This is a genomic window from Ottowia sp. SB7-C50, assembly GCF_033110285.1.
GTDB lineage: Bacteria > Pseudomonadota > Gammaproteobacteria > Burkholderiales > Burkholderiaceae_C > Ottowia.
In genome coordinates, this window is sequence record NZ_CP136995.1 from 2,769,295 (window position 1) to 3,222,019 (window position 452,725).

Genomic DNA, 452,725 nt, shown 5'->3' on the forward strand with positions numbered 1-452,725 from the left:
TAGGTCTTGGCGTCGTCGAGCGGAATGTTCTCGAAGGCAAAGTCCGCCTGCCCCGGGTGGCGGCGCACGATCAGCTCCTTGGCGATTTCCAGGATGGTCAGCGTGGCCAGGCCCAGAAAGTCGAACTTGACCAGGCCCACCGCCTCGACGTCGTCCTTGTCGTACTGGCTGACGGCAGAGTCGCTGCCGGGCTGCTGGTACAGCGGGCAGAAGTCGGTCAGCTTGCCGGGCGCGATCAGCACGCCGCCGGCGTGCATGCCCACGTTGCGCGTCATGCCTTCGAGCTTCTTGGCCAGCTCGATCAGCGTCTTGACCTCGTCTTCCTTGGCGTAGCGCTCGGCCAGTTGCGGCTCGACCTTCATCGCGCCGTCGATGGTGATGTGCTGGCCCGGCTTGTTGGGGATGAGCTTGCTGATGCCGTCGCAGAACATGTAGCTCATGTCCAGCACGCGCCCCACATCGCGGATGGCGGCGCGCGCGGCCATGGTGCCGAAGGTGGCGATCTGGCTGACGGCGTTCTTGCCGTACTTGTCCTTCACGTAGTCGATGACGCGGTCGCGGTTGGCCTGGCAGAAGTCGATGTCGAAGTCGGGCATCGACACGCGCTCGGGGTTCAGGAAGCGCTCGAACAGCAGCTTGTATTCCAGCGGATCGAGATCGGTGATCTTCAGCGCATATGCCACCAGCGAGCCGGCGCCCGAGCCGCGCCCCGGCCCGACCGGGCAGCCGTTGTTCTTGGCCCAGTTGATGAAGTCGCCCACGATCAGGAAGTAGCCGGGAAAGCCCATCTTCAGGATGGTGGCGATCTCGAACTCCAGCCGCTCCACGTATTCCGGGCGGCGTGCATCGCGCACCGCCGCGTCAGGAAACAGGTGCGCCAGGCGCTCTTCCAGCCCGTCCAGCGACGCCTGGCGGAAATACGTGTCGATGGTGTGCCCCGCGGGCACCGGAAAGTCGGGCAGCTGCGGCTTGCCCAACACCAGCGTCAGGTTGCAGCGCCGCGCGATCTCCACCGCGTTGGCCAGCGCCGAGGGCACGTCGGCAAACAGCGCCTGCATCTCGGCGCTGGACTTGAAATACTGCTCGGGCGTGAAGCGACGCACGCGCCGTGGGTTGCCCAGAATCTCGCCTTCGGCGATGCAGACGCGCGCCTCGTGCGCCTCATAGTCGTCGCGTGTGGCGAACTGCACCGGGTGCGTGGCGACGACGGGCAGCTTCAGGCGCGCGGCCAGTTGCACGGCGGCGGCCACGTGCGCCTCGTCGTCGGGGCGGCCGGCGCGTTGCAGTTCCAGATAGAAGCGGTGCGGAAACAGCTCGGCCAGCCGCAGCGCCATGTCGCTGGCCTGCTGCAGATTGCCCTGCAGCAGCGCCGGCCCCAGCGGGCCCGCCTGCGCGCCCGACAGCAGAATCAGCCCTTCGGACAGCTCGGCCAGCCAGTCCCACCGCACCACGGCCTGCGCCTTGACCACCCCGCGCGTCCAGGCGCGCGCCAGCAATTCAGACAGGTTCAGGTAGCCCGGCGTGCCGGTGGCCAGCAGCAGCACGCGCGAGGGCGCCTCGGCGTCGCCGTCGCGCCCCTCCAGCAGCACTTCGGCGCCGAGGATGGGCTTAACGCCAGCGCCGCGCGCGGCCTTGTAGAACTTGATCGCCCCGAACAGGTTGTTCAGGTCGGTGATGGCCAGCGCCGGCTGCTGGCCCCGCGCCGCCGCGGCCACCATGTCGTCCACACGCGTGGCGCCATCGACGACGGAGAACTCGGTATGCAGGCGGAGATGGACGAACATGGGGACAACAGAGATCAGGGCTTCGCCATCGGGCGATTCAAGAGAACCGTCATTCCCGCGAAGGCGGGAATCCAGGTCAACCTCATGTGGGCGTGCATGGATTCCCGCCTTCGCGGGAATGACGATGGACTTGCACGAAAGGGATGAAACCGCCCCGCCAGGACGGCGCTACGGCAGTACAGCCAAAGCAAAATATACCGCCTTTCACCCGCTGGACGAGCCGCTTGCACCACGCCGCGCGCTCAGCGATTGACGCATGGCTTGCGTGGTGCTGCGGCTGCGCCCTCAAAGACAAATCCCCGGTCAAGCCGGGGATCTGTCAGGCGCATCACCATGCGCCATGGACTACAAAAACGATAGCTAACTGCGCTGATCAGGCAAGCGCTGACGCTGAAAATCGACTACCGATGCGTCACCGATTGGCGCCGCGCCTCAGCCGCGCCGGCGCCCGTCCAGGCCCAACGCGCCGCCGCCCAGCGCGGCGATGGCGAGCAGGCCGCCGGCGATGCCCAGGTTCTTGTTGAACATCAGCTTCTGCATCATGACCTGATCGGCCGGCACGCCCCAGTAGTTGTGGAAGAACACCGCCGCCATCAGCGTGAACAGGGCCAGCAGCAGCGCGGCCCAGCGGGTCTGGAAGCCCACTAGCAGCGCAATGCCCGCGCCGATTTCAACCAGGATCGCGGCCACCGCCATCACTTCGGGCATGGGCAGCCCCTTGGACGCGATGTAGCCGACGGTGCCGGCAAAACCGGCGCCCAGCTTGCCGATGCCGGCGGGAATGAAAAGCCAGGCCAGCAGGATGCGGCCGATCAGGGCGAGGGGATTGGAAATGGCGTTCATGGTGAATAAGTCCTTGCGTGGGAGTGAATGAAACGGGGATGGCGCCGCCCCGGCAGAACCGGCGGCGGCGCGGCTTGAAAGGGGTTACGGCGCCAGATCGAACACCAGCACTTCGGCGTCCTGGCCCTGGCTGAGGCGGATGGCGCTTTCGTGCTCGATCAGCGCCGCATCGCCGCCGGCCAGGCGCAGTCCGTTGACGTCGAGCGAGCCGCGCACCAGATGCACGTAGGCCTTGCGCGCCGGGTCGATGGCCAGCGTGGCCGACTCGTCGCCGTCGAACAGGCCCGCATACAGGGCCGCATCGGCGTGGATGCGCACGGCACCGGCGTCGGGCGAGCGAGCGGCCAGCAAGCGCAGGCGGCCCCGCTTGTCGGCGGTGGGGATGGTCTTCTGCTCGTAGCCGGGGGCCACGCCCTGCTGGTCGGGCAGGATCCAGATCTGCAAAAAGTGCGTGGTCTGCCCCACGGCGTGGTTGAACTCGCTGTGCGTGACGCCGGTGCCTGCGCTCATGCGCTGCACGTCGCCCGGCGGAATGCCCGTGACGTTGCCCATGCTGTCGCGGTGGGCCAGGTTGCCGCTCAGCACGTAGCTGATGATTTCCATGTCGCGGTGGCTGTGCGCGCCAAAGCCGGTGCCGGGCGCGATGCGGTCTTCGTTGATGACGCGCAGGTTGCCCCAGCCCATGTGCGCGGGGTCGTGGTAGTCGGCAAACGAAAAGCTGTGATGCGACTGCAGCCAGCCGTGGTCGGCAAAGCCGCGTTCGCCGGAAGGGCGCAAAGTGATCATGCGTGAACTCCTGTGATGACCCCGACTGTAGGCGCGGCTGGCGCTTCTGTGGGTGAATCGGGTTGATGGCATCATTCAAAAACATTGAACTAAAACCACCCCCCCTGCCATGGCCGAACCGACCGACGTGCTGACCCCGGACGCCTTTCGCATCCTCAACGCCATCGCGCAGGCGGGCAGCTTTGCCGGCGCCGCGCGGGCGCTGGGCCTGGTGCCCAGTGCGCTGACCTACCGCGTGCGGCAGATCGAGGAAGCGCTGGACGTGCTGCTGTTCGACCGCCGTTCGCGCCAGGCGCGCCCGACCGCCGCCGGCGCCGAGCTGCTGGCGCAGGCCGAACGCCTGCAGCAGGAAATGGACGCCGTGGTGCAGCGCGTCAAGCGCGTCGCCACCGGATGGGAGCCCGAATTGACCGTCGCCGCCGACGGGCTGATTTCGCATTCGGCGCTGATGGACCTGTGCAGCGAATTCTTCGCGCAGGACCCGCCCACCCGCCTGCGGCTGCGCGAGGAAATTTTGAGCGGTACCGTGGGCGCGCTCACGTCGGGCAAGGCCGACCTGGCGCTGGGCGCGATCCTGGAGCCGTCGAGCGCCGCCAACCTGCGCGCCGCGCCGCTGGGCCAGGTGCGCTTCGTCTACGCCGTGGCGCCCACCCACCCGCTGGCGCGCGCACCCGAGCCGCTGCGCGATGCCGAACTGCTGCGCCACCGCGGCATCGTGGTGGCGGATTCGGTGCAGACCGGCGCCACGCAATCGTTCGGCCTACTGGAAGGGCAGCAGACGCTCACGGTGTCCAGCCTGCGGGCCAAGCTGGACGCGCACCTGCGCGGCCTGGGCGCCGGCTTTCTGCCCGAGCCGATGGCGCGCCCGTGGCTCGCGTCCGGCCAACTGGTGGCGCGCCGGGTTGAGCGCAGCACCCGCATCGCGACGCTGAGCTATGCCTGGCGCGCCGACAGCGCACCCGGCAAGGCGCTGGCGTGGTGGCTGGACCGCCTGGCGCGCCCCATCACGCGGCGCGCGCTGCTGGAGGAGCACCCGAGCGTGTAGAGTTGCCGCATGAAACGCACCCAGCGCCCGCCCAGAACGCCCTCGTCCCGCCGCATCGCCGTCATCGGCGCAGGCATCGCCGGCCTGGCCTGCGCGCGCACGCTGCAGCGCGCCGGCTGCGACGTGCAGGTGTTCGAAGCCGCCGACGAACCCGGCGGCCGGCTGGCGTCGCAGGACTCGCCCTTTGGCACCTTCGACACCGGCGCACAGTACTTCACGGTGCGCGACGCCCGCTTCACCCAGGCGCTGCAGGCCACCGCCGCCGACGTGGTGCGCCCATGGAGCGCCAATGCCGTGCGCGTGCTGGACGAGCATGGCCGCGTCGTCGAAGCCGCACTGCCCGCGCGCGAAGCGCACTGGGTCGCGGTGCCGTCGATGAACGGGCTGCCCCAGCGCTGGGCCGCGCCTTTGCAGGCCGCCAGAGCCTTGCACCTGGGCACACAAGTCGAACGCATCGCGGTGCACCCGGCCGGCTGGCAGGTGCAGGCGCGTGACGCGTCCGACCCGCACCGCCCCCCCGGATGGCTTTGATGCCGTCTTGCTGGCCGTGCCCGCGTCTGGAGCGCGAGAGCTGCTATCGAAGGTGGAGCACCTGGCCCCGCTGGCGCAACGCGTGGAAGGCGTGGATGTGGCGCCCTGCTGGACGCTGATCACGGCCTTTCCGCACGCTGCGCAGCCCACGCTGAACACGCTGGGGCCGCAATGGAATGCGGCGCGCAGCACGCACCACCGCGTCGCCTGGCTGGCGCGCGAATCGTCCAAGCCCGGCCGCACGCTGATCGAGCGCTGGACCGTTCAGGCCAGCCCCGGCTGGTCGCGCGAGCACGAAGGCGACGACCCGGCGCGCGTCAGCGCCAAGCTGCTGAAGGCCTTCGGCGAAATCACCGGCATCCGTGCCACGCCCACCTTCGCCGAAGCCCGCCTGTGGCGGCAGGCACAGACGCTGGTGCCGCTGGGCGAGTCTTTCGTGTGGGACGCCGCGCTGGGCGTCGGCGTGTGTGGCGACTGGTGCATCGGCCACCGCGTGGAAGACGCCTTCGTCTCGGGGCTGGAGCTGGCGCTGCGCGTCATCGGCGATTGACCGCGCTGGCGGCGCCGCGTTGGCGCCGTTGACCGCTTTGCCATGTACATCGGCAGATTCGCGCCCTCGCCCACCGGGCCCTTGCACGCCGGCTCGCTGGTCGCCGCGCTGGCCAGCTGGCTCGACGCCCGCGCGCACGGCGGCCGCTGGCTGGTGCGCATCGAAGACGTGGACACGCCGCGTTGCGTGCCGGGGGCGGACCAGTTCATCCTCAGCCAACTGGCCGCCTGTGGCCTGATGCCGGACGAAGCGCCGGTGTGGCAGTCACAGCGCACCACCCACTACCGCGCCGCGCTCGACCGACTCGTCGCCAGCGGCCATGCCTACCCCTGCGCCTGCTCGCGCAAGGACATCGAAGCCGCGCAGGCCGCGCGCGGCACCCTGCGCCAGCGCGGGGCCGAGCTGCCCTATCCCGGCACCTGCCGACCCGAGCACGGCGGGCTGAATGGCCGCGCCCCGCGCGCCTGGCGCCTGCATACCGGAAATTTTTCATTCAATGACGCGCCAGCGCATAGCCTGTCAGCGGAGTCAGCTACCAACTCAATAGCAAACGTCACTCCATTGCGCTGGCATGACCGCCGTCTGGGCACCCAGCACCAGCACGTGGAGCAAGCGGTCGGCGACTTCGTCCTGCTGCGCGCCGACGGCCTGTGGGCCTACCAGCTCGCCGTGGTCGTGGACGACGCCTTGCAGGGCATCACGCACGTCGTGCGCGGCGAAGACCTGGCCGACAACACGCCGCGCCAGATTTTGCTGCAGCGCGCGTTGGCTGTGCCTACGCCGCGCTACCTGCACACCCCGCTGGTGCTGGCGAAAGACGGACAGAAGCTGAGCAAACAGAATGGAGCCCAGGCGCTGGATGTGAGCCAGCCGCTCGTCGCCCTCACCCACGCGGCGCAAACGCTCGGCCTGTCTGCGCCACCGGCAGGCACCGTCGGCCTGGCGTTGGCTGCTTGGCGTGACGAATGGGCGCGCCGGTGGGCGGCCGGGTCCGGCTGAGCGTGGCAGCCGGTGCCAGCATGGCCCGGGGGCCGATCACACGCGTTGCTTGAACGAACAGCCAACAAAAAACCCGACACGAAATCACTCGTGTCGGGCTTGATGATTGGTAGGCGCGATTGGACTCGAACCAACGACCCCCACCATGTCAAGGTGGTGCTCTAACCAGCTGAGCTACGCGCCTGAAATCGATTCGAACTTCGAATTATAGCACCGCGCCAAGCGTTTAGCGTCGCCGGGCTGCGCGGACGCCTGTCACGTCCTGGACTTGGCTCAGCACATGGGCAAGGCGCTGCGTGTCGCTGACTTCGACGGTGAAGGTCATCCACGCCCATCCCTTGACGGACTGGGTCTGCACGCCGATGACGTTCATCTTCTCGCGCGCGAATACGTCCGAGATATCGCGCAGCAGGCCCTGGCGGTCAAGCGCCTCCACAGCCACATCGACGGGGTAGGCCGGCGCCTTGCCGGTCGCCGGCGTGCCCCAGCCGACCTCGATCACCCGTTCGGGCTCGCGTGCCTGCAGGTCGCGAAAGCTCGCGCAGTCGCGCCGGTGCACGCTGACGCCGCGTCCGCGCGTGACGTAGCCGGCGATGTCGTCGGGCGGCGCGGGCTTGCAGCAGCGCGCGGGTTGGGTCAACAGCGAATCGAGCCCCACCACCAGCACGCCGCCGCGACCGCCGTGGTTCGGCGTGGGCTTGCGCAGAAACGCCTGTTCGTCGGCGGCGGGCGTGGGCGCCGGGGGGGCGCAGCACGACTTCGATGGCGTGCATCGACAGTTCGTCCTTACCCACCGTTTCGAACAGCGCATCGGGTGTCTTGAAGCCCAGCTCTGCCGCCAGGTGTTCCAGCGACAGCGCGGTACGGCCCTCGCGCTGCAGCAGCTTTTCCACCATTTCACGGCCGCGCGCAATCGTCTCGCGGGTGTGCTGCGCGTTGAACCACGCGCGCACCTTGCTCTTGGCGCGATTCGACGCCAGGAAGTGCAGGTCCGGATTCAGCCAGTCGCGCGACGGCCCGCCTTCCTTGGCCGTGATGACCTCCACCGTCTGGCCGTTTTTCAGCGGCGTGTGCAGCGGCACCATGGCGCCATCGACGCGCGCGCCACGGCAGCGGTGACCCAGTTCGGTGTGCAAGGTGTAGGCAAAGTCGACCGCCGTCGCGCCGGCCGGCAACTCCACGATGGCAGCGTCCGGCGTCAGCACGTAGATGCGGTCGTCAAACAGCCCGTACTGCGGCGCAGCGCCCGACAGGTCGCGTTCCCACGCCAGCAACTGGCGCAGCACCGCAATCTTGGCGTCGTAGTCGCTCGCGGCGCTGACGCCGGCGTATCCCTGCGTGCCCGCCTCCTTGTACGCCCAGTGCGCCGCGACGCCGTGCTCGGCATGTTCGTGCATCTGCGTGGTGCGGATCTGGATTTCCCACGGCCGGCCTTCGGCGTCGCGCACCACGGTGTGCAGCGACTGGTAGCCGTTGGGCTTGGGCCGCGCGATGTAGTCGTCGAATTCTTCCGGCACCGGCGTGAAATGCTGGTGCACCCAGGCCAATGCGGTGTAGCACTCCACCACCGACGAGACCAGGATGCGCAGGGCCCGCACATCGAACACGCGATCAAAATCCAGCCCCTTGCCGCGCATCTTGCGCACGATGCTGCTGATGTGCTTGGGCCGGCCCGTCACACTGGCCTGGATGCCTTGCGCCCGCAGGTCGCGTTCGATCTGCGAGCGCCGCGCCTCCAGCGTCTGTTCACGCTCGACGCGTTTTTCATCGAGCAGTGACGCCACCAGCCGGTAGGTGTCGGGCTCCTGGAAGCGGAACACCAGGTCTTCCATCTCCCACTTGATCTGCCAGATGCCCAGACGGTTGGCCAGCGGGGCAAAGACCTCATGCGACTCGCGCAGCAGCGTGGGCGACGGCGGTTTGCGCGCCGCGGCGCACCAGCGCAGCGTCTGCAGGCGCGACGCCAGGCGCAGCAGCACCACGCGCAGGTCGCGGCTGAAAGCCAGCAGCATCTTGCGCACGAATTCGGTCTGCTGGCTGGCCTGGTCGGAATCGCCCGACAGGTCCTGCCGGCTGGCGCGCGAGCGCTGCTGCACGCGCTCCAGCTTGGACGTCTCGATGGCGAGCCGCGCAAAGCCTTCGCCGAAGGCCTTGCCGATCACCTCGTCCGGCCGGTTGAGCTGCGCGCTGGCGTAGCTGAGGTACACCGCCGCCTGGATTTCGTCGGAGCCGCCGATGCCCGCCAGAATGTCGGCGGTGTGGTCCGCATGGGCCAGCACATTCTCGCCGGACGACGTGACTTCGCCCGCCAGCAAGGGCTCGGCAAAGGCCCGCGCGCGGGCGCGCATTTCAGCAGTGCCGGCCACACCGCCCCCGGTGGCGATCACCACGTCGGCGACCCCCGCACGGGTCGGTTGGGGCGGCAGCGCCAATGTCTTCATCGCGCCTCGCCGGGTCGCGCACCGGGGTCGGCCGGCAGCAGAAAGTCGACGACCGCATCGCGCTGATCGGGTGCGACCAGCGTGGGCGCGTGGCCGACCCCTGCAAAGTCGATGCGGCGCGGCTGGGGGCCGCGCTGCTGCATGGCCTGCGCGGTGGCGGCGGACAGCAGGTCGGAATCCGCCCCGCGCAGCAGCAGGGTGTCCGCGGTCACCTGGTCGTACAGCTGCCACAGCGCCGCCTCGCCCTGCGCTGCGGCGGCCTCGGTGACCTGTGCATAGGGTACGGCAATGGCCGGGTCATAGTGCATGCGCCAGCCGCCTTCAGACGCTGGCCGCAGCATGGGGCGCGACAGCGCCAGCCATTCTTCGTCGCTGTGCGGGCCGAAGCCAGCCGAAATATCGCGCATGCGCGCCGCCGCCGCTTCGACAGACGGCGCGGTGCCGAAGCGCCCAAGGTACTGGCCGATGCGCGCCAGCGCCTGCCATTCGATCACCGGACCGACATCGTTAAGCACCAGGCGGCGCACGGGCGCGGGCAGCGGCAAGTCGGGCATGCCGGCCAGCGTCAGGCCAATCAAGCCGCCCATGCTGGTGCCGACCCAGTCCAGCGTGGTGATGCGCGCCTGCTGGTGCAGAACGCCCAGCAGCGCCAGCATGTCGGCCACATAGGTCGGAAACTGATAACCCATCGGGTCGGCCAGCCAGTCGCTTTCGCCTCGGCCCACGACGTCGGGGCACACCACGCGCAATGCCCTGCCCTGCGCGGCGGCACGTGCCAACAGCGCGCGCGCCAGCACGTCAAAGTCGCGCCCCTGGCGCGACAGCCCGTGTACGCAGACCACGCTATGCGGCGCGCCGGCGTCGCCCCATTGCCAGTACGCCATCCGATGTCCGGGGCCCGCGTCGGGGCAACTGACGTGGTGCAGAACAGGCTCGGACATGAAAGGCTTTCCGTGGTGGACGGCCGGCGGGCACCCGCGCCCACCGCCTGACGGTCATGGTAATTGAAACGTGTGGCGCGCGCTGTCGCGGCGCGCCAGGCGGCCGGCGGTCAGCGTGCCTGCACCGTCCCCGACACGATGACCTGCACGGTGCTCTTGCCCGGTTCGACCGGCACCGGCGCGTCGGCCACCATGGCTTGCGCCTTGGCCATGCCATAGGCACGCGGCATGGGCACTTCGGCATCGCCGCTGATGGCCACTTCGCGCAGGCTGTAGCCGGCAAACCCGAAGGCGCGGGCGATCTCGGCCGCGCGGGCCTTGAAGCGCTCGATGGCGATGGCCTGCGCCTCGCTCTCCACCCTGGTGCGCTGCTCGCGGCTCAGGCCGAACGACACATTGCCGATGGTCATGGGGGTGGCGCGCGCGGCCGCCTGGGTGATGCGGGGAAAGTCCCTGCCTTCCAGGATCAGTTCGGCCCTGCCCTGCCAACCGTTGATCTTGCCGTCGCGGTTGTAGCGCGGGTGAATGCTGAAGTCGCCGGTGCGCACGTCCATCTGGCCGGGTTGGGCGGTGGACTTGACCTGGTTCAACGCGGCGTCCAGCGCCTTGCGCAACTCGGCCTGCACGCTGGCGGCATCGGCGCCCTCGCGCGTGGTGGTCAGCGACAGCGTCAGCAAATCCTGCATCGCCTCGACCTGCCCGGTGGCAGACAGTTGCAGCACATTCTGGGGCGCGGTGAGGGTCATGGTGGCGGGTGAATTGGGCACCTGGGCGTGGGCCGGCGCGGCGACACACGCCGCCGCCAGCAGGGCCAGCGTGCCCCAACGGGAGATAGGATGTTTCATGGCAAATAGCGATGCGTTCAAGATGAAACGCTGCCGCGCATTATGGGCAGCGCCGCGCGCCGCCCTTGTGGGACAAGCGCGCAATCGGCACGCCGGTCAGCGCCCGCCGGGCGGCGTGGCGAGCCTTGGCGGCGCCATCTCCGTCCGCACCGATGCGCGCCGCACCTGGTCGCGCAACTGCTCCCGCTGCTCGGCGGTGAGCCGGTGGTCAGGCCCCGCGAACCCTTCGCGCCGGTGATGGACGGCATTGACCGCTTGCCAGACACCGCTTCGGCGCAGCACGTCCGCTGCAGCCGCCGCCGCCACAGCCGCGCCCGGCCCCATGTCGGGCGCTTCGCCACTGGGCTGCGCGCGGGCCACGCCCGGCCCCAGCGCCAAGGCCAGCCCTAGCCAGCCCGGCGCGCTGAAAAGTCGTTGCTTCATGGGAACCGGACGATGCCTCATCCCACCGTGTGCGTCCTTCACATTGCCCAAGGACGGGGCAACACTTGTAACACTGTGAAAGTCGGCTGGGGTTAACCCGGTATTCCCGGCCGATCAGGGCCACAATGGCTCTGTTACAAATACGTCAGAAAGGTTTTGATGAACCAGGCAAGCCACCGCACCGACAAGATCGTCGTCGTTGACGACGATGCGCGCATCCGCGACCTGCTGCGCCGCTATCTGGCGCAGGAAGGGTTCGAGGTCATCCTGGCCGAGGATGCCAAGGCCCTCTCGCGCATCATGCTGCGCGACACCATCGACCTGATCGTGCTCGATCTGATGATGCCCGGCGAGGACGGCCTGTCCGTGTGCCGCCGCCTGCGGGCCGCCGGTGACCGCACACCCATCATCATGTTGACGGCCAAGGGCGAGGACGTGGACCGCATCGTCGGCCTGGAAGTCGGTGCCGACGATTACCTGGGCAAGCCGTTCAACCCGCGCGAATTGCTGGCGCGCATCCACGCCGTGCTGCGCCGCCGCCCGCCGCAGGAAGCGCCCGGCGCACCCTCGGCCGAAAACGAATCGGTCAGCTTCGGGCCCTTCCACTTCGACCTGGGCGCCCGCACGCTGCGCAAGAACGGCGAGGAAATCAACCTGACCACGGGCGAATTCGCCATGCTCAAGGCGCTGGTGCGCCACCCGCGTCAGCCGCTGTCGCGCGAAAAGCTGGCGCAGCTGGCGCGCGGGCGCGAATTCGAGCCCTTCGACCGCAGCCTGGACGTGCAGGTGTCGCGCCTGCGCAAGCTGATCGAGCAGGACGCCGCCAGCCCGCGCTACATCCAGACCGTGTGGGGCGTGGGCTACGTGTTCGTGCCGGACGGCACCGGCTGATGCGTCCTGCGCCGCCTGCCGTGCCCGCCCCTGAAGGCGCGGCCCCCCCTTCGATGAGCGCGGCGGCCCCCGTGCCGGACAGCCGGCGCAGCAGTGCGGCCGCGCGCGCCGGCCAGGGAGGGGATTCGTCCGCCGACGCCGCGCGCTCGGCGCGCCGCCCGCTCGGGTTCAGCCTGTTCTGGCGCACCTTCATCCTGCTGGCGCTGCTGCTGCTGGGCAGCTCCATCGGCTGGTACCAGATGTTCCGCACGCTCGAATACGAGCCGCGCGTCCTGGGCAACGCGCGCCAGGTGGCGTCGCTGGTCAACCTGTCGCGCGCGGCGCTGGTGCACTCGGACGCCATTGCGCGCGTCTCGCTCATCAAGACGCTGGCCGACCAGGAAAAGGTGCGCATCGCCACGCACGAGCCGGGCGACAAGTTCGACCTGTTCAACCAGACCGAACTGGAGCGCCGCATGAGCGCCGAAATCGTCGCCCGCCTCGGCCCCGGCACCGTGGTGGCCAGCCGGGTCAACGACGAACCCGGCCTGTGGGTGGGCTTTGCGATCGAAGGCGATTCGTACTGGCTGCTGACCGACCGCTCGCGCATCGGCGCACTGCTGGGCGGCAGCGCCTGGCTGGTGTGGCTGGCCATGCTGGGCGCGCTGTCGCTGGTGGGCGCGGCCTTGCTGGCCGGCTTCATCAACCGGCCCTTGCGCCAGCTGTCGATTGCCGCCGCCCACGTGCGCGAAGGCGACTTCGAGCGCTGGCGGCTGGACGAGTCGGCCCGCTCCAGTGAAATCCGCGCGGTCAATGTCGGCTTCAACCGCATGGCGGAGCAGCTGTCGAAAATCGAGCAGGACCGCGCCGAGATGCTGGCCGGCATCTCGCACGACCTGCGCACGCCACTGGCGCGGCTGCGGCTGGAAACCGAGATGAGCGTGCCCGACACCGAGGCGCGCGACCACATGGTGGCCGACATCGGACAGGTCGACACCATCATCGACAAGTTTCTCGACTACGCCCGGCCCGGCCACCTGGAGCTTCACGCGCTGCCGCTGGCCGACATCGCCGCAGCGGCGGCCCAGCCGTTCACGCTGGGCGACGACCTGCAGGTGCAGATCGACATCGCGCCCGAGCTGCGCGTCATGGGCGACGACGTCGAGCTGTCGCGCGTGCTGGCCAACCTGCTGGAGAACGCGCGCCGCTACGGCAAGACCGAGGGCAGCGCCGTGGCGCACGTGCACATGACGGCCGCCGCGCGCGACGCCTGGGTGACGCTGCGCGTGCGCGACCACGGCCCGGGCGTGGCGCCGCAGTTGCTGCCCAGCCTGACGCGCCCGTTCTTTCGCGGCGACCGCGCGCGCACCGCGGCCACCGGCGCCGGCCTGGGCCTGGCCATCGTCGCCAAGATGGTGCAGAACATGGGCGGCTTTCTGGAGCTGGAAAACAGCCCCGACGGCGGCCTGATGGCCATCGTGCGGCTGCGCCAGGCCGACGAACCCAAGGCCGGGGTGTCGCTGCTCAAGAAGCGGCGCTGACGCAAAAAACGCTAATCAGGCCACCAGCGCTTGCTGCAACGGCGCAGTTCGCTACTGAACCAATAGCACCACCGCGCGCGCCTCGATCGACGCGCCCTGCCCCACCGCGCCCAGCCGTTCGGCCGTCTTGGCCTTGACGTTGACCTGGGCCTGGGTGATGTCCAGCGCTTCGGCGATGCGCGCACGCATGGCGCCAATGTGCGGCGCCAGGCGCGGCCGCTGCGCCACCACGGTGCTGTCCAGGTTGCCGACGCGCCAGCCCGCGGCCTTTACGCGCCGCGCCGCCTCGACCAGCAGCGCGTGCGAATCGGCCCCGGCAAAGCGGTCGTCGCTGTCCGGGAAGTGCGTGCCGATGTCGCCCAGCCCCGCCGCGCCCAGCAGCGCATCGGTGATGGCGTGCAGCAGCGCGTCGGCATCCGAATGGCCCAGCAGCCCCTGGGTGTGCGGAATGTGCACGCCGCCCAGCACCAGCGGCCGGCCCGGCACCAGCGCGTGCACGTCCCACCCTTCGCCGATGCGGAAGGCGGGCATGCCGGTGTGCTTTTCTGTCATGCGTCTCGGCTCCTCAAAACGGCCTCGGCCAGCGCGAAGTCTTCGGGATACGTCACCTTGATGTTCTGCGCACTGCCCATCACCAGCAAGGGGGCGTGGCCGGCGGCCTCCATGGCGCTGGCCTCGTCGGTGATGCCGGCAAAGCCGCCGGCCGCATGGGCCGCGTAGGCGTCGCGCAACGCGCCAACGCGGAACATCTGCGGCGTCTGCGCCAGCCATTTGCCGGCGCGCTCGATGGTCGCCGCCACGCGACCGGCGCGCTCGCTTTTCAGCGTGTCTGGCAGGGGCAGTGCCAGCAGGCCGCCGACGGCGTCGGGCAGGCAGGCGTCGATCAGCCCGTCGATCAGCGCGGGCGTCACCAGGCAGCGCGCGGCGTCGTGCACCAGCACCCAGTCATCGGGACGGGCGCCGTCGGCCAGCATGCGTGTCAGGCCATTGAAGACGCTTTCAGCGCGCGTGGCGCCTCCGCAGTTTGCTATCGAATATATAGCCTCTTCGCGCTTCAGCCCATCGTCGCCAGGCGCGACGACCACGTGGATCTGGTCGATGCGCGGCACGCGCGCCAGGGCGGCCAGCGTGTGGTGCACCATCGGCTGGCCGGCCACCGGCTGGTATTGCTTGGGCACCACCGTGCCGGCACGAGAGCCGGTGCCGGCGCAGGGCAGCAAGGCGTGGCAACGGGCGGGGGGCATCACATCAGGCATGGGCTGGCCCGCATTGTAGTGAGCCGCAAGGGGCCATTTGCTCCTTTTATGCTAGCTACCAGCGCTTTACAGACAAGCGCCAACGGCCGAAAGCACGCAAAACGCAGGCGGCGTAAAATTCAGCCCTCACCCCCCGCCCCTGCCGGCCGGGGGTTTTTGTCGTTTCCAGCGCCCCGCTTTCATGGACCTGCCCAAGCTCATCCCCGGCAAACGCCACGCCCTGCCCGCCCCGCCCGCCTCCAGCGACGCGCTGCTGCTTGCCCAGCTGGCACAGCGCGAAGCGGGCCAGGGCCGGCTCACGGCCATCGTCACCGCCGATGCGGGCGACGCGCGGCGGCTGATGGACGAAATCGCCTTCTTCGGCCCCGGCCTGCGCAGCGTGATGTTCCCCGACTGGGAAACGCTGCCCTACGACACCTTCAGCCCGCACCAGGACCTGATCAGCGAGCGGCTGGCCACGCTGTGGGCCATTCGCCAGCGGCAGGCCGACGTGGTGCTGATTCCCGCCACCACGGCCTTGTACCGCCTGGCGCCGCCCGGCTTCATGGCGGGCTACACCTTCCACTTCAAGCAGGGCCAGTCGCTGGACGAGGCCGCGCTGAAATCTCAGCTGACGCTGGCCGGCTACACGCACGTGACGCAGGTGGCGAGCCCCGGCGAATACGCGGTGCGCGGCGGGCTGATCGACCTGTTTCCCATGGGCAGCGCGATGCCGTTCCGCGTCGACCTGTTCGACGACGAGATCGACTCGATCCGCGCCTTCGACCCCGACACGCAGCGCAGCCTGTACCCCGTGCCCGAAGTCCGTCTGCTGCCGGGCCGCGAATTCCCCATGGACGACGCGGCACGCGCCAAATTCCGCAGCCGCTGGCGCGAGCTGCTGGAAGGCGACCCGACCAAGAGCCGCATCTACAAGGACATGGGCAACGGCGTCGCCACCGCGGGCATCGAGTACTACCTGCCGCTGTTCTTCGACGACACGGCCACCGTGTTCGACTACCTGGGTGACAGCGCCACGCTGGTGCTGCACGGCGACCTGGAAGCCGCATTCCAGCAGTTCGCGCAGGACACGCGCGAGCGCTACCGCCTGGCGCAGGGCGATCCCGAGCGGCCCGTGCTGCCGCCCGAGGCGCTGTTTCTGGACGCCGAGCAGTTTTATGTGCGTGCCAAGCCGCATGCGCAACTGGCGGTGCGCGGTGTTGTTCCTCCCCCCGCTGGGGGCGGCGCGCAAGACACCAACCCCTTCGCCGAATTCGACCACCTGCCCGACCTCACGGTCGTGCGCGGCGCCGACGATCCACTGGCGCGCCTGCAGGCGCATCTGCGTGCCAGCCCGCACCGCGCGCTGGTGCTGGCCGAAAGCGCGGGCCGGCGCGAGAGCCTGCTGGACTTCCTACGCGCGTCCGGGCTCCATCCGCCCGCCTTCGATTCGCTGGCCGAATTCCAGGCCAGCGACGAGCCGACGGGCATCGCCACGGCTGCGCTGGCGCGCGGGTTTGCCTGGGTCGAGGGCGGCATCGACTTCGTGACCGAGACCGAGCTGTTCGCGCAAGGCAGCACCACGCGCCGGCGCCGCAAGCAGGAACAGGTCAGCGACGTCGAAGCGCTGATCAAGGACCTGAGCGAGCTGAACCTGGGCGACCCGGTGGTGCACGCGCAGCACGGCATCGGGCGCTATCGCGGGCTGGTGAACATGGACATGGGTGCGAAGAACGCCGACGGATCGCCTGCGCTGCAGGAATTCCTGCATCTCGAATACGCCGCCGACGCCGTGCTGTACGTGCCGGTGTCGCAGCTGCACCTGATCGGCCGCTACACCGGCGTCAGCGCCGACGAAGCGCCGCTGCACAAGCTGGGCAGCGGCCAGTGGGACAAGGCCAAGCGCAAGGCGGCCGAACAGGTGCGCGACGCGGCGGCCGAGCTGCTCAACATCTACGCCCGCCGCGCCGCGCGCGAGGGCCATGCGTTCCGCTACAGCCCACACGATTACGAAACCTTTGCGGCCGACTTCGGCTTTGAAGAAACCGCCGACCAGAAAGCCGCCATCCACGCCGTGGTGCAGGACATGATCAGCCCGCAGCCGATGGACCGGCTGGTGTGCGGCGACGTGGGCTTTGGCAAGACGGAAGTCGCCCTGCGCGCCGCCTTTGTCGCGGTGACAGGCGGCAAGCAGGTGGCCTTTCTCGCGCCCACCACGCTGCTGGCCGAGCAGCACTATCAGTTGATGGCCGACCGCTTTGCCAAGTGGCCCATCAAGGTGGCGGGCATGAGCCGCTTCAACTCAACCAAGGAAGTGAACGCCACGCTCAAGGGCATTGCCGACGGCAGCGTCGACATCGTGGTGGGCACGCACAAGCTGCTCAGCGACAAGACGCAGTTCAAGAACCTGGGCCTGCTCATCATCGACGAGGAGCACCGCTTTGGCGTTCGCCACAAGGAGGCGATGAAGCAGTTCCGCGCCGAGGTGGATGTGCTCACGCTCACCGCCACGCCGATCCCGCGCACCATGGGCATGGCGCTGGAAGGCCTGCGCGATTTGAGCGTGATCGCCACCGCCCCGCAGCGCCGCCTGGCCATCAAGACCTTTGTGCGCAACGAGGGCACGGGCGTGATCCGCGAAGCCGTGCTGCGCGAATTGAAGCGCGGCGGGCAGGTCTACTTCCTGCACAACGAGGTGGAAACCATCGAGAACCGCCGCCAGGCGCTGGAAAAGATCCTGCCCGAGGCGCGCATCGCCATCGCCCACGGCCAGATGCCCGAGCGCGAGCTGGAGCGCGTGATGCGCGACTTCGTGGCCCAGCGCTACAACCTGCTGCTGTGCTCCACCATCATCGAGACGGGCATCGACGTGCCCACCGCCAACACCATCGTCATGAGCCGCGCCGACAAATTCGGCCTGGCGCAGTTGCACCAGCTCCGCGGCCGTGTGGGCCGCAGCCACCACCAAGCCTACGCCTACCTGATGGTGCCCGAGATCGAGGGGTTAACGAAGCAGGCGGCGCAGCGGCTCGACGCTATTCAGCAGATGGAGGAGCTGGGCAGCGGCTTCTACCTGGCCATGCACGACCTGGAGATTCGCGGCGCCGGCGAGGTGCTGGGCGAGAACCAGAGCGGCAACATGATGGAGATCGGCTTTCAGCTCTACAACGAGATGCTGGCCGAGGCGGTGAAAGCCTTGAAGGCCGGCAAGGAGCCCGACCTGCTGAGCCCCATGCAGGCCGTCACCGAAATCAACCTGCACGCGCCCGCCCTGCTGCCGGGCGACTACTGCGGCGACGTGCACCTGCGCCTGTCGTTCTACAAGAAGCTGGCCACCGCCAAAACCAGCGAGCAGATCGACACGCTGCTGGAAGAAATCGTCGACCGATTCGGCAAGCTGCCGCCGCAGGCGCAGACGCTGGTCGATGTGCACCGGCTGCGCGTGCTGTCGCAGCCCTACGGCGTGCAGAAGGTGGACGCGGCGCCGGGCGTCATCCACATCGCCTTCAAGCCCAATGCGCCGGTGGAGCCCATGGCCATCATCCAGATGATCCAGAAGAACAAGCACATCAAATTGGCCGGCAACGACAAGCTGCGCATCGAAAAAGCGCTGCCCGAGCCGAAGGACCGCGCGCAGATGGTGCGCGACGTGCTGCGCGGCCTTGGCCAGCCGGTGCCCGCGCGGAAGGAGGCCGCGCTGACCTGACAAGCCCCGCCGCGCGCGTCCTACACGCAGCGTCGCCGCACCACTACCCCGTCGGCACGGGCTGATGCGTACATTCGTTTGCAAGCCTCCACGCCCACGTAACTCCGGTTATCGAACGTGCATGGTGTCTTACCCAAACCACTGTCCATCAACCCTCTGAAAGGGAGCACGTAACATGAAAAAGCTCACCACAGCCGCGATGCTTGCCAGTCTGGTGTTGTCCGGCGCCGCCTTCGCGCAGAATGACCCGCGCCAGAGCGCGCAGAACAGCGACGCCTCCAAGCCCAATTCGCCGCTGAAGGAAAAAGGTCAGCCTGACGCCGGCCAATTCAACCCCACCGGTCGTGCCGCTGTGCCAGTGGCCCCCGCTCCGGTTGTCGTCCCGGCACCGGCGCCCGCGCCTGCGGTCGTGGTGCCGCCTGCCCGTCCGGCTCCGGCGCCTGTCGTAACGCCGCCCCCGCCGCCGCCCCCTGCGCCGGCCCCCGCACCGCTGCCTCCGCGCCGCGACCGCGGCTGACGGTAGCCAGCCACGCACTCCGGTTTGCGGAGAAACGAAAAAGCCTCGTTCATCGAGGCTTTTTCGTGTCAACGACGAGCGCGGCGCCGTCTGCGTTCACAATGTCTGTCGATGTCTTTTTGCCCTGCCATGCCGCACAAGCTTCAAATCGTGCCCCCTTCCTTCCGTGCGTTGACGGCGGCGTTGCTGCTGTCGTGGTCGTCGTGGGCCGCACAGGCCGCCACGCTCGACGCGGCGGCCACCGCGGTCGATTCACCGGCGCCGCTGGCGGGCTTCGCCGGTGCGACGGAGGACGCGGCCGAGCGCATCCGCCGCCTGGCGGCCGATGTGCGGCGTTCGGGCGATGCCGGGGGGCGGGCCTTCGCCATCATCGACAAGCCGGGCGCCACACTGTGGGTGTTCGACGCCCAGGGTCGTGCCGTGGCACAAAGCCCGGTGCTGGTCGGTCAGGCGCAGGGCGACGTGGCGCCACCCGACATCGGCAATCGCCCGCTGTCCAAGGTGCGCCTGCACGAAAAAGTCACCATGGCCGGCCGCTACCTGACCGAGCCGGGCCGCAACCACCAGGGCGAAGACATTGTCTGGCTCGACTACGACTCGGCCCTGTCGATGCACCGCGTGCGCAACGTGCCGGGCGAAGGCCGCCCGCGCCGCCTGCAGACGCCCGGCGTGCAGGACAACCGCATCTCGTTCGGCTGCGTCAACATTCCGCCCAGTTTTTACGACCGCGTGATCGACCCGATGTTCTCGCGCTCGCAGGGCGTGGTCTATGTGCTGCCCGAAACGCGCTCGGTCGCCAGCGTGTTCCCGTTTGCCACCGACGCCGACACGCCGGCGCTGGCCCGCGCGCCGTCGACGCCTGCGCGCTGAGCTGCCGTCACCGCTACCGCTGACCACGTGGCGCCCCGCGACCGGCGGCTGCGTGGATAATTGCAGTTTTCGAGCCTTTTTGACCGCTGGCGCTTGCCCAAACTGCGCAGGCAGCTATCGAAAACGAAGCAAATGGACACCTCATCCTCTTCCCCGCACGTGCGGGAAATCAGCCCCGGCCTGAGCGTGCGCGGCCTCGCGCTGCCGCTGTCCCTGCGTGACTACAAGCTGATCGCGTTCGACATGGATTCGACGCTGATCAACATCGAATGCGTGGACGAAATCGCCGACGCCGCCGGGCGCAAGGCCGAGGTCGCCGCCATCACCGAAGCCGCCATGCGCGGCGAAATCACCGATTACAAGGAAAGCCTGCGCCGCCGCGTGGCCATGCTGGAAGGGGTGCGCGAAGAACAGCTGGCGCAGGTCTACCGCGCGCGGCTGCGCCTGAACCCTGGCGCGGCCGAACTGGTGCTGGCCTGCAAGGCCGCGGGGCTGAAGGTCCTGCTGATCTCGGGCGGCTTCACCTACTTCGCCGACCGCCTGCGCGACCGCCTGGCACTGGACTTCGCCCGCAGCAACAAGCTGGACATCGTCGATGGGCAACTCACCGGCCGCATCCTGCCGCAAAGCTGGGGCGACATCTGCGACGGCGACATGAAGCGCCAGACCGTGCTTCGCGTGTGCAGCCTGCTCGGCTGCGACCCGGCCCAGGCCATTGCCATGGGAGACGGCGCCAACGACCTGGAAATGATGGGCGCCGTCGGCCTGTCTGTCGCCTACCGCGCCAAGCCCCGCGTGCGCGAGCAGGCCAAAGTGGCGATCGACATGGGCGGGCTGGATCGGCTGCTGGAAGTGTTCAGCGAAGCCGATCGCTGACCCGCGCCTTCAGGCCGGTACCGCCGGCAAGCCCGACAGCGCCTGGGCCAGTTCCTTCTCGTCGTAGCTCTGGTCGGTCAGTTCGCCGGCAAAGTACTTCTGGTAGCTGCCCATGTCGAAGTGGCCGTGGCCGCTCAGGTTGAACAGGATGGTCTCGGCCTTGCCTTCGCGCTTGCAGCGCAGGGCTTCCTCGATGGCGCCGCGCACGGCGTGGTTGGCTTCAGGCGCGGGCACGATGCCTTCGGCGCGGGCAAAGGTGACGCCGGCTTCAAAGCATTGGTTCTGCGTGTAGGCGGTGGCTTCGAGCAGGCCCAGTTCCTTGCAGTGGCTGACCAAGGGCGCCATGCCGTGGTAGCGAAGGCCACCGGCGTGAAAGCCCGGCGGGGTGAACGTGCTGCCCAGCGTGTGCATCTTGGTCAGCGGGGTCATGTGGCCGGTGTCGCCGAAGTCGTAGGCGTATTTGCCGCGCGTGAGGCTTGGGCACGCCGCCGGCTCGACGGCCACGATGCGCGGCTTGGCGCCGCCGCGCAGGCCATAGCCGATGAACGGGAACGCGATGCCCGCGAAGTTGCTGCCGCCGCCGGTGCAGCCTACGATGACGTCGGGCCAGGCGTCGGCCATGTGCATCTGCTCCATCGCTTCCAGTCCGATGATGGTCTGATGCAGCAGCACGTGGTTGAGCACGCTGCCCAGCGCGTACTTGGTGTCGTCGCGCTGCGCCGCGATCTCCACCGCTTCGCTGATGGCGATGCCCAGGCTGCCCGGGTGGTCGGGGTTCTCGGCCAGCACGCGGCGGCCGTATTCGGTCTCGTTGCTGGGCGATGCCACGCAGCGCGCGCCGTACGTTTCCATCAGCGCGCGACGGTAGGGCTTCTGGTCATAGCTGACGCGCACCTGGTAGATCGTCACGTCCAGGCCGAACAGTTGCCCGGCCATGGCGAGCGAGCTGCCCCACTGGCCGGCGCCGGTCTCGGTGGTCAGCCGCTTGATGCCGGCCTGCGCGTTGTAGAAGGCCTGCGGAATGGCCGAGTTGGGCTTGTGGCTGCCGGCGGGGCTGACGCCTTCGTATTTGTAGAAGATGCGCGCCGGCGTGCCCAGGGCTTTTTCAAGACGGTGCGCGCGAAACAGCGGCGCCGGGCGCCACAGGCGGAACACTTCGCGCACGGGTTCGGGGATTTCGACCTCGCGCTCGGTCGTCACCTCTTGCTGAATCAGCGACATCGGAAACAGCGGCGCCAGGTCGTCCGGGCCGATGGGCTGCAGGGTGCCCGGGTGCAGCACCGGCGGCATCGGCTTGGGCAAGTCGGCCTGGATGTTGTACCAGAACTTGGGCATCTGGCTTTCTTGCAGCAGGTACTTGGTTTGGGTGCTCATGGCTGTTTCCTCCAGCGTTGGTCTAAAGTGCCAGTATGCCAGCGGCGCGGACACCCCCTTCATGAATCGAGCGCAAGCGCCCGCGTGGGGCCGATGGCGCTCGCACCTCGTCACGCTGGCGATGGTGCTGGCGGTGCTGGCCGGCGCGCACCTGTGGCAGACGCGCCATGTGCCCAGTGGGCCGGCGCCCGACTTCGAGGCACTGGCCGTGAGCGCACAGGACGGCGCCGTGCTGAGCCTGGCGCAGTGGCGCGCCGCGCACCCCGGCCGGCCCGTGGCGCTGCATTTCTGGGCCGACTGGTGCACGATCTGCCGACTGGAGCAATCCAGCATCACGGCCGTCGCCGCCGACTGGCCGGTGCTGACCGTGGCCATGCAATCGGGCGACGTGGCCGCCGTGCGCCGCGTGCTGGCGCAGCGCGGCCTGGCCTGGCCCACCGTGATCGACCCCGACGGCGCGCTGGCCGCGCGCTACGGCCTGGGTGCCGTGCCGGCGTTGGTCGTCATCGACGCTGGAGGCCGCATTCGTGCCAGTAGCGTCGGTTACACCAGCGAAACGGGCATGCGGCTGAGGTTGTGGTGGGCTGGGCTTTAGGGCACGAGTTGCAATTTCAATTCACCGACAGCGCTTGCCCATCAAACAAAAGAGCTATTAAAACAGGAGCAAAACCGTCTCCGACACTCATGTGTTCGCCCCACTCATACACGGCATAGCGCACTTTCTAATTGACGGCGACGACAACTGTATTGTGATGCGCTCCACAACACCGAAAGACTTTTGCCTCTCCCCAAGGCGACGGACAGGGGCGGCAAGAGCCCGACGCACCACCGCCCTTATCGACGTTGGCGACGCCAACCGGTAACGCCGGCCGTCAGTGCCAACAGCAACAAGCTCCAACCTGACAACGTCGGTACCGCAACTGGCGCCTGAGGTTCCTGGGCACGCGGCTGCGTCCACTTCACCTCCAGCGTGTTGGAAGGAAGCGACCCATTGCCGGAATCCACGGTAGCCTGCAGCACGTCCATCCCCAACCCACCGACACCCGGGTAGCTGAACACGGCCACGCCGTTCGAATCGGTCTTGACCACCAGATACACGTTGTCAACGTTCGGGCCGCTGGCGAGGGTGAGCGTTACATCAACGTTGGGCACAGGCTTGCCATTGGCATCGGTCACGGTGGCCTGTGCCTGGTGGGTTGCGCCCACCGGGTGAGAATTGACCGCCTGTGTCAAGCTGATCGCCGCTGGCGGGGGGCCCTTCACTGTCACCGTGGCCTTGGCCGTAGCGCAGTTGGTCGGATGCGAAATCTGGCAGATCTTGTAATCCAGTGAATAGGTCCCGGGCGGCGTGTTGGCTGGGACATTGACTGCTCCCGTAGCGGTATCCAGGGTGATAACGAAGCCAGCTGGGGAGGTGTTGGATCCCGGTACCTCGCTTACCGTGACAAAGGTGCCCAGCTGCGGCACCACCTGACCGTGCAGCCCTCCCGGATTCATGTCGTCGTTGCTCAATACGTTGGCAATCGCTTGGCCGCCAGTCGCAAACACCGATCCTGAATCGTCCACGGCCAGCAGGTTGGCCGGACAACTGGACGGTCCCGACGCTGAAAGGAAGTTTTGCAGATTCTTGATGAGCTGAATGTTTTGTGAGGTCTGCGTCGAGGGTCCGAGATTGCCCACGTCGCCAAAGAAGGAGATCCGGCCCTTGCCACCGACCATGTCAGCTTCGTCGAACGCAGCGGTATTGGTCACGCCGGACATACTGGCGAGATCGCCCTGATAGGCGACGCGGTTGCGCGCAGGAATGTTGCCCAACAAACCGCCGCCATTGTCAAAACCGATTTGACTGGGCTGTGGGCTGCCAAGCGGAAAAGGCACCGCATGAACGCTCGCGATGGAAGCCGGATTCAACTCCCAAGTTCCCCCTTGCATCGAGGTCGAATACGTGACCGAACCTCCGCCAGAGGCCGGGAGCAAGCGGGTGTTCATGATGTCCAGCATCCACGCTGTGTACGCTGCAGACATGGACATCTGTCCCTCGGGGTATTCGCCGCTGAAATGGACGCTGCCGCCACCCGCCAGGTAGGTCTTGATCGCGTCACCATCCGCAGCCGTCGGCGTGTAGTGGTTCACCCAGTGCAACCAGATCAGGCAGTACTGGCCCAGATTGGCATTCGGCCCTGACAGATAACCCGACAGCCCAGTCAGGGTCTCCGTGGCAACCACATCGTAACCATCCAGAACCAAAGCCTGAGCGGATACGTAACCAACAGAGCCGTGAAAAAGCACCTTGCAATTGGCCGCGTGTGCGTGCTGAACCGCGGAAAGGCTCAGGAGCATCGCCACAGCAACCGCCAGCTTTGCCCAAGCGCGCAGCAGCGCAGTAACCACATTTCCAGCCATTTTTCCCCCTATTCCTGAGTTTTGCACTGCGCCAGCATGACCACCGGTTCAGTCATACCCCATTGGTAATCAAAAATGATTATATGGACGCGCGCACGCCAGTTCAGGCAGTGGCCCCATGCCAATGAGACCATCTGTTCATGCAGCGCCCTCAAGCCTCCGGCGCCATGTGCTCGCCCCACTCGTACAGCGCCTCCAGCACGCCCTGGGCACGCTCGTCGTCGGCGCTTTCGGCCAGTTGGTCGACGCGGTCGAACAGCCCTTGCACCGTCAGCGCGCCGCCTTCGCCATGCAGCAGGCGCGCGGCGCGGTGCTGCAGCCAGCGCGCCTGCTCGGGGGCGCTCAGCGTGTCGGGGAAGTTGCGCGCCCGGTAGCGGAACAGCAACTCGCCCAGGCGCTCGTCGTCGAAGCCGGTGCGTGACGTGGCCAGCTCCTGCGGAGAGAGCTTCAACAACCCGTCCAGCCGGCGGCGGTCGGCGTTGCCGACGAAGGCGCCGTACAAATCCTCGTCCACGTCAACCGGCGTGGTCGCGGCCGGGCGCGCATAGACCTGCGGCCACAGCGCGCTGAGGTCGGGCAAGGCGCGCAGGCGGTCGAAGTGGCGCTCGGCCAGCCCCAGGTCGATGCCCCAGCGCTTCATCAAGTCGGGCTGCTTCTGCAGCATGGCCACGCCGCCGATGACGATGGGCGACTTGTTCAGGTGCACGCCCTTGATGGCCAGCCGCGTGACGCCTTCGGGCAAGTCGGCGGTGGGCGTGAACAGGCGCTCGCGCACGGCGTCGGGCTTCAGATCGGCCAGCTCGGCCGGGTCGGCCGACAGGTCCCACGCCAGCAGCTCGTTCTTGTTGGTCGGGTGCATGGCCAGCGGCGCCATCAGTGCCAGGCAGCCGCGCGCGGCGCCGAACATGCCGCTGATGTGCACAAACGGCCGCGCCTCGCGCAACGTGGTCGGCAGGCCCAGTTCCTGCGCGACGCGCTCTTTTTTTCGTAGCGACAGGCAGAAGTCGAACAAGCGCGGCTGGCGCGCTCGCAGCAACCGCGCCAGCGCGATGGTGGCGCGCACGTCGGACAGCGCGTCGTGCGCTGCGTCGTGCGCCAGGCCGTTGGCGGCGCTCAGCTTTTCAAGCCGGAAGGTGGTGTGCCCGTCGTCACCGCGTGGCCATTCGATGCCATCGGGCCGCAGCGCGTGCGCGGCGCGCACCACGTCCAGCAAGTCCCAGCGGCCGCAGTCGTTCTGCCACTCGCGCCCATAGGGTTCACGCAGGTTGCGCCACAGCAGGTGGCGCGTCACCTCGTCGTCGAAGCGGATCGAGTTGTAGCCCACGCCGATGGTGCCCGGCTCGGCCAGCAGCGCGTGGATACGGGCGGCAAACTCATGCTCCGGCACGCCCTTGGCCGCGCATTCCTGCGGCGTGATGCCGGTAATGAGGCAACTCACCGGGTCGGGCAGCACGTCGGGCGCCGGTTGGCAGTACAGCATCACCGGCGCGCCGATTTCGTTCAGGTCGGCATCGGTGCGGATGGCGGCGAACTGCGCCGGGCGGTCGCGGCGGGGGTTGGCACCGAAGGTTTCGTAGTCGTGCCAGAGGAAGGTGGGCGTGCTCATCGTGGCGCCAGCATAACGGGCGCCACGGCGGCGCGACGGTCGCAGCCGCTTACTGCGGCTTGGCCGGGCGGTGCAGGCCGCAGATCTTGTGGCCGTCCGGGTCGCGGAAGTAGCACAGGTACAGCCCCGCCGGGCCGCCGCGCCAGCCGGGCGGGTCTTCGATGGCCACGCCGCCGTGGGCCAGGGCGGTGGCGTGAAACTGGTCGACCTGCTCGGGGCTGGCCAGCGCGAAACCGACGGTCGTGCCGTTGCCGCCGGTCGCGGCCTGGCCGTCGATGGGCTGGGTGACGCTGAAGGTGCCGCCGTTGGCGCGCCAGAACACACGATGGCGGTCCAGCACGCCGGGCTTGGCGCCCAGGACGGCCAGGACGGCGTCGTAGAAGCTGCGGGACTTTTCGAGATCGTTGGTGCCGATCATGATGTGGCTGAACATGGGTCTCCTCGTGAGTGGGCTGGAAATTTGCCGCCACATGATAGTGCGCGCGCCCACAAAAAAAGGCCGGCTGCGCAGGCAGCCGGCCCCTGTGGACGACGCGAAGCCGTCAGTCCGCGGCGACTTCCTCTTCCGGCTCGGCCGGTTCGGCGCCGCGGCTGCGCTCGCGCTTGGGCAGCGGGGTGATGTCGAGCGTCACCTCGTCCTTGTCGTCCAGGTCCACCGTCAGGCGACCGCCTTCGGTCAGGCGGCCAAACAGCAGCTCGTCGGCCAGCGCCTTGCGGATGGTCTCCTGGATCAGGCGCTGCATCGGGCGCGCGCCCATCAGCGGATCGAAGCCCTTCTTGGCCAGGAACTTGCGCAGCTGGTCGGTGAAGGTGACCTCAACCTTCTTCTCGGCCAGTTGCTGCTCCAGTTGCAGCAGGAACTTGTCGACCACGCGCAGGATGACCTGCTCGTCGAGCGGCTTGAAGCTGACGATGGCGTCCAGCCGGTTGCGGAACTCGGGCGTGAACAGGCGCTTGATGTCGGCCATCTCGTCGCCCGCCTGACGCTGCGTAGTGAAGCCGATGGTGCTCTTGTTCAGCGTCTCGGCGCCCGCGTTGGTCGTCATGATGATGATGACGTTGCGGAAGTCGGCCTTGCGCCCGTTGTTGTCCGTCAGCGTGCCGTGGTCCATCACCTGCAGCAGCACGTTGAAGATGTCGGGGTGCGCCTTCTCGATTTCGTCGAGCAGCAGCACGCAGTGCGGCTTCTTGCTGATGGCCTCGGTCAGCAGGCCGCCCTGGTCGAAGCCGACATAGCCGGGAGGCGCGCCGATCAGGCGGCTGACGGCGTGGCGCTCCATGTATTCCGACATGTCGAAGCGGATCAGCTCGACGCCCATGATGTAGGCGAGCTGCTTGGCCGCTTCGGTCTTGCCGACGCCGGTGGGTCCGCTGAACAGGAAGCTGCCAATCGGCTTGTCGCCCTTGCCCAGACCCGAGCGCGCCATCTTCACGCTGGCGGCCAGCACTTCGAGCGCCTTGTCCTGCCCGAACACGACCGACTTGAGGTCGCGCTCCAGCGTCTGCAGCTTGCTGCGGTCGTCGTTGCTGACGCTGGCCGGCGGGATGCGGGCGATCTTGGCGACGATCTCCTCGATCTCGTGTTTGCCGATGGTCTTCTTGCGCTTGCTGGCCAAGGCGATGCGCTGCGCCGCGCCGGCCTCGTCGATCACGTCGATGGCCTTGTCGGGCAGATGCCGGTCGGTGATGTACTTGGCCGACAGCTCGGCCGCGGCCTGCAGCGCAGCCGTGGCGTACCTCACACTGTGGTGCTCCTCGAAGCGGCTCTTGAGCCCCTTGAGGATCTCGATCGTCTCGGGCACCGTAGGTTCGACCACGTCGACCTTCTGGAAGCGCCGCGACAGCGCCGCGTCCTTCTCGAAGATGCCGCGGTATTCGGTGAACGTGGTCGCGCCGATGCACTTGAGCTGGCCGCTCGACAGCGCGGGCTTGAGCAGGTTGGACGCGTCCAGCGTGCCGCCCGACGCCGCGCCGGCGCCGATCAGGGTGTGGATCTCGTCGATGAACAGGATGGCGTTGGGCTTGTCCTTGAGGCTTTTCAGCACGCCCTTCAGGCGCTGCTCAAAGTCGCCGCGGTACTTGGTGCCCGCCAGCAGCGCGCCCATGTCGAGCGAATACACCGTGGCCTCGGCCAGAATCTCGGGCACCGAGCCTTCGGTGATGCGCCAGGCCAGGCCTTCGGCAATGGCCGTCTTGCCCACGCCGGCCTCACCCACCAGCAGCGGGTTGTTCTTGCGGCGGCGGCACAGGATCTGGATGGTGCGCTCGACCTCGTATTCGCGGCCGATCAGCGGGTCGATCTTGCCGTCCTTGGCGTTCTGGTTCAGGTTGACGGTGAACTGCTCCAGCGGCGACTGCTTCTCGTTCTTTTCGGTGGCCTCCTCGGCCTCACCGCTGGCGCCGGGCTGGCCTTCGGCCGGCTTAGGCTGGTCGGGCGGGTCGCTCTTGCGGATGCCGTGCGCGATGAAGTTGACGACGTCCAGGCGCGTCACGCCCTGCTGGTGCAGGTAGTACACGGCGTGCGAGTCCTTCTCGCCAAAGATGGCGACCAGCACGTTGGCGCCAGTGACTTCCTTCTTGCCGTTGCCGGTGGACTGCACGTGCATGATGGCACGCTGGATGACGCGCTGGAAACCCAGCGTGGGCTGGGTGTCCACGTCGTCGGTGCCGGCGACCTGGGGCGTGTTGTCCTTGATGAAATTGGTGAGCGACGAGCGCAGGTCGTCGATGTTGGCCGAGCAGGCACGCAAGACCTCTGCCGCGCTGGGGTTGTCCAGCAGGGCCAGCAGCAGGTGCTCGACCGTGATGAATTCGTGGCGCTGCTGACGGGCCTCGACAAATGCCATGTGGAGGCTGACTTCCAGTTCCTGGGCAATCATGGTGTGTTTCCTTTAGCGCCTCAAGCTTACGAATTTCCAGAGGCTTCGACTGTGACAGTTGGGGGAGGTTCAGTGATATTCAACGCCATGTCGCCTGCTGTGGCTCGCCGGGAAAGCCCTAGTCGACAGGCTCGCTGACGCACTGGAGCGGGTGCCCCGCCTGGCGCGCCGCGTCCAGCACCTGCTCAACCTTGGTATGCGCCACGTCGCGCGTGTACACGCCGCATACGCCCTTGCCGTCCAGGTGGATCTTCAGCATGATCTGGGTGGCGCTTTCGCGGTCCTTGCCGAAGAACTCCTGGATCACGACCACCACGAACTCCATGGGCGTGTAGTCGTCGTTCAGCATCACCACCTGGTGCATCTGGGGCGGCTTGACTTTCTGCGGCACGCGCTCAAGCAGCACTTCGCCGCCACCACCACCGCCGGGCTGCTTCACGGGTGCGATCGGGCCCGGCGGGGCGGGCACTTTCGGTTGGGATGTCGCCATGAAAATCATTCTATAAGGCCGCCGCGCACGGGTATCGAGGCTGGCCGCCGGTTAAGCAGATGGGGCCGAGTCAGCCGGCTGCAAGCTGGATCGGCGAGCGTGGAGTCCGCGCGTCTACAACAATGCAGCCCGGTTGACAAGGGCAAAGTGGTTCCGCGACACTCCCAGCCGGGTGGATGGATGTAACAAAAAAGGAGAGACCCGCATGCCCAACGGTAAAGTCAAGTGGTTCAACGACCTCAAGGGGTTCGGCTTCATCGAGCCGGACGAAGGCGGGCCCGATGTGTTCGCGCATTTTTCGGCCATCGACATGGACGGCTTCAAGACGCTCAAGGAAGGCGCCCGGGTGAGCTACGAGGTCGATCAGGGCCCCAAGGGCCTGCTGGCGCTGAAGATCCGCACCGTGGAATCGGACGGCGCCCTGGCCGGCAACCCGATGCCGGCCCCGGTGACGACCGAGTCGTCAGCGCTGCCGAACTGAAAGTTCGCACGAAACCAAAAGCCCGGGTCGCCCCGGGCTTTTTTTGTGGGCGCGGCGGCCGCGTCACATGCGGTCGATCATCGCCTGGCCAAACCCCGAGCAGCTGACCTGCGTGGCGCCCTCCATCAGGCGCGCGAAATCGTAGGTCACCCGCTTGCTGAGGATCGCCTTTTCCATGCTGTCGATGATCTTGTCGGCCGCCTCGGTCCAGCCCATGTGGCGCAGCATCATCTCGGCGCTGAGGATTTCGGAGCCCGGGTTGACGTAGTCCTTGCCGGCGTACTTGGGCGCGGTGCCGTGGGTGGCCTCGAAGCAGGCCACGCTGTCGCTCATGTTGGCGCCGGGCGCGATGCCGATGCCGCCCACCTGCGCCGCCAGCGCGTCGCTGATGTAGTCGCCGTTCAGGTTGAGCGTGGCAATCACGCTGTATTCGGCCGGCCGCAGCAGGATTTGTTGCAAAAACGCGTCGGCAATCGAGTCCTTGACGATGATGTCACGACCCGTCTTGGGGTTCTTGAACTTGCACCACGGCCCGCCGTCCATCAGCTCGGCGCCGAATTCGCGCTGCGCCAGCGCGTAGCCCCAGTCGCGAAAGCCGCCTTCGGTGTACTTCATGATGTTGCCCTTGTGCACCAGGGTGACGTTGGGCTTGTCGTTATCGATGGCGTACTGGATGGCCTTGCGCACCAGGCGCTCGGTGCCCTCGATGGAGACGGGCTTGACGCCGATGCCCGACGTCTCGGGAAAGCGGATCTTGCGCACGCCCATCTCGTCGGTCAGGAAGCGGATCAGCTTCAGCGCCTGCGGGCTGCGCGCTTCCCATTCAATCCCGGCGTAGATGTCTTCCGAGTTCTCGCGGAAGATGACCATGTTGACCTTTTCGGGCTCTTTCAGCGGCGACGGCACACCGCGGAAGTACTGCACCGGCCGCAGGCAGACGTACAGGTCCAGCTCCTGCCGCAGCGCCACGTTGAGCGAGCGGATGCCGCCGCCCACCGGCGTGGTCAGCGGCCCCTTGATCGACACCACGTAGTCGCGCACTGCGTCCAGCGTCTCCTGGGGCAGCCACTCGTCGGGGCCGTACAGGCGCGTGGATTTTTCGCCCGCGTACACCTCCATCCAGTGGATGCGGCGCTTGCCGCCGTAGCACTTCTCGACCGCCGCGTCGACCACCTTGATCATCACCGGGGTGATGTCGACGCCGGTGCCGTCGCCCTCGATAAAAGGGATGATCGGGTTGTCGGGCACGTTCAGCGTGAAATCGGGGTTGACGGTGATTTTCTGGCCGTCGGCGGGCACCTGGATGTGCGACGTCATGGGGCGGAGTCTCCGGAAAAAAGCTGAGGGGCCGGCAAAGCGGCGAGATCGTTTTTCATTCTAGGGCCTGTTCTGGGGCCTCCCGCGCCAATGCGCCGCTGCGACAATGCGAGCCGCACGACCGCCGCGGGCAGAACCTTTTTCAGGCCGCGCGGGTCATAGCCTGTTCCTGATCCGGTCTTTCGCCATGCACCAGAAACTTCGTCGTCCCTTGCTGATAGCCTTTGTTACGCTGGCCTGCACGCCTGCGTTCGCGCAGCGCGCGGCCGACGGGCAGCCCCAGCTTGACCTGCCCCGCACCACGCTGACCGCGGGCATGCACCGCATCGAGGTGCAGCTGGCCACCACGCCGGTCCAGCGCCAGATCGGGCTGATGCATCGGCGGGACATGCCGGTGCATGAAGGCATGCTGTTCGCTTTCGAGCAGCCCGGCGTCCAATGCTTCTGGATGAAGAACACACTGATCCCGCTGACGGCGGCCTTCGTGGCCGACGACGGCAGCATCGTCAACCTGGCCGACATGAAGCCGCTGGACGAGGCCAGCCACTGTTCCACCAAACCGGTGCGCTACGTGCTGGAGATGAACCAGGGCTGGTTCGAGCAGCGCCACATCAAGGCAGGCGCCAAGCTGCGCGGCAAGCCGTTCGACGGCGCGCGCTAGGGAAGCTCTGCGCAATGCACATTGAGATGTGCTGATGGCGTCCAATCGATCTGAGATGCTGCTTCGAGCCGCTGCGTAGTGACATCGCGGCCGTCGAGGGCCGGTTTTGAGGCCTTTCGGCCACCTGCAGGCGGACTCATGCCTGCAGGCCCATCAAGGCTTTGCGCGCCATCCACAGATTGGACAGCGCAAACAGCGTGTGCAGTTGCGCCGTGTTCTTGGCCAGGCCCCGATAGCGCACCTTCACATAGCCGAACTGGCGTTTGATCACCCGAAACGGGTGTTCGACCTTGGCCCGGATGCTGGCCTTGATGCGTTCGAGTTGCTCGGTCAACTCGTCTTTCAGGCGGCCGTGATCCAGCAATTTGCGCTTGCCCGGGCGCATGGCGATGTTCCAGCGCACGCCGGCCTTGGCATCGGGCCGTTTGTCGGCGCCCAGGTAGCCGGCATCACCCCAGGCTTGCACTTCCTCGCCGTGCAGCAAGGTGTTGGCCTCAACCACATCATTGACGCTGCCCGCCGTGCCGCGCACGGTGTGCACAAGGCCTGAGTCGGCGTCCACACCGATGTGGGCCTTCATGCCGAAATACCACTGGTTGCCCTTCTTGCTTTGCTTCATCTGCGGGTCGCGCTGGCCCGAGGCGTTCTTGGTCGAACTCGGGGCGGCGATCAGCGTGGCGTCCACCACGGTGCCGGCGCGCAGCAGCAGGCCCTTGGCGCCCAGCAGTTCATTGACCAGCGCCAGGATCTGGGCGCTGAGCTTGTGGTCTTCGAGCAGGCGGCGGAATCGAAGGATCGTGGTTTCGTCGGGTACGGCCGTATCCCAGTTCAGGCCCGCGAACTCGCGAAACAGCGGCACGTCGTGCAGCGCTTCTTCCATGGCTGGATCACTCAAGCCGAACCATTGCTGCATGAAGTGAATGCGCAGCATCGTCTGCACGGCAAAGGGCGGGCGACCCCGTCTGCCTTCAGGTGCGTAGGGCGCGATCAGTTCCACCAACGCCGCCCACGGCACCACGCGTTCCATCTGCGCCAGGAACTCGCGCTTGCGCGTGCGCTTGGTGGTCAGGTTCAGACCCAGCTCGGCTTGCTTCATGGCGGCGATTGTGGCTCGAAATCGCAACGCTCAGCACATCGCAGGACGAATTACGCAGACCTTCCCTAGCTTTCCAAATAAAAATAGCCGCTTGCGCTTGTCAGACAAGCGCGAGCAGCTATCATTTTTGAATTATCGCTGGGCGCAGCGATCTTCGTGCGAAAGCCGCAAAAGACGCGAAAGAAGTCATTCAAAAAAACTTCCGCGCCTTTTGCGCCACCTCTGCGCCCTTTGCGTTCAAAGGCCTTCAAGGGCTTTCAAGGGCGCTCCAACCCTCAGGCCGCCACCTTCGTCAAGGCATCGTTGAAGGTCTTGCTCGGGCGCATGACCTGCGCCAGTTTGGCCGGGTCGGGCTGGTAGTAGCCGCCGATGTCGACCGGCTTGCCCTGGATGTCGGTCAGCTCCTTGACGATGGCCTGTTCGTTGTCGGCCAGGGCCTTGGCCAGCGGCTTGAAGCGCGCGGCCAGGTCGGCGTCGTCGGTCTGGGTGGCCAGTTCCTGCGCCCAGTACAGCGCCAGGTAGAACTGGCTGCCGCGGTTGTCGAGCTGGCCGGTCTTGGGCGACGGGTTCTTGTTGTTGTCCAGCAGCTTGCCGGTGGCGGCGTCCAGCGTCCTGGCCAGCAGCTTGGCCTTGGCGTTACCGGTCTTCAGGCCCAGGTCCTCCAGCGACACGGCCAGCGCCAGGAACTCGCCCAGCGAATCCCAGCGCAGGTGGTTTTCCTCGACCAGCTGCTGCACGTGCTTGGGTGCCGAGCCGCCCGCGCCGGTTTCGTACATGCCGCCGCCCGCCATCAGCGGCACGATGGACAGCATCTTGGCGCTGGTGCCCAGTTCCATGATGGGGAACAGGTCGGTCAGGTAGTCGCGCAGGATGTTGCCGGTGGCGCTGATGGTGTCCTGGCCGCGCACCACGCGCTCCAGCGTGTAGCGCATGGCGCGCACCTGGCTCATGATCTGGATGTCCAGGCCCGTGGTGTCGTGCTCGTGCAGGTACATCTTGACCTTGGTGATGAGCTGGTTCTCGTGCGGGCGGTACGGGTCGAGCCAGAACACCACCGGCATGCCCGAGTTGCGCGCGCGCGTGACGGCGAGCTTCACCCAGTCGCGGATAGCGGCGTCCTTCACCTGGCACATGCGCCAGATGTCGCCGGCTTCGACGTTCTGGCTCATCAGCACCTCGCCCGTGGCCAGGTCGGTGATGTTGGCCACGCCGTCCTCAGGGATCTCGAAGGTCTTGTCGTGGCTGCCGTATTCCTCGGCCTGCTGCGCCATCAGGCCGACGTTGGGCACGGTGCCCATGGTCTTGGGGTCGAAGTTGCCGTGCCACTTGCAGAAGTTGATCATCTCCTGGTAGATGCGGGCGAAGGTCGACTCCGGCATCACCGCCTTGACGTCCTTCAGGCGGCCGTCGGCGCCCCACATCTTGCCGCCGTTGCGGATCATGGCGGGCATCGACGCGTCGACGATCACGTCGTTGGGCGAATGGAAGTTGGTGATGCCCTTGGCCGAGTCGACCATGGCCAGCTCAGGCCGGCCCTCGTGGCAGGCGTGCAGGTCGCGCTTGATCTCGTCCTGCTGGCTTTGCGGCAGCGTGGCGATCTTGTTGTACAGGTCGACCATGCCGTTGTTGACGTTGACGCCCAGTTCGTCGAACACCTTCTGGTGCTTGGCGAACGCGTCCTTGTAGAAAATGCGCACGCAGTGGCCGAACACGATGGGGTGCGACACCTTCATCATGGTCGCCTTGACGTGCAGCGAGAACATCACGCCGGTCTTGTAGGCGTCCTCGATCTCCTTCTCGTAGAAGGCCATCAGCGCCTTCTTGCTCATGAACATCGAGTCGATCACCTCGCGGTCCTGCAGGCTGACCTTGGGCTTGAGCACGATGGTCTTGCCCGACTTGGTGATGAGTTCCATCTTCACGTCGCGCGCGCGGTCCAGCGTCATGGACTTTTCGCCGTGGTAGAAGTCGCCCGAATGCATGTGCGAGACGTGGCTGCGCGAGGCCTGGCTCCATTCGGCCATGCTGTGCGGGTTCTTGCGGGCGTATTCCTTGACGGCGCGCGGGGCGCGGCGGTCGGAGTTGCCTTCGCGCAGCACCGGGTTGACGGCCGAGCCGATGCACTTGTTGTAGCGCGCGCGGATGTCCTTTTCCTTGTCGTCCTTGGGATTTTCAGGAAAGTCGGGCACCTTGTAGCCCTTGTCCTGCAGCTCCTTGATGGCGGCCTTCAGCTGCGCCACCGACGCGCTGATGTTGGGCAGCTTGATGATGTTGGCTTCGGGCTTGAGCGTCAGCTTGCCCAGCTCGGTCAGGTTGTCGGGCACGCGCTGCGCTTCGGTCAGCACTTCCGGAAACTGGCCCAGGATGCGGCCCGCCACCGAAATGTCGCTGGTGGTGACGTCGATGCCAGCCGGCGCCGTGAAGGCCTGGATGATGGGCAGGAACGACGCGGTGGCCAGCAGGGGCGCTTCGTCGGTCAGCGTGTAGACGATGGTGGATGGCTTGTCGCTCATGGTGGTCTCTCCAGTGGTCTTCTTTATGGGCATGCCGCAGCACAGCGCGCCGCGCCAGCTTGGCATGGTGGCATGTCTTCCTGACACCGCGCTCACGGCAGCAAGCGCAGGGGCAAGGCGTATTCTGACAAATCGCGGCGGCCGCGCCCGGACGGCCGCCGCGGGCTGCCCGCTGGGTTTTCAAGCCTTTTCGGCCACTTGCCCATGCCAGACAATCGTCTGCAGCTATCAAATCTGAAGCGTTTGCAAGCGCTTCACCAGTAGCCCAGCACCTTCCACCACGCGCCGCCCACCACCAGCCAGATCAGGATCAGCACCACGCTCATCACGAAGCCCGTCTTCCACCATTCGCCCAGCGTGGCGTAGCCCGAGCCAAAGATGACCGGCGAGGTGCCGGTGGCGTAGTGCGTCAGCGTCATCATGATGTTGGAGGCGGCGGCCATCATCAGCGCGAACGGCAGCGCCGGTGCGCCCAGCGCCAGGCCGGCGCCGTAGAAGGCGGCGAACATGGCCGTGATGTGCGCCGTGGTGCTGGCAAAGGCGTAGTGCGCGTACAGGTAGGCCAGCATCAGCAGCGCGCTGGCGCCCATCCAGCCCAGGCCCAGCTGGCCGATGCCGCCTTCGATGCTCTTGGCAAACCAGGCGATCAGGCCCAGCTTGTTCAAAAAGGTGGCCATCATCACCAGCGCGCCAAACCAGACGATGGTGTCCCAGGCGCTTTTTTCCTTGATCACGTCGTCCCAGTTCAGCACACCGGTGATCAGGCACAGCGACAGGCCGATGAAGGCGGTGGTGGTCGGGTCAATCGCCGCGCCGGGGCCGAACACGAAGGCCGGAATACCCGCCCACAGCCCCAGCAGCACGCCAAACACGCCCAGCATGATGAGCTCGCCGCGCGTCACCGGCCCCATCTCGCGCAGCCGATCGCGCGCGAACTGCGCGGCGTTGGGCGTGCTCTTGATCTCGGGCGGGTTCAGCCAGTAGACGATCAGCGGCATCAGCGCCAGCGCCACCAGGCCCGGCAGCAGCATGGCCAGCGCCCAGGTGCCCCAGGTCAGGCTGATCTTGGCGCCCGTCACGTCAGCAATGAGCTTCACAACCAGCGGGTTCGGCGCCGTGGCGGTGATGAACATGGCCGAAGTGATGGGGTTGGCGTGGTAGTTGGACAGCGCCAGAAAGCGGCCGATGCGCCCTTGCGTGCCATGTTCCGGGTCAGAGTCGTAGCTGCCCGCAATCGCCCGCATGATGGGGTGGATGATGCCGCCGCCGCGCGCCGTGTTGCTGGGCGTGACGGGCGCCAGAATCAGCTCCGACAGCGCCAGCGAATAGGCGATGCCGATCGTCTTCTTGCCCCACACGGCAATGAACAGGTAGCCGATGCGCGCGCCCAGCCCGGTCTTGATGATGCCGCGCGAGATCATGATCGACACGCCAATCAGCCAGATCAGCGGGTTGGCGAAGCTGGACAGCGCATCGGCGATGGCGTTGGCCGGCTTGTCGCTGGTCACGCCCGTCAACGCCACCAGCGCGATGGCCACCATCGACAGCGCGCCAATCGGCATGGCCTTGCCGATGATGGCGGCGATCGTCGCCACGAACAGCGCCAGCAGGTGCCAGGCGTTGGCGGTGACGCCCGCAGGCACCGGGATGGCGAACCAGATGAGCAGCCCGATCGCGATGGCGATGGCGGCGGGAAGCGGCTTGAAGCCCATGTGGTGTTCCTTTACTTGTCGTGGGTGCGACGCGCATCGGGCACGTGCCGCGTGACGGCGGCATGACAGCATCGCCTTTGGAAATCGTCCCACCCTGGCGGCGGGCGTTTCTTGATCGGCGTCAAGCTGTCGTCGGCCATTGACGACGCCCGCCTACATCGCACTGCCCGGGCGCGCGCCAGAATCGCCCGATGGACGCGCTGCTGCTCTCCCGCATCCAGTTCGGGTTCGTCATCTCCTTCCACATCCTGTTTCCGGCCTTCACCATCGGGCTGGCCAGCTGGCTGATGTTTCTGGAATGGCGCTGGCTGCGCACGCGCGAGGGCGTGTGGTGGGACCTCTACAAGTTCTGGAGCAAGGTGTTCGCCATCTCCTTCGGCATGGGCGTGGTGTCGGGCATCGTGATGAGCTTTCAGTTCGGCACCAACTGGGCGGTGTTATCTGAGCGCGCCGGCAACGTGCTGGGGCCGCTGCTCAGCTACGAAGTGCTGACGGCCTTCTTCCTCGAAGCAGGCTTTCTGGGCGTGATGCTGTTTGGCGCGCAGAAGGTGCGGCCGGCGGTGCATTTCTTCTGCACCTGCATGGTGGCCATCGGCACGCTGATTTCCACCTTCTGGATCATTGCCGCCATCAGCTGGATGCACACGCCACAGGGCCATGTGCTGAACAACGGCGTCTTCGCGCCCGGCGACTGGTGGCAGATCATCTTCAACCCGTCCTTCCCCTACCGTCTGGCGCACATGGTGCTGGCGGCCTTCATCACCACCTGCTTCGTCATCGGCGGCACGGCGGCCTGGCATTTGCGGCGCGGCGTGCAACCCGAGATGGCACTGAAGATGCTGAAACTCTCGGTCGCCTTCGGCGCCATCGCCGTGCCCGCGCAGGTGCTGGTGGGCGACCAGCACGGGCTAAACACGCTGCAGCACCAGCCGATCAAGGTGGCGGCGATGGAGGGCCACTGGCACGCCGGCGAGCCCGGCGCCGGCGTGCCCTTGCTGCTGTTCGGCGTGCCGCGCCAGGCGCAGGAGCGCAACGACTACCAGATGGCCATCCCGCGCCTGGGCAGCCTGATCCTGACGCACAGCCTGGACGGCGAGATTCCGGCACTGACCAGCGTCCGACCCGAAGACCGGCCGCCCGTGCTGCCGGTGTTCTTCGCCTTTCGCGTCATGGTGGGCATCGGGCTGCTGATGCTGGCGGTGGTGCTGGCCTCGGTGTGGGCCTGGTGGCGCGGCCGGCTGGCCGAATCGGTGTGGACGCTGCGGGGCTGGCAGCTGCTGTCGGGATCGGGCTTCGTCGCCCTGCTGGCCGGCTGGTATGTGACCGAAATCGGCCGCCAGCCGTGGGTGATCTACGGGCTGCTGCGCACCGCAGACGCGGTCAGCCCCCACCTGCAGCCCGGCATGGTGATGGCGTCGCTGGCGGGCTACGCGTCGGTGTATTCGGTCATCTTCGGCGCCGGCATCTGGTACCTGTGGCGCCTGCTGAAGAAGGGGGCGCAAGTGGGCGAAACCCCGCCTGAATTGGGCACGCCGGGCGCCGGCGCCAAGACGCCCGCGCGCCCGCTGTCCGCGGCCGACGAGGCCGATATCGCCCAAGGAGCCCGGCCATGAACCCCGCCGACCTGGTGCTGACCGCCGCCGACGGCACCGCCTTCTGGCTGCCCGTGGCCTGGCTGGGCGTGATCGGCTTTGGCGTGCTGATGTACGTGCTGCTCGACGGCTTTGTGCTGGGCCTGGGCATCCTGGCGCCCTTGTCGAAGGACAGCGACCAGCTCGACCACATGATGAACACCGCCGCACCCATCTGGGACGGCAACGAGACCTGGCTGGTGCTGGGCGGCGCGGGGCTGATGGCGGCCTTTCCCAAGGCGTATGCGCTGGTGCTGTCGTCGCTGTATCTGCCGGTGCTGGCCATGCTGCTGGGGCTGATCTTTCGCGGCGTGGCGTTTGAATTCCGCTTCAAGGGGCGCGGCATCGCGCGGCGCGCCTGGGGCGCGGCGTTCAGCCTCGGCTCCCTCGTGGCGGCGTTCAGCCAAGGGGTGATCCTGGCGGCGCTGGTGCAGGGCCTGCCGATGGAGGGCGGGCACTACAGCGGCGGCGTCTGGGGATGGTTCAGCCCCTTCTCCGTGATGACCGGCCTGGCGCTGGTCTGCGGCTACGCGCTGCTGGGCGCGGGCTGGCTGATCCTGAAGACGGACGGTGCGCTGCACCAGCAGGCGCGCGGCTGGGCGCGGCCGCTGGTGGTGGCGGTGCTGGGCTTCATGGGGCTGGTGAGCGGGGCGCTGCCGTATCTGGATTCGCGCGTGATGGGGCGCTGGTTCGAGGGCGGCAACTTCTGGTGGCTGGCGCCGGTGCCCGTGATGACGCTGGCCGTCGCCTGGCTGCTGTGGCGCGACGCCGCGCTGGGCCCGCGCCACGCGCGCCCGCACGATGCGCGGCCGTTCTTGTGGACGCTGGCGCTGTTCGCGCTCGGTTTTGCCGGCCTGCTGCTGGGCATCTGGCCCTATCTGGTGCCGCCGCACCTGACGATCTGGGGCGCCGCGTCGCCGCCCGAATCGCAGGGTTTCGTGATGTGGGGGCTGGTGTTTCTGCTGCCGCTGATTCTGGGCTACACCGGCTGGTCGTACAGCGTGTTCCGGGGCAAGGTGGCGGCGGACGCGGGGTATCACTGACCCCCCCCTCTGGCGCTGACGCGCCTTCCCCCCGAGGGGGACAACGCTGGCGCGCGGGGGGAGCCCGCACGCGGCGTTCTCGAATGGCCTGCCCTGCGGCCTTTGGGGGTGGCTTGCGGCGCAGACACTCTTATTTCGATAGCTGCTTGCGCTTGACAGGCAAGCGCTGGCGGCTGATTTGACACATGAAAAAAGCCACCTCGCGGTGGCTTTTTCATTGAAGCGCTGAACGACTGGATCAGCCGAAGTTCTTCGCCGCGAAATCCCAGTTGGCCAGTTTGTCGAAGAAGGTTTCGACGAACTTCTGGCGCAGGTTGCGGTAGTCGATGTAATAGGCGTGCTCCCACACGTCCACGGTCAGCACGGCGGTGTCGCCGGTGGTCAGCGGGGTGCCGGCGGCGCCCATGTTAACGATGTCGACGCTGCCGTCGGCCTTCTTGACCAGCCACGTCCAGCCGCTGCCGAAGTTGCCCACGGCGCTGGTGACGAAGGCTTTCTTGAAGTCGGCGAACGAGCCCCACTTCTTGTTGATCGCGTCGGCCAGCGCGCCGGTCGGCTCGCCGCCGCCGTTGGGCTTCATGCAGTTCCAGAAGAAGGTGTGGTTCCAGATCTGCGCGGCCTGGTTGTAGATGCCGCCGCTGGACTTCTTGATGACGTCTTCGAGCTCCATGTTCTCGAACTCGGTGCCCTTCTGCAGCTCGTTCAGCTTGTCGACATAGGCCTTGTGGTGCTTGTCGTGGTGGTATTCCAGCGTTTCCTTGCTGTAGGCGGGGGCCAGCGAGTCGTAAGGGTACGGCAGCGGGGGCAGGATGCGTTCCATGATGTTGTCCTCGTTATGGTGGAGTGGTGAATAGTCGGAACGACCATGATAGGCCGTCCGGCGCCGGAGCATTGTAGGAAGTCAGGCCGAACGGCGCGCGGCCACGGTCAAATCCACCTGGCCGTCGGCCAGCGTGGCGGTCAGCGCGTCGCCGGGCGACGCCTGGGCGGCACGCGTGACGGGGCAGCCAGCCTCGTCCTGCAGCCAGGCGTAGCCGCGCTCCAGCACGCGTTGCGGGTCGAGCGCCCCCAGCCGCCAGGCGGCGCGGTCGAGCTGCCCGGTGGCGCCGGCCAGCCGGTCTTCGACGGCAGCGGTCAGCCGCTGGGCCAGCTGGTCCAGGCGGGTGCGGCGCGCGGCCAGCGGCGCGGGCAGGCAGCGAGGCAGGCGTTCGGCCAGCCGCGCCAGACGGGCGCGTTCGCGTTCCCACCGCAACGCCTGGGCGTGGTCCAGCCGCGCCTGCAGGCGATCAAGCCGCCGCTGCTGCCCCGCCACGGCCTGCGACGGGCGGCCCAGCCGCGCCGCCACCCAGTCGAGCCGCTGCGCTTCGGCGTCCAGCCGGCGCCGCAAGGCGGTGGCCAGCCGCGCGTGCTGGGCGTCCACCCCTGCCAGCCACTGGTCGCGCGGCGCACTGACCAGTTCGGCGGCGGCCGTGGGCGTGGGCGCGCGCAGGTCGGCGGCGAAATCGGCGATGGTGAAATCCGTCTCGTGCCCCACGCCGCTGACCACGGGCACCGGGCTGGCGACGATGGTGCGGGCCAGCTGCTCGTCGTTGAAGGCCCACAGATCCTCGATGGAGCCGCCACCGCGCACCAGCAGGATCAGGTCGATGGGCGGGGCTGCGGCGTGGAGTGTCTTTTCGGCCCCTGGCGCGCTCTGGACCTGCGCCAGCCGATACAGTTTTTGTAGCGCTGCGCACAATTCGACGGGCGCGTCGGCGCCCTGCACCGCCGCCGGCGCCAGCACCACCGGTATGTGCGGCACGCGCCGCGCCAGCGCGCTCAGCACGTCGTGCAGCGCGGCCGCGCCCAGCGACGTGACCAGCCCGATGCCGCGCGGCATGGCTGGCAAGGGGCGGCGGCGCTCGGGGTCGAACAGCCCTTCGGCCTCCAGCCGGGCCTTCAGCCGCAGAAACTGCTCGAACAGCGCGCCCTGGCCGGCCCGCTGCATCGACTCGACCACCAGTTGCAGGTCGCCGCGCGGCTCGTACACCGTCAGGCGGCCGCGCACTTCGACCTGGTCGCCGTCGCGCGGGGCAAAGCCCAGCAGGCCGGCGGCACGGCGGAACATCGCGCTGCGCAACTGGCCGCGGTCGTCCTTCAGCGTGAAATAGCAATGCCCGCTGGCCGCGCGCGTAAAGCCCGACACTTCGCCGCGCACGGCGACAGGGTTGAAGCGCGCGTCCAGACTGTCCGCCACGGCGCGGGTCAGCGCCCCGACTGCCCAGATGCGCGGCGCCAATGCTGGGCTCGTGACGCCAAAGCCAGTGTTCATGCGGCTTCGCGGCCGGTTTCGGGCTGGCGAGCGGCGCCGCTGCGAGTACTCCACAGCGGGGCGCCAGCGACAGCGGCGGGCACCCGACCATGCGCGAGACCGCAAGAGTAGGTGCAAGTGACTGTCATCAAAGGATTTTTTGCTGCCTGCGCATTCATCAAACTGTCAAGAACCCTGATCTGGCGGGGCGTGCAGCCCGGGCGGCGCGGAATTTCCACAAAGTTATCCACAGAATCTGTGCATCGCCGGTGGCGGTTTGAAAACCGCCCATCCGGGCGGTCCGACCGGCCGCCGCGGACGTTGCCTGGACAGTGCCGCGGCTGCACCATAATCGCGCCCATCGGCGTTGAAACCGATGGTTACCAGGTGCGACGCCCCAGACAGAGAGAAGACCTTGCTTTCGATCATACAAGCCGCTGGCTGGCCGATATGGCCGCTCATCCTGTGTTCCGTGCTGGCCCTGGCCTTTGTCATCGAGCGCTTCATCCAGCTCAAGCCCGGCCGCGTGCTGGGCCGCAACCTGGTGGACGAAGCCATCGGCGTGTCGCGCCAGTCGGTGCCCGCACCCGAGACGGTGAACCAGCTGGCAGAGCATTCGGCGCTGGGCAGCGTGCTGGCCGCCGGCTGGCGCGCCATCAACCTGAACCCGCGCTGCAGCCCCGGCGAAATGCGCGCCGCCATGGAAGCGGCCGGCCGCGAAGCCGCCCACCGGCTGGAGCGCTACCTGCCCGCGCTGGCCACCATCGCCAGCGCGGCGCCGCTGCTGGGGCTGCTGGGCACGGTGATCGGCATGATCGAGATCTTCGGCTCGCAGGCGCCGGCCGGCTCGCTGTCGGGTGGCAACCCGGCGCAGCTGGCGCACGGCATTTCGGTGGCGCTGTACAACACCGCGTTCGGGCTGATGATCGCCATCCCGACACTGATCTTCTGGCGCTACTTTCGCGCGCGGGTGGACGGCTACGTGATGACGCTGGAGCTGGCCGCCGAGCGCTTTGCGCGCCACCTGGAGCCGCTGTGCCCCGGCGCGGCCGACGCGGCAGGAGCGGCGCGGTGAAGTTCCGCCCCCGTCCGCCCGATGAGCCCGAGATCAACCTGATCCCGTTCATCGACGTGCTGCTGGTGATCCTGATCTTCCTGATGCTCACCACCACCTACAGCAAGTTCACCGAACTGCAGGTGACGCTGCCGACGGCCAACGCCGACGCCTCGCGCGACCGGCCGAAGGAGATCGTGGTGGCCGTCGCCGCCGACGGGCGCTACGCCGTCAACAAGCAGCCGCTGGACGCGCGCAGCGTCGAAGCCGTGGCCAGCGCCCTGCGCGCCGTGGCCGCCCAGGACAGCGTACTGATCATCAGCGCCGACGCCAGCGCGCCGGTGCAGGCCGTGGTGACGGTGATGGATGCGGCGCGGCGTGAGGGGCTGACGCAGATCACCTTCGCGGCGAAAACAGGCGCATCCCCCTGAGCGCCTGACGGCGCTTCCCCCTTCTTTGCCGCGCTGCGCGCGGGAAGGGGGACAACGCCAGCGGGCGGGCCAAGCCCTTCCGCGGGTGCCTGCGCTTGGCCTGCTCCGCGGCCGTTTGATCGTGAATCAAGTGTTGCGGTAGAACGGGCTATGCTTGGCCCGCACGCCGCAACGCGCCACTCGCATCCATCTCAATGCAGGGCTATGTCGACGCCACCGAAATTCCGTCATTCCCGACTGCGCGGGAATGACGGAGATGGACGCTTAATTCTGAAATCGGAACAGATGCCCCGCGCCTTCCTCGAACACCGTCTGCGCGCCGCCTGGCAGCGGCGCGGGCCGGTGGCTGTGCTGCTGTGGCCGTTGTCGCGGCTGTACGGGGCGCTGGCGGCGCGGCAGCGGGGTCGCGACGATACCGTGGCGGTGCGCCTGCCGGTGCCGGTGGTGGTGGTGGGCAACGTGGTGGCGGGCGGGGCCGGCAAGACGCCGACGACGCTGGCGATGGCGCAGCACCTGCGGTCGCGCGGCTGGCGGCCGGGCATCGTTTCGCGCGGACACGGGCGGGTGGGCGACGACTGCCGTGAGGTGCTGCCGGACAGCGACCCGCGCGAGGTGGGCGATGAGCCGCTGCTGCTGCGCCAGCGCGCCGACGTGCCGGTGTTCGTGGCGCCGCGCCGCGCCGACGCCGGGCGTGCGTTGCTGGCGGCGCACCCGGACACCGACATCCTGCTGTGCGACGACGGGCTGCAGCACCGCGCGCTGGCGCGCGACGTGGAAGTGTGCGTGTTCGACGCGCGCGGCGTGGGCAACGGCTGGCTGCTGCCGGCGGGGCCGCTGCGCGAGCCGTGGCCGCGCCCCGTCGACCTGGTGCTGTGGACCGAAGCGGACGCCGCGGCGACACCCCTGCCGCCGGGCCAGGCCACGTTCACCGCCCACCGACGGCTGGCCGACCACGCGCTGCGCGCCGACGGCACGCACGTGCCGCTGGCCGATCTGCGCGGCCAGCCGCTGGCGGCGCTGGCCGGCATCGCCCGGCCCGAAGCCTTTTTTGCCATGCTGCGCGCCGCCGGGCTGACGTTGGCCGACACGCTGGCGCTGCCCGACCACTACAATTTTGATAGCTTCAACCACTTATCTGGCCAGCGCAACGGGCTGATTTGCACCGAAAAAGACGCCCTGAAGCTGTGGCGCCATGCGCCCGACGCGCTGGCCGTGCCGCTGCAGCTGGACGTGCCGGCCGCGTTCTTCGACGCGCTCGACCAGCGGCTGGCGGCGCGGGGCTATCATCCGCGCCAACCATGATCTCGCACATCGACCACATCGTTCTCACCGTCGCCGACATCGAGCGCTCGGTGGACTTTTACGTCCGCGTGCTGCGCATGGAGCCGGTGACCTTCGCCGGTGGCCGGCGTGCGCTGAAGTTCGGCAACCAGAAGCTCAACCTGCAGACCCTGGGCCAGGAGCCGCGCAACCACGCGGCCGTCGGCTCGGGCGACCTGTGCCTCATCACGCGCTGGCCGCTGGCCGATGTGATGGCGCACCTGGCGGCGCAGGGCGTGCCGCTGCTGGAAGGGCCGGTCGCCAAGTCGGGCGCGTGCGGGCCGATCGAATCGGTCTACTTCAACGACCCGGACGGCAACCTGGTCGAGGTCAGCGTCTACCCCGGCGCCGCCGCGGCATGACGCATGCCTGGCTGCTGCTGGCCGGCGCCATCGTGGCCGAAGTCGTCGGCACCAGCGCGCTCAAGGCCAGCGACGGCTTCACGCGGCTGGCGCCTTCGCTGCTGGTGGCGGGGGGCTACGGCATCGCCTTCTACCTGCTGGCGCTGACGTTGCGCCACATGCCGGTCGGCGTGGCCTACGCCGTGTGGTCGGGCGCGGGCACGGCGCTGATCGCGCTGGTCGGCTGGGCGGTGTTCGGCCAGCGCCTGGGCCCCACCGCGCTGGCGGGCATGGCGCTCATCATCGCCGGCGTGGTGCTGATGAACCTTTCTTCGACATCGTCAGGACATTGACATGGACCCCAAACTGCTGGAACTGCTGGTCTGCCCCGTCACCAAGGGCCCGCTCGACTTCGACCGCGACAAGGGCGAACTGATCTCGCGCTCGGCCCGCCTGGCCTACCCGGTGCGCGACGGCATTCCGATCATGCTGGAAGGCGAGGCGCGCCCGCTGTCGGCCGAAGAAGTCGAACAGATGCCGCCCCGCACGCCGCTGGCGGGCTGAGCGCACGCTCACCACTTGAGACTTGTGGGCGACGCGGCTACGATGGCCCTCGGAGACCCCCCCAACACCACCGAGGAGCACGCACGCATGCGACCCATCACCCGATTCGCCTGGCTGGGCGCCGCCGCCATGGCCACCACGCTGATCCTCAGCGGCTGCGGCAGCAGCGGCTCTGACCCACAGAGCCGGACCACGCAATACGGCGACGTCGAGGGCGTCAACGACAGCGCCGCCTCGGGCACGTACTTCTGGAAGGGCCTGCCCTACGCCAAGCCGCCGGTCGGCGCGCTGCGCTGGAAGGCGCCGGTCGCCCCGGCGTCGTGGACCCACACGCTGCAGGCCAAGACCTTCGGCGCCTCGTGCATCCAGAACCCGCGGCTGTACAGCCCCGGCAACAACAACACCTTCGACGCCACCGTCGGCGACAACCTGGTGTCGGGCAATACGCCGGGCAGCGAGGACTGCCTGTCACTCAACATCTGGCGCCCGGCCACGGCCGACAAGAACCTGCCGGTCATCGTGTTCATCCACGGCGGCAGCAACATCACCGGCTATACCGCCGACCCGATGTACGACGGCGCCGCGCTGGCCCGGAAGGCCAACGCGGTGGTGGTGTCGGCCAACTACCGGCTCGGCCAGCTGGGCTTCTTCCGCCACCCGGCGCTGCGCGACAAGACCGTGGACCCGACGCTGACGGCCGAAGACCAGTCGGGCAACTACGCCGTGCTCGACATCATCCAGGCGCTGAAGTTCGTGCAGGGCAACATCGGCGAATTTGGCGGCGACAAGGGCAACGTCACGCTGACCGGCCAGTCGGCAGGCGCCATCAACATCCTGGCTGTGATGACGGCGCCGGCCAACCGCGCCGCCGGGCTGTTCCACAAGATCGCGCCGCTGTCGGGCGGCATCTCGGTGGCCACCAGCCCGGGCTTCCCGCAGCCACCCAACAACCTGGCGGGTAACAACGGCTACATCCCGGCGCTGAACCCGGTGGCCACCTACGAGGCGCTGTCGAACATGCTGCTGATGAAGCTGCTGATCGACGACGGCAGCGCCGCCGACGTCGCCAGCGCCACGGCCTGGGTGCAATCGCATTCCAACGCCGACATCGCCGCCTACCTGCGCGGCAAGCCAGCCAGCAAGATCCTGCAGGTGGGCGTCAAGACCGTCGGCGGCCTGGGCAACACCACCGGCTCGGGGCCCATCCCCGAAGGCACGGTGGTCGCCAGCGACCCGATTGCCGCCATCGTGGCCGGCAACTACGTCAAGGTGCCCGTGCTGTCGGGCCTGACGCACAGCGAATCCAAGCTGCTGTCCAGCTTCCTGCCGCTGGTGGGCCGCCCGGTCGGCATCAAGCTGCCAGATGCGCAGCTGTTCCCGATCCTGTTCGACGCCACCAAGGCGAAGAACGCCACCTTTGGCGACATCATCAACCCCGCGTATGCCAATGGCGCCGCCTACGACGCCGCCATTGCCGAGCTGGACGCCAAGTTCTTCATCGCCCTGCGCGACAACTACATGAACGCGCTGATGGCGCAAACGCCAACACAGATCTGGAGCTACCGCTTCGACTGGAAGCAGGAGGCGGCACCCTGGAACGACGTGTACGGCGCGGCGCACGCATTTGACCTGCCCTTCCTGTTCGGCAACTTCGGCCCGTCGCTGTACGCCAACGTGATCGGCGGCACGGCCAACCAGACGGGCCGGCTGGCGCTGTCGGACGCGATGATGAGCACGCTGGCCGCGTTTGCGCGCGACGGCAACCCCAACAACGCCACGTTGGGCGTGACCTGGCCCAACTGGCCCAAGGTGCTGCTGTTCGACGCCACGCCGACGGCCAAGCAGATCTCGGTGCAGTGACCGGCGCGGCGCCCGTGCGCGCCGCTGGCAGCCCCGGCCGATGGGGCGACCGGGCGGTGGGTTAGGCTTCAACCCTTTCCCCGCCGCCCTGCCCTGTCCATGAGCTTTACCGTCATCATCCCCGCGCGCCTGGCGTCCACCCGGCTGCCCGACAAGCCACTGGCCGACATCGGCGGCAAGCCGATGGTGGTGCGGGTGGCCGAACAGGCCGAGCAATCGGGCGCAGCGCAAGTGGTGGTCGCCGCCGATGCGCCCGCCATCCTCGACGCCTGTGCCGCGCACGGCGTGCGCGCCGTGGCCACGCGCGCCGACCACCCCAGCGGCAGCGACCGGCTGGCCGAAGCCTGCCAGCTGCTGGGGCTGGATGGCGACGACCTCATCGTCAACGTGCAGGGCGACGAGCCGCTGATCGACCCGGCACTTATCGACGCCGTCGCTGATTTGTTGCAAAAACAACCGCTGGCGCAGATGGGAACAGCGGCGCATGCTATCAAAAATATAGAAGACTTCACCAACCCGAACGTCGTCAAGGCGGTGACCGACGCGCGCGGGCTGGCCCTGCTGTTCAGCCGCGCGCCGCTGCCGTGGTGGCGCGACGGCTTTGCGCAGGGCGTCACACAACTGCCCACGTCGCCCGCGCCGCTGCGGCACATCGGCATCTACAGCTATCGCGCGGCGTTTCTGCGCGCGTTTCCGTCGCTGCCGCCGGCGCCGCTGGAGCAGTGCGAGGCGCTGGAGCAGTTGCGCGCGCTGTGGCACGGCCACCGCATCGCCGTGCACGTGACGCCGCACGCGCCCGGCCCGGGCGTCGACACGCCCGAAGACCTGGCGCGCGTGCGCGCGCTGTTCGACTGACGGGCGCGCCGGGCGTCTGCGCGGCAGAAGCCACGCTGTCAGCCTGACGCAGGCCGCTGCGTGCTATTCTTGATTCGACATCCACCACGCCCGCGCCACGCATCGGCGCCTAGACAGGCACCGCCATTCCAACCGAGGAGCACACTTGAAACTCATTCTTCTGGGCGCCCCCGGCGCCGGCAAGGGCACGCAGGCGGCCTTCATCTGCCAGAAATACGGCATCCCGCAAATCTCCACCGGCGACATGCTGCGCGCCGCCGTCAAGGCCGGCACGCCGCTGGGCCTGCAGGCCAAGAGCGTGATGGAGTCAGGCGGCCTGGTCAGCGACGACCTGATCATCAACCTGGTGAAGGAGCGCATCGCCCAGCCCGATTGCGCCAACGGCTTCCTGTTTGACGGCTTTCCGCGCACCATTCCGCAGGCCGAGGCCATGCGGGCAGCCGGCGTCAAGCTGGACTACGTGCTCGAGATCGACGTGCCCTTCGACGCCATCATCGACCGCATGAGCGGCCGCCGCAGCCACCCGGCCAGCGGCCGCACCTACCACGTCAAGTTCAACCCGCCCAAGGTGGAAGGCAAGGACGACGTCACCGGCGAGCCGCTGGTGCAGCGCGACGACGACAAGGAAGACACCGTGCGCAAGCGCCTGGAGGTGTACGACCAGCAGACGCGCCCGCTGGTGAGCTACTACAGCAACTGGGCCGCCCAGGAGCCCGCCGCCGCGCCCAAGTACCGCAAGATCAGCGGCACCGGCACGGTCGACGAAATCACGGCGCGCGCGCTGCAGGCGCTGGCCAGCTGACGCGCCGCGGCGTCACGCCGCGCTGCGCACCTCAACGCCCCGCTGGCCGGGGCGTTGTGCTTTCCGGGTGCCGGGTGCTGCTGGGAATGTGGGCGGCAGAAGGCGTCGAAGCGAAACGTGCGAAAAACGAGGATAGCTTCGGTGTACCGACGAACCCATAGCCGGGCTATGGGCGCAGGCGGTAACACCGCGATAGACCGTTTTCTCGCGCGTTGCAGCCGACGCACCTCTGCCGGCCACACTCCTAGGGCGTGCCGGCGGCGCGCCCCAGCACCATCACCCAATGCTCGCCCCAGGGCGAGCGTGCATCGGACGCACAGGCCACGCCCACGTCGGTGTATTCCGGCGCCGCCATGTTGACGCAATGCGGCGGGCTGTCCTGCCACAGCGCCAGCACCGCGCCCGCCGACGACACGCCGGCCGCGGCGTTTTCGCCCACGCCCCAGGCAGAAAAGCCGGCCTCGGCCACGCGTTGCGCCACGCTGCTGCCGTCGCTGCCCACGTGCGTCACCGCACCCATGGCGGCCGAATCGGCCGCGTGGCGCGCCGCCGCCGCGGCCAGCCGGTCGTCCCAGCGCAACGCCGCCACCGGCGCCTGCGCCACCCCGGCGCACGACGCGCCCTGCGCGCGCCATGAGTTGAGCAGCGCCGCCACGGCACGGCCTGCCTGCGCATCGCCGCAGGCGGTCTTTCCCGTCGAAACCAGGGGCGGTTGCACGACCCCCGTGGTGGGGGTCGCCGCCGCCGACGTGCTGGTCGAGGTTGCATCGGATGCCGCTGCCGGCGCGCTGGTCGCCTGGTCGCTGGCCGATACCGCGGTCGGTGCCGCGGGGCTGGCCGTACTGGAGGTGACGTCGCCGCCGCCCCCGCAGGCGGCCAAAAACCCCACCAGGCACAGGCCTGCGCCTGCCCAACCCCTCCGTCGTACGCCGGATCGCTTCATCTCGTTCGTCACTCGCACCCCAGTCCCAAAAACCGAAAGCCGCGACCATAGCGCCCGCCGGCGCCTTGGCCCGCGCCCATCGGGCTTTGGCGTGGCAAGAAGCTGTAAATGTCGTGACCGCCGCAGCGCCCCACCCGCAGTGACCTGACGCCCATTGCTTTCAATTTCATAGCAACAGAGTCTTCGTGCAAAAGGGCCGGCGCCCCGTTCACAAGACACTTGCGCATTGCGTTAAACTGGTTAAAAATACAGTTACTGGATATCAACACAGGCCTGCCCTGCACCGCCATGACCGATACGCCCAAACTCACCGCCCGCCAGCAGGAAATCCTGCAGCTGGTGCAGCACGCCATTGCCCGCACCGGCGCACCGCCCACGCGTGCCGAAATCGCGGCCGAGCTGGGCTTCAAGTCCGCCAACGCCGCCGAAGAGCACCTGCAGGCCCTGGCCCGCAAAGGCGTGATCGAGCTGGTCAGCGGCACCTCGCGCGGCATCCGCCTCAAGGGCGCGGGCCGCACCGGCGTGCGCACCGACGCCTTCAGCCTGCCGCTGCCCGGCATGGCGCAACTGGCGCTGCCCCTCATCGGCCGCGTGGCGGCCGGCTCGCCCATCCTGGCGCAAGAACACGTCGACCAGACCTATCACATCGAGCCCGGCCTGTTCCCGCAGCGGCCCGACTACCTGCTGCGCGTGCGCGGCATGTCCATGCGCGACGCCGGCATCATCGACGGCGACCTGCTGGCCGTGCAGTCCACGCGCGACGCGCGCAACGGCCAGATCGTCGTGGCGCGCCTGGGCGACGATGTCACCGTCAAGCGCTTTCACCGCCACAAGGACCAGATCGAACTGCACGCCGAAAACCCCGACTACCCCACCATCGTCGTGCGCCCGGGCGAACCGTTCGAGATCGAAGGGCTGGCGGTCGGCCTGATCCGCAACAGCATGCTGATGTAGCCCTGCTTTCCCGCGCCGCCGCAGGTGGCGGGCGTGCAGACGATGGGCCGCCCCGGCGCCGTCGTCCACACCCTGCGGCAGCGCCCCGCCTGGCTCGGTCGAGCCGGGCCGCATCAATCTCGCCTGTGTCCAACCTGTTTCTGTCCTGAAAGGTTTTACATGGGAAACAAAGTCATTCACCTGGCCGACTGGGCCGTGCCCAGCTATCGCCGGCAGCGCAGCGCCGCACCGCGCACCGTCACCTCGCCAGCGGGCGGCTGGAGCGACATGGCCCGCCAGCGGGTGGCGCAGCGCCACGCGGGCGCGCAGGGCGGCCCCACCAGCCTGTCGCTGGTGCCCAGCGCCGAAGCGCCCGGTGCCGCCCCCATCGTCACCGGCGCGCCCGCCGTGCGGGTGACCCGCCCGTTGGACGCGCGCCATGCGGCAGACGCCAGCGGGCGGCTGCGCATTTCGGGGCGGCTCATCGACGTGTGCGCCGAACTGGAACGGCTGGCCGCCGCCGAGGCGCAGGCCGCGTTGCCGCGCCGGGCTTGAGCGTGGCCGCGCCGCGCGGGGGCGCCGCGCCCATCCCGGTAGATGGGCGGCGTTGACGGGGCGCACCGCCCTGGGTGCGAAGCCGCCCGCGCCAGCCATCTGCGGTGGCGTGCCCGGGCGTGATGGCTGGCAGCACACGGCACTTTTCGCCCGCTGGCGCTGGCCCATCAACGGCGAATTGCTCCTGAATTCGAAGCAAAATGTCGGGCGCCAGCGCGCGTGCCCGGCGCGGCGCAAGCCCATCGACGCGGCGTTCCACGCCTTGCTTTCGCATCGCGGCGCATGCCGCCTGGCCGCGGCGCTGCGGTACGACCATGCCCAAAGGCACAATGCGGGTCATGAATATCGTGATCCTCGACGACTATCAGGACGCCGTTCGCAAGCTGCCCTGCGCGTCCAAGCTCGAGCCGTATCCCGCCAAGGTCTACACCAACACCGTCAAGGGGCTGGGCCAGTTGTCGGTGCGCCTGCGCGATGCCGAAGTGATCGTGCTGATCCGCGAGCGCACGCACATCACGCGCCAGCTGGTCGAAAAGCTGCCCAGACTGAAAATGATCTCGCAGACGGGGCGCATCGGCAGCCATGTCGACGTGGTGGCCTGCACCGAGCGCGGCATCGCCGTCGCCGAAGGCGTGGGTTCGCCGGTGGCACCGGCCGAGCTGACCTGGGCGCTGATCATGGCGGCCGCACGCCGGCTGCCGCAGTACGTGGGCAACCTCAAGCACGGCGCGTGGCAGCAGTCGGGTCTGAAGTCGGCGTCGATGCCGCCCAACTTCGGCCTGGGCACGGTGCTGCGCGGGCGCACGCTGGGCATCTGGGGCTACGGCAAGATCGGCCAGCTGGTGGCCGGCTACGGCCGCGCCTTCGGCATGCGCGTGATGGTGTGGGGTTCGCCGGAATCGCTGGCCCGCGCGCGCGCCGACGGGCACGCCGCGGCACACGACAAGGCCGACTTCTTCGCCAACGCCGATGTGCTGTCGCTGCATCTGCGGCTGTCCGACAGCACCCGCGGCATCGTGCGCCTGGACGACCTGAGCCGCATGAAGCCGACCGCGCTGCTGGTCAACACCTCGCGCGCCGAACTGATCGAGCCCGACGCGCTGGTCAGCGCGCTCAACCGCGGCCGGCCCGGCATGGGCGCCGTGGACGTGTTCGAGACCGAGCCGATCCTGCAGGGTCACGCGCTGCTGCGGCTGGAGAACTGCATCTGCACGCCGCACATCGGCTACGTGGAACAGGACAGCTACGAGCTGTACTTTGGCGCCGCGTTCGACAACGTCGTCAACTACCTGCGCGGCACGCCGACCAACATCGTCAATCCGGGCGCGCTGCAGGTGCGTCGCTGACAGGCATGCCGGCCGTCGCCGGTTCATGACCTGACAGGCCCTCAGCGCTGAATGGACAATCGTCTATAGCTATTAAAATCATAGCTATTCGGTGCCAGACGCTTCGCCGTCGCCCCCGCCCGGGGCTTTCAGCAGCCAGTCGATGACCCCTGGCAATACTTCCCGCGCGGCCTGCGGCGAATGCAAGATGCTGGCGTGGCCATACGCATGGCCGTAGCCGGTGGCTGGCCCGCACACCGCAAATTCGCCCTCGACGTGGCCGCCGAACCGGCGCCAGAAGCGGCGGCACGCCTCTGCCGGCGCGATGAAGTGGTCTGCCTGCCCCGCCACCGCCATGACGGGTATCGCGATGCGCTGTTGGTGCAAGCCGTAGTCAAACCCATCGTCACCCAGAAACGCCTGCGAGAGGTTCCAGCGGAACCACGGCGCCATCATGGCGTGCGATTCATCCTGTACCCCCAGGCGCAAGGGGCGGGCCGGGATGCGCCCCGCCAGGCGCGTCAACGCGGCCGCCCCCGCCAGCCGGGCGCGCCGCCAGGGCGTGTGGCCCGCGTCGCAGGCCTGGCAGGCGAACAAGGCCATGCGCTGCAGGTGTGCGGACCACGCGGGCTGGCGCAGCAGCGCCATCGTCAGCGCCAGGCCCCCGCCGCTGTGCGTGGCCGCGCACAGCGGGGCGCCGGGGTGGCGGGCCTGCAGGTCCTGCAAGGCCGCGGGGATGTCGCGCAGGGCCACGGTCTCCATGTCGTACGGCCCGGTGACGCGGTCGCTGCTGCCGTGTCCGCGCCATTCCAGGATCCACGCCACATGCCCCTGCCGGGCCCAGGCGCGGGCCAGGGTCATGCAGACGCGCCGGTCAGAAAACGTGCCGTGCGTCAGCAGCAGGTGCCGCGGCTCGGCTGCGCGCTGTTCGGCGTCCATCAAACGCCACCAGCCCAGCCCCACGCCGTCTGACGCGCGCAGGGGCAAGGGGTCGCAGACGATCACAGCGCTGGCTCACCGTCAGGGCGTCGGGCTGCAGGCGCCGGCTTCAGTGACCGGCCGGATCGGAATGCGGACCGGGCGGGCCGCCTGCTGCGCCGATGCCGCCTGCAACGCCAGCACGCGCGGCTGGGCCATCAGGCTCTGGATCAGCGGCACGTAAAAACTGCCTTCGGCGCTGAGTTGCCATGTGCGGTGGCGCACGCTGGCCCAGCCGCGCTGTTCCAGCACCTCGGCCACGCCCGCAAAATCATCCACAAACTCGGTGCCGAAATGGGCGTGGTATTTGTCCAGCCCCACCGCCATCTCCTGCAGCGACTGAAACAGCCACAGCAGACGCACGTCCTCGTCGGTGTGCACATGAAAGCGCTCGACCGGCATGCGACCGGCCTGAACCGATTCGGCATAGCGTGTGAGCGAGCGCCAGTTCATGCTGGACACCGACGGATCGCCGACCGACGAATGGTGCACCCGCACATTGACCGCGGCGTGGCCAAACCCGCACATGTAGCGCCGCGCCTCGGGGTCGGTGGCATCCAGTCCATCGCGCAGATTCTGCTCGTAACGGTATTCCGCCGCCTTCAGCCCGCTGGGCAATGCGACGGCCTCGGGGCGCTCCCAGTCGTACACGGTGCGCTGCACAAAGCCTTCCGACTCCAGGTACGCCTTGGCCTGCAAGTACATCTCCAGCTTCTGCGCCACGCTCGGCACATGCTGCTTCTGGCGCTGTGCGAAGTCGGAACGCCCGGCGATATTCAGCTCGTAATGCGTGATGTGGCGAATGCCCGAGGCCACGACGGCGCGCAGGCCTTCCAGCATGTCCTGCACCGTCTGCTCGGGCCACGCGTAGATCAGGTCCACGTTGCAGGCCAGGTCGTGCCGAGCGAAGGAAGCAATGGCGTCGAACACCTGCCGGTTGGTCTGCCGGCGGCCGCTGTAGCGAATCAGGCGCTCGTTCAACTGCTGTACGCCCATGCTGACGCGGTTGAACCCCGCCGCCTGGATGGCGCGGATCTTGTCTTCGGAAAACAGTTGCGGAATGCCTTCCAGCGTTTTTTCGATGCCCTGCGTCTGCCCCGGAAATAGCCCCTCGGCCAGTTCCATCAGGCGGCCGTAGTCGCCCGGGTGCAGCAGGTTGGGCGTGCCGCCGCCGACGTAGAACGATTCGAGCTGGCTGCCCCGATGGACGTCGCGCTGCAGTTCGATCTCGCGCGCCATCAGCTCCAGGTAGTGGCTCGCCGCCGTCTTGCCGCGATAGTCTTCGGTGGGAAACAGGCAGAAGCCGCAGTGCGGGGGATCGGTGGGCAGGCAAAACGGAATGCTGAAGTACAGGTTGACCCGGGCAGGATGCCGGGGCTGCGCCGCCCACGAACTGCGCAGGGCTGTTGCATCGGCGGCATCGCGCCAGAACGCCGGCGACGGGTGGCCGTGCAGCACCTTGTTGGACGTGTGCCGGTCCTGATGGCGCGACAGGAACGACAGCACCTCGGCGGGGCTCATGATGGTGCGGGAGGGTGTCATGCGGTGTCAGTGGGTAGGCAACGGTGGCGGCGCCACGACCAGGCTGGCGTTGATGCCGCCAAAGGCAAACGAGTTGGACAGCACAGCACCCCGGCGCGCCAAGGGCCGCGGCCCATCGCGCACAAAGTCCAGCGCGGCGGGGGCCGGCTCGGGCGTCTGCAGGTGGCGGGTATGCGGCACCTGGTGGTGCTGCAGCGCGGCCACGCAGGCGGCCAGTTCGATCGCACCCGATGCGCCCAGCAGATGGCCGTGCAGCGATTTGGTGGAACTGATGGGCACCCGATGCCCTTCGAACACGCCGCCCACGGACTTCATCTCCACCGCGTCGCCCACAGGCGTGCCGGTGCCGTGGGCGTTGATGGCCACGATGTCCTGTGGCCGGCAGCCCGCATCGGCCAGGGCGGCGCGCATGGCGCGCTCCTGGCCGTCCGCGCTGGGTTCGGTCCAGTGATGCGCGTCGTTGCTGCAGCCGTAGCCTTGCAGGACCGCCAGCGGCGCGGCGCCGCGCGCTCGCGCGGCCTCGGCCTGCTCCAGCACGAAGAACACGGCGCCCTCGCCCAGCACCATGCCCTGCCGCGACGTGTCGAACGGCCGGCAGGCGTGGCCGAGGTCATCGTTGGTGGCCATCACGCGCATGACCTCCCACGCCTTGAGCGTGCCGCCGCCAAAGGGCGCCTCGCTGCCGCCGGCCAGCATGCATGTCGCGTAGCCGTGGCGGATGGCGCGCATGGCCTCGCCCAGCGCCATGGCGGACGAGGCGCAGGCCGTGGTCACCGTCTGCACCGGCCCTTGCAGTCCCAACTCCATCGCCACCGCGCTGGCCGCCGCCGACGGCAGGCAGCGCAGCAAGGTCAGGCCGGGGACGCGCTGCGTGGCAAACAGGCGCTCATACGCGCTGTGGCTGGATTCGGTCGGGCCGCACCCATTGCCCACGTAGACGCCACAGCCGTCCAGGATGTCGCGCCGTCCGGGCAACCCCGCATCGTCGATGGCCCGTTGCGCCGCCAGGATCGCCAGCTGACCCGTGCGATCCAGGTGCGACGGCCACGCGCGCGACAGCAGCTCGGGGTCGTCCACCAGCGCCGCGGGCACCGGCCGGACCATCGGCTTTTCCAGGCGCACAAACACGCTCTGTGCGGTGAACAGCTGCTCGGCGAAGGCTGCCGGCGTGCAGCCGAGCGGGGTTGAAAATCCCCAACCCGTGATCCACACGGCATGCCCCGCTCGGGGTGCAGGCGCCGGGGCGGCAGAGACCGTCAAGAAGCCACCTTGGCGCCGGCCTTGGCCTGCTTTTCGGCGCAGAGGCGCTCCACCACCGTGGCCAGATCGCCCACGCTGCGCGCGTCCGCCAGATCGGCGTCGCTGATGGCGATGCCGAACTCGGCCTCGACGTCAGCCAGGAAGTCCACCATGTCCAGCGAATCACCGACGGCATTCAGCGGCGTATCAGGCTGAATCGCGGCCTGGTCGATCTTGAAGAAGCGTTGCGCGAGTCTGAGCAGTTCGTGCGCCACAGGGGAGGTCATGGTCTGTCCTGAATCGTGGTGGAGGGGACGCGGCGGCAGGGCTGCAAGGGGTGCGCCATGACACGTCAGCGCGTTCATTGTGAATTCCGCATTCACATTGGACCTAACCATTATGGGGTATGGATATTTAAAGGATTCGACTTGTCGCCGAATTTTTTTTGGGACGCCGCTGCCACCCCCAGTGCGATCCAGAACCGGCCTGCCCGGTCGAGACGCATAATCTCCGTCCATGGAGACACCTGAATTCAAGACCGTCGGCATCGTCGGCACCGGCGCCATGGGCCGGGGCATTGCCCAGATCGCCGCGCAAGCCGGCAGCACCGTGCTGCTGTTCGACACCCAGGCCCAGGCCATCGCCAAGGCCAGCGAATCCATTGCGGCGCAATGGGACAAGCTGGTCGAAAAAGGCCGCCTGTCGCGCGAGGCGGCCGACGCGCAGAAGGCCCGCCTGCGGCCTGCGGCAGCGCTGGCCGACCTGTCGGCGTGCGATCTGGTCGTCGAGGCCATCGTCGAGCGGCTCGACGTCAAGCAAAAGCTGTTCGGCGAACTGGAAGGCATCGTGCAGCCGTCCGCCGTGCTGGCCACCAACACCTCGTCGCTGTCGGTGACGGCGATTGCCGCGGCGCTGCAGCGCCCGGCGCAGTTCGCGGGCTACCACTTCTTCAACCCGGTGCCGCTGATGAAGGTGGTCGAGGTCATTGCCGGCCTCAAGACCGACGCCGCCGTGTGCCAGCGCCTGGCTGTGTACGCGCGCCAGATGGGCCACACGCCGGTGCAGGCCGAAGACACGCCGGGCTTCATCGTCAACCACGCCGGGCGGGGCTATGGCACCGAAGCGCTGCGCATCGTGAGCGAAGGCGTGGCCGACTTCGCCACCATCGACCGCATCCTCAAGGACCAGGTGGGCTTCAAGCTGGGGCCGTTCGAGCTGATGGACCTGACCGCGCTCGACGTCTCTCACCCGGTGATGGAATCCATCTACCGCCAGTATTACGACGAGCCGCGCTACCGCCCGAGCGTCATCACCGCGCAGCGTCTGGCCGGCGGCGTGGTGGGGCGCAAGGTGGGCGAAGGCTTCTACCAGTACGCCGATGGCGCCGCCCAGATCGCCGCCGAGCCGCCCGTGCCGCAGGTGGCTGAAATGCCGCCGGTGTGGGTGTCGACCCGCGCCGCGCGCCGCGCCGAGCTGTACCAATTGCTGAAGGACCTGGGCGCCAAGATCGAGACCGGCCAGTCGCCGTCGATGAATGCCCTGACCCTGGTGGCGCCGCTGGGCTTTGACGTGACCACGGTCGCCGTCGTCGAGCGGCTCGACCCGGCGCGCACGGTGGGCATCGACATGCTGGTGGACGATGCGGCCACCAAGCGCCGCGTGCTGGCCACCAACCCCGCCACGCGGCGCGACATGGCCGACGCCGCGCACGCGCTGTTCGCGCGCGACGGCAAGGCCGTCAGCGTGATCCGCGACTCGGGCGGCTTCGTCACGCAGCGCGTGGTGGCCACCATCGTCAACATCGCGGCCGACATGTGCCAGCAGCGCGTGTGCAGCCCCAAGGACCTGGAAACGGCGGTCACCCTGGGCCTGGGCTACCCGCTGGGCCCGCTGGCCATGGGCGACCGCTTCGGTCCCGCCAATGTGCTGGAAGTGCTGTTCAACATGCAGACCGTGTACGGCGACCCGCGCTATCGCCCCAGCCCGTGGCTGCGCCGGCGCGGCGCCATCGGGCTGAGCCTGATGCATGAAGAGGAGTGACGCCCTGAGTCGCTGGGCGCCTCCCCAAGCGGGAAAGACGCCAGCGCCCGGGCCAGGCCTGCTCCGTCGCCCCTGACTGGCGCATCAGCCAGAAAATGGCGTTTTGCGCATAATGGATAAGCGCAGTGCGCTATTCAAACAGTAGCAATCAGGAGTCCGCATGACCACACCCCAAGACGGCGACTTCAAGGCCCCCGCAGGCTCCGGCCAGCCGCCCGCCGCGGCGCCCCAGGGCATCATCGCCGACCCCAACGCCCTGCTGCAGGCCGAGATCGACCGCGTCGTGCTCGAACAGACCGGGCGCAGCGCCGAAGAATTGCGCGAGCTGGAAGCCATGGAGCAATTGCCGCCGCTCAGCGACGAGGAGCTCGCCCGCCAGGCCGAGGCCGACCCCGGCGCCGACGGCGATCCGTCCACCCCCGAATAAGCCCCGACCCGCCATGGCCGCCGAACTGCGCAGCACCTTTGAAGGCAGCACCATGGTGCTGACCATCAGCAACCCCGAGCATCGCAACGCGCTCAGCCCCGAGATGTACGCCGCGGGCGTCGAGGCGCTGAACGTTGCCGAGACCAACCCCGACGTGCGCTGCGTGGTGCTGACGGGCGAAGGCGAAGTCTTCTGCGCCGGCGGCAATCTGCAGCGCCTGCTGGGCAACCGCCAGAAACCGCCGCAGGTGCAGGCGCAGAGCATCGAGCAGCTGCACAGCTGGGTCGAGGCGATCCGCGCCTTTCCCAAGCCCATCATCGCGGCCGTGGAAGGGCCGGCGGCCGGGGCGGGCTTTTCGCTGGCGCTGGCGTGCGACCTGATCGTGGCGGCGCGCAATGCGGTGTTCGTCATGGCCTACAGCTCGGTGGCCCTGTCGCCCGACGGCGGCGGCAGCTGGAGCCTGTCGCACCTGCTGCCGCGCCAGCTGGTGAACGAGCTGCTGATGGGCGGCGAGCGCATCGGCGCCCAGCGGCTGCATGAACTGGGCGTGGTCAACCGCCTGTGCGACGCCGGCCAGGCGCTGGGCACGGCGTTTGAATGGTCGGGCAAGCTGGCCGCGCGCGCGCCCAACGTGATGGCCAGCATCAAGGAGCTGGTGGGCGACGCCGCCAGCCGCACGCTGCCCGAACAGCTGGCCGCCGAGCGCGACCATTTCGTGAAAAACCTGCACCATCCGAACGGCGGCATCGGCATCTCCGCTTTTCTAAACAAGCAGACCCCGCGCTACGAGTGACAGCGCGCTGCGCCGCGCCCTGGCCCCAGGGCGTGTGCGCCCATGCGGCACGCGCACGCGCGCACGGCCGTCCCCCGAGCGACAATCCCCACTGCGCAAGTCACTCACACGACAGAACATGGACGACCCCATCCTTACGATGGAAGAACGCACGGCGATCAACAGTGGTCGCTGGTTTTCTTCTCTTTCACCTTCGCTGCGACACGACATCCTCCGATGCGCCCACGTCAAACGCTATCAGGACGGCGATCTCATCAGCAGCCGGGGCGATCCGGCCGAGCAATGGATCGCCTGTGCGCGCGGCTCGGTGCGGGTGTGCTCGACCACGCTGACGGGCAAGCAGATCACGCTGACCTATGTCGAGCCGGGCATCTGGTTCGGCGATGTGGCGCTGTTCGACGGCGACCGGCGCACGCACGACGCTTATGCGCACGGCCCGACCACCATCGTGGTCATCTCGCGCACGGACTTCCAGAAAATCCTGACCCATCACCCCGAGTTGTACGAGGCGCTGCTGAAGCTGCACGCGCGGCGCATCCGTCTGCTGTTCGGCCAGGTGGAAGACCTGAATACGCTGCCGCTGCGCGCGCGGCTGGCCAAGCAGCTGGGGCACCTGCTGCGCAGCTATGGCACGCCGACGGGCACGGGCGACGACGAGGTGCGCATCACCCTGCAACTGGCGCAGGAAGAGCTGGCGCAACTGCTGGGGGCCTCGCGCCAGCGCGTCAACCAGGAACTCAAGACCATGGAACGCGAGGGCGTGCTGCGCATCGAGCCCAGCGGGCTGGTGGTGCGCGATCGTTCGGCGCTGCAGCGCATCGCCGTCGCGGAGGAATGACATGACCCAGACCGAACAATTCGTCGGCACGCGGCCGGTGTCCGAGGCACATGCCTTCGACGTGCAGGCGCTTTCCCAATGGCTTGCCGACCACCTGGACGGGTTCGAGGGTCCGCTGTCGGTCGAGATGTTCAAGGGCGGCCAGTCCAACCCCACCTACAAGCTGATCACGCCGCGCCAGAGCTACGTGATGCGCGCCAAGCCCGGCCCGGTGGCCAAGCTGCTGCCGTCGGCACACGCCATCGAGCGCGAGTTTGCCGTGATGAGCGGCCTGGCCGGCACCGACGTGCCCGTGGCGCGCATGCATGCGCTGTGCGAGGACGAATCCGTCATCGGCCGCGCGTTCTACGTGATGGAGTTCGTGCAGGGCCGCGTGCTGTGGGACCAGACCCTGCCCGGCATGACGCACGAGCAGCGCGGCGCCATCTACGACGAGATGAACCGCGTCATCGCCGCGCTGCACAAGGTCGACTACCAGGCGCGCGGCCTCGCGAGCTACGGCAAGCCGGGCAACTACTTCGAGCGCCAGATTGGCCGCTGGAGCAAGCAGTACCTGGCCAGCGTCACGCAGCCCATTCCCGAGATGGATCGCCTGATCGAATGGCTGCCCACGCACATTCCCGCCGCCGCCCGGGACGAAAGCCTGACGTCGATCGTCCACGGCGACTACCGGCTGGACAACATGATCTTCCACCCCACCGAGCCGCGCGTGCTGGCCGTGCTGGACTGGGAACTGTCCACGCTGGGCCATCCGCTGGCCGACTTCAGCTACCACTGCATGGCCTGGCACATCCCGCCGGGCGCGTTTCGCGGCATCGGCGGCGTGGACGTGCAAAGCCTGGGCATCCCGACCGAGGGCGAGTACATCCGCCGCTATTGCGAGCGCACCGGCTTTGCCACGCCCGAAGCGCTGGCACCGGACTGGAACTTCTATCTGGCCTACAACATGTTCCGCATCGCCGCCATTCTGCAAGGCATTGCCAAGCGGGTGGAAGCCGGCACCGCCAGCAGCGCGCAGGCCCGGGCCAGCGGCGCGGGCGCGCGCCCCATGGCCGAACTGGCCTGGGGATTTGCGCAAAAAGCATAGCAAGCTAGCCAGGCGCAGCAAGCGCCGGGCACCGTTTTATTCTGATTCGTAACGCCAAGGAGACACGATGGAATTCGACTACAGCCCCAAGGTCAAGGACATGCAGGCCCGGCTGCTGGCCTTCATGGACGAGCACGTGTACCCGAACGAGCGCGTGTTCTTCGAGGAAATCGCTGCCAACCGCGCCAAGGGCAACGCATGGGTGCCCACCAAGATCGTGGAAGAGATCAAGCCCAAGGCGCGCGCCGCCGGCCTGTGGAACCTGTTTCTGCCCAAGTCGCCGCGCGCGCCCGAGGGCCTCTCCAACCTGGAATACGCGCCGCTGTGCGAAATCATGGGCCGCGTGCCCTGGGCGCCCGAGGTGTTCAACTGCTCGGCGCCCGACACGGGCAACATGGAAACCATCGAGCGCTACGGCTCCGAGGCCAACAAGGACGAATGGCTGGAGCCGCTGCTCAAGGGCGAAATCCGCTCGGCCTTTTTGATGACCGAGCCGGCCGTGGCCTCGTCCGACGCCACCAACATTGAATGCAGCATGCGCCGTGAAGGCGATGAATACGTCATCAACGGCCGCAAGTGGTGGTCGTCGGGCGCGGGCGACCCGCGCTGCAAGGTCTACATCGTGATGGGCAAGACCGACCCCGAGGCGCCGCGCCATTCGCAGCAGTCCATGATCCTGGTGCCGGCCGATGCCAAGGGCGTCACCGTGGTGCGCCCCTTGAGCGTGTTCGGCTACGACGACGCACCGCACGGCCACATGGAAGTGGTGCTGAAAGACGTGCGCGTGCCGGTGGGCAACCTGCTGATGGGCGAAGGCCAGGGCTTTGCCATCGCGCAGGGCCGCCTCGGCCCAGGCCGCATCCACCACTGCATGCGCAGCATCGGCGCCGCCGAGCGCGCGCTGGAGCTGATGTGCAAGCGCCTGAACCAGCGCGTGGCCTTTGGCAAGCCCATCAGCACGCAAGGCGTGTGGCGCGAGCGCATTGCCGAGGCGCGCTGCATGATTGAACAGGCGCGCCTGCTCACGCTGAAGGCCGCCTACATGATGGACACCGTGGGCAACAAGGTGGCGCAGGCCGAGATCGCCATGATCAAGATCGTGGCGCCCAACATGGCCTGCCAGATCGTCGACTGGGCCATTCAGGCGCACGGCGGCGGCGGCGTGAGCGACGACTTCCCGCTGGCCTACGCCTACGCCCACCAGCGCACGCTGCGCCTGGCCGACGGGCCGGACGAAGTGCACCGCAACGCGCTGGCCAAGCTGGAACTGGCCAAGCACATGCTGAACCCGAAGGAAGTGGAAATGCCCATCACGCGCGGCAGTTGATGGCGCTGCGCTGTGGGCCCAATCGACCTGTGGCACTCGTCTTATCTGCGTAGCTTGCTATTTTTTTAGCAGCAAACACGACCCGCCACCCGGCGGGTTATTCTTTGGTGACGCCCAGACTGGGTTGCAGCGTGAACTGTGCAACCTCCCCCTCAAGGAGCCCGACATGATCGACGTCTATTCCTGGCCCACGCCCAACGGCCACAAGGTACACATCATGCTGGAGGAATGCGGCCTGCCCTGGCGCGTGCACGCGGTCGACATCGGCCAGGGCGATCAGTTCACACCCGACTTCCTGGCCATCAGCCCCAACAACAAGATCCCCGCCATCGTCGACCACGATGGGCCGGATGGCGCGCCGATCTCCCTCTTCGAATCCGGCGCCATCCTGCTTTACCTGGCGGGCAAGACCGGCCGCTTTCTGCCGGCCGACGTGCGCGGCAAGTACGACGCGCTGCAGTGGCTCATGTTCCAGATGGGCGGCGTCGGCCCCATGCTGGGCCAGGCGCACCACTTCCGTATCTACGCGCCTGAGCGCATCGACTACGCCGTCAACCGCTACACCAACGAAGCCAGGCGCCTGTACGGCGTGATGGACCGCCAGATAGCCCACACCGGCGCCTACATCGCCGGCGCTGAATACAGCGTGGCCGACATCGCCATCTACCCCTGGCTGCGCAGTTGGCAGAACCAGGGCATCGACTGGGCCGACCACCCGCACCTGAAAAGCTGGTTCGACCGCGTCGGCGACCGGCCCGCAGTGCAGAAAGGCGTGCAGGTTCTGGCGGATCGCCGCAAACCCACTCGCACCGACGCCGAAAAGGAAGTGCTGTTCGGCCAAACCCAGTACCAACGCCGCTGACGCCGCCACAGGTTAGAATTCGCCTTTCGTCGGAGCGTAGCGCAGCCTGGTAGCGCATCTGCTTTGGGAGCAGAGGGTCGCGAGTTCGAATCCCGCCGCTCCGACCATTTCATACACAATGAAGGCCCGCATCGTCGGGCCTTCATTCTTTCTGCCCGTAGCTCAACTGGATAGAGCAGCTGCCTTCTAAGCAGCAGGTCGGGGGTTCGAGTCCCTCCGGGCAGGCCATCCACACCCCGGTAGTGCACTGATCCCACATCAGTCACCACACGTTCATGCGTGGTCGCTGACGGCGTTACGCGCACACTGTATTTCAGTTTGATGACAGTCACATGTCCACGGTAGCAGCGAAAGCGCCGTTGCGCTAGGATGCCGCGCGTTTAGACGAGCCATTCAGCCTGTGCCGCGCGGTCCACGAATTGATCGCGCAGGCGCGGCCCGATGCGTGGGCCAACCCTGCGGCTCGCAACTGTCGCCGTATTCACACCATAGGACCTGCCGCCATGCGCGCCATCAAAGAAGCCCGTAAATACATCGAGCGCAAGCCCGACGACGCCCGCGCCAAGACACTCTCGCGTCTGGTGCTGGCGCTCGAATCCGAGGCCGATTTCCCCATCGCCGATCTCTACAAGCTGGACCTTGCCCGCTTCAAGCTGGCGCTTGAAATCCTGGACGAATGGCGCCTGGATCGTCACTACGCCAGCAAGGCGAAGTTGTTCGATGTCTCGCTGCAACTGGCGGTGCTGGGCCCTGTCGAGTCGACTGCGACGGACGATGCTGCCTCCAAAGGGGCAGGCGAAAGTGCCGACAAACCGGGCAAGCCGCCCAAGGACAAATAAGAAGGCGCGGTTAACCGATCACGGGCGTGCGTTGCCACGCGCGCATGGCGCATGCCGGTGTCGCCATCAAAACCGGTCGTGACCGGCCACCACGGCGCGCAGACACAGGTCATCGCCGACGGGCCGAACCTCGCGCCACTCCAGCGTCACCGCTTCGCTTAGCTGCGTGAACGGGCCCATCGCCGCGATGCCGGCCCCCTCACCCAACAGTTTCGGCGCTTGGTAGAGCAGCAACTCGTCGACCAGGCCCTCGCGCAGCAGCGACCCATTCAGTTTATGCCCCGCCTCGACATGCACTTCGTTGACTTCACGGCGGGCCAGATCCTTCAACATGGCCGCCAGGTCCACCTTGCCCTGCGGATTGGCCAGGGTGACGACTTCGGCGCCCAGCCCTTGCAGTGCCTGCCGGCGCGTTTCATCGTCCACCGCTGCATACACGTGGATGGGCCGCTGCACCGCCGACCACAAGCGTGCTGAGGGCGGCAGTTCGAGCCGGCTGTCGACCACCACCAGCGCAGGCTGGCGCGCCACCTGCGGCAAGCGCACGTTCAACAGCGGGTCGTCCTCCAGCACCGTGCCGATGCCGGTCAGCACCGCATCGGCACGCGCGCGCCATCGATGGCCATCCTCGCGCGCAGCTCCAGAGGTGATCCACTGACTCACACCGTTAGGCAGCGCCGTGCGCCCATCCAGCGAACTCGCCGCCTTCATGCGAACCCAGGGCGTGCCGCGCACCATGCGGCTGAAGAACCCCAGATTGAGCGCTCTCGCGGCTTCGGCGCCTGGGCCTACATCGACCACGACGCCGGCAGCACGCAACCTGGCAAATCCCTGCCCGGCGACCCGGGGGTTGGGGTCTTCGAGCGCTGCGACGACCCGCGCCACCCCGGCGGCAATCAAGGCATCGCAGCAGGGCCCGGTGCGTCCGTGGTGGGCGCACGGCTCCAGGGTGACATAAGCGGTCGCGCCATGCGTCGTATGGCCGCGCCGGGCAGCATCGCGCAGCGCCATCACTTCGGCATGCGGCTGGCCCACCGGCTGGGTGTGTCCCTCGCCAATCAAGGACCCATCCGCGCCGACCAGCACGCAGCCCACGGCCGGGTTGGGCGGACAGATCAGCCGCGCCTCTTCAGCCAGCGCCAAGGCGCGGGTCATGAGTTCCGTGTCGGCCAAATGGGGCGTCATGCCATTCAAGTCATCTGAAAGCAAAAAAGCCTGCTACTGTAAACGTAGCAGGCTTCGCTTGTCTGTGGCGGAGAAGGAGGGATTCGAACCCTCGATACGGTAAACCGTATACCGGATTTCGAGTCCGGCGCATTCGACCACTCTGCCACCTCTCCTAGGTTCGTGTGGAACCGCAAATTATATCAGCCGTCAGGCCGTCAGAATTTCCCTGCCGTCCAGGTAGGGCTGAAGTGCCTTGGGGATGGTGATCGAGCCATCGGCGTTCTGGTGGTTTTCCAGCACGGCCACCAGCGCGCGCCCGACCGCCAGTCCGCTGCCGTTGAGCGTGTGCACCAGTTCGTTCTTGCCTGCCGCCGTCTTGAAGCGGGCCTGCATGCGGCGCGACTGGAAGGCCTCGCAATTGCTGACCGACGAAATCTCGCGGTAGGTGTTCTGCGCCGGCACCCACACTTCCAGGTCGTAAGTCTTGGTCGCGCCGAACCCCATGTCGCCAGTGCACAGCAGCACCACGCGATACGGCAACTCAAGCTTCTGCAGCACGGCTTCGGCATGGCCCACCATTTCCTCCAGCGCCTCATAGCTCTTGTCGGGGTGGGTGATCTGCACCATCTCGACCTTGTCGAACTGGTGCTGGCGAATCATGCCGCGCGTGTCGCGGCCCGCGCTGCCGGCCTCTGAGCGAAAGCACGGGGTGTGCGCGGTCAGCTTGACGGGCAATTCGGCCTCGGCCAGTATTTCACCGCGCACCAGGTTGGTCAGCGACACTTCGGACGTGGGGATCAGGTACAGCGGGTCGCCTTCGCCTTCCTGGCCGCCCTTCTTGGCGGCAAACAGGTCGGCTTCGAACTTGGGCAACTGCCCCGTGCCGCGCAGCGTATCGGCGTTGACGATGTAGGGCGTGTAGCACTCGGTATAGCCGTGCTGACGGGTCTGCAGGTCCAGCATGAACTGCGCCAGCGCACGATGCAGCCGCGCCACCGGCCCGCGCATGAAGGAAAAACGCGTGCCGGCCAGCTTGACACCGGCCTCGAAATCCAGGCCCAGCGGCTCGCCCAACTCCACGTGGTCGCGGACAGGAAAGTCGAAGACGCGCGGCGCCAGTCCATGCGGCGCCCAGCGGCGCATCTCCTGGTTGGCGTGCTCGTCAGCGCCGACCGGCACGCTGTCGTGCGGCAGGTTGGGCACCGCCAGCAGCAGCGCCTGCATCTCGGCCTGCAGCGCGTCCAGCCGGGTGGCAGAAGCATCGAGCTCGTCCTTGATGCTGGCGACCTGCGCCATCAGCTCGTCCGCCGACTCGCCCTTGGCCTTGCGCTGGCCGATCTGCTTGCTGGCTGAGTTGCGCTGCGCCTGCAGTTCTTCGGTGCGGGTCTGCAATTGCTTGCGCTCGGATTCAAGCGCCTGGAACGCCGCTACGTCGAGAAATGGCTGCGGATTCTTGCGGGTTTGCAGGCGCGCGACAACGCCATCGAGATCTTTGCGGAGCAGGAGCGGATCAAGCATGTACCGATTGTAGGCGGCGCCAGCCGCACGGCCACCGGCCCGCCAATGATTGAAAATTAGGGCGCCAGCGCTTGTCTCATGAGCGCCCGAAGCTATAAAAACAATAGCTTCGTTGCTTCAACGCAAGTGCGCCAGCCTGTCCTCGGCCGCCCCGTCCAGCTTCAATCCCTTGGGCAGCGGAAATTTCACCGTTTCCTCGATGCCGTCGAGCGTGCGCACCGACATGGCGCCCAGCGCGCGCAGGCGCTCGATCACCTGGCGCACCAGCACGTCGGGCGCCGAAGCGCCCGCCGTCAGGCCGATGCGCGACTTGCCGTGCAGCCATTCGGGCTGGATCTCGTCGGCCCCGTCCACCATGTGGGCGTCCACCCCCAGCTTGCGCGCCACTTCGCGCAGGCGGTTGCTGTTGCTGCTGGTCGGGCTGCCGACGACGATGACCACGTCCACCTCGCGCGACAGCAGCTTGACGGCGTCCTGCCGGTTCTGCGTGGCGTAGCAGATGTCCTGCTGCTTCGGCTCGCGGATGGCCGGAAAGCGCGCCCGCACGGCGGCGGTGATTTCGGCCGCGTCGTCCACGCTCAGCGTGGTCTGCGTCACCACGGCCAGCTTGTCGGTCTGCAGCGGCTGGATGCGGGCCACGTCAGCCACGTCTTCCACCAGGTGAATGCCGCTGTCGAGCTGGCCCATGGTGCCCTCGACCTCGGGGTGGCCCTTGTGGCCGATCATGACGAATTCGTAGCCTTCGCGGTGCAGCTTGGCCACTTCGACGTGCACCTTGCTGACCAGCGGGCAGGTGGCGTCGAACACGCGAAAGCCGCGCCGTTCGGCCTCGCGCTCGACCGACTTGGGCACACCGTGGGCACTGAACACCAGCGTGGCGCCCGGCGGCACGTCGGCCAGGTCTTCGATGAAGATCGCGCCCTTGGCCTTGAGGTCTTTCACCACGTAGGTGTTGTGCACGATTTCGTGCCGCACATAGATCGGCGCGCCAAATTTGGTCAACGCGCGCTCGACGATCTCGATGGCGCGGTCGACACCGGCGCAGAAGCCGCGCGGTTCGGCCAGCAGGATGTCGCTCATCACAGCACTCCGATGATCTCGACCTCGAAGGTCACGGGCTGGCCGGCCAGCGGGTGGTTGAAGTCGAGCTTCAGCGCCCCGTCTTCGCGCAAGGCCTGCACCACGGCGGCAAACTGGCCCTGGCCGTCCGGCGTGGGCAGGTGGATGACTTCACCGACGTCATACCGCTCCTGCGGATCGCCCATGCTGTCCAGCTCCTTGCGTGCCAGCCACTGCACCATGTCGGGGTTGCGCTCGCCAAAGGCGACGCCGGACGGCAGATCGAATGTGGCGTGCGCGCCCTCGGCCAGGCCGAGCAGGCGCTCTTCGACCGCCGGCGACAGCTCGCCCGCGCCCAGCGACAGCGTGGCCGGCTGGCCGCCAAAGGTGTTGACGATGTCGCCCTGCGGTCCGGCCAGGCGGTAGTGCAGGGTCAGAAAAGAATCGGGTTGGACGTGGGCCATGGTGTTCGGTCGAATAGCGGATTCTAGGAAACCCGCTATGGCCCCGCCGACCGGGGGGGCATGGGCGCGCCACGCGGGCGCGGCGCGGCCCCACATGCCCGGCGTTCTAGTTCCGTCGCGGGAACGGCACGTCCCGCCGATCCCGCCATTCACGCGACGTGACGGCGCGGCCGGGATAATCGGCACAACGATTGTAGAAAGCCCGTTGCGTGAACCTGAAAGCCCTGCCGCCCGACGCCCGCCCGCGCGAGAAGCTGCTGGCGCGCGGCGCTGCTGCACTCAGCGATGCCGAGCTGCTGGCGCTGTTGCTGCGCACCGGCACGGCCGGTCGCGGCGTGCTGCAGATGGCGCAGGAAGTGCTGGACGCGTTTGGCGGCCTGGCCGGCCTGCTGCACGCCGGTGCGGACGACCTCAAGCGCATCAAGGGCCTGGGCGGCAGCGCCAAGCGCGCCGAGCTGGTGGCCGTGCTGGAGCTGGCGCGCCGCGCGCTGGCCGAGCAGCTGCGGGAGCGCGCGGTGTTCGATTCGTCCGCCGCGGTGAAGGACTACCTGCAGCTGCAGCTGGCCGCGCGCCCGCATGAAGTGTTCGCCGTGCTGTTTCTGGACGCGCAGCACCGGATGATCGCGCTGGAAGAGCTGTTTCGCGGCACGCTGACGCAGACCAGCGTGTACCCGCGCGAGGTGGCGCTGCGGGCGCTGCACCACCACGCCGCCGCCGTGGTGCTGGCGCACAACCACCCGAGCGGCGGCGTGCAGCCCAGCCGCGCCGACGAAGCGCTGACGCAGAGCCTGAAGTCGGCGCTGGCGCTGATCGACGTGCGGGTGATCGACCACGTGATCGTCGCGCCCGGCCAGGCGCTGTCGATGGCGGAAAAGGGCTTGGTATGACCTGCGACCCTGAGTGGACATGAAGGCCAAGTCTTTCCAGGAGCTGAAGGCCATCCGCGCGCGGTTGGCCGAGGCCGAGGCGCGCGCCGCCCAGCAAGCCGCGGCCCGCGCCGCCGCCGCGAAGAAGGCACAGGCCGACCAGAACCTGTTCGCCCGCGCCATCGGCGCCACGCAACCGCTGCGCGCACATGGCCGCGTGGTGCATGCGCCCTCGCCCACGCCGCCCGAGCCACGCCAGCGCGCGCTGGACGAACGTGCCGTACTGCGCGAAGCCATCTCCGACGAGTTCGACGCCAGCACATTGCTGGAGGTGGACGAACACCTGAGCTTCCGCCGCCCCGGCATCGGCCCCGATGTGGCGGCACGGCTGCGGCGCGGCCACTGGGCGGTGCAGGGCCAGATCGATCTGCACGGCCTGCGCACCGACGAGGCGCGCGAAGCACTCGGCGCCTTTCTGCGCGACGCGCAGCGCGCCGGCCTGCGCTGCGTGCGCGTGGTGCATGGCAAGGGCCTGGGCTCGCCCGGCCGGGCGCCGGTGCTCAAGGCCAAGGTGCATGGCTGGCTGGTGCAAAAGCAGGAAGTGCTGGCCTTCGTGCAGGCCAAGCCGCTGGAAGGCGGCGCGGGCGCCTTGCTGGTGTTGCTGGCAGGCGCGGGCACTCGGTCCTGAGGTCTTCGGCGCCATCGCTTTCAGCCACCTGCGCGGGCAGGCGTGGCACGCCCCATCAGCGCGCCGGCTGGGCCTCGCGCGACGCCTGCACCGCTCGCCAGGCCAGCAGGGCCAGCGCCAGCATCGCCGGCGCGGCCAGCGCCGCAAAGGCCACGCGGTAGCTGCCCGACGCGCTGGCCAGCGCGCCGAACGCGGGCGAGCCGCACACCACGCCCATGAAGGTGAACATCAGCGTGCCGCCCGTCGCCGTGCTGGCCTGCCCCGGCGGCGCCTGGCGCGCCACCGTGGCCAGGTACACGCCGTTCCAGCCGATGGCCGACGCGCCCAGCAGCGCCACCACGGCCCAGATCAGCGCCGTCGGCCACGCCGGCTGCAGGCCCGCGGTGAGCAGGCTGCCGACGATCATCAGCGTCGCCAGCAGCATCAGCGTGTTGCGCGGGCCCAGCCCCCGGTCGGCCACCGCGCCCCGAGGCGATGCGACCCACCACGCCGGCCAGCTGCGACACCGACAGCGCCGCGCCAGCGGCCAGCAGCGTCATGCCCAGCGACTCGTGCAGGTAGGTCACCATGTACGCCGTCACCGACACCTGCACCGCCGAAAACAGGAACGAGCACGCCGCCAGCACCGCCAGCGAGCGGTGCCCCAGCACCATGCCCACCGGCTTGAACAGCGCCGCCAGCGCCAACGGCTGATCGGGCTGGCGGTCGGCATCGAGCGGCGCACGCAGCGGCTGCGACGCCACCGCGCACAGCAGGCAGGCAGCGGCGACCACCGCCAGCGCGCCCTGCCAGCCCACCCACAGCGACAAGCCCGGCACCAGCGCACCGGCCAGCATGCCGCCCGCGGGCACGCCGGTCTGCTTGACGGAAAACACCAGCGCCATGCGATGCGCCGGCGTGGTCAGCACCAGCAGGTGCGAGCTGGCGGGCGTGATCGGCCCGTAGCCGGCGCCAATGAACAGCGCACCCAGGGCCACCGCGGGCCACCACGGCAGCGCGCACAGCAGCAGCCCCACCGTGCAGCACAGCAGGCCGACCTGGCTGACGCGGATCGCGCCCCAGCGCCGGACCAGCGTGCCGCCCACCAGGCTCGACAGCATGGCCGCCAGGTAGCACAGCCCCACGTACACACCGACCAGCGCTGCCGGCACGCCCAGCCCGCGCGCCACCGTGGGCGCCATGGCGGGCAGCGTCAGCAAGGCCATCGACACCATGGCCTGGATCGCCGTGGTGATGCCCAGGCTCCACCAGCCGCTGGGCGCGCCGGGCGCCAGCCCGGGCGGTGACGTCATGAATGGCCCCGACGCGAAGCCAGCAACTCAGCCACCCCGGTTCCTCATCCAGTCGGCGGTCTGGAAGAAGCTGCGGTTCAGCCGCTCGCGCAGCGCCGGGTCCACGCCGGTTTCGTGCATGGCCTGGTCCATGCAGGCCAGCCATTCGTCGCGCTCCTGGATGCCGATGGAAAACGGCAGGTGGCGCATGCGCAGACGCGGGTGGCCGAAGCGCTCGACGTAGTAATCGGGCCCACCCAGCCAGCCGCACAGAAACCAGAACAGCTTCTGCCGCGCGTCGTCCAGCGTGCTGCCGTGCGTGCCGCGCACGGCAGCGTAGCCGGGCTCCAGATCCATCAGGTCGTAAAAGCGCTCGACCAGCGCGCGCACGGCCGGTTCGCCGCCCAGGCGCTCGAACGGAGTGACGGACTCGGTTTCTTGATTCAATTCGGGCTCCTGCCCTTGTTCAAAGCCAGTTTTTAGCTACGCAATTTATAGCATTCGGCATCGCGTGCGCCAGCGCGGATTCTAGGGACAAGCGGGCGATGGCGCTGCGGCGTGCGCAGCACTTAATCCTGCAACGAATGGAGCTCAGCGCCCGGCGCCGCCTGGGCCGCCCGCACCGCTGCGTCGGCCGCGGCATCGGCCTGGGCGGCGGCATGCGCCTGCTCGTCGGCCGACCACAGGGCGTAGGCCGGCGGCGCGTCGGCCGCCGTATCCGCTTCCCCCGCGTCGTCGGACGGCGCGGGCTCGAACTGCAGCTTGAGCGGATCACCGTAGTCGCGCCGCAGATTCACCGAACTGCCTTCGCCGACCGTGGCCCAATGGCGTTTCAGCCAGCGCCGCGCGCTGTCCTGGCCCAGGGTGAACAGCTTTTCCACCGTGGCGGGGCGCGGCGACAGCTTGCTGGCCGCAGGCATGGCGGCCAGTTCCGCCCCGCCGTCGATGCGGTGCATGTGGATCGGCTTCAGGCCCTCGCTGACCAGCCCGCGCGCCAGGCCGTCGTTGATGAGCGCGATGGTGCGCATCTGGGCGATCAGGCTGGCGTTGAAGGTCAGGTCGTTCACGCGGTCGGTGATCTGCGCGTCGCTGGTGGGCGGATCGGACCGCCGCAGCGGGTTGATCTGCACCAGCAGAATGTCGCTGGTTTCGCCCAGTTCGACCAGCGGCCCCAGCGCCGGGTTGGCCGAATAGCCGCCGTCCCAATAGGGCTTGCCGTTGATGACGGGCGCCTGAAACAGCTGCGGCAGGCAGCACGAGGCCATCACCGCCTGCGCGGTCAGGCGCTTGCCCGAGAAGATTTCAGCCCGGCCGGTCGCCACGTCGGTGGCGGCCACGAACACGCGCGGCGCCTTCAGCCGTGCCAGCCGGTCGAAGTCGATCTCGCGCTCCAGCAGCGCGCGCAGCGGGTTGTGGTCGAGCGGGTTGGTCTGGTAGGGCGACAGGCGCGTCAGCGCACCGGGCAGCACACCGGCCATCAGCCGGCTCAGCCGCGCCGCGCCTTCGCCCAGGGCGCCCATGTCCATCACCTTCTTCCACAGGTGCGCCAGGCTGGCGCGGGCGCCTTCCGCCGGGTCCTGCCCCTGGTCCTGTGCCAGCGCCCAGCCGTGAGCCAGCGCCACGGCATTCACGGCGCCGGCGCTGGTGCCGCTGATGCCGGCCAGGCCCACGCGGCCGTCCAGCAGCAGCGCGTCCAGCACGCCCCAGGTGAACGCGCCGTGCGCGCCACCGCCTTGCAGGGCCAGGTGAAGGGTTTTGGGTGTATCCACACGATCTGTCATGCCTTCAGTGAACCATGAACGGACGACAAGTTCGCGGCCGGCACGCGTCAACGGCGTGTTGGCCTACAGAGAGCAAACTCTAATTTCGGCGGCCTGCGGCAGGTTATAGGCGCCGCGTGCGGCAGCTTGCGTGCCCTGCGCGCGATGTTGATAAAAATGCGTGGCAGCGCTGGCTTGGCAACGCTATGAAGCTATCATTTAAATAGCATTTATGCGTGATGGAACACGCGCAACCCGCTATTCCGACGCGCGCCGCAAGGTTTCCACCACCGGGCGGCGCAGCACTTCGCGCAGCCCCCACCAGCCCGCGGCCAGCGCCAGCGTGGCGCCGACGACGCTGCCCATCAACAACACCCAGGGCGAGGCAGTCCAGTTGAAGTCGAACACGTAGCGCGCCATGGCCCAACCGACGCCAATGGCCACCGCGCTGGCCAGAAAGCCGGCCAGCAGCCCGACGCCGGCCAGTTCGGCCCGCTGCACATTGCCCAGCAGGCGTTGGCCCGCGCCCAGCGCCCGCATGATGGCGAATTCGCGCGCGCGTTCTTCGCGCGTGGCGCTGACAGCGGCAAACAGCACGATCAGCCCCGACGCCAGCGTGAAGCCGAACAGGAATTCCACCGCGCGCACCACCTGGTTCAGCACGCGCTGCACCTGCGCGATGGTGCTGCTCATGTCGACGTTGGTGATGTTGGGAAAGCGCCGCACCAGAGCGTTGTCGAAGCCGGCCGCGCCATCGCCGGGCCGGCCCAGGCTGGCGGGCACCGTCTCGGGTGCCCGGTAGGCGGCGATGTAGGTGACGGGCATCTCCGGCATCTCGGCCAGCGGAAACATGACGAAGAAGTTGACGTGCATCGAAGCCCAGTCCACCTTGCGCAGTGACGTGATGCGCGCCTGCGCCTGCATGCCGGCCACGTCGAACGTCATCGTGTCGCCCAGCTTAAGGCCCAGCGTCTTGGCCAGACCTTCCTCGACGCTGACCGCGCCCGCCTCGCCTGCCTGCCAGCGGCCGGCGGCGATGTCGTTGTGCGGCGGCTTGTCGGCGGCGTGCGACAGGTTGAATTCGCGGTCCACCAGGCGCTGCGCGCGTTCGTCGGTGAAGTCGGACGGCTCCACCGCGCGGCCATTGATAGCGATCAGCCGCCCACGGAACATCGGGTACCAGTCAAGCCGGGTGACCCCTGCCTCCTTCAGCGCTGCCCGGAAGGCATCGCCCTGGTCCGGCATCACGTTGATGACGAAGCGGTTCGGCGCGTCGGCCGGCGTGGCCTGGCGCCAGCTGTCGATGAGGTCGGTGCGCAGCAACACCAGCAGGATGAGCGCGAGCAGGCCCACCGCCAGGCTGCTGATCTGCACCACCGCGTAGGCCGGCCGTGCCGATATCTGCCGCGTGGCCAGCACCATCCAGCGCGGCGCCGTCTGCTCGTTGACGGCGCCGCGCAGCAGCCGCACCACCCCCCCACGACAGCAGCGCGAAGACCGCCACCGCGCCCGCAAAGCCGCCGACCGCGATCGCCCCCAGTTTCAGGTCGGAGCTGACGGCCAGCAGCAGCGCCGCAAAGCCCGCCACGCCCAGCGCCAGCACCGCCAGCGATGCCGGCTTGAGCGCACCCACGTCGCGCCGCATCACGCGCAGCGGCGGCACCTGTGCCAGCTGCAGCACCGGCGGCAGCCCGAAGGCGACCAGCAGCGTCAGCCCGATGCCCATGCCGAACACCACCGGCCACGCGCTGGGCGCAGGCAGCGTCGATTCGACCAGCCCCGCCAGCATGACCACAAACACATGGTGCAAGGCGTAGCCGATCAGCACCCCGGCCGCGCTGGCGGCCGCGCCCACCAGCAGGAATTCGACCGTGTAGGCGCCGGCGATGCGGCGCTGCGGCAGGCCCAGCACGCGCAGCATGGCCGATGCGTCCAGGTGGCGCGCCGCAAAGCCGCGCGCCGCCAGCGCCACCGCCACCGCCGACAGCAGCGCCGCCAGCAGCGCCACCAGGTTGAGAAACTTGCCGGCGCGGTCGAGCGTGCGCGTCATCTCGGGCCGGCCGCTGTCCAGCGATTCCAGCCGCACGCCATGCACGCCGGGCTTCTTGAGTTCGGCGTCGGCCCAGGCGACGTACTGCCGCACGGCCGCGTCGTCGCCCGCCACCGCCAGGCGGTAGGTGATGCGGCTGGCCGGCTGCACCAGCCCGGTCTGCGCCAGGTCGGCGGCATGCAGCATCACGCGCGGCGCGAGGGTCATGAAGCCCGAGCCGCGGTCCGGCTCCTGTGCGATCAGCTGGGCGATGCGAAAGGCTGTGTCGCCCAGCAGCAGCGTATCGCCCGGCTTCACGCCCAGCGCCTCCAACAGCGCCGGATCGACCCACACCGTGCCGCGCTGGGGGATGTCGCTGGTTGGCACGCCATCGCGGTCCTGCGCGTCGCGGGCCAGGCGCAACTGGCCGCGCAGGGGGTAGCCCGCGTCCACGGCCTTGAGCGCCACCAGCCGCGTGGCGCCGCCCTGCGCATCGGGCGCGCGGCCCATGGTGGGAAAACTGAGCGTCAAGGCCTGCTGCAGATTCAGCGCGCGGGCCTGTTCGGTCCACGCGGCGGCGGGCGGGTTGTCGCTGACCACCACCACATCGCCACCCAGCAGCTGCCGCGCATCGCGCTGCAGGCCGCCCTGCAGCCGGTCGGAGAAAAAACCCACGCTGGTCAGCGCGGCGACCGCCAGCGTGACGGCCACCATCAGCAGGCGCAACTCGCCCGAGCGCAGGTCGCGCCACAGGCTGCGCCAGCCCAGGGTCCATGAGGTGATGGGGTTCATCGTGATGTCGTGCGCCCCTGCGGGGTGCGGTAAAAAAGAAAGCGCACGCCGGCGCCGGGCCATGCCGGAGCGCGTTCGGTGCGGCGGATGCGCGCGTCCCTCATGGCTGGCCGGATCGACATTCGTAGCTGGCGGCGCGCGCGGCGTCGCCGCCCACGTAATGCGGGTACGCCGGATAGCGGCACATCGGGCGCTCGGCCAGCCGCGCAAAGGCAGGCGCGGGGCCGTGCGCGGTCTGCACCAACGCATCGGCGGGCGCGCGGCCCTGCGTGACCCAGGCATCGAGCGGATCCAGCAAGTCGACCATCGTCGGCACCGGCGCACCGGTGGTGACGGAACGCGCGTTGCCGCTGTGCGTCGAGGCGGGCGACACGTACAGGCGCAGCGAACGCTCGACCGCCGCCGCGCCCAGCCTGTGGGTGACGGCCTGCACGTAGGCTACACCCATCTGCGGGCTTTGCGCGCGGTCGGCGGCGTTCTCGCGCACGATGAGCTTGCCGCCGCGTGCAAAGAAGGCCGAGAGGTCGGGGTTGGTGGAATCCATCAGCGCCGACGTGCGCTGCACGCGGGCGGCAAAGGCTTCGGGGCGGTAGGCGCGCACGTCGTAAGCGGCGTCGCGCGCGATGGCGTAGCGAACCCAGTTGCTGCCATACAGCCACTGCGTGGCGGCGGTGGCCGGCGCCGGCGGCACTGTGGGCGCGGCGGTGCCGGTCACCCAGCGCACCAGATTGAGCGCGCTGGGGCCGTCCAGGCTGTCTTCGTGGCCCCACCACCACGCCGGGTATTGCGTCAGGCCGTTGGCCAGCGGAAAGCTGAAGGTGTAGGGGCCGTGGATGGCGCCCAGCGTGGCCAGCTCGGCATCCGACAGGCATTGCGCGCCGGCGTCGCTGCCGCCCGCGCAGCGCAGCGCAGCCAGGTTCACGCGGCGCTGGCAGGCCAGGTAGTGGTTGACCACGCCGTCGGCCAGGCCGTCGAGCGCGTCGCAGGCCTCGGCCACCGCGCGCGAAATGCGGGGCGCCTTGCCGGCGTCGAGCCAGTCGCCGAGCTGCGGCAGCTGGTTGCGCACGAAGGCGTGGAACAGGCCCGTCCAGTGGATGACGGGCACCACGCTGACGATGCCGTCGTAGTCGCGCGGAAAGCGCTGCGCCATCGTCAGGCCCTCGCGCCCGCCTTCCGATCCGCCGAAGTAGTACACGCGCTGCGGCGCACGGCCATAGTGCGTGCGCGCCAGGTGCACCGCCACGTCGCGCACCTTCTTGTACGACGCGAAGGCAAAGTTTTCGAGCATCTCGTCGTGAAGTGCAAACGCGCCCGGCTCGCTGGGCGGAAAGCTGGCCGCCTGATGCCCCGAATCGGTGCCGAAGGTGAGGTAGCCGCGCGCAATGGGCAGTGCGTCGGTGGGCGCGGCATCGCGCAGCGGCGTCAGCCCCGTGACCAGCACGCCGTTGTAGCCACCACCCCCGTATTGCAGGGCTTTGCCGTTCCAGGCCGTGGGCAGGTTGATCTGGAAGTGGATCGCCTGCGCCGCCGCATCGCGCGGGGCGATGCGGCCCAGCACCTTGCAGAATGCGGGCACAGCCGCCGCGCCTACGCCGGATGGCGCTACGTTTTCTGAAGCATCCACGCGCGCATCGCCGCTGTGCAGGCCCATCTGCGCGGCGGGAATGACCAGGCCGTTCAGGCCGGCGCAATCGGTGCGCGCGGCCTCGGTGCGCGGCGCGGGAACGGTGCCGCAGCCCGCCAGTGCCACGAGGCCAGCGGTCAGTGCAAGGGATCGGATGAGCGTCATGGTTCAGGCCTTGTGCGGTGCGACGTCTACGGCCATTGTGCCCGCGGCCGAATCGCCGTACCGGCCGCACCGGGTCGGCCCGTGCATTAAATTGGCAGCACCACCAGACCCCACCCGCAAGGAAACCCATGCCGACCTACAGCACCCTGCTGATCGAACCCGACGCCGACAACCCACGCGTGGCGCGCCTGCGGCTGAACCGGCCAGAGCGGCTGAACGCCATCAACAACGAGATGCCGCGCGAGATTCGCGCTGCGGTGGAATGGGCCGAGAGCCAGGCCGCCATCCACGTCACCGTGGTGGAAGGCGCGGGCAAGGGCTTCTGCGGCGGCTACGACCTGGCGCAGACGGCCCAGGAGCACATCGAGCACCCCTGCCAGCAGGAAAGCCAGCCCTGGGACCCGATGGTCGACTATGCCTTCATGAAGCGCAACACCGAGGACTTCATGAGCCTGTGGCGCTGCGCCAAACCGACCATCGCCAAGGTGCACGGCGCGGCCGTGGCGGGCGGCAGCGACATTGCGCTGTGTTGCGACCTGCTGGTGATGGCGGACGACGCGCGCATCGGCTACATGCCGACGCGCGTGTGGGGTTGCCCCACCACGGCCATGTGGACGCACCGGCTGGGCCCCACGCGCGCCAAGCAACTCATGTTCACAGGCGACATCATCAACGGCCGCACCGCCGCCGACTGGGGCCTGGCCAACCTGGCCGTGCCTGCGGATGAACTGGACGCCGCCACCCTGCGCCTGGCCACGCGCATTGCCAGCGTGCCCAGCGGCCACCTGCGCATGCACAAGCTGGTGGTGAATCAGATCATGCTGACCATGGGGCTGGAGCAGGCGCAGACGCTGGCCACCGTGTTCGATGGCATCACGCGCCACAACCCGGAAGGCCTGTGGTTCCGCCGCCATGCGCAGGAGCATGGATTCAAGTCGGCCATCGAGTGGCGCGACAGCGGACGGCCGATTCCGGAAGGCGACGAGGCACGGGCGCTGATCCGCGCGATGGAGGGCAAGCCTTAGGCCGCCGGCTCGGCGCGCGCCGCGGCCAGCTCGGGCTGCCACAGCAGCCGCTCGGGTGCGCTATAGCACAAAAAGCGGCGGTTCAGCGCCCGGCCGATGGCGCACAGGCCCAGACGGCGCGCCACGTACAGGCCCATCTGCGTGATGCCGCTGCGCGACACCACGATGGGCACGCCCATCTGGGCCGACTTGATGACCATCTCGCTCGTCAGGCGGCCCGTGGTGTAGAACAGCTTGTCGTCACCGCGCTGCGTGTCGGCGTCCTGCAGTGCCATCCACCCAGCTATGGTATCAATAGCATTGTGGCGGCCTACGTCCTCGACGAAGCGCAGCATGTGCTCGCCACGAAAGAGCGCGCAGCCGTGCACCGAGCCGGCCGACTTGTACGTGCTTTCCTGCAGGCGGATGGCGTTCAGCACGCCGTACAGCTGCGCCTGCGTGAGCGTGGCGTCGCCCAGCTGGATGCGGTCGACGTCGGCCATCAGGTCGCCGAACACGCTGCCCTGCCCGCAGCCAGTGGTGACCACGCGCTGGGCGGTGCGTTCCTCAATGCGCTCGATGCCGCGCCGCGTGCGCACGGCCGCCGCGCCGATGTCCCAGTCGACGGTGATGGAGTCGATCTCGTCGGCCCCGCCGATCAGGCGTTGGTTCAGCAGGTAGCCCAGCACCAGCCATTCGGGGTGCGCGCCCAGCGTCATCAGCGTGACCAGTTCGCGCTTGTCCACGTACAGCGTGAGCGCGCGCTCAGCGGGAATCGACACCTGCTGGCGCCGGCCATGCTCGTCCACCACCTCGACCTCGTCGGTCAGGGGTGCGCTGGCATGGGTCAGGCGCGGCAGGGCTGTCAGGGCGATGGTCCAAATAAAAAGGCGATGCGCGACGCAGCGCTCGCCTGGGAGTGGCGAGCCACAGGGCGAGGGATGGGGGGGCGCGGGCGGCACCAGTCTACTGCGCCGCGATGACGCTGCCGGCGGCAGCGCCTGTCGTGTCAGCGCTTCGGCGTCGCGGCAACCGACGCCGTGGACGCCGCCGGAGCCACGCCGGACGCGGCGGTGGCCACGGGCGGTGCCGAGGCCGCCGTGGCGGGGCCAGCGGAAGTCTTGGCCTCAGCTTGTGTCTGCGGCGTATTCACGGGCGGCGCGGCCGCCGTGGCCGCTGGCGAATGCGCACCAGCCTGCTCCAGCGGCTTGGTCTCAGCCGGCGTGTAGACGAACGGGCCGGGATCGGTACACGCCGCCGTGTTCACGGCCGGGCCGGGCGCGGGCCGATTGGCCGGAACGTGGGCGCGGTAGTAGGCAGCCACCCGGTCCTGCGCCTGGCACAGCTTGTAGCCATCGACCTTGCCCTGCCAGGCCGTCTTGGCGGCGGCTTCGTCGGCCTTGGCCTTGGCCTCGGGACTGAGCGGGGGCAGCTTGGCCAACGCCGAGCCGCACAGCGCGGAGGTCGCAAGAAGAAGGAGAACGCGTTTCATGGATTCAAGACCTCGCTTCAGGCAGATGCGGCGGGCACGGCCGGGGACCTCGGCTCGGGCGGCGGGTTCGACCGCTGGGCTGGAATCTTGCCAGCCACGATGTCGTCGTACCACAGCGCGTGGTGCTCCTTGGCCCACTGCTCATCCACCCAGCCGGTGCGCATGGCCTTGTAGGCCCCACGCACACCCAGCGTGCCCATGTAGATGTGGCCCAGCAGCATGGCCATCATGATGACGGTGGCCGTCAGGTGGATCATGTGCGCCACCTGCATCTGGCCGCGCGTTTCGCCCCAGCCGGGAATGAGCTTGTCGAGAATGAGGCCCGAGCCCACGGCGATAAGCCCGGGGAAGAACATGCCCCACCAGTACATGCCTTTCTCGGCCGGGTTGAAGCGGTGCGAGGGGACCTGCTCGTTACCCAGCATGCCTCCGCCGCTCATGAGCCACTTGAAATCCCAGATGCTGGCGATGTTGTCCTTCATGAAGGTGATCAGCACGATCACCAGCGACACGGCGAACAGCGGCCCGGCAAAGTTGTGAATGTTCTTGAGCAGATACGTCAGCCAGCCGAACAGATGCAGGCCGAGTACCGGCTTCAGGAAAAACTGGCCGAACGCGATGACGATGCCCGACACGGCCAGGGCCACAAAGGCGATGGCGTTGGTCCAGTGCGCCGCGCGCTCGAACGGCGTGAAGCGCTCGATGACCGGCGTGCCGTCGTTGTTGGCGTGACCCAGCTTGCCCTTGGCAAAGAAGAACAGCACCAGCGCCAGCAGCGCAATCACGATCAACGAGCCACCGTACGGAATCAGCCAGTGGTTGCGCACCTGCCGCCAGGCTTCGCCCGCCGTGGTGAAGCGCGAGCCGGGGTACTGCACCATCGGCTGGATCAGGTTGCCGGCTTCGGGCGCTTCGGACTTGGGCAGGCTGCTGTAGCCCGTCACGCCGCTGCCGACCGCACGCCACATGGGCGCGTTGTTGCCGGGCTGCACGCGGGCGCGCTCGCCGTTGGTCTGGTTGGCGTAGTTGGGGTCGGACGCGGCGTCGGGCGCCAGTTCGAACACGTTGGCACTTTTGATGCCGGGCATGGCGGCAGCGGGCGCGGCCGCAGCGCTGGCCGCCACCGCAGGCGCCGGAGCAGATTGCGCCCAGCCCGTGCCGGACGCGGCAAGCGCCAGCAAGGCGGCGCCGAAGAGGGTCATGCAACGCATGGCAAGTGCCCTCACTTGTGGATGATCCGGGTGTATTCGTTCTGGCCGTACTGACCGCGCGCGCGCAATTCCTGCGACCAGCTCTGCGCATCGCCCGCCTTCCAGCCCGGCGACGTGAACGATGCCACGCCCGTGCCGTTGTACGCCGGCGCGGCGACACCCGATGCGCCGCGCAGGTCCTGCGACTTCTCGCCACAGGCAGCCAGCAGCAAGGCCGCCGCCGCGGCAGACAGCACCATCATTCGCGTCTTCATGACTTCGCTCCGTTCTTGGCGTTGCCATAGGCCGTGCCCCAGCCCCACACCTCGGCGCCCTTGCCGCGCTGGATCACGCGGGTGCGCAGGATGTCGGCCACCATGTCGCCGTCGCCGGCCAGCAGCGCCTTGGTCGAACACATTTCGGCGCAGGCGGGCAGCTTGCCTTCGGCCAGACGGTTGCGGCCGTACTTTTCGAATTCGGCCTGGCTGCCATGCTTTTCAGGGCCGCCAGCGCAGAACGTGCACTTGTCCATCTTGCCGCGCAGGCCAAAGGTGCCATTGCTGGGGAACTGCGGCGCGCCGAACGGGCAGGCGTAGCTGCAGTAGCCGCAGCCGATACACACGTCCTTGTCGTGCAGCACCACGCCTTCTTCGGTGCGATAAAAGCAGTTGACCGGGCACACCGCCATGCAGGGCGCGTCGGAGCAGTGCATGCACGCAACCGAGATCGACTTCTCGCCCGGCACGCCGTCGTTGAGCGTGACCACGCGGCGGCGGTTGACGCCCCATGGCACCTCGTTCTCGTTCTTGCAGGCGGTGACGCAGCCGTTGCATTCGATGCAGCGCTCGGCGTCACAGATAAATTTCATGCGGGCCATCTTTGGAGTCCCTTACTTCAATACGTGATCGGGAAGGCGCGGCGCATAGAGCGTGCGCGACCTGTCGGGAACACCGCAGAACCGGCTTTGCCGAGCCGCTGGTGTTGTCCCTTGAGGGAAGGACGGCTGCGCAGCAAGCCGGCCACAGGGTGGACGTGACTCATGCGCGCTCGACGTTGCAGATCGTGGTCTTGGTCTCTTGCATCATGGTCACGCTGTCGTAGCCATACGTGGTGCCGGTGTTGACCGCCTCGCCGCGCACCACGGGGTGCGCGCCCTCAGGGTAATAGGCCAGCATGTCGGCGCCTTGCCAGCGGCCCGAGAAGTGGAACGGCATCCATGTCGTGTCGGGGCCCACGCGTTCGGTCACCAGGGCCTGCACGTTCATGCGGGCGCCGGTGGGCGTGACGACCCAGCAGCGGTCGCCGTTGCGGATGCCACGCTCAGCCGCCGCCTTGGGGTTGATCTCGATGAAGCACTCCTGCTGCAATTCGGCCAGCCAGGGGTTCGAGCGCGTCTCTTCGCCGCCGCCTTCGTATTCGACCAGGCGACCGGACGTGAGGATGAGCGGGAATTTCTCGTACAGCTTGTCGGCGACGTTTTTCTCCTGCACCGTCTTGAACAGCGTGGGCAGGCGCCAGAAGGCCTTTTTGTCGTCGTGCGTGGGGTACTTGGCGACCATGTCAGGGCGCGTGCCGTACAGCGGCTCGCGGTGCTGCGGAATACCGTCGGGGAAGTTCCACACGATGGCGCGCGCCTTGGCGTTGCCGAACGGGTGGCAGCCATGGTTCTTCATCACCACGCGGATGATGGCGCCGGTCGGGTCGGTCTTCCAGTTCTTGCCTTCGGCCTTGGCCTGCTCTTCGGGCGTCAGTTCGCCCCACCAGCCCAGCTTCTTCATCAGCACGTGGTCAAACTCGGGATAGCCGGTGGTGATGTCGGCGCCCAGCGAGTGCGAGCCGTCTTCAGCCAGCAGGTTGACGCCGTCCTTCTCGACCCCGAAGTTGGCGCGGAAGTTGCCGCCGCCATCCATCACGTGCTTGGACGTGTCGTACAGGTTGGGCGAGCCCGGGTGCTTCAGCCCCGGCGTGCCCCAGCAGGGCCACGGCAGGCCGAAGTAGTCGCCGGTCAGGTCGTAGCCGGTGTCCTTGTCCTTGACGTTGCCCTTGGCCTTGAGCGTCTTGATGTCGAACGCGCCCATGTTCTTCATGTGCGCCTTCAGGCGCTCGGGGCTCTGGCCGGTGTAGCCGATGGTCCAGACGCACTTGTTGATTTCGCGCAGGATGTCCTCGGGCACGGGCTCGTCCATGCCCTTGACCTTCTGCATCTGGTAGTTCTTGACCAGCTCCTTGTCAAAGCCCAGCTTCTGCGCCAGCTGGTACATGATCATGTGGTCGCTGCGGCTTTCCCACAGCGGCTCGATGCATTTTTCGCGCCACTGGAGCGAACGGTTGGACGCCGTGGCCGAGCCGCTGGTCTCGAACTGCGTGCAGGCCGGCAACAGGTACACGGCGCGGTTGGGGTTGAGGTCGCCCGCCTGTCCCGGCATGGCGGCCATGGCCGCCGTGGCCGACGGGTACGGATCGACCACCACCAGCAGGTCCAGCTTGTCCATGGCCCGCTTCATCTCCAGCCCGCGCGTCTGCGAGTTGGGCGCATGGCCCCAGTAGAAGACGGCGCGCAGGTTGTTTTCCTGGTCGATCAGGTCGTTCTTTTCGAGCACGCCGTCGATCCAGCGGCTGACGGTGATGCCGCTCTTGGTCATCATCGCCGGGCTGGCGTACCGCTTCTTGATCCACTCGAAGTCAACGCCCCAGGTGTTGGCGAAGTGCTTCCACGAACCTTCAGCCAGACCGTAGTAGCCGGGCAGCGAATCGGGATTGGGGCCGACGTCGGTGGCGCCCTGCACGTTGTCGTGACCGCGGAAGATGTTGGCGCCGCCGCCCGACACACCGATGTTGCCCAGCGCCAGCTGCAGGATGCACGAGGCACGCACCATGGCGTTGCCGATGGTGTGCTGCGTCTGGCCCATGCACCACACGATGGTGCTGGGGCGGTTCTTGGCCATCGTCTCGGCCGCCTTGTACAGGTCGGCCTCTTTGGCGCCGCTGGCTTCCTCGACCTTGTCGGGCGTCCACTTGGCCAGCACTTCCTCGCGCACTTTTTCCATGCCGAAGACGCGGTCGTTGATGTACTTCTTGTCTTCCCAGCCGTTCTTGAAGATGTGGTACAGGATGCCGAACAGTACCGGGATGTCGGTGCCCGAGCGGAAGCGGATGTACTGGTCTGCCTTGGCCGCCGTGCGCGTGAAGCGCGGGTCGGCCACGATCATCTTGGTGCCGGTTTCCTTGGCGTGCAGCATGTGCAGCATGCTGACCGGGTGCGCCTCGGCGGCGTTGGAGCCGATGTACAACGCGCACTTTGCGTTCTGCATGTCGTTGTACGAGTTGGTCATGGCGCCATAGCCCCATGTGTTGGCCACACCCGCCACGGTGGTGGAGTGGCAGATGCGCGCCTGGTGGTCGCAGTTGTTGCTGCCCCAGAAGCTCATCCACTTGCGCAGCAGGTAAGCCTGTTCGTTGCTGTGCTTGGAGGAGCCGATGACGTACAGGCTGTCCGGGCCGCTTTGCTTGCGCAGCTCCAGCATCTTGGCGCTGATCTCGTTCAGCGCCTCGTCCCAGCTGATGCGCTGGTATTTGCCGTTGACCAGCTTCATCGGGTAGCGCAGGCGGTATTCGCCGTGGCCGTGTTCGCGCAGCGAAGCGCCCTTGGCACAGTGCGCGCCCAGGTTGATGGGCGAATCGAACACGGGCTCCTGGCGCACCCAGACGCCGTTCTCGACCACGGCGTCCGACGCGCAACCGACCGAGCAGTGCGTGCACACGGTGCGCCGCACCACCACGGTGCCGCTGCCGTCCAGCGTCTTGGCGCCGTCGGCTGCCTTGACCTTCTTGACCAGCATGAGCTGCGAAGCCGCCAGGCCCGCGCCCACCCCCAGGCCCGAGCGGCGCAGGAAGGCGCGGCGGTCCATGGTCGGCACGGCCTGCGACAGGCCATGGCGCAGCCGGTGCACAAACGACGACGACACGGGAGCACCGGCCCCGACACCCGATTTCTTGGTCAGCAACATGGCGACTCTCTTCTGGGAAATACGAAAGACGACGCGATCAGACGCGCGCGGAACGGTAGTAGTGCTTGACGTGCTCGCTCAGCACGTAGCCACCGCCCCGCTCGGGCGGCTGGCGCGGCGCCTCGGCCACCGGCGCGGCGGGCTGCACCGCCGGCAACGCGGCAGCCACGGCGGCAACCGCCCCTGCCGTTCCCGCACCGGCGAACAGCACGCGGCGCGAAAGCTTGTGATCATTTTTGGGCGTGTTCATGGGGGCACTCCAAGGCCGACAACCTAAGTAAGCGACTGCATAAGTCGACACCTTGATCATATGTCAGCGTTCGGCGTACAGCCAAAGGGATAACCCCTGCGCACCGGCGGAATTAGCCAATGGCACGATCCATTATTGATAGCAAAACCCATCGGTCGAGCACGCGCCCGGCGCGCCGGCCGCGGCGGCTTACTCCAGCAGGTCGAACCCCTGTGCCTCGACGCCCATGAACGCGTGGGTGAACTGCGCCACCGCGCGGTAGAACCGGGCCGCCGGATGGGCGCCGATGTCGTCGCACAGGCGCTGCACCCAGGGCTGCAGGTGCACCGCAAAGAAGCGCTGCTGCTGCGTCAGGTTGGCCACGGCCACGTCGTCGCCGGCGATCAGGTAGCGCATGACCTCGCACAGGTACGCGATGTGGTCCTCGGTTTCGGCGCTGGCCTCGTCGCGGCCCAGCCCCAGCGCGGCCAGGTCGCCGCGCAACTGGGCCAGCGGCTTGTCGTGCAGAAAGCCGCTCAGGTAATGCGAGCCGTAGGGCAGCACGTCCGGCTTGCCCACGCCGCCAAACAAGGCGTCCCATTCGGCGGCGATGTCGGCGTCGCTGCATTCGCGCGCCTGGCCCACCACCTGCCGCCATGGCTCCTCGAGGAATCCGCCCGGCACGGGCGCCTCGGTCACGGCCAGGCGCAGGTCGGCCAGCAGTTCGGGCGACGGCGGCGCATGAAACAGCTGCGCCAGCACGCCGTAAACCTCGGCACGGGCGGTTTCCTCGTCCAGTCCGCTGTCGGTCAGGCTCAGTTCGCTCATCGGTGTTCGCTCCCCGGCAGGCGGCTTACGGCCGCCAACCCTTCATGTGGCGCCCGTCGGCCACCTGGTCGATGGTGACCTCGTCGGTCGCCGTGTAGATGTCGATCACGCGGCAGTCGCCGCACATCTTCAGACGCTCCAGCGCCGCACCCTGGAACATGGCGTGCCCCGCCAGCCGGCCAAGCATGGCCTCGATGGCCTGCACCGTGCCAAACGGCTTGCCGCAGCGGATGCAGCCATAGGGCTGCGCCGCGTTCAGCACGCGCGGCTGCGCGCGCTGCGGGGTCAGCAGCAGGCGCGCCTGCAGCGTGATGGCGTCCTCAGGGCAGGTGGTGGCGCACAGGCCGCACTGCACGCAGTTCTTCTCGATGAAGCGCAGCTCGGGGCGCTCGGCGTTGTCCAGCAAGGCGCCGGCCGGGCACGCGCCGACGCAGGACAGGCACAGCGTGCAGCGGTCCGCATTGACGTTGACCTGCCCCAGCGGCGCGGCGGCCGGCAAACCGATGGCCTCGGGCCGCTCGCTGTCCTTCAGCGGCGACTGGGCGATCAGGTGATCGAGCGCCAGCCCCAGCGTGGCGCGCTTGTCGTTCAGCGCGGCAAAGCGGGCCGCCGGGCTGACGCCCCGCTGTCGCGTCTGCTTCAGAAGTTGCAGCTCCGCGTCCAGGTCCAGCGCCGACGCGGCGCGGATCAGCTTGAGGTGCGTGCCGCTGTAGCCCAGGCCGTTGAGCAGCGTCTGCGCCACGTCCATCTGCGCCTGCAGGCCGTCCAGGTATTGCGGCGCTTCTTCGTCGGTGGTCAGCACCACCACCTGCTGCGCGCCCCAGGCGATGGCGCCAAGCCACAGCTCGATGCCGACGCTGGCCGTGTGCCACAGCGGCACCGGCAGCACGGCGTGCGGCACGCCGTGCGCCAGCTTCAGCTGCGCGGCGCGGCCCAGTTCGTCGACCAGCGCCTGCCCGCGCCCCTGGCTGTGCAGCAGCAGCGTGGCGCCCTGCCCGCCCGCGCTGGCGTAGGCGCCCAGCAGCGTGCGCAGGCGCGCACCCAGGTCGGCCGGGCGCGGCGCGGCGTAGCCGATGGCACCGGTCGGGCACACCGTGGTGCAGGCGCCGCAGCCCACGCACAGGTGCGGCTCGACGTGGATGCGCTGCTCGTCCTTGCGGCTGGTGATGGCCTCGGCCGAGCAGATGTCGATGCAGGCGCGGCAGCCCACCTGCTCGTTGCGGGCGTGGGCGCAGATGCTTTGCTTGTAGTCGAAGAACTTGGGCTTTTCGAATTCGCCCACCAGATCGCGCAGCCTGAGCAACGCCGCGGCGTCGCTGCCGTCCCAGCGCACATAGCCCTGCGGCAGCGCATGCTGCAGGAAGGTGGGCGTCGCGTCGGGCGCGCGCAGGTCCAGCACCAGGTCGAAACGCTCGTCCTGCACGCTGGCGGCGCGGTCAAAGTCGATGGCGCCGGCCGACGCGCAGGCCGCCACGCAGGCGCGGTGCGAGCGGCAGGCGGCCAGGTCAATCTGGTAGTCCAGCCCGATGGCGCCTTCGGGGCATACCGCCACGCAGGCATTGCAGCGCGTGCACAGGTCCAGGTCGATCGGGTTGGCGGCCGACCATTCGACGTCGAACGCGCCCAGCCAGCCCTTGATCGATGTCAGCCGCCCGCCCAGCACCGGCCAGCGCCGCGCCTGCGCGCCGCCCGCCTCGCCTGGGCCGGTGGTGAAAATCGTCACGTCCAGCACGTCCTGCAGCAGCGCCGCGGCGCGCTCGGCGGCGTCCAGCGCGCCAACGATCAGCACGCGGCCGCCGCTGCGGTAGCTCACCGCCGCCACCGGCTCGGGGTCGGGCAGCCGCGCGGCGGACAGCAGCGCCGCCATCTTGGGCGTGGCCTGTGCGGCGTCGCGGCTCCAGCCGCCGGTTTCGCGGATGTTGACGAAGCGGATGACCGAGGTGCGCGCGCCTTCGGTCTGCTCGGCCAACTCGGTGAACAGGCGCTGCTCCTGCGTGCAGGCCACCACCACCGGCTCGCCGCCCTGCAGCGCGCGCTGAAACGCCGGCGCCTCGCGGCGGCACAGCGTGGAGTGCAGCGTCAGCGATTCATCCAGCGCCTGGCCGATCCGCTGCGCGTCCAGCGGCATCGTGCGATTGCAGTCGCAGATCAGCGTCGTCATGGCGTGGTGCCGCGCCGGCGTCGGCCGCCTGCGGAAGGGGTAATTCGTTGCATGGCGCCGATGGTGCCACATCGGCAGAGTCCGGGCCCGGTTCAGGGGCGGCCGCCATGGCCGCCGAATCGGCTGTCGGCGCCGCATCCGCGCCCGCCGCTTGCTCACATTCCTGTAGCGCCGGCGCGCCGGCCGCGCATGCGACCGCTTCTTCCTGCGGCTCGTCGACCAGCTTCAGAAAGCGTGCGCTGGCCATCTGCGCCAGCATGCTGGCGGGCAGCGGGTCGGGCCGGGTGTAGTCGTCGATGTAGATGTCCAGCCCGTCCATCACGTTGAAATGCGGGTCGGTGAACAGCTTCCTGAAAGCGGCATTGCGCACCTCGGGCGCCACGCTGCGCGCCACGAAAGGCTGAAAGTCCGATTCGAGCGTGAGCGACTTGACGTCGTCAAGCGTCAGTGTGGCCGCTTCGTTTTCAGTAGCTGCCTGCGCTGTATCCGCGGGCGCCGGGGCGGTATCTGGCACCCACTGCACGGCGTCGGGCACGCCCGCGCCCACCCCAGCGGGCACCGCCGGCGCGGGCGGCTCGGCCAGCGGTTGCCCGGCGCGCGCATGGGCCTTGCGGCGCGACCAGCGCCCCAGAAATCCGTCGTTCGACTCGTCGCTCATGGCATCAATGTCCTCCACCGCCGCGCCGCTTTTCCTCGGTCGACACGCGTGCCGGGTTGCCGAAGCGGTCGGTCAGCGGTTCGAAGCTTTGAGGCCGCTGGCGGCGCTTGGGTTCCGGCGTGTAGTGCGCCTGGGCGAAGGCGCTGATCCACGCCACCACCTCAGCGGTGGCCGGCACCTGCTCGACTTTTTCCTGCGCATCCAGCCAGCGGCCGGCGTCGTGGTAGCTGAGCGACACCGCCTCGGGCTGCGGCGGCGTGTCGTCGTCCGCGCCCTCGGGCATGCGCCACAGCACGAACCAGCCGGGCGAGGTCGTCGTCGCGTTCAGGTAATAGCCTTCCGCGTCGTCGCGAAACAGCTCGACGGTGAAGCCGGGAAAGATCCAGCAGGGGCCGCTGTCGTTGTCGTACAGCCGTGAAGGCGCGTCGCCGTGGTGCGGCTGCTGCGGCACCACGTCTTCCAGCGCCCAGCGCCACGGCTGCCAGCGCGCGGCCACGCCGTGGTTGGGCACGCGCCGCATCAGCACCGACACGCGCATGGCGGGGCGCGCCGATGGCCCGGCGCTGGCGGGGGGCGAAAGGTCTGGCGTGGTCACCCGGGCATTATCCGGCGCGCTGCCATCACCTGCGCCGCGCCAGGGCAAAGCCGCCCGTTGGCGACCATCGCCCCGCGCGTGCGCTGCCGGTTGACGGGCATCAACCCCCCTGTCGCCGCCATGCCGCTACCCTGCCCCGCCATGACATTCGACCTTCTCATCAGCGGCGCAGGCCCGGCCGGGCTGTGCCTGGCGCAGGCGCTTTCGGGGCAGGGGCTGTCCATCGGCCTCGTGGAGCAGCAACCCGCGTCCGCCCTGGCCGCCCCGGCCTTCGACGGACGCGAGATCGCGCTGACGCAGCCATCGGCCGAGCGCCTGCAGCGCCTGGGCCTGTGGCACCGCATCCAGGCGTACGACCCGGCCGCGCTGTCGCCGCTGCGCGATGCGCGCGTGATGAACGGCCCGTCGCCGTTTGCGCTGGTGATCGGCCACGGCCTGACGTCGCGCAGCGAACTGGGCTGGCTGGTGTCCAACCACCTGATCCGCCGCGCGGCCTGGGACGCCGTGCAGGACAGCATGGCCCGGCATGGCGACATCACGCTGCTGGCGGGCGACGCGGTATCGCAGGTCGATGTGGCTGCCGACGCCGCGCACGTCACGCTGGCGAGCGGCGCCCGCCACACCGCGCGCCTGCTGGTGGCGGCCGACAGCCGCTTTTCGCCCACGCGGCGCGCGGTGGGCATCGGCGCCGCCATGCACGACTTCGGCCGCAGCATGCTGGTGTGCCAGATGACGCACCCGCAGCCGCACGACCACGCGGCGTGGGAATGGTTCGGCCACGGCCAGACGCTGGCGCTGCTGCCGATGAACGACGACCCCGCCACCGGCGCGCACCGCGCATCCGCCGTGCTGACGCTGCCGCACCAGCAGATCGAGCCGCTGCTGACGCTGGACGAAAACGCCTTCAACGACGACATGACGCGCCGCTTCGAGCAGCGCCTGGGCGCCATGCGCCTGGCCAGCACGCGCCACGCGTACCCGCTGGTCGGCGTGTACCCGCACCACATGGTGGCGCAGCGCTTTGCCTGCGTGGGCGACGCCGCCGTGGGCATGCACCCCGTGACGGCGCACGGCTTCAACTTCGGGCTGCTGGGCGTCGACACGCTGGCGCGCGAGCTGCAGGCCGCCCACGCGGCGGGGCGCGACGTCGGCCTGCCCGAACCGCTGGCGCGCTACCAGCGCACGCACCGGCTGGCCACGCGGCCGCTGTACGAGGCCACGCGCCTGGTGACCACGCTGTACACCGCCGAAGCGCCGCCCGCGCGCCTGCTGCGCGACGCCGCGCTGCGCGTGGCCGAGCGGGTGACGCCCTTCAAGCGCGCCATCGCATCGCAACTGGCGGGCGGGCATTGACGCTATCTATTCGATAGCGACATGCGCTTGCCTGACCAGCGCGTGCAGCATAAAACGCTCTGATTTCTGCCGCCGGATCAGTCCGCGCCCACCAGCGCGCCCTGCGCATCGTCGGGCGGCAGCAGCGGCGTGGCGCGCGCCAGCGCCATCCAGACATGGAAGGGCAGGCGCTCCACCGGCCGGCGCGGTGCCGGGCGCAGCACGGCCAAGCGGTCGCCTTCGCCGCACTGCATCACGCCGCATTCGGGCGGCACTTCGTCGGGCTGCGCAATGGGGCGGCCGCGCGCGTCACGCCCCAGCACATACCAGCACGCGCCGCCCATCTGCAGGTAGGCGGCGCGCTTGTCGGGGCGCTTCAGGTCGCCCAGCAGGTCGGCGCGGCTGACCTTGACCTCGTGCACCACCGGTTCCAGATAGGCCTCGACGCTGGTGTGGCGCAGCGAGAACACGTCGGGGCAGGCCACGAGCCAACGCGCGCGCGGCGCCGCGCTCGGGCAGCCCGGCTCGTCTGCTACGCATTCAATAGCTGCCTGCGCCGGTTGCGCATGCGCTGGCGCGGCATTTTGATCCGCCACCGGCGGCAGCGGCACGCGCAGACCGAGCCCGCGCCACACGATGCGCCCGGCGCGCGACAGCTCGGCCGCCACGCGCTGCACCAGCGCCTCGTGCGCCGACAGCGCGGCGCGGTGGCCGTTCGCCGACGCGCTGATCGCGGCGACGCCCGCGTCGGTCACGCGCAGCCGCTCGCAGCCCACGTCGGCGCGCTCGCGCTCCAGCAGGCCGGCGGCCAGCAGCTCGGCCTCCAGCACGTCCTGAAACGGCCAGCCGGCCGACCGGAACATCTGGCGCAGGCGCTGGGTGTGGCGGCGGGTGATCTGCATGAGGGCGGAATTCTCGCGCAGCGCCGCGTGCGCCAGCCACCCGCTGCGATATCGCACGGGGTAAACCAAGGCGTTGGCTGACAGCGCGGCGAGGCGGGCATGGCCAAGATAGCCGCATCGTTTTCAGAGCCCAGGACTGACCCATGAAACACGCACGCTCGCCGATGCCGCTGGTCGCGGCCTTCGCCCTGGCGGCCATGACCGCGCCCGCGTGGGCCGCCTCGCCCGGCGCCTGGAAGCAGCACGACAAGGCCGTGCTGAAGGCCTGCACCGAGGCCAGCCAGTTGAAGGGGACGAAGGTGGTCGGCAGGCCAGCGCTGTTCAGCGGCGACGTCGGCCACACCGCGCTGCTGCTGCAGGGCCGCTACCCGCAAAAGCACATGAAAAACCGGCTGGGCCGCGAGCTGTGCCTGTTCGAGCGCCGAAGCGGCACCGCGCACGTCACCGAGGCCGACGCGTTCGGGCGCTGAGGCCCGTGCGCCCTCAAGCCGGCGCCACGCGCACCGCGCAGTACTTGAACTCCGGAATCTTGCCAAACGGGTCGAGCGCGGCGTTGGTCAGCAGGTTGGCGGCGGCCTCGCGGTAGGCGAACGGAATGAACACGCTGCCGGGCGGCGTGCCGTCGTCGCGGCGCACCGCCAGCGTCACTGCTCCGCGGCGCGATTGCACGCGCGCGTGCCCGCCCGGCGCCAGGCCCAGCCGCGCCAGATCGTCACCGTGCATCGACACCGTCGGCGCCGGCTCAAGGGCGTGCAGCACCGCGGTGCGGCGCGTCATGGAGCCGGTGTGCCAGTGCTCCAGCTGGCGACCGGTGATCAGCACCATGGGGTAGTCGGCATCGGGCCGTTCGTCGGGCGGGATGATGTCGGCCGGCACCAGTTGCACGCGGCCGCTGGGCGTCGGCACGTCGTCGATGAAGACGATGGGCTGGCCGGGGTCGTCTTCGCTCAGGCACGGGTAGGTGACGCTGCTTTCGCGCTGCAGGCGATCCCACGTGATGCCGGCGATGGCACCGTGCATGGCGCGGCGCATTTCGTCGTAGACCTGGTCGACGCCGTGGTAGCTTTCCGATGGAACCGGGCTCTGGCGCTGGTCTGACATGCGCGAGTAGCTATCGTTTTCATAGCTCCAGTTCAAACCCATGCGCTCGGCCATCTGCTGGATGATCCACAGGTCGGCCCTTGCCTCGCCCGGCGGCTGCAGCGCCTGCTGGCCCAACTGCACCATGCGGTCGGTGTTGCTGACGGTGCCGGTCTTTTCAGGCCAGGCGCTGGCGGGCAGGATCACGTCGGCCAGCCACGCGGTCTCGGTGAGGAAGATGTCCTGCACCACCAGGTGCTCCAAGCTTGCCAGCGCGTGCCGCGCGTGGTTCAGGTCGGGGTCGCTCATGGCCGGGTTCTCGCCCATGATGTACATGCCGCGCACCTTGTGCGGGTCGCTGTCGGGTGCGAGCGCCTTGTGCATGATTTCCACCACGGTGTAGCCGGGCTGGTCGTCGAGTGTCGTGTCCCAGAAGTCCTCGAACCACGCGTGCGCCGATGCATCGGCCACCCGCTGGTAGTTGGGGAACATCATGGGGATCAGGCCGGCATCGCTGGCGCCTTGCACGTTGTTCTGGCCGCGCAGCGGGTGCAGGCCGGTGCCAGGGCGGCCGATCTGGCCGGTGCAGGTGGCCAGCGCAATCAGGCAACGCACGTTGTCGGTGCCGTGCACGTGCTGGCTCACGCCCATGCCCCACAAAATGATCGACGACTTGGCGGTGGCGTAGGCACGCGCCACCTCGCGCAAGGTCTCGGCGGGAATGCCGCAGATCGGCGCCATCGCTTCGGGCGAGTAGCCCTGCACGTTTTCGACCAGCGCGGCGTAGTTGTCGGCGCGGTCGCGGATGAATGCCTGGTCGACCAGCCCTTCCGTGACGATCACGTGCAGCAGCGCGTTCAGCATCGCCACGTCGGCACCCGGCTTGAATTGCATCACGCGCCAGGCGTGGCGCGCGATGTCTGTGATGCGCGGGTCGGCCAGCACGATGCGCGCGCCGCGCTGGGCAGCGTTCTTCATCCACGTGGCCGCCACCGGGTGGTTGGCCGTGGGGTTGGAGCCGATGATGAGGATCAGCTCGGCAAATTCGACGTCCTTCACCGGGTTGCTGACCGCGCCCGAACCCACGCCCTCCAGCAGCGCCGCCACGCTGGACGCATGGCACAGGCGCGTGCAATGGTCCACGTTGTTGCTGCCAAAGCCGGTGCGCACCAGCTTCTGGAACAAATACGCCTCTTCGTTGCTGCCCTTGGCGCTGCCAAAGCCAGCGAGCGACTTGGGCCCGTGCTGCGTTTTCAGATCGACCAGCTTGCCGGCGGCCAGTTGCAGCGCTTCTTCCCACGTCGCTTCACGGAACACGTCGCGCCAGTTGCCACGGTCGTCACAATGCTCGGGGTCTTTTGCCACGCCCGCGCGGCGGATCAATGGCACCGTCAGCCGATCCGGGCTGGCGACGTAGTCAAAACCAAAGCGCCCTTTGACGCACAGCCGACCTTCGTTGGCCGGGCCGTGGCGGCCGCTGACGCTCACGATCTGCTCATCGCGCACGTTGTAGGTGATCTGGCAGCCCACGCCGCAGAACGGGCAGACGGAATCGACCTGCCGGTCCACCGCCTGGGCGCCGATGTGCGTCTTGGGCATGAGCGCGCCGGTGGGGCACGCCTGCACGCATTCGCCACACGCCACGCAGGTGCTGGCGCCCATGTCGTCGCCCAGATCGAACACGATGCGCGCGTGGCTGCCGCGGCCGGCGTAGCCAATCACGTCGTTCACCTGCGCCTCGCGGCAGGCGCGCACGCAACGCGTGCATTGGATGCAGGCGGAGAGATTCACCGCCATGGCGGGGTGGCTGAGATCGGCTTCGGGCTGCCGACGCTTCAGGTTTTGCAGCGCGGGCCGCACGTGGATGGCGCGCTGCGCGGCCCATTGGGTGAGTTCGCCGTGTTGGCCGACGCCACCCTCACCCCTGCCCTCTCCCGCCCGGCGGGAGAGGGAGTTTTCCAGGCTGACGGACGGGTACGGCGCAGGGGCGGCTGTTGCTCCCTCTCCCGCACGCGGGAGAGAGCTGGGGTGAGGGTCCTTCCTCCCCCGCTGGGGGAGGGCTGGGGTGGGGGCCAGCCCCGATTCCGGCGTGACCGTGGGTTGCCCCCATCCCTGCCTTCCCCCAGCGGGGGAAGGAGCCAGATCGTCGTTCCACTTGAAGCCCTCTGCCGGCATCTCCGCCATCAGCAGTTCCAGCACCATGTCCTGGCTCTTGCGCGCGCGCTCGCTCGTGGCCCTGACCTTCATGCCCGGCTGCACCGCGCGGCAGCAACTGGGTGCCAGCACGCGCTCGCCTTCGATCTCGACCACGCAGGCGCGGCAGTTGCCGTCGGCACGCAGGCCGTCGGTAAAGCACAGGCGCGGGATTTCAACGCCGTGGCGTTCAGCAGCTTGCAGAATGGTTTCGCCGGCCAGCGCTTCGACAGCGCGGCCATCCAGTTCAAACGCCAGCGTCTGCGGCATCAGCTCGGCGGCTTTGGCGGGTGCGTTCATGGCTGGCCTCCCACTTCGTCGGGAAAGTACTGCTGCACGCAGCGAATGGGGTTGGGCGCGGCCTGGCCCAGGCCGCAGATGCTGGCGTCGACCATCACGGTGTTCAGGTCATTCAGCGTGGCGTGGTCCCACTGCGGCGATTCCATCAGTTGCGCCGCCTTGGCGGTGCCCACGCGGCACGGCGTGCACTGGCCGCAGCTCTCGTCGGCGAAGAAGCGCATCATGTTCAGCGCCGCGTCGCGCGCTTTGTCTTGGTGGCCGAGCACCATGACGGCCGCGCTGCCGATGAAGCCACCGTGCGGCTGCAGCGTGTCGAAGTCCAGCGGCACATCGGCCAGGCGCGCCGGAAAAATGCCACCACTCGCGCCGCCGGGCAGGTAGGCATACAGCTCATGGCCGTCGGCCATGCCGCCGCAATACTCATCCACCAATTCGCGTAGCGTGATGCCGGCCGGCGCCAGCTTGACGCCGGGGTTCTTCACGCGACCGCTGACGCTGAAACTGCGCAGGCCCTTGCGCCCATGCCGCCCGTGCGCGGCAAACCATTCCGGCCCGCGCTCCAGGATCTCGCGCACCCAGTACAGCGTCTCGAAGTTGTGCTCCAGCGTCGGCCGGCCGAACAAGCCCTTCTCGGCAATGTAGGGCGGCCGCAGGCGCGGCTCGCCGCGCTTGCCTTCGATCGACTCGATCATGGCCGACTCTTCGCCGCAGATGTACGCGCCGGCACCGCGTCGCAGCTCTATTTTTGGGAGCTGCTCGCGCAAGTCCGGCGAGGCCTGCAGGTCAGCAATGGCTTGGGTCAGCAGCGCGCGGCATTCGGGGTATTCGTCGCGCAGGTAAATGTAGACCGCCTCGCAACCCACCACGTGCGCGGCAATCAGCACCCCTTCCAGAAAGCGGTGCGGGTCACGCTCCAGGTAGTAGCGGTCCTTGAAGGTGCCCGGCTCGCCCTCGTCGATGTTCACGGCCATCAGTGCGCCCCCACGCTCCACCGCTTCGCGTGTTGCGCTGCCCCCCGAGGGGGGCCGACGCCTCGCTTGGGGCGGCCCTGCGCTCGGCGGCCTCGGCCGCAAACCCGCGCACGATGCGCCACTTGCGCCCGGCCGGAAAGCCCGCGCCGCCCAGGCCGCGCAGGCCGGCGTGTTCCAGCGCTTCGATCACGCTGTCGCCGCTGCGCTCTCCGCGCGCGACCGCCTGCGCCAGCGCGTAGCCGCCGCTGGCACGATAGGCCTTTATCGCTATTACTTCAGGAGCATTGTGCGCAGGCTGACCGTGCGCCAGCACCGCATTGGATGCTGCAACCAGCGCATCCGCCGTGGCGTGGCCCAGCGCGTGCGGGCCAACCAGTGCCGCCGGCGCCTGCTCGCAGCGGCCAATGCAGGGCGCGGCCACCACCTTGACGTCGGCGCCCAGCAGCGCGGGCAGCCGGCTCAGCAGCGCCTCGGCGCCCGCCAGCTGGCAGCTGAGCGACTGGCATACGCGGACCGTGAGAAGCGGCGCGGCCTGGTCGTCGCGCAGCACGTCGAAGTGGTGATAGAAGGTGGCGACCTCGTAGACCTCCGCCATCGACAGGCGCATGTCCGCCGCCAGCGCCACCAGGTGGCGCTCGAACAGTCCGTGGTAATGGTCATTCAGCCGGTGCAGGTGCTCGATCAGCAGGTCACGCCGGTGGCCGTCCGGCGGCGGCTCGCCGATCAGCGCCCGCACTTCGGCGCGGGCGGCATCGGTCGGCTGGCGACCCTTCAACTGGTGGCGCGGACGCCGGGGATGAACTTTGATGCTTGTCTCGCTCTGCATGACCTGCATTATTGTGTACTCGGCGTTACACCCCATACCCGGTGGACCATCCGACTGACATACTGGTTCCCACCATCACCACAGGAGACTCGTCGAATGATCCTCGCTTTCCATCCCCGTCGCGCCCTTCCCGTCGTCTGCGCCGTGCTGGCCCTGGCGGCTACGGCCCTGCCCGCCAGCGCGCAGACCGGCGGCACGCTGGACAAGATCCGCAGCAGCGGCAAGGCCGTCATCGGCGTGCGCGAAGCCTCGCCGCCCATGGCCTATGCGCTGGGCGCCAACAGCAACTACACCGGCTACCACGTCGAGCTGTGCGAGCGCATCATCCGCAAGCTGGCGCCGCAGGCCAAGCTCGAATACTTCGCCATGACGCCGCAGAACACCATGGTGCTGGTGCAGAACGGCACCGTGGACATTGGCTGCGGCCCGGCCACCAACAACCTGACGCGCCAGCAGCAGGTGAGCTTTGGCGTCACGACCTACCTGAGCCAGGTGCGCATGGCCGTGCGGGCCGATTCGGGCATCAGTGACTGGAAGCAGCTGGACGGCAAGAACGTCGCCGTGACCACCGGCACCACCGCCGTGCAGCTGCTGCGCAAGCTGGAACGCGACGCCGACATCAAGCTGAACCTGGTGCAGACGCGCGACAACCTGGAAAGCCTGCTGGCGGTCGAAAACGGCCGCGCCGCCGCCTTCGTGCTGGACGACAACCTGCTGGCTGGCGTGGTGGCCAACTCGCGCGACCCCAAGCTGTACAAGCTGGCCGGCACCTCGCTGCAGTCCGAGCCCATCGCCATCCTGTTCCGCAAGGACGACCCGGCCTTCAAGCAGGCGGTGGACGGCGAACTGAAGGCCATGATGGCCTCGGGCGACATGGCCAAGCACTACGACAAGTGGTTCATGCAGCCCATTCCGCCGCGCAACGTGGCGCTGAACCTGCCGCTGTCCGACGAGCTGAAGGCGCTGTTCGCCAAGCCCAACGACGAGCCGATCGAAAGCTACAACAAGCGCTGACGACCCGCGCGCACGCACGCCCGACCCACGGCGCGTGCGTGCGCGCTTGCCCTGGGGCGCGACGCCCCTGACACATCCATATGAGGACCCCCCCCGCGATGCAAGGTGATAAAAAGGCCATCGAATTCCTGCAGGCGCAGCTCAAGAACGAGCTGACCGCCATCAACCAGTACTACCTGCACTACCGCGTGCTCAAGCACTGGGGCTTCGACAAGCTGGCCAAAAAGGAATACGAGGAATCCATCGGCGAGATGAAGCACGCCGACCAGCTGATGGACCGCATCCTGATGCTGGACGGCCTGCCCAACCTGCAGGACCTGGGCAAGCTGATGGTGGGCGAGGACGTGCCCGAAATCCTGGCCTGCGACCTGAAGCTGGAACGCGCCGCTCAAGCCACCATCAAGGACGGCATCGCCCACTGCGAAAGCGTGCGCGACTATGTCTCACGCGATTTGCTTGAAAGCATCCTCGACGACACCGAGGAGCACATCGACTTTCTGGAAACGCAGATCGAGCTGATCGGCAAGGTGGGGCTGCAGAACTACCTGCAAAGCCAGATGGGGGACGTTGGCAGTTGAGGAGTGCACCGCTGGTGACGTGACGAAGGGGCCAACACAGGCCCCTTTTTTGTGGCGCAGAGCCAACCCAACAGCCGGACGCGAAGGGCGCCAAGGTTTCGCGAAGGACGCGAAAAATACCTTTTTGATTTCTTTCGCGTCCTTCGCGTTTTCTTCGCGCCCTTCGCGTCCGGATGCTGGGTTGCCTGCGTGCGGCCACCTCGATTAATGACAATCATTCTCATTTGCATATAGAATCCGCTCCCATCCCTTGCACGCCAGCGAACGGCGCGCCGCAAGCGTCCACCCCTTGCCCGCGCCCAGGTAGCCAGCCAAAGTGCTTTTCAATGCTTTGCTGGACTTCACCATGTTGGTCGACCGTGTTTTCAAGCCTGATGGGCCCGCTGCCGTTTCTGGACAAGCGCAGGCAGCTCCTGATTTCATAGCTTTCTCCGGGCCGGCGAGTCCACCACTGCTGCCGCTGGGCGCGCTGCTGCTGGCCGGATCGCTCGGCGCGCCGGCGCTGGCGCAGCAACCGCCGGACGAGGTCGCCGGCACGCTGGGCACCGTCACCGTGCGCGATGCGGGCACGGGCGACGGCTCGACGAACAGCAAGACGCAACTGCGCGCCAGCCGCACCGAGATCGGCAAGGGCAAGCAGGCGCTGCGCGACATCCCGCAAAGCGTGACGGTGATGACCGAGAAGCTGATGCAGGACCGCAACCTGGACGACTTCCGCGAAGTGCTGCGCACCACCGCCGGCGTCACCTTCCAGGCCGGCGAAACGGGCGAGGAAGACGTGCGCCTGCGCGGCTTTTCGCTGGGCACGGCGGGCGACATTTACCGCGACGGCCTGCGCGACGCGCCGCTGATCGAGCGCGACACCTTCAACGACGACCGCGTCGAGGTCATCAAGGGCTCGGCGTCGATGCTGTTCGGCAAGGGCTCCACCGGCGGCGTGGTCAATCAGGTCAGCAAGCAGCCCTTTCTGATGACGCAGCATGAAGCCGCCTTGACCCTAGGCAACGGCAACGAAAAACGCGTGCACGGCGACTTCAACTGGCAGACCGGGCAGGACGCCGCATTCCGCCTGAACGTGCTGGCGCACGACGCCGATAACTGGGGCGCGCACCAGCGCAAGCTGGGCATCGCACCCACGTTGCGCTGGGGCACCGGCACGCGCAACGAGTTCTCGGTCGGCCTCTACCACCTTGACGTGGACGGCCGCAGCAACTTCAACCACCCCTGGTTCATCCGCGACGGCCGCATCGTGCCGACGCTGCCGGCGCGCAACTTCTATGGGCTGGACAGCGACAAGCAGAACAGCGCGTCCACCTACCTCACGCTGGGCCACACGCACCGCTTTGACGACGGCGGCCAGCTCAAGACGCAGCTGCGCCACGGCCGCTACGAGCGCGACCTGTGGGCCAGCGCGCTGCGCTTTGGCACCACGCACGGCGCGGCCACCACGCTCGACAACTGGGGACCGGACACGGTCATTGTCCGCACGCCCAAGGGCCGTATCGGCCACAGTGCGCTGACGCAACTGCAGAGCGATTACAGCAACACGTTCCGCTGGGGCGGGCGCGAGCACAAGCTGATCGCTGGCGTCGACTTCTACTACGACGACGCGCGCCGCAACAACAACTTCGCCGGCGCGGCCAGCGGCCTGAACACCAGCGTCGGGACGCCCCACAACGGCGACTGGCGCGCCGACACGCGCGGCGATCCGGTCTACAACACTTTTAACGCACGCAACCTGGGGCTGTACGTGCAGGACGCCATGGCCGTCACCGACACGCTGAAGCTGGTGGCCGGCGTGCGGCTGGACCATTTCAAGGCCCGGTACGACACCGCGGTCAGCACGGCGGCCAACGGCGTGGTGACGCCGGGCTACCGCTTCGACAAGAGCGAATCGCTCTGGAGCCCGCGCCTGGGGCTGCTGTACCAGCCGAGCGCGACGCAGTCGTACTACGTATCCTATGGCACGTCGTACAACACCTCGGGCGATGCCTACCAGTTCACGCCCCCCAGCCCCAATAGCGCCCTGGCCAATACGCCAGCCGAAAAGAGCCGCAACCTGGAAATCGGCGGCAAGTGGGAGCTGTACGAGCAGCGCCTGTCGCTGGGCGCAGCGCTGTTCTATTCAGAAAAGTACAACGAGCGCAACCAGGACCCCGACAGCGCCGCCACGCAATACCTGCTGTCGGGCAAACGCCATGCGGCGGGCATGGAATTCAACGCCGCCGGCCGCATCACGCCGGCGTGGGAAGTGTTCTGGAACCACACCTGGATCCCCAGCGCGCGCATCGACCAGAGCAACCAGGTGCTGGCCGCGGGCGGCGGCGGCGCGCAGGTGCAGGGCGACCGCCCGGGCCTGACGCCGCGCCACAGCGGCAGCCTGTGGACCACGTACCGCGTCAACCCGAAGCTGCGTCTGGGCCTGGGCGCCAACTACCGCGGCAGCCAGAGCCCCGACGGCAACCGCGCCGTGAAGGCGTCCGGCTTCGTCACGGTCGACGTCATGGCCGAGTATGCGTTCACGGAGCTGACCACGCTCAAGTTCAACGTCAGCAACCTGACGGACAAGCTGTACGCCGACACGCTGTACCGCGGCTTCTACGGGCCGGGGCAGCCGCGGCGCGTGCAACTCACGCTGAAGCACATGTTTTGACCGCACCATGCTGCTGCACCTGAAAAACCTGCTCAACAAAAGCGAACTGGCGCAGGCGCGCGGGCTTCTGCTGGCCGCCGACGCGCCGTGGACCGACGGCCGCCGCAGCGCAGGCGCGCAGGCGGTGCAGGTCAAGCACAACCAGCAAATGGCGCAGGACAGCGCCAGCGCCGCCACGCTGCGCGCACTGGTGCTGGGCGCGCTCCAACGCGACGCGCTGCTGTTTTCAGCCGCGCTGCCGCGCAAGATCTTCAACCCGCTGTTCAACCGCTATGGCGGCGACGCCAACCATTACGGCGCGCATGTCGACGGCGCCGTGCTGCATTCGCGCGCCAGCGACGAGTGGGTGCGCACCGACCTGTCGTGCACGGTGTTCCTGAACGCGCCGGACGAATACGAGGGCGGCGAGTTGGTGATCCACGACACCTTCGGTCCGCAGCGCGTCAAGCTGCCGGCGGGCGATGCCGTGCTGTACCCCGGCACCAGCGTGCACGAGGTGCTGCCGGTGACGCGCGGCGTGCGCATCGCCAGCTTCCTGTGGATCGAGAGCATGGTGCGCTCTGAAGAACAGCGCCGCCTGCTGTTCGAGATGGACATGGCACTGCTGGCCTTGCGCCAGCGCGAGGGCGAAAGCGCCGAGGCGACGCGGCTGACGGGCGTCTATCACAACCTGTTGCGGATGTGGGCAAGGACTTGATTCCCCCTGTGGCGCTGCGCGCCTTCCCCCAAAGGGGGACAACGCTGGCGACCGGCGCAGGTCCGGCCGCGGCGTTCCCGCGCGGCCTGCTCCGCGGCGGTTGGTCATGGGTGACAGCGGCGCCCGTCCAGTCTGCTTGATCAGCTATCAAAATAAAAGCAATATGCCTGCATGGCTCACCTTGAACGATCTGGCTTTGACGGCCGAAGGCGCGCTCGACCCGGCCACGTGGGCCTATTTCAGTGGCGGCGCGGCGGACGAGATCACGCTGCGCGACAACGCTGCTGCGTGGCAGGCGCTGCGGCTGTGGCCGCGGGTGTTGCGGCCGCTGGCGGGCGGGCACACGCGCACGCAACTGGGCTGTCACGCGCTGCCGCACCCGATTCTGTTGGCGCCGGTGGCGCACCAGCAGCTGGCGCACCCGGATGGCGAATGGGCCAGCGCGCTGGCCGCTGCCGCCCAAGGCGCGGGCTTTGTGCTGGCCACCCAGTCGAACGTGCCGATGGAGCGCATCGCCGAAAGCGTGCTGGCCGACCCGGGGCGCGGGCCGCTGTGGTTTCAGCTGTACTGGCAGGCGGATCGCGGCTTCAACCGGGCGTTAGTGCAACGCGCCGAAGCAGCGGGCTTCGAGGCCATCGTGCTCACCGTCGACGCGCCGGTGCAAGGGCTGCGCGACCGCGAGCTGCGCGCCGGCTTCGCGCTGCCGCCGGGGGTGCGGGCGGTGCATCTGCCGCACGCGCCGCACGCCCCCACCGCGCCCGACACCTACTGCGCCGGCCTGCCCGCGCACGCGCCCACGTGGAGCGACTTGGCCTGGCTTCAGGCGCAAACGCGGCTGCCGGTGTGGCTGAAAGGCGTCCTGCACCCGCTGGACGCGCGCCAGGCGCAGGCGCTGCAGGTGGCGGGCCTGATCGTCAGCAACCACGGCGGGCGCGCGCTGGACACGGCCCCGCCCACGGCGCAGGCCCTGCCGCTGGTGCGCGACGCCGTGGGCCGCGAGATGCCGCTGATCGTCGACGGTGGCATCCGGCGCGGCACCGATGTGCTGAAGGCCATCGCGCTGGGCGCGCAGGCGGTCATGATCGGCCGGCCGGTCGTGCATGCGCTGGCGGCGGGCGGCCCGTTGGCGGTGGCCCGCACGATCCGCCTGCTGCGCGACGAACTGGAAATGGCCATGGCATTGACCGGCTGCAGAACGCTGGGCGATGCGGGGCCGGCGCTGCTGGACCCCACGCTGTCAGCCGACAACGCAAAGAAGCCCTATCACCATGATTGGGATTGACAATGAGAATCAATCTCATTTAACATTCGCATCCTTCATCCGCTGTGCTGCAAAGGCCCCGCCCCCCATGATCGTCTGCGTCTGCCAACGCGTCTCTGACCGCGACATCGTCCGCCACGCCCGCGCCGGCATGGGCTTTGACGACATCCAGCTCGAACTGGGTGTGGCCACCTGCTGCGGACGCTGCGAAGGCTGCGCGCGCGAACTGGTGGCGCAGTGCGCGTCGAGCCACCCCGTGGCGGCGCTGCACAACGCCACCACCAGCGACGGGCCGCAAGGCGCCCGCGTCTGACCATGGACGCAGTGGCCGCCGCCTGGGCCTCGCTGGGCAGCCTCGCGCTGGTGCTGGGCGGGCTGCTGTGGGTCTTTAGCGGCACCGCCCCGCGCGAACCCGCACGCTGACGCTCACCTGCCTTGCCCCCAGCGCGCCGCGGCGCGCTCGTATCATGTCGGCGACTTCGCTTTTACTCCCCGCACCTGTGTCGAACCTGGGCCGCAACGCCGCCATCGTCGGCAGCGTCGTGCTGCTGCACGGCGTGGCCCTGTGGGCGCTGCAACGGGGGCTGGTGCGCCCGCCGCCTCCGGTGGTGGTGCCGGCGCAGATCATGGCCGAGCTGATCACGCCGCCCCCTGCTCCGGCGCCTGCCCCTGCTGCGCCACCGCCCAGCCCCGCGCCGCGGCCTGCGCCACCAACGCCCGGCGTGCCCGCGCCGCCGCCCAAGCCCCGCCTGGGGCCCCCGCCGCCTGCGCCTCGCGCGGCGGTACAGCCGTCGCCCGCACCCGTCGCGACCCCTCGCGCGACCACGCCGGCACTGGCGCCAGCGCCGGCCGCAGCCGAGCCTGCGGCCGCCCCCGCACCGGCCCCGGTCGCCGCGCCTGCAGCCCCGCCCGCCGCACCGCCCGCCCCCGCTGCACCGCCCGCGCCGCCGGCGCAGCCCGTGGTGGTGCGACCGTCCACGGAGGCGGCCTACCTGAACAACCCGCGCCCCGACTACCCGGCCATCAGCAAGCGCCTGGGCGAGAGCGGCCGCGTCATCGTGCGCGTGCTGATCGGCCCCGACGGCCGCGCGCAAGACGCCCGCGTGCAGCGGTCCAGTGGCTTCGACCGGCTCGACCAGGTGGCGCTGGAAACCGCCCGCGACCGCTGGCGCTACGTGCCCGGCACGCGCGACGGCGTGCCCGAGGCGATGTGGTTCAACGTGCCGATCAACTTCGTGCTGGATTGAGCGATAGCGCCTGAACCGCTGCGCCGCCGCCTGCCGTCCCCTGACAACCCTTTCGAAAGTCCCTCCTCATGAACCCCTCATTCGGCCTTTGGCACGTGTGGTCGCAAGGCGACTGGATCACGCGCGGCGTCTTCACGGCCCTGGTCCTGATGTCGCTGGCCTCGTGGATCGTCATCGCCATCAAGGCGCTGGACGTGGTGCGCGCCAAGCGCCAGGCCGCGCGCGTCGAAGGCTTCTGGCATTCGTCGGACATGGCCGAAGGCTTGGCCAAGCTCGGCGACGACGACGCCAACCCGTTCCGCCAGCTGGCCATCGAAGGCCGCGAGGCCGCCGCGCATCACCGCGCCACCAAGGCGCAACTGCACGACAGCCTGGACGCCAGCGACTGGATCTCGCGCGCGCTCCGCAACAGTATTGATAGCACCACAGGCGAGCTGCAGGCGGGCCTGGCGATTCTGGCCTCGGTCGGCTCCACCGCGCCCTTCGTCGGGCTGTTCGGCACCGTGTGGGGCATTTATCACGCGCTGATGAAGATCGGCGCTGCGGGCCAGGCCAGCATCGACCAGGTGGCGGGGCCGATCGGCGAAGCGCTGATCATGACAGCGCTGGGCCTGGCGGTGGCGATTCCGGCGGTGTTGGGCTACAACGCGCTGGTGCGCGGCAACAAGCACATTCTGGCCATGCTGGGCCGCTTTGCGCACGACCTGCACGCCTACCACGTGACCGGCGCGCGCGTCACCACCGCCAGCGACGGCAACGTGGTGTCACTGAAACGGGGTTGAGCATGGCCGGATTCATCGCCGAAGAGCACGACGAGGTGATGAGCGAGATCAACATGGTCCCGTTCATCGACGTGATGCTGGTGCTGCTGATCATCTTCATCATCACCGTGCCGGTGATGAAGCACGCAGTCAACGTGGAATTGCCGCGCGCAGCCAACGAGAAGGAAGTCGTGCAGCCGCAGACGCTGCGCCTCACAGTGCAGGCCGACGGCAGCTACTGGGTGGGCGAAGAACGGATTGCCGACGCACAGTTGGGCGCGCGCCTGCAGGCCGAAGCCGCCAAGACGCCGCAGCCCGACCTGCATATCCGCGGCGACCGCGACGTGCGCTATGAGCGCGTGGCGCAAGCCATGGCGGCGGCGCAGCAGGCGGGGTTGAAGAAGATTGGCTTCGTCACCGAGCCGCCGCGCGCGAATTGATCAGGCCATGCGCACCGACGTCCGTACGCATCCCATGACGACCGCTTCGCCAGCCGCGGCGAACGGCACCCCGGCTGACGCAGTACCCGCTCCGGTGCCGAGCAACGAGCTGATGCGCGGCCGCCAGTTGCTGGAAATCAGCCATAACGGCGCGGTCTATCGCCTGCAGCAGACGCGGCAGGGCAAGCTGATACTGACCAAGTAGGTTCGCGTGAACCGCGCGACGCTTTGAACGCCAGAACAGCCAACAGCCATACGCAGACGCAGACGCAGACGACGCAAAGGATTCGCAGAGGAAGCAAAAAATCCTCTGCAGATGGCGGCCATCGGGCCTCGCAGCGCCCTGGCAAACAGGCGCTTACGCTCCTGATTCAATAGCTTGTTGCGCAATACCGGCCAGCGCAAGCGGCGTGGTTGACCGGTGAGCACCCCGCCGCAGTCCCGCGCGCCGCCTGGCTCAATAGGTTTCCAGGTGCAGCCGGCCTTCGCGCTTGAGGCGTGCGCCGATCTCGTCCCAGTTCTGGCCTGCGCCCTGCGCCACGTCGCGCAGCGCCAGCAACACGCCCTCTTCCATGCTCTTCAGGCCGCAGACATAGATGAAGGTGTTCGGGTCCTGCAGCAGCGGCGCGACGTCGGCGGCGCGTTCGCGCAGCAGGTCCTGCACGTATTTCTTGGGCTGGTTGGGCGTGCGGCTGAAGCCGAAGTGAATGTCGATGAAGTCCTTGGGCAGGCTTTGCAGCGGGCCGAAGTACGGCAGTTCTTCCTTGGTGCGGGCGCCAAAGAACAGCATCAGCTTGCCGCCCTCGAACTTGCCCGACTTGCGCAGGCGCCGACGCCATTCCGTCATGGCGCGCATGGGTGCCGAGCCGGTGCCGGTGCAGATCATGATGATGTTCGACCTGGGGTGGTTCGGCATCAGGAAGGTGCTGCCGAACGGGCCAATGACCTCTACCCTGTCGCCCACCTTCAGGTCGCACATGTAGTTGCTGGCCACGCCGCGCACCGGGTTGCCCTGGTGGTCTTCCAGCACGCGCTTGATCGTCAGGCTCACATTGTTGTAGCCCGGCCGCTCGCCGTTGCGCGGGCTGGCGATGGAATACTGGCGCGCGTGGTGCGGCTTGCCCTTGGCGTCGACACCGGGCGGAATGATGCCGATGGACTGCCCTTCCAGCACCGGGAAGGGCATGGCGCCAAAGTCCAGGATGATGTGGTGCGTGTCGTATTCGGTGCCCACTTCCGTCACGCGCACGCTGCCGGTCACGGTGGCGGTGATGGATTTTTCCGCCGCCCGCGCGCCGTACAGGTTGGTGTAGGCGTGCGCGGCTGACCACGGGGGCGTGGTGGCGTTCAGGCTCACGGGCGCGGCGCCGGTGCCGGGCTGCGTGGGGTCGAAAGCGGCCGACTGCGCACTGGCCTCGGCCTGCGCCAAGGTTTCATCCGCCCGTGCGCCATCGCCTGCCAGCGCGCTTTCATCGACGCCAGCGTCGGCCAGCTGCGCGGCGGTCAGTTCCTCGGGCAGTTCGTACCAGCTGAACTGCTCTTCCAGCGTGTACGGCTTGGCGCGCGCCACCATGCGCCAGCTGTCGATGGCGCCGGTGGGGCACACCGGCAGGCACGACATCTGCATGTCGCAGATGGCGGCATCGACCACGTAGTTGTTCGAATCGTGCGAAATGGCCTTGACCGGGCAGGCCGCCTCGCACGCGCCGCAGCGAATGCAGATGGCGGCGTCGATCAGGTGCTGCTTGAGGATGGCGGGTTGCTCCAGGACGGTCATGACAAATCCCGTGAAGAGGTTTCAAAGAAGATCGATGCCATAGCGCTTCAACACCCAGGCAAACAGGCCGAACGTCGCCATGGTCATCGCCACGCTGGCGGCCAGCGCGCCGACAAAGCCCCAGCGTGGCAGCACGACGGGGAAGACCAGGAACATTGGCAGCGTGGGGATGACATACCAGAACGTATACCACGCGTGGTTGGCGATCTTCTGCTGCGGCTGGCCTTCGACGTACAGCCAGATCAGCGTCAGCACCGTCACCAGCGGCAGCGCAGCCACCAGGCCGCCCAGCTTGTCGCTGCGCTTGGCCAGCTCGGTCACCAGCACCACCACAAAGGCCGTGATGAGGTATTTGGTGACCAGCCAGGCCATGCGCGGCGGCTATCCGATCAGTTGAAGCGGACGTATTCGAAATCCACCGGCTGACGGTTGATGCCCATCACCGGCGGCGCGATCCAGTTGGCGAACTTGCCGGGCTCGACCACGCGGCCCATCAGGCTGGCGACGTAGGCGCGGTCTTCGGCCGTGGGCAGCCACTCGCCCACCTTGGCCTTCCACTCCTGCTCGTTCACCACCTGGCCCTCGGGGCTGACCTTGACGCCGGCCAGCGCACCGATGTTGCGGTGGAAGGCCTTGTGCGGCACCTTCAGGCGGAACGGGATGCCGGCCTTGTCGATGATGCGGTTCCAGCGCTCAACGCCGCCAATGCTGTCCTTGATGTAGTCGTCGCGCAGCACTTCGTTCAGCGCGTTGAGCATCGGCACTTCCTTTTCGACCAGCTTGCCGTCGACCACGTTCAGCACGTGATAGACCTGCCCCTTCAGCTTGTGGTCGTCCTGGCGCTTGCCTTCTTCAAAGCGGCCCTTCAGGCCCGTGCTGTAGAAGGTGGCGGCGTTGCTCGATTCGTCGGCGCCGAACAGGTCGATGGTGACACTGAAGTGGAAGTTCAGGTAGCGCTGGATGGTCGGCAGATCGATCACGCCGGCCGCGCGCAGCTTGGCGGGGTCGTCGGTCTTGAGTTGGTTCATCATGTCCACGGTGCGCTGGATCACGCGGCCCACGCCCGATTCGCCGACGAACATGTGGTGCGCTTCTTCGGTCAACATGAACTTGGTGGTGCGGGCCAGCGGGTCGAAGCTCGACTCGGCCAGCGCGCACAGCTGGAATTTGCCGTCGCGGTCGGTGAAGTAGGTGAACATGAAGAAGCTCAGCCAATCCGGCGTCTTCTCGTTGAAGGCCTGCAGGATGCGCGGGTTGTCGGCGTTGCCGCTGCGGCGCTCCAGCAGCGCCTCGCCCTCTTCGCGGCCGTCGCGGCCAAAGTACTTGTGCAGCAGGTAGACCATGGCCCACAGGTGGCGGCCTTCTTCCACGTTGACCTGGAACAGGTTGCGCAGGTCGTACTGGCTCGGGCAGGTCAGGCCCAGGTGGCGCTGCTGCTCGACGCTGGCCGGCTCGGTGTCGCCTTGCGTGACGATGATGCGGCGCAGGTTGGCGCGGTGCTCGCCGGGCACGTCCTGCCAGGCGTCTTCGCCCAGGTGGTCGCCAAAGTGGATCTTGCGGTCTTGCTCGGCCGGGTTCAGGAAGATGCCCCAGCGGTAGTCGGGCATCTTGACGTGGCCGAACTGCGCCCAGCCCTGCGGATCGACGCTGATGGCGGTGCGCAGGTAGACGTCGAAGTTGTGGCTGCCGTCCGGGCCCATGTCCTGCCACCACTGCAGGTAGTTGGGCTGCCACTGCTCGAGCGCGCGCTGCAGCGTGCGGTCCTCGGACAGGTTGACGTTGTTGGGGATTTTTTCGCTGTAGTCGATGCTGGACATGGTGGTCTCCTTATTTAAACCGGAAGAAAAACCTTTGAACGCAAAAGGCGCGAAGGTGACGCAAAAGGCGCAGAAAAGTCACTCAAAAAAGCAATGGCTTCTTTGGCGACTTTTGCGAAATCTTTGCGACCCTTGCGTTCAAAAAATGACTGTCAAACGCGATTCATGTCGAACTGCGCCTTGTCGCCCTTGCCGTACACCTTCAGCGCGCCCTTGTCGCCCACGGCGTTGGGGCGCTGGAAGATCCAGTTCTGCCACGCCGTCAGGCGGCCGAAGATGCGGGTGAACATGTTTTCGTTCTGCGCGAAACGCAGGTTGGCTTCCAGGCCTGTCAGCGCATCGGGCGACATGGCGGCGCGCTCTTCCAGGGCCAGGCGCACTTCGTCGGACCAGTCGATATCGTCGGGGGCAGAGGTGATCAGACCCAGCTTTTCGGCTTCCTTGGGGCCCAGTGCCTTGCCGGCGGCGGCGCGCACGGCTTCCATGGGCGCGCTTTCTTCGTAGAAGCGGCGTGCCAGACGCGACTGGCCGTTGACCATGGGCAGCAGGCCAAAGTTGAAGGCGTCGAGCGTGATGCTGGCGGCGTTGTCGTCGTCCAGCATGTAGGCGCGGTCGGCGCAGAACACCAGTTCGGCCAGCGTGCCGGCAAAGCAAGAGCCCGGCTCGACCAGCGCGAACAGGCTGCGCGAGGACACGTCGAGGCGCGCAAAGGTGCGGCGCAGCATGCCGATGGTTTCGTTCACGAACCAATGGTCGCGGTGCGCTTCCATCGTCGAATCGGCGGCCAGCACGGCGGCGGCGTCGCCTTCGGTCTTGAGAATCCAGGTGCCGATGTCCAGTTCGTTGGTGCGCAGGTGCAGGATGGCGTCGTCCAGGTCGCGCGCCATGGCCAGCGGCCACCAGTTGACGCCGGCGGCTTCGATGCCGGCGATGTCTTTCGGCTGATCGCCCTGCGGCGCCTTGACCACGATCGTGGCGTTGCGCTTGCCACGGTTGATCTCGATGCTCACATTTTTATAGTTAATGGTGTCGCCGTCGATCTGGCGCTCGACCGGCGTCAGCGTCACGCCCTTGCCGCTGCCACGGTGGCTGCCGGCTGCCAGTTCGGTGGCGCGCTTGGCCACCGTGTCGTTGAACACCTGCGGCTTGGCAATCGCATCCACCAGCCGCCAATCGACAGCGCGCTGGCCGCGCACGCCTTCCACGCTGGTGCAGAAGATGTCGGCCAGGTCATGCCGCACGTGGCGCTTGTCGGTCACGCGCGTCAGGCCGCCGGTGCCGGGCAGCACGCCCAGCAGCGGCACTTCGGGCAGGCTGACGCTGCTGTTGCGGTCATCGACCAGGATGATCTCGTCGCAGGCCAGGGCCAGCTCGTAGCCGCCGCCGGCGCAGGCGCCGTTGACAGCGGCGATGAATTTCAGGCCGCTGTGCTTGGATGAATCCTCGATGCCGTTGCGCGTTTCGTTGGTGAACTTGCAGAAGTTCACCTTCCAGCCATGGCTGGACACGCCCAGCATGAAGATGTTGGCGCCGGAGCAGAACACCTTGTCCTTGGCGCTGGTGACGACCACCGTCTTGACCTCGGGGTGCTCGAAGCGGATGCGCTGCAGCGCGTCGTGCAGCTCAATGTCCACGCCCAGGTCGTAGCTGTTCAGCTTGAGCTTGTAGCCGGGGCGCAGGCCGGCGTTTTCGTCGATGTCGATGGCCAGTTGCGCGGTGTCGCCGTCAAAGCTGAGCTTGATGTGGCGGTACTGGCTGGGATCGGTGCGGTATTCAACTTGGGGGGGCGGTCATGGCGTCTCCTCGGGGGGTGGGTTGTCTCATCGGGTCGGGATGACATGAATAATAATGCACATCCTCCGAACCTGTCAATGCATTATTTTGCACGTTACGTTTTGACACCAATCACGCTGCGCACGTCCAGGCGCAGCGCCTGAAAGGCTGCGTCCTCGCCGCCGTAATCGCTGGTATTGAAGCGCAGGTCGGCCTTGGCGTAGAAGGCCGAGCGGCCGGCCAGGATGCGCTTGAGATCTTCCATGGCCTCAGGGCTGGCGGCCATGGGCCGCATGTCGCCCTGCGCCGCCACGCGGCCCATGTGGTCGGCCGGGTCGGCCTGCAGCCAGATGGTGTAGCAATGCTGCAGCAGCAGGTTGAAGTTGGCCGCATCGGCCACCAGGCCGCCCGGCGTGGCGATCACCACTTCGGGGTAGATCTGGATGGCTTCTTCCAGCGCGCGACGCTCGTAGCGGCGGTAGGCGTTGGTGCCGTACAGGTTGTGGATTTCGTTGATGCTACAGCCGGCGAACTGCTCGATTTCGCGGCTCAGCTCGATGAAGGCGTAGCCCAGGTCCTGAGCCAGCCGCTGCCCCAGCGACGACTTGCCCGCGCCGCGCAGGCCGATCAGCGCGATGCGCGTGGTGCGGGCGCGGTCGGCCGTGCCGGGGGCGTGGAACAACTCGCTCAGGTGTTGGCGCGCGCGGCGCAGATCGGCCTCGTTGCGATGCTCCAGCAACTCGCGGATCATCAGCCACTCGGGTGACGAGGTCGTCACATCGCCCAGCAGTTCGCTCAATTCGCAATGCAGCGCCTGCGCCACCTGCAACAGCACCAGGATGGAGGCGTTGCCGGTGCCGTATTCGAGGTTGGCCAGGTGCCGCTCCGATACATCCGCCACCTGCGCCACGGCCTTGCGCGTCATGCCGCGGCGCGCGCGCAGGTTGCGCACACGCTCGCCCAGCGCGACAAGGAAAGGGTGGCGCGGCGGCTCCGCCGGTGCGGGGTCTGCCAGCGGTCGTTCTTGAAGTTCAGTGCTCATGGTGAAACTGTCTTGACATGCACTTTAATGCATCTTACGATACACGCACAATAATTCATTTCACCACGCGGCCGGCAAAAGATCAATGCCGTGGACGAACGACTAGCCGTTCAACAGCCGGACGCGAAGGACGCAAAGGATTCGCGAAGGACGCGAAAGAATTCAAAAGATTTTTCTGTTTTTCTTTTGCGTTCTTCGCGTCACTTTCGCGTCCTTCGCGTCCGGTTGTTTTCACCGTCAACAAACCCGGAGACACGCCATGACCCCTGAAGTCGCCCCGCCGCCCGAGCGCTTCAACATCGCCGAACACCTGCTGGCGCAGAACGCCGGCCGCCCCGACAAACCCGCCTTCATCGACGAACAAGGCGCCGTCAGCTACGGCCAGCTGGCCGAGCGCACGCGCCGCCTGGCGTCGGCGCTCAAAAGCCTGTACCTGCGCCGCGAAGAGCGCGTGCTGGTGCTGATGCACGACAGCACCGACTGGCCCGTGGCCTTTCTGGGCAGCCTGTACGCCGGCCTGGTGCCGGTGGCCGTCAACACGCTGCTCACGGCCGACGACTACGCCTACATGCTGGAGCATTCGCGGGCGCAGGCCGTGCTGGTGTCGGGCGCGCTGCTGCCCACGCTGACGGCGGCGATGGTCAAGAGCGATCATGAAGTGCAAAAGGTGATCGTCTCGCGCCCGCTGGCGCCGCTGCATCCGTCCGAGGTGGAATTCGAGGCCTTCCTGGCCGCCCACGCCCCGGCCGACAAGCCCGCGTCCACGGGCGCCGATGACCCGGCCTTCTGGCTGTATTCCAGCGGCTCTACCGGCCGCCCCAAGGGCACGGTGCATTCGCACGCCAACCCCTACTGGACCTGCGAGCTGTACGCCAAGCGCGTGCTGGGCCTGACCGAAAGCGACGTGTGCTTTTCAGCCGCCAAGCTGTTCTTCGCCTATGGCCTGGGCAACGGCTTGACCTTCCCCATGAGCGTGGGTGCCACCACGCTGCTGATGGGCGAGCGGCCCACGCCCGAGGCCACCTTCAAGCGCTGGACCGGCCAGGTCGGCGGCTTGAAGCCCACCGTGTTCTACGGCGCGCCCACCGGCTTTGCCGGCATGCTGGCCCACCCGGCGCTGCCCGCGCGGGGCGACGTGGCCATGCGACTGGTGTCATCGGCGGGCGAGGCGCTTCCGGCCGAGTTGGGCGAGCGCTTCAAGGCGCATTTCGGCACCGACATCGTCGATGGCATCGGCTCCACCGAGATGCTGCACATCTTTCTGTCCAACCTGCCCGGCAAGGTGCGCTACGGCACCACCGGCTGGCCGGTGCCGGGCTACACCATCGAGTTGCGCGGCGACGACGGCGGCCCCGTGCCGGACGGCGAGCCGGGCGACCTTTACATCCAGGGCCCCAGCGCCGCCATGATGTACTGGGGCAACCGCACCAAGACACGCGAAACCTTCCAGGGCGGCTGGACCAAGTCCGGCGACAAGTACGTGCGCAACGAAGACGGCAGCTATACCTACGGCGGCCGCAGCGACGACATGCTGAAGGTCAGCGGCATCTATGTTTCGCCGTTTGAGGTCGAGGCCACGCTGGTGCAGCACCCGGCGGTGCTGGAGGCCGCCGTCATTGGCAAGGAAGACGCCGATGGCCTGACCAAGACCAAGGCGTTCGTGATCCTCAAGCCCGGCGCCGCCACCACCGAGGAAGACCTGAAGGCCTTCGTCAAGGACCGCCTGGCGCCCTACAAGTACCCCCGCTTCATCGAGTTCGTGGACGATCTGCCCAAGACGGCGACCGGCAAGATCCAGCGTTTCAAGCTGCGCGAATTGGGCTAGGAGTCTGCGCGGTAGAAGGCGTCGAAGCGAAACGCGCGAAAAACGAGGACAGCGTAGTGATACCGACAAGCCCATAGCCGGGCTATGGGCGCCGGAGGTAGCGCCGCGATGGATCGTGTTCTCGCGCGTTGCAGCCAACGCATCTTCTGCCGCGCAGACTCCTAAGGCGCGGCCGCGCCAGCCGTGCGCTCAGGCGCGCTTCAGCACATCGGCCCAGGTGTCGCTGCGGGCAGCGGCTGGGCCGCCTGCCCGCCGTCGGGCGTCTTCGGCCGCCACGGCCAGGCGTTGGCGCGACGGCCCGATGTCTGCGCCGGTCAAGTCCTGAAACCGGGTTTTCGCCCACTCGGTGGGCGGCGCAGCGTCGCGCGGGGCTCCGGCCAGCGGCGCCGCGGCCGCAGCCTCCCAGCGCGCCCGCATCTCGGCCGGGGGCTGCGCATAGTGCAGCGAACCCCTGAGCCGGATCAGCCGGATGCCAGCCGACTGCAGCATGGCGCGCTTTTCGTCCGCCAGCCGGTTTGCTTCGGCGATGCCGTCGCGCAGGCGCTGGTCGACGTCAAAGGCGATCCACGGCTGGCCGTCTTCTGCGCACACCAGAAAGTCGACGCGCAGCCGCGCCAGCTTGGCCCCGGCAAGGCGCCGGTCACGGCACCTGCGCACCATCAGGAAGCGCGACAGCGCAGGCTGGTACAGCACCGCCTCATGGGGAAACGCCTGCTGCAGATAGTGCAGCAGCGCGCGGTGCTCGTCAGGGATCGTGGACGTGGGCGCAAAGCGGTCGGCGCTCGCGTCATAGTCGTCGGGCGTGCGCTGCCAGCGGCGCCGCAGCACCAGGCCCAGCAGCAGCGCGACCAGCAAGGGCAACACCAGCGCCCACCACGGTACCGTCGACGCCCAGAGTCGCAGTGGCAGCAGCACGCCGTTCCAGCCATCGTCCATGGTTGTCTCCCCCGCGGCGATCCGAGGGACGGCGGCCTGCCCGACAGGCGCGCGTCCCGCACCGCTGTGGACAACAGCGTAGTGCGGCCGCGCCGTTCAGGCCATAGACGAAAGTATGAAACCTACCTCCATCGGGGTACGAAGCCGCTGCTCGGGCGACTGAGCGCGGCGGCGCGCAGGCAGGCGGCGATCAGGGAGAAAATCCGGCGCGACCGCCCGCCTGATCAGCGCCTTCAGCTATCGTTAATATAGCACTGCCGAGCGGCGGGGCCCCGCTCAGGTGTCCTGCGAAATCTTGATCGACGGGAACTTCGACGAGAAGTCCTTGGCCTTGGCGGCGATGCGGATGGCCACCTGGCGGGCGATGGTCTTGTAGATCGACGCCACCTCGCCGTCCGGGTCGCTCACCACCGTGGGGCGGCCCGAATCGGCCTGCTCGCGGATCGACATCGCAAGGGGCAGCGCGCCCAGGTAGTCGATGCCTTTTTCAGCAGCGTAGCGCTTGCCGCCCTCGGCGCCGAAGATGTGCTCGACGTGGCCGCAGTTCGAGCACACATGCACCGCCATGTTCTCCACCAGGCCGAGGATCGGCACGCCCACCTTCTCGAACATGGCCACGCCCTTGCGCGCGTCGGCCAGGGCGATGTCCTGCGGCGTGGTGACGATGACGGCGCCGGTCAGCGGCACGCGCTGCGACAGCGACAGCTGGATGTCGCCCGTGCCCGGCGGCATGTCGACCACCAGGTAGTCCAGGTCCTTCCAGTTGGTCTGGCGCAGCAGCTGGTCCAGCGCCTGGCTGGCCATGGGGCCGCGCCAGATCATGGCTTCGTCGGCGTCCACCAGAAAGCCGATGGAGCTGACCTGCACGCCGTAGTTTTCCATCGGCTCCATGGTCTGGCCGTCCAGGCTTTCGGGCCGGCCGCTGACGCCCAGCATCATGGGCATGCTGGGGCCGTAGATGTCGGCGTCCAGCAGACCCACGCTGGCGCCTTCGGCGGCCAGCGCCAGCGCCAGGTTGACGGCGGTGGTGCTCTTGCCCACGCCGCCCTTGCCCGAGGCCACGGCAATGATGTTCTTGACCTGCGGCATCAGTTGCACGCCGCGCTGCACTGCGTGAGCGATCACTTTCGTCGTCACGTTGACCGACACGTTGCTCACACCCGGCAGCCCGCGCACCGCGGCGATCAGCGCCTGCCGCAGCGCCGGGATCTGGCTCTTGGCGGGGTAACCCAGTTCGACGTCGAACGCGACATCGCCGCCGCTCACCTGCAGGTTCTTCAACTGGCGGGTGCTGACGAAGTCCTTGCCGGTGTTCGGGTCGATCACGGCCGCGACGGCTTGCAGTACGTCCTGTTCCTGAATGCTCATGTGTTCTCTTCCGGTGAAGACGCTAGTCTAGTCGCGCGGCAGTGCCCCGCCGCCGCGCAGCGGCCAAGACCTCATGCCACGCCGATGAATCGTGCCGTTCGCGCCGCCCGGCGTGGCCGCGGTGTCGGCGCGCTGCCTAAAATGACAGGTTCCTTGCCGAGAGCCGCCCGTATGACCGCCCCCCGCCAGATCTTCGTCACCACCGCCCTGCCCTACGCCAACGGCACCTTCCACATCGGCCACATCATGGAATACATCCAGGCCGACATCTGGGTGCGGTTCCAGCGCATGCAGGGGCACGCGGTCAACTTCGTGGGGGCCGACGACGCGCACGGCGCGCCGATCATGATCGCGGCCGAAAAGGCCGGCAAGACGCCCGAAGCTTTCGTGGCCGACATCGCCGCCGGACGCAAGCCGTACCTGGACGGCTTCCTGATCAGCCACGACAACTGGCACAGCACGCACAGCCCCGAGAACACCGCGCTGGCGCAGGCCATCTACAAGGACTTGAAGGCCAATGGCCTGATCGAGTCGCGCGTCATCGAGCAGTTCTTCGACCCGGCCAAGGGCATGTTCCTGCCCGATCGCTTCATCAAAGGCGAATGCCCCAACTGCCACGCCAAGGACCAGTACGGCGACAACTGCGAGGTGTGCGGTGCCGTGTATGCGCCCACCGAGCTGATCGAGCCGTATTCGGCGCTGTCCGGCGCCAAACCGGAGCTGAAAACCAGCGAGCACTTCTTCTTCAAGCTGTCCGACCCGCGCTGCATCGATTTTCTGAAGCAATGGACGACCAGCGGCGCCGTGCAGCCCGAGGTGCTGAACAAGATCACCGAATGGATCGCCCCCGGCGAAGACGGCCAGCCCAAGATGGGCGACTGGGACATCAGCCGCGACGCGCCCTACTTCGGCATCGAGATTCCCGACGCGCCGGGCAAGTATTTCTATGTGTGGCTCGACGCGCCCATCGGCTACCTGGCCAGCCTGAAGAACCTGCTGGAAAAGCGTGGCGAAAGCTACGACGCCTACATGGCGCGGCCCGATCTGGAGCAGGTTCACTTCATCGGCAAGGACATCATCACCTTCCACACGCTGTTCTGGCCCGCGATGCTGAAATTCAGCGGCCGCAAGGTGCCCGACAAGGTGTTCGTGCACGGCTTCCTCACCGTGAACAACGGCGAGAAGATGAGCAAGAGCCGCGGCACCGGCCTGGACCCGCTGAAATACCTGTCGCTGGCCATGAACCCCGAATGGCTGCGCTACTACATCGCCGCCAAGCTGTCGGGCCGCAACGAAGACATCGACTTCAACGCCGACGACTTCATGGCGCGCGTCAACGCCGACCTGGTGGGCAAGTTCATCAACATCGCCAGCCGCGCTGCAGGCTTCATCAGCAAGCGCTTTGATGGCCGCCTGGGCGTCATCAGCGCCGACGGCGTGGCGCTGCTGGACGCCTTGCGCGCCGCGCTGCCCACCATCACGGAGCTGTACGAACAGCGCGAAACCGGCAAGGTGGTGCGCGAGGTGATGGCGCTGTGCGACAAGGTCAACGCCTATGTGGACGCCAACAAGCCGTGGGAAATCGCCAAGCAGGTCGGCCAGGACGACCGCCTGCAGGACGTGTGCAGCACCTGCATCGAGGCGTTCCGCATTCTCACCATCTACCTCAAGCCCATCCTGCCCAAGCTGGCGGCCGACGTGGCCTTGTTCCTGATGGTGCCGCCCGAAGATTTCGGCGACGTGAAGACGCCCCTGGGTCCCGGCGCGCAGATCGGCGAGTACACGCACCTGATGCAGCGCGTCGACGTCAAGCAACTTGACGCGCTTTTTGAGCCGCCAGCGCCCGCCCCACAAGCGCTGGCAGCTATCGAATCAGAAGCATCGGTGGCCGTCGCCGTGCCCGGCGGCGAAGCGCTGGCGCCGGTCATCACCATCGACGACTTCGTCAAGACCGACCTGCGCATCGCCAGGATCGTCGACTGCCAGCCGGTGGAAGGATCGACCAAGCTGCTGCGCCTGACGCTGGACGTGGGCGAAACCGGCGACGACGGCCAGCCGAAGCTGCGCAACGTGTTTTCCGGCATCGCCAGCGCCTACCGGCCCGAAGACCTGAAGGGCAAGCACACCGTGATGGTGGCCAACCTGGCGCCGCGAAAGATGAAGTTCGGCGTCAGCGAAGGCATGGTGCTGGCCGCCAGCCACGGCGACGAAAAGGCCCACCCCGGCATCTTCGTGCTGGAGCCGTCGCCCGGTGCGCAGCCGGGGATGCGGGTGCGCTGACAGGCCGCGCCATGGCCCTGCTGTCCATGCTCCACTTCCGCCCGCGCCTGCTGGATTCGCTGCAGGGTTACGACCGCGCACGCTTCGCGCGCGACTTCGGCGCCGGCATCACGGTGGCGGTGGTGGCGCTGCCGCTGGCGATGGCGTTTGCCATTGCGTCCGGGCTCAAGCCCGAGGCGGGGCTGTTCACCGCCATCATCGCGGGCTTCATCATCTCGGCGCTGGGTGGCAGCCGGGTGCAGATCGGCGGGCCGGCGGGCGCGTTCATCGTCATCGTCTACGGCATCGTCGAGCGCTACGGCGTCGGCAATCTGATCATCGCCACCGCGCTGTCGGGCGTGCTGCTGTTCTTGATGGGCGTGTTCCGACTGGGCACGCTGGTGCGCTTCATCCCGGTGGCGGTGATCATCGGCTTCACCAACGGCATCGCGGTGCTGGTGGCGCTGTCGCAGATCAAGGACTTTTTGGGACTGCACGTACCCAAGATGCCGGGCGATTTCTTCGGCATCCTGGGCGCGCTGTGGAGCCACCTGCACACCGTCAACCCCTGGGCGGTCGGCGTGGCGCTGGGCTCGCTGGCCATCGTGATCGCCTGGCAGCGCTGGCTGCCGTCGCTGGGGCCCAAGGTGCAGTTCTCGGGCAAGCTCAGCTCGGTGCCCGGCTCCATCGTGGCGCTGGTCCTGGCCACGCTGGTGGTGGGCGTGTTCAAGCTGCCGGTGGAAACCATCGGCAGCAAGTTCGGCGGCATTCCGGCCGCGCTGCCGGCGTTCGAGTTGCCCAGCTTCAGCTGGGAATCGGCGCGCTTCCTGCTGATGCCGACCATCACGCTGGCGCTGCTGGGCGCCATCGAATCGCTGCTGTGCGCCCGCGTGGCCGACGGCATGATCGGCGACCGCCACGACCCCAACCAGGAGCTGATGGCGCAAGGCGTGGCCAATTTCGTCACGCCCTTTTTCGGCGGCATGCCGGCCACCGGCACCATCGCCCGCACCGTGACCAATGTCAAGAGCGGCGCCACCAGCCCCGTGGCGGGCATGGTGCACGCGCTGGCGCTGCTGGCGGTGATCCTGGTGGCGGCGCCGCTGGCCGGCTCGATCCCGCTGGCCACGCTGGCCGCCATCCTGATGTTCGTGGCCTGGAACATGGGCGAATGGCGCGAATTTGCCCGCCTGCCCACCTACCGCATGCCCTACCGCATCACGCTGGTGGCGGTGTTTTTGCTGACGGTGATCTTCGACCTGACCGTGGCGGTTGAGTTCGGCATCTTCGCGGCCTGCGTTACCTTCATCTACCGCATCTCCAGCCTGTCGCGGTCCGAGCGGCTCACGGCCACCGACCACCCCGACCTGGCCGGGCGCGACGACATCCAGGCCTGGCGGCTGTACGGCGCGCTGTTCTTCGGCGCCACCAAGCTGGTCGAGCAGATCGAGGACCACCTGCCGCCGCGCACCCTGGTGCTGGACCTGAAGAACGTGATCTACATCGATTCGACCGGCGGCGAGTCGCTCGAAAACCTGGTGCACACCTGTCGCAAGCAGGGTGTGCGACTGATCGTGTCGGGCCTGATGAACCAGCCCGCGGACATCGCCCGCCGCACGGGCCTCAAGGCCCTGCTGCAGGAACGCTCGGCCGACGACGTGCAGGCCGACGTGGCCGCCGCCATTGCCACCGCCGTGGCCGGCGCGCCCGAAGGCCTGCCCGACGCGGCCCACATGGGCTATTCGGGCGCCTGACGCGGCGCGGCTGGCGGGCCGCGTCTTGCTTCTGTTTTGATAGCTTCAGACGCTGGCCAGGCAAGCGCTGGTTGCGTTTTTATACTTTCGCCGCAAGCAAGCAACTTGATCGAACTCCGTCATTCCCGCGAAGGCGGGAATCCATGCCCCCACCGGCGGCGGCATCGGCAGACGCGCCCTGGATTCCCGCCTTCGCGGGAATGACGGGGTCAGTGGGCGCCGTTCAAGCCATGACTTTCGGATCCCTCATGCAGCCAGTGCGGCATCAACCGCCGCCGCGCATGTCCGGCCCGTCCGGGTCGGGGCCGACTTCGCTGCGGATCACGCGGTAGTCCGGGCTGAAGATGACGTTGAAGGCCTTCTTCTCGCTGGGCGGCTCGAGGAATTTCCACGTCCACACCACCTCGTTCTTGAGCGCGTAAGGCACCTGCCTGGCGGGCTTGCCCAGCATGCGGCGCACGTCTTCCACGCCCATGCCGGGCTGCACGCGGCGGAAGTTGTCGGGTGTCAGCACCTGGCGCAGCGCGCTCATGCGGCCGTCGGGGCCGATGGTGATCATGTAGTTGCGCATGCCCTCGGGCTGGCGGTTGTATTCGTAGGTCTTGGCGCCGCCGGCCTCGGGCCAGACGCGCTCGGGCTGGCCGAAGCGCTGCACCACGTCGGCCTCGGTCGAGACGCCCTCCTCCAGCTCCTTGATGGCCTGCGGATCGCAGGCGGCGATGCCCAATGCCCCCAGCAGGGCGGCCAGCCCCCAGCAGATGCGGCGCGTGATGTTCTTCATGGTGTCGTGCCCCGGTAAAATGGATCGGAACGCCCGTAACGCGGCAGCCCCCAGCGGCGCCGTCGGACGGTTCCCACATAACAAGGCACAGTGTATGTCCCTCGCACGCATCTTCCAGCGCCCGCATTACCGTTCCGACGCCACGCGCTTCATCGACGACCTCAAGCAGGCCAAGCCGCAGCTTGACGTGCAGCAGCGCCAGGGCCGCGCCCTGCTGTGGGACAAGCACATCGACCGCGACCTGCAGGCCGAGTTTCGCGCCGGCGACGTCAGGCAGAACGCCTACGTCTACCAGACCAGCCCCACGCTGTAAGCCGCGCCTTGTGGGCAAAAACCCCTCTGGTCGCTTGACCAGCCTGCGCATCGCGCTATCGTAAACGCAGCAAACATGTCGGCCGTCGATTCCGAGCCGCTGCTGGACGCGCCTGCCCAGGCGCCCCTGCCCGAGGTGGTCGACCACGTGGCCGTGGCGCGCCTGTACGGCGAGCCGCTGTTCCAGCTGCCGACCGACCTGTACATCCCGCCCGACGCGCTGGAGGTCTTTCTGGAGGCCTTCGAAGGCCCGCTGGACCTGCTGCTGTACCTGATCCGCAAGCAGAACTTCAACATCCTCGACATCCCGATGGCGGCGGTGACGCGCCAGTACCTGAGCTATGTCGACGAGATCCGCAGCCGCAACCTGGAGCTGGCGGCCGAATACCTGCTGATGGCGGCGATGCTGATCGAGATCAAGTCGCGCATGCTGCTGCCGCCCCGCAAGACAGCCGAAGGCCAGGAGCCCGAGGACCCGCGCGCCGAGCTGGTGCGCCGCCTGCTCGAATACGAGCAGATGAAGCTGGCCGCCAGCCGCCTGGCCGAAGTGCCGCAGTTCGGCCGCGATTTCTTGAAGGCGCAGGTGTATGTCGAGCAGGCGCTGAAGCCGCGCTTTCCGGACGTGGAGCTGGCCGACCTGCAGTCTGCGTGGGCCGACATCCTCAAACGCGCCAAGCTGGTGCAGCACCACAAGATCAGCCGCGAAGAACTCAGCGTGCGCGAGCACATGTCCATCGTGCTGCGCAAGCTGCAGGGCCGCCGCTTCGCGCCGTTCGAAGACCTGTTCGACCCCGCGCGCGGCGTACCGGTGCTGGTGGTCACGCTGATCGCGCTGCTGGAGCTGGCCAAGGAAAACCTGGTCGAGATCACGCAGGCCGAGGCGTACGCGCCGATCTACGTGCGGCTGGCATTTACACCGTCGGATTGATCGACCGCGTAAACCTCCGAATACCGGACGCGAAGGACGCCAAGGATTCGCAAAGGACGCGAAAAACAGCCTAAAGTTTTTTGCATCTTTTGCATCTTTTGCGTCCTTTGCGAAATCTTCGCGTCCTTCGCGTCCGGCTGTTTTTTGAAGGCTTCTCATGAACACGACGTCAGCGCCCGCCCCCGCCTCACCCTACGGCACCCTGCCGCCCGCCTCCCCGCTGGCGCAGCGCAAGCCGGTCAGCCTGCCGCGTCTGGCGCAGCTGCATGCCGCGGGCGAGAAGATCACCATGCTGACGGCGTACGACGCCACCTTTGCCGCCGTGGCCGACGCGGCGGGCGTCGAATGCCTGCTGGTGGGCGATTCGCTGGGCATGGTGTGCCAGGGGCTGCCGTCCACCGTGGGCGTGTCGCTGGAGGCCATGCGCTATCACACCGAGAGCGTGTCGCGCGGGCTGCACCGCGTGCAGGGCACGGCCTGGCTGATTGCCGACCTGCCCTTCGGCAGCTACCACGAATCGCCCGAGCAGGCGCTGCGCTCGGCCACCGTGCTGATGCAGGCCGGCGCGCACATGGTCAAGCTGGAAGGCGGCGGCTGGACGGCGCCCACGGTGCGCTTCCTGGTCGAGCGCGGCATCCCCGTGTGCGCGCACCTGGGCCTGACGCCGCAGACCGTGCACGCCCTGGGCGGCTACCGCGTGCAGGGGCGCGATGACGCCGCGGCGCAAACCCTGCGCCGCCACGCGCTGGAACTGCAGGACGCCGGCGCCGCCATGCTGGTGCTGGAGATGGTGCCCGCCGCGCTGGCCACCGCCTTGACGGCCGAGCTGCCGCGCTGCGCCACTATTGGCATCGGCGCCGGCAAGGGCACCGCGGGGCAGGTGCTGGTGATGCACGACATGCTGGGCATCAACCTGGGCAAGATGCCCAAATTCGTGCGCAACTTCATGGACGGCCATGGCAGCGTCAAGGCCGCCATCGAGGCCTACGTACGCGCCGTCAAGGAAGGCCGCTTTCCGGACGACGCGGCGCACGCGTGGTAAGCACAGTTTGCTTCTAAATTAATAGCTTATTGCGCTGGCCAGATCAGCGCTGGCACCGCTTTTGATGCGTGTCTGAAGTGGACCGCCGGCCTTTGAACGCAAAGGGCGCGGAGCCTTCGCAAAAGGCGCAAAACGTCCAATTGTTTTGCATGCTATGCGCCATCCCTGCGGCTTTTGCGTTCAAAAGATGAAACCCCGCTGACTCAGAACGACCCGAACATCGTGCCCAGCGTGATCACCACCGACAGCGCGATCAGCGGGATGACGATGGTCATGGCGGCGATGTTCAGGTACGACTGCTTGTGCGTCAGCTTGCAGATCGACAGCAGCGTGATGATGGCGCCGCAGTGCGGCAGCGAGTCGAACACGCCGGCCGACATCACCGCCACGCGGTGCAGCAGGTCGGGGCTGATGCCGGCCTCGTTGGCCATGCGCAGGTAGTCGGCGCCCAGCGTCTGCAGCGCAATCGACAGCCCGCCCGACGACGAGCCGGTGATGCCGGCCAGCACGTTCATGGCCACGGCCTCGCTGATCAGCGGGTTGCTCGACACGTTCAGCACCGCGTCGCGGATGATGGCAAAGCCGGCCAGGCTGGCGATGACGGCGCCGTAACCCACCTCCGACGCGGTGTTGAAAATCGGCAGCATCGAGCCCAGCACGCCCTTGTTGATGGTCTGCTGCAGATTCGCCCAGCGGCCCAGGCTAATAAGAAGCAGCACGGTGCACGACACCACCAGCGCGATGATCAGCGCCCACATGCCCGTCTGGCGCGTGGCGTCCATGGTCGGAAAGCGCTCCTTGATGAAGCCCCAGTCCATGCCGGGGAAGATGCCGTAGGTGAACAGCGCGTTGATGCCGATCACCAGCACCAGCGGCAGCAGCGCCAGCACCAGTGGCATGGTGCGCGTGGCGTCGCCGCTCATGTCGGCCTCGCCCACCATGCCGCGCAGGCCCACGTCGCTGTCGTCGTGCGTGCCATAGCCCTCGCCGGCCGCGCGCGCGGCCTTCTCGCGCGAGCGCAGCCACAGAATGCCCAGCGTGAACATGATGGCCCCGCCGATCAGGCCCAGGCCCGGCGCCGAAAAGGTGTTGGTGCCGAAGAACTTGATCGGGATCGCGTTCTGGATCGACGGCGTGCCCGGCAGCGCCGTCATGGTGAAGGTGAACGAGCCCAGCGCAATCGCCGGCGCCACCAGCCGCTTGGGGATGTCGGCATCGCGGAACAGCGACTTGGCGATGGGGTAGATGGCAAACGCCACCACGAACAGCGACACCCCGCCGTAGGTGAGGATGCCGCAGGCCAGCACCACCGTCAGGATGGCGTGCTTGCTGCCCAGCGTGCGCTCGATCCATTGGGCGATCGCCGTGGCCGCGCCCGAGTCGGCCATCATCTGCCCGAATAGCGCCCCCAGCAGAAAGATGGGGAAAAATGCGAGCATGTAGTTGCCCAATGCGCGCATGAAGGTCTCGGTGTAGATCGGCAGCATCTGGGCGATGTCGCCCGACAGGATGACCGCCAGCGCCGCCATGATGGGCGCCAGCAACAACACCGTGTAGCCGCGGTACGCAAAGTACATCAGCAACAGCAGAGACAACACAATCGCGAACGTGCTCATGGCGCCTTTCTCCGGGCAAAAAAGGCTCGATGGTGGCAAGCCGCGCGTACTCAGAACTTACACAGTCCAAGCGAAATAACGAAAGATCCAGCGCTTTTGCCATGAAAATATGGGCAGATATTCAATTTTGGTGACCACTTGATGCAAATCGTCCATTCCATCCCCGAGTTGCGCCATGCCTTGCGCGCCACCGGTCGCCCCGCCTTCGTGCCGACCATGGGCAACCTGCACGCCGGTCACCTGGCGCTGGTCGAGCAGGCGCGCGCGCTGGGTGACGTCACGGTCGCCAGCATCTTCGTCAACCGCCTGCAGTTTTTGCCGCACGAAGACTTCGACAGCTACCCGCGCACCTTCGAATCCGACCGCGCCAAGCTGCAAGCCGCCGGCTGCGACGTGCTGTTTGCCCCGCGCGAAGCCGACCTGTACCCCGAGCCGCAGACCTTCAAGGTGGTCCCCGACCCGGCGCTGTCCAACCTGCTGGAAGGCGAATTCCGCCCCGGCTTCTTCACCGGCGTCGCCACGGTGGTGATGAAGCTGTTCATGGCCGTGTTCGCCGGCAAGCCACAGGGCGTGGCGGTGTTCGGCAAGAAGGACTACCAGCAGCTGATGGTGATCCGTGGGCTGGTGCGGCAGTTTGCGCTGCCGATCGAGATCGTCGCGCACGACACCGAGCGCGCGGCCGACGGGCTGGCGCTGAGCTCGCGCAACGGCTACCTCAGCGAGGCCGAGCGCGCCGAGGCGCTGCAACTGTCGCTGGCGCTGCGCGCCCTGGCGCGTGACGCAGTGGCCGCCGCGCATGCCCTGCCGGCGCAACTGCCGGCGCTCGAAGCCGCCGCGCGGCAGGCGCTGGCCGCGCGCGGCTGGCAGCCCGATTACCTGACGGTGCGCCGCCGCGCCGACCTGCTGCCGCCGCAGGCGGGCGACGCGGCCGGCAGCCTGGTGGCGCTGGGCGCGGCGCGCCTGGGCAGCACGCGGCTGATCGACAACCTGGAGCTGTAGGCGGGTGCGGTGCGCCCCATGCCAGATAAAAATCCCCTTGTGCGCTGTCACGGCGCCGTTCGCAGCTATTTATTTCATAGCAAGCATGGGCATCTCGCGCGCCCGGTCGTATGGGCGCCCCCCCGTTGTCACCACGCGACGCCTGCGCCAATAATGGCGCGGATGCGGCATTTCGCGCTACTTGAGCGGCGGTGCCGGTCGGCGTGCGGCGCGCCGGGGGGCGTTGCGGGTGGGCGAGAATCACGACCCGCCACGCGCGGCTTGCGTGCAGCGCGGACGGATTTCGTTCACCTTTCACTTTTATAGGAAACCTCATCATGGGTCTGCTCGATTCGGTTCTGGGTTCGGTGCTGGCGGGTCAAAACCAGCAGGGAGGCCTGGGCGGCCTGGGCAATGTGCTGGGCGGCATGCTGGGTGGCCAGCAACAGGCGCCGCAAGGCCAGGCTGGCGGCCTGAACGCGGGCCTGATCGCCGCGCTGGCGCCGGTGCTGATCGGCATGCTGGCCAACAACGGTGGCCAGGGCGGCCTAGGCGGCCTGCTCGACAAGTTCACCCGCGCGGGCGCCGGTGACGCCGCCAATTCGTGGATCGGCACCGGCCAGAACCAGTCGATCAGCCCCGACGTGGTGACGCAGGCGCTGGGCCCCGACGTGGTGGGCGACATCGCCGCCAAGCTGGGCCTGGGCCACGGCGACGCCGCCGGTGGCATCGCGCAGGTGCTGCCCGAGCTGATCGACAAGCTGACGCCGCACGGCCAGGCGCCGCAGGGCGGCCTGGGCAGCGCCGACGACATCGTCGGCATGCTGGGCCGCATGCTGCAGCAGCGCTGATCCGCACCCGCGCCCTGCTACAGGGCTGATAGCGAACCGCGCCTGCCCCTGTGGCGGCCGCGGTTCTTTTTTATGGGAAAACGGAAGACCGAAAACCGGACGCGAAGGACGCCAAGGATTCGCGAAGGGCGCGAAGGAAACAGCCAGGAATTTCCTGGTTTTTTTGCGTCCGCTGCGTCCGGCTACTTCAACGGCGTCGGGCGGGCTGCCGCGGGTCAAGGATTGCGGGAATGACGGGCGTCACAGCGGGAGAGCCGTTCAAGTGAGTGGCTTTCCGCTCCATGGGGCCGTCCGCTCAGAGCAGTTCGCCCTTCGGGTCGCGGCCCATCAGCGCGGCCACGGCTTCGACCGGCTTGAGTTGCCCGTCGAGCAGCGCCACCACGCATTCGGCGATCGGCATCTCCACGCCCAAGTGGTGAGCGCGCTGCCATACGGTGCGGGCGCTGTAGACGCCTTCGGCCACGTGGCCGAGCGACTGCACCGCCTCTTCCAGCGTTTTGCCTTCGGCCAGCAGCAGGCCGACGCGCCGGTTGCGGCTGAGGTCGCCGGTCGCCGTCAGCACCAGGTCGCCCAGGCCCGACAGGCCCATGAAGGATTCCTGCCGGCCGCCCAGCGCCAGCCCCAGCCGCGCCATTTCGGCCAGGCCGCGCGTGATGAGCGCGGCGCGCGCATTCAGCCCCAGGGTCAGGCCATCGGCCAGCCCGGTGGCGATGGCCAGCACGTTCTTGACCGCGCCGCCGACTTCAACCCCTACCAGGTCGTCGTTGCCGTACACGCGCAAGGTGGGGCCGTGGAAGGCTTCGACCAGCGCCTTGCGCACGGCCGGGTGGTGGCTGGCGGCCACCAGCGCGGTGGGCTGTCCACGCGCCACTTCCTGGGCAAAGCTGGGGCCGCTCAGCGCGCCCGCCTTCAGGTGCGGGGCCACCTGGCGCTGGATTTCGTGCGGCATCAGGCCGACGGCGTGCCCCGGGGCAGCGGCCTCGTCGGGCAGCTCGAAGCCCTTGCACAGCCAGGCGACGGGCACGTCGACGTCCTGCAACAGGTGCAGCGTGCCGCGCAGGCCCGACACCGGGGTGGCCACGACCAGCAGGTCGGCCTGCGCCGCGGCGTCCAGCAAGGTGGCGACGTCGCCGCCGCGCACGTGCAGTTCGCGCGGCAGCGGAATGCCGGGCAGATAGCGCGCGTTCTCGCGCGATTCGTGCATGGCCGCGGCTTGGGCGCCGTCGCGCGCCCACAGCACGACCTGGTGGCCGGCCGGGTTGCGGGTGGCACTGACGGCCAGCGCGGTGCCCCAGGCGCCAGCGCCGATGACTATGATTTTCATAGCTTATCGCGCTTTCTGGACAAGGGCCAGCAGCCTGAAAGACCGCTTACTGCGTGATGATGGGCGATTCGCCCTGCTGCGCCGCGGTCTGCTGCTCGTACATCGACTGGAAGTTGATCTCGGCCAGATGCACGGGCGGGAAGCCGGCGCGCTGGATCAGGTCGGCCACGTTGCCGCGCAGGTAGGGGTAGACGATCTGCGGGCAGGCCACGCCGATCACGCCGCCCATCTGGTCGTCCGGCACGTTGCGGATTTCGAAGATGCCGGCCTGCTTGCATTCGACCAGGAACACCGTCTTGTCCTTGATCTTGGTCTGCACGGTGGCGGTGACGGTGATCTCGAACACGCCGTCGGCCACGTTCTCGGCGTTGACGCCCAGGTTGATCTCGACCGAAGGCTGCTCCTGCTCCAGCAGGATGGCAGGCGAATTGGGCTGTTCGAGCGACGCTTCCTTCAGGTAGACGCGCTGGATGTTGAACACGGGATCGGTATCGGCCATGTGAAATCTCGATTCAGGGAAAGGGTAGGAGACAGTCGATCGCACCGCGGCTGCGGTGCGTGCGCGTCGGCGGCAATTATCTCAGGCGGCCTGGCCCGCCAGCAGCGGGTCGAGCCCGCCGCGCTGGTCCAGCGCCACCAGGTCGTCGTGGCCGCCCACGTGCGTGTCGCCAATGAAGATCTGCGGCACGGTGCGGCGGCCGGTGATCTGCATCATGGTCTGGCGCTGCGCGGCGTCCAGGTCGACGCGGATCTCGTCGATCTGCTCGACGCCCTTGGCCTTGAGGATCTGCTTGGCGCGCACGCAGTACGGGCAGACGGCCGTGGAATACATCTTGACGGGTTGCATGGGTGTTCAGGCCTTTTCGATGGGCAGATTGGCTTCACGCCACGACTTCATGCCGCCCGACAGCGACTGGGCGTTTTCATAGCCCAGCTTGCGCGCCACCGCCACCGCGCGCGACGAACGCATGCCCGAGGCGCACACCAGCACCAGCGGCGTGGCCTTGTTCTTGACCGCGCCGGGCAGCTTGGCTTCCAGTTCGCCCAGCGGGATGCTCTTGGCGCCGACCACGTGGCCGGCCGCGTATTCGCCCGCGTCGCAGACGTCGATGACCACCGCCTTTTCGCGGTTGATGAGTTGCACCGCGCCGGCAGGCGTCAGCCCGCCCGTGGCGCCGCCCCGCACCATGGGGGCCAGCAGCATGCCGCCGGACACCAGCGCCACCAGGATCAACATCCAGTTCGCCAACAGAAAATTCACTTCACTCGTCCTTCGTACTTGATCGACAGACACCCACCGCGGGTGGGCGACATTCGCGGCGATTCTAAAATGGCTGGTTACGGCCCGCCCGCGGCCGGTCATTGCGCCCCCCCCCGGCGCGCCCTTGTCTCTGCCCATTTAGCCATGCACAAGCTTGTCCTGATCCGCCACGGTGAATCCACCTGGAACCTCGAAAACCGCTTCACCGGCTGGACCGACGTCGACCTGACCCCCACCGGCGTCGAGCAGGCCCGGCAGGCCGGCCGCCTGCTGAAGGAGGGCGGTTACGACTTCGACGTCGCCTACACCAGCGTGCTGACGCGCGCCATCCGCACCCTGCACCTGGCGCTGGACGAGATGGACCGCCTGTGGCTGCCCACCGTCAAGCACTGGCGCCTGAACGAACGCCACTACGGCGCCCTGCAGGGCCTGAACAAGGCCGACATGGCCAAGCAGTACGGCGACGAGCAGGTGCTGGTGTGGCGCCGCAGCTACGACACCCCGCCGCCCGCGCTGGAGCCGACCGACCCGCGCAGCGAGCGCGGCGACCCGCGCTACGCCAGGCTACAGCCGGGCGAAGTGCCGCTGACGGAGTGCCTGAAGGACACCGTGGCGCGCGTGCTGCCGTTCTGGAACGAATCGATGGCGCCCGCCATTTCGGCCGGCAAGCGGCTGGTGGTGGCCGCGCACGGCAACTCGATCCGCGCGCTGGTCAAGTACCTCGACAACATCTCCGACGCCGACATCGTGGGCCTGAACATCCCCAACGGCATTCCCCTGGTGTACGAACTGGACGGCAACCTCAAACCCATCCGCCACTACTACCTGGGCGACGCCGAAGCCGCCGCCGCGGTGGCCAGCCAGGGCAAGGCCTGAGCCGCACTGTCAACGGGGCGTAAACCCCGCCCCGCACGCGGAACTTCGCCCGTCGATCCGAGCCGAAAGCATTTGCCCCGGTTATATTGAGCGCAAGCTCTCCAGGATGTCCCACACCATGAGTCAGAAAACCAAGATTGCCGGCTGGATTGCCGTGGGCGCGCTCGCTGGCGCGCTGACCACGGTGTCGCTGCAGACCGTGGCGCGCGGCACGCTGGCGCCGCTGCCGCTGGAGGAACTGCAGCAGCTGGCCGCCGTGTTCGGCATGATCAAGTCCGACTACGTGGAGCCGGTGGACGAGAAGAAGCTGATCACCGACGCCATCTCGGGCATGGTGTCCAGCCTCGACCCGCATTCGCAGTACTTCGACAAGAAGAGCTTCAAGGAATTCCGCGAAGGCACCACCGGCCGCTTCGTGGGTGTCGGCATCGAGATCACGCAGGAAGACGGCGTGATCCGCGTGGTTTCGCCCATCGAGGGGTCGCCGGCCGACCGCGCGGGCTTGAAGCCGGGCGACCTGATCACCCGCATCGACGACACCGCCGTGCGCGGCCTGACGCTGAACGAGGCCGTCAAGCGCATGCGCGGCGAACCGGGCACCAAGGTGCTGCTGACCATCCTGCGCAAGGACGAGAACCGCACCTTCCCGGTCACCATCGTGCGCGAGGAAATCCGCACCCAGTCGGTCAAGAGCCGCGTCGTCGAACCTGGCTACGCCTGGCTGCGCCTGTCGCAGTTCCAGGAACGCACGCTGGACGACTTCGTCACCAAGATCGAGGACATCTACAAGCGCGAGCCCAACCTGAAGGGTCTGGTGCTCGACCTGCGCAACGACCCCGGCGGGCTGCTGGACGCGGCGGTGGCCGTGTCGGCCGCCTTCCTGCCCGAGGGCGTGACCGTGGTGTCGACCAACGGCCAGATCGAGGAAAGCAAGTCGGTCTACAAGGCGCGCCCCGAGGACTACATGCGCCGCCGCGGCGCCGACCCGCTCAAGCGCCTGCCCGCCGCCCTGAAGACGGTGCCGATGGTGGTGCTGGTCAACGAAGGCTCGGCCTCGGCCAGCGAAATCGTGGCCGGCGCGCTGCAGGACCACAAGCGCGCCACGGTCATGGGCAGCCAGACCTTCGGCAAGGGCTCGGTGCAGACGGTGCGCCCGCTCGGCCCCGACACGGCGCTGAAGATCACCACCGCGCTCTACTACACGCCCAGCGGCAAGACCATCCAGGCCAAGGGCATCGTGCCCGACATCATGGTCGACGACACCGCCGAGGGCAGCCCGTTCGCCGTGCTGCGCATGCGCGAGGCCGACCTGGAAAAGCACCTGACCGGTGCCCAGGAAGAAAAGAAAGGCCCGGCGTTCGACAAGGAGCGCGAGGCCGCCCTCAAGCGGCTAGAAGAAGAGTCGCGCAAGCCGGCCGCCCAGCGCCGCCCGCCCGAGTACGGCAGCGACAAGGACTTCCCGCTCATGCAGGCGCTGGCCAAGCTCAAGGGCCAGCCGGTCAAGGTCAGCCAGACGCTGGTCGAGCGTAAGGAAGAGCCCAAGACAGAATAAATGGCTCCCCCTGTGCCGCTGAGCGGCTTCCCCCGGAGGGGGACAACACCAGTGGCCGGCGCGGGTCCGGCCACGGTGTTCCCGGATGGCGCTGCGCCAGCAGACCAACAGGGGTGAATGGGTGACGACATGGATGACGGGCAACTGCTGCGCTATTCGCGCCACATCCTGCTGGACGACATCGGCGTCGAGGGGCAGGCCCGGCTGCTGGCGGCGCATGCGCTGATTGTGGGCGCCGGCGGGCTGGGCTCGCCGGTGGCGCTGTACCTGGCCAGCGCGGGCGTCGGCCGCCTGACCATCGTCGACGACGACACGGTCGACCTGACCAACCTGCAGCGCCAGATCATGCACACCGAGGCGCGCGTCGGCCAGGCCAAGACGGCGTCGGCGCAGGCGGCCGTGGCCGCCATCAACCCCGGCGTGGAGGTGCGCACCGTCAACCGGCGCGCCGACGAAGCGCTGCTGACCGAACTGGCCGCCGCCGCCGACCTGGTGCTGGACTGCACCGACAACTTCGCCACGCGCCAGGCGCTCAACCGCGCCTGCGTGGCCACCGGGCGGCCGCTGGTGTCGGGCGCGGCCATCGGCTTCGACGGGCAGGTGTCGGTCTACGACACGGCCCGGCCCGACTCACCCTGCTACGCCTGCGTCTTCCCGCCGTCGCAGACGGTGGAGGAAGTGCGCTGCGCCACCATGGGCGTGTTCGCGCCGCTGGTGGGCGTGATCGGCACGCTGCAGGCGGCCGAGGCGCTGAAGTGGCTGGCCGGCATCGGCCAGAGCCTGGCGGGCCGGCTGCTGATGCTGGATCTGCGCCGCACCGAGTGGACCGAGGTGCGGGTGGGCCGCCAGCCAGACTGCCCGGTGTGCGGGCACCGGCCGCGCGCGTAGGTCTTTTCCTACAAGAGGGCGCTGCGCACACTGGCACGGCACGGCCGGTGGCGCTCCTAGACTCGGTTCCATCGCTCTTGGCTTTACGTGGGGGGGCGATGCGGGGCAGTGAGACGCCCCCTCGTCGTCTATTCTTTCCATGTCCGGTCCTAATGTAGTGCGTGCCTATTTCGTTGAAGACAACCCGACCATCCGCGACAACCTGATTGCCACGCTGGAGGAATTGGGGGGCATCGCGCCCGTCGGGTTTGCCGAAACGGAAAACCAGGGCAGCGAGTGGCTCACCCACCATACCGCGCAATGGGATCTCGCGATCGTCGACCTGTTCCTGAAGCAAGGCAGCGGTCTGGGCGTGCTGCAGGCCTGCCGCGAGCGTAAGCCCGAGCAAAAGGTCGTCGTCCTCACCAACTACGCCACCCCGGACGTGCGGGTGCGCTGCCAGCAGTTGGGCGTGGACGCGGTGTTCGACAAATCCAACGAGATCGAAGCACTGATCGACTTCTGCCTCGACCTCAAGGGTTCGGCCTGACGCCCCTATACCGCCTTCGCCGCCCCGCGCCCATGAAAAAAGCCGCCCAAGGCGGCTTTTTTGTGCGGCGCTGCGCGCCGGGGCCTGACCGATCAATCGATCAGCTTGTTCTTCAGCGCGTAGTAGGTCAGGTCGCTGTTGGAGCTGAGCCCCATCTTTTCCATCAGGCGCGTGCGGTAGGTACTGACGGTCTTGACCGACAGCGACAGCGATTCGGCGATGTCGCCCGCCGTCTGCCCCTTGGCCAGCTTGAGGAACACCTGGAATTCGCGCTCGGACAGCTGCTCGTGCGGCGCCGCGTCGCTCTTGCGGCCCAGCTGCTGCGCCAGCAGCTCGGCCACCGTCGGCGTGATGTAGCGCTTGCCCAGCGCAATGGTGCGGATGGCCTCGACGATCTCCGCCGGGTCGCATTCCTTGTTGAGGTACCCGCTCGCCCCCTGGCGGATGAGGTTCATCGCGTAATGCTCTTCCGGATAGCCGGAGAGAATCAGGATGCCCACGTCCGGCGCCTTGGCGCGGATCATGGCCAGCGCGTCAATGCCGCTCTGGCCGGGCATCGACAGGTCCATCACCAGCACGTCCATCTCGGTGGTGCGCACCAGGTCGATGGCTTCGCGGCCACTGGCCGCTTCGCCCACGACGCGCAGATCCACATGTTCCGAGAAGAACTGCTTGAGTCCCGAACGCACGATGGCGTGGTCGTCCACAATACCGATTCTGATCACGGCGCGCCTTTTCAACTGAGTTGGCCACCACACCGCGTGGCGACACAGGCGTGATTCTAGTTGCCCCAGCCATGCCCGACGCCACGCTTCAACCCACCCCACCTCCGCCCAGCAGCCGCAAGCCCCTGTCGCTGCGCATGACGCTGATCGTTGCCGCGCTGTGCGCCATCGCCATCACGTGGCTGAACGAAGGCACCTACCACCGCACGACGCAGACGCTGGCCGAAATCCAGCAGGCCCACGCCGCGCGCAGCACCGTCAACACGCTGATGCGCCAGCTGGTCGAGGCCGAATCGAACCAGCGCGGCTTCATCCTGACCGGTGACCGCGCCTATCTGGACCCGTACAACGCCGCGCTGCAGGACATCGAGCGCCTGCTGCGCAAGCTGGACGACGACGCCCCCGACGTGCTGGGCGCCAACTCGGACGCCCTGTTCGCCTTCCGCAACCAGCTGTCGCAGAAGATCGGCGAAATGGCGCTGACCGTGCGGCTGCGCGAGGAAGACCGCCCTGAAGTGGTCAACTTCGTCGTCACCTCCAACGTCGGGCTGGAGCAGATGCGCCTGTTGCACCAGCATGGCGCCGCCTTGCTGGCCCTGGCGGACAAGGGTGTGACCAGCCGCCGCGCCGAGCTGTACCGCCTGCTGAACGTGTCGCGCTTTGGCCTGGCGGCGGGCGTGCTGGCCGCGTTCTTCGCCTTCTTCCTGTACGTCAACCAGACGCGCGCATTGCGCCAGTCCGACGTGCGCCGGAAGCAGCAGCTGGAGGCCGAGCGCGACGCGCTCGAATCGCAGGTGCGCGAACGCACGGCGCGGCTGACCGAGCTGGCCACCTACCTGCAGCAGGCCGTCGAGGACGAGCGTGCCCACCTGGCGCGCGAACTGCACGACGAACTGGGCGCGCTGCTGACGGCCGCCAAGCTGAACGTGGCGCGCATCAAGTCCAAGCTGCCGCCCGACGCCAGCGAACTGGCCGACCGCCTGAAGCACCTGACCGAAACGCTCAACCAGGGCATCGCGCTCAAGCGCCGCATCATCGAGGACCTGCGGCCGTCGTCGCTGTCCAACCTGGGGCTGGTGGCGTCGCTCGAAATCCTGACGCGCGAATTCGCCGACAGCTCGGGCGTCGAGGTCGAGATCGCGCTGGAACCGGTCGAGCTGGACCCGACCAGCGAGCTGACCATCTACCGCATGGTGCAGGAAGCGCTCACCAACATCGGCAAATACGCCAAGGCGCAGAAGGTGAGCGTGAGCCTGCGCAACTACGTCTACCACGCCGAGGTGTCGGTGCGCGACGACGGCATCGGGTTCGACCCGTCGAAGCTGCCGCAGGCCTCGCACGGGCTGGTGGGCATGCGGCACCGCATCGAAGCCAGCGGCGGCCGGCTCGACATCAATTCGCGGCCCGGCAGCGGATCGCGCATCACCGGCACCATCCCGCGCCGCGCCGCCAAGCCGCAGAACGAGCTGGCGGTGGCCGTCGGCGCCATGTCGTCCGATTCCTACACCACGCCCGCGCCCCCGCTGACAGCGCCGGACGCGGCGCACTGATGCCGCGGCCGCGCCGCTGGCTTATGCTTGCATCACGCTTTGCGCAGGGGCCATGGCCACCGCACACGAGCGCCCTCCGACCCATCAGCCCAGAGCCCCGAAAGGACCCTTGACCATGAACACCCATCAAACCATCGAGAAGATCGCCGACAGCGCACAGAACGCCACCGACAAGATGGCCGACAAGGCCGAGCGCTCGGTCGAATCCGCCCGCCTGTACGCCAACGAGGCGCTGGACAAGGCCGATTCGAAGGTGCGCAGCCTGCGCGACGACGTGCAGCCCACCATCGACGCCATCTCCTCGCGCGTGCAGGACATCGCTGCCCGCAGCAAGGCCGCCGCCGCCGACACGTCGGCCCAGGCCCGCGAGAAGTTCAGCGAGTACTCTGAAAAGACCAGCGCCTACGTCAGCGAGCAGCCGCTGAAGTCGATGGCCATCGCCGCCGCCGCCGGCGCGGCCCTGGCCATCCTGATGGGCCGCCGCCGCGGCTGATCGGCCACAGGCGCCGGCCCGCGGGTTGGCCGCCTGAATCGCTGAAACAGCCCCCACCCGCCCGCGCAAGCCGGCGGGTTTTTTGCGCCCTGATTGCTATGTTTTATGTAGCTATCAGGCCTTGTCAGTTCAGCGCACCGGGGCTTTTTGACGTGAAATCTGCGCCTCGTCCCGGCTGGCGATGCCTTCCGCCTGCGCGCGCAGGCGCTGCAGCAGCGCGTCCAGCGTCTGCACTTCCGTCTCGCTCAGCACGGCCAGCAGTTCGCGGTTGATGGCCGCCACGCGTGGCAGCAGCGCGTCGTACAGCGCGCGGCCGGCCGGCGTCAGGGTCAGTTGCACTTCGCGCCGGTCGCCGCGCCGCGGCGTGCGGCTCACCAGGCCCTTGCGCACCAGCGCGCCCACGGCCCGCGAGGTCTGCGCGCGGTCCAGCGCCGCGCGCTCGGCCAGCGCCGACGAGGCCAGGCCCTCGCCGCGCCCCAGTTGCGCCAGCATGCGCCATTCGCGCCGGGTGATGCCGAACTCGGCCTCGCACAGGCGCACCACCGGCCGCCGCGCCGCCGCGTGCACCTGCCACAGCTGGTACAGCAACATGTCGTCCAGCGTCCTGGGCTGGCTCAAACGGGATGACGGCATTCGGGTAAGTCCTGAGAATGGTTGATTTTGTCAATCGGGCAGGCCCGGCCTACAGTGCCCTTTTTGCGCCGCCGCGCGGCGAGGAGAGGGATCGATGCATCGTAGACACCTGTTGCTGGCGGCCGGACTGGCCTCGATGGCGGGCGGCGTCCGGGCGCAGGGCGACGCCCCGCTGCGCATTGTGGTGCCGTACGCGGCCGGCGGCTCCAGCGACCGCGCCGCGCGCCTGCTGGCCGAGAAGCTGGGCAGCAAGTTGGGCCACCCGGTGGTGGTCGAAAACCGCACCGGCGCCGGCGGCCGGCTGGCGGCGCAGCAGCTGAAAAACGCGCCGGCCAGCCAGAACGTGCTGCTGCTGGCCAACCCCGCCATCATGGTGGTGGCGCCGCTGGTGTTCAAGGACAACGGCTACGACCCCGACAAGGACTTCCAGCCCGTCTCGCACATTACCGACTACGAATTCGGCCTGGCGGTGGCGTCGGCCGTGCCGGTGAAGCAGCTGACGCACCTGCTGGCCTGGTTGCGCGCCAACCCGGCGCAGGCCAACTTCGGCGTGCCCGCCACGGGCAGCCTGCCGCACTTCTTTGCCCTGATGACCGGCCAGAAGGCCGCTGTGCCCGCGCAAGTGGTGGGTTACCGCGGCTCGGCGCCGCTGATCAGCGACCTGATCGGCGGGCAGATTCCGGTCGCCTTCGACACCTTCGACACGCTGCTGCCGCAGCACGAAGGCGGCAAGCTGCGCATCCTGGCCAGTTCGGGCGCGCGGCGCTCGTCCTTTGCGCCCGACATCCCGACGTACAAGGAATCGGGGCTTGACCTGGTCGCCACCGGCTGGAACGCGCTGTTCGCACCCGCCGCCATGCCGCGCGAGCAGGTGCGCCGCCTGTCCGCGGCCGTCCGCGACGTCATGGCCGACGCCGACACGCAGCGCCAGTTCGTCAGCGCCAAGATGACCCCCATTGCCAGCACGCCCGCGCAGACCGAGGCCATGCTGAAGGGCTACCGCGCGCAGTGGGCGCCGGTGGTGCGCCAGTCGGGGTATCAGCCTTGACCGCCTTGGCTCATCAAAATTCATAGCGTCTTGCGCTTGCTGGACAAGCGCTACAAGCTTTTTTGTAAGTCCACACCCGAACAGCGCACCCCCAGGAATCCACCCATGACCTCGCTCCCCACCTTGGCACGCCGCACGCTGGCTGCCGCCGCGCTCGGACTGCTGAGCACCGCCGCCAATGCGCAAGGCTTTCCCACCAAGCCCATCACCTTCGTCAACAGCTTCCCACCCGGCGGCCCGTCCGACATGATCGCGCGCTCGATTGCCGAGGTGCTGCAGCAACGCTTCAAGCAGCCCGTGGTGGTCGAGAACAAGCCCGGCGCCGCCGGCAACATCGGCACCGCGCAGGTGGCGCGCAGCGCGCCCGACGGGCACACGGTGCTGATCGGCATCGACACCACCTTCACCGTCAACCCGCACATCTACAAGGGCATGCCCTTCAAGCCGGCCGACTTCAAGCCGCTGATGGTGATGGCTTCGTCCGGCCTGCTGGTCGGCGCGCACCCGTCGACCGGCTTCAAGACCCTGGCCGACCTGGTGAACGCCGGCAAGACCAAGGGCGTGACCTTCAGCTCGGCCGGCTCGGGCAGCCCTGGCCACCTGGCGGCCGAGGTGTTTCATGAAGCCACCGGCATGAAGATCACCCACGTGCCGTACAAGGGCAACACGCCCGCCGTCACCGCCATCCTGAGCGGCGAAGTGAACGGCGGCGTGCTGGCCACGCCCGGCCTGCTGCCGCACGTGAAGGCCGGCAAGGTGACCGCGCTGGCCGTCACCAGCCGCCAGCGCAGCACGCTGGCGCCCGATGTGCCCACGGTGGCCGAAGCCGGCCACAAGGGGCTGGAGCAGGAAGTGCTCTACGTCGCCATGCTGCCCGCCGCCACGCCCGACGCCGTGGTGCAGACGCTGCAAAAAGCCTTCGCCGACGCGCTGGCCGAGCCGCAGGTCAAGCAGCGCCTGGCCAACCTGGACTTGTTCTACGAGGGCCTGACCGGCGCCGACGCGGCCAGGCGGCTGGCCGATCTGACCACGCGCTACGGCCGGGTGATCCAGGCCACGGGTATGAAGGTCGAGTGATTCAACTATATTTTTGATAGCTGCTTGCGCTTGCCAGACAAGCGCTGGAGGCCGAAATGACTCAAAAAACCCATCGCCCCAACTTCATCTTCATCGTCGCCGACGACCTGGGCTTTGCCGACCTGGGCTGTTACGGCGGGCGCGACGCCGACTTCGGGCCCGTGTCGCCCGTGCTCGACCGGCTGGCCGCGGCGGGCCTGAAGTTCACGCAGGGCTACAGCAATTCGCCGGTGTGCTCGCCCACCCGCTTCGGCCTGATGACGGCGCGCTACCAGTACCGTCTGCGCGGCGCGGCGGAAGAACCCATCAACAGCAAGAGCAAGGGCAGCAGCACGCTGGGCCTGCCGCCCGAGCACCCGACGCTGCCGTCGCTGCTGCAAGGCGCCGGCTACCGCACCGCGCTGATGGGCAAGTGGCACCTGGGCTATCCGCCCGCCTTCGGGCCGCTCAAATCGGGCTACGAGGAATTCTTTGGCCCCATGTCGGGCGGGGTCGACTACTTCACCCACTGCAGCAACAACGGCACGCACGACCTGTACCTGGGCGACGCCGAGCACCAGGCCGAGGGCTACCTCACCGACCTCATCACCGATCGGTCGGTGGACTACATCCAGCGCATGGCGGACGGTGCGCGGGGCGGCACGCCGTTTTTCCTGAGCGTGCACTACACCGCCCCACACTGGCCGTGGGAAACGCGCGACGACGCCGCGCTGGCGCAGGAGGTGAAGGACAACCTGTTCCACCTGCACGGCGGCAACATCCACACCTACCGCCGCATGATTCACCACATGGACGAGGGCATCGGCAAGCTGGTGGACACGCTGCGCGCCCAGGGCCTGCTGGACAACACGCTGATCGTCTTCACCAGCGACAACGGTGGCGAACGCTTCAGCGACAACTGGCCGCTGGTGGGTGGCAAGATGGACCTGACCGAAGGCGGCATCCGCGTGCCGTGGATTGCGCACTGGCCGGCGCGCATCGCGCCGGGCGGCGTCACCACGCAGGCCTGCATGACGATGGACTGGTCGGCCACCATGCTCGACGCCGCCGGCGTGGCCGCGCACCCCGACTACCCGCTGGACGGCGTGTCGCTGCTGCCGGTGCTGGGCGATGTCGCCAGGCGCTTTGAGCGCCCGCTGTTCTGGCGCATGAACCACCGCGGCCAGCGCGCGCACCGCGACGGCGACTGGAAATACCTGCGCGTGGACGGGCACGACTACCTGTTCAACATCCCGCAGGACGAACGCGAGCGCGCCAACCTGGCGCCGCGCGAGCCCGGCCGCCTGGCCGCCATGCGCCAGGCGTGGGAGCAGTGGAACGACACCATGCCCGCCATACCGGCCGACGCCACCATCAGCCTGGGCTACGGCGCCAAGGACATGCCGCAGCGCTGAGGCGGACGGCGCATTTCCCCGACCCTAGTCTCGGCACCTTGGCCTTTTCCAGGTGGAGAGGGGCTTACCGGTGTGTGGGCGGTTGATGAGATTCCATCAAAAACAATAGCGCTTCGCCCTCATCCACAAAGCGCTGCGACCTTGTTTGACCAGCAACGCCTTGCCCGGCGCCCCGCGTCAGCGCCCCATGAGCCCCTCGCGCGGCGCATCGACGCGCGGGCGCGGCGGCATCGGCGGCGCGGGCATGGCGAAGCCCGTGCCCCCGCCGCGGTGGGCATGAGGCTGCTCGGGCGACCAGGGGCGGCGCACCGGCCACGCCGGGGCCACAGGCTGCACCACCACGATGTCGGACGGCGGCTGCTGGCCGCAGGCCAGGGCCGCGTTGTAGCGGGCGGTGCGAATCTCTTCCGCCGACGCCGAGAAACTGGCGGCTCGAAAGCTGGCTTCGGCGCGCGCCCGGCGACAGGCGTCGGTGTCGGCGGGCGACGCGGGCGGGCGGTCCGCAGCGTCGCGGGCGAGCCGCGCGTCGCGCTGCTGCGCGCGTTCGGCCGCGCGGTCGAGGGCGCGCTCGCGCTCCCTCGCGCGCGCGGCGGCGGCGTTGGCGGCGTCCTGCTGCAATTCGGCCTCGGTGCGGCGGGGCACCACCACTTCGCCTCCCTTGCAGGGCTGGTCGGTGTAGAGGATCTTGCCGCTGGCCGGGTCCTGGCAGCGGATGGCCTGCGCACCCGCGAAGGCAGGCAGCAGCGCCAGGGCAAGCGTGAGGGCAATGCGGGTCATGGGCATCCTGGGGTGCGATGGGCGGGCCGAGGCCGATCCGCCATGGTAATCACCTGCTCAACGCCCCGGCGCGCGCCCGCGCCGACGGCGGTCGGCATGGGCTGGCGCTAACATCCTCTCAACGATGCGTTCTGCCCTCGCCCGCCGCCTGCCCTTCCTGCACTGGCCACGCCCCACGGCGGCGCTGCTGCGGGGCGAAGCGCTGGCCGGCCTCACGGTCGGGCTGATGGTGATTCCGCAGGGCGTGGCCTACGCGCAACTGGCGGGCATGCCGCTGGTCACGGGCATCTACGCGTCGCTGCTGCCGGCGCTGGTGGCGGTGCTGTTTTCGGCCTCGGCGCGGCTGTCGGTGGGGCCGACGGCGCTGACCTGCCTGATGGTGTTCACCTCGCTCATGCCGCTGGCCGAGCCGGGCAGCCCGCAGTGGGTGGAGCTGGCGGTGTGGCTGGCGCTGCTGTCGGGGCTGCTGCAGGTCGCGCTGGGCCTGTTCAGGTTCGGCTGGCTGCTGAACCTGATCAATTCGCCGGTGCTGATGGCGTTCACGCAGGCGGCGGCGGTGCTCATCATCACCTCGCAGCTGCCGGCCCTGCTGGGCTTTCGCGTGGGCTGGACCGAGATGCTGCGCCAGCCCGCCATCGACCCGCTGGCCACGGCCTTCGGCCTGGCCGCGCTGGCCGTGCTGATGATGGCGCGGCGCTGGAAGCCGACCTTCCCCGGCGTGCTGCTCATCGTGGCCGTGGCGGCGGCACTGAGCTACGTCACCGGCTTTGCCACGCGCGGTGGCGCGGTGGTGGGGCCGCTGCCGCGCGGGCTGCCGACGCCGTACCTGCCCGGCTGGCCGGGCTGGCATGTGCTGGGGCAACTGGTGCTGCCGACGCTGGTGGTGACGCTGGTGAGCTTTCTCGAAACCGCGTCCAGCGCCAAGGTGGACAGCCAGCGCAAGGGCGAGCGCTGGGACCAGGACCAGGACCTGATCGGCCAGGGGCTGGCCAAGATCGCGTCGGGCTTTTCGGGTGCGTTTGCCACCAGCTCGTCGTTTTCGCGCTCGGCGCTCAACCTGTACGCGGGGGCGCAGACCGGCTGGGCGACGATCTTCTCGGTGGGCGTGGTGCTGCTGGCGCTGCTGCTGTTCACGCCCGTGCTGCGCTTCGTGCCGCAGGCGGTGCTGGCGGCCATCGTGGTGGCGGCCGTGCTGGGCTTGATCCGGCCACGCGAATTTGCGCGCCTGTGGCGCATCTCGCGCGTCGAAACGGCCATTGCCGCCGCGACCTTCGTCGTCACCCTGGCGGCGGCGCCGGCGCTTTACTGGGGTGTGCTGACGGGGGTGCTGATGTCGCTGTCGCTGTTTCTCTACCAGCGGCTGCACCCGCGCATCATCGAAGTCGGCCTGCACCCCGACGGCAGCCTGCGCGACCGGCACCTGTGGCACCTGTCGCCACTGGCGCCGCACACCTATGCGCTGCGAATGGACGCCGCGCTCGACTTCGCCGCTGCCAGCCGCTTCGAGCGCAACCTGACCGAATACCTGACGGCGCACCCCGATACGCGCCACGTGTGCCTGTTCGCCCAGCCGATCAACCGGGTCGACGCCACGGGTGCCGAGGTGTTTGCCCGCGTGCTGCACCTGCTGCACACCCGAGAGATCACGCTGCACATTGCCGGCATGAAGCTGCCGGCCGAGCGCGTGCTGACCGCCGCCGGCGCCCTGGCGCCCGACCCGCTGCTGCGCCACTACCGCACCGACGCCGAAGCCCTGGCGGCCATGCGCGCCATCGCCGAAGCACTGCGCACGCAACCCGCCGACCTGCCGGCGATGGCCATCTGATTTGCTGCTTTATTCATAGCGCACCGCGCTTTATCCAAGCCGGCTGGAGCCTGACTACCCCAAAATCAGACGGCCGCGGAGCAGGCCACGCGCAGAACGCCGCGGAAGGGCTTGGCCCGCCCGCTGGCGTTGTCCCCCTTCCCGCGCGCAGCGCGGCAAAGAAGGGGGAAGGCGCGTCAGCGCCTCAGGGGGATGTCCCGAATCACGTATGCCCAACGATGCTGGCCGTCGCCATCAGCTCTTCCAGCAAGGCCAGCGACACCTTGCCAGACACCGCGTAGGGGTCCAGCACGGCGCGCTCCGAATACTTCAGCAGCACGCTGGCGTTGACGCGGGTGGTGTCGACCAGGCCCATCGTCCAGCCGCCGAAGCGGCGCTCGACGATTTCCTCGTAGTGCAGCAGCACCACGTCCTTATGGCGCGGATCGCGCTGGATGGTGCCGTACAGGTCGCTGATCGCCCGGCGGCCGCCTTCGATGGCCTGCATGAAGATGCCGCCGCCATACACCAGGATGCCGGTGATGCCGCTGTCCTGGTTGTGCTGGCGCGCGGTGCCAAGGATGCTTTCAATGACCGCCGGCGTGGCGTCGACCGCGCGGCTGGCGTAGAGCAGGCGTACGAGCATGGTTCAGGTCTTCTGGGGAATGAGGGAAAGAAACTCGCGCCGCAGGTTGGCGTCTTTCAGGAACACCCCGCGCATGACGGAGTTGATCATCTTGCTGTCCATGTCCTTGACGCCGCGCCACGCCATGCAATAGTGCGTGGCCTGCATCACGATGGCCAGGCCGTCGGGCTTGGTCTTGTGCTGGATCAGGTCGGCCAGCTGCACCACGGCCTCTTCCTGGATCTGCGGGCGGCCCATCACCCATTCGGCCAGCCGCGCGTACTTGGACAGGCCGATGACGTTGGTGTGCTCGTTGGGCATCACGCCGATCCAGACCTGCCCGATGACGGGGCAGAAATGGTGGCTGCAGGCCGAACGCACGGTGATCGGGCCGACGATCATCAGCTCGTTCAGGCGCTCGGCGTTGGGAAACTCGGTGATGGTTGGCGGCTGCACATAGCGGCCGCGGAACACTTCGTTGACGTACATCTTGGCCACGCGGCGCGCCGTGTCGGCGGTGTTGTGGTCGCGCGAGGTGTCGATCACCAGGCTGTCGAGCACGCCCTCCATCTTGACGGTGACTTCGTCGAGCAGCTTTTCAAGTTCGCCAGGCTCGACGAAATCGGCGATGTTGTCGTTGGCGTTGAATCGGCGCCGCGCGGCCTGCAGGCGCTCGCGGATCTTGACCGAGACGGGCGTGCCTTCGTCTTCGGCTGGCGCCGCCGCTGGAAGATCGGGTTGGGGTTTCATGTGCGCACCGATGGTAGCAGCAAAGAATGATGGACCAGAACGCGGCCCACCGCTTGATGGGACTGCGCTTTAAGCTATTATTTATGTAGCATGCTGGCCAAGCAGGTCGAACTCCGCGATCAGCGGCAGGTGGTCCGACATGCGGCTCCACACGCGCCCGCGCGGCGCGGCCAGGCTCAGGGGCCGCATGCCGCGCGCGTAGATGTGGTCCAGCTGGGCCACCGGAAAGCGCGACGGATAGGTCAGCGTGCGCCGGCCCTCGAAGGCGTGCAGCGAATCGACGTGCAGCAGCCGGCGCACCCGCGTGCCCCAGTCGTTGAAGTCACCCGCCACCACGACCGGCGCGTCGAGCGGAATCTCGCGGGCGATGTAGCGCTTGAGCTGGTCGGTCTGGCGCACGCGGCTGGCCGGGATCAGCCCGAAGTGCACCACGATGGCGTGCACGCTGACGCCGGCCACGTCGATCTCGACGTGCAGCAGGCCGCGCTGCTCAAAGCGGTGGTCGGACATGTCCTCGTGCCGGTGCTGCACGATGGGCCAGCGCGACAGCAGCGCGTTGCCGTGTTCGCCGTCGCGCGTGATGGCATTGGTGCGGTAGACGGCCTGGTAGCCCTCGGGCGCCAGAAACTCGGCCTGCGGCAGCTCGGGCCAGCCGGTGAAGTAGGTGGCTTCGCGCCGGTTCGTGGCGCGCACTTCCTGCAGGCAGACGATGTCCGCGTCCAGCGTTTCGATGGCCAGCGCCAGGTTGTGGATTTCGAGCCGCCGCGCGGGCCCCATGCCCTGCACACCCTTGTGGATGTTGTAGGTGGCCACGCGCAGCACGTCGTGCGGCCCACCCAAGGTCGAGTCCATCGTCATGCGGCCTCCCCGCCCATCAGCCGCGGCAGCAGCAGGCAGGCTTCGGCGTTGGACGGCGAGAAGCAGCGCTCTGCCGCCGCCCGGTGCGGCAGCCAGACGTGGTCGTTGTGCTCGCGCGGGTTGAGGCGCACGACCGTCGCAGCAGGCACCTGCAGGCCAAAAACATGCTCGCGGTTGCTCATCACGCCGGGCGCGTAGCGGTGGCGCCAATGGGGGTAGATCTCGTACACGTTCTCGAGGTGCCAGTCGGTCAGCGCGTGGCCCGGGCGATACACGTCGATGCCGGTTTCTTCCCACACCTCGCGTATGGCGGTCTGTTCGAACGGCTCATCGACGGCGTCCTTGCTGCCGGTGACGGACTGCCAGTGGTCGGTGGCCACGTCGGCGCGGCGGATGAGCAGCACGTGCAGGTCGGCCGTGTGAATCACGACCAGCACGGACTGCGGAATCTTGTACGGACGCTGCTGTTGGACGGGGCGCTGACCCATGGCGTGAGTCTCGCTGAAGGCAAAGCCGGGCTTTAGCCCAGTTGGCGCAGCAGCCCGTTCACCATCGGCCGCAACCGCCTGTACATCTGCCAGCCGGACAGCACCCGCGTGCCCAGGCTCAGCGCCAGGCGCGGGCGGACCAGCATGGCGCCGACGAGCGCCGCACCGCCCAGCAGGAGCAGCGCCTGGTTGTCGCCCACGTGCCGCACGCGCTGCACGCCGCCACGCACGCGATCGGAAGCCTTGAAGGCCGGCTGGAAGATGTGGCTGCGCACGGCGATCTGATCGCGCAGTTGCGCTGAACGCATGCGCAACTGCTCGCGGCGCGTGTCCAGGTCGACGGAAGCTTCGTCCTTCATGACGCACGCAGCCTTTCCTGGTCACGACGCAGTTCTTCGCGCGTGGTGCCGAACAGCCGCAGCCCCTTGCGCGCCTTTTGCCACACCAGCAGGGCGAGCACCGCACCGCCGCCGAGAAACAGCGTGGTGAAGATGCCCAGCGCCAGCAGGCGTTGGCTGTCCCACATCAGCACCGTGAGGAACACGGCGAGAAAGATGAGCCCGAAGCTCACGAACACCACCGCCAGCGCGCCCATCACGGCCATGCTGGCCAGGCCGGACAGCTCCTGCCGCGCCTCCACGGTGAACAGTTCCAGGCGCACTTGCGCCAGTTCGATCACGTCGGCGAACAAGCCGCGCACGCGGGCTGCGGTGCTGGCGTCGGAAGAAGGCAGGCTCATGGGCGAAGGCAGCGGAACGAACAGCGATTAATCAACTAATCAGCGGCGACCCAGCAGCACGCCGATCAGGATGCCCAGCGCAGCGGCCGCGCCGATGGACGACCAGGGGTTGTCGTGCACGTAGTCGTCGGTGGCGGTGGCAGCCTGGCGGGCACGGGCACGCAGCGCGGCATCCGCGTCGGCCAGCTTTTCGCGGGCCACGACCAGGTTTTCGCGCGCGCGGGCGCGCAGTTCGGTCATCTTGGTGTCGGTCTGGCCGGCGGTGGCGGCCAGCAGATCTTCGGCGTCGGAAACCACCCGGCGCAGGTTGCTCACGAGTTGTTCTTTGGTTTCGGTGGCCGATTCGACGAGATCAGACGTGTAGGACATGACATTCTCCAGAAAGAAAATCCATGCTAACAGAGTGGCCGCGCGCGGCGCGTAGGACGCCGCCGCTGACGCATGCCATGAATCTAGAACAGGTGACAGGCAGGGCTGGACCCACCGCCCGGCAACTCGCCTGCGGCCGCGTGCGCATGGCCCCGCCGAGGGCGTGGGCGCTGCGTCGTCAGGCCGCGACGGGGTTGCGCAGGCGGATGTGCAGCTCGCGCAGCTGCTTTTCCTCGACCGCCGACGGCGCCTGCGTCAGCAGGTCCTGCGCACGCTGCGTCTTGGGGAAGGCGATCACGTCGCGGATCGAATCGGCCTTGGTCATGAGCGTGACCAGGCGGTCCAGGCCAAAGGCCAGGCCGCCGTGCGGCGGCGCGCCGTATTGCAGCGCGTCCAGCAGGTAGCCGAACTTGGCCTGCGCGTCCTCGGGGCTGATCTTGAGGGCGGTGAACACCTTGCTCTGCACGTCGGCGCGGTGGATACGCACAGAGCCGCCGCCCAGTTCCCAGCCGTTCAGCACCATGTCGTAGGCCTTGGCCACGCACTTGGCGGGGTCGGAGTCCATGTAGTCCTCGTGGCCGTCCTTGGGCGCGGTGAAGGGGTGGTGCACGGCGTTCCAGCGATGTTCGCCCTCGTCATATTCGAACATCGGGAAGTCGACCACCCACAGCGGCGCCCAGCGGTCCTCGAACAGGCCCGACTTGCGCGCCGCCGCGCCGTGGCCGATCTTCAGGCGCAGCGCGCCGATGGCGTCGTTGACCACCTTGGCCTTGTCGGCGCCGAAGAACAGGATGTCGCCGCTCTGCGCGCCGCTGCGCTTCAGGATCTCGGCAATCGCCGCGTCATGCAGGTTCTTGACGATGGCCGACTGCAGGCCATCACGGCCCTGTCCCGCGTCGTTGACCTTGATCCACGCCAGGCCCTTGGCGCCGTAGATCTTGACGAATTCGGTGTAGCCGTCGATTTCGCCACGGCTCATCTCGGCGCCGCCGGGCACGCGCAGGGCGACCACGCGCCCGCCGGGCGTGGTGGCCGGGCCGCTGAACACCTTGAAATCCACATCGGCCATGACGTCGGTCAGCTCGGTGAATTCGAGCTTGACGCGCAGATCGGGCTTGTCGGAGCCGAAACGGTGCATGGCCTCGGCATACGGCATGACCGGAAATTCGCCCAGGTCCACGTCCATCGTCTTCTTGAAGACGTGGGTGATCATGCGCTGGAACAGGTCGCGGATCTCCTGCTCGTTGAGGAACGAAGTCTCGCAGTCGATCTGGGTAAATTCGGGCTGGCGGTCGGCGCGCAGGTCTTCGTCGCGGAAGCACTTGGTGATCTGGTAGTAGCGGTCGTAGCCGGCCACCATCAGCATCTGCTTGTACAGCTGGGGCGACTGCGGCAGCGCGAAGAACATGCCGTCGTGCACGCGGCTGGGCACCAGATAGTCGCGCGCGCCTTCGGGCGTGCTCTTGCCCAGCATGGGCGTCTCGATGTCGATGAAGCCGTGCTCGTCGAGAAACTTGCGCACCTCGATCGCCACGCGGTAGCGCAGCATCAGGTTGTGCTGCATGTACGGCCGGCGCAGGTCCAGCACGCGGTGCGTCAGGCGCGTGGTTTCCGACAGGTTCTCGTCGTCCAGCTGGAACGGCGGGGTGACCGACGGGTTAAGCACCGTCAGCTCCTGGCACAGCACCTCGATCTTGCCGCTCTTCATGTTGTCGTTGGTGGTGCCTTCGGGGCGCGCGCGCACCAGGCCCTTGACCTGCACGCAGAACTCGTTGCGCAGGTCTTCGGCGATCTTGAACATCTCCGGGCGGTCGGGGTCGCACACCACCTGCACGTAGCCTTCGCGGTCGCGCAGGTCGACGAAGATCACGCCGCCATGGTCGCGCCGGCGGTTGACCCAGCCGCACAGGCTGACCGTCTGGCCGATCAGCGCCTCGGTCACGAGGCCGCAGTAGTGGGAACGCATCGACATGGGTTGGCTTTCTACAGTTCTGGTCGGGCGCCGGCCGGATCGGCCAGCGCAGGGGACACGGGGATTTCGGGTTGCGCGGACGGCGCAGACGGGGCGGGGCCGGTCACGCCCGGCACCTGGGGCAGGGGTTGCGGCTCACCGGCGCGAGGTTCGCGCATCGGCGGCGCCACCACGCCCATGGAAATGACATATTTGAGCGCTTCGTCCACGCTCATCTTGAGTTCGACCACGTCGGCACGCGGCACCATCAGGAAGAAGCCCGACGTGGGGTTGGGTGTGGTGGGCACGTAGACGCTGATGAAATCGCGGTCCAGGTAGGTCGCCACCTCGCCGCCGGGGCGGCCGGTGAGAAAGCCGATCGTCCACGCACCCTGACGCGGATACTGGATCAGCAGCGCCTTGGAAAAGGCCTGCCCCGAGCCAGAAAACAGCGTGTCCGACACCTGCTTGACGCTGGAATAGATGCTGCGCACCACGGGGATGCGGTTCATCAGCTTTTCCCACTGGCGCAGCCACCACTGCCCGAACATGTTGGCCACGAACAGGCCGGTGCCCAGCACCACCACCGTCACCAGAATCACGCCCAGGCCAGGGATGCGCCGCAGCTGGTCGCCCAGCGGCACCAGCGGGGGGAATCACCGCCTCGATGGCGGCCAGCACGCCCAGAAAGATGCTGTCGAGAATGCCCACCAGCCACAGCAGCACCCACACGGTGACGCCCATCGGCAGCCACACCAGCAGGCCGGTGATGAAGTATTGGCGCAGGCGGGACATCATGGTGGGATGCGGGGCCGTGGGCCGTCAGTCCTTGGACGAGCCCGTGCCGCCGCCCGACGCCGCAGGGCTGCTGGCCGGGGCCGGCGCAGGCGATGCGGCCGGCGCTGCGCTGTCAGAAGCGGGTGCGGCGGCGCCGTCCGCCGGCTTGGCGCTGCTCTTGTCCTTGCTGCCGCTGCTGCTACCGCCTTCGCGGAAGTCGGTGACATACCAGCCCGACCCCTTCAGCTGGAAACCCGCCGCCGTCACCTGCTTGGCAAACTGCGGCGCGCCGCACGACGGGCAGACCGTGAGCGGCGGGTCGGACATTTTCTGCAGCACATCCTTGGCGAACCCGCAGGAGGCGCATTTGTAAGCGTAGATGGGCATGGAAGGAGCGGCAGCGGCGCAGCGCGCGCAAAACCGCTCATTATAAAAGCCGGGGCCGCCGGCGCGCCTGGCCTGACGGGGTGCCCCACCGGCCTGGTCAGGCCTGGTCGTACCGCGGCGCCAGGCGGCGCGTGTGCGCGTGGTGGTCAGGAATCCACTGCGGCGCCAGCGAACCGACCAGCATGCCCACAAAGGCCATCAGCAAACCGGCCAGCTGACCGGGGAAGGCGTCGCCCAGGCGCGTCACGCCCGGGAAGAACAGCACCCACGTGCCCACGCCCAGCAGAATGGCCAGCACGGCGCCCTGCGTGGTGGCGCGACTCCAGTACAGCCCCATCAGCAGCGGCACGAAGGCCGCCACCAGCGTGACCTGGTAGGCCGACGACACCAGCTCGTAGATGGAGGTACCGCGCATCGCAATCGCATAGGCCAGCACGCTGAGCGAGAACACCAGGATGCTGACGCGCATGGCCACCAGGCGCTGGCGGTCGCTCATCGAGGGGTAGAGGTTGCCCAGGATGTTCTCAACGAAGCTGGTCGAGGGCGCCAGCAGCGTGGCCGACGACGTGCTCTTGATCGCCGACAGCAGCGCGCCGAAGAACAGGATCTGCATCACCAGCGGCATGTGGCCCATGATGAAGGCCGGCAGCAGCTTCTGGTAGTCGTTGTGCACCAGCTGCACCGCACGGTCGCCCATCACCACCACGGCCGCAGTGACGATGAACATGGGCACAAAGGCAAACAGGATGTAGGCCGCGCCGCCAATGATGGCGCCGCTCTGCGCGGTGCGCGCATCCTTGGCCGACATCACGCGCTGGAACACGTCCTGTTGCGGAATGCTGCCCAGCATCATGGTGATGCCGGCGGCGATGAAGAAGGCAATGTCCTTGAAGGTCGGCTCGGGGAAGAAGCGCAGCATGTCCTGCTGCGTGACGAGGTTCATCACCTGCCCCGCGCCCCCGGCCAGATCGGCCGAAAAAATCGCGATCACGGACAGGCCGACCACCAGCACGATCATCTGGATGAAGTCCGTCCACGCCACGGCCAGGAAACCGCCAACCATCACGTACACCAGCACCGCCAGGGTGCCGATGACCATGCCCGTGCTTTCGGACATCGCGCCGCCCGTGAGCACGTTGAACACCAGGCCCAGGGCCGTGATCTGCGCCGCCACCCAGCCCAGGTAGCTCAGGATGATGGCCACCGAGCAGAACACCTCGACCCCCTTGCCATAGCGCTGGCGGTAGAAGTCGCCGATGGTCAGCAGGTTCATGCGGTACAGCTTGGCCGCAAAGAAGGCACCCACCAGGATCAGGCAGGTGCCGGCGCCAAACGGGTCTTCGACGATGGCGCCCAGGCCGCCCTGAACGAACTTGGCCGGCACGCCCATCACGGTCTCGGCGCCGAACCACGTCGCGAAGGTCGTCGTCACGATCATGATGAACGGCAGGTTGCGGCCCGCCAGCGCGAAGTCGGTGGTGGTCTTGATCCGCGTGCCCGCCCAGACGCCAATGGCCAGGGTGCCCAGCAGATAGGCGATGACGAAAACCATCAGGGTGATGTTCATGTTCTCCTCGTTCAGAAAAGGCGCACGCGCACGACGATCTGCATCACGATCAGGCCCAGCAGGAAGCCGATGCCGCCGTAGACGATCTTCTGCAACAGCCGGTTGGTATGGCGCTGCTGGCGCACCAGTTCGGCCAGGTCGGCGCGCAGGTCGTCCAGCGGGCGCTGCTGCAGGTAGCCGTGCAACAGGCGCGGCAGATCGGGCAGCATTTTGGCGTAATAGGGCGACTGCTCCTTCAGTTCGCGCCACAGCCGCCGCGGCCCGATCTGTTCATGCATCCACGTCTCGAGGAAGGGCTTGGCGGTGGCCCACAAGTCCAGTTCCGGGTCCAGCTGGCGCCCCAGGCCTTCCACGTTCAGCAGGGTCTTCTGCAGCAGCACCAGTTGCGGCTGGATGACGACGTTGAAGCGGCGCGAGATCTGGAACAGCCGCAGCAGCACCATGCCGAGCGAGATGTCCTTCAGCGGCCGGTCGAAGTACGGCTCGCACACGCTGCGGATGCCGGCTTCCAGCTCGTCGACGCGCGTGTCGGGCGGCACCCAGCCGCTTTCGACGTGCAATTCGGCCACGCGCTTGTAGTCGCGCCGGAAGAAAGCGGCAAAGTTCTGCGCCAGGTATTCCTTGTCGACCTGCGTCAGCGTGCCGACGATGCCAAAGTCCAGCGATACGTAGCGCCCGAACGTCGCCGGATCGACGCTGACCATGATGTTGCCCGGGTGCATGTCGGCGTGGAAGAAGCCGTCGCGGAACACCTGAGTGAAGAAGATGGTGACGCCGTCGCGCGCCAGCTTGGGAATGTCCACGCCGGCTTCGCGCAGGCGCTCGATCTGGCCGACGGGAATGCCCTTCATGCGCTCCATCACCAGCACTTCGGGGCGGATCATGTCCCAGAACATTTCCGGGATCATCACCAGGTCCAGCCCGGCCATGTTGCGGCGCAGTTGCGCGGCACTGGCGGCCTCGCGCACCAGGTCCAGCTCGTCGTGCAGGTACTTGTCGAACTCGGCCGCCACCTCCCGCGGCTTCAGGCGCTTGCCGTCGGGCGCCAGGCGCTCCACCCAGGCCGCCATCATGCGGATCAGGGCCAGGTCCTGCCCGATCACCTTGAGCATGCCCGGCCGCAGCACCTTGACCGCGACCTCGCGTTCGCGCCCGTTGCGGTCGAGCATGGTGGCGAAATGCACCTGGGCAATGGACGCACTGGCGACCGGCGTGCGGTCGAAGCTGGTGAACAGGGTGTCGACCGGCTGGCCGAACGCGCGCTCGATGGTGGCCACGGCCTGCTCGCCGGGAAAAGGCGGCACGCGGTCCTGCAGCAAGGCCAGCTCGTCCGCCACGTCGGCCGGCAGCAGGTCGCGCCGGGTCGACAGCACCTGGCCGAACTTGACGAAGATCGGGCCCAGCTTCTGCAGCGCCTCGCGCAGCCGCTGCCCGCGCGGCGCCGACAGGTCGCGCCCGACCGACGCCACGCGCGCCGCCAGGCTCAGCGCCGGGTGCCGGAAGCTGGTCAGGATCAGTTCATCGAGGCCATAGCGCAGCGAGATCCAGACGATGTAGGCGGCACGCAGGACACGCCTCACTGCCCGCCCTCCCGCGCGCGGCATGGCACAAAGGAGGGTTTCATTCGCCGCGCGCCCCGCGCTGGGCCGGAAGGCTGGCAACGAACTTGCGCAGGCCATCGGCCACGGCGCGGCCAGCCTTGGCCACGGCATGCGCCGGGGCGTCGCCGATGAGGCGCGACAGGTCTTCCTCGGTATCCCAGCGCACGTGGTCCACCAGCCAGTTCATTTCGGCAGCAAACTGCACATCGCCTTCGATGCGCACGCCGGGCCGCTCGCCCTGCAAGGCGTTCTTGGCCAGATCCAGCGGCGAAGTGTCGGTGACCGTGAGCAGCAGATCGGGCGTGGCCGCCGGCGCCAGTTCGCACAGACCGGCGGGCGTGGCCGCCAGTTGCATCGCGAAGTCGCGCCACTGCAGGCGCACCACGCGGCCCTTCTGCCGCGCCAGCCGCGCCTGCGCCTCGGGCTCCTGCATCAGCACGTGGTTGATGAACAGCACCATGCGGTGCTGTGCCTCGTCCACCAGCCAGGCAGGCGGCCGGAGGTTGCGGGTGAACTCGCCGACCGCGTCAGCAAGTCGCGAAAAGGGTGAGGATGCGACCATAACCCGCGATTATTCATGACAAAGGCATGCGCCGGCGCGCGGAGGGTGCGGGGCGATGCGGCAGCACCCCCGCCCCATGAAAAAGGCGCCCCTCAAGGGCGCCTTGGGCTGACCGCTGAAAGCCCCGAAGGCGAATCGGGCTGCGCGGCCATGCGGCACCGGGCGCCGTGGCGCCCGGCCATTCATCACTGCAGGGCCTGCACCCCTGCCACCAGCCAGCCGCCGCGACCGTTCTTGGGCTTGGTCATGTTCCAGACCTCGCGGAACGGGTTGGGGCCGGCCGAGGCGTCTTCGCGGATCATGCCGCTGAATTCGACGCTGGCCATGTACATGTCGTCCAGTTCCTCGATGCCCAGCAGCTGCGCTTCGAGCATGACCACGTCCGTCTTGCTGGGCTGGCCCGGCGCGTTGCGCTCGCGCTCGGCCAGCTGCGACTGGATTTCGGCCAGCATGTCGTTGGTCATCATGGCGCGCAGGGTCGGGATGTCCGAACGGTCCCAGGCGTCCTGCAGGGCAATGAAGTTGCGCTTGGCCGCGTCGGTGAAGCCGGTGACGTCGAAGTCCGCCGGCACACCCCAGTTCTGCGAGCCCTGCAGCGCCGACCCGATCATCGAGCCGCCGGCCGCCGCCGCGCCGGTGTCGAAATGCGCGGCCTGGCTTTCCCACGGACGGGCCGAGGCGTCGTTGCCGACCTTGGTGGGGCTGTACTGGCGCGGCGTGACCGGATTGGCCGCAGCGCCAGCGCCCTGATAGGCCAGGTTGCCGCTGGCCTGCCCACCGCTGCGCGAGCGGCGCACCATGCCGATGACGGCCATGATCACCACGCCCAGCAGCAGGAAGAGCAGGATGTTGCCAAACGCCGCGCCCAGACCCAGCGAATGCGCCAGCCAGGCCAAGCCCAGGCCGGCCGCCAGGCCGCCGATCATGGCGCCCCAGGGCTTGCGCGCAGCCGCGCCCGCGGCGGCGGTGCCAGCGGCCCCGGCTGCGGCAGGCGCCGCTTGCGTGGCCGGGTTGGCTTGGGTGGCCGGCGTGGCGGGCGGCGTGCGCACCGCCTCGCGCTGGGTCACGTTGCTGGACTGGCGGCCCATCGACTTGCCGCCGCCCAGGCGCCGGGCCTCGGCGTCGAAGGTGAAGGCGCCGACCAGCACGACTGCCAGCAGCAGCGTGAAGAGACGCGAAACGATGTGCTTGATGGTCATCCTGGTCTGTCCTCTGAAAGTGTTGAGTTAACTGGGGGCGCGAACCTGAAGCTCAAGGCTAGCCGCATTTGATGCCCACGTGAAGAGCAACAACCCCACCTGTCAGGTTGTGATAGTCCACATGGCCGAACCCGTTGGACTGCATCAGCGCTTTTAGTTCCACCTGATTGGGGTGCATGCGGATGGATTCGGCCAGGTAGCGGTAGCTGTCGGCGTCGCCGGCCACCAGCCGGCCAAGGCGCGGCAGCACGCTGAACGAATACACGTCGTAGGCCTTGCGCAGCGGCCGGGCGACCTGCGAAAACTCCAGCACCAGCAGCTTGCCGCCGTCCTTCAGCACGCGGGCCATCTCGCGCAGGGCAGCGTCCTTGTGCGTCATGTTGCGCAGGCCGAAGGCGACGGTGACCAGGTCGAAATGGCCCGACGGGAACGGCAGCTTCTCGGCGTCGCACACGGTGGTGGGCAGCACCACGCCGGCGTCCAGCAGCCGGTCGCGCCCGGTGCGCAGCATGGCTTCGTTGATGTCGGTGTGCACCACCTCGCCGCTGTCGCCCACTTTCTTGCTGAAGGCCAGGGCCAGATCGCCCGTGCCGCCCGCGATGTCCAGCACGCGCTGGCCCGGCTGGGCGTTGGCGACCATGACGGTGTAGGCCTTCCACACCCGGTGCAGGCCGCCCGACATCAGGTCGTTCATCAGGTCGTACTTGCCGGCGACCGAATCGAACACGCCGCGCACGCGGCGCGCCTTGTCCTGCTCGTCGACCGACTGGTATCCGAAATGCGTGGTGGCCATGGGTGCTTCGATCCTGGACTCAAGCGCAGCGGCCGGTGGTGGCGGGCCCGCTGCACCCTGAAAATTTTGATTCAAATCCGCCTTCAGCGCTTGTGCAGACAGCGCATTCAGCTATCACATTTGTAGCGACACCGCCATCCGGTCAATGGTGGTGCCCGCAGCCGCCGCCCGCTTTCTGCGCCATCGGCGCGTCGCGGTCGACGCCGGCGTCGGCCAGGCGCTGTTCGTAGTCGGCCCAGCGCCGATCCTGCTCGGCGCCCAACTGGTACAGATATTCCCAGGTGAAGATGCCGCTGTCGTGGCCGTCCGAAAACGTGGGCTGCACGGCGTAGTTGCCCACCGGCGCCAGCGCGGTGATGTCGATGTGCCGTTTGCCGGTCTGCAGCACTTCCTGCCCCGGGCCGTGGCCCTGCACCTCGGCCGAAGGCGAAAACACGCGCATCAGCTCGAACGGCAGGCGAAAGCTGGCCCCGTCGGGAAAGCTCAGCTCCAGCACGCGCGACTTGCCGTGCACCGTGAGTGACGTGGGAGGATCGTTGGGATAGGCGCCGTGCGCACGAGCCATGATGTGATTTCCGTGGCCGCAGGGGCCGATGAGCCTGGATGCACCGATTGTGCCCGCATCGCCGCCGGCGCGCCGAAACGCTCCGGTATAGTGCCCAGCCCATGAACACCCCCGCCATTCAGCGCGCCTTCTTCCTGGTGCTGCTGGCCGCCGTCACGCTGGCGTTTTTCGGCGTGCTGGCCCCTTTCTTCGGCGCGGTGTTCTGGGCCATCGTGTTCGCGCTGCTGTTTCACGGCATGTTCCGTCGCCTGCGCGTGGCGCTGCGCGGACGCGACACGCTGGCCGCCCTGCTGACGCTGGCCTTCATCCTGCTGCTGGTGGTGGTGCCCATGGTGCTGGTGGGCGGCGCCATGGTGAACGAGATCGCCACCTTCAGCCAGCGCGTGCGCGCGGGCGACATCGACTTCCGCGGCTACTACCAGCAGATCCTGAACGCCCTGCCGGTCTGGCTGACCGATCTGGCGGGCCGCTTTGGCGTGCTGAACGTGCGCGACGTGCTCGACAAGCTGTCGGGCGCGCTGACCCAGGGCGGGCAGGAAGTGGCGACGCGCGCGCTGCAGATCGGCCAGAACACCCTGATGCTGGTGGTCAACCTGGCCATCATGCTGTACCTGCTGTTCTTTCTGCTGCGCGACGGCCAGACGCTGGCGCGGCTGCTGCGCGACCACGTGCCGCTGGCGCCGGACATGACGGAAGACCTGTCGCGCAAGTTCGCCACCGTGGTGCGCGCCACCGTCAAGGGCAGCATCGTGGTGGCCATGGTGCAGGGCTTCCTGGGCGGGTTGGCGCTGTGGGTGCTGGGCATTCACGGCGCGGTGCTGTGGGGCGCGCTGATGGCCCTGCTGTCGCTGGTGCCCGCCGTGGGCGCCGCCCTCATCTGGGCGCCCGTCGCCATTTACCTGATCGCCACCGGCGCCACCTGGCAGGGCGTGGGCCTGATCGCCTGGGGCACGTTGGTCATCGGCATGGTCGACAACCTGCTGCGCCCCATCCTGGTCGGCAAGGACACCAAGCTGCCGGACTACGTGGTGCTTTTGTCCACCATCGGCGGCATTTCGGCCTTCGGCGTCAACGGCTTCGTCATCGGGCCGGTGATCGCGGCGCTGTTCGTGGCCACCTGGACGCTATTCAATCGGGAGCAGGACGCGCAGGCAGGGCCAGCGCAGGCGGGCGAAATCGTCCAGCATCCGGACGATCTGTAAGGTCGGCGCGCTCTACGCGGGCGCCCTGCCGAACCGCGGGCACAGGTGCCCGCCCTACACCAGCACCCGCTCGATGCCGCCCGCGTTGGCCCGGTCCACGTACTCGCGCATCCAGTTCTCGCCCAGGATGTGGCGCGCCATCTCGACCACGATGTAGTCGGCTTCGAGCAGGCCGTTCTTCAGGTCGTCCTCGTAGCGTTTCAGGCCCTGCAGGCAGCTGGGGCAGCTGGTGAGGATCTTCACGTTGGCCTTTTCGCCCACCACGCCGTCGGCACGCAATTGCGCCGCGCCCTTGCGGATTTCCTCTTCCTTGCGGAAGCGCACCTGCGTGGCGATGTCCGGGCGCGTCACGCCCAGCGTGCCGCTTTCGCCGCAGCAGCGGTTGTTCTTGAGCACGTTGTCGCCCACCAGCGCCTTCACGGTGGTGGTCGAGTCCTGCAGCTTCATGGGGTTATGGCAGGGTTCGTGGTAGAGGTACGCGCCCTGGTCGGCCGCCGGCAAGGTGATGCCTTTTTCGAGCAGGAATTCGTGGATGTCGATGATCCGGCAGCCGGGGAAGATGCTCTCGAATTCATAGCCCGAAATCTGGTCGTAGCAGGTGCCGCAGCTCACCACCACCGTCTTGATGTCGAGGTAGTTGAGCGTGGTCGAGACCCGGTGGAACAGCACGCGGTTGTCGGTGATCATCTTTTCGGCCACGTCAAACTGGCCGCTGCCGCGCTGCGGGTAGCCGCAGCACACATAGCCCGGCGGCAGCACGGTCTGCACGCCGGCATGCCACAGCATGGCCTGCGTGGCCAGGCCCACCTGGCTGAACAGGCGCTCGGACCCGCAGCCGGGAAAGTAGAACACCGCCTCTGAATCCACCGTGGTGGCCTTCGGGTCGCGGATGACGGGCACGTAGGCGCGGTCCTCGATGTCGAGCAGCGCGCGCGCCGTGCGCGTCGGCAGGCCGCCGGGCAGCTTCTTGTTGACGAAGTGGATGATTTCTTCGCGCAGCGGCGGCTTGCCGACGGTGGCGGGCGGGTGCTTGGTCTGGTGCCGGCCCGCGACCTTGAAGAAATCGACCGCCGCGCGCTGCGCCTTGAAGGCCACGCCGGTCATCGCCGCGCGGGTGACGTTGATGACCGTGGGGTCGGTCGCGTTCAAAAAGAACATCGCCGCCTTGTTGCCCGGCCGCACGCTCTTCTTGTCCATCTTGCGCAGCAGGTTGCGCATGTTCATGGTGACGTCGCCGAAGTCGATCTTCACCGGGCACGGCGCGTAGCACTTGTGGCACACCGTGCAGTGGTCGGCCACGTCCTCGAATTCCTCCCAGTGGCGCAGGCTGACGCCGCGGCGCGTTTGCTCCTCGTACAAAAACGCTTCAACCAGCAGCGAGGTCGCCAAAATCTTGTTGCGCGGGCTGTACAGCAGGTTGGCGCGCGGCACGTGGGTGCTGCAGTCGGGCTTGCACTTGCCGCAGCGCAGGCAGTCCTTGATCGAATCGGCAATGGCGCCAATGTCGCTCTGCTGCAGGATGATGGATTCGTGCCCCATCAAGCCGAAGCTGGGCGTGTAGGCATTGCTCAGATCGGCCCGCAGCCGGCGCCCAGGGTGCGCAGGCAGCTCTTTATTTCGTAGCAGCTTGCCGCGGTTGAAGTGGCCTTGCGGGTCGATGCGGCGCTTGTAGTCGGCAAAGGGCTCGATCTCGGCGTCGGTCAGGTATTCGAGCTTGGTGATGCCGATGCCGTGCTCGCCCGAGATCACGCCGTCCAGGCTGCGCGCCAGCGCCATCACGCGGTCCACCGCCTCGTGCGCGGTCTGCAGCATGGCGTAGTTGTCGCTGTGCACGGGGATGTTGGTGTGCACGTTGCCGTCGCCCGCGTGCATGTGCAGGGCGATCCAGACACGGCCTTTCAGCACACGCTGCTGCACGTCGCCCAGCGCCTTCATCATCGGCTCGAAGTCGCTACCGGTGAAGATGTCCTGCAGCGGCGCGCGGATCTGGGTCTTCCAGCTGGCACGCAGGCTGTGGTCCTGCAGCTGCGGAAACAGCGTGTCGATGCCCTGCAACCAGCCCTGCCACAGCGCGCGCACTTCGCGCACCACTTCCAGCGCCTGCTGCACCTTCTCGCCCAGCAGTTCGGGCGAGCCGAACACCGAGCCGTCCGGCACCTGCTTGAGCGGCAGCGGGCCGCGCGTCAGGAAGGCTTCCAGCTCGTCGGCCAGCTCGATCTTGTTGCGCAGGCTCAGTTCGATGTTGATGCGCTCGATGCCGTCGGTGTATTCGGCCATGCGCGGCAGCGGAATCACCACGTCTTCGTTGATCTTGAAGGCGTTGGTATGGCGGCTGATGGCGGCCGTCTTCTTGCGGTCGGCCCAGAACTTCTTGCGCGCGTCGGCGGCGACGGCAATGAAGCCTTCGCCCGAGCGCGAATTGGCGATGCGCACCACCTCGCTGGTGGCGCGGGCCACCGCGTCGGGGTCGTCGCCGGCGATGTCGCCGATCAGCACCATCTTGGGCAGGCCGCCGCGCTTGGATTTGGTGCTGTAGCCGACGGCGCGCAGGTAGCGGTCGTCCAGGTGCTCCAGCCCGGCCAGCAGCACGCCCGAGCGTTTTTGCTCGGCAAACATGAAGTCCTTGATCTCGACGATGCTGGGCACCGCGTCCTTGGCGTGGCCAAAGAATTCGAGGCACACGGTGCGCGTGTGCTCCGGCATGCGGTGCAGCACCCAGCGCGCGCTGGTGATCAGGCCGTCGCAGCCTTCCTTCTGCACGCCCGGCAGGCCGGCGAGGAACTTGTCGGTGACGTCCTTGCCCAGCCCTTCCTTGCGGAAGGTGGCGCCGGGGATGTCCAGTCGCTCCGTCTTGATCAGCTTCTTGCCGCTGGCGTCGAAATACTTCAGCTCAAAGCTGGCGACCTCGGCATCGTGGATCTTGCCCAGGTTGTGGCCGATGCGGGTGACCTCCAGCCAACCCGCGTCGGGCGTCACCATGCGCCAGCTGGCCAGGTTGTCGAGCGCCGTGCCCCACAGCACGGCCTTCTTGCCGCCCGCGTTCATGGCAATGTTGCCGCCGATGCACGACGCCTCGGCGCTGGTCGGGTCACAGGCAAACACCAGGCCAGCAGCTTCGGCCGCGTCGGCCACGCGCTGCGTGACCACGCCGGCTTCGGTGTGGATGGTGGGCACCTCACCCTCGACGCCCGGCAGCGCGATGCGCTCGACCTTGCCTAGGGTGATCAGCTTTTCGGTATTGATGACGGCCGTCTTCCAGTCCAGCGGAATGGCGCCGCCGGTGTAGCCGGTGCCGCCGCCTCGCGGAATGATGGTCAGGCCCAGCTCGATGCAGGCCTTGACGAGGCCGGCCATTTCTTCCTCGGTGTCGGGCGTCAGCACCACCAGCGGAAACTCGACGCGCCAGTCCGTCGCGTCGGTCACGTGGCTGACGCGCGACAGGCCGTCGAACTTGATGTTGTCCTTGTGCGTGTATTTGCCCAGCGCCTTGGCGGCGCGCCGGCGCAACTCGGTCACCTTGCCGAAAGAGCGGTCAAACGCCTCGACCACCCGCCGCGCCGACACCAGCAGCTCGCCCACCATGGCGTCGCGCGCGGCGTCCTCGCTGGGCGTGCGGCGCTTTTCGACTTCCTGCAGGCGGTGTTGCAGCGCCTCGACCAGCATGCGCTGGCGGCGCGGGTTGTCGAGCAGGTCGTCCTGCAAATAGGGGTTGCGCCGCACGACCCAGATGTCGCCCAGCACCTCGTACAGCATGCGCGACGAGCGGCCGGTGTGGCGTTCGCCGCGCAGCTGTTCCAGGATCTCCCACGCCCGCGCGCCCAGCAGGCGCAGCACGATCTCGCGGTCGGAGAAGCTGGTGTAGTTGTAGGGAATCTCGCGCAGGCGCGGGGCCGCGGGGTGCGCGGCCAGCAGGGTGGAGGTCGGGAGCGGTGCGTTCATGAGCGGCGTGGCCCAGCGCGGCGCTCTGGTGGGACAAGCGGCGGCATGCCGTGAAATGACGTCCGGCTGGCCGGCAATTTTACTGCGGTGCAGCATTCGGCGCGGCCGGGCCGGCAAAGCACGCACCGCGGGCCGGGCCATCGGCCCGCGAGCGGGAAATCCCTGAGCCGCGTGGGCGTGAAAAACCCGTGCCTGCCCCCAAAATGACGTTGGCGTGACACTGCGGTGTCACACAGCGCTGCCATGCTGCCGCTTTCCCCATTGTTCAGGCTTTTCGAAAAGAGGAACCATCGTTATGTCGATTCGTCAATTTGCCGCCGGCGCCGTCACGGCCGCGGCCGCGCTCGTCGCCTTTCCCGCCCACGCGCAGACCGAGATCCAGTGGTGGCATTCGATGGGCGGCGCCCTGGGCGAGTGGGTGAACGACCTGGCCAAGGAATTCAACGCCAGCCAGTCGCAGTACAAGATCGTGCCCACCTTCAAGGGCAGCTACGACGAGTCGATGACCGCCGCCATTGCCGCCTTCCGCGCCGGCAATGCGCCGCACATCCTGCAGGTGTTCGAAGTCGGCACCGCCACCATGATGGCCAGCAAGGGCGCCATCAAGCCGGTGGGCGAGGTGATGAAGGAAGCCGGCGTCAGCTTCGACCAGGGTGCCTACATCCCGGCCGTGGCGGGCTACTACACGGCCCCCAACGGGCAGATGCTGAGCTTCCCCTTCAACAGCTCGACCACCGTGTTCCACTACAACAAGGACGCGTTCAAGGCCGCCGGCCTGAACCCGGAAAAGCCGCCGACGACCTGGCCTGAAGTGGCGTCCGCCGCCGCCAAGCTGAAGGCCGCCGGCCACAAGTGCCCCTTCACCACCAGCTGGGTCAGCTGGACACAGCTGGAAAGCTTCAGCGCCTGGCACAACGTGCTGTTCTCGACGCAAAACAACGGCTTCGGCGGCCTGGGCACGCGCCTGGCGGTCAACACGCCGCTGCACGTGCGCCACATGGAAAACCTGGGCAACATGGCCAAGCAGGGCCTGTTCGTCTACAAGGGCCGCAACAACGCGGCCGACGCCACCTTCGTGTCGGGCGAATGCGCCATGATGACCGGCTCGTCCGGCCTGTACGGCAACGTGGTGCGCAACGCCAAGTTCGGCTACGGGATCGGCACCCTGCCCTACTACCCAGACGTGCCGGGCTCGCCGCAGAACACCGTGATCGGCGGCGCCAGCCTGTGGGCCATGGCGGGCAAGAAGCCCGACGAGTACAAGGGCATCGGCCAGTTCTTCGCCTACCTGAGCAAGCCTGAAGTCGCCGCGGCCAGCCACCAGCGCACGGGTTACCTGCCCGTCACCAAGGCCTCGTTCGACCTGACCGAGAAGTCCGGCTTCTACAAGAAGAACCCCGGCGCCGACGTGGCCGTGACGCAGATGGTGCGCAAGACCACCGACAAGTCGCGCGGCGTGCGCCTGGGCAACTTCGTGCAGATCCGCACCATCGTCGACGAGGAGATGGAAGGCGTGTGGGCCGGCAAGAAGAGCGCCAAGGACGCACTGGACGCCGTGGTCAAGCGCGGCAACGAGCAGCTGGAGCGCTTCCAGAAAGCCAACCGCGGCTGATCGCCCGACCACCGCGCGGCCCGCGCCGCGCGTCACACCTGCCCATGCCCGCCGTGGTCCGCGCCCGGCGGGCATTTTGTTGCGTGCTTGTCTGACAGGCGCAGCGCCTGCGCGCCCGTAGCCTTGGCGACATTGTTTTTCATCGACGCATAGCCATGGCCCGCAAGACCGCCGCCACGCCAAAATCCGTCACGCAGCCCGCCGGCAAGGCCTACACGGCGCCGGGCATCACCGTGTATTTCGACGGCAAGCGCTGCATCCACTTTCGCGCCTGCGTGCACGGCCTGCCCGCCGTGTTCGACCCCGACCGCAAGCCGTGGATCAAGCCGGACGAAGCGACCCTGCGCCAGCTGATCGAAGTGGTGCGCCGCTGCCCGAGCGGCGCGCTGCATTACGTGCTGGACAACGGCCCGGCGGAAAAGCCCGAGCCGACCACCGTCGAGCCGCGCCCCAATGGCCCGCTGTTTCTGCGCGGCGCGCTGCGCATCGCCACCCGCCGCGGCGTGGTGGAAGACACGCGCGCCGCCCTGTGCCGCTGCGGCGCCAGCCAGAACAAGCCGTTCTGCGACGACTCACACGACGATTGCGGCTTTCGCGCCGCCGGAACCACCACCATCAACCCCTGGGGCAAGAAATGATCCAAGTGCAAAAGAATGCCGAGCGCCATCGCTATGAGGCCGTCGAGAACGGCCAGGTCATCGGCACGCTGGAATACCGCGAGCGTGGCGACGCCATGGAGCTGCCGCACACCGTCGTCCAGCCCGGCCACGACGGCAAGGGCGTGGGCAGCACGCTGGCCCGGTTTGCGCTGGACGACATCGGCGGCGCGGGCCGCAAGGTGATTCCCAGCTGCAGCTTTGTGGCCGGCTACATCCAGCGGCACCCGGAAGACGCCACGCTCGTCGCCCATTGAATTTTTCGCGGTAAAACAGCCGCTGACGCTGACTGATAAAAGCGCATCAGCTACGATTTATATAGCGAATGAGGCGACGCGCGCCGCGCCGCCACCACGCGCCGCATCCGGGTAGGCACTGCCCCTGATCGCCACGGCCTGCCGCTATGATGGCCGTCCATGGAAAAGCGCGTTCGCTTCAAATCGGCCTGGCTGCCGTGGCTGCTGGTGGCCCCGCAGATGGCCATCGTGCTGGTGTTCTTCTTCTGGCCGGCGGGGCAGGCGCTTTACCAGAGCGTGTTGCAGGAAGACGCGTTCGGCACGTCCAGTGAATTTGTCGGGCTGGCCAACTTCCAGCGCCTGTTCAGCGACCCGGCCTATCTGGACTCCTTCAAGATCACGGCGCTGTTCTCGGTGCTGGTCGCCGTCATCGGCATCAGCGTGGCGCTGCTGCTGGCGGTGATGGCCAACCGCGTGGTGCGCGGCGCGGGTTTCTACAAGACGCTGCTGATCTGGCCCTACGCCGTGGCGCCGGTGGTGGCGGGCGTGCTGTGGCTGATGATGTTCGCCTCGCCCTGGGGCGTGGTGTCGTACCTGCTGCAGGCCATGGGCTTTCAATGGAACCACCTGCTGAATGGCACGCACGCCATGGCGCTGATCGTGATGGCCGCCGTGTGGAAGCAGATTTCATACAACTTCCTGTTCTTCTTGGCGGGGCTGCAGTCGATTCCCAACGCGGTGATCGAAGCCGCCACCATCGACGGCGCGACGCCCTGGCGGCGCTTCTGGACCATCGTATTCCCGCTGCTGTCGCCCACCACGTTCTTCCTGCTGGTGATGAACGTGATCTACGCCTTCTTCGACACCTTCGCCATCGTCGACGCGGCCACGCACGGCGGCCCGGGCAAGGAAACCTCCATCCTGGTCTACAAGGTGTACTACGACGGCTTCAAGGCCATGGACATGGGCGGCTCGGCCGCACAGTCGGTGGTGCTGATGGTCATCGTCATCGTGCTGACGGTGTTTCAGTTCCGGTTTGTCGAGAAAAAAGTTCAGTATTGACATGAACGAGGTCCATCCATCATGTGGCCGCGGAGCAGGCCATGCCAGCGAACACCGTGCGCGGACCTGCGCCGCGCACCGGTGTTGTCCCCCCTCGCGCAGCAGAGGGGGGAAGGCGCGTCAGCGACTCAGGGGGGGTGTGCCTTGATTGAACGCCGCCCGGTTCTCGACTTTGTATCGCACGCCGTCCTTATTTTGGGCGTGGCGGTCGTCGCCTTTCCGGTGTACCTGGCGCTCATCGCCAGCACGCAGACGGCCACGCAGATTGCCACCGCACACCCCATGTCGCTGCTGCCGGGCGACAACTTCATCAACAGCTACCGGCTGGCGCTGTTTGGCGGCAAGGTGGAAGGCGGCGGCACCATCGCCGCGGGCTGGCCGATGATGTGGACCAGCCTGGTGATGGCGCTGGGCATTGCGCTGGGCAAGATAGCCATTTCGCTGCTGTCGGCGTTTGCGCTGGTGTACTTCCGCTTTCCGTTCCGCGGCCTGGTGTTCTGGATGATCTTCATCACGCTGATGCTGCCGGTGGAAGTGCGCATCGGCCCCACCTACCAGGTCATCTCGGACCTGAAGATGCTCAACAGCTACGCGGGCCTGACGGTGCCGCTGATCGCTTCGGCCACCGCCACCTTCCTGTTCCGCCAGTTCTTTTTGACGGTGCCCGATGAACTGGCCGAGGCCGCGCGCATCGACGGCGCCGGCCCGATGCGCTTTTTCAAGGACATCCTGCTGCCGCTGTCCAAGACCAGCATGGCCGCGCTGTTCGTGATCCAGTTCATCTACGGCTGGAACCAGTACCTGTGGCCGCTGATCGTGACCACCAGCGAAGAGATGTACCCCATCGTCCTCGGCATCAAGCGCGCCATCTTCGGCGAGATCTACGTCGAGTGGAACGTGGTCATGGCCACCGCCATCCTGGCCATGCTGCCGCCGGCGCTGGTGGTGATCCTGATGCAGAAGTGGTTCGTCAAGGGGCTGGTCGACACTGAAAAGTAAACAGCCAACAGCCGGACGCGAAGAACGCAAAGGGTTCGCGAAGGACGCGAAACAAGCCATTTTGAATTTCTTTTTTGCGTCCTTCGCGTGATCTTTGCGTCCTTCGCGTCCTGTATTCGGTTTTGAACATGGCCAATATCCAATTCAACAACGTCATCAAGCGCTACGGCAGCGGCAAGAAGATCAACCAGGTGATCCACGGCGTGACGGCCGAGGTGAAGGATGGCGAGTTTGTCGTCATCGTCGGGCCGTCGGGCTGCGGCAAGTCGACGCTGCTGCGCATGGTGGCGGGACTGGAGGAAATCACCGACGGCACCATCAGCATCGGCGACCGCGTGGTCAACCATCTGGAGCCGGCCGAGCGCGACATCGCCATGGTGTTCCAGAACTACGCGCTCTACCCGCACATGAGCGTGTTCGACAACATGGCCTACGGTCTGAAAATCAAGAAGGTGCCGCTGGAGGAGATCCAGGCGCGCGTCGACAAGGCCGCCAGGATTCTGGAGCTGGGCCAGTATCTGCAGCGCAAGCCGCGCGAACTGTCGGGCGGCCAGCGCCAGCGCGTGGCCATGGGCCGCGCCATCGTGCGCCAGCCGCAGGTGTTTCTGTTCGACGAACCGCTGTCCAACCTGGACGCCAAGCTGCGCGCGCAGACACGGCTGGAAATTGAAAAGCTGCACCGCGAGCTGGGCATCACCAGCCTGTTCGTCACGCACGACCAGGTCGAGGCCATGACGCTGGCCCAGCGCATGATGGTGATGAACGCCGGCCGCATGGAGCAGTTTGGCACGCCCGAAGAGGTGTACCACCGCCCGGCCACCACTTTTGTCGCCAGCTTCATCGGCGCGCCCCCCATGAACCTGCTGAAGGGCATCGAAGGCGTGCGCGACGGCGTGATCCTCGGCATCCGCCCCGAACACCTGCGCCTGGTCGATTCCGGCGGCTGGTCGCTGCAGGTCGAAACCGTCGAGATGCTGGGTGCCGAGCGCCTGGTGTACGGCCACCTGGGCGGCCCGCAGGGCCCGTGGACGATCCTACGCATGCACGAGACCGAGGCCCCGCCCGCGCCGGGCCAGACGCTGCAGGTGGTGCCGCTCGAAGACCGCATTCACGGCTTCGACGAGGCCACAGGCCATCGGCTGGATGCATAGAACGCTATCTTTTAAATAGCTGCACACGCAGACCCATCAAGCGCAGGAGGCCGATGTGAGCATGAAAGCCGCGTACCTGACCGGCCACGGCGGCAACGAGGTCGTGACGGTGGGCGAGCGCCCACTGCCCCCGCGCGCCACGGGCGAAGTGCGCGTGCGCCTGCATGCGGCCACGCTCAACCGCGTCGACCTGTACATGCGCGACAGCGGCGCCGGCATCACGCACCGCCTGCCGCAGATCCTGGGGCTGGACGGCGCGGGCGTGATCGACGAGATCGACGCCGCCGACCCGCTGCTGCGGCCCGGCCAGCGCGTGCTGCTGCACCCCGGCATGGCCTGTGGCCGCTGCGAGTTCTGCCTGCGCGGCGACGACGTGCTGTGCGCGCGCTATCAGTTGATTGGCGAGCACCGCGACGGCACCTTCGCGCAATACGTCACCGTGCCGGCGCGCAACGTGCTGCCGCTGCCCGACGACTGGTCGTTTGCCGAAGGCGCGGCGCTGGGCGTCAACCACCTCACCGCCTGGCGCATGCTGGTGACGCAGGCGCAGCTCAAAAGCTGGGAAACGGTGCTGATCTTCGGCATCGGCGGCGGCGTGTCGCTGGCCGGTCTGCAACTGGCCAAGGCGATGGGCGCGCGCACCCTCGTCACGTCGCGCCACCCGGCCAAGCTGGAACAGGCACGCGCCCTGGGTGCCGACCACGTCATCGACAGCAGCCGCGAAGACGTCGCCAAAGCCGCGCTGGCGGCCACGGGTGGCCGCGGCGTCGACGTGGTGTTTGAGAACGTGGGCGAAGCCGTGTGGCCCGCCGCCATGAAGAGCCTGGTGCGCGGCGGCCGCCTGGTCACCTGCGGCGCCACCAGCGGCGACCAGCCCGGTGCCGACCTGCGCCGCCTGTTCATCCGCCAGCTGCGCGTGCTGGGCTCCACGCTGGGGACGGTGGCCGAGCTGCACGACCTGCTCGCCTTCTGCCAGCGCCACGCGGTGCGGCCGGTGATCGAGCAGACGTTTGCGCTCGATCAGGTACACGCCGCGCTCGACCGGCTCGAATCGGGCGAGCAATTTGGCAAGATCGCGCTGGCGATCGATTGAATTCGCCACGATTTCAGACCCATCAGGCCGCTGGCGCTTGCCCTGACAGGGCGCGCAGCTATCATTTTTGATGGACGATGCGCCGCCTGAAAGCGGCGTACTTCAGGCGCGCTCAGGCATCCGCGCGCGCACGTACCCCGCCACCACGCCCAGCAACTGCTCCAGGTGCTGCTGCAGCGGCGCGAAGCCGGCGTTGGGGGCGCGCGTTTCCTCGTCCATGTAGATCGGCCTTCGAATCTCGATCTGCAGGCTGTGCCGGCCGCGCGCCGGCTCGCCGATCAGGCCGATCAGCTCGACGCCCTTGTACGGCTCGTTGTAGGCCACGCTGTAGCCGAAGCCGCGCAAGGTGTCGCCGATCAGGTGGATGAATTCGGGCGCGCAGGTGGTGCCGTCGCGGTCGCCCAGCACGAAGTCGGCCAGCGGCGGGGCGTCGGTGCGGCCCAGGCGCAGGTAGACGTCGCTGGGCATCGAATGCAGGTTCAGGTGCCAGACGCCGCCAAAGCGCTGCACGCTGGTGTCGATGGCCTTCTGCACCTGCGTGCGGTAGGGGCGCCAGTAATGTTCGATGCGGTGCCGCACTTCGGCCGCGGTGCGCTGGCGCGTGTACAGCGGGTGCGACACGCCGTCCTTGACGATGTGCTGCCAGATCAGGCCCAGGCCCTGTTGCGTCTTGGGGCCGGGCTGCAGCGGCGTGGGCCAGGCGCCGTCGATCTGCGCCGGGTCAAGATCGGCCTCGCTGCGGTTGACGTCGATGTAGGTGCGCGGAAAGGTGGCCGCGATCAGCGTGGCGCCATGCGCCGGCGCGGTGTGGAACAGCGTGTGCACGTGCGTGTCTTCGCCGCGCCGCAGCAGGGGCAGCGGCAGTTCGTGCCCAAAGTCTTGCGGATACGCGGTGCCGCTGTGCGGCGAGTCGCACACCAGCGGCAGCGCCGGCGCGGTGGGCAGCCAGACTTCGACCGGCGTGTCGGGCCGGGGGCGCAGGTCGTCCTGCGAAGCAGCGGGGGCCGGCATCAATTGATCTTGATGTTGGCGCGCTTGGCCACCGCGGTGTAACGCGCGATGGCGGCCTGGATCTGGCGCGTGAATTCGTCCGGCGTGTTGGCCATGGATTCACCCGAGATGTCGCGCTGCTTGTCCAGGTAGTCGGGCATGGCCATGGCCTTGTGCGCGGCGGCGTTGAGCCTGGCGACGATGTCCTTCGGCGTGCCGGCCGGCGCCACCAGGCCGAACCAGCCGCCATCGCCCATGCCGGGGTAGCCCAGTTCGCCATAGGTGGGCACGTCGGGCAGCATGGGGCTGCGCTTGAGCGCCAGCACCGCCAGCGGACGCAGCTTGCCCGACTGGATGTTGGGCAGCATCGAGGGCAGGTTGTCCGTCATCGAGTTGACCTGTCCGGCCAGCGCGTCGGTGATGGCCTGGCCCGAGCCCTTGTACGGGATGTGCAGCAGCTGGATGCCCGCCAGGTTCATGAAGTTTTCCATGTTGGCGTGGCCGAGTGAGCCGGCGCCCGGCGTGGCAAAGCTGTACTTGCCCGGCTCGGCCTTGGCCAGGGCGACGAATTCCTTCATGCTCTTGGCCGGCACGCTGGGGTGCACCACGAACACGCTGGGCACGCTCATCACGTTGGTGATGGGGGCAAAGTCCTTCACTGGGTCGTACGGCAGCCTGGCGTAGATGGCCGGGTTGGCGCCGTGCGTGCTGACGGTGGCCATGCCAATGGTGTAGCCGTCGGGCGCCGACTTGGCGATGGCGTCGGCGCCGATCGAGCCGCCGGCGCCGCCCTTGTTGTCGACCACCACCGCCTTGCCGAGGATCTGCCCATCTTGTCGGCCAGCAGGCGCGCCACGATGTCGGTCGATCCGCCGGGGGCGAAGGGCACGATCAGCTTGATCGGGCGATTGGGGTAGTCGCCCGCCTGGGCGTGGGCCAGCGGCGCCAGCGCAGCGGCAGCGGCGCAGACGGCCAGGGTGCACAGCAGGTTACGGCGCAGGGCCATCGGGCTCTCCTTAGGGTTGTATTGGATGCTGCCGCATTCTTGGCCAAGCCACCGCCAACGAAAAGCGACAATCGGGCGGCGATCCATGACCAACGCTCATCCATCCATGCGCCTGCACTCGCCGTCCCTGTCTGAACTGCACGCTTTTGCGACGGCGGCGCGGCTGGGCAGTTTCACGCGCGCGGCCGAGCAGCTGCACGTGACGCAGGGCGCCATCAGCCGCGCCATCGCCCGGCTGGAAGATCATCTGGGCGTGGCCCTGTTCGTGCGCGAAGGCCGCCACCGGGTGCTGACGCGCGACGGCCGGCAGTACCTGGACGCGGTGGTGGCACCGCTGGCCAGCATCGAATCGGCCTCGCAGGCGCTGCGCCGGCATCATGCGGCGCGGGCGCTGCGGCTGTCGGTGCCGCCCACGTTGTTCAGCCACTGGCTGATCCCGCGCCTGCCGGACTTCAGCGCGCGCCACGCCGAGGTGACGCTCAGCTTTGCACCCTACCAGCGCGACGACCCGATGACCGCGGCCGACATCGACGCCTGGATCCGCGTCGGCGGCACCGGCTGGCCTGCCGGCATTGCCGCCGACTACCTGATCGGCCGCGAGATCGTGCCCATCTGCCGCCCGCAGGACCTGACCGGCGCGGGCGCCATCCGCACGCCCGCCGACCTGCTGACCCGGCCGCTGCTCTTCCACACGCATTACCCGGACACCTGGGCGCACTGGTTCACGCAGGTCGGCTGCCCGCACGGGCCACTGGCGCCAGCGGCGGACTTCGACCAGGTCGGCCTGCTGGCGCAGGCGGTGATGGCCGGCCTGGGCGTCGCGGTGGTGCCGCGCTGCCTGATCGAAGCCGAACTGGCCGCCGGCCGCATCGCCATTGCGCTGCAGCAGGACCCGCCCGTCAGCGTGGCGCGCGGCTACCATCTGTGCCGACCGCTGGACCGCCCCGCGCACCCGGGGCTGAGCAGGCTTCGCGAGTGGCTGCTGGCGCAGGCGGGGCAGCGTGCAGAATATCCATAAAAATCGCCTCCAACGCTGGCCTGATTGGCGTGGACAGCTATCATTTTTGAATGAGACAACCCGTGATGCCCCCATGGCCCTACCCCTTCTGGATCGCCCACCGCGGGGCGGGCAAGCTGGCGCCGGAGAACACGCTGGCGGCCTTTCGCCGGGGTGCGTCGCACGGCTATCGCATGTTTGAATGCGACGTCAAGCTGTCGGCCGACGGCGTGCCCTTTCTGCTGCACGACGCCACGCTGCAGCGCACCACCGACGGCGATGGCACCGCGGGCGATCTGGCCTGGAGCGAACTGGCGCAGCTGGACGCAGGCAGCTGGCATTCGCGGGCCTACGCGGGCGAGCCGCTGCCCACGCTGGCCAACCTGGCGCGCTGGTGCCGGGCCAACGGTCACTTGGTTGACATCGAAATCAAGCCGACGCCCGGCGTGGAAGAGCGCACCGGCCAGGTCGTCGCCGACACCGCGGCGCGGCTGTGGCAAGGCGCGGCGGTGCCGCCGCTGCTGACCTCGTTCCGCCCCGAAGCCCTGCGTGGCGCGGCAACGGCCGCGCCGCAGCTGCCGCGCGGGCTGCTGCTGGATACGCTGTGGAACGGCTGGGCCGACATCGCCCGCCAGCTGGACTGCCGCGCCATCGTCTGCAACCACGCCCTGTGGGACGCCGCGCTGGTCGCCCAGGTGCACGGCATGGGCATGCGCGCGCTCAGCTACACCGTGAACGACGAATGGGCGGCCGAGCGGCTGGTGCAACTGGGCACCGATGGCATCGTGACCGACCGGGTGGACCTGTTCAGCCCTGGTTGAACGGCCGCCGACGCAGCGCCAGCACCGCGGGCGTGGCCGCGCTGGCCAGCACCAAGGCGGCGTAGGTCAACAGCCGCCCGTCGTGCCCCGACGCCGCCAGCCCGGCCACCAGCACCACCAGGCAAACTACAAAATTGATAGCTATCTGCGCAGGCAGGGACAGCGCAGGCGGGTGATTTCGATACACCCAGCGGGCCGCCAGCACCATGCCGGGCGCCATCACCAGCGCGGGCAGCATGAAGTTGGCAAGGTGCCAGAAGGTGTCGGCAATCTGCATGACGCTCTTGATGTCGGTCAAGTCCATGGTCGACAACACAGCGCGACCGGGCACCCAATTTTATAATCGCCCCCATGGCCGTCTGGGCATTGGGACTGAACCACAACACCGCGCCGCTGGATCTGCGTGGCCGTTTCGCGTTCGCGCTCGACCAGATGGCACCTGCGCTGCACGGCTTGCGCACGTCGCACCAGCGCCACCCCGAGGCGGCGATCCTGTCCACCTGCAACCGCACCGAGGTGTATTGCGCGTCCGACAACGTGCAGATCGACCACACCCTGGGCTGGCTGGCGCGCGCCGGCGACGTGCCGGTGGACGCGCTGCACCACCACACCTACGTTTTGCGCGACGACCAGGCCGCGCGCCATGCCTTCCGCGTGGCCAGCGGGCTGGACAGCATGGTGCTGGGCGAAGCGCAGATCCTGGGCCAGATGAAAAGCGCCGTGCGCGCCGCCGAAGACGCGGGCGCGCTGGGCACCACGCTGAACCAGCTGTTCCAGCGCAGCTTTGCCGTGGCCAAGCAGGTGCGCACGTCGACCGACATCGGCGCGCACTCCATCAGCATGGCCGCCGCCGCGGTGCGCCTGGCCGGCAACCTGTTCGAAGACCTGCGCGAGATCCGCGTGCTGTTCGTCGGCGCGGGCGAGATGGTCGAACTGGCCGCCACCCACTTCGCGGCGCGGCAACCCAGGGCCATCGCCATCGCCAACCGCACATTAGAGCGTGGCGAAAAGCTGGCCAGCCGACTGGGCGGCGAAGTGATGCGCCTGGCCGACCTGCCCGAGCGCCTGCACGAATTCGACGCCATCGTCAGCTGCACCGCCAGCACGCTGCCCATCATCGGCCTGGGCGCGGTCGAACGCGCGCTGAAAAAGCGCCGCCACCGTCCCATCTTCGTGGTCGACCTGGCCGTGCCGCGCGACATCGAACCCGAAGTCAAGGCGCTGGACGACGTGTATCTGTACACCGTCGACGACCTGGCCCAGGTGGTGCAGACCGGCCACGCCAACCGCCAGGCCGCCGTCGCCCAGGCCGAGGCCATCATCGACGCCGGCGTGCAAAGCTTCATGCACTGGATCGACCAGCGCAGCCCCGCCAGCGGCGTCGTCCCGCTCATCCAGCAGCTCAATGCCCAGGCCGACGCCTGGCGCGCCGCCGAACTGGTGAAGGCGCGCAAGCGGCTGGCCAAGGGTGAGGATGTGGACGCGGTGCTGGATGGTCTCAGTCGAGGCTTGGCGCAGAAAATGCTGCATGGCGCCTTCGCGGAATTGCGCGCTGCCGACGAGGCCAAGCGAGACGACACCGCTGCACGGGTGGCTCGTTTGTTCCTGCGCTCATAAGTAACCGCGACTGTTCGAACAACCACGCCAGCGGCATTGAAGGCCAGCCGCTGCGGCGGACAACCCTCAGCTGAATCGCCCACACGCCGACGGGCGGTAAGCACCGTCTGACGAAGGGTCGCCGCGCCAATCCACACGTCTCGTAACATCGAACACATGTGGTCTGGTGCTGTAGTTCGCCTCAAGCAAACGTCCGTGATGGTGCCGCCTTCCTGGCGGTCACGCGGCTTCTCGATGGTCGAGGTGCTGGTCGCCATCGTGATTCTGTCGTTCGGGTTGCTGGGCGTGGTCGGCCTGCAAGCGGCCGCCATCAAGAACACGCGCGACGCCAGGCAGCAATCCGTCGCCGTCGTCTTGGCGCGCGAACTGGCCGACATGATGCGTGCCAACCCCCAGGTGGCGGCCAGAGCTACCAACAACCCCTACCACGGCAACTTTTCAGACAATGGCAGCGGCATGCAGCCGGCGACTGTGTCCAATTGCCTGGATGTGGGCTCTCGTTGCGCCTCCGCCAACGATATTGCCAACGCGCAGATGACCGAATGGCTTGCACGCGTCAGCAACCTGTTGCCCGGGGCCCGTGTGTCCATCTGTCGCGACACGGCTCCCTATGATGCCAACGGCCTGCCGCAATGGGCCTGCACCTCGTCGGCCACCGCCAGTCAAAACATCGCGTTCATCAAGATCGGGTGGCTGCGCGAAAACACGAAGGGCCAGATCGTGAACACGAGCGACGCTGGCACTCGGCCTTACATCCTCCTGCCGGTCACCCCCAGCGGCCAGCTATGACCTGCTTCGCGACTCCCCTTCGGTCGGCACGCATTCCTGCATTGGTTCAGCGCCAGCGCGGCATGACCTTGGTCGAGTTGATGGTCGCCATGGCCATTGGGCTGTTGGTCGTGCTGGTCACGGTCGCGGCACTGCTGATGTCGCGCCAAGGTGCGGCCACGGTGGACGCTTCGTCGCAACTGCGCGATGACAGCCGTTTCGCCAGCCAATTGATTCAGCAGCTGGTGGTGCAAGCTGGTTTTGAAGATGTGGACTTCGCCAGCGCCACTTATTCTGCTTCTAGCGCTCTTTACAAACTCAAAAACAACCTCGAAATCGGCGCGCTGCAGCCCAGTGTCTACGGTTTCGACAATGCATTAGTCAGCCCCTCCGATCCGCTCAATGTGTCCTTGACGCGCACCGACAGCTACAACGGCGACATCCTGATCCTGCAATATCAGGCCGTCAAGAGCAAATTTGATAAAAACAGTTCGGAAACGGACGGCAGCATGATCACCTGCGACGGCACCTCACCCCGCATTGCCGCAACCAATCGCGGTGACCGCGCCGTCAGCGTGCTGCATCTGGCCGTCAGCGCCGGTGAGCCGACATTGATGTGTACCACGCGCAACGACACGACCGGGGTGTACTACACGGTACCGCTGGTCAAGGGTGTGGAAAGTTTCCAGGTTCTCTACGGGGTCGACAACGTCACACCCGGCGCGGTGCTGCCGGCCACGCCCCCGGCCACTGGGGTGCCCAACGCCTATCTGCGTGCCGACCAGCTCACGGTGGCTGGCAACACCGTGGCGACCTACGCCAACTGGCGGCGTGTGCGCAGCCTGCGCATCGGCATGGTGCTGCGCGGCCCGCCGGGCTCGGCCTTGCAAGCCACCTCCACGACTTACTACCCGCTGGGCGTCAAGGATCACTACGACAGTACCAACGATCCTGGCAGCAAGCTCACTGCGACCGACAACCGCCTGCGACAGACCGTGACCTTCACCGTTCAGTTGCGCAATTGCCAGAACCAGGGCTACCAACCCGCCACATCCACCCTGCCATGCGACGTGGTCACGCCCTCATAAAAGCCCGCGCCCCATGAAACAGCACGCCTCAGGCGCACCCACCTTGACCGATGGCCGCTCGCGTCGTCGATCCGTCATGCGCCATCGGCCAGCACGCGTCCGCGGCGTTTCGCTGGTCATCGTCATGCTCATTCTGGTCATCGTCTCGATGCTGGGCGTTGCCAGTGTCCAGATCAGCATGATGGGCGAACGCGGCGCTCGCAATGACCGCGACATGCAACTGGCTTGGCAAGGGGCCGAGGCGGCGTTGGTGGATGCTGAAATTGATCTGAGTGGACCGAATAGCGCTGGTGCCAGTCGCACCGGCAAGCAGCCGCGATTCCCCGACTCTGGCTGTTACACCAGTCAGCCGTACCGAGGTTACTGTAGGTCTGTGACCACCGGTTCTACCAAACCAACCTGGCTCACCATCGACTTCGCGGATCAGGGCAGCAGCGCGCCCTCTGTGGCGCTGGGCACATTCACCGACCGCACGTTCAACAGCGCCGGCGCAGTCGACGGCACCGGCATCCAGCCCGCCCTCGCGCCGCGTTACATCATCGAAAAGGTGCCAGACTTCGGCAACCCGGGTGGAAACATGATCACATCGTCCTATGCCTCGGCAGCGCGGGCTGGAGCCGTTTTAAATATGCCATATCGAGTCACCGCCATCGGATTCGGCCCGCGCAGCGACATCCAGGCCGTCGTCCAAACGCTTTACAGAAATTGATCTGTACGAGAAAGCTTTACCATGTTTCGCCGCCCCGTTGATCAAGGCCACGCAAACCGCTGGGTGACGCATCGTCGGTTTCTGGGCAGCCTGCTTCTGGGCATCGCGGGCAGCGCTGCAGTGTCGCTGGTGGTTATTGGCGCTCCGACCGCGCCCAATATTCCGGCCTTGAACATTTCTTCGGTGCCGCTCTACGCCGCCACCCAAGGTGACAAGCCGGCCCTTGCGTTGGCCCTTTCGGTGGAATTTCCCACCGTAGGCGCGCAGTATGTCAATGTTCCGGGCCAGTCGACCGATTCGTCTTATACACCAACCAAAGAATATCTTGGTTATTACAACGCCGAGATGTGCTACACCTACAAGGACAATCCCAGCGAAACCCCGTCGGTGGGCAAAACCAAGGCCGATTACAAGCGTTTCGTCATCTCGGGGCCGGCCTCTGGCCACGCCTGCAGCGACGCCTTTAGCGGCAATTTTCTGAATTGGGCCAGCAACTCTGCCATCGACATGTTGCGGCTGGCCCTGTCTGGCGGCGACCGCTACATCGACGAAACCGGGCTGACGGTCCTGCAACGCGCCGTGTTGCCCAATGGCGATCCCATCTGCATGTGGAACTCCACCAACTTCCCGGCCAAGCAACTGGCCAAGGGAACTGACGGCAGCTACGCGGGGGCAGTGCCCTTGGCCATGGTCAACGCCGCCAATGCCAGCGGTGCAAGCAGTATCTGGGTCGCCAATACCCTTAATAAAATCTACTTCGGCACAAGCCAGACAGGCTCTTGCTCGGACACCAGCGCGTATCGCCTCAATGCGTCGGTCGGGATGGGGCCGATCACCGGCTTCGCGGGCCCATTGCCCGCTGGCGCAAGCCAATGCGCTACTGAAAACGGAAGCTGCACTACATTCGGTGTTCAGGAAGTCTGGTACGGGGCCAGCGGGAAATGGAAAAAAGCACCCGTCGCCGGACCATTCTCATGCAGCAATGCGATTTTCGGCGACCCCATTTCGGGCGTGGGTAAAGCGTGCTACCTGGTAGCTTACACCGGCACTTGGACGCCCGCCGGTGGCGCTGTGGCGCTGAATACGGACGGCTTTTTTTACTCTCGTGTTGAGGTGTGCGAAAAAAATGCTTCTGGAACGTTACAGGACGTCCGAGATTATAATTTCTGCAATCAATATCCGAATGGCAACTACAAGCCGTCGGGCACCATCCAAAAATACAATAACCATTTGCGGCTGGCGGCTTTTGGTTATGCGCTGGAACAAACCCTGAGTTGGGACAACGGCGCCAGTACGGCGGGTCGCTACGGGGGGGGTGCTTCGTGCACCGATGAAATTTGTCGGCCCACGTACTTACGACAGCAGGGGCATCGAAAACACACCCGCATCAGGTAACCCCGCTGCGGAATGGGATCCTGTGACGGGAATTTTCAAGGATAATCCCGACGCTGACACCACCTTTGGTATCAGTGGTGTCATTAATTACCTGAACAAGTTCGGCCGCACGGGTACCACGCCGGGCAAATACAAAAAATACGATCCGTCCGGCGAACTGTATTATGAGTCGCTGCGCTATTTGCAGGGCCTGCCCCCCAGCCCGGCCGCCGTCGCGAACCTGAACATCGGCAACGCTGCGCAGAAACTTTTCTATGATGGTTTCCCCATCTACACCGACTGGACCAACCTGGACCCGTACGGAGGCAATCGCAGCAGCAGCGCCAACTATTCCTGTGTCAAAAGCAATATCGCGCTGATTGGGGACGTCAACACCTGGGATTCAAGATACACCAGTGGAGGCACTAACAACCGGATGGCGGCCACCGATCTGGCGAACAACGTACCCAATATCGAGGCGTGGATTTCCGTGGTACAGGCGTTTGAAAAAGGCACATCCGTGTCCTACCTCGACGGCCAAGGGTCTTCACAGGTTACCAGCAACCCCAATTCAGCGAATGGGGGCCCCAACACCCGGGGCGCACAGGTTTACGGCCTTTCTTACTGGGCACACACCCATGATATCCGAGGTGCTGACTGGACCAATCAACCGACGAAGCAGCGTCCGGGGCTCAGGGTCAAATCCTTCTTCTTCGACGTTAACGAATATGCCGACCAAAACAATGCCAGCACACGTCGTAACAACAACCAGTACTTCACCGGAGCCAAATACGGGGGATTCAATACGCAACCCACGCAAGGCCTGGCGCAGCCTTTTAACACCAAAGGCAAGCCGTTTTACGATCAGAATGGGGTGGCTGACAACAATGTCTGGCAAAACCCCAGCATGCCCGGCGAAGCGCAGACCTATTTTCTTCAGAGCGACGCGCGTGGGGTGTTGGCCGCTTTCGAGAAAATCTTCGGTGACGCTGCCTCGGCGCAGCGCAGTATCGCAGGCGCGGCAGCCTCAAGCTCCAACCTGAACACCACGAGCTCCCACGTGTATCAGGCGTCGTTCGACACCGGTGCCTGGACGGGTGATGTTCAGGCATTTTCGATCGCGGTCGATAGCGCCAACACGTCGCAAATTCAATTGTCCGCCGCACCGTCGTGGTCAGCCGACCAGCAGCTGGTGGGGCGCATTTTTTTGGGTGATACCCGCAACATCGTTGTGGGCAAGGTATCGACCGCGGCGGGGCCCACGCCCCATCCGACCGCCACCGATTTCACGACCAGCGCCATTGAGCAAGACCTGAAGGACGCACTGGATAAATACAACCCGATGGCCGTGGCAGATGGACTTTGGCAGGACCGGCTTAGCTTCCTGCGCGGCGTCAAGAGCAAGGAAGGTAACCCGTTTCGCGTGCGCTCCCATGTCTTGGGCGATATTGTCAATTCCGGCGTGCAATATGTCGGCGCTCCGTCGCCCACGCGCGGGCTGTCCGATGGTTATGCAAGCTTCGTGACTGCCCAATCCGGTCGCGCTGCCGCCGTCTACGTGGGTGCCAACGATGGCATGCTGCATGCATTTGACGCAACCACGGGAAGCGAATTGTTTGCCTATATCCCCAGCTGGTTAGGCACCAAACTGAGCGCCCTGACCGATCCCGCCTACGGCGTCAACCATCAGTCCTACGTGGACGCGACGCCCGTCATCGGTGATGCCAAGACCGGTGCCGGAAGCAGCGCCAGCGATTGGAAGACGGTATTGGTATCCGGTACAGGCGGCGGCGGTCGTGGTGTTTTTGCGCTTGATGTGACGGACCCGACCAGTTTTAACGCGTCCAAAGTCCTGTGGGAGTTCACCCAGGTCCACGACGCGGACATGGGTTTTGTCCTTGGCAAGCCCCGAATCGTCAAGATGCGCACCAGCGCGCCGAACGCCGCCACCGCCACTTATCGCTGGTTTGCCATGGTGCCCAGCGGCGTGAACAACTATGTGGACGATGGCACGGGAGCGTTCAGCACCACTGGGGCACCCACCATATTTCTGCTGGCGCTAGACAAGCCCGCGGGTGTTGCGTGGACATCGAGTGGAGCAAACCCGAACTACTACAAGATCACACTGCCATTTGACAGCACCTTGGCCACCACCACCCCCACGTACGCGGGCCTTGCCACCGGCATCATCAACCTGGAGGCGTTCGTCGACAACGCAGGGGTCGTGAGCTACGTATTCGCTGGCGACCTGCATGGCAAGCTTTGGAACCTGGATTTCACCGGTGTGGGTGCCAGCGGATGGACTGCCGGGCAACTGTCACGGTTCTCAACCGGCAGCGGCAGCAACCTGGTGGCATTTCCGATGTACATCGCCAAGGACGGCAACGGCAATGTGCAGCCGATCACTGCCGCCCCCACCATCCTGCAGGGCTACGGCGGGCCAACGACGCACTTTGTCGGTTTCGGAACGGGTAAATACATCGAAGGCACCGACAGTTCATCGACCGCTCAACAAACCTATTACGTGCTCTATGACAACGGCAGAGGCGGCGGCGCTGGGGGCGCTTCGGGCGTCGCGGGCATTGCCGGTCGCGGCCGGTTGCAGCAGGTCACGTCCGACGCCGCCGGCAACCTGTCGCCTTCTGCTGCTTTCACTTGGGGACGCGCGACCCGCGACGCTGACGTGACCCAGCGCTCAGGATGGTTTTACGACCTGGGCAGTACCGGGGAGCGCGTCGTCTACGATTCGGTTTACGTGCCGTTGACCACCAAAGTGACGTTCAGCAGTCTCATTCCCGATGCCGCCACTTCGCCCGGTGTTTGCAGCGTGTCGGGCGGAAGTGGCAATATCTACTATGTCGACATGGTGGAAGGCAAGGGATTCAAAAAAGCATCCACCGTGGGTGTCCCAGGTGGGCCGATGCCGCTGTTCAACGACGAAACCACGACGACCAGCAAGGCCGATGGGTCCGGCCGGCGCCTGCGCACACGGCCAATCCTGCTCGGCGTGCCTGGCGCAGCCGGCTTTGGTCTAGGGTCGGAAGTCAACGACGTTTTGCCGGTGGGTCGCCTGAGTTGGAGGCAGATCAACAACTACCTGGAGTTGAAGAACCGATGACAACAGCCCGCACGCGCTTGCGGCCTGCGTCACGTCGATTGGCGTCGGGCTTCACACTCATCGAGTTGATGATTGTGGTGGCGATCATTGCCATCCTGGCGGCCATTGCTTACCCCTCCTATGATGAAGCGGTCAAGAAGGGACGGCGCGCCGAGGCGAGAACGGCGCTACTGCAGCTGATGCAGCAGCAGGAGCGCTTCATGACGCAGAACAATACCTATCAGGCGTTCTCCAACGCTGCCGGAACGACCACGCCTGCCACCGTGCCTTTCATCATTCAAGTAGGCAGCAACGCTTCTGCTCCTTCCTACTGGCTGTCCGCCGTGCAGTGTCCTGCCGTGGGTGGCGGCACCCAACCGGCGATCAACGCTTGCATCCAAGGCGTCGCTTCGCCCACCCGTCCGGACGCCGCGGTAGGCAATCTGACCCTGACCAGCACCGGCGTCAAAGGTTGCTCGGGCACCACCACCGATTCTCGCTTGTGCTGGCCATGAATTTCCATACCAGCACTCGACGTGGTTTCACATTGATCGAGTTGATGGTGACCATCGCCATCGCCGCGACACTGATGCTTATCGCGGCACCCAGCTTCACCGAGTTTCAGCGCAATAGTCAGTTGAGCTCGCTCACCAACACCTTGATGGCTGCCGTCAATGCAGCGCGGGGCGAGGCCATGAAGCGGAATATGTATGCCTACGTGATGCCAGTTGATGGAGCGAATTGGTCCAGCGGCTGGCAGGTATTTGTGGATAAGGACTTAAGTCAGAGTTTTACCTCAGACGACGAGGTGGTCTTGGTTGTGCCGCCACCGCCTAGCTACATCACCGTGAGCGGAACGGGTACCTCAGCCGCAGGCACCCCTTTCATCATGTTCAATGGCTCGGGCTATCCCGGGCTGGGCAACACCTTTGGCAACCTGACCTTCACGATTGCTCGCAACGATGTGACCAGCAACCAGCAAGCGACGCAAACCCGCCGGCTCATCATCGCCAATTCGGGGCGCGTACGCACTTGCCGACCGGACAAAGACAGCAGTTGCACGGCATCCGCCAATCAGTAAGCAACCGACGCCGGGCGAACGCCTATAAATGGCTGGACATTGCAGCCTCCCTTTGTCCGGTCACGGTCCGTAGTGCTGGGTTCACCGAACCAAAGCAGCGACAATGGCGCCCCCATGAAACCCTTTCTGCGCCAACAACTGGCACGCTACACTGACCGCCTGGCCGAGCTCGACTTTCTGCTGACGCGCGCCGACATCATGGCCGACATGTCGCAGTTCATGAAGCTGTCGCGCGAGCACACCGAGGTGGCGGCGGTGGCCGGGCGCTGGGCGCGCTATCTGCAGCGCGAAAAGGACCTGGCCGCCGCGCAGGAGATGCTTGACGATGCCGACATGGCCGAGATGGCGCGCGAGGAAATGGGCGCTGCCGAGGCCGAACTGGCCAGCCTGCAGGCCGAATTGCAGCGCATGCTGCTGCCCAAGGACCCGGACGATGCGCGCAACGCCTTCATCGAGATTCGCGCCGGCACGGGGGGGCGACGAATCGGCGCTGTTCGCCGGCGACCTGACGCGCCTGTACACGCGCTACGCGCAGACGCGCGGCTGGCGCGTCGAGGTGATGAGCGAATCGCCCGCCGAACTGGGCGGCTACAAGGAAGTGGTGCTGCGCGTCGAAGGCGACGATGTGTATGGCCGGCTTCGCTTTGAATCGGGCGGCCACCGGGTGCAGCGCGTGCCCGTCACCGAGACGCAGGGCCGCATCCACACCAGCGCCGCCACGGTCGCCGTGATGCCCGAGCCGGACGAAACCGAGGTCATCACGCTGAACCCGGCCGACCTTCGCATAGACACCTTTCGCGCCAGCGGCGCGGGCGGGCAGCACATCAACAAGACCGATTCGGCTGTGCGCGTGGTGCACCTGCCGACCGGCATCGTCGCCGAATGCCAGGACGGGCGCAGCCAGCACGCCAACAAGGCCAAGGCGCTGCAGGTGCTGCAGGCGCGGCTACAAGAAAAAGAGCGCAGCGAACGCGCCGCCAAGGACGCCGCCACGCGCAAGGGCCTGATCGGCAGCGGCGAGCGCAGCGACCGCATCCGCACCTACAACTTTCCGCAGGGGCGCCTGACCGACCACCGCATCAACCTGACGCTGTACAAGCTGGCGCTGGTGATGGAAGGCGACCTGGACGACGTGCTGGACGCGCTGCAGTCCGCGCGCGAAGCCGAACAGATGGCAGAACTCGAAGTCAACGCCTGAGCCGCGTGGCCGTTGAGGGCACGAGGCGCGGCCGAGCCGCCTGCTGACTATCATCGCCCGATGGCGTGCCCGCTCGGCGCCCACCCCAGAAAGGACGAATGCCATGCGTTATCTGACCTTCATTGCCCGCGCAGGCCGCCCCGCGCTGCTGCTGGCGGGCGCCGCCGCCGCATCGCTGCTGGCCGGATGCGGCACCGGCGGCACGCCCTGGGGCGCCACGCCGACGCGCATCGAAATCCCCGTGCCCGACCTGCGCAAGGTGCCCGAGGTGTGGGACGGCGCATCGGGCTCCACCGCCGGCGCCCAGCGCGTGGCTGACCGCGTGCGTTCCGCGCTGTCCGCCCAACCCGCCTTGGCGGGTGCGCGCATCGCGGTCGAAGGCTATGAGGGCGGTCTGATCATTCTGAGCGGCCCACTCGCCAGCCCCGCCGACCGCGCGCTGGCCACACAGACGGCGCGCAGCGTGGCCGGCGTGCGCGACGTGGTCGACCGCATGACGGCGCCTTGACACGCGCGGGCGCGAAGCCACTGGACATTCAATGCGCGTGTCGCCGTCACATTGTGGTGGCAGATGGATGCCTGCCTCCACCGCGCCGAACCACCTTTACGTCAAATCGGCCCGCAGCGCTTGGCCGGCAAGCGCCTAAAGCTATTGATTACATAGCATTTTCATGTCCACCCTGTCCGACGCGCTGATCCACTGGCAAAGCCGTGGCCTGCCTCGGCTGGAAGCGCAGATGCTGTTGCTGCACGCACTGCACCGTGCCACACACGACCGCGCGTGGCTGCTGGCCCACGACACCGACCCGCTGCCCGCCGCCACTGCCGCGCGACTGCAGACGCTGGCCGAGCGCCGGCTGGCGGGCGAGCCGATCGCTTACCTCACCGGCGAGAAAGCCTTCCACGGTCTGAGCCTGCACGTGGACGCCCGCGTACTGGATCCGCGCGACGACACCGAAACGCTGGTCGACTGGGCGCTGGCGCTGTTGCCGGCCGATGCGCCGCGGCGCGTGCTGGACCTGGGCACCGGCAGCGGCGCCATTGCGCTGGCCATCGCACGCCAACGGCCCGCGGCGCGCGTGGTGGCGGTGGACGCCAGCGGCGACGCGCTGGACGTGGCGGCGGCCAACGCAGAGCGCTCAGCGTTGGCCATCGAACTGCGCCACGGCAACTGGTTTGCGCCGCTTGCCGGCGAACGCTTTGACGTGATCGCCAGCAACCCGCCCTACATCGCCGAGCACGACCCGCATCTGCCCGCGCTGGCGCACGAGCCGCGCGCCGCCCTGGTCAGCGGGCCGGACGGGCTGGACGACATCCGTCACCTGGTGGCACACGCCGCCACCCACCTGACACCCGGCGGCTGGCTGCTGCTGGAGCACGGTTGGGAGCAGGCCGAGCGTGTGCGCGATTTGCTGCAGGCTGCAGGTTTTGCGCAGGTGCAGTCACGCCGCGATCTGGCCGGCGTGGAGCGTTGCTCGGGCGGGCAGCGGGCGCCTTGAGACAGGCGGCTGAGCCGGGGAAATTTTTGGCCGAATCACGGGCTGGCGCCTATCGGGTCAGCGCAGCAAGCTATTCTTTCCAATAGCTATCGGCCGTGATGACCGAGGTCTGAGGCGTTTGGGTTCTCGTCATCCCGCGAAGGCGGGAATGGCGAGCGGTTTGTTTGAAGCCGTATCGCCTGGCGACAACACTCATCCCGCCAACGCCGGATAACGCAGCGGCAGCAGTGCCGGCAGCCCGAATTCATCCAGCAAAACACGCAGCCTTTCGCCCGCGCTGCGTTTCTTTTGACCGGTGTAGCGGGCGATGATCAGCTCGTTCTTCAGGCTGTGTTCCCAACCGACCAGCTCGGTCACCGTGACGCTGTAGCCCTGCGATTCGAGGTACAGGCAACGCAGCACGTTGGTCAGCTGACTGCCCATTTCGCGCGTGTGCAGCGGGTGGCGCCACAGCTCGGCCAGCGGCGTGCGCGACAGCTGCAGCGCCTTCGATTGCCGCAGGCCGGCGGCCAGTTCGGCCTGGCAGCACGGCACCAGCACCATGGCCTGCGCTTTTTTGGTCAGGCCAAACGCGATGGCGTCGTCGGTCGCCGTGTCGCAGGCATGCAGCGCGGTGACGATGTCGATGCGATCGGGCAGCGCGGCGTCGTGCGCCGCATCGGCGGCGGCGATGTTGAGAAAGCGCATGCGCTCAAAGCCCAGCCGCTCGGCCAGCGCGCGCGAGCGCTCGACCAGCTCAGGCCGCGTCTCGATGCCGTAGACGGTTCCGCTGCCCTGCCCTTTGAGCAGCAGGTCGTACAGGATGAAGCCCAGGTACGACTTGCCCGCGCCATGATCGGCCAGCGTGAGCGGCCCGCCCTGGGCCGCAAGTTCGGCCACGATCTTCTCGATGAACTGTACCAGGTGCCCGACCTGTTTGAGCTTGCGGCGCGAATCCTGATTCAGCTTGCCCTCGCGCGTGAGGATGTGCAGCTCTTTCAATAACTCCACCGACTGGCCGGGGCGCAACTCGGCCAACACGGCGGATTCAGCCTCTTTGGCGCCGGGGGCGCGCTTGGGGTCAACGCGAGCAGCTATCGAAGTAGTAGCATTTCGGAGCGGATGTGGCTTGCTCATGACGTGGCCCCGCCGTGCTGCGGACCCACGCCCAGCGCCGCCCAACCGTCGTGCCCCAGCTTTTCCAGCGTCGCCATGTTGGCTTCGTAGATGGCCTCGGCCTCGGGGAAGGCGGCGACAGCGCGGTCGATGCTGGCTTCGCGGATCAGGTGCAGCGTGGGGTACGGCGCGCGGTTGGTGGCGTTGGTGATGTCGTCTTCAACGGTGCCGGCAAACTGAAAGCGCGGGTGAAAGGGCGCGATCTGCAGCGTGCCTTCCAGATCCAGGTCGGCCAGCACGGCGTCGGCGTCGTCCAGCAGGTCGTTGAAGTCGAGAAAATCGTCAAAGCCGCGCGGCGCCATCAGCAGCGTGGTTTCGCGCTCGGCCGGGTCGGCGGCGGCCAGGGATTGCAGTTCGGCGCGCAGCGCGTCCAGCAGGTCGGCACGCTCGGCGCCGTTGCACACGGCGTAATGAATCTGCCCCTTGGCGTGCGGCGCCTTGGCGAACGGGCACAGGTTGAGGCCGATCACCGCGCGCTCCAGCCAGCGGCGCGTGTCGGCGATAACGGTGTCGGGCGGCACAGGGCGGGCGTCGGGATCGGTGCGCATGGGTCGATTGTGCCTGCGGATGGTGGGCGGTGATCACTCTTGATTTGATAGCTGGATGCGCTGATGGGACAAGCGCCAGGGCCGATTTTTTATGGAATCAACGGGTGTGGGCGCCGAAGAACCAAAAACCGGACGCGAAGGACGCAAAGGTTTCGCGAAGGACGCGAAAACATCGTCTGGCTGTTCTTTCGCGTCCTTCGCGTATTCTTCGCGTCCTTCGCGTCCGGCTGTTTCACCCCGCACGGTCAAGCCCGGTCGCGCAACGCGTTCTGCTGCCGCCCGATCAGCGTCGCCAGCAGCGCGCCCACCACGCAGCACGCGCCCGTTACCACCCAGGTGAACTGCCACCCGCCCACCTGGCTGGCGACCCAGGCCACCAGCGGCGGGCCGCTGACCTGGCCGACGGCCGACCACTGCTGCATCCAGCCTACGGTGGTGGAGATGCTGCGCTCACCCGGCGCCAGCGTGGGCGCCAACGCAAACAGCGTGCCCGGGATCAGGCCGCCCACGCATGAAAACAGCAGCGCCCCGGCGTAGCGCAGCGGCGCGCTGCCCGCCACTGGGGCGCCAAAGGCCACAAACGCACCCAGCGCCATGGCCGCAAAGCCAGTCCACAACAAGGCCTGCGGCCGCACGCCGCGCGCCAGCAGACGGCCCGCGACGATGTTGCCGACCATGTTGACCGCCGCCACGCCCGCCGTCAGCACCGCCGTCACGGCAACGGCTTGCGCGCCGCCCCAGCCCGCCTGCCGGTACAGCGATGGCAGAAAGCCGATCACCGCCAGCCATTGCGCCGAATACACGCCGAAGGTGAGCGCGCCCAGCCACGGGCCGCGCGCCGTCAGCGTCTGCGCCAGACGTTGCTGCCAGGGCAAGGCATCGGCAGGGCGCGACGCGGCGCGTGGCGGGTCGGCCGGCACGCGTGCGGCGACCCAGACCGCCATCGCCAGCGAGAACGCGGCCGTCAGCCACCACCACACAGGCCAGCCCAGCGCGCCCATCACCAGCGGCCCGGTCAGCAGTGCAGCGGCGGTGCCGAAGGGCATGAAGCTGCCCCACACGCCCAGCATGCGCGTGGGTGCGGCGGGCGCCACGGTGCGGCGCACCAGGCTGGGCGCGGGCACGGTGGTCAGCAAAAAGCCCAGCCCTTCGGCCGCGCGCAAGGCCAGCAGCGCACTGGCGTCGTGCGCAAAGCCGCCCGCCACGCCGGCCGCGGACAGCAGGGCCAGCCCGGCGACCACGCAGCGCTTAAGCCCGATGCCGTCGGCCATCAACCCGGCCACGAGGCCCAGCGCCATCGACGCCAATTGCACCAGCGACAGCAAAAAACCCGCCTGCACCAGCGTGATGCCCAATTCGGCCTGCAGCACCGGCAGCGCCGGCGGCAACTTGCCCACGTGCAGCGCGGCGCTGACGCCGGCGAGGATGACGATCCAGGCAGCGCCGTTGCGCGGCCTTGGGTGAGGCGTCGCGGTCATATCGGCGTGGCCAGGCGCAGGCGGCATGCAGGGCTTGACGCTGGGCCGCTCATGTCAGCAGGCGCTGGCCGGTCAGGCGCTCATGTTCGCGCAGGGCAAATCGGTCGGTCATGCCGGCGATGTAGTCGGCCACGGCGCGTTCGCGGTCGGGCCGCTCGGCAAAGCTGGCGCGCAGCTCGTGCGGGCGCTGGCAATAAACGGCGAACAGCTCGCGCACCACCTGGCGCGCCTGCGACGTGGTGTCCATCACCTGCGGGTGCCGGTACAGGTTGGCAAACAGAAAGCGCTTGAGCTCGGCCGACTCGGCACGCATGCCGGCGCTGAAGGCGACCAGCGGGCCGCTGCGGCGCGCGGCGTCGGCGTCCTGCGGGGCGGCGGCGGCAAGGGCGCTGCCGGTGGTGTCGATCACGTCGTAGACCTGCGCCGACAGCATGCGGCGAATCGATTCGTACAACACGCGCCGGTCGGCCAGGCCGGGGTGGTCGCGCCCGGTCTGGGCGACGAAGCGCGCGAACAAGGGCACTTCGGCCACCTGCTGCAGCGTGAGCAGGCCCGAGCGCACGCCGTCGTCGATGTCGTGCGCGTTGTAGGCAATGGCGTCGGCCAGGTTGGCCAGTTGCGCCTCCAGGCTGGGCTGCGTGCCGTCGATGAAGCGGCGCGCCACGCCGCCGGGCTCGGCCGCGTCCAGCAAACGCGCGTTGGCGGGCGAGCAGTGCTTGAGGATGCCTTCGCGCGTCTCGAAGGTGAGGTTCAGGCCATTGTGGTCGGGATAGCGGTGCTCCAGATGATCGACCACGCGCAGGCTTTGCAGGTTGTGCTCGAAGCCGCCGTGCGCGGCCATGCATTCGTTCAGCGCGTCTTGCCCGGCGTGGCCGAACGGCGTGTGGCCGAGGTCGTGCGCCAGGGCGATGGCTTCGGTCAGGTCTTCATTCAGCCGCAGCGCGCGGGCGATGGAGCGCGCCAGTTGCGCGACCTCGATCGAATGCGTGAGCCGGGTGCGGAACAGGTCGCCCTCGTGGTTCAGGAACACCTGCGTCTTGTAGACCAGGCGCCTGAACGCCGTGGAGTGGACGATGCGGTCGCGGTCGCGCTGGAAGTCGTCGCGCGTGGGCGCGGGCGCGATGGCGTGGCGCCGACCGCGCGAGCGGGCGGGGTCGCAGGCGTAGCGCGCCAAGCTCATGCGTTTTAGGTCAAATCAGCTGTCTGCGCTGGTCCATCAAGCGCAACATGCTATTAATATTGAAGCATTCGTCATGCGCAGCAACGGTCGATGACCTGCCGCACCAGCGCATCGGGCGCGGCGCGCACCACGGCGCGGCCGGGGCCGTCGATGACGACGAAGCGGATTTCGCCGTCTTCGGCTTTCTTGTCCACGCGCATCAGCTGCAGGTAGCGGCCGGCGTTGTCGGCGGCATCGATGACGGCGCCGCGCGTGGGCAGGCCGGCGCGGTGGATGAGTTGCGTCAGGCGGTCGACGAATGCGGCGTCGACCAACCCGAGTTCGCGCGACAGCTCGGCCGCCATCACCATGCCCGCGCCCACCGCCTCGCCATGCAGCCAGGCGCCATAGCCCATGCCGGCCTCGATGGCGTGCCCGAAGGTGTGGCCGAAGTTGAGGATGGCGCGCAGGCCCGACTCGCGCTCGTCCTGGCCCACCACATCGGCCTTGATCTGGCAGCTGCGCTGCACGGCGTGCGCCAGCGCAGCGGGGTCGCAGGCGCGCAAGGCGTCGATGTTGGCCTCGATCCAGTCGAAGAACGCCATGTCGGCGATGGGGCCGTACTTGATGACTTCGGCCAGCCCGGCCGACAGTTCGCGCGCCGGCAGCGTCTTGAGCAGATCCAGATCACATACCACCGCCAGCGGCTGGTAGAAGGCGCCGATCATGTTCTTGCCCAGCGGGTGGTTGATGGCCGTCTTGCCGCCCACCGATGAATCCACCTGCGCCAGCAGCGTGGTCGGCACCTGCACGAAAGGCACGCCGCGCATGTAGCAGGCGGCGGCAAAACCGGTCATGTCGCCCACCACGCCCCCGCCCAGCGCATACAGCGTGGTCTTGCGATCGAAGCCGCCGCCGAGCAGTTCGTCAAAGATAAGGTTGAGGGAGTCCCAGGTCTTGTATTGCTCACCATCGGGCAGCACCAGCCGCGACAGGCGCGGATGTCGGCCCGCCAGCGCGCCCGCGAGCGTGTCGGCGTACAGCGGCGCGACGGTACTGTTGGTAACGATCAGGGCCGGCGTGCCGGCGCGCGCCACGTCGAACGAAGCCTGCTGCGCGATGAGCCCGGTGCCGATGGCAATGTCGTAGCAGCGCTCGTCACCCAGATCGATGCGCACGCGGCTGGCGGAAAGTGATTCGGTCATGCGGGAAGTGTATGGGCAGGCGGCGGCGCGCCATCAGGCCGCACGCCAGAACAGTGCGATGTGACGACGCGCGGCGTCGCTCACCCGGGCCGGGCCGGCGGGGTCAATTCCAGTTGCATCAGGATGCGGCTGACCAGCACGGACAGCGTGGTCCCATGGGCATCGACCACGAAGTGCGCGCATTCACGGTACAGCGGATCACGGTCCGCGTACAGGTCGCGCAAGCGCTTGAGCGGATCGGCCACTTGCAGCAGCGGGCGCTTGGTGTCGTGGCGCAGGCGCTTGGCCAATTGCTCGGGCGATGCACGCAGGTAGATGACCGTGGCTCGCTCTCGAAGACGCTGCCGGTTGATCGGCCGCAGCACCGTGCCACCGCCGGTGGCCAACACGATCTGTGAGCCGCCGGCCGTCAGTTCGTCGACGATGGCCTCCTCCACGTCCCTGAACGCAGATTCGCCGTGCCCATCGAAATAGCTGCGTATGCTGCAGCCCAGGCGCTGCTCAATCGCCTGGTCAGAATCGACCGAAACCAGTTGCAGCCGGCGCGCCAACGAGCGCGCCACCGTCGACTTGCCGCTGCCCGGCATGCCAACCAGAGCGATATTCATGTAATCCCCGAACCAGCACGGGACGTTGGCCCGTTTGCCCGTGGAGGATAAGGGCAAACGGGTTTGACTCCGGATTAAGTAGGGCCTGAGACGGTCACCACGAGGTTTCCGGTCACGCTGTGTCCCACACTGTCCGTCAAACGAATTGGCACCGTGTAGGAGCCCGCTGCAGCATAGGCCCCGGTGAGTACCCCATTGGCGAGAGTAGCCCCGGTATCCAACCTGACCCAGGTGTAGGGCGACACACCACCCACGGCCTGCAATGCATAGCTGAACGGCACCCCTGTCGTCCCAGTAATGCCGATGGTGGTAATAGACAACGGGACGCCGATGTTCATCGTCAGGTTACCTTGCGCGATGGCACCCGCTTGATCGGTCACCGTGACCGCCACCGTATACGTGCCCGCCTGCGTTGGTGTTCCGCTGATCACACCACTCGGGTTCAACGTCAGTCCCGGCGGCATGGCTCCTGCCGATGTCCACGTGTACGGACTCACCCCGCCAGATACGGACAAGAGGTAAGAGTAGGGCACACCTGTCGCCGCGCTGATCGACGTGGTGCCTATCTCGATCGAGGCACCCGACACCGTGATGATGAGAGTTCCTGTCACGCTGGTACCTACGGCATCGGTCAAACGGATAGGTATGGTGTACGTGCCCGCCACCGAATAGGACCCCGTAAATACCCCATTCGTGAGCGTTGCACCGGTATCCAACCTCGTCCACGTATAGGGCGACACCCCACCGACTGCCTGCATCGCATAGTTAAACGGAATGCTGGTCACCGCACTGATGCTCGTGGTGCTGATCGCCAAAGGCGCACCGATGTTGATCGTGAGGTTACGTTGCGCCGTGGCTCCCATCCGATCGACAACGCTCAACGCGACCGTATACGCACCCGCCAGCGTCGGCGTACCACTGATCAGTCCGCTTGAACTCAAGGTCAGGCCTGGCGGCATGGCTCCTGCCGATGTCCACGTGTACGGACTCACCCCGCCAGATACGGACAAGAGGTAAGAGTAGGGCACACCTGTCGCCGCGCTGATCGACGTGGTGCCTATCTCGATCGAGGCACCCGACACCGTGATGATGAGAGTTCCTGTCACGCTGGTACCTACGGCATCGGTCAAACGGATAGGTATGGTGTACGTGCCCGCCACCGAATAGGACCCCGTAAATACCCCATTCGTGAGCGTTGCACCGGTATCCAACCTCGTCCACGTATAGGGCGACACCCCACCGACTGCCTGCATCGCATAGTTAAACGGAATGCTGGTCACCGCACTGATGCTCGTGGTGCTGATCGCCAAAGGCAAATCTATGGTGATCGTAAGGTTACGTTGCGCGGTCGCTCCCGTCTGATCGGTCACACGAACTACAACGGAATACGTGCCTGCCAGTGTCGGCGTACCACTGATCACACCACCCGCACTCAACTTCAGTCCCGGCGGCATAGACCCCACCACCGACCACGTGTAAGGACTCACCCCCCCCGGATGCGGACAAGGCATACGAAAAAACCATGCCTGTCGCGCCGCTTATCGACGTGGTGTCGATCTTGATCGGCGCACCTGAGATCGTGACCGTGACGGCGGCTTCCTGATAGGCGCCGAAGAAATCCGTCACGCGAACCTTCACGACATAGGCTCCAGGAGAGGCAAGGGGCGTACCTCGGATCACTCCATCATTGCTCAACGATAGGCCCGCAGGCAACGTACCTGAACTGATCGTCCACCGATAAGGCGGTGTTCCGTTGCTAGCCTCGAGTGCTTGTGCAAACGGAACGCCATTGTCCGCTTGGAGGGCCATTGGGTTAAGTGCAAGCGGCAGAGACGACAGGCCATCGATAACAGGAACGGTCGTCCACTGCACAATCGGATCCTGAATACCGTTGGCAACGTTGTTGTCATAGCGATCAGCCCGCAATTCCAGCAAGATCACCCCTCGTGCCGCGCCACTGGACAAGGAAAACAGGGCCACGCCACTTCGGGTGGCTACTTGCACTACGGTGCCGCTCTGGGCATCGGACAGAAGCCTAGCGTCCATGGCAGCAGCCGAATTCTGAATGATGCGGACCTGAACGTTGGCTGCCGACGGATCAGGAATCGGCTGCACAAAATCGTCCATGACCACCGCATTGATGCCAATGTTGCTGGGAATGTTGTTGACGTTATACCTGGTCCCAAGATAGCTCGACGTGGCAACCGCGTATACGCTCGCCGCCTTGCCTGTCCCTGCCCCGCCGCCGACGGTGATGTTGACGCTGGCGCTGTACACCTTGCTATCACGCGGGTCGGTCACCGCACAGGTAATGGTCGCGATACCCGTCTGATTTCCCGCGTGAAAATGGAATGAGTTTCCACCTGCGTTGGAGCCCAGCGTGATGGAGCGATAAGCCAACGGGTTTTTCTTGCCGTCCTCGTGGCTGGAATCGCCATCCAGGTAGTAAAGAGAACCCGTATCCAGGCCGCCCGCCACATTGCACGCAAAAATATCCTTGCCGCCTGGAACAGGGGCGCTACCCTTCTTGGCATCCACGTAAAGGGTCGTGGTGTAAGGAGCATTCGCGCCTATGCCAGCCGCCACGTGCCCCACATTGACAGGCAGGTTGGTCTTTTCCGCACGCAACGTAATGCTGTATTGCTCCTGCGTCGCGCCGGCGCTGCCGCCCCCGCCGCCGCATGCTGACAAGAGAGCTGCCACCGTAAGTCCGAGCGCCAAGCCTAGCTTTCGCATATCACCAACCTATGTCTAAATGGAACCAAACAAATGGCGCTTACCGGACCGCGCCGCGATCCGAAATCATCTTCGGTGTGATGAACACCAGCATTTCCTGCTTGTCCGCCTGACGCGTCTTTTGCTTGAACAGGTTGCCCAACACCGGGATGTCGCCCAGCATCGGCACCTTGTTTTCGCTCTCGCGCTCAGTCAATTCGAAGATGCCGCCGATCACCACCGTACCGCCGTTTTCCACCAGCACTTGCGTCTTGACGCGCTTGGTGTTGATGGACATGCCGCCCTCCACCGCGGTGCCAGGACTGTCTTTGTTCACATCCAGGTCGAGGATGATGTTGCCTTCTGGAGTGATCTGCGGTGTCACCTCGAGCTTCAGCACAGCCTTGCGAAAAGCGATCGACGTCGCGCCGCTCGACGTCGCCTGCTGATAGGGAAATTCGGTACCCTGCTCGATCAGCGCCTTGGTCTGATCGGCCGTCACCACGCGAGGGCTCGAGACTACCCTGCCCTTACCGTCTGCTTCGAGCGCAGAAATTTCGAGGTTGAGAAACCGGTTCGCTGCCGAGCTGAACAGCGAAATCGCGAATGTCGAAGGCGACACGCCGCCGAAGCCCGATGCCGGCAAGTTGACCATCTGAGACGCCAGCGACGTTGCGCCGGACGCACCCGTGGTCGCACTGATGGCATCATAGTTGGCGCCCAATGCGAGGCGATTACCACTGCCAATGCTATAGCCGGGGTCGCCACCGCGAATACCGCGAAGGTCAGCCCCGCCCAGCTTCACGCCCAGTGATTTGCCAAAGGTATCGGTGGCCTCCACAATCCGCGCTTCTATCAGCACCTGGCGTACCGGCACGTCCAGTTTGGCAATCATTTCTTGTATCTGGTTCAGCCGAGAGGGAATGTCGGAGACGAAAAGCTGGTTGGTACGAGGCTCGGCAATCACGGTGCCACGCGAACTCAGCAAACCACGGCTACCCACTGTTCCGCTGGCGCCTCCGCCACCGGCACGAGACAGTTGAAGCGCGATGTCGGCAGCCTTGGTGTAATTCAGCTGGAAGGATTGGGTCCGCGCCGGCTCAAGATCACGAATTGCGGCCTGCGATTCAAGCTCTGCCTTCTCCTTGGCCGCGAGTTCCTCCTTGGGAGCAATCTGCAGCACGTTACCGCTGCGCTTCATGCCAAGGCTCTTGGCCTGCAAGATGATGTCCAGCGCCTGGTCCCACGGAACATCCTTCAGGCGCAGCGTCAGACTGCCCTGAACCGTGTCGGAGGTGACGATGTTGAAGTTGGTGAAGTCGGCAATCACCTGCAGCAAGGAGCGGACATCGATGTTTTGAAAGTTCAGTGACAACTTTTCGCCGCGATAGCCGGGACCATCGGTCAACTTGTCGGCACTGGTTTTCTGTTGACGCACTTCGACGACCAGTTGGTTGTCGCTCTGGTAGGCGCTGTGCTCCCAGAGTCCCTTGGGCTCGATCACCATTCGCACTCGATCACCGGTCTGTACAGCCGTGACAGTCTGGACCGGGGTGCCAAAATCGGTCACATCGAGCCTGCGGCGTAGGCCCTCCGGCAAGCTGCTGCGCAGGAACTCGACCACCAAGGTCTGGCCTTGCTGCCGGATATCTACGCCCACCTGATTGTTTACCAGATCGACTATCACGCGACCGCTGTTTTCAACGCCGCGCCGGAAGTCGATGTCACGCAAAGGTAGTGCAAGTTCGTTGCCCCCTTCGGCGAATGCGCGAGAAGGCCCTGGTGCGGATTGGGCTGCGACGGACACCGGGTCCAGCGAAACCAGCAGCGAACGGCCCTGAATCTCGGCGCGATAGTTCGTCGCTTGATTAAGATTGAGGACCACGCGCGCGCGGTCGTCCGCCTGCGCCACCTGAGCGAGACGCAGGTTGCCGTGGTTAAGATCGACAGAGTTGTGCGCAAGATCGCTCTTCACGCCGCGAAAATCCAGGGCAATACGCGGCGGCATCTGCACCACGAACCCGGTTGGCAGCGTGATTAGCGGTTCGCTCAGATCAATACGCACAACCTCTGCGCCACCCTGGATTGAGCTAGAGATGGATTGAATGCGTGGCTGCGCCTGGCAGATGCCCACCAAACCAAACGCCAACACACATCCGATCCACCAAGTGCCGAACACGCACGCAGCCGCTTCCCACCACTTCCTCATTTCGTGTTCTCCTGAAGCTCCAACGTCGTACGGCGTTCGATCCATTCCCCCGCTGCGTCCTGAACGATCTCTCTCAGCGCAATTTCGCTCTCTAAAACCTTCGTCACTCGTCCGTAGTTGAGTCCAAGGTAGTTGCCGACCCGCACCTGATGCAGCAGTGTGTCCACCTTCACCAACGCCACGCGCTGACCTGCACGGTCAAGGCTGCCAACCATTCTCATGGCATCGAGCGGATACGCTTCCAGAGGCTCCCTGCGCCGGTTGAGTTCTGGAGTCAACAAAGCAGTGCTGACACCAAGTGGTCCGCTCTCGCGCCGCAGCACCTGGGTCAGTCGATCCATAGAGAACGCATCGACGGAAGTGTTGCCCGTGTACGCTAGCGGCAAATAACGCGTCGGTTCGGTCAAGGGTGACACCTTAGGCACCATGTTGCGGCGCAAATCCGCCATCCATTGGTTCAGGTCCTCATTGCTTGCAGCGCAACTTGCGACGCCTATCACGGCGACGCCTGCGATCAGGGCGCACGCAACGCGCTTCATTTCTTGGCTTTCGGTTTCGCAGCGGCCTTTTGCGCCGCAATTTCTTCGGAATCGAGATATCGGTAGGTTTTGGCGGTGGCCTCGAGCGACAACACGTTACTGCCGGCGGTGGGTGCGATCGACAGGTTGTTGAGCGTCACAATGCGAGAAAGATTGGCGATATCAGCCGCGAAGGCGCCGATGTCGTGGTAGCGGCCGCTCACCTTCAGTGCGATCGGAAGTTCGGCGTAGTAGTCCTTCACAACAAGTTGTCCGGGGCGAAACAGATCGAACTGCAGACTGCGGCCCAGGCCCGCTTGGTTGATGTCTGAAAGCAGTGCATCCATCTCTGCCTTGCTGGGCAACTGCTTCTCCAGCAGGTTCACGTACTGGATCACCTGCGCGCGCTGCTTCTTCAATTCGTCGAGGCTCACGGCTTTCTGAAGCTTGTCCTTGTACTGAGCGCGTAACGTGAGTTCCTTGGCACGCTCAGTTTCCAGTTCTTCATCGACATTCTTCAACCACAGAAACCACAGCAACACGAGCACGAGGGCCGCCACGAGAACGAACAGCGCATAACGCGGCAAATCGGGCCACGAGGAGGGGTCTCGCGTGTCGAGACCACGGAACTGCGTTCCAAGCTTCTGTAGCGACTCGGAGACGGAGATTTTTTGGGGGACTGCGCGTGCCATGATGACCTAGGGAAGCTCTGCGCAATGCACATTGAGATGTGCTGATGGCGTCCAATCGATCTGAGATGCTGCTTCGAGCCGCTGCGTAGTGACATCGCGGCCGTCGAGGGCCGGTTTTGAGGCCTTTCGGCCACCTGCAGGCGGACTCATGCCTGCAGGCCCATCAAGGCTTTGCGCGCCATCCACAGATTGGACAGCGCAAACAGCGTGTGCAGTTGCGCCGTGTTCTTGGCCAGGCCCCGATAGCGCACCTTCACATAGCCGAACTGGCGTTTGATCACCCGAAACGGGTGTTCGACCTTGGCCCGGATGCTGGCCTTGATGCGTTCGAGTTGCTCGGTCAACTCGTCTTTCAGGCGGCCGTGATCCAGCAATTTGCGCTTGCCCGGGCGCATGGCGATGTTCCAGCGCACGCCGGCCTTGGCATCGGGCCGTTTGTCGGCGCCCAGGTAGCCGGCATCACCCCAGGCTTGCACTTCCTCGCCGTGCAGCAAGGTGTTGGCCTCAACCACATCATTGACGCTGCCCGCCGTGCCGCGCACGGTGTGCACAAGGCCTGAGTCGGCGTCCACACCGATGTGGGCCTTCATGCCGAAATACCACTGGTTGCCCTTCTTGCTTTGCTTCATCTGCGGGTCGCGCTGGCCCGAGGCGTTCTTGGTCGAACTCGGGGCGGCGATCAGCGTGGCGTCCACCACGGTGCCGGCGCGCAGCAGCAGGCCCTTGGCGCCCAGCAGTTCATTGACCAGCGCCAGGATCTGGGCGCTGAGCTTGTGGTCTTCGAGCAGGCGGCGGAATCGAAGGATCGTGGTTTCGTCGGGTACGGCCGTATCCCAGTTCAGGCCCGCGAACTCGCGAAACAGCGGCACGTCGTGCAGCGCTTCTTCCATGGCTGGATCACTCAAGCCGAACCATTGCTGCATGAAGTGAATGCGCAGCATCGTCTGCACGGCAAAGGGCGGGCGACCCCGTCTGCCTTCAGGTGCGTAGGGCGCGATCAGTTCCACCAACGCCGCCCACGGCACCACGCGTTCCATCTGCGCCAGGAACTCGCGCTTGCGCGTGCGCTTGGTGGTCAGGTTCAGACCCAGCTCGGCTTGCTTCATGGCGGCGATTGTGGCTCGAAATCGCAACGCTCAGCACATCGCAGGACGAATTACGCAGACCTTCCCTAGGAAGACGTGGCACGTTCAGCGGCCGACGCTGCCTTGGGCGCGTCGCTGGCGCGCTGCAGTTGCACGCGCACGGTGAAGTTGTAAACGCGGCGCTGTTCACGCGGGCTAAGCGCCAGATTGGTTGCCACGATCTCGATCAACTCAGGCCTGGACACCCAATGGCTGTTGCGCGACAAATTGCGAAGCAACTCGGAAACGCGCTCGTTCGACTGCGCCACCCCGGTCAACAGAACGTTCTGGTTTTCCTGCTTGATGCCTTTCAGATAGATGCCGTCCGGCAGTTGCAGCACCGATTCGTTCAGCAGGTGCACCGGCAGATTACGGTCAGCCTGCAAATCCTCCACAGCCTGCTGACGCGCGCGGAGAGCAGCAATCTCATCTTGAAGCGACGCGATCTCCTTGATCTCGTCGTCCAACTTCTTGATCTCAGTCGTGAGAAACGCGTTGCGATCCTGCTGATTGCCGATCTCGTGCTGATACCAGAGGTAGACGCAGCCAGCGATCAACGCTCCCAGGAGCACAGACGCGCCGAGAGATGCGTTGAACGCTTGACGCGCCCGCTTGCGCGCCAACTCGCGGTGAGGAAGCAGGTTGATCAGGATCACCGCAAAAACCTCCGCATGGCCAGACCGCAGGCAGTCAGGTACGAGGGCACCTCGCGCTGTATCTTTTTCTCGCGCACCGCACGGCCAAACGCCATGCCATAGAACGGATTGACCACGTGACAAGGGAAAGCCGTGTACTTCGTAACCGCTTCGCGCAATCCCTCCAGGCTCGCCGTGCCGCCCGCCAGCAGGATGTGGTCGACCCTGTTGTAGGGCGTACTGGTGAAAAAGAACTTGAGCGCCCGATCAATTTCCTGAGACAAGGATTCGACATACGGTGCCAGCACTACGTTGGAGTAGTCGCGAGGCAACTCGCCAGCACGCTTCTTGTTCTCGGCCTCGTCCTGGGTGAAGCCGTACTGGCGCACCAGCAACTGCGTCAATTGCGCACCACCAAATACCAACTCACGCTCATAGATCAGATCGTCATTGCGCAACACTTGGAGTCCTGACGTGGCCGCACCAATTTCGAACAGCGCGATCACAGCATCAGCCCCGCCCCCCGGCAAGCGCTCCACCACACGGCCGGTCGCCAGGCGCGCAGCGTAATTTTCGACGTCCATCACAACAGGTGAGAGGCCTGCAGCTTCCGCCATTCCCTGGCGATCCTCGACCTTCTCCTTACGTGACGCAGCGATCACCACCTCTACGTCGCCAATCGATGTCGTGCTCGGCCCCGCCACGCAGAAGTCGAGCGTCACTTCGTCCAGCGGGAAGGGAATGTACTGGTTCGCCTCGGATTCGACCTGGACTTCCATCTCCCTCTCACTCAGGCCGGCCGGTAAAATGATCTTCTTGCTGATCACCGCCGACGCCGGTAAAGCCATCGCTACATTCTTTGTCCGCGTGCCCGTCTTGCCCAGCAGCCTACGCGTGGCTCCCACCACTTCATCGAATTTCTCGATATTGCCGTCGGTCACCCAGCCACGCTCGAGCGGCTCTATGCCACAGCGCTCCAGCGTCAGGTTGCCAGAACGATCCCGTCCCAACTCAACCAGCTTCAGGCTGGATGAACTGACGTCGAGCCCGATCAGGGGCGCCGGTTGACGGCTGAACAATGACCCAGTGCTCAAGACGAAGATCCTGTTACTTAATACTACAGGATGGAGTCAGACAACACACCCTCCATCGTGACGGGAATCCTAGCAGGTAGCCATAAGAAGGCGATTTTTCCTGCCTGCAGCTCGTTGCCAAAAACTAACGTAAATGGACAATTCCTTACGCATTGCAGCATACACGAACGAAGGTTCGTTGGGGGCGTCTGGCGGTGACTTTGAACTGCACGGACAATCACGTTTTTTTGGCGCCGAGCGACGTGTGCCTGATCTGTCACCCAAAGGTGCTCATTAATTTACCGGTGCCCTATGTCCAGTGAAACTTCGCCCGATAACGTGCAACCGCGTTCGGGCTCCTCTTCCCGTTGGCTGGTCTGGCTGGCCAAGGGCATGGCGTGGCTGGGCGGCTCGCTGCTGGCCGTGGCGATCTGCGCCGTGATGGCCGGGCTGATGGCGCTGGCGATCGCCTACCCCAACCTGCCTGACGTGTCGGCGCTGTCCAACTACCGGCCGAAGCTGCCGTTGCGCATCTACACCGCCGAGGGCGCGCTGATCAGCGAATTCGGGGAAGAGCGCCGCAACCTCACGCCCATTGCCGAAATTCCGGCCGTCATGAAGAACGCCGTGCTCGCCATCGAGGACGCGCGCTTCTACGAACACAGTGGTGTCGACTATGTTGGCGTGGCCCGCGCCGCGCTGGCCAACCTGGGCCGCGACAAGGCGCAGGGCGCCTCGACCATCACCATGCAGGTGGCGCGCAACGTCTACCTGTCGACCGAGAAGACCTACACCCGTAAGATCTACGAAGTCCTGCTGACCTTCAAGCTCGAGCACACGCTGACCAAGGACCAGATCCTCGAGATCTACATGAACCAGATCTTCCTGGGCAACCGGGCCTACGGCTTTGCCGCGGCGGCCGAAACCTATTTCGGCAAGCCCTTGAAGGACATCACGACGGCCGAAGCCGCCATGCTGGCGGGCATCCCCAAGTTCCCGTCCAGCGCCAACCCGATCGCCAACTTCACGCGCGCACGCGAGCGTCAGCTCTACATCCTGGACCGCATGCAGGAACACGGTTTCATCACCGCCGCCGAAGCCGCCGCCGCCAAGCAGCAGGAGCTTCGCATCCGCCCGGCCAACGAAGCCACGCGCGTGCACGCCGAATACGTGGCCGAAATGGTGCGCCAGATGGTGTTCGCGCAGTACGGCGATGAGACGTACAGCCGCGGCCTGAACGTCTACACGTCGATCAACACCGCCGACCAGAACGCCGCCTACGCCGCCCTGCGCCGTGGCATTCTTGAATACGATCGCCGCCAGGCCTATCGCGGGCCCGAAAAATTCATCGACCTGCCCAAGGCCAAGGCCGACGTCGAAGAGGCCGTTGACGACGCGCTGACCAGCCACCCCGATGCGGGCGAACTGCTGGCGGCCGTCGTGACCAAGATGAGCGCCCGCAGCGTGACGGTGATGCGTCGCGGCGGCGAGGTCATCGAAGTCAGCGGCGACGGCCTGCGCCCCGTATCGTCCGGGCTGTCGCCCAAGGCCGGGCCCAACATCCGCATTCGCCCCGGCGCCGTCGTCCGCGTCGACAAGAACAGCCGCGGCGCGTGGGAGCTGACCCAGTTGCCCGAAGTCGAGGGCGCCCTGGTGGCGCTGGACCCGCGCAACGGCGCCGTGAAGGCGCTGATCGGCGGCTTTGACTACGACAAGAACAAGTTCAACCACGTCACGCAGGCGTGGCGGCAGCCGGGCTCCAGCTTCAAGCCGTTCGTCTATTCGGCGTCGCTCGAAAAGGGCTTTTCGCCCACCACCATGATCAACGACACGCCGCTGTTCTTCGACGCGAGCGTCACGGGCGGCCAACCCTGGGAACCCAAGAACTACGAAGGCGGCTTCGAAGGCCCGATGACCATGAAGCGGGGCCTGGCCCGCTCGCGCAACATGATCTCCATCCGCATCCTGCAGACGATCACGCCGCAGTACGCGCAGGAATGGGTCACCCGCTTCGGCTTCGACGCCGACAAGCATCCGCCCTACCTGACGATGGCGCTCGGCGCGGGCTCGGTCACGCCGATGCAACTGGCCACGGGCTTTGCGGTGTTTGCCAACGGCGGCTACCGCGTCAACCCGTTCCTCATCACGCGCATCACCGACCACACCGGCAAGGTGCTGGTCGAAAGCCAGCCCGCTGGCCCCACCGAAGCCAACCGCGCCATCGACGCGCGCAACGCCTTCATCATGACGACCATGCTGGAAGACGTGGCGCGCACCGGCACCGCCGCCAAGGCGCAGGCCCTGCTCAAGCGCTCCGACGTGGGCGGCAAGACCGGCACCACCAACGATTCAATGGACGCCTGGTTCGCCGGCTACCAGCCCACGCTGGTGGCCACGGTGTGGATGGGCTACGACACGCCGCGCAACCTGGGCAGCAAGGAAACCGGCGGCGGCCTCAGCCTGCCGATCTGGATCAACTTCATGCAGACCGCGCTCAAGGGCGTGCCGGTGGCCGAGCCGAAGCCGCCCGAAGGCGTCGTCAAGATCGGCAGCGACTGGTACTACGAGGAATACGCACGCGGCGGCGGCATCAGCAACCTGGGTGGCGCGGGACTGGCGCCACGCAGGTCCACCGAGCCCAGCGAACCCACGAACACCGACCCGTCGCCCGCCGCGCCGTCCGAGGAGCGCAACCGCATCCTCGACATGTTCAAGAACTGAGCGTTTTCAGCGTTGGCGGCCTGGCGCCGCCAGCGCGCGCCTCAGGCCGGGCGAAATACCAGCGGCATGCCCGCGTGTTCGCTCGCGCTCTGCGACAGGCGCGCAAAAAATTCTTCGCTGGACTTGGTGTCGCGCCAGGCACCCTCGCTGAAGCGGAAGTGATAGCCGCCCGAGCGTGCCGCCAGCCACACTTCCTGCAGCGGCTTCTGCAGGTTGACGACGATCTGGCTTGCATCCGGAAACACCAGCGTGATCATGCCGCCCACGCGCTGGTTGTCGATGTCGGCGTCGGTGGAGTCATTGAGGTGGTCACACTGCGCTTCCACCACACGCAGCAGCGCCTCGGCGCGATCCAGATACTCCAGGTCGGTCATTACAATTCATCCCCATGTCGTTCGCGCTGTCGCATCGATCCATTCTAGTCACCGGTGCCGCGCTCATGCTGTGCGCGGGGCTCTCGGCCTGCGGTCAGAAAGGGCCGCTGTACCTGCCGCAGACGCCCGCGGCCGCCGGGCGCGCCACGCTGCCGCAAACCGTCTTCGGCGGCGGCGCCAAGGCCAGTGCGCCAGCGGCCGTTGCATCGGCCCCTCTGCCTGCCGCGCCGCCTTCGGTGCTGCCCAACGTTCCGGACATCCAATGAGTTCTTCTGCTTCCAGCGCAGCGTCGGCCCTGCCCGGCGCGCCGTTTGTCGCCTATGGCGCGGGTCAACTGCAGGTGGAACAGGTCACGCTCTCCGAGCTGGCCCAGCAGCACGGCACGCCGCTGTTCGTGTATTCGCAGGCCTCGATCCTGGCGGCGCTGGCGGCCTACCAGCGCGGGCTGGCCGGGCGCAACGCGCTCATCTGCTACGCCATGAAGGCCAATTCGTCACTCGCCATCCTGCGCCTGCTGGCCGACGCGGGCTGCGGGTTCGACATCGTGTCGGTGGGCGAACTGGAGCGCGCGCTGGCGGCGGGCGCCACGCCCTCGAAGATCATCTTCTCGGGCATCGGCAAGACGCGCGCCGAAATGCGCCGCGCGCTCGAAGTGGGCATCGGCTGCTTCAATGTCGAGAGCATGGCCGAGCTTGACGTGCTGAACGAAGTCGCCCAGGCCAGCGGCCGCGTGGCGCCCATCAGCATCCGCGTCAACCCCAACGTCGACGCCAAGACGCACCCCTACATCTCCACCGGGCTGCGCGGCAACAAGTTCGGCATCGGGCACGAACAGGCGCTGCAGGCCTACCGCCACGCCGCCAGCCTGCCCGGGCTGCGCGTGCAGGGCATCGACTGCCACATCGGTTCGCAGATCACCGACAGCGCGCCCTACCTGGAGGCCATGGACCGCATCCTGGACCTGGTGACGCAGATCGAGGCGGCCGGCATTCGCATCCACCACATCGACTTCGGCGGCGGTCTGGGCATCGACTACAACGGCGATACGCCGCCCCGTGCCGATGACCTGTGGCACGAACTGCTGGCCCGCGTGGACGCGCGCGGCTTTGCCGACCGCCAGATCGTGATCGAGCCGGGCCGTTCGCTGGTCGGCAACGCCGGCGTGTGCGTGACCGAAGTGCTCTACCTCAAGCCCGGCGAGCAGAAGAACTTCTGCATCGTCGACGCCGCCATGAACGACCTGCCCCGCCCCGCGCTGTACGAGGCCTTTCACCGCATCGTGCCGCTGGTTGAAGCCACCGGCGCCGCCACCGTCTACGACGTCGTCGGCCCGGTGTGCGAAAGCGGCGACTGGCTGGGCCGCGACCGCGCGCTGAACGTGCAGGCCGGCGACCGGCTGGCGGTGCTGTCGGCGGGTGCGTACTGCATGAGCATGGCCAGCAACTACAACACCCGCCCGCGCGCTGCCGAGGTGCTGGTCGACGGCGCCCAGTCGCGTGTCATACGCCAGCGCGAGACGGTGCAGGATCTGTGGCGGACGGAAACGCCGTAGGCGGCGCGCTGAACGCGTGCATTCGATTCGTTATTGATAGCACTCACCGCTTTCCCATCAAGCGCTGGCGCGTGATTTGGCCTGAAAGTGTCGCTGCAGGCGCTCGAGCAGCAGCGCCCCGATGACGATGCCATACACCGCCACCTCGGCAAAGTCGTTCTTGCCGGCCCGCATCCAGAAGAAGTGCAGCAGCGCCAGCGGGGCGATCGCGTAGACCAGCCGGTGCAGCGCCAGCCACTGGCGGGCACCCAACGCCCGCACCGCGCGGTTGAACGACGTCGCCGCCAGCGGCACCAGCAGCAGCCAGCCCACAAAGCCGACCAGGATGAACGGTCGCTTGAGGATGTCGTGCCCGATGTCGGCGACCTGGAGCCCCATGTCGAGCCAGCCATACGACAGCAGGTGCAGACAGGCGTAGAAGAACGTGAACAGCCCCAGCATGCGCCGGTAGCGCGCCAGCGCCGGCAGGCGGGCGCGCACGCGCAGCGGCGTCACCGCCAGCGTCAGGCACAGCAGGCGCAAGGTCCAGTCGCCCAGGCCGCGAATCAGCGCCTCGGCCGGATTGGCACCCAACCCACCCGCCGCCGCGCCCCAAGCCAGCCAGGCCACAGGCAGCAGGCACAGCGCGAAGACCAGCGGCTTGGCCGCCGGATGCAGCAGGATCGACGACGCGCTCATGAAGTTGGATCAAGCACATTTGTGGCGCCAGCGCTTGATACGCCAGCGCAGACAGCTATTTTATTCATAGCATTCTGCGCAGCCCGGCTGCGCGTCAGAAATGCTTTCGCAAGTCCATGCCGGCATACAACTGCCCCACCTGCGCCTCGTAACCGTTGAACATCAGCGTCTTGCGCTTGCGGCTGAACAGCCCGTCTTCGCCGATGCGGCGCTCGGTGGCCTGGCTCCAGCGCGGGTGGTCGACGTCCGGGTTGACGTTGGAATAAAAGCCGTACTCGTCGGCGCCGATCTTCTGCCACAGCGTGCGCGGCTGCTGCTCCACGAAGCGCAGCTTCACGACGCTCTTGATGCTCTTGAAACCGTACTTCCACGGCACCACCAGCCGCAGCGGCGCGCCGTTCTGGTGGGGCAGCACCTCGCCGTACATGCCAAAGGCCAGCAGCGTGAGCGGGTGCATGGCCTCGTCCAGCCGCAGCGCTTCGGTGTACGGCCAGTCGAAGCCGGGCGTGCGCAGGCCCGGCATGGCCTGCTCGTCCATGCGGGTGACGAATTCGACATAGCGGGCGTTGCCCTGCGGCTGCACGCGCTGGATCAGCGCCGACAGCGAATAGCCGATCCACGGAATCACCATCGACCAGCCCTCGACGCAGCGCAGGCGGTAAATCCGCTCTTCCATCGCGCCGAGCTTGAGCAGGTCGTCCAGCCCGATGCGGCCCGGCTTGTGCACCAGCCCTTCGACGTCGACGCTCCACGGCTGGGTCTTCATGGCGTGCGCACGCCGCGCCGGATCGCCCTTGCCGGTGCCGAATTCGTAGAAGTTGTTGTAGCTGGTCACGTCGGCGTAGTCGGTGGTCTTTTCCATCGTCATCGCGCCGGCGACGGTGGACTTGCCCGCGGCCAGCGGCGCCAGCTTGCCGGGCCGCGACTGCGCCAGTGCGTCGCGAGCCGCCCAGCCGGCCAGCGCGGTGCCCGCTGCGCCGCCCGCCAGCGCCTTCAGCCACGCGCGGCGCTGCAGATAGGCGGCGCGCGGGGTGATGTCGCTGCCCGAAGGCTCGTCGAAACCGTCGCGTCGAATGCGGATCAGCATGGATGCGCTCCTGAAAAATGGGCCGTGCGCGGTGTCGGCTGCGTCGGCCGGGCATTCATGCCCGCGCAAAGGAACGTGCGCGCAATGGGCCGTGTGTCGATGGCGGGCATGAATGCCCGCCCTACCCGCGGCGGATCACAGGCTGCCGTAGCTGTGCAGGCCCGACAGGAACATGTTGACGCCGATGAAGGCGAAGGTGGTGACCGCCAGGCCGGCCATCGCCCACCACGACGCCACGGTGCCGCGCAGCCCTTTCATCAGCCGCATGTGCAGCCAGGCGGCGTAGTTCAGCCACACGATCAGGGCCCAGGTTTCCTTCGGGTCCCAGCTCCAGTAACCGCCCCATGCCTCGGCAGCCCAAAGCGCGCCCAGCACCGTTGCTATGGTAAAGAAAGCAAACCCGACGGCGATGGACTTGTACATGACGTCGTCCAGCACCTCGAAGCTGGGCAGCCGCTCGGCGATGCGCTTGCGGCCCAGCAGGATGCCGCCGATGATCAGCGCCGCGATGAGCGCGTAGCCCAGCCAGTAGCTGCCGCCCGCCTCAGCCGGGCTGCGCTGACGAAAGGCCAGCGGCACGAAGCACAGCGCGATGCCAAAGAGCCAGATCGGCGTCAGCTTGTACCAGCGCGTTTCGGTGGCCTGCTGCTTGACGAGGTAGGCAAAGCCCAGCATGGCCGCCAGCGCAAAGGTGCCATACCCAATGAAGTTGGCCGGCACGTGCAGCTTCATCCACCAGCTTTTCAGCGCCGGCACCAGCGGCTGGATCTCGTGCGCCTCGCGCACCAGCGTGTACCACAGCAGAAAGCCCACCGCGGCGCTCACCACCAGCATCACGAAGGCGCCCATGGCGCGCGTCTTGTACTGCGCCTCGTAGTACAGGTAGAACAGCGCCGTCATCCAGCAGAACAGCACGAACACCTCGTACAGGTTGCTGACCGGGATGTGGCCGATGTCGGGCCCGATCTGGTGGCCTTCGTACCAGCGCACCATGGTGCCGACCAGCGCCAGCGTCACGGCCACCCAGGCGATGCGGCTGCCCAGGCCTTCCAGCGTGTCCTGCTGGCCGCGGATGAACATGCCGCCCCAGTAGAACACGGTGCTCATGAAGAACAGCATGCTCATCCACAGGATGGCGGACTGGCTGGACAGGAAGTACTTGAGCAGAAACACCGAGTCGGCGCGCCGCAGGTTGCCGCCGTCGTACAGCCAGATCGCCAGCAGCGACAGGCCCGCCACCACCAGCATCAGGTCGCGCAGCGGCCGCCAGAACCAGCCCAGCCAGATGACCACCGGCACGGTGCCGGCCAGGATGGCCTTTTCGTACACGTCCATCGCACCGTGGTAGCGCTGGAAGGCGACCACCGCGCCCACCACCGCCAGCAGCGCAAACAGCCAGTCGGCCCAGGTGCGGCGGGAGAAATAGCCTTCGTTCAGCGTCAGGGTGGCGTTGGACGCCGTGGCAACGTTGGTGTTCATGGCCGGAGGCTCCTTCAGGAGGAGTTGAGCAGCTTGCGCTGCAGTTGCTCGAATTCGCGGTCGGCGTCCAGCGTCTTGCGGTTGCTGGACAGCGCCATCGTGGCGTGCGCGCCGTCGCCCTGCGGCGCCAGCCACACCCACAGGCGTCGCTCGCGGATGTACAGCATGGCAAAGACGCCCAGAATCAGCAACAGGCAGCCCAGATAGACCACATTCTTGCCCGGGGCTCGCGCCACCTGGAACACGCTGGCCTGCACCTGCTTGAAGTCCTGCAGCTCGAACGCCACCGGCGCCGGGTACAGCGGCGCGTCCGACAGCGCCAGCACCGCCTGCGTCATGAAGCGCTGGGTGGATTCGTTCTCGGGCAACGGCTTTCTGCCCTGCCCTTCGCGCGCCAGCGCGTTCAGCTCCAGCAGGCTGCCGTTGAGGATGCGCAGCAGCACGTCGGCGGCGCGCTCGCGCTCGGCTTCGGGCACCGCCGACTCCATGAAGTCGGAGATGGCCTGCAGGCCACCCACGGCCTTCTTGTCCGCCACCGGCTCGGCGCCGGCAAACAGGGCCAGCGCACGCGCGGCCGATGCGGCCAGCGAATCGGCCAGTTCCGGGCGGTTGGCATCGACGGCCTTCGCCACATAGCGCCGCACGGCGCGCTCGCGCTGCGCCGGATCGAGCAGCGCCGCGCGCAGATGCACAAAGCCGTCGATGCTGCCGTCGTCGTCGGCCGGAATGCGCAGGTAGCGGAAGTTTTCGGCCGGCGAGGCACGCACGCCCAGCAGGAAGGCGGGCGAGCCGTCGCCCGTGTCCACCGGCAGCATGTAGTTGTGGTATTCGCGCGCCTGGCCAGCGGGGTCGCGCAGCTTGTAGGTGATGCTGGGGCCCACGTTGCGCAGCTGGCGCTGCGTCACGGTCTTGTCGGCCGCGCCCAGGCGCTGCGTCAGCGCGTGGCCCAGGTCGACCTTGCGCACGTCGGCGCCCGAGCCGGCGCCGCGCGCGTCGTCGCCCAGGTTCTCGACGTTGATCACGCGCAGCGCCGTGTATTCCAGCGTCATCTTGTCGCTGCCGTTGGTGATCTCGGAGCGGCCGCCGATGGTGCCTTCGACCGTGAACGGCTGCATGCCGCCGTTCATGGGCACGGCGCGCAGCTTCACACTGGAGCCGCCGTCGTCAAAGCTGCTCTGGTAGATCTGCACGCCGTCATAGCTGACCGGGTGGTTCACTTCGACGCGCGCCGGCGTGGTCTTGCCGGTGGTCTTGTCGTGGATCACGATGTCGCTGGCGAACAGCTTGGGCATGCCGGTCGAGTAGTACTCGACGATGAACTTCTTCAGCTCCACGGCAAACGGCAGTTCCTGCAGCAGAATGCCGTCCGACTGGCTGAGGATGGCAGTGCTCGACGCCGTGCCTTCACCCACCAGCAGGTTGCCGCGGAAGGCCGGGTTGGTGGGCGGCAGGCGGTGTTCGGGCTTGACGTCGGACACCAGGCCGCCGCCGGTGTACACCGACTTGCCGCCCACCCACGTCAGCGCACGAACGAACAGGTCGCCATCGAACAGCCCGCCCAGGCAGATCAGCACGATGGCGCTGTGCGCGGCGATGTAGCCGATCTTGTTGGCGGCGCCCGCCTTGGCGGCCACCATCCAGCCCTTGCCGCCCGGCGTGTCACGCTCCTGCAGGCGCACCTTCCAGCCGCCGCCGGCCAGCATCTGGCCGATGCGTCGCGCTTCGTCGGCGGGCGCGGCGGCCAGGGCGCCTTCGGCCTTGTGGTGAAAGGCCTGCAGGCTCTGGTGGCGGATGTTTTCCTTGTAGTTGCGGATATCGGCCAGAAACTTGGGCGTGTTGCGCGCAATGCACAGCGACGTGCTGGTCACCAGAAAAGCCAGGATCAGCAGGAACCACCACGCGCTGTAGACCGCGTTGAGCTTGAGCGCCAGGAACAGCTCGGCCCAGAACGGCCCGAACTGGTTGACGTAGTTGACGCCCGGCTCGTGCTGCTTGATGACGGTGCCGATCACCGAGGCGATGCAGATGACGGTGAGCAGCGCGATGGCAAAGCGCATCGACGACAGCAATTCGACCGCCGAACGCCAGGCCTCGGAGCCGCGCCGGGGCTCGAGGCCGTGGGTGCTGTGGGTGTCGGTGGTCATGCGCGATGAGAGGGTCGGCTGTGCCGCCGCGCGCGGCCAGCGGGAGTTGGAGCCTTGCGCCGCGCCACAGTTTCATCCACCGCAGTGAATTTCTTGACCTGGATCACATGCGAGCCCATGAAAGACAAAAGCCGCGCCCCCTTCGAGGTCACGGCTCGCCAGGGGCAGGCGCGAACCGGGCGCTCAGCGCAGGCCGGCAATGTAGTCGGACACCGCCTTGATCTCGCGGTCGTTCATCTTGGCGGCCACGCCCTGCATCACGGCGTTGTTGGTGCGCGTGCCGTCGCGGAAGGCCACCATCTGCTTGACGGTGTAGTCGGCGTGCTGGCCGGCCAGGCGAGGGTACTGGGCCGGAATGCCGGCGCCGTTGGGGCTGTGGCAGCCGGCGCAGGCGGGAATGCGGCGGTCGGCAATGCCGCCGCGGAAGATGCGCTCGCCCATCATCACCAGGTCTTTTTCCTTGGCGAAGCCGGACTTGGCCTTTTGCGACGCCAGCCAGTACGCGACGTTGCGCGCGTCGTCTTCGCTCAGCGCGGCGGCAAAGCCCTGCATGACCGGGTCCTTGCGGGTGCCGCTCTTGAATTCGGCCAGCTGCTTGAAGGTGTATTCCGGGTGCTGGCCGGCCAGCTTGGGCTGCAGCGGCACGGTGGAGTTGCCGTCGGCCGCGTGGCAGGCGACGCACACGGCGGCGTAGCTGGCGCTGCCCTTGGCCAGATCGACCTTGGGCGCGGCGGGAGCATCGGCGGCCGAGGCGGTGGCAGCCAGCAGGCTGGTGGCGAGGAGGACGGCAAGCGACTTCATGGCACGCATGGTGTTCTTCTGAAAAGAGTGTCTCGGAGCGCGAATCCTTGCGATTCTACAATGCCCCCTCACCCCCGCCCGCCTGCCACGGCGTGCACGCCACGCCCAGCATGAACGATCGCCCCTCCCGCCCTGCCCCATCCCCCGCCGCCGACGGCGCTGACGCCGCGCGCCAGGCGCTCGGCTGGCTGCACACGGCCCGCTTTCTGACCACCGCGGCGCAGCTGCACCAGCTGCCCCAGCTCGACCTGCCGGAAATCGCCTTCGTCGGCCGCTCCAACGCCGGCAAGTCGACCGCCATCAACACGCTGACGCAGCAGACGCAACTGGCCTACGCCTCCAAGAAGCCGGGGCGCACGCAGCACATCAACCTGTTCGCGCTGGGCCGACAGGGCAGCACCGACGCCGTGCTGGCCGACCTGCCCGGCTACGGCTACGCCGCCGTGCCGCTGGCCGACAAGCAGCGCTGGCAGCGCGTGATGGCCAACTACCTCGTCAGCCGCCCTAACCTGGCCGGCATCGTGATGCTGGCCGATCCGCGCCACGGCCTGAAGGAACTGGACGAGCTGCTGCTCGAAGTCATCCGCCCGCGCGTCGAGCAGGGTCTGCCCTTCCTCATCCTGCTGACCAAGGCCGACAAGCTGAACCGCACGGAGCAGAACAAGGCGCTGCAGATCACGCGCCTGCAGGCCGGCGGCGGCACGGTGATGCTGTTTTCGGCGCTCAAGCGCCAGGGCGTGGAAGACGCCGCGCTGTGGCTGCGCGACGTGGTGGATGACGCCGCGCCGGCGCCGGATGACGAATAAAACCACGCCGCAGCGCTTGCCCCAACTGCGCAGGCAGCTATTTTTTCGATAGCGTACTAGCGCAAGTCAGCGCCCCGCTCCGCCAGCAATTCGCGCAGCACCGAGCGGTGGCAGCGCGCCTCGTCCTCGCAGTAGCAGCCGACCGACAGGTTCGTCCGGTGCGACAGCGCCGCCAGAAGATCGAGCGTGCGCGCCGCGTCGGGCGCGGCCATTTCGCGGCGAAACAGGCGCGTGAAGGTGCCCCAGTTCTTGCGCGACTCGGCGCTGTCCGGGTCGTCGTGGGTCGACAGCGCAAACTTCATCAGGTCCGGCGTGGGCGACAGGTTGGGGTACCACACGTCGTACCAGTCGTCGCTGGCAAAGCGCGCCTTGGGCACGCCGCGCGGCGGGCGCCGCACGGTGCCGACGCGCAGGCCTTCGTCCGCATGGCGAGGCGTTCCCAGGCGAACCACACGAATGCTCATGTCAGTGTCCTCGTTTTACTGTCGTCATCGACCACCGGCGCCGTCGCCCACGGGACGGGCCGCCCTTGTGCGGCCGCCGGCGCGCCGCCTACGATAGCATGCAACGCACCGCGCCCATGAATGAAAAACCGCTGTTGCGCTGGCCACACCAGCGCAGGCAGCTATAGATACAGGAGCAACCATGATCGACACCTGGATGGCCGAGCTGCCCCACGGCGTGACGCTGAGCTGCCGCTCGGCGGGCGAGCGCGGGCGGCCGGTGCTGATGTTCCTGCACGGCTTTCCCGAAGCCGCCTTCGCGTGGGACGAGCTTCTGGCGCACTTTGCCCAGCCCGAAAACGGCGGCTACCGCTGCGTGGCGCCCAACCTGCGCGGCTACGAACGCTCCAGCAGCCCCACCGACGTGGGCGCCTACCACGCCAAGGCGCTGGCGCAGGACATCGTGGCGCTGATCGCCGCCGAATGCGGCCCGACGGGCCAGCTGGCCGCGCTGGTGGCGCACGACTGGGGCGGCGCGCTGGCCTGGAACCTGGGCGCCGCGCGGCCCGACCTGATGCAGCGCCTGGTCATCATCAATTCGCCGCACCCGCAGACCTTTGCGCGCGAGCTGCGCGGCAGCCCCGTGCAGCAGGCTGCCAGCGCGTACATGAACTTCCTGATCCGCCCCGACGCCGAGGCACTGCTGGCCGAGCGCGACTTCGTCCGCCTGTGGCCCTTCTTCGACCTGATGGGCGCCAGCGGCGCGGCCGCCATGCAAGACGCGGCGCAAGGCTTGGCCAGCGAGGCCGTGCGCCCCGGTGGCGACATCGCGCCCACCCTGCCCGACGGCGCCGGCTGGATGAACGACGCGCTGCGCGCCCAGTACCGTGCGGTGTGGACGGGCGACGGCACGCGCCCCGGCGCCGGGCTGACCGGCGGGCTGAACTACTACCGCGCCTCGCCGCTGCGCCCGCCGCGCGAGGGCGATGCCGCGGCCGCCGGGGTCGACCTGCCGGCCGACGCCTTCACCGTGCGCGTCCCCACGCTGGTGCTGTGGGCCATGCAGGACAAGGCGCTGCTGCCCTCGCTGCTGGACGGGCTGGAGCGCTGGGTGCCGCAGATGACGCTGCGGCGCATCGAGCGTGCCACGCACTGGGTGGTGCATGAGCAACCGGCGCGGGTGGCGGGCCACATCGGCGACTGGCTGCGGTCAGGCAGCGCCGGCTGACGGCGACCACGCCCGGGCAAGTCACCGCCGCGGGGTCTGTCCAGACCGCCCGTGGCGGCCCGGGTCACTTCTTCTGCTTCACCGGCCGCTGCCAGTCGGCCACGCTGATCTGCTTGCCGCGCGCCACGCTTAAAGCGCCGGGCGGCGTGCTCTTGGTGATAGTCGATCCGCCGCCCACCGTGCCGCCGGCGCCCAGGGTCAGCGGCGCCACCAGCACGCAGTTGCTGCCCACGTGCACGTCGGCCTCGATCACGGTGCGGTGCTTGTTGGCGCCGTCGTAGTTGGCGGTGATGCTGCCGGCGCCGTAGTTCACGCGCTCGCCCACCGTGGCGTCGCCCAGGTAGGCCAGGTGGTTGGCCTTGGCGCCCGCGGCCAGGGTGGAATTCTTCACTTCGACGAAGTTGCCGATGTGCACGTCAGGCCCCAGCTGCGCCCCCGGGCGCAGCCGCGCAAACGGGCCGACCAGCGCGCCCGCGCCCACCGTCACCCCGTCCTGGCCGCCGTCGATGTGGGTAAAGGGATGGATCACCGCCCCCGCCGCCAGCGTGGCGTTGGCGATGACGCAGTGCGCGCCGATGCGCACGCCGTCGGCCAGCGTGACGTCGCCTTCAAAGATGCAGCCGACGTCAATTTCCACGTCCTGCCCGCATTGCAGCGTGCCGCGCAGGTCAAAGCGCGCCGGGTCGACCAGGCGCACGCCGGCCTCCATCAGGCGCAGGGCGTGGCGCTGCTGCAGCGCGCGTTCCAGCTCGGCCAGTTGCACCGGGCTGTTGACGCCCGCCACTTCCACGTCGTCGTCGATCTGCAGCGCCAGCACCGGCGTGCCGTCGGCCACCGCGTGCTTGACGACGTCGGTCAGGTAGAACTCCTTCTGCGCGTTGTCGTCGGTCAGCAGCGCCAGGTATTTTTTCAGCAGGCGCGTGGGCGCAGCGATGACGCCGCTGTACCACTCGGTGATGGCGCGCTGGTCGGCGCTGGCGTCCTTGGCCTCGACGATGGCGCGCACGGGGATGTCGCCGTTGCCTTCAGCCGCGCCGCGCACGATGCGGCCGTAGGCGCCGGCGTCCTCGCCCGTGTCCACCGTCAGAAGGGCGATGCTGTGCTCGCCCGCCAGCGACAGCAGGCGGCGCAGCGTGCCGGGCCGCACCAGCGGCACGTCGCCGTTCAGCACCAGGGTGACGCCGTCGTCCGGCAGCGCGGGCGCGGCCTGCTGCACGGCGTGGCCGGTGCCCAGTTGCGGCTCCTGGCGCACGGTGCGTAGCGCGATTTGCAAGCCTTTTGTGGCTTGTGCGCTTGCCCAGTCTGCGCAGAATGCTTCAACTTCGATAGCGCCGTGACCGGTCACCACCACCGCCGAGCGGGCCTGCAGCGCGGCCGCGCTGTCCAGCACGTGCGCCAGCAGCGGGCGGCCCGCCAGGCGGTGCAGCACCTTGGGCCGCTGGCTTTTCATGCGCGTGCCCTTGCCCGCGGCCATGACGACGACGTCGATCGCGCTCATGCTTTTCTCAGCTCCATGCTTGCTCGAATGAGCGCGATTATCGGCGTCGCCCGCGCGGCGCCACGGGAACCGGCGCTCGTCAGTGCGCGTGTCCCATGCCGTGCCCCATGGCGTCGGCAGCGGCCGCGCCGCCCTGCAGCACGGCCGGGTCGAGCATGCCGAAGATCATGGCGATGTGCGCCACCACCAGGAACAGCGCCACCATCAGCGCATGCCGCGCCAGGCGCCGCTCGTGCGTCCAGCCGCGGCCGATGACGCCCAGGTCGATCAGCGCCAGCCCCAGCAGCGGCACGATGCCCAGCAGGTAGGCGCCGACGGCGATCACGTCGGCTGGCCCGCGCCATTCGCCCGCGCGCGTGATGGGCAGCACGGCGTTGAAGATCAGGTACACGAACACGCCCGTGAAGTAGATGCCGCCGGCAATGCTGGCGGTGCGGTTGATGGCCACCAGCGGCCCCGCGCGCAGGCGGTGCAGCAGGATGAACAGCTCGGTGATGGCCACGGTTTCGGCCAGGATGACCGGCACCGCCATGAACAGGATCAGGTGCCAGGGCTGGTTGGTGGCCAGCAACTCCATGTAATGCGTCATCGACATGAATGAACTCCGGAAAATGGGAACGGACTCGCTGCGCACGGCGCGACGGCGCCGCTGCACAAGCAGGCAAAAAAAGAAAGGCTTCAGCCGCGCGCGGGTGGCGGCAGTTCAGGCGGCCAGGGCCCCACGCCCTGCAGCGGCCGCCGCCCCATGGGGCATGCCGTGGGCAGCGCCGGGGCTTTCATGGGCAGCCAGAGGCCCGGCAGCGCGGGCGCGTGGCCCAGGTCGCAGGCAATGCGGCAGTCGGGCGAAACGGATGAATCGCCAGCGGACGATGCGCCGTCGTCCTGCAGATGCCCCGCATGTGTGCCGCCGTGCGCGGCGGCGTCTTCGCAGGCGATGGTCTGCACCGGCTGCGGCAGGTCAACGAAATGCGCCAGCGCCCAGCCGCGCGCCAGCAGGCACAGCACCAGAAACGCAACCCAACGTTTGACCATGTTGCAAAGTGTACGCCTGCGTCCGTGCGGCTTGTTTGACCCGGCTCAGCGGTCAGATCAACGGCACCTGGCGAAGCGGGCGCGCGTAGTAGTCGGCCATGCGCTCCAGCGCCGCGACATCGATCAGCCGCAGCCGCCCGCTGTCGAGCGCGTGCAGGCCCAGGCGTTCGAGCTTGCGCAGCGTCTTGTTGGTGTGCACCAGCGACAGCCCCAGCGCGTCGGCGATGTGCTGCTGCGTCAGCGGAAACTCGACCCCGCCGTCCTCATCGACCAGCGACACCCGTTCGGCGCGCCGCCACAGGTTGATCAGCAGCATGGCGATGCGCTCGGCCGCTGCGCGCCGGCCCACGGTGACCAGGTTTTCGTCCACCAGCCGTTCTTCGCTGGCGCACAGCCAGGTCACGTTGTAGCCCAGCCGCGGCTGCTGCTGGAAGATGCGCCACAGCTGGTCCTGGCCGAACACGCACAGCTGCGTGTCGGTCAGCGCCTCGACGCCGTGCGTGGCCTCGTCGGTGAATTCGCCCTGCAGCCCGACCAGGTCGCCCGGCAGCAGAAAGTTGAGGATCTGCCGCCGCCCGTCGGCCAGCGTCTTGTAGCGAAACGCCCAGCCGGCATACAGCGTGTAGATGCGCTGCGGCGCGCGGTGTTCGGACACGATGGCGGCGCCCGCGCGCACGGCCTGCGTGGTCTGCCGGCACGACTGGATGAAGGCCAGCTCGTCGGCGCTCACGGGCAAAAAGCAGTCCAGCTGGCGCAGCCGGCAGTCGGCGCAGGCGGCGGGAGGTACGGCTTGGGTGGACGAGGTCATGGGCGCTCAGCTTCTACCACAGCGGCCCATGCCGGCCGTCATAGTGGCGCCGGCTGCGCGCTGCCGCCCAGGCCCTGGTCCAGCAGCGCGACCACTTCCTCGGCGAAGGCCGTGTACGACAGCGGCCCGCCCGGCCGCAGCCAGGTGAAGGTCCAGTTGATCATGCCGAACAGCGTCATGGTGATGGCGGTCTGGTTGCGCGGGCTCAGCCGGTCCGGGTAGGCGCGGCGCAGAAAGCGTGTGACGGCCGACACCACGTCGCGCTGGCGGTCGAGGATGACTTCGCGCTGCTGATCGCCCAAAAACTGCGTGCTGCCCAGCAGCGCCGCGTGCCGCGTGGCCGAGGTTTCGTATTCGCGCAGAAAGGCGCGGATCAGCTCGTGCAGCGTGGCGCGATCGTCCAGCGCCTTGCGCTGCGCCGTGGCCTGCACCTGCGCTGTGATCACCAGCAGCTTCTGCGTGTAGCGGTCCAGCAGGTCGAATAGGATCGCTTCCTTGCTCTCATAGTAGTGGTACAGGCGCGCCTTCGACGTGCCGCAGGCGGCGGCGATGTCGTTCATGCTGGTGGCCGGGTAGCTCTGCCGCGCAAAGCAGGCCGCCGCGACGTCGAGGATCTCGTCGCGGCGCAGTTCGTGGGCGGCAGAAATGGGGCGGGCCATGCGACCATTATGGGCGCCGGCGGACCCGCGCGCGATTCGTCGACGTTTCAGGCGCTGGCGCCCGTCGCAAAAGCGCAGGCAGCTATCAAGTCAATAGCGGCGACGCGGGGCGCGCTCAGGCAGCGGCGGCCGCGCCGTCCATGCCGGCCTGCACGGCCTGCGCACGCGCCTGCGCCACGGCCTGGCCGACGGACGCGCCGCGCGCGCCGCGCGCCATGGCCGCCTCGGCCACGGTGGCGGTGTCCACGCCCTGCGCGGCGGCCAGCACCGCCAGCAGGCGCGGGCGCTGCGGGTAGGCATCGTGTTCCATGCCCAGCCGGCCGCGCGCGTCGCACTCGCAGGCCAGCAGCACGTCGGCAAAGCGCGCCGGCTTGCGAAAGGCGTCGCAGCGCTCCAGCAGGCGCACCAGCGCGGCGGCGTTCAGTTCGCCGCTGCGGTGGATGTTGCCGTGTTCGCGCGCCACCACGTCGGCCAGTTCGGTGCATTCGGTGGGCACGCGCAGGCGGTCGGCCACGGCGCGCAGCAGGCGGGCGCTGCGCTGCTCGTGGCCGATGTGGCGCGGCAGCACGTCGGCCGGCGTGGTGCCCTTGCCCAAGTCGTGCATCAGGCAGGCCCAGCGCACGGCCAGCGGTGCGTTCAATTTCGCGGCCTGCTGCAGCACCATCATCACGTGCACGCCGGTGTCGACCTCGGGGTGGTATTCGGGCCGCTGCGGCACGCCCCACAGGCGGTCCAGCTCGGGCAGCACCACGCGCAGCGCGCCGCATTCGCGCAGCACGTCGAACATGCGCGCCGGGTGCGATTCCATCAGCCCGCGCGACAGCTCCTGCCACACGCGTTCGGGCACCAGGTGGTCGGCCTCGCCATCGGCCACCATGTCGCGCAGCAGCGCCATGGTTTCGGGCGCGACGGCGAAGTCATGAAAGCGCGCCGCAAAGCGCGCCAGCCGCAGGATGCGCACCGGGTCTTCGCGGAAGGCATCGGTCACGTGGCGCAGCACGCGCGCCTGCAGGTCGCGCTGGCCGCCAAACGGGTCGATCAGCGCAACATCCAGGCCATTTTGGCCGCTTGCGCTGGTCCAGTCTGCGGGGGCAGCTATCGAATTGATAGTTAAATCGCGTCGCGCCAGGTCTTCCTCGATGCGCACGTCGGGGCTGGCGAAGACGGTGAAGCCCTTGTAGCCGCGCCCGCTCTTGCGTTCGGTGCGCGCCAGCGCGTATTCCTCGCGCGTGTCCGGGTGCAAGAAAACCGGAAAGTCCTTGCCCACCGGCAGGTAGCCGTGCGCCACCATGTCTTCGGGCGTGGCGCCCACCACCACCCAGTCGTGGTCCTGCACGGGCAAGCCCAGCAAGCGGTCGCGCACCGCGCCGCCAACCATGTAGATCTGCATGCGGTGCAGTGTATCGGCGCGGTGTCGGCGCCGGCACGTACGACGGTGGCCGACACGCTGTCCGCCCTTCGGCTGATGCGGCCCCGCGCGCCGACGCGGCATAGTGGCGACCTGTGAAGCCCGAATCGACCCCCCCTTCTGCGCCGCCACCGGCTGCAATGGCGGATGGCGACCCTGCTGCTGGCCTCAGTGTGCGGCCTGGCGAACGCCGAAACCTATGGCACGCCGCCACGCAACGAGCCCGTCGCCAGCCAGGACGTGCGTGTGGAGCGCCATGGCAACGCCTTCAGCATTGACACCGTGATGCTCGCGCCGGTCCCGCCCGCCGTCGCATGGGACGTGCTGACCGACTTCGAGCACATGCCGCGCTACCAGAGCCAGCTGAAAAGCAGCGAAGTGCTGGAGCGCAGCGCCCAGCGCCTGCTGGTGCGCCAGAAGGGCGTGGCGCGCTTCGGCCCGTTCAGCAGCGAATTCGAATCGGTGCGCGAAATGGCGCTGACGCCGCAGCGCAGCATCCGCGCCAAGCAAGTCAGCGGCAGCACGCTGCGGCAAATGGCCAGCCTGATGACGCTGGAGCCCGACAGCAACGGCGGCACGCGCCTGACCTACCACGCCGAGATGGAGCCCACCCTGGGCCTGCCCCCGCTGGTCGGCCCCGCTGCCGTGCAGCACGAGACGGCGCAGCAGTTTTCGGCCCTGGTGCGCGAGATGGTGCGCCGCCACGGCGCGCAGCGCACCGCGGCCCGCTAATCGGCGCCCACAACGCAAAAAGCCGGTTCCGAAGAACCGGCTTTCGCTTGCAGTAGGTGCCGCGCGGATCAGTAGCGACGACCGCCACCACCACCACCGTAGCCGCCGCCACCGCCACCGCCACCGCCGTAGCCACGGCCAGCGCCGCCGCGGTCGGGGCGGGCTTCCATCGGGCGGGCGATGTTCACGGTCAGGTCGCGACCGCCGAAGTTGCGGCCGTTCAGGCCCTGGATGGCCGCCTCGGCCTCGGCCGCGCTGCCCATCTCGACAAAGCCGAAGCCCTTGGAGCGGCCGCTGTCGCGGTCCATCATGACCTTGGCGGACTGCACGGCGCCAAAGGCCGAAAATTCCTGTTGCAGGTCTTCGTCACGGACCGAGTAGGCAAGATTGCCGACGTAGAGTTTGTTGTTCATGGTGTTGTCTTTCAGGTGAAGCGCATCGCCGATCGGCGATCACGCGGGGAAATGGGGTTGGAAAGGGTGGACGCGCGGCAACGCTTACGCCGGCCGGCGGCGCATCGGCACGTGCGGCCGGCGAACCTCGAGGTGGCGGAAGGTGATGCGGCCCTTGGTCAGGTCGTAGGGCGACATTTCAAGCGTGACCTTGTCACCGGCCAGGATGCGGATCTTGTGCTTGCGCATCTTGCCGCCGGTGTAGGCCACCAGCTGGTGCCCGTTGTCGAGCGTGATGCGGTAGCGTGAGTCGGGCAGCATCTCGTCGACGGTGCCGCGCATCTCGATCAGTTCTTCCTTGGCCATGGATCTCCTTGAATGGGGGTGACAGGCATCAGCCGAAGGCCAGCGGGTTGGCCACCCAGGCCCGGGCTTGCGCGGCGGCGTAGCGCAGCGCGCTGTCACGGCAGGTGAAACGGCGCACGAAGGTGTAGACGCGGTCGTGCGTCTGCATGCCGCGGCCGCGCCGGATCGAAAGGCCCGCGGTGAAGGCCCCGTCTTGCGCCGAACGGCTCAAGGGGGTGAGGTGGAACTTGCCGCAGGCCAGGGCCTCGGCGTTGGAATGGGACATGAAATTCACTGAAACTGAAATCGCGGGCCGGTGTGGCCCGTAGCCACCATGCCGTCAATGACCCGAAGGCGAAGGCATGGAAAAAGGGGTTGGAAGCCGTCGCGGGAACACCAGAGCCCGACGGGAAGTGACTTGCCAGGGGAAAAGCGTGACCACCAAAGAGGCCTGCAGTCGAGGCGGGTGGTGCAAGTGGGCGGTGTGAAAACCACCGCACGCTTCGTCAAACTTCGTTGTAGCGCAGGCAAGCAAACGGCTACAAGCTGGAAGGCAGTGTAACCCAAGCGGCGCGGGCGCGCACGCCGCCGTTGCGCGGCCGGCTTTCAGCGCGCGCCGCCGGCAGGCGCGTCAGCGCGCGGCGGACAGCCGATACGGTTCCTCGAAGTCGAGGAAATCGCGCTCGGCCAGCGCGCCGTCCATCCACGCCTTGACGCCCGGCAGGGCGCAGACCTGGTCCATGTAGGCGCGCACGTCGGCCGGTACCGGCAGCGCGTAGGTGCGCAGGCGCATAACCACGGGCGCGAAGAAGGCGTCGGCCACCGAAACGCGCCCGAACAGCAGCGGCCCGCCGAACTCGCCCAGCAACTGCTGCCACAGCGCGACCAGCCGCGCCAGGTCGGCGCGCAGCGCGGGCTTGTCGCGCAGCGCCAGCGCGCCGACGTCGGGCAGGCTGGCCTCGATGTTCATCGGGCAGGCGCTGCGCAGCGCGCCGAAGCCGCTGTGCATCTCGGCGCACACGCTGCGGGCGCGGGCGCGGGTGGGCGCCTCGCGCGGCCACAGGTGCAGCTCGGGATACTGCTCGGCCAGGTATTCGGCGATGGCCAGCGTGTCCCACACCACCAGGTCGCCGTCCACCAGCACCGGCACCTTGCCGGTGGGCGACACGCCCGCCAGCGCGGTCTTGAACGCTGAGCCGGCATCGAACGAGTCGAAGCGCACCATCACCTCTTCGAACGGGATGCCGGCCTGCGTCATCAGCACCCAGGGGCGCATGGACCAGGACGAGTAGTTCTTGTTGCCGATGTAGAGCTTGAGCATGGGTTCCTCCGTCTGCGGGCTGCCATGCTAGCGCGCGCCCGGGCAACGATTGATGACCGTTGTGCGCGCGATTGATGCGCCGGCGCGAATCAGTCGCCGCGGTCGCGCGCAGCCTCGCCCGACGGCGCCTGGCCGCCGGGGTGGACCAGCCGCGGGATGAGCGCGAACACGGCCAGCGCCAGCAGCGTGCTCATGATGGCCGTGACTTCACGGCCCAGCCCGCACGCCAGGCCGATGGCGGCCGTCAGCCACAGGCCGGCGGCGGTGGTCAGGCCCTGCACGTGCTCTTCGCCCGCGCCCACGCTCTGCTTCAGGATGGTGCCGGCGCACAGAAAGCCGACGCCCGCCATCAGCCCCTGCACTACGCGGCTCAGGTCGGCGACTTCCATGCCCATCTGGCTAGGCAGCAGCACGAACAGCGCCGAGCCCATGGCCACCAGCATGTGCGTGCGCACGCCGGCCGACTTGCCCTGGCTTTCGCGCTCGTAGCCCAGCAGAAGCCCCAGACCCAGCGCCAGCGCCAGCCGCAGCAGGATGCGCAGCGCCTCGGCCAGGTCGGGCACGTCGGAAAACTCGGCCGCCACGGTGCCGGCCAGTGTGGTCCAGAGGGAATCGGTCATGCGGACAGCGTGCCACCGCGGCAGGCGGGCGTCTGTCAGCCGAACACCCCTCCGCGCGGGCGCGGACGACGCCCGTCAGCGGCCGGCCGATCGCCGGTAGTGGTCCAGCCGCGCCTGAGGCCCTTCCCGGCCCAGGTACTGCGGTCCGACCAGCGACAGCGGCGCGGCGGCGATGCCCAGCGCCGCCAGGTCGGGCGCCTGGCCGCTGCACACGTTGTCGACCTTCATCGAGTCGAGGTTGTCGCGGCTCATCAGCGGCGCGCCGGGCAGCAGCTCCAGCGCCAGCGCCTGCAGGCGGCCCAGCGCGCTCGGCAGGCCGATGACGGCCCGGCCCCGCCCACCTGCCACGCCCGACCATTGGCCGGCGGACTTGACCAGCTCGCGCAGCGTCCAGGTTTCCGGTCCGCAGCATTCGTACGCCTGACCGATGGTGCTGTCGTCCTGCAAACAGGTGACCACGGCGCGCGCCACGTCGCGCACCCACACGGGCTGAAAGCGCGCGCCCGCGCCGGCCAGCGGCATGAGCGGAAACACCCGCTGCAGCCCGGCGAACAGGTTGAGAAAGCGGTCTTCGGCGCCAAAGATGACGCTGGGCCGCAGCACCGTCAGCTTCAGCGAGCCGACCTGCGCGGCCTGGCCCAGCACGGCTTCGCCGCGCGCCTTGCTGCGCTGGTACATCGACGGCCCGTCGGCCGCCGCGCCCAGGGCGCTGATGTGCACCACGCGCCGGCCGCCGGCCTGCGCGCAGGCGTCGGCGATGCGCCGCGGCAGCTCCACGTGCACGCGCTCGAACTGCCGCTTGCTGCCGTGCAGGATGGCCACCAGGTTGACCACCGCGTCGTGTTCCTGCACCAGTCGCGCCAGCGTGGGCGCGTCCAGCACGTCGGCCACGGTGACGTGCACGCGCGGCTGGCTCCACATGTGGCGCGCCGCGGCCAGGCGCCGGGTGGGCACCGTCACCTCGGCGCCCTGGCGCTGCAATTGCTCGACCACGTAACGGCCCACGAAACCGGAGCCACCGAGAACAAGGACGCGCTGAGTCATTCGATTACTCCTGAATCAATAGCTGTCCGCGCTTGCCTGGCAAGCGCTGGCGGACAGTTGGATTGAAAAACCGCGCTAGGGGCGGCGCGGGCACGGCTCAGGGCAGGTCGCGGCTCAAATCCGGCTCGCCCGGCGCCAATGGGCCGATCTGGCCCAGGCGCGATTTCAGCGACTGTGGCTGGCCGCTGAACAGGGCAGCATAGTCGGTCGTGTTGGACAGCACTTTTTTCACGTAATCGCGGGTTTCGCCAAACGGGATGTTCTCGGCCCAGATGGCGCCTTCGAGCACCGGGCCGTTGCGCCAGTTGCGCGGCCGGCCCGGCCCGGCGTTGTAGGCGGCGGCGGCCATCGGCATCGAGCGCTGGAAGTCGTCCAGCGCCAGCTTGAGGTAGCTGGTGCCGATGAGGATGTTGGTGTCGCGGTCGTTGATCTGGCTCGGCACAAAGCCGTCCAGGCCGATCTTGCGCGCCGTCCAGCGCGCGGTGGCGGGCATGACCTGCATCAGGCCGGAGGCGCCCACACCCGAGCGCGCGTCCATCACGAAGCGGCTTTCCTGCCGGATCAGTCCGTAGACGTAGGCCGGGTCGAGCCCGATGGCCTGCGACTGGCGCAGCACGGTGTCGCGGTGCGGGGTGGGAAAGCGCTGGCTGAAATCCATGAAGGACTTGGTGCGCTCGCTGGCGTTGATGCAGCGGTCCCACACCTGGCGCGCGCAGGCAAAGTCGGCGGCGGCCAGCAGTTCGCGGTCGCCCATGCCGCCGGGCACGTGCAGGTTGGTCCAGTAGTTCCATTCGCGCACGCCGTCGGCGCGTAGGCCCAGGGCAATGGCCAGCAGCGCGCGGTTCAGGCCGATGTGGCGGCGCGCGCCTTCGCGCTCGTCGGCCAACAGCGGCGCCGGCGCTGGCGGCACGCTGATGGGGCGGCCCAGTTCTTCGAGCGCCAGCTTTTCGTAAAAGCCCAGGCTGCCGGGGTTGGCGGCCAGGCGTTCGAAGCCGCTGCGCGCGGCGGCGCGGTCGGCGTCGCTGCGCGCCAGCGCCAGCTGCGCCCGCGCGCGCCAGTACACCCAAGCGCCGTCGTCGGCGGCCGGTTCGCGCATGGCGTCCACGGCACGCTGCACGGCGCGCCAGTCGCCGGCGCGCAGGGCGGCGCGCGTCTTCCAGGCCAGCAGGTCGTCGCTCAGGTCGGCGTCGCGCGTGACCTTGCCGAAATAGGTGTTCGCCTGGTCCGACAGCGACAGCGCCGCCCATTTGCCGACCACGCCCCAGGCCACGTTGCGGTCGTCGGGGCTGAGCTGCACGCTCCATTTGCTGTCGAGCTGCTGGGCGGCCTGGTCGGCGTTCTGCGTGGCCAGCTTGATGATCGCCAGCACCACCAGTTCCTGCCCCTTGTGGGTGCCGACGGCGGCGCGGCTGGTCAGGTAGCGCAGCGGGTTCTGCTGGATGGCGGCGACGTCGGGTGCGACCTGCGGCGCGTCGAGCGCCACGGCGGCCCGCGCCAGCGATGCGCGATTGGCCTCCAGCGCAAGCCGGGCCTTCTTCCACAGCTCCTGATACGGTAGCACGCCAGCCTGGTGCAGCAAGCCCGCGGCGTACAGGCAGCCGTCGTCCTGATCGCGCTGGGCAAACCAGTCGCGCCGCACCTGCTCGGCCACGTCCTTGCTGGGCGTCTTGCCGGCGGCGATGTCGGCCGCGGCGGCGTAGCAGCGCACTTCGCGGTCGTCGCGCATGCGAAAGCGCGGGTATTCGGCGTTGAAGGCAGCCCAGTCGCGCCGCTTGCCCGACAGCAGCAGCCAGTCGTTGCGCAGGCGGTCTTCCTGGTAGGTGCCGGCGTAGCGGGTCAGAAAATCCTGTACGTCCAGCGGATTGGCTTCTTCGAGACGCGCCTTCAGCTCCCAGTAGGCAGCCCAGGGCTCCAGCGCGTGGCCGCGCGCGGCGGGCAGCAGCGACGCCAGGCGCGCCTTGTCGCTGCGGCGAAAGGCCTCGCGCATGTCCAGCAGCACACTGTCGGCCGGCGCGCCGGGCAAGGCGGATACGGCGGCTGGCGCGGAGCGCACGGGCGGGTCGGGCAGCGGCGGCGGCACCTGGCCGGCAGGCTGCGCCTGCGCTTGACCGAAAATCAGCGCACACGCGGCACACAACGGTGTCAGAATTTTCTTCAGAAAAAGCATCGACCGATTATGAGCAAGTTCGACAAGAAGACGTTGCGCGACCGCCTGGTGGCCGAACGGCTGCACCTGGAAGACCGCCTGGCCCGCGCCGACGCGCTGCAGGACATCATGCGCATCTGGCTCATCGACCGGCCGGATACCGTGATCGGCGCCTACTGGCCGATCAAGGGCGAATTCGACCCCCTGCCCGCGCTGCACCGCTGGAAGGAGGACGGCGAGCTGATGGACGAGCCCCAGCGCCGCAAGATCGGGCTGCCGGTGGTCGACAAGGTGCACAAGACGCTCACCTTCCACACCTGGTACCCCGGCTGCCCGATGGAGGAAGACGCCTACGGCATCCCCAAGCCGAAGGACACCGAGATGATCGTGCCGACGCTGCTGTTCGTGCCCTGCGTGGGCTACGGGCCGGGCGGCTTCCGGCTGGGCTATGGCGGCGGCTTTTACGACCGCACGCTGGCCACGCTGGAGCCGCGGCCGTTCACGGTGGGGCTGGGCTTCACCAACGGCTTCATCTTCGACTTCGAACCCGAGCCGCACGACCAGCCGCTGGACGCCATCCTCAACGACAACGGCGTGGTGTGGCCGGTGTCGCGGCTGTGAACCGCGTCACGCGCGACCGAAAAGCGACAGGGCTTTTTGACGCGCGTCAAGATGACAGGCCGGTGACAGGCGGATAGTGGAGAGTTTCAGCCCGCCAGCCGGCCCAGCAAACCAGAAAGGGAACCCCATGGACAAAGCCAGCCCCCGCAAGGCACCGACCCAGCGGTCCACCACCGCCAAGACCGCCCCGCGCGCCGCGCGCAAGACGGCGGCGCCGATGAACATCAACCAGGACGTGCGGCCCGTGAAGAAGGGCGACACGCCGCCCTCGCTGGCGCCCAAGGCGATCGAGAACTACGTGGTCGAGCGCGCCACGGTGTCGGCACGCGACAAGCAGCTGGCCGCCGCGCTGCGCCTGGTCAACGACGAGTCCGCCGGCACGCTGACCGAGCGCGCGCACGGCCTGCGCGCCATCTTCGACGGCGCCTCGCCCGACGACCGCAAGGCGCTGCGCAAGGCGCTCAAGGAACACGGCGAGCACGACCCCGAGAAGGCCAATCCCGATGAAGAGCTGGCGCCCGACTGGCGCGACGGCGCCTACCCCTACAAGAACCTGCTGCGCCGCGCCACCTACGAAAAGCAGAAGTTCAAGCTGCAGGTCGAACTGCTCAAGCTGCAGAGCTGGGTCAAGGAAACCGGCGCGCGCGTGGTCATCATCTTTGAAGGGCGCGACGCGGCCGGCAAGGGCGGCACCATCAAGCGCTTCATGGAACACCTGAACCCGCGCGGTGCGCGCACCGTGGCGCTGGAAAAGCCCAGCGACGTCGAGCGCGGCCAGTGGTACTTCCAGCGCTACGTGCAGCACCTGCCGAGCTTTGGCGAGATCGTGCTGTTCGACCGCAGCTGGTACAACCGCGCCGGCGTCGAGCGCGTCATGGGCTTCTGCACCGAGAAGGAATACCAGGACTTCATGCGCCAGGCGCCCGAATTCGAACGCCACCTGGTCAACAGCGGCGTGCACGTCATCAAGTTCTGGTTCAGCGTGAGCCAGGCCGAGCAGCGCCGCCGCTTCAAGGAGCGCGAAGGCCACCCGCTCAAGCAGTGGAAGCTGTCGCCCATCGACAAGGCCAGCCTCGACAAGTGGGACGACTACACCCGCGCCAAGGAGCACATGTTCTTCGAGACCGACACCGCCGACAGCCCGTGGACGGTGGTCAAGAGCGACTGCAAGAAGCGCGCGCGCCTGAACGCCATGCGCTACGTGCTGCACAAGCTGCCCTACACCGGCAAGGACGTGACCCAGGTCGGCAAGCTCGACCCGCTGATCGTCGGCCGCGCGCATGTGGTGTACGAGCGGGGTGAGAAGCCGCAGGCGTTGATGTAACCCCCTGAGTCGGCCTGCGGCCGCCATCCCCCAAGGGGACAACGCCAGCGGCCGGGCCAAGCCCGTTCCGCGGCGTTCGCGCGTGGCCTGCTCCGCGGCCTCTTGAAGGGGCTTGCTGCGCAGCCCTAAGGGCACAAACAAAAAGGCTCCGTCGGAGCCTTTTGTTTGGGTGACCCGGTTCAGTGCAGCCGGTCGATGGTGCGGGAGGTCACATAGCCCGAGCCGACGATGGCCACGACGGCGAGCAACAGGAGCAATGCGGTGATCATGGGGATGTCCTTTTCGGCAATGCATTCGATTATAGGGTTAACCCTAGGCTTTGTCAGCGCCAGCGGGCGGGTGCGCCACATTCGTCACAATGCCGGCTGCCGCCGCCGGGCGGCGTTCTTTTTTTGCAGGAGACATCCATGATCCAACGCCTGACGCTGGCGGCCGCCGTGGTGGCCGCGCTCCTGATGCAAGGCTGCGCCGCGCCCGCACAACCGGCGGTGACGCACCTCAACTCGGGCAAGGTGCTGCCCACCGGCCTGCCGTTTTCCGAAGCCGTGCGCGTGGGCGACACGGTCTACCTGTCGGGCCAGATCGGCAACGTGCCCGGCCCCGGCCCGATCCGGCTGGCGCCCGGCGGCATGGCGGCCGAGGCCAGGCAGACCATGGACAACATCCAGACCTCGCTGCAGGCCCACGGCCTGTCAATGTCCGACGTCGTGAAGTGCACCGTGATGCTGGCCGACATGAAGGAATGGGGCGCGTTCAACGACGTGTACAAGACCTACTTCCGCGACCCTTATCCCGCACGCAGTGCCTTTGGCGCCAGCGGCCTGGCCTTCAACGCCCGGGTCGAGGTCGAGTGCATCGCCGTCGCCCGCCGCTGATTTCCAAAGCCTCCATCGCCGGCCCGCTGGGACGGCCCACACCCGCGCATCATGAAGATCACCCACCAGGACGTCGAACACACCTACGGCACCTACGCCCGTTTTTATGACCTGGTGTTCGGCGCCGTGCTGGAAGGCGGCCGCCGCCGCATGTGCGACGCTGTGCGCGCGCTGGCGCCCGCGTCGCTGCTGGAAGTGGGCGTGGGCACCGGCCTGACGCTGGCGCAGTACCCCGAGGCCACGGCGGTGACCGGCATCGACCTGTCGCGCGGCATGCTGCGGCACGCCCAGCGCCGTGCCGCAGAAATGCCCACGCGCCGCATCGCCCTGCACTGCATGGATGCCGAGCAACTGGCCTTTGCCGACGCCGCCTTCGACTGCGTCACGCTGCCCTACGTGCTGTCGGTCACGCCCGACCCGGCGCGGCTGACCGCCGAACTGCGCCGCGTGTGCCGGCCGGGCGGCGACATCTTCGTGCTCAACCATTTCAGCGGCGGCAACGCGGTGTGGGCGCCGCTGGAGCGCCTGGTCAGCGGACTGGCCGCCCGCATCGGCTTCCGCTCCGACTTCCCCTTCGATCCGTACATGCGCCACGCCGACTGGACCGTGGTGTCGGTCAGCAAGGTCAACCTGCTGGGCCTGACGACGCTGGTGCACCTGAAGAACCAGCCCGCGGCGTGAGGCGCCCCCGCGTCATCAACAACGCTCCGATTGCTCTTGATTCAATAGCGCTCTGCGCTGATCTGGACAGCGCGAGCGGCGCTTTTTACCTTGCTACCGGGCGGGACAAACCGGTCACAGCAATTCGTGAAAGCGCATGTCCACCTGCGCCGGGCGGCGCGCGCCGGTGCCGAAGAACATGCGCTGGTTGACCCACGCGAACGCGGGCGAGGCGCTTTCCAGCCGCGGGCAGCAGCGAAAGTAGATCAGCGCCGGATCGACCGTTTCGCCGCGCGCCAGCCGCGCCATCAGCTCGGGCGGGCCGCTGCGCAGCGCCTGGTTTTCAACGTAGATGCGCTCGCCGGCGTCGGTTTCGATCACGTAGCGCGCATCCAGCCGCGCCAGTTGCTCGTTCACGATCAACTGGAAGTCGGCGCCGCCCGGCAGCACCCGGCCCAACCAGCCGTCGCCGCGCACGCTGCCGCCGGTGATCGGAATCACGCGGCGGCGGCCTTGCGGGGTGTCGCCCACCTCGATCGGCGTGGCGACCTGCACCGACAGGTCGGCAAACAGGCGGAAGGAAGGTTCGGGCTGCATGGGTGCCAGCTTATCCGCAGCGCAAGCGGCACGCGACCCCACCAGCATCTGGCGCAGGCGCTTTGACAGTGACCGACGCGCGCGGACGCGGCGCGCATGACGACAGGCACCCCGGCGCGCGCCGTGGCTCAGTCCAGATCGTTCACCAGGTCCGGATCCTCGTCCTCGCCCGTCACCGCGCGCGTCGCCACGGCCTGCTCCAGCAGCCAGTCGGCAAAGGCCTTCACCTCGGGCCGGGCCGCGCTGCGCGGGGCGGTCAGCAGCCAGTAGGCCATGGGCGAATGCAGGCGCATGCCGGTGAACAGCTCGACCAGCTCGCCGCGCGCCAGGCTTTCGGCCACCAGCGGCGGGCGCGCCAGCACCAGCCCCTGGCCGGACAGTGCGGCCTGCGCCATCTGGTAGGCGTAGTTGAAGCTCAGCCAGCGCTTGGGCTGGGCGCGCTCCATGCCGTGCGCGTCGAGCCAGCGGCGCCAGGTCAGCCATTCCAGGTGCGGCGTGTACGCGTCGGCGGCCTCGATCAGCGTGTGCGCCAGCACGTCGGCCGGCTTGCGCAGCGGCGGCCCGCTTTTCAGCAGCCACGGGCTGGCCATGGGCGTGACCGATTCGCCGAACAGCCGCTGCGCACCCACAGGCAGGCGCCCCGCCGCGGCGTAGCGCACGGCCAGGTCAACGTCGGCCACGTCCAGGTCGACGGCGGCATCGCTGGCGTCAATGCGGATGTCGATGTCGGGAAACGCGCGCTGGAACGCCTCCAGCCGCGGGATCAGCCACATCGACGCGAAAGACGCAAAGGTGGTGACGGTGACTTGCCGGCGCCCCGCGCTCTGCCGAATCTGCCGCACCGCGCTGTCGACGCGCGGCAGCGCCTGCGCCACGGCCTGCAGCAGTTGCATGCCGGCCGCCGTCAGCTCCACCGCGCGCGTGTGGCGCAGAAACAGCGGCACGCCGACCTCGTCTTCCAGCGACTGGATCTGGCGGCTGACGGCCGACTGGGTGAGCGCCATCTCTTCGGCGGCCAGGCGAAAGTTGAGGTGGCGGGCCACGGCCTCGAACGCGCGCAGGTGCCCGGCCTGGATCGGGCGCGTGCGCAGGTGGGTCTGGGAATGCAGCATGGTGATTGATGCGCGGATGGCATGAATAGGCTCGCCGGATTTCATTGGACTGTCAATCGCAACCCGCGCACCATGGCGGCGTGGATTGATGCAGAAACAACACCGCAGGAGCCTTTCATGACGTCCGCCTCTCACGCACTGTCGCCCCTCGCCTTGCAGGCCGCCGCCCGCGGCGTGCAGACGCTGGCCCCCGACCAGGCCATGACCCTGCGGCCCGCGCGCGACGGCGTGCTGCGGGTGCAGCGCGGCGCGCTGTGGGTCACGCAGGGCGACGGCGCCAGCACGGGCTGCCGCGCCGGCGACGAATTCCTGTGGCCGGGGCAGCGCCTGTCGCTGCGCGCGGGCGACGCGGTGGTGGTGGAGCCCATCGCCGTGCCCGGCACGCCCGTGCAGCGCGTGGCGCTGGAATGGCAGCCCAGCCCCGCCACGCGCTGGAGCGCCGACGTAGCCCGCCCCGCGCACGAGTTGCGGCGCGCGCTGCACGACGCCGCGCAGGCCGGCATGCGGCTGGCGCGCGGCCTGCTGCGCTGGGCCTTGCAGCGTCCGCCGTCGTGCGGCGAGATGGGATGACCTTGAGCGCTACCTTATCAATAGCTATAAATCCAATGCAGGAAAGCGCCAGAAGCCATTTTTAATGATGGTCTGTGTATCGCACGCCTAGCCAGCGCCACCCCAACAGCCGGACGCAGAGGACGCAGAGATTTCGCAGAGCACGCAGAAAAAACCAGAAACATTCTTTTGGCTGTTTCTTCTGCGTCCTCTGCGAATCCTTTGCGTCCTCTGCGTCCGGTATTCGGTATTCGGTATTCGGTTTTCGGCTTTCGGCTTTCGACGGCCGACCGCGCCCCTAGGGCAATTCCTCATCGGCGACGGCCGCTCTCACCCGGCACACCCCAGGACTTGAGTTAGGCTAACGCCTGCAAACACGCCGCCCATGGCGCGCCGGACGATCAGCATGCCAGGCGACCGGCGCAGGGCGGGCCAAAAAAGCCCCAAGACCGACCGGAGACAACCATGACCCAGCCCCTCTCGCCCGCCGAGGCGGCACTGCGCGACGCCGCGCGCGACTACCACCGCCTGCCCACGCGCGGCAAGATTTCGGTCACGCCGACCAAGCCCCTGTCCAACCAGCTCGACCTGTCGCTGGCGTATTCGCCCGGCGTGGCCTATCCGTGCCTGGACATCCAGGCCGACCCGAGCAAGGCGGCCGAATACACCTCGCGCGGCAACCTGGTCGGCGTCATCACCAACGGCACGGCCGTGCTGGGCCTGGGCGACATCGGCCCGCTGGCCGGCAAGCCGGTGATGGAAGGCAAGGGCTGCCTGTTCAAGAAGTTTGCCGGCATCGACGTGTTCGACATCGAACTGGACGAGCGCGACCCCGACAAGCTGGTCGAGATCATCGCCGCGCTGGAACCGACGCTGGGCGGCGTCAACCTCGAGGACATCAAGGCGCCCGAGTGCTTCTACATCGAGACCAAGCTGCGCGAGCGCATGAACATCCCGGTGTTCCACGACGACCAGCACGGCACGGCCATCATCTCGTCGTCGGCGCTGCTGAACGGTCTGGAACTGGTGGGCAAGGACATTGCTAGCGTCAAAGTAGCAGTGAGCGGCGCCGGCGCCGCGGCCATCGCCTGCCTGGACGTGATGGTGGCGCTGGGCGTGCAACCCAAAAACGTCTATGCCTGCGATTCCAAGGGCCTGATCTACACCGGCCGCGCCGGCGGCTTTGACGACAGCAAGGCCCGGTACGCCCAGCCCGACACCGGCCTGCGCACGCTGGCCGACGTGGTGAAAGGCGCCGACGTGTTCCTGGGTTGCTCGGCCCCCGGCGTGCTGACCGAAGACATGGTCAGGAGCATGGCCGACAAGCCCATCATCCTGGCGCTGGCCAACCCCGAGCCCGAGATTCGCCCCGAACTCGCCAAGGCCGCGCGGCCCGACTGCATCATCGCCACCGGGCGTTCGGACTACCCCAACCAGGTCAACAACGTCCTGTGCTTCCCGTACATCTTCCGCGGCGCGCTGGACTGCGGCGCGACCAAGATCACGGAAGAAATGAAGCTGGCCTGCGTGCGCGAAATCGCCGCGCTGGCCAAGGCCGAGACCAGCGCCGAAGTGGCCGCCGCCTACGCCGGCAAGGACCTGCAGTTTGGCCCCGACTACATCATCCCGACGCCGTTTGACCCGCGCCTGATCACGCGCATCGCGCCCGCGGTGGCCCAGGCGGCGGTCGAATCGGGCGTGGCCGAGCGCCCCATTGCCGACATGGAGGCGTACCGCACCCACCTGGAGCGCTTCGTCTACCAGACCGGCATGGTGATGCGCCCGGTATACGCCGCCGCCAAGGCCGTGGCGCCGACGCAAAAGCGCGTGGCCTATGCCGAAGGCGAGGACGAGCGCGTGCTGCGCGCGGCGCAGATCGCCATCGACGACCGGCTGGCGCACCCGATCCTGATCGGCCGCCCGGCGGTGATCGAGCAGCGGATCAAGAAGGCCGGCCTGCGCATGCGCCTGGGCCACGACGTGGAATGCGTCAACCCCGAGGACGATCCGCGCTTTCGCACCTATTGGGAGACCTATCACGGCCTGATGCAGCGCAGCGGCACCACGGTCGAAGCCGCCAAGGCCGCCGTGCGCCGCTCCACCACCGTCATCGCCGCGCTCAGCGTGCACCTGGGCGACGCCGACGCCATGCTGTGCGGCACCGTCGGCCGCTTCGACGCGCACATGGAACACATCCGCGACATCATCGGCATCGAACCTGGCGCGCCCGGCTACGCCACGCTGAACGCGCTGATGCTGGCCGACCGCACGCTGTTCGTGACCGACACCTATGTCAACGAAGAACCCAGCGCCGAGCTGCTGGCGGCCATCGCCAAGATGGCAGCCGACGAGGTGCACAACTTCGGCCTGCCGCCCAAGGTGGCCTTCGTGTCGCACTCCAACTTTGGCTCGTCCAAGCGCGCGTCGGCCCAGCGCATGCGCGCCGCGCGTGACCTGTTCCGTGCGCAATACCCCGGCATTCCGTGCGACGGCGAGATGCACGGTGACACCGCGCTGTCGGCCGCGCTGCGCGAACGCGCGGTGACCGGCAGCACGCTGGATGGCGAGGCCAACCTGCTGGTCTGCCCCAACCTGGACGCGGCCAACATCCTGTTCAACGTGCTGAAGATCACCGTCGGCCACGGCGTGACCATTGGCCCCATGCTGCTGGGCACCGCCGCGCCGGCCCACGTGCTGACACCGTCGGCCACGGTGCGGCGCCTGGTCAACATGACGGCGCTGGCGGTGGCGGAGGCAGAGAGTAAAAGGTAGCCCCCCCTGTGGCGCTGGCGCGCCTTCCCCCCGGAGGGGGACAACGCTGGCGGGCGGGCCAAGCCCTTCCGCGGCGTTCGCGGGTGGCCTGCTCCGCGGCCTTGGGAAGGGGCTTGCTGCGCAGCCCCGAGCGTGCAAGTGCGGCCGGATATAAAGATGCGGTGCGCGAAAGGCTGAAGCGGCCGGATCGCGCTATTGCCGCGTCAATGCTTCTTTTTTTATAGCTACAGACGCTTGATGGGCAAGCGCGTCTCGCTCAAAAGTCCGTCATTCCCGCGAAAGCGGGAATCCATGCATCCAGCGCTGCGGGTCAGGGAACGCGTCCCTGGATACGCGCCTCGCGGGCATGACGATGAACAGGGCGGATTCAGGCTGCTGGTTTGCGGATCCATCCCCGTCGTCCAGCGACCGACCCCGGTGGAGGTCTATGGTAGAACCGTCCAACGCGCCCATGCGACGCCGCACAAGGCTGGCCCGCCCCTACCTAAGGCGCGCTTGTCGCCCACCTGTCATCGCCATTTCACACCGCACCGCCACGCTGGGCGCGTCTGCCGACCGCGGCGGTGACCGTCAACGTTTCCCATGAGCATCCGCAACCTCGATTCCCTGTTCGATCCCGCCTCCGTCGCCGTCATCGGCGCGTCCGAGCGGCCGTTTTCCGTCGGCGGCACGTTGTGGCGCAACATGCGCACCAGCGGCTTTGGCGGCCGCATCTTCCCGGTCAATCCCAAGTACCAGGCGCTGTCGGGCCAGCGCTGCTACGCCCGCGTGGACGATCTGCCTGAAGTGCCGGAGATGGCCGTGATCTGCACGCCCGCCGGCACCGTGGTCGACCTGATCGGGCAGTTGGCCCAGCGCGGCACCAAGGCCGCCGTGGTCATCAGCGCGGGGCTGACCGCCGAGCAGAAGCAGGCCATGCTGGACGCCGCCAAGCCGGCGCTGCTGCGCATCCTGGGGCCGAACTGCGTCGGCCTGCTCAGCCCCCACGCCAAGCTGAACGCCAGCTTTGCCCACATCCCCGCGCGGCCGGGCGCATTGGCGTTTGTCTCGCAATCGGGCGCGCTGGTCACCGCCATGCTGGACTGGGCCGAAGCGCGCAACGTCGGCTTTTCGCACTTTGTGTCGCTGGGCGAGCACGCCGACGTCGACTTTGGCGACATGCTCGATTACCTGGCCAGCGACCCGCACACGCGCGCCATCCTGCTGTACATCGAGTCGATCGACCAGGCGCGCAAGTTCATGTCGGCCGCGCGCGCGGCGGCGCGCAACAAGCCGGTGATCGTCATCAAGGCCGGGCGCAGCGCGCAGGGGCAAAAGGCCGCCGCCTCGCACACCGGCGCGCTGGCCGGCGCCGACAACGTGGTCGATGCCGCCATCGCCCGCGCCGGCATGCTGCGCGTGAACAGCCTGGAAGAGTTGTTCCTCGCGGCCGAGATCCTCACCCGCTTCAAAGCCCCCATTGGCGACCGCATGACGGTGCTGACCAACGGCGGCGGCGTGGGCGTGCTGGCGGCCGATGCCGCCGCCGCGCACGGCGTGCCACTGGCCGAGCTGGGCCAGCCCCTGCTGAACGAGCTGGACAAAGTGCTGCCGGCCAACTGGTCGCACGGCAACCCGGTCGACATCATTGGCGACGCGCCCGCGCAGCGCTATGTCGATGCGCTGACGGCGCTGGCCAGGCACCCCGAGGACACCGGCACGCTGCTGTTCATCCAGGCGCCGACGGCCATCGTGCCCTCGACCGACATTGCGCGCGCGCTGATCCCGGTCATCCGGCCTGAAGGCCACGCGCCGCTGCCACTGGTCAGCAGCTGGGTCGGCGGCCCGGCGGTGGCCGAGGCGCGCGCGCTGTTCACCGACGCCGGCATCGCCTGCTACGACCTGCCCGAGCAGGCCGTGGCCGCCATCGGCCTGCTGCAAGCCTATGGCCGCAACCAGGCCGAACTGGCCGAGGCCCCGCCCGCCGAGCTGTTGCACAACGGCAGCACGCCCGACGTGGCGCGCGTGCGCGAGATCGTGGCGCAGGTGCTGGCCAGCGGCCGTGACATGCTGACCGAGCCCGAGGCCAAGGCGGTGTGCGAGGCCTACCACATCCCCGTCGTGGCCACGCGCACCGTGCCGGCCAACGCCGTGGCGGCCGCCGACGAGGCGGCGCGCATCGGCTTTCCGGTGGTGCTGAAAATCCTGTCCGAAGACATCTCGCACAAATCCGACGTCGGCGGCGTGGCGCTGAACCTGAACGACGAGGGCGACGTGCGCGCCGCCGCGCAGGCCATGCTGGTGCGCGTGGGCAAGAGCCACCCCGATGCACGCGTCGAAGGCTTCACCGTGCAGAAGATGGTGAAGATGCCGCAATCGCAAGAGCTGATCATCGGCGCCAGCATCGACCCCACCTTCGGCCCCGTCATCCTGTTTGGCCAGGGCGGCACGGCGGTCGAGGTCATGAAAGACAGCGCCATGGCGCTGCCGCCGCTCAACGCCCCGCTGGCGCGCGCGCTGATCGAGCGCACCCGCGTGGCCAAGCTGCTGCACGGCTACCGCGACGTGCCGCCGGCCGACATCGACGCCGTCATCGCCACGCTGATGGCGGTGTCGCAACTGCTGGCCGACGTGCCCGAGGTGGCCGAACTCGACATCAACCCCCTCATCGTCAACCACCAGGGCGCCATCGCGCTGGACGCGCGCGTGCGGGTGAGCAGCAAGCAGCCCGCCGGCGCCGCGCACTTCGCCATCGCGCCCTACCCCGCTGAATTGAGCGAGACCATCGACTGGCGCGGCCAGCCGTTGACGATCCGCCCGATCCGCCCCGAGGACGAGGAGCGCCACCGCGCCTTCCTAGAGAGCCTGGACCCCGAAGACATCCGCATGCGCCTGTTCTACAGCCGCCGCACCATGGAGCGCAGCGAACTGGCGCGGCTGGTGCAGATCGACTACACGCGCGAGATGGCCTTCGTCGCCACCGTGCCCGACGGCGACGGCGGCGAAAAAACCGTGGGCGTGGCGCGCGCGCTGGCCGACCCGGACAACGTGGGCGCCGAATTCGGCATCATCGTGCGGCCCGAGATGAAAGGATCGGGCCTGGGCCGCCTGCTGATGGACAAACTCATTCGCCACCAGCGCGCCGCCGGCACCCGGCAACTCACAGCCACGGTGCTGACCGAAAACCACCGCATGCGCAAGCTAGGCCACGCGCTCGGCATGCGCGAGCAGCCCGTGCCGGGCGATACCAGCACGCTGGCACTGGTGCTGGACTTGCAGCCCGGCGCTTGAGGGCCAGGTTGTCCGGCAACGCGCCGTCTATGCCGGCGAAAGCCGGAATCCCTGCGGTGCTGCCCGGTTGCAGAGGCCTTTGCTCCGCAAGCGCTGTCTGGCCTTCGCCGAAATGACGCGAGCCGCAGGGCGGGGACCCGTGCCCGCCAGCACGCCGAAGGCCGCAGATCCAGCGCCGAACGCGGGCACAGGTGCCCGCCCTACGAATGGTTGCAAGTGTTTTAGCCCTCTCGCGCTTGTCCCGTCAGCGCAATGCGCTATCATTTTTGAATGAATCAAACCGACCGTATCCGTCGCGCTGCCCTGGCCGTGCTGGCCACCAGCGCGCTGAGCGCCGCCCCCGCGCTGCGCGCGCAGGACGCACCGCCCACCATCGACCCGGCGCAGTTCAGCGCCTGCCTGAACGAGCTGAAAGTCAGCCAGGCCTTCCGCGCCATCACGCCGGTCACCTTTGCCCAGCACACCGCCAACCTGGCGGCCGACCCGTCGGTGCTGGTGCTGCTCAATCGCCAGCCCGAATTCACCATGCCGGTGTGGGACTACATCGCCGTGCTGGTCGACGACGAGCGCGTGGCCGATGGCCGCGCTGCTTACGCCAAGTGGCAGGGCACGCTGCAGAAGATCGAGCAGCAGACCGGCGTGGCACCCCACGTCGTCGTCGGCGTCTGGGGCGTTGAAAGCAATTTCGGCCAGAACCTGGGCGGCCGACCGCTGGTGCAGTCGCTGGCCACGCTGTCGTGCTTTGGGCGGCGGCAGGCCTACTTTCGCGGCGAATTCGCGGCCGTGCTGCGCATCCTGCAGGAGGGCCACATCGCGCCCGACAAGCTGGTTGGCTCGTGGGCCGGCGCCTTCGGGCAGACGCAGTTCATGCCCAGCACCTTCTTCCGCAGCGCGGTCGATTTCGATGGCGATGGCCGGCGCGACATCGTCGATTCGGTGCCTGATGCGCTGGCATCGACGGCCAAGTTCCTGCAGAACGCCGGCTACCGGCGCGGCGAACCGTGGGGCTTTGAGGTGAAGCTGCCGCCGGGCCTGGACACGTCCGACGCCAGCCGCAAAAACAAGCGCCCCATCGACGCCTGGCGCAGTGCCGGCGTGACGCTGGCCGATGGCTCGCCGCTGCCCGGCAGCCTGCCCAGCGCGGGGCTGATGATTCCGGCGCGCGGCGGCCCTGCCTTCCTGGTCGGGCGCAACTTCGACACGCTGTACAGCTACAACGCCAGCGAAAACTATGGCCTCGCGATTGCGCAGCTGTCGAACCTGGTGGGCGCACCCGCCGGCACGCCGGTCGGCTTTGTGCAACCGTGGCCGACCGATGACGCCGGCCTGTCGCGCGCGCAGAACCGCGAATTGCAAACCCTGCTGCTGGCGCGTGGCCACGACATCGGCAGCGCCGACGGCATGATCGGCGCGAAGACGCGAGAAGCCATCAAGGCAGAGCAGCAGCGACTGGGCCACAAGCCCGACGGACGCGCCGGCCAGAAGCTGCTGGCGGCGCTGCGGCGCGGCTGAATCGCACGCCGCGGGACGGTGCGCCTGCGCTGGCGCGCCCGTCCGCTAACTACTATTTCAATAGCGTCCTGCGCAGTCTGGTAGCGCGCTGGCGGCCGATTTCACGCTCAGAAGCGGTGGCGCAGGCCCACACCCACGCTGGTGCCGCTGGTGCGGTTGGTGATGCGGTCATTCATGATGTTGGCGTAGACGTCGGTGCGCTTCGACAGGTTGTAGTCGTAGCCCACGGTCAGCGTCTGGCGCTTGGCGTCGAGCAGGCTGTTGCGCGTCTGCGCGTACGACGCCAGCAGCTTGCCGGGGCCGATCGGCATGGACGCGCCGACCTGCGCCGTCTTCAGCTTGGCCGAGCTCACGTCGTTCTTGGCCTGGCCGTAGGTCAGGAACAGCTTGACGGCCGTCAGGTCGTACGAGCCGCCCAGCATCCAGTTGGTGCGCTTGGAACCGTCGGCGAAGGTGGTGGTGATCGGGTTGGCATTTTCTGCGCGCTCATAGAACGCCGTCAGGCCGAGCGGGCCGCTGAAGTACAGCAGGTTGCCACCGTAGTTGCTGGACTTGCCGGTGCTGCTGTCGCCCTTCATCTGGTACTGCAGCGTGGCCTTCAGCCCGCCCAGGTCGGGCGTGGTGTAGGCGATCTGGCTTGACCAGCCGGTGTCCGACGGCGTGGTGCCCACCCAGTTGGTGCCGTTGAACAGCGGCACGTTGGCATGCAGCACCAGCGGCGAGAAGGTGAACGAATCGCCGAACGGGTTGAACAGGATGGTCGGCAGGAAGTTGGGCGCCATCCAGCGGCCCAGCGTCAGCGTGCCAAAGCCGCCCGACAGGCTGATGTTGGCGTCGCGCGACCAGAAGGTGTCGTTGGGGAAGCGGCCGTAGTCGCCGTTGCTCATGCGCAGGAACGAGGTCATGGCGAAGCCGGCCTTCAGGCCGTTGCCGAGGTCCTCGGAGCCGCGCACGCCAATCCACGACGTGGTCATGCCGCTGTTGCCCACCGTGGTCTTGCGCGCGGCATCGCCCGCGAATTTCATCGAGCCGACGTACATGTCGGCCAGGCCGGAAAACTGCACCGAGCTTTGCGCCTGCGCCACGGGCGCCGCCACGGAAATGCCCGCCAGCACGGCCGACACGATCAAGGACTTCTTCAACATGGTTTCCCCTCCAAAAAATGCGTGGAACGCCGCCGCGCCCCGCCATCGTTTACCGGGGCGCACTGCGCGCGCCCGATGGCACCCAATGTGAAATATGTCGCAAAACCAGACCGCAGACTTGCCCGAAAACCCACATTTTGAAAAAAGAGTCGTCTCGCCGACCCGGTGTTGCTAGGGCGCGACGCGCGTCTGCACCACCGTGGTGCGACAACGGGTCAGGGGAGCCGTCAGGACGTTCAGGGCGTTCGGCACCGCTGTGGCCGGCCGGCTCATCCCGTGCCGGATCGCCTGCGCCGCGCCTTGTGCCCGACGAGCCCGCGCCCAGCCTCCACCGGCTACCATTGCCCATCCGCCACCGCGCTGCTGCGCAAACCCCCCTGTGCCCGCCTACACCTTCGAAGCCCTGCAAGCCGACGGCAAGTCCCGCAAGGGCGTGATCGAGGCCGACACCGTGAAGGCCGCGCGCGCGTTGCTGCGCGGGCAGTCGCTGGTGCCACTGGCGGTGGAGCCGGTGGGGGCCGGCGCGGGCGGCTCGGTGCTGTCGCGGCCGCTGGGCGGCGGGCGGGCGCTCAACAGCACGCAACTGGCGATCTGGACGCGGCAGCTGGCGGGGCTGGTCGGTTCCGGCCTGCCGCTGGAGCGGTCCTTGACGGCCCTGGCCGAGGAATCGGAAGACGAGCGCCAGCGCAACCTGATCGCCGGGCTGCGCGCCGAAGTCAACGCCGGCTCGCCGCTGGCCAAGGCGATGGCGCAGCACCCGCGCGAGTTCTCGCCGGTCTATACCGCCGTCATCGCCGCTGGCGAACAGGGCGGGCACCTCGGGCAGGTGCTGGACAGCCTGGCCGACGACCTGGAAGAGCGCCAGGCGCTGAAGGCCAAGCTGGTCGGCGCGGCGCTGTACCCGGCCATCGTCACGCTGGCGGCCATCGTGATCGTGATTGCGCTGATGACCTACGTGGTGCCGCAGGTGGCCAACGTGTTTGCCAGCAGCAAGCGCAGCCTGCCGTGGCTGACGGTGGCCGTGATGGCGTTCAGCGATGGCCTGCGGGCCTGGGGCCTGTGGCTGCTGGGCGCGCTGCTGGCGGGGGGCGTGGCGCTGCGCCTGGCCTTGCGCCAGCCCGACTTTCGCCAGCGCTTTGACGCCGCCTGGCTGCGCCTGCCGCTGGTGGGCCGGCTGGCGCGCGGCTATAACGCGGCGCGCTTTGGCGCCACGCTGGCCATGCTGGCGGGCGCCGGCGTGCCGATCCTGCGCGCGCTGCAGGCCGCGGCCGAAACGCTGAACAACGCCGCCATGCGCGCCGACGCCGAGGACGCGCTCGTCATGGTGCGCGAAGGCGCGCCGCTGGCCAGCGCGCTGGCGCAGAAGAAGCGCTTTCCGGGCCTGCTGGCCATGTTTGCGCGCCTGGGCGAACAGACCGGCCAGCTGCCGCTGATGCTGTCGCGCGCCTCGCGCCAGCTCAGCACCGAGGTGCAGCGCCGCGCCACGCGCCTGGCCACCATCCTGGAGCCGGCGCTGATCCTGGCCATGGGCGTAATCGTGATGCTGATCGTGCTGGCGGTGATGCTGCCGATCATGCAGCTCAACCAGTGGGTCAAGTGATGGCCGCCACGCTGCAAGACCAGCTCGTCGTCGCGATCTCCTCGCGCGCGCTGTTCGACTTTGAGGAAGAAAACCGCCTGTTCGACGCCGGCAATGCGCAGGCCTACATGCGGCTGCAGTTTGAGCGCCTGGACACGCCCGCGCCACCGGGCGTGGCGTTTTCGCTGGTCAAGAAGCTGCTGGCCTTCAACGCCGCGGGCGCCAAGCGCGTCGAGGTCGTCATCCTCTCGCGCAACGACCCGGCCAGCGGCCTGCGCGTGCTGCGTTCGGCCAAGGCGCAGGGGCTGCACCAGATCGAGCGCGGCGTGTTCACGCAGGGGCGCGATCCTTTCCACTACCTGCGGCCGCTGGGCGCACACTTGTTTCTGTCGGCCAACGGCGCCGACGTGGCGCAGGCGCTCGCGCTGGGCTACCCGGCCGCGCAGGTGGCCACGGCGGCGCAGCGCGCCAGCGACGCGCACCCGCACGAAGTGCGCATCGCCTTCGACGGCGACGCCGTGCTGTTCTCGGACGAAGCCGAGCGCATCTACCAGAGCGACGGCCTGCACGCGTTTGAATCGCACGAGATCGCCAAGGCTGCGCAGCCACTCGACCCGGGCCCGTTCCACCCCTTCCTGACCGCGCTGCACCGCCTGCAGCAGTCGGGCGACCACGCCATGCGCATCCGCACCGCGCTGGTCACCGCCCGCGGCGCCGCCACCGCCGACCGCCCCATCCAGACGCTGCGGCACTGGGGCATTTCGGTCGACGAGGCGATGTTTCTGGGCGGCCTGCCCAAGGGCGAATTTCTGCGTGAATTCCAGCCCGACTTCTTCTTCGACGACCAGACCGGCCACATCGAGTCGGCCGCCGCGCACGTGCCGGCCGGGCATGTGGCAGCAGGTGTAACCCATGTCACCAGTGGTAGCGCATCGGGCCGGGAACTTGGCGGCGCTTCGGGGGCCTAAGACACCATGCGTTCTCTTTCATCCCCTGCCCGAATTGCCCGCTGGCTGGCGCCGCCGGTGGCTGCCGCCCTGCTGGCCGCGCCCGCGTTCGCCCAGCGCGTCACCGCGTCGCCCGACGCCGGCAAGGGCGAGCAGGAGGCCGTGCGCTGGTTTAACCAGCTTGACCGCAACGGCGACGGCAAGCTGGAGCGCGAAGAGGTTGAATGGGTGTTCAAGCTCAGCCCCAAGGTCGAACGCGAATTCAACGCTGCCGATGTCAACCGCGACAACGTGGTGACGGCCACCGAAATCCGCTCATTGGCCGCCAAGCGCCGGGCCGAGCGCGAAGCACGCCGCGCCGCCGATAAGTCCGCGCAAGCGGGCCCGGGCACCGACGCCACCCGCCACTGAGGCAGCGCGTGAAGCGCAGGTAAATCCGCCGCAGCGCGTCAGCGGCGGATGGAACGCGCGCGTTGACCGGATGGACATGTTTCCGAGCCACCGGGTCACGCCATGCCGGCTTTCGCTCCTTCCCGCCGCTTCCTGCACCCGCCCGGTGCGCGCAGTGCACGCCTGGTCGCCAGTGCGGCGTTGGCGGCCACCCTGTGCGGCGGCGCACTGGCTCAACCGGCCCCGGCGGCCGCTGCGGCGCCCCTGCCCGCAGCCGCGACTGCCGACAATGACACTTGGCGTGCCTTGTCGCGCCTTGGCTACGGGCCCACGCCCTCGCGCGTGGCCGAGGTGCGCCAGGCCGGCGGCGCACGCGCCTGGGCGCTGGCGCAGGTCGACGCCGCTGCGGCGGCCAGCGCACAGCCGCCGCGCCCGGCGCCCGAGTTGGCGGCATTCGATCAGCCCCTGCCCGAGATCTTTGCCCGCTTTCGCGCTGAGCGCGAGGCCCGGCGCGAGCGCCGCGACGCCGGCAACCCGCCCGCCGGCACGGCGCCCATGCCCCCAGCGGCCGCCAGCGCTGATCCGGACCCGCGTTTAAGCTATAGTAAAGATAGCATTCAGGCCGCCGCCGCGTGGCGACTGTCGGCCTGCAGCCGGCCCGATCTGGAACAGCCGCTGCTCGCTCGCCTGACCGAGTTCTGGTTCAACCACCTCAACGTCAGCGCCGACAAGGGCTCGGTGCGCCCCTTTGCCGGCCACTACCTGCTGCACGCCATCCGCCCGCATGTGCTGGGCCGTTTCGAAGACATGCTGCGGGCCAGCGCACGCCACCCCGCCATGCTGTACTACCTGGATCAGGCGCAGAGCGTGGCCGAAAGCACGCCGCGCGGTGGCCAGGCTCGCGGGCTGAACGAAAACTACGCACGCGAGTTGATGGAGCTGCACACGCTGGGCGTGCAGGGCGGCTACACGCAGAGCGACGTGCGCGAACTGGCGCGCGTGCTCACCGGCTGGACGGTGGCGCCCGATCAGCCCGGCGGCTTCCGCTTTGCGCCGCGCCTGCACGACGCGGGCAGCAAGACCGTGCTGGGCCAGCCCTTCGGCCCCACCGACCCGCGCGACGCCCGCGCCGGCCAATATGAAGGCCTGGCCGCGCTGCACCTGCTGGCCACCCACCCGGCCACGGCGCGGCGCGTGGCGTTGCGGCTGGCCCAATGGTTCGTGGCCGACGCACCGCCGCCCGCGCTGGTCAACCACCTGGCCAGCACCTTTCAGGCCACGCAGGGCGATCTGCGCGCCGTCACACGCGCGCTGCTGCAGTCGCCCGAGTTCTGGGCACCTGCGCACGCGCTGTTCAAGACGCCGATGGACTTTGCCTGCTCGGCGCTGGCCGCCCTGGGCGGGCCGCCGGACGAGCCCGCCCTGCGCCAGGCCACGGGCTTTCTGGCCGCCGCCGGCCAGCCGCTGCTGCGCTGGCCCACGCCCGACGGCTACAAGACCGACGCCGCCACCTGGATGGCGCCCGATGCACTGACGCGCCGCGCCGACCTGGCCCTGACGCTGGGCCGCCGCGCGCCAGCGGCGGACTTCCTGCTGCCCTTCTATCGCCCCGCCACGCGCGCGCGCATCGCTGCCGCGGCGCCTGGCTTGCAGCCGGGGCTGGTGCTGGCCAGTCCGGATTTCATGGGCAAGTGAGGGCTTGCGCGCGCTGCCCGGCTCCCATGCCTCACGTCCTGAAACCCCTCACCGGCCACCGCGCGACCTCCGCGGCGGCACGGCACGCTTCATGCAACCCATCGGCCGCCAGCGTAAGCGGATGAATGATGAACAGCTCCTCAAAACATAGCAAACCCAATCGTCGCGCGATGCTCGCGGCAGGCGCCTGCCTGGCGCTGGGCGCGGGCCCGCGGGCCTGGGCCCAGGCCGCGCCCACGGCGACGGACGGCCGCCTGGTGGTCGTCTTTCTGCGTGGCGCGCTGGACAGCCTGTCGGCCTTCGTGCCCTACGCCGACCCGCATTACGCGCGCCTGCGCCCGAGCATCGCCATCGCGCCGCCCGACGGCACGGCCGCCACCGCACTGCGGCTGGACGATCGTTTCGCCCTGCACCCCGCGCTGGCCGCCCTGCAACCGTGGTGGCAGGCCGGGCAACTGGCGTTTGTGCCCGCGGCGGGTTCGCCGGATGGCACGCGCTCGCATTTCGACGCGCAATACCAGTGGGAAACCGCGCGCCCCGGCCAGCGCGCCGATGCGCCCGGCTGGCTGAACCGGCTGGCCGCGCAGGTGGGCGGGCAGCCGGTCGATGCCCGGCCGCGCGTGGTCGGCGTGGGCGAAGCCAGTCCGCGCCTGCTGGCGGGCGCGCAACCGGTGCAGCTGGTGGCGCACGGCCAGGCGGCGCGGCGCGCCGGGTCGCTGGAGCCGGCGCGCCAGCGCGAGGCGCTGATGGCGCTCTACGGCGGCGACGACGCGCTGTCTGCCGCCTTCCGGCAAGGCGCGGTGGCGCGGCTGGCATCGGCCCGCGATTTGGCCAGCGACATGCCGCCCGACGTTGCCCGCGAAATGCAGTCCGCCAGCAACGGTGCCGCGCCGGTCAGCCTGCTGGAACAGGACGCGCGCAACCTGGCCACGCTGATGCGCAAGGACCGGCGCCTGCGCCTGGGCTTTCTGTCGGCCGGCGGCTGGGACACGCACGTCAACCAGGGCGCCGCCACCGGCGCCCTGGCGGGCAGCCTGCAGCGACTGGCTGGCGCGCTGCTGGCATTGCGGCATGACTTTGGCGAACCGGGCGACGTGATCGTGGTGGCCAGCGAATTCGGCCGCACCGCCGCCGAGAACGGCACGCGCGGCACCGACCACGGCCACGGCAACGCCATATGGCTCATCGGCGATCGCGTGGCCGGCGGCCGCTGGCATGGCCGCTGGACGGGCCTGGCGCCCGCCGACCTGAACGAACAGCGCGACCTGCCCGCGCACCACGACTTTCGCGCCGTGCTGGCGCAGGTGCTGCGTCCCACGTTCCAACTGACCGACAGCGCGCTGCAGGACGTGCTGCCGGGCGCGGCGTGGGACCGCCGGCTGGATGGACTGATGCGGCGCGCTTGAGCAATAGCTCTTTTTTTTATAGCAATAAGCGCTTTTGCCACCTGCGCAACTGCCCATTTTTTCTGGATTGAATCGTATCGAGCCTGCCCCGATCCAGATCCAACCGTCGCCGGCACAGCATGCAAAAGCGAGTCTGCTTTTCGCGTCCTTCGCAGAACCTTTGCGTCCTTCGCGTCCGGTATCCGGTGTGGGCACCGAACGTGGCGCGCCTTCAGTCCAGCAAACGCGCCGTCAGCAGCCGCAGGCCGACCGAAACCCAGCGCTGGCGAGCATCACCGCCCCAGCGGTCGCCCACGGTGGCGTCCACCTGTACGCGGTCGCGCACCAGCCAGTGGCGCACGCCGACCTGCCAGTACGGGCGGCCGCTGTTCTGGCCAAAGGTTTCGGCCACCAGCCAGGTGGCCGCGCCCAGTTGCGTTTCAGTTCCCACGCCCCAGGTCATGCGGTAGCGCTGCGCGGCCTTGTCGTGCAGGGTGCCCAGGTTGGTGTGCAGCACGAAACGGTCGTCCCGCCACGAAAAGCTGACGGGCACGTAGGCGTACACATCGCCGATCAGGTTGGCGTTGGCATGAATGATGGAGTTGCGCACGCTGCCCACCACCAGGCCGGCGCCCCAGCCGTTGGTCTCCAGCGGCTTGAACAGCGTCTTGGCCTGCAGCACGGTGTCGGTGGCACGGCCTTCGGCATCGTCGCGCGTGCGGCCGCCGCCCAAGGTGATTTCCAGGTTGCCGCTGAGGTTGCAGCCCGGCAAGGCCCACAGCTCTCGCCCGCCCCGGTTGAAGCGCATCCAGGTTTCCACCTGGCAGGCACCGGCATCGACCAGCCGCGCGTCGTCGGTGATCATGGGACGCGCCGCCTGGGCCTGCCCCGCGGTCAGCAAGACCAGGGCGGCCGCCAAGCGCGGGAGGGCAGAAAGCAGCGGGCTTGAACGAAAACGGCGTGGCATGGTGAACCTTCGAGGTCGGCGCGCGGCACGCGCCGGCCGGCCCATTATTGGCCAGCGGGGGGATGACGCGGCAGTGACGGCGGCCCGCCCCGCGCCTGCCGCGGCGCAGCTTCAAGCGCCGCCTCAAGGCGCGGGCGACACGGCCAGTAGCATGGCGGCTCTCATCCCTTGCCGGAGCACCGCATGGCCTTGGCCGACCGATTCACCCGCTTCTGCCTCTTCCTGCGCCAGGTTTGGCACCTGTCGGCGCCCTACTTCCGCGACTCGGCCGAGAAGTGGCGCGCGCGCGGGCTGCTGGCGGCCATCGTGTTGCTGAACCTGGGCGCGGTGTACATGCTGGTGCAGATCAACGAGTGGAACCGCGTGTTCTACGACGCGCTGCAGAACAAGGACGCGGCGGTGTTCTGGACGCAGCTGGGGCGTTTCACGTACCTGGCGATGATCTTCATCGTCATCGCCGTCTACCGCTTTTACCTGACGCAACTGCTGCAGTTGCGCTGGCGCGCCTGGATGACGCGCGACCTGATGCACCGCTGGCTGGCGGGGGACGCGTTTTATCGCATGGAACTGGGCCGCTACATCGCGCCGGCGCAGGACGCGCGGCAGACCTCCGGCCTGCCCGAGCCCGGCCAGCGCGTACCCGACAACCCCGACCAGCGACTGCAGGAAGACGTGCACCTGTTCACCACGCAGACCGTCGGGCTGTCGATGGGCTTCCTGAACGCCGTGGTCACGTTGGCCAGCTTTGTCGGCATTCTGTGGGGGCTGTCGGGCAGCTTCACGTTCACCCTGGGCGGCACCGAATACACCATCGTCGGCTTCATGGTGTGGATGGCGGTGCTGTACTGCGCGGTGGGCAGCGTGCTGACGCACTACATCGGCCGGCCGCTGATCGGCCTCAACTTCGAGCAGCAGCGGCGCGAGGCCAACTTTCGCCACCACCTGGTCCGCGTGCGCGAATACAGCGAAGCCATCGCGCTCGACAAGGGCGCGCGCGTCGAAGAACAGAACCTGGCCACGCGCTTTTCCGCCGTGCTGGCCAATTACCTGAAGCTGATCGCCAAGCAGAAGCAGCTGGTCGGCTTCACCAACCTGTTCGGGCAGGCGGCGATGGTGTTTCCATTCATCGTCGCCGCCCCGCGCTTTTTCAGTGGCGCCATCCAGCTGGGACAGCTGATGCAGATCGCCAGCGCCTTCGACCGCGTGCAAAACGCGCTGTCGTGGTTCGTCGACAACTACGACAGCCTGGCGGCCTGGCGCGCCACCACCGAGCGCCTGACCAGCTTCGAGGGCGCGCTTTCGCAGTCCAATGCGGCTGCAGCGCAGATGGGTCAAGCGCAGACAGCTATTCAAAATATAGCATCTGGCGAGGCGGCAGTGGCCGCCCACGGCCTGACGCTGCAACTGCCCGACGGCGCCACGCTGGTGCGCGGGGCCGATGTGAGCGCCGCGCCGGGCCAGCACACGCTGATCCAGGGGCCTTCGGGCAGCGGCAAATCGACGCTGCTGCGCGCGCTGGCCGGCATCTGGCCGTGGGCCAGCGGCCAGATCGCGCTGCCGGCGGGCGCCATGGTGATTCCGCAGCGGCCCTATTTCCCCGACGGCGCGCTGCGCGACGCACTGACCTACCCCGAGCCGACCGGCCGCTACACCGACGCACAACTGAAGGCGGCGCTGCAAGAAGCGCTGCTGCCCGGCCTGGCCGAGCGGCTGGACGACCGCGACAACTGGACGCAGAAGCTGAGCGGCGGCGAACAGCAGCGCCTGGCCATCGCGCGCGTGCTGCTGCGGCAACCGGCCTGGATACTGGCCGACGAGGCCACCAGCGCGCTCGACATCGCGGCCGAGCAGACGCTGTACGAAAAGCTGCGCGCGCTGACGGAGCGCGGCGGTGGCGCACTCATTTCGATAGCACACCGGCCCAGCGTGGCAGCCTTTCATGGCCGGCGCTGGCAGTTCGAACCAGCCGCTAGCGACGCTGGCGCGCGCTTCCGGCTGGTGACGGCTGCGGCGGCCTGAGCTTGGCGGGTGGTTTGCCCCGCGTCAGCCCGCCGCGCCGCGCCAGCGCGCCCAGCCCTGCGCGCGCAGTTCGCACGCCGGGCAGGCGCCGCAGCCATAGCCCCAGTCGTGGCGCACCGCGCGCTCGCCCAGGTAGCAGGTGTGCGTGTGTTCGACGATCAGCTGCACCAGCGCATCACCGCCACCGTGCGCATCGGCCTGCTGCCCCAGCCCGTGTGCCAGCCGCCAGGTGTCGGCCTTGTCGATCCACATCAGCGGCGTGTCGATCAGGAAGCGCTGGTCCATGCCGAGCGACAGGGCCAGTTGCATGGCCTTCATGGTGTCGTCGCGGCAGTCGGGGTAACCGGAATAGTCGGTCTCGCACACGCCGGTGACGATGACGTCCAGCCCGCGCCGGTAGGCCAGCGCGCCGGCGAAGGTGAGGAACACCAGGTTGCGCCCCGGCACGAAGCTGTTGGGCAGGCCGCTGCGCTCCATGGCGAAGGCGACATCGCGCGTCAGCGAGGTGTCGCTGATCTGCCCCAGCACCGCCAGGTCGATCAGGTGGTCGTCGCCCAGCCGAGCGGCCCAGCCGGCAAAACGTGCGCGCAGTGCGCCCAGCACGGCCAGGCGCTGGTCCAGCTCGACGCGGTGGCGCTGGCCGTAGTCGAAGCCCATCGTTTCGACATGGGCGTAGCGCGTCAGCGCCTGGGCAAGGCAGGTGGTCGAATCCTGTCCGCCAGAAAACAGCACCAGGGCGCGGCGCTGGTGCATCGAGGGGCTGTGTGTTGTGGGCATGAAAAGTGGCCTCAGCGCTTTATCCGACAGCGCAGGTAGCTATATAAAAAATAGCAAATGAATCAGGTAGCCAGCGTACTGACGTACTGCGCTGCCACGGGCCGCAGGCGCACCGGCTTGGCCTTGATGACGGTGCCGATGTTGACAAAGCACAGCGCCTGTTCGTCGTCGGCCAGGCCGAACAACGCGCGCAGCGGCGCCGACGACAGTGCCTTGCCGCTGGTGAGCGCGCCGCCAAAGCCCTGCGCGTGCGCCATCAGCAGCATGTTCTGCACCGCGCAGCCGGCCGAGACGATGCGCTCCTGTGGCTCGATCTCGGCGTCGTCGTCGCGCAGTCGCACCACGGCCAGCAGCAGCAGCGGCGAGCGGTAGGCCTTTTCGCGCGCCTGCGCGATCTGCTGCGGCGTGGCGGTGGCGTCGCGCTCGACCAGCGCGGTGGCAAACACGTCGGCCAGCCGATCGCGCGCGCCGGCCGGCACCACGATGAAGCGCCAGGGCAGCAGTTCGTGGTGGTCGGGGGCGCTGGCGGCGGCGCCCAGGATGGCCTGCGCCTGCGCGGCGTCGGGGCCGGGATCGCCCAGCCGCTTGGGCAGGATGGTCTGGCGCGTGTGGATCAGCGCGTGGGCCAGTTCCACCACTTCGGGCGGACGCGGTTGGCCCAGCGCGGGCGAAAGGTCAGCCGGCTTTGCCGTCGATGCGGGGTCTTCCATACCAGTTAGCGTAACGCAAGGCCCAGGCGGTGACGACCGCCGTCCACAGCAGCGCGGCCAGCGCCGTCCAGGCCAGCGGCATGCCCTGCACCGCCGCCACCAGCCGCACGCCGACGGCCACCTGCAGCGCCCAGAACAGCGCCCACACCACGTTGTCGGCCACCAGCGCGCGCCCGCTGTGCCCGCACGACACGCGCGTGACCATGGCGATCATGATCGAGCCGAGGAAACCCATGCCCAGCGCGTGCAGCGCGCCCAGGCCCAGCACCGGCCGCCCGGTCAGCAGCCACAGCCCTTGCGATGCCGCGCTGTACACCAGCGCCACGCCCAGCCATGCAAAGCCCACGTGCAGCATGGCCAGCAGGCGGATCTTCAGGCTCTGCACCACGCCCCACACCACGGCCAGCCACAGCAGCACGCCGCCGGCCGCCAGTTCGACCGCGATCACCAGCACCGTCCACAGCGGCCAGGCGCTGTCGGACGGCGCGGCGTGGTCGACCCACAGCGCCAGCACCTCGAACGCGGCCACGCCCAGCATCAGCCACAGCACCCAGAACGGCCGCCACAGCTCGATCATCGGCAGCACGTTGGCCGTGAAGAACGGGATCATGCGGTGCGCCACGCTGACGTACGTCACGACGATAAAGCCCCACAGCGCCGTGCGCACCATCAGCAGCGCCAGCGTGTCGTGGCCCGCCAGCACCGCCAGCGCGGTGCCCGCCAGGCACGCCACGCCGACCAGACCGCCGATGCCCACCGCGCGGGCGTGTACGCGGTCTTGCACGGCGCTGGCGCCGATCAGTTGCCAGAACAGCGCCACCATCCAGCCCAGCCCGGCGCAGGCCAGCACCAGGCCGGCCAGTGCCAGCCCTGCGCCCAGATGCACGCCCGCCAGCCACACCAGCCACCCGCCCGCCTGCAGCAACAGCGGCCCCAGCAGGCGCGCGGCGGGCAGCGGCTCCACCCGCAGCCAGTTGGGCCCGGCGGTGAACAGAAAGCCCGAAAAGAACAGCGGCATGAAGCCGAACACCATCACCGCCGCGTGCGCCAGCGTGGGCGACAGCACATAGCCCAGGCCCAGCCAGCCACCCACCCGGTCGGCCTGCACCAGCAGCCACCACACGCTGGCCGCGACCAGCACCACCATCGCCAGCAAAAAGCCCAGCCGGTGCGGCGCCGCCAGCAGCGTGCGCAGCTGCCATGGGCCGGTGACCGGCGCGGGCCGCGGGGCGCGGGCCGGCGCGGCTGGCGGCTGCGGCTGGATGGGAACGGAAGGCTTGACGTCGGGCACTGCAAACTCCTGGACGCCCCCATTTCAATCGAACGGCGCCGACCTTGCCATGAACCAGGTCAACGCAGGGCGCCGCCCGTCACGGCAGCCAGCCGGTGGCGACGTTCGAGAAGGTCAGCGACCACGGCGTGGCGGTGTTCGTCATGGCCGCGACGAAAGCGAAGCCGGTGTTGTCGTTCAACGCGCGCCAGCGGCCGAGGTAGGGCGACGGCTGGCCTGCCGCGACCAGGCGCATGAAGGGCTGGTTCCACGCGAGCGGCGGGTAGTCGGTGTCACCCGTTCGCCCGCCGACAGCAGCTGGCCCGATGCGCTGTCGCTGATGCGGTAGCGCATGCGCCCCGCGTCGGCTTCGAGCCGCACGTGGTACGACACGCGATCCACCAGCCCGACGCGGTCGTGCGCGCACTTGACGGCCGAGATGTCGTCCACCGCGCCGCGGCCCGACACGCGCGATTCAAAGTACACGCCCACGTCCTGCGGGTGCGCGCAGTCCCACAGACCGCCGTCGCGGCCCAGAAAGATCATCTTGCCCTCGACCCCGGTCGGCGCGGTGCCGCTGCTGATCGGGTCGGGGTATTGGGCAAAGCGCAGGCCCAGCGGCAGGTGCTGGCCCTGGTGCGCAAAGTAGTTCACCGAGCGCAGATCAAAGCTGACCCACTGCGTCGCCTGGCCTGCGGCTGGCGCGCCGGAATCACCGATGTACGCCAGATCAGGGCGCCCGCCGGTGCCTGTCACGGCACGCGCGCCGTCGCGCTGGATGTAGGCGTGCTGGCCGTCGAAGCCCAGTTCCACCGTGTGCGCCGCGCCAAAGGCTTGCAGCCGCTGTGCATCCACCCAGGCGCTGGCGTCGACTGGGCCGGGCGCGCCGCCGCCGCCGCCACATCCGGCCAGCGCCAGCGCCGCCATCCACCCCGAGCCGAGCCAGCGAAGCCGCGCCGACATGGTCAACGCCGCTTCGCCGAAGCGAGTAAGCGACCCTTCATGTCACCCGCAGCTGCCCACAAACCCGCAGTGCGTGCAATAGTCGCAGCCGTCCTTGCGGATCATGGCGTGGGCGCCGCATTCGGGGCATTTCTTGCCGGCCATGACGCCGGGCGCCACCGCGGCGGCCGAATCGACGGCGGGCTCGTTCACCGGCAGTTCGTCGGCGTCGAACAGATCGCCCTGCGCCGCCAGCGCGCGGCGCGCGATGAGGCTTTCGATGGCGTAGCCGATGGCCGCCACTTCGCTGTCGTGCCAGCGCGGCACGTGCGTGCCGTCGGCTTTTTCGTAGGTGCCCAGGCGCACCGGGCCGCGGTCCCAGGTCACCTTGCGCATGTCGGACAGCGCGCGATCGAGGAAGCCGCCGCGTGCGGCCAGGCTCAGCATGCGCATGGTGGCGGTGATCCACTGCTGCGATTCGCCGCTCTGCCCCACGGGCATGAAGAATTCGATGGCGCGCTCGACCGTGCCCTTGCCGTCGGCCGTGGGCACGGGCAGGAAGGTGACGATCAGGTACAGGCGCTGCTGCCCGTCGCTGGTCCAGTATTCGATCTTCTCGGCCACGGCCGGCAGTCCGCCGGCCGGGCGCTTCTCGATCACGCTGCGCATCGGGTCGTACGGCACGGCCGGCGTGGGCGCCGGGGCGCTGGAAGCGGGCGCCGGCTCGTCTTTCTTGACGGGGGTTGTTTCGAGCACCGCGCCCAGGATGCTGTTGGGCCGGTAGGTGGCCAGGCCCTTCAGGCCCGCCGTCCACGCCTGGCGGTACAGGTCCTTGAAGTCCTCGTACGGATAGTCCTCGGGAATGTTGACGGTCTTGCTGATGCTGGTGTCCACGAAGGGCTGCACGGCCTGCATCATGGCGACGTGTTCCTGCGCCGTCATCTCCAGCGCGTTGACGAAGTATTCGGGCAGCTTGCCCGCGTCATCCGGCGTTACCGTGCTATCGATCAAGGAGCGGTACAGGCGGAAGGCGTGGTCCTCGACGGTGTAGCTGCTCTTGCTGCCGTCGGCTTCGCGCTTGTTGCGCTTGTAGCCCCAGCTGAAGGCCGGCTCAATGCCGTTGGAGGCGTTGTCGGCAAAGGCCAGGCTGACGGTGCCGGTGGGCGCAATCGACAGCAGGTGGCTGTTGCGGATGCCGTGCTGGCGAATGGCGGCCTGCAGGTCGTCCGGCAGACGGCTGGCAAAGGTGCCGGGCGCCAGGTAGCCGTCGGCGTTGAACTTGGGGAAAGCGCCCTTTTCCTTGGCCAGCTCGACCGATGCGCGGTAAGCGGCGTCGCGCATGCGGCGGGCGATCTGCGTCGCCATGTCGCGGCCTTCGGCGCGGTCGTAGCGCAGCTTCAGCATCGTCAGCGTGTTGCCCAGCCCCGTGAAGCCGACGCCAATGCGGCGCTTGGCCGCGCTTTCGGCGCGCTGCTGCTCCAGCGGCCAGAAGGTGACGTCCAGCACGTTGTCGAGCGCGCGCACCTGCGTGGCCACCACCTGCTCGAAGCGCTCGAAGTCGAACGCCGGTTCGCCGCCCGCGCCGAACGGGTTCTGCACGAAGTTCGTCAGGATGATGGGGCCCAGGTCGCAGCAGCCGTAGGGCGGCAACGGCTGTTCGCCGCATTGCCCCGTCACCAGCCCATTGAAAATCACCGCGTTGCCATCCGGCTGGGTCGTGTCAAACACCGCTTCGCGCCCGATGGCAACGATCTCGGCAATGCGGCTCACTGCGCGCTGGGTCTTGTAAAGGACTTTGTCAGCAACCCAGGCCTGGTACTTCGCAGTCTTGTGTGGCAGCAGAAAACCCACTTCCTGCATGAAGCGCTCGCGCGATTGCCCGTCGATGATCAGTTCGTATTGCGCCTGACACGGGTAGTCGCTGTGGCCGCCTTTGCCATCGGGCATGGACTTGATCTGAGCACGCCGACGCAAACGCAAACGGGCATGTATACCCAAGTTCGCCAAGACCACCTGCACGTCTTTGAGCAGCGCCGGATAGCTTGAACTCAGCCTGATTGAGCAGCTTTGGCTGTTGCCAGACACATTCACAGTGCCGTCTGTCTGAAACAGTGCGCGCAGATAGCCTTTGACGCAGGCTTCGTTGCCCTGCCATACGACCTCGGGCACGCGCAGCTTGGTTTCTCGCGTGAAGCCCAAAGCCGCGAGCGCGCGTGCCAGCAGCACCGAACGGATAAACACGTGTTGGCGCTCGACCACAGCCACAGGCGCGGCCCGGTATTGCCGCGGCCTCGCTGACAAGCCGGCAATCAAGCCATTGACGATGCCGGTGACGCGTTCAGCCAGCACACGTTCCTCGTTCCAGAGGTTGATGCAGGCAGCTTCCTGACCCTTGCCACGATGGGTGAAATGTCCGTCGCCAGTGATCAAGCCGAGCAGCAGACCCAGTTCCTCGCTGCCTTGCTGACCAAACTGCCCCTTGCCCGATTGCACCCACAGTTCATCGCCCACTTGCAAGTCGGACAGCTTGATCTTGCCGCGCGCGGTGTAGAAATCGTGCCAGGCGGTGGCCTTGATTTCGTATCCATCTTCGGTGGTGACCCTAAACACCTCCGCGTCGCGACTGGTCATGAAGGCCGGTTTCGCGGGTCGAGTCGTCATGCCAGGCGCCGGCTCGGCCAGCGAGCGTCCATCCACAGTCACCTGCAAATTGGCACCGCTTTCGTACAGATCGCCGATACGAACCAGCCCATGTTGCGTCGCCAGGCGCGTATCGGCGGTCACGCACGGGTTGGTCGCCTCGATCTTCTCGCAGTAGTTCAGGTTGTTGTCGCGCCCGATCTGGTCGAGGAACAGGATGCCCGGCTCGGCGAAGTCGTAGGTGGACTTCATGATGGTGTCCCACAGCTCGCGCGCGGGCAGCTTGCGGTACACCCACAGGCCGTCGGCGCGCTGGTAGCCGCCCTTGTCCAGCACTTTCTGGCCGGGCTTGGCCTTGTGCACCAGTTCCCAGTCGGCGCCTTCGGCCACGGCTTTCATGAAGGCGTCGCTGACGCCGACCGAAACGTTGAAGTTGTTCCAGCGCCCGGGCGTGCGCTTGGCGGTGATGAATTCGATGACGTCCGGGTGGTCGATGCGCAGCACGCCCATCTGCGCGCCGCGCCGCGCGCCGGCGCTTTCGACCGTGGAGCAGCTCTGGTCGAACACGTTCATGTAGCTGCACGGGCCGCTGGCGATGCTGTGCGTGCCCTTCACATCGGCACCCTTGGGGCGGATGCGCGAGAAGTCGTAGCCGACGCCGCCGCCGCGCCGCATGGTTTCGGCCGATTCGCGCAGGGCTTCGTAGATGCCGGGGTAGCCGTCGGCGTCCACGCCCTGGATGGCGTCGCCCACCGGCTGCACGAAGCAGTTGATGAGCGTGGCCTGGATGTCGGTGCCGGCCGCGCTCATGATGCGGCCGGCGCCAATGGCGCCCGCCCACAGGTTGGACAGGAACTTTTGTTCCCATTCGGCGCGCAGTTCGGGCTTTTCGACGCTGGCCAGGGCGCGCGCCACGCGGCCGTAGAGCTGCTCTAGGCTCGTTTCGCCGGGCTTGAAGTACTTTTCGGCCAGCACGTCGCGGCTGATGGGCTGGACATCGGCCGCTTGGGGCGCGGCCGGCAGGGAATCTCGTTTCATGGGGGGTCACTCCGCAGTCGACGCTGCCGGGGATGCGCACGCACGCGGCAGCCAATGCGCCATTCTTGCATCGTGCGGGCCTGAAAAGCCGATGGGCGTTTGTGATAGGGACACTCGATTGCTATCTCAACAATAGCTACCATTGCTTGCCAGACAAGCGCCAGAGGTCATTTTGTTGACCCTAAAAATGCGGGTTGCGCGATTCCGGCAAAACCCTTGGTTCCGCCTGACCCATCGCCCCCGATCCCCTGGCCGGCCCACCGCACGCGTCAGCACTCGGTAAACGCCACCGCCAGCCCGCCGCGCGAGGTTTCCTTGTACTTGTCCAGCATGTCGTGCCCGGTGTCGCGCAGCGTGCGAATGGCCGCGTCCAGGCTGACCTTGTGCGTGCCGTCGCCCGCCAGCGCCAGTTGCGCGGCGTTGATGGCCTTCACGGCGGCCATGGCATTGCGCTCGATGCAGGGCACCTGCACCAGGCCGCCGATGGGGTCGCAGGTCAGGCCCAGGTTGTGTTCGAGGCCGATTTCGGCGGCGTTCTCGACCTGCTCGGGCGTGCCGCCCAGCACCTGCGCCAGCCCCGCCGCCGCCATGGCGCAGGCCGACCCGACCTCGCCCTGGCAACCCACCTCCGCGCCCGAAATCGACGCATTGCGCTTGAGCAGCACGCCAATCGCGGTGGCCGCCAGCAGGAAGTCGACCACGTCGTCGTCGTGCGCCCCGCGCTGAAAGTCCATGAAGTAATGCAGCACCGCCGGCACGATGCCGGCCGCGCCGTTGGTGGGCGCGGTGACCACGCGGCCGCCGGCGGCGTTTTCCTCGTTCACCGCCAGCGCGTACAGATTGACCCAGTCCATGGCGGCAAAGGTCTGCGTGATGAGGTTGGGGCGGGCGTCGCGCGCGTTGAGCTTGCGGTGCATGGCGGGCGCGCGACGGGCCACCTGCAGGCCGCCCGGCAGCACGCCTTCTTGCGTCAGCCCGCGCGCCACGCAGGCCTTCATGGCCTGCCAGATGGCCAGCAGGGCGGTGCGCGTGTCAGCGTCGGAGCGCCAGGCGCGCTCGTTGCGGCGCACCAGATCGGCCACGCGCAGCCCGTGCTGGCGGCACAGCGCCAGCAGTTGCTCGCCCGATTCGTAGCCGAATTCGACCGCCACAGGCGCGCCGCCCGCCTGCCCCGCCGCAGCCTGCGCCTCGTCGACGATGAAACCGCCGCCGACCGAGTAGTAGGTGTTTTCGGCCAGCACGCCCGCGTCGCCGTGCAGCGTCAGGCGCAGCGCATTGGGGTGCCACGGCAGGTTGGCGGGCACGAACTGCAGGTCGCGCTGCCACTCAAACGGCACTGCGTGCGCGCCGGCCAGCGGCAGACGCGCATCGATCTGCACCGCATCGACGGCCTGGGCCATCGCGTCGGGGTCGACGCTATCGGGCGCCATGCCCATCAGCCCGGCGATCACGGCCCGGTCGGTGCCGTGGCCGATGCCCGTGGCCGCCAGCGAGCCGTACAGCCGTATCTGCACGCGCTGCGCCGCAGACAGCAGCCCGGCCTGCGCGGCGGCCTGCACGAACGCCCCGCCCGCGCGCATCGGCCCCACGGTATGCGAACTGGAGGGGCCGATGCCGATCTTGAACAAATCGAGCGCGCTGACGGTCATGGCAAGGGTATGGGCGAGGGTGTTGCCACAGTCTACGCGGCACGCGACAAGGCTGCCGCAAGCCTGCCGCGTAAAATGGCGCCTTCACCCCGAACCGTTTCAACAGCCTCTGGACAGATACCATGAACCGCTGCTCGAAATCCCCATTTGCTTCTTTTTTAATGGCGTCTTGCGCTTTTCTGGCGCCGGCTGCGGCGCTATTTCCGCTGCAGGCGCAGGCGCAGCGCCTGTTTCCGCAGAAGGTTGAGCGAGGCAGCATCACCTTCACCGGCACGCACGACGTGGTGCTGAACGACAAGCGTGAACGCCTGGCGCCGGGGGCCATCGTGCGCACCGAGCGCAACACCATCGCGCTGACCGGCTCGCTGCGCGGCAAGACCTTCACCGCCAATTACCTGCGCGACCCGGCCCATCTGGTGCGCGAAGTCTGGCTGCTGACGCCTGCCGAGGCCGAGCGGCCGCTGCGCCCGCGCCTGGGCGTCACGGCCACGCCCGACACGCCGGCCGATCCGCTGATCTACCGCAACTGAAAGCCGCCTGGGCGCCGCCCGGCCCGCCGCGCGGGCGTGGGCCTCCTTTCACTCTTTCCCCCCGGAGACACGCCATGTCCCGCAAAGTTTTCATCAAGACCTTTGGCTGCCAGATGAACGAGTACGACTCGGACAAGATGGCCGACGTGCTGGGCGCCGCCCAGGGCTACGAGCCGACCGACGACCCCGAGGCCGCCGACCTGATCCTGTTCAACACCTGCTCGGTGCGCGAGAAGGCGCAGGAGAAGGTGTTCAGCGACCTGGGCCGGGTCAAGCACCTCAAGAAGAAGGGCGTGCTGATCGGCGTCGGCGGCTGCGTGGCCAGCCAGGAGGGCGACGAAATCATCCGGCGCGCGCCCTACGTGGACGTGGTGTTCGGCCCGCAGACCCTGCACCGCCTGCCCGAGTTGTTGTCGCAGCGCGAGCAGCAGCAGCGCCCGCAGGTCGACATCCGCTTTCCCGAAATCGAGAAGTTCGACCACCTGCCGCCGGCGCGCGTCGAGGGCGCCAGCGCCTTCGTCTCGATCATGGAGGGTTGCTCTAAATACTGTAGCTACTGCGTGGTTCCCTACACGCGCGGCGAGGAGTTTTCACGCCCCTTCGACGACGTGCTGACCGAAGTCGCCGGGCTGGCCGACCAGGGCGTGAAGGAAGTGACGCTGCTGGGCCAGAACGTGAACGCCTATCGCGGGCCGATGGGTGAGTCCGACGAAATCGCCGACTTTGCCCTGCTGATCGAGTACGTGGCCGAAATCCCCGGCATCGAGCGCATTCGCTACACCACCAGCCACCCCAACGAATTCACGCAGCGGCTGATCGACGTCTACGCCAAGGTGCCACAGCTGGTGAGCCACCTGCACCTGCCGGTGCAGCACGGCAGCGACCGCATCCTGATGGCGATGAAGCGCGGCTACACGGCGATGGAATACAAGAGCATCATCCGCAAGCTGCGCGCCGTGCGGCCGGGCATCAGCCTGAGCAGCGACTTCATCGTCGGCTTTCCGGGCGAGACGGAAGACGACTTCGGCAAGATGATGAAACTGATCGACGACGTCGGCTACGACGCCAGCTTCAGCTTCATCTTCAGCCCGCGCCCCGGCACGCCCGCCGCCAACCTGGCCGACGACACGCCGCACGACGTGAAGCTGAAGCGCCTGCAGCACCTGCAAGCCACCATCGAACAGAACGTGCGCGCCATCGGCGCCAGCCGCGTGGGCACCGTGCAGCGCATCCTGGTCGAAGGCCCGTCGCGCAAGAACCCGCAGGAGCTGATGGGCCGCACCGAATGCAACCGCATCGTCAACTTCGACGGCGGCCCCCACAGCACGCGCCTGGTCGGCCAGATGATCGACGTCACCATCACCGAGGCGCTGCCGCATTCGCTGCGCGGCGCGGTGGCGCAGCGCGCTGAGGCGGCGGCCTGACGGAGACCGTCATGGCCGGGTGACCGCCTTCTGCGCGGTCACCCCTGCCCACCTGGATGGGCGCGCGCCATCCTGGCCACGCTCGGGAAAACGCTGGCGTCCAGCAGCATGCGTCTTGTCGGAAAATGCCTGCAGCCCCCATCGCGAACAGGCAGCTTTGGCAAGTCGATCCATCACCTCCGGCCGCGCGGTCGCCTATCAGGACCTGCTCCTCAAGGTCACGCCACCGCGTGTGCCACGCAATTTGGTGCCGCGCGCGCGCCTGACGACGCAGGCCGATGCGCTGCGGGACGCGGCGATCCTGATGGTTCAGGCGCCCGCGGGGTTTGGCAAGACCTCCCTGCTGGCCCAGTGGCGCAAGGAAGTTCAGTCGATGGGCGTCGCCGTCGCCTGGTTATCTGCGCAGACGCGCGATGACCCGCATCGCCTGGTGCAGTGCGTGGCCTTGGCGGTGCGCGTGGCGTCGGGGCGTGCCTCCTTCGGGCAGGCGGCCATCGAATTTGACGGCGACGACCCGCTTGAACACGTGACCGTCTTCATGGCCGAACTGGCGCAGTCGGCCCTGGACGTGGTGCTGATCGTGGACGAAGCCGAAAAGCTGCCCGCGGCATCGCGCGACACGCTGCTCTATCTGCTGCGCCAGGCGCCATCCAACCTGCGCACCGTGATTGCCGCGCGGCCCGAATGGCGCATCGATCTGGACGACTTGATCGCCTACGGCCAATGCGTGGTGGTCGATCCGGCGCTGATGCGCTTCGATCTGGACGAAACGCTGCAACTGGTGCAGGCGCGGGCGGGCGCGCGGGTCGACCGCAGCATCGCCGCGCGGCTGCATGCCTTGACGGAGGGATGGGCGCTCGGGCTCCAGCTGGCGCTCAGCGTGGTGCTGCGCAGCGGCGATGCCGGCGCCGGGGTGACGGGCATGGCGCTGCTCGGCAGCGAAATGCAAGGCCAGCTTGTGGCCTTGCTGCTGGCCAACCTGGCCACGGAAGACCGCGATTTTCTGGTGCGCATCGCCATCCTCGATCACCTGCATCCCGACCTGTGCCGCGTGGTGACCGACGACGCCGACGCCTCTGACCGCCTGGCGCGGTTGAGCCTGGAAACACCGGTTTTCGTCAGCGCAGAGGGCGGCGTGTGGCGGCGCATGCACGCGGTGGTGCGCGACGCGCTGCGCGAGCACTTCGGCACCCTGCCCGCCGAGCAGCGCCAGCACGCCCATGCGCGTGCGGCGGGCTGGCTGGCCGACCAAGGCTTTCTGGATGCGGCCGCACGGCATGCGCTGGCAGCGGGCCAGCACCAGGTGGCCTACGACCTGGCGGAGCGCAGCCTTTATGAATCGCTGATGCAGCGGGGCCGGCAAGGCGCCGTGCTGACCTGGCTGGAAGACATGCCGGCAGACGAACTGGACCGGCGCCCGCGCCTGTTGTTGGCGGTGGCGTGGACGCTGGCCTCGAGCGAGCGCCATGCCGAGGCAGAGCGCTATGTCCAGCGCATTCTCGCCCTGCCCAACGTGGGCGACGCGGTGCGGCGCGAGTGTGCACTGATCCTCAGCGGGGCGGCCGTGTTTGCGGACGACATGGATCGCTTCATCGCCCTGCATGAGCCCTGGGCCGACGCCGTGCCGGTGAAAGACAGCCTGCTTGCCCGGGTTTACGCCAACCGCATGGGTTATCGCGCGCTGCTGGCAGGGCAGCCCGCGCAGGCGCGCCTGTTTCTGCAACAGACGCCGCCGGAAGGACGCGCCGACGGCTACGCCTACATTGGCCGCTGGAGCGAGTTGATCACCGGCCTGAGCTACATCTGGGAGGGCCAGGTGCAGCAGGCGGCACAGGTGCTCAAGCCCGCGCTGGCCAGCATCGAGGCGGAACTGGGGCGTCGCAACCGTTTCAGCTGCATGCTGGCGGCGCTGCTGGCGGCCACGGCCTGGGAAGGCGACCGGCCCGCCGAGGCGGCCGCGCTGCTGGCTGACCGGCTGGACATCCTGGAGCACAGCGGGCTTCCCGAGGCGCTGCTGCTGGCCTATCGGACGGCTGCGCGCGTGGCGCTGGCCGATGGCGCCGAGCACCGCGCGCTGGAACTGCTGGGCGCGCTGGACGCCACGGCGGCGGCGCGCAGCTTGCCCCGCCTGCGGATAGCCAGCCTGCTGGAGCAGGTGCGCCTGCACGCGCGCGCCTACCGCGCCCAGACCTGCCGAGACCTGTGCGCACAAATCGATGTGCTCATCCAGCAGGAAACCGGCATCGACGGCGCGCCTGCGCGCGGCCCTGTGTGGCACCGAAGCGTGCAGGCGCTGCGTGACCAGGCGCAAGGGTATGCGGCCATTGCGGCCAAACAATGGCGCGAAGCGCTGGCGCCACTGGCGCGCGCCGATGAATACGCGCGGGAGGTCAAGCTCGGCCGTCTGCACATCGAATTGCTGGGCCTGCGCGCCTTCGCCCTGGCGCGCTGCGGCCAAGATTCAGAACACCTGTTGCGCGAAGCGTTCGACCTGGCTTCCACCTACGGCCTGCGCCGCGTGCTGACCGACGCGCACCCCGACCTGGCCGCCTGGATGGCCACCTTGTCGGACGAGAGCACGCAACAACCGGTGTCTTTGCATGCGGAAGCAGCGCCGCCGCGGCCCGCCCCGGTGGCCGTCGCGCAGCAAGGCGGCGTGCTGACCCCGAAAGAGCGCGAAGTGCTGTTGCTGCTGGCACGCAACCTGTCGAACAAGGAGATCGGCCGCGCGATGGACGTGGGCGAAACCACCATCAAGTGGCACGTGAAGAACCTGTTCTTCAAGCTGGATGCCGGTACGCGCAAACAGGTGGTGCAACGGGCGCGGATTCTGGGCCTGATCGACTCGCCCGCCTGACGGCGCGGGGCTGCGCAGCCCTTCCGCCCCACCCCCTCCTTCAAGTAGGGGGCGCGGCTGCCCGGCCAGGGCTAATCTACGTCATCAATGAGTGCATGGCCCATTTCCAGGGCTGCACAAGAAGGAGACGAAAGATGAGCACCGCCACTGCCCAACCGGCTGCAAAGGCACCCGCCGTATTGACGCGCGGCATTCAGGTCCACCCTGTCACATGCGCCATTGGCGCCGAATTGCGCAACGTGAACCTGGGCGACGCTTCGCGCGACGCAGGCCTGGCCGACGAGATCCGTGCGCTGCTGGTGCAATACGGCGTGCTGTTCTTCCGCGACCAGAACATCCAGCGGTCCGAGCACGTCGGCTTTGCGCGCCACTTCGGCGAACTGGAGGATCACCCCGTGGTGGGCAGTGACCCCGACCACCCTGGCCTCGTGCTCGTCTACCGCAGCGCGCAAAGCCCGGCCGAGCGCTATGAAAACAGCTGGCATGCCGATGCCACCTGGCGCGAAAAGCCGCCCATGGCGTGTGTGCTGCGCTGCATCGAGCGCCCGGAAGTGGGCGGCGACACGATGTGGGCCAACATGCGCCTGGCTTACGAAAAGCTGCCGCAGCACATCAAGGACCAGATCGCCCACCTGCGCGCGCGCCACAGCATCGAAGCCAGCTTTGGCGCGGCGATGCCGATCGAGAAGCGCCTGGCGCTGAAGGCGCAATTCCCCGACGCCGAGCACCCGGTGGTGCGCACGCACCCGGAATCCGGCGAAAAAATCCTTTTCGTCAACGGTTTCACCACGCATTTCACGAACTTCCACACCGCAGCCCACGTGCGCTACGGCCAGGACTACAGCCCCGGTGCGTCCAGCCTGCTCGCCTACCTGATCAGCCAGGCGCAGATTCCCGAATACCAGGTGCGCTGGCGCTGGCAGCCGAACGACGTGGCCATGTGGGACAACCGTTCGGTGCAGCACTACGCCGTCATGGACTACCCACCCTGCACCCGCAAGATGGAGCGCGCCGCCATCATGGGCGACGCCCCGTTCTGACGCGACACGCGAGCGACTGTCCGCAAGCTGAGTCACCCCCTTCGTTTCACCCTTTTCCTGAGGTCGAAGTCATGAACTTTCTCGACGGTGCCCTTTACCCCGAAAACCAGCAACCCCTGATCATCACCGCCGCGCCCTACGCGCCGGCCTGGGTGCCCTCCGATTTTCCCGAAGACATTCCGGTCACGATGGAGGAGCAGATCCAGAAAGCCGTGGACTGCTACAACGCCGGCGCCACCGTGCTGCACCTGCACGTGCGCGAGCTGGACGGCAAGGGCAGCAAGCGCCTGTCCATGTTCAACGAACTGATCGCCGGCGTGCGCAAGGCGGTGCCCGAGATGATCATCCAGGTCGGCGGCTCGATCAGCTTCGCACCGGAGACCGAAGGCGCGGCCGCCAAATGGCTGAGCGACGACACGCGCCACATGCTGGCCGAACTGGAGCCCAAGCCCGACCAGGTCACGGTCACCATCAACACCTCGCAGATGAACGTGGTCGAGCATTGGGAAGACGCGGACATCAAGGGCACGTCGATGGAAGACCCCGAGGTCTACCACGCCTACAAGGAAATGACGGTGCCGGCGCAACCGGGCTGGGCCGAGGAGCACATCCGCAGGCTCAATGCGGCAGGCATCCAGAGTGCCTTCCAGTGCTACAACATCAATAGCTTCGAGTCGGTCGAGCGCCTGATGCGGCGCGGCATCTACAAGGGGCCGCTGGTGATGAACTGGGTGGCCATCGGCGGCGGCATGGACGCGCCCAACATCTACAACCTGGCCAACTTCGTGCGCGCCACGCCCGACGGCGCCGTGCTGACGGTGGAAAGCTCGATGCGCAACGTGCTGCCGATTAACATGATGGGCATCGCCATGGGCTTGCACGTGCGCTGCGGCATTGAAGACAACCTGTGGAACCAGTCGCGCACCGAGCGCATGAGCACCGTCGAGCAGATCGAGCAGCTGGTCCGTATCTCGCGCGAGTTCGGCCGCCCCATCGCCACCGCCAAGCAGGCGCGCGAGATCTGCCGCATCGGCGTCTTCTACGACACGGTCGAGGAGTCCCTGCTGGCCAACGGCTTCGCGCCCAACCGCAACGGCGGTCAGCAAGGTTTTCTGCGCAAGGCGGCTTGAGTCACCGCCCGCGCGACAGTCTTTCGCTCGTTTTCTTCTTTTCGTCCCGAGGGGCGCGTGCCGCGCGCCCGCTCAGGGGTTTCGCCTGTTCCACCCTTCTGGCAGTTCGGCCATTCCAAGCACATGACACACGTTTCACGTTTTGCTTCGCTCGCCTTGGCCGCCGCTGCGGCGTTGGCTTCTTCGGCCAGTTTCGCCTTCGGCGACAAGCCGGTCAAACTCATCGTGCCTGCCCCGGCCGGCGGCACCATGGACGCCACCGCGCGCATCATCAGCGACCTGCTGGCGCAGGAAATCAAGCAGCCCGTGGTGGTCGAAAACAAGCCGGGTGCGGGCGGCGCGATTGCCGTGAAATACATGCTGTCGCTGCCCGCCGACGGTCAGGCCCTGATGGTGACGGCCAGCAACATCCTGACCGAGATCCCGCATGTGCTGAAGGGCGGCTTCGATCCCCTCAAGGACGTCAAGCCGGTGGCGCTCATGTCGCAGTCCACCATGGTGCTGATCGCCGCGCCGCAGTTTCCGGCCAAGGACTTCAAGGAAGCGGTGGCCTATGTCAAGTCGCACCCGCGCCAGGTTTCGTACGCCTCGTATGGGCCGGGCACCAGTTCGCAATATGCCGGCGCCATCCTCAACCAGAAGGCGGGGCTGGACCTGCAGCATGTGGCGTTTCCAGGTTCGGCGCCTGCACTGGCGCAAGTGATGGGCGGGCAGATCCCCCCTGATGTTCGACGGCGCGGTGACGTCCAGACCCCTCGTGAGCTCGGGTCGCGTGAAGCTGCTGGGCGTCGCATACAAGACGCGCCTGCCCGACTACCCCAACACGCCGACGCTGACCGAACTGGGCTACCCCGACATCAACTTCAGCAACTGGGTCGGCGTGATCGCCTCGTCCAAGCTGCCAGCGCCGGTATCCACGCAGATTCATGAGGTGTTGCAGAAGATCGCCGCCACCCAGACGTTCCGGGACCGCGCGGCCACCGCGGGGTTCGACCCCATCGTGCCGCGCTCGCTGGAGCAGGCGGCGCGCGAGGTGCGCGAGGAGCACGCACGCAATGCCGAGATCGTGAAGGCCTACGGCATCAAGTTGGATTGAATACAGCACACAGCGCCGAACGGCGAAAGGAAAGCATCGTGGTCAAGGCAGTACGTTTCAACGAAATCGGTGGTCCCGAGGTATTGCAGTTCGTGGATGTCGAGGTGGGCGATCCCGGTCCGGGCCAGGCGCGTGTGCGCCACACCTACATCGCTGTCAACTTCATCGACACCTACTTCCGCACGGGTCGCTACCCGCTGGAGCTGCCCAACGGGCTGGGTTCTGACGCCGTGGGCGTGGTCGAGGCCGTGGGCGAAGGCGTGACCGACATCAAGGTCGGCGACCGCGTGGGCTACCTGATCGGTCCGCAGGGCGCTTATTCGCAGGTGCGTGTGATGCCGGCCGAGGTGCTGATTCCGCTGCCCGATGGCATCTCCGACAGCACCGCCGCCACGCTGATGATGAAGGGCATGACGGCGCAGTATCTGTTCCGCCAGGTCTATCCGCTCAAAGGCGGCGAAACCATCCTGTACCACGCTGCCGCCGGCGGCGTTGGCCTGATCGCCTGCCAGTGGGCGCGTGCGATGGGCGTGACCATGATCGGCACCGTGAGCACCGACGAGAAGGCCGCCGTCGCCAAGGCCAACGGCTGCACGCACACCATCGTCACCTCGCGCGAGAACATCGCCGAGCGCGTGCGCGAGTTGACCGGTGGCAAGGGCGTGCCGGTGGTGTACGACTCGGTCGGCAAGGACACACTGATGGCCTCGCTCGACAGCCTGCAGCCGCGCGGCTCGCTGATCAGCAACGGCACTTCCTCCGGCTCGGTGGTGGTGGATTCGCAGTTGCTGGCCGTCAAGGGTTCCATCTGGATGACGCGCCCGGCAATGATGCATTACATCCAGCCGCGCGCGCACATGCTCTCAATGGCCAAGGAACTGTTCGACCACGTGCTGGCCGGGCGCATCGTGAGCGAGCCGCAGCAGACTTTTGCCCTGGCCGACGCGGCCGAAGCCCACAAGATGCTGGAGTCGCGCAAGACGACCGGGGCCACGGTTCTGATCCCTTGACCGATTGATCATGCAGCCGGCGGCACCGACCCCTTCTTTAGTCGCCGGCCTGCCGACGCGCCTGCGCACGCTTTTTCCCGGCATGCTGGCGTGCGCGGTGGTCGCGGCATCGGCCACCTTCCTGTCGCAGCACTACGGCGCGCCGGTGATGCTGTTCGCACTCATCCTCGGCATCGCGATGAACTTCCTCTCGATGGAAGGCGTGTGCAAGCCCGGCATCGAGTTCACTGCGCGGCATGTGCTCCGCTGGGGCGTGGCGCTGTTGGGCCTGCGCATCACCGCCTCGCAGGTGGTGGCGTTGGGCTGGGAGCCGGTGGTGGTCGTGGCCGTGTGCCTCGTGCTGACCATCGGCGTGTCGATGGTCGTGGCAAGGTGGTTGGGCTTCAACGTGCTGTTCGGGCTGCTGAGCGGCGGGGCCACCGCCATCTGCGGCGCATCGGCCGCGCTGGCGCTGTCGGCGGCGCTGCCTTCGCACCCGCTCAAGGAGCGCGCCACGCTGTTCACCGTGGTGGGCGTTTCTGCGCTGTCCACGCTGACCATGATCTTCTACCCCATGCTGGCCACGTGGCTGGGCATGGACGCCCACACGGCCGGCGTATTTCTGGGCGCCACCATCCACGACGTGGCACAGGTGGTGGGCGCGGGCTACGGCATGTCGCAGGCCACGGGCGATACCGCCACGCTGGTCAAGCTGATGCGCGTGGCGGCCCTGCTGCCGGTGATCCTGTTCGCGGTGATGTACACGCGCGCCACCGGCACGGCCGACGTTGGCGGCGCCCGCCCGCCTTTGCTGCCCTGGTTCGCGGTGGCCTTTGCCGTGCTCGTGGTCATCAACAGCACAGGCTGGCTGCCGGCCGCCGTCTCCAGCACTGGCAGCGACGTGTCGCGCTGGTTTCTGGTGGCCGCCATGGCCGGCATCGGCATGAAGACGCAGTTGCGCGACTTGATCGATGTGGGCCTCAAGCCCGTGGTGTTCATGGTCGGCGAGACGCTGTTCATCGCCGCGCTCGCCATCGGAATGTTGCGCTGGCTGGCTTGATGTTTTTCATTCTTTGATATTCAGGAGACTCCCCCATGAACGGATTGATGATGGATCGGCCCCTGCTGATCTCCAGCCTGCTCGTGCACGCCGAAGGCCAGCACGGTGAGCGCGAAATCGTCTCGCGCCGCGTCGAAGGCGACATTCACCGCATGACCTACAAGGATCTCGGCCGGCGCGCACGCCAACTGGCGCGCGCCGTCGCGGCCCTGGGCGTCAAGCCGGGCGACCGCGTCGGCACGCTGGCCTGGAACGGCCACCGCCACCTGGAGCTGTACTACGCCGTGTCCGGCTCGGGCGCCGTGCTGCACACGCTCAACCCGCGCCTGCACCCCGACCAGCTGACCTGGATCGCCGACCACGCCGAAGACCAGGTGCTGTTCTTCGACCTCACCTTCCTGCCGCTGATCGAGGCCATTGCCTCGCGCGTGAAGACGGTGCGCCACTTCGTCGCCATGACGGACCGCGCGCACATGCCGGAGACGACCAAGATTCCCAACCTGCTGTGCTACGAAGAACTGGTGGCGGCCCAGCCCGACGACTTCGTCTGGCCCGAGTTCGATGAGCGCACGGCGTCGTCGCTGTGCTACACGTCGGGCACCACGGGCAACCCCAAGGGCGTGCTCTACAGTCACCGCTCGACGCTGCTGCACACCTTTGCCGCCGCGCTGCACGATGCGCTCGACGTATCGTCGGCCGACACCATCCTGCCCGTCGTGCCCATGTTCCACGTCAACGCCTGGGGCCTGCCTTATGTCGCGTGCATGGTGGGCGCCAAGCTGGTGTTTCCCGGCCCGGCGCTCGACGGCAAGTCGCTGCACGACTTGTTCGAGGCCGAAGGCGTCACCGTCTCGGCCGGCGTGCCGACGGTGTGGCAGGGGCTGCTCACGCACGTTGAAGGCAACAACTTGAAGTTCTCCACCATGCGCCGCACCATCATTGGCGGCTCGGCCTGCCCTCCCGCCATGATGGACGCCTTCCAGCAGCGCCACGACGTCAAGGTGCTGCACGCCTGGGGCATGACCGAAACCAGCCCCGTGGGCACCACCGCCGCACTCAAGCCTGTGCACGCCAGCCTCGACGCCGACCAGCGCCGCGCACTGCAACTCAAGCAGGGGCGCACCGTCTTCGGTGTCGAGATGAAGATCGTTGACGTCAACGGCCAGCCGCTGCCGCACGACGGCAAGACCTCGGGCGAGCTCATGGTGCGCGGGCCCTGGATCGCCTCGGGCTACTTCAAGGGCGAGGCGCAAGGCGCGCTGGTCGATGGCTGGTTCCCGACCGGCGACGTCGCCACCATCGACGCCGACGGCTTCATGAACATCACCGACCGCAGCAAAGACGTCATCAAGTCCGGCGGCGAATGGATCGGCTCCATCGACCTGGAGAACATCGCCATGGCGCACCCGGCGGTCGCCATGGCCGCCTGCATCGCGGCGCGCCACCCCAAGTGGGACGAGCGGCCGCTGCTGATCGTCGTCAAGAAGCCCGGGGCCGAAGTCACGCGCGATGAACTGCTCCAGTTCTACGAAGGCAAGATCGCCCGCTGGTGGACGCCCGACGACGTCATCTTCGTCGACAGCATCCCGCTGGGCGCCACCGGCAAGATGCAAAAGAGCCTGTTGCGCGACGCGTACCAGGACCACCTGATCGCATCCGACAAGGTCCCCTCATCGAAGGAAGCCGCATGAGCAAGGTCATCATCACCTGCGCGGTGACGGGTGCTATCCACACGCCGTCGATGTCGCCCTACCTGCCGGTGACGCCGGAAGAAATCATCGAGGCCTCGGTGGGCGCGGCCGAAGCGGGCGCCGCCATCATCCACCTGCACGCGCGCGACCCCGTGGACGGCCGGCCTGACCAGACGCCGGAAGCCTTCGGGCGCTTTCTGCCGCAGATCAAGTCACGCACCGACGCGGTGCTGAACCTGACCAGCGGCGGCTCGCCCTACATGCCGATCGAGGTGCGCATCAAGCCGGTGGCGCACTTTGCGCCGGAAGTGGCCTCGCTCAACGTCGGCTCCATGAACTTCGCGCTGTTTCCCATGCTGGATCGCTTCAAGGAGTTCAAGCACGCCTGGGAGCGCGAGGCGCTGGAAGGCAGCCGCGACCTGGTGTTCCGCAACTCGTTCAAGGAGATCGAGTACGCCATGGCCCAGTGCGCCAGCACCGACACGCGCTTCGAGTTCGAGTGCTACGACACTTCGGGCCTGTACAACCTGGCGCACTTCGTCGACCGCGGGCTGGTCAAGCCGCCGTTCTTCGTGCAGACCGTGTTCGGCATCCTGGGCGGCATCGGCACCCACCCCGACGACGTGGCGCACATGAAGCGCACGGCCGATCGCCTTTTTGGCAAAGACTATCGCTGGTCGGCCTTCGGCGCTGGCCGGCACCAGTTGAGCCTGGCCGCCATGACGGCCAGCATGGGCGGCCACGTGCGCGTGGGCCTGGAAGACAGCCTGTGGCTGGGGCGCGGCAAGCTGGCCGAGAGCAATGCGGCGCAGGTGACGCGGGTGCGCCAGATCATCGAAGGCCTGGGCCTGGAGATCGCCACGCCGGCCGAGGCGCGCGAGATCCTGCAGCTGAAGGGCGCGGACAAGGTCAGGTTCTGACGCACAGACCCATGCGATCTGGGCATCGATCCACGGCACAGCACGTGCTTCGCAGACCGGGTGCCATGCCCCAATTCAGCAAGCGAACGCCCCAATAAAGCAAGTGCGATCCCGCGTCCCTGCTGATACTGATCCGTGGATGCACGGGCATCCAGAACATCACAGGAGACATCTCAATGAAATGGTCAGTACGCGCCGCCACGGCGGTGATGGGATGGGCGCTGGCGTGCAGCGCCTGGGCTTGGGGTGAGCGGCCGGTGAAGCTCATCGTGCCGGCGCCCGCAGGCGGCACGATGGACATCGTCGGCCGCATCCTCGGCCAGCAGCTGTCGGCCGACATCGGGCAGCCGGTGGTGGTCGAGAACAAGCCCGGCGCGGGCGGCTCCATCGGCATCCAGGCCATGCTGCAGGCGCCGCCGAATGGCGACACCCTCGTGATGGCCGCCAGCAACGTGCTGGCCGAGATCCCGCACGTCATCAAGGTGCCCTTCGATCCGCTCAAAGACGTCATCCCCGTGGCATCGCTGGCCCGCTCGGGCGTGGTGCTGGTGGCGCCGGCCAGCAACCCGGCGCGGGATTTTCAGGGCCTGGTGGCGCACCTGAAGACGCGCAAGGGAAAAGGCAATTTCGCCAGCTACAGCCCCGGCACCGTGTCGCACTACGCCGGACTGATCCTCAGCGACAAGGCGGGGCTCGACATGCAGCACGTGGGTTTTGCCGGATCGCCGCCGGCCCTTCAGGCGCTGCTGGGCGGGCAGGTGGACATCATGTTCGACGGCATGCTGACCTCGGTGCCGCTCATCAAGAGCGGCAAGCTGCGCGCCTACGCCTTTTCCGGCCGCCAGCGCTCGCAGCACCTGCCGGACGTGCCGACCACGACGGAAGTGGGCTACCCCGAACTGAATTTCCTCGGTTGGGTGGGCCTGATCGGATCGGCCAAGGTGCCCGCACCGGTGCTGGCGCGCATCCAGGCCGCGGTGGCCAAGGCGGCGCAGGCGCCCGCCGTGCGGCAAAAGCTCTCGGACGTGGGGCTGGAGCCCGAGATCATCGTGGACACCTCGGTGCTGTCGCGCGAGACGCGGCAAATGTCCGAGCGCAGCGCCGCCATCGTCGAGAAGTACGGCATTCGGTTGAACTGATGTTTGCCCGTCCTGAAATTGGAGGCGCCGCATGAAGATCAAACCCCTCACCCCCGCCATTGGCGCCGTGGTATCCGACATCCACCTGGGCGACGCGGCGCGCGACGGCGCGCTGTTCGCCGACGTCAAGGCCGCGTTGCTCAAGCACCGCGTGCTGTTCTTCCGCGGCCAAGACATCACGCGCGCCGAGCACGTGGCCTTTGCCGAACGCTTTGGCCCGCTTGAAACGCACCCCGTGGCCGGCAGCGACCCCGACCACCCCGGCTTGGTGCGCATTTACCGCAGCGACAACCCGCACAGCTACGAAAACACCTACCACTGCGACGGCCTGTGGCGGCCCAACCCGGCCATGGGCGCGGTGCTGCGCTGCATCGAATGCCCCGACGTGGGCGGCGACACCATCTGGGTCAACATGGTCAAGGCTTACGACGAGTTGCCCGAGCACATCAAGCACACCATCGGCAACCTGCGCGCCAAGGCCAGCATCGAGCACACCTTCGGTGCCGTGATGACGCCCGAGGCGCGCGCCCAGCTGGCGCAGGACCATCCGCCGGTGGAGCACCCCGTGGTGCGCACGCACCCCGAGACGGGCGAGAAGCTGCTGTTCGTGGGCGCGGGCTTCACCACGCATTTCGTCAACTGGAGCACGCCCGACAACGTGCGCCACGGCATCGACAAGTCGCCCGGCGCCTCGCTGCTGCTCAACTACCTGACGAGCCGCGCCAGCATCCCCGAATACCAGGTGCGCTGGTCCTGGCAGCCGGGCGACGTGGCGGTGTGGGACAACCGCAGCACGCAGCATTACGCCTGCAACGACTACTACCCCGCGCCGCGCAAGATGGAGCGCGCGGGCATCGTCGGCGACAGGCCGTATTGATCCCTCCTGAGCCGCCTGCGGCGTCTTCCCCCCAGGGGGACAACGCCAGTGGCCGGGCCAAGCCCGCTCCACGGCGTTCTGGTGCGGCCTGCTCCGCGGCCATTTGTTTTGCTATTTAATTAATAGCTGACTGCGCTTGCCCCATGAGCGCTTCAAGCCTATTCCATTTATTTTCACCCCCTCGGAGTCCACCATGAATTTTCTCGACGGTCACCTGTTCCCCGAAAACCAGCCGCCGCTGATCATCACGGCCGCGCCCTATGCCCCTGGCTGGCTGCCCTCGGATTTTCCAGAGGACATTCCGGTCACGATGGAGGAGCAAATCCAGAAAGCCGTGGACTGCTACAACGCCGGCGCCACCGTGCTGCACCTGCACGTGCGCGAACTGGACGGCAAGGGCAGCAAGCGCCTGTCCATGTTCAACGAACTGATCGCCGGCGTGCGCAAGGCGGTGCCCGAGATGATCATCCAGGTCGGCGGCTCGATCAGCTTCGCGCCCGAGAACGAGGGCCAGGCGGCCAAATGGCTGAGCGACGACACGCGCCACATGCTGGCCGAGCTGGCGCCCGTGCCCGACCAGGTCACGGTGACAGTGAACACCTCGCAGATGAACGTGACCGACCAGGCCGAGGACGCGGATTTTCGCGGCACCTCACGCGCCAACCCGGCCATCTTCAACGCCTACAAGGAAATGACGGTGCCCGCCCAGCCCGGCTGGGTGGAGGATCACGTGCGGCGCCTGACGGCGGCCGGCATCCAGAGCGCCTTCCAGTGCTACAACATCAACAGCTTTGAATCGGTCGAGCGGCTGATGCGGCGCGGCTTCTACAAGGGGCCGCTGGTGATGAACTGGGTCGCCATCGCCGGCGGCATGGACACGCCCAGCATTTACAGCCTGGCCAACTTCGTGCGCGCCGTGCCCGACGGCGCCGTGCTCACGGTGGAAAGCAACGTGCGCAATGTGCTGCCGGTCAACATGTTCGGCATCGCCATGGGCCTGCACGTGCGCTGCGGCACCGAGGACTGCCTGTGGAACCAGGACCGCAGCGCCAAGGCCAGCACGGTGTCGCAGATCGAGCAACTGGTGCGCATCTCGCGCGAGTTTGGTCGGCCCATTGCCACAGCGCAGCAGGCGCGCGAGATCTGCAAGATCGGCGTGTTCTACGACACCGTCGAAGAAAGCCTGGCCGCCAACGGCTTCGCGCCCAACCGCCCGGGGGCCAGCCAGGGCTTCCTGCGCAAGGCCGCCTGATCCGGCCGTGCGGAACTCAGCTCTGGCCGGGCGCTTCGGCAGCCACCATGCCTGGGTCCGGTCGGTTGTGCTTGCGTGGGCGAACCGGTGCGGAGCCTGCGCTGGATTCACCCTGGTGCCTGCGCCAACCTGAGACGCTGTTGCCGAAATGCGCGCGGAACCAGTGGCTGAAGCTGCTGAGGCTGGAAAAGCCCAGCAGCGCGGCCACTTCGCCCAGCGGCAAATCGCTTTCCCGCAAGTGGCGCAAGGCGAGTTCCCTGCGGACTTCATCCAGCAAGACCGAGAACGACTGCCCCTCCACACTCAGATGTCGGTGCAGTGTGCGCCTGTCCATCCGCATGTGCCCCGCGACTTGCTCGGCGGTGCAGCGGCCGCCGGACAGCAACGCCACGATCAGTTCCTTGCATGACGCCCGCACGCTTGCGCCGCGCCGGCGCAGGGCGGCCTCGAAATGGTCACGCGCGAAGCGGGCCACGCCGGGGTTGTCGGGCGTTCGCACCCTGTGCAGATCGGCCAGTGCACAGACCAGGCCATTGAACTCCTGGTTGAACAGCGGCGCGCGGCCGAAGAATGCGCGGTGGCTTGCCGCATCGACTGGCGCGCGGTGCATAAAGCTCACTTGCCGCGCTTGCCACCCCGGCCCGATCAACTCGCGCAGCAGGCGAAACATGACGCCGACGGCCATCTCAATCGACTGGCGAGCCGACAGCCCGGCGATGGGCAGCAAGTCCTGCCGAATGATGGCGTTCGCACCCGCCTCCTCGACACGGATGACCAAGGCGGGGCTCAGCAGCTTCAGGTAGCGGCACAGCGTGTCGAGCGCCTGGCGCGGCGTGGGCTCTTCGTTCAGCACCAGGCTGATCGGCCCGAGGTTGGAAAAGCTGCGCCTTGCCACCAGCCGCAACCCAAGGTCTTGCACGCCAGTCGTGCGGGCGGACACTTCCAGCACCTCGCGCACGGCTTGCACGGAGATGAGCGCCTCAGGGTCTTCGAGCCAGCGCGCCGACAGACCCACTTCGCGCAACAGCGCGTGCGGGTCGTGGCCCAGTTCGAGCATCAGGTCGATGTAGCCCGCCAGGCTGGCGCTGCGGATCAGCGTGTCGGGACCGCGGGCGCTGCCGACCGTGTGCGAAGAAGCCTCTTGAGTCATTCCGCCCCGCGCACTTCAACGCAGGTCAGCCGTTGACCGCCTCAAAGTCGGCCGCGACGGCAGCCGCGTCGGCCTCATACGTGCGCGAAGCGCGCCAGTAGAAAAATGCCGACAAGAAACCGGCCGCCGGAATCAACGCCATCGCGGTCTGCAGGCTCCACACATCCGACATGATGCCGGTGATGAAAGGGCCTACCGCCAGACCGAACAGGTTGATGGCAAAGGCGTGCACCGCCCCACCTGTCGAACGCAGTCCGGGGTGCGTAACGTCCAGCACCGCGCTGACCGATACGCCCACGGTGCAGGTCATCATGAAGCCGCCCAGCAGAATCAGCGGAAACTGCACGGCAGGCGGCAGCGATACGGCAAAGGCAAAAATGAACAAGGACGCCGTGGCGGTGGTGGTGCCGACCAGCAGCAGCAGCTTGTTGGCGCTGCGCCGGCGCGCCATTCGATCGGCCACGTGGCCCCAGAACACCGCCCCCAGCGCACCGCACAGCACCAGCACGCCGGCGTATTTGGCGGCCGTGGCCACCGACATGCCGTGGTACCGATTGAGGTAGCTCGGCACCCACGACCACATGGTGGACACCACGATGAGCTGGAACGACCCCGCGATGCACACCAGCAGCATGGTCTTGCCACGGCTCAAGGTGCTTAGCATGCGGAACACATAGGCCTTGGTGTCGGCGCTCTTGAGGGCCGGCTTCATCTTCACGATGACGTTCTTGTAGTCCGGCACCAGCAGGAACAGCAGCGCCATCACGAGTCCGGGAAAGCCGACGGCGCCAAACGCCGCGCGCCAGCCCCAGTGCTCGGCAATGATGCCACCCAGCACCACGCCCAGCACGGCCCCGACCGAGCTGGCGGCAAAGAAGGCGCCAAGCAAAGTGGCATGCAGGCGCTTGGGAAACAGCGCGTTGATAAGCGCCGCGCCCACCGAGCCATAGCCCGTCTCGCCCAGGCCCACCACGGCACGCGCGGCGAACAGTTGCCCGTAACTGCGGGCAAACATGCACGAAATGGTGGCCAGGCTCCAGACCGTGGCCATGACGAAGATGCTCTTGACGCGGCCGAAGCGGTCGGCCAGGAGCGCGACCGGAATGCTGCCCACGGCCACCACGACGGAGATGACCGACACCAGCGCACCGAGTTGCTTGTCCGACAAGCCCCACTCCTGCTTCAAATGCGGGAACAGGGACACGATGATCTGTCGGTCCACGTAGTCTGACATCATCAGCAGAAAGATCATGGCGAAAGCGAACCAGGCGCGTGGCCGGCTCACCTGGCTGTCAAAGCGCGTCGTGGTATCTGCGGGCGAGTCGGCCGTGATCATTTTTGCCTCTTGATTTATCGGTAGCGCCGTGGAGCAAACGCCGGTGATGCGAAGCGGTCAGCTTCCGTTTGCCACCCTTCGTGGCGTGGCCGCCACCGCGCGCGCCATCGCCTGAAGCAGGTCAGTCGCCGGCACCGCGCCGGTCAATGCCTGCTGGCTGTTGAAGACGAAATGCGGCACCCCATTGGCCGGCGCGTGGGCCGGGTGCAGCGGCGCCGACCACGGTGCGAGGTCTGTGGGGACACCTGCTGCCTGCGCCAGTTGGTGCAAGACATCGGGCCGGCCGATGTTGAGGTTCTGCACGAAGAAGGCGGCGTAGAGCGACTCCACCAGTTCGAACATCTGATCCGTCGTCAGCCGCGCCTGCGCGCTGTTGATCAACTCGCACGCCTCGCGCGAGTTCGGGAAGGTGGTGATGGCGTCGAAGTCGATCTGCAGCCCCACCGTCCTGGCGACTGCGTTGACCTGCGCGCGCCGGTCGGCCACCGCCTCGGCACTGCCCAGGCGCGCCAGATAGAACGCCTGAAAGTCAACGCCTTGATCGGGAATCTGGGGCAGCAGCGGCTCGGCGTGCCACGCCAGCCGTATCGCCACCGTGGGAAGGAGTTTGTGCAGATCCTGGATCGCTATGCGCAGGTTGCGCGTGCCGATCCAGCACCAAGGGCAGACGACGTCCAGATGAAAGGCAATATGCAATCGCGGCGCTGCGGCGCTATCTCCGGTCATGGCAGCCGTCAGATCAGTTGTTGCAGCAGCGGCTTGGCGCCTGGCCACGGCCCGAAGCCCGCCGCCGGATTGAGATGACCCACCTCGCCCAGATCGACCAGGCGCGAGCCCCACGCCACCGCCATCTGCCGCGCCTTTTCGAATCGCGCGAGCGGGTCGTTGCGGCTGGCGGCCAGGATGGACGGGAATGGCAGCGGGGCAATGGGAATGGGCGCCCATCCGTGGCTGCTGAGTTGCTCCAGCGTGGGGTAGCCCGCCGGCATGGGCTCCTCCACATCGGCCGGCGCCGCGAGCAAGGCACCGTGGATCGGACGCTGGTAGCGCTGCGCCCAATGCACCGTGATCATGACCCCCGCGCTGTGCGCGACGATGATCACCGGGCCTTCAATGGCCGCCAGCGTGTCGTTCAGCGCCTCGACGCGCGCGGCGCAACTGAGCTTGTTTTCTTTCAGGGGCTTCACGCATACCGCGCGCGGAAGCTCTGCTTGCAGATGGGTTTGCCAATGCTCCGGCACGTGCTCGCGCAAGCCAGGAACCAGCAGGAATGTGATGTCTTCGGGAATATGCATGGTGCCCTCACATGGCGGTCTTGCCGCCATTGACGGCCAGAATCTGGCCCATGATGTAAGTCGCCTGCGCGGAGGCCAGGAACAGGATGGCGTCGGCCACCTCTTGCGGCTCGCCCACGCGGCCGGCGGGAATGGTGGCGGCCACGGCGGGCACGTTCTGCGCGCCACCGGCAATGCGATCCAGCATCTCGGTGGCGATGGGGCCGGGCGCCACGGCATTGACGCGCACGTTGTACTGGCAGCCTTCCAGCGCCACCGCCTTCGTGAAACCTTCGATGGCGTGCTTGCTCGCCACGTACATGGGCGCACGCGCATTGCCGCGGCTGCCCATGGTCGACGACAGGTTGACGATGGCGCCAGACTTCTGCTTCGACATCACGCGCATCTCATGCTTGAGGCACAGAAAAGTGCCGAGCGCGTTGGCGTTGAAGGTGCTGGTGTAGGTGTCCACGGTCTGGTCCATGATCGAGCCGCCCTGGCCCTCCAGGCCCGCGCTGTTGACGGCCACATCCACGCGTCCGAAGCGGGCGACACACGCGTCCACCAACTGGGCGACCTGCGACTCGTCACTGACCTCGGCCCGCACGAACTCGGCCTGCGCGCCCAGTGCTTGCAGTTCGGTCAGCAGTTTTTTTCCAGCTTCGATGTTGCGTCCGGACACCATCAGGCGGGCGCCCTCGCGCGCGAAAGCCACTGCCGCCGCATACCCGATGCCCGCGGTAGCCCCTGTGATGAGAACCACCTGGTCCTGAAATCGTGCGCTCATGGAGACTTTCAACTCAAGAAAGAGACAGGGGCCATGGGCATGCAGCCAACGGCCCCTTCGAATCGGCGGTGTTTCGCCAAGCCCTCTCGGCGTTTAGCCGTCAGAACGTGTGGCGAATGCCGAGCATCCAGGCACTGACATTGCGGTCGGCGGCCACGGGTGTCGCATAGACGGGGCTCAAGTTCATGTTGGCGCCCTTGTTCCTGATGGTGGCGGCCTGCGCGTACAGCACGGTGCGCTTGGACAGGAGATAGTCCAGCCCGACGGCGAGCTGCGTCGCACTGTGCCCGGCGTTGGTGTCGTCCTTGAGGCGGTAGTAGCCGCTCGTGAAATTCAGGTTCGGACGAATCTGCCAGCCGGCGCCCAGGGTGTACATGTCCATGCTCGCCGCGCCGCCCGGCATGACCGCGCGCGCAGGGTTGCGTGCCTTGTAGTAGGCCCCGCTGACCGTGAACACATCCCACTTGTACAGCGCACCCACCGACATCAAGCGGTTGGTGTTGGCCGTCGGGCTGAAGCCGGCTGCTGTCGCGGCGCTGCTGCCCGCTGCTGCGCTGCCAGTGGCGCCGGTGTAGAGCGCGGTGGCGACGGGCAGGTTGTTGCCATAGCCGTTGTAATAGAACGCCGACAGGCGCAGCCCCCCCGACGCATACAGAAGTGCCGCCGTCTGCTGCGAGTTGGCCTTGCCGAACCCGGTCGATTCACCGGCTGCGTAAGCCAGGTGCGCGGTGAAGTTGTTCCAGGTGGGGGTCGTGTAGACAATGGCACTGTCGTTGTAGACCGTGCCGAACGCCACGTTGGAGTTGTTGCCAATGAACGCGCCACTGGCGCTGTTCATGCCCACCAGCGCCGTCAGCGCACTGCCGAAATAGCGCGCCTGCCTGACATCGGTGCTCGCCATGGCGAACATCATGGGTGACATTTGCCGGCCCAGTTTCACCTCGCCGAACGGCCCCGAAAAGCCCACCGTCGCCATCTGGTTGAAAGTGGACTGGCCCGAGCTGCTGTTGGGGCCGCCTGCCGCGCCGGCGGCGGTGTTGATGTTGCCCTGGAACTGAAAAGTGGCCCCGTAACCGCCCCCCAGGTCCTCTTTGCCACGCACGCCCCAGTTGCTGGCCCCGATGCCGCCGTCCTTGTACATGTTGGTGCGGCCGGTCGCGTTGAGCGACGGGATGTACCCTGGCTTGCCGGTGGCGGTGTTTGAAATGCTCAGCACGCCGGTATCGGCGGTGCCGTACAGGGTCACGCTCGATTGAGCGCACACGGAACCGGCGGCGCCCATCGCGCCCAGCATCACGATTTTCGACAGTCTTGTCATCACAGGTCTCCTCAGGATCTCTTGTCGGGCGGGGCCCGTCGCGCGGCACGAGGGTCAACGTCAGCGCGCCACCCCATCACAGGTGGTTCGACGTTCCCCCAACCTCGCCGGCCTCCAACCGCAGCAGCAGTCAGGAAGAATAGGTGGCCACAACCGGCGATTCCCCCTCCTCAAAGGAGGGGCCTGGTCGGCCGGGACAGGACAATGGGGCGGGCAGGACACCCCCCGGACCTGCGTGGGCGCGCGTGTGGAGCCCGGGGCGTCCGCATGGGCCCGGCGCGCGCTGGGTTGGTGCGTGACGGCCCGGCGTGATGACGACGCCAGGGTGATCGGTGACGAGGCCCATCGCCCGTGCGTTGCCGCGCCACCCCAGCGCCCGCGCTGGAACCGTGACCTCGGGCGTTACCCAGCAGTCAGGGGGGTTTTGCCGAGCTTGATCATGGGCGCGCGTGCAAGCTGTTCAAGTTCGTTGCAGATACGGTCCAGCGAGCTCAGAAACTGGACTCGCTCTTGCGGCTTCAATGGGGCCAGAAGTTGTTCGGATGCGCGCAGACTGGCTTTGCGCGCCCTGGCGAGCAAAGTGCTGCCACCTTCTGTCAACGTGAGCGAGATTCGCCTGCGATCGGCGACCCCGTCAGAGCGCGTCACCAGGTCGCGCGCCTCCAGTCCCCGCACGACGTGCAGCACGGTGACCTTGTCGTAACCCAGCGCCCGGGCCAGCGTGGCCTGGTCGATGCCGGGCGAAGCCGCGATGGCGGACAGCACACCAAACTGTGGTGGCGTCAATCCAAGGTCGCCACAGTGCAATTCGAACAGCGCGACGGATATCTGATGAGCGCGCCGCAGCAGAAAGCCTGGGCGCTCATAAAGCGCTTCCATGGAGGCGATGACAGCAGCAGCCATTCAGGGTTATCCCGGTAGGTTCTTGATGTAGGGCAAGTTAGCATACCGCAATAGTTAGCGTGCTAACCTAAATCAAAATTCGACAAGCAGATGCAGATCGCAATCATTGGCGCTGGCATTGGCGGCTTGACCGCTGCTGCCAGCTTGATCCGGCGTGGCCATCGTGTTCGCGTGTACGAGCAGGCGCCAGCGCTGGGCGAAGTGGGTGCCGCCGTACAGATGAGTGCCAACGCAGTCAAAGTCCTGTACGGGCTGGGGCTCAAGCCGACGCTGGAGAGCCAAGGCGTCAAACCCGAATCCTTCGAGTTTCGCCGGTTCGACGATGGGGAGCTGCTCCATCGAATCGCGCTGGGTCACGCACACCACCTTGCCCATGGTGCGCCCTACTACCAGATTCACCGCGTGGATCTTCATGCAGGCTTGCTGGCGCAGGTGCGGGCGCTGGACCGGGAGGCGGTTCAGTTGGGCAAGCGCGCCGTCCAGGTGTCTGAAACCCAGGACGAAGCCCGGGTGCAGTTTGAAGACGGCCAACAGGTGGCGGCCGAGTTGCTGGTGGGGGCGGACGGCATCAAGTCCCTGGTTCGCCAGCACGTGGTGGATGCAGCGCCGCCCGTATTCACAGGCCAGGTGGCGTGGCGGCTGAGCATTCCGACCGAACGCATTCCAGCGCAGCTTCGCCCGCCGCTCGCCTCCACGATCTGGTGCGGCCCCAGGAATCATGCCGTCATGTATTACATGCGCGCCGGCCAGCTGCTGAACTTCGTAGGCTGCGTGGAGCGTCCTTGGGAGCAGGAGTCGTGGACCGCCCGCAAGCCATGGGAAGAACTGGACCACGATTACGCGGGTTGGCACCCCATGGTCCGGGCGGCCATCGAGAACGTGGACCGGGACCAATGCTTCCGCTGGGCTCTCAACAACCGTGAACCCGTCATGCAATGGAGCACTGCCCGTGTGACCTTGCTGGGTGACGCCGTGCACCCCACGTTGCCGTACATGGCCCAGGGCGCCGCCATGGCGATCGAAGACGCCGCCGTGCTGGCGCGCGCGCTGGAGGGTCGGCCACTGCGCGAGGCGCTGCAGGTTTACCAGGCGCACCGCGCACCTCGCGCGGCCCGGGTGGTGAGGGAGTCCAACGAAATGGCCGACCTGTACCACATCGCAGATCCCGATGAGATGCGACGCGCGTTCAAGGATCGAAACATTGCCGCATCCAGGAATGGGTGGCTGTATCCCTACGACCCGTTGACCGTCGCGCTGACGTAACGCTTCAGGGTTGATTCCATGGCTTCGTTCTCAAGGAACCCAACGATGATCAAGAACTGGTGCCGCAAATTTCTGACTGCATCCCTGTTGTCCACTGCGCTGTCCGCGTCGGCAGCCTGGCCGACGCAATCGATCACGCTGGTCGTGCCCTACACCCCTGGAACCGGCATTGATCTGATTGCCCGGCAGCTCGCGGCCCATCTTCCGTCCGCACTGGGCCAACCCGTGGTCGTGGACAACGTGGCAGGCGCCAGCGGCAACATCGGCAGCGAGAAAGTCGCCCGCGCCAAGCCCGACGGTCATACGCTGCTGGTGCAGGTCAACACGTTGGTGATGAACAAGAGCCTCTACAAGAAGCTGGCGTACGACCCGGTCAACGACTTCACGCCCGTGGCGCAGACATCGTGGGGAACGTTGCTGCTGGTCACCAATCCCAAGGCGCAAGCCACCACCACGGTGGCCGAAGTTCTCTCGGCCGCCAAGGCCAAGCCTGGCCAGTTGGTTTACGCGACGCCGGGCGTCGGGACGCCTCATCACCTGTCCATGGCCTTGTTCCTGCAGCGCACGGGCGCCGAGATGCTGCACGTTCCCTACAAAGGCACCGCCGGCGCTGTCACCGACCTGCTGGCCGGCCGCATTGACTACATGTTCCTGCCCGTGCACGTGGCGCTTCAGCACATCCGTGAAGGCAAGCTTCGCGCCGTCGCGACCGGCAGCGCCAAACGCCTTGCCCAATTGCCGGATGTGCCCACCCTGGCCGAAGCTGGCGTGACCGCCGACAACATCGACATGTGGTACGGCGTGCTGGCACCCAAGGGCACGCCAGCGGACGTCGTGTCTCGTCTCAACCAGGTGATCAATCAGATCCTGAAGCGCGAAGACGTCGCCAAGGCCTTCGAGTCCCAAGGCATGGTGCCCACCACGTCCACCCCCCACCGAGTTCGGCCGCCTGGTCGCCAAGGACGAACAGCGCTGGGCGGATGTGGTGAAGAGGAGCATTATCACGGCCGAATAGTCGGACGGGGGCGTGTGGGCCAGTCGCCCGTGGCGCTCATCCGCCCCTCCACCTGGCCGCTGGACTCATGCATCGCGCGGCCGCCGCGGTGTCGTGTTTGCGCTTGCGGCGACACAGGCATCAGAAGCGTTCAGAGCACCGCTCTTGTGGGCCTGCGCGGAGCGGCGCCCACCGTCCGGCGCCTCACTCCACCGTCACACTCTTCGCCAGGTTCCTCGGTTTGTCCACGTCAGTCCCGCGCGCCACGGCGGTGTGATACGCCAGCAATTGCAGCGGCACGGTGTGCAGGATGGGCGAAAGCGGGCCGTAGTGTTCGGGCATGCGGATGACGTGCAGGCCGTCGCCGGTGTCGATGCGGGTGTCGGCGTCGGCCAGGGCGTACAGCACGCCGCCGCGGGCGCGCACTTCCTGCATGTTGCTCTTAAGCTTTTCCAGCAGCGCGTCGTTGGGCGCAACGGTGACCACCGGCATGCTGCTGGTGACCAGCGCCAGCGGGCCGTGCTTGAGTTCGCCGGCGGCGTAGGCCTCGGCGTGGATGTAGGTGATTTCCTTGAGCTTGAGCGCGCCTTCCTGCGCCACGGGGTAGTGCAGGCCGCGGCCCAGAAACAGCGCGTTTTCCTTGGCGGCAAACTGCTCGGCCCAGGTAATGACCTGCGGCTCCAGCGCCAGCACGCCCTGCAAGGCGGCGGGCAGGTGGCGCAGCGCCTTCAGGTGGGCGGCTTCCTGCTCGGGCGTGGTCAGGCCGCGCGCCTGGGCCAGCGCCAGCGTCAGCAGAAACAGCCCGACCAGTTGCGTGGTGAAGGCCTTGGTGCTGGCCACGCCGATCTCGGCGCCGGCGCGGGTCAGAAACGCCAGCTTGCATTCGCGCACCATGGCGCTGGTGGCCACGTTGCACACCGTCAGCGTGTGGCGCATGCCCAGTTGCTGCGCGTGGCGCAGCGCGGCCAGCGTGTCGGCGGTTTCGCCCGACTGGCTGATGGTGACGACCAGCGTGTCAGCCGACGGCACGGATTCGCGATAACGATACTCGCTGGCGATCTCGACCTGCGTCGGGATGCGGGCGATGGCTTCGAGCCAGTACTTGGCCACGCAGCCGGCGTAGTAGCTGGTGCCGCAGGCCAGGATGAGCACCTGCCGCACCGCGCCAAAGGTGGCGTGCGCGCCGTCGCCCGGCGCGTGGTGCTGCGCGGCCTCGAACAGCTCGGGCACGATGGCCTCGATGCCTTCCAGCGTGTCGGCCACGGCGCGCGGCTGCTCGAAGATTTCCTTCTGCATGTAGTGGCGGTACGGCCCCAGCTCGGCCGCGCCGCTCATAGCCTGCACGGTGCGCACGGGGCGTTGCGCGCGCTGGCCGGCGCGGTCGGTGATCCAGTACTTGCCCAGTTGCACGTCGACGACGTCGCCCTCTTCCAGGTAGACGATCTGGTCGGTCACGCCGGCCAGCGCCATGGCGTCGCTGGCCAAGAACATCTCCTTGCCGTCAGCGCCCACGCCCAGCACCAGCGGCGAGCCTTCGCGCGCGCCCACCAGCCGCTGCGGCTCGTCGCGGTGCAGCACGGCGATCGAATAGCTGCCGCGCAGGCGCTGCGTGGCGGCCTGCACGGCGGCCAGCAGGTCGCCTTCGTACAGGCTGTCGATCAGGTGGACGATGGTTTCGGTGTCGGTCTGGCTGCTGAAGACATAGCCCCGCGCCTGCAGTTCGGCGCGCAGTTCCTCATGGTTCTCGATGATGCCGTTGTGCACCAGCGTCAGGCGGTCGGGCCGGTCTTCGTCGCGCGAATACGGCCCGCGGCTGACGTGCGGGTGCGCGTTGTCGATGGCGGGCGCGCCGTGCGTGGCCCAGCGCGTGTGGGCGATGCCGGTCAAGCCCTGCAGCTGCTCGGCCTCGCATTCGGCCGTCAGGTCGGCCACGCGCGAAATGCCGCGCAGCCGCCGCAACTCGCCCGCGCCGCGCCCCGGGCCAGCCGCATGCACGGCCACGCCGCACGAGTCGTAGCCGCGGTATTCCAGCCGCTGCAGGCCCTGGATGAGGATGGGAACGATGTTGCGCGTGGAAACCGCGCCGACGATGCCGCACATGGTGACGGGGCCTTTCTGGCAAGGGAGGGCCGGCCAAGCCGGACATGACAGGATGCTAACGACGATGCAGAAAAATTAGCATTCAAATTTCATCAACAGATGGAATAATCATTCAATCATTGAACAATAAGAAATAATTGATCCATTTAAGATAAATTATGGAATTGGATTCCACCGACTGGGCGCTGCTGGGCGCCCTGCAAGCCGACGCCAACCCCAGCAACCAGGCGCTGGCGCAGGCGCTCGGCATCTCGCCGCCGACCGCTCTGCGGCGCACCCGCCGTCTGCGCGACGCCGGGCTGATCGCGCGCCAGGTGGCCCTGCTGGACGAGGACAAGATCGCCGCGCTGCAGGGCCACGGCCTGACCGCCATTGCCGAGGTGTCGCTCGACCGCCAGGGCGCCGAACACCTGGACGCCTTCGAGCGCCGCGCCGTGCAGGAAGCCGCCGTGGCGCAGTGCTGGCGCGTGGCGCCGGGCCCCGACTTCATTCTGGTACTGCGCGTGGCCGACATGCCGGGTTACCAGGACGTGGCCGAACGGCTGTTCACGCAGGACGCCAATGTGCGCAACGTGCGCGCGTTTTTCGCCGTCAGGCGGGCGAAGTTCGAGACGCAGATCCCGCTCAGCCGGCCGTGATGGTGAGGTTCTTTTGGGCTGCGGCGCTGGCTGGAAAAGCGCCGACAGCTATCAATAACTGAGCAACGTAGTAGCTCGACAGCACCCACAGCGGCGCCAGCGGCAGCGGCTGCACGAAGCGGTTCAGCGCCAGCAGCGCGTCGCTCAGCATGAAGGCGCAGGCGCCGGCCGCCACCATCGCCGCCGGCCGGTCGCCCAGCCAGCGCGCGCGGCCCAGGGCCTGCGCCGCCATCAGCGCAATGGCCAGCACGTAGACAGCCACCGGCACGCGCAGCCCGGCGGGCAGCCCGCCCGTCCACAGCACGGCGTACATTACGGCGCCGATTGCCAGCGTCGCCGCCAGCGCACCCCGGCTCGGCAGCCACGGCACGCCGCGCTTGAACTGCGAGATGTAGACCCCGTGCGCCAGCAGAAACGCGACCAGGCCGGGGATGAAGTAGCCGGGGAACATCAAAAACACGTCGCCCACCAGCGAGCACGCCAGCGCCGCCGTCAACCCCAGGCGTGATGGCGCTGCAGCGCTTGACTGGCGCGCGCGAGCAGCTACAAAAATGATGGCAAACACCATCACCAGCGGCTTGGTGGCGCGGTGCAGGCCCAGCCACCCCAAGGTGGCGCTGGCGGTGGTCAGCGCGGCCGCGGCGATGGCCAGCAGCAGCCAGGTGCGGCCGGGCGCCGAATCAGTGCGCGCCACGCCCATCGACGGGGACGACCGCCTCCACGCGGCCGTCCGCCAGCCCGCCGCGCACCACCACCAGCGCGTCGTGCAGGTTCACCGTGGGATCGCAGTGGCCGGGGATCAGCCACACCGTGTCGCCCAGCGCGGGCAGCACACCGCCGGGCGTGGCGGGGCGCAGCACGCCATGCTCGTCGCCGCCGTTGCCAAACACCAGAGCCGGCTGGTCGGGCAGCGCGTGCACCAGCGGCAGGCCGCTGTCGATGGCGTGGCTCTTGTGGCCGGCGTCGCACACGGCGCGGTCGGCCGACGCGCTGATGACCTGCGACTTGACGAACAGCGCCGGCTCGAAGGCGGGCTGCGCCGGCTCGCGCGCGTTCTTCAGATAGTCGGCGTCCATGAACAGGTAGCTGCCGGGCTGGATCTCGTCCCACAGCCCGCTGGCGGCCTCGTGCGCAAAGGTGCCGGTGCCGGCGCCGGTGATGCGCGGCGGCGCCAGGTCGGCCGACGCCAGCAGCTGGCGCGTGTCGTCCAGCCGGCGCGCGGCCTCGGCGATGGCGGCGCGGCGCTCGTCGCCGGTGCGCAGGTGCTGCGCGCCGCCGTGGTAGGCATGCAGGCCGGCATAGCGCAGGCCGGGTGCGCGCTCGGCCAGCTGCCGCGCCAGTTGCAGGGTGGGATCGCCCGGCGCCACGCCGCAGCGGCCCTGGCCGATGTCGACTTCGATGTAGACGTCGATCGCCGCGTTGGTCAGGCGCATGGCCTGCGCCAGCCGCTCGATGCCTTCGGCGCTATCGACCGCGATGCCCAGTTGCCCGCCGCGCGCCTTCAGCTGGTGCGCCAGCGCGGCCACGCGGTGCAGCTTGGTGGGCGCCAGCACCTCGTTGGTGATGAGAATGTCGTCCACGCCCCCGGCAGCCAGCGCCTCGGCCTCGTGCACCGTCTGCACGCACACGCCGACGGCGCCGGCCTGCAGCTGCAGGCGCGCGAATTCGGCGCTCTTGTGCATCTTGGCGTGCGGGCGCAGGCGCACCCGGTGGCGCGCCACGAACTCGGCCATGCGCTGCAGGTTGCGCTGGGCGGCGTCCAGGTCAACCACCAGGGCGGGCGTTTCGATGGCCTCCACGCCCTGGCCGACCAGGGCGGTCAGGCGGTCGGAAAGCTCATGCCGTGATTTCATCGAGGGTGTCGTCTTCGAGGTGGGTGGTGTCGGCCCAGCCGACCAGCGAAAGGCCGGCATCCGGCGTCCACAGCAGGCGGTTGACCGCCGTGTTGCCGATCTGCCAGGTGCGCGCGTCCTGCAGGCCCAGGCCGGTGGCGGCGCGGTACAGCACGTCCAGCACGCCGCCGTGCGTGAACAGGGCGATGTGCTTGCCGGTGTTTTCGGCCGCCAGCGCTTGTACAGCCTGCGTGACACGCTCTCTGAACAATAGCAATGACTCGCCCTGCCCGCCCGGCGGCGACCAGGCGGGTTCGCGCCGGCGCCAGCGTTCGGCATCGTCGGGCCAGGTGTCGGCGATCTCGGCGTAGGTCTGGCCCTGGAAGTCGCCGAAGCAGCGCTCGCGCAGCGCCGCGTTGGCCACCAGCGGCGCGCCGGTGGCGTCGGCCACGGTGCGCGCGGTTTCAAACGCGCGGGCCAGGTCGCTGCTGACGATCAGGTCGATGGCGTCGCGCCCGGCCAGGGCGCGCGCCAGGCGGCGGGCCTGCGCGCGGCCGGTATCGTTCAGCGGAATATCCAGGTGGCCCTGGATGCGTCCGCCCACGTTCCAGGCGGTTTCTCCGTGCCGAATGGCGAGGATGCGGGTGGCTTGCATGGCGCCATCATGCCATCGCGGCGTGGCGGCGCGCCGCGTTTGCCGGCCGTCAGCGCGCGGGCGTGGCAGACACCGGCGCCGGGGGCGCGGGGGGCGGCAGCAGCGGCACGCCGACGCGGCGCACGGGCTGCGCCGGCTGCGGATAGCCTTCGAGCGCGGCGACGAACAGCGCCGCCAGCACGTTCTCGGTGTCGTGCCAGGGGCCGTCGTGGCGGGCGCGCGTGTCGTAGACGATCTGGCCGGTCTGCACATCGCGCATCAGCAGGCTGACTTCGCTGGCGTAGACGGGAATCGACGGGTCCTGCAGCGGCCAGCCCAGGCCGAAGCCGATGCCGCCGCCGCGCCAGCCGCGCCCAATACCCATGCCGAGCGCCAGGCTGGCGTTGCTGCGGCCGCTGTAGAACGCATCGTCCATCCAGTACGCGTTGACATAGCCGCCCACCTGCACGCTGACGCGCGGCCGTGCGTCGTCGCGCACCACGCCCACGCGGGCCAAGGCAGCCTGCGCCATGGCTTCCAGCTTTTCGGGCGCGGGCTGGCCGGCCACCAGCGGGCCGCGTTCAAACCGGTAGTGGGCGCCCTGCAGCACCGCGTTGCCCGGCGGCTGCGCGGCGCTGGTGCGCACGTCGGCCCCCACGGTGCGCGGGCCGGTGGCGCACGCCGTCAGGGCACTTGCTAGCAAAATAAGAGCTGTCCGCGCAAACCACATCAGCGCACCCCCCGGGATTTTTCCCAAAAAAATCAGGCGTGGACCAGCGCCACGCCGCCGAACGGCGCACCCACCGGCTCGGGCAGCGGCGCCTCGTCGAAGGCGGTGTCGCCGTCGGCGTCGGGCACGCCCGTGGCCTTCAGGTTCCTGAAATCGTGCAAGGTTCCGTCCATCAGGTGCGAGGGCACCACGTTCTGCAGCGCGGTGGCCATGTTTTCGATGCGGCCGGGGTACTTCTTCTGCCATTCGCGCAGCATGTCGCCGATCTGCTTGCGCTGCAGGTTCTCCTGGCTGCCGCACAGGTTGCACGGGATGATGGGGAACTGCCGGTGCGCCGCCCAGGCCACCAGGTCGCGCTCGTCCACATAGGCCAGCGGGCGGATGACGATGAATTCGCCGTTGTCGCTGGTCAGCTTGGGCGGCATGCCCTTGATCTTGCCGCCGAAGAACATGTTGAGCAGCAGCGTCTGCAGCATGTCGTCACGGTGGTGGCCCAGCGCGATCTTGTTGCACTTGAGCCGCCGCGCCACGCTGTACAGAATGCCCCGCCGCAGGCGCGAGCACAGGCTGCAGGTGGTCTTGCCCTCGGGGATCTTGGCCTTGACGATGCTGTAGGTGTCCTGCGTCTCGATGTGGTGCTCGACGCCCAGGTCTTTCAGGTAATTGGGCAGCACCTCGGCCGGAAAGCCCGGCTGCTTCTGGTCCAGGTTGACGGCCACCAGCTCAAAGCGCACCGGCGCGCGCGCCTGCAGCTTCATCAGCACGTCGAGCAGGCCATAGCTGTCCTTGCCGCCCGACAGGCAGACCATCACGCGGTCGCCTTCCTCGATCATGTGGAAGTCAGCAATCGCCTGGCCGACCTGGCGGCACAGGCGCTTTTCGAGCTTGAGCGCCTCGCGCTCGGCGCAGGTGCGCGCGGCGGGGCCGGCCTGCACCGCCGTGTCTTCGGAAACCATCCGGTTGCTCATCGCCCGATTGTCCTACGTCCGCCGCCCACCCGCACACCGGGCTTCAGCCAACAATACTCTCCGGCTGAGGTCACATAACCACAAATCAATAGAAATGCCGTCGAGCACCATACCCCAGCAGCAACCCGCACGACAACACGAGCAGAGCCCATAGCCCCAAAGTCGGCACGGCCGTCGGCTGCGCCACCACCGTAATCGCGGCCAGGGCGCTGGCGCACACTGGGGGCGCAAGAGCGGGCAGCGCGCAGATTTGGTACGGGTAGCTGTAGGTGCCTGGCGTGGTGCCGGGCGCGATGGTGATGGTGCCGTCATCCGCCATGGTGATAGCGCCCTGGGCCGGCACCGGCGCCGTGCCGGGCGTTACGGTGACATTGGTGCCGACCACGGCCGCCGTGCCATTGGCCGTGTCGTTGACCACAACACTGGCGGTCGTGGCGCCTGCGGCAGTCACTCTGTAGTTGTCGTTGCGTGCAACCAGCGCAGGGTACAAGCCGGCCACGTTGACATCATCGAAATCGACCGCAAGCCGATCTGTATCTACACGGGGGGGCTGGTGCCAGCATGAAGGCGACCTGCTGGGCCGTGGAGGGAATCGTGAAGTTGACGGTACACGCCGCCCATGCGCTGGTATTGGTGCACACCTGCGTATTCAAGAGCGTCCAGCCGCTTGTACCTGCCGTCGAATCACGGCTGTAGACGCGAATCAAGCCGTCTCCACCGACATAGCCTTGGGGATAAAACCGGCTGCCAGCATAGCGAGGGTACGGATTGGCGCGCGAAAAAACGGTGATGGAGCGCGCGCCCGTGCCAGTGCTCGCCACGCGGAAAATCTGACCTTGCTGATCGGGCGCGCCATTCGCCCAGGAACCGTCCCACGATGCGGTCGGCGTGAACCCATCATTGGGATTGCGCATCACGGAGATGTAGCAACTTCCGCCGTTGGCTGGGGCATCGGCTTTGCCGCAGACACGGTCGCCGTCCATGCGAAATGCCGCCGTGTTCAAAGCGCCAATGTCATCAAACGGATTGCGATCAAGGTTGTTCCAACAACTCGTCGGAGTACTCCCGCTGTAGCCACAGTCAAACGCGCCTTCCCCGCCGCTTGGCGGGACTTCAAAGCCGATCATCTGGGCTGCCGCGGACGCCGCGACCGTAGCCCAAAGCACCGCACCCATAAAACCACATCGCAACGCGCGTGCGCTCAATGAGCGAACCGGCATTCGTAGCCAAAACATCATCACGCCCATAACCGCCCTTCTTGATCATTGCTCGAGCACATATGAAATGCACACGATGAAACCCACGAGTCCAAGACAATTATTGCAACAAAAAGTTTGCATACAGCCCGCAAATAAGGGGGTGCAGTCACCACCGCCCCGCCTCCATCCGTATCGCCACCGCGCAGTCGTCAAAAATTTCCAGTTTGGTGATCTTCACCCGCACGCCCAGCACACCGGGCAGTTGCAGCAGCCGCTGACTGAGCTTGCCGATCATCGACTCCAGAAGGTTCACGTGCTCGGCCGTGCACTCGTCAATGATGATCTGGCGCACCTTGCGGTAGTCCAGCACGTGGGTGATGTCGTCGTCGCGCGGGTGCAGCGGCTGCGCGCCCAGGTTCAGTTCGGCGTCGACCTGGATCGGCTGTGTGCTGCTGCGCTCGTGCGCCAGAATGCCCAGGCTGGCGTCAAAGCGCAGACCGGTCAGCGTCAGGCTCTGGTCGCCAGTGGCGGGTGTGTCGGTCATGGCTGCATCATCGAAAAATCGCGCTCGAACTTCATCAGGTGCTGCCCGCCATCAACCAGCAGCGTGCTGCCAGTGATGGAGTGGTTTTGCAACGCAAAGCACACGGTGCTGGCCACATCCTCTGGTGTGGAGGAGCGGCCCAGCGGGCTTTGCGTGTGCAGCGCCTCGAACTGCGCCGGTTGCAGCAGGTGACTGGTCAGTGTCAGGCCCGGTGCTACGCCGACCACGCGCACGCGCGGCGCCAGGGCCTGCGCCAGCAGCGTGGTGGCCGACAGCAGCGCAGCCTTGCTGAGCGTGTAGCTCAGAAAATCCGGGTTGGGGTTGAACAGTTTCTGGTCCAGCAGGTTGACCACGCAGCCGCTGGCGGCGGGCGCATCGCGCGCGGCCAGGTGCTCGGCAAGCGCCTGCGCCATCAGCACCGGCGCGGCGGTGTTGGTGCGCCAGTGACGCTCCATCACGGCGTAGCCAAAGCTGGCAGCGTCGTCGTAGTCGAACAGCGCTGCACTGTTGACTACGGCGTCCACCGCGCCCAGATCGGCCACCACGCGCGGCAGCAGCGCACGGGTTGCAGCCTCGTCCGAGAGATCGGCACCGAAAGCGGCACAACCCGGCTTCCATTCAGCACATTCAGCTACGGTTTCAAGAGCACCCTGACGCGAAGTGTGATAGTGCACGGCCACCCGCCAACCCGCTTGTGCGCAGGCCAACGCAATCGCGCGGCCCAGGCGTCGCGCCGCGCCAGTGACGAGAACGGTTCGGCCGTTTGGTGGAGAGTGCAAGGAAGGTGATTCGGTTGCGCGGGACAAGACCGCCAGTTTACCCACGCCACCGCGCGCCAAAGCACCCCAGCCGCGGATCAGCCCCGACGCTTCGGATGCCGCCCCATTCCCGCAACGCCCAGCAATGCAACCAGCATGGCCAGCGCGCCAAACTCCAGCGTGGGCACCTGCACCGGCACGGGCGCCACCACGCGCAGCTTGACCACAGCGTAGTCTCGCACCGGGTCACAGCCATCTCCACCGCCGTAAAACACCTGACCGTCGTCCGTGTAACCTGCAGGGATTGACGCACTGCCGATGCCCGTACCGTAGACGTAAAACAGGTCATATTCACCTGGCGGCAGGCTGGCCGGGACGACGAGAAGCCCGTTTCTCTGGATCTTCACGCCGAGCGGCAAAGTCATGGACGGCTCTGTGTTCCAAATGGACAAGGGGTCAAATGCTGGCGAGGTGAAGACGCTCGAGTGGAAATTCAGCGCAGCCGGATTGGTGGCATCAGTCTTGTAGCCAGCCATGGTCCGTCGCATGCACACCGACCCCCATCGGACCGCGTCTGGCTGGGCCGGGTCAACCGGTTTCATGGGACCGGCATTGCCCGCCTGATCGTTTGCCAGAAGATCGTACGATTTGGCAGTGCCGGCAACATGCGTGAACGTGTCCGAGATGGCGTCGTAGATCGGCGTCCATGCGTACACCAAGGTGTTGTTGCCTTCGAACCCTTTGGTTTCGTTGGCCGCGCTGGTAGTCAGCACATAGCGGGCATCCGTAAACCCGAAGTCGGCGCCCCCCCATCTGACCGCCAAGCGGCGCCCTGAAACGACACTCCATCCCATCGCCGTCCATATTGGCAGGCTGCAGCACATAGGGGCCAGAAAGTGGGGCAGCGCTGCCATCGTTGAACTTACAAAGGTACGGCGCTATGGTCCGATCCACCACCGAGCCGTCGTTGGCGCGCATTTGCAAAGTTGCTCCGCACTGCACCCCAGTGGCTTGTGCGGTGCCCAGGTTCTGGCAATAGGCTGTAGCCCATGCGTCGTCCGAAGGCCCGTAAGGCTGCGGCAGACCGCTCACCCACCGCACCTTCACATCCACAGCGGGTGCCGTTTGCGCGAGCGCCGCGCCCGCGACACCAAGACTCAAGGCGAACGCCGCCCATACTTTGCCCACCCAGCGCTTGCTGAAGGTGCGTGATCGAACGCAATAACCCATGACACACTCCCTTACATCAACTTGAATGCTCGCCGGATCTGCTGTGCTTTCGTCGCCAGTCAAGTGCACCAGCTCTTCCGTTTGGTCGTCCACGTTTAATCCCGCTGCGGGAAAGGCCGCTCGGCAAAGTGCCGCCGCCTCTGCCGGAGTCCAGCCGCACCAACCAACGCGCCCAACGCGACCAGCGCGCCAAACTCGAGTGTGGGCACCTGCACCGGCACGGGCGCCACCACGCGCAGCTTGACCAGCGCGTAGTCACCTTTGCTTTCGCAGCCAGCCATGTCGAACGTTCCGTCATCCGCATAGCCCGTGGGAAAGGGCTTTTTGTTCCATTGATTGGGCACGAAGTGATAGAACAGGTCGTAGTTGCCCGGAGGCAACGTGGCGGGAACGGTCATCATGCCGTTGCGGTTGAAGACCACGCCCAGCGGCAACGTGGCGGCGTAAGGCCTGTTGGGACGGTCGGTGCTGTTCGGGTCGGTGGTGAGTTGCACCTCACCGGTGAAGACGCTCGAATGAAAGGTCAATTGGGTCGGGTCGGTCTGGTCGGTTGCGTACCCCGTGGCCATGGGGCCCCACACACAAATCTGGCCGCCGCGCCAGGCCATGGGGTTCGCCGGGTCCAAAGGGCCGGGCGGGCTGGCACGGCCGGCCTGGTCGTTCGCCATCAGGTCGTAGGACTTGGAGGTACCGACGGTATGCGTGATGACGTCGCTGATCGCGTCATAGATGGGCACCCAACTGCTGTCGAATGTGGCGGAGACATTCGCGTTGCCCATGGTCCAGTGGTAGCGGGCGTCGGTGAAGGGGTAGTCGGCGCCGCCTTGCTGTCCGCCAAATTGGCTGAACGCGCTGCAGATCACGCTGTCGCCGTCCTGCCCCACAGGTTGCAAGGTGAACGGCGCCGTCACCACTGTCGAATTGGTGGCGTAGCCAGTGCCCCTGCCGACGCGGCAGCTACCCACCGAGTCGGGCGCGCGAGCAACGATCGATCCGTCACTGGCCAGCATCTGGAACTGGGGAGAGCACGACACATTCGCAACCACCTGGCTGCCCAGATTCATGCAGGCGACGGTCGAACCCGAGCCGCCACTGGGGCCGCTGGTGTTTTGCGTATTGCCGCTGAACCTGACAATCTGCAACGCAGGCCCCGGGTCGGGCTGGGCTACGGCGTTGCCCAGCCCTGCCCAAGTCAACACCATTGCCGCCACCATGCGCCACGCATGTTTGCGCAACGCGGCCCCCGTCTCGACTCGATTGGTCATGCGTTGTCCCTGATAGTGAGGTCTTTTGATGGCAGCGCCAAAATTCGAAATGGAATGTAAGACAATTTCTTACCTGTATCCACCCTTTGAGGCCTTATGGCGCACTTGGTATTTATTTGGTGCCAAAAAAGTCACGGACGGAGCGCCGCGAAAACCTGACGATTGCGCAGCCGAGGCGGTGCCAGCGCCCCTGCGCATTCAACGACAATGCGCCGGTGACGGCTTTTTCACCCACCGATGTGGACGTGCGCCCCAACTTGTCGGCGCACGTGGCCCGCGCCATGGATGCAGCGCGCGGCTGGCTGCCTTTCGACCGCTTCATGCACCTGGCCCTGTACGCGCCGGGTCTGGGTTACTACGCGCACGGCTCGCGCAAGTTCGGACTGATGCCGGGCAGCGGCAGCGACTTCGTGACGGCGCCGGAGCTGTCGCCGCTGTTCGCGCGCGCGCTGGCGGTGCAGGTGGCCGAGAGCCTGGCGGCGACGGGCACGCGCGAGGTGTGGGAATTTGGCGCCGGCTCGGGCGCGCTGGCGGCGGGGCTGATCGAGGCGCTGGATGCGCTGGGGCAGCCTTTGGCGCGCTACACCATCGTCGACGTGTCGGGCGCGCTGCGGGCGCGGCAGCAGCAGCGGCTGGCGGCGCGGGGCACGTGCGTGGCCTGGGCCGACGCGCTGCCCGAGCGGCTGCGCGGCGTGGTGGTGGGCAACGAGGTGCTGGACGCCATGCCGGTCAAGCTGCTGGCGCGGCGCGGCGGCGTGTGGCATGAGCGCGGCGTGGTTCTGCAGCCAAATCAAGCCCCTGCGCTTGACAGTACAGCGCATGCAGCTATTGATTCAGGAGCAATTGCCTTCGCCTGGCAAGACCGGCCGACCGACTTGCGCCCGCCCGTCGAGGTGGACGGTGCGCACGACTACGTGACCGAAATTCACCCCCAGGCGCGCGCCTTCGTCGCCACGGTGGCCGAGGCGCTGGCGCGGGGCGGCGCCGGGGCGGCGTACTTCATCGACTACGGCTTTCCCGAAGCCGAGTACTGGCACCCGCAACGCACCACCGGCACGCTGGTGTGCCACCGCGCACACCGCGTGGACGACGACCCGCTGGCCGACGTGGGCGACAAGGACATCACCGCGCACGTCGACTTCACCGGCGTGGCGCTGGCCGGGCAGGACGCCGGGCTGGACGTGCTGGGCTACACCAGCCAGGGGCGCTTTCTGCTCAACTGCGGCATCGCCGACCTGATGGCCGCGGCCGACCTGCCCGCGCGCGCCAACGCCATGAAGCTGCTGGCCGAGCACGAGATGGGCGAGCTGTTCAAGGTGATCGGCCTGGCCACGCCGGGCCACCCGCCCGCGCGCGGGTTTGCGTCGGGCGACAGAAGCCACCGGCTGTAGCCATGATCCGCTGGATCCTCGTCATCTTCCTGGCGCTGATGCTGATCAGCTGGCTGTCGCCGCTGCTGGGCAAGCTGGGCTTCGGCCGGCTGCCGGGCGACTTCCGTTTCAGGCTGTTCGGGCGCGAATGGTTCATTCCGCTCACCACCACGCTGCTGCTCAGCGCACTGGCCAGCCTGATCGCCCGACTGCTTTGATTTTGATAGCTGTCTGCGCTGTAGGGACAAGCGCTGACGGCCTGTTTGACCCGCAACCGCCGCGCTACAGCAGCTCGTCCGGCGCCAGCGGGCCCAGGATGCCGAGGATGAAGCGCAGCGCCCAGCTGGCGTCGGGCTCGCCGTGCGCGTCTTCAAACAAGGCCTGCGGCGGCGCGCGCCACAGCAGGCGGCCTTCGGGCGTCATCTCCATCTTCCAGGCGCTGTCGTCGAAGGTGTCTTCGATGCGCTCGGTGGCCAGGCGCGACAGCGTGGCGCTGCGGATGACCAGCGCCACCTCGGTGTTCTGCAGCTGCGAGCGCAGATCGAGGTTCATCGAGCCGATGCTGATGATGCGCCCGTCGATGATGAAGATCTTGGAATGCAGGCTGGCCTTGGAGCCGCCCCCGCCCGAGCCGAACACCGTGCGGTCCAGGTGCTGGGTACGCAGCGCGCGCATCTCGTACAGCTCGACGCCCAGGCGGATCAGCTGTTCGCGGTAACGCGCGTAGCCCACGTGCGCCAGCGGCGCGTCGTTGGAGGCGAGCGAGTTGGTCAGCACGCGCACACGCACGCCGCGATGCACCATGTCGGCAAACACCTTCATCATCTCGGCGCCGGGCACGAAATAGGGTGAGACGATAAGCGCTTCGCGCCGGGCATCGCGCATCAGCGACAGCATGCCGTCGACCACCGTGTCCTCGGTGAAGGTGTCGTTCAGTTCGGGCACCAGCTTGAACGGCTTGTCGACGATGAAGGTGCCTGGCGCCCAGATCAGGCGCAGCGCGGCCAGGTCCAGCGGGTCGGGCAGCGCGGGCGGGGGTTCGACCGCAGGCGCCGTGGCACCGGCGGCCTCAGGGTGCGGCGCGTTGCCCGCGTCGGCGCCATTGGCGGCCGTGGCGGGGTGCAGCATCTGTTCGCGCAGCACCTGCAGTTCCTCGGCCGAGATGAGCGACTGCACCGGATAGGCCAGCGGGTTGTTCCAGTACTGGTCGAAGCTGGCGGACATCTGCCGCACCACCGGGCCGGCGGCCAGCACGTCCATGTCGACGAAGTTGCTGCCTTCGGCGGTGCCGAAGTAGGCGTCGCCCAGGTTGCGCCCGCCGGTAATGCCCCAGGCGTTGTCGGCGATGTACAGCTTGTTGTGCATGCGGTGCTGGATGCGCCGGAAGTCGTGCAACGACCGCACCGCGCGCAGCACCGTCGAGCCGCGCCCGCCGGGCAGCGGGTTGTACATGCGCATCTCGACGTTGGGCAGGAAGGCCATGCGCATCACCAGCGCGTTGCGGCCGGTGGAATTGAAGTCGTCCAGCAGGATGCGCACGCGCACCCCCCCGGGCAGCGGCGGCGCGCACTTCGCGCAGCAGCTCCCGCGTGCTGGCGTCGGCGTGGATGGCGTAGTACTGGATATCGAGCGTGCGGCGGGCCTGCTGCGTCAGCGCCAGGCGGCTCGAATACGCCATGTTGGGCGAATCAACCAGCGCGTAGCCCGACACATCCGCCGCCACGGCCGACGGGCGGCGCGCCGCCGCCAGCTGGCCCAGCGGCGTGCCCGCCACGTCGGCCAGCGACCGCGATTCGGGGCGCTCCACGTGCTCTGGCAGCCCCGCGCAGCCGCCCAGCCACACCAGCACCAGCACGGCCAGCCACGCGCGCAGCCAGGGCAGGCACGGCGTCAGGGGTCGAGGCAGAAGGTGTGTCATGGGGCAGCGGCGCAAAGCCCCTCCATGGTAGGGCCGCCGTGTCAACGCCGTGTGTCGGACGGCGGCGCGGGCGGGCGTGCACGAAAAAGCCGCCGGCAGGCGCGCATGAAAAAGCCGCCCGCAGGCGGCTGGGCGGCAAAGGCCGACCGGATCAAGCGGTCTGGTCGTCCACCGCGGCGCCGGGGGCGTTGGCCATCACCGACTCGATGCCCGCATCGCGCGAGGCAGCGCTGCTGTACATCTGGCTCTGGCCGATGACCTGGCCGTTGCCGGCCTTCAGCGTGAAATAGGGCGAGCCGTCCTTGCCGTCCAGGCGGTCAAAACGGCCGGCGTCGGCCGCGTTCTTCTTGACGGATTCGATGCCGTTGACCGCGCTGGCCTTGGCTTCGTACATCTCGCTGCTCAGGATGGTCTGACCGTTGCCCGCCAGCAGCGAGAAATAGAACTTGTCGTTCTTGGACTTTTTCAGTTCGAACTTGCCTGCCATGAAACATCTCCTTCAAAAGTGAGAGCGCCAAACACGCTTGGCTGGCGCGCATTGTGGCCTTTCGCACGCCGGATTTCAATCTTGGCCCGCCAGGATGTGCAATTGCGCACAGCGGTGTGGCGCAAAGGTCAGCTTTGCATCAGCGTCCGCTTGGACTTGGCGATCGACATCAGCATGCCCAGCGCCAGCCCCAGCGTGACCATGGCCGTGCCGCCGTAGCTGATGAAGGGCAGCGGCACGCCCACCACCGGCAGGATGCCGCTGACCATGCCCATGTTGACGAAGGCGTAGGTGAAGAAGATGGTGGTCAGCGCCGCCGCCAGCAGGCGGGCGAACAGCGTCGGCGCGTCGGCCGCGATCATCAGGCCGCGGAAGATCAGGAACACGAAGCCCACGATCAGCGCCAGGTTGCCCGCCAGGCCGAATTCCTCGGAAAACGCGGCAAAGATGAAGTCGGTGGTGCGCTCGGGAATGAATTCCAGGTGCGTCTGCGTGCCTTGCATGAAGCCCTTGCCCCACAACCCGCCCGAGCCGATGGCGATCATGCCCTGCAGGATGTGAAAGCCCTTGCCCAGCGGGTCGCGCGTCGGGTCCAGCAGCGTGCAAATGCGCTGGCGCTGGTATTCGTGCAGCACGCGCCAGTCCATGTCGTCGGCGCACAGCGTGGGCTCGTACATGACGATCAGCACCACCGCCACCAGCCCCACCACCACCGGCGGCAGCACCAGCTTCCACGGCAGCCCGGCGAAGAAGATCACGGCCAGCCCGGCCGCCATGACCAGCAGCGCGGTACCCAGGTCGGGCTGCTTCATGATCAGCCCCACCGGCACCGCCAGCAGCGCGAAAGCGACCAGGAAGTCGATCGGCCGAGTCTGCCCCTCGCGCCGGTGAAACCACCAGGCCAGCATCAGCGGCATGGCGATCTTGAGCAGTTCGCTGGGCTGAATCACCACACCCACGTTGATCCAGCGCGTGGCGCCCTTCTTGGTGATGCCGAACAGCGCCACCGCGACCAGCAACGTCACCCCCACCGTGTACAGCGGCACCGCCAGGCTCATCAGCCGCTGCGGCGGAATCTGCGCCACCACGAACAGGATGCCCGCCGCAATCAGCATGTTGCGGCCATGGTCGGCAAAGCGCGTGCCGTGGTCAAACCCCGACGAATACATCGCCGTCAGCCCCATGCCCGCCAGCACCAGCACCGCGGCCAGCAGCAGCAGGTCAAACCCCCGCAGCAGCGGCCAGATGCGCTGCCACAGCGAGGGTTTCTCGAAAACAATCGCCATGCCGAATTATCTCCGCGGTCCGTACCGCCCGGGACGGCCAGCGCCCGGCAAAGCCCGCTGCGCAGCGTTGTACCGCTTGCAGCAATGCGACTCCGGGGCCGAGCGAAGCTGTGGCGGTAGGGCGGGCACCAGTGCCCGCCCTACTCCCCAGGCATTCCCCTCGTAGGCCGAGCGAAGCGATGGCCCGTTTGGACTTCCCCTCCCCTCTGGCCGTGCCGAGACGCGCAGGGCGTGGGGCGGGCGCAGCGAAGCATGCGCTTCGTGCTCTGACTCGCTGCGGCTGTCTGAGCGCAGCGCCGCAGGCGCAAAGCGAGTTCCGCAGCGCCGCCCCACACCCGAGCATCGCAGGTTGCCCGCAGCGAAGCGAAGGGACACGGCCAGTGGGGTCGGCTTTCTTTGGTTACTTTCTTTGCCGAGACAAAGAAAGTGACTGCGCCGCCGGGCGCACATCCCGGCCAGCAGCGCATCCCCGCCACCAAGCCTACACCCCACCACCGCTACCATCCCAAAAATGCCCACCACCAACCTCCTCTACCTCCACGGCTTCCGCTCCTCCCCCCCAATCCACCAAAGCCCGCATGACCGCCGCCCGCGTGGCCGCCGACCACCCGGGCGTCACCTGGTGGTGCCCGCAACTGCCCCCCCTCGCCGCGCGACGCCATGGCGCTGATCGACCGCGGCATCGCCGGCTGGCCCGCAGACCGCATGGCCGTCGTCGGCTCCTCGCTCGGCGGCTTCTACGCCACCGCGGTGGCTGAGCGGCTGGGCTGCCGCGCGGCGCTGCTCAACCCCGCCATTGACCCCGCGCGCGACCTGAGCGCGCACATCGGCGAACAAACCGCGTGGCACGACCCGGCCGAGCGCTTCTTTTCCGCCCCGAATACATCGACGAGCTGCGCGCGCTGCAACCCGGCCCCATCACGCGGCCCGAGCGCTATTTCGCCGTCATCGCCAAGGGCGACGAGCTGCTGGACTGGCGCGAAATGACCGCGCGCTACCCCGGCGCGGACATCCGCCTGCTGGAAGGCAGCGACCACGCGCTGAGCGACTTCGACCAGCACATCGACGCCATGCTGGCCTTTCTGGACCTGGCCACCACCTGACGGCCAGCCGCGCCGGCATGGCGCTGCTGCACCGCCGCCGCGCGGCCCAGGCCGTGCCGCCGCGCAGGCCGGGCGCGCCGGCGGGCCAGGGAATGGGAGAATCCCCGTTCCATGCATGTACTCTTCGACGAAGCCGGCAAATTCCTGGCCGGCCGCATTCTTTCTGAGGCCGAGGCCTCGGCGCAGGTGGAGCTGGACTCCGGCAAGCGCGTCAAGGTCAAGTCGGCCAACCAGTTGATCCGCTTCGACAAGCCCGCACCGGCCGAACTGCTGGCGCGGGCGCAGCAACTGGCCGCCGACGTGGAACTGCCGCTGGCCTGGGAATTCGCGCCCGAGGCCGAGTTCGGCTTTGCCGAGCTGGCGACCGACTACTTTGGCGGCACGCCCGACGTGGCCCACCAGGCCGCCATGCTGCTGGCGCTGTACGACGCGCCGCATTACTTCCGCCGCGCCGGCAAGGGGCGCTTCCGCAAGGCGCCGGCCGACATCGTGGCGCAGGCGCTGGCCGCCATCGAGAAGAAAAAGCAGATCGCCGCGCAGATCGACGCCTGGGCGGCCGAGCTGGCCGCGGGCACCACGCCGCAGCCGATCCGCGACCAGCTCTACCGCATCCTATTCCGGCCCGACAAGAACGCGCCCGAATACAAGGCCGTGGTCGAAGCCAGCCGCGCCACGCAGACGGCGCCGCTGGCGCTGCTGCAGCGCGCCGGCGCCATCGAATCGGCCTACCAGTTTCACTGGCAGCGCTTCCTGTTCGAGAACTTTCCCAAAGGCACGGGCTTTGCGCCGCTGTCGGCGCCGGCCATCACCGACGAGCTGCCGCTGGCCGACGTGCAGGCGTTCTCGATCGACGATTCGTCCACCACCGAAATCGACGACGCGCTGTCGCTGCAGGGGCTGGGCAGCGGCACCGTCACGCTGGGCATCCACATCGCGGCGCCGGGGCTGGCGGTGCAGCCGGGCGACGCGCTGGACGAAGTGGCGCGCGCGCGCCTGTCCACCGTGTACATGCCGGGCTACAAGATCACCATGCTGCCCGACGAGGTGGTGGACGCCTACACGCTGAGCGAAGGCCGCCCCGTGCCGGCGGTGTCGCTGTACGTGACGCTGGACGAGGCCACGCTGGACATCCGCGCCACCGAAACGCGCCTGGAGCGCGTGCCGATCGCCGCCAACCTGCGGCACGACCAGCTGGACCACCTCATCACCGCCGGCTGGCTGCAGGGCGGCGGCACCGATGAAATCGAGCCCCAGCGCTTGCCCATTGCGCGCGAGCAGCTATCATTTTTATACCGACTGGCCCAGCACCTGAAGGGCCGGCGCGAGCAGGTGCGCGGCAAGCCCGAGACCTTCAACCGGCCCGACTACAGCTTCAAGCTGGTCGGCCATGACGGCGGCGTGCCGACAGGTGCCGAGCCCGTGGCCATCACCACCCGGGCGCGCGGCGCGCCGCTGGACCTGATCGTGTCGGAGCTGATGATCCTGGCCAACAGCACCTGGGGCGAATGGCTCAAGGGGCTGGGCGTGCCCGCCATTTACCGCAGCCAGGCCAGCCTGCTGCCGGGCGTGAAGGTGCGCATGGGCGCCAAGGCGCTGCCGCACGCCGGCATTGGCGTGCCGAGCTACGCCTGGAGCACCTCGCCGCTGCGCCGCTACGTCGACCTGGTGAACCAGTGGCAGCTGATCGCCGCCGCGCGCCATGGCCGCACCGCCGCGCTGGCCGCGCCGTTCAAGCCCAAGGACGCGCAATTGTTCGCCGTCATCAGCGCCTTCGACGCCGCCTACAGCGCCTACAACGCGCACCAGGGCAGCATGGAACGCTTCTGGACGCTGCAATACCTGCGCCAGCACGCCATCCGCGAACTGACGGCCAGCCTGATCAAGGAACAGGCCGGCGGCGCCTGGCTGGCGCGCGCCGACGAGCTGCCGCTGGTCTTCACCGTGATGGGTGCGCAGGGCCTGCCGCGCGGCACCCGCGTGCGCGTGAAGCTGGGCGACATCGACGACATCGCGCTGGACGTGGGCGGCAGCGTGATTGACGTGCTGGACGCCGATGCGCCCGGCGCGACCGCCGCCGACACGCCCGAAGACGACGACGACGAGGCCGCCGCCGGGCCCATCGCCATCGCCGTGGACGTGAGCGAAACCGGGGGCGACAGCGCCGATAATCCGTCCCCGTGATGCCGCACGCCCTGCGCCTACCGTCGCTCCGCACGCTGACCACGCTGCAGTGGGCGCTGGGGCTTTCGGCGCTGCTGCACGCGGTGCTGATCACGGTGCGCTTTGTCGACCCGGAAGGCTTTCGCCGCGTGTTCGAGCAGACCACGCTCGACGTCATCCTGGTCAACGCCGAATCCGACGCCAAGCCCGACAAGGCGCAGGCGATTGCGCAGTCCACCCTGGCCGGTGGGGGCGAGGCGGCGGACAAGCGCATCGTCAGCACCCCGCTGCCACCCAGCGTGCGCGACAGCCAGGGCGACTCGCCCGTCAACGAGAACCAGCGCCGCATCGACAGCATGCTGGAGCAGCAGGAACAGCTGCTGGCCCAGGTGCGCCAGCAACTGGCGTCGCTGCCGCAGGTCGATCCGCAGCGCGTGGCGCAAGACCCCGAGGCGCAGGCGCAGGAAGAACGCCGCCAGCAACTGGCGCGCCTGCTGGCCGCCATCGAAAAGCGCGTTGAAGAAGAAAATTCGCGCCCGCGCAAGCGCTTTCTGAGCCCCGCCACGCTGGGCGCCACCTACGCCGTCTATTACGACGAAATGCGCCGGCGCATCGAGGCCGAGGGCACGGCCAATTTTCCGCAGGTGGCCGGGCGCAAGCTGTATGGCGAACTGCTGATGGCGCTGCTCATCAACCACGACGGCCGCATCCTGGACGCGCGGGTGGTGCAGAGCTCGGGCAACCGCAACCTGGACAAGCTGGCCGAAGTCATCGCCAGCCGCGCCGCGCCGTTCGGCCTGTTCACGCCGGCCATGCGCAAGGACACGGACCAGTTCGACGTTACCGCGCGCTTCAAGTTCACGCACGAACAGACGCTGGAAACCACGCTGCAGGCCGACCCGCTGACGGCCGGTGTGCAAGGATCGAGATGACGGCGTGCGGCGGGAGTCCACGCCATGCGTAGGCTGGGCCAGTGGCTGCTGCTGGTGCTGCTGGGCACGCTGCTGCTGCAGCTGTTCTTCATCGGCCGCGTGGCGTTGATGGCGTGGCTCGACCCGCGCTCGACGACGGTGCAGCGCTCCGAGGCGTGGCGGCTGGCCACGGCGGGCGACCTGCACTGGCGGCAGGAGTGGCGCGACTACGACCAGATTTCCGACCACCTGAAACGCGCCGTCATCGCAGCCGAAGACGACGACTTCGTCAACCACGAAGGCGTCGACTGGGAAGCCATCGACAAGGCCTGGCAGCGCAACGCCAAGGCCGAAGAAGCCGCCGCCCAGCGTGCCGCGCAGAACCGCCCCGCGCGGCCGGTGCGCGTCTTTGGCGGCTCGACCATCACACAGCAAGTGGCCAAGAACCTGCTGCTGTCGGGCGAGCGCACGCTGCCGCGCAAGGGGCAGGAGCTGGTGCTGGCCTACGCGCTGGAGCACCTGCTGTCCAAGCGCCGCATCCTGGAGATCTACCTCAACCACGTCGAATGGGGCGAAGGCGTGTTCGGCGCCGAAGCCGCGGCGCAGCACTATTTCAGAAAGGGCGCCGGCCAACTCACCGCGTGGGAAGCGGCGCGCCTGGCCGTCATGCTGCCGCGCCCGCGCTACTTCGAGAAGCAGCCGCGCTCGGCCTACCTCAACAGCCGCACCAGCACCATCGTGGCGCGCATGCGCAGCGCCGAACTGCCGTGATGGTGCGGACCCGCGTCGGCCGATGACAGCCTTTTTTGAACGCAAAGGGCGCAAAGGTTTCACAGAAGCCTCAGAAGAACCTTCAAAGAATTTTTTTGCGCCTTTTGCGAAACCTTTGCGCCCTTTGCGTTCAAAGCGATTGATCGAACAATCCATCGTTTGCGCTGATCCACCCAGCGCCGCCAGCTACATAAAATAGAGCGCATGAGAATCCTCGGCATCGATCCCGGCCTGCGCACCACGGGCTTCGGCGTGCTTGATGCCGAGGGTCCGCAGCTGCGTTACGTGGCCAGCGGCGTGATCGAAACCGCCAGCGCGGCGCTGGGCGATCTGCCGGCGCGGCTCAAGCTGATTTTTGACGGCGTGCGCGAAGTCAGCCGCCGCTACCAGCCCGACGTGGCGGTGGTGGAAATCGTGTTCGTCAACGTCAACCCGCAGGCCACGCTGCTGCTGGGCCAGGCGCGCGGCGCCTGCCTGACGGCGCTGGTGTCGTCCGAACTGGCGGTGGCCGAATACACCGCGCTGCAGATGAAGCAGGCGGTGGCCGGCCATGGCAAGGCGGCCAAAGCGCAGGTGCAGGCCATGGTGCAGCGCCTGCTGTCGCTGCCCGCGGCACCCCGGCCCGACGCCGCCGACGCGCTGGGCCTGGCCATCACGCACGCGCACGCGGGGCGCGCGGTGGCGCTGCTGCAAGCCGCCGGCGCGGGGCGAACGACGGCCAGCATGTACCGGCGCCGCTGAGGCGCGCGATGCGTCCGGGTGCGTGCCCGCCGGACGCGCAGGTTTGCGAACCAAACATGCCGCCAGCGCTTGCCGGAAGAGCGCCGTCAGCTATAGTTTTTGAAGCAATTGCACGCCCGCCACGGCGCGTCGGCTACCAGGCGCGCGACAGTTGCGCGAAGCCGGCGGGTGCCTTGCGCTCGTCCTCGAAGCTGACGATGTCGTACGCGTCGTCCTGCGCCAGCAGCGCGCGCAGCAGCTTGTTGTTGAGCGCGTGGCCAGACCGGAAAGCGCTGTACGCCGCCAGCATGGGCCAGCCGACGCAGTACAGGTCGCCGATGGCGTCCAGCATCTTGTGCTTGGCAAATTCTTCGGCGTAGCGCAGGCCGTCGGCGTTGAGCACGCGCCGGTCGTCCATGACGATGGCGTTGTCGAGCCCGCCGCCGAGCGCCAGGCCGTTGGCGCGCATCATGTCCAGGTCCTTGCTGAAGGCGAAGGTGCGCGCGCGGGCGATGTCGCGGCTGTAGCGGCCCGAGCCCATGTCGAATTCGACGCGCTGGCCCGTGGCGTCGACCACCTGGTGCTGGAAGTCGATTTCGAAGCTGAGCGTGAAACCGTGGTGCGGGTCGAGCCGCGCCCACTTCAGCTGGTCGCCCTCGCCTTCGCGGACTTCGACGGAACGCTTGACGCGCAGGAATTTCTTGGGCGCCTTCTGCAGCTCGATGCCCGCGCTTTGCAGCAGGTAGACGAAGGACGAGGCCGAGCCGTCGAGGATGGGCACTTCCTCGGCGGTGATGTCGATGTACAGGTTGTCCAGGCCCAGGCCGGCGCACGCCGACATGAGGTGTTCGACGGTGCGCACGCGGGCACCGCCCGACGACAGCGTGGACGCCAGCCGCGTGTCCGTCACCGCCAGCGCATTGACGGGAATGTCGACCGGCTCGGGCAGGTCGACGCGCCGGAACACGATGCCGGTGTCGGGCGGGGCGGGCCGCAGCGTCAGCTCCACCCGGTCGCCGCTGTGCAGACCCACGCCGACGGCGCGCGTGAGGGACTTCAGGGTGCGTTGCGCAAGCATGCCCATATTTTAGATCGCCTCACGACAACCTGCTCTGCGACCAAATACGGCCAGAGCGCCGATAGATACAACGCGAACAGCTATTAATCTAGTAGCGCGACACATCAAATCGCGCACCGCCATCGCGAGGGCTCCCGCGGAAGGGCTTGGCCCGGCCGCTGGGAGCGCCCCCGAACGGGGGGGCGGCGAAACAACGCGAAGCGCGTGGAGCCTGGGGGCGAGCCCATGACGCCGTGAAAGGCTTTGCCGCCCGCTGGGCGCGCCCCTTGAGGGGAGGCGCGCGTAGCGCGCTTCGGGGTGGGCGTCTAGTCCGCCTGCTTGCGCAGGAACGCCGGAATCTCAAAGTCGTCCATGCCACCCGATGCCAGCGCGTCCACGCGCGCGGCGGCGTGCGTGCGGTCGGCGCGCGGGCTGGTCCACACGCGCGGCACGATGGTCTGGTCGTAGCTGGTGGCGCCGGGAGCGACACCGACCGCCTGGTTCATCGTCGGCACGTGGAACGGTACGTTGTCGGTGCCAGTGCGCAGGCCGCCCTGCACGACGGTGATGGGCTGGCGGCGTGCGCCCTGGCGCGACAGGCCGGTGGCCAGCACGGTGACGCGGATCTCGTCACCCAGCGAATCGTCGTAGGCGGCGCCGTAGATGACGTGCGCTTCGGGCGAGGCGTAGGCGCGGATGGTGTTCATCGCTTCCTTCGACTCGTTCAGCTTGAGCGAGCCCTTGGACGCGGTGACCAGCACCAGCACGCCCTTGGCGCCCGACAGGTCGATGCCTTCCAGCAGCGGGCAGGCCACGGCCTGCTCGGCGGCGATGCGGGCGCGGTCGGGGCCGCTGGCGGTGGCCGTGCCCATCATGGCCTTGCCCGGCTCGCCCATCACGGTGCGCACGTCTTCGAAGTCGACGTTGACGTTGCCGTAGTTGTTGATGATTTCGGCAATGCCGCCGACGGCGTTCTTCAGCACGTCGTTGGCCTGCGCGAAGGCTTCTTCCTGGGTGATGTCATCGCCCAGCACTTCGAGCAGCTTCTCGTTGAGCACCACCACCAGCGAATCGACGTTGGCTTCGAGCTCGGCCAGGCCGGCTTCGGCGTTGGTCATGCGGCGGCCGCCTTCCCAGTCGAACGGCTTGGTGACCACAGCGACGGTGAGGATGCCCATGTCCTTGGCGATGCGCGCGATGACGGGTGCCGCGCCGGTGCCGGTGCCGCCGCCCATGCCGGCGGTGATGAACAGCATGTGCGCACCGCGGATGGCCTGGCGGATGTCGTCGGACGCGGCCTCGGCGGCCTCGCGGCCCTTGTCGGGCTTGCTGCCCGCGCCCAGGCCCGCTGTTGCCCAGCTGGATGCTGGTGCCGGCCAGCGTGCGGCTGAGCGCCTGCGCGTCGGTGTTGGCGCACACGAATTCGACACCGTTCACCTGGCGCGAGATCATGTGGTCGACCGCATTGCTGCCGCCGCCGCCAACGCCGATCACCTTGATCTGGGTGCCCGCGTGGAATCCGTCCGTCTCAATCATCTCGATGCTCATGGTGTCACTCCTTTGCTGCCTGCAGTTGCCGTGAATGGAAAGAAATTGAAATTGCTGTTGTTGTCGCCGACCTGATGCACTGATGCACTTCCCGAACGGGCCCAGGCCGGTGGCCCCGTGCTCTGCCAAAAATTTTTCATCGACCCCTCGGGCCGCGAAGCCGGCCCGTCCAAAGGCTGCGGAGCAAGCCACCCGCGAAACGCCGTGGAACGGGCTTGGCCCGGCCACTGGCGTTGTCCCCCCTTCAGGGGGGAAGGCGCGAAGCGACTCAGGGGGGTCACGTCAAAAGTTCCCCACGATAAAGTCCTTGAACCGCCCGAACGCGCTCTTCACGCCCCCGGTCTTCTGCGCCACCTTGAAGCCGCGCAGGCGTGCCTCGCGCGCTTCTTCCATCAGGCCCATCACGGTAGCCGCACGCGGCTGCGCCACCATGTCGGACAGCGCGCGCGAATACTTGGGCACGCCGCGGCGTACGGGCTTGAGGAAGATGTCCTCGCCCAGCTCGACCATGCCCGGCATGACGGCGCTGCCGCCGGTCAGCACCACGCCGGACGACAGCACTTCCTCGAAGCCCGAGTCGCGGATGACCTGCTGCACCAGCGAGAAGATCTCTTCGACGCGCGGCTCGACCACGCCGGCCAGCGCCTGGCGGCTCAGCATGCGTGGCGTGCGGTCGCCCAGGCCGGGCACTTCGACCTGCGTGTCGGCGTCGGCCAGCAGCTGCTTGGCGCAGCCGCTGGCGACCTTGATGTCCTCGGCGTCCATGGTGGGCGTGCGCAAGGCCATGGCGATGTCGCTGGTGATCAGGTCGCCCGCGATCGGGATGACCGCCGTGTGCCGGATCGAGCCGCCGGTGAAGATGGCGACGTCGGTGGTGCCAGCGCCGATGTCGACGCAGGCCACGCCCAGTTCGCGCTCGTCGTCGGTCAGCACGGCCTGGGCCGAGGCCAGCGGGTTGAGCATGAGCTGGTCCACGTCCAGCCCGCAGCGGCGCACGCACTTGATGATGTTCTCGGCCGCGCTCTGGGCGCCGGTGACGATGTGCACCTTGGCTTCCAGCCGCATGCCGCTCATGCCGACCGGCTCTTTCACGTCCTGGCCGTCGATGACGAATTCCTGCGGCTCGACCAGCAGCAGGCGCTGGTCGCTGGAGATGTTGATCGCCTTGGCGGTCTCGACCACGCGGGCGACGTCGGCCGGCGTGACTTCCTTGTCCTTCACCGCCACCATGCCGCTGGAATTGATGCCGCGGATGTGGCTGCCGGTGATGCCGGTGTAGACGCGGCCGATCTTGCAGTCGGCCATCAGCTCGGCTTCTTTCAGCGCCTGCTGGATGCTGGCCACCGTGGCGTCGATGTTGACCACCACGCCGCGCTTCAGGCCGTTGCTGGGCGCCACACCCAGGCCCGCGAGCTTGAGGTCGCCACCGGCCAGCACCTCACCCACCACCACCATGATCTTGGCGGTGCCGATGTCGAGGCCGACGATCAGATCCTTGTACTCTTTAGCCATGTGGTCTTATCTTGCTCTATTTTTTGTATCAGCGGTGGCGCCCTGCGCATCGGCCCGCACCGTGGTGACCCCGCGCAGGCGCAGCGCGTAGCCGCCCGTGTGGCGCAGGTCGGCCGCCTCGACGGCGTCCACGCCGCGCTGGTGGCGCGCAGCCACTTCCTTCACCGTGGCGACGAACTGCTTCAGCCGTGCCGCCAGCTCCTGCGACGTGCCGTGGCCCAGCTCAATCACGGCGCCGTTGTCCAGTTCGGCGCGCCAGTTGCCACGCGCCTGCAACGACAGGTCGACCAGCCGACGGTCCAGCGGCGCCAGCAGCGGGTTGAGCAGCTGGTAGGTTTCCAGCACATGGGCGGCCTGGCCTTCGGGGCCGGACAGGTCGGGCAGGCCGCGCTCGGCCACGTCGCCGCCGTCGGCGTCGAAGACTTCGCCAAAGCTGTTGACCAGGTGGTCGCCCTCGCCCCACTGCGCCACGGCGACGTGCTCTTCCAGAGTGACGTTCAGCTGGCCCGGAAATTCGCGCTGCACCACCGCCTTGCGCACCCACGGCGCCGACTGGAAGGCCGCCTGCGCGGCCGGCAGGTCGAGCGTGAAGAAGTTGCCCGTCAGGCGCGGCGCAACCACCGCGCGCAGGCTGGCGGCGCTGTTGTGCGCCGTGTCGCCCGCCACCACGATCTGCCGGATGGCGAAGGCCGGGTTGCGCAAGGCCCACCACAGCCCCGCCACCACGCAGGCCAGCGCCAGGCCGGCGACGAGCAGCGAAGTCGTCGCGTTCATCAGCCTGACGTCAACCGGCACCGGCAGCGCGTGGTTCATGCGTGCGCCTCCGGGGCCGGGGCGTAGTCGAGCGACGCGCCCGCCAGCAGTTGCAGGCACAGCGTTTCGTAGTCGGTGCCGGCGGCCTTGGCGGCCATGGGCACCAGCGAATGGCTGGTCATGCCGGGCGAGGTGTTGATCTCGAGCAGGTAGGGCTGGCGCGTGGCCGCGTCAATCATCACGTCGAGCCGACCCCAGCCACGGCAGCCCAGCACGCGGTAGGCCTTGAGCACCAGCGCCTGGATGGCCGCTTCTTCGCCCGGCGGCAGGTCGCACGGCACGCGGTATTCGGTGACGTCGGTGTAGTACTTGTTCTGGAAGTCGTAGTTGCCCTCGGGCGCCACGATGTGGATCACCGGCAGCGCGTGCGCGTCGGCGCCCTCGCCCATCACCGGGCAGGTCACTTCGTCGCCGGCGATGAACTGTTCGCACAGGATGTCGGCGTCCAGCGCGGCGGCGGCGTCCACGGCCTGCTGCATCTCGGAATAGCCGGTGACCTTGGTCACGCCCAGGGACGAGCCTTCGCGCACCGGCTTGACGATGAGCGGCAGGCCCAGTTCGTCGGGAATGGCGCGCACCTGCTCGCGCGTGAAGTCGCCCCGGTGCAGCAGCACGTAGCGCGGCGTCGGCAGGCCTTCGGCCAGCCACACGCGCTTGGTCATCACCTTGTCGATGGCCATGCTGGATGCCATGACGCCGGCGCCGGTGTACGGAATGCCCAGCAGTTCGAGCGCGCCCTGCACGGTGCCGTCTTCGCCATAGCGGCCGTGCAGCGCGATGAAGCAGCGATCGAAGCCCTGGCGCTTAAGCTCGTCCATCGGTTGCGTGGCCGGATCGAAGGCGTGGGCGTCGACGCCGCGCGCGCGCAGCGCCGTCAGCACGCCCTGGCCGGACATCAGCGAAACCTCTCGCTCCCCCGACTTTCCCCCCATCAGGACGGCCACTTTTCCGAATCGAACGTCTTGTTGCTGCATGGTCGTTTTAGTTCATCCCGGATTATGCTCAGTTTTTTGTAGCGTTTCAACGATTTTCGCGGGAATACCACCAATCGAGCCCGCGCCCATGCACATGACCACGTCGCCCGCCCGCGCCTGCTCGGCAATCAGGGCCGGCACATCGGCCACGTGCTCGACGAATACCGGCTCGACGCGGCCGGCCACGCGCAGCGCGCGCGCCAGCGAACGGCCGTCCGCCGCGATGATCGGCTCCTCGCCCGCGGCGTAGACCTCGGTCAACACCACGTGGTCGGCGCTGCCGATGACCTTGACGAAATCCTCGAAGCAGTCGCGCGTGCGGGTGTAGCGGTGCGGCTGGAACACGAGCACCAGCCGGCGGCCCGGGAACGCCCCGCGCGCCGCCGCCAGCGTGGCAGCCATCTCGACCGGGTGGTGGCCGTAGTCGTCGATCACCGTGAAGCTGCCGCCGCCCGCCGCCGGCACGTCGCCATAGCGCTGGAAGCGCCGGCCCACGCCCTTGAATTCGGCCAGCGCCTTCTGCACCACGGCGTCGGGGATGTTCAGTTCGACCGCCACCGCGATGACCGACAGCGCGTTCAGCACGTTGTGTTCGCCCGGCAGGTTCAGCACGATGGGCAGGTCGGGCAGCGTGACGCCGTTGCGGCGCTGCACGGTGAAGTGCATCTGGCCGTCCGCGGCGCGCACGTCGACGGCGCGCACCTGCGCATCTTCGGCAAAGCCGTAGCTGGTGACCGGGCAGGCCAGCGTGCCGGCGATCTCGCGCACCGCCGGGCTTTCAAGACACAGGATGGCCGTGCCGTAGAACGGCATGCGGTGCAGGAAGTCGACGAAGGCCTGCTTGAGGCGACCGAAGTCGTGGCCGTAGGTCTCCATGTGGTCGGCGTCGATGTTGGTGACGACCGCCATCACGGGCAGCAGGTTGAGGAAAGAGGCGTCGGATTCGTCGGCCTCGACCACGATGTACTCGCCCGAGCCCAGGCGCGCGTTGGCGCCGGCGCTGTTCAGCCGGCCGCCGATGACGAAGGTCGGGTCCAGCCCCGCCTCGGCCAGCAGGCTGGCGACCAGGCTAGTCGTCGTCGTCTTGCCGTGCGTGCCGGCGATGGCGATGCCCTGCTTCAGGCGCATCAGCTCGGCCAGCATCATGGCGCGCGGCACCACGGGGATGCGCCGTTCGCGCGCGATCAGCACCTCGGGGTTGTCGGCGCCCACCGCGGTGGACGTCACCACGGCATCGGCGCCATCGACATGGGCGGCCGCGTGGCCGACGTAGGTGCGAATGCCCAGGCTGGTCAGGCGGCGCAGCGCGGCGCCGTCGGCCAGGTCCGAGCCGGAGATGACGTAGCCCAGGTTGTGCAGCACTTCGGCGATGCCGCTCATGCCCGCGCCGCCGATGCCGACGAAATGGATGTGCTGGATGGCGTGCTTCATGCCACGAGCTCCTCGCAGGCGGACACGACCGCCTCGACGGCATGGATTTTTTGCATGCTTTTGGCTTTCTGCGCCCGCTGGACAAGCGCAGGTCGCTCTGTATTTTGTAGCAATTCGGCCAAGCCCTCGGGCGTCAGGTCGCGCTGCTGGATGAGCCAGCCGGCGCCCTGGTCGACCAGGAAGCGGGCGTTGGTGGTCTGGTGGTCGTCCACCGCGTGCGGGAAGGGCACGAACAGCGCCGCCGCGCCGATGGCCGCAATCTCGGTCACCGTGGTGGCGCCGGCGCGGCAGATGACCAAGTCGGCGTCGGCATAGGCGCGCGCCATGTCGTCGATGAAGGGCACCAGCTCGGCCTGCACACCGGCCGCCTGGTAGTTGGCGCGCAGCGCGTCGATCTGCCTGGCCCCGCTCTGGTGCATGACATGCGGCCGCTGGCCGGGCGCGATCAGCGCCAGCGCCTTGGGCACCACGTCGTTCAGCGCCTGCGCGCCCAGGCTGCCGCCCACCACCAGCACTTTCAGCGGCCCGCTGCGTCCGGCAAAACGCGCTGCCGGCTCGGGGTATTGCGTGAAGGCCGCGCGCAGCGGGTTGCCCACCCATTCGACCTTGCGCGCCTTGGGCAGCACGCCCGGGAACGCCGTCAGCACGCGGTCGGCCACGCCCGACAGCACCTTGTTGGCCAGGCCGGCGATGGAGTTCTGCTCATGCAGCACCAGCGGCTTGTTCAGCGCCACGCCCATCAGGCCACCCGGAAAAGTGATGTAACCGCCAAAGGCCACCAGCACATCGGGCCGCACGCGGCGAATCACGCCGATGCTTTGGCCGAACGCCTTCAGCAGCCGCAGCGGCAGCAGCGCCAGCGTGGTCAGGCCCTTGCCGCGCACACCGCCGAATTCGACCGCCTCGAACGCATGACCGCGCGGCGGCACCAGTTGCGATTCCATGCTGCCCGGCGCGCCGAGCCAGTGCACGCGCCAGCCACGCTCGCGCAAGGCGTCGGCCACGGCCAGGCCGGGGAAGATGTGGCCGCCCGTGCCGCCGGCCATGACCAGTGCGCACTTGCCGCTCATGGCTGGCCTCCGTGCATGAGCCATGCCGCCTTAGGCGGCATGACGCGCTGCGCGCGTCGTCGGTTTTGGCGAAACCGCAGACTCATGCCCGGCCTCCGTGCATGAGTCTGCGGTTTTCCACGTCCACCCGCAGCACGATGGCAATCGCCACCATGTTGGCCATGATGGCCGAGCCGCCGTAGCTCATGAAGGGCAGCGTCAGCCCCTTGGTGGGCAGCGCGCCCAGGTTGACGCCGATGTTGATGAAGGCCTGGAAGCCCAGCCACAGGCCGATGCCCTGCGCCACCAGGCCAGAGAACACCCGATCCAGCGCAATCGCCTGGCGCCCGATGTGCATGATGCGGCGCGTCAGCCACATAAAGAGGAAGATCACGCACAGCAGGCCGATCAGGCCGAATTCCTCGCCGATCACGGCCAGCAGGAAGTCGGTGTGCGCTTCGGGCAGCCAGTGCAGCTTTTCGATGCTGCCGCCCAGGCCGACGCCGAAGATCTCGCCGCGGCCGATGGCGATCAGCGCGTGCGACAGCTGATAGCCCTTGCCCAGCGCGTGCTCCTCGCTCCACGGGTCGAGGTAGGCAAAGATGCGCTCGCGCCGCCAGGGCGACGCCCAGATGATGATCGCGAAGGCCACCACCAGCACCAGGGCGATGAGAAAGAACATGCGCGCGTTGACGCCACCCAGGAACAGGATGCCCATGGCGATGACGGCGATCACCATGAAGGCGCCCATGTCAGGCTGCGCCAGCAGCAGCGAGCCGACCACGCCCACCGCCACGCCCATCGGCAGCACGGCGCGGAAGAAGCGTTCCTTCACCTCCATCTTGCGCACCATGTAGTCGCTGGCATACAGCAGCACGGCGATCTTGGCCAGTTCGGACGGCTGGAAGTTGATGGGGCCGAAACCGATCCAGCGGCGCGCGCCGTTGACCACCGTGCCCACGTGCGGAATCAGCACCGCAATCAGCAGCGCCAGCGACGTCACGAACAGCCACGGCGCGGCCTTTTCCCACCAGTCCATGCGCACCTGGAAGGCGATCAGCGCCGCCACGAAGGACAGCACGATCCACATGCCGTGGCGGAAGAAGAAATAGTTGGGCGAGTAGCGCGCAAAACGCGGGTTGTCGGGCAGCGCGATGCTGGCCGAATAGACCATCACCAGGCCCCAGGCCAGCAGCGCCACGCAGACCCAGATCAGCGACTGGTCGAACCCCAGCACGCGCGTCGGCGTGCTGGCCGTGCGCGCGTATTCCATGCCGCCGATGCGCACCGGCAGGTCGTTCACCGCGGCCTGCTTGCGCTGGCGCACGCGGCGCGGCTTCTTGGCGGGTGCGGCGTCGGGCAGGGTGTCGGCGGCGGCGTTCATGCCAGCACCTCCAGGTCGGTGCCGGCCGCCAGGGCCAGCTCGCGCACGGCCGCGTGGAAGGCCGCGGCGCGTTCGCTGTAGTTCTTGTACATGTCCAGGCTGGCGCAGGCGGGCGACAACAGCACGGCATCGCCCGCGTGGGCGCGGCCGCGCGCCTGCGCCACGGCGTCGGGCATGTCGGTGGCGTCGAGCAGCGGCACGCCCGTGCCTTCAAGCGCGACGCGCACCTGCGGCGCGTCGCGGCCAATCAGCACCGCCGCGCGCACAAAGCGCGACACCGGCGCCGCCAGCGGCGAAAAGTCCTGACCCTTGCCGTCGCCGCCCAGAATGACGACCAGTTTGCGGTCCGCGCCCAGGCCTTCCAGCGCGGCCACGGTGGCGCCCACGTTGGTGCCCTTGCTGTCGTCGAAGTACTCGACGCCGTCCAGCAGGCCGATCGATTCGACGCGGTGCGGCTCGCCGCGGTATTCGCGCAGGCCGTACAGCATCGGGCCCAGCGCGCAGCCGATGCGCGTGGCCAGCGCCAGCGCGGCCAGCGCGTTGGCGGCGTTGTGGCGGCCACGGATGCGCAGCGCGTCGGCCGGCATCAGGCGCTGGATGTGCAGCTCTTCCTCGGCGTCCTTGCGGCGGCGCTGGGTTTCATCGGCCTCCTGCGCGCGCACCAGCCAGGCCATGCCGCCGACGGTTTCGAGCCCGAAGTCGCCGGGCGCGGACGGCATGTCGGTGCCGAAGGTCACGACCGCGCGCGGCGCAGGTTTGGGGCCTTTCGCGCCCTTGGCCGGCTCGCCCGGCCGCATCGCCATCACGTGGGCGTCGTTGCGGTTCAGCACCATCGCGCCGTGGCGCCCGAACACGCGCGCCTTGGCCGCTGCGTAGGCCTGCATGTCGCCATGCCAGTCCAGGTGATCCTGCGTCAGGTTGAGCACGGTGGCGGCGTCGGGCTCGAAGCCCTCGGACGCCTCGAGCTGGAAGCTGGACAGCTCCAGCACCCACACGTCGGGCAGGTCCTGGTAGTGCAGGCGCACCTGCAGCGTGTCGAGCAGCGACGGGCCGATGTTGCCGGCCACCACCACCGACCGACCGGCGCGCTGCACCAGTTGGCCGGTGAGCGCGGTCACCGTGGTCTTGCCGTTGGTGCCCGTAATGGCCAGCACCGCAGGCTGATAGCCGTCATGTTGCTGCAAATTCAATAGCGCCTGGGTGAACAGGTCGAGTTCGCCGCGCACCGGCAGGCCGCGCGCGCGCGCCGCGTCCACCACACCGGCAATGACGACGGGCGCGAGACCCGGGCTGCGGTACACGGCGCACAGGCTGGCGTCGTCGACCATCGCGGCGCCCATCGGGCCGTGCACGAACTGGGCCTGCGGCACCTGCTCGCGCAGCGCGGCCAGTTGCGGCGGCGCCTCGCGCGTGTCGGCCACGGTGACGCGCGCACCCTGCCCCGCGCACCAGCGCGCCATGGCCAGGCCCGACAGGCCCAGGCCCAGCACCAGCACGTGACGGTTCTGCGGCGTCGTCATGTCACCTCAGCTTGAGTGAAGACAGACCCACCAGGCACAGCAGCATGGTGATGATCCAGAAACGCACCACGACTTGGGTCTCCGCCCAGCCGTTCTTTTCGAAATGGTGGTGCAGCGGCGCCATCTTGAGCAGGCGGCGGCCTTGGCCGTAGCGGCGCTTGGTGTACTTGAACCACGTCACCTGCAGCATGACCGACAGCGCCTCGACCACGAAGATGCCGCCCATGATGGCCAGCACGATTTCCTGGCGCACGATGACCGCTATGGTTCCGAGAGCGCCGCCCAGCGCCAGCGCGCCCACGTCGCCCATGAACACCTGCGCCGGATGGGCGTTGAACCACAAGAACGCCAGCCCCGCGCCCGCCATGGCGGCGCAGAAGATCAACAGTTCGCCCGTGCCCGGGATGTGCGGGAACAGCAGGTACTTCGAATACACCGAGCTGCCCGTGACATAGGCAAAGATGCCCAGCGCCGAACCGACCATGATGACCGGCATGATGGCCAGGCCGTCCAGCCCGTCGGTCAGGTTGACGGCGTTGCTGGCGCCCACGATGACCAGGTAGCTGAGGATCACGAAGCCGATCACGCCCAGCGGGTACGAGATTTCCTTGAAGAACGGCACCAGCAGGCCCGCGGCGGGCGGCAGGTCGATGGTGAAGCCCGAGGACACCCAGTTGACGAACAGTTCCCACACCTTGGCGTTGGAGCTTTCGGAGATGCTGAACACCAGGTAGAGCGCGGCGACCAGGCCGATGACCGATTGCCAGAAGTACTTCTCGCGCGAGCGCATGCCTTCCGGGTCCTTGTTGACCACCTTGCGCCAGTCGTCCGCCCAGCCGATGGCACCGAAGCCAAAGGTGACGATCATCACGATCCAGACGAAGCGGTTGGACCAGTCGAACCACAGCAGCGTCGAGATGGCGATCGACAGCAGGATCAGCACGCCGCCCATGGTGGGCGTGCCGCTTTTGCTGAGGTGCGTTTCCATCGCATAGCCGCGCACCGGCTGGCCGATCTTCAGCTCGGTCAGCTTGCGGATCACCCACGGCCCGAAGGCAATGCCGATGACCAGCGCCGTCATGGCCGCCATCACGGCGCGGAAGGTGATGTACTGGAAGACGCGGAAGAAGCCGAATTCCGGCGACAGCGTCTGCAGCCACGTGGCCAGGCTAAGGAGCATGATGTCCCTCCGGCGCGGGCTGTTCGGTTGTGGTGAGCGCGTCCACCACCTGTTCCATGCGCATGAAGCGCGATCCTTTCACGGCAATGGCCGCGCACTGCGGCAGATGGGTGCGCACGGCATCGACCAGCGATGCCATGTCGTCGAAATGCCGGCCGCCGCCAAACGCCATGGCGGCGTGGATGGCCTGCGCGCCGTGCGCCAGCAGGCGCTGCACGCCGCGCTCGCGCGCGTAGGCGCCGACTTCGGCATGGAACGCCGGCCCCTGGTCGCCCACCTCGCCCATGTCGCCCAGCACCAGCAGGCGCGGGCCGGGCAGCTCGGCCAGCACGTCGATGAGCGCGCGCACCGAATCGGGATTGGCGTTGTAGGTGTCGTCGATCAGCGTGATGGCGCGGCCCCGGTGCTTGAGCACCAGCGTGCGCGAACGGCCCTTGACCGGGCGGAAGGCGCTCAGCCCCTGCGCGACCACCGACGCCGGCGCGCCCGCGGCCAGCGCACAGGCCGCCGCGGCCAGCGCGTTGCGCACGTTGTGCCGGCCGGCCGCGTGCAGTTCAAATTCGATAGCGCCTTGCGCAGTATGGGTCAGCGCAGACCAGTGATTCAGGCGCCAATCGGCGCGTGCCTCGGCGACGTCTGCACCCTGCTCGGGCGCGCCGAAGGTGACGACGCGGCGCTCACCGGCCAGCGCCATCCAGACCGGCGCGTAGGCATCGCCCGCGGGCAGCACGGCCACGCCGTCGGCCGGCAGCGCCGACAGCACGGCGCCGTTTTCGCGCGCCACGGCTTCGACGCTGGCCATGAATTCCTGGTGCTCGCGCTGCGCGTTGTTGACCAGCGCCACCGTGGGCGCGGCGATGGCGGCCAGCTGCGCGATCTCGCCGGGGTGGTTCATGCCCAGTTCGACCACCGCCACGCGATGCTCGGGCCGCAGGCGCAGCAGCGTCAGCGGCAGGCCGATGTCGTTGTTGAAGTTGCCCTGCGTGGCCAGCGCCGCGTCGCCCTGCCAGGCGTGCAGGATGGACGCGATCATCTGCGTCACGGTGGTCTTGCCGTTGCTGCCGGTCACGGCGATCAGCGGCCCGGCGTAGCGCTGGCGCCAGTGGTGGGCCAGCTCGCCCAGCGCCCGCTTGGCGTCGGGCACCAGCACACCGGGCAGGCCCGATGCCGCCAGCGGGGCGGCGGCGGCTTCGTCGCACAGCCCGGCGACGGCGCCCTGCGCGGCCGCTTCGGGCAGAAACGCGGCGGCGTCGAAGCGCTCGCCCTTCAGCGCGACGAACAGGTCGCCCGGGCGCAGGCTGCGCGTGTCGCTGTGCACGCGCGCGCAGCGCACGGCGCCGTCGCCCACCAGCCGCGCACCGTCCAGCCAACGCGCCACGTCACCCAGCTGCAGATTCATGTCGCTCACGCGCAGGCCTCCCCGGTTCTTTGCTGCAAGGCCTGCCGCGCCACGTCGGGGTCCGAAAACGGCAGGCGCTGGCCGCGCACTTCCTGATAGTCCTCGTGTCCCTTGCCGGCGATCAGCACCACATCCGCCGCGCGGGCATCGGCCATGCTGCGTGCAATGGCGGCGGCCCGGTCCAGTTCGATCAGCACGTCCTGCGGCCGGCGCAGGCCGCCGCGCATGGCGTCGACGATGGCGTCGGGCGCTTCGTCGCGCGGGTTGTCGCTGGTCAGCACCACGCGGTCGGCACCGCTTTCGGCGGCGGCGGCCATCAGCGGGCGCTTGCCGGCGTCGCGGTTGCCGCCGCAGCCCAGCACGCACCACAGGCGTCCGCCACGCTGTGCCGCCAGCGGGCGCAGGGCGTGCAAGGCTTTCTCGACCGCGTCGGGCGTGTGGGCGTAGTCCACCACGGCCAGCGGCGCGCCGGGCACGTCGATGCGCTCCATGCGACCCGGCACAGCGGGCAGGTCGATGCACGCCGCCACGGCGTCGGCCAGCGGCACGCCCAGCGCGCGCAGCGCGCCCAGCACCGCCATCAGGTTGTCGATGTTGTAGTCGCCCACCAGCGCGGTCTGCAGCGGAATGGCGGTGCCGCCTTCGCGCACCGTCCAGTGCAGGCCGCCGTCGCCGTAGCCGATGTCGACCGCCTGCAGGCGCGCCGACTGCCGGCGCGACACAGTCCACACATCCAGCCCGCGCGCGCAGGCCTGGTCGACCAGCCACGCGCCGCGCGGATCGTCGACGTTGACCACGGCCGCCTGCAGGCCGGGCCAGTCGAACAGCTCGGCCTTGGCGACCCAGTACGCGTCCATGCTGCCGTGGTAGTCCAGATGGTCCTGGGTGAAATTGGTGAACACGGCGACGCGGATCGCCGTGCCGTCGAGCCGGCGCTCGGCAATGCCGATGGACGATGCCTCGATGGCGCAGGAGCGCACGCCAGCTTTGACCAAGTCGCGGAAGCAGCGCTGCAGCAGCACCGGGTCGGGCGTGGTCATGCCGGTGCTGTCCAGCGCGGGCGGCAAGCCCACACCCAGAGTGCCCACCAGCCCGCAGGGAGCAAGCGCCGACAGCTCTTTTTTGGATAGCGCCCAGGCCAGCCACCAGGCCGTGGACGTCTTGCCGTTGGTGCCCGTGATGGCCACCACGTTGAGCGCGCGCGACGGCGATTCGTAATAGGCGTCGGCCACCCGCCCGGTTCCCGCTTTCAGACCAGCGTAGGCCGCCACCGTGGGCTGGTCGAAGCCGAAGGCCTGCGCGCCCTCCTGCTCGACCAGGCAGGCACTGGCACCCTGGGCCAGCGCGGCGCCGACGAAGCGGCGGCCATCGGTCGCCGCACCCGGCCAGGCGATGAAGCCGTCACCCGGCGCGACGCGGCGGCTGTCGGTATGCAGCGTGCCGGTGACGCGCTCGCGCAACCAGCGTGCGGCGTCCTGCGGGGTGTGCACCGACGTCAGCATGTATGCACTCCACAGGCCACGGAGCAGGCCATGCGGGAACGCCGTGGAACGGGCTTGGCCCGGCCACTGGCGTTGTCCCCCCGGGGGGAAGGCGCGAAGCGAATCAGGGGGGGTCAAAACGACTCCTCCACCTGCTCGGCCACGATGGCTGGCTTGACGGCCATGTCGGGCTGCACGCCCATGATGCGCAGCGTCTGCTGCACCACTTCGCTGAACACCGGTGCCGCCACGGTGCCGCCGTAATAGGTGCCGTTGCTCGGCTCGTCCACCATGACGGCGACGATGATGCGTGGCTGCTCGATGGGCGCCATGCCGGTGAACCAGGCGCGGTACTTGTTGCTGGCGTAGCCCTTGCCCTGCTGCTTGCGCGCGGTGCCGGACTTGCCGCCGACCGAATAGCCCACGGTCTGCGCGCGCTGGCCGGTGCCGCCGGGGCCGGCGGCCATTTCGAGCATCTTGCGCACGGCGCGTGCGTTCTTGTCGGAAAACACCCGCACGCCTTCGACCACCGTGCCCTCGGGCGCCTTGACCAGCGTGGCCGGGATCACGCGGCCGTCGTGCGAGAAGGCGGTGTACGAATGCGCCATCTGGAACAGCGAGGCCGACAGGCCATAGCCATAGGACATGGTCGCCTGCTCCACCGGGCGCCAGTTCTTCCAGTGGCGCACGCGGCCCACCGCGGCGCCGGGGAAGGCCAGGTCCGGCTTGCGGCCATAGCCCAGCGACGCATAGGTTTCCCACATCTGCTGCGCCGACAGCCGCTGCGCGATCTTGAGCGAGCCGACGTTGCTGGACTTCTGCACCACGCCTTCCACCGTCAGCGTGCCGTAGTTGTGCGTGTCGCGGATGGTGAACTTGTCCAGCTGGTAGCTGCCGGGCGCGGTGGCAATCGCCGTCTGCGGTGTCACCTTGCCGGCTTCCAGCGCCATCGCGACGGTGATCGGCTTCATGGTCGAGCCGGGCTCGAAGGTGTCGGTGAGCGCGATGTTGCGCAGCTGCGCGCCGGTCAGCTTGCTGCGGTTGTCGGGCGAATAGCTGGGGTAGTTGGCCAGCGCCAAGACCTCGCCGGTCTGCGCGTCCAGCACGACCACACTGCCGGACTTGGCCTTGTGCTCGGTCACGGCGTCGCGCAGCTTCTGGTAGGCGAAGAACTGCACCTTGGAATCGATGGACAGCTGCACGTCCTGGCCGTCGACGGGCGGCACCTCATCGCCCACCGCCTCGACCACGCGGCCCAGGCGGTCCTTGATGACGCGGCGCGAACCAGCGCGGCCGGACAGCTGCTTTTCGAACGACAGCTCGGCGCCTTCCTGGCCGCGGTTTTCGACGTTGGCAAAGCCCACCACGTGCGCGGCGGCTTCGCCTTCGGGGTACTTGCGCTTGTATTCCTTGCGCTGGTAGATGCCGGGGATCTTCAGCTCGGCGATCTGCTTGGCCACCGATTCGTCCACCTGCCGCTTGAGCCAGACGAAGGTCTTGTCCTCGTCGCCCAGCTTCTTGTTCAGCTCGGCCACCGGCATGCCCAGCAGCTTGGCCAGCTGCTGCAGCTTGGCCGGATTGCGCTCGACGTCTTCGGGAATCGCCCAGATGCTGGGCGCCACCACGCTGGACGCCAGCAGCAGGCCGTTGCGGTCGAAGATGCGGCCGCGGCTGGCGGGCATTTCCAGCGTGCGGGCAAAGCGCACTTCGCCCTGGCGCTGGAAGAACGCGTTGCCGAACACCTGCACATACGCCGCGCGGCCAATCAGCACGATGAAGGCCAGCGCCAGCATCGCCACGATGAACTTGCTGCGCCACACCGGCGTCTTGGACGCCAGCAGCGGGCTGGAGGTGTAGCGGATGTCCCTCACGGCCGCGCCCCCGCGGTGGCCGACGCGCCCGCCTTCGGCGCGGCCGAAATTGCCGCAGCCGAGGTCACGTATTCGGTGACGGCCGGCGTCACCGTGCGCATGGCCAGCTTGTCCTTGGCCAGCTTCTCGACGCGCAGCGAGGTGGCTTCGGCGCGCTTTTCCACTTCCAGCCGGCCACGCTCGATTTCCAGGCGGCGCGCTTCGGCGGTGGCGCGGTCGAGCTCGGTGAACAGGCGGCGCGAGTCGTATTGCACGCGCACCAGGTACAGCGCGGACACCATGACGGCGGCCAGCAGCACGATGGACAGGCGCGTCATGCCGGCGCCTCCGTGCGCTCGGCCACGCGCATCACGGCGCTGCGGGCGCGCGGGTTGGCGGCCACTTCGGCCTCGCTGGCGCGCACGCGGCCCAGCGCACGCAGCAGCGTGGGCGCCGGCTCGGCAAACGGCGCGCGGCGGTCCACCACCGCCTTCGAATGGCGGGCGATGAACTGCTTGACGATGCGGTCTTCCAGCGAATGGAAGCTGATCACCACGAGCCGGCCTCCGGGTTGCAGCACATGCAGACTGGCCTTCAGCGCCTGTTCGAGCTCTTCAAGCTCGGCGTTGACGAAAATCCGAACAGCCTGAAATGTGCGCGTTGCAGGGTTCTGGCCCGGCTCGCGGGTTTTGACCGCGCCAGCCACGAGCTCGGCCAGTTCAAGGGTGCTTGCAAGAGGGCCCCGTTCCTGTCGGCGCGACACAATCGCCTTTGCAATGGGGCCAGCAAACCGTTCTTCGCCATAGTCACGAATCACCTCCGCGATCTGCCGTTGATCGGCCACCGCCAGCCAGTCGGCCGCGCTCTGACCGCGCGTGGGATCCATGCGCATGTCCAGCGGCCCGTCGGCACGAAAAGAAAAACCCCGCGCGGGGTTGTCGATCTGCGGCGAGCTGATCCCGAGATCCATCAGGACACCGTTCACGCTGCCCGCCGCCACTTCGCCCAGCGCCGCAAAGCCCTGGTGCCGAATGGAAAAACGCACGTCCTCGATGCGCGCGGCCTCGGCCAGCGCCTCGGGGTCCTTGTCGTAGGCCAGCAGTTGCCCGTCTGGCGCCAGCTGCTGCAGGATGTGCCGCGCGTGCCCGCCGCGGCCGAACGTGGCGTCCACGTAGCGGCCTCGCGGGTCCGTGATCAAGGCGTCGACCGCCTCGTTCAGCAGGACCGTGGTGTGTGACCATGCGCTCACTCGCCCCCTGCCTTCAGAAAGCGAAGTCGCGGAACGCGTCGGGCATGCCGGCCTGCATGGCTTCGGCTTCCTTGGCTTCGTAGGTCGCCTTGTCCCACAGCTCGAAGTGGCGGCCCATGCCCAGCAGCATGACGTCGCGCGTCAGCCCGGCCGCCTGGCGCAGTTCGGGCGACACCAGCGCGCGGCCGGTGCCGTCCATGTCCACGTCCATGGCACTGCCCATGAAGATGCGCTTCCACCACTGCGCTTCCATCGGCAACTGGGCGATGCGGTCGCTGAATTTTTCCCACTCGGGACGCGGAAACACCATCAGGCAGCCGTGCGGGTGCTTGGTGATGGTCAGCTGGCCGCCAGCTGTGGCCACGAGCACGTCGCGATACCGGGTGGGCACGGAAAGCCTCCCTTTTGCATCCAGACTCAGCGACGACGCCCCTTGAAACACGCGAATCTCCCTGCTGTGAGTGCCGAATCACCGGGGAATGGCACTTTCCCCCACTTAATTCCACTTTTTTGCACTGTAGCAGGAATTGCAGGTCGTGCAAGCGACGTCCTACAAATTATTTCAATGAAATCAAGAGCTTAGCTGGGTTTTCCATCAGATATCCACACTGAAATCTCTTTGAAATGAGCAACTTAGCGCACACACTCAAAGTGATGGTTTCGATTGCTGTGGATAACTCGGATGAGGGACGTGCTCACGACGTCGTGCAAGGCGTTTCAAGCCTGCGCCGCGTGCATGATATCAATTTGATAGCTACCTGCGCTTGTCCCTTCTGCGCAAGGCCGCAAAAAGGCAGTGAAACGCAGGCACCGCGGCCGAGCGCCCACGTCAAGCCGGCCATGGCGGGCACGCCGCCGCCCGCCCTTGGCTCAGAGGATGTAGCGGGACAAATCCTCGTCCCGGCTCAGCGCGGCCAGGCGCGCATCCACGTAGGCGGCGTCGATGGTGACGGTCTGGCCTTCGAGCCGCGCGGCGTTGTAGCTGACGTCGTCCAGCAGCCGCTCCATCACCGTGGACAGGCGGCGAGCGCCGATGTTCTCGGTCGACTCGTTGACCGCGCAGGCGATCTCGGCCAGGCGCGAGATGCCTTCGGGCGCGAAGTCCAGCGTCACCCCTTCGGTCGCCAGCAGCGCCTGGTACTGGCGCACCAGGTTGGCGTCGGTTTGCGTCAGGATGGCTTCGAAGTCCTGCACGCTGAGCGACGCCAATTCGACACGGATCGGCAGGCGGCCCTGCAGTTCGGGAATCAGGTCGCTGGGCCGCGCCAGGTGGAAGGCGCCCGAGGCGATGAACAGGATGTGGTCGGTGCGCACCATGCCGTACTTGGTGTTCACCGTGGTGCCTTCGACCAGCGGCAGCAGGTCGCGCTGCACGCCCTGGCGCGACACCTCGGCGGTGCCGCCGCCTTCGCCGCCGCGCGAGGCCACCTTGTCGATCTCGTCGATGAAGACGATGCCGTTCTGCTCCAGGTTGCGCAGCGCGTCGGTGCGGATCTCGTCCTCGTTCACCAGCTTGCCGGCTTCTTCGTCGACCAGCAGCTTCATCGCTTCACCGATCTTCACGCGCCGCGTCTTGCGGCGGCCGGCGTTCAGGTTGCCCAGCATGCCCTTCAGTTGCTCGGCCATGTCTTCCATGCCGGGCGGGCCCATGATCTCCATGGTTGGCGCAGGCTGGGCCAGGTCGATCTCGATCTCCTTGTCGTCGAGCTGGCCCTCGCGCAGCTTCTTGCGAAAGCCCTGGCGCGCGGCGCCGTCGCTGCTGGGCGCGTTGCTGCCGTCGGCGTTGCGCGCAGGCGGCAGCAGCACATCGAGGATGCGGTCTTCGGCCAGGTCTTCGGCGCGTGTGCGGTGCGCCTTCATGGCCTGCTCGCGCTGCTGCTTGACGGCCATTTCCGCCAGGTCGCGGATGATGGCATCGACGTCCTTGCCCACGTAGCCGACCTCGGTGAACTTGGTCGCCTCGACCTTGATGAAGGGCGCGCCCGCCAGCCGCGCCAGGCGGCGCGCGATCTCGGTCTTGCCGACACCGGTGGGGCCGATCATGAGAATGTTCTTGGGCGTGATCTCGGGCCGCAGCTTTTCATCGACCTGCTGGCGCCGCCAGCGGTTGCGCAGGGCAATCGCAACGGCGCGCTTGGCATCCTGCTGGCCGACGATGTGGCGGTCGAGTTCGGAGACGATCTCCTGCGGGGTCATGGCGGACATGGCGAAAAATTTATGTGAAATTGGCCTGCAGCGCTTGTCTGGCAAGCGCGAGCAGCTATCAATTTGATGGCAAACCGGTCAAAGCGTCTCGACCGTGTGGTGCATGTTGGTGTAGATGCACAGCTCGCCGGCGATCTCCAGCGCCTTCTTCACCACCTGGTCGGCGGGCAGTTCGGTGTGGTCCAGCAGCGCCTTGGCTGCCGCCTGCGCGTAGGCGCCGCCGGAGCCAATGGCGACCAGGCCGTGCTCGGGCTCCAGCACGTCGCCATTGCCGGTGATGATGAGCGAGGCCTCCTTGTCGGCCACGGCCAGCATGGCCTCCAGCCGGCGCAGCACGCGGTCGGTGCGCCAGTCCTTGGTCAGCTCGATGGCGGCGCGTGTCAGGTGGCCCTGGTGCTTTTCGAGCTTGGCCTCGAAGCGCTCGAACAACGTGAAGGCGTCGGCGGTGGCGCCGGCAAAGCCGGCCAGCACCCTGCCGTGATACAGCTTGCGCACCTTGCGCGCGCTGCCCTTGACGACGATATTGCCCAACGTGACTTGCCCGTCGCCGCCAATGGCGACCTGCCAGCCCTCGGGAGTCCGTCGCCGGACGCTGACGATGGTGGTGCCGTGAAAGGGTTCCATCGCGCGCAGATGGGGCTGCCACCGCTGGAATTCAAGGCCGCCCCGGTTGCGCCGCGGCGGGTTTTCAGTCGGTGCGCAGGGTCACGCGGGCCGCGTCGCTGATGCCGATGACGCCGAAGAACGCCGCCGCCAGGCGATTGACCTGCTTGAAGGTGACGCGGTGGCCACGCGCCTGCTGGTCCATCGACCAGTTGAGCAGGTCACCCGCCGCGCTGAAATCGACCCGCGTCAACTGGCGGCAGTTCAGCTCGAAGGCCTGCGCACCGTCCTGCGCCGCCAGTTCGCGCACCACGGCGTCGGCCGAGCCGACATATTCGCCGGCAAGGACCGCCTTGCACACGCCGGGGGTCGAGGCGTCCGACGCAGGCACGATCGCAAACCGGGCAGCGGCCACGGGTTCGCTGGTGGCGTGCGCGGCCGGCACCTCTTCGGTCAGGGCGTGCCAGTGGTTGCGCGGGGCTTCCCAGGCCGGCGGTGACACTTCGTAGGTGACGCAGTAATTGAGCGCGACCAGTTCGAACTCGTCCATGTGGTCGAGCACGCGCAGCAGCGCCATGCGGGCTTCCCACCACAGCGGGTCGCTCGCGCGGTCCTCTGCGCGCGCGTTGTCGGCCAGCGCTTCCAGCAGGCGCTCGACCGCCAGAAAATCGTAGCGCCCCGGGGTGTCGGCCCAGCGCTGGATCAGGGCGACCAGCGACGGCAAGGCCGCGGCCTCGATCACCGTCAGGTGGCGCCAGTCGATCCGCCAGGGCGAGCCATGCCGCTCCAGCGAAGCCGACAGCGCCGCCACCGACGCGGCGCCCAGGGTGGACGGACACACCCAGTCGAACGGCCCGGTGCGCACGGCGGCCGGCGCCGCAGTCGCAGCGGGCGCCGGGATGACGGAGACGGATTCGCCGATTCGCGCCCACTGCGGGGCCGAGCGACCGAAACGCGCCGCAAACTCGCCCGCGGCCTCGTCGAACCGGTTCGCGTCGCCCATGCAGCGGTACAGATCGAACAGCGTCAGCCAGATGTCCATGTCACCGCTGCGCCCTTCGCTCTCCGACACCAACGCGCGCAGCGCCGCCTCGGCGCCTGCGGCATCGCCGTTGGCGAAGCGGATGGCGGCCTCCTCGAGCTCATGGTCCTGCCGGGCGGCGAAAGCCACCTCCATGCTGGGCTCCGACTCGCCGAAGGCCAGGTTCGGCCGCCCAGCGGCAACACCGGGCACGTCCGCGCCGTCGCCCACCACCGGCAACGACGTCGGCGGCAACACCGCCTGGTCCATCGACAACGTGGGGGCCAAGGCGCGCGGGGTGACGATCGGTTCGGACTGGGCAAACAGCTCGTCCAGCTGTGTCTTGTCCAGCGGCGCTTCGGCCAGTTGCGGCTCGGCGGTCACGTGGTTCGGCTGCCGCGGCGCCAGTTCGTGCAGTGCGGTCGCCAGCACGGTGTCACCGGCCGGCGTGCCGCCGCCGCGGCGCTTCAGCCACGCGGTGGACATCTGCGCCTCGATCTCGTCGATCTTCTTCAAGGTGTGGGCGCGCTCGCCACCTAGTGTCAATTCGCTGTTTGAAAACAGCGAAGGGCCGGGCGCCTCGGGCGCGCCGCTGCGCTGGGCTTCGCGCCGCCGCGCCTTGCGCAGCATGTCGAATTCGCGGTTGCGCACGAAGTCGTTGCGGCGCTTGCGCTCGATCATCTCCTTGAGCATCAGCCGCGATTCACCCCCGCCGTCCTCGGCCGCGGGCTTGTCCAGGTCAGCCCAGTGCGTGGTGGGGCTCTTGACGAACTTGACCACCTTCGACAGCAGGCCGCTGCCCCCCGGCGCTGGTGGGACGTCCTTGCTCATGGCTGGCAGCCTCCTTGGCCACGCACCCAACACACCGCGGCTTGCACGCCGCGCGCGCCCCCAAGGTTACCGTGGTCGGCGAGCGACAGGCGGCGCCCGGCGCGTGTCATGTCAGTCGCCGAACATCTTCTGTTTCAGCTCGCGCCGCTGCTGTGCCTCGAGCGACAGCGTCGCCGTCGGGCGGGCCAGCAGGCGCGGCACGCCGATCGGCTCGCCGGTCTCGTCGCAATAGCCGTAGTCTCCGGCGTCGATGCGGCCGATCGATTGCTCGATCTTCTTCAGCAGCTTGCGCTCGCGGTCGCGCGTGCGCAGCTCCAGGGCGTGTTCTTCCTCGATGGTGGCGCGGTCGGCCGGGTCGGGCACCACCACGGTGTCATCGCGCAGGTTTTCCGCCGTCTGGTCGGCGTTGGCCAGCATGTCGTCCTTCAGCTGAACCAGCTTCATGCGGAAGAACGCCAGCTGCTTGTCGTTCATGTACTCGCTGTCGGGCATGGCGATGATCTCGGCATCGCTGAGTTCTTCAATGCTCTTGGTCTTCCAGTTGTTGGCCAGTTTCGGGTCTTTCTTGACCGGGGACGGCACGGGCGGCGCTGCAACAGTGGGCATGGGCAAATTCTTGGGGGCGGGCATCGGCGGCAGGGCCGACTGAGGGGCGGGCGCGCCAGCGGATGACTTGCGCGGGGTGGCCGGGCGCGCGGACGCGCCCGACTTCGCGGCGGCCTTGGCCGGCGCGGGCGCCGGGGCCTTGGGGGTGGCGGGCACCTTGGCGACCGACTTTGCCGCCGTCTTGGCCGCAGGGGCCTTGGCGGGCGTGGCCTTGGGTTTGGCCGGGCTCTTGGCAGCCGCTGTTTTCACTCTACTGTCTCCTGTCGGCTGCGGCGCCCTTGCCGGGCGCGGCCACCGACCGCATAGCCAGCGGATGAAGCATGGTCCTTTTCATCCGATAAGCGCCCTTGTTGTAGACCTTCTTGGGCGAGCGGCAGATCACCCACGGGGGTGTCTGTTCAAAGGCGGCGATTGTAGCCACCCCCGCGCACAGGGATTACCCCTAGTCTGCGCGAGCCTGTTCTGGCGCCTGCGCCGCGGCGTGCGTGGGCGTCCGGGCGCCCTTTGTCACGCCACCAGGCATTGCTCCAGCCCCTGGGTGAGGATGTCGCGCGGCAGGTCGATGCCGATGAAGACCATCTTGCTGACACGCGCCTCGCCCGCCTTCCATTCGGGGCCGAGGTCGCTGCCCATCAGCTGGTGCACGCCCTGGAAGATGACCTTGCGCTCGGTGCCCTTCATCCACAGCACGCCCTTGTAGCGCAGCATGCGCGGGCCGTAGATGTTGACGATGGCGCCCAGAAAGTCTTCCAGCTTGGCGGGGTCGAACGCCCGATCGGCGCGAAACACGAAGCTCTTCACATCATCGTCATGATGATGGTGGTGGCCGTGCGCGTGCTGGTGCGACGGGTGGTCGCAGTGGTCGCCGTGATGGTCGTGGTCGTGGTGGCCGTGGTCGCCATGCTCATGATCGTGGTCGTCGGCCTTCAGGAAATCCGGGTCGATGTCCAGCTTGGCGTTCAGGTTAAAGCCGCGCAGGTCGAACACCTCCTGGATCGGCACCTCGCCAAAATGCACCACGCGCTGCGGCGCGCGCGGGTTCATGTGCTTCAGGCGGTGCTGCAGCGCATCCAGCGACTCGGCGTCGACCAGGTCGGCCTTGCTGATGAAGATCTGGTCGGCAAAGCCCACCTGACGCTGCGCCTCGACGCGGTCGTTGAGCTGCTGCGCGGCGTGCTTGGCGTCCACCAGCGTGACGATGGCGTCCAGCAGATAGGCCTCTGCGATCTCATCGTCCATGAAGAAGGTCTGCGCCACCGGGCCGGGGTCGGCCACGCCCGTGGTCTCGATCACCACCCGCTCGAAGTCGAGTTCGCCCTTGCGCTTTTTAGCCGCCAGATCGGCCAGCGTGGCGCGCAGGTCCTCTCGGATGCTGCAGCAGATGCAGCCATTGCTCATCTGGATGATCTGCTCGTCGCGGTCGCTGACCAGGATCTCGTTGTCGATGTTTTCCTCGCCGAACTCGTTCTCGATCACGGCAATCTTGTGGCCGTGGGCCTCGGTCAGCACGCGCTTGAGCAGCGTGGTCTTGCCCGAGCCGAGAAAGCCGGTGAGGATGGTGGCGGGAATCAGGGACATGGCGAAATGGCGTGGCGCGGCAGCGCCGCGGTGAAGGGGTAAAGGGTCAGTGTAGCCCGCGCCCGCAGCGCACGTCGGCGCCGGCCATCACTTCTTTTTGGCGCGGGGGTGTGCGGCGTCGTAGGCCCGGGCCAGGTGCTGGAAGTCGAGCCGCGTATAGACCTGCGTGGTGCCGATGCTGGCGTGGCCCAGCAGTTCCTGCACCGCGCGCAGGTCGCCGCTGGACTGCAGCACGTGGCTGGCAAAGCTGTGCCGCAGCATGTGCGGGTGCACCGGCGTCGCCATGCCGGCCAGCAGGCTGCGGCGCTTCAGCCGCTGCCACACCGACTGCGCCGTCAGGCGCGTGCCGCGGCGGCCCACGAACAGGGCCTGCGCCGACGGGCCGCCGATGGCCGCCTGGGGGCGCACGTCCAGCCAGCGCTGCAGCGCCTCGATGGCCTGCCGGCCCAGCGGCACGACGCGCCGCTTGCCGCCCTTGCCCTGCACCTGCACCTCGGCGGCAGGCAGGTCGATCCACCCGCGGCCGGCGCGCTGCGCCGCGTCGCTCGGCGTCACGTCCAGCCCCACCAGTTCGCCCACGCGCAGGCCGCTGCCGTACAGCAGTTCGACCATCGCGGCGTCGCGCGCTTCCAGCAGCGGGTCATCGTCTTCCGCCACATGCTCGGCCAGTTGCACGGCCTCGTCGACGCCCAGCGCCTTGGGCAGGGGGCGCGCCTGCCGGGGTGCGCGCACGTCCTGCACCGGGTTGGCGGTGATGAGGTCCTCGCGCCCCAGCCAGGTGTAGAAGCCGCGCCAGCCCGACAGGATGAGCGCGATGCCGCGCCCGCTGCGCCCGCCCGCGTGCATGCGCGCCACCCAGCCGCGCACGTGGTGGCTCTGCACGGCCGTCAGTGCCACCGCGGCCTGCGCGGCGAACGCGGCGAGCTTTTGCAGGTCCAGGCTGTACAGCGTCAGCGTGCGCCCGGCCAGACGCTTCTGCACGCGCGCGTGTTCCAGATAACGCTCGATCAGCGCCTGGTCGGCGTCGGACAGCGATGGCGTTGCAGGCGCGTTCATGCTCTTCAAATCATAGCATCAGCGGGCTTGTTGACGCCGGCCAGATGCTCAAACCATTGAAAATTTCGGCGCAGCGACACCCGCGCCATCGCCGCGCGGTGGCATGACTGCGCCGCATCACCCAAATCGAAAGGCCGCGGAGCAGGCCAAGCGGTGAACGCCGCGGAAGGGCTGGGCCCGCCCGCTGGCGTTGTCCCCCTTGCGCAGCAAAAGGGGGAAGCGGCGTCAGCCGCACAGGGGGGTTCAGTCCCTCACGCGCGAAAGCGCCGCGCTGGCCAGTTCGCCAATGCGCTCCAGAAAGTCGGTCGCCATGCCGGCCTGGTAGCGCTGGCTGTCGGGCGAGGCCAGCACCAGCAGCCCGAAGGCGGCACTGGCGGGGCCGGCGGTGAGCGGAATCAACGCCACCGACGCGGCGGCCTCGGGGTCGTCCAGCCACTGCACGGCGTCGAAGCCCGCGTTGACGCCGCAGTAGGGCGCGGTCAGCGAGCGGGCCAGGCTCTTGACGTCGTCGCTGGCGCCCTGGGCGAACGGCTCGCCGGCGTAGACCTCGGCCAGATCCCACAGCTTCATGGCCGCCTGCGGCACGCTGAACTGGCTGCGCAGCTCGCTCACCAGCACGGACGGCAGGTCGGCCGGGCGCGCCACCAGAAACATCTGTCGCGACCAGCGCAGCAGCTTGTCGGCGATCAGCATGTTCTCGTTGCCGTGGCGCATCATTTCCATCAGCCGCTGCTCCAGCAGCTTGATCTTCTCGCGCAGCATCTCGGCCTGCCGCTCCTGCAGGCTGACCGCGCGGCCGCCGTGCGGGCTGGTGAGTTGCACCGCACTCAGCAGGCCCGCATGCCGCTCGAAAAAATCGGGCGTGTGGATGAGGAACTGCGCAATGTCTTCTTCGGTGATGGGCGGAATGGCTGCGTTCATGGCTGGAGCATAGGTCAGAAGGTCAATCGGGCAGTTCGATGCTGCCCTCGAACACGGTCACGGCGGGGCCGGTCATGAACACCGGGTCGCGCGCGCCGCCCGCCCATTCGATGGTGAGCCGCCCGCCGCGCGCCTGCACGTCGACACGCTCGTCCAACAGGCCCAGCCGGATGCCCGCCACCACCGCCGCGCAGGCGCCGGTGCCGCAGGCCAGCGTTTCGCCCGCGCCACGCTCGTACACGCGCAGGCGCACGTGGCCGCGATCGACGATCTGCATGAACCCGGCGTTGACCCGGTTCGGAAACGCCGGGTGGCTTTCGATGAGCGGCCCCACGCTGGCCACGGGCGCCGCGTCGACATCGCCCACCAGCTGCACCGCGTGCGGGTTGCCCATGGACAGGACTGCTACATTGACGATAGCATCCTGCGCAGTACCCGTCAGCGCAACGGCCGGATTTCGCTTCAGATCGAGCGGCCACCACTGCCACACGCGGTCGGGCGTGGCGCCCAACGGCACCGGCGTCATGCCGCTGGCGTCGAAGGGCACGCGGTCCAGGTCGAACACCGGCGCGCCCATGTCCACGCGCACGCGGCCGTCGGGCTGCTCGGTCAGTTCGAGGACGCCGTTCTTCACCTTCACGCGCACACTGTGCTTGTCTGTCAGGCCACGTTCGCGCACATAACGCACGAAGCAGCGCGAGCCATTGCCGCAGTGCTCGACCTCGCCACCGTCGGCGCCGTTGTGGATGACGTATTCAAAGTCCACATCGGCCGAAGGCGCTGGCCGCACCGTCAGGATCTGGTCGGCACCCACGCCAAAGTGGCGGTCGCCCAGAAAGCGGTATTGCGCCGGGCTCAGGTTCAGCCGCCCGCGCGTCTCGTCAAGCACGACGAAGTCGTTGCCGGCGCCCTGCATCTTGGTGAAGCGGATCTGCATGCGGTGATTATCGCGGCTCGCCCGGCGCCGTGGCCTCGCCGCGAATGGGTTCGTCGCGGTCGATGCGGCCATCGACCAGCTCCACCAGCCGGTCGCAACGCCGCGCCAGGCGCGGGTCGTGCGTGACGATGACGAAGGCCGTGCCGCGCTCGTCGTGAATCTGCCGCAGCAGCGCGAACACGGCGTCGGACGCGGCGGTGTCCAGGTTGCCGGTGGGCTCGTCGGCCAGCACCAGCGGCGGGTTTTGCACCAGCGCGCGCGCAATCGCCACGCGCTGCTGCATGCCGCCCGACAGCTCGCCGGGCCGCTTGCCCATGGCGTCGGCCAGGCCCACGGCCGCCAGCAGCTCGCGCGCGCGCTCGCGCTGGGCAGCACTCACGCGGCCGTCGGTCATCAGCGCGGGCAGGGTCACGTTCTCCAGCGCGGTGAAGGCCGGCAGCAGGTGGTGGAACTGGAACACAAAGCCCAGCGCGCGCCGGCGCATCAGCGTCAGCGCCTGGTCATCCATGTCCTGCACCGGCTCGCCCAGCAGGTGGTAGCTGCCCGAGGTCAGGCGCTCCAGCAGGCCGACGATGTTGAGCAGCGTGCTCTTGCCCGAGCCCGAGGGACCGATCAGCGCCACGAATTCGCCGCGCGCCACTTGCCAGTCGATGCCGTGCAGCACTTCGACTTCGCTCGGCAGGCCGACGTTGTAGCGCTTGCGCACCTCGCGCAGTTCGATCAAGGGCCCGGCGGTGCTCATAGGCGGATCGCCTGCGCCGGGTCGAGCCGCGCCGCGCGCCGCGCCGGGGCCACCGCCGCCAGCACGCCGCAGACCACGGCCAGCAGCGCCGTCTGCACCGCCACATCCAGCGGCAGGTGCAGGTTGAACAGCGGCAGTCCGTCGGAGCCGCGCGCCAGTTTGGTAAACAGCCAGATCAGCGCCATCGCCAGCAGCACGCCCAGCGTGGAGCCGGCCGCGCCGACCACCGCGCCTTCGACCAGAAACACCCGCATCACCTGCCCGCGCGTGGCGCCCATGGCGCGCAGGATGCCGATTTCGCGCTGCTTCTGCACCACCGACACCACCAGCACGCTGGCAATGCCCAGCACCACCACGATGGCGACCACGCCGCGGATCACGCCCGTGCTGATGCTCTGCGCGCGCAGCGCCGACACCAGTTGCGCGTTGGTCTCCTGCCAGCTTTCGATCTTGTAGGGCAGCGATGCGCGCAGCTCGCGCGCCACGGCGTCGGCCTGCCACACGTCGCGCACCTTCAGCTCGATCACCGTGGCGCCGCCGGGCAGGCCCAGCAGGCTCTGCGCCGTGCGCAGCGGCACGATGACGGTGCGGCGGTTCAAATCCTTCACGCCCAGGTCGACCAGCGCCGTCACGCGCATCGAGTCCGACACCTTGCCGGTGTTGACCGACAGCCGGTCGCCCACGCGCAGGCCCAGGTCCTTGGCCAGTTCGGTGCCGAGGATGGCATCGCCCGGCTCGAGCCGCGCCTGGCCGCTCACCGCCTTGTCGCGCAGGCCGACGATGCGGTCGTAGCGGTCCAGCTCCACGCCCATCATGGCAATCGCCTGCGACGCCTCGCCGCGCAGCGCCAGCCCGCTGCCCGACACCATGGGCGACACCGCCGCCACCTCGGCGCGCCGCTCCAGCAGCGGCAGCAGCGCCTGCCAGTTGGCCACCGAGCGCAGCCGCTGCGCGCGCGCCTGCGTGTCCGTCAGCTGCGTCGTGTCGCCCTCGGGCGGCCAAGCCGGCGTCACCACGTCGTCGGGCGCGCGCAGGCTGATGTGCGCCTGCGTGCCCAGGGTTTTTTGCACGGTGCTGGCCTGCAGGCCATTGATGAGCGCGGTGATGTAGGCGATCACCGCCACGCCCGCCGCCACGCCGATGATGATCAGCACCGTCTGCGCCCGCCCCTCGCGCAGAAAGCGCAGCGCCACTTGCCATTCAAAGCCGAGCATGTCAGGACCTGCGCATGGGGTCAGCGCCCCATGGCGTTGGTCAGCGCCGCACCCGCGTCGCCCGCGCGATCGGCCGCGCCCGGCCGGCCGGGCCGCCACGGCACCGCGCGCGCTTTCACGCGCTGACCGGGCTGGGCGTCGCCCTGCAGCACGACCGGCTCACCTTGTTGGACGCCGCCGGTGATCTCCACCGCCTCCAGCGTGCGCAGGCCCAGCGTCACGGCGCGCGGCTGGATGCGCCCGCCGTCGACGACCCACACGGTGGCGCCGTCGCGCAGCGCCCGCGTGGGCAGCGCCAGGGCGCGCTCGCGCTGGCCGGTGCGCACCTCGACCGACAGCGTCATGTCCTCGCGCAGGAAGTCGGGCGGTGCCTGGTCGGGCTGCAGCTTGACTTCGACGGCGCCACGCTGCGCATCCACGCTGGGCGCAATGCTGCGCACCTGGGCTGCGAAAGGCTGGTTGGGAAACGCGTCGGCCACCACCCGGGCGCTCTGGCCGGTCTTCAGCTGGTCGAGAAAGCGCTCGTCCACCTGCGCCACCAGCAGCGTCGGCCCGTCCAGCGCCAGGCTCAGCAGCGCGCTGCCGGGCTGAACGATCTGCCCCGGCTCCACGCTGCGCACCAGCACCCGGCCGTCGGCCGGCGCGCGCACCGTGGCCTGCGCCAGCCGCACCTGGGCGGCCTGCTGCGCGGCCTGCGCCTGCGCCAGCTGCGCCTGCGCCTGCGCCAGATCGGCGCCGCCGTCGCCCAGCGCCTGCAACTGGGCACGCGCGGCGTCCTGCTGGGCGCGTGCCACCTGCACCGCCTTGCGCGCTTCGTCCAGCCGCGCCGCGCTGACAAAACCCTGCGCCACCAGTTGCTGCATGCGCGCCAGCTCGCGCTCGGCCGCCTGCAGCGTGGCCGCCGCCTGCGCCACCTGGGCCTGCGCCACGGCGTGGCCGCTGCCGCGGATACCCGCCAGTCGGGCGCGCGCCTGCTGCTCGCTGGCGCGGGCCTGCGCCAGCGCGGTCAGCTGTTCGTCGGCTTCCAGCTGGATGAGCGCATCGCCCTGGCGCACGCGGGCGCCTTCGCGCACCTGCACCGCGGCAACGCGGCCGGTCACCGTGCTGCCCACGTTGACGCGCGAGGTGGTGGCGACACGCGCCGAAAACTGCAGGCTGCGCACCAGCGGGGCGAACTGCGGCTCGACCACGTCCACCACCGGGGCGCGCTGGCGCCAGAAAATCGCGGCGGCGACGGCAATCAACGCCGCCAGCCCCAGCCAAAGCGCGCTGCGCCCCCTCATCGGCACGGGCCGGTCTGCGCGGGCAGACGGGGCTGGGCAAGGCAGGCGGGACCACGCATGGGCGCCATTATCCGCGTATGCTCAGGCGCGATGCATCGATTGTGAAAGCCCCGCCATGCGCATTCCTGAATGGACCCCCGACGCCAAGCCGCAGCCTGCCGAACTGGTTGACGCCATCCTGGCGCGGCGCGGCGGCCAGCTGATCAACCTGGACAAGGCGCTGCTGTGGAGCGAGCCGCTGGCCCGCGGCTGGAACACTTACCTGAAGGCCGTGCGCACCGAATTGCCCACCAGCCGCCGGCTGCGTGAACTGGCCATCTGCACCGTGGCGCTGCTGACCGGCGCGCACTACGAATACCACCACCACGCGCCCGACTTCCTGGCCGCGGGCGGCACGCAGGCCCAGCTGGACGCGCTGGACCGCGTCATCGCCGGCGATGCGCGGCAACAGGCCGACGACCCCGCGCTGGGCGAGGTCGAGCAACTGGTGATCCGCTATGCCGCGCAGATGACGCGCGATGTGAAGGTGGACGACGCGCTGTTCACCGCGCTGAAACGCCACTTCGACACCACGCAGCTGGTCGAGCTGACGAGCGCCATCGCCACCTACAACATGGTGGCGCGCTTTCTGGTGGCGCTGGGCGTGACGCCCGAAGACTGAGCCGGCGGCCGCCGGTCAGAAAAACTACTGATTTGATAGCTGCCGCCGCTTGACAGGCAAGCGCCGGCAGCCATTTTGACCAATGGACCGGGCAGGACGCCCGCGTCAGGCGCGCTGCGGGCCGGCCACGGCCTTGTAGACCACCGCACCCAGGATGCCGCCGACGATCGGCGCCACCCAGAACAGCCACAGCTGGCTCAGCGCGCCGGTGCTGGCGAACAGCGCCACGCCGGTGGAGCGTGCCGGGTTGACCGAGGTGTTGGACACCGGAATGCTGACCAGGTGGATCAGCGTCAGGCAGAGGCCGATGGCGATGGGCGCAAAGCCGGCGGGCGCGCGGCTGTCGGTCGAACCCATGATGACGAACAGGAACACCGCCGTCAGCACCACCTCGCACACCAGCACCGACATCATCGAGTACTTGCCGGGCGACAGGTCGCCAAAGCCGTTGCTGGCAAAGCCGCCGGCCACAAAGTCGGGCTTGCCGCTGGCGATCATGTACAGCACCGCCGCGGCGGCGATGGCGCCCATCGTCTGCGCCACGATGTAGGGCACCAAATCCTTCGAGTCGAACCGGCCGCCCGCCCACAGGCCGAACGACACCGCCGGGTTGAGGTGGCAGCCCGAGATGTGGCCGATGGCGTAGGCCATGGTCAGCACCGTCAGGCCGAAGGCCAGCGAGACGCCGACAAAGCCGATGCCCAGTTGCGGAAACGCCGCCGCCAGCACCGCGCTGCCACAGCCGCCCAGCACCAGCCAGAAAGTGCCGATCAGCTCGGCCAGATACTTGTTCATGATGCAAACTCCATGCGCATGAGTGAAACGAAGCCTGAATGCTAATGAGGTATGGCGACAAACCGGCGACGGCGCCCGCGTGCGGACAATTTTGCCGCCGCAGTGTGACAAAGCGCACACCCGCAGGCCGGCCTCAAGGACGGTCGCCATGAACGCCACGCGCCGCACGCAGTCCGCCATGCAGTTGACCGACAGCCGCCAGCACGGCGCGGACTGCGAGCTGTTTCTGGTCGAAGGCGAATCGGCCGCCGGCGCCGTGGCCGCCGTGCGCGACGCGCGCCGCCAGGCCGTGCTGCCGTGCCAGGGCAAGCCGCTCAACGCCTGGCGCGCCAGCACCGCGCGCGTGGCGGCGTATCCGCTGTACCCGCAACTGGCGGCTGCGCTGGGCCTGCCGTCGGCAACCGACGCCGCGGCCAACGCAGCGGCGGCGCCGCGCTTCGAGCGCCTGATGCTGCTGCTCGACCCGGACGCCGATGGCATCCACATCGGCGCCCTTTTGCTCCTTTATTTGAAGCGCTTTGCGCCCGACTGGCTTGCGCAGGGCCGCGTTTTGATGGTCAGGCCGCCGGTGGCCGGCCTGCGCGTGGCGGCGTGCGACACCGGCGAGGTCGAAGATGTGTGGGCCTACACCCCAGAGCAGGCGCGCGCGCTGCGCCAGCGCGCCGCCGCCGCGCCCGACCGCTGGACGGTGCTGCGCGAATGGGGCTTTCGCGGCCTGGCCAGCCTGCCGCCCGAGGTGCTGCGCGCCACCTGCGTCGACCCGGCCACGCGCCGCGCCGACGTGGTGACGCCCGAGCAGATGCAGTCGGTGATCGAAGTGTTCGGCGGCGCGGGCGGCGCCTGAAAGCGGGAATTCAGAACAACCCGCTGGCCGGGGACTGCGGCGCCGCCACGCCCAGATGCCGGTACGCCGCCAGCGTGGCCACGCGCCCGCGCGGCGTGCGCTGCAGGTAGCCCTGCTGGATCAGGTAGGGCTCGATCACGTCCTCGATGGTGCCGGCTTCTTCGCCAATGCTGGCGGCGATGTTGTCCAGCCCCACCGGGCCGCCGTCGAAGCGGTGGATCACCGCTTCCAGCAGCTTGCGGTCCATGACGTCGAAGCCTTCCGGGTCCACGTCCAGCATGGCCAGCGCGGCGTGGGCGATCTGCTCGGTGATGCGGCCTTCGCCCTTGACGTCGGCAAAGTCGCGCACGCGGCGCAGCAGGCGGTTGGCGATGCGCGGCGTGCCACGGCTGCGGCGGGCGATCTCGAACGCGCCCGCGGCGTCGGCCGGCACGTTCAGCAGCCCGGCCGAGCGCGTCACGATGCGGGCCAGTTCCTGGGGCGTGTAGAACTCCAGCCGCGCCACGATGCCGAAGCGGTCGCGCAGCGGGTTGGTCAGCATGCCGGCGCGCGTGGTGGCGCCGACCAGCGTGAAGGGCTGCACGTCCAGCTTGATGGATCGCGCTGCCGGGCCTTCGCCGATCATGATGTCGATCTGGTAGTCCTCCAGCGCGGGGTAGAGGATTTCTTCCACCACCGGCGACAGGCGGTGGATCTCGTCGATGAACAGGACGTCGTTGCGCTCCAGGTTGGTCAGCAGCGCCGCCAGGTCCTTGGGCTTTTCCAGCACCGGGCCGCTGGTCTGGCGCAGGTTGACGCCCAGTTCGTGCGCAATGATGTGGCTCAGCGTGGTCTTGCCCAGCCCCGGCGGGCCGAACAGCAGCACGTGGTCCAGCGCCTCGCCGCGCTTGCGGGCGGCGCCGATGAAGATCTCCAGCTGCTCGCGCGCCTTGGCCTGGCCGACGTATTCGTCCAGCTCCTTGGGGCGCAGCGCGCGCTCCAGCGCCTCCTCGCGCGCCGACACCGCGCTGGCCGACACCACGCGCGGCGTGTCGTTGGGAAGGGCGGCGAAGTCGTCGACGGTGATGCTCATGCCCGCCATTCTGACGCGGCCGCGCCGCGCGGCGTCAGCGTCAGCGCCCCAGCAACCGGCCGATGCCGTCGGCGAAGGACAGCTCCAGCCGCCCGTAGTAGTCCGCGCCGGCCGGGTTCTGGCAATTCGACGCGCCGCCGTACAGCGTGCCCACCACATAGCGAATGCCACCCGACTGCGCGAACATGGCCGAGCCGCTGCTGCCGCCTTCTGTCACGCCGGTGCGCCACGCCACTTCCAGCATCGAGCCCGTGGACGCGCGCGTGCAGTCGCCGCTGCCGCAGTTGGCGTAGCCGCGCAAAGTGCCGACGCTGGCCTTCTGCAGGTCGCCGGCCGGGTGGTGCACGCCCAGCACATCGACGCCCGCCACGGCGCCGGGCCCTGAATACGAGCCCGCATAAACCACATTGGCCGGCGGCTGCTGGTTGAGCCGCAGCAGCGTGGCGTCGTACGAAGCGCGCGTGTACAGCAACTGCGCACCGCCGATCAGGCGGGTCGCGGCCGCGTCGAGCGCCGGCGACGCGTTGCACGAAGGCGCCCGGAAGAACCAGTAGGTGATGAGCGTAGAAGCCGCCGCCTGGTCCGAGACGCAGTGCGCGGCCGTCAAAAAGTACGGAGTCTGGCTGGCCCGCGCATCGTTCAACAAGGTGCCGCTGCACAGGTAGGTGTTGCCCTGTTCGGAAAACACCATCTTGGCCACCGCCCGCCCTTCGCTCTGGTAGGGGGTGCACATCACATCCACGTTGCAGCTGCCGCCGTCACCGATCTGGTTGACCGCCTTTTCGGGCGACTGCACCGCCTGCGCCACGGTTTGGGTCAGGTGCGACAGGCGCGGCACGGCCAGTTGCAGACGATCGGGCGACGTACCGGGCGGCAACTGCACCTCCAGCGTGCTGACGCTGCCCTCGGTGTCGGGGCCCCACACCGTGGCGGCGGCATCGCCGCTCAGCCCGCTGGCTTCGTTGACCTGGCGCAGCGCGGCCACGTCGGCGGCGGTCATTTCGACCACCGCGTCGCTGGCTGCGCCGTGAAAGCGCAGCACCGCGCCGTCGGGCACGCTGCGCGCCAGCACGCCCAGGCGCACGCCCTGCGCATCGGCGGTGTCGAAGGCCACCGCCGCCACCTGGCCGCCGTCCGGCAACGCTTGCCAGGCCCATTGCGCCGCCAGCCCGGCGGGCGTGGCCGTGGCCGAGACGCTGCGCGCCTGGCCGATCTGCAGCGCCGCGCCGCTGCGGCCGGCGGCGGCCGACTTGAGCGCCGCAGGCAACGGGCCCAGCGACACACGGGCGGTGCGCGCGCCTGCCGGCAGGTGGCTGACGGCCGAGGCCGCGGCCGGGGCCGCCGTGGCGCGCTTCAGCGTGGCCGTATCGAGCGGCGCGATGAACTGGCTGGGCGACGCGACAGACATCGGTAACAGGGCCAGTTCCGCCGCGCTCGGCACCGGGCCGCCACTGGTGCCGCTGGGGGTGACGCTGCTGCTGCTTGACGAGCCGCCGCCGCACGACGCGACGGTGAGCGCGGCCGCCAGGGCGGCCCAAACGGGGGGGGCTGAACCTCATAATGCTTCTTTTTTTATAGCGCATCGCGCTGTATGGACAAGGGCAAACGGCAAAATCAACCGCAATGAATGCGGGCAACGCGCTGATCGGCACCGACCACCACGTTCAGGCGGCCGAGCTTGTATTCCTTGGTGATGACGCTGTCCGGGCGCAGCATGCGGGCTTCGTCGGCGCCGGCGGCCGCGCGGGCCTGCTCCAGCGTGGCGGCGCCGTAGGGCTGGCCGACCAGGAACTGCGCGGCCTGCGCGTCGCACCGGTTGCCCGGCGACGGGGCGCTGGCGGCCGGCGCTTCCGAGGCGCCCGCCTGCGGCGCGGCGGCCGGCGCGGGGGCGCTGCAGGCCGACAGCGCCATCACCGGGCCAATCAGCCACGGCCAGGACATCGGCGTGATTCGCGGCGTTGCATGCATGGGAAAGTTCCTGTTTCTTTGGGGTGGTGCTGGCCGTGCGGTGCGCCGCAGGGCCAGCGGTCGCGTCAATGGTATCGGCAGACCCTTCGGCGCGTTGGCCGGGTGTGCGGCGCCGTTGCGCCAGCACGTCAACGGTTCAGCGCGCCAGCGCCTTCAGCGCCAGCCGGATGCCGTCGCTCACGCCGACATCGGGCGGCAGCGCCTTGACGGCGGCGGCGGCCTCCTTGTCGCTGTAGCCCAGCGCCAGCAGCGCCTGCTGGATGTCGGCCTGCGCATCGCTGGCGGGCGCGCTCGGCGCGGCCAGGTCGGCGCCCAGCTTGCCCTTCAGTTCCAGCAGCAGGCGCTCGGCCGTCTTCTTGCCGATGCCGGGCACCTTGGTCAGTCGGGCGGCGTCCTGCGCGGTGATGGCCTGCGCCAGATCGTCCACGCTCATGCCCGACAGCACCGCCAGCGCCATGCGCGGGCCGATGCCGCTGACCTTGATCAGCTGGCGGAACGCCGCGCGCTCCGGCTCGCCGCCAAAGCCGTACAGCAGCTGCGCGTCCTCGCGCACCACAAAGTGCGTCAGCAACGTGATCCGCTCGCCCAGGCCCGGCAGTTGGTAGAAGGTGCTCATCGGCACCCACACCTCGTAGCCGACGCCTTGGCAGTCGATGAGGATCTGGGGCGGGTTCTTCTCGGCCAGCAGGCCGGCCAGGCGTCCGATCAAGGGGTGCTTTCGACAAGGTGAATGAAAAGCGCGCAGCGCCGCAGCGCCACACGACCTCCATGATAAATCACCCCGCAGCGCCCCACCAATCAGCGCCAGCAGCTTCCATTTTCATAGCACCGGCAGCACCAAAACCATCGGGCCGCGCAGCCAGCCCCCCCCAAATAGCCGCGGAGCAGGCCAAGCGGGAACGCCGCGCTCGGGGTTCCCCCGAGCGCCAGCGTTGTCCCCCTATGGGGGATGGCGCCGAAGGCGACTCAGGGGGGGGCCAATGACGGGGGGCTACTTCACCAACCCTCGCCGCGCCGCCTCCAGCGCCGCCTCCGCGCGCGACGACACATTCAGCTTGCGGTACATCTGCTTGACGTAATCGGCCACCGTGTGGCGCGACAGGCACAGCTGGGCGGCGATCTCGGGCAGGGTGTAGCCCTTGGCCATCCGCTGCAGGATGTCGGTTTCGCGCGGGTTCAGCGCCACCGCGCCCGGCTCGAAGCGCTCGCAGTCGAAGCCGCGCGGGCCGCCGCTGCTGAAATAGTTGAGCACCCGGCGCGCCACCGGCGGCGACAGCGGCGGCTCGCCGTGCGCGATGCGGCGCAGTCGCTCGACCACGTCGACCTGCGACGCACTCTTCAGCAGATAGCCGAAGGCGCCCGCCTGCAACGCGGCGAACAGTTGATCGTCGTCGTCGCGCTCGCTGAAGGCGACCAGCAAGGCGCGCGGGTGGTGCTGGCGCAGCGCGTGCAGGGCCGTGACGCCGCCGCCGCCCGGCCCGTCCAGGTCGACCAGCGCCAGGTCGAACCGCCGCTGCGCTGCCGGCGCCACGCCACCGCAGCCGCCGGCCGCCTGCACCTCGGCGTGCGGGAACGCCATGCGCACCGCTTCCACGCGGCGGGCGCGGGCCTCGGGCTGGTGTTCGACGACAAGTGCGGCTTGCATGCGGCCATGCTACGCAGCGACCGCCCGAAATGGGGGGGGTCCAACCCGCACCAGACCACCAAAATGAGAAAAAAGTCCAAACTTTGTCGCCTGTCGCGCACGCCAGGCCGCCCTTCGGAGCCGCTTCAGGCCACGGACGGCGACCCCGGCGCTGGTCTGGTTGGGCAGTCCGACGCGCGCGGAGGCGATGGGCGACAATGCGCCGGTGATCCTGCGCCATATCTTTACCCCGCCCAACAACACCCGACTGGCCAACCTGGCCGGCCCCATGGACGAGCACCTGCGCACCATTGAGGCTGGCCTGCAGGTGGCCATTGCGCACCGGCACGGCCAGTTCAAGGTGGATGGGCCCAAGAAGCAGGCCGAACGCGCCATGGTGGTGCTGCAGGCGCTGTACGAGCTGGCCGACCGCCCGATCCAGCCCGACACCGTGCAGCTGATGCTGGCCGGCGACGGCGAGCCGCTGCCCGGCGGCGAGGGCGGCGGGCCGGCGCTGGTCACCCGGCGCGGCGACCTGAGGGCGCGCACGCCCAACCAGGCGGCGTACCTGGAACACATTGCCACGCACGACATCACCTTCGGCATCGGCCCCGCCGGCACCGGCAAGACCTACCTGGCCGTGGCCTGCGCGGTGGACGCGCTGGAGCGCCAGAGCGTGCAGCGCATCGTGCTGACGCGCCCGGCCGTGGAGGCCGGCGAGCGCCTGGGCTTTCTGCCGGGCGACCTGACGCAGAAGGTCGACCCCTACCTGCGCCCGCTGTACGACGCGCTGTACGACCTGATGGGCTTTGACCGCGTGCAGAAGGCGTTCGAGCGCAACCAGCTCGAGATCGCCCCGCTGGCCTTCATGCGCGGGCGCACGCTGAACCACGCCTTTGTCATCCTCGACGAGGCGCAGAACACCACGCCCGAGCAGATGAAGATGTTCCTCACCCGCATCGGCTTCGGCAGCAAGTGCGTGGTGACGGGCGACGTCAGCCAGATCGACCTGCCCAAGGGCGCGACCAGCGGCCTGATCGACGCCGAGCGCGTGCTGCGCCGCGTGAAAGGGCTGGCGTTCACGCGCTTCACCTCGGCCGACGTGGTGCGCCACCCCCCTGGTGGCGCGCATCGTCGACGCCTACGACGCCGCCGGGCGGCCCGCGCCGGCCAGCACGCGTGCGGCGCGCTGATGCTTCTTTATTGATAGCTGCCAGCGCTTTGTCAGCAAGCGCTGGCGGCCGATTCGATCAATAAATCCCGTATCAGGCAGCGGACGCCGCCTGGTGCAGCTGCGCCGCGCGCCGCGCAATCGCCATCTGCACGCTCTCGTTGACGGTGGTAAAGGTGTCGAACTGCTCCGAGCCGATGGCGCCGCCCGAAAAGCGCGAGAACGCCAGCGCCAGCAAGTCGTCCGCTTCCTTCTCCACGGCCGTCAGCGCCGCCTCGTCGGGCGCGTGGCGCGCGCGCTTGAGCAGGTCGAGCAACTGGTCGGTAAAGCGCGCCGCGTTGCGCCGCTGGCGCGCCATCAGGTAGCTGACCAGCGCGCCGATGCTGGAGAACAGGCCCGTCAGCGCCATCGCACCCACGTAGACCAGGTCGCCATAGCGGTCGAAAAAGCGGTTCTGGTCGCCCGAGAAATACGCCGCCGCGCCCGGGTGCAGCGGCAGCGCGGCGGCCAGGCCTTCGCCGGTGTCGGTGGTGGGCGCGTGGATGGCCTTGGCCGAGGGCACGTCGGCCGCCAGCGCCACGCGGCTGGTGAACAGCAGGCGCGTCAGGTCGTTGATCTGGCTGACGGGCAGCTTCGTGCGCGCCACCAGCCGTTGCGTGACGGCCAGCGTGGGCAATGGCTCGCCCGGCAGCGGCGGGTTGCCGATCAGCGCGCCGCGCGGCAGTTCGATGGCTTCCATGGCCGGGTCGGTGGCGGCCAGCGCCTCGCCTTCGTCGACGCCAAACACGCGCAGCCGCTTGGGGCCCACGCGGTCCGCCAGCGCCAGCAGGCGCGCGCGGCCGGCGCCCTGCAGCGGCGCCAGCGGCAGGATGGCGTCGACCTGCTTCTGGTCAATGGCGGCGGCCATGTTGTCCGGCTCCAGCGGCACCTTGGTCACCTGCGCCGGGTTGATGCCGGCCAGGCGCAGCACGTTGTCGAGCAGTTCCAGGTTTTCCGGCGTGCCGCGCAGCACGCCGACGCGGCGCTGGCGCAGGTCGGCCAGCGTGTTCAGCCGGGTCGGGCCGACGACGACGAACACGATGGGCAACTCGTGCAGCACCGCCACCGTCAGGCCCTGGCGCGGCATGGCGGTGCTGCGCACCACGGCCAGGTCGACCTCGCCGGCGTCAAGCGCGCGCGCCAGTTCGGCAAAAGTCTGCTTGCGCACCAGCGTCAGCCGCACCGGCGCGCGGTCGTCCTGCAGCTTGCGCGCAAAGGCGGCCATCATGCGCGCGTGGTCGCGGTCGTCCGGCCCCACGCCCACCTTCAGCCGCGTGGGCATGGCCATGAACGACAGCACCAGCGCCGCCGCACCCAGCAGCACGAAGGCCAGCGTGGCGATGAGTGGACCGGGGCGCATGGCACGCACTGTAGCGCGAGTGGCCGCCGATAATCGTGCGCACCCCTGCCGAACCGCCCATGCCCTTGCCTCCGCTCACCCTGTCGCTGCAATTCGCCCGCTTCGACGGCGCCGCCGCCCACCGCGCCGCGCTGCCGCGCCACCGCGTGACGCGCTGGCTGCGCCACGCGCTGCAGGCCGACGTGCAGGCGGCGGAGATCACGGTGCGCATCGTCGGCGCCGACGAGGGCCAGCGCCTGAACCGCGAATTCCGCGGCAAGGACTACGCCACCAACGTGCTCACCTTCGACTACAGCGCCGCCCCGGTGGTGGCGGCCGACCTGGTGCTGTGCGCCCCGGTGGTCGAGCGCGAGTCCGCCGAGCTGGGCAAGCCGCTGGCTGCCCACTACGCGCACCTGCTGGTGCACGGCGCGCTGCACGCGCAGGGCTGGGACCACGAGACCAGCGACGCCGACGCCGAGGCCATGGAAGCGGAGGAGCGCCGCATCCTCGCCGCGCTGGGCGAGCCCGATCCTTATTCGTGACGCGTCTACGAGGGCACCAAGCCTCAACAGCCGGACGCAGCGGACGCAGAGATTTCGCAGAGGACGCAGAAAAAACCAGGAAGATTTTGGCGGTTTTTTCGCGTCCTTCGCGATGCCTTTGCGTCCTTCGCGTCCGGTTTCCGGCCTCTCAGGTCAGCCCGGAGGCACGATGCGCAACGGAATCGTCACCGGCCCGTCGTTGACCAGGTGCACCTGCATGTCGGCGCCGAATTCGCCGGTAGCCACCACCGGATGCGCGGCGCGCGCCTGGGCCACGAAATGCTCGTACAGCCGGCGCCCTTCGTCGGGCGGCGCGGCGCGGGTGAAGCTGGGGCGGTTGCCGCCGGACGTGTCGGCGGCCAGCGTGAACTGGCTGACCACCAGCAGGCCGCCGCCCGTGTCCTGCAGGCTCAGGTTCATCTTGCCGGCCGCGTCGCTGAAGATGCGCAGCTTCAGCAGCTTGGCCAGCAGCTGGTCGGCCTGCGCCTCGCCGTCGCCACGCTCGGCGCACAGCAGCACCAGCAGGCCGGGGCCGATGACGCCGATGACGCGGCCTTCGACGCGCACGGTCGCTTCGGCGACGCGCTGGATCAGGGCCTGCATGGCGCGCTCCCGCAGCTTGTGGTGACGGTCATGCCGGCACCTCCGTCGCCGGCGGGGGCGGCGGCTCGTCCAGGTCGGCGGTGATCGGCTCCACGTCGTCGGGCAGCATCTGGATGCTGGCGTGCAGCCCCGGCACGCCCTGCGCCAGCGCGGCCTCGACCTGATGCCGCAGGTCGTCGGCCTGGCGCAGCGTCCAGCGCGCCGGCATGTGCATGTGCAGGTTGACGAAGCGGCGCGCGCCGGCCTTGCGCGTCATCACGTGGTCGAACAGCACGATGTCGCGCCCGCCTTCGCTGCGCGCAAACCGCGCCAGCACGGCGTCGATCTCGGACTGCACCTCGGGCTCGACCGCGCCGTCCATCAGGCCGCGGGCCGAGCGCCAGATCAGCCGCCCGCCCTCGCACACGATGTTCAGCGCCACGCCGATAGCCACCAGCGGGTCCAGCCACAGCCAGCCGGTGGCGCCCACCAGCAGCAGGCCAATGACCACGCCGGCCGACGTCCACACGTCCGTCAGCAGGTGCTTGGCGTCGGCCTCCAGCGCAATGGAATGGTGCATGCGCGACGCGCGCATCATCACCCAGGCCAGCACGCCGTTGAGCACCGAGCTGGCCACCGACAGCGCCAGGCCCCAGCCCACCTGCTCCAGCGGCTGCGGCTGCCAGAAGCGCGGCAGCGCGGCCCAGATGATGGCGCCCGCCGCGCCGATGATCAGGATGCCCTCGAAGCCGGACGAGAAATACTCGGCCTTGTGGTGGCCGAACGGGTGGTCCTCGTCCGCCGGGCGCTCCGCCACGGTCACCATCCACAACCCGAACATGGCCGCCGCCAGGTTGACGAAGGACTCCATCGCATCCGACAGCAGGCCGACCGAGCCGGTGACCCACCAGGCCATGGTCTTCAGCCCGATGGTCAGCACGGCCACCACCACCGACACGCCCATCAGCCTGCGCGGGGTCATCCAGCGGTGAAGTTCGGTGCCGGCGCCGGCGGAAGGGGTCGAAGCCATGCGGCGATTGTGCCGGGTCGAGCGCGCGGCCCTGGCGCAACCCCGTCGCTCCGCAAGCCCGCCGGGCGCCCCGGCCCCGCGCGGCTGGCGCACCACACCCTTGATACCGGTGGCAGCATCACTTCACCGCCGTATCAGGCCGCCGCGCTTTGTTCACGCCGTAGGGCGCTATGAATAGTGCAGCGATTAACCAAGCAAAACAGTATGGAATAGCGTCGCCATAGCACCACTCACGGCTCAAAATTAACTTGAGTCAAGAGCGCAAAGCGCGGCCGTGGGTATCCTCATAGGTCGAAAGGTTTTAGGCATGAGTGTTTTAGGTGTCGTGGTGCGAGTCAGGCCGCAGGACCGTCTGGCGATCACCGGGCGCTTGGCGGCCACGCCGGGCGTCGACTTGGGTCCCGACCCCGGCGACGGCCGCCTGATCGCCGTCATCGAAAGCACGGCCGACACCCCCGCCGCCGCCATCATGGCCGACATCGCCCAGTGGCCCGAGGTGCACAACCTGTCGCTGGTGTTCGAGCAGAGCGATCCCGACGCCACCGAGCAACCCGCTGAATTCGACTTCCGCGCCTGGCGATCCAGCGTGGGCGACTTTGCCCGCCGCCAGGCCGAGCCTGCCGTTTCCACTTCCCGTGAATCCACAAGCGCCCCCGCCGGCGCAGGAGAAGCCTGACATGAAATCCGACCGCCGCGTCTTCCTCAAATCGCAGGCCATGACGGCCGCCGCCGCTGCCGCCGGCATCCCCATCGTGGCCGAGGCGCAAAAGGCCGCGCCTGCCGCGCCAGCGGCCGGCGTGCGCTGGGACAAGGCGCCCTGCCGCTTCTGCGGCACCGGCTGCTCCGTGATGGTGGGCGTGCAAGAAGGCAAAGTGGTCGCCACGCAAGGCGACCCGGAGGCGCCGGTCAACCGCGGCCTGAACTGCATCAAGGGCTACTTCCTGTCCAAGATCATGTACGGCAAGGACCGGCTGACCACGCCGCTGTTGCGCAAGAAAAACGGCCAGTACGACAAGAACGGCGAGTTCACGCCCATCAGTTGGAATGAAGCCTTCGACATCATGGCGCTGAAGTGGAAAGAGGCGCTGAAAACCGCCGGCCCCGCGGGCGTGGGCATGTTTGGCTCCGGCCAGTGGACGATCTGGGAAGGCTACGCCGCCAGCAAGTTGTGGAAGGCGGGCTTTCGCAGCAACAACATCGACCCCAATGCGCGCCACTGCATGGCATCGGCCGTGACGGGCTTCATGCGCACCTTCGGCATCGACGAGCCGATGGGCTGCTACGACGACATTGAGCAGGCCGACGCCTTCGTGCTGTGGGGCAGCAACATGGCCGAGATGCACCCCATCCTGTGGAGCCGCATCACGGATCGCCGCCTGTCGCAGCCGACGTGCAAGGTGGCGGTGCTCTCGACTTTCGAGCACCGCAGCTTCGACCTGGCAGACATGCCCATGATCTTCACGCCGCAGACCGACCTGGCGATCATGAACTACATCGCCCACTACATCATCAGCAACAAGAAATACAACGCTGATTTCGTCAAGAAGCACGTCAACTTCAAGGCCGGCGAAACCGACATCGGCTACGGCCTGCGCCCCAACCACGCGCTGGAAAAAGACGCCAAGGCCAACGGCTACCCCGGCGCCGACGGCAAGCCCAAGACCAACCCCAACGACGCCAAGCCGATCACGTTTGACGAATACGCCAAGTTCGTCAGCGACTACACGCTGGACAAGGTGAGCAAGCTCTCCGGCGTGCCGGCCAAGCAACTGGAAGACCTGGCCAAGCTGTATGCCGACCCGAAGGTCAAGGTCGTCAGCTTCTGGACCATGGGCTTCAACCAGCACACGCGCGGCACCTGGGCCAACAACATGATCTACAACATCCATCTGTTGATGGGCAAGATCAGCCAGCCCGGCAATGGCCCCTTCAGCCTGACGGGCCAGCCCAGCGCCTGCGGCACAGCGCGCGAGGTGGGCACCTTTGCCCACCGCCTGCCGGCCGACATGGTGGTGACCAACCCCGAGCACCGCAAGCACACCGAGGAAATCTGGCAACTGCCCGACGGAACCCTGCCCGACAAGATCGGCCTGCACGCCGTGGCGCAAAGCCGCGCGCTGAAAGACGGCAAGCTGCTGTGCTACTGGACCAGCACCACCAACAACATGCAGGCCGGCCCCAACATCAACGACGAGATCTACCCCGGCTGGCGCAACCCCAAGACCTTCGTGGTGGTGAGCGACCCGTACCCCACCGTGAGCGCCATGGCCGCCGACCTGGTGCTGCCCACGGCGATGTGGGTCGAGAAGGAAGGCGCCTACGGCAACGCCGAGCGCCGCACGCAGTTCTGGCGCCAGCAAGTCAGCGCGCCCGGCCAGGCCAAGAGCGACCTGTGGCAGTACATCGAGTTCTCCAAGCGCTTCAAGATGGAAGAAGTCTGGCCCGCCGAACTGCTGGCCAAAAAGCCCGAGTACAAGGGCAAGACGCTGTTCGACGTGCTCTACAAGAACGGCAAGGTCAACAAGTTCCCCATGGCCGACGTGGGCAAGGTGAACGGCAAGTACGTGCCGAACTACCTGAACGACGAGTCGAAGGAACTGGGCTACTACCTGCAGAAGGGCCTGTTCGAGGAATACGCCGAATTCGGCCGCGGCCACGGGCACGACCTGGCGAGCTTCGACACTTACCACGAAGCACGCGGCCTGCGCTGGCCGGTGGTCGACGGCAAGGAAACGCTGTGGCGCTTCCGCGAAGGCTACGACCCGTATGTGAAGAAGGGCGAAGACATCAAGTTCTACGGCCACAAGGACGGCAAGGCGGTGATCTTTGCCCTGCCTTACCAGCCCGCCGCCGAATCGCCTGACAAGGAGTTCGACCTGTGGCTGTGCACCGGCCGCGTGCTGGAGCACTGGCACACCGGCAGCATGACGCGCCGCGTGGCCGAACTGCACCGCGCCGTGCCCGAGGCGGTGTGCTTCATGCACCCCGACGACGCGGCGGCGCGCAAGCTGCAGCGCGGCATGCAGGTCAAGATCCAGTCGCGGCGCGGAGAAATCCTGGCGGCGGTGGAAACCCGCGGCCGCAACAAGGTGCCGCGCGGGCTGATCTTCGTGCCCTTCTTCGACGAGAGCCGGCTGATCAACAAGCTGACGCTGGATGCGACGTGCCCGATCTCGAAAGAGACGGATTTCAAGAAGTGCGCGGCGCGGGTGGTGAAGGCTTGATGCGCTGCTAAACAGCCGGCCGCGAAGGACGCAAAAGTTACGCGAAGGACGCGAAAGAATTCAAAAAAATTTGGTTTTCCTTTTGCGTCCTTCGCGAATCCTTCGCGCCCTTCGCGTCCGGTATTTCTTCTGATCCACGCCCATGCAAATCAACCGCCGCAACCTCCTGCAAGGCGCCGCCAGCGCCGGCACGGCTGCGCTGGTGGCGGGCGGGGCGGCGGTGTTGTCCAAGCCCGCGCTGGCGCGCCCCGCGCAGGCGATCCGGCCGCCGGGCGCGTTGGCCGAGCGCGAGTTCCTGGCCGCCTGCGTGCGCTGCGGCCTGTGCGTGCGCGACTGCCCGCCGCAGAACCTGAAGCTCAGCACCTGGGGCAGCGGACTAGCGGCGGATGTCGCGATTGGCACGCCGTACTTCGAAGCGCGCCAGATCCCGTGCGAGATGTGCGACCACATCCCCTGCGTCAAGGCCTGCCCCACCGGCGCGCTGGACCATGCGCTGACCGACATCAGCAAGGCGAAGATGGGCACGGCCGTGCTGATCGACCAGGAGAACTGCCTCAACTTTTTAGGCCTGCGCTGCGACGTGTGCTACCGCGTCTGCCCCGTGATCGACAAGGCCATCACGCTGGAGAAGATGAGCAACCCACGCAGCGACCGCCACGCCATGCTGCTGCCCACGGTGCACGCCGAGCACTGCACCGGCTGCGGCAAGTGCGAGAAAAGCTGCGTGCTGGAAGAAGCGGCCATCAAGGTCGTGCCGACGAAAATCGCGCGCGGCGAACTGGGCCACCACTACCGCAAGAATGTGGTGCAGCGCAGCGATGTGGGCCACGTGGGGGAGACGCGGGCGGGTGAGAAGGTCGAGGCCACACCCGGCCTGCCGAAGTTCGGCCAGCCGACGCAGCGGCTGCCGGACGTGCCGCATGAAGGCGACCTGAACCCGCTGCGCTCCGGCGCCGCGCCGTACAACCCGGCGCCGATTCTGGGCAGCAAACCGGGGGCTGCGCCATGAGCACAATCGCCCCAATTTCAACCTCAAACAAGCCTCTTGCGCCCGTCCAGAAAGCGCAAGCAGCTATCAAAAACAAAGCACCCAGCGCCGAAGCCATCCGCGACAAGGGCTGGTGGAAGGCGCATCAGTGGCTGATCCTGCGGCGCGCGTCGCAGCTGTCCATCCTGACCCTGTTCCTGCTCGGCCCGCTGGCGGGCGTGTGGATCGTCAAGGGCAATCTCTCATCCAGCCTGACGCTGAACACGCTGCCGTTGACCGACCCGTTCCTGCTGGCGCAGGTCATGGCCGCGCGCCACTGGCCCGAAACCGCCGCGCTGCTGGGCGCCGCCATCGTGATCGTGTTCTACGCCCTCATCGGCGGCCGCGTGTTCTGCTCATGGGTGTGTCCCGTCAACATGGTGACCGATGGCGCGTCGTGGCTGCGCCGCCGCTTCAACATCACCACCGGCCGCGCCCCAAAGCGCGAGTTGCGCTTCTGGATTCTGGGCGCCGTGCTGGTGATGAGCGCCGCCACCGGCATGGTGGTGTGGGAGACCGTGAACCCCGTCAGCCTGATGCACCGCGCCCTCATTTTTGGCGGCGTGGTCGCCTGGGGCGGCGTGGCGGCGGTGTTCCTGTTTGATCTGCTCATCGCCCCGCGCGGATGGTGCGGCCATGTGTGTCCGATGGGCGCGGCCTACCACCTGATCGGCAGCAAGAGCCTGCTGCGCGTCAGCGCCCAGCACTCATCCAAGTGCAACGACTGCGCAGACTGCTACGCCGTCTGCCCCGAGCCGCACATCATCCCTGTCCCGCTCAAGGGCAAGGCCGGCGCGCTGCCCGTGATTGCCACCGCCGACTGCACCAATTGCGGCCGCTGCATCGACGTGTGCAGCAAGGACGTGTTTGTTTTTACCCACCGATTCGACACCCGGAGAGACTGATGACCAAGCTCATCGCCCTGTTCAAGACCCTGCTTGTCGCGGCCGCGCTGGCCGCTGGCGGTGCCCAGGCCCAGACCGCACCTTCGGCCGCCGCCAACGCCGCACCCAGCGGGCCGGTGAAGATGGACAGCCTGCGCAGCGGCGTGCCGATTCAGGACAGCATCGCCATCACCCCTGCGCGGCAAGAGCGCGACTCGCGCCCCATCGACCGCGACTTCGTGCAGCAGCCGCCGCTGATCCCGCACACCATTGCCGGTTACCAGATCACCAAGAACTTCAACAAGTGCATGGATTGCCACGCCTTCAACCGCGCCAAGGCCGCCGGCGCCACGCGCGTGAGCGTGACGCACTTCCGCACCCGCGAGGGCCAAGAGCTGGACAACATCAGCCCGCGCCGCTACTTCTGCACCGCCTGCCACGTGCCGCAGACCGACGCCAAGCCGCTGGTGGACAATACCTTCACGCGCGCCCGCGGCTTGCGCTAAGTCATCAAGAGAAATAGCCTGTAGCGCACGTCAGACAAGCGCGAGCAGCTATTAAAAACAGAGTAAACCGCTTGCAGGAAAGCCGCCATGGACGATCAGACCCCCCTCGCCCGCACCCGTTGATCCCGCGCCACGCCGCGGCTTGTTCGGCCGCCTGCTGGCCATGGTGCGCACACGCCGCTTCGCCATCCTGTCGTCGGCCTTTGTTGCCGGCATCCTGTTCTGGGGCGCGTTCAACACCGCCATGGAATGGACCAACCGCGAGGAGTTCTGCATCTCCTGCCACGAGATGCGCGACAACGTGTTCACGGAATACCGCAACACCATCCACTACCAGAACCGCACCGGCGTGCGCGCCACCTGCCCGGATTGCCACGTGCCCAAGGAGTGGACGCACAAGATCATCCGCAAGATTCAGGCCAGCAACGAGGTGTGGCACCACCTGCTGGGCAGCATCGACACGCCCGAGAAGTACAACGCCAAGCGCGCGCAACTGGCCGCCAACGAATGGGCGCGCATGAAGCGCACCGACAGCCGCGAATGCCGCAACTGCCACCACTTCGACTTCATGGACTACACCGAGCAAAACCGCCGCGGCGCCGCCACGCACCAGGCCGCGTTTGCCGCCGGCCAGACCTGCATCGACTGCCACAAGGGCATCGCCCACACGCTGCCGCCGATCGAGCAGCACATCGGCGCGCCCAAACCCAACCCGGCCGATCTGGGCAAGCCCGAGATCACGGAGCCGTTGCCGGCAAATTGAAGTAGTCTGGCGATCAGCCCGCTGCGTTCGCCTTCAGGCGCAGCGCGTCCAGCACCAGGCTGAACGCCGGCGAGGGCTGCCGCCGGCTTGGGTAGTACAGGTGGCAGCCGTCGAACGGCGGGCACCAGTCTTCCAGCACCTGCACCAGCGCGCCGCTGTCCAGGTGGGCGCGCACCTCATCCTCGGGCAACAACACCAGGCCCAGCCCCGCCAGCGCTGCGTCGATCTGCGGCGGCACGGTGTTGAAGATCAACGGGCCATCGACCCGCACGTTCACCGCCTTGCCGCGCTTGGCAAAGTCCCACACATACAAGCCGCCCGAGCTGACCATGCGCTGGTTGATGCAGCGGTGCGCCGCCAGGTCGTGCGGCGTTTTCGGCCGGGGATGGCGCGCGAAGTAGTCGGGCGATCCGGCCACGACCATCGACATCGGGGGGGCCGATGGACATGGCGATCATGTCTTTGTCTATCGTGCTGCCTAGCCGCACGCCGGCGTCGAAGCGGTCGGCCACGATGTCGCGAAAGCCGTAGTTCACGTCGAACTCGAACGTGATTTCCGGGTACTCGCGCACCAGCGGCATCAGCCTGGGCATCAGGATGGTCTGCAGCACGCCGTCGCCGCAGGTGATGCGCACCGTGCCCGCAGGCTTGTCGCGCAGCGCCGTCAGCGCGTTCAGTTCGGCCTCGATCTCGTCGAAGCGGTGGCCGATGGCGCGCGCCAGCCGCTCGCCCGCCGCCGTGGGCGCCACGCTGCGCGTGGTGCGCGTCAGCAGGCGAATTTGCAGGCGCTCTTCCAGCCCGCGCACGGCCTGGCTGAGGGCCGATTGCGTCACGCCCAGCGTGGCCGCGGCGCGCGTGAAGCTGCCTTCGCGCGCCACGGTGACGAAGGCCAGCAGGTCGTTCAGGTTGCGTCGCGCCATGCGGCGGATTATGAAGTCTGGCTAATAGGCTAGATAAGCATTCATCACCTAGTCAAAGACTCGGCCGATACCCAGAATTAGCGCCATCGCTGCAGGCGGCCCACCCCGCCAACGCGGCAAAACGCTGACAAGGAGCACCCCACATGAACCCCAACCTGTCCCGCCGCCGTGCGCTGCAAGCCGCCCTGTCCGTGGGCGGCGCGAGCCTGGCCGCCCTGCCGTCCGCCGCCGTTGCGCAATCCGCCGCCCGATCCACGCTCACCACCGCCCCCGCCATGACGCTCACCGAAAAATGGGACAAGCTTTTCCCGAAAAGCCCGAAAGTCGATCACCAGAAGGTCACGTTCAGCAACCGCTACGGCATCACGCTGGCAGGCGATCTGTACCTGCCCAAGGCGCGCACAGCCGCGCGCGGGCCCGCCATCGTCGTGGGTGGGCCGTTCGGCGCGGTCAAGGAGCAGGTCTCGGGTCTGTACGCGCAAACACTGGCCGAGCGCGGCTTCGCCACGCTGGCGTTCGACGGTTCGTACACCGGCGAGAGTGGTGGCCAGCCGCGCAACATCGCCTCGCCCGACATCAACACCGAGGACTTCAGCGCCGCCGTCGACTTCATCGGCCTGCTGCCGCAGGTGGACCGCGAGCGCATCGGCATGATCGGCGTCTGCGGCTGGGGCGGCATGGCGCTGAATGCGGCTGCCGTAGACAAGCGCATCAAGGCCGTGGTCAGCAGCACCATGTACGACCTCTCGCGCGTCGCGGCGCGGGGCTACAACGACCGCATGACGCTGGCCGAGCGCACAAAGGCGCTGGAGCAGCTCAGCCGCCAGCGCTGGGCCGACGCGGAAAAGGGCGCACCCGCCTACCAGCCGCCCTACAACGTGCTGAAGGGTGGCGAGGCGCAGTTCCTGGTCGACTACCACGACTACTACATGACGCCACGCGGCTACCACCCGCGCGCCGTCAACTCGGGCAACGCGTGGACGCAGACCAACCCGATGTCGTTCATGAACGCGCCGCAGTTGACCTACATCGCCGAGATCTCGCCGCGCCCGGTGCTCATCATCCACGGCGAAAAAGCCCACTCGCGCTACATGAGCGAAACCGCCTACGCGGCGGCGGCCGAGCCGAAAGAGCTGCTCATCATCCCCGGCGCGAGCCACGTTGATCTGTACGACAACCTGCAGAAGATTCCGTTCGACCGGATAAACGCCTTCTTCAAGCAGCATCTGGTCTGAGGCGCGGGCTGTCGAGTTCTCCATGGATACCCTGCGTCTGAACATTGCCATTGACGACCAACCGTTCGCGGCCGCGCTGGCCGACAGCCCGGCCGCGCGCGCCTTTGCAGCGCAACTGCCGCTTTTCCTGACGTTGCAGGACTACGAGGGCACCGAGAAGATCGCCGCACTGGCCGACCGCCTGCCGGCTGAGCCCGGCGCCGCGCACACCGCGCGGCCGGGCGACATCACCTACTACGCGCCCTGGGGCAACCTGGCGCTGTTCTACGGCAATGGCCCCAGCGCGCCATCGGGCCTGGTGTATCTGGGCCGCTTCGACGGCGACGTGATCGCCGCGCTGCGGGGCGCCACGCGCCTTCGCATCGAACACGCGCAGTGACGGAGCCGGATCGAAGACGCCATCTGCGCTGCCATGGACAAGTTACTGGGGTGTCGACCTCAGCGCTCACCGGCGAAAAGCGGCCGACCGCCTGTCCAACTACCCGCAAGATGCGTCGGTCACGCAGCTTGACGCGGGCCGATCATCGCCGCCCCCACCGGGCACACCGCCACGCATTCGCCGCAGGCGGTGCAGGCGGCCAGGTCCAGCTGCATCTGGCTGATGCCGCCCGGTGCGGGCCTGAAGCGGATGGCGCGCGGGGCGCAGGCGTCGGCGCAGATGCGGCACTCCACCTTTTGCAGCGCCAGGCAATGCGGTGCGATGCGCACCTGCCAGCCGGGCCAGGCGGCGTGCGATGTGCCGGCCTGCGCTGCCTCGGCGGCCGGGCGGTTCAGTGCCTGTGGCTCGCACGCGGCTTCGCAGGCGCCGCAGAAGTCGCAGCCCTGCGCCGAAAAATCGACTTCCGGAAAGCCGCCATCGCCCACCTTCAGCACGTGGCGCGGGCAGCCTTCGACGCAGGCGTGGCAGCGCACACACTGTTCGGTAAAGCGCGCCTCGGCCACCGCCCAGGGCGGGCGTTGCACCACCGGCGCCTGCGGCGCCGCCGCGTCGGCCATGCGCCCGCGCAGGAAGGAGCGGCGGCGCGGGTCAACCATCGTGGCCCCCGGCCGTGGCGTTGACAGGGTTCATCGGGCGAAACCATCCGATGCCGGAAATCGGTGCGCCGTACACCCCGGCGTCACGATTTGGCGGCATGATGCGGGCCGCGAACCACTGCATGAGCACTTTCCCATGACTTCTGTCACCGCAATCCATCGTGTCCACCGCCTGGGGCTGGCCGCCGCGCTGGCGCTGGTTGGCCTTTGCGCGACGCCCGCCTGGGCGCAGCGTGATGGCGCGCCCAGTCGCACGACGCAGGTGCAATTCAAGGCCGGCGCGACCGACGCCAGCTACCGCGGCACGCTGCGCGGGCTGCAGGCGCACAGCTACCGCTTTAGCGCCCGCAAGGGCCAGGTGCTGAACGCCACGCTGAACAGCCCAAGTCCCGACCTGCAGACGGTGCTGTACGCCATCGGCAAGAACGGCGTCGCCGTCAACCCCGTCGACGACCCACTGTCGACCGATCATCAGACGCTGCCGTACAGCGGCCGCTACGAGATTCGCGTGATGAAGACGCGCGATGGCGGCAGCGCGCCCTACACGCTGCACCTCTCCATCGCCCACGCCAGTGACGCACCGGCAGCGCCGACGGTCGCGGCGACGCCCGAACTGCGCCGCGCACCGTGGATCCACTACCGCTGCCAGGACGGCCAGCGCGTGAGCGTGCGCTACCACTACGGCGAAGCCACCGCCCGCGCGCAGGTGCGGGTCGATGACCGCATCACCACGCTGGGCTACGGCGCTGACAGCAACGCCGACATGACCGTGTTCGAGGGCGGGCGTCTGAAATGGATCATCGAGAACCTGCCACCCGCGCGCAAGCGCGACGCCCGCGGCGGCATGCTGACGCGCGCCGAGACGCAGGTGGTCAACGGCGAGAAGCTGGCGGTGGACAACATCCTGCGCAAGGACTGCAACCCGCTGCGCTGAGCGGCCGCCCCGTTCCGTCATTCCCGCGCAGGCGGGAATCGATGGGCGGTGCATTGCCTTGCGGCCGGCGGATGCGTGGATTCCCGCCCGCGTGGGAATGACAGCGAAAGCCGGAGCGGTCAAGCCAGGTGCCTTTCAATCATTTTTTTGTAGCACCCGGCGCTGATGGGTCTTGCGTGTTCGGCTGTCCAGGCTGTGAAACCCGCGGGTCGCGCCCCGCCGCCAGCTGCGCCAGCGCCGCGTCCAGCGCCTGGCGGTCAGCGCTGCCTTCGGGGTAAAGGTCGCGCAGTTGCGCCATCACCTTTTGCGCGGCCGCGGCATCGCCCCGATCCAGCGCGGCCAGCGCGCGCAGCATCAGCACGCCGGGCGCGTTGGCGTCGAGGCTCATGGCGCGCGCCAGCAGCTCCTGGCTGCGGCGGTCGAAACGCTGCCCCTGGCTGAGGATGCGCGCCTCGGTCCATTCGGCCATGGCTTCGGCGTCGTCCCAGGCCAGGTCCTGGGCGTGTTCCCACGCCTCGGCCGATTCGGCGTAACGTTGCAGCACCTTGTAGCTGCGCGCCAGCATCAGCCAGCCGGCCGGGTTGTCGGGCTGGTCTTGCAGGCGCTCGGCCAGCTTGCCGACCATGGTCTCGGCCGATTCGGTGGGCACCGGGTGGCGGTCGCGCGGGTTCAGGCCGCGCGGGTTGCCCAGCGCGGCGTACAGCGCCATGGCCGCCAACGGCAGCGTGAGCGTCAGCCACCCCATGCGGCGCCGCGCCCCCGCCGTGTCGTCGTCGGCGCTGGCCGACCACACCAGACTGGCGGTGAACAGCGCCACCAGCGCCATGGCCGCCAGCACAAAGGGCCACAGCCAGTCGGTGCCCAGGATCATGGCCATCGGGTTCATGGCGTACCCCCTGCGTCGTCCGCCGCGTCGTGGCCCCGCGCCGCGCGGCCGCGCACGGTGCGCCACACCAGCAGCCCACCGCCGGCCAGCAGCAGCAGCGGGCCGGCCCACAGCAGCAGGGTGCTGGCCTGCACCGGCGGCTTGTAGTTGACGAAATCGCCGTAGCGCGCGCGCAGGAAGTCGCGGATCTGCTCGTCGCTGTCGCCCTGCGCCATGCGGGCGCGGATGTCGCGCTTCAAATCCATGGCCAGCGGCGCGTGCGAATCGGCCAGCGATTCGTTCTGGCACACCAGGCAGCGCAGGTCCTGCGTCAGGCGGTGCATGCGGTCGGCCAGCGGGTCGGTGGCGGACCAGGCGCAGAACGCTATCAATAAACTAGCTGCCAACGCTTTCAGGACCAGCGCCAGCGGGTTAAAACGCTTGAAATGGCTCATCGCCCCGCCTCCAGCAGCGGCAGAACGCGGGTGCGAATCACTTCGTCGGTCAGCGCGCCGACGTGCTTGAAGCGGATCACGCCCTGCGCGTCGACGACAAAGCTTTCGGGCGCCCCGTACACCCCCAGGTCGATGCCCATGCGGCCATCGGCGTCGACCATCGAGCCGACGAACGCGTTGCCATGGCGTGCCAGCCAAGCCAGCGCGTCGGCCCGCTTGTCCTTGTGGTTCAGGCCGATCAGCTGGTCGGCATGGCCTTGCGTGCGCAGTTGCGCAGCCAGCTTCATCAGCTCGGGGTGTTCCTGCAGGCAGGTGGTGCACCACGACGCCCACAGGTTGACCAGCCGCGCCTTGCCGCGCCACTGCGCCGGGCCCATGGATCGGTCGGGCGCTTCGAGCAGTGGCAGCGCACGGCCGGGCCAGGGCTGGCCGATGAGCACGCTGTCGAGCTGGCGCGGATCGCGCGTCATGCCCACCGCCAGCAGCACCAGCAGCGCGGCAACGCACGCGAACGCGGCCCACAGCCCCCAGCGGCGCGCGCGCGGCGTCGACGACATGGCCGGTGCGGTCGGCGCGCTCACGGCAGCCCCCCCTTCGCGGGCGGCTTCAGGCGGCGCGATCACTCTGTTTTTAATAGCTGCATCCGCGCTTTTGGCAAGCGCTTGCGCCCTTTTCGATTCAGAACGCCGATAGCGACGCGCCGCCGCGGCCACGCCCGCGCCCAGCGCCATCAGCACCACGCCGATCCACACCCAGCGCATGAAAGGCTTGTGCTGCACGCGCACGCTCCAGGCGCCGAAGGGCGTGCCCTCCAGCGGCTCGCCCAGCGCCACGTACACATCGCGCAGCAGGCCCCAGCGGATGGCGCTTTCGGTCATGGGCATGCTGCTGCCGACGTAGTTGCGCTTTTCGGCCTTGAGCGCCACCGGCGGCTCGCCCGCGCAAGCCAGCGTGAAATGCCCCGCCAGCGCCATGTAGTTGGGGCCGCGCGCGGGGTCGATGCGGTCGAACGTGATGCGGCAATCGGCGATGGGGTGCGTTTGCGATGCCGCGTCGGCCACGCTGGCCTTGCTGTTGCCGGGCACCAGGCGCACGTCGCGCTCCACACCATAGCCGCCGACCATCGCCACGCCGATGGCGAACACGGCCACGCCGAGGTGGGCGATGACCATGCCCCACTGCGATGCCGTCAGGCGGCGCATGCCATGAGTCTGCGATGCCGTCAGCCCTCCCTTGCGCCATTGCTGCCACGCCCACAGCTTGGTCGCCGCGCCCGCCACGCAGGCCAGCGCCAGCGTCAGCACCACCGCGGGGCGTGCGCTGCCGTACAGCGTGTGCAGCAAACCCCAGGCGGCGATCAGCGCCACGACGAAGCCCACGCTCAATGCCTTGAACATGCGCGCGGTTGACGCATCCAGCCCCGCGCCCCAACGCAGCCACGCGGCGGGAATCAGCAGCGCCAGCAGCAGCAGAAACACCGGCGCCAGCACCGCCTCGAAATACGGCGGGCCCACGCTGATCTTGCCCAGGCGCAGCGCATCCATCGCCAGCGGATACAGCGTGCCCAGCAGCACCGTGGCGCAGGCCACGATGAGCAGCAGGTTGTTGAGCAGGATGCCGGTCTCGCGCGAGGCCAGCGCCGTGGGCAGCGGGCCGCGCGCGTCCACCAGCCGGTCGGCGTGCCGCGCGTACAGCGCCATCGCCCCCAGCACAAACGCCGCAATCAGCCCCAGCATGAACACGCCGCGCCGCGGGTCGCTGGCAAACGCGTGTACCGAGGTCAGCACGCCCGACCGCACCAGGAAGGTGCCGAGCAGCGACAGGATGAAGGCGCCAATGGCCAGCACCGCCGTCCAGTGCGGCAGCGCGCGCCGCCCCTCGCGCACCGCCAGCGTGTGCGCCAGCGCGGCCAGCACCAGCCAGGGCATGAACGACGCGTTTTCGACCGGATCCCAGAACCACCAGCCGCCCCAGCCCAGTTCGTAATACGCCCACCACGACCCCAGCGCGATGCCCAGCGACAGCGCCGCCCAGGCCAGCAGCACGAAGGGGCGCATGGCCTTGACCCAGTCGCGTGGCGCATCGGCATACGCCAGCACCGCCATCACCATCCCAAACGGCACCGCCGTGCCCACGTAGCCCACATACAGCAGCGGCGGATGCAGCGCCAGGCCGGGGTCTTGCAGCAACGGGTTCAGGCTCTGTCCCTCGTCGGCCGCCGGCAGCAGGCGGATGAAGGGGTTGGACGTGAACAGGATGAAGGCCAGCATGGCCAGTGAGACCAGGGCCAAGAAGCCAAGCACGCGAGCGACAAATTCATCCTTCACGCAATAAGGGGCGCCGGCGCCTGCTGAATAAGCCTCAGCAGCTCCTTTATTCGCAGCAATACCGCGCAAGCCCCAAGCCGCCAGCACCGACCACGCGGCCAGTATCAACGCCCACAGCAGCAGCGACCCCTCATGCCCGCCCCAGATGGCCGACACTTTGTACAGCAGCGGCAAATCACGGTGGCCGTGCTGCACCACGTAGGTGACGGAAAAATCGTCCTGCACGAAGCCCGCGCCCAACAGCGCAAACGCACCCGCAATGCCCACGACCTGCCACGCCAGCGCCACGCGCGCCAAGCGCGGCTGCGCGTGCGGCGCCAGGCCGGACCACGCCTGCACGGCGGCGGCCAGCAGGGCGAGGATCAGCAGCAGGTGGGCGAGTTCGGGGAGCATCGATTCAGTGCGCAGGCGCAGAAGTGACCGCCTGCGCGCCTTCCATGCGCGCGCAGGCCCGGTCGAACGTCCACAAAGGCGCCTCGCCCGCTTGCTGGGCCAGCGCCACATGCATGCAGTCGGCAAAATCCGCGCGGCTTTGGCTGTAGAACGACAGCGCCGCCTCCACGGCTGTTTCGGCGTCGATGCGCAATTCGACGGCGGACAGCAGCGCCGCCAATGCCATCGTCACGTCCGCCTTGTCAAAACCATAGCTGGTGCGCAAAACCCACTCCAGTTCCAGCAGCACGGTGACAGGCACATAGAGCGACTCGCCCCGTTCGACGACGCTGCCGATCCATTGCGCCGCCGCCTGCATCTGACGCACGTCGTCGCGCACCAGATAGCGCACCAGCACATTGGTATCGAGCGCGGCCATGCGTCAGGTCGCGGCCCAGGCGTTCATGTCGTCGACCTTGACCTTCTTGCCCTTGGGCGCGGTCAGCAGGCCGGCCATGTCGAGGATGGAGCGGTTCTTGGCGCGCACGACGACCGAACCATCGGGCATCACGTGCCAACACAGCTTTTCGCCCGGCTGCACGTGCAATGCCTCGCGCACGGGCTGTGGCACGGTGGTCTGGCCTTTGACGGTAACGGTGGACTCCTGCATGATGATTCCTTACTTTTATCAATATTGTAATGATTCATCGCGCCTTTGGGAGTTCCACCCCCGGCGCCACATAGTTCTCGTCGTGCTTGGCCAGCACCTCGCTGGCGACCAGCTGGCCACCCGCATCCAGGCGCCCTTGCGCCACGGCGCCCTTGCCTTCGACAAACAGGTCGGGCAGTACGCCGCGGTACACCACGGGCACGGTGTGCGCCATGTCGGTGAGGACAAAGCGCACTTCCAGGTTCTGTCCGGTGCCGCGCTGGATCGATCCCTGCTGCACCAGCCCGCCGATGCGCACGCCGTCCTTGCCCGTGGCCTGGCCTTGCGCGACCTGCGTCGGCGTGAGGAAGAACACCAGGTTGTCGTTGAACGCGCGCAGCACCAGCGCGGTGGCGATGCCGGCGGCCAGCAGCACGCTGGCGAGCAGCAGCATGCGCTTGCGGCGCGGCGTCCAGGCGGGGCGGGGTGAGACGGCGGCGGTCATCGCGGCGCCCCCCCCGGACGTGCGCAGTGCGCGGGCACGGCGGCGCAGCGACCCCCATTCCCAGACCAGCGCCAGCGCGCAGGCGCCAAACGCCGGCCACACGTACGCGCCGTGCTTGCCCATCTGCAGAAAGGCGGCGACATCGGGCCACCACGGGGTCAACCAATCCATGGTCCTACAGGCCTCCAGCGCTGGCGGGATGAGCGCGATCAGCTATCAAAATTGAAGTATCTTGCGCATCGCCCTGCAAGTCTTGCAGCCAGCGCGTGTGCGCCTCCCGCTCTTCGATGAGCAACTGCACGCGCTTGAACGACACGGCAAACGTCCACGCCCAGGCCGCGCCGGTCATCAGCAGCAGCCCCGCCAGCGTGGCGCCGGGCATGCGGGCGCCCGATGCGGTGATGCTGGCGCCCTGGTGCAGCGTGTTCCACCAGTGCACCGAGAAATAAATCACCGGCAAATTCAGCGCGCCCAGCAGCCCCAGCACCGCGCACGGCCGGTCGGCGCTGGCGCGGCCTTCGTGCGCGCGCAGCAGCGCCAGATAGCCCAAGTAGAGGAACAGCAGCAGCAGCGACGTGGTCAGCCGCGCGTCCCACACCCACCAGGTGCCCCACATCGGCTTGCCCCACAGCGCGCCGGTGACGAGCGACAGCAACGCAAACACCGCCCCCGTGGGTGCCAGCGCGTGCGCCATCAGGTGCGAGGCGCGCGTGCGCCAGACGAGGCCGACGAAGCTCCAGAACGCGATCACGGCGTAGATCCACATCGACATCCACGCCGCCGGCACGTGCACATACAGGATGCGGTAGCCCTCACCCTGAACCGCGTCGGCTGGCGTGGCAACCAGCGCCAGCCACAGGCCGGGCAGCCCCATCGCCAGCGCCAGCCACAGGCACGGCCGCACCCAGCGCCCGGCCAGCGCGTGCAGGCGCTTGGGGGCGGCGAAGTGGAACAGCGTCGGTTCGAAGGCCATGGAGCGACTCTATCGGCTCAAGGCGCTGCCTGCCTTGATCTGCCTCTGATTTTTGACACGGGTCAAGCCTCTGCCACCTGCATCGGTCGCAACCAGAACGGTGCAGCTCATCCCAATTTTGTGCCGCTTGCTCAGCTTTCGACCGCCGCCCTTAAGCCCACCGCCGCCAGCAGCGGGCACGCCACCAGCGCCACCGCCAGCATGGCGCCCAGCAACGCCAACTCGGCCCCCACCGCTTGCCCGCGCACGGCGTGGTGCACCGCCATGGCACCAAAGATGATGACCGGCGCCACCAGCGGCAGCACGATCAGCATCACCAGCAGCGCCGCGCCGCGCAGGCCGCCCGCCAACGCGGCGGCCACGCCAGTGACGAGCACCAGCACCGCCGTGCCCAGCGCCAGCGACGCCATCAGCACCGCCAGCGCCCACGCGGCCAGGCCAAACTGCAGCGCCAGCAGCGGCGCCACGGCCAGCACCGGCAGCGCGGCCAGCAGCCATTGCGCGGCCAGCCGCGTGGCCACCAGCAGCGCCAGCGGCAGGCCGGTGGCCGCGCAGGTCAGCACCCATTGATCGACCCAGCCACTGCGCAGGTCGTCCTGAAACATGCGTGCCGACGCCAGCAGCACCGCCAGCAGCGCGCCCACCCACAGCACGCCGGGCGCCAGCAGGCGCAGCGTGTCGGCGTCGGGCTTGAGCGACAGCGGAAAAAGGCTGCTGACCACGACAAAGAACAGCGCGTGCCAAGCCAGGTCGGCCGGCTGGCGCAGCGCCTGCGCCCACTCGCGCAGAAAGATGGCGCGCAGCACCGCTCCGGTCATGCCGATTGCTCTGAATTTGATAGCTTCTTGCGCTTGCCAGACGGGCGCAACTGCAGTGTTTGATGGGGAGGAAAAGCGCGTGGCAGCGGCTGGTGGCTGGTCAGCACGATGGCGCCGCCTTGCGCGGTGTGGCCTGTGGCCAGCGCGGCCAGCGCCTCGCAGGCGTCAGCGTCCAATGCGTCGAAGGGTTCGTCCAGCAGCCACAGCCGGCGCGGCGCCAGGGCCAGCGGCGCCAGCGTGAGCTTGCGGCGCTGCCCGGCCGACAGCAGCCGCACCGGGCGCCCGCACGGCACGCCGGCCGCCTGCAGGTGGCTCGCCAGCGCCGTGCGCGGCGGCACGGGTGCGCCGGCCACGGCCAGCAGCAGGTGCAGGTTGAGCGCGGCATCCAGGTCCTCGACCAGCGTGTTGGCGTGGCCGATCCACCAGACCTCCCTGCAGAGGCTTGTCGACGTCGCCACGGCCGGCGCGCGCAGCCCGGCCAGCGTGCGCAGTAGCGTCGTCTTGCCGCAGCCGTTGGGGCCTTGCACGTGCACCACGTCGCCGGGCATCAGCGTCAGGTCGAGCGGGCCCCACAACAGCAGGCCGCCCCGCTCGCCCGCCCAGCCGCGGCAGGCCAGCAGGGCAGCTTCGGCAGATTCGGTCAAGCCAACGTCACCCGCGCAAACTTGCGCTTGCCGACCTGCACGACGTAAGTGCCCACTGGCAGCTTGAGGCCTTTGTCGCTGACGACGGCGGAGTCGACGCGCACGCCGCCCCCGTCGATCAGGCGGTTGCCTTCTGAGCTGGACGCTGCCAGGCCGGCCGCCTTCAGCAGCGCGCCGATGCCCATGGGGGCGCCGGAGAGCGCCACTTCCGGGATCTCGTCCGGCACGCCACCCTTGCTGCGGTTGATGAAATCCTGCTCCGCTGAGGCGGCTGCAGCGGCCGAGTGAAAGCGCGCCGTGATTTCCTTGGCCAGCATGACCTTGGCGTCCTTCGGGTTGCGGCCCGCGGCCACCTCGGCGCGCAGCGCGTCGATGTCGGCCATGCTCTTGAACGACAGCAGCGTGTACCAGCGCCACATCAGCTCGTCGCTGATCGACAGCACCTTGGCGAACATGGTGTTGGCGTCTTCGGTGATGCCGATGTAGTTGTTCTTGGACTTGGACATCTTTTCGACGCCGTCCAGGCCCTCCAGCAGCGGCATGGTCAGGATGCACTGCGGCTCCTGCCCGTATTCCTGCTGCAGGTGGCGGCCCATGAGCAGGTTGAACTTCTGGTCGGTGCCACCCAGCTCGATGTCGGACTTGAGCGCCACCGAGTCGTAGCCCTGCATCAGCGGGTACAGAAATTCATGCACGCTGATCGAGGTGCCGGCGTGAAAGCGCTCGTGAAAGTCGTTGCGCTCCATCATGCGCGCCACGGTGTACTTGGCCGCCAGCTGGATCATGCCGCGCGCGCCCAGTGCGTCGCTCCACTCGCTGTTGTAGCGCAGCTCGGTCCTGGCGGGGTCGAGCACCTTGAAGGCCTGCGCCTTGTAGGTTTCGGCGTTGACCTGGATCTGCTCGGCGCTCAAAGGCGGGCGCGTGCTGTTGCGGCCGGACGGGTCGCCGATCAGGGTGGTGAAGTCGCCGATCAGGAAGATGACCGTGTGCCCCAGATCCTGCAGCTGGCGCATCTTGTTCAGCACCACGGTGTGGCCGATGTGGATGTCGGGCGCCGTCGGGTCCAGCCCCAGCTTGATGCGCAAGGGCTGGCCGGTGGCTTCAGAGCGCGCCAGCTTGCGCAGCCAGTCTTCACGCGGCAGCAATTCTTCACAGCCGCGTAGCGAAATAGCCATGGCTTCGCGCACGCGGTCGCTCACGGCGGGGTTTGTAAGTAAATTGTCAGACATCGTTCGATCGGGTTGTAGGCGGGCACCTACGTCGTTATACTTGATCAGTTATGGTCCGATTCTAGGGGCCTTGCTCTTGCACCAAGAGCGCTTCCGAGAGGCCGGCTCACACCGTGGGTGTTGCCTGAATACAACGAATACGGATACCCGTCGCGTGAAGCAAAAACTGATTTCGACTGGCTTGGCTTTTGCCGATTTCGTCCACCGCCACCCCAAGCGCATCACCGCTGCCATTGCCGCCCTCTTGATGGGGGGGCACTGGCGGTGCGTTTGCCGTGGCTTCGCTGGCGCCCGCCGCACCCGCCCAGCCGTTGCGGCTGATTTCCGAGGCCGTGGAGCCGACCACGCTGGACCGCCAGGTCGAGGCGCTGGACGGCTATTCGTTCACGCTCTACCGCAGCGAAACCACGCGCGCCACCGACACGCCCGAAGCGCTGCTCAAGCGCCTGGGCCTGTCCGACCCTGCCGCTGCCGCCTTCCTGCGCAAGAACGAAACCGCGCGACAAGTGCTGTTCGGCAAGTCGTCCGCTGGCCGCACCGTGACGGCCGAAGCCACCGACCGTGCGCAGCTGCAGACGCTGCGCACCCATTGGGTCGAGCAGGAAAACGACGACAGCTTCCAGCGCCTGGTGGTCGAAAAAGCCGGCAGCGGCTTCAGCGTGCGCGTCGAAACCGCGCCGCTGGTGGCCAACCAGCGCCTGACCAGCGGCACCATCCGCGGCACGCTGTTCGCCGCCACCGATGAGGCCCGCGTGCCCGACAGCGTGACCAAGCAGCTGACCGAAATTTTCGAAAGCAACGTCGACTTTCATCGCGGCCTGCGCCGTGGCGACCGCTTCACCGTGGTGTATGAAACGCTGGAAGCCGATGGCGAGCCCATCCGCGCCGGCAAGGTGCTGAGCGCCGAGGTCACCAACCGCGGCAAGACGCACCAGGCCATCTGGTTCAAGGAAGCCGGCGCGCCCAAGGGCGCCTACTACTCGTTCGACGGGCAGAGCCTGCTGAAGGCCTACCTGCTGGCGCCGCTGGAAGCCACCCGCATCACCAGCGGCTTCGGCGTGCGCAGCCACCCGGTCTACGGCTACAGCCGCGAGCACACCGGCGTCGACTATGCCGCGCCCACCGGCACGCCAGTGCGCACCATCGGCGACGGCACCGTCAGCTTTGCCGGCGTGCAGAGCGGCTACGGCAACGTCATCCAGATCAAGCACCGCAATGGCAAGGATTCGACGCTGTACGCTCACCTGTCGCGCATCGACGTGAAAGTGGGCGACAACGTGATGCAGGGCGAAACCGTGGGCGCCGTCGGCTCCACGGGCGTCTCCACCGGGCCGCACCTGCACTTCGAATTCCGCATCAACGACACGCCGCACGACCCGACCGAAGTGCTGGCCGACCAGCGCGAATACGTGCCCGTGTCGCCCGGCGGAAAAGCCGCCTTCGCCAAGCTGGCCGCCAACATGAAGATGCAACTGGCCGCCGCCACCGAAGTCACGCGCGCCAGCTTCGACTGACCGCCAAACTCTTGAATTGATAGCGCCAGACGCGCTCTGGACAAGCGAACAGGCCTGATTCTCCGTTCTGTCCCACCATCAAAAAAGGGCGCCATAGGCGCCCTTTTTTGATGCGATGGCCTGAACCGACCGCTGCTGCTGCGCTTATTCCTCGGCCACCGAGAACGACGAGCCGCAACCGCAGGTGGTCTGGGCGTTCGGGTTCTTGATGACGAACTGCGCGCCCTGCAGGTCTTCCTTGTAGTCGATTTCGGCGCCAATCAGGTACTGGTAGCTCATCGGGTCGATCAGCAGCGACACGCCGTTCTTGCTCATCGTCGTGTCGTCGTCGTTGGCGACTTCGTCGAAGGTGAAACCGTACTGGAAGCCCGAGCAGCCGCCGCCCTGCACGAACACGCGCAGCTTCAGGTCGGGGTTGCCTTCTTCCGCAATCAGGTCGGCCACCTTGGCGGCGGCACTGTCGGTGAACACGATGGGCTCGGGCATCGTGGTGGGCGAAGTGATGTCTTGCGCTACGGCGCTCATGAGGGGGACTCCTGTTCGGCCCCGTGATACCGGGACCATCGCAATACTATATCAAATCAGTCGGGTTTTGTCGCTGCGCCGCAGGGCAGCCCTCACGGGCGTTCCGGGTCCAGCGTCGGCTCGGTGGGCTCCAGCCGAGGCTCGACCGCGGCATCAGGGGCTTCGCGCTGCGGCTCACGCGGCTCTGGCGCGGCGGGCGGCGGGGTGACCTGCGGCTGCAACTGGCCCGCGATGACCGCGCCCTGCTGCATTTCCAGCGATTTGTAGCGCACGTCGCCCTGCACGCGCGCCTTGGCCTGCAGCTCCAGCAGTTCCCACGCCTGGATCGAACCGACCACCGTGCCGCTGACGACGACGTGATCGGCGCTGATGGTGCCTTGCACGTTGCCGCTTTCGCCGATCACCAGCAGCCCCGGCTGGCCGCCTTCGGCCGTCACGTCGCCCACCACCGTGCCGTCGATCTGCAGGCTGCCCTGGAACGTGCACGGCCCCTGCACCCGCATGCCGGCACCGATGAGGCTGTTGACCGAGGGTTGTTTCCTGATGCCCAACATGGCGAGTCTCCTGCGTCGTGTTCGCGCGGCCTTTTTACCATGCCGCCCATGAAAAAACCGTGCCGCCCCGAAAGGCCGACACGGTTTGCTGCAGTGGGAAGCGGCGAGGGATCAGCGCTTCGAGAACTGCTTGCGGCGGCGTGCCGAGTGCAGGCCGACCTTCTTGCGCTCGACCTCGCGGGCGTCGCGCGTGACGTAACCGGCGGCCGACAGCTGCGGCTTGAGGTTGGCGTCATAGTCGATCAGCGCACGGGTGATGCCGTGGCGCACTGCGCCGGCCTGGCCGGATTCGCCGCCGCCGTTGACGTTGACCTGCACGTCGAAAGCTTCGACGTTGTCGGTCAGCACCAGGGGCTGCTTGCAGATCATGATCGAGGTCTGGCGGCCGAAGAACTGCTCAATGGGCTTGCCATTGACCGTGATCTTGCCGCTGCCTTTTTTCAGGAACACGCGGGCGACGCTGGACTTGCGACGGCCGGTGCCATTGTTCCAATCACCAATCATTGCATCGGCTCCTTAGATTTCCAGCGCCTTGGGCTGCTGGGCGCTGTGCGGGTGCTCGGCGCCGCCGTAGACCTTCAGCTTCTTGATCATGGCGTAACCCAGCGGGCCCTTGGGCAGCATGCCCTTGACGGCCTTTTCCAGCGCGCGGCCGGGGTGCTTGGCCTGCAGGTCGCGGAAATTGGTTTCGCGGATGCCGCCCGGATAGCCGGTGTGGCGGTAGTACTTCTTGTCGAGCTCTTTCGCGCCGGTGACGCGAATCTTGGAAGCGTTGACGATGACGATGAAGTCACCGGTATCGACGTGAGGCGTGTAAATGGCCTTGTGCTTGCCGCGCAGACGGAGGGCAACTTCGCTGGCTACCCGTCCGAGCACCTTGTCGGTGGCGTCAATCACAAACCACTCGTGCGTCACGTCAGCAGGCTTGGCGCTGAACGTTTTCATGAGTTTTCCAGTAACGGATGGTTTGGCGGACCCTTTTCCACGGTCGGTGCTCCTCTTGTGACGGGAGCCTCTTAGGTGGGGTGTACTGTTTCTTGCCGCGGGGTCACATTTGCGCTGCAAAGCCTTTGATTCTAACCGGGCGGCGCCAGCCCTGGCAAGGGCGCCTGCACCGGGCAGCCCCGCGGGCCGGCGCCTGGCCGCCCACGCGCGCCACCCCCTGCACCTTGCGGCCCGCTACCATCGGCGCATGTTCAGTTATCGCCACGCCTTCCACGCCGGCAACCATGCCGACGTGCTCAAGCACCTGACGCTGCTGGCGACGCTGCGGCACCTGATGCGCAAGCCGACCCCGTTGCTGCTGGTGGACACCCACGCCGGCGCCGGCATCTACCGGCTGGACAGCGACGCCGCGCAGACCTCGGGCGAAGCCGGCGAAGGCATCGCCCGGCTGCAGGCCACGCCGGCGCCGTCCCATCACAGGTCAAAAACGGTACCAGCGCCCGCCAGCTCTGCGCAAGGCGCTATGCAAAATGAAGCACTGGCGGATTATCTCGAGGTCGTCGCCCGCTTCAACCCGGCCGCGCGCGGCGCGTGGCGCGTCTACCCCGGCTCGCCCCTGCTGATGCACGCGCTGATGACCGAGCCCGACCGCGCCGTGGTGCACGACCGCCTCAAGCTGTTCGAGCTGCACCCCACCGACGCGCAGGCGCTGCGGGCGCACATCGACCAGCTCGATGCCGGCCGCCAGGTCACGATGACCCGGCAGGACGGCCTGGCCGGCCTGAAGGCGCTGCTGCCGCCCCCGCCGGCGGCCGGCGGCTCGCGCCGCGCGCTGGTGCTGATCGATCCCAGCTACGAAATCAAGAGCGACTACGCCAAGGTGGCCGAGGCCGTGCAGGATGCGCTCAAGCGCTTTGCGACCGGCGTGTACCTCGTGTGGTACCCCATCATCCCGCGCCCCGAGGCGCATGGCCTGCCGCGCCGCCTGCGCACGCTGGCCCAGCAGGCCGGCCGCGCCTGGCTGGACGCCACGCTGCACATCGGCGCGGCGGCCGACGGCGCGGGCCTGACGGCCAGCGGCATGTTCGTCATCAACCCGCCGCACACGCTGAAGGCGCTGCTGGACGACGCGCTGCCGCAGGTGCTGGACACCTTGCGCGAAGGCCGCGGCCGCGGCGCCGCCTGGAGCGTTGAAGCCGGCGCCGCCCGGGCCTGAATGCCCCGCCCGGGCACGCTCGGGTAATCCCTGATTCCGCGATCAAAAATTAACCGACCGCTCGGTCGGTTAATTCACTATACTTGCTGCTCGACCGCTTTTTTGCGCGCGCGCCGCCCTCTGTGCGCCGCAATGACAGGAGACAAACGCGCATGTATACCCAAGCCCTTTCCGTGCCCGACGCCGCCGAAGGCAAGACGGGCAACCTCAAGCCGCTGGCCAAGCCCCTGAGCGAGGCCGAAGCCAGGCTGATGGCGCAGTTCCAGGCCCGCATCGACGCCGACGGCCGCATCGAGCCGCGCGACTGGATGCCCGAGGCCTACCGCAAGACGCTGGTGCGCCAGATCAGCCAGCACGCGCACTCCGAAATCGTCGGCATGCTGCCCGAGGGCAACTGGATCAGCCGCGCCCCCAGCCTCAAGCGAAAGTGCATCCTGATCGCCAAGGTGCAGGACGAGGGCGGCCACGGCCTGTACCTGTACAGCGCCGCCGAAACGCTGGGCACCGGCCGCGACCAGATGCTGGATGCGCTGCACTCCGGCAAGGCCAAGTACAGCAGCATCTTCAACTACCCCACGCTGAACTGGGCCGACGTCGGCGTGATCGGCTGGCTGGTCGATGGCGCGGCGATCATGAACCAGATTCCGCTGTGCCGTTGCAGCTACGGCCCCTACGCGCGCGCCATGGTGCGCGTGTGCAAGGAAGAATCCTTCCACCAGCGCCAGGGTTACGAGGCCCTGCTGGTGATGATGCGCGGCAACCAGGCCCAGCGCGACATGGTGCAGGACGCCGTCAACCGCACCTGGTGGAAGTGCCTGGCCATGTTCGGCCCGTCGGACAAGGACAGCATGCATTCCAGCGACGGCATGAAGTGGGGCATCAAGCGCATCAGCAACGACGACCTGCGCCAGAAATTCATCGACGCCACGGTGCCGCAGGCCAACGTGCTGGGCGTGACCCTGCCCGACCCCGACCTGAAGTGGAACGAAGAACGCGGCCACTACGACCACGGTGAGATCGACTGGGACGAGTTCTGGCAAACCGTCAATGGCAACGGCCCCATGAACAAAGAGCGCCTGGCCACGCGCGTGAAGGCGCACAACGACGGCGCCTGGGTGCGCGAAGCCGCGCTGGCGCATGCCGAAAAGCAGCGGCAGCGCGCCATGAAGGCCGCCGCCTGACCTGAGCCGCAGGCTGGCGAAAGCGCAGCGAGCCAGCCCACAAAAACAATTTCCTTTGGAGAGAGACCACCATGTCCACCCCCCCTCGCAATGAAAGACTGGCCGCTGTGGGAAGTTTTCGTCCGCAGCAAGCAAGGCCTGGAACACAAGCACTGCGGCAGCCTGCACGCCAGTGACGCGCAGCACGCGCTGCAAATGGCGCGCGACGTCTACACGCGCCGGCAGGAAGGCGTGAGCATCTGGGTCATTCCGTCGCACCTGATCGCCGCCAGCGACCCGAGCGAGAAGGACGAACTGTTCGAGCCCGCCAGCGACAAGATCTACCGCCACCCCACGTTCTACGAGATTCCTGAAGAAGTGGGGCACATGTGATGAGTTCAGTGGCAGAACAGGCCGCAGCGCCCATCCATCAAGCGCAAGCAGCTACCATTTCAATAGCAAACCACGCGCCGCTGCAATACGTCTTGCACCTGGCCGACAACGCCGTGGTGCTGGGCCAGCGCAACGCCGAATGGTGCGGTCACGCGCCGGTGCTGGAAGAAGACATGGCCATGGCCAACAATAGCCTGGACCTGATCGGCCAGGCGCGCCTGCTCTACCAGCACGCCGCTGAGCGCCTGAACAACGACGTGCGCTCGCCGCGCAGCACCGTGTGGCCCGCCGGCCCCGTGACCGAAGACACGCTGGCCTATTTCCGCGGCGACACCGACTTCCGCAACTACGTGCTGCTGGAGTTGCCGCACCACACCGGCCTGGTGCCCTCGGCCGGCGGCACGCGCGACTGGTCCATCACCATCGTGCGCAACTTTCTCTACAGCGCATTGATGGTGCTGGTGTGGGAGGGCCTGCAGCAATCCAGCGACGCGCAGCTGGCTGCCATTGCCGCCAAGAGCCTGAAAGAAGTGCGCTACCACCTGCGCCATTCGCGCGACTGGCTGGTGCGCCTGGGCGACGGCACCGATGAATCGCACCGCCGCGCGCAGGCCGCACTCGATTACCTGCTGCCCTTCACCGACGAGTTCTGGACCGCCAGCGCGCTGGAAACCGAAGCCGTCGACCAGGGCGCCGGCGTGGACGTGCCGGCACTTCGCGCCGCGTGGGACCAGATCGTCGATGAAGCGATCGCCGAGGCCACGCTCCAGCGCCCGGCCGCCGTCAAGCGCTACGTGCCCGAAGGCAAGCGCGGCGTGCATTCCGAATACCTGAGCTACCTGCTGGGCGAGATGCAAAGCCTGGCGCGGCAGCACCCGGGGGCGGTGTGGTGACAGCTTGCCGACAGGCTGGCTGCGACGCCCTCGCCCCTCTGCGGAGAGGGTTGGGGTGAGGGGCCACGCCGTGTCCGACGCCAACGCCGCCGCCCTCTCCCCTGCCATCCCCCGCGAGCGGGAGAGGGCCGAAGAATTCGCCGCCCTGTGGCAGGCGCTCGACCAGCTCACCGACCCCGAAATCCCCGTCGTCACGCTGCAAGAGATGGGCATCCTGCGCGACGTGCGGCGCGGCGCCGATGGCCGGGTGGAAGTCGTCATCACCCCCACCTACAGCGGCTGCCCGGCGATGGACCAGATCGCGGGCGACGTCGCCGCCACGCTGCGAGACCACGGCGTTGACGGCCACGTCGTTACCCAGCTGGCGCCCGCCTGGACGACCGACTGGATGACGCCCGAGTCGCGCGAGAAGCTGCGCGCGTATGGCATCGCGCCGCCCCACGGCGGCGGCGCAGCTGGCGCGGCGGTGATTCAGTTTGCGTCCACCTCGGCTGCCAAGGACCGCCCCGCCGTGCACTGTCCCCAGTGCGGCTCGGCCAACACCACCGAAACCTCGCATTTCGGCTCCACGGCCTGCAAGGCGCTGTACCGCTGCCTGGACTGCCTGGAACCTTTCGACCATTTCAAAAATATCTAGAGACGACCATGTCCGCCCCGCGCTTTCACGATCTCACCGTCGCCCGCGTCCACCCCGAAGCCGCCGGCGCCGTCGCCATCACCTTTGCCGTGCCCGACGAGTTGCACGACTCGTTCAACTTCCAGCCCGGCCAGTTCCTGACGCTGCGCACCACCATCGACGGCCAGGACGTGCGCCGCAACTACTCGATCTGTAGCACCAAGAGCAGGTACAGCAAGGACAAGCAGCTGGAAGTCGGCATCCGCCCGATGGAAGGCGGCATGTTCTCCAACTGGGCGGCCACGCAACTCAAGGTGGGCGACACGCTGGCCGTGATGCCGCCCGATGGCCGCTTCGTCATCAAGAAGCCGCGCGCGCTGCACCGCGTGGGCTTTGCGGCGGGCTCGGGCATCACGCCCATCCTCAGCATCATCGCCAGCACGATGGAAGAGTCGGACACGGCCAAGTTCACGCTGGTGTACGGCAACCGCCGCATGAACAGCGTGATGTTCAACGAGGCGCTGCAAGACCTGAAGGACAAGTACAAGAACCGCCTGACGCTGATCCACATCCTGTCGCGCCAGGCGCAGGAAGTGCCCATGCTGGAAGGCCGCATCGACGGCGCCAAGGTGCAGCAGCTCATCGACACCCTGCTGCCTGCCAAGAGCATGGACGAAGTGTTCGTGTGCGGCCCCGAAGCCATGATCGAATCGGTCGAAGCCGCACTGCAAGCCGCCGGCGTGCCGGCCGACCGCATCTACAGCGAGCGCTTCACCTCGCCGCGCCTGGAAGAAATGAGCCCCGAGGCACGCCGCGCCGCCATCGTGCAACCCGACCCCGAAGCACCGGTGGGCCAGGTGGCGCTCACGGTGGTGATCGACGGCAAAGCGCACGAACTGGCCATGCGCAGCGACCAGCACGTGCTGGACGTGGCGCTGAACGCCGGACTCGATCTGCCCTATTCCTGCAAGGCCGGCGTGTGCTGCACCTGCCGCGCCAAGGTGATGGACGGCGCGGTGACCATGGACAAGAACTTCACGCTCGAAGCCGAGGAAATGGCGCAGGGCTTCGTGCTGAGTTGCCAGGCGCGGCCGACGACCGACAAGCTCACGGTGAGCTACGACGAGAGATAGAGGGCATCCCCCTGAGCGCCTGACGGCACTTCCCCCTTCTCTCGCTACGCTGCGCTTCGCGGGAAGGGGGACAACGCCAGCGGGCGGGCCAAGCCCTTCCGCGGCGTTCGCTGGCATGGCCTGCTTCGCGGCCGCCGGAGAGAAATGGCGACATCGCCCTGAGCGGCTGGGGCCGCTTCCCCCTTCTTTACAGCGCTGTGCGCGGGAAGGGGGACGCACCCAGCGCACAGGCAAAGCCCTTGTGCGGGTGCCTCGCCTGTCCTGCTCCGCGGCCTCCTGAACCACGAAATGCAAAAGGCGCCGGGAGTGCCTTTTGCTATCTAAATGGTAGCTATCCGCGCTCTAGTGACAAGCGCTGGCGGCCGTTTCGACTTAAAACTCAGCTGTCGCGATCACTGGCTGGCGCCACTTCGCGCAGCACCACGGCGTCGTGGCCGCGCGCATTGAAGCCCAGCGCCTTGGCGGCCGCCTTGCTCAGGTCAATGACGCGGCCCTTGATGAACGGCCCGCGGTCATTGATGCGCACCACCACTTCCTTGCCAGTGCGCGGGTTGTGTACCAGCACGCGCGTGCCGAAGGGCAGCGTCTTGTGCGCGGCGGTGAGTTCGTGCATGTCGAACTTCTCGCCGTTGGCCGTCAGCCGTCCGTGAAAGCCGGGGCCGTACCACGACGCCACGCCGCGCTGAAGGTCGCGGCCGCCGCGCAGCCCCAGCGAGGCGCGCGAAGGCGCCGTCAGGCCGGGTGCGCCAGCGTCGTCGCTGGCCGACGCGCTGCTGTCTACGCCGCCGCCCACGCGGGCGCGGAAGCCCGAATAGTTGGGGCAGCGCATGTCGTGCACCGCCTTGGCGGACGAGCAGGGCTCAGCCAGCAGGGATGAAGGAGTGGAAGCATCGAGGCTCACCGTCTGGGCCGCCAGCGGGCCCGCTGCCAGACACAGGGCGCCGACCCACAACATTCGGCGGACTGGCTGACGGTGTGCACTTCCCGATTCCGGCGCGCCGCGCAAGCGGACGCCGGCAGAGGTGTGCCGTAACATGAGCGCATTCTAACGGTTCGGACCAAGGTCGTCATCCCGGCCCGATTTGCCCGTCCCCATGAAGAAAGGGGCCGAAGCCCCTTTCCCGTCGAGCGAGCGAAGACGAATCGATCAGAACCGGTAGCCCAGGCCGACGCCCACCAGCACGGGGTCGACCTTGAAGGTGCCAGCCTTGTTGCCGCCGGCGTAGACGTCGGTCTTGATCCAGACCTTCTTGACGTCCAGGTTCAACGACAGGTTCTTGGTCAGTGCGTAGCTGGCGCCCACCTGCAGCGCGGGGCCGAACGAATTGCGCTTGACGTCGGCGGCGCCGCCCAGCACGTCGACCGAGCTGAAGCGCGTGTAGTTCAGGCCCGCGCCCACATAGGGCGTGACCGGCGACGAATTGGTGAAGTGGTACTGCAGCGTCAGCGTGGGCGGCAGGTGGCGCAGCGAGCCGATGTAGGCGCCGCCGGCATAGACCGACTGGCGCTGCGGATAGGTCAGGATCAGCTCCGCGGCGATGTTGGGCGTGAAGAAATACGACACGTCCGCTTCGGGCAGCCACTTGTTGTTGATCGTCAGGCCCAGGCCGGTCGAATCGCCGTTGGCGCTGTTGAGGTGCACGGCGCGCAGGCGCACCAGCCACGGGCTGTCGCCCGAGGTCTGGGCCCAGGCGGGCGCGGCCAAGCCGGCAAGCACGGCCGCCAGCAACATACTTTTCTTGAACATGGTGTTTCCCTTCCAGCTAATAACCACATTGGTCGGAAGGGATTTGACCGCTGCGCCGGCCAGCCGACGTTGCGCCACATCAAAGGCCCGCGGCGCACGCGCGACGGCGCGCCGCCGCTGTGGCGCCCGGGCATCAGCCCGCGCGGATCAGGCCGCGGCGGCGGCCCAGCCCAGGCGGCGGCACACTTCGAGCGTGCCGTTGGCCTGGTTCAGCGTGTAGAAATGAAAGCCCGGCGCGCCACCCGCGTGCAGGCGTTCGCACAACGCGGCCACCACGTCGGCGCCAAAGTCGCGGATCGACGCCGCGTCGTCGCCGAAGGCCTGCAGTCGCGTGCGGATCCAGCGCGGCACCTCGGCGCCGCAGCTGTCCGAAAAGCGCAGCAGCTGCGTCGAATTGGTGATGGGCATGATGCCGGGCAGCACCGGCACGTCGACGCCGCGCGCCTTCAGTTCGTCGCGGTAGCGGAAGTACGCGTCCGGGTTGAAGAAATACTGCGTGATGCCGACGTTGGCGCCCGCGCGCACCTTGGTGGCAAAGGCGTCCAGGTCGGCATCGGGCGATTTGGCCTGGGGGTGAATCTCGGGGTAGGCGGCGACGGCCACCTTGAAATGGTCGCCCGTTTCGCTGCGGATGAAGGCGACCAGGTCGCTCGCGTAGCGGAAATTGCCGCCCAGCCCGTAGCCGCTGGGCAGGTCGCCACGCAGTGCGACGATGCGGCGCACGCCCGCCGCGCGGTAGGTGGCCAGGCGCTCGCGGATCGATTCGGCCGTCTGCCCGATGCACGACAGGTGCGGCACGCCATGCATGCCTTCGCCGACGATCTCGCGCACGGTGTCCAGCGTGCCGTCCTGCGTGGAGCCGCCAGCGCCGAAGGTGACCGAGCAGAACTCGGGCTTCAGCGCGTACAGCCTGGCGCGCACGTCGCGCAGCTTCAGGCCGCCTTCGGGCGTCTTGGGGGGGGAAGAATTCAAGGCTGAGATTGACGCTCATGATGAGGATTTGCTAAGCGCCGTTCGCACGGCGTACAAAAAGAATTCGCGGTTGCCGTCGCCACCGGCGATAGGACTGGGCAGCCATTGCCGCACGTCCAGGCCCGCATCGGCGCAGGCGGCGCGCAGGCGTTGCTCGACCTGCGCGTACAGGCCCGCATCGCGCACGATGCCTCCCTTGCCGATGTCGGCCGCTTGCAGCTCGAACTGCGGCTTGACCAGCAGCAGCGCGTGGCCGCCGGGCTTGAGCAGCGACGCCAGCGCCGGCAGCACCAGCGTGAGCGAAATGAAGGACAGATCGGCCACCGCGATGTCGAATTCAGAACAAAAAAGGCCTGCAGCGCTGGATGAATCAGCGCCCTCAGCTATTAATTTTGAAGCATCCAGCGTGCGCGCATTGACGCCCTGCAGCGCCCGCACGCGCGCGTCGGCCGTCAGCCTGGGGTGCAGCTGCCCGTGGCCCACGTCCACGCCGGTCACGCTGGCCGCGCCGTGCTGCAACAGGCAGTCGGTGAAGCCGCCGGTGGACTGGCCGACGTCGAGGCAATGCCGCCCGGCGACGTCGAGCCCCGTTTCGCGCAGCGCACCTTCCAGCTTGAGCCCGCCGCGCGAGACATAGCGCGCCTCGGCCGCGTCGAGCAATTCGACTTCGGCGTGCGGCGGCAGCTCGTCGCTCTTGCTGAGCGCCTTCCAGCCGCTGGGCGACAGCCAGCGCGCACCGGCCGCAATCAGGCGCTGCGCCTGGCTGCGGCTGGCGGCCAGGCCGCGATCGACGAGGAACTGGTCGGCACGCACGGAATAGGCATCAAACAGGCCGCCAGCGCTTGCCAGTCAAGCGCGAACAGCTATTTAATCAATAGCGGTACGTGTCCGGCTTGTACGGCCCCTGCTTGGGCACGCCGATGTACTTGGCCTGCTCGGGCGTCAGCTCGGTCAGCTTGGCGTTGAGCTTGGCCAGTTGCAGGCGGGCCACCTTTTCATCCAGGTGCTTGGGCAGCACGTAGACCTTGCCGACGTCGTACGCATCGGGGTGGGTGAACAGCTCGATCTGCGCGATGGTCTGGTTGGCGAAGCTGCTGCTCATCACGTAGCTGGGGTGGCCGGTGGCGCAGCCCAGGTTCACCAGGCGCCCCTTGGCCAGCAGGATGATGCGCTTGCCGTCCTTGAAGATCACGTGGTCGACCTGCGGCTTGATTTCTTCCCACTTGCAGTTTTTCTCCAGCTCGGCGACCTGGATCTCGTTGTCGAAGTGGCCGATGTTGCACACGATGGCCTGGTCCTTCATGGCCTTCATGTGCTTGTAGGTGATGACGTCCTTGTTGCCCGTGGTCGTGACGAAGATGTCGGCCAGCGGCGCGGCTTCTTCCATCGTCACCACGCGGTAGCCTTCCATGGCGGCCTGCAGGGCGCAGATGGGGTCGATCTCGGTCACCCACACCTGGGCCGACAGCGCACGCAGCGCCTGCGCCGAGCCTTTGCCCACGTCGCCATAGCCGCACACCACGGCGACCTTGCCGGCGATCATCACGTCGGTGGCGCGCTTGATGCCATCGACCAGCGATTCACGGCAGCCGTACAGGTTGTCGAACTTCGATTTGGTGACGCTGTCGTTGACGTTGATGGCGCGGAACAGCAGGGTGCCGGCGGCGCTCATCTCTTTCAGGCGGTGCACGCCGGTGGTGGTTTCTTCGGTCACGCCGATGATCTCGGCCGACTTGCGGCTGTACCAGGTGGGGTCTTCCTTGAGCTTGGCCTTGATGGCGGCAAACAGAATTTTTTCTTCTTCGCTCTTCGGATTGGCCAGCACCTTGGGGTTGGTTTCGGCCTGCTGGCCCAGGTGCATCAGCAGCGTGGCGTCGCCGCCGTCGTCCAGGATCATGTTGGGGCCTTCGCCCTTGCTGCCCTTCTTGCCGAAGTCGAAGATGCGGTGGGTGTAGTCCCAGTAGTCGGTCAGCGTCTCGCCCTTGATGGCGAACACCGGCGTGCCATTGGCGGCAATGGCGGCGGCGGCGTGGTCTTGCGTGCTGAAAATGTTGCACGACGCCCAGCGCACGTCGGCACCGAGGGCTTGCAGGGTTTCGATCAGCACCGCGGTCTGGATCGTCATGTGCAGGCTGCCGGTGATGCGGGCGCCTTTGAGGGGCTTCTTCTTGGCGAATTCGTCGCGGATCGCCATCAGGCCGGGCATCTCGGTTTCGGCAATGGCGATTTCCTTGCGGCCCCAGGGCGCGAGGTTGATGTCGGCAATGGCCGAATCGGCGGCCACGGGGTTTTTCAGGCGGGCGTTCATGACGGGCTCTTTCTCCAGATCGAGTGTGTAGAGCCACCTGCGCGGGCAACGACGGGGAAGGTGAACATGCCCATCGCACCCGGCCGGTGGATGAGCGTCGTTGCAAGAAGGGTTCCGAGCCTCACGCCTGGCAAAACGCAGGCGCTGCAACGCTCCTCGGAAAAACGGCGATTATAACGGTGGGTCCTTTCTTGGCCGGCGATAATTCAAAGGTTAACGCCCGCCCCGTCACCCCGGGCCTGAGGGCGATGTTCGGAGTCCCCTGCCTTGTCCCACGCCGCCGAGACGCGTCGCCGTCGCACCTTTGCCATCATCTCTCACCCCGACGCGGGTAAAACCACGCTGACGGAAAAGCTGCTGCTGTTTTCCGGCGCGATCCAGATTGCCGGCAGCGTGAAGGCGCGCAAGGCCAGCCGCCACGCCACCAGCGACTGGATGGAAATCGAAAAGCAGCGCGGCATCTCGGTGGCGTCCAGCGTGATGCAGATGGTCTACCGCGACCACGTCATCAACCTGCTCGACACGCCCGGCCACAAGGACTTCTCCGAAGACACCTACCGCGTGCTGACGGCCGTGGACAGCGCCCTGATGGTGATCGACGCCGCCAACGGCGTCGAGGCGCAGACGCGCCGGCTGATCGAAGTCTGCCGCCAGCGCGACACGCCGATCATCACCTTCGTCAACAAGATGGACCGCGAGGTGCGCGACCCGCTCGACATCCTGGACGAGGTGGAGCGCGAACTGGGCATGCCCTGCGTGCCCATGACCTGGCCGGTGGGCCAGGGCAAGCGCTTCGGCGGCATCATCAACCTGCGCACGCGGGCCATGACGGTGTTTCAGGCCGGCAGCGAAAAGCGCCCGCAGGATTTCGAGGTGATTCCGCTGACCGAGCGCGACAAGCTGATCGCCCGCTTTGGCGACGCCTTTCTCGCCGCCGAGGAAAGCATGGAACTGGCCGTGGGCGCGTCGCCCGCGTGGGACCACGACGCCTTTCTGGCCGCCAAGCAGACGCCCGTGTTCTTCGGCTCGGGCGTCAACAACTTCGGCGTGATGGAAGTGCTGGACGCGCTGGTCGACATGGCGCCCGCGCCGCGCCCGCGCACCAGCAGCGTCGTGGTCAACAAGGAGGTGCGCGAGCAGGTCATCCAGCCCGAGGACAACACGTTTGCCGGCGTCGTCTTCAAGGTGCAGGCCAACATGGACGCCAACCACCGCGACCGCATCGCCTTTGTGCGCGTGGCCAGCGGCCAGTACCAGCCCGGCATGAAGCTGAAGGTGCAGCGCACGTCCAAAGAGCTGCGGCCGACCAGCGTGGTCACCTTTCTGAGCCAGCGGCGCGAGGCGGTCGACGAGGCCTTTGCCGGCGACATCATCGGCTTTACCACGCACGGCGGCGTGCAACTGGGCGACACCATCACCGACGGCGCCAACCTGCAATTCACCGGCCTGCCCTTCTTCGCGCCCGAGATGTTCATGACCGTGGTGCTGAAGAACCCGCTGCGCACCAAGCAGCTGCAGCAGGGCCTGGCGCAACTGGGCGAAGAAGGCGCGATCCAGGTCTTCAAGCCCGATGCCGGCGGCAACATGCTGCTGGGCGCGGTCGGCCAGCTGCAGTTCGAGGTGGTCCAGCACCGCCTGAAAACCGAATACGACTGCGACATCCGCCTGGAGGGCTGCCAATACACCGGCGCGCGCTGGATCACCGCCGACACGCCGGCTGAACTGCGCGAGTTCGAGAACGCCTACCCGCTGCGCATGGCGCACGATGCGGCCAATGCGCTGGCCTATCTGTGCACCTCGCCCTACGACGTGCGGCTGGCGCAGGAGCGGTTTCCGAAGATTCACTTCCATCCGCTGCGGGAGCATGCGGGGTTGGCGCTGCAGGGAGCCTGAGTTTCAGGCGCCAGCACCCTAAACAACCTGGCAAGATGATTGAACTGAAAACCACACGACATCTTGATAGCTTCCAAGCTTGCTTAGCGACGGATTTCGTGTCAGAGCGTCTGTCCATTGCGCTGGCGCAGCCACATGGGTCGCACCGGCGCAGGAAAAGTCAAAGCGCTGCGGGTGCACGTGCACATGCACCTGATCAATTGACCCCAGGAATAGTCGGTACCCCTGCGCGTCACTGACATCGTTCATCGCATAAAAACCCAGATGTTGATAACGGTTGACCAGCGCCCATTCCTCAGCCTTCAACCCCATGCGAGCCCACATGGCGCGATGAGGGTAGTAAAAAACTCCATTTACAACAGGCACTCCTACGGCTGCGAACGCCATGGCGCCAATGCCGTCGCCATTGAGCACTAGCGTGCGCACGGACGCCTTTGGAGCCATCACAAAGGAACGATGACCCTCTGCCAGGTCAACGCTGGAGGGAGCGATTCGAAGTGGGTTGAATGGCAGAGTTGCCAGCAAGTACAGCCAGATTGTCAGCGCAACGGCTGAACCCAAGCGCCCCCACAACACCCAACCGCAAATAAAGCTGATCGCGACGACCATGGCCACGACCAGCGCCCAACTGCCCGCGTTCGGTACAAACGTTATCGGGGTATGCCACAAGGTGAGCACCACTAGCCCTGCGCTGAGCAAGACCACCGCAAGACTCGCGATCTGCGTGACCTTTGACCTCGGAACACTGGCAACAGATCCGAATAGCCCCAGGAGCAGCGCAGTCAGCAAGCCCAAACCGACATCCATACGCACTGTTGGCATATTTCCCCACAATGTCGCGCGTGCTACGCTGATAGGTATGCCGACCATCGTATACATCCAGTAGCACAACATGAACATGGCGGCACCTATCAAAGTCCATCTGGTGTGACGGTCTCGAAGCAACGACAACACGATCAGCACAAGGGTCAGCAACGGCAGGAATAGATATGAGCTGGCTTCCGATGGGTTACTGTCCGGGCCGGTGCGGCGTAGCGATTCGAGGCCGTGATAGCCGCGCAAGTGCCACCACCACCCCAAGTCGCCGCCAGGAATCGCGCCCCGCCCGCCGGGATATTCAGTAGCGCGCATAAGGGCGATCGCGTCTTTTGTGTCCAGCCACCAACTACCCATGAGTGCTGTCAGCACTGCCCCGCAAGTCACCAGTGCCAAGAGTTGCACCATCCCGAATCGCAGGTGCTTTCGATAGTCAATGCACCACCCCAAGCCAATCAAGGCCATGAGGCTGCCGACAGTAATGATCCAGGTTGGATAGAGCACCAAACCCCAGCAAGCCAGCAACCACCCGAGACATGCCCCCATCAGCACCCCACGCCATGCTCTGGCCTCTCGCAGCAAATGCGTCGTAACCACAAAAGCGAATGCTGGAAACATGGTGGCATAAAGCGGCCAGTTGGACCACGCCGCGGCGTACGGGGCAACACAGAACGAAAACGACAATGCCAGGTTCAAGCCACGTTGTTTAGGCCGCCATACGTTCAGCATGAACCACAAGGCAACCAGACAACCCCAGAAAGGCAGTTGCCAGTGCCAGGCCATAGCCTGCCTGAGCGGCAACACAAAATAACCCCAAGTCGCAGGTCTCGCGAGAGCCGCCCATTGGCGCACGGGCACACCCGTCATCCCGACCACACCCATGTTCTGGCCGCCTTCGCCCAAAAAGTCGTTGACAACCGGAAACCGCGGTTCGTGATGCCATTGCGCCAACAAATTGGGCAGTTGAACACCCCACTCATCGCCTCGCACGCTCTCATTTCCCAAGGCCGCGCGTGATGTCCCGCGCACATCCAGAACGCTACTGCCATAGGTGCTCTGAAATAGCACGCCCATCGAGCTTCCCGTCACGCCCAGAGCGACCAAGACCGCGAAAATTGCTCCCGTCCCCCACAGCACACGATTCCCAGTTAACCCGCGCTGCAGCGACCGACCTACGCTGCTCCAACGGCTTCGACCGCGAGCAACCACAATAATCCCCAATACGACCAGCACGAGCACGATTCGAAGGCGGCGCTCATTCCCCTTCACCACCACGACAGCGGGTTCGGCATACGCACCCTGGAGAGTGATCCGCTGATCATCGTCAAACACAACCGCCAAGCGCACCGGATAAGCGCCCGCACGCAAGACGCCGCGGAGATGCACACGCCAATCAAAGCCGACGCCCCGCTGCCCCCCAGTCGCGGGATGATCCGACGGAATATCGACGCGAAGCGTCCAATTCGCGACACCGTCGTCCGACTTGTAGAGTTCACCTCCAAAATCGAGCACCAGTTTGGGCGGTGCGCGCCCCTCGCGCCCCCCCCAGACTCCATCCCTGCAGATGCAACTCATGCGTCGACGCGTCGTAGCTCCAACGCTCAAGCGCCCCATGACTCCTGGGAACATCTGCTTCTTGCGCGCACACCAGTAAGGCCATGAGCAACAACGGTAGTACGACCCCAAACCGAAAAAGGGCTCTGATCACTACGTTCAACGGACACTCCTGCTCGACAACTTAAGCGCTGCATTATTGGCGATGCGCAGGAGCGCAAAACTCGCCGCGCCTAGAATCCACCGACCAGCCATCCTGCCCTCGCGATCAGTTCCAGCCATGTCTTTTTCCCTCGGCGTCTACACCTTGCTCTGTGTGCTCGGCATCTCCGTCGGCCAATTGCTTTTCAAGCAAGCGGCGGCCGCACTTCCTGCTTCTTTCTCAGTTTTGGAATTGATGCAAAACGGGTGGCTTATCGCGGCTTTGGCTCTTTACGCCCTCACGACATTGGGCTGGATCTGGATCCTGCGCCATGCCCCTTTGCACGTCGCCTACCCTTTCATGGGCTTGGCTTTTCTTATCGTCCCCTTATTGGCCTGGGCTTTCCTCAAGGAGCCGTTACATTGGCAGACGCTAGTGGGTGGGGCACTGATTCTGGCGGGGGTCGCGCTGGCTTCAATGGGAACACGAGGATGAACCATGACGGTCGATGGCGATGAGCAGATGGCTCCGACGCTGGTTCCCCACTTCACCCGCGCGATCGAGCGAGGCCAGGCTGACTACACCAAGGCAATCGCTTCTACCGGCATGCGGAACAGTATGGGTGTCCGCATCATGATCTGCGGGTTTGCGCCGGCATTACTTGAGATCCGGCAGCGAAATAGGTTGGAGCATTCGTTCGTCGTGCTTGGTGTTGAGTAAGACAATCGGTGGACGTCATCCGTGAATCAATTGATCCGCAGCCAACGCCAAGGCCGTCTTCGCCCCTGCATGCGGTGACCACTCAACTTCCCATGTCGACGTTCAGGCGGGCGCACCCTACGTCTTGCATCCTGATTTTTACTGGACTGCTGGTTTGGTACGGCCTATGGCTACTGACATACTGGCCCGGCGTTCTCGGCAACGACAGCATAGCCATTCTGATGGAGGTAGATGGAACCAACCAGTCTGGGAAGACTGCGTTCTGGTACTACTTCGTTCGTCTTTTTTATGGCACCACCGGACGTGTGGAGACGCCGGTCGCCGTGACGCTGATCATCTCGGCACTGGTGTTCGCACGAATTCTGAGCTGGTCCTGGGCCCAGGAGTTGCGCAAGACCTGTCTGGTCGGCCTGGCATTCATCGCGGCCACGCCTCATATGGTGGTGTTCTTGGCAACGCTTTATCCCGACGGAATTTTTGCAGTCGGCAGCGTGGGGCTGTTGTTCGAATTGTGGCTATGCGCGCGCCGCAGAACAGTATCGATGACCTCGGCTGGATTGATCGCGCTGACATTGCCCTTGGCCTTGTTTATGCGCAGCAACGGCTTGTTGTGGCTGGGGCCGGCCGCTGTAGTGCTGCTGTTGGTGAATCGACGCGGTCGCAAGGTATTGGGTGCGCTACTAGTACTATGGTGCACGCTTGGCTACCTGGCTTCACAACTGCATCCAACGCGCCCGCAGGGCGCCATGTTTCCAATGGTTGTGTTCGAGACAGTGCATTTTTTGCGCCCGCATGCGATGCATGACTTGTGGCGCACATATCCGGGCATGAACGACCCATGGGTACAGAAGGCACCTATGGTTTCTGGTGAAACCAAGGCGCTCTTGCAGCGTCACCACTCACTTGAAAACATGCTTGCCTATTCAGATCCCGCGTACTGGGACATGCTGATCTTTCATCCACAGGGGCCGCAGTTGATCGGCCTTTCTGAGGATGACCGCCAGACCCTGATTCGCGAGTTCTGGCGCTACAACCTTTGGCACAATTTACCAAGCTTCTTGGGTAGCCGCGTGACGGTATTTTTTACTGCAGCGCTGGCTGAAGGGGGGTTTTCCCGCGCTGGATTACGCTCCGGTAGTGCTCCCACGCACAAAGGCAGTCTCCAAGTATCGGCATTTCGGACTGACGGGGCTGGAGGGGTTTCTTGCCAGCCTGCTGCGGGCCAGTCACGCCGTGAGGTGGTTGCTGTGGGCTCCGTGGCTGGGGTTGGCGCTCTTGTATGTCGGGGCGCGGCGCAGCTTGTCGCGACGCGATGCGGCGCTGGCGCTGCTGGTCTGGCCGATGATTGCGCAACTTGGTGCGATTGCGCTGTTCTCCAGCGCGGGTGAATATCGCTATTTATTGCCGTTTTTCGTGCTTCCACTGGCGCTGATGCCGGCGTTGGCGCTGACGAATTCACGCCACGCGCCCGAGCCGCGCGAAGCGCCAAAACATCCATGAAACTTGCCGTTGCCATCCCCTGCTACAAAGTCCGCGCCCAGATTCTGGGCGTGATTGCCGCCATTCCGCCGTCAGTGCAGCGCATCTACGTCGTGGACGATTGCTGCCCCCAGGAGAGTGGCAAGCTCGTGCAGGATCAGTGCACCGATCCGCGTGTGAGGGTGATCTTTCACGAACAGAACCAGGGCGTGGGCGGCGCAGTGCGCACGGGCTACCGTGCAGCGCTCGAAGAAGACATGCACATCGTCGTCAAGGTGGATGGCGATGGGCAGATGGATCCGGCGCTGATTCCCCACTTCACCCGCGCGATCGAGCGCGGCAAGGCCGACTACACCAAAGGCAACCGCTTCTACCGCCCCGAATCGCTCAAGGGCATGCCGCCGATCCGGCTGTTCGGCAATGCGGCACTGTCGTTTGTCAACAAGCTCAGCACGGGCTACTGGTCAATCATGGACCCGACGAACGGCTACACCGCCATTCACACGGCGGTGCTGCGCGAATTGCCGCTGCACAAGCTGGAGCAGCGCTATTTCTTCGAATCCGACATGCTCTACCACCTGAACACGATGCGCGCAGTGGTGCACGACGTGCCGATGGATTCGGTCTACGCGGACGAGGAGTCAAGCCTGAGGGTTTCCAAGGTGCTGCCCGAGTTTCTGGTCAAGCACATCAACCGCTTCTTCAAGCGCTACGTGTACTTGTACCTGCTGCGCGACTTCAACCTGGGCAGCCTGTACAGCCTGCTGGGCCTGCTGCTGTGCGCGGTCGGTGTGCTGTTCGGCGGCTGGCAATGGTGGCGCAGCAGCATGACAGGGCTGCCCGCAAGTAGCGGCACGGTCATGGTGGCCGCGCTACCGCTGATCATTGGCATCCAGTTTCTGATCGCGTTTCTGCACCATGACGTGGAACGCGTGCCGACCGAGCCACTGAGCTTGGATCTGACGGATGTGGAAACCGGCGCTAGCGCAAACCCGATTGAGCGTTAGGCTTAAAAACGCAACCATGCAACCGCTGGCCACGTTACCGGACGGTGCGTGGTCACAGGTGCGCGGCATCTTCACCGACGTCGACGATACGCTGACGACGGACGGTGCGGTGACCGCCGACGCGCTGCAGGCATTGGACGAACTGGCCGATGCGGGGCTCACCGTCATCCCGGTCACCGGTCGCCCGATCGGATGGAGCGAACCCTTCGCGCGCGCCTGGCCGGTGCGCGCCATCGTGGCAGAGAATGGCGCCGTCGCTTGGGTGGCGCCGGGCAATGGTGAGCATCAAATGGGCCCTCAGCGCTTGACAGGCAAGCGCCAGCAGCTATCAAAACTATATCAACAGGACGCCGCCAGGCGCGCGCGCAACCTGGCGCAACTGCAGCGCACCGCCGCCCGCGTGCTGCGCGAGGTGTCCGGCGCCACGCTGGCGCGCGACTCGGCCGGCCGCGAAACCGACATCGCCATCGACCACAGCGAATTCGCCCATCTCGACCAGGCGCGCATCGATGAAGTCGTGCGCATCATGCGCGACGAGGGCTTGCATGCCACGGTGAGCAGCATCCACATCAACGGATGGATCGGTGAACACGACAAGTGGCAAGGTGCGTGCTGGATCGCGCGCGAACTGCTGGGCATCGACCTGCCCGCGCAGATCGGGCGCTGGCTGTTCGTGGGCGATTCGACCAACGACCAGGTGATGTTCAGGCACTTCACGCACAGCGTGGGCGTGGCCAACATCCGGCGCTTCGAGCCGCAGTTGCGCTTCAAACCCCGCTATGTCACCCAGGGCGAGCGGGGCGCGGGGTTTGCCGAAATGGCGCGCGCGCTGCTGGGCCAGCTGCGCCAGGCGCGCGGGTGAAGCCGCGGGCGCAGCGCCCGCCGCGCAACTCACGAGCCCTTCGCCAGCCCCAGCTTCTCGACCAGCGCCTTCTCGCGCGTGAAGGTGTCCTGCGCGAACTTGCGGTATTGCGCCGACGACATGTACATCGGCACCATGTCGTAGCGCTTCAGCGCATCCACGTAGCTGGGCTGCTCCATCGCGGTCTTGAAGGCGTCGTGCAGGCGCTTGACCACGGCGGGCGGCGTGTCGCGCGGCGCGCCGATGCCGAAGGGCGAGTTCTGCACGATGTCGAGGCCCAGTTCTTTCAGCGTGGGCGCGTCGGGGAACTTGTCCAGCCGCTTGTCGCCCCAGGTGTTGAGCACGCGCAGCTTGCCGCTTTCGACGTGCGGCGCAAAACCGGTGGAATCGGCCGCGGCCATGATGTGGCCGCCCAGCAGCGCCTGCATCAGGTCGGCGCTGCCCTTGTACGGCACGTGCGTCAGCTGCAGGCCGGCCTTCTGCGCCGCCTGCTCCATGGTCAGGTGCGGGCTGGTCATGGTGCCGGTGGAGCCGTACGTCAGCTTGCCGGGGTTGGCCTTGGCGTAGCCCACGAAGTGCGTCCAGCTCTTGATGGGCGAATCGCTGGGCACCACCAGGCCGAAGGCGTAGCCGGTGACGTTGAGCACGTAGTGGATGTCCTTCACCGGATCCCACGTGAGCTTGGTCGTGTAGGGCAGGCGGAACACGCCGAGCGGAATCTGCGCAATGGTGTAGCCATCGGCTGGCGACGTCTGCAGCGCCTGTGCGGGCAGCGTGCCGCCGGCGCCGGGCTTGTTCTCGACGATGACGGGCTGGCCCAGCACCTTGCCAGCGTTGTCGGCCAGTGCGCGCATGGTGATGTCGGTCGGGCCGCCCGCCGGGAAGGCAATGACCAGCTTGATCGGCTTGTTGGGAAAGGCCTGCGCCAGCGCGGGCGCTGCGGTGGCACCGGCAAGCAGGGCGATGGCAAGCGGAATCAGGTGACGACGTTGCATGAGGAAAACTCCGTGAAGTCTTTGTTTAAAGCGGGCGATGAGGACATTGAACCCCAAGGCACGCCGGTCCGCCATGCATGAAAGCCCCGATGCCGGTCGCGCGGGCGACTCGCCTGGCTTCAGCCCCGTGCCAGCACGGGCGCCAGCGCCACGCCGGTGTGCGTGCCGGCGCGCACCACGTCCTCGGGCGTGCCGGCGGCCACCAGCTGGCCGCCACCATCGCCGCCTTCGGGCCCCAGGTCGATGATCCAGTCGGCCTCGGCGATCAGGTCGAGGTCGTGCTCGATCACCAGCACGCTGTGGCCGCCGTTGACCAGTCGGTGCAGCACGTGGATGAGCTTTTCCACGTCCTGCATGTGCAGGCCGACCGTGGGTTCGTCCAGCACGTAGAGCGTGTGCGGCGCCTTCTGGCCCCTGCGCCCCACATCGTCACGGACTTTCGACAACTCAGTGACGAGCTTGATGCGCTGCGCCTCGCCGCCGCTCAGCGTGGGCGACGGCTGGCCGAGCGTCAGGTAGCCCAGGCCCACGTCCTTCAGCAGTTGCAGCGGGTGCGCAATGGCGGGCATGCTGGCAAAGAAGTCGACCGCCTCATCGACCTCCATCTGCAGCACGTCGCCAATGCTCTTGCCGCGCCACGTCACCGCCAGCGTCTCGGGGTTGAAGCGCGCGCCGTGGCAGACCTCGCAGGGTACCTTCACGTCGGGCAGAAAGCTCATCTCGATGGTGCGCACGCCCTGGCCTTCGCACGCCGGGCAGCGGCCTTCGCCGGTGTTGAAACTGAATCGCCCCGGGCCGTAGCCGCGCGCCTTGGCCTCCAGCGTGTCGGCAAACAGCTTGCGCACCGTGTCCCAGAAGCCGATGTAGGTCGCGGGGCAGGAGCGCGGTGTCTTCCCGATGGGGGTCTGGTCGACTTCGAGCACGCGGTCGATGGACTCGAAGCCTTGCAGGCCGGTGCAACCGACCAGCGCCGGCGCCTTGCCCGCATCCATCGCGTCGCGCCCGGCCTTGGTGGCGCGCTGGCCGACCCAGGCCGCCACGTTGGCCAGTAGCACGTCGCGCGCCAGCGTCGATTTGCCCGAACCGCTGACGCCCGTCACCGCGACCAGGCGGTTCAACGGCACGGCCACGTCCACCTGCTGGAGGTTGTGCAGCTGCGCGCCCAGCAGGTGCAGCCAGCGCGTGGTCACGGGCGCTGACTCTGCCGGTTCTTTTGGGGCTTTTCGAGCTGCAGCGCTTGTCCCACCTGCGCGATCAGCTTCAACTTCGATAGCGCGCCGCGCTTGCATGGGGTGCCGCATCGCATCGCGCAAATAACGGCCGGTGGCGGAATCCGCCGCCGCCTCCAGATCGGCCGCTGTGCCCTCGGCCACCAGCCGCCCGCCGCGCACGCCAGCGCCGGGGCCGATGTCGATCCGGTGTTCGGCGCGGCGAATCGTCTCTTCATCGTGCTCCACCACCACCAGCGTGTTGCCTTTGCTGGAGAGCGTGTGCAGCGCGTCCAGCAAGATCTGGTTGTCGCGCGCGTGCAGGCCGATGGTGGGCTCGTCGAGCACGTAGCACACGCCTTGCAGGTTGCTGCCCAGTTGCGCGGCCAGGCGGATGCGCTGCGCCTCGCCGCCGCTCAGCGTGGGCGCGCCGCGGTCCAGCGTGAGGTAGCCCAGGCCGACTTGTTCGAGGAAGTCGAGGCGGCTTTTGATCTCGGGTACCAGGTCGCGCGCGATGTCGGCGTCGCGGCCTTGGAGTTGCAGGCCGTCGAACCAGGCGCGCAGGTCGTGGACGCTCAGGTGGGCGAGTTGGGTGATGGCAACGCTGCTGCCCTCACCCCTACCCTCTCCCGCGAGCGGGAGAGGGAGTAAATCCTGCGCCGCGCCACGGGTATTGCTCCCTCGCCCCCCAGGGGAGAGGGTCGGGGTGAGGGGCTGCCGCGTATCCAGCAACACCGCCCGCGCTACCGGATTCAGCCGCGTCCCCTGGCAAGCCGGGCACACCACGTCGCCCACGTCCTCCACCTCAGGCTCCGCAAACGTCTGCTCGCGCCCCTTCTGGTCGTCGGCCAGCACCGAATCGTCCAGCGCCTTGCGCTGCTCGCGCGTCAGTTTGACGCCCGTTCCCACGCAATCGGGACACCAGCCGTGCTTGCTGTTGTAGCTGAACAGGCGCGGATCCAGTTCCGCATACGACGTGGCGCACACCGGACAGGCGCGTTTGGTCGAGAACACTTCGACCCGCCCGATACGCGCCGTCGGTTGCCCCGACTCCATCGCGTGGCGCAGCCCGGCGATGTCGTGCAGCACGTGCACCACACCCTTGCCGTGCTCCAGCGCGCGCGTCAGCGATTCGCGCAGCTGCGCCTCGTTGCCGGGCGTGACGGGCAGGCTCATCACGGGCAGCTCGATGGTGTGTTCCTTGAAGCGGTCGATGCGCGGGAAGTTCGTCGTCGGCAAAAACTCCCCATCCACCCGCAGGTGCGTGAAGCCGCGCGGCCGCGCCCAGTCGGCCAGTTCGGTGTACACGCCCTTGCGACCGACCACCAGCGGCGCCAGCAGGCCAATCGTCTGGCCGCGATAGCGCGTCAGGATTTGCGCCGCGATGCGCTCGGGTGTTTGCGGCTGCACGGCGGCGCCGTCGTGTACACAGTGCTGCACGCCCAGCTTGACATACAGCAGGCGCAGGAAGTGCCACACCTCGGTGGTCGTGCCCACGGTGGATTTGCGGCCGCCGCGCGACAGGCGCTGTTCGATCGCCACGGTGGGCGGAATGCCATATACCGCATCCACCTCGGGCCGCCCCGCCGGCTGCACGATGCTGCGCGCATAGGCGTTGAGCGATTCCAGGTAACGCCGCTGCCCTTCGTTGAACAGGATGTCGAACGCCAGCGTGGATTTGCCCGAACCGCTGACGCCGGTGATGACGTTGAACTTGCCGCGTGGAATGTCGACACTCAGGTTCTTCAGGTTGTGTTCGCGCGCATGAACGATTTCGATGGCATTTTTGGGCGCTGGCGCTGATTCAGCAAGCGCAGACAGCTCTGTTTTATATAGCGATTGCTTTTCGTGCGCGACGTGGGCGCCGTGACCCAATGTGCGCAGATAGTCCCGCAGCGCAGCGCCGGTGTGCGATGTGGCGTGACGCGCCACGTCGTCTGGCGTGCCTTGCGCCACCAGTTCGCCGCCGCCCTCGCCGCCTTCCGGCCCCAGGTCGATCAGCCAGTCGCTGGCGCGCATCACGTCCAGGTTGTGCTCGATCACGATCAGGCTGTGGCCCGCGTCCAGCAGCTTGCGGAAGGCGCGCATCAGCTTGGCGATGTCGTCAAAGTGCAGGCCGGTGGTGGGCTCGTCGAACAGAAACAGTGTGCCCTTGCGCGCGGCGGGTTGGCGGCTGGCGGTGGCCGACTTGGCGGCCTGGGCCAGAAAGCCCGCGAGCTTGAGGCGCTGCGCCTCGCCGCCTGAGAGCGTGGGCACGGGCTGGCCGAGCTTCACATAGTCCAGGCCCACGTCCACGATGGGCTGCAATGCGCGGATGACGTCGCGGTCTTGCGCAAAAAGCTGCACCGCTTCGGCGACGGTGAGGTCGAGCACGTCGGCCACGTTGAGGTGGCGCGTCGCCCCGTGGCCCAGGAAATGGGGGTCAGAGTCCGATTTCCCGTCGACGGCAGCAGCCAGACGGTCGGCCGCGCCCTGGAAATCGGAATCCGACCCCAGTTTTCTTACCGGGCGCTCGATGGTCACTTCCAGAATCTCGGGGCGATAGCGCTTGCCATCGCAATCCGGGCAGCGCAGGTACACATCGCTCAGGAACTGCATCTCGACGTGCTCGAAGCCCGAGCCCCCGCAGGTCGGGCAGCGGCCGTCGCCGGAGTTGAAGCTGAACTTGGCGGCCGTGTAGCCGCGTTGCCGGGCCAGCGGCGCGCTCGCAAAAAGAGAGCGAATGGCGTCCCACGCGCCGACGTAGCTGACCGGGTTGGAGCGCGCCGTCTTGCCGATGGGCGACTGGTCGACGAACACCACACCGCTCAAATGGTCGGCGCCCAGCAGGCGATCGTGCGCGCCGGGCGATTCGGTCGCCTGACCGAAGTGGCGCATCAGCGCCGGCGCCAGCACGTCCTGAATCAGCGTGGATTTGCCCGAGCCGCTGACGCCTGTCACCGTGACCAGGCGCTGCAGCGGAAACTCGACGCTGATGTGCTTGAGGTTGTGATCGCTCGCGCCTTCAAGGATCAGGCGCGGCGTGTTCTCCGCGACGGCCCGACCGTAGCCGAGCCCGATGGACTTGCGCCCGCCCAGGTAGGCGCCGGTCAGCGTGTCGGCGGCGCGCAGGGCAGAAGGCGTGCCGTCGAACACGATGCGCCCGCCCGCCGCGCCGGGGCCGGGGCCGAAGTCGAGCACGCGGTCGGCCGCCAGCATCACAGCGGGGTCGTGCTCGACCACCACCAGTGTGTTGCCGGCGCGCTTCAGGCGCTGCATGGCCTCGGTGATGCGGTCCATGTCGCGCGGGTGCAGGCCGATGCTGGGCTCATCCAGCACGAACAGCGTGTTGACGAGCGAGGTGCCTAATGCGGTGGTGAGGTTGATGCGCTGCACCTCGCCACCGCTCAGCGTGCGGCTCTGGCGATCGAGCGTGAGGTAGCCGATGCCGACGTCGGTGAGGTATTTCAGGCGGGTGGAGATCTCTTCGAGGATGAGTTTGAGCGCCTGGGCGTCGGCGCTCTTGACGCCTTCCCCCGCTGGGGGAAGGTTGGGATGGGGGCTGACCGCTTGCCCCGCGTTGGCGGGGTGGCCGTCACCCATGCCCTCTCCCAGAGGGAGAGGGAGTAAGTCCACGTCGGCGAACGCAGTCGCTGTTGCTCCCTCTCCCATTTGGGGAGAGGGCTGGGGTGAGGGGCCGGCGGCATCAACCGCTCGCGTGGACAACCCCCACCCCTGCCCTCCCCCAGCGGGGGAGGGAGACAATCCCCCATTCGTCGTCTCTGAATCGGCGCCGACAGCTACTGAATTAGAAGCGCCCAGCCGATCAAAAAACCGCCTCAACCGGTCCATCGGCAGCAGCATCAAGTCGTGCAGGCACAGCCCCGGCAGGCTTTCGAGTTGCGCGCGCGACCACGCCACGCCCTGGGGCATGAAGCGCTTTTCGGGCGGCAGCACCGCGTCGGCATCGGCCTTGGAGCCCACGCGCCACAGCAGGCTTTCCGTCTTCAACCGCGCGCCCGCGCACACCGGGCACGGCGTGTAGCTGCGGTACTTGGACAGCAGCACGCGGATGTGCATCTTGTACGCCTTGCTCTCCAGGTATTTGAAGAAGCGGGCAATGCCATACCACTGCTTGTTCCAGTTGCCTTCCTTGAAGCTGGGCGTGCCGTCGATCACCCACGCCTTCTGCTCGGGCGTGAGCTTGTTCCAGGCTGTGTCTCGCGGAATGCCGGCCGCTTCGGCGTAGCGCATCAAATCGTCCTGCGCTTCCTTCCAGGCGGGCGTCTGGATCGGCTTGACGGCACCTGCGCGCAGCGTGAGGCGCTCGTCCGGAATCACCAGCCCCCAGTCGACCCCGATCACGCGCCCGAAGCCGCGGCAGGCGTCGCACGCGCCCACGGCCGAGTTGAACGAGAACATCGACGGAATCGGATCGCTGTAGCGGATGTTGCTCTCGGGGCAGTGCAGGCCGGTGGAGAACTTCCATACCACCGCCTCGCCGCCCTCGTCCGCCGGCAGTGCGTGCACCGACATGCGACCACCGCCGCGCTTGAGCGCGACTTCAATCGCCTCGATCACCCGCGCGCGCTCGGCGCCACCGATGCGAAAGCGGTCCGCGACTACGTCGAGGAGCTTCTTGCCATCGGCCTCGCGCTCCGCCTGCACGCGCGTGAAGCCGCTGGCGGACAGCCACTGCGCCACTTCGTCGGCCGTCGCGCTCGCCGGCAACGACACGGCAAAGGTCACCACCAGACGCGGATCGCCCGCCTCCTGCGCGCGCCGTTGCAACTCGGCGTAAATGCTGTCGGCGTTGTCGTGCCGCACCGGCAGCGCGGTCTCGCGGTCGAACAACTGGCCCGCGCGGGCAAACAGCAGCTTCAGGTGGTCGTTCAATTCCGTCATCGTGCCGACGGTCGAGCGCGACGAACGCACCGGATTCGTCTGGTCGATGGCAATCGCCGGCGGCACGCCTTCCACCTTGTCGACCTGCGGCTTGTCCATGCGGTCGAGGAACTGGCGCGCGTAGGCGCTGAAGGTTTCCACATAGCGCCGCTGCCCTTCAGCGTAGAGCGTGTCGAACACCAGGCTGGACTTGCCCGAGCCGCTGGGCCCGGTGACCACCGTCATCTCGCCCGTGCGGATGTCAAGGTCCAGATGCTTCAGGTTGTGCTGGCGCGCACCACGAATGCGGATCAGGCCGGTTTTCTGGGGGGCTTTGGGTCATGAATGGCGGGGGTCTGTGACAATGGACCGAGCCCCAGCCATCGGACTGGGTTGCCGTGCGCGGCACGATCCTTCACCCAGAGTATCTGTGATGCAAGTTTCGGAAATACAAGCCCTCATGGCCACGCAGCGGGTGTGGGGCCTGCTGCTCGAGGCCACGCGCCAGCGGCTGGCGCCGCAATGGCAGGCGCGCGACTTTCAGCGCGGCGACATCGTGCTGGCGCAAAGCGAGATGCCCGAGCGCCTGGGCTGGCTGCTGTCGGGCCAGGTGGCGCTGACCGACCCGGAGGCGGGCTGGAGTTTGCCCTTGCAGCCGGGTGAGCTGTTTGGCGCCGGCGCGCAGGCCGTCGATGCCACCGAAGCCGTGCACGCCACCGCCCAGGCCAACAGCCAGGTGCTGTTTCTGGATCGCGCCGCGCTGCTGCACGCCGCGCTGGCACACCCCGCGCTGTTCATGCTGCTGCCGGCGCTGCCGCGCAATGCGCAGTCACCTGCATTGACCGCCCCCGCGCCATCGGGCAACGTGATGACGGCGCCCATCAGCCAGTTGGTGCAACGCCCGCCGGTGCAGATCGACCGCGCCGACAGCATCGCCAGCGCCGCGCGCCGCATGGCCGACGAGCGCGTGTCGTCCATCCTGCTCACACAGGACGACCAGCTGTTCGGCGTGGTCACCGACCGCGACCTGCGCAGCCGTGTGCTGGCCGCCGGCCTGGACCCGGCGCGGCCAGTGGCCGACATCGCCACGCTGGCGCCGCTGACGCTGCAAAAGAACCAGTCCATCTTCGAGGCCATGGTGCTGATGGCGCGGCAGAACATTCATCACCTGCCGGTGCTGGACGGCAACCGCGTCCTGGGCATGGTCACGGCGACCGACCTGAACCAGCACCAAAGCACCTCGGCCGTGTTCTTGACGGGCGAGATCTACCGCCAGCCCGACCTGGCCGGCCTGGTGGCGTGCAGCACGCGCGTGAAGGATCTGCAAAGCAGCCTGGCGCGGGCCGACACCAGCGCGTACAGCACCGGCATCATCATGACCTCGGTCACCGACGCCTTCACGGTGCGCCTGATCCAGCTGGCCGAGGCCGAGCTGGGCCCGCCGCCCGTGCCCTACGCCTGGGTGGCGGCCGGCTCGCAGGCCCGCATGGAGCAGACCGCGCGCACCGACCAGGACAACTGCCTGGTGCTGGCCGACGACTATCGTCCAGAGCAGCACGGCGCCTACTTCGAGCAATTCGCGCGCCGGGTGTGCGATGGGCTCAACGCGTGTGGCTACGTGCACTGCCCCGGCGACATCATGGCCATGACCGAGCGCTGGCGCCAGCCGCGCGCGCAGTGGGACGCCTACTTCACCCAATGGACCAAGCGCCCCGACGCCATGGCGCTGATGCTGACCAGCGTCTTCTTCGACGCCCGCGCCGTGCACGGCGACGCCGGGCTGCTGCACAGCCTGCGCCGCGACATGCTGGCGCGCACCAAGGGCAACGGCCTGTTCCTGACGCACATGGTCGGCAACGCGCTGAAGCAGCGACCCGCGCTGGGCCTGTTCGGCCAGATCACCGTCAGCCGCGGCGGCGAACACCCCGGCACGGTGGACATGAAGCACAGCGCCATCGTGCCCATCGTCGACCTGGCGCGCATCTACGCGCTGGCTGGCGGGCTGGACGCCGTCAACACCCACGACCGGCTGGACGTGGCGGCCGAGGGCGGCGAAGTCAGCCCCCAGGCGGCGCGCGACCTGGCCGACGCGCTGGAGTTCATCAGCGCCCTGCGCATCGCCCACCAGACGCGCCAGATCGCGGCCGGCGAGGCGCCCGACAACTTCCTGCGGCTGGATGAGTTGTCCAGCTTCGAGCGCGGCACGCTGAAGGACGCCTTTGGCGTGGTGCACCAGCTGCAATCGGTACTGGGGCAGCGGTATTACGGGGGGGCGGGGGTGAGGGCTCGGCGCTGTTGGAATACCTTTGAACGCAAAGGGCGCAGAGGCTTCGCAAAAATCGCAGAAGTTTTTTGAAGTGTTCTTTTTGCGGTTTTTGCGTGGCCTTTGCGCCCTTTGCGTTCAAGAAAAACATCTAAAACCATAGCTTCCTGCGCTTGACAAAAAACGTTTTCAGGCACTTTTCTCTTGAAATCCTTGCAGAGCAAGCGCAAGCCACTATCAATATTTAAGTCTCGCGTAATACGTCTCCCGCGCCGCCTCGCGCGCCTGCGCCAGCGTGACGATGCCCTTCTCGGCCAGCAGCGGGATCAATTGGAGCAGCACCTCGGCCGTGACCAGCGCGTCGCCCAGCGCGGTGTGGCGACCCAGCACGGCGATGCCGAAGCGCTCGGCGATGGCCTCCAGCCGGTGCGACGCTTGATGGGGGTGCACCAGTGCCGACAGCAGCAGCGTGTCCAGCACAGGCTGCTGAAAACGCAGGCCGGCGCGGCGCGCAGGCGCCTGCAAGAACTTCATGTCGAAGGCGGCGTTGTGCGCCACCAGCACCGTGTCCTGCGCGAACTGGTGGAAGGCGGGCAGCACCTCGTCGATGCGCGGCTGGCCGGCCACCATGTCGGCCGTGATGCCGTGGATGGCGATGCCCGCGGCCGGTATGGCTCGGCCCGGGTCCACCAGTTGCTCGAACGATTCCTGCCGCAGCAGCTTGCCATTGACGATGCGCGCGGCGCCGATCTGGATGATCTCGTCGCCGCCCGAGGGGTTCAGCCCCGTGGTCTCGGTATCGAACACGGTGTAGACCAAGTCGCATAAACGGCGTTCGTCGAGCGCGGTGTCGGCGCCAGCGGCGTCGAACAGGTCGAAGTCGAAGAACTCGGGCCGGCTGCCCACCGGATCGGCGCGCTCATGCGCCTTTTCAGCGCTGCTGGCCAGCGGCAGCAGAAAGCGGAAGAAGGCCTGGTGCGACGCCCGGTCGCGCTCGAACCACATCTCGGCGTCGTGGCGCTCGATCACGTCGCGCACCGACAGCGGCAGCGTTTCGCCGCCGCTCTGCATGGGCTCCATTTCCCAACCCATCACGGTTTCGGTGCTCATGGCGTGTCCGGTCCAGACCAGGTCAAGCTGCGCGCGCGTGCCGTGCGTGGCCAGGCGCAGCATCAGCGCCCGCACGCCGAACTCATCGACCAGGCGCTGCCCCAGATGGGCCAGCGCCTGCAGCATCGAAAAACTGTCCAGCTTGAGCCACAGGGCCGCATCGACGGCGTCCGCCGCAACCGGCACCCGGCATTGCGTGCCCAGTTGGCGCACGGCCACGTCCACGAACTCGGCACCCTGCATTTCCTCCAGCGGCCAGCGCGTGCGCAGGCTGTCGGCCGACTGCCGCGCGACGGCGTCCACGCGCTGCACCATGGTGGCGGTCTCGTCGCGCAGCACGGCCAGAAAGCGCTCGCGCATGGCCGGCTCCAGGTCGTCGTAGCCCAGCATCTCCACCGCGGCGCGCAGGCTGGCCAGCGACGCGCGACTGCCCTCGGTCAGGCCGTGCAGCAGCCGCACGCGCGCGCTTTCTTCTTCGAAGCTGCGCGTGATGTTGTCCAGCATCAGCACGAAGCCGTCCAGCGCGGTGGCGCCGTCGCCCGGCTCGGTCACGGGCGCCACCTGCACGCGCAGCAGCTGGCCGCCGCGCGTGCCGGTGACGAACTGCGCCGACGGCTGCGCGGCGCCGCGCGCCAGCCGCTGCTGGATGCTGTCCAGCGCGTGCGCCACCAGCTGCTGGTCGAACACGGCGTAGATGGAGCGGCCGATGCCGATCAGTTCGGCCCCGTCGGCCAGCTGTGGCGCATCCGACAGGGCGCGGAACTGCAGGCGCGCCCGCGAGTTGTACAGCAGGATGCGGCCATCGCGGTTGCACACCACCACGCTTTGCGTCAGCTCGGCCATCAGCGCGGCCAGGCGGTTGCGCTCCAGCCGCAGGCTGGCGTTGGCGCGCATCACTTCGGCGGTGACATCGCCGCGCAGGGCATCGCGCTGCGCCGCCAGGGCGTTGATGGCGTCGGCCAGCGGCTGCTGGCCGGCCTGCCCGCGCGCCTGGATCTGCAAGGGCTGGCTCGCGGCCACGATGGCGCGCGTCTGCTCGGCCAGTTCGGGCAGCGCGACCACGCGCGGCAGCCACCAGCGGCGCAGCGCCAGCATCGCCAGCACCGCGGCGAACATCCAGGCGGCCGCCAGCAGCACGGCGCGCGAGGCCAGCCAGTGTGCAAACTGAGCGCGCCCGAGCGCGTCGAGCGAGATGTAGACCAAGCCCAGCGCCAGCGCCAGCCACGCGGCGAGCGCCAGCGCGATCCAGGCCAGCGGTTGGCGCAGCAGGCGTGCATCTCTCAAGCCGCGCCCTCCAGCATCTCGGCCACTTTCTGCACCAGTTCGCGGGTTGAAAACGGCTTGATCATGTAGGCGTTGGCGCCCAGCGCCAGGCCCTTGCTGATGTCGGTGTCGCGCCCCTTGGCAGTCAGCATCAGGATGCGCACGCCGGCCAGGGCCGGGTCGGCGCGCACCGCCTGGCAGACCTCGAAGCCGGTCTTGCCCGGCATCATCACGTCCAGCAACACCAGTGCAGGCTGCTCGCGCTGGATGGTCTCCAGCGCCTGGTCGCCGTCGGTGGCCACCAGCACCTCGTAGCCTTCGCGCTTCATCAGGTATTCGAGCGAGATGACGATGTTGGGCTCGTCGTCGGCCACCAGCAGTTTGTGCGTCATGTCGGCTCCCCGTTCCCCGCCTGCTGCGCCAGCAGCGGCAGGCTGAAATGAAAGGTGGCGCCCTGCCCCAGGCGCGAGCGCACACCGATGCGGCCTCCGTAGTGTTCCACGATCTGGCGGCTGATGGGCAGGCCCAGGCCCGTGCCCTGGCGGCGCTCGCGCGGATCGCCCACCTGGCGGAACTTGTCGAAGGCGGCGCGCTGGTCGTCGTCCGACACGCCGGGGCCGTTGTCGGTCACCGACACCGTCAGTTCATCCTTGCCCACCTGCAGCACCAACTGCACCCTTCCTGCCTGCGGGGGCACGAACTTGACCGCGTTGGCCAGCAGGTTGAGCATGACCTGCTGCAGCTTGTCGGGATCAGCGCACACGATGGGCGCCGGCCGCGCGTCCGGCGCGGGCAGCGTCAGCTCGATGGCGCAACCGTGCTCGCGCAGCAGTTCGCGCGTGACCTCCACGGCCTGCAACACCAGCGCCCGCATGTCCACCGGGGCGTCGTGCCATTCGGCGCGGCCGGCTTCGATCTTGGCCAGATCGAGCACCTGGTTGACCAGGCGCGAGAGGCGCTCGGCCTCGGCCACCACGATGGCGATGAAAGGCTGGCGCTGCTCGGGCGGCATCTGTGGATCGTCCAGCATCATCTCGGCCAGCGCGCGGATCGAGGTGAGCGGCGTGCGCAACTCGTGCGTCACGGACGACATGAACTCGTCCTTCAGCACGTCCAGGCCCTTGAGCTGCTCGTTGGCCTCGCGCAGGCGCGCGGTGGCTTCTTCGAGCGAGCGTGACTTGTCCTCCAGCGCGCGCGAGTAGGCGCGCAGTTGCGAGGCTTCTTCCAGCATGCTGAGCACGTCTTCGGTGGTCAGCGATTCTTCCTTCGACACGGAAGACACCAGCACGCGTGCCGATGCGCCGCCCACGGCGCCCGCCAGCTTGGTTTCGATGAAGCTCACGAAGCGGGCGTCGGCCACGCTGGCCGCAGTCGCGCCCCAGCGCGCGGCGTACTCGTCGAACATGGCCTGCGCGCGCTCGGCGCCAAAGAAGCGCACACACAGCTGGCGCAGGTCTTCCACGCGCGCCTCGCCGCGCCAGAATACGGGCGTGGTGCCACCACTGACTCGGCCCGCATTCACGAACATCAGCGCCTGGCTGGTTTCGCGCGCCGACGGCTCGCGCGCCAGCGACAGCGCCACGTACACCGACACGTTGAGCAGCAGGCTCCAGAACAGGGAGTGCGTCAGCGCGTCGAGCCCGGTGAGACCGAACAGCGCCTCGGGCTTGAGCCACGCCACGCCGCCCGGCCCTTCCTGCACGAAGGCGTCGCCCATCCAGCCCGACTTGGCAATGGAAGGCAGCATCAGCGTGTAGACCCAGATGCCAAAGCCCGCCATCAGCCCGCCCAGGGCGCCCAGTCGCGTGCCAGCGCGCCAGTACATGCCGATCAGCGCCGCCGGCGCGAACTGCGCCACGGCAGCAAAGCTGATCAGGCCGATGCTGACCAGCGCGTACGCTTCGCTGGCGACGTGGAAATACGCGTAGCCCAGCAACAGCAGCAGCAGGATGGTGATGCGCCGGATGTTCAGCAGGATGCGCGTCAGGTCGGGCAACCCATCGCCCAGCGCGGTGCGCCAGCGCAGCAGCAGGGGCAGCACCAGTTCGTTGCTGACCATGATGGAGATGGCGATGCTTTCCACGATCACCATGCCCGTGGCCGCCGACAGGCCGCCCACGAAAACAAACAGCGCCAGCGCCTGCTGCCCCGCCGCCAGCGGCAGCGACAGCACGAAGTTGTCGGGATGGGTGGCCTGGCCGCCAAAGTACAGCAGCCCGCCCAACGCGATGGGCAGCACGAAGATGTTGATGGCCAGCAGGTAGGCCGGAAACACCCAGCTGGCGCGGCGCAGGTGGTCTTCGTGCACGTTCTCGACCACCATGATCTGGAACTGGCGCGGCAGCATCACCACCGCCAGCATGGCCAGCACCGTCATGGTGAACCATTGCGGCCAGGCAAAGGCCGTGCCCTGCTCCAGCCGCAGCAGCGCGCGCAACTCAGGCTGCGCCTGCGCGCGCGCAAAGATGTCGGTAAAACCGTCGTACAGCCCGTAGGTGACGAACACGCCCACGGCGAGAAAGGCCACCAGCTTGACCAGCGACTCGAAGGCGATGGCCGCCACCATGCCCTCGTGGCGTTCCGTCGTATCCAGATGGCGGGCGCCGAAGATCATGGTGAAGCCAGCCAGCACCAGCGCGAGGTAGAAGGTGCCATCGCGGCTCCACGGCACCTGGGTCGTGCTCTCGGCCACGCCGGGCGAGGTCAGCAAGCCATAGGCGGCCGACACGCCCTTCAGCTGCAAGGCGATGTACGGCACCACGCCGACGATGGCGATCAGCGTCACGCTCACGGCCAGCAGGCGGCTCTTGCCATAGCGGCTGGCGATGAAGTCGGCAATCGAGGTGATGCGTTGTACCTTGGCAATGCGCACGATCTTGCGCAGCACCAGCCAGCCCAGCACCATGGCCATGGTGGGCCCCAGGTAGATCGGCAGGAACCACAGGCCGCCGCTGGCGGCGCGGCCCACGCTGCCGAAATAGGTCCACGCCGTGCAGTACACGCCCAGCGACAGCGCATAGGTCCAGGGGCTGCTGATGAGCGAAAGGCCGCGCGCCGCGCGCCGGTCGCCGGCGTACGCAATGACGAACAGCAGGGCCAGGTAGCCCAGCGACACCGCCAGGACCAGCGCCGTGCTCATGGCTTGGACCGGTGGCGCCAGCATGGCTCAGGGGTCCGGCGGCAGCTGGCGCCGCGCGTCGTCGGCCGACGCCTCGGCGGCGCCATCAACGCGCCATTCCATCAACACCGCCAGCGCCACGATCAGCAGGCCCCAGATCACGAAGGCCGCCGTCGGCAACAGGGGCCAGCCCAGCAGGAATTCGCCCTTGTCCCAGATGCTGAAGAGCGGAAAGTTCAGCAGCAACCAGCCCAGCGCGAACAGGCCGAGCAGCCGTTCCGTGAGCTTGATTTTTCCCATGCCGGACCTCCTTTCAAGCTTCGATGTTGATTGAACCGCCCGAATCAGTGGCAGGCTTTCTGAAAAACCGGATGGTCTGCACTGATTTTCTGTACCGGCCCCGATACCTTGCCCTGCTGGCGGTCGAAGGGGACGCGCTCCAGCGTCTGGCAATTCAGTACGAAGGCCTGCGTGTCCAGCCCTTCGATCGGGTCCTGGCGAAAGGTGTATTCAAAATACTCCACCAGGCGCTGCCCGTCCTGCGGGCGAATTGAAAATTGGCCGTCCAGCACCGTAAAGGCGCTGACCGACGGATAGGCGTAGCTCCAGGGCCGAAAGAAAGAGGTTTTTCTATGCTCCTGGACCACGGTGCTGCCCTTGGGCAGCTGAGTTTGCTTGAATTCGTACCAGTGGTAGTCGTAATAGGCCAGATACCCGAGCATGCCGGCGGCGGCAAACACCGGAATCAGCCACTTGGGCAGTTTTTGGCGCGTCAGCCTTCGGAGGGCATAAGCCAACGCCCCCATGCACAAGCCCATGATGAATACGGCCAGAAGGTGCCAGATCATATTGTTTGGAATCCTGGGTAAAAAAGTGGGCCTTCAAGAGAAGGCCCACTCACCTCAACGCGTGATCAGTGACGACCCGCCATCACGGGTAACGCACGCGGCGCACCATGGCCCGCACCTCTTCACTGGGCCGCTCGGTCGCGTTGGACACGACGAGCGAAGTGATGATGTTGATCATCGCCCCGATGCACCCCACCGACAGCGGCGAGATGCCCAATACCCAATGCTCGGGCGTATTCGGGAACGAGTTGGTGCCAGGAATGAAGAACCAGCCCAGATACAGGAAGATATAGACCACGGTGAATAAGCCGCCGGCAATCATTCCTGCGATGGCCCCCTTGGCATTGATGCGGTCGACGAAGATCCCCAGCACCAGGGCCGGGAATATCGTCGCCGCCGCCATGCCAAAGGCCAGCGCCACCGTCTGGGCCGCAAAGCCTGGTGGATTAAGCCCCAGCCAGGTCGCGATGATGATGGCCCCCACCATCGCTATGCGGGCGTTGAGCAGTTCCTGCTTCTCCGTCAGGTGGGGCATCAAGGTGTTCTTCAGCAGGTCGTGACTGACCGCCGAAGAAATCGCCATGAGCAGCCCGGACGCCGTGGACAGCGCCGCGGCAATGCCGCCCGCCGCCATCAGGCCGATCAACCAGCCCGGCATGTTGGCCACCTCGGGCAGCGCCAGCACCAGGATGTCGTTGTTCACCGTCAATTCGTTGCCCTGCCAGGTCTTCGCCCATTCGGCCTTCTCGGTGAAATCCTTGGCGGCACCGTTGTAGAATTGGACATATCCGTCCTTGTTCTTGTCCTCGAACTTGAGCAGGCCGGTGTGTTCCCAGTTCTTGACCCATTCCGGTCGATCGTCGTACTTCAGCGGCGCTGCGCGCGTGCCTTCGGGATAGAACGTCTCCAGCAGGTTCAGGCGCGACATGGCAGCCAGCGCCGGCACGGTGGTGTAGAACAGCGCGATGAACACCAGCGCCCACGCCGCGGACCAGCGTGCGTCCTGGATGTTGGGCACGGTGAAGAAGCGGATGATGACGTGGGGCAGACCGGCGGTGCCCACCATCAGCGTGAGCGTGAACAGGAACATGTTCCACTTGTTGCTGACATCCGCGGTGTAGTCCTGGAAGCCCAGGTCGCGCACCACCTGGTTCAGTTTCTGCAGCAATGGCTCGCCCGAGGCGAGGTGCTGACCGAACAGGCCCGATTGCGGCAGGACGTGCCCCGTCATCATCACCGACAGGTAGGCCGCCGGAATGGTGAAGGCGAGGATCAGCACGATGTACTGCGCCACCTGGGTGTAGGTGACGCCCTTCATGCCGCCCAGCACCGCATACACGAACACCACGAAGGCCGAGATCAGCAGACCCGTGCTGCTGGACACCTCCAGAAAGCGCGCGAACGCGACGCCCGCGCCCGTCATCTGCCCAATCACGTAAGTCAGCGAAATGATCACCAGGCAGAGCACCGCCACCACGCGCGCGCCCTTGCTGGCATATCGCTTGCCCACGAAATCGGGCACCGTGTAGGCACCGAACCGACGCAGGTACGGCGCCAGCAGGGTGGCCAGCAGCACGTAGCCACCCGTCCACCCCATGATGAACGATGAGTTGACGTAACCCACCGAAATCAGGCCTGCGACGGAGATGAAGGACGCCGCCGACAGCCAGTCCGCTGCCGTGGCCATGCCGTTGACCACGGGGTTGACTTCACCACCGGCGATATAAAACTCGCGCGTGGTTCGTGCGCGGGCCCAGATCGCAATCCAGGTGTAGATGATGAAGGAGCCGATGACGAAAATGAAGTTGATCCAGAATTGACTCATGGTTATTCCTCCAGGCCAAATTCTTTGTCAAGCCGGTTCATTCTCCAGGAATAGAAGAACACCAAAGCCAGGAACGTCAGGATGGCGCCTTGCTGCGCAAACCAGAAACCCAGGTCGGCGCCACCAAACTGGATGCCCATCAACCAGGGGCGCAGCAATATGCCGAAGCCATAAGACACCGTCGCCCAGACGATGAGGCAAAAAACAATCAATCGCACGTTGGCGCGCCAATAGGCGCGGTCTCGTTCCGAAATTTCCTTAGGCATGATGAACTCCTCATGTTGTCAATGCACAGCCCGATGGGGGTGGCCCGCGTAAAAATCGATGGTGGAATTAACCCGCTGCGGATGGCCTCCTTTCACGAAGGAAGCTGGGACGCGTGAATTGCGCACCGCGCCAGGCGGTGCAGGCAAGCGCCAAGCTGCCGCGCGCCCGTTGGGCGGCAGCCATCAACCAAGGAGGGGAAAGTTCAGCGCGAAGGCGCGCCAGGGAGATCGATCGCGGGAGACGCCGCCAGAACGTGCGGCCAGGAGACGGGGGCGGCCGGAGGAGCGGGGGGCAGCGCCTGACGGGACGGGGGCACCGGTCGTGCCCGGCACCGCTGCCGGCTGTGGCATTCAGCAGGCTCGGTCCGTCGTCCGCGTGCGGCGGGAAGTCCGGCGGATGGACGTGGGGATAGGTCACTGGCGCAGGAACCAGAAGCCCGGCGAATCGTCGGCCGGCTTGCGGTGGTTGAGCGCGCTGGCGACCGCACGGCCGCCATCCCTGTGCATCACGCGATGCGAGCGCAGCAGGCCGAGCATCGCGTACCCGTATGGGCCCGCCTGACGGTAAGCATGTGCTGTCATGGCACTTGTCTCCAGTGTCGTTTAGTCCTTGTTCTGGACCACTGTAGAAACCGGGCTTGCGCAAGACTTACAACGAATGGCTGCGCCCTGAAAACCAAGGGCAATCACCTACCCCAAGCGCCTGGCGGGCGAATTGGAGGCGTTTTTATCGCGGCCGCATATGAAACAAAGTGGGTCTTACGTAAGGAGTTGGTCAGACCGGCTTCACAGAATCAGTTCAGCAGTGCGGGCGTCGTTCGCGCTGGGCAACAAGACCCGTCAACCCTTACGAGGAGACAAAGCATGACCGATCCCGTGGTCGAACGGATTCAGCGTGATCCGAAGTACCAGAAGCTCACCAGCACGCGCAACAAGTTCGGATGGACGCTGGCCATCCTGATGCTGGTCGTTTATTACGGCTACATCGCGCTGATCGCCTTCGACAAGGAATTCCTTGCCAGGCCCATGGGCGCCGGCGTGACCACCATCGGCATTCCGATCGGCATGGCCGTCATCGTCTTCACCATCATCATCACCGGCATCTACGTGCGGCGCGCCAACAGCGAGTTTGATGCACTGACGCGCGAAATCCTCAAGGACGCCACCAAATGAAAGCCCTTACCAAGATTTTCCTGACCGGTGCCGCGCTGACCGCGGGTGCCGCCTACGCCGCCGGTGGCGATGTGGGCCAGGCCGCCAAGCAGTCCACCAACTGGACGGCCATCATCATGTTCACGGCCTTCGTCGTGCTCACGCTGTGGATCACCAAGTGGGCCGCAGGCCGCACCAAGTCGGCGGCCGACTTCTACACCGCCGGCGGCGGCATCACGGGCTTCCAGAACGGCCTGGCCATTGCGGGCGACTACATGTCGGCGGCCTCATTCCTGGGCATTTCGGCGGCCGTGATGGCCACCGGCTATGACGGCCTGATCTACTCCATCGGCTTCCTGGTCGGCTGGCCCATCCTCACCTTCCTGCTGGCCGAGCGCCTGCGCAACCTGGGCAAGTTCACCTTCGCCGACGTGGCCGGCTACCGCTTCCAGCAGACGCCGATCCGCGCCTTTGCCGCCAGCGGCACGCTGGTGGTGGTGGCGTTCTACCTGATCGCGCAGATGGTCGGCGCCGGCCAGCTCATCAAGCTGCTGTTCGGCCTGGACTACTGGGTCGCCGTGGTGCTGGTGGGCGCACTGATGATGATCTACGTGCTGTTCGGCGGCATGACGGCCACCACCTGGGTGCAGATCATCAAGGCCGTGATGCTGCTGTCGGGCGTGACCTTCATGGGGTTCATGGTCATGGCCAAGTACGGCTTCAGCCCCGAAGCGCTGTTCGCCGAAGGCGTGAAGGTGCGCACGCAGCTCGCCGCCAACACCGGCAAGACGCCGGAAGAAGCCGCCAAGCTGGGCCTGTCCATCATGGGCCCGGGCGGTTTCATCAAGGACCCGATCTCCGCCATCTCCTTCGGCATGGCGCTGATGTTCGGCACGCTGGGCCTGCCGCACATCCTGATGCGCTTCTTCACCGTGCCTGATGCGAAAGAGGCGCGCAAGAGCGTGTTCTGGGCCACCACCTGGATCGGCTACTTCTACATCCTGATCTTCATCATCGGCTTCGGCGCCATCACCCTGGTGCTGACGAACCCCGAGTTCGCCGACACGACCAAAGGCGTGATCCACGGCGGCGCCGGCACGGCCAACATGGCGGCGGTGCTGGTGGCCAAGGCGGTGGGCGGCAACGTGTTCTACGGCTTCATCTCGGCCGTGGCCTTCGCCACCATCCTGGCGGTGGTCGCCGGCCTGACGCTGTCGGGCGCCTCGGCCGTGTCGCACGACCTGTACGCCACGGTGTTCAAGAAGGGCAAGGCTGACAGCGCCAGCGAACTGAAGGTTTCTCGCATCACCACGTTGTGCCTGGGCGTCATCGCCGTGGCCCTGGGCATCCTGTTCGAGAAGCAGAACATCGCGTTCATGGTGTCGCTGGCGTTCGCCATCGCGGCGTCGGCCAACTTCCCGGTGCTGCTGCTGTCGGTGCTGTGGAAGGATTGCACCACCAAGGGCGCGGTCATCGGCGGCTTCATGGGCCTGATCTCGTCGGTGGCGCTGACCATCGTGTCGCCGTCGGTGTGGGAAGCCACGTTCGGCAACCCGAAGGGTTCGGCACTGTTCCCCTACACCTCGCCGGCGCTGTTCTCCATGACCATCGGCTTCGTGGGCATCTGGCTGTTCTCGATCCTCGACAAGAGCAAGAACGCCGAAGCCGAGCGCGCCGCCTACCCGGCACAGCGCGTGCGCTCCGAAACCGGCTTCGGTGCCGCCAAGGCCTCGTCGCACTGAGGGCGTTGATTCCCTGAGACAACAAGAAGAACGCCAAGAAGAAGACAGACGCGAAGCCCACGGGCTTCGCCCTTACAAAAACCGGGCCCTGTGCCCGGTTTTTTCATGGGGCAAGCGCAGGCGCGAAAAAGGGCAGGTCCACCGCGGCGAACCCGCGCCGGTACTCAGTCAAAAGGGTCTTTCGCGCTTATTCAACGCGATTTGTTTGCTACAAAATGCGCAGCAAAAACCACGAAGTCAAGCCTGCAGCTGCTTGAGCTTGATGAAGGCCAGCGCGGCCATCATGGCGTCATTCAGTGCGTCGTGGGCGTCGCGCACGGGCAGGCCCAGGTCGGCCATGATGGTGGCAAAGCGCAGGTCGATGTCGACGTTGCCCTGCTGGTGCGAGGGCGGCAGTTGCCTGAACTTGTAGTCGTGGTAGAGCGCCGATACCTCGATCTTGGGCTGCGGCAACCCAATGCCGATGAGCGGCTTGACCGCGCGGTTCAGCATGGCGACGTCGAATTCCAGGTAATAGCCCACCAGCGGACGCGCGCCGATGAAATGCAGCAGGCGGCGCATGGCCTCGGGCGCCGGCAGGCCGCCCTGCACGTCCTGCACGCGCAGCCGGTGCACGCGAATGCTCTCGGCCGACACGCCTTTTTCAGGCCGCACCAGAAATTCGAGCCGCTCGCTGCTCATGATGCGCTGGCCGCGGATCTTCACTGCGCCGACGGAAATGATTTCGTCGGTGCGCGTGTTCAGGCCGGTGGTTTCGCAGTCCAGCGACACCCATTCGTTGGGCGGCGGCGGCTCGAACAGAAAACTCCACTCGGGGTCCTTCAAAAGCCGCTGCTGCCAGCCTGAGCGCAATCGATCGATCAGTCCAGCCATGCCGTCCTCGCATACCGCGTGAAGAGAGCCCGTTGAACCCCGCCCACCCGCTGAGCGGGCTGGGCCCGGCCACGGGGTGCGCCTTCCGGGGGGGAGGCGCCGAAGGCGCTGCGGGCGGGTCACAGGTTGCCCAGCTTGAACCGGTGCCGCAGCTGCACCTTGAAGCGCTTGACCACGCCCAGCGCGTCCTTGAGCAGGTCGCGGTCCAGCGATGACAGTTGCGGCACATCGACCGCACCCGACACGGGCTGGCCCTTGTCCATTTCGGACAGGGCCGCCTTGAGCTTGAGGCCCATGAAGAAGTGCAGCGCGTCGGTCAGTTCCTTGCCCATCTCGGGGCTGAGCGCGTGCGCCGACACCAGCGCGGCGATGCGTTCGGCCGTGCCGGTGTTGGGCAGGCGGTGCGCCAGCGCCAGGCTGCGCACGCCGTGCACCAGCGGGAAGATGCCTTCCTTCTTCAGGTTCATGCGGTTGTCGGCGTCGCCCAGCAGGCGGTTCCACCAGCCGGTGGTGTTGCCGAAGGCGTCGATGGCGGCGGCGAAGCGGGCCAGCATGCCGTCGTTGTCGGTGGCCAGTTCGGTCAGGCTGGCGCGCACGTCGTCCAGCAGGCGCGCATCGCCGCTCACGGCGTGGGCGTCCATGAAGATGGCCAGGTTCATCAGGCTGTCGCCATCGGGCTGCACCAGCCACTGGCGCGCCGTCTGGCTGAATTCGGTGACCGTCTTGCGCCACGCCGGGTTGCTGAGCATGATGCGGCCGGGGCATTCGGGGTAGCCAAAGCGCGCCAGCGCGTCCGAAAAGCGCTGGCAGATGTCGGCCAGGTCGTCCGGCGGCACATAGCCGTCGCGCAGGATCAGCCCGTTGTCCTGGTCGGTCTTCAGCAGCTGCTCGCCACGCCCTTCGCTGCCCATGACGAACAGGCAGCTGTTGGCCACCAGTTCCTCGGGCGCGATGAGGTGCCAGGCGCGGTCAAACAGGCGCGCGTTCAGATCGCGCACCAGCTGCGCGATCAGCGGCACGCGCGTGCCCGACCGGTACTGCCGGGCGATCATGCCGGTGATCTGGCCGGCGGCTTTTTCCAGTTCGTCGATGTGCGCGGCGCCGTTGATCTGCATGGTGATCAGCAGCGAGTGGTTCGACAGGAAGCTGAACACGTCCAGCGCTTCCAGCACGCCCAGCACGTGGTCGCCGTCGGCCACCACCACGCGGTGGATGTGGTGCCGCAGCATGGTGGCCAGGGCGTCGCCCACCTGGTCGGACGGCCGCACGCTGATGAGCGACCAGGCCGCCAGGTCGCCCACCGGCAGCTTGTCCAGCGGACGGCCGGACAGGATGGCGCGCTGCAGCGCATTGGTGGTGAACATGCCCAGGCGCGGCGGCTGGCTTTGCGCGTCGCGCACCAGCACGTTGGTGGTGTGCTCTTTCTGGAACACCTTGACGACCGAGACGATGTCGGTCGTCGCGTCCACGATGTGCGCGGGCCGCACGAAGGCCTCGTCCACGCGCGACAGGTTGAGCGACTGCAGCTCGTTGCCGGTCTGCAGGTCGCTCATGGCGCTCAGCTTGGCGCCCAGGTCAGAGAACAGCAGCGCGCCGAACGTGGCATTGGCGGCGATCAGGTCGTTCACCGCCTGGCGGGCCAGTTCGTAAGTGACCACTTCCTCGCTGGCGACGAACCGGCTGGACGCCTTGCCCGCCACCAGGCCGCGGCCGTCGAAGCAGTCGTCGGGGCCGTAGATGGCCACCACCTCGTCGCCGTCCAGCTGCGTGACCTGCCCCTTGATCAGCACGAACAGGTCGGTCGGCGTGTCGCCCACGTCCAGGATGACGGCGTCGCGCGGGAAATACGCCACGTCCACGCTGGCCTGCACCAGGCGCTGCTGCTCCTGGGTCAGGCAATCAAAGGGCGAAGCAGAAAAATTGAAGGCGTTGGGCATGCCACAAAGGTGCCGGCGCCGGCACTGAATTTTGAATCAAATCGCACGCCAGCCCTTATGGGGCAAGCGCTGGCCGCTCATTAAAAGAGAGCAACCAGGGCGCCGCCAACGCGCCGCCGTGCGCACCCCTCATTCAGCGCCGCACGCCTTGCGCCACGCTTGCAGCGCCCGCCCACACGGCGTCCAGGCGCGTGGCGTCTTCCAGCTGCGCGCGCAGCATGGGCAAGGCGTCCAGGCCCCAGAACACGCGCCCGTCCACCACCGCCGTGGGCACGCCAAACACGCCGGCGGCCAGCGCCGCGTCGGTGGCGTGCTTCAGCTCGGCCTTCACCGCGTCGCTGGCCGGGTCGCGCGGCGGCGCCAGCTGCGCGGTCAACGCCGCCAGCCGCCCGGCGTCGTCGGCCGGCGCGCCGCCTTGCCAGACGTGGCGAAAGATCGTTTCGCACACCCAGCGGTTGGGCGTGCCCTGGCGCGCGCAGGCCCAGGCCAGCCGCAGCAAGGCCAGCGGGTTGAAGGGGTGCGCGGCGGGCAGGTCGAGCGGCACGTCCAGCGTCTGCGCCAGCCACAGCACCTGGCGGTAAGTCCAGTCGCGCTTGGGCGCGATCTCGGCCGGGCCCAGCTGCCCGTGGTGCTTGAGCAGCCCGGCAAACAGGATCGGGCGGTACGTCACCTCGTAGCCCAGCCCATCCAGCGCGCGCGGCAGGCGCTCGAAGGCCAGATAGGCGTACGGCGAGATGAAGTCCAGGTAGAAATCGATGCGCTTCATGGCTTCGGCCCCTGATCGGCGCGGCGCGCCCGGATGCGCCGCCACACCTCGCGGCGGGCGTCGTCGCTGGCGCTGCCCCAGCCGCCGATTTCTTCCAGCCGCCGCTGGCAGCCTTCGCACCAGCCCGTGACGGGGCTGATGCGGCACACGTTGATGCAGGGCGACGGCACCGGCCCCGGGCCGGAATCTGGATCAAAATCGATCCAGGCGCTTGCCACGCCTGCGTCTTCAGATATCATTTCAATAGCATCCTGCGGCACGCACCGCAGGGCTGAATCCCGGCTGGCGCGCCCTGGTGAACGCCCGTCACGCGCGGCCTCATGCCACCACGTCCGCCACCGGCGCACCGGTCAGGTGTTCCAGGTCGGCCGGCGTCAGCTTGAACACGCCGTGCGGGTGGCCGGCGGCGGCCCAGATCTCGGCAAAGCGGAACAGCTCGCGGTCGATCAGCGTCACCGACGGCATGGCGTGCGCCACCGGCGACACGCCGCCGATGGAAAACCCGGTCTTGGCCTTCACGAACTCGGCGTCGGCGCGGCCCAGCTTGCCGCCGCCCTCGGCGCACACCAGCGCCTCGACCTTTTTTTCGTCCACCCGGCGGTCGCCGCTGGTGATGACCAGCACCGCCGCGTCGTCGGCCTTGCGGCGAAAGATGATGCTCTTGGCGATCTGGCCGACGTCAATGCCCAGCGCGTCGGCGGCCTGCTGCGCGGTGCGCGCGGCGTCGTCCAGCATGACCGGCATGTGGGCGTGGCCGGCCTGCCGCAGCGCCTGGGCCACGCGCTGCACGCCGTCGGGAAGCGGTTTTTCAGTGTTCATCGTCGTCATGTCACCTCAGCCGGTGCGCGCCACGCGCCCCACCATCAGCAGGCTGGCGCCCATGCCCATCAGCACGCCGCCAAACACGCGGTTCTGCGCCCGCCGCGCGCTGGCCGAACGCAGCGCCGCCCGCAGGCGCGCAGCGATGAAGGCGTAGCCGTGCATCACCACCGTGTCCACGGCCAGCGTGGTGACCAGCAGAATGGCCAGTTGCAGCGCCAGCGGGCGCCTGGGGTCGATGAACTGCGGCAGCACCGCCACCATGAAGACGATGCCCTTGGGGTTGGTGGCATTGGTCAGCGCGCCGGTCACCACGCGCTGGCGCAGGCTCAGGGCCGGCGCCGCGGCCGGCATGCCGTCCAGCGCCTGGCCGCCATGCACCGGCGCGCGCCATTGCCTGACGCCCAGCCACACCAGATAGGCCGCGCCCAGCACCTTGACCACGGTGAACGCGGTGGCCGAAGCCACCAGCAGCGCGCCCACCCCGACGCCCGCCACCAGCAGGATGAACGCCAGCCCGATTTGCAGCCCGGCGATGGTGGCGCTGGTCTGGCGCACGCCGTATTGCAGGCCGTGGCTCATCGACAGCACCGCGCCCGAGCCGGGCGACAGCGCGATCAGCCACGACGCCACGAAATACGCCAGCCAGACACGAGCATCCATTTCAAAAAACCTTCAGCGTCCCCGACGGCAGCCCCACGCCATCAAGACAGGCGGTCGCGGCGCAGGCCATGGCTTACCCCGCGCGCTTGTTCAGCACCGCCGTCGCCACGCGCGAATTCGATTTGCGGCCCAGGAAGTCGCTGATGTACTGCCCGGCGTCGATCAGCTGGTCGAGGTCGATGCCGGTGTCGATGCCCATGCCGTGCAGCATGTACACCACGTCTTCGGTTGCTACGTTTCCGGTAGCGCCCTTGGCATACGGGCAGCCACCCAGGCCGGCCACCGACGTGTCGTACTGCCACACGCCCAGCTCCAGCGCGGCCAGCGTGTTGGCCAGCGCCTGGCCGTAGGTGTCGTGGAAGTGGCCCGACACGTCGTCGACGGCGTAGTGCCGCAACGTCGCCTCGATGGCCGCCTGCACCTTGCGCGGCGTGCCGACGCCAATGGTGTCGGCCACGCCCACGTGCTGCACGCCGATGCCCTTCATCAGGCCCGCCAGGTAGCCGACGCGCTCGGGCGCGATGTCGCCTTCATACGGGCAACCCACGGTGCAGCTCATGGCGCCGCGCACGTAGATGCCCTGATCGCGCGCGGCCTCCGCCACTGGGGCGAAGCGCTCGATGCTTTCGGCGATGCTGCAGTTGATGTTCTTCTGGCTGAAGGCCTCGCTGGCGGCGCCGAAGACCACGATCTCGTCGGGCCAGGTGGCGCGCGGGCCGGCAATGGCGGCCTCGAAGCCCTTCAGGTTGGGCGTCAGCACGCTGTAGCGCACGCCGGGCTGGCGGCGGATGCCGGCCATGACCTCGGCGTTGTCGCCCATCTGCGGCACCCACTTGGGTGACACATAGCTGGTGACCTCGATCTCCTTCAGGCCCGCATCCTGCAGGCGATGGACCAGCTCGATCTTGACGGCGGCGGGCACCGCCTGTTTTTCATTCTGCAGGCCGTCGCGCGGGCCGACGTCGACGATCTTGACACGGGAGGGCAAAGGCATGGCGGTTCTCGCTGTGGGCGACTGAAAAGTGAGGCAATGCGCGCTCGTCGCAGTGTAGCGGCAGGCGCCGCGCCGCGTGCGGGCGGAATGCGGGTGAAGGGACGCATCCACGGCAGGCAGCGGGTGGCATCTGCGCGCCGGCCGGACGACTTCAATTCAAAGAAAAAATGCTTGCAGCGCTGACCCATAAAGCGCAACGCGCTGCGTAATTAATAGCAAGCAGGGCAGACACTCGTGCCCGCGAGCAGCGCGCGCCACATGCGCGCGGGCACAAGTGCCCGCCCGACACCTCAGGCCGATGTCCCCAAGCGCAGCAGTTCCGCGCCATCCATCACCTGATCGCCCGGCGCGTACAGCAGCTCCTGCACCACGCCGTCCAGCGGTGCGGCGATGGTGTGTTCCATCTTCATGGCTTCCATCACCGCCAGCGGCTGGCCCTTGGTGACCTTGTCGCCGGGTTTGACGGCAAAGCTGACGACCTTGCCGGGCATCGGGGCCGTGAGTCGCCCGCCCTCGCCCGCGCCTTCGAGCGCGTGCGACAGCACGTCCAGTTCGGTGATCTGCGCCGCGCCGCGCGTGCCGAACACGTGCATGGCCTCGCCCAGCGGGTACACGCGCACCACCTGCCGGTCGGCGCCAGCGCGCACGTCGATGCGGCCGTCGGGCTGGGCAGTGAAGCCGATGGAGACCGGCTCGGCCTCGCCCACCTTCAGCTGAAGCCCGTCGTGCAGGTAGCGCAGCTTGGCAATGACCGGCTCGCCCGCGTACTGGAAGTCGATGCGGCGCGACGCGATGCCGTGCGAGCGGAAGCCGTCCGTGCGGCTGAACGGGTCGGCGCCCTCGCCGCCGCGCTCGGCCAGCACGGTCTGCGCCACGGCAGCGGCCACGACCATGTCGATGCCCAGCTTGTCCTGCTTGAACAGGCGGTCGGCCTCGCGCTGAATCAGCGCGGTGTCGAGCCTGGCCTGCGCGAACGACGGCGTGGCCAGCACGTGCCGCAGAAACTGCACGTTGGTCTGCAGGCCGGCGATGTGCGTGGCGGCCAGCGCCGCGTCCAGCTTGGCCAGCGCTTCTTCACGCGTTTCGCCCCGCACGATGAGCTTGGCGATCATCGAGTCGTAGAACGGGCTGATGGCGTCGCCCTCGCGCACGCCGTCGTCCACCCGCACTTCGTCGATTTCAAACGCGCTGTGCGGCGGCTTGCGGTACACGTGCAGCGTGCCGGTGGCGGGCAGGAAGTTGTTGTCGGGGTTCTCGGCACAGATGCGCGCCTCGATGGCGTGGCCCTGGATGTCCAGGTCGTCCTGCGCCAGCGGCAGCGGCTCGCCGCTGGCCACGCGCAGTTGCCATTCGACCAGGTCGAGGCCGGTGATCGCCTCGGTCACCGGGTGCTCGACCTGCAGGCGCGTGTTCATCTCCATGAAGTAGAACTTCATCTGCTCGGGCGCGTCGTAGCCACCCGGCTGCTCGACGATGAATTCGACCGTGCCCGCGCCGACATAGTTGACGGCGCGCGCGGCGTTGATGGCGGCCTGGCCCATGGCGTCGCGAATGCTTTCGGGCAGGCCCGGCGCGGGCGCTTCTTCCAGCACCTTCTGGTGGCGGCGCTGCACCGAGCAGTCGCGCTCGAACAGGTAGACGTAGTTGCCGTGGCTGTCGCCAAACACCTGGATCTCGATGTGGCGCGGGCGCTGCACGTATTTCTCGACCAGCACGGCATCGCTGCCAAAGCTGTTGATGGCTTCGCGCTTGCACGAATCCAGCGCGGCGGCAAAGTCTTCGGCCTTTTCGACGATCCGCATGCCCTTGCCGCCGCCGCCCGCGCTGGCCTTGATCAGCACCGGGTAGCCGATGCGGTCGGCCTCGCGCTGCAGCAGCGCCGGGTCTTGGTCGGTGCCGTGGTAGCCCGGCACCAGCGGCACGTGGGCGGCTTCCATCAGGCGCTTGGATTCGGCCTTCAGCCCCATCGCGTTGATGGCACTGGCGGGCGGGCCGATGAACACCAGGCCGTTGTCGGCACAGGCCTGGGCGAAGTCCTCGTTCTCGCTCAAAAAGCCGTAGCCGGGGTGGATGGCCTGCGCGCCCGTGGCCTTGGCGGCGTCGATGATGCGCTGCCACTGCAGGTAACTCTCTTTCGGCGCGCTGCCGCCCACGTGCACCGCTTCGTCGCACGCCATGACGTGCTTGGCGTGCGCGTCGGCGTCGGAATACACGGCCACGGTCTGCACGCCCATGCGGCGCGCAGTGGCCGCCACGCGGCAGGCGATTTCGCCACGGTTGGCGATCAGGATCTTTTTAAACATGGTGCCCTCCGTGGCTCATCGCCTGATGCACGCTGCGCGTGCCCGGCAATTTGGCAAGCCCGCGCTGCGCGCGAACACCACGGTTGGCGATCAGGATTTTTTTAAACAAGCGAGTCTCCTCAACAAATTGGGACGGGGCGCGGCTACGCGCCGCTGGGCGCCGGCGCGCCGCCGGCGAAGAACGCCTTCAGCTTCCGGATCACGATCTTCAAAAACTTCCACAACACGACCAGCAGCAGCACCGACACCACCAGCATTACCGCCAGCGCCACGCCAAAGGCCAGCGGGTGCTGCGTCGCCAGCCACATCACGCCCACGGCCAGGCCGTCCTCGAAGAACGAGGCCAGCCAGTTGCTGAACGGCTCGGGGCTGGTGTTGATGGCCGCGCGCGTGGTGGCCTTGGTGGCAAACGAAGTGGCCGCCAGCGAACCGCCCAGCAGGCCGGCCACCAGGCCCATGGCGCCGCTGTCGGCGCCGAACACGCTGGCCGCCAGCAGCGCGCCGCCGGGGATGCGGATGACGCTGTTGATCGAGTCCCACACGCTGTCGAGCCAGGGAATCTTGTCGGCAAAGAATTCGACCAGCAGCATGAAGCCGCTGGCGCCCAGCACGGCCGGGTGCATCAGCAGCTTCAGCCCCTCGGGCAGCGGAATCCACCCCGCGTAGCCCATGGCGCCGGTCAGAAACACCACCGCGTACAACCGGAACCCGCTGGCCCAGCCCAGCGCCGCCGCCAGCGCCATGAGCGAGGGCATGTCCATCTTGGCCACGGCGGGCGCGATGGCGCCGCCCACGGCCACGCCCGCCTGTCCCACGGCATTGCCCACCGCGGCGGCGGTTTCGCCATTGGGGTGGATGCCCATGCCGTGCAACCACTGGACGACGGATTGAATGAGTTCCTGCATGTGCGCGACCTCGCCTGGTGTCAGTGGCAGGCGCCCCGCGCCCGCCCGCGCACGCACAACGCGCGCGCCAGAGGCAAGGCTGACGCGTTGGCCGGCCGGTGGGCGTAGGACGCCGCCGCCATCCGGACACTGAAAGCTACATTATTCATAGCTGGCTGCGCTTGACTGGTGTGCGGCAAAGGCCAAAAACACATCAAAACCGCCTCATCCCGCCAGCCACGCCGGCTTGCGCTTTTGCAGGAAGGACTGCACGCCTTCCTTGCCTTCGTCCGACGCGCGGATGTCGGCGATGCCTTCCACGGTGCGCTCGATCAGCAGGCGCGTGATGTCGCGCTCGGCCACGTCCTGCACCAGCTTCTTGCATTCGCGCACGGCGTTGGGGCTGGCGCTGGTGAGCGCGCTGACCAGCTCGCCCACCTTGGCGTCCAGCGCGTCGGCCGCCACCACCTCGTGCACGAAGCCGATGCGGTGCGCCTCTTGCGCACTGAAGCGCTCGGCCGTCAGAAAGTAGCGGTGCGCCGCGCGCGGGCCCATGGCGCGGATGACGTAGGGGCTGATGGTGGCAGGGATCAGGCCCAGCTTCACTTCGCTCAGGCAGTAATTCGCCGTGTCCACGCTCACCGCCATGTCGCACGCCGCCACCAGGCCCATGCCGCCGGCGTAGACGTCGCCCTGCACGCGCGCGATGGTCGGCTTGGGGCATTCGTAGATGGCGCGCAGCATGAAGGCCAGCTTGCCGGCGTCCTCCAGGTTCTGCTCGCGCGTGTAATCGGCCATGCGGCGCATCCAGTTCAGGTCGGCGCCGGCGCAGAAGGCGGGGCCTTCGGCCATCAGCACGACGGCGCGCACGTCGGGGGCGTCGCCCAGTTGCACAAAGGCCTGCGACAGCTCGGCAATCACCTCGTCGTTGAAGGCGTTGCGCACTTCGGGGCGGCTCAGCACCACGGTGGCGACGTGGCCCTGGGTGGCGATGCGGATGGCGTTGGTCATGTTCGGGTTCACTCCTTCCAGACGACCTGGTCGTCCACGGCGTACAGCTTGCAGTCGGTCTTGGCGTGGCGCTGGCAATTGGCCAGCGCGCGCGCCAGCGGGTCGTCGCCCATCTCGGCCCAGGCCCAGGCGCCGCTGGGGCCGACGGCGAAGGCGCGCGGCAACTGCTTGGCCAGGAAGGCCTTGTAGCCGTCGCGCCCGCTGGGCTTGAGGTAGGGCACCTTGTCCACGTCATCCAATGCGGCAAAACCGCTGGCGGGCGGAACCGGTGGCTGTCCGGCGCGCAGCAGATCAGGAAAGCGCACCGCCGTCGGCAAGCCGGCGGCGGCCATGAAGTCGTTTACCTTGGGCTGCCACACCCGCTCTGCCGCGCGTGCGCCGAATAAAAAATGCGAATCGGTGCCAAATGACCCGGTGTTGACGACGTCGACCGGCGCACCCCCGGCGGCATAGGCATCGGCCATGGCCTTCCACACGCGTTCGGGGAAGAAGCTGTCGTTTTCGCCGTAGAACCACAGCGAGGGCACGCGCACCTGCTTGCCGTAGCTGCCGGCGGCGCGCGCCAGCGTGCCTTCCCAGCCCGAACAGTCGGTGTTGCGCAAGCCGCCGGCAAAGTTCACCAGGCCCTTGACGCCTTCCACGCCCGCGGCGCCCGCCGCCAGCGTGGTCCAGCCGCCGTGTGACTGGCCGACCAGCAGCACCTGGCGCCGATCGGCCCAGGCCTGCTCGCCCAGCCAGTCGATCACGGCCTTCACGTCCTCGGCCTGCACGCGGCCGTTGCTTTCGACATTGCAGCCGCCGCCGATGTAGCTGCCGGACGACTTGGAGAAGCCCGTGCGCATGGGCACCACCACGGCATAGCCGCGCGCCAGAAAGAAGCGCGCCGCACTCACGGGCTGATAGCGCGCCTGAAAGCGCACGTCGCCGGCCATCTTGCCGTGATTGATGACGACGACCGGAAACGGCCCCTGGCCCGGCGGGCGGTAGATGGTGGTTTCCAGTTCCGGGTTGAACAGCTTGCCGCGGTGCGGCACCATCACCACCTGCTCGCCCAAGCCGGCATTCAACTGCGGCGCACCGGCATTGACCTGCGCCCGCGCCACGCCCGCCAGCGCCAGCAGCGCGGCGAGCAACGCGGCTTTACTGCTGAACCATGGCTTCATCGCGCCTCCTGCTGCAGCATGTAGACCAGATCGAGTTCCGGGCACGGCTGGCCCAGCTGCGTCAGCGCGGCGGTGATCTGCCCGCGGTGGTGCGTGCTGTGGTTGAAGACGTGGGTCAGCGTAGCGGCAAAAGGCAGCGTCGCCGGCTGGCCGCGCGTGGTGGTGTAGCGCAGCACATCGTCGAAGCGCTCGGCCGGCCAGCTTTCGACCAGCGGCTGCCAGCGCGCCGCACCCTGCAACAGGCGCTCGGCGACGCGCGCGCGATCGGGCTCTGCCTCGTCATCCAGCGCCAGCCTGGGCGAGACGCCTTCGGCGAAGCGGCGGAACCACAGCAGCTGCTCGCCCACCAGCAGGTGGTTGAGCGTGCCGTGGATGCTCTTGAAAAACAGGCCGATGTCGCGCCGGTAGTCGTCATCGTCCACCGCCGCCACCGCATCCAGCAGGCGTGCCGTGGCCCAGGCGTTGTAGCGGGCCAGGGTGACGAAATGGCGTGTCGGGTTCATGGCGTCAATGGCCTTGGGCGCCCAGCACCCGGGCCAGAAAGCGCTCCAGTTCGGCCAGCGCCTGCGCACGCGCCGCGGGGTCGCCACCCTGGTGCACGCCGGCACGGTTGACGCCGTTGGGCACGTCGGCCCGAAAGCGCACCGGCGCCGTGCTGTCGAAGCCGTGGTAGGCGCCTTCGTAGGCGCGCAGCGTCACATCGGCGTGGCCCCTGGCCTGCTGCGCGGCGACAAAGCGCTGGCACGGCTCGGGGGGCGTCCAGTCGTCGGCGGCGCCCAGTTGCACGAGCAGCGGCACCTGCGGCGCCAGCACCGCGTTGCGCTTCACGAACGCGCCGCAGCCGGGGTAGAACACCGCCGCGCCGGCCAGCGCGGGCACGTCGCCCTGCGCGGGGTCGAGCACGGTGAGCGCGGTGGTGGCGCCGTTCGACCAGCCCAGCAGCGCCACACGCGAAGCGTCCACCTGCTGCGCCTTCAGCCAGGCCAGCGCGGCCAGCACGTCCTGGCGGCGCGTGGACACGCCGATCTGCCGGTCGCCATAACGCGTGCCGCACTGGCTGCCCAAGCCGCGTGAGCCAAAGCTGTCGGGCATCAGCACCTGGTAGCCGCGCTGGCCCAGCCACCGCACATAGTCGCGGTCGCGTGCCGACAGCCGCCCCTGGGGGTTGTGCAGGCCGCCGCAACCGTGCAGCGCCAGCACCACGGGCTGCGCAGCGCCAGATCCATTCGTGGCGGGAAACCAGTGCGCCCGGAGCGCCAGGCCATCCGGCCCCGGTAGCACGACGTCGGCCGCGTGCGCGGTCAGCGCGCCGGCGGCCAGCAGCGCGGCCGCGCCCCCGCGCAACACGCGGGCGCACGCCAGGCGCAGTCGGGCCAGCACCGCTGTCACCTCACATCCGGAACACGCCGAACTTCACGTCCGGCACCGGCGCGTTCTGCGCCGCCGACAGGCCCAGCGCCAGCACGCGGCGCGTGTCGGCGGGGTCGATCACGCCGTCGTCCCACAGGCGGGCGGTGGCGTAGTAGGGGTGGCCCTGCACTTCGTACTGCTGGCGGATGGGTGCCTTGAAGGCTTCTTCCTCGTCGGCAGACCACTGGCCGCCCTTGGACTCGATGCCGTCGCGCCGCACCGTGGCCAGCACGCTGGCCGCCTGCTCGCCGCCCATCACGCTGATGCGCGCGTTGGGCCACATCCACAGGAAGCGCGGCGAATACGCGCGGCCGCACATGCCGTAGTTGCCGGCGCCGAAGCTGCCGCCAATGATGATGGTGAACTTGGGCACGTTGGCGGTGGCCACGGCCGTCACCATCTTGGCGCCGTCGCGGGCGATGCCTTCGTTCTCGTACTTGCGGCCGACCATGAAGCCGGTGATGTTCTGCAGGAAGACGAGCGGAATCTTGCGCTGGCAGCACAGTTCGATGAAGTGCGCGCCCTTGCGCGCGGACTCGGCAAACAGGATGCCGTTGTTGGCGATGATGCCGACGGGCATGCCTTCGATGTGCGCGAAGCCGCACACCAGCGTGGTGCCGTAGCGCGACTTGAATTCGTGCATCTCGGAGTTGTCGACAATGCGGGCGATGATCTCGCGCACGTCGAAGGGCTTGCGCGTGTCGGTGGGGATCACGCCGTACAGCTCGTCTGCTGCATATTTAGGAGCTGCCGGCGCTTGGAGGGCGCCGGCATAGGCCTTTTTGGCATTGAGCCGCGCGACGGCTTCACGCGCCAGCGCCAGCGCGTGCATGTCGTTCTGCGCCAGGTGGTCGGCCACGCCCGACAGGCGCGTGTGCACGTCGCCGCCGCCCAGGTCTTCGGCGCTGACGACCTCGCCCGTGGCGGCCTTCACCAGCGGCGGGCCGCCGAGGAAGATGGTGCCCTGGTTCTTGACGATGATGGTTTCGTCACTCATGGCCGGCACGTAGGCGCCGCCGGCCGTGCAGCTGCCCATGACCACCGCGATCTGCGCGATGCCCTTGGCGCTCATGTTGGCCTGGTTGAAGAAGATACGGCCAAAGTGGTCGCGGTCGGGGAACACGTCGTCCTGGTTGGGCAGGTTGGCGCCGCCCGAATCGACCAGGTAGATGCAGGGCAGGCGGTTGGCTTCAGCGATTTCCTGCGCGCGCAGGTGCTTCTTGACGGTGAGCGGGTAGTAGGTGCCGCCCTTCACCGTGGCGTCGTTGCACACGATCATGCAGTCGACGCCCGACACGCGCCCGATGCCGGTGATGACGCCGGCGGCGGGCGCGGCGTCGTTGCCGTCCTTTTCCTTGTACATGCCCAATGCGGCGAGCGGCGCCACTTCGAGAAAGGGCGTGCCGGGGTCGAGCAGCATCTGCACGCGCACGCGCGGCAGCAGCTTGCCGCGGTCCATGTGCTTCTTGCGCGCGGCCTCGCCGCCACCCAGGCCGACCTTGTCGACCTGGGCCTTCAGGTCATCGACCAGCGCGCGCATGGCGGCAGCGTTGGCCTGGAAGTCCGCCGAGCGGGCGTTGAGTTTGGTTTCGATGGTGGGCATGGCGTAGTCTCAAAAATTTCAAATACAGGACGCGAAGGACGCAAAGGTTTCGCCAAGGGCGCGAAGGAAAACCTTTAAAAATCTGCTGGTTGTTCTTTTTGCGTCCTTGGCGTTCTTTCGCGTTCTTCGCGTCCGGTCAAGCTCCAGATTCAGGCGGTCTTGACTTCCTGCAGCCCCAACTCCTGCTGCATCTGCTCGCGAATCTTGAACTTCTGGATCTTGCCGGTCACCGTCATGGGGAACTCGGTGACGAAGCGCAGGTACTTGGGCACCTTGTAGTGCGCGATCTTGCCCTTGCAGAAATCGCGCACCTCGTCTTCGGTGAGCGTGTGGCCGGGCTTGACGACGATCCAGGCGCACAGTTCTTCACCGAAGCGCTGGTCGGGCACGCCGACCACCTGCACGTCCTGGATCTTGGGGTGGCGGTAGAGAAATTCCTCGATCTCGCGGGGGTAAACGTTCTCGCCGCCGCGGATCACCATGTCCTTGCTGCGGCCGACGATGTTGACGTAGCCTTCTTCGTCCATGGTGGCCAGGTCGCCCGTGTGCATGAAGCCTTCGGCGTCGATGGCTTCGCGCGTGCGCGCATCGTCGCCCCAGTAGCCCTGCATCACCGAATAGCCCTTGGTGCACAGCTCGCCGGTGGCGCCGCGCGGCACGGTTTCGCCGGTTTCGGGGTCGATGATCTTCACCTCCAGGTGCGGCTGCACCAGGCCGACGGTGGACACGCGCTTGTCCAGCGGCGTGGAGGTAGAGCTCTGGCAGCTGACGGGCGAGGTCTCGGTCATGCCATAGGCAATCGTCACCTCGCCCATGTTCATGTCGCGCTGCACGCGCTTCATCACCTCTATGGGGCACGGGCTGCCGGCCATGATGCCGGTGCGCAGGGTGCTGAGGTCGTACTTGGCGAAATCCGGGTGGTCCAGCTCCGCGATGAACATGGTGGGCACGCCGTGCAGGCCGGTGCATTTTTCCTTCTGGACCGTTTCCAGCACGGTGAGCGGGTCGAACGCATCGTTGGGGTAGACGATGCAGCCGCCGTGCGTCAGTACCGCCAGGTTGCCCAGCACCATGCCGAAGCAGTGGTACAGCGGCACGGGAATGCACAGCCGGTCTTCCTGCGTCAGCTTCATGGCTTCGCCGATGAAGAAACCGTTGTTGAGGATGTTGCGGTGCGTCAGCGTGGCGCCCTTGGGAAAGCCCGTGGTGCCGCTGGTGAACTGGATGTTGATCGGGTCGGTGTTGTGCAGCAGCCGCGCCACCTGGGCCAGGCGCGCGTCCTGCGGGTCGCCGGTCTTCATCAGGTCGGAAAAGCGCGTGAACCCCGGTTCGTCGGCGCCCTCACCTGCCACGTCGATCCAGATCGCGTGCTGCAGGTGCGGCAGCGTCTGCGATTCGAGCGGCTCGCCGGGCCGCGCGTGCGCCCATTCGGGCGCCAGCTCGCGCAGCATGCCCAGGTAGTCGCTGGTCTTGAAGCGCGGCATGACGACCAGCGCCTTGCAGTCGACCTTGTTCAGCGCGTATTCGACCTCGGCCGTGCGGTAGGCCGGGTTGATATTGACCAGCACCAGCCCGGTCATCGCCGTGGCCAGCTGCATCAGCACCCATTCGGCGTTGTTGTGCGACCAGATGCCGATGCGGTCGCCGGGCTTGAGCCCCAGGCCCAGCAGCGCGCTGGCCAGGCGGCGGCTTTCCGTCTGCAGCTGGCGGTAGGTGTAGCGGCGCTGCTGGTGCGCCACCACCAGCGCCTCGCGCTCGGGCACCCGCTCGACCATGGCGTCGAAAAAGGCGCCCAGCGTCTGTTCGATCAGCGGCGGCGTGGTGGCGCCACGGGCGTGGCTGGCGGCGAGTGCGGTGCTCATCGCGCTTGTCTCCTCGGGTCTTTGTTCAGGGTGCGCCAGCGGCATCCTACCGCGCGCATCGCAGCGAGCATAGGCGCAAGCCGTGTGCAAGGGGCGACACCCCGGTTGCAAATTGCGCCACACTGGCCTAGGCTGTCACCCATGCCTGCCCGCACCCTGCCGCGCTCCCCCGCCACCGGCCCTGCCCACACGCCGGGCGCCTTTGTCGGGGCCATCGTCCACGCCTATGCGCAGCGCGGGCTGGCGCCCGACGGTGCCCTGGCCAAGGCACAAATCAGGCCATACGAGCTGGCCGACCCGCAGCACCGCGTCACCGCCCAGCAGTTCGAGCGCCTGTGCGCCGCCGCCATGCAGGAGCTGGACGACGAAGCGCCTGGCTGGTTCAGCCGCCGCCTGCCCTGGGGCAGCTACGGCATGCTGGCGCGGGCGTCCACCGGCGCGCCGACGCTGGGCGTGGCACTGCGGCGCTGGTGCCGCCACCACGGCCTGCTGACCGACGATGTGAAGCTGAGCCTGCGCGTGGCCGGCGCCCAGGCGCGCATCGAAATCGCCGAGCACCGCGCCGTGCCCGAACTGCGCGAATTCGCCCTGCTGTCGCTGCTGCGCAACCTGCACGGCCTGGCCTGCTGGTGGATCGACGCCCCCATCGCCCTGCACGGCGTGCAGTTTCCGTTTGACGCGCCGCCGCACGCCGACGTCCACGCGCGGCTGTTTGCCAGCCCGGTGCGCTTTGGCGCGCCGCAGGCGGCGCTGCACTTCGACGCCAGTGTGCTGAACCTGCCGCTGCGCCGCGACGCCGCCGCGCTGGACCAGATGCTGCGCCGTGCGCTGCCCATTCTGGTTTGGCCGTACCGGCGCGAAGCCTCGCTGGCGCGCCGGGTGCGTCAGCTGCTGCAAAAACCGCAGGCCGCGCACACCGCGCAGACGCTGGCCGCGCAACTGGCCTTGTCGCCCCGCACGCTGCACCGCCAGCTGCGCAGCGAAGGCACCACCCTGCAGGCGCTGAAGGACGAGGTGCGGCGCGCCCAGGCCGCCGACCTGCTGCTGCGCACGCGCCAGCCGCTGGCGCGCGTGGCGCGCGCGGTGGGCTTCCAGAACGACAAGAGCTTCATCCGCGCCTTCCGCCACTGGACGGGGCGCACGCCAGAGCAGTTTCGCGCCCCGTCGGGCAAGGCCGCCCGCCCCCACGCCGCCGACGCCGCGCCGCCGGCCATCCCGCATTCGAGCGATCCGGCCGGCAAGCGCTGAGCCCCGCCACACCACCCCCTGCGCGACGGTCGCCTTGCTACAGTGCGCAGCATGAAGCCCGCCCCCCGCCTCCTTTTCAGCCCCGAGCACGACGCCTTCCGCGAACAGGTGCGGCGCTTCTGCGAACGCGAAATCGCCCCGCACCACGCCGCCTGGGAAGGCGCCCACGGCGTGCCGCGCGCGGTGTGGCGGCAGGCGGGCGACAACGGGCTGCTGTGCTGCTGGCTGCCCGAACACCTGGGCGGCCCGGGCGCCGACCTGCTGTTCGACTTCATCGTGGCCGAGGAGCTGGGCCGCATCGGCGCCACCGGGCCGGGTTTTGCGCTGCACTCCGTCATCGTCGCGCCCTATCTGGTGGCGCACGGCACGCCGGCGCTGCAGCAGGCGCTGCTGCCCGCCATGGTGCGCGGCGAAAAGATCGCCGCCATCGCCATGACCGAGCCCGGCACCGGCAGCGACGTGGCCGCCATCCGCACGCAGGCGCGGCACGACGGTGACCACTACGTGCTGAACGGCCAGAAGACCTTCATCACCAACGGCCACAACGCCGACGTCGTGGTGGTGGCCTGCAAGACCGAGCCCGACAAGGGCGCGCACGGCGTGTCGCTGCTGGTGGTCGAAGAGGGCATGCCCGGCTTCACGCGCGGGCGCAACCTGCGCAAGATCGGCCAGCACGCGCAGGACACCGCCGAGCTGTTCTTCGACAACGTGCGCGTGCCCGCCACGCACCTGCTGGGCAGCGAAGGCCAGGGCTTCAAGTACCTGATGCAGAAGCTGGCGCAGGAGCGCCTGCTGGTCAGCGTGGGCTGCCAGGCGCGCGCCGAAGCCGCCCTGCAGTGGACGGTGGACTACGTGCAGCAGCGCCACGCCTTCCGCCAGCGCGTGGCCGACTTCCAGAACACCCGCTTCAAGCTGGCCGCCCTGGCCACCGACATCGCTGCCGGCCGCGCCTACTGCGACCAGCTGATCGCGCGGCACCTGGTGGGCGAACTGGACGCCGTGGGCGCCGCCGCCGGCAAGCTGTGGCACAGCGAGCTGCTGGGCCGCGTCACCGACGAGTGCCTGCAACTGTTCGGCGGCTATGGCTACATGGCCGAATACCCCATCGCCCGCGCCTACACCGACGCGCGCATCGAGCGCATCTATGCGGGTACGTCGGAGATCATGAAAGAAATTGTCGCCCGCGATCTGCTCGACGCTCCCAAATCATGAGCACGCTGCGCTTTGCCAACCCCGACCAGGCGCTGATTCACCGCTTTATCGACGGCGGCGCGCGGCCGATCCCGTTCGATGCCAACCCGATGGCGCGCGCGCTGGGTGCCGAGCTGCGCGCGGCCGACCTGCAGGCCGGCCGGGTGGAACTGGCCTTCGCGCCCGACCCGCTGTTCATCCAGGGCACCGGCGTGCTGCAGGGCGGGGCGGTGACGGCGATGCTGGACTTCGCCATGGCTTTTGCCACGCTGGCGCACCTGCCAGTGGGCGCCTCGTGCGCCACCGTGAACCTGAACACCGCCTTCCTGCGCCCCGCGCCGCAGGGCCACTACCTGGCCACCGGCGAAGTGGAGCGGCGCGGCAGGCAACTGGCCTTCACCCACGCGCGCCTGATGCGCCTGGAAGACCGCGTCGTCGTTGCCACCGCCACGTCGACATTGGCCGTGATGCTGCCCGAACCGACGTAAAAATCGCCCCCAGCGCTTGCTGGACAAGCGCAAGCAGCTCACATTTACATAGCATAAAGTGAGGGGGCAGCCACCACCCTCACCCCAGCCCTCTCCCGCCAGCGGGAGAGGGAGCAAGGCCCAGGGCTGCGCAGCAAGCCCACCCGAAGGCCGCGAAGCAGGCCACGCGCGAACGCCGCGGAGCGGGCTTGGCCCGACCGCTGGCGTTGTCCCCCTCAGGGGGAAGGCGCGTCAGCGCCACAGGGGGGAACCTATAACGGGTGGGTCACCAACCGGAAGTCCGGATCGTCCGGATACGCCTTCACCTCGAAGCCCAGGCTGCGCATCAGCTTGAGCATGCCGTTGTTCTGCGTCAGCACCAGGCCGATGATTTCCTGCAGGCCTTTTTCGCGCGCCACGTCCATGATGCTGAGCATCAGGCGCGTGCCCAGGCCCTGGCCGCCGTAGGCGTCGTCCACCACCAGCGAGAACTCGCAGCTGTTCTGGTCGGGGTTGGTGATGTAGCGCGACACGCCGATGATTTTTTCCTTGGTCTGCTTTTCGCCGGTCTCGCTCACGCTTTCTTCCTGCACCACGGCGCACAGCGCCATCTCGCGGTCGTAGTCGATCAGCGTGAAGCGCGACAGCATGCCCGGCGGCAGTTCGGCCATGTTGGAGACGAAGCGGAAGTAGCGGCTTTCGGGCGACAGGCGCTTCATCAGGTCCTGCAGCATCTGCGCGTCGTCGGGGTGGATCGGGCGCACGGTGTATTCGCCGCCGCCGCGCAGCGGCCACAGCTGCTCGTAGCGCTGCGGGTACGGCAGGATCGACAGGTGGCCATACTTGCCCGCGCGGCCGGGCGAGGTCTGCGCCGCCGGGCCGATGACGATGCGCGCGTCCACGGCCAGCGCGCCGCGCTCATCCACGATGATGGGGTTGATGTCCATCTCGCGCAGCTGCGGCAGCTCGCACACCATTTCGGACACGCGCAGCAGCACCTGCTCCAGCGCCGCCATGTCGACCGGCGGCGCGCCGCGCCAGGCGCCCAGGGTTTCGTGCACGCGCGACCGCTCAATGAGGCGCCGCGCCAGGAACTGGTTGAGCGGCGGCAGCTCCATGGCGTGGTCGTTCATCAGCTCGATCATGGTGCCGCCGGCGCCGAAGGCGATCACCGGGCCGAACGGCTCGTCGGTGACCACGCCGATGTACAGCTCGCGCCCGCGCGCCTTGCGCGCCATGGCCTGCACCGTCACGCCGTTGATCTGCGCGTCGGGCTGCTTGGCGCGCACGGCCTCCATCATGTCCTGCCAGATGTCGCGCACGGCGGTGGCGTTCATCACGTTCAGCGCCACGCCGCCGACATCGCTCTTGTGGCTGATGTCGGGCGAATCGATCTTGAGCGCCACCGGAAAGCCGATCTGCGCCGCGATCATCATGGCCTCGTTGGCGCTGCGCGCCAGCAGCGTCTGCGTCACCGGGATGTGGAAGGCCGACAGCAGCGCCTTGGATTCCATCTCGGTCAGCACCTTGCGGCGCTCGGTCAGCACGCTTTCGATCAGCAGGCGCGCGCCTTCCACGTCGGGCGGCGCGCCGGGCGACAGCGGCGGCGGCGTCTGCTGCAGCAGCTGCTGGTTCTGATAGAAGCTGGCGATGTTGCCGAACGCGCCCACCGCCGCCTCGGGCGTGCGGAAGCTGGGAATCGTCGCGTCGGCCAGCACGTGGCGCGCCGCGCCGACCGACGAATCGCCCATCCAGCAGGCCACCAGCGGCTTGCTCATGTGCGGGCGCACCTGCTCCAGCTGGCGCGCCACGGCTTCGGCGTCGCCGCCGAACTTGGGCGAATAGATGACCAGCACGCCGTCGACCGATCGGTCCTTGGCGGCCACGTCGAGCGCGGCGCGGTAGTGTTCGGCGGTGGCGTCCTCGCTCAGGTCCACCAGGTCGCCCAGCGACGCGGACTTGGGCAGCAGCGGGGCCAGCGCGCGCTGGCTTTCTTCGCTGAGCGCGCCCAGCTGCAGGCCCAGCTCGTTCACATAGTCGGCCGCCAGCACGCCGGGGCCGCCGCCGTTGGTGATGATGCCCAGCCGCCGCCCCACCGGGCGGTAGCGCGAGGCCAGGCACTTGGCGGCCGAAAACAGTTCGACAAACGAGCGCACGCGCACCGCGCCGGCGCGGCGCAGCACGGCGTCGAACACCTCGTCGCTGCCCACGATGGCGCCCGAATGCGTCTGGGCGGCCACGTTGCCGTCCTGCCGGCGGCCGGCCTTCAGCACCACCACCGGCTTGCTGTTGGCGGCCGCGCGCAACGCGCTGGTAAAGCGCCGAGCGTTGGCAATGCCTTCCATGTAGACCACGATGCCCTGCGTGTGGCGGTCATTGGCCAGGTAGTCCAGCACACCGGCCAGCCCCACCTGCGTGTGCGGCCCCAGCGCGATGACGGTGGAAAAGCCGACGCGGTTCTGCTGCGCCCAGTCCAGGATCGAGGCCGTCAGCGCGCCCGACTGCGACACCAGCGCCAGTTGACCCTGGGAGGCCAGTTCGCCGGCCGAGCTGGCGTTCAGCTGCAGCATGGGGCGCTGGAAGCCCTGGCTGTTGGGCCCCAGCAGCCACATGCCGTGGCGCTTGGCCACGCGGTGCATTTCCTGCGCGCGCGCCAGGTCGATGCCGCTGGACAGCACCAGCGCGGCGCGCACCTTGATGCGGCCGGCCAGTTCCAGCGCGGGCAGGATTTCGTCGTCGGCCAGCGCGATGATGGCCAGGTCGGCGCGCGCCTGCGCCAGGTCGCCCAGCGTGCCGGTGGTGTGGATGTCGAGCGGCAGCACCTGGCCCTTGAAGGGCTGCTCCTGCATGTGCGCCAGTAGGGCGCGCGCCTGCGGCGTCTGGCGTTCGGGCTGGCCCTGCGGGCCGGTGAACAGCACGATGGACTTGGGCTCGAACAGGGGGGGTCAGGTAATGCTGGTCCATGAGGCAGTGTGGGCGCCGAGGCGCCGCAAGACAAGGGTTAACCCGTATTCTGACCGCGATTTCCCTACCGGGAATCGGGTCTTGGCCCTAAAGCCGCGCGATCCGTGCAATTCGACCGGCCTGCGGGCCGGCGGCGATGCGCCATGGCAACAGCGGCCCCGGTGTCGTTTGCTATGGTCAATGTAGCTGACTGCGCTTGTCCGGCCAGCGCTGGCGGCCGATTTTGCTGGAAATCGACGCCCCCTCGCGCACGCCGCCCACGCTGCGTACACTGCGCCCATGCCCCGCACGCCCGACACCATCTCGACCCTGCGCCGCGTGCTGGCCGAATGCCGCACGCTGGCGGTGGTCGGCCTGTCGCCGCAGTGGCACCGGCCCAGCTTCTTTGCCGCCAGCTACATGCAGTCGCACGGCTACCGCATCGTGCCGGTCAACCCGGTGGTGGCCGCCAGCGGCGGGCAGATCCTGGGCGAGCGCGCCTTTGCCAGCGTGCGCGAGGCCGACGCCGCGATCCGCGCCGAAGGCGGGCGCATCGACATGGTGGACTGCTTTCGGCGCAGCGAAGACATCCCGCCGCTGGCCGAGGACGCCATCGCCATCGGCGCGCGCTGCCTGTGGCTGCAACTGGGCGTGGCGCACGAAGCCGCCGCGCGGCAGGCCGAGGACGCGGGGCTGGACGTGATCCAGAACCGCTGCGTCAAGATCGAGCATGCGCGCCTGTTCGGCGGCCTGGGCTGGGCCGGGGTGAACACGCGCGTGATCTCGGCGCGACGGCCCACCGTGCTTCCGTATTGATAGCTACCTGCGCTTGCCAGTAAAGCGCTGGCGCCCGAAATGAACACCCATCAACCGCCTGGAGACTGACCGCCATGCCCCTGATGCACCGCCGCACCGCCCTGGCCGCCGCCGCTTGGCTGGCGCTGGCCGCGCACCTGCCCGCGCACGCCGCCCGCGTGGGCCAGCCCGCGCCCGACTTTGCGCTGCCCGACACCGCCGGCAAGACCGTGCGCCTGGCCGACTTCCGCGGCCGCTACGTGGTGCTGGAATGGACCAACCCCGGCTGCCCGTTCGTGCGCAAGCACTACGAAAGCGGCCACATGGGCGCCACGCAAATGCTGGCGCGCGATCAGGGCGTGGTGTGGCTGGCCATCAATTCGACCGAGACCGCCAGCAGCGACTACCTGGAGCCGGCGCGCCTGGCCGACTGGCTGAAGCAGCACCAGGGCACGCCCAGCGCGGTGCTGATGGACCCGGAAGGCACCACCGGCCGCGCCTACGACGCCAAGGTCACGCCCCACATGTACATCGTCGACCCGCAGGGCCAACTGATGTATGCCGGCGGCATCGACAGCATCGCCTCGGCCCGGGTGGCCGACATCGAGCGCGCCACGCCCTACATCAAGACGGCGCTGGCGGACATCGCGGCCAAGCGGCCGATTGGGCAGCCGGTGACGAAGCCGTATGGTTGCACGATCAAGTACAAAACCCCCCTGAGTCGGCCTGCGGCCGCCTTCCCCCAAGGGGGACAACGCCAGTCGCCGGCACAGGTCCGGCGACGGCGTTCTGGCATGGCCTGCTCCGCGGCCACTCGATTGGAATGCTGCAATTTTTATAGCTGTTCGCGCTTGCTAAATAAGCGCCGAGGGCCAGAATGACCGATAAAGACAAGCTTTCCGGCGACCGCGCCTTTGGCTTTGCCACCCGCGCGGTGCATGCGGCGGCGGTGCCCGACGCGGTGACGGGCGCGCGCGCCACGCCGATCCACCAGAGCACCAGCTTCGTGTTCGACAGCGCCGACCACGCGGCCAGCCTGTTCAACCTGCAGACCTTTGGCCATGTTTACAGCCGCATCGGCAACCCCACGGTGGCCGTGTTCGAAGAGCGCATGGCGGCGCTGGAAAACGGTCGCGCCGCGCTGGCCTGCGCCAGCGGCATGGCGGCGCAGATGACGGCGCTGCTGGCCATCCTGAAGGCCGGCGACCACATCGTGGCGGCCAGCACGCTGTATGGCGGCACGGTGGGACAACTGGGCGTGGGCTTTTCGCGGCTGGGCATCGAAACCACCTTCGTCGACCCGTCGCGCCCCGAGCACTTTGCCGCCGCCATCCGCCCCAACACCCGCGCGGTCTACGGCGAAACCATCGGCAACCCGCTGGTCAACGTGCTCGACATTGTTTCAATAGCCGACGTGGCGCACGCGCATGGCCTGCCGCTGGTGATCGACAACACCGTCGCCAGCCCCTACCTGTGCAACCCGTGCGACCTGGGCGCCGACATCGTGGTGCACAGCGCCACCAAGTACATCGGCGGCCATGGCACCACCATGGGCGGCGTCATCGTCGAAGGCGGCAAGTTCCCGTGGGACAACGGCAAATTCCCCGAAATGGTGGAGCCCAGCCGCGCCTACCACGGCGTGAAGTTCTACGAGACCTTCGGCGACTTCGGCTACACCATGAAGGCGCGCATGGAAGTCAACCGCACCTTCGGCGCCGTGCTGTCGCCGCTGTCGGCCTGGTTGCTGCTGCAGGGCAGCGAGACGCTGCACCTGCGCATGCGCGAGCACTGCCGCAACGCGCGCCGCGTGGCACGCTTTCTGCAGCAGCACCCGCGCGTGAAGTGGGTCAACTACCCCGGCCTGCCCGATTCGCCGTACTATGCATTGGCGAGCAAGCAATTCAGGCCCGTGGCGGGCGACGGTGGTGAAACGCAGGCCGCGCCGGGTGCCTCCGGCATACTAACCTTCGGCATCGAGGGCGGCGCGGCAGCCGGCGAACGCTTCATCGACGCCTGCGAATTCCTGAGCCACCTGGCCAACATCGGCGACGCCAAGACGCTGGTCATCCACCCCGCCTCGACCACGCACCGGCAGCTGAACGACGAGGAACTGCAGCGCGCCGGCGTCAGCGCCGACATGATCCGCCTGTCGGTGGGCATCGAGGACATCGACGACATCCTGTGGGACATTGACCAGGCGCTGCAACGCAGCGGCGCCGCGCGGTGACAGCCCGCATGGCACGCCGGCGTGTGCTGGCCCTGGTTTCGCTGGCACTGCTGGCCGCGCCCGCCCACGCGCGCCGCAGCGGGCCGCCGCGCGCGCAGCCGGTCGATCTGGTCGTCATCCACTCCACCGGCGGGCCGACCTGTGATGCGCAGGGTCGGCCGATCTGGGTGCCGGCGGGCGAGCTGAACGAGAACCTGCGCCAGATCGAGGCGCACCCGCGGCTGGGCATTCACTGGATGATCGACAAAGGCGGCACGGTGCGCGCCAGCGTGCCCGAGTCGCAGGTGGCGCACCATGTGCTGACGCACAGCCGCCGCTCCATCGCCATCGAGCTGATCAACGACGGCGATGGGCGCGACCCGTTTCCGCCGGCGCAGGTCGACGCGCTGGTGGCGCTGCTGAAGGACATCGCGCGCCGCCACCCCGCGGTGACGCGCGCGGGCGTGCGGCGCCATTCCGACCTGGACCGCGGCCGCATGCCCTGCGCGCCCGAGCGCCGCCGCAAGGTGGACCCGGGCGACGCCTACCCGCACGCGGCGGTGCTGGCGCGGGTGTTCGGCCCCTAGGAGTCTGCGCGGCAGAAGGAGGGTCGGCTGCAACGCGCGAGAAAACGGTCCATCGCGGCGCTACCTCCGGCGCCCATAGCCCGGCAATGGGCTTGTCGGTACACCGAAGCTGTCCTCGTTTTTCGCGCGTTTCGCTTCGACGCCTTCTACCGCGCAGACTCCTAGCGCGGATACCCCCTATCCGGGGGGGGTCGGCGGCGGCGCGATTTCAGTGTTTCCCCGCCGGGTCGGCCAGCCCGTTCCATCGCAGAATGGGCGGGTTCCACCACTGACCCACCCGATCCATGCGCTCCATTTCCACCGCACTCACCTTGGCCGCCGCGCTGTCGCTGACGGCCTGCGCCACCGCGCCCAGTGCGCAGCGCCCGTCAACCGCAGGCGCCTCGGCACTCGACACCGTCCTGCAGCGCGGCGTGCTCAAGGCCTGCATGCCGGGTGACTACAAGCCGTTCGGCTTTCTCAAGGCCGACGGCGCGTACGAGGGCATCGACGTCGACCTGACGCAATCGCTGGCCAAGGCCATCGGGCCGAATGTGAAGGTTGAATACGTCAAGACGACGTGGGCCAAGCTGATGGACGACTTCACGGGCGGCGCCTGCGACATCGGCGTGGGCGGCATTTCGGTGACGACCGACCGGCAGAAGCGCGCGTTCTTCAGCGCGCCCTACATGGTCAACGGCAAGACGCCCATCGTGCGCTGCGCCGACGTGGGCAAGTTCCAGACCCTGGCGGCCATCGACCAGCCGACGACGCGTGCCATCGCCAACCCCGGCGGCAGCAACGAGCGCTTTGCCAAGTCGAGCTACAAGCAGGCCAGGCTGACCATCCACACCGAAAACCTGACCATCTTTGACGAGATCCTGGCGGGGCGTCAGGACGTGTTCGTCACCGAAGCCGCCGAGGCAATGGTGCAGCAGCGCCAGAAGCCGGGCCTGTGCGCGGTCAACCCCGACAAGCCGCTGCAATACGGCGAAATCGCCTTCCTGCTGCCGCGCGGCGACACGGTGTTCAAGGCCTTCGTCGACCAGTGGCTGCACCTGTCGAAAGCCACCGGCGAATACGCCGCCATCGAAAGCCGCTGGCTGCGCTGACCGCTGCCCGGCGTGCGGCGCCGGCCAACCGCCGCGCGGCATGCTTGATCGGCCCGTTGGCGAACGGCCCCGCACCCGGGGCGTTCGCGACGGCAAGCCACCCATTTCACACCACCCGGAGGAACCCCACCCATGACCACCCGCCGCCAACTGCTGGCCGCCTCGATCGCCATCACCAGCGCGCTTGCCGCATCGCCCGCGGCGGTCCACGCCCAAGGCGCCGACTGGCCGGCTGGCCGCCCGATCAAGATCGTGGTGCCGTTTCCGGCCGGGGGCAGTTCGGACGCCGCCGGGCGCCTGGTGGCCGACAAGCTGTCGCAGGTGCTCAAGACCAGCGTGGTGATCGACAACAAGGGCGGCGCGGGCGGCATGATCGGCACCGACATGGTGGCCCGCTCGGCACCGGACGGCTACACGCTGGTGCTGGTGGACGTGTTCCACACCAGCACGCCGATCTACACGTCAAAGATGCCCTACCACGCGGTGAACGACTTCACACCGATCGCGATGGTGGGCAAAACGCCCGGCTTTCTGGTGACGCACCCGGGCTTTCCGGCCAAGACGGTTCAGGAGCTGCTGCGCTGGGGCCGCGCCAACCCGGAGCGGCTGTCGGTGGCCATCGCGGGCACCGGGTCGGTCGTGGTCGATCTGTTTCGCGCGCGCAGCGGCGTCAAGTTCGTCACGGTGCCCTACCCCGGCAGTTCGCGCGCCATGGTGGACCTGATGAGCGGGCAGGTCAACGCCTTCATCACCACCATGACCAGCGCCGGCAGCAACGTGCGCAGCGGCAAGATGATTCCGCTGGCGGTGACCGGCCCGCGCCGTCACCCGGACTTCCCCAACGTGCCGACCTTTGCCGAGGCCGGCGTGCCGGGCATGGACTACGAACAGTGGTTCGGCCTGCTCGGGCCGGCCAACATGCCGCGCGCGGTGGTCAACCGCCTGTCGGCCGCGCTGGTCGAGGTGCTGGCCATGCCCGACACCCGGCAGCGCCTGAACGCGCTGGAGCTGGAACCCGGCAACGGCAGCGTGGCCGAGATGAAGGCGCAGCTCGAAGGCGACTACGAGCGCTGGCAGAAGCTGGCGCAGGAGCTGAACATCAAGCCCGTGAACTGACGGCCCGGCGCGCGCGCGTGTCGTCCGCCCGCGCGGCCCGAACGTTAGGCTGTGCAGCAATCTGTCACACGCTCACCCAGGAAGGATTCGCCCCATGCGCCGCTCCACCGCCACCCTGACCGCCACGCTGGCCCTGGCCGCGGGCCTGACCAGCCTGCCCGCGCACGCCGCGCCGGGTGATTCGCTGGAGCGCCTGCTGGACGGCGGCGTGGTCGAGGCACTGGTGGCGCGCGCCCTGGCAGGCATGGATTTCGACGCCCTGCTGGGCGGCTTCGAGCAGTCGGCGCGCGCCGCCGCCGAAGGCCGCGCGCCGGACCCGGGCGTGCTGGCGCAGTCGCAGGCCCGCATCGAACAGCGCATGGCGCAGGTCGGCCCCGCCCTGGGCCGCGATGCGGCCGGCGTGCTGGTGCCAGTGCTGCAGCAACTGCGGATGGAGCTGATGCGCGAACTGGCCACGCCCAGCGGCGATTGACGCCGCCGGGCCGTCCTGGCGCCGAATTGCCCCCACGCCCGCACCCGCGGGCGTTTTTCATGGGACTTGCGGCCTTGCCTGCGCGCCAACCGCCGCCCGTGCGATGGCGCGCTGGCCAGCGGGCGCCAGCCTGAGACAATGGAGCCCATGAGCTTCGCCCCCCTGCAAAACGACACCTTTCTTCGCGCCTGCCTGGGTCAGGCCACCGACCACACGCCCGTCTGGCTGATGCGCCAGGCCGGCCGCTATCTGCCGGAGTACTGCGCCACGCGTGCACAGGCCGGCAGCTTCATGGGGTTGGCGACCAACGTCGACTACGCGACCGAGGTCACCCTGCAGCCGCTGGCGCGCTACCCGCTGGATGCGTCGATCCTGTTCTCCGACATCCTCACCGTGCCGGACGCGATGGGGCTGGGCCTGTCGTTCCAGCAGGGAGAAGGCCCCAAGTTCGAGCGCGTGGTGCGCGATGAACCGGCTGTGGCCGCGTTGGCCGTGCCCGACATGAACAAGCTGCGCTACGTGTTCGACGCCGTCGCGTCGATCCGCCAGGCGCTGAACGGCCGCGTGCCGCTGATCGGCTTTTCGGGCAGCCCGTGGACGCTGGCGTGCTACATGGTCGAAGGCGGCGGCAGTTCGGACTACCGCCACGTCAAGTCGCTGATGTACGCGCGACCCGACCTGATGCACCGGGTGCTGGCCGTCAACGCCGACGCGGTGGCGCGATACCTCAACGCGCAGATCGACGCCGGGGCGCAGGCCGCGATGATCTTCGACAGCTGGGGCGGCGTGCTGGCCGATGGCGCCTTCCAGGATTTCAGCCTGGCCTACACGCGCCGCGTGCTGTCGCAGCTGAAGCGCACCGGCGCCGACGGCGCCGTGGTGCCGCGCATCGTGTTCACCAAGGGTGGCGGGCTGTGGCTGCCCGAGATGACGTCGCTCGACTGCGACGTGCTGGGGCTGGACTGGACCATGAACCTCGGCGCGGCGCGCCGCATCGTGGTGGAAGCCGCCGGACGAAATACTCCTGAATTCATAGCTTCCGGCGCAGATGCAGCAAGCGCTGGAGGCCAAAAAAGAGCCTTTGGCAGCACCCCGAAGGCCTTGCAGGGCAACATCGACCCGAACGTGCTGTTCGCCCCGCCCGAGGCGATCCGCACCGAAGTCCGGCGGGTGCTCGACAGCTTTGGGCGCCCCCCACGTCGACGCGGCCGCGCCGGGCAGCACCCACATCTTCAACCTGGGCCATGGCATCAGCCAGTTCACCCCGCCCGAGCATGTCGAACACCTGGTGGATGAGGTCCACCAGCACTCGCGCCGCCTGCGCGCGGCCTGAACGGGGCCGCGCGTAGGACGGTGCTTACGCGCAGCGCCGGGCGGCGTCAAGGGGCTGCGACGTTTTTTTTGCGCTTTCCGACGCATTCAGGGCTTGACTTATGCACAAATGCCGACGCTGTCCGCCCGCGGCACGTGTTGCAAAACGATGCGCGCTACAAAACGCGAAGCGCTCGTAAGTGATTGATTTTATTGAGTTTCAAGTTCTGCTCTTTTGGTGGGCAGCCTAACTAAAGCCTTGATGGACAAGGGCTCCCGGCCCGCGGCGGGGAAATGTCAACAAAGTTATCCACAGAAATTGGGCATGACTCGGGTTCGACTTTCAAAACAACGACTTAGCATCGTTAGTGCAAGTGAATTACATGCTTTTGCCTACAAGGGCGACAAGGCATGACCCACTGGCTGTCGGTGGCTGTCCCCACGCCCGCCCACAGCGGGCTGGGCGAGCCCCTGACCTACCGCGCGGACGCGCCCTTGCCCGCCGGCAGCATCGTGCGCGTGCCGCTGGGCGCGCGCGAGGTGCTGGGCGTCGTCTGGGGCGAAGCGCCTGCGCCGTCGGCTGAGCTCGCGCCCCAGGTGCGCGCCATCGCCGGCGGCTTTGACGGCCTGCCGCCGCTCACCGACGACTGGCGGGCGCTGATCGGCTTCACAGCGCGCTATTACCAGCGCGCACTGGGCGAAGTGGCACTGGCCGCGCTGCCGCCCCAGTTGCGCACGCTGACCGGCGTGCAGCTGGCGCGGCGCCTGAAGCGGCTGGCGGGCGCGGCGCCACCAGAAGATGCCCCGGCCGACGACTGTCGCACCTTGACCGGCGAGCAGGCCGCGGCGCTGGCGCGCGTCGATGAAGGCGGCGGGCCGTTTCTGCTGTTCGGCGCCACCGGCAGTGGCAAGACCGAGGTGTACCTGCGCGCGGCGGCACGTGCCCTGGCGCAGCACGCATCGGCCCAGGTGCTGGTGCTGGTGCCCGAGATCAACCTCACGCCCCAGCTGCTGGCCCGCTTTGCCGAGCGCTTTGGCACCGGCGCCGTGGTGGCGATGCACAGCGGGCTGACACCCGCGCAGCGCCTGGCGGCCTGGCTGAGCGCGCACCTGGGCCAGGCGCGCATCGTGCTGGGCACGCGCGTGGCCGTGCTGGCCTCGCTGCCGGGGCTGCGGCTGATCGTGGTCGACGAAGAGCACGACCCCAGCTACAAGCAGCAGGAAGGGGCGCGCTATTCGGCACGCGACCTGGCCGTGTACCGCGGCAAGCTGACCGGCGCCACGGTGGTGCTGGGCTCGGCCACGCCGTCGCTCGAAAGTTGGCACGCCAGCACGCCCGCGCCCGACGGGCCGGGGCGCTACGTGCGCCTGGCCATGCCGCGCCGCGTGGGGCTGGGGCCGGACGACGACCCTGCGCTGGGCCTGCCCCGCGTGCGCCGCGTCGACATGGGCCGACAGCCGCGCGACGCGCTGATCGCGCCGCCGCTGATGGCGGCCATTGCCGAGCGCGCGGCGCGCGGCGAACAGTCGCTGCTGCTGCTGAACCGCCGCGGCTGGGCGCCGGTGCTGCACTGCGCCGACTGCGGCTGGCACAGCGAGTGTCCCCACTGCAGCGCCTTCCGCGTCTTCCACAAGATCGACCGCACCCTGCGCTGCCACCACTGCGGCCTGACCGAGCGCGTGCCGCGCGCCTGCCCGGCCTGCGGCAACCTGGACATCGGCACGCGCGGGCGCGGCACCGAGCAACTGGAGGAGCGCCTCGTCGAATGGCTGGCGGACGCCACGCGGCCGGATGGCGAGCGCGTGCGCGTGGCCCGCGTCGACGCCGATTCCACGCGCGGCGCAGGGCAGCTCGAAGCCAGCCTGGCGCGCGTGCATGCGGGCGAGGTCGATGTGCTGGTGGGCACGCAGATGATCGCCAAGGGACACGACTTTCGGCGCGTCACGCTGGTGGCCGCCGTCAACCCCGATGCGGCGCTGTTTTCGAGCGACTTCCGCGCACCGGAGCGGTTGTTTGCGCTGCTGATGCAGGCCGCAGGGCGCGCCGGGCGCGACACGCGCACGGGCCAGGCCGAGATGTGGGTGCAGACGCATCACCCGCAGCACCCCTTGTTCGGATCGCTCAAGGCGCACGACTACCCCGGTTTTGCGGCGCGCGAACTGGCCGAGCGCGCGCAGGCCGGCCTGCCGCCGCATGCGCACCTGGCATTGCTGCGCGCCGAAGCGCGCACCCAGGACGCGGCGCAGGCCTTTCTGACGGCCGTGGCCGAGGCCGCCCGTGACGCCACGCGCGCCGACCCGGCAGCGGCGCACGTGCATTGGTACCCGGCGGTGCCGCTGGCCGTGCAGCGCGTGGCCGGCATCGAGCGCGCCCAGATGCTGCTGGAAAGCTCGAGCCGCGCGGCCTTGCAGCGCGTGCTGGCGGCGTGCCAGCCCTGCCTGCACGCCTTGCGCGCGCAGCCGGCACACCGCGGCGTCGTCCGCTGGGCGGTGGACGTGGACCCGCTGGCGGTCTGATCGACGCGCCGCCCGCGCTGTCCCGGACTTGAGGCCTTGTCCGACAGGGCCGGCCCACACCCGTGGCTAGAGTCGGTCGCTACCGAGCGGGCCTTGCCCTGGCGCCAGGCCCGATGACAGCGGCAGCCACCGTGGCGGCTGCCGCCCCCCCGATCAGAAAGGAATCGACCATGAAGAAACTGCTGACCCTGCTGGCGCTGTCTGGCGCCGTCGCCCTGCCCGCGCTGGCGCAGATGAGCCCCGCCCAGACCAACCTGGACCCGAACGCAGCCCGCAAGGAAGCACGCAATGCGCGTGGCGGCCAGCTGGCGGCGGTGTCGTCCGACCAGGCCATGGCCAACGCCCTGGCGCGCTGCGCCAACCTGCCCGCTTTCTACAAGACCGACTGCGAAGCGCGCGTGCGCGGCCAGGGCGAAGTGTCGGGCAGCGTGATCGGTGGCGGCCTGGTGCGCGAAAGCGTGACCACCATGCCCCAGACCGAGCTGGACGCCGCCATTCGCGCGCAGCAGCCCATGACCCTGCCGCCCGCCAGCCGTTAAGCGAGCGATTCGCTGCGCTTCAGCGCAGCAAAGCCACCGCGCCCGCGAAGGTAAAGAACGCCAGCGCGGTGGACCAGAGGATGATGCGCGCCACGCGCCCGTTGTCGGCGCCATAGCGTTCGGCCAGCAGCGACACGTTGCTGGCCGATGGCAAAGCGGCCGTCAGCACCAGCGGCACCAGCGCCGCAGGCGGTAACGCGCCTGTCGTGGCTGCCAGCGTGCCCAGGCCCCACACCAACATCGGATGGAGCAGCAGCTTGGCCGCGGTGACGGCGCCGACGTCGTTCAGGCGCGCCTGGACGGGCGCGGCTTTCACCTGCATCTGTGAGCGCGCCAGCACGGCACCGATGGTGAACAAGGCCACGGGCGATGCGGCGTCGGCCAGCAGTTCAACAGCGCGACCCAACGGCGCCCACAAGGCCAACCCGAGCGCGCCCGACAAGGCGCCCAGCAGAATCGACCACGGCATCGGGTTGCGCAGTACGCCTTTCAACGTGCGCGCCACGGCCTGCAGGGGGCCTTGCCCGTCCGCCGCACCTGCGCCCAGATGGGCCAGCCCGATGCACAGCGAGGTCGTCACCACCAGGTCCACCAGCAGCGTCGCCATCACCGGCCCCACCGCCTGCGCACCCAGCAGGGCCAGAATGAGCGGCACCCCCATGAAGCCCGAGTTGGGAAATGCCGCGACCAGCGCGCCCAGTGCGGCGTCGGGCCAGCCGGCGCCCTGGCGCCGCGCGAGCCATGTGGTGCTGGCGATCAGCACCGCCGCCGCCGCCAGCCACACCGCGGCGATCATCGGGTCGAACAGCTGCAGCAGGGGCGTCGTGCTGCCGAACCGCCACAACATGCACGGCAGCGCGAAATACAGCACGAACATGTTCAGCCCCGGCACCGCGTCGATCGGCAGCAGGCGCGAGCGCGCGGCCAGGTAGCCGCACAGCACGAGGGCGAAGAACGGAAAGGTGACGGCGAGGATTTCGGCCAAGGCGAGCGGTCGAGGCGACAAAACGCCTTGCACGATATCAAATCGTCGGCTGAGCCGCCCCGCGCCCGGCCTTTGCCGCGCGGCGCGCGTCAGCCCTGGTGCAGCGTGTCGGTCGACTTGGGCGGCGCACCCAGCAACGCATCCTTCAAACGGCTGTCCACCGGCCTGGGCCAACCCAGATGCGCAACATGGCTTCGATGAAGCCGGCGTCGGTGACGGTTTCGCCCTTCTGCACGTTGTCCACGTAGAACGTGGTGCCCTTGCCCGGCACATAGTCCAGCCGGAAGGTCTGCCCTGGGCCCACTTTCGTCACGGTGCTGAAGACGCGCGACAGCTTGTCCATGAAGCCGGCGATCACGGCGTGCCGGGAAGGGTCGGCGTTTTCACGCATCCCGCGCACCATCGCAATGCCAAGCTGGTCGGTGGCAATATCGCGCAATGCGATGAAGCTCACGCGCTTGGCACCGGGCAGCGCCAGCAGTTGCTCCGCGGTCGTAGCCTTGGAAGTCGTGTAGAAAGCGATTTCGTAGACTGGGATGACTGCGCGGTAGCGTGTCCCGTGCCCGTTGATCTGAAGGCTTTGGCCGGCGACCTGCGCCGTGGGCTCGAATTTCTTGCTTTGGGCCTGAACCAAGGGGGTCGACACCAGCGCCGCAGCGAGCAACACGCTTTTGACCCAGATTCCAATCGTCATGTAGTTCATCTCCCTGAAGTTGTGCGGCATGATCGCCTCTCGCGTCGCTTTGGAAATTAGAACCTGCGTATCGGCTTTTGGGGCGCGCGGCGCTGCTTTTGACCTTGAACAAACCCATGAGATGTGCGTTTGTTCCGCACCGCGATTAGCCCGATTTTTTAGACCGTGACCTCTCACCATTTCAGGCCCTCAATACGCCGCGTTGAGATCGCACGACCCGCGCGTTGCCCAGCCTCTTCATGACCGCATCCCTCAACCTGGCCCAGCAAGACGCGGTCAACCACCTGCGCGGGCCGTGCCTGGTGCTGGCCGGCGCGGGCTCGGGCAAGACGCGCGTCATCACCCACAAGATTGCCCGCCTGATCCAGACCGGCGTCGACGGCAAGCGCATCGCCGCCATCACCTTCACCAACAAGGCCGCCGCCGAGATGCGCGAGCGCGCGCGCGGCCTGGTGGGCAAGGCGGCGGGCGAGGTGCTGATCTGCACCTTCCACGCCCTGGGCGTGCGCCTGTTGCGTGAAGACGGGGCGGCGCTGGGGCTGAAGCCGCACTTCAGCATCCTCGACAGCGACGACGTGCTCAGCCTGCTCAAGGACTGCGGCACCACCACCGACGCCGCCACCGCGCGCCAGTGGCAATGGACCATCAGCGGCTGGAAGAACGCGGGCCTGAACGCCGCGGCCGCGCTGGCGCAGGCCACCAGCGAGGGCGAGCGCCAGACCGCGCAACTGATGGCGCGCTATGAAGAGCGCCTGTCGGCCTACCAGAGCGTCGATTTCGACGACCTGATTGGCCTGCCCCTGCGCTTGCTACAACAAAATGAGCAGGTGACCGAGAAGTGGCAAGCGCGGCTGGCCCATGTGCTGGTGGATGAGTACCAGGACACCAACGCCACGCAGTACGAGCTGATGAAGCGGCTGGTCGGCGCGCGCGGCAGTTTCACCGCGGTGGGCGACGACGACCAGAGCATCTACGGCTGGCGCGGCGCGACGCTGGACAACCTGCGGCGCCTGCCGCTGGACTTTCCGCAGCTGAAGGTCATCAAGCTGGAGCAGAACTACCGCTCCACCGGCGCCATCCTGCGCGCCGCCAACAACGTGATCGGGCCCAACCCCAAGCTGTTTCCGAAGCGGCTCTATTCCGAGCTGGGCGAAGGCGAGCCGGTGCGCGTCGTCGCCTGCGACCACGAGGCCCACGAGGCCGACCGCGCCGTCGCGCGCATCCAGTCCTTGCGGCAGACGTCGACGCACAAGGACTGGCGCGACTTTGCCATCCTCTACCGCGCCAACCACCAGGCCAAGGTGTTCGAGCAGGCGCTGCGGCGCGCGCAGATTCCGTACAAGGTTTCGGGCGGGCAGAGCTTCTTCGACCGGGCCGAGATCAAGGACCTGTGCGCCTGGCTGCGCCTGTGGGTCAACGAGGACGACGACCCCGCCTTCCTGCGCGCCGTCACGACGCCGAAGCGCGGCATCGGTCACCAGACCCTCGCGCAGCTGAGCGAGTTTGCGGCCAAGGCGCACCTGTCGCTGTTCGGCGCGCTGTATGCGCATTCGCTGGGCGCGGCGTTGCCGGCGCGCGCGGTGGGCAGTCTGCAGGAGTTCGGGCGCGAACTGAACGACCTGCGGTATCGCGCGCGCCACGCCGTCGGCCGCGACGCTGCGCGCACCTTGCTGGACGATTGGCTGGCGGCCATCCATTACGAAAAGCATCTGCACGACACCAGCGACAGCCCGGGGCAGGCGGCGGCGCGCTGGAGCAACGTGATCGACTTCCGCGACTGGATGGCCGATCGATGTGGCGGCCAGGTGGCCGACGCCGCTGGTGTGTCGCGCCCCGAGGAGCCGCGAACCCTGCTCGACGTGGCGCAGACGATTTCGCTCATCTCGACGCTGAACGAGCGCGAGCAGGACCCGAACGTGGTCACGCTGTCCACCCTGCACGCGGCCAAGGGCCTGGAATGGCCGCACGTGGTGCTGGCGGGCGTCAACGAGGGTCTGCTACCCTTTCGTCCCGACGAGGACGCGGGCGCCGCCGCACAGGCCGCGCGCATCGAGGAAGAGCGCCGCCTGATGTACGTGGGCATCACGCGCGCGCAGCGCACGCTGGTCGTCAGCTGGACGCGCCGCCGCAAGCGGGGCCGCGAGATCGTGGCGGCGCAACCCAGCCGCTTCATCGCCGAAATGGCCCTGGACCAGGCCACGGTGCGCGAAGACCCGCGCGAAAAGCTGAAGGCGCTGCGCGCCGAGTTTGCGCAGCGTGCGGCCAGCCAGCCGACCGGCGCCTGACAGGAGACCACCCGATGAACGCCGCAACGCTCCGGATTACTTCGTTTTTGATAGCTGCATGCGCTTTATGCGCCTGCGCTGGAAGCCAAATGACCACGAATCCATCGTCACCTGACGGCGATGCGTTGGTGGCCTGCCCCGACGTGACGCGCCTGCACGCCGCGCAGCTGCACGGCAGCTGGGAACTGCTGCTGGTGCAATCCGGCCAGCGCGGCCAGCTCACGCTGTCGCAGCACCCGGAATTCAACGCCAGCCTGCGCGGTGAACTGCGCTACGGCGGCCAGCGCTCCATCGCGTCCGGCGATGTGGAAGACGGCGAATTCAACCTGGACGAGTCGCGCGATGGCAAGACGCTGTTCGCGTTCTGGAGCGGCCATCTCGTGCCCGCAGCGTGCGGCGCGGAAATCCGCGGCAAATGGCAGCCGTTGGCCAAGGAGGGCCAGCCCGTACCGGTCGAGAGCGACTTCGTCCTGCGGCGTCAGGCCGCTGCGCCGGCCTGGTAGCTTCGCCGAAATCCATCACACCAAGAAAAAAGCCCGCTGCAAGAGCGGGCTTTTTGGCTATTTGGTTGCGCGAGAAGGATTTGAACCTCCGACCTTTGGGTTATGAGCCCAACGAGCTACCAGACTGCTCCATCGCGCGGTAAGCCTCAAATTATAGCCGATTATTCAGCGGCTTGCTCGCCGTCTGCAGCCACCGGACGATCGACCAGCTCCACGAAGGCCATGGGGGCGTTGTCGCCCACGCGGAAGCCCATCTTCAGGATGCGGGTGTAGCCACCCGGACGCGCGTTGTAGCGCGGGCCCAGGTCGGTGAACAGCTTGGTCACGCTGGCGTCGTCGCGCAGGCGGGCGAAGGCCAGGCGGCGGTTGGCCACGCTGTCTTTCTTGGCCAGGGTGATCATGGGCTCGACGACGCGGCGCAGTTCCTTGGCCTTGGGGACCGTGGTCTTGATCGCTTCGTGTTCGATCAGCGAGTTCATCATGTTGCGCAGCATCGCCTGACGGTGGGCGCTGGTGCGGTTGAGTTTGCGAAGGCCGTTGCCGTGACGCATGGTGCTTTTCCTTTCAAAGGTTTCTTTATTAACAGGACCGCCGGATCAGGTACGGCCCTTGCACGGGGTGCCCCAACAAAGGGCGGTACTACTTCAAAAACAGTTGGCTCCGGCGCAAGCCATGCGCGGGTGCCGTGGAAACGGGCTTGCCTTGGCCCGGTCACTGGTGCTATCCCCCGCAAGGGGAAGGCGCACCAGCGCCTGAGGGCAAGACTTACCTTTTATCCAGGCCGGACGGCGGCCAGTTCTCGAGCTTCATGCCGAGGGTTAGGCCGCGCGACGCCAGCACTTCCTTGATCTCGTTGAGCGACTTGCGACCCAGGTTGGGGGTCTTCAGCAGTTCGTTCTCGGTACGCTGGATCAGGTCGCCGATGTAATAGATGTTCTCGGCCTTCAGGCAGTTGGCCGAGCGCACGGTCAGTTCGAGTTCGTCCACCGGACGCAGCAGGATCGGGTCGAAGCTGGCGGCCCCGCCACGCTGGGAGGCCTGCGCACCGAACACTTCTTCGACGCTGCCCTCAAGCTGCGCGAACACGGCCAGCTGCTCCACCAGAATCTTGGCGGAAGCGCGCACGGCGTCTTCGGCGTTGACGGCGCCGTTGGTCTCGATCTCCATGACCAGCTTGTCCAGGTCGGTACGCTGCTCGACGCGCGCGTTCTCGACGGCGTAGCTGACGCGCTTGACGGGCGCGAACGACGCGTCCAGCACGATGCGGCCAATGGACTTGGTCGGCTCGTCAGCGTAGCGGCGCAGCGTGCCCGGCACGTAGCCACGGCCCTTCTCGACCTTGATCTGCATGTCGAGCTTGCCGCCTTGCGACAGGTTGGCAATGACGTGCTCGGGGTTGATGATCTCGACGTCGTGCGGAGTCTGGATGTCAGCGGCGGTGACCACGCCTTCGCCGTCCTTGCGCAGGCTCAACGTGACTTCGTCGCGGTTGTGCAGCTTGAACACCACGCCCTTGAGATTGAGCAGGATGTTGACCACGTCTTCCTGCACGCCGTCGATGGACGAGTATTCGTGCAGCACGCCGGCAATCGTCACCTCGGTCGGCGCATAGCCGATCATGGACGACAGCAGCACGCGACGCAGCGCGTTGCCCAGGGTGTGGCCATAGCCGCGCTCGAACGGCTCGAGCGTGACCTTCGCCTTGTTGTGGCCCAGGGGCTCGACGTTGATCGCTTTGGGTTTCAGCAGTTGGGTTTGCATTTTTCCTAGACTTCCTCTCAATACCCCCGGCTCGTTACACCGGTAAGGCTGGTGAAGCGCCAAACCCGCCAGGGCGGCGGGTCGGATGAGATGGCGCGCTGAAATTCAAGGATCAGCGCGAATACAGTTCGACGATCAGCGATTCGTTGATATCGGCACCGAATTCATCGCGATCAGGCACTTTCTTGAACGTGCCTTCGGCCTTGTCGGCATTGACTTCGACCCATGCCGGGAAGCCCACCTGGCCGGCCAGCTGCAGCGCTTCCTGCACGCGGGTCTGCTTCTTGGACTTTTCGCGCACGGCCACCACGTCGCCGGTCTTGACCATGTACGACGGGATGTTGACCGGCTGGCCATTCACGGTGACGGCCTTGTGCGACACCAGCTGACGCGCTTCGGCGCGCGTCGAGCCGAAGCCCATGCGGTACACGACGTTGTCCAGGCGAGACTCGAGCAGGAACAACAGGTTGGCGCCGGTGTTGCCACGGCGGCGGTCGGCCTCGGCAAAGTAGCGGCGGAACTGCTTTTCGAGCACGCCGTACATGCGCTTGACCTTCTGCTTCTCGCGCAGTTGCAGACCGTAGTCGGAGGTGCGCTGGCCCGAAGTGCGGCCGTGCTGGCCGGGCTTGACGTCGAATTTGGCCTTGTCGCTGATCGAGCGGCGTGCGCTCTTCAGGAACAGGTCGGTGCCTTCACGGCGGGAGAGTTTGGCCTTGGGGCCGAGGTAACGTGCCACTTGGATTTTCCTTGGTTTGATCTGCCCCGGCCAGATTACCGGGGGAGCCAGCAATCGCGTGCGATGCCGGCGGTGGGCTTAACAAAAACGAGAAAACCGACAAAAGAACAAGGCGTGCGCAGCAACGCCTTGTTGGTCCGTCGTTATCAGATCCTGCGGCGCTTCTGCGGACGGCAGCCGTTGTGCGGCACCGGGGTCACGTCAGAAATCGACGTGATGCGGATGCCCAGCGCGGCCAGTGCACGCACCGACGACTCGCGACCGGGGCCAGGGCCCTTGATCTCGACGTCCAGGTTCTTGATGCCCTGTTCCATCGCGGCACGGCCGGCCACCTCGGACGCAACCTGCGCCGCGAACGGCGTGGACTTGCGCGAGCCCTTGAAGCCCTGGCCACCCGACGACGCCCACGACAGGGCGTTGCCCTGGCGGTCGCTGATGGTGATGATGGTGTTGTTGAACGACGCGTGCACGTGGGCAATGCCGTCCGAAATGTTCTTGCGGACTTTCTTGCGCACGCGCTGGGCGGCGTTGCTGGCGGGAGATTTGGCCATGTCTTTACCGTTCCTTGATTACTTCTTCAACGCCTGCGCGGCCTTGCGCGGGCCCTTGCGGGTGCGGGCGTTGGTGCGCGTGCGCTGACCGCGCATCGGCAGACCGCGGCGATGACGGAAACCGCGGTAGCAGCCGATGTCCATCAGGCGCTTGATGTTCATCGTGGTCTCGCGGCGCAGGTCGCCCTCGATGATGAACTGTGCGATCGCATCGCGGATCTTTTCCTGATCGGCGTCCGTCAGGTCCTTGACCTTCTTGGAATACGGAATGCCACAGGCTTCGCAGATCTTGCGTGCGCGCGTGCGGCCAATGCCGTAGATCGCCGTCAGGCCGATTTCGGCGTGCTTGTGCGGCGGAATGTTGATACCAGCAATACGTGCCATGGTCTTCTAGTCCTCTGAACTCTTTGGCCAGCGCTGGCGATCAGCCCTGGCGCTGCTTGTGGCGCGGGTCGGTGCAGATCACGCGCACCACGCCCTTGCGGCGAATGATCTTGCAGTTGCGGCAGATCTTCTTGACCGAAGCTGAAACTCTCATTTCACTCTCCTAAAACTCTCTCGTTACGACCGTGGACCGGACCCCGCCAACCACGGCCAATGCGCATCACAGCGCAGTCTTGAAATTGGCCTTCTTGAGCAATGACTCGTACTGCTGGCTCATCAGGTAGTTCTGCACCTGCGCCATGAAGTCCATCGTCACCACCACCAGGATCAGCAGCGACGTGCCACCGAAATAGAACGGCACGTTGTAGCGCAGGATCAGGAATTCCGGCAGCAGGCACACGGCCGTGATGTAGATGGCGCCCGCCAGCGTCAGCCGCATCAGGATC

Annotated in this window: 405 protein-coding genes, 5 tRNA genes, 17 pseudogenes and 1 riboswitch (2 of these 428 running past the window's edge); of the genes and pseudogenes, 179 read left to right on the top strand and 248 right to left on the bottom strand. The window is 67.6% G+C overall.

The window, feature by feature from the left end; all coding sequences use genetic code 11:
• The 3 genes from dnaE to R0D99_RS13255 all read right to left on the bottom strand — a co-directional run.
• On the bottom strand, positions 1–1,784 hold the 5' portion of the coding sequence (gene dnaE, locus R0D99_RS13245; RefSeq protein WP_317748644.1) for a DNA polymerase III subunit alpha. 1,714 nt of this gene lie to the left of the window's left edge; the window shows 1,784 of its 3,498 coding nt (coding positions 1–1,784); its start codon is at positions 1,782–1,784; its stop codon lies off the left edge, out of view.
• Positions 1,785–2,216: 432 nt separating this feature from the next.
• Positions 2,217–2,627 (bottom strand): DoxX family protein, encoded by a 411-nt coding sequence (locus R0D99_RS13250; RefSeq protein WP_317748645.1) that lies wholly within the window; start codon positions 2,625–2,627, stop codon positions 2,217–2,219.
• 84 nt (positions 2,628–2,711) lie between these two features.
• Entirely contained in the window at positions 2,712–3,413 is a 702-nt protein-coding gene (locus R0D99_RS13255) for a pirin family protein (RefSeq protein ID WP_317748646.1), read from the bottom strand.
• Positions 3,414–3,522: 109 nt separating this feature from the next.
• On the opposite strand from R0D99_RS13255, the gene R0D99_RS13260 reads away from it, so the two are divergent.
• From R0D99_RS13260 to gluQRS, 4 genes are read left to right on the top strand one after another with little or no spacing between them, the layout of a single operon-like run.
• On the top strand, positions 3,523–4,458 hold the full coding sequence (locus R0D99_RS13260) for a LysR family transcriptional regulator (protein WP_317748647.1): 936 nt from the start codon (positions 3,523–3,525) through the stop codon (positions 4,456–4,458).
• Between the two features lie 9 nt (positions 4,459–4,467).
• Positions 4,468–4,989: an FAD-dependent oxidoreductase gene (locus R0D99_RS13265; protein WP_317748648.1), complete on the top strand. Its 522-nt coding sequence runs from the start codon at positions 4,468–4,470 to the stop codon at positions 4,987–4,989.
• A complete protein-coding gene (locus R0D99_RS13270; protein WP_317748649.1) occupies positions 4,949–5,539 on the top strand; it encodes a hypothetical protein in 591 nt (196 codons plus the stop codon). Before R0D99_RS13265 ends, R0D99_RS13270 begins: the two co-directional genes overlap by 41 nt.
• Before the next feature lie 42 nt (positions 5,540–5,581).
• A complete protein-coding gene (gene gluQRS, locus R0D99_RS13275) occupies positions 5,582–6,538 on the top strand; it encodes a tRNA glutamyl-Q(34) synthetase GluQRS (RefSeq protein WP_317748650.1) in 957 nt (318 codons plus the stop codon).
• A gap of 107 nt (positions 6,539–6,645) precedes the next feature.
• On the opposite strand, the gene R0D99_RS13280 is transcribed toward gluQRS, so the two are convergent.
• From R0D99_RS13280 to R0D99_RS13300, 5 genes and pseudogenes are all read right to left on the bottom strand, one after another.
• Positions 6,646–6,722, bottom strand: a tRNA-Val gene (locus R0D99_RS13280).
• Between the two features lie 42 nt (positions 6,723–6,764).
• A pseudogene (locus R0D99_RS13285) lies at positions 6,765–8,979 on the bottom strand (RelA/SpoT family protein).
• Entirely contained in the window at positions 8,976–9,920 is a 945-nt protein-coding gene (locus tag R0D99_RS13290; protein ID WP_317748651.1) for an alpha/beta hydrolase, read from the bottom strand. The pseudogene R0D99_RS13285 and the gene R0D99_RS13290 overlap by 4 nt, the downstream one beginning before the upstream one ends.
• A gap of 110 nt (positions 9,921–10,030) precedes the next feature.
• Positions 10,031–10,765 carry an SIMPL domain-containing protein gene (locus R0D99_RS13295; RefSeq protein ID WP_416365891.1) on the bottom strand — a complete coding sequence of 245 codons (735 nt, stop codon included), beginning with the start codon at positions 10,763–10,765 and terminating at the stop codon, positions 10,031–10,033.
• Between the two features lie 96 nt (positions 10,766–10,861).
• Complete coding sequence (locus tag R0D99_RS13300) at positions 10,862–11,188, bottom strand: hypothetical protein (RefSeq protein WP_317748652.1); 327 nt, start codon at positions 11,186–11,188, stop codon at positions 10,862–10,864.
• 159 nt (positions 11,189–11,347) lie between these two features.
• Here R0D99_RS13300 and ompR point away from each other — a divergent pair, with 159 nt between their 5' ends.
• Positions 11,348–12,079: a two-component system response regulator OmpR gene (gene ompR, locus R0D99_RS13305; protein WP_317748653.1), complete on the top strand. Its 732-nt coding sequence runs from the start codon at positions 11,348–11,350 to the stop codon at positions 12,077–12,079.
• A 53-nt stretch (positions 12,080–12,132) separates the two neighbouring features.
• Positions 12,133–13,599: a sensor histidine kinase gene (locus tag R0D99_RS13310; RefSeq protein WP_317748654.1), complete on the top strand. Its 1,467-nt coding sequence runs from the start codon at positions 12,133–12,135 to the stop codon at positions 13,597–13,599.
• A gap of 51 nt (positions 13,600–13,650) precedes the next feature.
• On the opposite strand, the gene ispF is transcribed toward R0D99_RS13310, so the two are convergent.
• Both ispF and ispD read right to left on the bottom strand, forming a co-directional pair.
• Positions 13,651–14,151 carry a 2-C-methyl-D-erythritol 2,4-cyclodiphosphate synthase gene (gene ispF, locus R0D99_RS13315; protein WP_317748655.1) on the bottom strand — a complete coding sequence of 167 codons (501 nt, stop codon included), beginning with the start codon at positions 14,149–14,151 and terminating at the stop codon, positions 13,651–13,653.
• Positions 14,148–14,843, bottom strand: a complete 696-nt coding sequence (gene ispD / locus R0D99_RS13320; protein ID WP_317748656.1) for a 2-C-methyl-D-erythritol 4-phosphate cytidylyltransferase — start codon at positions 14,841–14,843, stop codon at positions 14,148–14,150. The genes ispF and ispD overlap by 4 nt, the downstream gene beginning before the upstream one ends.
• A 193-nt stretch (positions 14,844–15,036) precedes the next feature.
• On the opposite strand from ispD, the gene mfd reads away from it, so the two are divergent.
• The 4 genes from mfd to serB all read left to right on the top strand — a co-directional run bounded on the left by mfd (position 15,037) and on the right by serB (position 20,803).
• Positions 15,037–18,540, top strand: coding sequence for a transcription-repair coupling factor (mfd, locus tag R0D99_RS13325; protein WP_317748657.1), 3,504 nt, complete (start codon positions 15,037–15,039; stop codon positions 18,538–18,540).
• 175 nt (positions 18,541–18,715) lie between these two features.
• Positions 18,716–19,057, top strand: a complete 342-nt coding sequence (locus tag R0D99_RS13330) for a hypothetical protein (RefSeq protein ID WP_317748658.1) — start codon at positions 18,716–18,718, stop codon at positions 19,055–19,057.
• A 150-nt stretch (positions 19,058–19,207) separates the two neighbouring features.
• Positions 19,208–19,927 (top strand): L,D-transpeptidase, encoded by a 720-nt coding sequence (locus R0D99_RS13335; protein WP_317748659.1) that lies wholly within the window; start codon positions 19,208–19,210, stop codon positions 19,925–19,927.
• Between the two features lie 132 nt (positions 19,928–20,059).
• The gene (serB, locus tag R0D99_RS13340; protein ID WP_317748660.1) at positions 20,060–20,803 is read left to right on the top strand and encodes a phosphoserine phosphatase SerB; all 744 of its coding nucleotides are present in this window, start codon (positions 20,060–20,062) and stop codon (positions 20,801–20,803) included.
• Positions 20,804–20,812: 9 nt separating this feature from the next.
• Here the strand turns inward: serB and R0D99_RS13345 are convergent, their stop codons facing one another.
• Complete coding sequence (locus tag R0D99_RS13345) at positions 20,813–22,177, bottom strand: TrpB-like pyridoxal phosphate-dependent enzyme (protein WP_317748661.1); 1,365 nt, start codon at positions 22,175–22,177, stop codon at positions 20,813–20,815.
• 61 nt (positions 22,178–22,238) lie between these two features.
• Here R0D99_RS13345 and R0D99_RS13350 point away from each other — a divergent pair, with 61 nt between their 5' ends.
• Positions 22,239–22,772 (top strand): redoxin domain-containing protein, encoded by a 534-nt coding sequence (locus tag R0D99_RS13350; protein WP_317748662.1) that lies wholly within the window; start codon positions 22,239–22,241, stop codon positions 22,770–22,772.
• A gap of 239 nt (positions 22,773–23,011) precedes the next feature.
• Here the strand turns inward: R0D99_RS13350 and R0D99_RS13355 are convergent, their stop codons facing one another.
• From R0D99_RS13355 to clpS, 5 genes are all read right to left on the bottom strand, one after another.
• A complete protein-coding gene (locus R0D99_RS13355) occupies positions 23,012–24,580 on the bottom strand; it encodes an IPTL-CTERM sorting domain-containing protein (protein ID WP_317748663.1) in 1,569 nt (522 codons plus the stop codon).
• A gap of 151 nt (positions 24,581–24,731) precedes the next feature.
• Complete coding sequence (sbcB, locus tag R0D99_RS13360; RefSeq protein ID WP_317748664.1) at positions 24,732–26,186, bottom strand: exodeoxyribonuclease I; 1,455 nt, start codon at positions 26,184–26,186, stop codon at positions 24,732–24,734.
• 49 nt (positions 26,187–26,235) lie between these two features.
• Positions 26,236–26,619 carry a VOC family protein gene (locus R0D99_RS13365; RefSeq protein WP_317748665.1) on the bottom strand — a complete coding sequence of 128 codons (384 nt, stop codon included), beginning with the start codon at positions 26,617–26,619 and terminating at the stop codon, positions 26,236–26,238.
• Between the two features lie 109 nt (positions 26,620–26,728).
• Entirely contained in the window at positions 26,729–29,065 is a 2,337-nt protein-coding gene (gene clpA, locus R0D99_RS13370; RefSeq protein WP_317748666.1) for an ATP-dependent Clp protease ATP-binding subunit ClpA, read from the bottom strand.
• A gap of 118 nt (positions 29,066–29,183) precedes the next feature.
• Positions 29,184–29,555: an ATP-dependent Clp protease adapter ClpS gene (gene clpS / locus R0D99_RS13375; RefSeq protein ID WP_317748667.1), complete on the bottom strand. Its 372-nt coding sequence runs from the start codon at positions 29,553–29,555 to the stop codon at positions 29,184–29,186.
• A gap of 205 nt (positions 29,556–29,760) precedes the next feature.
• Here clpS and R0D99_RS13380 point away from each other — a divergent pair, with 205 nt between their 5' ends.
• A complete protein-coding gene (locus R0D99_RS13380; RefSeq protein WP_317748668.1) occupies positions 29,761–30,036 on the top strand; it encodes a cold-shock protein in 276 nt (91 codons plus the stop codon).
• A gap of 63 nt (positions 30,037–30,099) precedes the next feature.
• Here R0D99_RS13380 and icd read toward each other — a convergent pair whose 3' ends face one another.
• Positions 30,100–31,353 (bottom strand): NADP-dependent isocitrate dehydrogenase, encoded by a 1,254-nt coding sequence (gene icd, locus R0D99_RS13385; RefSeq protein ID WP_317748669.1) that lies wholly within the window; start codon positions 31,351–31,353, stop codon positions 30,100–30,102.
• 187 nt (positions 31,354–31,540) lie between these two features.
• Here icd and R0D99_RS13390 point away from each other — a divergent pair, with 187 nt between their 5' ends.
• Positions 31,541–32,014: a DUF192 domain-containing protein gene (locus tag R0D99_RS13390; protein WP_317748670.1), complete on the top strand. Its 474-nt coding sequence runs from the start codon at positions 31,541–31,543 to the stop codon at positions 32,012–32,014.
• A gap of 136 nt (positions 32,015–32,150) precedes the next feature.
• Here the strand turns inward: R0D99_RS13390 and R0D99_RS13395 are convergent, their stop codons facing one another.
• From R0D99_RS13395 to R0D99_RS13405, 3 genes are all read right to left on the bottom strand, one after another.
• Entirely contained in the window at positions 32,151–33,110 is a 960-nt protein-coding gene (locus R0D99_RS13395) for an IS5 family transposase (protein WP_317748412.1), read from the bottom strand.
• Positions 33,111–33,385: 275 nt separating this feature from the next.
• Positions 33,386–35,623, bottom strand: a complete 2,238-nt coding sequence (locus R0D99_RS13400; protein WP_317748671.1) for an NADP-dependent isocitrate dehydrogenase — start codon at positions 35,621–35,623, stop codon at positions 33,386–33,388.
• A 254-nt stretch (positions 35,624–35,877) separates the two neighbouring features.
• Positions 35,878–37,335, bottom strand: coding sequence for a DASS family sodium-coupled anion symporter (locus tag R0D99_RS13405; RefSeq protein WP_317748672.1), 1,458 nt, complete (start codon positions 37,333–37,335; stop codon positions 35,878–35,880).
• Between the two features lie 191 nt (positions 37,336–37,526).
• Here R0D99_RS13405 and R0D99_RS13410 point away from each other — a divergent pair, with 191 nt between their 5' ends.
• Positions 37,527–38,948, top strand: coding sequence for a cytochrome ubiquinol oxidase subunit I (locus tag R0D99_RS13410; RefSeq protein WP_317748673.1), 1,422 nt, complete (start codon positions 37,527–37,529; stop codon positions 38,946–38,948).
• Entirely contained in the window at positions 38,945–40,009 is a 1,065-nt protein-coding gene (gene cydB, locus R0D99_RS13415) for a cytochrome d ubiquinol oxidase subunit II (protein ID WP_416365893.1), read from the top strand. Before R0D99_RS13410 ends, cydB begins: the two co-directional genes overlap by 4 nt.
• 238 nt (positions 40,010–40,247) lie before the next feature.
• Here cydB and R0D99_RS13420 read toward each other — a convergent pair whose 3' ends face one another.
• Both R0D99_RS13420 and xseA read right to left on the bottom strand, forming a co-directional pair.
• Positions 40,248–40,829 carry a superoxide dismutase gene (locus R0D99_RS13420; RefSeq protein ID WP_317748674.1) on the bottom strand — a complete coding sequence of 194 codons (582 nt, stop codon included), beginning with the start codon at positions 40,827–40,829 and terminating at the stop codon, positions 40,248–40,250.
• An 81-nt stretch (positions 40,830–40,910) separates the two neighbouring features.
• Positions 40,911–42,320 (bottom strand): exodeoxyribonuclease VII large subunit, encoded by a 1,410-nt coding sequence (xseA, locus tag R0D99_RS13425; RefSeq protein ID WP_317748675.1) that lies wholly within the window; start codon positions 42,318–42,320, stop codon positions 40,911–40,913.
• Between the two features lie 394 nt (positions 42,321–42,714).
• Between xseA and R0D99_RS13430 the strand changes: the two genes are divergently transcribed.
• The 9 genes from R0D99_RS13430 (at position 42,715) to adk (ending at position 49,526) form a co-directional block, all read left to right on the top strand.
• Positions 42,715–43,374 (top strand): MotA/TolQ/ExbB proton channel family protein, encoded by a 660-nt coding sequence (locus R0D99_RS13430; protein ID WP_317748676.1) that lies wholly within the window; start codon positions 42,715–42,717, stop codon positions 43,372–43,374.
• Positions 43,371–43,784, top strand: a complete 414-nt coding sequence (locus R0D99_RS13435) for a biopolymer transporter ExbD (protein WP_317748677.1) — start codon at positions 43,371–43,373, stop codon at positions 43,782–43,784. Before R0D99_RS13430 ends, R0D99_RS13435 begins: the two co-directional genes overlap by 4 nt.
• A 285-nt stretch (positions 43,785–44,069) precedes the next feature.
• Positions 44,070–45,086 carry a tetraacyldisaccharide 4'-kinase gene (gene lpxK, locus R0D99_RS13440; protein ID WP_317748678.1) on the top strand — a complete coding sequence of 339 codons (1,017 nt, stop codon included), beginning with the start codon at positions 44,070–44,072 and terminating at the stop codon, positions 45,084–45,086.
• The gene (locus R0D99_RS13445) at positions 45,083–45,466 is read left to right on the top strand and encodes a VOC family protein (RefSeq protein ID WP_317748679.1); all 384 of its coding nucleotides are present in this window, start codon (positions 45,083–45,085) and stop codon (positions 45,464–45,466) included. The genes lpxK and R0D99_RS13445 overlap by 4 nt, the downstream gene beginning before the upstream one ends.
• A complete protein-coding gene (locus tag R0D99_RS13450; RefSeq protein ID WP_317748680.1) occupies positions 45,463–45,798 on the top strand; it encodes a multidrug efflux SMR transporter in 336 nt (111 codons plus the stop codon). Before R0D99_RS13445 ends, R0D99_RS13450 begins: the two co-directional genes overlap by 4 nt.
• A gap of 1 nt (position 45,799) precedes the next feature.
• Positions 45,800–46,009 (top strand): Trm112 family protein, encoded by a 210-nt coding sequence (locus R0D99_RS13455; RefSeq protein WP_317748681.1) that lies wholly within the window; start codon positions 45,800–45,802, stop codon positions 46,007–46,009.
• A gap of 87 nt (positions 46,010–46,096) precedes the next feature.
• On the top strand, positions 46,097–47,869 hold the full coding sequence (locus R0D99_RS13460; RefSeq protein ID WP_317748682.1) for a carboxylesterase/lipase family protein: 1,773 nt from the start codon (positions 46,097–46,099) through the stop codon (positions 47,867–47,869).
• 99 nt (positions 47,870–47,968) lie between these two features.
• The gene (gene kdsB / locus R0D99_RS13465) at positions 47,969–48,724 is read left to right on the top strand and encodes a 3-deoxy-manno-octulosonate cytidylyltransferase (protein ID WP_317748683.1); all 756 of its coding nucleotides are present in this window, start codon (positions 47,969–47,971) and stop codon (positions 48,722–48,724) included.
• 145 nt (positions 48,725–48,869) lie between these two features.
• Positions 48,870–49,526, top strand: coding sequence for an adenylate kinase (gene adk, locus R0D99_RS13470; RefSeq protein WP_317748684.1), 657 nt, complete (start codon positions 48,870–48,872; stop codon positions 49,524–49,526).
• A gap of 244 nt (positions 49,527–49,770) precedes the next feature.
• Here the strand turns inward: adk and R0D99_RS13475 are convergent, their stop codons facing one another.
• Positions 49,771–50,244, bottom strand: coding sequence for a CAP domain-containing protein (locus tag R0D99_RS13475; protein WP_317748685.1), 474 nt, complete (start codon positions 50,242–50,244; stop codon positions 49,771–49,773).
• 513 nt (positions 50,245–50,757) lie between these two features.
• On the opposite strand from R0D99_RS13475, the gene lexA reads away from it, so the two are divergent.
• The 3 genes from lexA to R0D99_RS13490 all read left to right on the top strand — a co-directional run bounded on the left by lexA (position 50,758) and on the right by R0D99_RS13490 (position 53,303).
• Positions 50,758–51,423 carry a transcriptional repressor LexA gene (gene lexA, locus R0D99_RS13480; RefSeq protein WP_317748686.1) on the top strand — a complete coding sequence of 222 codons (666 nt, stop codon included), beginning with the start codon at positions 50,758–50,760 and terminating at the stop codon, positions 51,421–51,423.
• Positions 51,424–51,582: 159 nt separating this feature from the next.
• Positions 51,583–51,957 carry a hypothetical protein gene (locus R0D99_RS13485; protein ID WP_317748687.1) on the top strand — a complete coding sequence of 125 codons (375 nt, stop codon included), beginning with the start codon at positions 51,583–51,585 and terminating at the stop codon, positions 51,955–51,957.
• A 338-nt stretch (positions 51,958–52,295) separates the two neighbouring features.
• On the top strand, positions 52,296–53,303 hold the full coding sequence (locus tag R0D99_RS13490; protein ID WP_317748688.1) for a D-2-hydroxyacid dehydrogenase family protein: 1,008 nt from the start codon (positions 52,296–52,298) through the stop codon (positions 53,301–53,303).
• A gap of 84 nt (positions 53,304–53,387) precedes the next feature.
• Here the strand turns inward: R0D99_RS13490 and R0D99_RS13495 are convergent, their stop codons facing one another.
• Genes R0D99_RS13495 through R0D99_RS13510 form a run of 4 tightly spaced genes read right to left on the bottom strand, consistent with a single transcriptional unit; the run spans position 53,388 to position 57,328 of the window.
• Positions 53,388–54,269: a serine aminopeptidase domain-containing protein gene (locus R0D99_RS13495; protein WP_317748689.1), complete on the bottom strand. Its 882-nt coding sequence runs from the start codon at positions 54,267–54,269 to the stop codon at positions 53,388–53,390.
• A gap of 33 nt (positions 54,270–54,302) precedes the next feature.
• Complete coding sequence (locus R0D99_RS13500) at positions 54,303–55,802, bottom strand: coproporphyrinogen-III oxidase family protein (RefSeq protein ID WP_317748690.1); 1,500 nt, start codon at positions 55,800–55,802, stop codon at positions 54,303–54,305.
• Between the two features lie 6 nt (positions 55,803–55,808).
• Positions 55,809–57,062: a beta-ketoacyl-[acyl-carrier-protein] synthase family protein gene (locus R0D99_RS13505; RefSeq protein ID WP_317748691.1), complete on the bottom strand. Its 1,254-nt coding sequence runs from the start codon at positions 57,060–57,062 to the stop codon at positions 55,809–55,811.
• Positions 57,059–57,328, bottom strand: coding sequence for an acyl carrier protein (locus R0D99_RS13510; protein ID WP_317748692.1), 270 nt, complete (start codon positions 57,326–57,328; stop codon positions 57,059–57,061). The genes R0D99_RS13505 and R0D99_RS13510 overlap by 4 nt, the downstream gene beginning before the upstream one ends.
• A 229-nt stretch (positions 57,329–57,557) precedes the next feature.
• On the opposite strand from R0D99_RS13510, the gene R0D99_RS13515 reads away from it, so the two are divergent.
• The 10 genes from R0D99_RS13515 (at position 57,558) to R0D99_RS13560 (ending at position 65,254) form a co-directional block, all read left to right on the top strand.
• Positions 57,558–59,081, top strand: a complete 1,524-nt coding sequence (locus R0D99_RS13515; protein ID WP_317748693.1) for a 3-hydroxyacyl-CoA dehydrogenase — start codon at positions 57,558–57,560, stop codon at positions 59,079–59,081.
• Positions 59,082–59,241: 160 nt separating this feature from the next.
• Positions 59,242–59,508, top strand: a complete 267-nt coding sequence (locus R0D99_RS13520) for a hypothetical protein (RefSeq protein WP_317748694.1) — start codon at positions 59,242–59,244, stop codon at positions 59,506–59,508.
• Positions 59,509–59,521: 13 nt separating this feature from the next.
• Positions 59,522–60,301 (top strand): oxepin-CoA hydrolase, alternative type, encoded by a 780-nt coding sequence (locus R0D99_RS13525; protein WP_317748695.1) that lies wholly within the window; start codon positions 59,522–59,524, stop codon positions 60,299–60,301.
• Positions 60,302–60,419: 118 nt separating this feature from the next.
• Positions 60,420–61,139: a Crp/Fnr family transcriptional regulator gene (locus R0D99_RS13530; protein ID WP_317748696.1), complete on the top strand. Its 720-nt coding sequence runs from the start codon at positions 60,420–60,422 to the stop codon at positions 61,137–61,139.
• A gap of 1 nt (position 61,140) precedes the next feature.
• Positions 61,141–62,226, top strand: a complete 1,086-nt coding sequence (locus R0D99_RS13535) for a phosphotransferase (protein ID WP_317748697.1) — start codon at positions 61,141–61,143, stop codon at positions 62,224–62,226.
• A 67-nt stretch (positions 62,227–62,293) separates the two neighbouring features.
• On the top strand, positions 62,294–63,553 hold the full coding sequence (locus R0D99_RS13540; protein WP_317748698.1) for an acyl-CoA dehydrogenase family protein: 1,260 nt from the start codon (positions 62,294–62,296) through the stop codon (positions 63,551–63,553).
• A 166-nt stretch (positions 63,554–63,719) separates the two neighbouring features.
• Entirely contained in the window at positions 63,720–64,415 is a 696-nt protein-coding gene (locus tag R0D99_RS13545) for a glutathione S-transferase N-terminal domain-containing protein (protein WP_317748699.1), read from the top strand.
• A gap of 30 nt (positions 64,416–64,445) precedes the next feature.
• Positions 64,446–64,522 (top strand) — tRNA-Pro (locus R0D99_RS13550).
• A gap of 44 nt (positions 64,523–64,566) precedes the next feature.
• Positions 64,567–64,643: transfer RNA gene (locus R0D99_RS13555), tRNA-Arg, on the top strand.
• A gap of 275 nt (positions 64,644–64,918) precedes the next feature.
• Positions 64,919–65,254 carry a hypothetical protein gene (locus tag R0D99_RS13560; protein WP_317748700.1) on the top strand — a complete coding sequence of 112 codons (336 nt, stop codon included), beginning with the start codon at positions 64,919–64,921 and terminating at the stop codon, positions 65,252–65,254.
• Between the two features lie 66 nt (positions 65,255–65,320).
• On the opposite strand, the gene ribD is transcribed toward R0D99_RS13560, so the two are convergent.
• The 3 genes from ribD to serS all read right to left on the bottom strand — a co-directional run bounded on the left by ribD (position 65,321) and on the right by serS (position 67,888).
• A complete protein-coding gene (gene ribD, locus R0D99_RS13565; protein WP_317748701.1) occupies positions 65,321–66,439 on the bottom strand; it encodes a bifunctional diaminohydroxyphosphoribosylaminopyrimidine deaminase/5-amino-6-(5-phosphoribosylamino)uracil reductase RibD in 1,119 nt (372 codons plus the stop codon).
• 65 nt (positions 66,440–66,504) lie between these two features.
• A tRNA-Ser gene (locus R0D99_RS13570) sits at positions 66,505–66,594 on the bottom strand.
• A 34-nt stretch (positions 66,595–66,628) separates the two neighbouring features.
• A complete protein-coding gene (serS, locus tag R0D99_RS13575) occupies positions 66,629–67,888 on the bottom strand; it encodes a serine--tRNA ligase (RefSeq protein WP_317751105.1) in 1,260 nt (419 codons plus the stop codon).
• Between serS and R0D99_RS13580 the strand changes: the two genes are divergently transcribed.
• Positions 67,814–67,999: a hypothetical protein gene (locus R0D99_RS13580; RefSeq protein WP_317751194.1), complete on the top strand. Its 186-nt coding sequence runs from the start codon at positions 67,814–67,816 to the stop codon at positions 67,997–67,999. The genes serS and R0D99_RS13580 overlap by 75 nt on opposite strands.
• A 57-nt stretch (positions 68,000–68,056) precedes the next feature.
• Here the strand turns inward: R0D99_RS13580 and ispH are convergent, their stop codons facing one another.
• Both ispH and R0D99_RS13590 read right to left on the bottom strand, forming a co-directional pair.
• Positions 68,057–69,019 (bottom strand): 4-hydroxy-3-methylbut-2-enyl diphosphate reductase, encoded by a 963-nt coding sequence (gene ispH, locus R0D99_RS13585; RefSeq protein WP_317748702.1) that lies wholly within the window; start codon positions 69,017–69,019, stop codon positions 68,057–68,059.
• Positions 69,019–69,462: an FKBP-type peptidyl-prolyl cis-trans isomerase gene (locus R0D99_RS13590; RefSeq protein ID WP_317748703.1), complete on the bottom strand. Its 444-nt coding sequence runs from the start codon at positions 69,460–69,462 to the stop codon at positions 69,019–69,021. Before R0D99_RS13590 ends, ispH begins: the two co-directional genes overlap by 1 nt.
• 209 nt (positions 69,463–69,671) lie before the next feature.
• Between R0D99_RS13590 and radC the strand changes: the two genes are divergently transcribed.
• Positions 69,672–70,349 (top strand): RadC family protein, encoded by a 678-nt coding sequence (gene radC / locus R0D99_RS13595; protein WP_317748704.1) that lies wholly within the window; start codon positions 69,672–69,674, stop codon positions 70,347–70,349.
• 19 nt (positions 70,350–70,368) lie between these two features.
• The gene (locus tag R0D99_RS13600; protein ID WP_317748705.1) at positions 70,369–71,016 is read left to right on the top strand and encodes a Smr/MutS family protein; all 648 of its coding nucleotides are present in this window, start codon (positions 70,369–70,371) and stop codon (positions 71,014–71,016) included.
• Positions 71,017–71,071: 55 nt separating this feature from the next.
• Here the strand turns inward: R0D99_RS13600 and R0D99_RS13605 are convergent, their stop codons facing one another.
• The 6 genes and pseudogenes from R0D99_RS13605 to R0D99_RS13630 form a co-directional block, all read right to left on the bottom strand.
• Positions 71,072–71,476, bottom strand: a complete 405-nt coding sequence (locus tag R0D99_RS13605) for an MFS transporter (protein WP_317751107.1) — start codon at positions 71,474–71,476, stop codon at positions 71,072–71,074.
• A gap of 61 nt (positions 71,477–71,537) precedes the next feature.
• Positions 71,538–72,308 (bottom strand): annotated as a pseudogene (locus R0D99_RS13610) (MFS transporter); the annotation flags it as partial.
• Positions 72,309–72,335: 27 nt separating this feature from the next.
• Positions 72,336–72,734, bottom strand: coding sequence for a group II truncated hemoglobin (locus R0D99_RS13615; RefSeq protein ID WP_317748706.1), 399 nt, complete (start codon positions 72,732–72,734; stop codon positions 72,336–72,338).
• A 122-nt stretch (positions 72,735–72,856) separates the two neighbouring features.
• On the bottom strand, positions 72,857–74,056 hold the full coding sequence (locus R0D99_RS13620) for a patatin-like phospholipase family protein (RefSeq protein WP_317748707.1): 1,200 nt from the start codon (positions 74,054–74,056) through the stop codon (positions 72,857–72,859).
• A gap of 249 nt (positions 74,057–74,305) precedes the next feature.
• Positions 74,306–76,868, bottom strand: a pseudogene (locus R0D99_RS13625) (ABC transporter permease).
• A 100-nt stretch (positions 76,869–76,968) separates the two neighbouring features.
• On the bottom strand, positions 76,969–78,657 hold the full coding sequence (locus R0D99_RS13630) for a tannase/feruloyl esterase family alpha/beta hydrolase (RefSeq protein WP_317748708.1): 1,689 nt from the start codon (positions 78,655–78,657) through the stop codon (positions 76,969–76,971).
• A 128-nt stretch (positions 78,658–78,785) separates the two neighbouring features.
• On the opposite strand from R0D99_RS13630, the gene R0D99_RS13635 reads away from it, so the two are divergent.
• Positions 78,786–79,682 carry a crotonase/enoyl-CoA hydratase family protein gene (locus R0D99_RS13635; protein WP_317748709.1) on the top strand — a complete coding sequence of 299 codons (897 nt, stop codon included), beginning with the start codon at positions 78,786–78,788 and terminating at the stop codon, positions 79,680–79,682.
• Here the strand turns inward: R0D99_RS13635 and R0D99_RS13640 are convergent.
• The 11 genes from R0D99_RS13640 to R0D99_RS13690 form a co-directional block, all read right to left on the bottom strand.
• Positions 79,679–80,530: a formate dehydrogenase accessory sulfurtransferase FdhD gene (locus tag R0D99_RS13640; RefSeq protein WP_317751109.1), complete on the bottom strand. Its 852-nt coding sequence runs from the start codon at positions 80,528–80,530 to the stop codon at positions 79,679–79,681. The genes R0D99_RS13635 and R0D99_RS13640 overlap by 4 nt on opposite strands.
• 140 nt (positions 80,531–80,670) lie before the next feature.
• Entirely contained in the window at positions 80,671–81,153 is a 483-nt protein-coding gene (locus R0D99_RS13645; protein WP_416365894.1) for a hypothetical protein, read from the bottom strand.
• Positions 81,154–81,170: 17 nt separating this feature from the next.
• The gene (locus tag R0D99_RS13650) at positions 81,171–82,355 is read right to left on the bottom strand and encodes a formate dehydrogenase subunit gamma (RefSeq protein WP_317748710.1); all 1,185 of its coding nucleotides are present in this window, start codon (positions 82,353–82,355) and stop codon (positions 81,171–81,173) included.
• A 20-nt stretch (positions 82,356–82,375) separates the two neighbouring features.
• Positions 82,376–82,618 carry a hypothetical protein gene (locus R0D99_RS13655; protein ID WP_317748711.1) on the bottom strand — a complete coding sequence of 81 codons (243 nt, stop codon included), beginning with the start codon at positions 82,616–82,618 and terminating at the stop codon, positions 82,376–82,378.
• Positions 82,615–83,220: a formate dehydrogenase FDH3 subunit beta gene (gene fdh3B / locus R0D99_RS13660; RefSeq protein WP_317748712.1), complete on the bottom strand. Its 606-nt coding sequence runs from the start codon at positions 83,218–83,220 to the stop codon at positions 82,615–82,617. The genes R0D99_RS13655 and fdh3B overlap by 4 nt, the downstream gene beginning before the upstream one ends.
• Before the next feature lie 160 nt (positions 83,221–83,380).
• Positions 83,381–86,350: a formate dehydrogenase subunit alpha gene (locus tag R0D99_RS13665; protein ID WP_317748713.1), complete on the bottom strand. Its 2,970-nt coding sequence runs from the start codon at positions 86,348–86,350 to the stop codon at positions 83,381–83,383.
• Between the two features lie 37 nt (positions 86,351–86,387).
• Positions 86,388–86,600, bottom strand: coding sequence for a formate dehydrogenase (locus R0D99_RS13670; RefSeq protein ID WP_317748715.1), 213 nt, complete (start codon positions 86,598–86,600; stop codon positions 86,388–86,390).
• 189 nt (positions 86,601–86,789) lie between these two features.
• A complete protein-coding gene (locus R0D99_RS13675) occupies positions 86,790–87,407 on the bottom strand; it encodes a TorD/DmsD family molecular chaperone (protein WP_317748716.1) in 618 nt (205 codons plus the stop codon).
• A 25-nt stretch (positions 87,408–87,432) separates the two neighbouring features.
• Entirely contained in the window at positions 87,433–89,535 is a 2,103-nt protein-coding gene (locus R0D99_RS13680; RefSeq protein ID WP_317751110.1) for a 4Fe-4S dicluster domain-containing protein, read from the bottom strand.
• The gene (locus R0D99_RS13685; RefSeq protein WP_317748717.1) at positions 89,495–90,226 is read right to left on the bottom strand and encodes a DUF3306 domain-containing protein; all 732 of its coding nucleotides are present in this window, start codon (positions 90,224–90,226) and stop codon (positions 89,495–89,497) included. The genes R0D99_RS13680 and R0D99_RS13685 overlap by 41 nt, the downstream gene beginning before the upstream one ends.
• A 4-nt stretch (positions 90,227–90,230) precedes the next feature.
• Positions 90,231–90,764 (bottom strand): DUF3305 domain-containing protein, encoded by a 534-nt coding sequence (locus R0D99_RS13690; RefSeq protein ID WP_317751111.1) that lies wholly within the window; start codon positions 90,762–90,764, stop codon positions 90,231–90,233.
• A gap of 198 nt (positions 90,765–90,962) precedes the next feature.
• On the opposite strand from R0D99_RS13690, the gene ubiM reads away from it, so the two are divergent.
• On the top strand, positions 90,963–92,174 hold the full coding sequence (gene ubiM / locus R0D99_RS13695) for a 5-demethoxyubiquinol-8 5-hydroxylase UbiM (protein WP_317748718.1): 1,212 nt from the start codon (positions 90,963–90,965) through the stop codon (positions 92,172–92,174).
• 77 nt (positions 92,175–92,251) lie between these two features.
• Here the strand turns inward: ubiM and R0D99_RS13700 are convergent, their stop codons facing one another.
• A complete protein-coding gene (locus R0D99_RS13700) occupies positions 92,252–93,055 on the bottom strand; it encodes a hypothetical protein (protein ID WP_317748719.1) in 804 nt (267 codons plus the stop codon).
• 143 nt (positions 93,056–93,198) lie between these two features.
• Between R0D99_RS13700 and R0D99_RS13705 the strand changes: the two genes are divergently transcribed.
• Positions 93,199–93,525 (top strand): hypothetical protein, encoded by a 327-nt coding sequence (locus tag R0D99_RS13705; protein WP_317748720.1) that lies wholly within the window; start codon positions 93,199–93,201, stop codon positions 93,523–93,525.
• Positions 93,526–93,538: 13 nt separating this feature from the next.
• Here R0D99_RS13705 and fdhF read toward each other — a convergent pair whose 3' ends face one another.
• Complete coding sequence (fdhF, locus tag R0D99_RS13710; RefSeq protein WP_416366004.1) at positions 93,539–96,598, bottom strand: formate dehydrogenase subunit alpha; 3,060 nt, start codon at positions 96,596–96,598, stop codon at positions 93,539–93,541.
• A 26-nt stretch (positions 96,599–96,624) separates the two neighbouring features.
• Positions 96,625–98,434 (bottom strand): annotated as a pseudogene (locus R0D99_RS13715) (NADH-ubiquinone oxidoreductase-F iron-sulfur binding region domain-containing protein).
• An 87-nt stretch (positions 98,435–98,521) separates the two neighbouring features.
• Here R0D99_RS13715 and R0D99_RS13720 point away from each other — a divergent pair.
• From R0D99_RS13720 to hemP, 10 genes are all read left to right on the top strand, one after another.
• Positions 98,522–99,439 (top strand): transporter substrate-binding domain-containing protein, encoded by a 918-nt coding sequence (locus R0D99_RS13720; protein ID WP_317748722.1) that lies wholly within the window; start codon positions 98,522–98,524, stop codon positions 99,437–99,439.
• A 98-nt stretch (positions 99,440–99,537) separates the two neighbouring features.
• Positions 99,538–100,017 (top strand): bacterioferritin, encoded by a 480-nt coding sequence (gene bfr, locus R0D99_RS13725; protein WP_317751113.1) that lies wholly within the window; start codon positions 99,538–99,540, stop codon positions 100,015–100,017.
• A 346-nt stretch (positions 100,018–100,363) separates the two neighbouring features.
• Positions 100,364–102,670 (top strand): TonB-dependent siderophore receptor, encoded by a 2,307-nt coding sequence (locus tag R0D99_RS13730; RefSeq protein ID WP_317748723.1) that lies wholly within the window; start codon positions 100,364–100,366, stop codon positions 102,668–102,670.
• 7 nt (positions 102,671–102,677) lie between these two features.
• Positions 102,678–103,367, top strand: a complete 690-nt coding sequence (locus tag R0D99_RS13735; protein WP_317748724.1) for a Fe2+-dependent dioxygenase — start codon at positions 102,678–102,680, stop codon at positions 103,365–103,367.
• A 163-nt stretch (positions 103,368–103,530) separates the two neighbouring features.
• Complete coding sequence (locus tag R0D99_RS13740) at positions 103,531–104,649, top strand: alpha-hydroxy acid oxidase (RefSeq protein ID WP_317748725.1); 1,119 nt, start codon at positions 103,531–103,533, stop codon at positions 104,647–104,649.
• A gap of 67 nt (positions 104,650–104,716) precedes the next feature.
• Positions 104,717–104,941, top strand: a complete 225-nt coding sequence (locus R0D99_RS13745) for a (2Fe-2S)-binding protein (protein ID WP_317748726.1) — start codon at positions 104,717–104,719, stop codon at positions 104,939–104,941.
• A 154-nt stretch (positions 104,942–105,095) separates the two neighbouring features.
• The gene (locus tag R0D99_RS13750; protein ID WP_317748727.1) at positions 105,096–105,875 is read left to right on the top strand and encodes an energy transducer TonB; all 780 of its coding nucleotides are present in this window, start codon (positions 105,096–105,098) and stop codon (positions 105,873–105,875) included.
• Between the two features lie 68 nt (positions 105,876–105,943).
• Entirely contained in the window at positions 105,944–106,657 is a 714-nt protein-coding gene (locus tag R0D99_RS13755) for a MotA/TolQ/ExbB proton channel family protein (protein WP_317748728.1), read from the top strand.
• Positions 106,658–106,659: 2 nt separating this feature from the next.
• Positions 106,660–107,076 (top strand): biopolymer transporter ExbD, encoded by a 417-nt coding sequence (locus R0D99_RS13760; RefSeq protein WP_317748729.1) that lies wholly within the window; start codon positions 106,660–106,662, stop codon positions 107,074–107,076.
• Positions 107,077–107,083: 7 nt separating this feature from the next.
• Entirely contained in the window at positions 107,084–107,281 is a 198-nt protein-coding gene (hemP, locus tag R0D99_RS13765) for a hemin uptake protein HemP (RefSeq protein ID WP_317748730.1), read from the top strand.
• A gap of 252 nt (positions 107,282–107,533) precedes the next feature.
• On the opposite strand, the gene boxA is transcribed toward hemP, so the two are convergent.
• From boxA to R0D99_RS13790, 5 genes are all read right to left on the bottom strand, one after another.
• On the bottom strand, positions 107,534–108,853 hold the full coding sequence (boxA, locus tag R0D99_RS13770) for a benzoyl-CoA 2,3-epoxidase subunit BoxA (protein ID WP_317748731.1): 1,320 nt from the start codon (positions 108,851–108,853) through the stop codon (positions 107,534–107,536).
• Positions 108,854–108,874: 21 nt separating this feature from the next.
• A complete protein-coding gene (locus tag R0D99_RS13775; protein ID WP_317748732.1) occupies positions 108,875–109,225 on the bottom strand; it encodes a DUF3147 family protein in 351 nt (116 codons plus the stop codon).
• A gap of 17 nt (positions 109,226–109,242) precedes the next feature.
• On the bottom strand, positions 109,243–110,670 hold the full coding sequence (gene boxB, locus R0D99_RS13780; protein ID WP_317748733.1) for a benzoyl-CoA 2,3-epoxidase subunit BoxB: 1,428 nt from the start codon (positions 110,668–110,670) through the stop codon (positions 109,243–109,245).
• A 152-nt stretch (positions 110,671–110,822) separates the two neighbouring features.
• Positions 110,823–112,412 (bottom strand): 2,3-epoxybenzoyl-CoA dihydrolase, encoded by a 1,590-nt coding sequence (gene boxC, locus R0D99_RS13785; RefSeq protein ID WP_317751115.1) that lies wholly within the window; start codon positions 112,410–112,412, stop codon positions 110,823–110,825.
• Positions 112,413–112,558: 146 nt separating this feature from the next.
• A complete protein-coding gene (locus R0D99_RS13790) occupies positions 112,559–113,485 on the bottom strand; it encodes a helix-turn-helix transcriptional regulator (RefSeq protein WP_317748734.1) in 927 nt (308 codons plus the stop codon).
• A 259-nt stretch (positions 113,486–113,744) separates the two neighbouring features.
• Between R0D99_RS13790 and R0D99_RS13795 the strand changes: the two genes are divergently transcribed.
• A complete protein-coding gene (locus tag R0D99_RS13795; protein ID WP_317748735.1) occupies positions 113,745–115,310 on the top strand; it encodes a benzoate-CoA ligase family protein in 1,566 nt (521 codons plus the stop codon).
• A gap of 189 nt (positions 115,311–115,499) precedes the next feature.
• Here R0D99_RS13795 and R0D99_RS13800 read toward each other — a convergent pair whose 3' ends face one another.
• Positions 115,500–116,246: a DUF2726 domain-containing protein gene (locus tag R0D99_RS13800; protein ID WP_317748736.1), complete on the bottom strand. Its 747-nt coding sequence runs from the start codon at positions 116,244–116,246 to the stop codon at positions 115,500–115,502.
• A gap of 276 nt (positions 116,247–116,522) precedes the next feature.
• Complete coding sequence (gene apbC / locus R0D99_RS13805; protein WP_317748737.1) at positions 116,523–117,614, bottom strand: iron-sulfur cluster carrier protein ApbC; 1,092 nt, start codon at positions 117,612–117,614, stop codon at positions 116,523–116,525.
• A 171-nt stretch (positions 117,615–117,785) separates the two neighbouring features.
• Here apbC and metG point away from each other — a divergent pair, with 171 nt between their 5' ends.
• The gene (gene metG, locus R0D99_RS13810; RefSeq protein WP_317748738.1) at positions 117,786–119,894 is read left to right on the top strand and encodes a methionine--tRNA ligase; all 2,109 of its coding nucleotides are present in this window, start codon (positions 117,786–117,788) and stop codon (positions 119,892–119,894) included.
• Between the two features lie 11 nt (positions 119,895–119,905).
• The gene (locus R0D99_RS13815) at positions 119,906–121,627 is read left to right on the top strand and encodes a SulP family inorganic anion transporter (RefSeq protein WP_317748739.1); all 1,722 of its coding nucleotides are present in this window, start codon (positions 119,906–119,908) and stop codon (positions 121,625–121,627) included.
• Positions 121,628–121,892: 265 nt separating this feature from the next.
• On the opposite strand, the gene R0D99_RS13820 is transcribed toward R0D99_RS13815, so the two are convergent.
• The gene (locus R0D99_RS13820) at positions 121,893–122,408 is read right to left on the bottom strand and encodes an outer membrane protein assembly factor BamE (RefSeq protein ID WP_317748740.1); all 516 of its coding nucleotides are present in this window, start codon (positions 122,406–122,408) and stop codon (positions 121,893–121,895) included.
• Positions 122,409–122,502: 94 nt separating this feature from the next.
• Between R0D99_RS13820 and R0D99_RS13825 the strand changes: the two genes are divergently transcribed.
• From R0D99_RS13825 to panB, 3 genes are all read left to right on the top strand, one after another.
• Entirely contained in the window at positions 122,503–122,721 is a 219-nt protein-coding gene (locus R0D99_RS13825; protein ID WP_317748741.1) for a DUF3460 family protein, read from the top strand.
• Between the two features lie 75 nt (positions 122,722–122,796).
• Positions 122,797–123,648 (top strand): ScpA family protein, encoded by an 852-nt coding sequence (locus tag R0D99_RS13830; RefSeq protein ID WP_317748742.1) that lies wholly within the window; start codon positions 122,797–122,799, stop codon positions 123,646–123,648.
• 157 nt (positions 123,649–123,805) lie between these two features.
• The gene (gene panB / locus R0D99_RS13835) at positions 123,806–124,690 is read left to right on the top strand and encodes a 3-methyl-2-oxobutanoate hydroxymethyltransferase (RefSeq protein WP_317748743.1); all 885 of its coding nucleotides are present in this window, start codon (positions 123,806–123,808) and stop codon (positions 124,688–124,690) included.
• Positions 124,691–124,893: 203 nt separating this feature from the next.
• On the opposite strand, the gene R0D99_RS13840 is transcribed toward panB, so the two are convergent.
• A complete protein-coding gene (locus R0D99_RS13840) occupies positions 124,894–126,306 on the bottom strand; it encodes a GntP family permease (protein WP_317748744.1) in 1,413 nt (470 codons plus the stop codon).
• A 141-nt stretch (positions 126,307–126,447) separates the two neighbouring features.
• Here R0D99_RS13840 and panC point away from each other — a divergent pair, with 141 nt between their 5' ends.
• Together panC and R0D99_RS13850 are read left to right on the top strand one after the other, a co-directional pair.
• The gene (gene panC, locus R0D99_RS13845) at positions 126,448–127,305 is read left to right on the top strand and encodes a pantoate--beta-alanine ligase (RefSeq protein WP_317748745.1); all 858 of its coding nucleotides are present in this window, start codon (positions 126,448–126,450) and stop codon (positions 127,303–127,305) included.
• A 317-nt stretch (positions 127,306–127,622) separates the two neighbouring features.
• Entirely contained in the window at positions 127,623–128,135 is a 513-nt protein-coding gene (locus R0D99_RS13850; protein ID WP_317748746.1) for a YidB family protein, read from the top strand.
• Between the two features lie 295 nt (positions 128,136–128,430).
• On the opposite strand, the gene R0D99_RS13855 is transcribed toward R0D99_RS13850, so the two are convergent.
• The 4 genes from R0D99_RS13855 to R0D99_RS13870 form a co-directional block, all read right to left on the bottom strand.
• Positions 128,431–129,459: an NAD(P)H-dependent glycerol-3-phosphate dehydrogenase gene (locus R0D99_RS13855; protein ID WP_317748747.1), complete on the bottom strand. Its 1,029-nt coding sequence runs from the start codon at positions 129,457–129,459 to the stop codon at positions 128,431–128,433.
• A gap of 46 nt (positions 129,460–129,505) precedes the next feature.
• Complete coding sequence (gene secB / locus R0D99_RS13860; RefSeq protein ID WP_317748748.1) at positions 129,506–129,958, bottom strand: protein-export chaperone SecB; 453 nt, start codon at positions 129,956–129,958, stop codon at positions 129,506–129,508.
• Between the two features lie 81 nt (positions 129,959–130,039).
• On the bottom strand, positions 130,040–130,306 hold the full coding sequence (gene grxC, locus R0D99_RS13865; RefSeq protein WP_317748749.1) for a glutaredoxin 3: 267 nt from the start codon (positions 130,304–130,306) through the stop codon (positions 130,040–130,042).
• 6 nt (positions 130,307–130,312) lie between these two features.
• Positions 130,313–130,720: a rhodanese-like domain-containing protein gene (locus tag R0D99_RS13870; protein ID WP_317748750.1), complete on the bottom strand. Its 408-nt coding sequence runs from the start codon at positions 130,718–130,720 to the stop codon at positions 130,313–130,315.
• A 144-nt stretch (positions 130,721–130,864) separates the two neighbouring features.
• Here R0D99_RS13870 and gpmA point away from each other — a divergent pair, with 144 nt between their 5' ends.
• The 4 genes from gpmA to R0D99_RS13890 all read left to right on the top strand — a co-directional run bounded on the left by gpmA (position 130,865) and on the right by R0D99_RS13890 (position 134,565).
• A complete protein-coding gene (gpmA, locus tag R0D99_RS13875; RefSeq protein WP_317748751.1) occupies positions 130,865–131,596 on the top strand; it encodes a 2,3-diphosphoglycerate-dependent phosphoglycerate mutase in 732 nt (243 codons plus the stop codon).
• 118 nt (positions 131,597–131,714) lie between these two features.
• A complete protein-coding gene (locus R0D99_RS13880; RefSeq protein ID WP_317748752.1) occupies positions 131,715–133,148 on the top strand; it encodes a S41 family peptidase in 1,434 nt (477 codons plus the stop codon).
• Positions 133,149–133,277: 129 nt separating this feature from the next.
• Positions 133,278–134,036 (top strand): HesA/MoeB/ThiF family protein, encoded by a 759-nt coding sequence (locus R0D99_RS13885; protein WP_317748753.1) that lies wholly within the window; start codon positions 133,278–133,280, stop codon positions 134,034–134,036.
• Between the two features lie 139 nt (positions 134,037–134,175).
• Positions 134,176–134,565, top strand: coding sequence for a response regulator (locus R0D99_RS13890; protein ID WP_317748754.1), 390 nt, complete (start codon positions 134,176–134,178; stop codon positions 134,563–134,565).
• Positions 134,566–134,657: 92 nt separating this feature from the next.
• Here the strand turns inward: R0D99_RS13890 and R0D99_RS13895 are convergent, their stop codons facing one another.
• Positions 134,658–135,290 carry a response regulator transcription factor gene (locus R0D99_RS13895; RefSeq protein WP_317748755.1) on the bottom strand — a complete coding sequence of 211 codons (633 nt, stop codon included), beginning with the start codon at positions 135,288–135,290 and terminating at the stop codon, positions 134,658–134,660.
• Between the two features lie 71 nt (positions 135,291–135,361).
• Between R0D99_RS13895 and R0D99_RS13900 the strand changes: the two genes are divergently transcribed.
• Complete coding sequence (locus R0D99_RS13900) at positions 135,362–136,840, top strand: CHASE3 domain-containing protein (RefSeq protein WP_317748756.1); 1,479 nt, start codon at positions 135,362–135,364, stop codon at positions 136,838–136,840.
• A 115-nt stretch (positions 136,841–136,955) separates the two neighbouring features.
• Complete coding sequence (locus R0D99_RS13905; protein WP_317748757.1) at positions 136,956–137,333, top strand: glycine zipper domain-containing protein; 378 nt, start codon at positions 136,956–136,958, stop codon at positions 137,331–137,333.
• Positions 137,334–137,462: 129 nt separating this feature from the next.
• Here R0D99_RS13905 and R0D99_RS13910 read toward each other — a convergent pair whose 3' ends face one another.
• On the bottom strand, positions 137,463–137,966 hold the full coding sequence (locus tag R0D99_RS13910; RefSeq protein ID WP_317748758.1) for a MarR family transcriptional regulator: 504 nt from the start codon (positions 137,964–137,966) through the stop codon (positions 137,463–137,465).
• Positions 137,967–138,060: 94 nt separating this feature from the next.
• Between R0D99_RS13910 and R0D99_RS13915 the strand changes: the two genes are divergently transcribed.
• From R0D99_RS13915 to R0D99_RS13925, 3 genes are all read left to right on the top strand, one after another.
• A complete protein-coding gene (locus tag R0D99_RS13915) occupies positions 138,061–139,014 on the top strand; it encodes a Bug family tripartite tricarboxylate transporter substrate binding protein (RefSeq protein WP_317748759.1) in 954 nt (317 codons plus the stop codon).
• 105 nt (positions 139,015–139,119) lie between these two features.
• Positions 139,120–140,091 (top strand): tripartite tricarboxylate transporter substrate binding protein, encoded by a 972-nt coding sequence (locus R0D99_RS13920; protein WP_317748760.1) that lies wholly within the window; start codon positions 139,120–139,122, stop codon positions 140,089–140,091.
• Between the two features lie 56 nt (positions 140,092–140,147).
• Entirely contained in the window at positions 140,148–141,485 is a 1,338-nt protein-coding gene (locus tag R0D99_RS13925; protein WP_317748761.1) for a sulfatase, read from the top strand.
• Between the two features lie 177 nt (positions 141,486–141,662).
• On the opposite strand, the gene R0D99_RS13930 is transcribed toward R0D99_RS13925, so the two are convergent.
• Positions 141,663–142,262 (bottom strand): DUF4124 domain-containing protein, encoded by a 600-nt coding sequence (locus tag R0D99_RS13930; RefSeq protein ID WP_317748762.1) that lies wholly within the window; start codon positions 142,260–142,262, stop codon positions 141,663–141,665.
• Between the two features lie 124 nt (positions 142,263–142,386).
• On the opposite strand from R0D99_RS13930, the gene R0D99_RS13935 reads away from it, so the two are divergent.
• Positions 142,387–144,087, top strand: coding sequence for a SulP family inorganic anion transporter (locus R0D99_RS13935; protein WP_317748763.1), 1,701 nt, complete (start codon positions 142,387–142,389; stop codon positions 144,085–144,087).
• Positions 144,088–144,289: 202 nt separating this feature from the next.
• Here R0D99_RS13935 and R0D99_RS13940 read toward each other — a convergent pair whose 3' ends face one another.
• From R0D99_RS13940 to R0D99_RS14015, 16 genes and pseudogenes are all read right to left on the bottom strand, one after another.
• Positions 144,290–144,712: a BLUF domain-containing protein gene (locus R0D99_RS13940; protein ID WP_317748764.1), complete on the bottom strand. Its 423-nt coding sequence runs from the start codon at positions 144,710–144,712 to the stop codon at positions 144,290–144,292.
• A 3-nt stretch (positions 144,713–144,715) separates the two neighbouring features.
• Positions 144,716–145,441, bottom strand: coding sequence for a GTP cyclohydrolase I (gene folE, locus R0D99_RS13945; RefSeq protein WP_317748765.1), 726 nt, complete (start codon positions 145,439–145,441; stop codon positions 144,716–144,718).
• Positions 145,442–145,522: 81 nt separating this feature from the next.
• Complete coding sequence (locus tag R0D99_RS13950; protein WP_416366005.1) at positions 145,523–146,293, bottom strand: endonuclease/exonuclease/phosphatase family protein; 771 nt, start codon at positions 146,291–146,293, stop codon at positions 145,523–145,525.
• A gap of 2 nt (positions 146,294–146,295) precedes the next feature.
• On the bottom strand, positions 146,296–146,787 hold the full coding sequence (gene nudB, locus R0D99_RS13955; RefSeq protein WP_317748767.1) for a dihydroneopterin triphosphate diphosphatase: 492 nt from the start codon (positions 146,785–146,787) through the stop codon (positions 146,296–146,298).
• Positions 146,788–146,819: 32 nt separating this feature from the next.
• Positions 146,820–147,146 carry a YqjK family protein gene (locus R0D99_RS13960; protein WP_317748768.1) on the bottom strand — a complete coding sequence of 109 codons (327 nt, stop codon included), beginning with the start codon at positions 147,144–147,146 and terminating at the stop codon, positions 146,820–146,822.
• Complete coding sequence (locus R0D99_RS13965; protein ID WP_317748769.1) at positions 147,143–147,526, bottom strand: phage holin family protein; 384 nt, start codon at positions 147,524–147,526, stop codon at positions 147,143–147,145. The genes R0D99_RS13960 and R0D99_RS13965 overlap by 4 nt, the downstream gene beginning before the upstream one ends.
• A gap of 39 nt (positions 147,527–147,565) precedes the next feature.
• Positions 147,566–147,895 carry a DUF883 family protein gene (locus R0D99_RS13970; RefSeq protein ID WP_317748770.1) on the bottom strand — a complete coding sequence of 110 codons (330 nt, stop codon included), beginning with the start codon at positions 147,893–147,895 and terminating at the stop codon, positions 147,566–147,568.
• A 178-nt stretch (positions 147,896–148,073) separates the two neighbouring features.
• Entirely contained in the window at positions 148,074–149,867 is a 1,794-nt protein-coding gene (aspS, locus tag R0D99_RS13975) for an aspartate--tRNA ligase (protein WP_317748771.1), read from the bottom strand.
• Positions 149,868–149,878: 11 nt separating this feature from the next.
• Positions 149,879–150,641 (bottom strand): annotated as a pseudogene (locus R0D99_RS13980) (DUF502 domain-containing protein).
• Between the two features lie 27 nt (positions 150,642–150,668).
• Positions 150,669–151,010 carry an FmdB family zinc ribbon protein gene (locus R0D99_RS13985; protein ID WP_317748772.1) on the bottom strand — a complete coding sequence of 114 codons (342 nt, stop codon included), beginning with the start codon at positions 151,008–151,010 and terminating at the stop codon, positions 150,669–150,671.
• A 97-nt stretch (positions 151,011–151,107) separates the two neighbouring features.
• Positions 151,108–152,577 carry a sodium:solute symporter family protein gene (locus R0D99_RS13990; RefSeq protein WP_317748773.1) on the bottom strand — a complete coding sequence of 490 codons (1,470 nt, stop codon included), beginning with the start codon at positions 152,575–152,577 and terminating at the stop codon, positions 151,108–151,110.
• Between the two features lie 11 nt (positions 152,578–152,588).
• Positions 152,589–154,157, bottom strand: coding sequence for a ubiquinone biosynthesis regulatory protein kinase UbiB (gene ubiB / locus R0D99_RS13995; RefSeq protein WP_317748774.1), 1,569 nt, complete (start codon positions 154,155–154,157; stop codon positions 152,589–152,591).
• A 40-nt stretch (positions 154,158–154,197) separates the two neighbouring features.
• On the bottom strand, positions 154,198–154,740 hold the full coding sequence (locus R0D99_RS14000; protein WP_317748775.1) for a hypothetical protein: 543 nt from the start codon (positions 154,738–154,740) through the stop codon (positions 154,198–154,200).
• A 185-nt stretch (positions 154,741–154,925) separates the two neighbouring features.
• Positions 154,926–155,939 carry a Tim44-like domain-containing protein gene (locus tag R0D99_RS14005; protein ID WP_317748776.1) on the bottom strand — a complete coding sequence of 338 codons (1,014 nt, stop codon included), beginning with the start codon at positions 155,937–155,939 and terminating at the stop codon, positions 154,926–154,928.
• A gap of 58 nt (positions 155,940–155,997) precedes the next feature.
• On the bottom strand, positions 155,998–156,732 hold the full coding sequence (gene ubiE / locus R0D99_RS14010) for a bifunctional demethylmenaquinone methyltransferase/2-methoxy-6-polyprenyl-1,4-benzoquinol methylase UbiE (protein ID WP_317748778.1): 735 nt from the start codon (positions 156,730–156,732) through the stop codon (positions 155,998–156,000).
• Positions 156,733–156,874: 142 nt separating this feature from the next.
• On the bottom strand, positions 156,875–157,297 hold the full coding sequence (locus tag R0D99_RS14015; RefSeq protein WP_317748779.1) for a DUF971 domain-containing protein: 423 nt from the start codon (positions 157,295–157,297) through the stop codon (positions 156,875–156,877).
• Positions 157,298–157,398: 101 nt separating this feature from the next.
• Here R0D99_RS14015 and R0D99_RS14020 point away from each other — a divergent pair, with 101 nt between their 5' ends.
• Positions 157,399–158,499: an AI-2E family transporter gene (locus tag R0D99_RS14020; RefSeq protein ID WP_317748780.1), complete on the top strand. Its 1,101-nt coding sequence runs from the start codon at positions 157,399–157,401 to the stop codon at positions 158,497–158,499.
• Positions 158,500–158,553: 54 nt separating this feature from the next.
• Here R0D99_RS14020 and R0D99_RS14025 read toward each other — a convergent pair whose 3' ends face one another.
• On the bottom strand, positions 158,554–162,438 hold the full coding sequence (locus R0D99_RS14025) for an FAD/FMN-binding oxidoreductase (RefSeq protein WP_317748781.1): 3,885 nt from the start codon (positions 162,436–162,438) through the stop codon (positions 158,554–158,556).
• A 295-nt stretch (positions 162,439–162,733) separates the two neighbouring features.
• On the opposite strand from R0D99_RS14025, the gene ugpB reads away from it, so the two are divergent.
• The 7 genes from ugpB (at position 162,734) to R0D99_RS14060 (ending at position 169,247) form a co-directional block, all read left to right on the top strand.
• The gene (ugpB, locus tag R0D99_RS14030) at positions 162,734–164,050 is read left to right on the top strand and encodes a sn-glycerol-3-phosphate ABC transporter substrate-binding protein UgpB (RefSeq protein ID WP_317748782.1); all 1,317 of its coding nucleotides are present in this window, start codon (positions 162,734–162,736) and stop codon (positions 164,048–164,050) included.
• A gap of 155 nt (positions 164,051–164,205) precedes the next feature.
• A complete protein-coding gene (locus tag R0D99_RS14035) occupies positions 164,206–164,688 on the top strand; it encodes a (4Fe-4S)-binding protein (RefSeq protein ID WP_317748783.1) in 483 nt (160 codons plus the stop codon).
• Complete coding sequence (locus R0D99_RS14040) at positions 164,685–164,963, top strand: GNAT family N-acetyltransferase (RefSeq protein ID WP_323805927.1); 279 nt, start codon at positions 164,685–164,687, stop codon at positions 164,961–164,963. The genes R0D99_RS14035 and R0D99_RS14040 overlap by 4 nt, the downstream gene beginning before the upstream one ends.
• Before the next feature lie 159 nt (positions 164,964–165,122).
• Positions 165,123–166,004, top strand: a complete 882-nt coding sequence (ugpA, locus tag R0D99_RS14045) for a sn-glycerol-3-phosphate ABC transporter permease UgpA (protein WP_317748785.1) — start codon at positions 165,123–165,125, stop codon at positions 166,002–166,004.
• Between the two features lie 144 nt (positions 166,005–166,148).
• Positions 166,149–167,003 carry a sn-glycerol-3-phosphate ABC transporter permease UgpE gene (ugpE, locus tag R0D99_RS14050; protein WP_317748786.1) on the top strand — a complete coding sequence of 285 codons (855 nt, stop codon included), beginning with the start codon at positions 166,149–166,151 and terminating at the stop codon, positions 167,001–167,003.
• A gap of 128 nt (positions 167,004–167,131) precedes the next feature.
• Complete coding sequence (gene ugpC, locus R0D99_RS14055; protein WP_317748787.1) at positions 167,132–168,154, top strand: sn-glycerol-3-phosphate ABC transporter ATP-binding protein UgpC; 1,023 nt, start codon at positions 167,132–167,134, stop codon at positions 168,152–168,154.
• A gap of 61 nt (positions 168,155–168,215) precedes the next feature.
• Positions 168,216–169,247, top strand: a complete 1,032-nt coding sequence (locus R0D99_RS14060) for a zinc-binding dehydrogenase (protein WP_317751117.1) — start codon at positions 168,216–168,218, stop codon at positions 169,245–169,247.
• 102 nt (positions 169,248–169,349) lie between these two features.
• Here R0D99_RS14060 and R0D99_RS14065 read toward each other — a convergent pair whose 3' ends face one another.
• Complete coding sequence (locus tag R0D99_RS14065) at positions 169,350–170,258, bottom strand: N-formylglutamate amidohydrolase (protein ID WP_317748788.1); 909 nt, start codon at positions 170,256–170,258, stop codon at positions 169,350–169,352.
• Positions 170,258–171,243: pseudogene (locus R0D99_RS14070) on the bottom strand (tripartite tricarboxylate transporter substrate binding protein BugE). The gene R0D99_RS14065 and the pseudogene R0D99_RS14070 overlap by 1 nt, the downstream one beginning before the upstream one ends.
• A gap of 106 nt (positions 171,244–171,349) precedes the next feature.
• Between R0D99_RS14070 and R0D99_RS14075 the strand changes: the two are divergent.
• Both R0D99_RS14075 and ugpQ read left to right on the top strand, forming a co-directional pair.
• The gene (locus tag R0D99_RS14075; protein ID WP_317748789.1) at positions 171,350–172,261 is read left to right on the top strand and encodes a LysR substrate-binding domain-containing protein; all 912 of its coding nucleotides are present in this window, start codon (positions 171,350–171,352) and stop codon (positions 172,259–172,261) included.
• Positions 172,262–172,326: 65 nt separating this feature from the next.
• A complete protein-coding gene (gene ugpQ, locus R0D99_RS14080) occupies positions 172,327–173,061 on the top strand; it encodes a glycerophosphodiester phosphodiesterase (protein ID WP_317748790.1) in 735 nt (244 codons plus the stop codon).
• Here ugpQ and R0D99_RS14085 read toward each other — a convergent pair.
• The gene (locus R0D99_RS14085) at positions 173,048–173,365 is read right to left on the bottom strand and encodes a hypothetical protein (RefSeq protein ID WP_317748791.1); all 318 of its coding nucleotides are present in this window, start codon (positions 173,363–173,365) and stop codon (positions 173,048–173,050) included. The two genes, ugpQ and R0D99_RS14085, sit on opposite strands and share 14 nt — an antisense overlap.
• A 47-nt stretch (positions 173,366–173,412) precedes the next feature.
• On the opposite strand from R0D99_RS14085, the gene hemA reads away from it, so the two are divergent.
• From hemA to prmC, 11 genes and pseudogenes are all read left to right on the top strand, one after another.
• A complete protein-coding gene (hemA, locus tag R0D99_RS14090; RefSeq protein WP_317748792.1) occupies positions 173,413–174,678 on the top strand; it encodes a glutamyl-tRNA reductase in 1,266 nt (421 codons plus the stop codon).
• Positions 174,679–174,876: 198 nt separating this feature from the next.
• Entirely contained in the window at positions 174,877–175,467 is a 591-nt protein-coding gene (pilV, locus tag R0D99_RS14095) for a type IV pilus modification protein PilV (protein WP_317748793.1), read from the top strand.
• Entirely contained in the window at positions 175,464–176,534 is a 1,071-nt protein-coding gene (locus R0D99_RS14100) for a PilW family protein (protein WP_317748794.1), read from the top strand. Before pilV ends, R0D99_RS14100 begins: the two co-directional genes overlap by 4 nt.
• A gap of 13 nt (positions 176,535–176,547) precedes the next feature.
• Positions 176,548–177,243 (top strand): pilus assembly PilX family protein, encoded by a 696-nt coding sequence (locus R0D99_RS14105; protein WP_317748795.1) that lies wholly within the window; start codon positions 176,548–176,550, stop codon positions 177,241–177,243.
• A 21-nt stretch (positions 177,244–177,264) separates the two neighbouring features.
• A complete protein-coding gene (locus tag R0D99_RS14110; protein ID WP_317748796.1) occupies positions 177,265–178,638 on the top strand; it encodes a hypothetical protein in 1,374 nt (457 codons plus the stop codon).
• The gene (locus R0D99_RS14115; RefSeq protein ID WP_317748797.1) at positions 178,574–181,735 is read left to right on the top strand and encodes a pilus assembly protein; all 3,162 of its coding nucleotides are present in this window, start codon (positions 178,574–178,576) and stop codon (positions 181,733–181,735) included. The genes R0D99_RS14110 and R0D99_RS14115 overlap by 65 nt, the downstream gene beginning before the upstream one ends.
• Positions 181,732–182,229: a type IV pilin protein gene (locus R0D99_RS14120; protein ID WP_317748798.1), complete on the top strand. Its 498-nt coding sequence runs from the start codon at positions 181,732–181,734 to the stop codon at positions 182,227–182,229. Before R0D99_RS14115 ends, R0D99_RS14120 begins: the two co-directional genes overlap by 4 nt.
• On the top strand, positions 182,226–182,795 hold the full coding sequence (locus R0D99_RS14125) for a GspH/FimT family pseudopilin (RefSeq protein ID WP_317748799.1): 570 nt from the start codon (positions 182,226–182,228) through the stop codon (positions 182,793–182,795). The genes R0D99_RS14120 and R0D99_RS14125 overlap by 4 nt, the downstream gene beginning before the upstream one ends.
• 114 nt (positions 182,796–182,909) lie before the next feature.
• Positions 182,910–183,993, top strand: a pseudogene (gene prfA, locus R0D99_RS14130) (peptide chain release factor 1).
• A gap of 103 nt (positions 183,994–184,096) precedes the next feature.
• On the top strand, positions 184,097–184,501 hold the full coding sequence (locus tag R0D99_RS14135; RefSeq protein ID WP_317748800.1) for a BON domain-containing protein: 405 nt from the start codon (positions 184,097–184,099) through the stop codon (positions 184,499–184,501).
• A gap of 163 nt (positions 184,502–184,664) precedes the next feature.
• Positions 184,665–185,492, top strand: coding sequence for a peptide chain release factor N(5)-glutamine methyltransferase (gene prmC / locus R0D99_RS14140; protein ID WP_317748801.1), 828 nt, complete (start codon positions 184,665–184,667; stop codon positions 185,490–185,492).
• A 192-nt stretch (positions 185,493–185,684) separates the two neighbouring features.
• On the opposite strand, the gene R0D99_RS14145 is transcribed toward prmC, so the two are convergent.
• From R0D99_RS14145 to R0D99_RS14210, 14 genes are all read right to left on the bottom strand, one after another.
• Positions 185,685–186,608: an SAM-dependent methyltransferase gene (locus R0D99_RS14145; protein ID WP_317748802.1), complete on the bottom strand. Its 924-nt coding sequence runs from the start codon at positions 186,606–186,608 to the stop codon at positions 185,685–185,687.
• Entirely contained in the window at positions 186,605–187,195 is a 591-nt protein-coding gene (locus R0D99_RS14150; protein WP_317748803.1) for a DUF1415 domain-containing protein, read from the bottom strand. Before R0D99_RS14150 ends, R0D99_RS14145 begins: the two co-directional genes overlap by 4 nt.
• Positions 187,196–187,440: 245 nt before the next feature.
• The gene (locus tag R0D99_RS14155; protein ID WP_317748804.1) at positions 187,441–188,673 is read right to left on the bottom strand and encodes an MFS transporter; all 1,233 of its coding nucleotides are present in this window, start codon (positions 188,671–188,673) and stop codon (positions 187,441–187,443) included.
• Between the two features lie 49 nt (positions 188,674–188,722).
• Positions 188,723–189,853, bottom strand: a complete 1,131-nt coding sequence (locus tag R0D99_RS14160) for a deoxyguanosinetriphosphate triphosphohydrolase (RefSeq protein ID WP_317748805.1) — start codon at positions 189,851–189,853, stop codon at positions 188,723–188,725.
• Positions 189,854–189,924: 71 nt separating this feature from the next.
• The gene (aroB, locus tag R0D99_RS14165; RefSeq protein ID WP_317748806.1) at positions 189,925–191,037 is read right to left on the bottom strand and encodes a 3-dehydroquinate synthase; all 1,113 of its coding nucleotides are present in this window, start codon (positions 191,035–191,037) and stop codon (positions 189,925–189,927) included.
• An 80-nt stretch (positions 191,038–191,117) separates the two neighbouring features.
• Positions 191,118–191,645 carry a shikimate kinase gene (locus R0D99_RS14170; RefSeq protein WP_317748807.1) on the bottom strand — a complete coding sequence of 176 codons (528 nt, stop codon included), beginning with the start codon at positions 191,643–191,645 and terminating at the stop codon, positions 191,118–191,120.
• A gap of 74 nt (positions 191,646–191,719) precedes the next feature.
• Entirely contained in the window at positions 191,720–193,099 is a 1,380-nt protein-coding gene (locus R0D99_RS14175; RefSeq protein WP_416366006.1) for a putative Ig domain-containing protein, read from the bottom strand.
• Positions 192,981–194,366 (bottom strand): Ig domain-containing protein, encoded by a 1,386-nt coding sequence (locus tag R0D99_RS14180; RefSeq protein WP_317748809.1) that lies wholly within the window; start codon positions 194,364–194,366, stop codon positions 192,981–192,983. Before R0D99_RS14180 ends, R0D99_RS14175 begins: the two co-directional genes overlap by 119 nt.
• A gap of 55 nt (positions 194,367–194,421) precedes the next feature.
• Entirely contained in the window at positions 194,422–196,569 is a 2,148-nt protein-coding gene (pilQ, locus tag R0D99_RS14185; RefSeq protein ID WP_317748810.1) for a type IV pilus secretin PilQ, read from the bottom strand.
• Positions 196,566–197,108 carry a pilus assembly protein PilP gene (locus R0D99_RS14190; protein WP_317748811.1) on the bottom strand — a complete coding sequence of 181 codons (543 nt, stop codon included), beginning with the start codon at positions 197,106–197,108 and terminating at the stop codon, positions 196,566–196,568. The genes pilQ and R0D99_RS14190 overlap by 4 nt, the downstream gene beginning before the upstream one ends.
• Positions 197,105–197,779: a type 4a pilus biogenesis protein PilO gene (locus R0D99_RS14195; RefSeq protein WP_317748812.1), complete on the bottom strand. Its 675-nt coding sequence runs from the start codon at positions 197,777–197,779 to the stop codon at positions 197,105–197,107. The genes R0D99_RS14190 and R0D99_RS14195 overlap by 4 nt, the downstream gene beginning before the upstream one ends.
• A gap of 146 nt (positions 197,780–197,925) precedes the next feature.
• Entirely contained in the window at positions 197,926–198,885 is a 960-nt protein-coding gene (locus tag R0D99_RS14200; protein WP_317748412.1) for an IS5 family transposase, read from the bottom strand.
• Positions 198,886–198,950: 65 nt separating this feature from the next.
• Complete coding sequence (locus R0D99_RS14205; RefSeq protein WP_317748813.1) at positions 198,951–199,559, bottom strand: PilN domain-containing protein; 609 nt, start codon at positions 199,557–199,559, stop codon at positions 198,951–198,953.
• The gene (locus tag R0D99_RS14210) at positions 199,556–200,641 is read right to left on the bottom strand and encodes a pilus assembly protein PilM (protein WP_317751119.1); all 1,086 of its coding nucleotides are present in this window, start codon (positions 200,639–200,641) and stop codon (positions 199,556–199,558) included. The genes R0D99_RS14205 and R0D99_RS14210 overlap by 4 nt, the downstream gene beginning before the upstream one ends.
• 282 nt (positions 200,642–200,923) lie before the next feature.
• On the opposite strand from R0D99_RS14210, the gene R0D99_RS14215 reads away from it, so the two are divergent.
• Entirely contained in the window at positions 200,924–203,332 is a 2,409-nt protein-coding gene (locus R0D99_RS14215) for a penicillin-binding protein 1A (protein WP_317748814.1), read from the top strand.
• Between the two features lie 41 nt (positions 203,333–203,373).
• On the opposite strand, the gene cyaY is transcribed toward R0D99_RS14215, so the two are convergent.
• A complete protein-coding gene (gene cyaY, locus R0D99_RS14220) occupies positions 203,374–203,706 on the bottom strand; it encodes an iron donor protein CyaY (RefSeq protein ID WP_317748815.1) in 333 nt (110 codons plus the stop codon).
• Positions 203,707–203,720: 14 nt separating this feature from the next.
• Here cyaY and lptM point away from each other — a divergent pair, with 14 nt between their 5' ends.
• Both lptM and lysA read left to right on the top strand, forming a co-directional pair.
• Positions 203,721–203,972: an LPS translocon maturation chaperone LptM gene (lptM, locus tag R0D99_RS14225; RefSeq protein WP_317748816.1), complete on the top strand. Its 252-nt coding sequence runs from the start codon at positions 203,721–203,723 to the stop codon at positions 203,970–203,972.
• Positions 203,969–205,258: a diaminopimelate decarboxylase gene (lysA, locus tag R0D99_RS14230; RefSeq protein ID WP_317748817.1), complete on the top strand. Its 1,290-nt coding sequence runs from the start codon at positions 203,969–203,971 to the stop codon at positions 205,256–205,258. Before lptM ends, lysA begins: the two co-directional genes overlap by 4 nt.
• A gap of 57 nt (positions 205,259–205,315) precedes the next feature.
• Here lysA and R0D99_RS14235 read toward each other — a convergent pair whose 3' ends face one another.
• From R0D99_RS14235 to R0D99_RS14255, 5 genes are all read right to left on the bottom strand, one after another.
• Entirely contained in the window at positions 205,316–205,936 is a 621-nt protein-coding gene (locus R0D99_RS14235) for a protein-methionine-sulfoxide reductase heme-binding subunit MsrQ (protein WP_317748818.1), read from the bottom strand.
• A gap of 94 nt (positions 205,937–206,030) precedes the next feature.
• Positions 206,031–207,023: a protein-methionine-sulfoxide reductase catalytic subunit MsrP gene (gene msrP / locus R0D99_RS14240; protein ID WP_317748819.1), complete on the bottom strand. Its 993-nt coding sequence runs from the start codon at positions 207,021–207,023 to the stop codon at positions 206,031–206,033.
• A gap of 135 nt (positions 207,024–207,158) precedes the next feature.
• Positions 207,159–208,502 carry a c-type cytochrome biogenesis protein CcsB gene (ccsB, locus tag R0D99_RS14245; RefSeq protein WP_317748820.1) on the bottom strand — a complete coding sequence of 448 codons (1,344 nt, stop codon included), beginning with the start codon at positions 208,500–208,502 and terminating at the stop codon, positions 207,159–207,161.
• A gap of 14 nt (positions 208,503–208,516) precedes the next feature.
• Positions 208,517–210,646 carry a cytochrome c biogenesis protein ResB gene (locus R0D99_RS14250; RefSeq protein WP_317748821.1) on the bottom strand — a complete coding sequence of 710 codons (2,130 nt, stop codon included), beginning with the start codon at positions 210,644–210,646 and terminating at the stop codon, positions 208,517–208,519.
• 183 nt (positions 210,647–210,829) lie between these two features.
• On the bottom strand, positions 210,830–211,447 hold the full coding sequence (locus tag R0D99_RS14255) for a c-type cytochrome (RefSeq protein ID WP_317751120.1): 618 nt from the start codon (positions 211,445–211,447) through the stop codon (positions 210,830–210,832).
• 110 nt (positions 211,448–211,557) lie between these two features.
• Here R0D99_RS14255 and yihA point away from each other — a divergent pair, with 110 nt between their 5' ends.
• Complete coding sequence (yihA, locus tag R0D99_RS14260; RefSeq protein WP_317748823.1) at positions 211,558–212,253, top strand: ribosome biogenesis GTP-binding protein YihA/YsxC; 696 nt, start codon at positions 211,558–211,560, stop codon at positions 212,251–212,253.
• 56 nt (positions 212,254–212,309) lie between these two features.
• On the opposite strand, the gene R0D99_RS14265 is transcribed toward yihA, so the two are convergent.
• On the bottom strand, positions 212,310–212,717 hold the full coding sequence (locus R0D99_RS14265; protein WP_317748824.1) for a DUF488 domain-containing protein: 408 nt from the start codon (positions 212,715–212,717) through the stop codon (positions 212,310–212,312).
• 181 nt (positions 212,718–212,898) lie between these two features.
• Between R0D99_RS14265 and R0D99_RS14270 the strand changes: the two genes are divergently transcribed.
• Positions 212,899–213,924 carry an alpha/beta fold hydrolase gene (locus R0D99_RS14270; RefSeq protein WP_317748825.1) on the top strand — a complete coding sequence of 342 codons (1,026 nt, stop codon included), beginning with the start codon at positions 212,899–212,901 and terminating at the stop codon, positions 213,922–213,924.
• A 64-nt stretch (positions 213,925–213,988) separates the two neighbouring features.
• Here R0D99_RS14270 and glmU read toward each other — a convergent pair whose 3' ends face one another.
• The 6 genes from glmU to R0D99_RS14300 all read right to left on the bottom strand — a co-directional run bounded on the left by glmU (position 213,989) and on the right by R0D99_RS14300 (position 219,311).
• Positions 213,989–215,422: a bifunctional UDP-N-acetylglucosamine diphosphorylase/glucosamine-1-phosphate N-acetyltransferase GlmU gene (gene glmU, locus R0D99_RS14275; RefSeq protein WP_317748826.1), complete on the bottom strand. Its 1,434-nt coding sequence runs from the start codon at positions 215,420–215,422 to the stop codon at positions 213,989–213,991.
• Positions 215,423–215,501: 79 nt separating this feature from the next.
• Positions 215,502–216,017, bottom strand: a complete 516-nt coding sequence (locus tag R0D99_RS14280; RefSeq protein ID WP_317748827.1) for a DUF6803 family protein — start codon at positions 216,015–216,017, stop codon at positions 215,502–215,504.
• Positions 216,018–216,100: 83 nt separating this feature from the next.
• On the bottom strand, positions 216,101–216,454 hold the full coding sequence (locus R0D99_RS14285) for a hypothetical protein (protein WP_317748828.1): 354 nt from the start codon (positions 216,452–216,454) through the stop codon (positions 216,101–216,103).
• A gap of 52 nt (positions 216,455–216,506) precedes the next feature.
• Entirely contained in the window at positions 216,507–217,262 is a 756-nt protein-coding gene (locus R0D99_RS14290) for a Crp/Fnr family transcriptional regulator (protein ID WP_317748829.1), read from the bottom strand.
• A gap of 38 nt (positions 217,263–217,300) precedes the next feature.
• On the bottom strand, positions 217,301–217,921 hold the full coding sequence (locus R0D99_RS14295) for a TetR/AcrR family transcriptional regulator (RefSeq protein WP_317748830.1): 621 nt from the start codon (positions 217,919–217,921) through the stop codon (positions 217,301–217,303).
• A 115-nt stretch (positions 217,922–218,036) separates the two neighbouring features.
• The gene (locus R0D99_RS14300; protein ID WP_317748831.1) at positions 218,037–219,311 is read right to left on the bottom strand and encodes a multifunctional CCA addition/repair protein; all 1,275 of its coding nucleotides are present in this window, start codon (positions 219,309–219,311) and stop codon (positions 218,037–218,039) included.
• 165 nt (positions 219,312–219,476) lie between these two features.
• Between R0D99_RS14300 and R0D99_RS14305 the strand changes: the two genes are divergently transcribed.
• On the top strand, positions 219,477–220,061 hold the full coding sequence (locus tag R0D99_RS14305; protein WP_317748832.1) for an SRPBCC family protein: 585 nt from the start codon (positions 219,477–219,479) through the stop codon (positions 220,059–220,061).
• Positions 220,062–220,129: 68 nt separating this feature from the next.
• Here the strand turns inward: R0D99_RS14305 and R0D99_RS14310 are convergent, their stop codons facing one another.
• From R0D99_RS14310 to R0D99_RS14340, 7 genes are all read right to left on the bottom strand, one after another.
• Positions 220,130–220,474, bottom strand: coding sequence for an RNA-binding protein (locus tag R0D99_RS14310; RefSeq protein WP_317748833.1), 345 nt, complete (start codon positions 220,472–220,474; stop codon positions 220,130–220,132).
• Between the two features lie 84 nt (positions 220,475–220,558).
• Positions 220,559–220,819, bottom strand: a complete 261-nt coding sequence (infA, locus tag R0D99_RS14315) for a translation initiation factor IF-1 (RefSeq protein WP_317748834.1) — start codon at positions 220,817–220,819, stop codon at positions 220,559–220,561.
• A gap of 28 nt (positions 220,820–220,847) precedes the next feature.
• A complete protein-coding gene (locus R0D99_RS14320; RefSeq protein ID WP_317748835.1) occupies positions 220,848–221,084 on the bottom strand; it encodes a hypothetical protein in 237 nt (78 codons plus the stop codon).
• Between the two features lie 345 nt (positions 221,085–221,429).
• A complete protein-coding gene (locus R0D99_RS14325; RefSeq protein ID WP_317748836.1) occupies positions 221,430–222,119 on the bottom strand; it encodes a glutathione S-transferase family protein in 690 nt (229 codons plus the stop codon).
• An 89-nt stretch (positions 222,120–222,208) separates the two neighbouring features.
• The gene (locus tag R0D99_RS14330; protein ID WP_317748837.1) at positions 222,209–222,739 is read right to left on the bottom strand and encodes an MgtC/SapB family protein; all 531 of its coding nucleotides are present in this window, start codon (positions 222,737–222,739) and stop codon (positions 222,209–222,211) included.
• Between the two features lie 75 nt (positions 222,740–222,814).
• Positions 222,815–223,783: a complex I NDUFA9 subunit family protein gene (locus R0D99_RS14335; protein ID WP_317748838.1), complete on the bottom strand. Its 969-nt coding sequence runs from the start codon at positions 223,781–223,783 to the stop codon at positions 222,815–222,817.
• A gap of 97 nt (positions 223,784–223,880) precedes the next feature.
• On the bottom strand, positions 223,881–225,950 hold the full coding sequence (locus tag R0D99_RS14340; RefSeq protein ID WP_317748839.1) for a lytic transglycosylase domain-containing protein: 2,070 nt from the start codon (positions 225,948–225,950) through the stop codon (positions 223,881–223,883).
• 9 nt (positions 225,951–225,959) lie between these two features.
• Between R0D99_RS14340 and R0D99_RS14345 the strand changes: the two genes are divergently transcribed.
• The 4 genes from R0D99_RS14345 to R0D99_RS14360 all read left to right on the top strand — a co-directional run bounded on the left by R0D99_RS14345 (position 225,960) and on the right by R0D99_RS14360 (position 229,430).
• The gene (locus R0D99_RS14345; protein ID WP_317748840.1) at positions 225,960–226,550 is read left to right on the top strand and encodes a 5-formyltetrahydrofolate cyclo-ligase; all 591 of its coding nucleotides are present in this window, start codon (positions 225,960–225,962) and stop codon (positions 226,548–226,550) included.
• Between the two features lie 127 nt (positions 226,551–226,677).
• A complete protein-coding gene (gene ppk2 / locus R0D99_RS14350) occupies positions 226,678–227,874 on the top strand; it encodes a polyphosphate kinase 2 (RefSeq protein WP_317748841.1) in 1,197 nt (398 codons plus the stop codon).
• Positions 227,875–228,281: 407 nt separating this feature from the next.
• Positions 228,282–228,749 carry a RidA family protein gene (locus tag R0D99_RS14355; RefSeq protein WP_317748842.1) on the top strand — a complete coding sequence of 156 codons (468 nt, stop codon included), beginning with the start codon at positions 228,282–228,284 and terminating at the stop codon, positions 228,747–228,749.
• A 51-nt stretch (positions 228,750–228,800) separates the two neighbouring features.
• The gene (locus tag R0D99_RS14360; RefSeq protein ID WP_317748843.1) at positions 228,801–229,430 is read left to right on the top strand and encodes a class I SAM-dependent methyltransferase; all 630 of its coding nucleotides are present in this window, start codon (positions 228,801–228,803) and stop codon (positions 229,428–229,430) included.
• 114 nt (positions 229,431–229,544) lie between these two features.
• Here the strand turns inward: R0D99_RS14360 and R0D99_RS14365 are convergent, their stop codons facing one another.
• A complete protein-coding gene (locus R0D99_RS14365; RefSeq protein WP_317748844.1) occupies positions 229,545–230,006 on the bottom strand; it encodes a DUF3237 domain-containing protein in 462 nt (153 codons plus the stop codon).
• Between the two features lie 128 nt (positions 230,007–230,134).
• Positions 230,135–231,118: a LysR substrate-binding domain-containing protein gene (locus R0D99_RS14370; protein WP_317748845.1), complete on the bottom strand. Its 984-nt coding sequence runs from the start codon at positions 231,116–231,118 to the stop codon at positions 230,135–230,137.
• 117 nt (positions 231,119–231,235) lie between these two features.
• On the opposite strand from R0D99_RS14370, the gene R0D99_RS14375 reads away from it, so the two are divergent.
• The 4 genes from R0D99_RS14375 (at position 231,236) to R0D99_RS14390 (ending at position 239,221) form a co-directional block, all read left to right on the top strand.
• Positions 231,236–231,688 (top strand): DUF2917 domain-containing protein, encoded by a 453-nt coding sequence (locus tag R0D99_RS14375; protein WP_317748846.1) that lies wholly within the window; start codon positions 231,236–231,238, stop codon positions 231,686–231,688.
• A gap of 444 nt (positions 231,689–232,132) precedes the next feature.
• The gene (locus tag R0D99_RS14380) at positions 232,133–234,439 is read left to right on the top strand and encodes an NADP-dependent malic enzyme (RefSeq protein WP_317748847.1); all 2,307 of its coding nucleotides are present in this window, start codon (positions 232,133–232,135) and stop codon (positions 234,437–234,439) included.
• Positions 234,440–235,021: 582 nt separating this feature from the next.
• Positions 235,022–237,709, top strand: a complete 2,688-nt coding sequence (locus tag R0D99_RS14385) for a bifunctional acetate--CoA ligase family protein/GNAT family N-acetyltransferase (protein ID WP_317748848.1) — start codon at positions 235,022–235,024, stop codon at positions 237,707–237,709.
• A 270-nt stretch (positions 237,710–237,979) separates the two neighbouring features.
• On the top strand, positions 237,980–239,221 hold the full coding sequence (locus R0D99_RS14390; protein ID WP_317748849.1) for a lytic murein transglycosylase: 1,242 nt from the start codon (positions 237,980–237,982) through the stop codon (positions 239,219–239,221).
• A gap of 107 nt (positions 239,222–239,328) precedes the next feature.
• Here R0D99_RS14390 and R0D99_RS14395 read toward each other — a convergent pair whose 3' ends face one another.
• Positions 239,329–240,363 (bottom strand): porin, encoded by a 1,035-nt coding sequence (locus R0D99_RS14395; RefSeq protein ID WP_317751121.1) that lies wholly within the window; start codon positions 240,361–240,363, stop codon positions 239,329–239,331.
• Between the two features lie 382 nt (positions 240,364–240,745).
• Here R0D99_RS14395 and gspF point away from each other — a divergent pair, with 382 nt between their 5' ends.
• From gspF to R0D99_RS14420, 5 genes are all read left to right on the top strand, one after another.
• Positions 240,746–241,966, top strand: coding sequence for a type II secretion system inner membrane protein GspF (gene gspF / locus R0D99_RS14400; RefSeq protein ID WP_317748850.1), 1,221 nt, complete (start codon positions 240,746–240,748; stop codon positions 241,964–241,966).
• Positions 241,966–242,913 carry a 5'-nucleotidase gene (locus R0D99_RS14405; RefSeq protein ID WP_317748851.1) on the top strand — a complete coding sequence of 316 codons (948 nt, stop codon included), beginning with the start codon at positions 241,966–241,968 and terminating at the stop codon, positions 242,911–242,913. The genes gspF and R0D99_RS14405 overlap by 1 nt, the downstream gene beginning before the upstream one ends.
• A gap of 6 nt (positions 242,914–242,919) precedes the next feature.
• The gene (locus R0D99_RS14410; RefSeq protein WP_317748853.1) at positions 242,920–243,303 is read left to right on the top strand and encodes an EF-hand domain-containing protein; all 384 of its coding nucleotides are present in this window, start codon (positions 242,920–242,922) and stop codon (positions 243,301–243,303) included.
• Positions 243,304–243,588: 285 nt separating this feature from the next.
• Complete coding sequence (locus tag R0D99_RS14415) at positions 243,589–244,977, top strand: DUF1800 domain-containing protein (RefSeq protein WP_317748854.1); 1,389 nt, start codon at positions 243,589–243,591, stop codon at positions 244,975–244,977.
• Between the two features lie 170 nt (positions 244,978–245,147).
• On the top strand, positions 245,148–246,383 hold the full coding sequence (locus R0D99_RS14420) for a DUF1501 domain-containing protein (RefSeq protein WP_317748855.1): 1,236 nt from the start codon (positions 245,148–245,150) through the stop codon (positions 246,381–246,383).
• Between the two features lie 211 nt (positions 246,384–246,594).
• On the opposite strand, the gene R0D99_RS14425 is transcribed toward R0D99_RS14420, so the two are convergent.
• Positions 246,595–247,227, bottom strand: coding sequence for a hypothetical protein (locus R0D99_RS14425; protein ID WP_317748856.1), 633 nt, complete (start codon positions 247,225–247,227; stop codon positions 246,595–246,597).
• 285 nt (positions 247,228–247,512) lie between these two features.
• Between R0D99_RS14425 and R0D99_RS14430 the strand changes: the two genes are divergently transcribed.
• Entirely contained in the window at positions 247,513–249,348 is a 1,836-nt protein-coding gene (locus R0D99_RS14430; protein ID WP_317748857.1) for an ABC transporter ATP-binding protein/permease, read from the top strand.
• 24 nt (positions 249,349–249,372) lie between these two features.
• Here R0D99_RS14430 and queC read toward each other — a convergent pair whose 3' ends face one another.
• From queC to R0D99_RS14460, 6 genes are all read right to left on the bottom strand, one after another.
• Positions 249,373–250,125, bottom strand: a complete 753-nt coding sequence (gene queC / locus R0D99_RS14435; RefSeq protein ID WP_317748858.1) for a 7-cyano-7-deazaguanine synthase QueC — start codon at positions 250,123–250,125, stop codon at positions 249,373–249,375.
• Between the two features lie 62 nt (positions 250,126–250,187).
• Positions 250,188–250,835, bottom strand: coding sequence for a nitroreductase (locus tag R0D99_RS14440; protein ID WP_317748859.1), 648 nt, complete (start codon positions 250,833–250,835; stop codon positions 250,188–250,190).
• Positions 250,801–252,126 carry an NnrS family protein gene (locus tag R0D99_RS14445; RefSeq protein ID WP_317748860.1) on the bottom strand — a complete coding sequence of 442 codons (1,326 nt, stop codon included), beginning with the start codon at positions 252,124–252,126 and terminating at the stop codon, positions 250,801–250,803. Before R0D99_RS14445 ends, R0D99_RS14440 begins: the two co-directional genes overlap by 35 nt.
• Before the next feature lie 177 nt (positions 252,127–252,303).
• Positions 252,304–253,068, bottom strand: coding sequence for a hypothetical protein (locus tag R0D99_RS14450; RefSeq protein WP_317748861.1), 765 nt, complete (start codon positions 253,066–253,068; stop codon positions 252,304–252,306).
• 42 nt (positions 253,069–253,110) lie between these two features.
• Entirely contained in the window at positions 253,111–256,725 is a 3,615-nt protein-coding gene (locus tag R0D99_RS14455) for an LAGLIDADG family homing endonuclease (protein WP_317748862.1), read from the bottom strand.
• Positions 256,726–256,994: 269 nt separating this feature from the next.
• Complete coding sequence (locus tag R0D99_RS14460; protein WP_317748863.1) at positions 256,995–258,374, bottom strand: L-serine ammonia-lyase; 1,380 nt, start codon at positions 258,372–258,374, stop codon at positions 256,995–256,997.
• A gap of 161 nt (positions 258,375–258,535) precedes the next feature.
• Here R0D99_RS14460 and R0D99_RS14465 point away from each other — a divergent pair, with 161 nt between their 5' ends.
• From R0D99_RS14465 to R0D99_RS14525, 13 genes and pseudogenes are all read left to right on the top strand, one after another.
• Positions 258,536–258,904, top strand: coding sequence for a hypothetical protein (locus R0D99_RS14465; protein WP_317748864.1), 369 nt, complete (start codon positions 258,536–258,538; stop codon positions 258,902–258,904).
• Positions 258,905–258,978: 74 nt separating this feature from the next.
• Positions 258,979–260,328, top strand: coding sequence for a tRNA (N6-isopentenyl adenosine(37)-C2)-methylthiotransferase MiaB (gene miaB, locus R0D99_RS14470; protein WP_317748865.1), 1,350 nt, complete (start codon positions 258,979–258,981; stop codon positions 260,326–260,328).
• A gap of 232 nt (positions 260,329–260,560) precedes the next feature.
• Entirely contained in the window at positions 260,561–263,185 is a 2,625-nt protein-coding gene (locus R0D99_RS14475; RefSeq protein WP_317748866.1) for a LuxR C-terminal-related transcriptional regulator, read from the top strand.
• Between the two features lie 134 nt (positions 263,186–263,319).
• Positions 263,320–264,225, top strand: a complete 906-nt coding sequence (locus R0D99_RS14480) for a TauD/TfdA dioxygenase family protein (RefSeq protein WP_416365899.1) — start codon at positions 263,320–263,322, stop codon at positions 264,223–264,225.
• A gap of 71 nt (positions 264,226–264,296) precedes the next feature.
• Positions 264,297–265,355, top strand: a complete 1,059-nt coding sequence (locus tag R0D99_RS14485; protein ID WP_317748867.1) for a 3-keto-5-aminohexanoate cleavage protein — start codon at positions 264,297–264,299, stop codon at positions 265,353–265,355.
• Positions 265,356–265,478: 123 nt separating this feature from the next.
• A pseudogene (locus R0D99_RS14490) lies at positions 265,479–266,451 on the top strand (Bug family tripartite tricarboxylate transporter substrate binding protein).
• Between the two features lie 38 nt (positions 266,452–266,489).
• A complete protein-coding gene (locus tag R0D99_RS14495; protein WP_317748868.1) occupies positions 266,490–267,461 on the top strand; it encodes a quinone oxidoreductase in 972 nt (323 codons plus the stop codon).
• 10 nt (positions 267,462–267,471) lie between these two features.
• Positions 267,472–268,500: a YeiH family protein gene (locus R0D99_RS14500; RefSeq protein WP_317748869.1), complete on the top strand. Its 1,029-nt coding sequence runs from the start codon at positions 267,472–267,474 to the stop codon at positions 268,498–268,500.
• 35 nt (positions 268,501–268,535) lie between these two features.
• The gene (locus R0D99_RS14505; protein WP_317748870.1) at positions 268,536–270,191 is read left to right on the top strand and encodes a 3-(methylthio)propionyl-CoA ligase; all 1,656 of its coding nucleotides are present in this window, start codon (positions 268,536–268,538) and stop codon (positions 270,189–270,191) included.
• Entirely contained in the window at positions 270,188–271,111 is a 924-nt protein-coding gene (locus R0D99_RS14510) for a 3-keto-5-aminohexanoate cleavage protein (RefSeq protein WP_317748871.1), read from the top strand. Before R0D99_RS14505 ends, R0D99_RS14510 begins: the two co-directional genes overlap by 4 nt.
• Before the next feature lie 176 nt (positions 271,112–271,287).
• Positions 271,288–272,250, top strand: coding sequence for a tripartite tricarboxylate transporter substrate binding protein (locus tag R0D99_RS14515; RefSeq protein WP_317748872.1), 963 nt, complete (start codon positions 271,288–271,290; stop codon positions 272,248–272,250).
• Between the two features lie 31 nt (positions 272,251–272,281).
• Positions 272,282–273,127 (top strand): TauD/TfdA dioxygenase family protein, encoded by an 846-nt coding sequence (locus tag R0D99_RS14520; protein WP_317748873.1) that lies wholly within the window; start codon positions 272,282–272,284, stop codon positions 273,125–273,127.
• 193 nt (positions 273,128–273,320) lie between these two features.
• A complete protein-coding gene (locus tag R0D99_RS14525) occupies positions 273,321–274,379 on the top strand; it encodes a 3-keto-5-aminohexanoate cleavage protein (protein ID WP_317748874.1) in 1,059 nt (352 codons plus the stop codon).
• A gap of 16 nt (positions 274,380–274,395) precedes the next feature.
• Here R0D99_RS14525 and R0D99_RS14530 read toward each other — a convergent pair whose 3' ends face one another.
• The 7 genes from R0D99_RS14530 to R0D99_RS14560 form a co-directional block, all read right to left on the bottom strand.
• Positions 274,396–275,529: an AraC family transcriptional regulator ligand-binding domain-containing protein gene (locus R0D99_RS14530; RefSeq protein WP_416365900.1), complete on the bottom strand. Its 1,134-nt coding sequence runs from the start codon at positions 275,527–275,529 to the stop codon at positions 274,396–274,398.
• A gap of 25 nt (positions 275,530–275,554) precedes the next feature.
• The gene (locus R0D99_RS14535) at positions 275,555–276,865 is read right to left on the bottom strand and encodes an MFS transporter (RefSeq protein WP_317748876.1); all 1,311 of its coding nucleotides are present in this window, start codon (positions 276,863–276,865) and stop codon (positions 275,555–275,557) included.
• A 57-nt stretch (positions 276,866–276,922) separates the two neighbouring features.
• A complete protein-coding gene (locus R0D99_RS14540) occupies positions 276,923–277,591 on the bottom strand; it encodes a DsbA family oxidoreductase (RefSeq protein WP_317748877.1) in 669 nt (222 codons plus the stop codon).
• A gap of 8 nt (positions 277,592–277,599) precedes the next feature.
• Positions 277,600–278,160, bottom strand: a complete 561-nt coding sequence (locus R0D99_RS14545) for an RBBP9/YdeN family alpha/beta hydrolase (RefSeq protein ID WP_317748878.1) — start codon at positions 278,158–278,160, stop codon at positions 277,600–277,602.
• Between the two features lie 7 nt (positions 278,161–278,167).
• Positions 278,168–278,926: a glucose 1-dehydrogenase gene (locus tag R0D99_RS14550; protein ID WP_317748879.1), complete on the bottom strand. Its 759-nt coding sequence runs from the start codon at positions 278,924–278,926 to the stop codon at positions 278,168–278,170.
• Between the two features lie 100 nt (positions 278,927–279,026).
• Positions 279,027–280,244, bottom strand: a complete 1,218-nt coding sequence (locus R0D99_RS14555; RefSeq protein ID WP_317748880.1) for a porin — start codon at positions 280,242–280,244, stop codon at positions 279,027–279,029.
• Positions 280,245–280,646: 402 nt separating this feature from the next.
• A complete protein-coding gene (locus R0D99_RS14560) occupies positions 280,647–281,147 on the bottom strand; it encodes a MarR family winged helix-turn-helix transcriptional regulator (protein ID WP_317748881.1) in 501 nt (166 codons plus the stop codon).
• A 90-nt stretch (positions 281,148–281,237) separates the two neighbouring features.
• Between R0D99_RS14560 and R0D99_RS14565 the strand changes: the two genes are divergently transcribed.
• Positions 281,238–282,410, top strand: coding sequence for an FAD-dependent monooxygenase (locus R0D99_RS14565; RefSeq protein ID WP_317748882.1), 1,173 nt, complete (start codon positions 281,238–281,240; stop codon positions 282,408–282,410).
• A 45-nt stretch (positions 282,411–282,455) separates the two neighbouring features.
• Positions 282,456–283,425, top strand: a pseudogene (locus tag R0D99_RS14570) (Bug family tripartite tricarboxylate transporter substrate binding protein).
• 183 nt (positions 283,426–283,608) lie between these two features.
• Here the strand turns inward: R0D99_RS14570 and glmS are convergent.
• Positions 283,609–285,504: a glutamine--fructose-6-phosphate transaminase (isomerizing) gene (gene glmS, locus R0D99_RS14575; protein WP_317748883.1), complete on the bottom strand. Its 1,896-nt coding sequence runs from the start codon at positions 285,502–285,504 to the stop codon at positions 283,609–283,611.
• A gap of 158 nt (positions 285,505–285,662) precedes the next feature.
• On the opposite strand from glmS, the gene R0D99_RS14580 reads away from it, so the two are divergent.
• The gene (locus R0D99_RS14580) at positions 285,663–286,142 is read left to right on the top strand and encodes an Lrp/AsnC family transcriptional regulator (protein WP_317748884.1); all 480 of its coding nucleotides are present in this window, start codon (positions 285,663–285,665) and stop codon (positions 286,140–286,142) included.
• Here R0D99_RS14580 and R0D99_RS14585 read toward each other — a convergent pair.
• From R0D99_RS14585 to R0D99_RS14635, 11 genes are all read right to left on the bottom strand, one after another.
• Positions 286,129–286,836, bottom strand: a complete 708-nt coding sequence (locus R0D99_RS14585; RefSeq protein WP_317748885.1) for a lysoplasmalogenase — start codon at positions 286,834–286,836, stop codon at positions 286,129–286,131. The two genes, R0D99_RS14580 and R0D99_RS14585, sit on opposite strands and share 14 nt — an antisense overlap.
• A complete protein-coding gene (locus R0D99_RS14590; protein ID WP_317748886.1) occupies positions 286,823–287,995 on the bottom strand; it encodes a DSD1 family PLP-dependent enzyme in 1,173 nt (390 codons plus the stop codon). The genes R0D99_RS14585 and R0D99_RS14590 overlap by 14 nt, the downstream gene beginning before the upstream one ends.
• Positions 287,979–288,629 (bottom strand): histidine phosphatase family protein, encoded by a 651-nt coding sequence (locus tag R0D99_RS14595; protein ID WP_317748887.1) that lies wholly within the window; start codon positions 288,627–288,629, stop codon positions 287,979–287,981. Before R0D99_RS14595 ends, R0D99_RS14590 begins: the two co-directional genes overlap by 17 nt.
• 49 nt (positions 288,630–288,678) lie before the next feature.
• Positions 288,679–289,311, bottom strand: coding sequence for a hypothetical protein (locus R0D99_RS14600; protein WP_317748888.1), 633 nt, complete (start codon positions 289,309–289,311; stop codon positions 288,679–288,681).
• A 59-nt stretch (positions 289,312–289,370) separates the two neighbouring features.
• Complete coding sequence (gene ttcA / locus R0D99_RS14605; RefSeq protein ID WP_317751126.1) at positions 289,371–290,294, bottom strand: tRNA 2-thiocytidine(32) synthetase TtcA; 924 nt, start codon at positions 290,292–290,294, stop codon at positions 289,371–289,373.
• Positions 290,295–290,391: 97 nt separating this feature from the next.
• A complete protein-coding gene (locus R0D99_RS14610) occupies positions 290,392–290,805 on the bottom strand; it encodes an IPTL-CTERM sorting domain-containing protein (protein ID WP_317748889.1) in 414 nt (137 codons plus the stop codon).
• Between the two features lie 7 nt (positions 290,806–290,812).
• Positions 290,813–291,553, bottom strand: a complete 741-nt coding sequence (locus tag R0D99_RS14615; protein WP_317748890.1) for a hypothetical protein — start codon at positions 291,551–291,553, stop codon at positions 290,813–290,815.
• A 118-nt stretch (positions 291,554–291,671) separates the two neighbouring features.
• Positions 291,672–292,049: a dihydroneopterin aldolase gene (locus tag R0D99_RS14620; protein WP_317748891.1), complete on the bottom strand. Its 378-nt coding sequence runs from the start codon at positions 292,047–292,049 to the stop codon at positions 291,672–291,674.
• Positions 292,046–292,828: an SDR family oxidoreductase gene (locus tag R0D99_RS14625; protein WP_317748892.1), complete on the bottom strand. Its 783-nt coding sequence runs from the start codon at positions 292,826–292,828 to the stop codon at positions 292,046–292,048. Before R0D99_RS14625 ends, R0D99_RS14620 begins: the two co-directional genes overlap by 4 nt.
• 77 nt (positions 292,829–292,905) lie before the next feature.
• A complete protein-coding gene (locus tag R0D99_RS14630) occupies positions 292,906–293,580 on the bottom strand; it encodes a hypothetical protein (RefSeq protein ID WP_317748893.1) in 675 nt (224 codons plus the stop codon).
• Between the two features lie 552 nt (positions 293,581–294,132).
• Positions 294,133–295,302 (bottom strand): IPTL-CTERM sorting domain-containing protein, encoded by a 1,170-nt coding sequence (locus tag R0D99_RS14635; protein ID WP_317748894.1) that lies wholly within the window; start codon positions 295,300–295,302, stop codon positions 294,133–294,135.
• A gap of 281 nt (positions 295,303–295,583) precedes the next feature.
• Here R0D99_RS14635 and R0D99_RS14640 point away from each other — a divergent pair, with 281 nt between their 5' ends.
• Positions 295,584–296,693, top strand: a complete 1,110-nt coding sequence (locus R0D99_RS14640; protein WP_317751128.1) for a class I SAM-dependent methyltransferase — start codon at positions 295,584–295,586, stop codon at positions 296,691–296,693.
• 2 nt (positions 296,694–296,695) lie between these two features.
• Positions 296,696–296,890, top strand: a complete 195-nt coding sequence (locus tag R0D99_RS14645) for a DUF2905 family protein (RefSeq protein ID WP_317748895.1) — start codon at positions 296,696–296,698, stop codon at positions 296,888–296,890.
• 64 nt (positions 296,891–296,954) lie between these two features.
• Here the strand turns inward: R0D99_RS14645 and R0D99_RS14650 are convergent, their stop codons facing one another.
• From R0D99_RS14650 to rodA, 3 genes are all read right to left on the bottom strand, one after another.
• A complete protein-coding gene (locus R0D99_RS14650) occupies positions 296,955–298,211 on the bottom strand; it encodes a phospholipase D family protein (RefSeq protein WP_317748896.1) in 1,257 nt (418 codons plus the stop codon).
• A gap of 530 nt (positions 298,212–298,741) precedes the next feature.
• Entirely contained in the window at positions 298,742–299,077 is a 336-nt protein-coding gene (locus R0D99_RS14655) for a YegP family protein (protein ID WP_317748897.1), read from the bottom strand.
• Positions 299,078–299,205: 128 nt separating this feature from the next.
• Positions 299,206–300,363, bottom strand: coding sequence for a rod shape-determining protein RodA (rodA, locus tag R0D99_RS14660; protein WP_317748898.1), 1,158 nt, complete (start codon positions 300,361–300,363; stop codon positions 299,206–299,208).
• 511 nt (positions 300,364–300,874) lie between these two features.
• Between rodA and R0D99_RS14665 the strand changes: the two are divergent.
• The 5 genes and pseudogenes from R0D99_RS14665 (at position 300,875) to ruvC (ending at position 306,049) form a co-directional block, all read left to right on the top strand.
• Positions 300,875–301,466 (top strand): annotated as a pseudogene (locus tag R0D99_RS14665) (YqiA/YcfP family alpha/beta fold hydrolase).
• A gap of 111 nt (positions 301,467–301,577) precedes the next feature.
• Positions 301,578–303,647: a ribonuclease catalytic domain-containing protein gene (locus R0D99_RS14670; RefSeq protein ID WP_317748899.1), complete on the top strand. Its 2,070-nt coding sequence runs from the start codon at positions 301,578–301,580 to the stop codon at positions 303,645–303,647.
• A gap of 11 nt (positions 303,648–303,658) precedes the next feature.
• Entirely contained in the window at positions 303,659–304,558 is a 900-nt protein-coding gene (locus R0D99_RS14675) for a TonB family protein (protein WP_317751129.1), read from the top strand.
• 24 nt (positions 304,559–304,582) lie between these two features.
• Complete coding sequence (mtgA, locus tag R0D99_RS14680) at positions 304,583–305,308, top strand: monofunctional biosynthetic peptidoglycan transglycosylase (protein ID WP_317748900.1); 726 nt, start codon at positions 304,583–304,585, stop codon at positions 305,306–305,308.
• A 204-nt stretch (positions 305,309–305,512) separates the two neighbouring features.
• Positions 305,513–306,049 (top strand): crossover junction endodeoxyribonuclease RuvC, encoded by a 537-nt coding sequence (gene ruvC, locus R0D99_RS14685; protein ID WP_317748901.1) that lies wholly within the window; start codon positions 305,513–305,515, stop codon positions 306,047–306,049.
• 133 nt (positions 306,050–306,182) lie between these two features.
• On the opposite strand, the gene lpxC is transcribed toward ruvC, so the two are convergent.
• The 27 genes and pseudogenes from lpxC to R0D99_RS14820 form a co-directional block, all read right to left on the bottom strand.
• Positions 306,183–307,106, bottom strand: coding sequence for a UDP-3-O-acyl-N-acetylglucosamine deacetylase (lpxC, locus tag R0D99_RS14690; protein WP_317748902.1), 924 nt, complete (start codon positions 307,104–307,106; stop codon positions 306,183–306,185).
• A gap of 305 nt (positions 307,107–307,411) precedes the next feature.
• Positions 307,412–308,633 (bottom strand): annotated as a pseudogene (gene ftsZ, locus R0D99_RS14695) (cell division protein FtsZ).
• A gap of 282 nt (positions 308,634–308,915) precedes the next feature.
• Positions 308,916–310,145, bottom strand: coding sequence for a cell division protein FtsA (gene ftsA / locus R0D99_RS14700; protein WP_317748903.1), 1,230 nt, complete (start codon positions 310,143–310,145; stop codon positions 308,916–308,918).
• A gap of 6 nt (positions 310,146–310,151) precedes the next feature.
• Positions 310,152–310,958: a cell division protein FtsQ/DivIB gene (locus R0D99_RS14705; RefSeq protein WP_317748904.1), complete on the bottom strand. Its 807-nt coding sequence runs from the start codon at positions 310,956–310,958 to the stop codon at positions 310,152–310,154.
• Positions 310,955–311,932: a D-alanine--D-alanine ligase gene (locus R0D99_RS14710; protein WP_317748905.1), complete on the bottom strand. Its 978-nt coding sequence runs from the start codon at positions 311,930–311,932 to the stop codon at positions 310,955–310,957. Before R0D99_RS14710 ends, R0D99_RS14705 begins: the two co-directional genes overlap by 4 nt.
• 12 nt (positions 311,933–311,944) lie before the next feature.
• Positions 311,945–313,363 carry a UDP-N-acetylmuramate--L-alanine ligase gene (gene murC / locus R0D99_RS14715; RefSeq protein WP_317748906.1) on the bottom strand — a complete coding sequence of 473 codons (1,419 nt, stop codon included), beginning with the start codon at positions 313,361–313,363 and terminating at the stop codon, positions 311,945–311,947.
• Entirely contained in the window at positions 313,360–314,433 is a 1,074-nt protein-coding gene (gene murG / locus R0D99_RS14720; RefSeq protein WP_317748907.1) for an undecaprenyldiphospho-muramoylpentapeptide beta-N-acetylglucosaminyltransferase, read from the bottom strand. Before murG ends, murC begins: the two co-directional genes overlap by 4 nt.
• Before the next feature lie 82 nt (positions 314,434–314,515).
• The gene (gene ftsW, locus R0D99_RS14725; protein ID WP_317748908.1) at positions 314,516–315,796 is read right to left on the bottom strand and encodes a putative lipid II flippase FtsW; all 1,281 of its coding nucleotides are present in this window, start codon (positions 315,794–315,796) and stop codon (positions 314,516–314,518) included.
• Complete coding sequence (gene murD, locus R0D99_RS14730; protein WP_317748909.1) at positions 315,793–317,316, bottom strand: UDP-N-acetylmuramoyl-L-alanine--D-glutamate ligase; 1,524 nt, start codon at positions 317,314–317,316, stop codon at positions 315,793–315,795. Before murD ends, ftsW begins: the two co-directional genes overlap by 4 nt.
• Position 317,317: 1 nt before the next feature.
• Positions 317,318–318,496, bottom strand: a complete 1,179-nt coding sequence (mraY, locus tag R0D99_RS14735) for a phospho-N-acetylmuramoyl-pentapeptide-transferase (protein WP_317748910.1) — start codon at positions 318,494–318,496, stop codon at positions 317,318–317,320.
• The gene (locus R0D99_RS14740) at positions 318,486–319,895 is read right to left on the bottom strand and encodes a UDP-N-acetylmuramoyl-tripeptide--D-alanyl-D-alanine ligase (protein WP_317751131.1); all 1,410 of its coding nucleotides are present in this window, start codon (positions 319,893–319,895) and stop codon (positions 318,486–318,488) included. The genes mraY and R0D99_RS14740 overlap by 11 nt, the downstream gene beginning before the upstream one ends.
• A 5-nt stretch (positions 319,896–319,900) precedes the next feature.
• Complete coding sequence (locus R0D99_RS14745) at positions 319,901–321,397, bottom strand: UDP-N-acetylmuramoyl-L-alanyl-D-glutamate--2,6-diaminopimelate ligase (RefSeq protein ID WP_317748911.1); 1,497 nt, start codon at positions 321,395–321,397, stop codon at positions 319,901–319,903.
• A gap of 113 nt (positions 321,398–321,510) precedes the next feature.
• Positions 321,511–323,247 (bottom strand): penicillin-binding protein 2, encoded by a 1,737-nt coding sequence (locus R0D99_RS14750; RefSeq protein WP_317748912.1) that lies wholly within the window; start codon positions 323,245–323,247, stop codon positions 321,511–321,513.
• The gene (ftsL, locus tag R0D99_RS14755) at positions 323,244–323,564 is read right to left on the bottom strand and encodes a cell division protein FtsL (RefSeq protein WP_317748913.1); all 321 of its coding nucleotides are present in this window, start codon (positions 323,562–323,564) and stop codon (positions 323,244–323,246) included. The genes R0D99_RS14750 and ftsL overlap by 4 nt, the downstream gene beginning before the upstream one ends.
• On the bottom strand, positions 323,561–324,475 hold the full coding sequence (gene rsmH, locus R0D99_RS14760; RefSeq protein WP_317748914.1) for a 16S rRNA (cytosine(1402)-N(4))-methyltransferase RsmH: 915 nt from the start codon (positions 324,473–324,475) through the stop codon (positions 323,561–323,563). The genes ftsL and rsmH overlap by 4 nt, the downstream gene beginning before the upstream one ends.
• A 13-nt stretch (positions 324,476–324,488) precedes the next feature.
• Positions 324,489–324,917, bottom strand: coding sequence for a division/cell wall cluster transcriptional repressor MraZ (gene mraZ, locus R0D99_RS14765; RefSeq protein WP_317748915.1), 429 nt, complete (start codon positions 324,915–324,917; stop codon positions 324,489–324,491).
• 428 nt (positions 324,918–325,345) lie between these two features.
• Positions 325,346–326,680 (bottom strand): ATP-dependent protease ATPase subunit HslU, encoded by a 1,335-nt coding sequence (hslU, locus tag R0D99_RS14770; RefSeq protein WP_317748916.1) that lies wholly within the window; start codon positions 326,678–326,680, stop codon positions 325,346–325,348.
• Positions 326,681–326,758: 78 nt separating this feature from the next.
• Positions 326,759–327,304 (bottom strand): ATP-dependent protease subunit HslV, encoded by a 546-nt coding sequence (hslV, locus tag R0D99_RS14775; RefSeq protein WP_317748917.1) that lies wholly within the window; start codon positions 327,302–327,304, stop codon positions 326,759–326,761.
• Between the two features lie 64 nt (positions 327,305–327,368).
• The gene (locus tag R0D99_RS14780; RefSeq protein WP_317748918.1) at positions 327,369–329,135 is read right to left on the bottom strand and encodes an STAS domain-containing protein; all 1,767 of its coding nucleotides are present in this window, start codon (positions 329,133–329,135) and stop codon (positions 327,369–327,371) included.
• 111 nt (positions 329,136–329,246) lie between these two features.
• Positions 329,247–329,990 carry an RNA polymerase-binding protein DksA gene (dksA, locus tag R0D99_RS14785; RefSeq protein ID WP_317748919.1) on the bottom strand — a complete coding sequence of 248 codons (744 nt, stop codon included), beginning with the start codon at positions 329,988–329,990 and terminating at the stop codon, positions 329,247–329,249.
• Between the two features lie 258 nt (positions 329,991–330,248).
• Positions 330,249–331,319 (bottom strand): GTP-binding protein, encoded by a 1,071-nt coding sequence (locus tag R0D99_RS14790; protein WP_317748920.1) that lies wholly within the window; start codon positions 331,317–331,319, stop codon positions 330,249–330,251.
• An 87-nt stretch (positions 331,320–331,406) separates the two neighbouring features.
• Positions 331,407–332,375: a tyrosine recombinase XerC gene (locus R0D99_RS14795; protein WP_317748921.1), complete on the bottom strand. Its 969-nt coding sequence runs from the start codon at positions 332,373–332,375 to the stop codon at positions 331,407–331,409.
• Between the two features lie 243 nt (positions 332,376–332,618).
• Positions 332,619–333,296 (bottom strand): DUF484 family protein, encoded by a 678-nt coding sequence (locus tag R0D99_RS14800; RefSeq protein ID WP_317748922.1) that lies wholly within the window; start codon positions 333,294–333,296, stop codon positions 332,619–332,621.
• Between the two features lie 22 nt (positions 333,297–333,318).
• Complete coding sequence (gene dapF, locus R0D99_RS14805; RefSeq protein ID WP_317748923.1) at positions 333,319–334,233, bottom strand: diaminopimelate epimerase; 915 nt, start codon at positions 334,231–334,233, stop codon at positions 333,319–333,321.
• A 7-nt stretch (positions 334,234–334,240) separates the two neighbouring features.
• Positions 334,241–334,975 carry an ABC transporter ATP-binding protein gene (locus tag R0D99_RS14810; protein WP_317748924.1) on the bottom strand — a complete coding sequence of 245 codons (735 nt, stop codon included), beginning with the start codon at positions 334,973–334,975 and terminating at the stop codon, positions 334,241–334,243.
• The gene (locus R0D99_RS14815) at positions 334,972–336,189 is read right to left on the bottom strand and encodes an ABC transporter permease (RefSeq protein ID WP_317748925.1); all 1,218 of its coding nucleotides are present in this window, start codon (positions 336,187–336,189) and stop codon (positions 334,972–334,974) included. The genes R0D99_RS14810 and R0D99_RS14815 overlap by 4 nt, the downstream gene beginning before the upstream one ends.
• A 20-nt stretch (positions 336,190–336,209) precedes the next feature.
• Positions 336,210–337,472: an efflux RND transporter periplasmic adaptor subunit gene (locus tag R0D99_RS14820; protein WP_317748926.1), complete on the bottom strand. Its 1,263-nt coding sequence runs from the start codon at positions 337,470–337,472 to the stop codon at positions 336,210–336,212.
• Positions 337,473–337,587: 115 nt separating this feature from the next.
• Here R0D99_RS14820 and R0D99_RS14825 point away from each other — a divergent pair, with 115 nt between their 5' ends.
• Positions 337,588–338,133, top strand: coding sequence for a carboxymuconolactone decarboxylase family protein (locus R0D99_RS14825; RefSeq protein WP_317748927.1), 546 nt, complete (start codon positions 337,588–337,590; stop codon positions 338,131–338,133).
• Between the two features lie 105 nt (positions 338,134–338,238).
• Here the strand turns inward: R0D99_RS14825 and aqpZ are convergent, their stop codons facing one another.
• Entirely contained in the window at positions 338,239–338,928 is a 690-nt protein-coding gene (gene aqpZ / locus R0D99_RS14830; protein ID WP_317748928.1) for an aquaporin Z, read from the bottom strand.
• 148 nt (positions 338,929–339,076) lie between these two features.
• Here aqpZ and R0D99_RS14835 point away from each other — a divergent pair, with 148 nt between their 5' ends.
• Positions 339,077–339,772 (top strand): toprim domain-containing protein, encoded by a 696-nt coding sequence (locus R0D99_RS14835; RefSeq protein WP_317748929.1) that lies wholly within the window; start codon positions 339,077–339,079, stop codon positions 339,770–339,772.
• Between the two features lie 10 nt (positions 339,773–339,782).
• Here the strand turns inward: R0D99_RS14835 and ruvB are convergent, their stop codons facing one another.
• The 5 genes from ruvB to R0D99_RS14860 form a co-directional block, all read right to left on the bottom strand.
• A complete protein-coding gene (gene ruvB, locus R0D99_RS14840) occupies positions 339,783–340,844 on the bottom strand; it encodes a Holliday junction branch migration DNA helicase RuvB (protein ID WP_317748930.1) in 1,062 nt (353 codons plus the stop codon).
• A 40-nt stretch (positions 340,845–340,884) separates the two neighbouring features.
• Positions 340,885–342,252: a trypsin-like serine peptidase gene (locus R0D99_RS14845; RefSeq protein WP_317748931.1), complete on the bottom strand. Its 1,368-nt coding sequence runs from the start codon at positions 342,250–342,252 to the stop codon at positions 340,885–340,887.
• A 206-nt stretch (positions 342,253–342,458) separates the two neighbouring features.
• Positions 342,459–342,785, bottom strand: a complete 327-nt coding sequence (locus R0D99_RS14850; RefSeq protein WP_317748932.1) for an I78 family peptidase inhibitor — start codon at positions 342,783–342,785, stop codon at positions 342,459–342,461.
• A gap of 163 nt (positions 342,786–342,948) precedes the next feature.
• A complete protein-coding gene (gene ruvA, locus R0D99_RS14855; protein ID WP_317748933.1) occupies positions 342,949–343,521 on the bottom strand; it encodes a Holliday junction branch migration protein RuvA in 573 nt (190 codons plus the stop codon).
• A gap of 282 nt (positions 343,522–343,803) precedes the next feature.
• Entirely contained in the window at positions 343,804–344,457 is a 654-nt protein-coding gene (locus tag R0D99_RS14860; RefSeq protein ID WP_317748934.1) for a response regulator transcription factor, read from the bottom strand.
• A 187-nt stretch (positions 344,458–344,644) separates the two neighbouring features.
• Between R0D99_RS14860 and R0D99_RS14865 the strand changes: the two are divergent.
• A pseudogene (locus R0D99_RS14865) lies at positions 344,645–345,629 on the top strand (PhoH family protein).
• A 72-nt stretch (positions 345,630–345,701) separates the two neighbouring features.
• Here the strand turns inward: R0D99_RS14865 and R0D99_RS14870 are convergent.
• On the bottom strand, positions 345,702–347,006 hold the full coding sequence (locus R0D99_RS14870) for a TAXI family TRAP transporter solute-binding subunit (RefSeq protein ID WP_317748935.1): 1,305 nt from the start codon (positions 347,004–347,006) through the stop codon (positions 345,702–345,704).
• A 59-nt stretch (positions 347,007–347,065) separates the two neighbouring features.
• Between R0D99_RS14870 and ybeY the strand changes: the two genes are divergently transcribed.
• The gene (gene ybeY, locus R0D99_RS14875) at positions 347,066–347,530 is read left to right on the top strand and encodes an rRNA maturation RNase YbeY (protein ID WP_317748936.1); all 465 of its coding nucleotides are present in this window, start codon (positions 347,066–347,068) and stop codon (positions 347,528–347,530) included.
• A 153-nt stretch (positions 347,531–347,683) separates the two neighbouring features.
• Here ybeY and dtd read toward each other — a convergent pair whose 3' ends face one another.
• Both dtd and R0D99_RS14885 read right to left on the bottom strand, forming a co-directional pair.
• A complete protein-coding gene (gene dtd, locus R0D99_RS14880) occupies positions 347,684–348,133 on the bottom strand; it encodes a D-aminoacyl-tRNA deacylase (RefSeq protein ID WP_317748937.1) in 450 nt (149 codons plus the stop codon).
• 28 nt (positions 348,134–348,161) lie between these two features.
• Complete coding sequence (locus R0D99_RS14885) at positions 348,162–349,142, bottom strand: cation diffusion facilitator family transporter (protein ID WP_317748938.1); 981 nt, start codon at positions 349,140–349,142, stop codon at positions 348,162–348,164.
• 307 nt (positions 349,143–349,449) lie between these two features.
• Between R0D99_RS14885 and R0D99_RS14890 the strand changes: the two genes are divergently transcribed.
• From R0D99_RS14890 to R0D99_RS14915, 6 genes are all read left to right on the top strand, one after another.
• Positions 349,450–349,818, top strand: a complete 369-nt coding sequence (locus tag R0D99_RS14890; RefSeq protein WP_317748939.1) for a chaperone NapD — start codon at positions 349,450–349,452, stop codon at positions 349,816–349,818.
• A 1-nt stretch (position 349,819) separates the two neighbouring features.
• A complete protein-coding gene (gene napA, locus R0D99_RS14895; RefSeq protein WP_317748940.1) occupies positions 349,820–352,366 on the top strand; it encodes a nitrate reductase catalytic subunit NapA in 2,547 nt (848 codons plus the stop codon).
• Between the two features lie 142 nt (positions 352,367–352,508).
• On the top strand, positions 352,509–353,375 hold the full coding sequence (gene napG / locus R0D99_RS14900) for a ferredoxin-type protein NapG (protein ID WP_317748941.1): 867 nt from the start codon (positions 352,509–352,511) through the stop codon (positions 353,373–353,375).
• Positions 353,372–354,298 carry a quinol dehydrogenase ferredoxin subunit NapH gene (gene napH, locus R0D99_RS14905; RefSeq protein ID WP_317748942.1) on the top strand — a complete coding sequence of 309 codons (927 nt, stop codon included), beginning with the start codon at positions 353,372–353,374 and terminating at the stop codon, positions 354,296–354,298. Before napG ends, napH begins: the two co-directional genes overlap by 4 nt.
• Positions 354,298–354,783, top strand: a complete 486-nt coding sequence (locus R0D99_RS14910; RefSeq protein WP_317748943.1) for a nitrate reductase cytochrome c-type subunit — start codon at positions 354,298–354,300, stop codon at positions 354,781–354,783. The genes napH and R0D99_RS14910 overlap by 1 nt, the downstream gene beginning before the upstream one ends.
• 163 nt (positions 354,784–354,946) lie before the next feature.
• Positions 354,947–355,546, top strand: a complete 600-nt coding sequence (locus R0D99_RS14915) for a NapC/NirT family cytochrome c (RefSeq protein WP_317748944.1) — start codon at positions 354,947–354,949, stop codon at positions 355,544–355,546.
• Positions 355,547–355,559: 13 nt separating this feature from the next.
• Here the strand turns inward: R0D99_RS14915 and R0D99_RS14920 are convergent.
• Positions 355,560–356,466: pseudogene (locus tag R0D99_RS14920) on the bottom strand (LysR family transcriptional regulator).
• A gap of 143 nt (positions 356,467–356,609) precedes the next feature.
• On the opposite strand from R0D99_RS14920, the gene R0D99_RS14925 reads away from it, so the two are divergent.
• Both R0D99_RS14925 and R0D99_RS14930 read left to right on the top strand, forming a co-directional pair.
• Complete coding sequence (locus R0D99_RS14925) at positions 356,610–357,701, top strand: alpha/beta hydrolase (protein WP_317748945.1); 1,092 nt, start codon at positions 356,610–356,612, stop codon at positions 357,699–357,701.
• A 22-nt stretch (positions 357,702–357,723) separates the two neighbouring features.
• Positions 357,724–358,080: a cyclophilin-like fold protein gene (locus R0D99_RS14930; RefSeq protein WP_317748946.1), complete on the top strand. Its 357-nt coding sequence runs from the start codon at positions 357,724–357,726 to the stop codon at positions 358,078–358,080.
• A gap of 119 nt (positions 358,081–358,199) precedes the next feature.
• Here the strand turns inward: R0D99_RS14930 and napF are convergent, their stop codons facing one another.
• Positions 358,200–358,736, bottom strand: a complete 537-nt coding sequence (gene napF / locus R0D99_RS14935) for a ferredoxin-type protein NapF (protein ID WP_317748947.1) — start codon at positions 358,734–358,736, stop codon at positions 358,200–358,202.
• A 136-nt stretch (positions 358,737–358,872) separates the two neighbouring features.
• On the opposite strand from napF, the gene R0D99_RS14940 reads away from it, so the two are divergent.
• Positions 358,873–359,670: a hypothetical protein gene (locus R0D99_RS14940; protein WP_317748948.1), complete on the top strand. Its 798-nt coding sequence runs from the start codon at positions 358,873–358,875 to the stop codon at positions 359,668–359,670.
• A 139-nt stretch (positions 359,671–359,809) separates the two neighbouring features.
• Here the strand turns inward: R0D99_RS14940 and R0D99_RS14945 are convergent, their stop codons facing one another.
• The 10 genes from R0D99_RS14945 to tyrS form a co-directional block, all read right to left on the bottom strand.
• Complete coding sequence (locus tag R0D99_RS14945; RefSeq protein WP_317748949.1) at positions 359,810–360,556, bottom strand: hypothetical protein; 747 nt, start codon at positions 360,554–360,556, stop codon at positions 359,810–359,812.
• Positions 360,553–360,990: a cytochrome c-type biogenesis protein gene (locus R0D99_RS14950; protein WP_317748950.1), complete on the bottom strand. Its 438-nt coding sequence runs from the start codon at positions 360,988–360,990 to the stop codon at positions 360,553–360,555. Before R0D99_RS14950 ends, R0D99_RS14945 begins: the two co-directional genes overlap by 4 nt.
• The gene (locus R0D99_RS14955; protein WP_317748951.1) at positions 360,987–363,710 is read right to left on the bottom strand and encodes a heme lyase CcmF/NrfE family subunit; all 2,724 of its coding nucleotides are present in this window, start codon (positions 363,708–363,710) and stop codon (positions 360,987–360,989) included. Before R0D99_RS14955 ends, R0D99_RS14950 begins: the two co-directional genes overlap by 4 nt.
• Before the next feature lie 4 nt (positions 363,711–363,714).
• Complete coding sequence (locus tag R0D99_RS14960) at positions 363,715–364,128, bottom strand: type II toxin-antitoxin system VapC family toxin (RefSeq protein WP_317748952.1); 414 nt, start codon at positions 364,126–364,128, stop codon at positions 363,715–363,717.
• 3 nt (positions 364,129–364,131) lie between these two features.
• The gene (locus tag R0D99_RS14965) at positions 364,132–364,359 is read right to left on the bottom strand and encodes an AbrB/MazE/SpoVT family DNA-binding domain-containing protein (protein ID WP_317748953.1); all 228 of its coding nucleotides are present in this window, start codon (positions 364,357–364,359) and stop codon (positions 364,132–364,134) included.
• A 34-nt stretch (positions 364,360–364,393) separates the two neighbouring features.
• Complete coding sequence (gene ccmE / locus R0D99_RS14970; protein WP_317748954.1) at positions 364,394–365,014, bottom strand: cytochrome c maturation protein CcmE; 621 nt, start codon at positions 365,012–365,014, stop codon at positions 364,394–364,396.
• Positions 365,015–365,018: 4 nt separating this feature from the next.
• Complete coding sequence (ccmC, locus tag R0D99_RS14975) at positions 365,019–365,816, bottom strand: heme ABC transporter permease CcmC (RefSeq protein WP_317748955.1); 798 nt, start codon at positions 365,814–365,816, stop codon at positions 365,019–365,021.
• 131 nt (positions 365,817–365,947) lie between these two features.
• Positions 365,948–366,634 (bottom strand): heme exporter protein CcmB, encoded by a 687-nt coding sequence (locus R0D99_RS14980; RefSeq protein WP_317748956.1) that lies wholly within the window; start codon positions 366,632–366,634, stop codon positions 365,948–365,950.
• The gene (ccmA, locus tag R0D99_RS14985) at positions 366,631–367,278 is read right to left on the bottom strand and encodes a heme ABC exporter ATP-binding protein CcmA (protein ID WP_317748957.1); all 648 of its coding nucleotides are present in this window, start codon (positions 367,276–367,278) and stop codon (positions 366,631–366,633) included. The genes R0D99_RS14980 and ccmA overlap by 4 nt, the downstream gene beginning before the upstream one ends.
• Complete coding sequence (gene tyrS / locus R0D99_RS14990) at positions 367,275–368,507, bottom strand: tyrosine--tRNA ligase (RefSeq protein ID WP_317748958.1); 1,233 nt, start codon at positions 368,505–368,507, stop codon at positions 367,275–367,277. Before tyrS ends, ccmA begins: the two co-directional genes overlap by 4 nt.
• Before the next feature lie 275 nt (positions 368,508–368,782).
• Between tyrS and R0D99_RS14995 the strand changes: the two genes are divergently transcribed.
• Positions 368,783–370,021, top strand: a complete 1,239-nt coding sequence (locus R0D99_RS14995) for a M23 family metallopeptidase (RefSeq protein WP_317748959.1) — start codon at positions 368,783–368,785, stop codon at positions 370,019–370,021.
• 144 nt (positions 370,022–370,165) lie between these two features.
• On the opposite strand, the gene erpA is transcribed toward R0D99_RS14995, so the two are convergent.
• The 4 genes from erpA to rplM all read right to left on the bottom strand — a co-directional run bounded on the left by erpA (position 370,166) and on the right by rplM (position 372,045).
• Entirely contained in the window at positions 370,166–370,546 is a 381-nt protein-coding gene (gene erpA, locus R0D99_RS15000; RefSeq protein WP_317748960.1) for an iron-sulfur cluster insertion protein ErpA, read from the bottom strand.
• Positions 370,547–370,638: 92 nt separating this feature from the next.
• Positions 370,639–371,100, bottom strand: coding sequence for a polymer-forming cytoskeletal protein (locus tag R0D99_RS15005; RefSeq protein WP_317748961.1), 462 nt, complete (start codon positions 371,098–371,100; stop codon positions 370,639–370,641).
• A gap of 111 nt (positions 371,101–371,211) precedes the next feature.
• Complete coding sequence (gene rpsI / locus R0D99_RS15010; RefSeq protein WP_317748962.1) at positions 371,212–371,604, bottom strand: 30S ribosomal protein S9; 393 nt, start codon at positions 371,602–371,604, stop codon at positions 371,212–371,214.
• Positions 371,605–371,616: 12 nt separating this feature from the next.
• Complete coding sequence (gene rplM, locus R0D99_RS15015; RefSeq protein ID WP_317748963.1) at positions 371,617–372,045, bottom strand: 50S ribosomal protein L13; 429 nt, start codon at positions 372,043–372,045, stop codon at positions 371,617–371,619.
• A gap of 247 nt (positions 372,046–372,292) precedes the next feature.
• On the opposite strand from rplM, the gene R0D99_RS15020 reads away from it, so the two are divergent.
• The 6 genes from R0D99_RS15020 (at position 372,293) to paaE (ending at position 377,456) form a co-directional block, all read left to right on the top strand.
• The gene (locus tag R0D99_RS15020; RefSeq protein ID WP_317748964.1) at positions 372,293–373,261 is read left to right on the top strand and encodes a 23S rRNA (adenine(2030)-N(6))-methyltransferase RlmJ; all 969 of its coding nucleotides are present in this window, start codon (positions 372,293–372,295) and stop codon (positions 373,259–373,261) included.
• A gap of 152 nt (positions 373,262–373,413) precedes the next feature.
• Positions 373,414–374,442: a 1,2-phenylacetyl-CoA epoxidase subunit PaaA gene (gene paaA, locus R0D99_RS15025; protein ID WP_317748965.1), complete on the top strand. Its 1,029-nt coding sequence runs from the start codon at positions 373,414–373,416 to the stop codon at positions 374,440–374,442.
• A gap of 90 nt (positions 374,443–374,532) precedes the next feature.
• Positions 374,533–374,814, top strand: a complete 282-nt coding sequence (gene paaB / locus R0D99_RS15030) for a 1,2-phenylacetyl-CoA epoxidase subunit PaaB (protein WP_317748966.1) — start codon at positions 374,533–374,535, stop codon at positions 374,812–374,814.
• Positions 374,814–375,707, top strand: coding sequence for a 1,2-phenylacetyl-CoA epoxidase subunit PaaC (gene paaC / locus R0D99_RS15035; protein WP_317748967.1), 894 nt, complete (start codon positions 374,814–374,816; stop codon positions 375,705–375,707). Before paaB ends, paaC begins: the two co-directional genes overlap by 1 nt.
• A gap of 106 nt (positions 375,708–375,813) precedes the next feature.
• A complete protein-coding gene (paaD, locus tag R0D99_RS15040; RefSeq protein ID WP_317751133.1) occupies positions 375,814–376,344 on the top strand; it encodes a 1,2-phenylacetyl-CoA epoxidase subunit PaaD in 531 nt (176 codons plus the stop codon).
• Positions 376,345–376,352: 8 nt separating this feature from the next.
• A complete protein-coding gene (paaE, locus tag R0D99_RS15045) occupies positions 376,353–377,456 on the top strand; it encodes a 1,2-phenylacetyl-CoA epoxidase subunit PaaE (RefSeq protein WP_317748968.1) in 1,104 nt (367 codons plus the stop codon).
• A 379-nt stretch (positions 377,457–377,835) separates the two neighbouring features.
• Here the strand turns inward: paaE and R0D99_RS15050 are convergent, their stop codons facing one another.
• The 5 genes and pseudogenes from R0D99_RS15050 to ahcY form a co-directional block, all read right to left on the bottom strand.
• The gene (locus R0D99_RS15050; RefSeq protein WP_317748969.1) at positions 377,836–378,357 is read right to left on the bottom strand and encodes a septal ring lytic transglycosylase RlpA family protein; all 522 of its coding nucleotides are present in this window, start codon (positions 378,355–378,357) and stop codon (positions 377,836–377,838) included.
• A gap of 246 nt (positions 378,358–378,603) precedes the next feature.
• Positions 378,604–379,203, bottom strand: a complete 600-nt coding sequence (locus tag R0D99_RS15055; RefSeq protein ID WP_317748970.1) for an OmpW/AlkL family protein — start codon at positions 379,201–379,203, stop codon at positions 378,604–378,606.
• Positions 379,204–379,350: 147 nt separating this feature from the next.
• Positions 379,351–380,194 (bottom strand): annotated as a pseudogene (gene metF / locus R0D99_RS15060) (methylenetetrahydrofolate reductase [NAD(P)H]).
• A complete protein-coding gene (locus R0D99_RS15065) occupies positions 380,191–380,988 on the bottom strand; it encodes a TlyA family RNA methyltransferase (protein ID WP_317748973.1) in 798 nt (265 codons plus the stop codon). The pseudogene metF and the gene R0D99_RS15065 overlap by 4 nt, the downstream one beginning before the upstream one ends.
• 58 nt (positions 380,989–381,046) lie before the next feature.
• Positions 381,047–382,483 carry an adenosylhomocysteinase gene (ahcY, locus tag R0D99_RS15070; RefSeq protein ID WP_317748975.1) on the bottom strand — a complete coding sequence of 479 codons (1,437 nt, stop codon included), beginning with the start codon at positions 382,481–382,483 and terminating at the stop codon, positions 381,047–381,049.
• A gap of 85 nt (positions 382,484–382,568) precedes the next feature.
• Positions 382,569–382,647: riboswitch (S-adenosyl-L-homocysteine riboswitch) on the bottom strand.
• A 103-nt stretch (positions 382,648–382,750) separates the two neighbouring features.
• Between ahcY and R0D99_RS15075 the strand changes: the two genes are divergently transcribed.
• The gene (locus tag R0D99_RS15075; protein WP_317748977.1) at positions 382,751–384,376 is read left to right on the top strand and encodes a peptide chain release factor 3; all 1,626 of its coding nucleotides are present in this window, start codon (positions 382,751–382,753) and stop codon (positions 384,374–384,376) included.
• 18 nt (positions 384,377–384,394) lie between these two features.
• Here the strand turns inward: R0D99_RS15075 and R0D99_RS15080 are convergent, their stop codons facing one another.
• Positions 384,395–386,704 (bottom strand): hypothetical protein, encoded by a 2,310-nt coding sequence (locus R0D99_RS15080; protein WP_317748978.1) that lies wholly within the window; start codon positions 386,702–386,704, stop codon positions 384,395–384,397.
• Between the two features lie 322 nt (positions 386,705–387,026).
• On the opposite strand from R0D99_RS15080, the gene R0D99_RS15085 reads away from it, so the two are divergent.
• The 5 genes from R0D99_RS15085 (at position 387,027) to R0D99_RS15105 (ending at position 390,956) form a co-directional block, all read left to right on the top strand.
• On the top strand, positions 387,027–387,383 hold the full coding sequence (locus R0D99_RS15085; protein ID WP_317748980.1) for an EamA family transporter: 357 nt from the start codon (positions 387,027–387,029) through the stop codon (positions 387,381–387,383).
• Between the two features lie 3 nt (positions 387,384–387,386).
• The gene (locus tag R0D99_RS15090; RefSeq protein WP_317748982.1) at positions 387,387–387,608 is read left to right on the top strand and encodes a hypothetical protein; all 222 of its coding nucleotides are present in this window, start codon (positions 387,387–387,389) and stop codon (positions 387,606–387,608) included.
• 8 nt (positions 387,609–387,616) lie between these two features.
• Positions 387,617–388,996 carry a hypothetical protein gene (locus R0D99_RS15095; protein ID WP_317748983.1) on the top strand — a complete coding sequence of 460 codons (1,380 nt, stop codon included), beginning with the start codon at positions 387,617–387,619 and terminating at the stop codon, positions 388,994–388,996.
• A gap of 108 nt (positions 388,997–389,104) precedes the next feature.
• Positions 389,105–390,094, top strand: coding sequence for a glycosyltransferase family 2 protein (locus R0D99_RS15100; RefSeq protein WP_317748985.1), 990 nt, complete (start codon positions 389,105–389,107; stop codon positions 390,092–390,094).
• A 16-nt stretch (positions 390,095–390,110) separates the two neighbouring features.
• The gene (locus R0D99_RS15105) at positions 390,111–390,956 is read left to right on the top strand and encodes an HAD-IIB family hydrolase (protein ID WP_317748986.1); all 846 of its coding nucleotides are present in this window, start codon (positions 390,111–390,113) and stop codon (positions 390,954–390,956) included.
• Positions 390,957–390,985: 29 nt separating this feature from the next.
• On the opposite strand, the gene R0D99_RS15110 is transcribed toward R0D99_RS15105, so the two are convergent.
• Both R0D99_RS15110 and R0D99_RS15115 read right to left on the bottom strand, forming a co-directional pair.
• Positions 390,986–391,951, bottom strand: a complete 966-nt coding sequence (locus tag R0D99_RS15110) for a tripartite tricarboxylate transporter substrate binding protein (protein ID WP_317748987.1) — start codon at positions 391,949–391,951, stop codon at positions 390,986–390,988.
• A 119-nt stretch (positions 391,952–392,070) separates the two neighbouring features.
• Positions 392,071–398,142, bottom strand: a complete 6,072-nt coding sequence (locus tag R0D99_RS15115) for an excinuclease ABC subunit UvrA (RefSeq protein ID WP_416366007.1) — start codon at positions 398,140–398,142, stop codon at positions 392,071–392,073.
• Positions 398,143–398,455: 313 nt separating this feature from the next.
• On the opposite strand from R0D99_RS15115, the gene R0D99_RS15120 reads away from it, so the two are divergent.
• Positions 398,456–400,378, top strand: coding sequence for a DUF294 nucleotidyltransferase-like domain-containing protein (locus R0D99_RS15120; protein ID WP_317748989.1), 1,923 nt, complete (start codon positions 398,456–398,458; stop codon positions 400,376–400,378).
• Positions 400,379–400,522: 144 nt separating this feature from the next.
• Here the strand turns inward: R0D99_RS15120 and R0D99_RS15125 are convergent, their stop codons facing one another.
• The 8 genes from R0D99_RS15125 to R0D99_RS15160 form a co-directional block, all read right to left on the bottom strand.
• The gene (locus tag R0D99_RS15125; RefSeq protein ID WP_317748991.1) at positions 400,523–402,679 is read right to left on the bottom strand and encodes an exonuclease domain-containing protein; all 2,157 of its coding nucleotides are present in this window, start codon (positions 402,677–402,679) and stop codon (positions 400,523–400,525) included.
• The gene (locus R0D99_RS15130) at positions 402,676–403,050 is read right to left on the bottom strand and encodes a response regulator transcription factor (protein ID WP_317748993.1); all 375 of its coding nucleotides are present in this window, start codon (positions 403,048–403,050) and stop codon (positions 402,676–402,678) included. The genes R0D99_RS15125 and R0D99_RS15130 overlap by 4 nt, the downstream gene beginning before the upstream one ends.
• Entirely contained in the window at positions 403,047–405,797 is a 2,751-nt protein-coding gene (locus R0D99_RS15135) for a sensor histidine kinase (RefSeq protein WP_317748994.1), read from the bottom strand. Before R0D99_RS15135 ends, R0D99_RS15130 begins: the two co-directional genes overlap by 4 nt.
• Before the next feature lie 27 nt (positions 405,798–405,824).
• A complete protein-coding gene (locus tag R0D99_RS15140) occupies positions 405,825–406,076 on the bottom strand; it encodes a hypothetical protein (protein ID WP_317748996.1) in 252 nt (83 codons plus the stop codon).
• A 44-nt stretch (positions 406,077–406,120) separates the two neighbouring features.
• Positions 406,121–406,624 (bottom strand): hypothetical protein, encoded by a 504-nt coding sequence (locus R0D99_RS15145; protein WP_317748998.1) that lies wholly within the window; start codon positions 406,622–406,624, stop codon positions 406,121–406,123.
• A gap of 82 nt (positions 406,625–406,706) precedes the next feature.
• Entirely contained in the window at positions 406,707–408,449 is a 1,743-nt protein-coding gene (locus R0D99_RS15150) for a sodium:solute symporter family protein (protein WP_317749000.1), read from the bottom strand.
• A 2-nt stretch (positions 408,450–408,451) separates the two neighbouring features.
• Entirely contained in the window at positions 408,452–408,715 is a 264-nt protein-coding gene (locus tag R0D99_RS15155) for a DUF4212 domain-containing protein (protein ID WP_317749001.1), read from the bottom strand.
• Positions 408,716–409,129: 414 nt separating this feature from the next.
• On the bottom strand, positions 409,130–409,297 hold the full coding sequence (locus R0D99_RS15160) for a hypothetical protein (protein ID WP_317749002.1): 168 nt from the start codon (positions 409,295–409,297) through the stop codon (positions 409,130–409,132).
• Between the two features lie 282 nt (positions 409,298–409,579).
• On the opposite strand from R0D99_RS15160, the gene R0D99_RS15165 reads away from it, so the two are divergent.
• Both R0D99_RS15165 and R0D99_RS15170 read left to right on the top strand, forming a co-directional pair.
• A complete protein-coding gene (locus R0D99_RS15165; protein ID WP_317749003.1) occupies positions 409,580–409,888 on the top strand; it encodes a DUF485 domain-containing protein in 309 nt (102 codons plus the stop codon).
• Positions 409,885–411,609 (top strand): cation acetate symporter, encoded by a 1,725-nt coding sequence (locus R0D99_RS15170; RefSeq protein WP_317749005.1) that lies wholly within the window; start codon positions 409,885–409,887, stop codon positions 411,607–411,609. Before R0D99_RS15165 ends, R0D99_RS15170 begins: the two co-directional genes overlap by 4 nt.
• A gap of 237 nt (positions 411,610–411,846) precedes the next feature.
• On the opposite strand, the gene R0D99_RS15175 is transcribed toward R0D99_RS15170, so the two are convergent.
• The 15 genes from R0D99_RS15175 to R0D99_RS15245 form a co-directional block, all read right to left on the bottom strand.
• Positions 411,847–412,482: a 3'-5' exonuclease gene (locus tag R0D99_RS15175; RefSeq protein ID WP_317749007.1), complete on the bottom strand. Its 636-nt coding sequence runs from the start codon at positions 412,480–412,482 to the stop codon at positions 411,847–411,849.
• Positions 412,483–412,601: 119 nt separating this feature from the next.
• Positions 412,602–414,419 carry a DUF294 nucleotidyltransferase-like domain-containing protein gene (locus tag R0D99_RS15180; protein WP_317749008.1) on the bottom strand — a complete coding sequence of 606 codons (1,818 nt, stop codon included), beginning with the start codon at positions 414,417–414,419 and terminating at the stop codon, positions 412,602–412,604.
• A 133-nt stretch (positions 414,420–414,552) separates the two neighbouring features.
• On the bottom strand, positions 414,553–415,185 hold the full coding sequence (locus R0D99_RS15185) for a 2-hydroxychromene-2-carboxylate isomerase (protein WP_317749010.1): 633 nt from the start codon (positions 415,183–415,185) through the stop codon (positions 414,553–414,555).
• Complete coding sequence (locus R0D99_RS15190) at positions 415,182–415,424, bottom strand: DUF1289 domain-containing protein (protein ID WP_317749012.1); 243 nt, start codon at positions 415,422–415,424, stop codon at positions 415,182–415,184. Before R0D99_RS15190 ends, R0D99_RS15185 begins: the two co-directional genes overlap by 4 nt.
• A 79-nt stretch (positions 415,425–415,503) precedes the next feature.
• Positions 415,504–416,004, bottom strand: a complete 501-nt coding sequence (locus tag R0D99_RS15195) for a YbaK/EbsC family protein (protein WP_317749014.1) — start codon at positions 416,002–416,004, stop codon at positions 415,504–415,506.
• Positions 416,005–416,019: 15 nt separating this feature from the next.
• Positions 416,020–416,667, bottom strand: coding sequence for a LysE family transporter (locus R0D99_RS15200; protein WP_317749016.1), 648 nt, complete (start codon positions 416,665–416,667; stop codon positions 416,020–416,022).
• Between the two features lie 73 nt (positions 416,668–416,740).
• Entirely contained in the window at positions 416,741–417,661 is a 921-nt protein-coding gene (locus tag R0D99_RS15205) for a hydroxymethylglutaryl-CoA lyase (protein ID WP_317749018.1), read from the bottom strand.
• A 290-nt stretch (positions 417,662–417,951) separates the two neighbouring features.
• The gene (locus tag R0D99_RS15210) at positions 417,952–419,964 is read right to left on the bottom strand and encodes an acetyl/propionyl/methylcrotonyl-CoA carboxylase subunit alpha (RefSeq protein WP_317749019.1); all 2,013 of its coding nucleotides are present in this window, start codon (positions 419,962–419,964) and stop codon (positions 417,952–417,954) included.
• A 143-nt stretch (positions 419,965–420,107) separates the two neighbouring features.
• Complete coding sequence (locus R0D99_RS15215; RefSeq protein ID WP_317749020.1) at positions 420,108–420,869, bottom strand: DUF4126 domain-containing protein; 762 nt, start codon at positions 420,867–420,869, stop codon at positions 420,108–420,110.
• A 204-nt stretch (positions 420,870–421,073) separates the two neighbouring features.
• Positions 421,074–421,859, bottom strand: a complete 786-nt coding sequence (locus R0D99_RS15220) for an enoyl-CoA hydratase/isomerase family protein (RefSeq protein ID WP_317749021.1) — start codon at positions 421,857–421,859, stop codon at positions 421,074–421,076.
• An 8-nt stretch (positions 421,860–421,867) separates the two neighbouring features.
• Complete coding sequence (locus R0D99_RS15225) at positions 421,868–423,022, bottom strand: dienelactone hydrolase family protein (protein WP_317749022.1); 1,155 nt, start codon at positions 423,020–423,022, stop codon at positions 421,868–421,870.
• Positions 423,019–423,525, bottom strand: coding sequence for a DinB family protein (locus R0D99_RS15230; protein WP_317749023.1), 507 nt, complete (start codon positions 423,523–423,525; stop codon positions 423,019–423,021). The genes R0D99_RS15225 and R0D99_RS15230 overlap by 4 nt, the downstream gene beginning before the upstream one ends.
• Before the next feature lie 4 nt (positions 423,526–423,529).
• Positions 423,530–424,402 (bottom strand): dienelactone hydrolase family protein, encoded by an 873-nt coding sequence (locus R0D99_RS15235; RefSeq protein ID WP_317749025.1) that lies wholly within the window; start codon positions 424,400–424,402, stop codon positions 423,530–423,532.
• Between the two features lie 10 nt (positions 424,403–424,412).
• Positions 424,413–426,035 (bottom strand): carboxyl transferase domain-containing protein, encoded by a 1,623-nt coding sequence (locus tag R0D99_RS15240; RefSeq protein WP_317749026.1) that lies wholly within the window; start codon positions 426,033–426,035, stop codon positions 424,413–424,415.
• 149 nt (positions 426,036–426,184) lie between these two features.
• Positions 426,185–427,897, bottom strand: coding sequence for an AMP-binding protein (locus tag R0D99_RS15245; RefSeq protein WP_317749027.1), 1,713 nt, complete (start codon positions 427,895–427,897; stop codon positions 426,185–426,187).
• Positions 427,898–428,038: 141 nt separating this feature from the next.
• Between R0D99_RS15245 and R0D99_RS15250 the strand changes: the two genes are divergently transcribed.
• Genes R0D99_RS15250 through R0D99_RS15260 form a run of 3 tightly spaced genes read left to right on the top strand, consistent with a single transcriptional unit; the run spans position 428,039 to position 430,824 of the window.
• Positions 428,039–429,145, top strand: coding sequence for an AraC family transcriptional regulator (locus R0D99_RS15250; RefSeq protein WP_317749028.1), 1,107 nt, complete (start codon positions 428,039–428,041; stop codon positions 429,143–429,145).
• A 51-nt stretch (positions 429,146–429,196) separates the two neighbouring features.
• Positions 429,197–430,357 (top strand): acyl-CoA dehydrogenase family protein, encoded by a 1,161-nt coding sequence (locus R0D99_RS15255; protein WP_317749029.1) that lies wholly within the window; start codon positions 429,197–429,199, stop codon positions 430,355–430,357.
• Positions 430,354–430,824: a PaaI family thioesterase gene (locus R0D99_RS15260; protein WP_317749030.1), complete on the top strand. Its 471-nt coding sequence runs from the start codon at positions 430,354–430,356 to the stop codon at positions 430,822–430,824. Before R0D99_RS15255 ends, R0D99_RS15260 begins: the two co-directional genes overlap by 4 nt.
• Before the next feature lie 251 nt (positions 430,825–431,075).
• Here R0D99_RS15260 and R0D99_RS15265 read toward each other — a convergent pair.
• Positions 431,076–433,767, bottom strand: a pseudogene (locus tag R0D99_RS15265) (GNAT family N-acetyltransferase).
• A gap of 279 nt (positions 433,768–434,046) precedes the next feature.
• Between R0D99_RS15265 and R0D99_RS15270 the strand changes: the two are divergent.
• The 10 genes and pseudogenes from R0D99_RS15270 to R0D99_RS15315 all read left to right on the top strand — a co-directional run bounded on the left by R0D99_RS15270 (position 434,047) and on the right by R0D99_RS15315 (position 444,380).
• Positions 434,047–434,562, top strand: a complete 516-nt coding sequence (locus tag R0D99_RS15270) for a CoA-binding protein (protein ID WP_317749031.1) — start codon at positions 434,047–434,049, stop codon at positions 434,560–434,562.
• A gap of 83 nt (positions 434,563–434,645) precedes the next feature.
• Positions 434,646–435,251, top strand: a pseudogene (locus tag R0D99_RS15275) (redoxin domain-containing protein); the annotation flags it as partial.
• A gap of 167 nt (positions 435,252–435,418) precedes the next feature.
• Complete coding sequence (locus R0D99_RS15280; RefSeq protein WP_317749033.1) at positions 435,419–436,768, top strand: O-acetylhomoserine aminocarboxypropyltransferase/cysteine synthase family protein; 1,350 nt, start codon at positions 435,419–435,421, stop codon at positions 436,766–436,768.
• 8 nt (positions 436,769–436,776) lie between these two features.
• A complete protein-coding gene (locus R0D99_RS15285) occupies positions 436,777–437,334 on the top strand; it encodes a peptidoglycan recognition family protein (RefSeq protein WP_317749034.1) in 558 nt (185 codons plus the stop codon).
• A 284-nt stretch (positions 437,335–437,618) separates the two neighbouring features.
• A complete protein-coding gene (locus R0D99_RS15290) occupies positions 437,619–438,425 on the top strand; it encodes a transporter substrate-binding domain-containing protein (protein WP_317749035.1) in 807 nt (268 codons plus the stop codon).
• Positions 438,426–438,557: 132 nt separating this feature from the next.
• Positions 438,558–439,541 (top strand): tripartite tricarboxylate transporter substrate binding protein, encoded by a 984-nt coding sequence (locus R0D99_RS15295; RefSeq protein ID WP_317749037.1) that lies wholly within the window; start codon positions 438,558–438,560, stop codon positions 439,539–439,541.
• Positions 439,542–439,635: 94 nt separating this feature from the next.
• Entirely contained in the window at positions 439,636–440,013 is a 378-nt protein-coding gene (locus R0D99_RS15300; protein ID WP_317749039.1) for a hypothetical protein, read from the top strand.
• Between the two features lie 147 nt (positions 440,014–440,160).
• Positions 440,161–441,346, top strand: a pseudogene (gene hemE / locus R0D99_RS15305) (uroporphyrinogen decarboxylase).
• A gap of 389 nt (positions 441,347–441,735) precedes the next feature.
• The gene (gene priA / locus R0D99_RS15310) at positions 441,736–443,841 is read left to right on the top strand and encodes a replication restart helicase PriA (protein ID WP_317749040.1); all 2,106 of its coding nucleotides are present in this window, start codon (positions 441,736–441,738) and stop codon (positions 443,839–443,841) included.
• A gap of 170 nt (positions 443,842–444,011) precedes the next feature.
• Positions 444,012–444,380 (top strand): hypothetical protein, encoded by a 369-nt coding sequence (locus R0D99_RS15315; RefSeq protein ID WP_317749041.1) that lies wholly within the window; start codon positions 444,012–444,014, stop codon positions 444,378–444,380.
• A 19-nt stretch (positions 444,381–444,399) separates the two neighbouring features.
• Here the strand turns inward: R0D99_RS15315 and R0D99_RS15320 are convergent, their stop codons facing one another.
• Both R0D99_RS15320 and R0D99_RS15325 read right to left on the bottom strand, forming a co-directional pair.
• Positions 444,400–445,365, bottom strand: coding sequence for an AEC family transporter (locus tag R0D99_RS15320; protein ID WP_317749042.1), 966 nt, complete (start codon positions 445,363–445,365; stop codon positions 444,400–444,402).
• A 145-nt stretch (positions 445,366–445,510) separates the two neighbouring features.
• Positions 445,511–446,089, bottom strand: a complete 579-nt coding sequence (locus tag R0D99_RS15325; RefSeq protein ID WP_317749043.1) for a chalcone isomerase family protein — start codon at positions 446,087–446,089, stop codon at positions 445,511–445,513.
• Between the two features lie 209 nt (positions 446,090–446,298).
• Here R0D99_RS15325 and R0D99_RS15330 point away from each other — a divergent pair, with 209 nt between their 5' ends.
• On the top strand, positions 446,299–448,344 hold the full coding sequence (locus R0D99_RS15330; RefSeq protein ID WP_317749044.1) for an ATP-dependent helicase: 2,046 nt from the start codon (positions 446,299–446,301) through the stop codon (positions 448,342–448,344).
• A gap of 89 nt (positions 448,345–448,433) precedes the next feature.
• Complete coding sequence (locus tag R0D99_RS15335; RefSeq protein WP_317749045.1) at positions 448,434–448,847, top strand: hypothetical protein; 414 nt, start codon at positions 448,434–448,436, stop codon at positions 448,845–448,847.
• Between the two features lie 62 nt (positions 448,848–448,909).
• On the opposite strand, the gene R0D99_RS15340 is transcribed toward R0D99_RS15335, so the two are convergent.
• The 8 genes from R0D99_RS15340 to secY all read right to left on the bottom strand — a co-directional run.
• Positions 448,910–448,986: transfer RNA gene (locus R0D99_RS15340), tRNA-Met, on the bottom strand.
• 22 nt (positions 448,987–449,008) lie between these two features.
• Complete coding sequence (gene rplQ / locus R0D99_RS15345) at positions 449,009–449,398, bottom strand: 50S ribosomal protein L17 (protein ID WP_317749046.1); 390 nt, start codon at positions 449,396–449,398, stop codon at positions 449,009–449,011.
• A gap of 214 nt (positions 449,399–449,612) precedes the next feature.
• Positions 449,613–450,608 (bottom strand): DNA-directed RNA polymerase subunit alpha, encoded by a 996-nt coding sequence (locus R0D99_RS15350; RefSeq protein ID WP_317749048.1) that lies wholly within the window; start codon positions 450,606–450,608, stop codon positions 449,613–449,615.
• Positions 450,609–450,720: 112 nt separating this feature from the next.
• A complete protein-coding gene (gene rpsD, locus R0D99_RS15355; protein WP_317749049.1) occupies positions 450,721–451,344 on the bottom strand; it encodes a 30S ribosomal protein S4 in 624 nt (207 codons plus the stop codon).
• Positions 451,345–451,490: 146 nt separating this feature from the next.
• Positions 451,491–451,895 (bottom strand): 30S ribosomal protein S11, encoded by a 405-nt coding sequence (gene rpsK, locus R0D99_RS15360; protein ID WP_317749050.1) that lies wholly within the window; start codon positions 451,893–451,895, stop codon positions 451,491–451,493.
• A gap of 18 nt (positions 451,896–451,913) precedes the next feature.
• The gene (rpsM, locus tag R0D99_RS15365; protein WP_317749051.1) at positions 451,914–452,279 is read right to left on the bottom strand and encodes a 30S ribosomal protein S13; all 366 of its coding nucleotides are present in this window, start codon (positions 452,277–452,279) and stop codon (positions 451,914–451,916) included.
• Positions 452,280–452,319: 40 nt separating this feature from the next.
• Positions 452,320–452,433 (bottom strand): 50S ribosomal protein L36, encoded by a 114-nt coding sequence (gene rpmJ, locus R0D99_RS15370; RefSeq protein WP_011481465.1) that lies wholly within the window; start codon positions 452,431–452,433, stop codon positions 452,320–452,322.
• Between the two features lie 66 nt (positions 452,434–452,499).
• On the bottom strand, positions 452,500–452,725 hold the final stretch of the coding sequence (gene secY, locus R0D99_RS15375; RefSeq protein WP_317749055.1) for a preprotein translocase subunit SecY. Its footprint extends 1,088 nt past the window's final position; only the last 226 of its 1,314 coding nucleotides appear in the window; its start codon lies off the right edge, out of view; it ends in the stop codon at positions 452,500–452,502.

Excerpts from the sequence above, each read along its gene's own strand:
- R0D99_RS14420 (WP_317748855.1), top strand. The coding sequence starts at position 245,148 with ATGCTCGCGGCAGGCGCCTGCCTGGCGCTGGGCGCGGGCCCGCGGGCC.
- ccmC (WP_317748955.1), bottom strand. The coding sequence starts at position 365,816 with ATGGCCTTCGAACCGACGCTGTTCCACTTCGCCGCCCCCAAGCGCCTG.
- R0D99_RS13420 (WP_317748674.1), bottom strand. The coding sequence starts at position 40,829 with ATGGAACGCATCCTGCCCCCGCTGCCGTACCCTTACGACTCGCTGGCC.
- rpsM (WP_317749051.1), bottom strand. The coding sequence starts at position 452,279 with ATGGCACGTATTGCTGGTATCAACATTCCGCCGCACAAGCACGCCGAA.
- R0D99_RS13680 (WP_317751110.1), bottom strand. The coding sequence starts at position 89,535 with ATGCCGCTGGACGCGCAGCGGATCGGCCAGGCGCTGGATGAATCGCTG.
- R0D99_RS15280 (WP_317749033.1), top strand. The coding sequence starts at position 435,419 with ATGACCGATAAAGACAAGCTTTCCGGCGACCGCGCCTTTGGCTTTGCC.
- sbcB (WP_317748664.1), bottom strand. The coding sequence starts at position 26,186 with ATGAGCACGCCCACCTTCCTCTGGCACGACTACGAAACCTTCGGTGCC.
- folE (WP_317748765.1), bottom strand. The coding sequence starts at position 145,441 with ATGAAACCCCAACCCGATCTTCCAGCGGCGGCGCCAGCCGAAGACGAA.
- R0D99_RS13260 (WP_317748647.1), top strand. The coding sequence starts at position 3,523 with ATGGCCGAACCGACCGACGTGCTGACCCCGGACGCCTTTCGCATCCTC.
- R0D99_RS14330 (WP_317748837.1), bottom strand. The coding sequence starts at position 222,739 with ATGACCGATTCCCTCTGGACCACACTGGCCGGCACCGTGGCGGCCGAG.
- R0D99_RS15200 (WP_317749016.1), bottom strand. The coding sequence starts at position 416,667 with ATGGATGCTCGTGTCTGGCTGGCGTATTTCGTGGCGTCGTGGCTGATC.
- R0D99_RS14795 (WP_317748921.1), bottom strand. The coding sequence starts at position 332,375 with ATGAACGCGCCTGCAACGCCATCGCTGTCCGACGCCGACCAGGCGCTG.
- infA (WP_317748834.1), bottom strand. The coding sequence starts at position 220,819 with ATGGCCAAGGAAGAACTGATCGAGATGCGCGGCACCGTCGACGAGATG.
- R0D99_RS14505 (WP_317748870.1), top strand. The coding sequence starts at position 268,536 with ATGAACGGATTGATGATGGATCGGCCCCTGCTGATCTCCAGCCTGCTC.
- paaB (WP_317748966.1), top strand. The coding sequence starts at position 374,533 with ATGAAAGACTGGCCGCTGTGGGAAGTTTTCGTCCGCAGCAAGCAAGGC.
- hslU (WP_317748916.1), bottom strand. The coding sequence starts at position 326,680 with ATGTCCGCCATGACCCCGCAGGAGATCGTCTCCGAACTCGACCGCCAC.
- ubiE (WP_317748778.1), bottom strand. The coding sequence starts at position 156,732 with ATGGCCACCACGCATTTCGGATACCAGTCGGTCGACGAGCAGGACAAG.
- R0D99_RS13685 (WP_317748717.1), bottom strand. The coding sequence starts at position 90,226 with ATGAGCGACGAGTCGAACGACGGATTTCTGGGGCGCTGGTCGCGCCGC.
- R0D99_RS14250 (WP_317748821.1), bottom strand. The coding sequence starts at position 210,646 with ATGACCACCGACACCCACAGCACCCACGGCCTCGAGCCCCGGCGCGGC.
- R0D99_RS14265 (WP_317748824.1), bottom strand. The coding sequence starts at position 212,717 with ATGAGCATTCGTGTGGTTCGCCTGGGAACGCCTCGCCATGCGGACGAA.
- R0D99_RS14555 (WP_317748880.1), bottom strand. The coding sequence starts at position 280,244 with ATGACAAGACTGTCGAAAATCGTGATGCTGGGCGCGATGGGCGCCGCC.
- R0D99_RS14640 (WP_317751128.1), top strand. The coding sequence starts at position 295,584 with ATGGATGCAGCGCGCGGCTGGCTGCCTTTCGACCGCTTCATGCACCTG.
- R0D99_RS14380 (WP_317748847.1), top strand. The coding sequence starts at position 232,133 with ATGACCCAGCCCCTCTCGCCCGCCGAGGCGGCACTGCGCGACGCCGCG.
- R0D99_RS13840 (WP_317748744.1), bottom strand. The coding sequence starts at position 126,306 with ATGAGCACGTTCGCGATTGTGTTGTCTCTGCTGTTGCTGATGTACTTT.
- R0D99_RS13330 (WP_317748658.1), top strand. The coding sequence starts at position 18,716 with ATGAAAAAGCTCACCACAGCCGCGATGCTTGCCAGTCTGGTGTTGTCC.
- R0D99_RS13525 (WP_317748695.1), top strand. The coding sequence starts at position 59,522 with ATGGCCGCCGAACTGCGCAGCACCTTTGAAGGCAGCACCATGGTGCTG.
- R0D99_RS13600 (WP_317748705.1), top strand. The coding sequence starts at position 70,369 with ATGAAGGCCAAGTCTTTCCAGGAGCTGAAGGCCATCCGCGCGCGGTTG.
- R0D99_RS13885 (WP_317748753.1), top strand. The coding sequence starts at position 133,278 with ATGGATGACGGGCAACTGCTGCGCTATTCGCGCCACATCCTGCTGGAC.
- R0D99_RS14710 (WP_317748905.1), bottom strand. The coding sequence starts at position 311,932 with ATGCAGCAACAAGACGTTCGATTCGGAAAAGTGGCCGTCCTGATGGGG.
- R0D99_RS15055 (WP_317748970.1), bottom strand. The coding sequence starts at position 379,203 with ATGTTCAAGAAAAGTATGTTGCTGGCGGCCGTGCTTGCCGGCTTGGCC.
- R0D99_RS15115 (WP_416366007.1), bottom strand. The coding sequence starts at position 398,142 with ATGGACAAGCCGCAGGTCGACAAGGTGGAAGGCGTGCCGCCGGCGATT.
- R0D99_RS14385 (WP_317748848.1), top strand. The coding sequence starts at position 235,022 with ATGAGCATCCGCAACCTCGATTCCCTGTTCGATCCCGCCTCCGTCGCC.
- ahcY (WP_317748975.1), bottom strand. The coding sequence starts at position 382,483 with ATGAACGCCCGCCTGAAAAACCCCGTGGCCGCCGATTCGGCCATTGCC.
- R0D99_RS15170 (WP_317749005.1), top strand. The coding sequence starts at position 409,885 with ATGAAAGCCCTTACCAAGATTTTCCTGACCGGTGCCGCGCTGACCGCG.
- R0D99_RS14200 (WP_317748412.1), bottom strand. The coding sequence starts at position 198,885 with ATGAAGCAAGCCGAGCTGGGTCTGAACCTGACCACCAAGCGCACGCGC.
- R0D99_RS15270 (WP_317749031.1), top strand. The coding sequence starts at position 434,047 with ATGCCCCGCACGCCCGACACCATCTCGACCCTGCGCCGCGTGCTGGCC.
- R0D99_RS13960 (WP_317748768.1), bottom strand. The coding sequence starts at position 147,146 with ATGAAGGACGAAGCTTCCGTCGACCTGGACACGCGCCGCGAGCAGTTG.
- prmC (WP_317748801.1), top strand. The coding sequence starts at position 184,665 with ATGTCCACCCTGTCCGACGCGCTGATCCACTGGCAAAGCCGTGGCCTG.
- R0D99_RS13700 (WP_317748719.1), bottom strand. The coding sequence starts at position 93,055 with ATGCAGATCACCCGCCGCCACACCCAGCGCCTGCGCCAGATGTTCCGG.
- R0D99_RS15225 (WP_317749022.1), bottom strand. The coding sequence starts at position 423,022 with ATGAAGCCATGGTTCAGCAGTAAAGCCGCGTTGCTCGCCGCGCTGCTG.
- R0D99_RS13390 (WP_317748670.1), top strand. The coding sequence starts at position 31,541 with ATGCACCAGAAACTTCGTCGTCCCTTGCTGATAGCCTTTGTTACGCTG.
- kdsB (WP_317748683.1), top strand. The coding sequence starts at position 47,969 with ATGAGCTTTACCGTCATCATCCCCGCGCGCCTGGCGTCCACCCGGCTG.
- R0D99_RS13455 (WP_317748681.1), top strand. The coding sequence starts at position 45,800 with ATGGACCCCAAACTGCTGGAACTGCTGGTCTGCCCCGTCACCAAGGGC.
- R0D99_RS13755 (WP_317748728.1), top strand. The coding sequence starts at position 105,944 with ATGAACCCCTCATTCGGCCTTTGGCACGTGTGGTCGCAAGGCGACTGG.
- R0D99_RS15160 (WP_317749002.1), bottom strand. The coding sequence starts at position 409,297 with ATGACAGCACATGCTTACCGTCAGGCGGGCCCATACGGGTACGCGATG.
- R0D99_RS14515 (WP_317748872.1), top strand. The coding sequence starts at position 271,288 with ATGAAATGGTCAGTACGCGCCGCCACGGCGGTGATGGGATGGGCGCTG.
- metG (WP_317748738.1), top strand. The coding sequence starts at position 117,786 with ATGACCGCCCCCCGCCAGATCTTCGTCACCACCGCCCTGCCCTACGCC.
- R0D99_RS15215 (WP_317749020.1), bottom strand. The coding sequence starts at position 420,869 with ATGCAGGAACTCATTCAATCCGTCGTCCAGTGGTTGCACGGCATGGGC.
- cydB (WP_416365893.1), top strand. The coding sequence starts at position 38,945 with ATGAACCCCGCCGACCTGGTGCTGACCGCCGCCGACGGCACCGCCTTC.
- aroB (WP_317748806.1), bottom strand. The coding sequence starts at position 191,037 with ATGACCGAATCACTTTCCGCCAGCCGCGTGCGCATCGATCTGGGTGAC.
- R0D99_RS14945 (WP_317748949.1), bottom strand. The coding sequence starts at position 360,556 with ATGAACCCGATGGCCATGATCCTGGGCACCGACTGGCTGTGGCCCTTT.
- R0D99_RS14155 (WP_317748804.1), bottom strand. The coding sequence starts at position 188,673 with ATGACCGCGACGCCTCACCCAAGGCCGCGCAACGGCGCTGCCTGGATC.
- R0D99_RS15195 (WP_317749014.1), bottom strand. The coding sequence starts at position 416,004 with ATGAACACTGAAAAACCGCTTCCCGACGGCGTGCAGCGCGTGGCCCAG.
- R0D99_RS14285 (WP_317748828.1), bottom strand. The coding sequence starts at position 216,454 with ATGGTCAAACGTTGGGTTGCGTTTCTGGTGCTGTGCCTGCTGGCGCGC.
- R0D99_RS15145 (WP_317748998.1), bottom strand. The coding sequence starts at position 406,624 with ATGATCTGGCACCTTCTGGCCGTATTCATCATGGGCTTGTGCATGGGG.
- ybeY (WP_317748936.1), top strand. The coding sequence starts at position 347,066 with ATGCCCTTGCCTCCGCTCACCCTGTCGCTGCAATTCGCCCGCTTCGAC.
- R0D99_RS14525 (WP_317748874.1), top strand. The coding sequence starts at position 273,321 with ATGAATTTTCTCGACGGTCACCTGTTCCCCGAAAACCAGCCGCCGCTG.
- murG (WP_317748907.1), bottom strand. The coding sequence starts at position 314,433 with ATGAGCGGCAAGTGCGCACTGGTCATGGCCGGCGGCACGGGCGGCCAC.
- R0D99_RS14160 (WP_317748805.1), bottom strand. The coding sequence starts at position 189,853 with ATGAGCTTGGCGCGCTACGCCTGCGACCCCGCCCGCTCGCGCGGTCGG.
- ccsB (WP_317748820.1), bottom strand. The coding sequence starts at position 208,502 with ATGAACACCAACGTTGCCACGGCGTCCAACGCCACCCTGACGCTGAAC.
- R0D99_RS13250 (WP_317748645.1), bottom strand. The coding sequence starts at position 2,627 with ATGAACGCCATTTCCAATCCCCTCGCCCTGATCGGCCGCATCCTGCTG.
- R0D99_RS15295 (WP_317749037.1), top strand. The coding sequence starts at position 438,558 with ATGACCACCCGCCGCCAACTGCTGGCCGCCTCGATCGCCATCACCAGC.
- dtd (WP_317748937.1), bottom strand. The coding sequence starts at position 348,133 with ATGCAGGCCCTGATCCAGCGCGTCGCCGAAGCGACCGTGCGCGTCGAA.
- ugpQ (WP_317748790.1), top strand. The coding sequence starts at position 172,327 with ATGCCCCCATGGCCCTACCCCTTCTGGATCGCCCACCGCGGGGCGGGC.
- rplM (WP_317748963.1), bottom strand. The coding sequence starts at position 372,045 with ATGAAAACGTTCAGCGCCAAGCCTGCTGACGTGACGCACGAGTGGTTT.
- gluQRS (WP_317748650.1), top strand. The coding sequence starts at position 5,582 with ATGTACATCGGCAGATTCGCGCCCTCGCCCACCGGGCCCTTGCACGCC.
- R0D99_RS14235 (WP_317748818.1), bottom strand. The coding sequence starts at position 205,936 with ATGAGCGCGTCGTCGATCCTGCTGCATCCGGCGGCCAAGCCGCTGGTC.
- R0D99_RS13515 (WP_317748693.1), top strand. The coding sequence starts at position 57,558 with ATGGAGACACCTGAATTCAAGACCGTCGGCATCGTCGGCACCGGCGCC.
- R0D99_RS14100 (WP_317748794.1), top strand. The coding sequence starts at position 175,464 with ATGACCTGCTTCGCGACTCCCCTTCGGTCGGCACGCATTCCTGCATTG.
- R0D99_RS14375 (WP_317748846.1), top strand. The coding sequence starts at position 231,236 with ATGACGTCCGCCTCTCACGCACTGTCGCCCCTCGCCTTGCAGGCCGCC.
- R0D99_RS13965 (WP_317748769.1), bottom strand. The coding sequence starts at position 147,526 with ATGAGCCTGCCTTCTTCCGACGCCAGCACCGCAGCCCGCGTGCGCGGC.
- R0D99_RS14300 (WP_317748831.1), bottom strand. The coding sequence starts at position 219,311 with ATGCAGATCTACATGGTTGGCGGCGCGGTGCGCGACCGCTTGCTGGGC.
- secB (WP_317748748.1), bottom strand. The coding sequence starts at position 129,958 with ATGGCCGATACCGATCCCGTGTTCAACATCCAGCGCGTCTACCTGAAG.
- R0D99_RS14560 (WP_317748881.1), bottom strand. The coding sequence starts at position 281,147 with ATGGCTGCTGCTGTCATCGCCTCCATGGAAGCGCTTTATGAGCGCCCA.
- R0D99_RS15005 (WP_317748961.1), bottom strand. The coding sequence starts at position 371,100 with ATGTTGGGCATCAGGAAACAACCCTCGGTCAACAGCCTCATCGGTGCC.
- R0D99_RS13290 (WP_317748651.1), bottom strand. The coding sequence starts at position 9,920 with ATGTCCGAGCCTGTTCTGCACCACGTCAGTTGCCCCGACGCGGGCCCC.
- R0D99_RS13400 (WP_317748671.1), bottom strand. The coding sequence starts at position 35,623 with ATGAGCGACAAGCCATCCACCATCGTCTACACGCTGACCGACGAAGCG.
- R0D99_RS13800 (WP_317748736.1), bottom strand. The coding sequence starts at position 116,246 with ATGGACGATGGCTGGAACGGCGTGCTGCTGCCACTGCGACTCTGGGCG.
- R0D99_RS14325 (WP_317748836.1), bottom strand. The coding sequence starts at position 222,119 with ATGCTCAAGCTCTACATCGGCAACAAGAACTACTCGTCCTGGTCCATG.
- rpmJ (WP_011481465.1), bottom strand. The coding sequence starts at position 452,433 with ATGAGAGTTTCAGCTTCGGTCAAGAAGATCTGCCGCAACTGCAAGATC.
- R0D99_RS13750 (WP_317748727.1), top strand. The coding sequence starts at position 105,096 with ATGTCGGCGACTTCGCTTTTACTCCCCGCACCTGTGTCGAACCTGGGC.
- R0D99_RS14120 (WP_317748798.1), top strand. The coding sequence starts at position 181,732 with ATGACAACAGCCCGCACGCGCTTGCGGCCTGCGTCACGTCGATTGGCG.
- R0D99_RS15285 (WP_317749034.1), top strand. The coding sequence starts at position 436,777 with ATGGCACGCCGGCGTGTGCTGGCCCTGGTTTCGCTGGCACTGCTGGCC.
- R0D99_RS13510 (WP_317748692.1), bottom strand. The coding sequence starts at position 57,328 with ATGACCTCCCCTGTGGCGCACGAACTGCTCAGACTCGCGCAACGCTTC.
- R0D99_RS15335 (WP_317749045.1), top strand. The coding sequence starts at position 448,434 with ATGACCACGAATCCATCGTCACCTGACGGCGATGCGTTGGTGGCCTGC.
- R0D99_RS13830 (WP_317748742.1), top strand. The coding sequence starts at position 122,797 with ATGTCGGCCGTCGATTCCGAGCCGCTGCTGGACGCGCCTGCCCAGGCG.
- ispF (WP_317748655.1), bottom strand. The coding sequence starts at position 14,151 with ATGACAGAAAAGCACACCGGCATGCCCGCCTTCCGCATCGGCGAAGGG.
- queC (WP_317748858.1), bottom strand. The coding sequence starts at position 250,125 with ATGCCCACAACACACAGCCCCTCGATGCACCAGCGCCGCGCCCTGGTG.
- R0D99_RS14425 (WP_317748856.1), bottom strand. The coding sequence starts at position 247,227 with ATGATCACCGACGACGCGCGGCTGGTCGATGCCGGTGCCTGCCAGGTG.
- ugpB (WP_317748782.1), top strand. The coding sequence starts at position 162,734 with ATGTCGATTCGTCAATTTGCCGCCGGCGCCGTCACGGCCGCGGCCGCG.
- R0D99_RS15130 (WP_317748993.1), bottom strand. The coding sequence starts at position 403,050 with ATGACGCACAAACTGCTGGTGGCCGACGACGAGCCCAACATCGTCATC.
- icd (WP_317748669.1), bottom strand. The coding sequence starts at position 31,353 with ATGACGTCGCACATCCAGGTGCCCGCCGACGGCCAGAAAATCACCGTC.
- ubiM (WP_317748718.1), top strand. The coding sequence starts at position 90,963 with ATGACATTCGACCTTCTCATCAGCGGCGCAGGCCCGGCCGGGCTGTGC.
- R0D99_RS14535 (WP_317748876.1), bottom strand. The coding sequence starts at position 276,865 with ATGATCACGGCCGACTCGCCCGCAGATACCACGACGCGCTTTGACAGC.
- R0D99_RS14595 (WP_317748887.1), bottom strand. The coding sequence starts at position 288,629 with ATGCAAGCCACCCGCATCCTCGCCATTCGGCACGGAGAAACCGCCTGG.
- ftsW (WP_317748908.1), bottom strand. The coding sequence starts at position 315,796 with ATGAACGCCGCCGCCGACACCCTGCCCGACGCCGCACCCGCCAAGAAG.
- R0D99_RS15090 (WP_317748982.1), top strand. The coding sequence starts at position 387,387 with ATGACGGTCGATGGCGATGAGCAGATGGCTCCGACGCTGGTTCCCCAC.
- R0D99_RS14815 (WP_317748925.1), bottom strand. The coding sequence starts at position 336,189 with ATGCTCGGCTTTGAATGGCAAGTGGCGCTGCGCTTTCTGCGCGAGGGG.
- R0D99_RS14530 (WP_416365900.1), bottom strand. The coding sequence starts at position 275,529 with ATGACTCAAGAGGCTTCTTCGCACACGGTCGGCAGCGCCCGCGGTCCC.
- R0D99_RS13350 (WP_317748662.1), top strand. The coding sequence starts at position 22,239 with ATGAATCGAGCGCAAGCGCCCGCGTGGGGCCGATGGCGCTCGCACCTC.
- ispD (WP_317748656.1), bottom strand. The coding sequence starts at position 14,843 with ATGCCCCCCGCCCGTTGCCACGCCTTGCTGCCCTGCGCCGGCACCGGC.
- R0D99_RS13915 (WP_317748759.1), top strand. The coding sequence starts at position 138,061 with ATGCATCGTAGACACCTGTTGCTGGCGGCCGGACTGGCCTCGATGGCG.
- R0D99_RS14870 (WP_317748935.1), bottom strand. The coding sequence starts at position 347,006 with ATGCGCCCCGGTCCACTCATCGCCACGCTGGCCTTCGTGCTGCTGGGT.
- R0D99_RS14745 (WP_317748911.1), bottom strand. The coding sequence starts at position 321,397 with ATGCTGACGTCGGTGCACACCCCGCAGGACGCCGCACGCTGGTTGCGC.
- R0D99_RS14845 (WP_317748931.1), bottom strand. The coding sequence starts at position 342,252 with ATGTCTGTCGCGTCGCCCAGCCAGTTCATCGCGCCGCTCGATACGGCC.
- paaA (WP_317748965.1), top strand. The coding sequence starts at position 373,414 with ATGTATACCCAAGCCCTTTCCGTGCCCGACGCCGCCGAAGGCAAGACG.
- R0D99_RS15020 (WP_317748964.1), top strand. The coding sequence starts at position 372,293 with ATGTTCAGTTATCGCCACGCCTTCCACGCCGGCAACCATGCCGACGTG.
- R0D99_RS15325 (WP_317749043.1), bottom strand. The coding sequence starts at position 446,089 with ATGCCGCACAACTTCAGGGAGATGAACTACATGACGATTGGAATCTGG.
- R0D99_RS15315 (WP_317749041.1), top strand. The coding sequence starts at position 444,012 with ATGAAGAAACTGCTGACCCTGCTGGCGCTGTCTGGCGCCGTCGCCCTG.
- R0D99_RS15190 (WP_317749012.1), bottom strand. The coding sequence starts at position 415,424 with ATGATATCTGAAGACGCAGGCGTGGCAAGCGCCTGGATCGATTTTGAT.
- R0D99_RS15105 (WP_317748986.1), top strand. The coding sequence starts at position 390,111 with ATGCAACCGCTGGCCACGTTACCGGACGGTGCGTGGTCACAGGTGCGC.
- tyrS (WP_317748958.1), bottom strand. The coding sequence starts at position 368,507 with ATGTCTGACAATTTACTTACAAACCCCGCCGTGAGCGACCGCGTGCGC.
- R0D99_RS14040 (WP_323805927.1), top strand. The coding sequence starts at position 164,685 with ATGATCCAAGTGCAAAAGAATGCCGAGCGCCATCGCTATGAGGCCGTC.
- R0D99_RS13405 (WP_317748672.1), bottom strand. The coding sequence starts at position 37,335 with ATGGGCTTCAAGCCGCTTCCCGCCGCCATCGCCATCGCGATCGGGCTG.
- boxB (WP_317748733.1), bottom strand. The coding sequence starts at position 110,670 with ATGTCCAGCATCGACTACAGCGAAAAAATCCCCAACAACGTCAACCTG.
- R0D99_RS13635 (WP_317748709.1), top strand. The coding sequence starts at position 78,786 with ATGCCGACCTACAGCACCCTGCTGATCGAACCCGACGCCGACAACCCA.
- R0D99_RS14825 (WP_317748927.1), top strand. The coding sequence starts at position 337,588 with ATGCGCATTCCTGAATGGACCCCCGACGCCAAGCCGCAGCCTGCCGAA.
- nudB (WP_317748767.1), bottom strand. The coding sequence starts at position 146,787 with ATGGGTCAGCGCCCCGTCCAACAGCAGCGTCCGTACAAGATTCCGCAG.
- R0D99_RS14955 (WP_317748951.1), bottom strand. The coding sequence starts at position 363,710 with ATGCTCCCCGAACTCGCCCACCTGCTGCTGATCCTCGCCCTGCTGGCC.
- R0D99_RS14255 (WP_317751120.1), bottom strand. The coding sequence starts at position 211,447 with ATGAAGTCGCTTGCCGTCCTCCTCGCCACCAGCCTGCTGGCTGCCACC.
- glmU (WP_317748826.1), bottom strand. The coding sequence starts at position 215,422 with ATGAGCGCGATCGACGTCGTCGTCATGGCCGCGGGCAAGGGCACGCGC.
- R0D99_RS14170 (WP_317748807.1), bottom strand. The coding sequence starts at position 191,645 with ATGAATATCGCTCTGGTTGGCATGCCGGGCAGCGGCAAGTCGACGGTG.
- boxA (WP_317748731.1), bottom strand. The coding sequence starts at position 108,853 with ATGACCGTCCTGGAGCAACCCGCCATCCTCAAGCAGCACCTGATCGAC.
- miaB (WP_317748865.1), top strand. The coding sequence starts at position 258,979 with ATGTCCCGCAAAGTTTTCATCAAGACCTTTGGCTGCCAGATGAACGAG.
- R0D99_RS13720 (WP_317748722.1), top strand. The coding sequence starts at position 98,522 with ATGATCCTCGCTTTCCATCCCCGTCGCGCCCTTCCCGTCGTCTGCGCC.
- R0D99_RS14215 (WP_317748814.1), top strand. The coding sequence starts at position 200,924 with ATGTCCAGTGAAACTTCGCCCGATAACGTGCAACCGCGTTCGGGCTCC.
- ugpC (WP_317748787.1), top strand. The coding sequence starts at position 167,132 with ATGGCCAATATCCAATTCAACAACGTCATCAAGCGCTACGGCAGCGGC.
- ftsA (WP_317748903.1), bottom strand. The coding sequence starts at position 310,145 with ATGGCTAAAGAGTACAAGGATCTGATCGTCGGCCTCGACATCGGCACC.
- aqpZ (WP_317748928.1), bottom strand. The coding sequence starts at position 338,928 with ATGAACAAGTATCTGGCCGAGCTGATCGGCACTTTCTGGCTGGTGCTG.
- R0D99_RS14820 (WP_317748926.1), bottom strand. The coding sequence starts at position 337,472 with ATGAGGGGGCGCAGCGCGCTTTGGCTGGGGCTGGCGGCGTTGATTGCC.
- R0D99_RS14590 (WP_317748886.1), bottom strand. The coding sequence starts at position 287,995 with ATGAAATCACGGCATGAGCTTTCCGACCGCCTGACCGCCCTGGTCGGC.
- R0D99_RS13355 (WP_317748663.1), bottom strand. The coding sequence starts at position 24,580 with ATGGCTGGAAATGTGGTTACTGCGCTGCTGCGCGCTTGGGCAAAGCTG.
- R0D99_RS15250 (WP_317749028.1), top strand. The coding sequence starts at position 428,039 with ATGCCTGCCCGCACCCTGCCGCGCTCCCCCGCCACCGGCCCTGCCCAC.
- R0D99_RS15230 (WP_317749023.1), bottom strand. The coding sequence starts at position 423,525 with ATGAACCCGACACGCCATTTCGTCACCCTGGCCCGCTACAACGCCTGG.
- murD (WP_317748909.1), bottom strand. The coding sequence starts at position 317,316 with ATGACGACGCCGCAGAACCGTCACGTGCTGGTGCTGGGCCTGGGCCTG.
- R0D99_RS14190 (WP_317748811.1), bottom strand. The coding sequence starts at position 197,108 with ATGAAGCGCGTTGCGTGCGCCCTGATCGCAGGCGTCGCCGTGATAGGC.
- R0D99_RS13395 (WP_317748412.1), bottom strand. The coding sequence starts at position 33,110 with ATGAAGCAAGCCGAGCTGGGTCTGAACCTGACCACCAAGCGCACGCGC.
- R0D99_RS14545 (WP_317748878.1), bottom strand. The coding sequence starts at position 278,160 with ATGCATATTCCCGAAGACATCACATTCCTGCTGGTTCCTGGCTTGCGC.
- R0D99_RS13745 (WP_317748726.1), top strand. The coding sequence starts at position 104,717 with ATGATCGTCTGCGTCTGCCAACGCGTCTCTGACCGCGACATCGTCCGC.
- R0D99_RS15300 (WP_317749039.1), top strand. The coding sequence starts at position 439,636 with ATGCGCCGCTCCACCGCCACCCTGACCGCCACGCTGGCCCTGGCCGCG.
- R0D99_RS14075 (WP_317748789.1), top strand. The coding sequence starts at position 171,350 with ATGCGCCTGCACTCGCCGTCCCTGTCTGAACTGCACGCTTTTGCGACG.
- napG (WP_317748941.1), top strand. The coding sequence starts at position 352,509 with ATGCAAATCAACCGCCGCAACCTCCTGCAAGGCGCCGCCAGCGCCGGC.
- napF (WP_317748947.1), bottom strand. The coding sequence starts at position 358,736 with ATGGTTGACCCGCGCCGCCGCTCCTTCCTGCGCGGGCGCATGGCCGAC.
- R0D99_RS14360 (WP_317748843.1), top strand. The coding sequence starts at position 228,801 with ATGAAGATCACCCACCAGGACGTCGAACACACCTACGGCACCTACGCC.
- R0D99_RS14705 (WP_317748904.1), bottom strand. The coding sequence starts at position 310,958 with ATGAACCACGCGCTGCCGGTGCCGGTTGACGTCAGGCTGATGAACGCG.
- R0D99_RS13345 (WP_317748661.1), bottom strand. The coding sequence starts at position 22,177 with ATGAGCACCCAAACCAAGTACCTGCTGCAAGAAAGCCAGATGCCCAAG.
- R0D99_RS14950 (WP_317748950.1), bottom strand. The coding sequence starts at position 360,990 with ATGAGCCATTTCAAGCGTTTTAACCCGCTGGCGCTGGTCCTGAAAGCG.
- R0D99_RS14005 (WP_317748776.1), bottom strand. The coding sequence starts at position 155,939 with ATGACCATCAAGCACATCGTTTCGCGTCTCTTCACGCTGCTGCTGGCA.
- R0D99_RS13910 (WP_317748758.1), bottom strand. The coding sequence starts at position 137,966 with ATGCCGTCATCCCGTTTGAGCCAGCCCAGGACGCTGGACGACATGTTG.
- ugpA (WP_317748785.1), top strand. The coding sequence starts at position 165,123 with ATGGAAAAGCGCGTTCGCTTCAAATCGGCCTGGCTGCCGTGGCTGCTG.
- lexA (WP_317748686.1), top strand. The coding sequence starts at position 50,758 with ATGACCGATACGCCCAAACTCACCGCCCGCCAGCAGGAAATCCTGCAG.
- ppk2 (WP_317748841.1), top strand. The coding sequence starts at position 226,678 with ATGGACAAAGCCAGCCCCCGCAAGGCACCGACCCAGCGGTCCACCACC.
- R0D99_RS15240 (WP_317749026.1), bottom strand. The coding sequence starts at position 426,035 with ATGCCCACCATCGAAACCAAACTCAACGCCCGCTCGGCGGACTTCCAG.
- R0D99_RS13970 (WP_317748770.1), bottom strand. The coding sequence starts at position 147,895 with ATGTCCTACACGTCTGATCTCGTCGAATCGGCCACCGAAACCAAAGAA.
- rodA (WP_317748898.1), bottom strand. The coding sequence starts at position 300,363 with ATGGCGATTGTTTTCGAGAAACCCTCGCTGTGGCAGCGCATCTGGCCG.
- napA (WP_317748940.1), top strand. The coding sequence starts at position 349,820 with ATGAAATCCGACCGCCGCGTCTTCCTCAAATCGCAGGCCATGACGGCC.
- rpsI (WP_317748962.1), bottom strand. The coding sequence starts at position 371,604 with ATGATTGGTGATTGGAACAATGGCACCGGCCGTCGCAAGTCCAGCGTC.
- R0D99_RS14670 (WP_317748899.1), top strand. The coding sequence starts at position 301,578 with ATGCATGTACTCTTCGACGAAGCCGGCAAATTCCTGGCCGGCCGCATT.
- R0D99_RS15100 (WP_317748985.1), top strand. The coding sequence starts at position 389,105 with ATGAAACTTGCCGTTGCCATCCCCTGCTACAAAGTCCGCGCCCAGATT.
- R0D99_RS15210 (WP_317749019.1), bottom strand. The coding sequence starts at position 419,964 with ATGTTTAAAAAGATCCTGATCGCCAACCGTGGCGAAATCGCCTGCCGC.
- R0D99_RS15175 (WP_317749007.1), bottom strand. The coding sequence starts at position 412,482 with ATGGCTGGACTGATCGATCGATTGCGCTCAGGCTGGCAGCAGCGGCTT.
- R0D99_RS15180 (WP_317749008.1), bottom strand. The coding sequence starts at position 414,419 with ATGCCCAACGCCTTCAATTTTTCTGCTTCGCCCTTTGATTGCCTGACC.
- cyaY (WP_317748815.1), bottom strand. The coding sequence starts at position 203,706 with ATGACCGACCTGGAGTATCTGGATCGCGCCGAGGCGCTGCTGCGTGTG.
- mtgA (WP_317748900.1), top strand. The coding sequence starts at position 304,583 with ATGCGTAGGCTGGGCCAGTGGCTGCTGCTGGTGCTGCTGGGCACGCTG.
- ccmE (WP_317748954.1), bottom strand. The coding sequence starts at position 365,014 with ATGGATTGGTTGACCCCGTGGTGGCCCGATGTCGCCGCCTTTCTGCAG.
- R0D99_RS14655 (WP_317748897.1), bottom strand. The coding sequence starts at position 299,077 with ATGGCAGGCAAGTTCGAACTGAAAAAGTCCAAGAACGACAAGTTCTAT.
- R0D99_RS14790 (WP_317748920.1), bottom strand. The coding sequence starts at position 331,319 with ATGTCCCTGATTCCCGCCACCATCCTCACCGGCTTTCTCGGCTCGGGC.
- R0D99_RS14740 (WP_317751131.1), bottom strand. The coding sequence starts at position 319,895 with ATGAATCTGCAGCTGGGTGACGTGGCGCGTTGGCTGGACGGTGCGCGG.
- yihA (WP_317748823.1), top strand. The coding sequence starts at position 211,558 with ATGAACGATCGCCCCTCCCGCCCTGCCCCATCCCCCGCCGCCGACGGC.
- R0D99_RS13950 (WP_416366005.1), bottom strand. The coding sequence starts at position 146,293 with ATGGACTCGACCTTGGGTGGGCCGCACGACGTGCTGCGCGTGGCCACC.
- R0D99_RS14550 (WP_317748879.1), bottom strand. The coding sequence starts at position 278,926 with ATGAGCGCACGATTTCAGGACCAGGTGGTTCTCATCACAGGGGCTACC.
- R0D99_RS14485 (WP_317748867.1), top strand. The coding sequence starts at position 264,297 with ATGAACTTTCTCGACGGTGCCCTTTACCCCGAAAACCAGCAACCCCTG.
- R0D99_RS13940 (WP_317748764.1), bottom strand. The coding sequence starts at position 144,712 with ATGCTCGTACGCCTGCTCTACGCCAGCCGCGCGGTCGACGCCACGCCG.
- panC (WP_317748745.1), top strand. The coding sequence starts at position 126,448 with ATGCAAATCGTCCATTCCATCCCCGAGTTGCGCCATGCCTTGCGCGCC.
- R0D99_RS14580 (WP_317748884.1), top strand. The coding sequence starts at position 285,663 with ATGGAATTGGATTCCACCGACTGGGCGCTGCTGGGCGCCCTGCAAGCC.
- R0D99_RS13365 (WP_317748665.1), bottom strand. The coding sequence starts at position 26,619 with ATGTTCAGCCACATCATGATCGGCACCAACGATCTCGAAAAGTCCCGC.
- R0D99_RS15135 (WP_317748994.1), bottom strand. The coding sequence starts at position 405,797 with ATGAGCACGGCGCTGGTCCTGGCGGTGTCGCTGGGCTACCTGGCCCTG.
- R0D99_RS15140 (WP_317748996.1), bottom strand. The coding sequence starts at position 406,076 with ATGGGAAAAATCAAGCTCACGGAACGGCTGCTCGGCCTGTTCGCGCTG.
- R0D99_RS14430 (WP_317748857.1), top strand. The coding sequence starts at position 247,513 with ATGGCCTTGGCCGACCGATTCACCCGCTTCTGCCTCTTCCTGCGCCAG.
- panB (WP_317748743.1), top strand. The coding sequence starts at position 123,806 with ATGAACACGACGTCAGCGCCCGCCCCCGCCTCACCCTACGGCACCCTG.
- R0D99_RS15120 (WP_317748989.1), top strand. The coding sequence starts at position 398,456 with ATGCAAGTTTCGGAAATACAAGCCCTCATGGCCACGCAGCGGGTGTGG.
- R0D99_RS13310 (WP_317748654.1), top strand. The coding sequence starts at position 12,133 with ATGAGCGCGGCGGCCCCCGTGCCGGACAGCCGGCGCAGCAGTGCGGCC.
- R0D99_RS13730 (WP_317748723.1), top strand. The coding sequence starts at position 100,364 with ATGTTGGTCGACCGTGTTTTCAAGCCTGATGGGCCCGCTGCCGTTTCT.
- R0D99_RS14175 (WP_416366006.1), bottom strand. The coding sequence starts at position 193,099 with ATGCCGCCGGGACTGAAGTTGAGTGCGGGTGGTGTGATCAGTGGTACG.
- ruvC (WP_317748901.1), top strand. The coding sequence starts at position 305,513 with ATGAGAATCCTCGGCATCGATCCCGGCCTGCGCACCACGGGCTTCGGC.
- xseA (WP_317748675.1), bottom strand. The coding sequence starts at position 42,320 with ATGAACACTGGCTTTGGCGTCACGAGCCCAGCATTGGCGCCGCGCATC.
- R0D99_RS15155 (WP_317749001.1), bottom strand. The coding sequence starts at position 408,715 with ATGCCTAAGGAAATTTCGGAACGAGACCGCGCCTATTGGCGCGCCAAC.
- rplQ (WP_317749046.1), bottom strand. The coding sequence starts at position 449,398 with ATGCGTCACGGCAACGGCCTTCGCAAACTCAACCGCACCAGCGCCCAC.
- R0D99_RS14465 (WP_317748864.1), top strand. The coding sequence starts at position 258,536 with ATGGCGTCTTGCGCTTTTCTGGCGCCGGCTGCGGCGCTATTTCCGCTG.
- R0D99_RS14295 (WP_317748830.1), bottom strand. The coding sequence starts at position 217,921 with ATGGCCCGCCCCATTTCTGCCGCCCACGAACTGCGCCGCGACGAGATC.
- R0D99_RS14060 (WP_317751117.1), top strand. The coding sequence starts at position 168,216 with ATGAAAGCCGCGTACCTGACCGGCCACGGCGGCAACGAGGTCGTGACG.
- clpS (WP_317748667.1), bottom strand. The coding sequence starts at position 29,555 with ATGGCGACATCCCAACCGAAAGTGCCCGCCCCGCCGGGCCCGATCGCA.
- R0D99_RS15290 (WP_317749035.1), top strand. The coding sequence starts at position 437,619 with ATGCGCTCCATTTCCACCGCACTCACCTTGGCCGCCGCGCTGTCGCTG.
- R0D99_RS13815 (WP_317748739.1), top strand. The coding sequence starts at position 119,906 with ATGGCCCTGCTGTCCATGCTCCACTTCCGCCCGCGCCTGCTGGATTCG.
- R0D99_RS14645 (WP_317748895.1), top strand. The coding sequence starts at position 296,696 with ATGATCCGCTGGATCCTCGTCATCTTCCTGGCGCTGATGCTGATCAGC.
- R0D99_RS14355 (WP_317748842.1), top strand. The coding sequence starts at position 228,282 with ATGATCCAACGCCTGACGCTGGCGGCCGCCGTGGTGGCCGCGCTCCTG.
- R0D99_RS13650 (WP_317748710.1), bottom strand. The coding sequence starts at position 82,355 with ATGACCCTCTTCGGCGCCGCCTTGCTGGCGCTTGCCGCGTCCGGCACG.
- ftsL (WP_317748913.1), bottom strand. The coding sequence starts at position 323,564 with ATGACGCGCCTGTCCATCGTGCTGCTGGCCGCCGTCATGGTGTCCGCG.
- R0D99_RS14520 (WP_317748873.1), top strand. The coding sequence starts at position 272,282 with ATGAAGATCAAACCCCTCACCCCCGCCATTGGCGCCGTGGTATCCGAC.
- R0D99_RS13560 (WP_317748700.1), top strand. The coding sequence starts at position 64,919 with ATGCGCGCCATCAAAGAAGCCCGTAAATACATCGAGCGCAAGCCCGAC.
- R0D99_RS14450 (WP_317748861.1), bottom strand. The coding sequence starts at position 253,068 with ATGTCGGCGCGGCTTCGCTGGCTCGGCTCGGGGTGGATGGCGGCGCTG.
- R0D99_RS14365 (WP_317748844.1), bottom strand. The coding sequence starts at position 230,006 with ATGCAGCCCGAACCTTCCTTCCGCCTGTTTGCCGACCTGTCGGTGCAG.
- R0D99_RS14860 (WP_317748934.1), bottom strand. The coding sequence starts at position 344,457 with ATGCAAGCCGCACTTGTCGTCGAACACCAGCCCGAGGCCCGCGCCCGC.
- lpxK (WP_317748678.1), top strand. The coding sequence starts at position 44,070 with ATGCCCCGCGCCTTCCTCGAACACCGTCTGCGCGCCGCCTGGCAGCGG.
- R0D99_RS14310 (WP_317748833.1), bottom strand. The coding sequence starts at position 220,474 with ATGAACAACAAACTCTACGTCGGCAATCTTGCCTACTCGGTCCGTGAC.
- R0D99_RS13590 (WP_317748703.1), bottom strand. The coding sequence starts at position 69,462 with ATGGCCCACGTCCAACCCGATTCTTTTCTGACCCTGCACTACCGCCTG.
- R0D99_RS15330 (WP_317749044.1), top strand. The coding sequence starts at position 446,299 with ATGACCGCATCCCTCAACCTGGCCCAGCAAGACGCGGTCAACCACCTG.
- R0D99_RS14480 (WP_416365899.1), top strand. The coding sequence starts at position 263,320 with ATGAGCACCGCCACTGCCCAACCGGCTGCAAAGGCACCCGCCGTATTG.
- ompR (WP_317748653.1), top strand. The coding sequence starts at position 11,348 with ATGAACCAGGCAAGCCACCGCACCGACAAGATCGTCGTCGTTGACGAC.
- erpA (WP_317748960.1), bottom strand. The coding sequence starts at position 370,546 with ATGAGCGCCGTAGCGCAAGACATCACTTCGCCCACCACGATGCCCGAG.
- R0D99_RS13690 (WP_317751111.1), bottom strand. The coding sequence starts at position 90,764 with ATGCGCGTGTCGGTGCTGATGCGGCGCGTGCCCAACCACGGCGTGGCC.
- R0D99_RS15350 (WP_317749048.1), bottom strand. The coding sequence starts at position 450,608 with ATGCAAACCCAACTGCTGAAACCCAAAGCGATCAACGTCGAGCCCCTG.
- R0D99_RS14925 (WP_317748945.1), top strand. The coding sequence starts at position 356,610 with ATGAACCCCAACCTGTCCCGCCGCCGTGCGCTGCAAGCCGCCCTGTCC.
- fdh3B (WP_317748712.1), bottom strand. The coding sequence starts at position 83,220 with ATGGCCCGCATGAAATTTATCTGTGACGCCGAGCGCTGCATCGAATGC.
- dapF (WP_317748923.1), bottom strand. The coding sequence starts at position 334,233 with ATGCAGATCCGCTTCACCAAGATGCAGGGCGCCGGCAACGACTTCGTC.
- serB (WP_317748660.1), top strand. The coding sequence starts at position 20,060 with ATGGACACCTCATCCTCTTCCCCGCACGTGCGGGAAATCAGCCCCGGC.
- murC (WP_317748906.1), bottom strand. The coding sequence starts at position 313,363 with ATGAAGCACGCCATCCAGCACATCCATTTCGTCGGCATCGGCGGCGCG.
- R0D99_RS13490 (WP_317748688.1), top strand. The coding sequence starts at position 52,296 with ATGAATATCGTGATCCTCGACGACTATCAGGACGCCGTTCGCAAGCTG.
- R0D99_RS14500 (WP_317748869.1), top strand. The coding sequence starts at position 267,472 with ATGCAGCCGGCGGCACCGACCCCTTCTTTAGTCGCCGGCCTGCCGACG.
- hemP (WP_317748730.1), top strand. The coding sequence starts at position 107,084 with ATGCGCACCGACGTCCGTACGCATCCCATGACGACCGCTTCGCCAGCC.
- R0D99_RS15255 (WP_317749029.1), top strand. The coding sequence starts at position 429,197 with ATGAAGCCCGCCCCCCGCCTCCTTTTCAGCCCCGAGCACGACGCCTTC.
- R0D99_RS13295 (WP_416365891.1), bottom strand. The coding sequence starts at position 10,765 with ATGAAACATCCTATCTCCCGTTGGGGCACGCTGGCCCTGCTGGCGGCG.
- R0D99_RS14850 (WP_317748932.1), bottom strand. The coding sequence starts at position 342,785 with ATGTCCTGGCCGTGGCTGATTGGCCCGGTGATGGCGCTGTCGGCCTGC.
- R0D99_RS13935 (WP_317748763.1), top strand. The coding sequence starts at position 142,387 with ATGCGTTCTGCCCTCGCCCGCCGCCTGCCCTTCCTGCACTGGCCACGC.
- gpmA (WP_317748751.1), top strand. The coding sequence starts at position 130,865 with ATGCACAAGCTTGTCCTGATCCGCCACGGTGAATCCACCTGGAACCTC.
- paaC (WP_317748967.1), top strand. The coding sequence starts at position 374,814 with ATGAGTTCAGTGGCAGAACAGGCCGCAGCGCCCATCCATCAAGCGCAA.
- R0D99_RS14065 (WP_317748788.1), bottom strand. The coding sequence starts at position 170,258 with ATGCCGGCCCCCGCTGCTTCGCAGGACGACCTGCGCCCCCGGCCCGAC.
- R0D99_RS14150 (WP_317748803.1), bottom strand. The coding sequence starts at position 187,195 with ATGCGCACCGATCCCGACGCCCGCCCTGTGCCGCCCGACACCGTTATC.
- R0D99_RS14405 (WP_317748851.1), top strand. The coding sequence starts at position 241,966 with ATGGCCGCCACGCTGCAAGACCAGCTCGTCGTCGCGATCTCCTCGCGC.
- R0D99_RS14085 (WP_317748791.1), bottom strand. The coding sequence starts at position 173,365 with ATGGACTTGACCGACATCAAGAGCGTCATGCAGATTGCCGACACCTTC.
- lpxC (WP_317748902.1), bottom strand. The coding sequence starts at position 307,106 with ATGCTTGCGCAACGCACCCTGAAGTCCCTCACGCGCGCCGTCGGCGTG.
- R0D99_RS15245 (WP_317749027.1), bottom strand. The coding sequence starts at position 427,897 with ATGAGCACCGCACTCGCCGCCAGCCACGCCCGTGGCGCCACCACGCCG.
- R0D99_RS14615 (WP_317748890.1), bottom strand. The coding sequence starts at position 291,553 with ATGGGCGTGATGATGTTTTGGCTACGAATGCCGGTTCGCTCATTGAGC.
- grxC (WP_317748749.1), bottom strand. The coding sequence starts at position 130,306 with ATGCAACCCGTCAAGATGTATTCCACGGCCGTCTGCCCGTACTGCGTG.
- R0D99_RS13645 (WP_416365894.1), bottom strand. The coding sequence starts at position 81,153 with ATGAAACGCGTTCTCCTTCTTCTTGCGACCTCCGCGCTGTGCGGCTCG.
- R0D99_RS14440 (WP_317748859.1), bottom strand. The coding sequence starts at position 250,835 with ATGGAAGACCCCGCATCGACGGCAAAGCCGGCTGACCTTTCGCCCGCG.
- R0D99_RS14620 (WP_317748891.1), bottom strand. The coding sequence starts at position 292,049 with ATGACCGACACACCCGCCACTGGCGACCAGAGCCTGACGCTGACCGGT.
- R0D99_RS13880 (WP_317748752.1), top strand. The coding sequence starts at position 131,715 with ATGAGTCAGAAAACCAAGATTGCCGGCTGGATTGCCGTGGGCGCGCTC.
- R0D99_RS14195 (WP_317748812.1), bottom strand. The coding sequence starts at position 197,779 with ATGGCACGCGCAGTCCCCCAAAAAATCTCCGTCTCCGAGTCGCTACAG.
- R0D99_RS14540 (WP_317748877.1), bottom strand. The coding sequence starts at position 277,591 with ATGACCGGAGATAGCGCCGCAGCGCCGCGATTGCATATTGCCTTTCAT.
- R0D99_RS14410 (WP_317748853.1), top strand. The coding sequence starts at position 242,920 with ATGCGTTCTCTTTCATCCCCTGCCCGAATTGCCCGCTGGCTGGCGCCG.
- R0D99_RS13735 (WP_317748724.1), top strand. The coding sequence starts at position 102,678 with ATGCTGCTGCACCTGAAAAACCTGCTCAACAAAAGCGAACTGGCGCAG.
- R0D99_RS14335 (WP_317748838.1), bottom strand. The coding sequence starts at position 223,783 with ATGACTCAGCGCGTCCTTGTTCTCGGTGGCTCCGGTTTCGTGGGCCGT.
- R0D99_RS13675 (WP_317748716.1), bottom strand. The coding sequence starts at position 87,407 with ATGAGCGAACTGAGCCTGACCGACAGCGGACTGGACGAGGAAACCGCC.
- R0D99_RS14270 (WP_317748825.1), top strand. The coding sequence starts at position 212,899 with ATGATCGACACCTGGATGGCCGAGCTGCCCCACGGCGTGACGCTGAGC.
- R0D99_RS13300 (WP_317748652.1), bottom strand. The coding sequence starts at position 11,188 with ATGAAGCAACGACTTTTCAGCGCGCCGGGCTGGCTAGGGCTGGCCTTG.
- R0D99_RS14800 (WP_317748922.1), bottom strand. The coding sequence starts at position 333,296 with ATGAACGCAGCCATTCCGCCCATCACCGAAGAAGACATTGCGCAGTTC.
- R0D99_RS14305 (WP_317748832.1), top strand. The coding sequence starts at position 219,477 with ATGGCGACCCTGCTGCTGGCCTCAGTGTGCGGCCTGGCGAACGCCGAA.
- napH (WP_317748942.1), top strand. The coding sequence starts at position 353,372 with ATGAGCACAATCGCCCCAATTTCAACCTCAAACAAGCCTCTTGCGCCC.
- R0D99_RS13665 (WP_317748713.1), bottom strand. The coding sequence starts at position 86,350 with ATGTTGCTGACCAAGAAATCGGGTGTCGGGGCCGGTGCTCCCGTGTCG.
- R0D99_RS14915 (WP_317748944.1), top strand. The coding sequence starts at position 354,947 with ATGGTGCGCACACGCCGCTTCGCCATCCTGTCGTCGGCCTTTGTTGCC.
- apbC (WP_317748737.1), bottom strand. The coding sequence starts at position 117,614 with ATGAGCATTCAGGAACAGGACGTACTGCAAGCCGTCGCGGCCGTGATC.
- R0D99_RS13925 (WP_317748761.1), top strand. The coding sequence starts at position 140,148 with ATGACTCAAAAAACCCATCGCCCCAACTTCATCTTCATCGTCGCCGAC.
- ttcA (WP_317751126.1), bottom strand. The coding sequence starts at position 290,294 with ATGGTTTCCGAAGACACGGCGGTGCAGGCCGGCCCCGCCGCGCGCACC.
- R0D99_RS13520 (WP_317748694.1), top strand. The coding sequence starts at position 59,242 with ATGACCACACCCCAAGACGGCGACTTCAAGGCCCCCGCAGGCTCCGGC.
- R0D99_RS13705 (WP_317748720.1), top strand. The coding sequence starts at position 93,199 with ATGAAACACGCACGCTCGCCGATGCCGCTGGTCGCGGCCTTCGCCCTG.
- R0D99_RS14835 (WP_317748929.1), top strand. The coding sequence starts at position 339,077 with ATGAACGCCACGCGCCGCACGCAGTCCGCCATGCAGTTGACCGACAGC.
- aspS (WP_317748771.1), bottom strand. The coding sequence starts at position 149,867 with ATGTCGATGCGTTCCCACTACTGCGGCCTCGTGACCGAGGCGCTGATC.
- R0D99_RS14960 (WP_317748952.1), bottom strand. The coding sequence starts at position 364,128 with ATGGCCGCGCTCGATACCAATGTGCTGGTGCGCTATCTGGTGCGCGAC.
- hemA (WP_317748792.1), top strand. The coding sequence starts at position 173,413 with ATGGCCGTCTGGGCATTGGGACTGAACCACAACACCGCGCCGCTGGAT.
- ispH (WP_317748702.1), bottom strand. The coding sequence starts at position 69,019 with ATGAGCGACATCCTGCTGGCCGAACCGCGCGGCTTCTGCGCCGGTGTC.
- R0D99_RS13825 (WP_317748741.1), top strand. The coding sequence starts at position 122,503 with ATGTCCCTCGCACGCATCTTCCAGCGCCCGCATTACCGTTCCGACGCC.
- R0D99_RS14015 (WP_317748779.1), bottom strand. The coding sequence starts at position 157,297 with ATGGCTCGTGCGCACGGCGCCTATCCCAACGATCCTCCCACGTCACTC.
- R0D99_RS14025 (WP_317748781.1), bottom strand. The coding sequence starts at position 162,438 with ATGAACGCACCGCTCCCGACCTCCACCCTGCTGGCCGCGCACCCCGCG.
- R0D99_RS15165 (WP_317749003.1), top strand. The coding sequence starts at position 409,580 with ATGACCGATCCCGTGGTCGAACGGATTCAGCGTGATCCGAAGTACCAG.
- rpsK (WP_317749050.1), bottom strand. The coding sequence starts at position 451,895 with ATGGCCAAATCTCCCGCCAGCAACGCCGCCCAGCGCGTGCGCAAGAAA.
- R0D99_RS13985 (WP_317748772.1), bottom strand. The coding sequence starts at position 151,010 with ATGCCCATCTACGCTTACAAATGCGCCTCCTGCGGGTTCGCCAAGGAT.
- R0D99_RS13905 (WP_317748757.1), top strand. The coding sequence starts at position 136,956 with ATGAACACCCATCAAACCATCGAGAAGATCGCCGACAGCGCACAGAAC.
- R0D99_RS14940 (WP_317748948.1), top strand. The coding sequence starts at position 358,873 with ATGACTTCTGTCACCGCAATCCATCGTGTCCACCGCCTGGGGCTGGCC.
- R0D99_RS13855 (WP_317748747.1), bottom strand. The coding sequence starts at position 129,459 with ATGAAAATCATAGTCATCGGCGCTGGCGCCTGGGGCACCGCGCTGGCC.
- R0D99_RS14780 (WP_317748918.1), bottom strand. The coding sequence starts at position 329,135 with ATGAGCAAGGACGTCCCACCAGCGCCGGGGGGCAGCGGCCTGCTGTCG.
- R0D99_RS13655 (WP_317748711.1), bottom strand. The coding sequence starts at position 82,618 with ATGAAGACGCGAATGATGGTGCTGTCTGCCGCGGCGGCGGCCTTGCTG.
- R0D99_RS13445 (WP_317748679.1), top strand. The coding sequence starts at position 45,083 with ATGATCTCGCACATCGACCACATCGTTCTCACCGTCGCCGACATCGAG.
- R0D99_RS13255 (WP_317748646.1), bottom strand. The coding sequence starts at position 3,413 with ATGATCACTTTGCGCCCTTCCGGCGAACGCGGCTTTGCCGACCACGGC.
- R0D99_RS13900 (WP_317748756.1), top strand. The coding sequence starts at position 135,362 with ATGCCCGACGCCACGCTTCAACCCACCCCACCTCCGCCCAGCAGCCGC.
- R0D99_RS13670 (WP_317748715.1), bottom strand. The coding sequence starts at position 86,600 with ATGAACACGCCCAAAAATGATCACAAGCTTTCGCGCCGCGTGCTGTTC.
- paaE (WP_317748968.1), top strand. The coding sequence starts at position 376,353 with ATGTCCGCCCCGCGCTTTCACGATCTCACCGTCGCCCGCGTCCACCCC.
- R0D99_RS13410 (WP_317748673.1), top strand. The coding sequence starts at position 37,527 with ATGGACGCGCTGCTGCTCTCCCGCATCCAGTTCGGGTTCGTCATCTCC.
- R0D99_RS13790 (WP_317748734.1), bottom strand. The coding sequence starts at position 113,485 with ATGAGCACTGAACTTCAAGAACGACCGCTGGCAGACCCCGCACCGGCG.
- R0D99_RS14510 (WP_317748871.1), top strand. The coding sequence starts at position 270,188 with ATGAGCAAGGTCATCATCACCTGCGCGGTGACGGGTGCTATCCACACG.
- R0D99_RS14930 (WP_317748946.1), top strand. The coding sequence starts at position 357,724 with ATGGATACCCTGCGTCTGAACATTGCCATTGACGACCAACCGTTCGCG.
- R0D99_RS14635 (WP_317748894.1), bottom strand. The coding sequence starts at position 295,302 with ATGACCAATCGAGTCGAGACGGGGGCCGCGTTGCGCAAACATGCGTGG.
- R0D99_RS13890 (WP_317748754.1), top strand. The coding sequence starts at position 134,176 with ATGTCCGGTCCTAATGTAGTGCGTGCCTATTTCGTTGAAGACAACCCG.
- R0D99_RS14135 (WP_317748800.1), top strand. The coding sequence starts at position 184,097 with ATGCGTTATCTGACCTTCATTGCCCGCGCAGGCCGCCCCGCGCTGCTG.
- R0D99_RS13540 (WP_317748698.1), top strand. The coding sequence starts at position 62,294 with ATGGAATTCGACTACAGCCCCAAGGTCAAGGACATGCAGGCCCGGCTG.
- R0D99_RS13850 (WP_317748746.1), top strand. The coding sequence starts at position 127,623 with ATGGGTCTGCTCGATTCGGTTCTGGGTTCGGTGCTGGCGGGTCAAAAC.
- R0D99_RS15220 (WP_317749021.1), bottom strand. The coding sequence starts at position 421,859 with ATGACCAACGCCATCCGCATCGCCACCCAGGGCCACGTCGCCACCGTG.
- R0D99_RS14000 (WP_317748775.1), bottom strand. The coding sequence starts at position 154,740 with ATGGTCGCATCCTCACCCTTTTCGCGACTTGCTGACGCGGTCGGCGAG.
- R0D99_RS13795 (WP_317748735.1), top strand. The coding sequence starts at position 113,745 with ATGACCCCTGAAGTCGCCCCGCCGCCCGAGCGCTTCAACATCGCCGAA.
- R0D99_RS14455 (WP_317748862.1), bottom strand. The coding sequence starts at position 256,725 with ATGAAACGAGATTCCCTGCCGGCCGCGCCCCAAGCGGCCGATGTCCAG.
- R0D99_RS14910 (WP_317748943.1), top strand. The coding sequence starts at position 354,298 with ATGACCAAGCTCATCGCCCTGTTCAAGACCCTGCTTGTCGCGGCCGCG.
- R0D99_RS15205 (WP_317749018.1), bottom strand. The coding sequence starts at position 417,661 with ATGCCTTTGCCCTCCCGTGTCAAGATCGTCGACGTCGGCCCGCGCGAC.
- R0D99_RS13630 (WP_317748708.1), bottom strand. The coding sequence starts at position 78,657 with ATGACGCTCATCCGATCCCTTGCACTGACCGCTGGCCTCGTGGCACTG.
- R0D99_RS13740 (WP_317748725.1), top strand. The coding sequence starts at position 103,531 with ATGCCTGCATGGCTCACCTTGAACGATCTGGCTTTGACGGCCGAAGGC.
- R0D99_RS13530 (WP_317748696.1), top strand. The coding sequence starts at position 60,420 with ATGGACGACCCCATCCTTACGATGGAAGAACGCACGGCGATCAACAGT.
- R0D99_RS14345 (WP_317748840.1), top strand. The coding sequence starts at position 225,960 with ATGAGCAAGTTCGACAAGAAGACGTTGCGCGACCGCCTGGTGGCCGAA.
- R0D99_RS14370 (WP_317748845.1), bottom strand. The coding sequence starts at position 231,118 with ATGCTGCATTCCCAGACCCACCTGCGCACGCGCCCGATCCAGGCCGGG.
- R0D99_RS15150 (WP_317749000.1), bottom strand. The coding sequence starts at position 408,449 with ATGAGTCAATTCTGGATCAACTTCATTTTCGTCATCGGCTCCTTCATC.
- R0D99_RS13265 (WP_317748648.1), top strand. The coding sequence starts at position 4,468 with ATGAAACGCACCCAGCGCCCGCCCAGAACGCCCTCGTCCCGCCGCATC.
- R0D99_RS13920 (WP_317748760.1), top strand. The coding sequence starts at position 139,120 with ATGACCTCGCTCCCCACCTTGGCACGCCGCACGCTGGCTGCCGCCGCG.
- mfd (WP_317748657.1), top strand. The coding sequence starts at position 15,037 with ATGGACCTGCCCAAGCTCATCCCCGGCAAACGCCACGCCCTGCCCGCC.
- R0D99_RS14390 (WP_317748849.1), top strand. The coding sequence starts at position 237,980 with ATGAATCAAACCGACCGTATCCGTCGCGCTGCCCTGGCCGTGCTGGCC.
- R0D99_RS13820 (WP_317748740.1), bottom strand. The coding sequence starts at position 122,408 with ATGAAGAACATCACGCGCCGCATCTGCTGGGGGCTGGCCGCCCTGCTG.
- pilQ (WP_317748810.1), bottom strand. The coding sequence starts at position 196,569 with ATGAGGAAGTGGTGGGAAGCGGCTGCGTGCGTGTTCGGCACTTGGTGG.
- R0D99_RS14035 (WP_317748783.1), top strand. The coding sequence starts at position 164,206 with ATGGCCCGCAAGACCGCCGCCACGCCAAAATCCGTCACGCAGCCCGCC.
- glmS (WP_317748883.1), bottom strand. The coding sequence starts at position 285,504 with ATGTGCGGCATCGTCGGCGCGGTTTCCACGCGCAACATCGTTCCCATC.
- ribD (WP_317748701.1), bottom strand. The coding sequence starts at position 66,439 with ATGACGCCCCATTTGGCCGACACGGAACTCATGACCCGCGCCTTGGCG.
- R0D99_RS13930 (WP_317748762.1), bottom strand. The coding sequence starts at position 142,262 with ATGACCCGCATTGCCCTCACGCTTGCCCTGGCGCTGCTGCCTGCCTTC.
- R0D99_RS14340 (WP_317748839.1), bottom strand. The coding sequence starts at position 225,950 with ATGCTTTTTCTGAAGAAAATTCTGACACCGTTGTGTGCCGCGTGTGCG.
- R0D99_RS13450 (WP_317748680.1), top strand. The coding sequence starts at position 45,463 with ATGACGCATGCCTGGCTGCTGCTGGCCGGCGCCATCGTGGCCGAAGTC.
- R0D99_RS13760 (WP_317748729.1), top strand. The coding sequence starts at position 106,660 with ATGGCCGGATTCATCGCCGAAGAGCACGACGAGGTGATGAGCGAGATC.
- R0D99_RS13775 (WP_317748732.1), bottom strand. The coding sequence starts at position 109,225 with ATGGCCTGGCTGGTCACCAAATACCTCATCACGGCCTTTGTGGTGGTG.
- bfr (WP_317751113.1), top strand. The coding sequence starts at position 99,538 with ATGCAAGGTGATAAAAAGGCCATCGAATTCCTGCAGGCGCAGCTCAAG.
- R0D99_RS14290 (WP_317748829.1), bottom strand. The coding sequence starts at position 217,262 with ATGACCTCGTCCACCCAAGCCGTACCTCCCGCCGCCTGCGCCGACTGC.
- R0D99_RS15110 (WP_317748987.1), bottom strand. The coding sequence starts at position 391,951 with ATGCAACGTCGTCACCTGATTCCGCTTGCCATCGCCCTGCTTGCCGGT.
- R0D99_RS14965 (WP_317748953.1), bottom strand. The coding sequence starts at position 364,359 with ATGCAGGAGTCCACCGTTACCGTCAAAGGCCAGACCACCGTGCCACAG.
- R0D99_RS14810 (WP_317748924.1), bottom strand. The coding sequence starts at position 334,975 with ATGAGCACCGCCGGGCCCTTGATCGAACTGCGCGAGGTGCGCAAGCGC.
- R0D99_RS13535 (WP_317748697.1), top strand. The coding sequence starts at position 61,141 with ATGACCCAGACCGAACAATTCGTCGGCACGCGGCCGGTGTCCGAGGCA.
- R0D99_RS15085 (WP_317748980.1), top strand. The coding sequence starts at position 387,027 with ATGTCTTTTTCCCTCGGCGTCTACACCTTGCTCTGTGTGCTCGGCATC.
- msrP (WP_317748819.1), bottom strand. The coding sequence starts at position 207,023 with ATGCTGATCCGCATTCGACGCGACGGTTTCGACGAGCCTTCGGGCAGC.
- ruvB (WP_317748930.1), bottom strand. The coding sequence starts at position 340,844 with ATGAGCATCACCGTCGACGACTTCGCCGCCCTTCCCAACGACACGCCG.
- clpA (WP_317748666.1), bottom strand. The coding sequence starts at position 29,065 with ATGATTGCCCAGGAACTGGAAGTCAGCCTCCACATGGCATTTGTCGAG.
- R0D99_RS14110 (WP_317748796.1), top strand. The coding sequence starts at position 177,265 with ATGTTTCGCCGCCCCGTTGATCAAGGCCACGCAAACCGCTGGGTGACG.
- R0D99_RS14565 (WP_317748882.1), top strand. The coding sequence starts at position 281,238 with ATGCAGATCGCAATCATTGGCGCTGGCATTGGCGGCTTGACCGCTGCT.
- priA (WP_317749040.1), top strand. The coding sequence starts at position 441,736 with ATGACCCACTGGCTGTCGGTGGCTGTCCCCACGCCCGCCCACAGCGGG.
- lysA (WP_317748817.1), top strand. The coding sequence starts at position 203,969 with ATGAGTTCTTCTGCTTCCAGCGCAGCGTCGGCCCTGCCCGGCGCGCCG.
- R0D99_RS15185 (WP_317749010.1), bottom strand. The coding sequence starts at position 415,185 with ATGAAGCGCATCGATTTCTACCTGGACTTCATCTCGCCGTACGCCTAT.
- R0D99_RS15260 (WP_317749030.1), top strand. The coding sequence starts at position 430,354 with ATGAGCACGCTGCGCTTTGCCAACCCCGACCAGGCGCTGATTCACCGC.
- lptM (WP_317748816.1), top strand. The coding sequence starts at position 203,721 with ATGTCGTTCGCGCTGTCGCATCGATCCATTCTAGTCACCGGTGCCGCG.
- pilV (WP_317748793.1), top strand. The coding sequence starts at position 174,877 with ATGGTGCCGCCTTCCTGGCGGTCACGCGGCTTCTCGATGGTCGAGGTG.
- R0D99_RS14105 (WP_317748795.1), top strand. The coding sequence starts at position 176,548 with ATGAAACAGCACGCCTCAGGCGCACCCACCTTGACCGATGGCCGCTCG.
- R0D99_RS14280 (WP_317748827.1), bottom strand. The coding sequence starts at position 216,017 with ATGTCGATGACGCATTACATGGAGTTGCTGGCCACCAACCAGCCCTGG.
- R0D99_RS13380 (WP_317748668.1), top strand. The coding sequence starts at position 29,761 with ATGCCCAACGGTAAAGTCAAGTGGTTCAACGACCTCAAGGGGTTCGGC.
- hslV (WP_317748917.1), bottom strand. The coding sequence starts at position 327,304 with ATGGAACCCTTTCACGGCACCACCATCGTCAGCGTCCGGCGACGGACT.
- R0D99_RS14320 (WP_317748835.1), bottom strand. The coding sequence starts at position 221,084 with ATGTCCCATTCCAACGCCGAGGCCCTGGCCTGCGGCAAGTTCCACCTC.
- R0D99_RS14115 (WP_317748797.1), top strand. The coding sequence starts at position 178,574 with ATGAAATTTGTCGGCCCACGTACTTACGACAGCAGGGGCATCGAAAAC.
- R0D99_RS14890 (WP_317748939.1), top strand. The coding sequence starts at position 349,450 with ATGAGTGTTTTAGGTGTCGTGGTGCGAGTCAGGCCGCAGGACCGTCTG.
- R0D99_RS14885 (WP_317748938.1), bottom strand. The coding sequence starts at position 349,142 with ATGGCTTCGACCCCTTCCGCCGGCGCCGGCACCGAACTTCACCGCTGG.
- R0D99_RS13990 (WP_317748773.1), bottom strand. The coding sequence starts at position 152,577 with ATGAACATCACCCTGATGGTTTTCGTCATCGCCTATCTGCTGGGCACC.
- R0D99_RS13485 (WP_317748687.1), top strand. The coding sequence starts at position 51,583 with ATGGGAAACAAAGTCATTCACCTGGCCGACTGGGCCGTGCCCAGCTAT.
- R0D99_RS13545 (WP_317748699.1), top strand. The coding sequence starts at position 63,720 with ATGATCGACGTCTATTCCTGGCCCACGCCCAACGGCCACAAGGTACAC.
- R0D99_RS14460 (WP_317748863.1), bottom strand. The coding sequence starts at position 258,374 with ATGACCGTCAGCGCGCTCGATTTGTTCAAGATCGGCATCGGCCCCTCC.
- fdhF (WP_416366004.1), bottom strand. The coding sequence starts at position 96,598 with ATGCCGCAGACGCTGGCGTTTGAACTGGATGGCCGCGCTGTCGAAGCG.
- R0D99_RS14145 (WP_317748802.1), bottom strand. The coding sequence starts at position 186,608 with ATGAGCAAGCCACATCCGCTCCGAAATGCTACTACTTCGATAGCTGCT.
- R0D99_RS13500 (WP_317748690.1), bottom strand. The coding sequence starts at position 55,802 with ATGACACCCTCCCGCACCATCATGAGCCCCGCCGAGGTGCTGTCGTTC.
- R0D99_RS14125 (WP_317748799.1), top strand. The coding sequence starts at position 182,226 with ATGAATTTCCATACCAGCACTCGACGTGGTTTCACATTGATCGAGTTG.
- mraY (WP_317748910.1), bottom strand. The coding sequence starts at position 318,496 with ATGCTCCTTAGCCTGGCCACGTGGCTGCAGACGCTGTCGCCGGAATTC.
- R0D99_RS14020 (WP_317748780.1), top strand. The coding sequence starts at position 157,399 with ATGAACACCCCCGCCATTCAGCGCGCCTTCTTCCTGGTGCTGCTGGCC.
- R0D99_RS13460 (WP_317748682.1), top strand. The coding sequence starts at position 46,097 with ATGCGACCCATCACCCGATTCGCCTGGCTGGGCGCCGCCGCCATGGCC.
- R0D99_RS14980 (WP_317748956.1), bottom strand. The coding sequence starts at position 366,634 with ATGACCGGAGCGGTGCTGCGCGCCATCTTTCTGCGCGAGTGGGCGCAG.